This is a genomic window from Pseudomonas sp. LBUM1655 (assembly GCF_059716085.1).
The window spans coordinates 1,387,729-1,843,332 of record NZ_CP166801.1; the positions used below are offsets into that span (position 1 = coordinate 1,387,729).

Below are 455,604 nucleotides of genomic sequence, written 5' to 3' on the forward strand. Positions count from 1 at the left end.
CCCTTGACCGGGTAGCTTTCCAGCGGCGCGCCCCAAGTGGTGCCGGCGTTGTTCACCAAAATATCCAGATGGGTGATCTGCTCGCCCAGCCTCGCGGCCAGTTCCTGTACGCCTTCTTCAGTCGCCAGATTCGCCGCCACGCCGTGGCAAGTGCCCAGGGCACTGAGTTCTTGCGCCGTTTGATGACAGGCTTCGGCGTCACGAGAGCAGACGAAGACACGGGCGCCGGCCTCGACAAAGGCCTTGGCGATCATTTTGCCGATACCACGGGTGCCGCCGGTCACCAGGGCGGTGCGGCCTTGCAGGGAAAAGTAGGGGTGCATGGCGAATCCTGAGGGCTAGGGATCAATACACCCTAGTCGCCAGCCGCGAAAAGCGGAGCCACTATTTTCGAAGGGAATGAGCGGTCATGCGCAGCGGCGGCGACGGTCAGTCGCCACCGCTGGAAGCAATATCAGGCGGCGCGAACGCGCAGGGTCAGGCCCTTGAGGAAGTTACGCAGCAACTGGTCGCCGCACGGGCGGTAGTTGGTGTGGCCGACCTTGCGGAACAGTGCGCTCAGCTCAGGCTTGGACACCGGGAACTCGGCAGCCTTGAGGATCGCGTGCATGTCGTCTTCTTTCAGTTCGAAGGCCACGCGCAGCTTTTTCAGGATGATGTTATTGGTCACCGGCAGTTCGATCGGCTGCGGCGGACGGCTTTCGTCCTTGCCACGCTTGAAGATCACCAGGCCATCGAGGAAGTGCGCGATGACTTCGTCCGGGCAGCGCACGAAGCCTTCTTCGTCTTCTTCTTTCTTGTCGAGCCATGTGATCACGTCGGCGAGGGTCACGTCCATGCCGCCGAGTTTGATGATCTCGACAACCTTCTTGTCGCTGATGTCGAGCATGTAGCGCACGCTGCGCAATACGTCGTTATGAATCATGTGAGTAATCCTGATAGGCGTTGTGGGCATCGCGCGGGGGCAATGCCGAAATATGTGGCGGCAGTGGAAGTCTTAGAACTTCTCTTTGCCGGACAGGTAGCGCCATTGGCCGACCGGGACTTTGCCGATCGAGACGCCGCCGATACGGATGCGGCGGATGCCGATAACCTTCAGGCCTACCGCTTCGCAGAACTGGGCGATGATGCCCGGCTGCGGGTTTTTCATGGCGAAGCGCAGGCGGTTTTCGTTCTGCCAGCTGGCCTTGACCGGCGGCAGCTCCTTGCCCTTGTGAGTCAGGCCGTGCTGCAAGCGGTTGAGGCCGTGGGCGACCATGTCACCTTCGACTTCAACGATGTATTCCTGCTCGATCTTGGCCGAGTCGGCGGTGAGCTTGCGCAGAATCTTCCAGTCCTGGGTGAACACCAGCAGGCCGCTGGCCTTGGCCTGCAGATCAGTGCTGGCGGTCAGGCGCAGGAAGTGGCCCCGCAACGGGCGTTTGCTGAAACGGTGCTCTTCGCTGAGGGTTTCGGCACTCAGGGTTTGCATCGCGCTGTCCGCATCCATGCCCGCCGGCACGTTGAGCAGGATGGTCACCGGCTCCGGCGCGGTGGCCTTGGCGTCCTTGTCGAGCTCGACCTTCTGGTCGCCGACCTTGAATTGCGGCTCGTCGATGACTTCGCCGTCCACGGTAACCCAGCCGCCCTCAATGAACAGCTCGGCCTCGCGGCGGGAGCAACCCACCAGTTCGATGAGGCGTTTGGAGAGGCGAATCGGGTCAGTCATGACAGGGCCGTAACAAAAAAGGGGTGGGCATTGTACCTGTGTGGCGCCGGTTAAGCCCGGTTCCATTTGCAGGCAGTGAAATCATGCGGGAGCTGTGGTGTATCAGCCATTGCCCGAGCGCTGCTGGTTTTGGCGCAAGCGCATGTGCAGCAACGGATACGGCTGGCCCATGCCATCCACCTCCGAACGGCCGATCACCTCGAACCCCTGCTTGAAGTAGAACCCCAGCGCCTGCGGGTTCTGCTCGTTGACGTCCAGTTCATCGGCGTTCAGATGCTGCATGGCGTAATTCAATAGTTTCTTGCCCAGGCCTTGGCCACGATGCGCAGGATCGATGAACAGCATTTCGATCTTGCCCGCTGCGACACCAGCGAAACCGGTGATGCGTTGCTCGTGATCCTTAGTGCAGATCAGCATCACGGAGTCGAGGTAGCGGGTCAGCACCAGGTTGCGCAGCAATTCGATATAGCTGTCCGGCAGAAAATCATGGGTAGCGCGGACCGAGGCCTCCCAGACCCGGGTCAGTTCCTGATAATCGCTGAGTTTCGGCGTGTGGATGACCGAATGGTGACGCATGCCTGTGTGCCTCTTGTGCCCGGTTTGATGAGGATCCTTCCCTCAGCAAACGATAGACGTAAAAAAGCCCCGCATCTCGTAAAAAGAGCGGGGCTTTTCAATACAACACTATTCCCCTTGTGGGAGCGAGCCTGCTCGCGAAGGCTTTGGTTCAGTTAACAATTTCAGCAACTGATCCACCGCATTCGCGAGCAGGCTCACTCCCACAGGTACTGGGTGATGCTTAGATCTGCTCAGCCCACAGATCGTATTCGTCTGCGTCAGTCACCTTGCACCAGACCTTGTCGCCCGGCTTGAGATTGCTGCCGTTGTCGATGAACACGTTGCCGTCGATTTCCGGGGCGTCGAAGAAGCAGCGGCCGACCGCGCCTTGCTCGTCGACTTCGTCCACCAGCACTTCGATTTCACGGCCGATGCGCATTTGCAGGCGCGCCGAGCTGATCGCTTGCTGGTGCGCCATGAAGCGGTCCCAACGGTCTTGCTTGACGTCGTCCGGCACGATGTCCAGATCCAGATCATTGGCCGGTGCGCCATCAACCGGCGAGTACTGGAAGCAGCCGACGCGGTCGAGCTGGGCTTCGGTCAGCCAGTTCAGCAGGTACTGGAAGTCTTCTTCGGTTTCGCCTGGGAAGCCGACGATGAAGGTCGAACGGATGATCAGATCCGGGCAGATTTCGCGCCAGTTCTTGATGCGCGCCAGGGTCTTGTCTTCGAACGCCGGGCGTTTCATCGACTTCAGCACTTTCGGGCTGGCGTGCTGGAACGGGATGTCCAGGTACGGCAGGATCTTGCCGGCGGCCATCAGCGGGATCAGCTCGTCAACGTGCGGGTACGGGTAAACGTAGTGCAGACGGACCCAGACGCCCAAGGTGCTCAGCGCTTCGCAGAGCTCGGTCATGCGGGTTTTCACCGGCGCGCCGTTCCAGAAACCGGTGCGGTATTTCACATCGACGCCGTAGGCGCTGGTGTCCTGGGAGATCACCAGCAGCTCTTTGACGCCGGATTTGACCAGGCGCTGGGCCTCGTCGAGCACTTCACCGACCGGACGGCTGACCAGTTTGCCGCGCATCGACGGGATGATGCAGAAGCTGCAGCTGTGGTTGCAGCCTTCGGAAATCTTCAGGTACGCGTAGTGACGCGGGGTCAGCTTGATGCCTTGCGGTGGCACCAGGTCGATCAGCGGGTTGTGGTCTTTGCGTGGCGGCACGACGTCGTGCACAGCGTTGACCACTTGCTCGTACTGCTGCGGACCGGTCACGGCCAGCACGCTCGGGTGCACGTTGCGTATGTTGCCTTCTTCCACGCCCATGCAGCCGGTGACGATCACCTTGCCGTTTTCCTTGATCGCTTCGCCGATCACTTCCAAAGATTCAGCCTTGGCCGAGTCGATGAAGCCGCAGGTGTTGACCACCACGACGTCGGCGTCCTGATAGGTGGACACCACGTCATAGCCTTCCATGCGCAGCTGGGTCAGGATGCGCTCGGAGTCGACCAGTGCTTTCGGGCAACCCAGAGATACGAAGCCAACCTTTGGATTGGCCGGCGCAGGAGTGGTGGACATGTCTAACCTCGGTATTTTGTGACGCCGCTTGCCGTGTGGGAAAGCCGACGGATGGGCGCTTAGGGCGCGCCTCTGATCAAAAAGTGCGCAATTCTAGCGGTGAGGAGCGCACTTGACCAGCTTTATGCCGGGAAATGCGACGAGTGCTGCGCTATGCTTCGCGCCGTTGAGCTTTACCGATTATTTACAGTCAACAAAACGTCTGTAACAGCAGGTAAAACAGCGCATGCTGCACCACAAAGCATAGTGCTTCATTCCAAGAAGCCGGTTCTGAGAAGTAGGAGTGTTGGATGGGTCAGGCAAGTAGTCAGGCGGCGGGCGCCGAGCATTCGACGGCAAAGCCGATCGGCATGCTGGTCGCCGCGGTCGGGGTGGTTTACGGCGACATCGGCACCAGCCCGCTGTACACCCTCAAAGAAGTCTTCGCCGGTCATTATGGTGTGCCGGTCAACCACGATGGAGTCTTCGGGATTCTGTCGTTGATTTTCTGGTCGCTGATCTGGGTCGTCACCATCAAGTACGTGTTGTTCGTACTGCGCGCTGACAACCAGGGGGAAGGCGGGATCATGGCGCTGACCGCTCTGGCGCGACGTGCATCCAGCCGCTACCCGAAACTGCAAACGGTGCTGGTGATTCTGGGGCTGATCGGTGCAGCGCTGTTTTACGGCGACAGCATGATCACGCCCGCCATCTCCGTATTGTCGGCGGTTGAAGGCCTCGAGCTGGCCTTCGACGGACTTGAGCGTTGGGTGGTGCCACTGTCGTTGATCGTGCTCGTTGCCTTGTTCCTGATTCAGAAACACGGCACCGATCGCATCGGCAAGATGTTCGGCCCGGTGATGGTGGCGTGGTTTCTGGTGCTGGGCACTTTGGGTGTCAACGGTATCGTCAAACACCCTGAAGTGCTGAGCGCATTGAACCCGGTGTGGGGCGTGCGTTTCTTCATCGTACATCCTGGTATGGGCGTAGCGATCCTCGGTGCGGTAGTTCTGGCGCTGACCGGTGCTGAAGCGTTGTATGCCGACATGGGTCACTTCGGCCGTAAGCCTATCGCACGCGCCTGGCTGATTCTGGTGCTGCCGGCTTTGGTGCTGAACTACTTCGGTCAGGGCGCGTTGCTGCTGGAAAACCCGGAAGCGGCGCGTAACCCGTTCTACCTGCTGGCGCCGAACTGGGCACTGGTGCCGTTGGTGGTGTTGTCGACCCTGGCCACTGTCATTGCTTCGCAGGCGGTGATTTCCGGAGCGTTCTCGTTGACTCGTCAGGCCATCCAGCTCGGCTACATTCCGCGCATGCACATTCAGCACACGTCCAGTGCCGAACAGGGCCAGATTTACATCGGCGCGGTGAACTGGGCGCTGATGGTGGGCGTGATCCTGCTGGTCATCGGCTTCGAATCCTCGGGCGCGCTGGCGTCTGCTTACGGTGTGGCCGTGACCGGCACGATGCTGATCACCAGCATCCTGGTGTCGGCGGTGATCCTGCTGCTGTGGAAATGGCCACCGCTGTTGGCGGTGCCGATTCTGCTCGGGTTCCTGTTGGTCGATGGTTTGTTCTTTGCTGCCAACGTACCGAAGATCATCCAGGGCGGTGCCTTCCCGGTGCTGGCGGGTATTGTGCTGTTTGTCCTGATGACCACCTGGAAGCGCGGCAAGGAACTGCTGGTCGATCGTCTCGACGAAGGCGCGCTACCGCTGCCGATCTTCATCAGCAGCATCCGCGTGCAACCACCGCACCGCGTGCAGGGCACCGCCGTGTTCCTCACCGCGCGCTCCGACGCCGTGCCCCACGCCTTGTTGCACAACCTGCTGCACAACCAGGTACTGCACGAGCAAGTGGTGCTGCTGACCGTGGTCTACGAAGACATCCCGCGCGTGCCGCCATCACGTCGTTTCGAAGTGGAAGCGCACGGGGAGGGGTTCTTCCGGGTGATCCTGCACTTCGGCTTCACCGACGAGCCGGACGTGCCGCAGGCGCTGAAGCTGTGTCATCTGGATGATCTGGATTTCAGCCCGATGCGTACGACGTACTTCCTCAGCCGCGAAACGGTGATTGCCTCGAAACTTGAGGGGATGGCCCGTTGGCGGGAAGCGTTGTTTGCGTTCATGTTGAAGAATGCCAACGGCAACTTGCGGTTCTTCAATCTGCCGCTGAACCGGGTGATTGAGCTGGGGACGCAGGTGGAGATGTAACCCCGCCTCAACTGAAAAGCCCCCGTCAGCCTTGCGGCTGGCGGGGGCTTTTTTGTGGGCGCCCGGCGGATTTTCATTTGGTCAGTCAAAAGAAATACAAAGTTGCAGGGTGTTTAATTCAACGCAATACTCTGTGCATTATTCTGCGCTTCAGCAACTGAGCAAGAGGTGATTATGACGGCATTATTAGAACGTGCTGACCAGGCTATTTCCGTGACTGCCATGGTCAGGAGCTTCAGTGCGAGGCTCAAGGAGATTTCCAGTCGTGCCACTGAGCGTCTGGTTATCTTCAAGGACAATCAACCGGCAGCGGTCATTATCAATGTGCAGGCCTACCAAGAAATGCTGGATGAGCTTGAGGAGCTTCGCATCGAGGCGGCAGCTCGTGAGCGTCTGAGCAATTTTGATCAAACCAAAGCAGTCAGCCATGACGCTATGCGGGCAAGGTATGCCAAGAAGGATTAAAGGAGCGCTGGATGGTTTGGGGAGTAATTTATCATCCGGAGGTCCAAGGAGATCTGGATCAACTGGGATCGGCGGCTGCCAACCGGATACTTGATGTTATCGAGGAACGGATCATCAACGGCGAGCCGGATAAGAGTGGTAAACCCCTTCGAGCCAGCCTTGCGGGTTGTAGAAGGATTCGAACGGGGGACACACGAATCGTCTACCGCGTCGATGGTATAGCCATTCAGGTGTTGATCGTTGCAGTCGGTGCTCGACGTGACGAAGAAGTCTACGACGCCGCAGAGCGCCGCTTGTAATCAAGTGAGGATTGAGCAAGATCAAGCGCCCCCGTAGCCTTAAAGGCTGCGGGGGCTTTTTTGTCTCGGTTGCCTTTACAGGCTTTCAGGGAAATCTTCTTCAGACTCGGTCTTCGTCCGCGCAGGTCGTGGGATCAGTGCTTGTATCACGTCATCAATCAAGGCTTTGCCCATCACTGTCAGATAATGCGCGGCCCAGGCGTGTCGGTCGGTGTCTTTGGTGTAGGCGGCATCCTCGGCGAAGGATTTGGCGAGGTACAGCAGATCGGAGGATTGGGACAAGGCATCGATGACCGGGATGCCGGAGCGAACGTTGAAATACGCTTGATCCGAGTTGTAGAGGAAGGGGGTGAAGCCGATTGTTTTCAGATCAGATTGATTGCTCATGTTCAATTCCCTTGATTTCGAGAGCTGCCGCATCCGATACCAAGCGAATGGGTGGCAGCTGTGCGCAGGTTGGTAAACCGGGGAACCAAGGAAACCGGCACGCCCTAAAGCGTCCCACGCACAGCTGCCATAACACAGGGACTCGGACGAGATACGCCTGAGTCGTGTCGAGTGCGCTGTTGCGCCTTATTCCACCGGGTTACCAAGCCCGATCGCTGAATGGGTCAGCGACGTCCGGAGAGTATCCCGTCGAAAAACAGCGCAACAGGGCGGCAAGGCGCCGCAACATGCGATTCGGAGTTTGCCTACAAGGTCTGTCGGCGTCATCCGATATTGCGAGACTTGAAGTAAACGAGACTAAACGTCGGACAGATATGGCAGGAGAAACCGATCATGTCTGAATCCAGCGAATGCGGTGATCCTTGAGAATGTAAAAAGCCCCCGACATCGTGAGATGGCGGGGGCTTTTTGTGGGTGCGCTTCAGATCACTCTTCGGCGACCGAGTCCTTGCTCTGACGCTTCTCGATCAGATCCACCAAACGCTTGGCCAGCGCCGGGTAGTTCTCGTCGAAGTGATGACCGCCAGGCAGTTTCACCGCCTCACCCACCGCAGTCTTGTCGGTGCAGCCGCTCTCATCGGTTTCTTCTTCGCCGTAGATGCACACGACCTTGGCCGGTGGCAGCTTGGCCATTTCCGGGCCGGTGGCGGCTTCTTTGCCGGCGTTGCCGAGCCAGCCTTCGACTTCGATTTCGAAGCTGCCGGTGCGGGCGAAGGCCAGCAGGATGATCGCGTCGACACGTTGCTGCTCGGTCTCCGGGAGGCGATTGTAGATCGCCGGCAGGACGTCGGCACCGAACGAGTAACCGGTGAGGATGAAGCGCTTGGTGCCCCATTTCTGCCGGTAGTGCTGCATCAGTTCGGTCAGGTCCAGGGCGCTTTGCTCCGGGCTCTTGTGCTGCCAGTAGTAGCGCAGGGTATCGATGCCGACTACCGGGTAACCGATCTTGGCCATTTCGCCGGCTACGTCGCGGTCGAGGTCACGCCAGCCGCCGTCACCGCTGAGGAACAGGGTCACGGTGTCTTTCGCTTGACCGGCCGGGACTTCAACCACGGGGATCGCCAGACCGCCGTTGGCCTTGTCACCGCCGACGAGGATCTTGCGCAGCTCGTTGTTCAGCACTTGCGGCAGGTTGATGTCGTAGTCGCTGATGCTGGTTTCGGCGTTCGGTTGATCACGCACGAAACCTGCGCTGGCGTCGTCCGGGTTGTCGTTCCATGCCGCCAGCCAGTGACCGTGGGTGGCGGATTTGGGCAGCAGGTGCGTGCAGCCACCTTTTTCCAGTGCCAGGTCCACGGAAATCGCTTGGGCCTTGTCGTTTTTTTGCTCGGCCAACCAGCGCCAGGCCAGCACAGCGCCGGGGCCGATACCGCTGACCAGCGTGGCCGGGCCGTTCAGTTCGCGCAGACCGGTTTGCAGAGCGCGGCTTTGCAGCAGGCAGTCCTTGGGCAGAATCACCTGAACGATTTGCGCCGAGGCGCTGCGGCTCAGGGTGGTCAGTTGCTTTTCACTGAGCTTCTGATCGTCATTGACGGCTACCAGCACCTGAGACTTCGGCTTGGTGCCGGGAATCACACGGGTCATGGCCGGGCCATCGGCAGGAGTCAGCTGTTCGACGGTCGGTTCCGGTGCCGGGCGTTTGAGGTACCAGAAACCGCCGCCGGCAATCACGGCCAGCACTATCAGTGCGGCCAGGATGTACTTCAGGGAGCGTTGAATCATCAGCGTTTCACCAATCCAGTCAAGCCGCCCGCGATCAGGGCAGCAGTGTCGGCCAGCGCCACCAGCGGATCGAGTCCGGCGGGCACGGCCATATAACGGGGTTCCCAGTCAGGCTGGAACTTGTCTTTGAAGCGGCGCAAGCCTTGGAAGTTGTACAGCTGCTCACCACGGCGGAAAACCATCGAGCCCAGACGTTGGGTCAGCGGTGCACCACGCCGGGGTTGCAACCCCGACAACGGCACCATGCCCAGGCTGAAGCGCGCGTATCCGTGACTCTTATAGTGTTGAATCAGGCCGACCATCATGAATTCCATGGTCAGTTTCGGGGCGTCCGGGTGTGCGCGCATCAGGTCGAGACTGGCCAGATCATGGCTGTAGGTCTCGAGCAGGTTGGCGAACGCCACCGGGCGCCCCTCGAAGCGAATCACCGCAATGCGGAAATGCTTCAGGTAATCGTCGCTGAAGCGGCCGAGGGAGAAGCCTTTCTCGCGCACGTTCTTGCCGGTCAGCCAGGCATCGGAAATCACCTTGAGCTCATCCATCGGCGCCTGACCCGGCTCGTGAATTTCCAGCGACAGGCCGTCACGGGTGCCACGGTTCCAGGTGTAACGCAGATCTTTCATCTCCTTGCCCTTGGCTTCCAGGTCAAAGCGATGCAGATCGACCCGGGCTTCCTCGCCGAGTTTGATCGCGGTCAGGCCGATGTCCATGTAGTACGGCAGGTTCTCCGCGCGCACTTGATAGAACACAGGGCGAGCGTGATGGATGTCGCACAGGTCGCGGAACTGCCAGATCATCTCGGCGCGTTGCTGGCCAGGGCCGATCGGGTCGTACAGCGCCACCAGACTGCGGCCACGGCGGGCGTACATCAGGAACGCTTCGTCGTTCTGGTGAAACAGCAACGCCTTGTCACCCGTCAATGCGAGGCCGCCATCGGGTTGCGACGACGCCATCAGGATCTTCGCCGCGCGGTCGAGTTCGTCCGGGGTCGGCAGGTGAATGACCGGGCGCGCAGTGCGCAGCAGCCAGGTCAGGGCAATCACCAGTAGCAGTACGGCGGCGCCGAGCAGCGAGCGCAGGCCGCGCGGTGCATCGGCATCAAGGGTGAACTGCCACCACAATTGATGGCTGTACGGCACGTCTTGATAGGCGAACAGCAGCAGCCAGGCCGAAGCACCGAGCACGCACAGGCTGGCCACCAGATACAGCGGCGAGAACGGCAACTCAGTCAGACGGCTCGGACGATAGAACGAGCGACGGAATACCCCCAGCAGCGCGGCAGTGAGGGTCATCAAACAGGCTTCTTCCCAGTCGAAACCCTTGAGCAGGGAGAGCAGGGCGCCAACCAGCAGCAGAATGGTGGTCAGCATCCACGCGGCCGACAAGCGACGGCGCAGGCCCTGCGCCAGCATCAGGCAGAGCACGCCGATCAGGCTGGCGCCGAAGTGCGAGGCGTCGACCAAGCGATGTGGGATCAGAAAGCCGATGTGCTCCAGACGCGTATCGATTTCAGGCGTGGCACCGGAAAACAGCAGCACCACACCGGACAGGAACACCAGTACCGCCAGAATCGGCGCAGCCAGACCGGACGCCGCGCGCATGGTCTGGGTCTGAAACAGGCGCTGGCCTTCGTTGATCAGCAGCAGTACGCAAGCCACCAGCAGCGGCAGCACCACGTAGATCAGGCGATACAGCAGCAATGCAGCGGCCAGTGGCGCAGCACCGAGCTTGTCGGCGAATGCGGCGAGCAGGATCGCTTCGAACACGCCAACGCCACCCGGTACATGGCTGAGTACGCCAGCGGCCAGCGCCAGCAGGTACACCAGCAAAAACGCGCCGAAGGGCGGGGCTTCTGGCAGCAACAGATACAGCACGGTGGCGGCCGCCGCGACGTCGAGGGCGGTGATCACCAGTTGCAGGAAAGTCAGGCGTCGACCCGGCAGGCGCAGGGTGCGGCGTCCGGCCTTGACCAGCAGGTTATCGGGGTAGGGTTGTTCCGGCAGGCGACGGCGATAGATGCCTATCATCAGGATGGCGCCGAGCAGCAGCACGGTCACGGCAACAGTGCCGAGCAAGCCTTCCGAGAGGCCGAGTGCCTGAGATGCAGCGGGCAGGTCGCTCAACGTCGCTAGAGCAGCCAGTGGCGGCAGGGCACAGCCCAGCGACAGGCTGGCGAATAAGGTCATGTGCGCGACTTCCGACGCTCCCAGACCCAGTCGTGCATATAAACGGTAGCGCACCGAACCGCCGGACAGCAGCGACAGACCGATCGCGTTGCCAATCGCAAACGCCGTGAAGCCGCCGAGGGCCAGTGTGCGCGGTGGCAATGTCACGCCAGCATAGCGGCTGGCCGACCATTCATAGCCCAGCAGAATAATGAAGCCGACCACGGTCGCTGCGAATGCGCCGAGCAGGGCGGGTTTCGGTACGTCGAGAATCGAGTCGTGCAAAGCATCGAGATCGAGTTCGGCGAGCAAGTGGCGACAGGCAATCAGGGCAATGGCAAACAACAGCAGAGTGACCGCCAGACCGATCGGTTGACGGTATTTGCTTAACCGATCCAGCAAGCGCAGGCGCTCGGGTTTGATCGGTTGGTTCGCTGTGACGGTGTCTTGTGGATCAGACGAGTTGGCGCGCATCAATCACCTCTTGGATTGTGCGCGACAGGATGGAGGTATCCAGCCAAGTTACCAATCCCTGTAGAAAAAAATAATCACAAAATACTACGCCTCTCACCAGGTATCGGCGAGGGCAGTCATGGATTGCAGACCTCTTGCCCGCGACTCAAAGCATAGTCGCAACACGGCGGTTCTGAAGATCCTGGACGATTCACTGCACAGTGACAGATCATTGTTGCGAAAGGACTTTTTCCACAGATACAAAAAAGGCCACTCTTTCGAGTAGCCTTTTTTGATGTTTGGTTGCGGGAGCCGGATTTGAACCGACGACCTTCGGGTTATGAGCCCGACGAGCTACCAGACTGCTCCATCCCGCGTCTGTGTGGCGGCATTCTACAGGCGAACGGCGAGGTGTCAACCGCTAATCCCGTAAAGGGTCAAATAAGTGTGGAATCGCGTCAAACGGTCGCAGGTAACGCGTTAAGTTTCGGAAATGAAACGAGTTCCTGTTTGGCTATTCTCTGGGTGAAGAGGTCTGAACCTGAAAAACAAGCGCGCACAAAAAAGGCCACTCTTTCGAGTAGCCTTTTTTGATGTTTGGTTGCGGGAGCCGGATTTGAACCGACGACCTTCGGGTTATGAGCCCGACGAGCTACCAGACTGCTCCATCCCGCGTCTGTGTGTCGGCATTCTACAGAGGATCGCTGGGCTGTCAACCTTCAATCCGGATAAAACTGTTGAGGTTCAATCGGTTAGCGCTCTTTGTCGGTACTTGAAAGAAGCCGCAGGGCAGGTGGGGCAAGGCTTTCAGCTCTATTGAAGGTCGCTTTTCGATTGAGAAAATAAATTCACAGGACGATTCCTACAGTCATAAAAGAACATTCAGCACCACTGGTGCTATATACAGGTGTCAGTGAGATACTGCCGACCCGGCTCGCCACGTTTCCTTTTCTGACATGACTCAGCGAAAAATCATCCACATCGACTGTGACTGTTTCTACGCCGCCATCGAGATGCGCGATGACCCGCGTCTGGCCGGCAAGCCGTTGGCGGTGGGTGGTTCGGCGGATCGGCGTGGGGTGATCGCTACCTGTAATTACGAGGCGCGTGCCTATGGCGTGCGCTCGGCAATGGCATCCGGGCATGCTTTGAAGTTGTGCCCGGATCTGACCATTGTCAAACCGCGTATGGATGCCTATCGCGAAGCCTCAAAGGAAATTCACACGATCTTTGCCGATTACACCGACCTGATCGAGCCCCTGTCGCTGGATGAGGCCTATCTGGACGTGTCGGACAGCGCGCATTTTGGCGGCAGTGCCACGCGCATTGCCCAGGATATTCGTCGCCGGGTCTCCAATCAGTTGCACATCACGGTTTCTGCTGGCGTGGCGCCGAACAAGTTTCTGGCGAAGATCGCCAGCGACTGGAAAAAGCCCAACGGCTTGTTCGTGATCACACCGGATCAAGTCGAGGATTTCGTCAGCGGTTTGCCGGTGAACAAGCTGCACGGCGTCGGCAAGGTCACCGCAGACAAGTTGGGCAAGCTCGGTATCGTCGACTGCATGCAGTTGCGTGAATGGGACAAGCTGGCGCTGGTGCGTGAATTCGGTAGTTTTGGCGAGCGCCTCTGGAGTCTCGCGCGTGGGATCGATGATCGGCTGGTGCACAACGACAGTCGCCGTCAGTCGATCAGTGTGGAAAATACCTACGATGTCGATCTGCCGGACCTGCGCAGTTGCCTGGACAAATTGCCGGAGCTGCTGGAAACCCTGAAGACCCGCATGGCGCGGATCGACAGCAGCTATCGGCCGGGTAAGCCGTTCGTCAAAGTGAAATTCCACGATTTTACCCAGACCACATTGGAGCAGGCCGGGGCGGGTCGGGATCTGGGCAGTTATCAGTTGATGCTGACGCAGGCGTTCAATCGCGGGGGTAAACCGGTGCGGTTGCTTGGGGTTGGGGTGAGACTGGAGGATTTGCGTGGCGGGTTTGAGCAGATGGAGTTGTTTGAGCGTTGAACCCTTAAAAGCAAAAGATCGTCCGATAGGACGATCTTTTAACAGAGCTTAATTCGGTCCCGGATCCGCCACCAACCGCCCCGCATCCTTGGTCAGCGACTTGAGAAACTCAGCCTGCAACTCTGGATCGTTACGCGTCAGTTCGATCAGGCTTTGTTCCAGCTCGCTGGCTTCTTCTTCCAGACCCAATTCCGACAGACGTTTGACCCGGTGTACCCATTGGCTCACTTCGTCGTCTTCCAGATCGTCGTAAATCAGCCCGTGAGCTTCCAGCAACTTGCCCCGCAGGTGGCTGCTGATCATCAGGGTTGAGTCAGAGTGAACTTCATCCTTGGCGTCTTCGACGCTGATCTGCAATTTGCCGACATGATTGAGATCATTTTCGGCAAACGGGCTGTCGAGCAGGTTAAGACGCAGCACGCCGTTACGGTCGGTGGTCATGTCGAATGTCTGCTTGCCGGCCTTGACTTGCACCGGTCGCTCGCTCCACGGCAGGCTCGAGTACTCCGTGCGCTTGTCGCGCTGGATTTCATCGATGCCGGCCAGATTCTGTTGCGCACGACCGTTGGACTGCACGTTCATGAACGGATTGAGCCCGGCAAAACCGTAGCTCAGCCAGTCCTTGGTCACGCTGTCCGGCAAATTGCCAAGCGCAAAGACGTTGACCACGTTCGCGCCGACGCCACCGACCACCGCCACCGCGCCCAGCGGAATCTCGTAGACTTCCCGCCAGGGTTGGTAAGGCGTGTAGCGGTCGTAACGGCGGGTGACTTCGAATTCGGTGACTTCGAATGTCTTCTGCTCGTTGATCTTCACGCGTCGCTGCGGGAGCTCAAGTTCCTTGGGCTCACCGACATCGATCTGCAAAGTGTGATCGAGCAACTTTCGCTCGACACGCTCTTCGTGCTCGCTGCGCTGTGACATGTGATTGGCACAGCCGCTGACCAGCAGGGCACCGCACAGGGCGGTGCCTCCGAGGCCCAAGGTGTTTCGCTTGAACATGACGTCTCTATCTGGTTTCAGCGGCGGATACGAGCCTGAAGGAAGGACAATACGTCAGCCACCGGCAGCGCTTGCGCCTCGCCTTCGGTACGGCTCTTGTATTCAAGGTTGCCTTCGGCGAGGCCGCGGTCGCTGACCACGATCCGGTGTGGAATGCCGATCAGCTCCATGTCCGCGAACTTGATGCCCGGGCTGGTTTTCTTGTCACGATCATCCAGCAGCACTTCGAAACCGGCCGCAGTCAGTTCTGCGTACAGTTTGTCGGTGGCTTCGCGAACCTGCTCGGTTTCGTAACGCAGCGGTACCAGAGCAATCTGGAACGGCGCCAGGGTGTCGCTCCAGATGATGCCGTTCGCATCGTTGTTCTGCTCGATCGCGGCAGCCACCACGCGGGACACGCCAATGCCGTAGCAGCCCATTTCCAGGGTCACTGGCTTGCCGTTTTCGCCCAGCACTTCGCACTTCATCGCCTTGCTGTACTTGTTGCCCAGCTGGAAGATGTGCCCGACTTCGATGCCACGTTTGATTTCCAGCGTGCCTTTGCCGTCCGGGCTTGGGTCGCCGGCAACCACGTTGCGCAGGTCATCCACGGTCGGAACCGGCAGATCGCGCTCCCAGTTCACGCCGAAGTAGTGCTTGTCGTCGATGTTCGCGCCGATGCCGAAGTCGCTCATCAGTTCGACCGAGCGGTCGATGATGATTGGCAGCGGCAGGTTGAGCGGGCCGAGGGAACCAGCGCCGGCGCCAATGGCGTCACGCAGTTCGGCATCGGACGCCATGACCAGCGGGCTGGCCACGCCTGGTTGCTGGGCTGCCTTGATTTCGTTCAGTTCGTGGTCGCCACGGATGATCAGGGCAATCAGCTTGCCTTCTTCTTCCGCGTGCACGATCAGGGTCTTGATGGTCTTTTCAATCGGCAGACTGAATTTTTCCACCAGCGCGGCGATGGTCTTGGTGTCCGGAGTGTCGACCAGACGCAGCTCTTCGGCCGGTGCAGGGCGGGAAGTTTCCCGTGGCACAGCTTCGGCCTTTTCGATGTTCGCTGCGTAGTCGGAGCCGTTGCTGAAGGCGATATCGTCTTCGCCGGACTCGGCCAGTACGTGGAATTCGTGGGAACCGGCGCCGCCGATAGAGCCGTTGTCGGCTTCAACCGGGCGGAATTTCAGGCCCAGACGGGTGAACACGTTGCAGTACGCCTGATGCATGCGGTCGTAGGTGACCTGCAGCGAAGCCTGATCGGCGTGGAACGAGTACGCGTCCTTCATGATGAATTCGCGGCCGCGCATCAAACCGAAGCGTGGGCGGATTTCGTCACGGAATTTAGTCTGGATCTGGTACAGGTTGATTGGCAACTGTTTGTAGCTGCTCAATTCGTTGCGCATCAGATCGGTGATCACTTCTTCGTGGGTCGGGCCCGCGCAGAAGTCGCGACCGTGGCGGTCTTTGATGCGCAGCAGCTCAGGGCCGTATTCTTCCCAGCGCCCCGATTCCTGCCACAGCTCGGCCGGTTGGGTGCTCGGCATCAACACTTCCAGAGAGCCGGCAGCGTTCATTTCTTCACGAACGATGGCTTCAACCTTGCGCATCACTCGCAGGCCCATGGGCAGCCAGGTGTACAGACCTGAGGCGAGTTTGCGGATCATGCCGGCGCGCAGCATCAGCTGGTGGCTGATTACGACCGCGTCGGAAGGCGTTTCTTTCTGTGTGGCGAGCAAAAATTGACTGGTGCGCATGGTTGGCCGTTGTCGGTTGCTATGACTGGAAATGACGGAGCAGTGTACCGGCGAGTTTTGCTGACGTACAGAAGTGCGGCCGGCGGAGGGACACAAGGGCGGGATTCTTCCCGCCCTTGGCGAAACGTCTTACGATTCTTCCACAAGCGGCGTCGGCACAGGCTCAGGCGTTGGTGTAGGGCCTTCGCGGCGGCTTTCCTGGAACCAGTGCAGGGCGATCAGCAAGAGCGTCGGCACACCGAGCATGGCGGTGATCAGGAAGAAGTTGTGGTAACCGAACTTCTCCACCATCACCCCGGAATAGCCGCCGATCAGGCGCGGCAGCAGGAGCATGATCGAGCTGAGCAGGGCGTACTGCGTCGCGGAGAACTTAAGGTTGGTCAGGCTCGACAGGTAGGCAACGAACGCCGAAGTCGCCAGTCCCGAGCTGAAGTTGTCGAGGGAAATGGTCACCACCAGCATCTTCAGGTTCGGCCCCATGTCGGCCAGCATCAGAAACAGCAGGTTAGTGCCCGCCGATGCCACGCCGCCAATAAACAGGATCGGCAGGATACCGAAGCGCACGATCAGCAGTCCGCCCATGCCCGCACCGACGAGGGTCATGATCAGGCCGAAGATCTTGCTGACGCTGGCAATCTGGTCCTTGGTGAACCCCTGGTCGATGTAGAACACGTTGGCCATCACGCCCATGACCGTGTCCGACATCCGATAGGTGGCGATCAGCCCGAGCAGCAATAGCGCCTGCCAGCGGTAGCGCAGAATGAAGTCGTTGACCGGCGTCAGGACCGGCGCCAGCCCGCGGCGACCCATGGCCGACAGGCACATCCAGGTGAGCAAGGTATAAAGAATGGCGCGCAGGAAGGCGCGGTCTTCCAGCAGCAGGTCGAGCGGGCTGACGCCTTCGAACAAAACGCTGGCGAAATCGGTGTTGTAGAGCTGGGTGAACATCGCCGGCACGGACACCAGCAGCACGATCAGTACGAATACCGACATCAGTTGGTGCATGAAGGTATAGCGGCCAGCTTGCAATTGGGTGCGCAACGGCACAGGCGGCTCGCGCATCAGCAGGGTAGTGAGCAGCGCAGGAATCATCAGTGCGCCGAACAGTGCGTAAGTGCCGGCCCAGGCTGAGTGTTGATAGTTGAAACCGGTAGAGCCGAAACCTTCGGCGAAAAACAACGCGCCCGCGGTGGCGAGCAGCGCGGCGATGCGGTAGCCGGACATGTAACTGGCGGCGAGTGCGGCCTGGCGGCTGTCGTCGGCGATTTCCAGGCGATAGGCGTCTACCGCGATGTCTTGGGTGGCGGAGGCGAACGCAACGACGACGGCGATGGCGATCAGCCAGGACAGGTGCTTCTGCGGATCGCAGAAACCCATACCGATCAAGCCGAGAATCACCAGTGCTTGCGAGAGCACCAGCCACGAGCGGCGACGGCCGAGCTTGCCCAGCAACGGCAAGCGCCATTGATCGAGCAGCGGTGACCAGACCCATTTGAACGCGTAAGCCAGGCCGATGAGGCTGGCGTAGCCGATGGTTTCACGGGCCACACCCGCTTCACGCAGCCAGACCGAAAGCGTTGAAAACACCAGCATGTACGGCAGGCCGGCGGCGAAACCGAGCAACAACAGCACGAGCGTCGAAGGACTGGCATAGGCGGCGAGCGCGGCGCGCCAGGTTTTACGGGGCATGGGCTGAAGTCTGCCTCAAGATTGCGAAAACAAAGCGCGCACTCTAACCGCTGTGCTCTACCGGACGCCAGCCATGGCGCTGAATATCCACACGATTGTTCAGGGCGGTGATGCCTTCCATGCGCAAACGCGCCCGTTGTTCATCACCCGATGGACTGCCCACCGGCAGGCTGATTCGCCCGCCGGCGCCCAATACACGGTGCCAGGGCAGTTTGGTGTCGCCGGGCAATTGACTCAAGGTTCGCCCGACCCAGCGGGCAGCGCGTCCCAACCCGGCAAGGTCAGCCAATTGACCATAGCTGACGACCTTGCCTTCGGGCACTTGAGCGAGGGTCGAGTAGAGCGCCGTGCGTCGGATTTGCGCTTCGCTGTCGCCTTCGTGGATCGGGTCTGTCACGTACGCGGTTCCTGAACATGCTCGATTTGAAGCCTTAAGCGTAATCCCTGATCGCGCAGTTGAGAAATGAACTCAATAGAAATAGTCCGGTCAGTCCTTGTCAGGGTCTTATTCCTACGGATAATGCCGACCTTTTTCGCAAACTTGAGCCCCCGACTCGCTTATGTTTTCCAGAACCTTGCTGTGCCTTGCTGTTTTCAGTGCGTCCACGCCCCTGCTTGCCGACACCGTCTGGATGAAGAACGGTGACAAGTTGAGTGGCAAAATTACCGTGTTCGATGGCGGCAAACTGTTGGTTCAGACCAAATACGCTGGCGCGGTCTCGATCGACTGGAAAGAGGTCAAGACCCTGGAGAGTGACCAGCAATTGCTGGTCAAGCAGGATGCCTATAATGGCGAGAAAGCCAAATCGTTGACCGCTGCCGATGACGGCAAGGTCACGCTGGCCAACGGTGAAGCGCCGAAAACCGTGGAGCTGGCGAGCATCCAGCAAATCCTCAAGCCGAAACCGGTGGTCGAGGATCTGGTGTGGAAGGGCAATGTCGATCTGGCGCTGGATTATCAGCGCGCGGAAAAAGACACCGACGATTACGATATCGGCTTCAAGACTACGGCGCGCCACGGTCGCTGGCGGCACACCGCCGAGGGCGAATACAACCGCGAAGTGCAGGATGAAGTGACCACCACCGACAACTGGCGCGCCGAGTACGCACTCGACCGCTTCCTCACCGATCAGTGGTTCTGGCAAGGGCGTCTGAATTACAAGCGCGATCACGTTGAAGAGCTGTCCCGTCAGCGAGTGGTAGGTACCGGTCCGGGTTACCAGTTCTGGGATAACGAATTGGGCGCGTTCTCGCTCGGCTCGCTGTTGAACCGTACCGACTATGAATACAGCGATGGCAGCAAGGACAACTTCTATTCCGTTGCGATGAAGTGGGACTACAACCGCTACTTGATCGGCAAGAAGGTCGAGTTCTTCACCAATGGCGAGGTGGGCAAGCCATTGTCCGGTGTGGCTGACTATGCGCTGGATGCCGAGATGGGCTTGCGCTACAAGGTCACCGACTGGGCGTCGCTGAATCTGAAAGCCGAGCGGGACATCATCAGTGGCACCAACGATGCGGATTTGAACAAGACCCGTTATACCGCAGGGTTTGGCGTGGCCTGGTAAGGCCGGTCTCAGCGGCAATAAAAAACGCAGCCCTGATCAGGCTGCGTTTTTTTGCGCCTGAAAAAACAGACGCCCACAAAAAAGCCCCGCTTTTAAGGGCGGGGCTCTTTTCTAAAGAAGCTACAAGTTAGATAACTTGTACTTCTTCAGCTTGCATGCCTTTCTGACCGCGGGTAGCGATGAAAGAAACCTGTTGGCCTTCTTTCAGGCTTTTGAAGCCGTCGGATTGGATAGCTTTGAAGTGAACGAACAGGTCGTCACCGGATTGTGGGGTGATGAAGCCGAAGCCTTTTTCATCGTTGAACCACTTAACGGTACCGGTTTGGCGATTAGACATGGTGTAACTCCTTGAACAAAGATAACTGCGACTCAGGAAGAACCCTGGCCGAGACTGAGTGCAAAGAGCAGGAAAAATTCTTGTAGATGGTTGGATCGAAATTCAACATATCGTGTAGAGATTCTCAGTGACACAAGCAACACAGTGACGCCACCTTAACCCTTTTTCCGAGAAGTGCCAATGCTTCTTGCGAAGGTTTCTCTGTTTTCGGGATCGGCGGTGTGACGGTTCATCGCCAAAGCCCGTATTTCATGGGTGTTCGGCGAGAATTGCAGCGCGCACTTTGAACCCGGCGGCGCGACCGGTAAGATGCCGGACAGAATTTTTCCACCTCGCTATTCAGGACACCCGCCATGAGCATCAAATCGGACAAGTGGATTCGCCGCATGGCGCAGGAACACGGCATGATCGAACCGTTCGTCGAGCGCCAGGTGCGCGGCAGCGACGACAGCCGGGTGATCTCCTACGGTGTGTCGAGCTACGGCTACGACGTGCGTTGCACCAACCACTTCAAGGTGTTCACCAACATCAATTCGGCCATTGTCGACCCGAAAAACTTCGACGCCGGCAGCTTCGTCGACATCCATAGCGACGTGTGCATCATTCCGCCGAACTCCTTCGCCCTGGCCAGCACCGTCGAATATTTCCGTATTCCGCGCAATGTACTGACCATCTGCCTGGGCAAAAGCACCTACGCACGTTGCGGCATCATCGTTAACGTCACTCCGCTTGAGCCTGAGTGGGAAGGTCACGTGACTCTGGAGTTCTCCAACACCACCAACCTGCCGGCGAAAATCTACGCCAACGAAGGCGTGGCGCAGATGCTGTTCCTCGAATCCGACGAGGAATGTGAAGTTTCCTACAAGGATCGCGGCGGCAAGTACCAGGGCCAGCGTGGCGTAACTCTGCCGCGTACCTGATTCGTCCATCCGGCAATTGTCGGGAATTCTTTGGCGGGCAGACACTCTATGGGGTGTACTGCCCGTTTTTGCTTCTGCTAAAACGGGCCTTCGCCGAGGAGTGCCCTATGAAGATCGATCCGCATATCAGTGCCGAACTGGCAAGGCTTGAACCCAATCAGATTGGCGTTTTGGCCTGGTCCTTGTTGGCACACCCGCCCATCAGCATGGCCGGCGGAATTCCTGGCCAGCCTGATCCCGATACCCCCAATGAACAACCGACCGAGCCGGGCGAGCCGACCCTTCCCGACGAGCCACCACCGGCGCCAGTTGCCTGATCCCGATGGGAAATGAATGGCCAGTCAGTTGAAGTCCGGCAAGACTTCAACTGACTGGCCATATTTCGTTGTCACCAATGACAAAGATCCTACAGGACTCGTCGCGCTCGACCGGATAGCCGCCGGTGAAGGCGCCGAATGCCGGCATCACACTGATGCGTTCACCCAGCCTGAAGCATGCGAGGCGCAAACTCTGCCGCCCCTTGCCATGCAGCCGATAAACCGGGTGCACATGCCCGGCCAGCACGTGCCTTTCGGGATGGGGATCGGGTTCATGCTGCAGGGCGAACGGCCCGAGCAGCAGCGGTTCCGGCACCACGCGGATGTTCAGCGACGCCGGTGGGTCGCCTGCGCGTTTGTCGTGATTGCCGCGAATCAGCGTCATCGGCAGATCCGCGTGGCGTGACCGCCATTCAGCCAGCGCGCTTAAAGTGCCCGCTGCATGCGAGCCAGGTCCATGCAGGAAGTCGCCTAGAAATATCAGTTGTCGGCAGGGCAGTTTCGCCAGCAGCCGATCAATCACCGCGACATTGCTCGCCGTTGTCCCTTGCGGGACGGGTTGCCCGAGGCTGCGATAGGCAGCCGCCTTGCCGAAATGCACGTCGGCGATCAGCAGCGCCTGCTGTTCCGGCCAATACAGGGCTTTCTCCGGCAGTAGCCAGAGTTCCTCGCCAGCCAGACGCACCGGGTAGGGCGCGTTCATGTGCGCTTGCCCTTGTCTGCGGATTTCTCCAGATCACCGACCATCCGTCTTATCCGGTCAGCAAGTTTTTCCGAACTCATGCTCTCGCGCATGCGTTCCACCAGTAGCGGAAACCCCAAGGGTGTAGGACGTTTGATCTGATGTACCTCTAGTGTCATCTGATTGATGTGCGCCAGTGTCTGTTCCAGGCGCCGAATATCCAGTTCTTCGCGTAGGACTTCTTCCCCGGCCTGCGCCAGCAGCAGGTTGTCGGCGTCATATTGTTTGAACACTTCAAAGAACAAGCCGCTGGAGGCCTGCACTTGCCGGGTACTTTTCGGCGCGCCGGGGTAACCGGCGAACACCAGTCCGGCAATCCGGGCAATTTCCCTAAAGCGTCGCAGGGCCAGCTCGCCGGCGTTGAGACTGGCCAGGACGTCCCGCAACAGATGATCGGGGCTGAGCAGTTCGGTATCGAGTTGTTTCGACCAGTCCACCGGCGTTGCGCTGAGCAGCTCCAGACCGTAATCGTTGACCGCGATCGAGAATGTCACCGGTTGACGCTGACTGACCCGCCACGCGAGCAGGCTGGCCAGCCCCAAATGCACCTGACGCCCGGCAAACGGATAAAGGAAAAGGTGCCAGCCTTCGCGGGATTTCAGCACCTCGGCCAGTAGGCTGTCGGTGGTGGGCAGGCCAGACCAGCGGGCCTGCGTTTCCAGCAATGGCCGCAACGCCTGCATTTCCGGCCCAACGAACTCACCCCGCGCGGCGGCGGTATAGCGCGCCACCACCGCCTCGGCCAATTCGTTGGAGAGCGGCATGCGCCCGCCATTCCAGCGCGGTACGGCGGCTTTTTTCGCGGTGCTGCGTTTGACGTAGGCTGTCATGTTTTCCACGCGCACCAACTCCAGCAAACGTCCGGCGAAGAGAAAACCATCACCCGGTTTAAGCCGCGCGATAAAACCTTCCTCGACACTGCCCAATTGTTTGCCACCACCGCCCTTGCTCCAGAATTTCAACTGGATGCTTGCATCGCTGACGATGGTGCCGATGCTCATACGGTGGCGCCTGGCCAGGCGCGCATCGGGCACGCGCCAGACGCCGTGCTCGTCCGGTTCGACCCGGCGGTAATCCGGATAGGCTGTCAGAGACATTCCGCCATGGCGTACGAAAGCCAGCGCCCAGGCCCAATCCTCGGGTGTCAGGTCACGATAAGCCCGCGCACCGCGGACCTCTTCGTACAGCTCATCGGGTAAGAATCCGCCGCCCAGCGCCATGCTGACCAGATGTTGTACCAGCACATCCAGCGGTTTGTGTGGCGACAGGCGCGGTTCGATGCGCCGTTGCTCCACGGCGTCTTTAGCGGCAGCTGCTTCGATCAACTCGAGGCTGTGAGTCGGTACCAACGTCACCCGCGAGGTGCGCCCGGGCGCATGACCCGAACGTCCGGCGCGCTGCATCAGGCGCGCGACACCTTTGGTCGAACCGATTTGCAGCACGCGCTCCACCGGCAAAAAATCCACCCCTAGGTCGAGACTCGACGTACACACGACGGCTTTAAGCTGACCGTCCTTCAACGCCTTTTCGACCCAATCGCGGGTGTCACGGGACAGCGAGCTGTGATGCAAGGCGATCAGCCCGGCCCAGTCCGGGCGCGCCTCAAGCAACGCCTGATACCAGATTTCCGACTGCGCCCGGGTGTTGGTGAACACCAAGCTACTGGCGCAGGCATCGAGTTCGGTGACCACCTGCGGCAGCATCTTCAGACCGATGTGCCCGGCCCATGGAAAGCGTTCGATAGTCGGTGGGAGCAGGGTGTCGACCTCCAGGGACTTTTCGCTCTGGCCCTGAACGCTAATGCCTCCGCCCTGTGGGATCAGCACCTGTTCGGCGTGGGATTGATTACCGAGCGTGGCGGATACGCCCCAGACGATCAGGTCGGGTTGCCAATGGCGCAGGCGGGCGAGGGCCAGTTGCAACTGCACACCGCGTTTGTTGCCAAGCAATTCGTGCCATTCGTCCACCACGATCATGCGCAGGGTCGACAGCGCTGCGCGCGCATCGGCGCGAGCGAGCAGCAGGGTCAGGCTTTCCGGGGTGGTGATCAGCGCAGTTGGCAGGCGTCGACTCTGGCGCGCGCGTTCGCTGCTGTTGGTGTCACCGGTGCGCAGGCCGATGCTCCACGGGATCTGCAAATCATCGACAGGGGTTTGCAAGGCGCGCGCGGTGTCGGCGGCGAGGGCGCGCATAGGCGTGATCCACAACACCGTCAGTGGTTCGGCCGGCGGTTTGCGTTTACGCGATGTTTCTACGATTGGCGCGGATTTGGCGAAACGATTGAGTGCGGCAAACCACACCGCATAGGTTTTACCGGCGCCGGTGCTGGCGTGCAGCAATCCAGACTCGCCATTTTTGACGGCGGCCCATACCTGTTTCTGAAAAGCGAACGGCTTCCAGCCGCGAGCGCTGAACCAGGTTTTTGCGAGGTCGGGGGATTTCGCCATGCCTGCTGCGCGCGCTCTGGAGGTGTTCTTCCAATGACCGCAGTGCCCGCTAACAAGTTTAATTTCGTCAGTAGATGAATATCCTTGTGGGAGCGAGCCTGCTCGCGAAGACGTTGTCACATTCAACATCATCGTTGACTGACCGACCGCTTTCGCGAGCAGGCTCGGCCCCACAGGTTTTATGTGTGCAGGTTACTTGAGGTTGCCGCTGAGGAACTGCCGCAGGCGTTCGCTCTTCGGATTGCCGAGTACCTCTTCAGGCGCGCCTTCCTCTTCGACCAGCCCTTGGTGCAGAAACAACACCTGGCTGGAGACTTTGCGCGCGAAGCTCATTTCGTGAGTCACCATGATCATCGTCCGGCCTTCCTCGGCCAGGCCCTGAATCACGCGCAACACTTCACCCACCAGTTCCGGGTCCAGCGCCGACGTCGGTTCATCGAACAGCATCACCTCCGGCTCCATCGCCAACGCGCGGGCAATCGCCACGCGTTGCTGCTGACCGCCGGAGAGAAACGCCGGGTACTGATCTGCCACGCGGGCCGGCAGACCGACTTTGTCCAGATAGCGCCGGGCGCGATCCTTGGCTTCCTGTTTGCTGCAACCCAGCACCCGGCGCGGGGCCATGGTGATGTTTTCCAGCACGGTCATGTGGCTCCACAGGTTGAAATGCTGGAACACCATTGCCAGTCGCGTGCGCAGGCGTTGCAGTTCGTCCGGGTCGGCGACGTGCATGCCGTGGCGGTCGGTGACCATGCGGATCGTTTGGCCATCCAGGCTCATGGCGCCGTCGTTGGGTTGTTCGAGAAAATTGATACAGCGCAAAAAGGTGCTTTTACCCGAGCCGCTGGCGCCGATCAGGCTGATCACGTCGCCGGTCTTGGCCTTGAGCGAAACGCCTTTGAGCACCTGATGGTCGCCATAGCTTTTGTGCAGGCCTTCAACGGTCAGTTTGTACATGGGACAGACATCCTCAAGGCGAAAGTAGGTAGCCGCTGCGATAGGCTTCGGCGCCCGCGACGTGGGCGATCACCATGCCGGCGGTGGCCATGCGCCGCAGCGAGCGGGCATACATCAGGCCGGCCGTGGTGCAATGAACAGGCGTGACCCGGTTGTTGATCGGATCGATGATTTCGGCAATCTGTTGCCCGGCCTCCAGGTATTGCCCCGCCGTGGCGGTGTAGACCAGTAAGCCGCCGACCGGCGTAGTTACCGGTTCCACCCCGGCCAGCGGCGTGGCAGGGAAGGCCAAGGGCGGCTGTGGTCGGGTCTCGCCGACGATCGCATCGAACTGGATCAGATAATCGATCAATGCCTGACAGTCGCGGCTGGCCATCGGGTGATTGACATCGCCCTGGCCGCGCAACTCGACGGTCACCGAGAAACTGCCCAGCGGAATCTCGAAGTGTTCGCCGAAACGCTCCTTGAGTTGCCACCACAGCAGCGTGAAACATTCATCGAACGACTGCCCGCCGGAATCGGTGGCCAACAGACTGGCCTGCGACTCGATGTAACGCGCCAGCGGCTCGACCTGCGGCCACGCTTCGGGCGTGGTGTAGAGGTGAACCACCGATTCGAAATCGCAATGCAGGTCCAGCACCATGTCCGCGTCGCAGGCCAGCCGTTGCAGGGTCAGGCGCTGGGATTGCAGTTGCGTGCTGGCGGTCTGACGGGCGAGGGCGTTGCGCAGGCTGGCACGGATCAGTTCGAGATTACCCTGCGGGTCATCGCCGAGCTTGCCCTCGATGTCGTTGCCGATTTCTTCGCTCAGATCGACAAACCAGCGATTGAAGTTCTGCCCGCTCTCCAGTTCGTAGCGGCCCAGCGGCACGTCCATCAGCACTTGCTCGAGGCCGACCGGGTTGGCCACCGGCACCAGCACGATTTCGCTGCGCAGGCGCCCGGCGGCTTCCAACTCCGCCAGTCGCTGCTTGAGGTGCCAGGCCACGAGCATGCCGGGCAATTCGTCGGCGTGCAGCGACGACTGGATGTAGATCTTGCCTTTGGCCTGCTGCGGGCCGAAGTGGAAGCTGTGGATCTGTCGTGCGGTCCCCGGCAGTGGGGCCAACAGGTCATGGATCTGGTGTCGCATTACAAGGTTCCTAGTGAGTCGGCCCGAGGAAGGCCAGCCATCGGCGTTCGGCGAGGCGGAACAGGCCGACCAGCGCAAAGGTAATGGCCAGGTAGATCAGCGCGGCAATGCCGAACGATTGAAAGGTCAGGAAGGTCGCCGAGTTGGCGTCCCGGGCGACTTTCAGGATGTCGGGGATGGTCGCGGTGAAGGCCACGGTGGTCGAGTGCAGCATTAGGATCACTTCGTTGCTGTAGTAAGGCAACGAACGGCGTAAGGCCGAAGGCATGATCACGTAGGCATACAGCTTCCAGCCCGTCAGACCGTAAGCCTTGGCCGCTTCGACTTCGCCGTGGTTCATGCTGCGGATCGCCCCGGCGAAAATCTCCGTGGTGTAGGCACAGGTGTTCAGGGCAAAGGCGAGGATCGTGCAGTTCATCGCATCGCGAAAGAAACTGTCGAGAATCGGCTGCGCGCGCACGGCGGCGAGGCTGTAGATGCCGGTGTAGCAAATCAGCAGTTGGATATACAGCGGCGTACCGCGGAACAGGTAGGTGTAGAACTGCACCGGCCAGCGCACGTAAAAGTGCGACGACACACGGGCAATCGACAACGGTATCGACACCAGGAAGCCAATGAAGATCGAGGCGCTGAGCAGCCACATCGTCATCGCCAGCCCGGTGATGTTATTGCCGTCGGTATAAAGGAAGGCTTTCCAGTATTCCTGCAAGAGTTCGATCATCGTACGGCCTCCCGGGCACCGGCGGCGTAGCGGCGTTCGAGCCAGCGCAGGATGATGTTCGAGGCACTGGTGATCAGCAGATAGATCAACGCGGCGAGAACCAGGAAGTAAAACAGTTGATAGGTGCTTTTACCGGCGTCTTGCGCGGCTTTGACCAGATCGGCCAAGCCAATGATCGACACCAGCGCGGTGGCCTTGAGCATCACCATCCAGTTGTTGCCGATGCCCGGCAGGGCGAAGCGCATCATTTGCGGGAACACCACGAAGCGAAAGCGCTGACCGCGTTTGAGGCCATATGCCGTAGCGGCTTCAACCTGACCGCGGGGCACCGAGAGGATCGCACCACGGAAAGTTTCGGTGAAGTACGCGCCATAAATGAAGCCCAGGGTCAGCACCCCGGCGCTGAACGGGTCGATCTCGATGTATTCCCATTCCATGTAATCGGTGAGCGAGGTCAGCCAGGTTTGCAGGCTATAGAAGATCAACAGCATCAGCACCAGATCCGGCACCCCGCGAATCAACGTGGTGTAGACCTGGGCAGGCAGGCGCACCATTTTGACTTTTGACAGCTTGGCACTGGCGCCGAGCAGGCCGAGCAACACGGCCACCAGCAGCGACAACGCCGATAATTTGATGGTCATCCAGGTGCCTTCCAGCAACAACGGGCCGAAACCCTTGAGGCTGAAGGCGGATAGCCCCAGATTTTGCAGGAGGTTTTCGAACATAAATCAGCAACCTGAGCGGATGGAAAAGGCGCCCATCGAGGATGGGCGCCGGGGCATTATTTGCCGCTGTACAGATTCAGATCGCCAAAGTGTTTCTTCTGGATGGTGGCGTAGGTGCCATCATCGTGTAACGCTTTGATACCTTTATCCAAAAGCGCTTTCAGCTCAGTGTTACCTTTCTTAATACCGACAGCGGTTTTGGCGGGCAGCAATTCGCTGTCGACCGGCTTGCTGACTTCATAGTCGACGCCCTTTGGCGACTTCAAGAAGCCCAACTCGGCTTGCAGCATGTCCTGGATGCCAGCGTCGAGACGGCCGGAGGTCAGGTCGGAATACACCTGATCCTGGTTCTGATAGGCCTGGGTTTTCACGCCGGCCTTGTCCAGCACGGCTTTGGCGTAGGCCTCCTGAATGGTGCCTTGCTCGTAGCCGACGGTTTTTCCTTTCAAAGACGCAACGTCTGCGGTGATACCCGAGCCTTTCTTGAACACGTAAGCGGTCGGGCCGGAGAACAGCTCGCTGGAGAAGTCGATGACTTTTTCGCGGGCCGGAGTCACGGTCATCGACGAGATCACACCGTCGAATTTATTGGCTTTGAGGCCCGGAATCATGCCGTCGAAGTCACTTTCGACCCACTTGCACTTGACCTTCAGTTCGGCGCAGATCGCGTTGCCCAGGTCGATGTCGAAGCCCACCAGGTTGCCGTCGGCCGCTTTCGACTCAAACGGTGCATACGAAGGGTCAACGCCAAAGCGCAGCTCTTTGTATTCCTTGGCCAGCGCGGAGCCAGCGGCCATGCACAACGCCAGTGCAGAAAGGGTCAGCAATGCTTTTTTCATTATTCAATCCCTAAGAACCAATATGAGCGCTTGTGGCGCAGAATTATTGTTACTGGAACGCGTACGACCTATAGAAAGTAGCAATTTCCGAACCAGAGTCCCGAACAAGCGTTTTAAAAGGTGGGGATTGGTAGATGAGGAGGGGATTGATGCACGGAAACGGGCGTCGTAAAAACCTTGCACCATTTCAGTTCGATGTTGGGATTTCGCGGGCGCTGCATTCCCTGTGGTGAGGGGATTTATCCCCGATGGGTTGCGAAGCAGCCCCCAGCATTCATCAGGGAGAATTGCATGCTCAGGTTTTGCGACTGCTGCGCAGCCGATCGGGGATAAATCCCCTCGCCACAGGTAGTCATTCAATTCAAATGATCAGTGTCCCGGGAAAGGGGGTCAGGCAAGGAGGTTTTGTAGCGTGGCCAGGCTGTCCGCCTCATCGACAGTCTTGTCCTGCCGCCAGCGCAGCATCCTCGGAAAGCGCACGGCAATCCCGCTCTTGTGCCGCCGTGACAGGGCGATGCCTTCGAAACCCAGTTCGAACACCAGGCTCGGCTTGACACTGCTGACAGGGCCGAACTTTTCCACAGTGGTCTTGCGCACGATGCTGTCGACCTGGCGCATTTCCTCGTCAGTCAGACCCGAATAGGCTTTGGCGAACGGCACCAGCGCACGCTCGCTGGAATCGGGCGGGCCATCCCAAACGGCGAAGGTGTAATCGCTGTACAGACTGGCGCGACGGCCATGCCCGCGTTGTGCGTAAATCAATACGGCATCGACGCTGAACGGATCGACCTTCCACTTCCACCAAACGCCCATATCTTTGGTGCGACCGACTCCGTACAGCGAGTCGCGGGCCTTGAGCATCATGCCCTCGACGCCCAGGCGTCGGGAGGCTTCGCGCTGGCGGGCGAGGTCGAACCAATCCGTACCGGTCAGCACCGGGGAAGCCAGCAGCACCGGACTGTTGCAGCGGGCGATAACGTCTTCCAACTGCGCGCGTCGCTTGGCCTGCGGATCGTTGCGCCAGTCTTCGCCCTGCCATTCCAGCAAGTCGTAGGCGAGCACCACCACCGGTACTTCTTCGAGGATTTTCTTGTCGAGGGTTTTGCGGCCGATCCGTTGTTGCAGCAGGGCGAACGGTTGCACCGCTGGCGGTTCCGGCGACTGCGGATCAAAGGCGTCTTCAGTCAGTGGGTGGGTGCTTTTCCACACCACGATTTCACCGTCGATCACCGTGCCATCGGGCAAACCGTGCACCAGTACGTCAAGTTCGGGAAAACGTTCGGTAACCAGTTCTTCACCCCGCGACCACACCCACAACTTCCCGTCACGCTTGACCACCTGCGCGCGGATGCCATCCCACTTCCACTCCACCTGCCAATTGCTTGCAGGGCCGATCAATGCTTCGAACTCTTCGACCGGTTGTGCCAAGGCGTGCGCGAGGAAAAACGGGTACGGCTGGCCGCCGCGCTGGGCATGCTCGTCAGTAGACTCTGGCGCAATCAACTTCAGATAGCTGGCGGCGTTCGGCCGGTTGGACAGGTCGGTGTAGCCCACCAGACGCTGGGCTACGCGCTTGCTGTCGAGCCCGGCCATCGAGGCCAGTGCCCGGGTGACCAACAGTTTCGACACACCGACGCGAAAGCTGCCGGTGATTAGCTTGATACACAGCATCAGGCTTGGCCGATCCAGCTGAGCCCAAAGTGCTGGCAGTTGTCGTGACAGGAACTCCGGTGTTTCACCGCGCAATGGCAGCAGTCTGTCCTCGATCCATTCAGCCAGGCCGGCGTCGGAACTGTGCGGATTTTCCGGCAACACCAGCGAAATGGTTTCCGCCAGATCGCCGACCGCTTGATAGCTTTCCTCGAACAGCCATGGCGTCAGCCCGGACACCTCGACTGCCAGTTCACGCAGGATCCGCACCGGCACCAGTTGCCGTGGCCGACCACCGGATAAAAAGTACACCGCCCATGCCGCATCCTGCGGTTCGGCCTGAGCGAAATAAGCCTGCATCGCTGCCAGTTTGGCGTTGCTGGACGTGGTGGCGTCGAGTTCTGCGTACAACTCGGCGAAGGCCTTCATGCTTGCATCTCGGCGACGGTCGGTGCAGAGGCGATGTTTTCTTCTTCGTCATCGCCGTATTCAGTGTTGAAGCCTTTGGCATCGAGGCCTTGTTCGCGCAGATGCCGCACGAGCACGCCGATCGAGCCGTGGGTGACCATCACTCGTTCGGCGCCGGTCTGGTTGATCGCCCAAAGCAGACCCGGCCAGTCGGCGTGATCGGACAGCACGAAACCGCGATCGACCCCGCGCCGCCGGCGGGTGCCGCGCAAACGCATCCAGCCGCTGGCGAACCCGTCGCTGAAGTCGCCGAACCGACGCATCCAGGTGCTGCCCCCTGCCGATGGCGGGGCGATGACCAGGGCCTGGCGCATGATCGGATCGCTTTTTTTCACGTCACCGGCGTAAATCGTCGGCGGCAGATATACCCCTGCTTCGCGATAAACCCGGTTCAACGGCTCGACCGCGCCGTGGCTGAGGATCGGGCCGAGGGTTTCGTCGATGCCGTGGAGAATGCGCTGAGCCTTGCCGAACGAGTAACAGAACAACACGCTGGCCTTGCCCACGGCGATATTGGCTTTCCACCACTCGTTGATCTCGCTGAACACCTGCGCTTGCGGCTGCCAGCGGTAGATCGGCAGGCCGAAGGTCGATTCGGTGATAAAGGTGTGGCAGCGCACCGGTTCGAACGGTGCGCAGGTGCCGTCCGGCTCGATCTTGTAATCGCCTGAGGCAACCCAGACTTCGCCGCCGTATTCCAGACGCACCTGGGCCGAACCGAGCACGTGCCCGGCTGGATGGAAACTCAGGGTGACGCCATGGTGGGTGAGGCGTTGGCCGTAGGCGAGGGTTTGCAGGTTGATGTCCTGACCCAGACGCGCGCGCAGAATCCCTTCGCTGGCGCTGCTGGCCAGATAATGCTGATTGCCGGTGCGGGCGTGATCGCCATGGGCATGGGTAATCACCGAACGCTCCACCGGCCGCCACGGATCGATATAAAAATCCCCGGCGGGGCAGTACAAACCTTCGGGGCGGGCGATAACAAGGTCCATGTCGTTACCAGAAATGGGGGGCTTGTTAGCTATGAGGTTTGGGCGGGGTCAGAAGTTCTATGGATTTTTTCAGGACGACACAAAACAGTGCAGGAGTGAGCCTGCTCGCGATAGCGGTGTGCCTGACACATCAATTTTGACTGTCAGACCGCTATCGCGAGCAGGCTCACTCCTACAAGGGAATCTGCGTTTATTTGCCGGGGGTGAGGGTCAGGCGCGTCTTGCCATACACCCGATCAAAGTTCTGCGGCTGCAGCGGCAACCCGATGTACTGGCCCTTGAGCCACTGATCAATGCCATTGAGGTAGTTCGGGCTCACCGGATTACCCGATTGCCCCGCACCGTTCTGCCCCATCAGCGGTTCGGCCTGACCGAAGTCGACGATAAAACGCATCGACGGCGCACGCGTCGTGGTGAAGTCCTGGCCCCAGTTAAACGCCGAGGTGTTCAGTGTGGTGTGATCGCCGCCAGCCGCCAGCGGCCCACGAACAGTCTGGCCATTGGCGTTCTTCCACACGTAGCTGTGCAATTTGCCCCATTGCCAGGCTTTGTGATCGCCACCCAACTGGCTGTCGCCAGCGGCAATCGCTGCCGCGAAGCTGCGGGCGAGAATCACCGCTTTGTCCTCTTTCTGCGGCGTGCGCAGGTCATCCCAGAACGGACTGTCCTCTCGCCCCAGCAGATGATCGGCTTGCGCGGCGTAGGACAAATCACCGTTGGCGATAAACGCTTTCCACGCCGCACTGGACTCTGGGCCTAGTTCGTCGAGGAAGATCTGCTTCATGCTTTCTTGCAGGAACAGTTCATAAATCGCCGCATCCGCCGAGGTCGGGCTGAGTTTGCCGTCAAACGCCATCAATCGGGTGAACGCCTCGCGGGCTTTGCTGCGATCGGTTTCCGGCAGGGCGTCGATCGCCTGTTTCAGCGGTTGTTTCATCCCCGGCGCTTCGAACACCTTCTTCAGCTTGGCGGCGAACGTGGTGGTCTGGTCGTATTGCATGGCGATGACGCTGCGACTGTCATGCTTGCCGCTGCCGGCGAGTTCAGCAAGACGCTCACCACGTTCCGGCGCGGCCCAGGAGTTCGACAGTTGCATGCCGTAACCGTGAGGAATCACGCGCTGGTTGGCGGTGCCGAGCCAGCCTTGCGCCGGGTCCTGATCGTATGGGTGCAGCATCGGGTCGGCATAACCGTCCCAGTCGTAACGACCTTCCCAGCCCGGCGACGGCAGCAGGCCTTCGCCTTCGCGACGGTTGGGGAAGCGGCCGGTGACTTGCCAGCCAATATTGCTGGCGTCGGCGAATACCAGATTCAGCGCGATGGCGCGGATTTCCCGGCTCGCGTCCGAAGCGCGCTCAACGTTCTGCGCACGACTCAGATCAAAAAATGCGTCCAGGGTTTTGTCGTCGGTGAAGCTCGGCGTCTGCAAGGCCAGGCCATAACCGTTGCCTTGTGCGGCAGCCTGGGCGCTGTTGAGCAACGCGCCGTGGCGGGTTTCGTACACCGCTTCGCGAATCGGCCGCTGGCCTTTGACGAAATAGGTTTCGTTGCGCACGCCTACAGGCTGCCATTTGCCATTTACTTCGTAGGAAAGCGTGCTGCCCTGACGACGGATTTTTTCCAGGAACAGGTCCTGGTTGTCGCCGAGCACGCTGGTCATGCTCCACGCCACTTTGCCGTTGAAACCACCCAGCACCATCGGCAAACCGGCTACGGTCACGCCGGCAGCCTGATATTTAGGCGCGCGAATCTGCACGAAGCTCCAGAGCGACGGTGCGGCCAATGGACCATGGCTGTCGCTGGCCAGCAGGCTTTTGCCGCTGCGACTGCGTTGCGGGGCAATCGCCCAGTTGTTCGAAGAGGGGGTGCCGAGCAGGTTTAGCGTCGACAGTTGCTGGCTGGCGCTGCTCAGTTCGCTCAGACCGGGGATTTGCCCGTTGAGCTTGAGGCCTTGCAGCTTGTCGGCTTCGGCCAGCGGCAGATTTTCGTCCGGGGCGGACGGGGTCAGCCAGGCGAGTTTGTCGGTGGTCACGGTTTGCGCGAGCACCAGTGACGAGATTTCCTCCGGCAGGTTGGCCGATTGGCTGAAGTTCAGTAGGGCGAAAATCAGCGCGGAATCTTCCGGCTTCCAGTATTCCGGCTTGTAGCCGCTGGCAGCGAGGTCGCCCGGCAGTTTGTCGGCATAGCGGAACAGGTAGGCGTTGACGCCGCGCGCATAGACTTCGAAGAATCGCTTGAGCCGCGGCGACGAGGCCTTGTACAGCTCGGCGGCGCTTTTTTTCAGATTGACCGCGCGCATGTAGCGGTCGGCGTCGAGCATCGAGGCGCCGGAGATTTCCGCCATACGGCCCTGAGCGAGCAGGCGCAGGGTGACCATCTGGTTGATGCGGTCGCTGGCGTGTACATAGCCGAGGGCGAACAGCGCGTCGTGGAAGCTGTTGCTTTCGATCAACGGCATGCCCATGGCATTGCGGCGTACCGAAACGTTCTGCGCCAGCCCTTTGAGCGGTTGCACGCCGGAGTTGGGAGGGAGGGTGTCCTGAGCGTTCCAAGTCTGGCAACCGGACAGGCTCAAAACACTGGTCACTGCTGCGGCAACGCCGAACCGGGGAAGAAAATGTGTAAGGGCTGGCGAGGCCATGGCAAAGCTCCTGCGGGGGTGTCGAGGCTGGGGGCGCAATAAAGCCGCTACGTTAGTGAGCGGGAGGTGGCCGCGCAAGCGGGGCGAGTGGTTATTTCTTGCCACTGATCGATGATCGTTTCATGACTTGCTTAGGTGAAGGGAGGGATGTTGAAGTGCGGGCAATCAAATGACCCTCGCGAGAAGACCTCTATGGAGCTGCAGGCCAACACTGCACTGATCATCATCGACCAGCAAAAAGGCATCCTGCAGCCGCGATTGGGGCGCAGGAACAATCCGCAGGCTGAAGAACGAATCCTTGATCTGCTGGCGCTTTGGCGCCGCAGCGGGCGGCCGGTGATTCATGTGCAGCACTTGTCACGTTCGCCGGATTCGGTGTTCTGGCCGGAGCAATCCGGGGTGGAATTTCAGGAGAGGTTTTTGCCGCAGGACAGCGAGTGGCTGATTCAGAAACAGGTGCCGGATGCGTTTTGTGCCACTGAGCTGGAAGCACGGTTGCGGCAGGCCGGGATCGGGCAGTTGATCATCGTTGGTGTGGCCACGAACAACTCGGTGGAATCCACGGCGCGCACGGCGGGCAATCTGGGGTTTGATACGTGGGTCGCGGAGGATGCGTGCTTCACCTTCGACAAGACCGATTATTTCGGTACGCCGCGTTCAGCCGAAGAGGTGCACGGGATGTCGCTGGGGAATCTGCATGGGGAGTATGCGACGGTGGTCAGTGCCGGACAGATTCTGGCCGTCGCCTGAGAACTCTGTGGGAGCTGGCAAGCCAGCTCCCACAAGGATCGCGATGTACACAAAATGTGTGACAGACGCTGATTAACCTGTAGGAGCGAGCCTGCTCGCGAAGGCGATTGATCAGGCGATGATGATCTTCGCCCGAAGCATCAAGCCCCGTGGCACTTCTTGAATTTCTTGCCGTTGCCGCATGGGCAAGGGTCGTTGCGGCCGACGTCTTTCAAGGCATTGCGCACTGGTTCCTGGTGAGCGTGGCCGCAGTTCGGGCCGTGGACGTGGCCATGGTCATGATCGTGGTGATGGTCATGATCATGATCGTGGTTGCAGTCAGGGCCATGGACATGAGGTTGCTGAGTCATCGGTGTTGCTCCGGAATTAAATCGGCGGGGATTATCACGCCATTGCGCTCAAGGTGCACGTAGTGAGCGATGAATAAACCGGTTTCCATTTCGCCCTGCAAACGATAGGGGATCTGCTGGTCCGGTTTTTTCAGCATTTTCACCACGTCCTTCACCTTCGGCCATAAATTGGTGCGGATCGGCACTTTGAAGTACGCGCTGCGTTTGGGCCCGACGGTAAACCAGTGTTCATGCTCGCCCTCAGCCAGCAGCATGTCGGCCAGATGAATGCGGTATTCCAGGCCGCGCACGGTCAAGTCGCTGTCGTTTGGATTGTCGATGCGAAAGTGCAGGATGAACTTCTGCTCAAGCAACTTGGCGCGCACCACTTCGACTTTTACCAGGTGCACGGCGGGGTCGACGCGGTCATCGCTGAACCAAGACGCGCAGCCGCCGAGGTTCAGCATCAGCATCAGAACAAACAATCGCAGTGTGTGGCGTTGACCGAGCATCGAGTAACTCCCTTTGTGCTCCAGTCTAGTTGCCGCTGTCTTTACGCGCCGAAATACCCCGCACAGCACTTCTTGAACTTCTGCCCGCTTGCGCACGGGCAACTGTCATTGCGCCCCAGCTTCAATTGCACAGTCGGGTCGATGAAGTACCAGCGCCCGGCGTTCTGCACAAATGAAGAACGTTCGCGGTGGCTGTGTTCGCCCTGGCTGTCGTGCCAGCGCGCGGTGAAGGTGACGAAGGCGTGTTCCGGCTGGCCGCCGAAGACTTCCGAGCTTTCGACGTCGAGGCCGAGCCAGGTGCTTTGCGCGCTCCAGGCACTGATCGATTGGCGATCCAGCCCCGCTTGCTGAGCGGGCAGGGTGGTCGCCACCAGATAGTCGATCAGCCCCAGCACATAAGCGCTGTAGCGCGAACGCATCAAGGCTTCCGCGCACGGCGCCGGCAGGCCTTCGTGATAGTGACCGCAGCAGGCATCCAGCAGATTGCCGCTGCCGCAAGGGCAAATGGCTGTACTCATTGCATTACCACCAGTATTTCCCGAAGTTTTCCGGATTGGCCCAGAACCTTGAATTGAGCCAGTCGGGGACTTGTTTGTAGTCAAGCAGATCATAGGTGAACAGTGTCAGCACTTGATCGTCGCGTTGGAAGCGTTCGCTGGCTTGCAGTGCCAGCGAGTAAAAATCGGTTTCCTGCCAGCCGCTGGCCGACAGATCCGCCAGCACCGCAATGCGACTGGCGTTGAGGTTGCGGATCCCGCCCAACAGATTCAGGCCGTCACGCTTGGGCAAATGTTCCAGGCAATCGACCACCAGCGCCAGATCGAAACGTTGCGCCGCCAGCTCGGCAGGCAAGGCACCGGGCGCGGCGTGGGCGACGATGGTGTCCGGATGCGCTTCTTTAAAAGCAGTCAGCGCCGGGAATTCACTGGCGCCGATCAACAGCAGACGCGCCGGGGCGTAACGATCCAGCAAAGCGGCCAACGCCTGTTGCGGCGTACGGGAAGAAATGGCGACGTTCATCGAAGCTCCTCAATCAGACCGCCAAGACTAGCCTGCCTGACTGCGGCGGCAAAGAGCCCGACCACGCAGGTTTGCGGCAAATGCGCCAAAGTCCTGTGAACACGGTCGCAAACAGCAATGGCCTATTGCTGGCGGAGATTAAAACTCCGGTCTTTACTCCCTGAATCGGTTTTAAGCCGATCCCTCAGGAGAAAACTAGATGAGCATAGTTCGGACAGCATTACCCTTGGTTCTGCTAACCAGTGTGTTGACTGGTTGCGCAGGTTTGCAGAAAACCGACTGGCCGACCTGTGCGGCGGTCGGTGGTGTCGTCGGTGCCGGTCTTGGCGCTACCGAGAGTTCGGCATGGGCCGGATATGGTGCGTTACTTATCGGCGGTACGGCAGCAGCCTATTGCTGGGTGCACGGTGATGGCGATGAAGACGGCGATGGTGTGCCGGACAGTCGCGACAAGTGCCCGGGCACGCCTAAAGGCGTACAGGTCGATGCTGACGGTTGCCCTCCACCAGCGCCTGCACCCGTGGTTGAAGAAGCTGTCGTGGTCAAGGAAGAAACCATTGTCATTCGCGATGTTCACTTCCAGTTCGACAAAGCCACGCTGACCGGTGCCGACAAACAAGTGCTCGACAAGGTCGCTACGCGCCTGAAACAGGAATCCTCGACCGCGCAACTGACCGTCACCGGTCATACCGATAGCGTCGGCAGCGATGCCTACAACCAGAAACTGTCTGATCGTCGCGCGCACTCGGTGGTCAAGTACCTGGTTGAGAGCGGCGTGCCGCAAAGCAGCTTCGTTTCGGTGACCGGCGCCGGTGAAAGCCAGCCAGTCGCGGACAACAAAACCGCTGACGGCCGTGCGCAGAACCGTCGTACAGAAATCAAAATCAACCGCTAGCCCTCTCGCATCCGCGGCTTGTGCAGTCGCGGATGCGGGTCTTTACTCCTGTGTAACCGGTATGGGCCGGTGACACAGGAGCTTTCACAATGACTGTTTTCTCAAGGTCCGTCTTGCCGGTGCTGCTGCTTGGCAGCTTGCTCACCGGTTGCGCCACCCACAGCGATGGCACTGCACCCCTCAATCAACGTACGTGGCCGATCTGCAGCCTTCTCGGCGGGCTGGTCGGTGGCGGCCTCGGCGCCATTGAAAGTGGCGGTTGGGCCGCTGGCGGCGCAGCGCTGGGGATACTTACCGGCGGACTGATCTGTTATGCCCAGGACGGCGATAAAGACGATGACGGCGTATTCGACCGCCGCGACCGTTGCCCCGATACTCCGGCCAATACCCCGGTCGATCACCGTGGTTGCCCGCTGCCGCAATATCCGGTCGTTGAGAAAGCGGTCGAACCGGCCCCGCAAACCGAAGTCATCACGTTGAGCGATGCCGGCAACGTACTGTTCGATTTCGACAAGTCCGACCTGACGCCCGCCGCGAGAGCCCAACTTGATACGCTGATGGACAAATTGCGCAATGCCGACGTGGTCAGCATCAAGGTCATCGGTCATACCGACAGCAAAGGCTCGGATGCTTATAACCAGGCATTGTCGGAACGGCGCGCCAGCAGTGTCGCGGCTTATTTGCTGAGTCAGGGGCTGGCACCGAACAAACTGACCAGTGAAGGACGAGGCGAGAGTGAGCCGGTGGCCGATAACGCAACCGACGAGGGGCGCGCGCAAAACCGTCGCGTGGAGCTGCACATCAATCGTTAGGAGGTGTCTGTAGTCCGCGAGCTAGAGCTGCCGGGGCGATCATCGTCGATCCGGCAGCCATTTAGCGGCTCGGCGAAGATTTTTCATTTTTCCCTCTGGCTTATCCCCCGCAGAAGCCGTTACTGTGCGCCCAAAGAATAATTCGCAACACGGGGGAGCGTATGAAAGTGTTCTGGGGGCTGGGGCGGTTATTGACCCTGCTGTTCTGCTGCGTGGTACTGGCCAATCAGCTGGTGCCGTTCGTACATCCGCTGCATCTGCTGGTCAATCTGGCCGGCGCTCTGCTGTTGCTGATCCATGTGTTCGAAGTGCTGCTGTGCAATCGCAGCCTCAAGGGGCGCGCGCACCCTTGGCGTGATCGTGGCCGCATCCTGCTGTTTGGCGTATTCCATCTGCAAACCATCCCGGCCCCGGCCGCTCCGGAGGCTTCTTCCCATGCGTAAATTGTGTCTGCTCGCTGCTTTTATCAGCCCTTTGGCCTGCGCCCAGGTGGTCAGCGTCGAAACCAATTCCCTGATGCGTCTGCCCAACACCGCCGGCACTTTGCAGCTCGAACGACTGGAAGTGGCCGATTATGGCACCTTGCTGGTTCCGGCCAACGTGACCGAACTGAGTGTCGGCGAATTGCGCCTCGGTCATGAAGCACGCATCGCCATCGTTCCGGGTGAACAGGCTTTTGAGATGAAGGTCATTCGTGCAGATTTGAGCGATGGCAGTCAGATCACCGCGCGCGGTGCGCCGGGCACCTACGAAAAAGCCGCCCGTGCCGGGCGCAATCTGAATCTGCAATTCAAGGCACTGAACGCGCCGCAACTGTTGGTCGATGCCCGTGGCGGTACCGGTGCGCCGGGTTTTGTCGGTCTCGATGGCGGCAACGGTGAAGATCCAGGGTGCACCTATGGCTCGGCTGGACATGGTGCGGATGGCAGTGACGGTAGCGACGGTCAGCCAGGTGCTCCGGGTGCGCTGGTGCGGCTGGAAGTGCCGCGCGACTTCCCGGTTGAGCAAATCAAGGTCAACGTCGCCGGCGGTGCTGGCGGCCCGGCGGGTGTTGGCGGCAAGGCAGGCAAGGGCGGCAAATCCAAGGGCTGCCTGGTGTATCGCGCCGATGGCGGCAAGAGTGGCAAGGCGGGGGCTGATGGGCAGCCTGGGCCAGTGGGGGCGGCGGGGGCTGTGACGGTGCAGCGCTTGTAAAAGCAGACCCTCATCGGAACGCCGCCCGCCCAGCCCTCTCCCGGAGGGAGAGGGGGCCGACCGAGGTGACTCACGCTATCCATCGACCTGAAAAACCGAGTCGATTATGGATTCAAAGCCAATCTTTCAAGTCGGCGTAGCTCTTCAATATCCCCCACTCAGTCCCCTCTCCCTCCGGGAGAGGGCTAGGGTGAGGGGCTTTTGATCTAATCCCCGATCTTCAAATCATCGGCCTCGCCGCCGCAATCGCCACCAGCACCAACCCGACAATCAAATTAATCCCCACCACCCGCCGGATTCGCCCCAGCACCGCCGCACCCGCCGCCCAGTCCTTCGCTTCAACCGCCTTACGCAACTCCGGCAGCATCAACCCCTGAATCCGGATAAACAGCGCCGTCATCACCACATACAGCCCGATCATCACTTGCACATACTTTGGCGCGGTCTCAAACCCGACCTGCTGCAAATGCAACATACCCACACCACTGATCGGCAACAGAATCAACGCGACCCAGACCCAGCGGAAAAAACCTTGAAACACTTCCACCCACAAGGTCAGCCGGGCAGGGCCGTCCAAGGCCTTCACAGCCGCCGGACGCAAGACCATCCAGGCGAAAAACATGCCGCCGACCCAGACCAGAGCGGACAGGACATGCAGCGGATAAACGAGGCTAAAAGGTGTCATTGGGGCACTCCGTTCTGCGCGGGATTAATTAGCGGGGTATGATAGCCGCCATCCGAAACCACTGAAAATTTATCCAGCGTTTTTTGCGCCCGACAATCCATGATCAGCACTGAACTCAAAACCACGATCCAGGGCGCCTACTCGCGTTTTCTAGAGGCCAAGAGCCTCAAGCCGCGTTACGGCCAGCGCCTGATGATCGCTGAAATCGCCAAAGTCCTCGGTGATATCGATACCGACGACGAAGGCCGGCGCAGTGGCGACCCCGCAATTGTTGCGGTGGAAGCCGGCACCGGTACCGGCAAGACCGTGGCGTACAGCCTCGCGGCAATCCCGACGGCGAAACTGGCCGGCAAACGTCTGGTCATCGCCACCGCGACCGTGGCCCTGCAAGAGCAGATCGTCTACAAGGATTTGCCCGACCTGATGCGCAACAGCGGGCTGAACTTCAGCTTTGCCCTGGCCAAGGGCCGTGGCCGCTACATGTGCCTGTCCAAGCTCGACATGCTGTTGCAGGAAGGCCACGCGCAGACCGCCACAGCCCAGCTGTTCGAAGAAGAAGGCTTCAAGATCGAGGTCGATGAGGCCAGTCAGAAGCTCTTCACCAGCATGATCGAGAAACTCGCCGGCAATAAATGGGACGGCGACCGCGACAGTTGGCCCAATGCTCTGGAAGACGCCGACTGGGCGCGCTTGACCACCGATCACAGCCAATGCACCAACCGCCATTGCCCGAACTTTGGCCAGTGCGCCTTCTACAAGGCCCGTGAAGGCATGGGCAAGGTTGACGTGATCGTCACCAACCACGACATGGTTCTGGCTGATCTGGCGTTGGGCGGCGGCGCCGTTCTGCCTGATCCGCGTGACACCCTTTACGTGTTCGACGAAGGCCATCACCTGCCGGACAAGGCGATCGGCCACTTCGCTCACTACACGCGCCTGCGTTCCACCGCCGACTGGCTGGAAACCACCGCCAAGAACCTCACCAAACTGCTGGCCCAGCATCCGCTGCCGGGCGATCTCGGCAAATTGATCGAGCAGGTGCCGGAACTGGCGCGGGAGATCAAGACCCAGCAGCAGTTCATGTTCAGCGCCTGTGAGCAGATCGCCGATTTCAAACCCGGTGAAGACGTCGAAGGTCGCGAGCGGCCACGCCATCGCTTTGTCGGTGGGGTGATTCCCGAGCACATGCGCGAAATGGGCATCGAGCTGAAAAAAGGCTTCTCCCGTCTCAACGATTTGTTCACCCGTCTGACCGACCTGCTCAAGGAAGGCATGGACGGCGAGGTCAACATCGGCATCGCCAGCAACCAGGCCGAAGAGTGGTATCCGCTGTTCGGCAGCCTGTTGTCCCGTGCGTCGGGCAACTGGGAACTGTGGACGGCGTTCACCGCCGAAGACCCGGAAGACAGCCCGCCGATGGCCCGCTGGCTGACCCTGGCGGAGAGCGGTTCGCTGTTCGACATCGAGGTCAACGCCAGCCCGATCCTCGCGGCCGAAACCTTGCGCCGCAGCCTGTGGAACGTGGCGTACGGTTGTCTGGTGACTTCGGCAACCCTGACCGCGCTCGGCACTTTCGACCGTTTCCGCATGCGCGCCGGCCTGCCGAAAAAAGCCGTCACCGCTGTGGTGCCGAGCCCGTTCCACCATGCCAACGCTGGCGTGTTGCGGGTGCCGGATCTGAAGGCCGATCCACGCGACGCCGCCGCTCACACGGCCGCGATCATTCGCGAGTTGCCGGATCTGGTGGAAGGCTCGCGCGGCACGCTGGTGTTGTTCTCTTCGCGCAAGCAGATGCAGGACGTATTCGACGGCCTCGACCGCGACTGGCGCAAGCAAGTGTTCATTCAAGGCAACCTGTCGAAACAGGAAACCCTGAACAAACACAAGGCTCGTGTCGATGGCGGCGATTCCAGCGTGCTGTTCGGTCTGGCCAGTTTTGCCGAAGGCGTGGACTTGCCCGGCGCGTACTGCGAACACGTGGTGATTGCCAAGATTCCGTTCTCGGTGCCGGACGATCCGGTTGAGGCGGCGCTCTCGGAGTGGATCGAAGCCCGGGGCGGCAATCCGTTCATGGAAATCTCCGTGCCCGATGCCTCGCTGAAACTGGTTCAGGCCTGCGGTCGTCTGCTGCGCACTGAAGAAGATCGCGGCACCATCACCTTGCTCGACCGGCGTCTGGTCACCCAGCGCTATGGCAAGGCGATCCTCAATGCGTTGCCTCCTTTCCGTCGTGAAATTTCCTGAGACATAGGTGGGCAGTTTTGCCCACTTTGTTGTCTATCTCTCTGCCATCGCTTTTCCATTGGCCATTGTTGGTCGTTAGGGAGAACTCCGTTCTTATGATCCGCCGTTCGTTGCCTGCCGTGTTTGCCTTGATCTTCGCTGCCCCGTTGCTGGCGGCGCCTGCTGCGCCGCAAACACTGTTCAACTTTGTCCGTCCCGCCGACGTGGTGAAAATCGCCAATGAAAACGCCGACCTGCCGCAAGCCAACGCCGAGCAAACCCCGGAAGGTGAAGTGCTGCGACGCGTGACTTTCAACCCGGCGGCCCGCCCGACCTTGCGCCTGACCCCGCAAACCGGTGCCTGGGACTGGTCGCAGTCCGGCATGATGAGCCTGCGCATTCAGAGCGCAATGAACTGGGCCGTGACGGTCTACGTGCAGATCCAGAGCAACAATGGCCAGACATTGACCAGCCGCGTCGACCTGCCGGCCGGCCCTGCGCAAACCTTGCTGGTGCCGTTGGTGGCGACCACGCCGCTTAGCAAGGGCATGAAAGCCGGGCCACCGATGCCAATGACCGTTGATGGCCAGCGGATTCTGCTTGCCAGCAGCACCGGTGAAATCGATCGCAGCCAAGTGGTATCGGTGAGCCTGTCGATGGATCAGCCGAAAGTTGCCCAGAGTTTGCTGCTAGAGCGCTTTGGTGTGCAGGACGGTGAGGCGGTCACGCAAGCGGTGTACGGCAATCTGGTTGACGCTTACGGGCAATCGACCCGCAGCAAATGGCCGGAAAAAATTGCCAGTGACGAACAACTCAAATCCGCCGCCGCCAAGGACCAGCAACAGCTGAAAACCTGGCTGGCCGAGCGCGAAAAGTCCTCGCTGGACAAGTTCGGCGGCTGGAGCAAAGGCCCGGCGTTCAAGGCCAGCGGTTTCTTCCGCACCGAAAAACGTGATGGCCGTTGGTATCTGGTCACGCCTGAGGGGCATCCGTTCTATTCCCTGGGCGTCAACACCGTCACCCCCGACGTCAACCAGACCTACGTGGCCGGGCGCGAGTGGATGTTCGAGTCCCTGCCAAAACCCGACGAACCGCTCGCCAGTCACTTTGGCGAGGGCGACAACCGTGGCGGCAACGGCGCCGATCAGGGCCGAGGCTACGGCAATGGGCGCTGGTATGACTTCTACGGCGCTAACCTGCAGCGGGTTTACGGCGAGCCCTGCAAACCGGATAGCGACAGCAAGGCCGGGGTCGCTGAAGCGGCCAAGGCTGGCGCAGTTGAAGAAACCGCAGTGAAAGCCGCCGAGCCTGCGGCACAGTCAAGCGAACCGAAGGCCGGTGTTGCCGAAGCGGCGAAAACCGACGCCGTGGCGACGACGGCTGAAAAAGCCGCTGATCAACCCGTCACTACTCCGTGCACCGCCACGGTCGATGAGCAGAAGTGGGCCAGCCACGCCCTTGATCGGCTGCAAGCCTGGGGCTTCAACACGGTCGGCAACTGGAGTGCTGACTCGCTGAGCGACGCGGAACGCGTGCCCTACACCTTGCCGCTGGCGATCGTCGGCGATTACGCCAGCATCAGCACCGGCAACGACTGGTGGGGTGCCATGCCTGACCCGTTCGACCCGCGTTTCGCCATGGCCACCGAGCGCGCCGTGGCCATCGCGGCCCGCGATCACCGCGACGATCCTTGGCTGATCGGTTACTTCGCCGATAACGAATTGGCCTGGGCAGGCGCGGGCGACGATCCGCAATCGCGCTACGCACTGGCTTACGGCACCTTGAAAATGACCACTGACGTGCCGGCCAAGCGCGCGTTTCTCAAGCAACTGCGCGACAAATACCGCAATCAGGCGGGGCTGTCGAAAGCCTGGGGCATTGACCTGCCGGCCTGGGAGTTGATGGAAGATCCGGGCTTCGTGCCGCCGCTGCCGAATCCGGAGCACCCGGAGATCGAGGCTGACTTCAAATACTTCCAGAAGGTCTTCGCCGATACCTACTTCAAGACCATCTCCGACTCGCTGAAATGGCACGCGCCGAATCAACTGCTGCTCGGCGGCCGTTTTGCCATCAGCACCCCGGAAGCCGTGGCCTCCTGCGCGCAGTATTGCGATGTGCTGAGCTTCAACATGTACACCCTCAAGCCGCAAGACGGCTATGACTTCGCCGCGTTGAACGCTATGGACAAACCGGTGCTGATTACCGAGTTCAACTTCGGCTCTGCTGATCGCGGCCCGTTCTGGGGCGGCGTGACGCAACTGGCCAAGGAAGAGGATCGCGGTGCGGCGTACGCCAACTTCCTCAAACAGGCGCTGAGCGAGCCGTCTATTGTCGGCGTGCACTGGTTCCAGTATCTGGACCAACCGGTGACCGGGCGTCTACTGGATGGCGAGAACGGCCACTTCGGTTTGGTCGGGGTGACGGATCTGCCGTATCAGAGCTTTGTCGAGACGGTACGCAAGAGCAATTTGCAGGCGGTTGATCAACTTGGCAAACAGGCGGAGAAAGCCGCAGCGGTCCATGAAGCCGAAGGCGGCAGGAAAGGTGAGGCCGGCAAAGGCCCGGGGCAGGGCGCTGGCCATGCCGGTGGGCATTCGGGCAATGGTCATTAAGGCGTGATGCGCTAAAGATCGCAGCCTTCGGCAGCTCCTGCATGGGACACGCTTCTCTGTAGGAGCCGCCGCAGGTGATCTTGCTTTTGATCCGACCGCCTAGCCCACAGCTGTTCCCAAAACCCTCAAGGGCTGGAACAATGCGGGCCACTTTGTAGAGCGTTTTCGCGGGGGAGTTGCGGGTGCAGATTCAGGGACATTACGAGCTTCAATTCGAAGCGGTGCGCGAGGCATTCGCCGCACTGTTCGACGATCCCCAGGAACGCGGCGCAGCTTTGTGCATCAAGGTCGGCGGAGAAACCGTCCTCGACCTCTGGTCCGGCACCGCCGACAAGGACGGCGCCGAGGCCTGGCACAGCGACACCATCGCCAACCTGTTCTCCTGCACCAAAACCTTTACCGCCGTCACGGCTCTGCAATTGGTCGCCGAAGGCAAGTTGCACCTGGATGTTCCCGTTGCCCGCTACTGGCCGGAGTTCGCCGCCGCTGGCAAAGAGTCCGTTACCCTGCGCCAATTGCTCTGCCATCAGGCCGGCCTGCCGGCTTTGCGCGAGCTGCTGGCCCCCGAAGCGCTCTATGAATGGCAAACCATGGTCGACGCCCTCGCGGCCGAAGCACCCTGGTGGGCGCCGGGCACCGGTCACGGCTATGCCGCGATCACTTACGGTTGGTTGATCGGCGAACTGCTCCGTCGTGCCGATGGTCGCGGGCCGGGGGAATCGATCGTTGCCCGTGTCGCCAAACCATTGGGTCTGGATTTTCACGTCGGTCTGGCGGACGAAGAATTCCATCGTGTGGCGCACATCGCCCGCGGCAAGGGCAATGCCGGCGACGCCGCCGCTCAGCGTCTGCTGCAAGTGACGATGCGCGAGCCGACCGCCATGACCACCCGCGCCTTTACCAATCCACCGTCGGTGCTGACCAGCACAAACAAACCGGAATGGCGGCGCATGCAGCAGCCGGCGGCCAATGGCCACGGCAATGCAAGGAGTCTGGCCGGGTTCTACGCCGGTTTGCTCGACGGCAGCCTGCTCGAAAGCGACATGCTTGAAGAACTGACCCGCGAACACAGTATCGGCGAGGACAAGACCCTGCTGACTCGCACCCGTTTCGGTCTGGGCTGCATGCTTGATCAACCCGACGTACCGAATGCCACCTACGGCCTCGGCCCGCGTGCGTTCGGGCATCCGGGCGCGGGCGGCTCGATCGGTTTTGCTGACCCTGAGCATGATGTCGCGTTTGGTTTTGTGACAAATACCCTTGGGCCGTACGTCTTGATGGATCCGCGCGCGCAAAAGCTCGCGCGGGTGCTTGCCACTTGTCTGTAAAGCGTCATCAGAGGTTCCAGGGCCGGAACCTCGAAAGGTTTTTCGATTCAAAGCGACAGTTTATCCGGGCGAAAGTGCTCTGATTTTTCATTACTTCATTTTGTGGATTTTCAATGTCATCTAAAAAGACACTCGCCCTGGCCCTGTGTGTTGCGATCACCGGTTGTGCACAGACTCCTAAAAATGATGCGGACGGCGGCAGTTGGTGGCCGTTTGGTTCTTCCGACAAAGTGGCGGCCAAAGAGCCGGCACAGGCCCCAGCACCGTTGAAACCTGCTGCTACTGCGCCGGTTGCCAAAACTGAAAGCAGCAATCCATGGTATTGGCCGTTCGGCTCCGACGATTCGACCGCCAAGGCAGATGCCAAGCCTGAAGTGAAGCCTGAAGCCAAACCGGTCGCCGTGGCCAAGCCCGAGGCTGACAAGGGCGGCAAGTGGTGGTGGCCGTTTGGCGGCAAGGATCAGGACACCGCCAAAGTAGTGCCGATGCCGGATCCGAAAGTCACTCAGGCTTGGCTTGACGACTACGAACCGCGCCTGCGTACTGCCATTCAGGACAGCAATCTGCAACTCGAGCGCCGCGACAATGTGCTAGTCGTCACCGCGCCGGTCGAAGGCTCATTCAACCCGGATCGTCCGGCGATGCTGCTGCCAGTCACGCTTGGCCCGTTTACCCGCGTGGCGAAAATCCTCGAAGCCGACCCGAAAACCGCCGTTCTGGTACTCGGTCACAGCGACTCCAGCGGCGCTGCGCCGGCCAACATCAAATTGAGTCAGGAACGTGCTCAAGCCATTGCGGCGATCTTCCGTCTCAGCGGTTTGCAGCGTGATCGCCTGATGCTGCGCGGCATGGGTTCTGAAGCGCCACGTGCCGCCAACGACAGCGTTGAAGGTCGTGCCCTCAACCGTCGCGTTGAAATGCTGGTGACTCCGCAGAACACCATGGTTGCGCTGTTGAGTAAATACAACATGCCAGCGCCGAAGCCAGTGACCCTGGTTGCTGCGCAGGACGCCAAGCCAGTGGCCAAACCGGTAACCCCGGCGCCAGCCGCGAAAAAAGCTGCTGTACCGACCACCAAGAAAGCCCCTGCGAAGAAAGCCGCCGCCAAGGCTCCAGCCAAGAAGGCACCGGCGAAGGCTCCAGCGAAGAAAACCGCTCCAGCCAAAGCCGCCGCGACCGACAAGAAAGTCGCCGCGACCGATGCCACCAAGAAGTGATCCGCTAACGAAAAGGAATGCGCCATGACCCAGGCTCTGGCAGATATGCGTCGTGATTACACCCGGGACGGTTTGACCGAGGCACAAGCCCCGGCCGAGCCGTTTGCGCTGTTCCACCAATGGTTCGCCGACGCGGTGAAAACCGAGCAGGCGCCGGTGGAAGCCAACGCCTTGACCCTGGCCACGGTCGATGCGGACGGGCGTCCGCATTGCCGCATTCTGCTGCTCAAGGGCCTGGACGAGCAGGGTTTCACCTTCTTCACCAATTACGACAGCGCCAAGGGCCAGCATCTGGCGGCCAATCCGTTTGCCGCCATGACCTTCTTCTGGCCGACCCTGGAGCGCCAGGTGCGCATCGAAGGGCGGGTGGTGAAGGTCACACCGCAAGAGTCCGATGCGTATTACCAGGTGCGTCCACTGGGCAGCCGCCTCGGTGCCTGGGCATCACCGCAGAGCCGGGTGATCAACGGGCGCGGGGAACTGGAGGATTTGCTCAAGGCGACCGAGCAACGCTTCAGCGATACTCAGCCAGATTGTCCGGAACACTGGGGCGGTTACCGATTGCTGCCCGAGCGCATCGAATTCTGGCAGGGCCGTCCGAGCCGCCTGCACGATCGCCTCAACTACCGTTTGCAGGGCGCCGACTGGATTCTTGAACGTCTGGCACCTTAAGCAGTCTACCGAGCGGGATACCCTGCCGCAGCGGCCTCAAGCCACTTCGGCAGGTCCCGACGCTTGATCTTCTGCGCATGTGCATGGGCCAATTGTTCAAGCATAAAAGCGCGTTTGCCTTCATCCTTGCCGGCCAGCGACAGTGCCAGGTCGCGATCAACCCAGCGTTTGATCCGTACGTACAGCCACCCATGGAAGTACAGACCGGCGACGGTGGTGACGACAATGATGAAGTAATCCATGAAAATCCTTGGGTCGGCGGCGCAAGAAATGGAATTTGGCGCTAATGTTGGGTGAGTTCGAAGGGCGCCTGTACCGGGCCTGAATGAAAGCAATTTTATCCGAGCTGCGCCGTGACAGGCGTCAAGCTGCGGAGTTTAATGAATACCTGTCCTTTGGAGTTGATGCTATGCGTAAGTCTGTTCTGCTGGTTGCTTCCTTTTCCACGATGGCGATGTTGCTTACCGGCTGCCAATCGAGCCTGACCGGTGACTCCTACTCCCGTGACGAAGCGCGTCGCGTGCAGACGATTCGCATGGGTACCATCGAATCCCTGCGTCCGGTGAAAATCGAAGGCACCAAGACCCCGATCGGCGGCGCAGCAGGCGCAGTGGTCGGCGGTGTCGGCGGCAGCGCCATCGGTGGCGGTAAAGGCAGCATCGTCGCTGCTGTGATCGGTGCGGTGGCGGGTGGTCTGATCGGCTCGGCGACCGAAGAAGGCCTGACGCGTACCCAAGGTGTGGAAATCACCGTGCGCGAAGACGACGGCAGCATGCGCGCCTATGTGCAGCAGGTTCAGGAGAATGAAGTGTTCCGCGTTGGTGAGCGTGTGCGGATTTCGACCGTTGGCGGGACCAGCCGCGTTTCGCACTAAGCGGGAGCGAGCGGCAAAAGAAAACCCCGATCAGGTGACTGGTCGGGGTTTTTTTGTCGGTGGCTTTTCAGCTTTTCTGAATCAGGCTTGTCAGTCTTCGCGACAGAGCCCGATGCAGTAAGTCAAATCGTCCCTGAAGGGCGTATTGACGATTTGCATGATTTCTCTGGCTTGAGTTTCCGTTAGATCATGTTCACCCATCGGTACATCTTTCAGAGATTCCCACCCCATGACGTTAAGAACCGCCTGCTCTGAAGTTTGTGGGACATCTTTATCATATTGCAGTGAGTTGTCTGGATTTGGTTCGGGGAAAAACCCGGAAAGCGCTAAAAAAATCATTCTCGAATACTCAATTTTTCACTTGGTCGTGGTGCGTCTTTCGGGTTTTGCTTTACCAGTTTGCTCACCCGTTTTTATATCGAACTCGCCGAGATGGTCTCCTTCCCAGTTATAAACCTCGACAGCTCCATGTTGATAGTCCCACTCATAAATACGCTTTTTGCTCTCCCTGCGCTTGCGATGTCCTTTTTTACGAACCGGTACTGCATCGGGGAAGGCCGGAAGTAACTTGGGTGGCATATGGTAGTCGTGGTCACCAGACACCGGGCGCGCAACCACAATATAGAGTGGCCTGACCCCCGAATCCGCCGGAAACACCAGAATGAAGTCCCTGTACTCCGGCGGATAAACCGGATTCACCAGAATCCCCTCTGCCGCTTTCGTCGGTGGATACACCCAGATATGCGGCGCCTGCGGAGCTGCCTCCAACGCGGGGATGCCGAGAATGTCAGAGCCATCCACGGCGGGTGTCCAGATCAGTTCGACGCCTTCACCCAAGTCAGCAATGAACTGGCTGCCGCGCGCAGTGAATTGCACGACATCAACCATTTCCCAATCACGATTCTTACCGGTGTAGAAACCGTAACCCTTGAGGCTGCCGTCGGCCTGTTGCTCGACCCGCAGTCGAACGCGGGTACGGGCCTGTTTCAGGGCGAGCAGTTGATCGTCGGTGTAGCGGGCGCTGTCGCCAAGGCTCGAGGGCATGAACAGCGCGACCAACCCAACCAACGTGGCAGCAGCAGTGCTGGCGGCAACGGCAGGCAACGCTTCGAATGCAGATCCGGCCAGAGCAAAATTGCCGAGTCCTGTCGGGATGGCCGTCGCGCTGATTTTCTTCAGTGCGACGGCACCGTTGGCATCGGCTTCGCGTGCACCGAGCAGAATCAGGTCGCCGTAGTCTTTCAAACTATCGGTCGGCACCATCCCCGAAGGATTGGAGTAATCAATGATCGCGTCCGGCAACTTGCAGGACTTGGCAAACACGCATCCGGCGCGCACAGGATCAGGCTTTTTGGCTGCAACCTCACGATTGCGCTCGAAAGCCTCCTGTCGCGCCAGCATGGCGTCGTAAGCGTTTTGTCTGGCTTCGCGCTCGGCCAGTTCTGTGGCCGTCATGTAGCGGTAGGTGACGAGATGCCCGTCGCCCGCCGGTGGGTTGGGAACCCGGGGAATGTCCTTGTTGCCAGCCACTGATCGTCCTTTCGTTCATCCATCGACAGCCCCTCGGAAGGGGCTGCACGACGTTAACGAAGCAGGAATTTTGTGGCTGTAGGACGCGTCTCTAAAGACGAGGGGATTGTTCGCTTTGTTGCGGGAGAATGGTTTGAAGGTAAATTTGTAGTGAGGGGATAAATCCCCTCGCCACAAGTGTTCTATGCGGTAGGCAAAGTGTTGTTTCGACGACTCGCCGCCGCCGTCACCGCATAACCGATCAACGCCGCCAGAATCGACCCCGTCAGAATACCCATCCGGTCCATGCCCGCGTATTCACTTGCACCCGGAACAAAGGCCAGAGAGCCGACAAACAGGCTCATGGTGAATCCGATGCCGCACAGAATCGCCACGCCCAGCACCTGACCCCAGTTGGCGCCTTGGGGCAGGGCGGCGATACCGATCTTCACGGCCAGCCATGTCAGGCCGAATACGCCGACGGTCTTGCCGAGCAGCAGGCCGACCGCGATGCCCATCGGTACGTGGTGGGTGAAGCTTTCGACGGTGACGCCGCTCAGCGACAGGCCGGCGTTGGCGAAGGCGAACAGCGGCAGAATGCCGTAGGCGACCCATGGATGAAGCGCGTGTTCCAGCGTCAGCAACGGCGAAGGCTCGGCGTTTTTCGTCCGTAGCGGGATGCAGAAGGCCAGGGTCACACCGGCCAGCGTTGCATGGACGCCGCTCTTCAGTACGCAAACCCACAGGATCAAGCCGATGATCATGTATGGCCCGAGCTTGACCACGCCGAGCCGGTTCATCGCTACCAGCGCCGCAATGCAAGCGGCCGCGAGGCCCAGCGACAGGGTCGAGAGTTCGCCGGAGTAGAAAATCGCGATGATCACGATGGCACCGAGGTCATCGATGATCGCCAGGGTCATCAGGAACAGCTTCAGCGACACAGGCACACGCTTGCCGAGCAGGGCCAGTACGCCGAGGGCAAAGGCGATGTCGGTGGCGGTAGGGATTGCCCAGCCGCTCAGGGCGGCCGGATTGTCGCGATTGAGGAACCAGTAGATCAGCGCCGGCACCAGCATGCCGCCGACAGCGGCCGCACCCGGCAGGACGATCTGCGACGGCTTCGACAACTGGCCGTCGAGCACTTCGCGCTTGACCTCCAGGCCGATCAACAGGAAGAACAAAGCCATCAGGCCGTCATTGATCCACAGCAAAAGGGGTTTGGCGATTTTCAACGCGCCGATCTGCGCTACCACCGGGGTGTCGAGCAAACCGGTGTACAGCCACGACAATGGCGAGTTGTTGATAATCAAAGCGAGGATGGCCGCGGCGATCAATAACAGACCGCTGGCAGCTTCCAACTGAAAGAAACGCGTGAAAGTGCTACGCAGAGGCAAGGTCGCTCTCCATCGATGAGTCAAAAAGGTGGGACACCCTAACCCGTACGGTTAGTTGTTAAAACAAAAGTTATATTCTTTTTTGTTATATGTCGTTACAACGCCTTTACCCCGAACCACGCTGAGCCTAGCAGTTGCCGGACATATTGAGACTCAGCTGTATCTGTGCGCGATGTAGGTTTTTTCCTAAGCTGACGGATGAGCCTTTTCAGGAGGCCAATCTCCTGCCCGATTCAACGAGAACCATGACCATGAGCGACAACCGACAGTGGGCCCGCGAAGCCATCCGTATCATCGAAGCGGATTTTCAGCGCAGCGCCGACACCCATCTGATTCCCTTGCCGCTGCCAGGTTTTGCGGGCATCGAGTTGTACTTCAAGGACGAGTCGAGTCATCCGACCGGCAGCCTTAAACATCGGCTGGCCCGTTCGCTGTTTCTCTATGCGCTGTGTAACGGCTGGCTCAAGCCCGGCGCGCCGGTAATCGAGGCGTCCAGCGGTTCGACGGCGATTTCCGAAGCGTATTTCGCGCGGATGCTGGGGCTGCCGTTCATTGCGGTGATGCCGGCGACCACGTCGAAAGAGAAGATTGCCCAGATTGCCTTCTACGGTGGCCAGAGCCATCTGGTAAAAGATCCGACGCAGATTTATGCCGAATCCGAGCGTCTGGCTCGAGAGCATGGCGGTCATTTCATCGACCAGTTCACCTATGCCGAACGGGCGACCGACTGGCGGGCGAACAACAACATCGCCGAGTCGATCTTCCAGCAGATGCGCTACGAGAAACATCCCGAACCGAGCTGGCTGATTTCCAGCCCCGGCACCGGCGGCACCACCGCGACCCTCGGTCGTTACGTGCGCTATCGCCAGCACTGCACCCGCGTGTTGTGCGCTGATGCCGAGCGTTCGGTGTTCTTCGATTACTACCAGACCGGCGACGCCAGTTTGCGTCTGGATTGCGGTTCGCGGATCGAAGGCATTGGCCGGCCAAGAGTGGAAGCGTCGTTCTTGCCGAAGGTGATCGACGCGATGGTCAAGGTGCCGGACGCCTTGTCGCTGGCGGCCATGCATTACCTGGCGCAACGGCTGGGGCGGCATGTTGGCGGTTCGAGTGGCACCAACCTGATTGGCGCATTGATGGCGGCGCAGCAAATGAAAGCGGCGGGGGAGTCGGGGTCGATCGTGGCGATTCTGTGCGATGGCGGCGAGCGTTATGCCGACACCTATTACGATCAGGACTGGCTCAAGGCGCAGGGCTATGAGTTGAGCGGATTGATTGAGGCTGTGGCGGCGAGTGCCGAGCGGGGAGAGGCGCTGCCGACTTCGGTGTTGCGCGCCAATATCTGACACACCGAAATCAAATGTGGGAGTGAGCCTGCTCGCGATGGCGTAATAACATTCAACAGCAATGTTGACTGGATTACCGCAATCGCGAGCAGGCTCACTCCTACAGGGTTTTGTGTCAGTCGGTAATACCCAGGATGTCGCGCGCTACAGCCTCGGCAATCCGAATCCCGTCCACACCCGCCGACAGAATCCCGCCCGCATAACCCGCGCCTTCACCGGCCGGGAACAGACCCTTCACGTTCATGCTCTGCAGCGACTCATTACGAGTAATGCGTAGCGGCGAAGACGTGCGCGTTTCGATCCCGGTCAACACCGCATCGTGCAGCGAGTAGCCGCGAATCTGCTTCTCGAACGCCGGCAGCGCTTCACGAATCGCCTCAATCGCGAAGTCTGGCAATGCCAGGGCCAGATCGCCCAGCGCCACGCCCGGTTTGTAGGACGGCTCGACTTCACCCAGTTCGGTCGAAGGAATGTTGTTGATGAAGTCGCCAACCAGTTGCGCCGGGGCCTTGTAGTCGCTGCCGCCGAGGATAAAGGCGTGGGATTCCAGACGCTCCTGTAACTCGATCCCGGCCAGCGGGCCGCCCGGATAATCTACTTCCGGGGTGATGCCGACGACGATGCCGGAGTTGGCATTGCGCTCGTTACGCGAGTACTGGCTCATGCCATTGGTGACCACACGGTTCGGCTCGGACGTCGCGGCGACAACGGTGCCGCCCGGGCACATGCAGAAGCTGTAGACCGAACGGCCGTTCTTGGCGTGGTGCACCAGTTTGTAGTCGGCGGCTCCCAACTTGGGGTGGCCGGCGTATTTGCCCAGACGCGCACGGTCGATCAGCGACTGCGGGTGTTCGATGCGGAAACCCACCGAGAACGGCTTGGCTTCCATGAACACGCCACGGCTGTGGAGCATGCGGAAGGTGTCGCGGGCGCTATGGCCGAGGGCCAGAACCACGTGTTTCGAATGCAGAGTCTCGCCGCTGGCCAGTTGGACCCCGACCAGTTGGCCGTCTTCGATCAGCACATCACTGACGCGCTCCTGGAAGCGCACTTCGCCGCCCAAATCTCGGATCTGTTCGCGCATGTTTTCAACCATGCCGGTCAGACGGAACGTACCGATGTGCGGCTTGCTGACGTAGAGGATTTCTTCCGGTGCGCCGGCCTTGACGAACTCGTGCAGGACTTTGCGGCCAAGGAACTTCGGATCCTTGATCTGGCTGTACAGTTTGCCGTCGGAGAACGTGCCCGCACCGCCTTCGCCGAACTGCACGTTGGACTCGGGGTTGAGCACGCTTTTACGCCACAGGCCCCAGGTGTCCTTGGTGCGCTGACGCACTTCGGTGCCGCGTTCGAGGACGATCGGCTTGAAGCCCATCTGTGCCAGCAACAGGCCGGCAAAGATCCCGCACGGGCCGAATCCGACGACGATAGGTCGCTGGCTCAGGTCGCTTGGTGCTTCGCCTACGAATTTGTAGCTGACATCCGGCGCCACGTTGACGTTACGGTCGTCGGCGAACTTGCCCAGCACTTTGGCCTCGTCGCGTACGGTGAGGTCGATGGTGTAGATGAAGCACAGTTCGGAGGACTTTTTGCGCGCATCGTAGCTGCGCTTGAACAAGGTGAAATCGAGCAAGTCATCGCTGGCGATGCCCAGACGTTGCACGATGGCAACGCGCAGGTCTTCTTCGGGATGGTCGATTGGCAGCTTGAGTTCAGTGATTCGTAACATGGCGAGGATCCGGGTTCGCGGGGCGCACAACTGCGCCAGGGCGTTTGAAGGCCGCGATTATAAGCCGCAACCGCCGGATCCGGTGAGGGTAAAACGATCAGTCGTTACGCGAACCGCCGAAATACCCGCAGCCACGCCGCACCTGACCGTCGATGCGCAGTTCGGCGCTCATGTGCTGCACGCTGCCGGTGCTGCTGTCGACGCAACGTTGCGGCGCGACCCACAATTCGATGCGCTGGTTGTTGGCTTCGCTGCTGAGATTGAAGCGACCGTCGCCCAATTGCTCTTCAACGTATGGGACGGCGAGCGGGGGCTGGCCGTCGCGGTCGATGACCATGCCTTTGCCGCTGACCTTGACGTTCCACTCAGGGCCATGGCCGGCGGCGCGCAGAATCAGCAGCTTGAAATTCGGATCATCACACGCGGTGCCCGAACGTTCGACGCGATAGAGCTGGGCAAGATCGAGGCGGTCACCGGCGATCTTGCCGCGCACGTCGGCGAACAACTTGCCCTGGTCATCGGCCAGGGTCGCGGCCTCTTGCAAGACGCTGGTGCCGCCAATGTCGTTGACCACGTATTGGCGTTGATCCTGACACGGCTGGAACACCAGTTTGCCGTCGGCAGCGGTCAGTTGCCCCTGCATCCGCGTCTGCCCCACGTGCGAGGCACTTTCTCGCGGGCCATCGAACAACTGGCAGGCGGCAAACAACGGCAGCAGGGCAACAAGGACTAACGAACGGGCAACACGCATCTTCGGCTCTCCAGACAAGTGCCGCCACGTTACGCAGGCTGACCGTTCATCACAAGGGTTTAGCCGACGTGAAAAGTCTGACCGGTTTGCAGGCCTTCGACACTTTTGGCGTAGGCCAATGCCACATCCGCCGCAGGAACCGGCTTGTAGCCACGGAAATACGGGGCGTAGCTGCCCATGGCTTCCAGCAAAACGGTCGGGCTGATCGAGTTCACGCGCAAACCGCGAGGCAGTTCGATGGCGGCCGCGCGAACAAAACTGTCGAGGGCGCCGTTGACCATTGCAGCCGAGGCGCCGCTGCGGATCGGATCGTGGCTGAGCACGCCGGTAGTGAAGGTGAACGAAGCACCGTCGTTGGCAAACTCGCGACCGATCAGCAATAGGTTGACCTGGCCCATCAGCTTGTCTTTCAAACCCAGGGCGAAGCTGTCTTCGTTCATTTCACCCAACGGTGCGAAGGTCACGTTGCCGGCGGCGCAGACCAGTGCGTCGAACTTGCCGGTTTGTTCGAACAGTTTTCGGATCGACCCGCTGTCGCTGATATCCACCTGCAAATCGCCGCTTTTGCGGCCGATACGAATAACTTCGTGGCGTTGCGACAGTTCTTTGTCCACGGCCGAACCGATGGTGCCGCCAGCGCCTATCAACAGAATTTTCATCGTGTTGTGCCTCAAGTGATTGAACGAGGTTTCAGTCTAGAGTGGTTTTTTCTGTGGATAAGCGCGCTAATGGGCAACCTTTGGTTTTCAAATGGAAACAATCCATGAGCGAGATGGATGATCTGGCCGCGTTTGCAGTGCTGATCGAAGCGGGCAGTTTCACGTTGGCGGCGCAGCAACTCGGGTGCAGCAAGGGCCAGTTGTCCAAGCGGATCAGCCAACTCGAAACGCGCTTTTCCGTGGTGCTGCTGCAACGCACGACCCGGCGTTTGAGCCTGACCGCTGCCGGTGCGGCGTTGTTGCCACAAGCCCAGGCCCTTGTAGTCCAAGTCGAGAGAGCGCGTCAGGCATTGGCGCGATTGAAGGACGACATGGCCGGGCCGGTGCGTATGACGGTTCCGGTGTCCCTGGGAGAAACCTTCTTCGATGGTCTGCTGCTGGAGTTTTCGCAAAAGTATCCCGAGGTGCAGATCGAACTGGAGCTGAATAACAGCTATCGCGATCTGTCCCGGGACGGCTTTGATCTGGCGATCCGCAGCGAGGTGGCCAACGACGAGCGGCTGGTGGCCAAGCCGCTGCTGGCCTGGCAGGAAATGACCTGCGCCAGCCCGGCCTATCTCGAGCGCTTCGGCGAGCCGTTGACGCCGCAGGCGTTGAGCGAGCACCGTTGTCTGCTCAACAGCCACTACAGCGGTCGCGAGGAATGGCTGTATCACCAGCAGCACGAATTGTTGCGGGTACGCGTCTCGGGGCCGTTCGCCAGCAACCATTACAACCTGCTCAAGAAAGCGGCGCTGACCGGTGCCGGCATCGCTCGATTGCCTTCGTACCTGCTGCAAGCGGAATTGGCTGACGGGCGCTTGCGCTGGCTCCTGCGCGATTACCAGACCCGGCGCATGCCGATGTATCTGGTGCATCCGTATCAGGGTGGATTACCGAAACGCACTCAGGTATTGGCGGACTATCTGATGGGTTGGTTCAAACGCAGCGGCGAGGCGCTGGATCGGCTTTAGCGGTAGCGCTTGGCGATCAGATGATCGATCGACAATTTCCCCGGTCCGGTCGTCATCAGATACAGCAGCACCGCTGCCCAAGTGCCGTGTGTCGGGTAGGCATCCGGATACACAAACAACTGAATGGTCAGGGTCATCCCCAGCAACGCCAGCGCCGAAAATCGTGTGGCGAAGCCAATCAGAATCAGAATCGGGAAAAAGTGCTCGGCGAACGCGGCCATGTACGCGGCGATTTCCGGCGACAGCAGCGGCACGTGGTATTCGCTGGTGAACAACGGAATCGTCGAATCGGCCAGGCGTGGCCAGCCCAACTCAAAGTTGCCGTCGAACAGGTCGATGGCCAGGCCTTCAACCTTGGTCTGCCCGGACTTCCAGAACACCGCGGCAATCGAAAAACGCGCGATAAAGGCAATCAGGCTGTGGGGGATTTTCTCCAGCATCGAGATGGCGCGGGTGATCAGCGTATTCATGGCAATTCCTTGAAGTTCAGATGGGTGATGGCGTTATGAGCGATCAGCAAGGCCAAGGTCTGGCTGAGATCGAACGGCGGGCTGTTTTCTGCGGCTGCCAATAGCGGCTGGCCATCGAGCAAATGGCGGATGAAAACGCCGGCGCCGTGATCAAGGGCAAACACCTCGACATCGAGGCTATTGCGCAACACCAATGCCTGCTGTCCACGATTGAGTTCGATGCCTTCCAGCGTCGCCTCTCGCTGGTGTGCGGCCCAGATCGCAACCACGGCATAGCCTGAATCGAGCAGGTACAGGGACGGATGAAGTTCGAAGCCAAGTTCGCTCAGGGCTTGCGGGTCACTCAGCGCAGCGGCGATCTGTTCCGGCGGGATCGGGTTTGCGTCGGCGGCGTGATAGGCGAGGGTGCGTAACTGTTCAAGGCGTGCCACGTCGGCCAGGTACGGCACGCTTGAGGCCGGTTCAAACGCAGCGATGAAGTCCGCAAACCCTTCGCCGTAAAGGCTCATCAACGGACTTTGTGGTGGCTGACTTTGTACGAATAAAGCCGCCATGGCGCGGAAGAATTCCTCGCCAACCAACTGCGCAACCACCGGATAACTGTCGCCCAGTGCGTTGATCAGCGAACTCTGCACGTTGTTGCGATACACCGCGAAACGGCTGGCGGGATCCGCACCGTTGGCGCTGTAAAGGCCTTCGGGGCAGGGCAACTGCACATTGAGCAACGCTGCCGTGAACGCGGCTTGAGAGCTCATGATCGATCCCCCGCGTACTTCAACAGCACTTCGGCCTGCTGCGCCTCGGCCATTAAGACGTCGAATGCCGGCACCTGATTGTCACGCTCGATCAACGTCGCCACCGGGCCGATGCGCTCCAGCACTTGCCGGTACAAATGCCAGACTGCTTGATCAATCGGCGCGCCGTGATCGTCGATCAGCAAACGGTCGCCGAGGCTGTCGCAATCTTCTGCAAAACCGGCCAGATGAATCTCACCGACGGCGTGCAATGGCAAGGCATCGAGATAGGCCAATGGATCGCGCAGATGATTGATGCACGACACGTAGACGTTATTGACGTCCAGCAACAATCCGCAGCCGCTGCGGCGAATGACTTCGGCAATGAAGTCAGCCTCGTCGAGGGTCGAACGTTCAAAGGCCAGATAGGTCGCCGGATTTTCCAGGAGCATTGGCCGCTTGAGGGCGTTCTGCACCTGATCGATATGCTCGCAGACGCGGTTCAGCGTCGGCGCGTCATAGGCCAGTGGCAGCAGGTCATTGAGGAACACCGGGCCGTGGCTGGACCAGGCCAGGTGTTCGGAAAAGGAGTGGGGTTGATAACGCTCGATCAGATCCTTCAGGCGTTGCAGATGTTGAACGTCCAGCGGGCCTTCAGCCCCGATGGACAATCCGACGCCGTGCAGCGACAGCGGATACTGCTCGCGAATCAATCCCAGAAAATGATGAAACGGGCCGCCGGCCACCATGTAGTTTTCGGCGTGGACTTCGAAGAAGCCGATGTCCGGTAATGAGCCGAGCACTTCACGCAAATGCCCGGTCTTGAGCCCCAACCCGGCACGGGGCGGGAGCCCTGAGCGGGCTGCCTGAGTGCAGGAGTGGGCATGGTCGTTAGGTGTGAACATGATCGTCACTCAGGCAGCCGACTGATCAGGACTTGGCTTTGAACGCTTCCATTTGACCGAAACCGGTAGGCGAGGTTTTGCTTTCGGTGGTGGCGCAGGTGCCTTTCGGAACGAGTTTCCAGGCGTTGGCCTGATAGTCCATTTTTGCGGTGCCGGCACAGGTGGTGCCTGCGCCTGCAGCGCAATCGTTCTTGCCTTTCATGGCCACACCGAAGCATTTTTCCATGTTGGCGTCGGCAGCGTGAACGGTGGAAACGGCTGCGATGCTCAGGGCAGAACCAAGGGCCAGAACCAGGGCGGTAGCGGACAGGGTGCGGGTGGTAGCAGTCATGATGTTTCTCCGATTTTAGCTTGGGTTTTACAAGCGATTTGCGCTTGCTTGTCCCTCTAGAGAAACGGCATGGCGATGCGTTACAGCGCCAGTGAGAAAAAAATTACAGCGAATGGAATAACTGCGTCGTTCTGATCGTGAATGGTTCTAGAGACCTGTAATTTCTGACAGTAGGAAAAGCTTAAGTGGATCGGTAGATTCCGAACCTGGCAGGTGAATGACAGGAGCTACATCATGACCAGGGCTGAACAGGCAATCGACTATGCGACAGTGAATCTAAAAACCAGATAGGCGCCTGTGACACAAAAAACGGCCCGAAAGCCGTTTTTTGATTACCACAATCGCTCACCCCCAGATGCCGGTTTCTGCCAGTTTTTTCCAGGCCGTCACCCGTGCTCTATAGTCATTTCAACGGCCACCCTCACAGGCCGATTTACCAGGACGGTATCTTATGTCGAAGGATTGCTCAGCTTCTGCTGTGCTATTGCGCAGAACTTTATCTTTGGCTCTCGCCGGCACGCTGCCCTTGCTGTTCGGGACGGTATGCGCCCAGCCGCAACCGGAACCTCTGGACACGCTCAAGCGCATCAACCACAACTACAATACTCTCAAGGATTCCTGCCAGGAACCCGATACAGGTGCCGCGCGCGGGCTCTATTACTGCAGCGGCGTGACCTTGCGAATGGTCAATGACGGGCCGTTCAATCCTTGGGATTACAGCCCTTACGCGATCAAGATCGGCGCGACGTCTTACTCGTGGATTCGCAAGGATCTGAGCACCCGGATCCTGATCCATCCGGCCGGTTTTATTCTGCGAAATCCAACCGATGCTGCCGCCCTGAATTTGCCGGTCAAGGAGCAGGGCTTCACCTGCATCTACGCCTTCGATGGTGGTACTGGACCAGAACGCAAGTGGTATGGCTGCGGCTTTTTCGACAGTCGTGAACCGCCACGTACGGCCCAAGGGGGGATGGACAATCGCAATGCCGCGCTGGCTTACGGCACCTGTGCGGAAGCCGGGGTGAGCACTGCTGAGCAATGGACGCAGAAATATACCGGGCTGATGAAAGGGCCGATCCAGTACGGGCAGTGTTCCTGGAATGCGGAGAAACCCAGTGACTGGAACGCTATGATCCGGGTTCATGAATCCCGACCAAACACCACCAATAAGGACCCGTTTGCCTTCAGTGCTCAGGTCAACGAGTTCATGTTGAAGAATGCCACCGCGACCAACGATGGCAGCGAGAACATGAAGTACATCGATGCCTTCATCTACAACGTCAATAGTACGCAGAACTTCGCCACCCGCGGCGATCAGGCGCCGCCGAAACCGGAAAACGGCCTGAACAGTGCGCGCAACTTTCAGAAGAAACTCCAGGCTCAGGGCTACAGCGTGCCGATCCTGCGACTGGATTTCACCCAGCCGGCGGAGCAGCGCTTCAGCTACGTCGCCGCCGATCAGGCGATCGACCTGACAGCGGCGGGTGGTGTTCAGCCACCAGTGGTTGCGCCGACATCGAACTACATTGCCAGCGCGACCTGGGTCGAGCGTTACGATCCGGGCAGCAAGAAAAACGAATGGTCGCTCAACGTCACGCCGACCGCCCAGGGCAAGGCGATACAGGCCAGTGATCAGAATGCCTTGTATCAGGAGCTGTTCGCGCTGCATGGCGCTGACAGCCAGTGGCACGACCACGAAAAATCAGCGGGCAGCATGCGTCAGCAACTGGCGTGTCTGGTGCAGAACTATCCAGCCAAGACCGAGTGGAATCTGGAACCGTTTCGACCTACCGTCAGTCCGCAGGAAGCGGCCAGGGCCGGTTGCAATCCAGTGCCGGTTCAGGCCCCGCAATACATCGCCTCGGCCGACTGGGTCAAACGTTACGACCCCGGCACCCGCAAGGATGAGTGGAGCCTGAGCATTGTGCCCACGGCGGTGGGGCGGGCCTTGCCCAACGAACAGATCGGCGCTTTGTACGACCAGTTGTTCGCCCTCAAGGGCGCGGACAGCAACTGGCGAGACAACGAAAATTCCGCCGGCAGCATGCGCCAGCAATTGAACTGTGTCCTGAACAACTATCGCAACAAGACGCCATGGAATCTCGAGCCTTTCCGGCCGGCGTTATCGGACAACGAAATGCGGGCCACGGGTTGCAACCCGGTCCCGCGTTGACGGTGTGTATTGGCTAATCAAGGAGATGCGAGCCATGAAGAAAAGTCTGTGCAGGGTCGTTCCATTACTTATGCTGCCACTGCTGGTGCAAGCCACAGGTGCGTACGCCGAGTCATGCGACGAGACGCTGAAAAAGGTTGAATCGTTGTACAACAAAACCGTCGAAAGCTGCGGTCAGGATCCCGCTTCGGACTGTTCGGGACTGTTGGTTCGAGGAACGCACCGCGCCGATCCGGCCAAGGGGCAGAAATGGGATGTCTGGAATCCCAGTCCGAAAGCCGTCGAGCTGGGTACGTTTGCCGCTTCATACATGCGTGCAGACGGCATCAGTTATGAAGACCCTGGCATGAGCACGCAGAATGGCTATCTCATTACACCAAGGGATCTGGTGCGCGATCCGGAAACGCCGGTGCATGTCTATTGCGCGTTTCCCAACGATGCCTGGACCGACTTTCGAGATGATCGCGGCTGTGGGGACAGCAAAAACACCGCCCCGAAAGAGGCCGTTTGCCAGTCCATGGCGCCGCCTGTTTCGAACCCGAATGCCTGGGTCGCGCACTTCATCCAATTCAACAACAACCGCCAGCAGGATCAGTTGCAGTGTGGTTTCAATATGCGTAACCCCATGAGCAGCAAGGAGCGCGTCGACGCCTTCCGCAATTTTATGGGCGCACGCAAAGTCATCAACAGTCGCGAGTTCCAAACCCAGACAGAACTGCGTTTGGGTAACCCGAAAACCGATGAACTGCCAGTTCTGGCGTTTTTCTACAGCGATCAGCGGGGCTTGAACGATGCCTTGGCCAACCAGCGCGATTACAAAGCCAGGACCGGGAAGGATCGCAACATCATCAAGATCGATTTCCCGAGAACCCCGGTCGCCAAGGCCAGCTTCTCGTGCATCCAGACCGCCGCTCCACCGGCGCAACAGTTCTGTACCAGCTACTTCGAATCAACCACCTGGGAACAACGGTCAGATCCGAAACTGGGGCCGGATACCTGGTCGCTCTCCGTCGTGCCGACCGCATGTGGCCGGGCGATCAAGTATGATCAGACCGATCGTATGTTTGCCGAGTTGTACAACAAGCACAAAGACGATCCGCAATGGCGCCAGTACAGCATCAACGGTGGGTCTTTGCGCCGGCAAATGGTTTGTCATCTCGCGGCCGTCTACGACGGCAAGCCTGTGAGGAACAAACCCGAATGGAACCTTGAACCGGCCCGGCCTTACGTCGATCAGGCCACGGCGGTAGCGCAGCACTGCAATCCGTTCTAATCCCCCACTGTAGGAGTGAGCCTGCTCGCGATGGCGTCGTGTCAGACACCATGATGTTGAATGACATACCACCATCGCTAGCAGGCTCACTCCTATAAGGGATTTGAAGGATACGAAGATTGTGGCAGGCACAAAAAAACGGCCCGAAGGCCGTTTTTTATTTACCGCAATCGCTCAACCACCGAGGTACGCCTCGCGCACTTTCGGGTCGGTCAGCAGCGCTTCACCGGTGCCTTGCATCACCACGCGGCCGTTCTCCAGAACGTACGCACGGTCGGCGATTTTCAGCGCCTGGTTGGCGTTTTGCTCGACCAGGAACACGGTCACACCGTCCTTGCGCAGTTGTTCGATGATGTCGAAGATCTGCTGGATGATGATCGGTGCCAGGCCCAGCGACGGCTCGTCGAGCAGCAGCAGTTTCGGCTTGCTCATCAGCGCGCGGCCGATGGCGAGCATCTGCTGTTCGCCGCCGGACATGGTGCCGCCGCGCTGACTGAAGCGTTCTTTCAGGCGTGGGAAAAGTCCGAGAACCTTGTCCATTTGTTCCTGATAGTCGCCCTTGTCGGTGAAGAAGCCGCCCATGGACAGGTTTTCTTCGACGGTCAGACGGGCAAACACCCGACGGCCTTCCGGCACCACAGCGATGCTTTTGCGCATGATCTGCGACGAGTCCTGGCCGACCAGTTCCTCACCCATGTAACGGATGCTGCCGCTGTGCGCCTGCGGCGAACCGCACAGCGTCATCAGCAGCGTGGACTTGCCGGCACCGTTGGCGCCGATCAGGGTCACGATCTCGCCCTGACGGACTTCGACGTTGACGCTGTGCAGGGCCTGGATCTTGCCGTAGAAGGTGGAAACGTTTTCGAACTGCAGCATTTACGCTTCCCCCAGGTAGGCTTTGATCACTTCAGGATTGTCGCGGATCTGTTCCGGCGTGCCGTCGGCCAGAGGCGTGCCCTGGTTGATCACGACGATGTGGTCGGAAATGCTCATGACCAGTTTCATGTCGTGTTCGATCAGCAGCACGGTGACGTTGTGCTCTTCACGCAGCATGCCGATCAGCGCTTTGAGGTCTTCGGTTTCCTTCGGATTGAGGCCGGCGGCCGGTTCGTCGAGCATCAGGATCCGTGGACGGGTCATCATGCAGCGGGCGATTTCCAGACGACGTTGCTGACCGTATGCCAGGGTGCCGGCAGTACGGTTGGCGAACTCCTTGAGGTTGACCTTTTCCAGCCAGTACTCGGCAAATTCCATCGCCTCGCGCTCGCTTTTGCGGAACGCCGGGGTCTTGAACAGGCCGGACAGGAAGTTGGTGTTCAGGTGACGGTGCTGGGCGATCAACAGGTTTTCGACCGCCGTCATGTCCTTGAACAACCGCACGTTCTGAAAGGTGCGCACCACGCCTTTGAGCGCGATCTTGTGGCCCGGCAGGCCCTGAATCGGCTCGCCGTCCAAAAGGATGCTGCCGCCGGTTGGCTGATAGAAACCGGTCAGGCAGTTGAACACCGTGGTCTTGCCCGCGCCGTTCGGCCCGATCAGCGCAACCACCTGTTTTTCCTTCACGGTCAGGGCCACGCCATTGACCGCCAGCAAGCCGCCGAAGCGCATGCTCAGGTTTTCGACCTTAAGAATCTCGCGGCTCATTTTCGCAACTCCATGTGAGGGCGTTGCATCGGCAGCAGACCTTGTGGACGCCAGATCATCATCAACACCATCAGGGCACCGAACATCAACATGCGGTACTCACTGAATTCACGCATCATTTCCGGCAACAGGATCATCACCACGGCCGCGAGAATCACGCCGAGCTGCGAGCCCATGCCACCCAATACGACGATGGCGAGGATGATCGCCGACTCGATGAAGGTGAAGGATTCCGGCGTCACCAGACCCTGACGGGCAGCGAAGAAGCTGCCGGCAAAACCGGCGAATGCAGCACCGAGGGTGAACGCGGAAAGCTTGATCACGGTTGGATTAAGACCCAGCGCGCGGCAGGCAATTTCGTCTTCACGCAGCGCTTCCCACGCGCGGCCGATCGGCATGCGCAGCAGACGGTTGATGACGAACAGTGCCGCCAGCGCCAGCAACAGGGCAACGAGGTAGAGGAAGATCACCTTGTTGATCGAGTTGTACTGCAAGCCGAAATACTCGTGGAAAGTTTGCATCCCTTCTGCGGCTTTACGTTCGAAGGTCAGACCGAAGAACGTCGGTTTCTCGATGTTGCTGATACCGTTCGGGCCACCGGTGATGTCCGTAAGGTTACGCAGGAACAGACGGATGATCTCGCCGAAGCCAAGGGTCACGATCGCCAGATAGTCACCGCGCAGTCGCAAGACCGGGAAGCCCAGCAGGAAGCCGAACGTCGCCGCCATCAGGCCGGCAATCGGCAGGCAGATCCAGAAGCTCAGGCCGTAGTAGTGCGACAGCAGCGCGTAGCTGTAGGCGCCGACGGCGTAGAAGCCGACGTAACCCAGGTCGAGCAGACCGGCCAGACCGACGACGATGTTCAGGCCCAGGCCGAGCATCACGTAGATCAGGATCAGCGTGGCGATGTCCACCGCGCCACGGGAACCGAAGAACGGCCACACCAGCGCAAGCAGGATCAGCCCAATGATGAAATAGCGCTGGGTGGTCGGCAGGGTCAGGAAGTTGCTGGCCTTGGCCGGGATCAGCGGCATGCCCGGCGAGGAACGCCAGGCCTTGCTGATCTGCTGGTTGAACAGCACGCGCAGGAACATCAGCACAGAGCAGATGGCGATGGTCGCCAGAACCGCCGTGCTGGTGTTGTGCACTTCCAGATTGATGCCGACGATGGTCAGTTTCAGACCGAGTACCGGGTAGGCCACGGCCCACACCAGCAAGGCACTGAACAGTGCCTGTTTAAGATTCCTAGTCATACTTTCTCAACCTCCGGACGGCCCAGAATGCCGGTCGGACGGAACAACAGCACCAGAACCAACAAGCCGAAAGCCACGACGTCCTTGTACTGGTCGCCGAAGATATCGGCACCGAAGGCTTCCGCCACCCCAAGCACCAGCCCGCCGAGCATGGCGCCGGGGATGCTGCCGATGCCGCCCAGTACCGCAGCGGTAAAGGCTTTGAGGCCGACAAGGAAACCGGCGTTCGGGTTGATCACCCCGTATTGCATGCTCAGCAGTACGGCCGCGACGGCCGCCAGCGCAGCACCAATGACGAAGGTCAGGGCGATGATGTTGTTGGTGTTGATACCCAGCAGGTTGGCCATCTTGATGTCTTCGGCGCAGGCGCGGCAGGCGCGGCCCAGACGAGAGCGGGAGATGAACAATGTCAGGCCGAGCATGGCGATCAGGGTCACCACGAACACCACGATTTGCATGTAGGAAATCAGCACTTCTTGTGCGCCACCTGGGCCGAAGGCAATGTTGCCCGGAATCAGGTTGGGGATAGCTTTGTCCTTGGAGTCTTGCGCCAGCAGAACCGTGTTCTGCAGGAAGATCGACATACCGATGGCGGAAATCAGCGGGATCAGACGGTTGCTGCCGCGCAAAGGGCGGTAGGCAATGCGTTCGATGCTGTAACCGTAGGAGCTGGTCACGACGATGCTGGCGATGAACGCCGCCGTCATCAACAGCGGGACACTGTCGAGTCCCATCATGGTCAGCCCGGCGATGGCGATGAACGCCACGTAGGAGCCGATCATGTACACCTCGCCGTGGGCGAAGTTGATCATTCCAATGATGCCGTAAACCATCGTGTAGCCGATGGCGATCAGGGCATACATGCTGCCAACGTTCAGGCCGTTAACCAGCTGTTGGAAGAAGTGATAGATGTCAGGCATTACAGCGCTCCTAAAAACCTGATACGCATTTCACTGGTGGAGTCATTTTCCCGCCCGGCCCCGTGGATCTTTATCCACTTCGAATCCGGGTTTTGCCAGCGAACCGCTGATGACGGTTTTGAGATTTTCAGGTGGGGAGACTGGCGGATCACGCCAGCGCGGCCCTATACATTCGTAAAACAAAGCCCACGGCACGCCGTGGGCTTTATTGGCAGTCAGTTCGGCAATGCCTTACTGAGGCGAAACTTCAGTTTTAGGTTTGCCGTTGTGCCACTCGTAGACTACGAATTTGAAGTCTTTCAAGTCGCCCTTGGCGTCGTAGCTCAGGTCGCCAGTCGGGGTCTTGAAGGTGCCGGCGTGAATGGCGTCTGCCACTTTGGTCGGGTCTTCGGACTTGGCAGCCTTGATGCCTTCGGCGATCAGGGTCACGGCCGAGTAGGCCGGGAACACGAACGGGCCGCTCGGGTCTTCTTTCTTCGCTTTGAATGCATCAGCCAGGGCGATGTTGGAAGGGTCCTGGTCGAAGGATTTCGGCAGGGTTACCAGCAGGCCTTCGGCAGCGTCTTTGGCGATCTGGGTGATCGAGTCGTTACCCACGCCTTCCGGACCCATGAACTTGGCTTTCAGGCCTTTTTCCTGAGCCTGGCGCAGGATCAGACCCAGCTCAGGGTGGTAGCCGCCGTAGTAAACGAAGTCGACGTTGGCTTGCTTGAGCTTGGCAATGATGGCCGAGAAGTCTTTGTCGCCAGCGTTGACGCCTTCGAATACGGCAACTTTGGTGCCTTTCTTCTCAAGGGTCGATTTGACGGCGGTAGCGATACCTTCACCGTACTGCTGCTTGTCGTGCAGGACGCCGACGATTTTCGGTTTGACGTGATCGGCAATGTAGTTACCGGCGGCAGGGCCCTGGGCGCTGTCCAGACCGATAGTACGGAAGATCATTTTGTAACCACGGGCGGTGATGTCCGGGCTGGTGGCAGCCGGGGTGATCATGATCACGCCTTCGTCTTCGTAGATGTCCGAAGCAGGTTGGGTAGAGCTGGAGCACAGGTGACCGACCACGAACTTGACGCCGTCGTTGACGACCTTGTTCGCAACAGCTACCGCTTGTTTCGGATCGCAGGCATCGTCGTATTCAACGGCTTCGAGTTTCTTGCCGTCGACGCCGCCCTTGGCGTTGATCTGCTCGATGGCCATTTTCGCGCCACTGAACTGCATGTCGCCGTACTGGGCTACAGGACCGGTTTTTGGACCGGCGATGCCGATTTTGATGGTGTCAGCTGCGAACGAATGGCTGGCAACCCCGGCCAGAACCATAGCGGCAAACAGTTTGGAAATCTGCTTAGTAGCCTTAGTCATAGTGCTCCACTCTTACTGTTGTAATTTTTTTGAGTTCTGGCGCCGTAGCAGCAGAACCGGGTCAGATATCTTTGCGATACCCTCCGGAAATGCCCCCGGCAACTGTACCGGTACAGTGTAGAGCGCCGGTTGTCAGCCTGGGAAGCGGGCGCCGAGGGGCAAAACTTGGGGGTGTCGCATTTTTGAATGAAAAAGACAGAATTGCGGCGGGGCGTTCGTGGGCATATATCCCAATCAGCAGCATTCCCTGGCGTTCCTGCTCTTTTCGTTCGGTAAAGCCATTTGCAACCGGGTTTTTCTGGCGGATCACCGACGTTATCATTCGCGTCGATTTCTTTTCCGGACAGTTCCCATGAATCAAGAACCTAGCACCCTCTATGCCAAGCTGCTTGGTGAAACCGCATCTATTACCTGGAAAGAGCTGGAGCCGTTCTTCGCCAAGGGTGCCCTATTGTGGGTCGACCCTGACCTTGATTTGATCGCCGCTGCCGAGGCCGTGGCGTCGGATGAGGGCGAGAAAGTCGCTGCCTGGCTGGCCGAAGACAGGGTCGCCAAGCTGTCTGAAACGCGGGCGCTGGATCTTTTTGAACGTGATCCGCAGCTGTGGGCGGTGGTGGTTTCGCCGTGGATTCTGATCCAGGAAAGGGCGCAGGTCTGACGGCTTGCACCTTTGTAGTGCGCGGCGTCATCGTTGAAAAGTGGGTAGCCGAGTAGCGTGATGGCACGTTGCCGTAGAGAAACGCCACAAGCGAGGGTGGCTCACGGTGACGTAAACGTAACGGGAACAGTTTAGTAAGCAGCCTAACGGCTGCTTAATTGTTTCTGGATGTTGGCAATGAAGGTTTGCGGTGTCTGGAGTGGCCTCTTCGCGAGCAGGCTCGCTCCCACATTTGGAATGCATCCCCCTGTGGGAGCGAGCCTGCTCGCGAATGGGGCGACTCGTTCCTGGATTAGACCGAGTAAGACTTGCCGGTATGGTTATTGAGGGAAATAACCTTGGTCTTGCCAATCCGGTGACGATAGATCTCGCGCAGGTACTTGATCGACTTCTTCACGCAATCGCGCGACAGGCGAATGTCGTTGATCGAGACAAACTTCTCTTTGTCGTTGATCAGCTCGCGGTACTTCTTCTCGTACATCGGTTTGATCGCGTACCAGTTGGTGTCGAGAATCTTCGCCGGGTTTTCGAATTCGTTGAGCAGATCATCAATGCGTTCTTCGTCGAAGTCCTCGTTGATGATGAAGTCGAGGATCGAATTGTCCAGCGTCTCGTCGAAACGGTACGGGGTCTTCGCGAAGCAGCGCTTGATGAACGCGACGATCAAGGTCAGGAAGTCGTCCGACAGGCACGGGCTCTTCGCAATCAATGTGGTCAGCGACAGGTTGGCCGAGGCGCCGATCACCAGTGCATAGCGCTTGAGCGTGGTGTTGGGGAACAGGCTGTTGAGGTGTGTCTTCAACCGGTTCAGGTCCATGTACGACAACTTGTAGTCTTTGGGCAGCGAAACGATCGAGACCACCGACGAGCAGTTCTTGAAGAAGTGCAGATCGTGCAGGGCGGCGGCGTCGTAACCGGAATTCTTGTACTGCTCCAGCGAGGCGCGATAGCGCTTTGACTCGATTGGCAACAGGCTGATGCCTTCGATGGCCTGGGTTACTTTGTTGAAGTGCGGCAGGTCGATCGAGCGGAAGAACAAATCGTCGATGTTCAGGCGCTGTGGCTCTTTATCGAACACCTTGAACTTGTCGCTGCTCGGCGGAGGCGTTTCCGGCACTACCGATTCGGCGTAGGCAATCGCCACCGGTCCGGCCAGGCTCATGAACAGGTCGTTGGCGTCGAGGCGAATGGTTTCGCCGATGTCGATGCCGGCGCGACGGAAGTAGTTCTGGTCGTAGTCAGTCGTGACTGCCTGCGCCGTCAGAATGTTGAAGATCTGCTGCGAGATGTACTGGTTGGCGTGCTTCTCCATCGCATTGACATCAATGTTCTGGATGTTGCCGTCGTCGCTCTCTTCGGCGTAACGCATGATGTCGTTGGAGATCAGCATCATTGCGTTCCACGGGCGGATACGGCCCATGACGCTGGCTTCGCTGCTGTCTTCGTTGGCGAAGTTGTAGGAGAAATCCCATTCTTCCGAGAGGTATTTGCACAGCAGGCGACCGGCGTTGATGTGCAGCGCCTCGGACATTTCGCTGCGGTGGTCGGAAATGTTCGGCAGCACGCAGATGCCGCTGGTGAAGATCGGTTCGAACACGAACGAATGACCGCTCTTGCCGTCATGTTCGTCCATCGGCTTGGTGTCGAACGTCTTGTTCATGTACGAGTGTTGCTGGGCCAGGCCAAATTCCGAGGCCATGCCCGAACCGGTACCGCCGCCGGCACTGAAGATCGAGAAGTACAGGCGCGACTGGTTGGCCTTGATGCCGCAGCTGTCGATCAGGTACGAGTGGATCATTTTCCAGTCGGGGCTGGAAAAACGCTGGGTGTCCTTGTTGAGGATGATCTTCGCCAGGTACTGGCCGAGGATCGGCGCGTTACCGGCGCCACCGGCGTGGACTTCGGACAAGTCCATGATCTTCATTTTGCTGTAGTCGCGCAGGAAACCGCTTTTCTCGCCCTTGCGCGAGAAACGGATACGCCCGGCGATGTCTTTGTCGAGGTCGCCGAGCATCACCAGCGGCTCGACCAGAAACACCGGTTTGGTCGACTTGTTCGGGCCGATCCGCAGGTTGTTCTTGATCCACTGTGCCGGGCTGTAACCCTTGTCGGCCAGGCGCCGGTCGGCTGCCCGATCCTCGTTGTTAAATTCGTTGAGGTAGAACTTGCGCGCGTTGTACACCAACTCCGCCACGTCGAGGGCGATGTTGGAGCCGCAGCGACCGAGGCCGATCAGGCACACCGACGGGAATTCCTGATCGTTGTGCTGTTCGTTATCGCCTTCCAGGTGCGGCGGACGCGGGAATACCAGATCACGCAGACCATCGAGGTTGTCGAGGATGCGATCGGTGTTGGTTTCGGTGAAGTACAGGTATTGCTGGGTACCCAGCGGACGCGAGGGGTGCAATGGCTTCGACGGTGACGGGCTGTTCGCAGCGGGGCTCAGGGTCAGATCGGATACCGCAGTGGCGGGATTATTTTTAGAAGTCATTTTGCGCCATATACCTGGACTGGTTGGCTCGGTGACTGATGTCAGCGAACCTCACGGAATAAGATCTCGCGTCTTTTTTGCGCGAATTAGGCCCGAGCGTCAGGGACTTGGCCTGACTGTCGCTTGGGGGAATCCTTTCCTGATCGTTGATGAATCGGCCATTATTCGGCGATCTTTAATCGAAAAGAGGCAAAATGATGTCAACGCTACCATCGTTGGGATTCGCCGGAATCGGTCTGATGGGGTTGCCGATGTGCCGGCGCCTGTTGGCCGCGGGTTATCCGTTGACCGTGTGGAACCGTAACCCGGCCAAGTGCGCGCCACTGGTCGAGGCCGGTGCCCGGCAGGTGGCGAGCCCCTCCGAGCTGTGCAAGCACGCCGACGTGGTGATGGTGTGTCTGGCCGATACGGCGGTGGTGCGCGAAGTGGTGTTCGGCCCGGCCGGTGTTGCCGAAGGTGCGAAGGGCGGTCAGTTGCTGGTGGATTTTTCCAGTCTTGAACCAACGGCTACTCGTGAGATGGCAGCGCAGCTGAAAAGTGAAACCGGTATGAGTTGGATGGATTCACCGGTTTCCGGCGGCGTGGTCGGTGCCGAGGCCGGCAGTCTGGCGATCATGGTCGGTGGCGATGCAGCCGACCTTGAGCGCGTGCGCCCGGTGTTGCTCAATCTCGGTCAACGCGTTACGCACATGGGCGGCATCGGCGCCGGGCAAGTGACCAAGGCCTGCAACCAGATGATAGTTGCCTGCAATGCGTTGGTGATTGCCGAAGTGGTGGCGCTGGCCGAGCAGGCGGGTGTTGATGCGAGTCTGATCGCCGAAGCGCTGGCTGGCGGTTTTGCCGATTCGAAACCGTTGCAGATCCTCGCTCCGCAAATGGCCGAAAGCCGTTTCGAACCGATCAAATGGCACGTACGCACGTTGCTCAAGGATCTCGACACCGCGGTGAAATTCTCCCGCGAGCAAGGCTCGGCGACGCCGATCAGCGGATTGGCCGCACAACTGATGCGCCTGCATGGGGCTCAGGGCTTTTTGGCGAAGGATCCAGCGACACTGGTGCAAATGTACCGCGCGCCAGAATCAACGGATTGACCGCATGTGAATGTTTACGCTGATTGATTTCTTCCAGCACCGGGCGCAGTTCGTCCAGCGGCACCGGACGGCTGAGCAGGTAGCCTTGGATAAAATCGCAGCCGGAACGCTCAAGGAATTCGTATTGCTCCAGGCTTTCCACGCCTTCAGTGACCACCTGCAAATGCAGGGTGTGGGCCATGACGATGATTGCCTGGACGATCTCCATGTCCGCCGTGGCTTTGGGAATGTCCAGAATGAACGAGCGGTCGATCTTCAGGGTGTTGAGCGGCAGGCGCTTGAGGTAGGCCAGCGACGAATAGCCGGTACCGAAGTCGTCGATCGACAGTGACACACCGAGGGCGCGGATCTGCCGCAGCAGCACCAGAGTGTTGGCAATGTTACCCATCAGGGCGTTTTCGGTGACTTCCAGTTCCAGCCGTTCCGGCGCGACGCCGGCGGTGCGCAGCGCACTTTCGATTTCGTCAGCCAACTCTTCCCGAGCCAGATTCAGCGGCGAGCAGTTCCAGGCGATTTTCAGCTCTGCGCAGCCGTGGTTCGACAGTTCGCCAAGGTCCCGGCAGGCCCTGCGCAGCACCCAGTTGTCCAGTTCGGCGATGAGACCATTGTTTTCGGCAATGCTGATGAAACGATCCGGTGTCAGTAGTCCGTGAAGCGGGTGTTGCCAGCGGATCAGCGCCTCTAACTTGGTGACCCGACCGGTTTTCAGTTCGAAGATCGGTTGGTAATACAGCATCAGACCATTTTCTTCGCGCAGGGCGTGGCGCAGTTCTTCTTCGAGTTGCAGTTCCAGAGTCGCGCGGTTTTTCAGGTTGGAATTGAAAAAGTGCAAGCCATTGCGCCCGGCACCTTTAGATTGATACAGGGCCAGATCCGCGTGCTTGAGCAGTTCTTCGCAGGTGGTGCCGTCTTCGGGAAACAGGCTGATGCCGATGCTGGTGGTCATCACCATCCGGCGTCCGGCCAGTTCTATCGGCTCCTTCATCTTCAGCATGATGCGCTGGGCCATGGTGCGCGCCTCTTCGCGATCGCGCAGGCCGATCAGGATGCAGAACTCGTCGCCGCCAAAACGCGCGACGACGTCTTCATGGCTGCGCACAGAGCTTTTGATGTGATTGGCAATGACCTTGAGCAGGGCGTCGCCGGCATCGTGGCCCAGGCTGTCGTTGATGCGTTTGAAGTGGTCGATGTCGAGAAACATGACCGCGAGCATGCCGCCCTCGGTGGTTTTCTGGCTGAGTTTCTCGGCGAAGATCTGGTTGAAGCCGCGGCGGTTGATCAGATTGGTCAGGGCGTCGTAGTTGGCCACTTGCTGCAATGACATGCGCGCCTGATCGAGTTGGCTGAGCAGGGCGTTGACCCGGCGCAGATCGTGTTCCTTGCTTTGCAGTTTCTTGTCGGCCAGCGCCGCGCTGATCGCGCTGCCGAGAATCAGCAGGATGATCAGCGCCACTGTCAGGCCCAGTTGCAAATGGCTGGTTTCGGCCGACAGGTCCGGTGCGCTGCCTTCCGGTAACACCAATTGCAGTGCGGCCATCCCGGTGAAGTGCATGCTGAAAATGCCCGCGCCGAGAATCAGTGCGGCGCTGTACTTGAGCATCTGATGAGCCAGGCCACTGCCTTCGCGCAAGTAGCCTGCGACCCATAACGCGGCGAAACTGGCGCCGATGGCGATGGCGATCGACAGCGCAAACAAAGTCGGTTGGTAGTAGGCGGTGGCGCTCGACTCCATGGCGGCCATGCCGACGTAATGCATGCCGGCAATACCGAGGCCGATGACCACAGCGGTTTTCAGGTAAAGCACCAGACTCGGCTGTGCCTCGCTCAGCGTGTGCATCGCCAGCCACGAGGCGAGCAGGGCGATCAGCAGGGAGAACAGGGTGATCGGCAGGTCGTAATGGATTTCGATCGGCGCCTGGAAAGCGAGCATGCCAATGAAGTGCATGGCCCAGATCCCGCCGGCCAGGCAGGTCGCGCCAATCCAGCGCCATAGGCGTTGCGAACCAAGGTCTTCGGCGTGAACGACCCGCTCGGCCATATCGAGCGTAGCGAAACTCGCGGCGCAGGCCACCAGATAGGCCACCAGCACCAGAAAGGGATTATGTGTGCAATCAAGAATGACCTGCCCGCTCTCCGGCAGCTCGGTAACAAACTGCAAACCAAGCCACTCCATAGCATGCCCCGTCTCTGAAGTCGTCCTAACCGCGCGGTTAACGCAGGCGAATGACAGGAGTATAGAGGCCGTTTTCGGGGTGCAAGGGGTAGTGGCACATTGGCGCTAACGATTTCGTCATTAGCGTCATAGCGATTGGTGCTAAATGTCAGGCGCTTTTATCGAAAGGGATTTCAGCCCAGTCCGATTGCAGGGGCGGCAAACCAAAACGGGCGCGGGCCTTATCGCAATCGACATTCTGTTCGCCGTTCTCCCAGGAAGCTTCGAATTCCCGGCAGGGACTGGAACGTTTTTCATAAATCGAGCAGTGCACTGTACTCCCGACTTCGCCGACCAATGCCGTGCAACGCGGCGATTTGCAGTCGGTGCCGTTCATTGCCACCCGACTGGGACTGATTTGTGTCACCAGTTCATCGGGCACCGTCCCCCCGGAAGATGAGCACTCACCCCAAAAAAAAGACACACGAAAATGGGAACAGCAGGCACCGCAATTCAGACACGGACTGACTTCGGACATGGGCGAGGGCATCAAAGGGATTGATCGGGAGATCCGGACGGATACGGCGGCCATTCTAGGCTTCGCCACGGACTTGGGAAGGGGGGCGCGAAACTATTTTTTTGTGGCAAGGTTTTGCCGCAAAAGCCCCGGTTTTCGGGGGATTACAGACTTATCAAGGGCTTACGTTTCGTTACAGTGCCATGGCCCGATATCAGGCAGACGAATGATCACAGACAGCCCCTGTCTGGCTGACTAGATTGCAGGTTCCGGGCTCGGATGCGTTGGCAGTGAAGCCCTATAACAATAAAGAGACGGACCCATGCAGAACTCGACCCAAGCGGCGAATGCCTGGCGCATTCTGTTCCTGCTGTTCCTCGCCAACCTGTTCAATTTTTTCGACCGCACCATCCCGGCGATCATCATCGAGCCGATCCGCATGGAATGGCACCTCAGCGACTTTCAACTGGGTATCGTCGGCACCGCATTCACCATTGTCTACGCGATTGCCGGTTTGCCCTTGGGGCGCATGGCCGACACCGGCTCACGCAGCAAACTGATGGGCTGGGGTCTGGCGACCTGGAGCGCGCTGACCGCCGTCAACGGGCTGGTGGGCAGTTTCTGGAGTTTCCTCATCGTGCGCATGGGGATCGGCATCGGTGAGGCCAGTTATGCGCCGGCGGCCAACTCGCTGATTGGCGACTTGTTCCCGGCGCACCGTCGGGCGCGGGCCATGGGCATTTTCATGTTGGGGCTGCCGCTGGGGCTGTTGCTGGCGTTCTTCACCATCGGTTGGATGGTCAAGGCTTTCGACAGTTGGCGCGCACCGTTCTTCATCGCCGCCGTACCGGGCCTGTTCCTCGCGATCTTCATGTTTTTCATCAAAGAACCCAAGCGCGGTGCGGCGGAAACCGTGCAGGTCTCACAGGAGAAAGTCGACAAGCCGATCCGTCGGATTCTCGCCGTGCCGACGTTCCTGTGGCTGGTGATGGCGGGGTTGTGTTTCAACTTCGCGACTTATGCCTGCAATTCGTTTCTGGTGCCGATGCTGCAGCGCTATTTCCTGATGCCATTGCAGGAAGCGGCAGTGGCGACCGGTGTGATTGTCGGCGTCACCGGGCTGGTCGGTTTGACTCTGGGTGGCTGGATCGCCGACAAGATCCACCAGCGTGTGGCCAATGGGCGGCTGCTGTTTGCCGCATTCAGCCTGATTGTCTCGACGGTGTGCACGGCATGGGCGCTGCATGCCGGGCGTATCGAGATCGGTGTGTTTGTCGCGGTGTTCAGCCTCGGCTGGCTATTTGCCTATAACTTCTACACCTGCGTGTATACGGCGATTCAGGACGTGGTCGAACCGCGTCTGCGCGCCACGGCGATGGCCTTGTTCTTTGCCGGCTTGTATCTGCTGGGCGGTGGTCTTGGGCCGGTGGTGGTGGGTGGGCTGTCGGATCACTTTGCCAAGTCGGCAATGGTTGCAGCGGGGGCGGAGCAGATGACCGAGGCGTTCAAGGCGGTCGGGCTGCATGATGCGATGTACCTGATCCCGGTGGCGCTGTTTCTGACCATGGTGTTTCTGTTTCTGGCGTCGCGGTGTTTTGTGCAGGATGCGAAGCGGATGAAGGAGGGGCTGGTGGCGGTGGTTGAGCCAGAGGTGGCTGCGGCGACTGCATAACCGCCTTCGCGAGCAGGCTCGCTCCCACAGTAGTTCTCCAGCGTGAACACAATCCCTGTGGGAGCGAGCCTGCTCGCGAAAGGGCCAGTAGCATCACCGGATAAATAACAGGCAAACAAAAAGGCCCGCATCACTGCGGGCCTTCTTGTTTTCAGCGGTGGAGCAGGGCGGTTTAGCCCGCCACCAACACCCGAATCGCTTCCAGTCGCAGTGCCGCTTTATCCAGCAGCGCCAGACCCTGCTCACGCTGTTCACGCAAGGCAACTAGTTCGCTGTCACGAACGGTCGGGTTGACCGCTTGCAATGCGGTCAGGCGCGCCAGTTCTTCGTCGGTGTCGGCCGCCAGACGGCGACGGGCCTCGGCCACGCGCTCGGCGTGACGCGGGGCGATCTTGTCTTCACCGGCGTTGATCCGTGGCGTCAGTTGATCGCGCTGGGCCTGAATAAACTTGTTGGCGCTGGCGCGCGGCACGCTTTCCAGTTGATCGTTGAGGGTTTCGAACGAGACGCGGGCCGACAGGTCGTTGCCGTTGGCATCGAGCAGGCAGCGCAGGGCCGCCGGCGGCAGGTAACGGCCCAGTTGCAGCGAGCGCGGGGCAACCACTTCGCTGACGTAAAGCAGCTCCAGCAGCACGGTGCCCGGCTTCAGCGCCTTGTTCTTGATCAGCGCGACCGCGGTGTTGCCCATCGAACCGGACAGCACCAGATCCATGCCGCCCTGCACCATCGGGTGTTCCCAGGTGATGAACTGCATGTCTTCGCGCGACAGCGCCTGGTTGCGGTCGTAAGTGATGGTCACGCCTTCGTCATCGCCCAGCGGGAAGCTGGCGTCGAGCATTTTTTCGCTCGGCTTGAGGATCAGGGCGTTTTCCGAATGGTCTTCGCTGTCGATACCGAACGCGTCGAACAGGGTTTCCATGTAGATCGGCAGGGCGAACTGATCGTCTTGCTCCAGGATGTCCTCGACCAACTGATCGCCTTCACCCGAGCCGCCGGAGTTGAGTTCCAGCAGACGGTCGCGACCGGTGTGCAGCTCTTCTTCCAGACGCTCGCGCTCGGTGCGCGCTTCGTCGATCAGCGCTTGCCACTCGCTGTCGTCGGCTTCTTCAAGCAGCGGCAGCAGGCGCGGGCCGAACTGATGCTGCAAGGCGTTGCCGGTCGGGCAAGTGTTGAGGAAGGCGTTAAGCGCTTCGTGGTACCACTGGAACAGACGCTCTTGCGGGCTGGTTTCCAGGTATGGCACGTGCAGTTCGATGATGTGTTTCTGGCCGATCCGGTCGAGACGACCGATACGCTGCTCAAGCAGGTCCGGGTGCGACGGCAGATCGAACAGCACCAAGTGATGCGCGAACTGGAAGTTGCGACCTTCACTGCCGATTTCCGAGCAGATCAGTACTTGCGCGCCAAACTCTTCGTCGGCGAAGTAGGCGGCGGCGCGGTCACGCTCAAGGATGTTCATGCCTTCGTGGAACACCGTGGCCGGGATGCCGGAGCGCACGCGCAGGGCGTCTTCCAGGTCCATCGCGGTTTCGGCGTGGGCGCAGATCACCAGCACTTTGGTGCGTTTGAGCATTTTCAGCTGATCGATCAGCCACTCGACGCGCGGATCGAATTTCCACCAGCGCTCTTCTTCGCTGGCGTCCGGCTGGGCCTGGAAGCTGACTTCCGGGTACAGCTCGGCATGGTCGCCCAGCGGCAGTTCCAGATATTCGTCCGGGCATGGCAGCGGGTACGGATGCAGTTTGCGCTCCGGGAAACCCTGCACAGCGGCGCGGGTGTTACGGAACAGCACGCGGCCGGTACCGTGGCGGTCGAGCAGTTCACGCACGAGACGGGCGCTGGCTTCGGTGTCGCCATCGTTGACCGCGGTCAACAGGGCTTCGCCTTCGTTGCCGAGGAAACCGTGAATGGTCTTGTGTGCTTCAGGCGACAGGCGCCCTTTGTCCAGCAGCTCCTGAACGGCTTCGGCCACCGGGCGATAGTTTTCGCTCTCGGCGCGGAAGGCGGCCAGGTCATGGAAACGGTTTGGATCGAGCAGGCGCAGACGGGCGAAGTGGCTGTCCTGACCAAGTTGTTCCGGGGTGGCGGTGAGCAGCAGCACGCCCGGAATCACTTCGGCCAGTTGTTCGACCAGCGAATACTCGGGGCTGGCCTTTTCTTCGTGCCAGACCAAGTGGTGCGCTTCGTCGACTACCATCAAGTCCCAGCCAGCGGCGAACAATGCGTCCTGGGCCTTTTCGTCGTCGACCAGCCATTCCAGCGCAACCAGCGCGAGTTGAGTGTCTTCGAACGGGTTGGCGGCATCGCTCTCGATGAAGCGTTCTTCGTCGAACAGCGCGACCTGCAGATTGAAGCGGCGGCGCATTTCCACCAGCCACTGGTGCTGGAGGTTTTCCGGCACCAGGATCAGCACGCGATTGGCGCGGCCCGAGAGCAGTTGGCGATGGATGACCAGACCGGCTTCGATGGTTTTACCCAGACCCACTTCGTCCGCCAGCAAAACCCGCGGCGCGATACGGTCAGCGACTTCACGGGCAATGTGCAACTGGTGAGCGATCGGTTGCGCACGCACGCCACCCAGGCCCCAGAGCGAAGATTGCAACTGGCGGCTGGTGTGTTCGAGGGTGTTGTAGCGCAGGGAGAACCACGCCAGCGGGTCGATCTGACCGGCGAACAGACGGTCGCTGGCCAGACGGAACTGAATGAAGTTCGACAGCTGGGTTTCCGGCAGGGTGACGGCTTCGTTCTGCCCGTTGAGACCGTGATAGACCATCAGCCCGTCGACATCGTCGACTTGCTGCACGGTCATCTTCCAGCCTTCGAAGTGGGTAATGCTGTCACCCGGCGAGAACCGCACGCGGGTCAGGGGCGCATTCCGTAGCGCGTACTGGCGGGTTTCGCCAGTGGCCGGGTAAAGCACGGTCAACAAGCGGCCGTCCTGTGCCAGAACGGTGCCTAAACCAAGCTCTGCTTCGCTGTCACTGATCCAGCGTTGCCCCGGTTGATACTGCTGCGCCATGCTGCCTGACTCCCACCTTGAAAAAGCGGGCTATCTTAACGGAATGAGGCCCCGAGGCCAAAGGATTAGGAGCCGTGGCCTGCTTTTAACTGCAAAGGGAAGATTAGGTCATGCGTCGGATTTGCGCGGGAGCAGGGCACCAGTGAGTGCCAACCCGGTCACAAGTTTGCGACCGGCGGCTCAAGCCGTCCACGTCCAAGCCGATAGCCTGCTCACAGGAGACCCTTTATATGCTGCCACCGATGCTCCCCCTGAGCGCCGTGCCGATCACTTCCCAGCAGGATCCGATCCGCCAGCGGCCGGACATTCCTCCGGTGGTACCGGTGCAGGAAAGCTCCAACGAAAGCACGATCGATCTGCAAAAACGCGATCCTGAAGAGGACGGGCTGCTGCTGCGCGAAGAACAGCGTCGCCAGCAGGAGCGTGATCGTCGGCGCCGCGAAGCCGATGAAGACCCTGAGGAACACCTCGCCGTGCCGGGTACGGCACTCAATGCAGACAACACGGTGCCGGTGGTGCCGCTGATGGAAGATCAGCCGCGTCAGGGCTTGTGGGTCGATATCGAGATTTGAGGTGTGCCGACTGGTCAGCGCAGGCGCCAGGCTGCATTATTGGCGCAGTCCTGCCCATGTTGTGGCAGTTGTGATTTCCTCAAGTGATGCACCGAACGCCATGAGCCAAGACGACAAACTGATCGACCTCAGTACCGAACGCGCCAAGCGTGTGCATGACCTCAACGAGAAGCGTCTGAACGAAGTGCGCAATGCCTTCGAACAGGCCATGCCGTTGGGAAAAGCCAAGAAGAAGTCGAAAAACAAACCGAAAAAGCGTTGATCTCCCCTGCATCCGTTGATGCAGGTCAGTTATTTTCCCGCCTTTGTTTGCTGTGTTGACCGGACTTGATCCTGGTCAATTTCTGCGCCTGCGTGATTGGTTAACTTAGCTCCATCGCAGCAGAGCAGGGGCCAGGAGGCCACAGTCATGTTTTTCGATAACGTGGTGTTTGCCGGGGTTCTGACGGTTGGGCTCATGGTTCTGTTTTTTGCAGGGTTTGGATTTTTTATCTGGAAGGATGCGAATAAGCGCAAGAAGTAGTTCTTCTGGATTGATGGGCACGCAAGGCATTTTGGGCGACTTCGGTTGCCCTTTTTTTTGCCTGCGCGTTGGGGGTTTTGGGTGAATATCCGTTGCTGCGGTAACGGCCGCTTAGGGTTCCGCCCTTACGGCGGGTCACTTTGGCAAACGCCCCAAAGTAACCAAAGGTCTTTGCCCTGACGTTCGGCCCTCGCTGTGGCTCGGGTTCCTTCGCTCCGGGATTGATCCGGGCGCATCGCTTCCGGTTTGCTTCGCTGCACCTCCTTTCGATGTGTTTGGCTTCGCCAAACGGTCGCTGCGCTCCCACCCCCCGGATCAATCCCTCCACTCAGCCTTCCGACGGGCTCTGAGATCAAAAGCGGTACTCGAGCTAACGCTCATTGTGTTGAGTGGGGCGGCATGCGCCGCGTGTGGGGGGTATTCATATCCTTGTGGGATCGATGGCGGCCTGACAGCCGACCAAGCTCTGGTGGGTGTACTCATTCCTTGTGAGCTTCCGAAGCTGCGATTTTTTGATCTGTTTTGGCTTTGGCTTTGGCTTTGGCTCTTGATGTTGCTTTTGCTCTTTTGCCCCCATCGGCAGGCCGAGCGAAGGTGTTCATCAGGGGGGAGGCGCGCAGCGCCGTGCGGCGAAGCCGCATCCATCGAAAGGAGGTGCAGCGAAGCAAACCGGAAGCGATGCCCCCGGATGGACACCGTAGCGAGGGAACACTGAGCCTTAGCGAAGTGCCGTACGCCGGGGGCAAAGCCTTTTGCTTACTTTTCGGCGTTTGGAAAAGTGAGTCGCTGTAAGAGCGAAACCGCCAGCGGCAACACCCGCAGCAACGGATATGCCCCCAATCCCAATCCCAATCCCAAAATCCAAAAAAAAAAAGGCGCGATCCTCTCGAATCGCGCCTTTTTCATTTCCAGCTATCTATCAGCTACCCAGCGCCTTCGACGCCAGCCAGAACAACCCGGCCGACAGTGCCACGGTCGCCGGCAGGGTCAGTACCCAGGCCAGCAGGATGGTTTTCACCGTGCCGCCTTGCAGGCCGCTTTTGTTGGCGACCATGGTGCCGGCCACGCCCGAGGAGAGGACGTGGGTGGTGGACACCGGCAGGCTGAAGATGTTGGCCATGCCGATCAGGGTGGCGGTGGTGATCTGCGCCGACATGCCCTGGGAGTAGGTCATGCCTTGCTTGCCGATCTTCTCGCCGATGGTCAGTACCACGCGTTTCCAGCCAACCATGGTGCCCAGGCCCAAGGCCAGTGCAACCGCCAGAATCACCCAGAACGGCGCGTATTCGGTGGTGGTGGTCAGGTCTTTGCGCAGTTTGTCCAGGTCAGCCTTTTCACGGGGTTCCAGGCCAGGCAACTTGCCGACTTTCTTCGCGGTGTCGTCCAGGCACAGCAGATAGCGACGCACTTCAATGCGGCTTTCCGACGACAGCGAATGGTAGTCCGCTACACCTTTGAGGGTGTGGAGCAGGGCGGAGATGGTCGGTTCAGTCTGTTGCGGGTTGCAGCGGAATTTCTCCGGCAGATCGCCTTCTACGCTCTTGCCCAGGGCCAGGAACTCACCGAGGGAGTCGGCGTTGCGCTGGTAGAACTGGCTCAGATGCAGGGTCGCATCGCGGGTACGTTCGATCTGGTAGGTCGTGCTGTTCAGGTCGAGTACGAACTGCGCAGGGACGATACCGATCAGCACCAGCATGATCAGGCCGATACCTTTCTGACCATCGTTGGAGCCGTGCACGAAGCTGACGGCCATGGCCGAGATCACCAAGACGAGGCGGTTCCAGAACGGCGGGTGCTTCTTGTCGTCGATCTTGCGGCGCTGTTCCGGCGTCTTGTGCATCTTCGACAGCGGTCGCCACCATTTCAGGCCGATCAGTATCAGTGCGGCGATCAGGAAACCAGCCATCGGCGAGAACACCAGCGAGGCGCCGATGTCGATCGCTTTCTGCCAGTTCACGCCGTCGGCCAACGGTATGTCGTTGATCAGGGCGTTGGCCAGGCCAACCCCGAGGATCGAGCCGATCAGGGTATGGGAACTGGACGCCGGGATACCGAAGTACCAGGTGCCAAGGTTCCAGGCGATTGCCGCGGCGAGCAACGAGAACACCATCGCCAGGCCATGGCCGGTGTTCACATTGATCAGCAGCTCAACCGGCAGCAAGTGGACAATGGCATACGCCACGCCAACGCCACCCAGCAGCACGCCGAGGAAATTGAACACACCGGAGAAGAACACCGCCAGGTGAGGCGGCATGGCTTTGGTGTAGATAACAGTGGCTACCGCGTTAGCGGTGTCATGAAATCCATTGATGAACTCGAAGGCGAGGACAAACGTCAGGGCGAGCAAGAGGCTCACAAGCACCCAAGCATCCAGTCCGCTGAATAAATCGATCATGAAGGTTTTCTGACCCGGTCGTAAGGGGGCGCGATTATGCCAGAAAAGTCTCGAAATCGATGCCCTCCCTGCTCATCGGTAACATTCTTCTTCGATTTAATTTGTTGCAGCGCGTTAAAACCCAGTGTCACGCAGGGTTTTTCAACCTGTTGATTTTCAATGGAAAAGTATTCGGAAGCGCACCTTTTTCCGTGGAGATTGCGGGCTCAAACGCTTGTCTGAAATATCTTTGAAACCTTTATGTAGCTCCCCATTAGCGTTCATGACGGGGAGATAGCCGCTGCCCGCGGGTAGCGGGCGCGCATGGCATCGTCGATACACCGCGTTTGTAACGGTGCGCACGGCTGCCTTGGAAATGATCAAAACCCGTGGCTCATGGCTCTTCGGCTTTGAGTTCCTTTTCGATCTTTTCAATTTCTTGCTTGAAGACCTGATCCTGAACGGTGGGGCGTTTACGCCATGCCTTGCGTTCCGGTTCTGGCTGAGCGGCGTAGGTGGTGACTTCCCCGCCGTAAACTTCCTTGTAACGTTGTTCCTGGCGCTCAAGTTCCGCGCGCAGTTCGTCTTTCGTCACAGTGCTACCTGTTTGAGTTGAGTTAAATGTCTGGTGAAACGCACGGCAACAAATCGATTGAGCGGGTCCGTCGAGTGCCAATACCTGAACAGGCATTGATGTAGTCGGCAGGGCGATCAAGACTTCCATGTTGCAGGCGGGCTACGGCACCAGATTAAAACTGACGTAGCATCAGCTTCCTGTTTCAGCGAGCGCTGGCGTTGCATGAGTCATTTGCGTCAGGCGCTGGCCGGGCTGTCGGCGATGGACATCGCGTCAGCGGGTGGCGACCACGGCAAGTAAAGAACGGCGGTCCCACTGAGGTGCATTATAGCGGTCGATTCGGGAATGACTATCTTTGCCAAGTTAAAAAAGGTTCTGGATGTGTGATCGTTATGTTACTGACAACTTTTATCGGTAGTTGCCTCACGGGCAAACCGTTATTTGCCAAGCGATCTGTTTTTGGCGCCATTAAGTCGAACAACTAAAAACGCTGATTCAGTGTGCGTTCAAAGTTGCGCAAACCGCTCACGCGGCCGAACCTGCGCTGTGTGCTCGATTGCGATTATCGGTCGACGGTTCGATAATCGCCCAATGTTGTTGGCGTTGCTCTTGTGCATCTCCCTCTGAGCCGATTGTATAGCCCGTGATCCGAGCCGGATAAAGGACCTGAAATGAACGACCAAATGCGCAACTCCTTCACCTCCGTGGCGCCGCCGATCGTCGCTTCGCCGGCCAAACGGATCCAGGCGCTGACAGGCGATCCGGATTTCATGACCTCGCTGGCCCGTGGCCTGGCGGTGGTGCAGGCATTTCAGGAGCGCAAAAGGCATTTGACCATCGCCCAGATCAGCCACCGCACGGAAATTCCCCGCGCTGCGGTGCGCCGATGCCTGCACACCTTGATCAAACTCGGCTACGCCACCACCGATGGCCGCACGTATTCGCTGCTGCCGAAAGTACTGACCCTTGGCCATGCCTATTTATCCTCGACGCCGTTGGCCGTTTCCGCGCAGCCCTACCTCGACCGCATGAGTGAGCAACTGCACGAAGCTTGCAACATGGCCACGCTTGAGGGCGACGACATTCTCTATATCGCCCGATCGGCGACGACTCAGCGACTGATCTCCGTGGATCTCTCGGTGGGCGGACGTTTGCCGGCCTATTGCACGTCGATGGGGCGGATTCTGCTGGCCGCGCTGGACGACACGACGCTACGCGAATACCTCGATCACGCCGAACTGGTCGCCAAGACCAGCCGCACGATTCACACCCCCGACGCACTGCTCGAATGCCTGCAAGAAGTGCGGCAGCAGGGTTGGTGCATTGTCGATCAGGAACTGGAACAAGGCCTGCGCTCGATTGCCGTGCCGGTCTACGACGCCTCGGGGCAAGTGGTGGCCGCGCTCAACGTCAGCACCCACGCCGGCCGAGTCAGCCGCACCGAGCTGGAGCAGCGCTTTCTGCCGGGCCTGCTCAGTGCCAGCCGCGACCTCAGCGCGCAGTTGTTTGCCTGATGAAGCTGTTCGATAAACGCACAGTGTTGCGTTTATCGAATTGACGCTAAAACCCTCGGATCATTAATGTCGCGGCAGCGTCATCCGGCGCTGAGCGAAAGCGTCAGCCGGACTGCCGACTCCCATAATAATGACAAGAGGCAACTCCCCATGCGCACGTTCCCCGACTGTCGCCGCCCCAGTTCCTGTTGCCGGGTTCCCCGCAACGCCTGATTGCAACCTTCTATTCTTGTCACCGTGCCGCTCCTTGGCCGGTCGCCGTTCGACTGCGTTTTTTGCGTGGAATAAAAACAATGAACCAGCCTCAGTCCGCTGTAGGTAACTGCCTCGACGTGCAGTCCTTTATCAACGCCCAACCGATCTCGCGCTATCAGTGGCGGGTGGTGATCCTGTGTTTCCTGATTGTGTTTCTTGATGGCCTCGACACCGCAGCGATGGGCTTCATTGCCCCGGCGCTGTCGCAGGATTGGGGCATCGACCGCGCCAGCCTTGGCCCGGTGATGAGTGCCGCGCTGATCGGCATGGTCTTCGGCGCACTCGGTTCCGGGCCTCTGGCTGACCGCTTCGGGCGCAAAGTCGTACTGGTTGGCGCGGTTGTGCTGTTCGGCGCTTTCAGCCTGGCATCGGCGTACAGCACCAACGTCGAACAATTGCTGGTGCTGCGCTTTTTGACCGGCCTCGGTCTGGGCGCGGGGATGCCGAACGCGACGACGCTGCTGTCGGAATACACTCCGGAGCGCAAGAAGTCGCTTCTGGTGACCAGCATGTTCTGTGGTTTCAACCTTGGCATGGCCGGTGGCGGGTTCATTTCCGCCAAGTTGATCCCGGCGTTCGGCTGGCACAGCCTGTTGCTGATCGGCGGCATTTTGCCCTTGATCCTCGCCGTGGTGCTGCTGTTCTGGCTGCCGGAATCGGCGCGCTACCTTGTAGTCCGTAACCGTGGCACTGACAAAGTCCGCAAGACGCTGGCGCCGATTGATCCGGTGGTGGTCGCGCAGGCTTCGAGTTTCAGCGTCCCGGAACAGAAAACCGTCAAGGCGCGTAACGTGTTCGCAGTGATCTTTTCCGGCACCTACAGCGCCGGCACGCTGCTGTTGTGGCTGACGTACTTCATGGGCTTGGTGATTGTGTACCTGCTGACCAGTTGGCTGCCGACGCTGATGCGTGACAGCGGCGCGAGCATGGAGCAGGCCGCGTTTATCGGCGCATTGTTCCAGTTCGGCGGGGTATTGAGTGCGGTCGGTGTGGGATGGGCGATGGATCGCTTCAATCCGCACAAGGTCATCGGCATTTTCTATCTGCTGGCCGGGTTTTTTGCCTACGCGGTGGGGCAGAGTCTGGGCAACATCACATTGCTGGCGACCTTGGTGTTGGTGGCGGGGATGTGCGTGAACGGTGCGCAATCGGCGATGCCTTCGTTGGCGGCGCGGTTCTATCCGACGCAGGGCCGGGCAACCGGCGTCTCATGGATGCTGGGGATTGGCCGTTTCGGCGCGATTCTCGGCGCGTGGATGGGCGCGACGCTGCTGGGGTTGGGCTGGAATTTCGAGCAGGTGTTGACGGCGCTGGTGATTCCGGCAGCGTTGGCGACCACGGCGGTGGTGATCAAAGGCATGGTGAGTCATGCGGATGCGACTTGATATCGCGCTGTAGATTGAAAAGATCGCAGCCTGCGGCGGCTCCTGAATTGGAATACATACCCCTGTAGAGAGCTGCCGCAGGCTGCGATCTTTTGCAGACAACACACAAAGTTAGGCTGACAACAATCTGTTCGATAAACGAACACTGAGTCGATTATCGGATTGTTTGGCAAATTTCCCAGGCTTAATCTGCAGTGACTCCGGCGCTGAACCTCGCGCCTTTTTTATCACTGGCGATCCATTACAAAAACGGGAGCCCGCTCCATGGCTGAGATCCTTTCGCTGCACGACGCGGTGAAGCAATTCGTCAACGACGGCGACACCGTTGCGCTCGAAGGCTTCACTCACCTGATCCCTACGGCAGCGGGTCATGAAATCATTCGTCAGGGCAAGAAAGATCTGACTCTGGTGCGGATGACGCCTGACCTGATCTACGACCAACTGATCGGCGCCGGCTGTGCGCGCAAGCTGATCTTCTCTTGGGGTGGCAATCCGGGTGTGGGTTCGCTGCATCGTCTGCGCGATGCCGTCGAGAAACAATGGCCGCACCCGCTGGAAATCGAAGAACACAGCCACGCCGACCTGGCCAATGCCTACGTCGCCGGCGCTTCCGGCTTGCCGTTCGCTGTGCTGCGCGCCTACGCCGGCTCCGACCTGCCGAAGGTCAACCCGCTGATCAAATCCGTCACCTGCCCGTTCACCGGTGAAGTGCTGGCGGCGGTGCCGTCGGTGCGCCCGGACGTCACTGTGATCCACGCGCAGAAAGCCGACCGCCAAGGCAACGTGTTGCTGTGGGGCATTCTCGGCGTGCAGAAAGAAGCCGCACTGGCCGCCAAACGCTGCATCGTTACCGTCGAGGAAATCGTCGACAACCTCAACGCACCGATGAACGCCTGCGTGCTGCCAACCTGGGCCTTGAGCGCGGTCTGTCACGTCCCGGGTGGCGCGCATCCTTCCTACGCCCACGGTTACACCGAGCGTGACAATCGTTTCTATCAGGCGTGGGACCCGATTGCCCGCGACCGTGAGACGTTTACCGCGTGGATCAACGAATACATCCATGGCTGCGCTGATTTCAGCGAGTTCCAGGCCAAGTTGGCCGCTGCTTCGGAGGCCAAGTAATGACTTACACCACTAATGAAATGATGACCGTCGCCGCAGCCCGTCGCCTGAAGAACGGCTCGGTGTGCTTCGTTGGCATCGGCTTGCCGTCGAAAGCCGCCAACCTCGCGCGCCTGACTTCATCGCCGGACGTGGTGCTGATTTACGAATCCGGCCCGATTGGCGCCAAACCAAGCGTACTGCCGCTGTCCATCGGTGACGGCGAGTTGGCGGAAACCGCTGACACCGTCGTGCCGACCGGTGAGATTTTTCGCTATTGGTTGCAGGGCGGACGCATCGACGTCGGTTTTCTCGGCGCGGCGCAGGTCGACCGTTTCGGCAACATCAACACCACTGTGGTCGGCGACTACCATTCGCCGAAAGTGCGTCTGCCGGGAGCCGGCGGAGCGCCGGAGATTGCCGGCTCGGCGAAGAGTGTACTGATCATCCTTAAACAGTCGGCGCGCTCGTTTGTCGACAAGCTCGATTTCATCACCTCGGTCGGCCATGGCGAGGGCGGCGATTCGCGCAAGCGACTGGGCCTGCCGGGCGCCGGTCCGGTCGGCATCATCACCGACCTGTGCATCATGGAACCGGAGGAGGGCACTCACGAATTCGTGGTCACCGCACTGCACCCGGGCGTGACTCGCGAGCAAGTGGTTGCCGCCACCGGTTGGGCGATCCGCTTTGCCGACAACGTTGAACAAACCGCCGAGCCGACCGAGGTCGAGCTGACTGCGTTGCGTGATCTCGAAGCGCGCACCGCTGCGGCGCACGGTCAGGCACCGGGAGAAGCATGATGCGTGACGTTTATATCTGCGATGCGATTCGTACCCCCATCGGCCGTTTCGGCGGTGGTTTGTCCGCCGTTCGCGCCGACGATCTGGCCGCTGTGCCGATCAAGGCGCTGATGGAACGCAACCCGTCGGTGGACTGGAGTGCAATCGACGAGGTGTTCCTCGGCTGCGCCAACCAGGCTGGCGAAGACAACCGCAACGTCGCACGCATGGCGCTGCTGCTGGCAGGCCTGCCGGAAACCGTGCCCGGCGTGACCCTCAATCGCCTCTGCGCTTCGGGCATGGATGCGATCGGCACGGCGTTTCGCGCCATCGCCAGCGGCGAGATGGAGCTGGCGATTGCCGGCGGCGTCGAGTCGATGTCCCGCGCACCGTTCGTGATGGGCAAGGCTGATGCAGCGTTCTCACGCAATATGAAACTGGAAGACACCACCATCGGCTGGCGCTTCATCAACCCGTTGATGAAAGCCCAGTACGGCGTCGACGCGATGCCGCAGACCGCCGACAACGTCGCTGACGATTACGAAGTTTCCCGCGAGGATCAGGACGCTTTCGCCCTGCGCAGTCAGCAACGGACAGCCGCCGCGCAGGCCGCCGGCTACTTCGCTGAAGAAATCGTCGAAGTACGGATCGCCCACAAGAAGGGCGAAACGGTGGTCAGCCAGGATGAACACCCGCGCGCTGACACGACGATCGAAGCGCTGACCAAACTGAAACCGGTCAACGGCCCGGACAAGACTGTCACCGCCGGTAATGCCTCGGGCGTGAACGACGGCGCCGCCGCGCTGATTCTGGCCTCGGCCGAAGCCGTGAAAAAACACGGTTTGACCGCCCGCGCCAAAGTGCTGGGCATGGCCAGTGCCGGTGTCGCGCCACGGGTAATGGGCATCGGCCCGGTGCCAGCGGTGCGTAAACTGATCGAGCGTCTAGGTGTGGCGGTCAGCGATTTCGATGTGATCGAACTCAACGAAGCGTTTGCCAGCCAGGGTTTGGCGGTGCTGCGTGAACTGGGCTTGGCGGACGACGCCGCGCAGGTCAACCCGAATGGCGGCGCGATTGCCTTGGGTCACCCGTTGGGCATGAGCGGCGCGCGCCTGGTGCTGACGGCGCTGCATCAGCTGGAAAAGACCGGTGGCAAGAAAGGTCTGGCGACTATGTGCGTCGGTGTCGGCCAAGGACTTGCCTTGGCCATCGAACGCGTCTGACGCAAGCCGTGACGAATAAGAACAGAGGAAAGCGAAATGACTGACAAGCCTGGCTACCGTCGTCCGCAGGAAGGCACCCAGCCTGAGTACCTGCACCCGACGTATCAATCCACCAATTTGCGCTCGCCCTCCAAGCCGTTGGTGTTTCTGCCCCACTCGCTGTCGGAAATCACTGGCCCGACCATCGGCGCCGAGCGTGTGGGCGAAAAAGACAACGACCTGACCGCCCAGCATGACGGCGAACCACAGGGCGAGCGGATCATCATTCACGGCCGTGTGCTCGACGAAAACGGTCTGCCGGTGCCGGGGATTCTCGTAGAAATCTGGCAGGCCAACGCCGCCGGCCGCTACAACCACCCGCGCGACCTGCACGACGCGCCGCTGGACCCGAACTTCACCGGCACCGGTCGCACCGTGACCGACGCCGATGGCTGGTATCAGTTCCAGACCATCAAGCCCGGCGCCTATCCGTGGGGTAACCACCACAACGCCTGGCGCCCGGCGCACATCCATTTCTCGCTGTTCGGGCCGAGCATACTGACCCGCTTGGTGACGCAGATGTATTTCCCCGGCGACCCGTTGCTGGCCTACGACCCGATCTACAACTGCGTACCGGATACGTCCGCCAAGGAACGCCTGATCGCTGCTTTCGATCTGGAAAAAACCATTCCGTCCTACGCCCTCGGTTACCGTTGGGACATCGTGCTGCGCGGCCGTGATGCCACGCCGATGGAGAAATAAGATGACCCTGAATGCGACCACGTCCCACACCGTCGGGCCTTACTACCACATCGGTCTGACCTGGCTGAACCTTGAAAACCTCGCCAATGAACTGACCCTCGGCGAGCGTGTGGCGATCACCGGACAAGTCGTCGATGGCAACGGCGATGTGGTTAATGACGCCATGCTCGAAGTCTGGCAAGCCAACGCCGCCGGCAAATACGACCATCCGGAAGACGAGCAGGACAAACCGTTGGACCCGCACTTCGAAGGTTTTGGTCGGGTGCCGGTGGATGCCGAAGGGCGTTTTCGGTTCACCACGATCAAGCCAGGCACGGTCGAGGGTTTGAAGGGCTCGACCCAGGCGCCGCATCTGGTGGTGTTGGTGTTTGCTCGCGGGTTGGTGAAGCACTTGTTGACGCGGATCTATTTTGACGGCGAGCCGGCGAACGTGAATGACTCGCTGCTGGAATGTGTGCCGGCCGAGCGCCGCACGACGTTGCTGGCAAAGCCCGATGCGTCGGGTGTGTACCAGTGGAATGTGATTCTGCAGGGCACAGATGCCGAGACGGTGTTCTTCGATTATTGAAAGAACACCGCTATTCCAGTGGAGTGAGTTTTGTGGTGAGGGGATTTATCCCCGACCGAGTGCGCAGCACTCGCAAAACCCCAGAGCGCGGTAAATCTATTGCACCGTGATCGCCGGTCTTGGGGCTGCTTCGCAGCCCATCGGGGATAAATCGCCTCGCCACAAAGCCCGCTTTCATAGGCGTGGCCTGTGTTACCGAGCCAATGTGGAACGGGACTGTTGCAAAGTGTGTCTAGACTCTCACTGTCCCTATCGAGTGAAAAACAATGACAACCACCACAGCCCATTACACCGGCGAAGAGCGTAGCAAGCGCATCTTCGCCATTGTCGGCGCCTCGTCCGGCAACCTCGTCGAATGGTTCGACTTCTACGTCTACGCCTTCTGCGCGATCTATTTTGCCCCGGCGTTTTTCCCTTCCGACAACCCGACGGTACAACTGGTCAACACCGCCGGTGTATTCGCTGCCGGGTTTCTGATGCGACCTATTGGTGGCTGGATCTTCGGGCGCGTGGCGGATAAGCACGGGCGCAAGAACTCGATGCTGATCTCGATTCTGATGATGTGCTTCGGCTCATTGCTGATCGCCTGTCTGCCGACCTACAAGGACATCGGCGTCTGGGCGCCGGTGCTGTTGCTGTTCGCACGTCTGCTGCAAGGTTTGTCGGTGGGTGGCGAATACGGCACCACCGCGACTTACATGAGTGAAGTTGCGCTCAAGGGCCAGCGCGGGTTCTTTGCCTCGTTCCAGTACGTGACGTTGATTGGCGGGCAATTGCTGGCGGTGTCCTTGGTGGTGGTGCTTCAGCAGTTCCTCACCGAAGATGACCTGCGCGCCTACGGCTGGCGGATTCCGTTCGTGGTCGGTGCGGTGGCGGCGTTGATTTCGCTGTTCCTGCGTCGTTCGCTGAAAGAAACCACCAGCAAGGAAATGCGCGAGAACAAGGACGCCGGCAGCATCCGTGCGCTGTTTCGCGATCACAAAGCCGCGTTTATCACTGTGCTGGGTTACACCGCCGGTGGCTCGCTGATTTTCTACACCTTCACCACGTACATGCAGAAATATCTGGTGAACACTGCCGGCATGCACGCCAAGACCGCCAGCTACATCATGACCGGCGCGCTGTTCTTGTATATGTGCATGCAACCGCTGTTCGGCATGCTCGCCGACAAGATCGGCCGACGTAGCTCGATGCTCTGGTTCGGCGCGCTGGGTACGCTGTTCACCGTGCCGATCCTGCTCAGCCTGAAGGGCGTCAGCAGTCCGTTTCTGGCTTTTGTACTGATCACCATTGCGCTGGCCATTGTCAGTTTCTACACCTCGATCAGCGGCCTGGTGAAAGCCGAAATGTTTCCGCCGGAAGTCCGCGCCCTTGGCGTGGGTCTGGCGTATGCGGTGGCCAACGCGATCTTCGGTGGGTCGGCGGAATTCGTTGCTCTGAGTCTGAAGGCCGGCGGCATGGAAAACGCCTTTTACTGGTACGTCACGCTGATGATGGCGGTGGCACTCCTGTTCAGTCTGCGTCTGCCGAAACAGGCGAAATATTTGCACCACGATCTCTAAACCGATGCGCGCGGGCCGCCATGGCCCGCGCCGGCAAGGACTGTTTATGACTCAGCGACCGGGCAATCAATTGTTTGATGCCTACTTCACTGCCCGCGATATGCGCGAGGTGTTCTGCGATCAGGGCCGCGTCCAGGCAATGCTCGACTTCGAAGCAGCGCTGGCCCGGGCCGAGGCTCGGGTCGGACTTATTCCAGTGTCCGCTGTTGCGCCGATAACCAACGCGTGCAGCGCTGAGCTGTACGACTTCGCGGCGCTGGGCGAGGCAATTGCCACAGCCGGTAATTCGGCCATTCCGCTGGTCAAGGCGCTGGGCAAGCAGATTGCTGCCACCGATGCCGAGGCCGAGCGTTATGTGCATTTGGGCGCAACCAGTCAGGATGTGATGGATTCCGGGCTGGTTCTGCAATTGCGTCAGGCGCTGGGTTTGATCGAAGGGGAATTGGCGCAACTCGCCGATTCACTCGCCGCTCAAGCGCAGCGTCATGCGGCTACGCCGCTGGCCGGGCGCACCTGGTTGCAACACGCGACACCGGTGACCCTAGGCATGAAAATCGCCGGATGGCTGGGGGCTGTGACTCGCAGCCGTCAGCGTCTGCGCGAACTCAAGCCGCGTCTGCTGGTGCTGCAATTCGGCGGCGCATCGGGCACCCTCGCGGCGCTGGGCGAGCAGGCATTGCCGATCGCTCAGGCCTTGGCTGAGGAACTGCAACTGACCCTGCCGGAACAGCCATGGCACACCCAGCGTGATCGCATCGTCGAGTTTGGCGCGGCGCTTGGTTTGATCGCCGGGAGCCTCGGTAAGCTCGGTCGCGACATCAGTTTGTTGATGCAGACCGAAGCGGCGGAAGTCTTCGAACCGTCGGCACCGGGCAAGGGCGGTTCCTCGACCATGCCGCACAAACGTAATCCGGTGGGCGCGGCGGTCTTGATCGGCGCGGCGACGCGCATGCCGGGGCTGGTGTCGACATTGTTCAGTGCCATGCCACAAGAGCACGAACGCAGCCTCGGCTTGTGGCATGCCGAATGGGAAACCCTGCCGGAAATCTGCTGCCTCGTTTCGGGATCGCTGCAACAGGCGCGATTATTGGCCGACGGTTTGGAAGTCGACGCCGCACGCATGGCGCGCAATCTCGAATTGACCCAAGGGTTGGTGCTGGCCGAAGCAGTGAGCATCGTCCTCGCGCAACGGGTCGGCCGCGACACCGCGCATCACCTGCTCGAACAATGCTGCAAACGTGCGGTGGCCGAACAGCGTCACTTGCGTGTCGTGCTCGGTGACGAGCCGAAAGTCACCGCCGAACTGAGCGCCGCTGAACTGGATCATCTTTTGAACCCCGCCCATTACCTCGGCCAGGCGCAAGTCTGGGTCGAGCGAGCGGTGGCCGAACACAACGCGTTGACTGTCTGAAGGAGAGGGCTGTGGCTTTCGTTCAACTCGCCGATGGCGAACTGCACTATCAATTGGAAGGCCCGGTCGATGCGCCGGTGCTGGTGCTGTCCAACTCGCTGGGCACCGATCTGCACATGTGGGACGCGCAAGTGCCGGCGTTTACCGAACACTTTCGCGTGCTGCGTTTCGACACCCGTGGCCACGGCCAATCGCTGGTGACGCCGGGGCCTTACAGCATCGAGCAATTGGGCCATGACGTGCTTGGCTTGCTGGATGCGCTGCACATCGAGCGCGCGCATTTTTGCGGATTGTCGATGGGCGGCTTGATCGGCCAGTGGCTGGGGATCAATGCCGGCGAGCGTCTGAACAAGCTGATTGTGTGCAACACCGCAGCGAAAATCGGCGATCCATCGGTGTGGAACCCGCGCATCGAAACCGTGCTGCGCGACGGCGCGGCAGCCATGGTTGCCCTGCGTGACGCATCGATTGCGCGTTGGTTTACGCCGGATTTTTCGCAGGCCCATCCGGCCGCGGCCAAGCAGATTACCGACATGCTCGCGGCCACTCATCCTGATGGCTACGCGGCCAATTGCGCGGCGGTACGTGATGCCGATTTCCGCGAGCAGTTGTCTTCGATCAATGTGCCGTTGCTTGTGATCGCCGGTACTGAAGATGCAGTGACACCGCCGTCCGGCGGGCATTTCATTCAGGAGCATGTGCGCGGCGCCGAGTATGCCGAGTTCTATGCGGCGCATTTGTCCAACGTGCAAGCCGGTGCTGATTTCAGTGATCGCGTGTTGGCGTTTTTGCAGGCTAAGTGAGGAAGTTTTTGTGGACGAGAAACAACGTTACGACGATGGCATGCAGGTACGCCGAGCGGTGTTGGGCGATGCCCATGTCGATCGCAGCCTGACCACGCTGACCGAGTTCAACTCGGAATTCCAGGAGATGATCACCCGTCACGCCTGGGGCGATATCTGGACACGTCCGGGCTTGCCTCGGCATACCCGCAGCCTGATCACCATCGCCATGCTGATCGGCATGAACCGCGAGGGCGAGCTGAAACTGCACCTGCGCGCAGCGGCCAACAACGGCGTGAGCCGTGGCGAGATCAAGGAAGTGATCATGCAGAGCGCGATCTATTGCGGGATCCCGGCGGCGAATGCGACGTTCCATCTGGCCGAATCGGTGTGGGATGAGTTGGGGGTTGAATCCCGGGAGTGATAGTGCCTGAGCTGACGCCATCGCTGGCAAGCCAGACAATGGCTATTCTGCGTATATCAACTTTCCCTGTAGGAGCTGCCGCAGGCTGCGATCTTTTGATTTTTTTTTAAGATCAAGATCAAAAGATCGCAGCCTGCGGCAGCTCCTTGTATCTCGACTATCGCTCCGTCAGGAGCGATAGTTCTCGACTGATCATCGAGGGAGGGACTTGGAAGCCGTGCAGCTCCTTAGGCTTTTTGCCTGTGATGTAGATCGTGCTCCAGCCCTCCACACTCACTCGTATAGTTCGAACGGTATCTTGGGCCCGTCTCTGGCGAGAGCCCGCATTCGCAAGGTTGGACAGAGTGCAGTGATGATCGAAAACGGATTAATGGAGAAACGGTCATGTCCAATTTCGTCGGCGTCGATGTCGCTAAAAATACCTTTGATATTGCCACTCACCTGCCAAACGGCAAGCACAAAACCAAGGCCAAACTGGCTAACGACTCAAAAGGTTTCAAAGAGTTTGACGCCTGGCTGAACAAGCAGGTCGAGCCTACAGCTCTGATCGTGATGGAAGCCACCAGCGTTTATCACCTGGAACTTGCCGAGTTCGTCTACAACAAGGGTTACCGGGTCTGCGTCGTCAATCCGGCTACGACCCACGCTTACGCCGACAGCGAGCTGCGCCGGATCAAAACCGACAAAAGCGACGCCAAATTGATCGCTGACTTTGCTCGGGAAAAGGCTGAAAAGCTTCAGCTTTGGGCTCCAGAGCCGCTGAAATATCGTCAGCTAAAGGCGATGGTACGTCGCTTGGATGACCTTCAGGAAATGGAGCAAATGGAGCTCAATCGCCTGGATGTATCCGACGAAAAGGTCAAAGACTCGATCAACTCTGTGCTGCGTCACATCGAGAAAGAGATCGTTGAAACTCACAAATCAATCAAAAAACACATCGACGATGATCCAGACATGCGCCAAATGCGCGACTTGATCGTGACCATCGACGGTATCGGCCAGAAAACCCTTGAGCGGCTGCTGGCCGAGTTGGGCGACCTGCGTAAATATGACGACCCTCGCAAGCTGGTCGCTGCCGCCGGGTTGAACCCAAAGCTGCAGGACTCGGGAAAATTCAAAGGCAGAACAGTGATTTCGAGGATCGGATCGGCTCGCGTTCGGGCGGGTCTATACATGCCTGGGTTGGTTGCACTGAAGCACAACAAGGCAATCATCGCCATGAAGGACCGCTTGAAGGCCAACGGCAAGGCCCCCAAGCAAATCATCTGTGCAGCGATGCGCAAACTCCTACATTTTGTCTACGCCGTTCTTAAATCGGGCCAGCCATTTGACCCGAAAATTGCCCTTGCCCGATGAGGGGCAAGACGGTATCTACAGAGGACTTGGGTTTACAGCAAGCTGATCGGATAGCTGACGATCAAGCGGTTCTCATCGAACTCGTTGTTGCTGAAATCGCGGCGCATGGTCGAGTTGCGCCATTTGACGTTCAAGTCCTTGAGCGCGCCGCTTTGCACGGTGTAGCCCAGTTCCGATTCGCGTCCCCATTCCTTGCCGTCGGTGATGGTCCCGGTGTGCACTTTGTCGCCGCTGATGTAGCGGTTCATCAGGGTCAGTCCGGGAATGCCGAGGGCGACAAAGTTGTAGTCGTGACGCACCTGCCATGAGCGTTCCTGCGCATTGTCGTAACTGGCGTTGTAGCTGTCGTTGGCCAGGGTGCCACCGCTGGTGCCGTTGACCCGCATCCACGCGCTGTCGCCGGTGAGTTTCTGCAGGCCGACGTAGAAGGTGTTGCCGCCGTATCGGGCCGAGAACATTCCCGACCAGGTTTTGTTGTCCAGATCACCGGCGCGGGCGCTGCCGTCATCCTTGCCGTAGAAAAAGCCGAGGTTGGCGCCTAGCGTCCAGTCGCCGAGTGGCTGGCTGTGGATCAGGTTGACGTACTGCTGGCTGTAAATGTCCTTGAGTTCGGCGTTCCACAGACCGATCTGGGTGCGCTTTTCGTTGAACACATATTCGCCGCCCTGAAAGTTGAAGCGATCGGAGGTAAACGCGGCTTTGCCGGTCATCGACATGTCGCTCATGCTGCTGTCGTCGCGCGGGCTGTTGGCGCGGAACTGGCCACCGTAAAGGGTCAGGCCGTCGAGTTCCTTCGAGGTGATCTGGCCGCCACGAAAGGTTTGCGGCAGCGAGCGACCGTCGTCCGAACGCAGGATCGGCAGTACCGGCATCCACTCGCCGACCTTCAATTCGGTCTGCGACAGCTTGGCCTTGAACGCAACGTTGGTACGGCCGAAATTGTCTGCCGGGCGGCCATCGTGATCCAGCGGCAGCAACTGGGTGCCGCCGGTGCCTTTGCCGCCATCGAGCTTCACCGAATACAGGCCAAGCACGTCCATGCCGAAACCAACGGTGCCTTGGGTGAAGCCGGATTTTGCGTCGAGGATGAAGCTCTGCGTCCACTCTTCAGCCTTGCCCTGGGCCTTGGTCGGGTTGGTGAAGTTGCGGTTGATGTAGAAGTTGCGCAGGTTCAGATTGACCTTGGCGCCCTCGACAAACCCGGCTTCTTCGGCCGCGGCGGGCAGGGCGACGCCGGCCAGTGCAAGCGCGATCAGGCTGGGTAATGCGTACGGCGCAGTGGGATGTGTCATTGCAGAGTCTCTTTTTGTTTTTTTGAGTCGAACGGGATCCGTTGCCGCCGCTTTCGGGGGCAAACATGAAGTTGCAGATTCGGGGATAAAGCGGCGGCGATCAGCCGGACAGGGCAGGGCGCGGGGGCATGGTGTCGAACCTGTTGTTATTGGTTTTGTGAAGCGAATGGTGCGGGGCGCGGAGGCGGGGTTTCAATCGGGGAAAGCGGGTTTTGGGCGATTATCGAACGCAAGATTGAGCCGGGTTTTGTGGTGACGCGAAGGGGGCAGCCCAAGCAACATCACTTTCTGGTAGACAACAAAAAGCCCACCAAAAGGTGGGCTCCTTGTGTTCACCCGATAATCAGAACAACTTCATCTTCGGTGCTTCTTCTTTCAGCGGTTCGTTCTGCGCGGTTTGCGCATTCCAGCCACCCCCCAGGGCCTTGTACAGGTTGACCGCACTGGTCAGCTGCGCGAGGCGGTCGGTGATCAGCGCTTGTTGGGCGCTGAACAGCTGACGCTGGGCATCGAGGAAGGTCAGGTTGCTGTCGACGCCGATACGATAGCGACGTTCGGCCAGGCGGTAGTAATCCTGGTTGGCCTGCACAAAGTCGCGCTGTGCCTGCAACTGCTCGGTGTAGGTCTGGCGCGCGGCCAGGCCGTCGGCGACTTCCTGGAAGCCGGTTTGAATCGCCTTCTCGTAGTTCGCCACGCCGATGTCCTTCTGGATCTTGGCGTAGTCGAGGCTGGCGCGCAGGCTGCCGGCGTTGAAGATCGGCAGGTTGATCTGCGGCTGGAACAGCCACGTCCCCGAACCACCCTTGAACAGGCCGGACAGGTCCGGGCTCAGGCTACCCGCGTTGGCGGTCAGGCTGATGCTCGGGAAGAACGCTGCACGGGCTGCGCCGATGTTGGCGTTGGCGGCCTTCAGGTTGTACTCGGCTTGCAGGATGTCCGGACGACGTTGCAGCAGATCCGATGGCAGGCCGGCCGGAACGTCGCTGAGCAGGTCGTCAGACAGCGGTTTGGCCGCTTGCAGATTGGCCGGGATACCGGTGCCGAGCAGCAAGGTCAGGCTGTTTTCATCCTGAGCCACCTGACGGGTATAACGCGCCAGTTGAGCACGAGCGTTTTCAACCGAGGTACGCGACTGCGCCAGATCCAGTGCCGACGCGACACCGACTTCATTGCTGCGGCTGGTCAGCTTGTAGCTTTCTTCGAAGGCACCGAGGGTGTCCTGAGTCAGCTTGAACAGTTCTTTGTCCGCTTGCCAGGTCAAGTAGGCATTGGCGACGCTGGCAACCAGACTGATCTGGGTGCTGCGGCGTGCTTCTTCAGTGGCGAAGTATTGTTGCAGCGCTTGTTCGCTCAGGCTGCGAACCCGACCGAACAGATCGAGTTCGTAGGCACTGATGCCGACAGTGGCGGAGTAGGAGCTGGTGATGCCCGCTTCACCGGTCTGCGAGGCACGCGCCGGCACCCGCTGACGGCTGCCGCTGGCATTGGCTGAAACTGCCGGGAACAGGTCGGCGCGCTGGATGCGGTATTGAGCCGCGTAGGCGTCGATGTTCAGTGCCGCGACGCGCAGGTCGCGGTTGTTTTCCAGCGAAACCTGGATCAGCTGTTGCAGGGCAGGGTCATGGAAAAACTGCTTCCAGCCCTGCTCGGCAGCGGCCTGCGCCGGTGCCTGGGCCGGCGAGTACGCCGGCCCTTGCGGGTACTGGCCTGCGACCGGAGCCTCGGGCTGCTGATAATCAGGTATCAGCGAGCAACCGCTCAGCACGAAGGCGGCGACTGCGATGGAGAGTAGCGACTTGCTCATTGGCCAGCCTCTTTAGGAGTTTCTTTGGTGTCATCCTGGTCGGCGTTTTTGCGCTGGCCTATGGACGACACAGTGACGAAGAACAGTGGGACCCAGAAGATCGCCAGGATCGTGGCCGTGAGCATACCGCCAATTACGCCAGTACCGATCGCATGTTGACTGCCTGAGCCGGCGCCCGTGGAGATCGCCAACGGTACAACACCGAGTACGAAGGCCAGCGACGTCATGATGATCGGTCGCAGACGCATGCGGCACGCTTCAATCGCCGCATCGCGCAGACTGCGCCCTTGCTCGTGCAGCTCTTTGGCGAATTCGACGATCAGAATGGCGTTTTTAGCCGCAAGACCGATGGTCGTCAACAGGCCCACCTGGAAGTACACGTCGTTGGACAGACCGCGCAGGCTGGTGGCCATCAGCGCACCGATGATCCCCAACGGCACCACGAGCATGACCGCGATCGGAATCGACCAGCTTTCATACAGCGCCGCCAGACACAGGAACACCATCAGCAGCGACAGGGCGTACAGCGCAGGCGCTTGCGAGCCGGACAGACGTTCCTCATAGGACAGACCCGTCCAGGAGATACCGACACCGGCCGGCAACTTCTTGGCAATCGCTTCGACTTCGGCCATCGCATCACCGGTGGAATAACCCGGTGCCGGAGAACCGAGCACCTCCATCGCTTCCACGCCGTTATATCGGGCCAGTTTCGGCGAACCGTAGATCCACTCGCCCTTGGCGAAAGCGGAGAACGGCACCATGGTCCCGGCGCTGTTGCGCACGTACCATTTCTTCAGGTCTTCAGGGCTCATGCGAGCACCGGCCTGACCTTGCACGTAAACCTTCTTCACCCGACCACGGTCGATGAAGTCGTTGACGTAGCTACTACCGAAGGAGATCGACAGGGTGCTGTTGATGTCGGAGAGGCTCAAGCCAAGGGCCTGGGCTTTCTCGTCGTCGATTTCCAGATGGTATTGCGGTTCGTCGTTCAGGCCGTTCGGACGCACCTGGTAGAGCACCTTGCTCTGTGCCGCCAGGCCGAGGAACTGGTTACGCGCTTCCATCAGTTTTTCGTGACCGATACCGGCACGGTCTTGCAGGAACACGTCGAAACCGGTGGCGTTACCCAACTCCAGTACCGCAGGCGGGGCGAAAGCAAACACCATCGCGTCGCGGAAGCTGAAGAAGTGTTGCTGGGCACGCTGTGCGAGTGCGAACACGCTGTTGTTTGCGTCACGCTCTCCCCAAGGCTTGAGCATGATGAACGCCAGACCGGAACTCTGACCACGACCGGCAAAGTTGAAGCCGTTCACGGTGAACACCGAGGACACCGCATCCGCTTCTTTATCCAGCAGGTAGGTACGCATCTCGTCGATCACGACTTGAGTACGTTCGGCACTGGAGCCGGCCGGGGTTTGTACCTGAGCGAACAGTACGCCCTGGTCTTCTTCCGGCAAGAACGCGGTTGGGATGCGGGTGAACAGCCAGATCATGCCGACGACGATCAGCAAGTACGCCAGCAGGTACGGGGCCTTGCGCTGCAGCATATTGCCGACACCGCGCTCATAACTTCTGACGCCACGGTCGAAATTGCGGTTGAACCAGCCGAAGAAGCCTTTTTTCGGCGTACCGTGCTCACCTTTCGCAATGGGCTTGAGCATGGTGGCGCACAGCGCCGGGGTGAAAATCAGTGCAACCAGTACCGACAGGGCCATGGCCGAGACGATGGTGATCGAGAACTGCTTGTAGATCACACCGGTGGAACCGCTGAAGAACGCCATCGGCAACAGTACCGCCGACAGAACCAGGGCGATACCGACCAGTGCGCCCTGGATCTGGCCCATGGACTTCTTGGTCGCTTCCTTCGGTGACAGGCCTTCTTCGGCCATCACCCGCTCGACGTTTTCCACCACAACAATGGCGTCGTCCACCAGCAAGCCGATGGCCAGCACCATACCGAACATGGTCAGGGTGTTGATGCTGAAGCCTGCGGCGGCAAGGATGCCGAACGTACCCAGCAATACCACCGGCACGGTCATCGTGGTGATGACAGTGGCGCGGAAGTTCTGCAGGAACAGGAACATCACCAGGAACACCAGCACGATCGCTTCGACCAGGGTTTCAATCACACCCTTGATCGATTCGGTCACCACTGGAGTTGTGTCATACGGGAACACCACTTCCATGCCTTGCGGGAAGAACGGCTTGAGATCGTCAATCGTCTTGCGCAGCGCTTTGGCGGTGTCGAGGGCGTTGGCGCCGTTGGCCAGTTTTACCGCCAGACCGGAAGCCGGACTGCCGTTGAACTGAGCAGAAATGCTGGAGTTTTCACCACCCAGGCCCACGTCAGCGACATCGCCGACACGTACTTGCGAACCGTCCTGGTTGACCTTCAGCAGGATCGCCTTGAACTGCTCGGCCGTTTGCAGACGGGTCTTGCCGATGATGGTGGCGTTCAGTTGCTGGCCAGGCAGCGCTGGCAAACCGCCGAGTTGACCGGAGGAAACTTGAACGTTCTGCGCCGAGATCGCGGTGCTCACGTCAGACGGGGTCAGGTTGTACTTGTTCAACTTGGCCGGGTCGAGCCAGATGCGCATCGCGTACTGGGCACCGAAGACCTGGAAGTCACCGACACCGGCAGTCCGCGAGATCGGATCCTGCATGTTCGACACGATGTAGTTGGACAGGTCGTCCTTGTTCATGCTGCCGTCACGCGACACCACGCCGATCACCAGAAGGAAGTTTTTCACTGCCTTGGTCACGCGGATACCTTGTTGCTGCACTTCCTGCGGCAACAGCGGGGTGGCCAGGTTCAGCTTGTTCTGAACCTGCACCTGCGCGGTGTCGGAGTTGGTGCCTTGCTCGAAGGTCGCGGTGATGGTCATGCTGCCGTCGGAGTTACTTTCCGACGACACATAACGCAGGTTGTCGATACCGTTGAGCTGCTGCTCGATCACCTGAACCACGGTGTCCTGCACGGTTTGCGCCGAAGCGCCCGGGTAGGTCACGGAGATCGCAATGGCCGGTGGCGCAATGCTCGGGTATTGGTTGATCGGCAACTTGAGGATCGATAGAGCCCCGACCAGCATGATCACCAGGGCTATTACCCAGGCGAAAATCGGACGGTCGATAAAAAATTTCGACATGAGTTACTCCCCTTTGCCGCCAGCGGCTTTGTCAGCTGCTTGAGCGGGGGCCGGGTTCTTTTTGCCTACGTTAGTCGCTTCGCTCGGGTTTACCTGCACACCCGGACGGACGTATTGCAGCCCTTCGGTGATCAGACGATCGCCGGCTTTCAGGCCGTCTTCGATCAACCACTGGCTGCCGACGGTGCGGCTGGCCTTGAGCTGACGCAGCTCCACCTTGTTGTCGGCGCCGACGACCAGTGCGGTCGGGGTACCTTTGAGGTCACGGGTCACGCCTTGTTGCGGCGCCAGAATGGCGGCGGCGTTGACGCCGGCCTGCAACTGGGCGCGGACGAACATGCCCGGCAGCAGGGTGTGATCCGGGTTCGGGAATACCGCACGCAGGGTCACGGAGCCGGTAGTCGGGTCGACCGTGACTTCCGAGAATTCCAGCTTACCGTCGAGCTTGTACTGGCTGCCGTCTTCCAAAGTCAGTTTGACCGCCGCCGAGTTGTCGCCGGCTTTCTGCAGACGACCGCTTTCCAGCTCACGGCGCAGTTCCAGCAATTCCACCGAGGACTGGGTTACGTCGACGTAGATCGGGTCAAGTTGCTGGATCGTCGCCATCGCATCGGTCTGGCCGTTGCTGACCAGCGCACCTTCGGTGACCGAAGAGCGACCGATACGGCCGGAAATCGGCGCGTAGACCTTGGTGTAACGCACGTTGATCTGCGCGCTCTGCAACGACGCTTCCGATTCCATGCGGTTGGACACTGCGGTGTCGTATTCCTGACGGCTCACGGCCTGTTCATCGACCAGTTGCTTGTAGCGGTCGGAGATCGACTTGGTCGAACGCAGGCTGGCTTCGGCGCTTTTCAGGGTCGCTTCATAGACCGACGGATCGATCTGATACAGCTGCTGGCCGGCTTTGACGTCGCCGCCTTCCTTGAACAGACGCTTGAGAATGATGCCGTTGACCTGCGGTCGAACTTCAGCGATGCGGAACGCACTGGTGCGGCCCGGCAGTTCAGACGTGAGGGTGAACGCTTGGGGTTGAAGGGTGACGACGCCGACCTGAGGAGGCGGAGCGGCTGGGGCCGCTTCTTCCTTTTTACATCCGCTGAGCAGCGATGCCAGGGCGACGGCAGTGACCAGAGCGGTAACAGCTGGCTTGAATTGCATGAAGATCCTCGGGTCAGGCGCGCGAGAAGCGCACAAGAAGTGTGTAAGGGTAAAAAAATTTTGCTGGGTGGATAAGTAGCTTGCTAAGGAATATACTTACGTTCATGGTTGTTTGTAAATACCTTGGCTGCGTACCCACCCTGTTACAAAAGTCGTTGCAAGGTTTGAAATTGTAGGCCGGGGAGCCGATTCGCGAGAGATCGCCCCCTCTTTATTCAGCGGATATTCAGACATCCCTGAGACATCCTGTTTGAGGTTTTACTGCCATGGTCCGTCGTACCAAAGAGGAAGCTCAAGAAACCCGCAGCCAGATTCTGGAAGCGGCGGAGAAAGCCTTCTATGAAAGAGGCGTGGCCCGCACGACCCTGGCGGATATCGCGACAATGGCCGGTGTCACTCGCGGCGCCATCTATTGGCATTTCAGCAACAAGGCTGATCTGGTCCAGGCCATGCTCGACAGCTTGCATGAGCCGCTGGATGAACTGGCCAAAGCCAGTGAAAGCGAGGACGAACTCGACCCGCTGGGCTGCATGCGCAAGCTGCTGATTCATTTGTTTCATCAAGTTGCGCTGGATCCGAAGACCCGGCGCATCAACGAAATTCTGTTTCATAAGTGCGAGTTCACCGATGAAATGTGCGATTTGCGCCAACAGCGCCGGGCGGCCAGTCTCGATTGCAATCTGCGTATCGGGCTGACCCTGCGTAATGCGGTGAATCGCGGCCAGTTGCCGGACGATCTCGACACTGCCCGCGCAGCCATCAGCATTCATGCCTATATTGATGGCCTCCTCTATGGATGGCTGTTGGCGCCAGACAGCTTTGAACTGCACGCCGAAGCCGAGCGCTGGGTCGATACAGGGTTGGACATGCTGCGCCTGAGCCCCAGCCTGCGCAAATGAAACAAAATGCGTAATTGGCACAGCTTGTGTCAATTGGCCTGCTTTTCTATACGTTCGCGGCGCGCAGTTTATATGTAGCGAGCTACGTATTTTGTAGGGATTTTGTGTCGTGTGTGTGAACGGTTGTTAGCTGCCTGCCTATCGGGCGCCCAAGAAAAAGCCCCGGCTCTTGCGAGTCGGGGCTTTTGCGTTTCTGCTGCCTCGTACTGAATAACGCTTACAGCGTCGGATAGTCGATGTAGCCGACCGGGCCTTTCGCGTAGAACAGCTCTGGGCGAGCTTCATTGAGCGGTGCATCGGCCTTCAAACGCGCCGGCAGATCCGGGTTGGCAATGAACGGCACACCGAACGCCACGGCGTCAGCCTTGCCGCTGGCCAGCCACGCGTTGGCGCTGTCCTTGGTGAAGCGCTCGTTGGCGATGTACGGGCCGCCGAACGCTTCTTTCAGTTGCGGGCCGAGGCTGTCGGCGCCTTCTTTCTCACGGGAGCAGATGAAGGCGATGCCACGTTTGCCCAGCTCGCGAGCCACGTAAGTGAAGGTTTCAGCCACATTGTCGTCGCCCATGTCATGGGAGTCGGCACGCGGTGCCAGGTGTACACCGACACGGCCGGCGCCCCAGACTTCGATGGCGGCGTCAGTCACTTCCAGCAACAGGCGGGCACGGTTTTCCAGCGAGCCACCGTAGTTATCGGTGCGCTGGTTGGTGCTGCTTTGCAGGAACTGGTCGAGCAGGTAGCCGTTGGCACCGTGGATTTCTACACCGTCGAAACCGGCGGCTTTGGCGTTTTCGGCACCGGTGCGGTAGGCGTCGACAATGTCGGCGATCTCAGCGGTTTCCAGAGCACGCGGGGTAGGGTAGTCGGCCATTGGGCGCACCAGGCTGACGTGGCCCTTAGGCTGGATGGCGCTTGGGGCGACCGGCGCTTCGCCGTTCAGGTACGACGGGTGGGAGACCCGGCCGACGTGCCACAGTTGCAGGAAGATCTTGCCGCCAGCGCCGTGAATGGCTTTGGTGACGTTGGACCAGCCGCGCACCTGATCGTTGGACCAGATGCCCGGGGTGTCCGGGTAGCCGACGCCCATCGGCGTCACCGAAGTGGCTTCGCTGAGGATCAGGCCAGCCGAGGCGCGTTGCACGTAGTACTCGGCCATCAGCGCGTTCGGCACGCGGCCTTCGTCGGCGCGGCAGCGGGTCAGCGGCGCCATGATGATGCGGTTGGACAGCTCGACGTCGCCCAGTTTGATCGGATCGAAAATAGTTGCCATGTGTACAACCCTCGTCAGTGAAGTGGTTAATCAGTGGGTAGCCGGGGCCAGATCGGCATTGCCGTTCTGACGGAAAGTAATCAGGGTCACCAGCAGGGCGAGTACCGCCAACGCTGCTGCAGCCAGAGGCACGCTGGTCAGACCGAAGCCGTGGGCGATGACGCTGCCACCGACCCAGGCGCCGAGGGCGTTGCCGACGTTGAACGCGCCGATGTTCAGGGTCGACACCAGGTTCGGCGCCGCCTTGCCGAAGGTCACTACGTTGATTTGCAGTGCCGGTACGGCAGCAAAAGAAGCGGTGGCCCAGAGGAACAGGGTGATTTCAGTCGGGATCAGCGCGACGCTGGTCCAGCTCAGCACGGTGGAGACCACGGCCATCGACACGAACACGCCGATCAGCGTGGCGCCGAGGCGTTTGTCCGCCAGTTTGCCGCCGATGATGTTGCCAACAGTCAGACCGAGGCCGATCAACAGCAGGGTCCAGGTCACGCCTTTTGGCGAGACACCAGTGACATCGCCGAGCAGCGGGGCAACGTAGGTGAAGAGGGTAAACATGGACGCTGCAAACAGCGCGGTCATGCTCAGCGACAGCCAGATACCGGCGCCTTTGAGGGCGGCGAGTTCGGCGCGCATGTCGAGTTTTTCTTCGTCACGCTTGGCCGGCAGGAAACGGATCAGGCCGATCAGTGCGATCACACCAATCACCGTCACTGCCCAGAAGGTCGAACGCCAGCCGGCCTCCTGACCCAACGCGGTGCCCAGCGGCACGCCAAGGACGTTCGCCAGGGTCAAACCGGTGAACATCAAAGCGACTGCCGAAGCGCGTTTGTTCGGTGCCACCAGACCTGCGGCCACTACCGAACCGATACCGAAGAACGCACCGTGGCACAGCGCGGTGACGACACGGGCAAACATCAGCACGTTGTAGTCACTGGCGATGGCGCAAAGCAGGTTGCCGACGATGAAAATGCCCATCAACGCTACCAGAGCAGCCTTGCGCGGCAGTTTGGCGGTGGCCAGTGCCATGAACGGTGCACCAATGGCCACGCCCAGGGCGTAACCGGTCACCAGCCAGCCGGCGCCGGGGATCGACACACCGAGGTCGGCCGCCACATCGGGCAGCAAGCCCATGATGACGAACTCGGTGGTGCCGATGGCGAAGGCGCTCAAGGCGAGTATGAGTAGCGAGAGGGGCATCGTTGATTCCTTGTGGGCTGGCTGACGTTAAGGGTCAGAGCTCTTTACTGAGGGTGCTGAGGAACGTCTGGATCACGTCCTCGTTACGTTTGAAAAAGTGCCATTGACCGGCTTTCTGGCTGCTGATCAACCCGGCGCGTTGCAGGGTTGCCAGATGGGCGGAAACCGTCGACTGCGACAGGCCGCAGCGTTGATCGATTTGCCCGGCGCAGATGCCGTACTCGTGGTTGTGGATCTGTTCCGGGAACTCGGCTTTGGGATCTTTCAACCAGTTGAGGATGTCTCGCCGTACTGGGTGTGCCAGGGCTTTTATTATTTCGTCGAGGTCGATGTTCATGGCTTGGGCTCGTGATGTCTGTAGCGCTATATCGCGATGAGGCGAACTTTAAATCGGTACTTCGCGATATACCAATATGAATTTGATCTTACGACCGCGTAAATCGGTATATCGGGTTATAACGATGCGTTGAGTGTATTGAAACGAAGGCGCAGTGCTAAGCTGCGCCCATGAACTATCTCGCACATTTGCACCTCGGTGGCCAGCGCCCCGAGCAATTACTCGGCAGCCTGTATGGCGATTTCGTCAAAGGTCGGCTGCAAGGGCAGTTTGCTCCGGAGCTCGAGGCGGCCATTCAACTGCACCGACGGATTGACGTTTTTACCGATCGCCATCCTTTGGTGGATATCGCGCTGGGGCGATTTTCCGAGACCCGGCGACGTTACGCGGGGATCGTCCTTGATGTGTTTTTCGACCATTGCCTGGCGCGGGACTGGAGGTTGTACGCCGATCAGCCGTTGGAGCAGTTCACCGCTGATGTTTATCGCGTGTTGTCTCGCGAGCAGCAACTGCCCGAGCGACTGGCGAAGATTGCGCCGCACATGGTCGCCAATGACTGGTTGGGGTCGTATCAGGAGTTTGAAGTGCTGGAGCAGGTGTTGCGCGGGATCTCCCGGCGCCTGACCCGGCCGGAAGAGTTGGCGGGGGCGATGCAGGAGTTGCGGCGGTTGTATGAGCCGCTCAGTGGAGACTTTGCGTTGTTCTACCCGCAGCTTCAGGATTTTGCCCAGAACTGCGGATTACAGAAAATCTAATGTAGGAATGAGCCTGTGGTGAGGGGATTTATCCCCGACGGGTCGCGCAGCGGCCCCAAATTCTGCAATCGCGGTTCGCCAGGTAAATCGCGTGCATAAATTTGCGACTGCTGCGCAGCCGATCGGGGATAAATCCCCTCACCACAATGATCATGCGTATGCGCTCGGGTATTCAGGCCGCGATAGCCGGACGCATCGGGGCTTGTTGTTTTTCCGGGATCGCCCCAAACAACACCTTCTGCACCGCCTGCTGCGCTTCAAACGCCAGCGCCGCACGCTCCCGGCCTTCGCATGCAATCGGCTTGAGCAGATGAACCTCAACATCCCCGCAATCATTGCTGAACAAGCGCATCAGGTGCGACAGCAAATCATCGTCACCAATGAACGGCGCCAGCGCATCGATTTCGCCGTCACGCAGATAACGGATTGCCACCGGTTGCAGCATCACTTGCGAATCAATCGCCGCCGACAGCAAGCGACCGTGAAAGGTACGCAGCGAACGGCCGTCGGTGGTGGTGCCTTCCGGGAACATCAGCAGCGAGTGATCGGTTTGCAGGTGACGGGTCATCTGCTTGCGGATCAACTGGCTGTCGCCCGAACCGCGACGGATGAACAGGCTGCCAGCCTTGGCCGCCAGCCAACCGGCCACCGGCCAGGTGCGTACTTCGGCCTTGGACAGAAACGACAGCGGCGTGAGCATGCCGAGCAGCGGAATGTCCGTCCAGGAAACGTGGTTGCTGACCCACAGCATCGGCTGTTTTGGCAGCTCACCGTGAACGCTCACACGAAAGGGCAGGGCATTGCTCAGGCGCGCCATGAAGAAGCGCGACCAGCGTTGGCGGCGTTCCATCGAATGCGCCAGGCCAATGCGTTCGAACACGCCGAAGACAGTGGCCATGCTCAAGCCCAGCGAGACCACCAATAGCACTCGCGCGATCCGCGCGTACACCCGCAGGCGACTCATCACACGGCCGCCTTGAAGTGTTTGGCGTAGCGTGGGCAGAGCTCGTCGCGCTTGAGCAGGATGAACACGTCGGCGACCTGGAAATCTTCATCCCAGCACGGCTCGCCGCAGATCTTCGCGCCCAGACGCATATAGGCTTTGAGCAGCGGCGGCATTTCGGCGATCACGTTCGATGGAATATCCAGAGTCGGCAACGGCTTTTTCGGCTCGGCGCGCAAGTGTTCGGTGCACAGATAACGTTCACGCAGACGCTGCATGATCGCGTGGGCCTGCACGCCGCCGTCCTGCATCGGAATGCTCGCGCAACCCATCAGGTAGCTGTAACCGCCCTGATTCAACACTTCGGCGAGTTCGCCCCACAGCACGGCGATGGTGCCGCCGTTGCGGTAGGCCGGGTCGACGCAGGTGCGGCCGATTTCGAGGATCGGGCCTTTCAAATGGGCGAGGCCATGCAGGCTGAATTCTTCTTCGCTGTAGAACTTGCCCAGGGTGCTGGCGGCGGTGTGATCAAGTAACCGCGTGGTCGCCACCAGGCGCCCGGTGTTCAGGTCTCGCACGCCGATGTGGCTGCAGTGAACATCATAATCATCCATGTCCAGACCCAGTTCTGCGCCTTTCAGCTTGGCGTTGAATTCGCCGCTGAATACGCTGAATCGCAAGGCTTGGGCTTGCTGCAAGGCCTCGGCGCCGATCAGGCGTTCGGCTTGCAGACGGCGTTCATTGCCGGTGTCGCTGATGCGGGCGATCTGAGTCATGTGAATCTCCGTACGGGCCTTTAACCCGTCGTGGGTTGCAGCCGATCGACTTTCTTTATGCAGCCGTGTTGTGCAAAGTCAGGCTATGTAGCCCCGGTGTCATCGCCATGAAAGTTTGGTGATGCTTATATGACAGCCCACAAGGAGCCTCTTATGCCCTGGTCAGATCTGCTCGAAAGCCGCGAACGATTGCCCGCCGTGGCTGACCTGGCGGAGGGTTTTGCGACGTTGTTGCATCAACTGGGCAACGTCACGCCATTCGAATTGGCGGTGGCGGGCGGGCGGCGGATGGCGACGCCGGGGCTGGCGTTTCTGGTCGGTTATCAGGCGGCGTTGCGCATGCTGTGGCCGAGTGCACCGCTGAGCCTCGGCGCGCTGTGTGCAACGGAACAGCGCAGCTTGCGCCCGGCCGATATGCAGACCCGGCTGACTGATTTGCGCCTGAGCGGCCGCAAGGATTTCGTCACCGCCGGCGATGCGGCGGACTGGCTGCTGATTGCCGCGCGCAGCGAAGAACCCGGCGAAACGCCGCGCCTGAGTCTGGGGGTGGTGTATCCCGGTGAGCCCGGCGTAACGGTGGAAAAACTGCCGCCACTGCCGCTGATGCCGGACATCAGCCATGGCCGGCTGCACCTCGACGGCGCCTTGTGCGAGTTACTTGCGGGGGACGGTTGGGATGCTTACGTCAAACCGTTTCGCACGCTGGAAGATGTCTATGTGCTGAGTGCGATGACCGCTTGGCTGTATGGCGTCGGGCAGGAAAGCGACTGGCCACAGATACTGCAATTGCGTTTGCTGGCGTTGTTGGCCGGGTGCGCGGAAATGAGTCGGCAGCCGCCGAACAATCCGGCCGGGCATGTGTTGTTGGGTGGATTGTTTGCGCAGTTTGATTCGTTGAAACCGGAGATCGATCAGGCGTTGGCTGGCGGCAATTCGGACTGGGCGGCGATGTGGCAGCGCGATCAGTCGGTGATGCAATTGGCTTCGGGCGCCAGGGCCAAGCGGCTGGCCAAGGCTTTGGCGCAGGCCTGACCGGCCTCTTCGCGAGCAGGCTCGCTCCCACAGTTAACCGAGTTTCTTCAGTTGGAATGCGATCGAACTGTGGGAGCGAGCCTGCTCGCGAAGGCGGCCTCAACATCACTACACATCTGTCATAAACCCCGACTACCCTCAGCAGGTTCTCCCCAAGAGCCCTCACCATGTTCAAAGGCCTGTCCCTGCTTCTGCTGCTGATCAGCTCCACGGTTCAGGCCTCCAATGTGCAATGGCCCGGCGAGCAATGGCCGGTCGGCCCGCAGATTACAGCGATTAAAGACCTTGAGACCTACGCCTTCCCTCCCCGCGACGACACCACCCGCCAAGGCATCCGCACCGACGCCTTGCTGATCATCCGCGATGGCCAAGTCATCTATGAACGCTACGCCGGCCCGACCACCGCCGACACCCCGCACTTGACCTGGTCGATCAGCAAAAGCCTGATGGCCACCGTGCTCGGTGTGGCTTACGGCGAAGGTCTGTTCAAACTTGAAGACGCCGCCGTGAAGTTCTACCCGGCGCTGGAAAAACACCCGGCCATCACCCTCGCGGATCTGCTGCACTGGGCCTCGGGAATCGACTGGCAGGAAGACTACGAATACGCCCCGCTGAAATCCTCGGTGGTGGCGATGCTTTACACCCGTGGCCATCGCGACATGGCCGCGTTCACTGCCGATCACGATGCCTATGCGGAACCGGGGCAGGCCTTCCGTTATTCCAGCGGCGACAGCAATCTGCTGGCGGCCGCGTTGAAATCCATCGTCGGCCCGCAGCGTTATCCCGACTATCCGTGGACAGCCCTGTTCGAGCCTTTGGGCATTCGTAGCGCGGTGTGGGAGACGGATGCGAGCGGCACTTTTGTCGCTTCGTCTTACGCCTATCTCACCGCGCGGGATCTGGCGCGAGTCGGTCTGTTGATGGTCCGCGACGGACGCTGGAATGATCGGCAGTTGCTGCCCAAGGACTGGGTCGCCTTCAACCTCAAGCCGTTCGCCGGTTACAAGGCCCAGCAGGACGAAGCCGTACCCGGCGGCCAGTGGTGGCTCAATCGCCCGGTGGATGGCACCGCATCGCCATGGCCCGATGCATCGCCCGACACCTACGCCGCCCTTGGCCATTGGGGGCAGGCGCTGTACGTGATTCCCAGCGAAAAACTGGTGATCGTGCGCTACGCCGATGATCGTGACGGCAGCTACCGGCACAACGAATTGCTCAAGCGTGTACTGAAGGCGGTGCAGCCATGAAGCGGTTGTTGCTGGTGTTGCTTGTGCTGTTGCTCGGCTGGATCGGGTACGAGCGCGAAAATTTGTGGGCCTTCCCCGACATCATCAGCGCCTACACCGCCAAGGAATATTGTTCGTGCCGCTACGTGATGAATAACGACGCCGAGTATTGCCGTGGCTATGTGAAACAGTGGCTGCCGACCAGTGGTTTTTCCGATGAATCTGCCAGCAAAACCATCACCGTCAGCGGCATGGGCCGCACAAACAAAGCCCAATGGCTGAGCGAGCGCCAGGGCTGTCGTCTCAATCCTTGAAAAAACCCAATCCCCCTGTAGGAGTTCGATGAAGTCAGGTTCCACTCTGCGGAACCACATTCGATTGTCCTCGCGCGCATCTCGCGGTTATCTGGCGGTGAGCACGACCTGCCTTGTACGTGTCGTGAAATCTGACCGAACAAAAAGACCGGGAACACCCGCGCGAGGAGAACCGTCATGCCCCGACATCAGCACATTCTGGCCTGGCTCAACGACGTGGCCAGCGACCTGCACGCCACCCGCCAGGACATTCACGCTCACCCCGAACTCGGCTTCGAGGAAAATCGCACTTCGGCGCTGGTCGCCCAATCGCTCGAAAGCTGGGGTTACGAAGTCCATACCGGCATCGGCAAGACCGGCGTGGTCGGTGTGCTGCGCAACGGCAGCAGCTCGCGAAAACTCGGTCTGCGCGCCGACATGGACGCCTTGCCGATCATCGAAAACACCGGCGTCGCCTACAGCAGCCAGCATCAGGGCTGCATGCACGCCTGCGGTCACGACGGGCATACCGCGATGCTCCTCGGCGCCGCGCGTTATCTGGCCGCAACCCGCCAGTTCGACGGCACCCTCACGCTGATTTTTCAACCCGCCGAAGAGGGCCAGGGCGGCGCCGAAGCGATGCTTGCCGATGGCCTGCTCGAACGTTTCCCGTGCGATGCGCTGTTCGGCATGCACAACATGCCGGGCCTGCCTGCCGGGCACCTGGGCTTTCGCGAAGGGCCGATGATGGCGTCGCAGGATTTGCTCACCGTGACCATCGAAGGCGTCGGCGGCCACGGTTCGATGCCGCATTTGGCAGTTGATCCGCTGGTTGCGGCGGCGAGCGCTGTCATGGCCCTGCAAACCGTTGTTTCGCGCAACATCGATGCGCAACAGGCGGCAGTGGTAACGGTCGGTGCGCTGCAAGCAGGGGAGGCGGCCAACGTCATTCCGCAACAGGCGATCCTGCGCCTGAGCCTGCGTGCGCTCAACGCTGAAGTGCGGGTACAGACTCTCGACCGCGTGCGCTCGATCATTGAAACCCAGGCCGAAAGTTTCGGCTGCACCTCGCACATCGAACACCGCCCGGCCTACCCGGTGCTGGTCAACCACGCCGCCGAAACCGAGTTCGCCCGGCAGGTTGGCGTCGAGTTGGTCGGCGCCGACGCCGTCGACGGCAACACCCCAAAATTGATGGGCAGCGAAGACTTTGCCTGGATGCTCCAGCGTTGCCCCGGCGCGTATCTGTTTATCGGCAACGGCGTGTCGCGGCCGATGGTGCACAACCCCGCGTATGACTTTAATGACGACATCCTGCTGACCGGCGCGGCGTATTGGGGCGCGCTGACCGAGAGCTGGCTCAAGCCGGCCTGATTTCTTCACTTTCTGCTGCCGCTGAACCCCGGGCGCCCTGGCGCGCGGGTCATCACCCAACAGCTTTTGGAGAATTCCCCATGCAGGCTTCGAGCACAGGCGTTTCGCGTACCCGGCAAGTGGTCGCCGCCGTTATCGGCAATGCGCTGGAATGGTATGACTTCATCGTTTACGGCTTTCTGGCGAGCATCATCGCCCGGCAATTTTTTCCCTCCGAAGATGGCTACGCCTCGCTGTTGATGGCGCTGGCGACCTTCGGCGTCGGCTTCTTCATGCGCCCGGTGGGCGGCATCCTGCTCGGCATGTATGCCGACCGCAAGGGCCGCAAAGCGGCGATGCAGATGATCATCCGGCTGATGACCGTGTCCATTGCGCTGATCGCTTTTGCGCCGAACTACGCTGCCATCGGCATGGGCGCGCCGTTGCTGATCGTCGTCGCGCGGATGCTTCAAGGCTTTGCTACCGGCGGTGAATACGCCAGCGCCACGGCGTTTCTGGTGGAAAGCGCGCCGGCCCATCGCAAGGGGCTTTATGGTTCGTGGCAACTGGTCGGGCAATGTCTGGCAGTGTTTGCTGGCGCGGCGATGGTGGCGTTGGTCACCCACCTGTTTACGCCTGAGGCGCTGGACACCTGGGGCTGGCGGATCCCGTTCGTGCTCGGTCTGTTGATCGGCCCGGTCGGCTTGTGGATTCGCAAGCACATGGAAGAACCGGAAGAATTCCTCGAAGCGCGCAAGCAAGCCAAAGGTGCGGCACCGGGCTTGTGGCAGGTGATCCGCGAACATCGCCGCAGTCTGCTGGTGTCGATGGGACTGGCGTGCGGGGCCACGGTGTCGTTCTACGTGGTGCTGGTGAACATGCCGACCTTCGCCCACACCAATCTCGGTCTGCCACTGGATCAGGTGTTGCTGGTGCAGATGCTCGCCGTGGCGCTGATGACCGTGGTGATTCCGTTGTCCGGCGCGCTGTCGGATCGCGTGGGGCGGCGGCCCGTGTTGATGGCTTTCACCCTGGCGTTTTTCGTTATGGTCTATCCGCTGTATGTGTGGGTGGCGGCTGCGCCGTCGATCGAGCGTCTGCTGGTGATGCAACTGTTGCTGTGCAGTGCCATTGGCGGCTTCTTCGGCCCGGCCCCGACCGCGCTGGCCGAGCAGTTTCCCATCGAAGTGCGCTCAACCGGCGTCTCGGTGGCCTACAACGTAGCGGTGATGCTGTTCGGTGGTTTCGCACCGTTGATCGTCACCTGGCTGAGCAAAGTCTTGAACACGCCGGTAGCGCCAGCCTTCTACGTGTTGTTCGCTTGCCTGCTGACCCTGCTCGGTACTTACTGCTTGCAAGAAGCGCCGCGCGCGAAGAAACCCGTCGCGCTCAATGTGGGAGTGAAACCGTGAGCCCGTTAGCCATCCACCCGATTGTCGCCCTCGACGCCGATGCGCTGTCCCGGGCAATTCATACGCGACAGGTGTCGTGTCGCGAAGTGATGCAGGCGTATCTGGCGCACATCGAGCGCTTCAATCCGTCGGTCAATGCGCTGGTGTCGTTGCGTGCTGATGAAGACCTGCTTCGCGAGGCTGATGAGTGCGACCGCCAACTGGATCGCGGCCAGTCTCGCGGCTGGATGCACGGCATGCCACAGGCGATCAAGGATCTGGCCGCCACCGCCGGTTTGCGCACCACCATGGGCTCGCCGCTGTTCGCCGAGCAAGTGCCTCAGCATGACGCGATCAGCGTGGCCCGTGTACGCGCGTGCGGCGCGATCATCATCGGCAAGACCAACGTGCCGGAATTCGGCCTCGGTTCGCAGACCTACAACACGGTGTTCGGCACCACCACCAACGCCTATGACCCGAGCTTGATTGCCGGCGGCAGCAGCGGCGGGGCGGCGGTGGCGCTGGCCCTGCGTTTGCTGCCGGTGGCCGATGGCAGCGACATGATGGGCTCGCTGCGCAACCCGGCGGCGTTCAATAACGTCTTCGGCTTTCGCCCGTCACAGGGCCGCGTGCCCCACGGGCCGGGGCCTGAAGTGTTCGTCCAGCAACTGGCCACCGAAGGCCCGATGGGCCGCAGCGTTACTGACGTCGCACGGCTGCTGTCGACGCAGGCCGGTTACGACTCGCGCGTACCGCTGTCGCTGAAGGATCAACCGCAGGAGTTTGCCGAAGGGCTGCAAAGGGATTTCACCGGCGTGCGTATCGGCTGGCTCGGCGACTACAACGGCTATCTGCCGATGGACGACGGCGTGCTGAGTCTGTGCGAATCGGCGCTGGCGGATTTCACTGCGCTGGGTTGTCAGGTCGAAGCCTGCCAGCCGGATTTTTCCATGCAGCGCTTGTGGCAGACCTGGCTGACCCATCGGCACTTTCTGGTGCAAGGCAGCCTCGGCGCGGCGTATGCCGACCCGCGCAAACGCGAACTGCTCAAGCCTGAAGCGCAGTGGGAAGTGGAGGGTGGATTGCGTCTGAGCGCCGCCGACGTTTATCAGGCATCGGTCGCGCGCAGCGAGTGGTATTGCGCGCTAAGCAAACTGTTCGAACGTTACGATTTCCTGCTGCTGCCCACCGCCCAAGTGTTCCCTTTTGATGCACAACAGCCGTGGCCGCGCGTCGTTGGTGGGCGCGCCATGGACACCTATCACCGCTGGATGGAGGTGGTCATCGGCCCGACATTGGCGGGACTGCCGAGCATGAGTGTGCCGGTCGGTTTCAACCCGGCGGGGTTGCCGATGGGCCTGCAAATCATTGGTCCGGCCCAGGCGGATCGTGCGGTTTTGCAACTGGCCTACGCCCACGAAAAAATGACCCGCTGGGTCGAACGGCGCCCGCCGCCATGCCTGCAACCGGCCTGAGCGGCTCGTATCTTGCTGCAAAAAGTGATCATCCATTCGTAACCATGGAGGTCGATCCTATGGGCAGCAAGGCAGACACCGGCAGCGTGCGCTCGGTCGAACGGGCGCTGGCGATCGTCGAGTTGCTCGGCGAGCATCAGGCGTTGGGGCTGGAGGAGTTGCACTACCTGACGACGCTGCCCAAAGCCACGGTGTCGCGGATGCTCGCGACCTTGCAGGAGCAGGGCTGGATCTACCGCGGCCTCAGCGACCGGCGATATCGCCTGTGCGCCAAGCGCCTGTTCGGTGATCGTCAGCAGCGTTTCAAGCGGCATCTGGTGGAGAGTGCGGCGCCGATGTTGCTTGAGTTGAGCGAACGCACCGGGCTGGTCGCGGACTTGTCGTGCTTCGACGGTGAGCGGGTTGAAGTCATGGAAAGTGCGATCCCGCAGGTACTGCGCAAACGCTATCCGAACAACTGCCAGATCGTCGGGCATCACGCCAGCCTGTTTCATTCGGCGATGGGCCGAGCGTGTCTGGGTGAACTCGACAGCCATGAGGTCGAACGCTTAGCCGAACGCGAGCAGTTGAGCGATGAAGGTCTGTTACAGGCCACCGAGTCGGCGTTGCAGCAGGGCTTTGGCCAGCGCACCGAAGGTTACTGGGAATACCCGGTGCGCTTGCCGTTTCTGATTCGTGCGGTGGCGTTGCCGATCCGTGCGCAAGGGCGACTGGTCGGCAGCATGGCATTGCACTGGCCGATGGATCAGGCGCCGGTGGAGCGGGTGTTGAGCCTGCACCTCAATAGCCTGGCGGCGACCATTGGTGATGTGCAGCAAGCATTGGCCTGACAGTCTTTTACGCTCCACGGTTTGCAATACATCCACGGGCGGTTAATGTTCGGCTCAGGTTCATCGACCCCACGAGTCTTCAATGTTCAACCGCTCCCTCTGTAATGCCTTCGCCAGCCTGCTGCTGGCCGCCGCCGCGCTGCCGGCGCAGGCCAATTGGTATCTGGACGGCGAGTCATCGCGGCTGTCGTTCGTCAGCACGAAAAACGCCCATGTTTCCGAAGTGCAGCGCTTTCTGGTGCTGCACGGCAAAGTCGACCCTAACGGTCGCGCCGAGGTCGAAGTCGAACTGGACTCGATCAACAGCGGCATCCCGCTGCGCGATGAGCGGATGCGCAAGGAGCTGTTCCAGATCGAGCAGTTTCCCGACGCGACCATCACCACTCAGATCGACCTGCGCCCGATCAACGACCTGGCCCCCGGCGCGCAGCTTGAATTGCGCCTGCCGCTGACCGTCAACCTGCACGGCAAGCAGCACGAATACCCGGCCGAACTGCTGGCGACGCGTCTCGATGACCGGCGTTTTCAAGTGGTGACGCTGGAGCCGCTGGTAATCAACGCCGAGGATTTCGATCTCGTCCCGGGGCTGGAAAGCCTGCGCAAACTGGCCGATCTGTCGGCCATCAGTCTGTCGGTGCCGGTGGGTGCGGTGCTGATCTTCACGGCGCGCTGACATGCGCGGTGCGATCTTTCCCTGGCGTGACGGCAATCGCTTCGAGCTGTTGATCGACGGCCCGCAATTTTTCCCGCGCATGCTGGTGGAGATTGCCCGCGCCGAAGAGCAAGTCGAACTGGAGTTGTACCTGGTCGAGGCGGGCGCCTGTGCCGAAGCCGTGGTGCAAGCGCTGGTGCAAGCGGCCGAACGTGGCGTGCGGGTGCGTTGCCTGTTTGATGATTACGGCAGCCTCGCGTTCACCCTCAACCTGCGTCAGCGTCTGACTCACGCCGGGGTTGAATTGCGTTTCTACAATCGCCTGCACTGGCGGCGCTGGCTCGGCAACTTCTATCGTGATCACCGCAAATTGCTGCTGGTCGATCAGCGTCTTGCCGTGGTCGGCGGCACCGGGGTCACCGATGAGTTCTGGACGCCTGAAAAAGAGACCAGCGAATGGCACGAAGTGATGGTGGAAATCACCGGCCCGCTGGTGCTCGACTGGCAGGTGCTGTTCGACCGCCAATGGATCGCCAACCGCCATCGCCGAGCGTGGAAACCGTCGGAGCATGTCGGCCTGCCACGCTTGCCCAAAGTGCCGGACATGGGCGAGGGCATGGGGCGCGTGGCTTACGCCGATGCCCGCCAGCACCGCGACATTCTGCAATCACTGTTTCGTGCCTTGAACAGTGGGCAGAAACGCATCTGGATGGCCACGCCGTACTTCCTGCCCACCTGGAATATCCGCCGCTCCCTGCGCAAAGCCGCCGCTCGCGGTGTCGACGTGCGGCTGCTGTTGACCGGGCCGCGCACCGATCACCCGTCTGTGCGCTACGCCGGGCACCGCTACTACCCGCGCCTGCTCAAGGCCGGGGTGCAGATCTTCGAATACCAGCCGTGTTTCCTGCACCTGAAAATGGTGCTGGTGGATGACTGGGTGAGCATCGGTTCGTGCAACTTCGATCACTGGAATCTGCGTTTCAATCTGGAGGCGAACCTTGAAGCGCTGGACCCGTCGTTGACGGCAGCGGTGGTGGCGAGTTTCGAGAAAGACTTCGGTTTGAGCCAGCGGGTGAGTCTGGAGGAGTGGCGAAAGCGGCCGTTGTGGCGGCGGGTCAAGCAGCGGGTTTGGGGGTGGGTGGATCGGTTGGTGGTCAACATCCTCGATAGACGCGGCTAGCAGCCATGCCCAAAAACCACTGTGGGAGCGAGCCTGCTCGCGAAGTCGGTATGTCAGTCAGCATTGTTTTATCTGAATGACCGCTTTCGCGAGCAGGCTCGCTCCCACAAGTTATTGCGGTGTTCTGATGATTACAGCAGTTCGAAACTCTGCTGCTTCACATCCTGCGAGTCCAGACCGATCTGCACGTTGAACTTGCCAGGCTCTGCCGCGTATTTGAGCTGGGCGTTGTAGAACTTCAGGTCATCCTCGGTGATGGTGAAGTGCACGACTTTCTGTTCGCCGGCCTTGAGCATGATTTTCTGGAAGTTCTTCAGTTCCTTCACCGGGCGAATCATCGAGCCGGTGACGTCCTGAATGTACAACTGCACCACGGTTTCGCCGTCACGTTTGCCGGTGTTCTTCACCATGACACTGGCGTCGAGCTTGCCGGTGGTGTTCAGGGTGGTCGACGACAGCGCCATGTCGTTCAGGCTGAAATCGGTGTAGCTCAGGCCATAGCCGAACGGGAACAGGGGACCTGTGGTGTCATCGAAATACTGCGAGGTGTAGTTGCCCGGTTTGCCCGGCGTGAATGGCCGGCCAATGCTCAGGTGGTTGTAGTAGGTCGGAATCTGGCCCACGGAGCGCGGGAAGGTCACCGGCAGTTTGCCCGACGGGTTGTAGTCGCCGAACAGCACGTCAGCGATGGCGTTGCCGCCCTCGGTGCCGCTGAACCAGGTTTCCAGAATCGCGTCGGCCGACTGGTTCTCTTCGAGAATGGTCAGCGGACGGCCGTTCATCAACACCAGCACCAGCGGTTTGCCGGTCGCCTTCAGGGCGCGGATCAACTCGCGCTGTGTTTCCGGGATGTTCAGGTCGGTACGGCTGGAGGACTCGTGGGACATGCCACGGGACTCGCCCACCGCTGCAACGATCACGTCAGCGTCCTTGGCGGCTTTCACCGCTTCGTCGATCAGCACGTTGGCCGGACGCGGATCATCCACCACTTCCGGCGCATCGAAGTTGAGGAAGTTCAGGTAGTCGAGCACCTTCTTGTCGCCGGTGATGTTGGCGCCACGGGCGTAGATCAGATTCGACTTGTCGCCGATCACTGCGCTCATGCCATCGAACAGCGTCACCGATTGCGCCGGACGGCCGGCGGCGGCCCAACTGCCCATCATGTCGATTGGCGCTTTGGCCAACGGACCGACCAGTGCGACTTTCGCGGTTTTCTTCAGCGGCAGGGTTTCGTTCTGGTTCTTCAGCAGCACCATGCTGCGGCGTGCCACTTCACGGGCATCGGCGCGGTGCAGACGGTTTTCGGCGTAGGTGTCGGCCGGATCGTCTTCAGCCTTGCCGATGCGCAGGTACGGGTCCTTGAACAGGCCCATGTCGTACTTGGCCGCGAGGACTTCGCGCACGGCGTTGTCGATGTGTTTCTGTTCGATCTCGCCGGACTTGAGCAGCCCCGGCAGCTCTTTGCCGTACAGGGTGTCGTTCATGCTCATGTCGATGCCGGCCTTGATCGCCAGCTTCGCCGCTTCCCGACCGTCGCGGGCAACGCCGTGCTTGATCAGCTCGAAGATCGCGCCGTGGTCGCTGACCGCAAGGCCCTTGAAGCCCCAGTCCCTGCGCAGCAAATCGTTCATCAGCCAAGTGTCGGCGGTGGCCGGGATACCGTTGATCGAGTTCAACGCCACCATCACACCGCCCGCGCCGGCGTCGATCGCCGCGCGGTAGGGTGGCAGGTAGTCCTGGTACATCTTCACCGGGCTCATGTCCACGGTGTTGTAGTCGCGACCGCCCTCGACCGCGCCGTACAGGGCGAAGTGCTTGACGCTGGCCATGATGCTGTCGGCCGCGCTCGGGGTTTCGCCCTGATAGGCCTTGACCATGACTCTGGCGATGCGCGAAGTCAGGTAGGTGTCTTCACCGAAGCCTTCAGAGCTGCGGCCCCAGCGCGGGTCGCGGGAGATGTCGACCATCGGCGCGAAGGTGATGTCGAGGCTGTCGGCGGCGGCTTCTTTGGCCGCAACGCGGCCGGACTGGCCGATGGCGTCCATGTCCCAGCTCGAAGCGAGGGCCAGTGGAATCGGGAATATCGTACGGTGACCGTGGATCACGTCGTACGCGAAAAACATCGGAATCTTCAGGCGGCTGCGCATGGCGGCGTCCTGCATCGGACGGTTTTCCGGGCGGGTGATCGAGTTGAACGTGCCACCGATGTTGCCGGCGGCGATTTCCTTGCGGATCAACTCGCGCGGCATTTCCGGGCCGATGCTGATCAGGCGCAACTGGCCGATCTTCTCGTCGAGGGTCATTTGCTTCATCAGGTTGCTGATGAAGGCGTCCTTGTTTTCCAGGGGTACCGGGGTCTCAGCGGCCAATACTTGATGACTGGCCAGGCTGACGAACAGGCCCAGCAAACACAGCTTCTTCATGAATGTTTTTCTCAAGGGCGCAAACGGCAATGCAATGCCGGCCAGCCAAAATTTAGGGAGCGACTATTGTTGTTCGGGTGCAGGCGCAAAAACGCAGAGCCAAAAAACGACAGCGGACAGTTGGCCGCGTCTGCGCAGGGCCTCTTTTTAGCCCATCGGCCCGTAGCAATCCAGTAGCGCGGCCGATTATGCCCCAAGAGCCGGCCCCGAGTGTTTCGCGGGCGGTTTTTAAAATGAAATGTGCCAGGGAGCATCACTGCCATGAATGTAAGTCCTACCACTCGCTCACGCTTGCAGGTCGCCTCGTTACTGGTGCTGGCGATGTTGCTGACCGCGTGCGGCATCAACAACATCCCGACCCTCGACGAGCAGGCCAAGGCTGCGTGGGGCCAGGTGCAGAACCAGTACCAGCGCCGCGCCGACCTGATTCCCAATCTGGTGGAAACGGTGAAGGGCTATGCCGCCCACGAAAAGGAAACCCTGACCGCGGTGATTGAGGCCCGGGCCAAGGCCACGTCGATCCAGGTCGATGCCAGCACCCTCGACAATCCCGAGAAGCTCAAGCAGTACCAGCAGGCGCAGGATCAGTTGAGCGGCGCGTTGAGTCGCTTGATGGTGGTCTCCGAGCGTTATCCGGACCTGAAGGCCAACCAGAACTTCCTCGCCCTGCAATCGCAGCTTGAAGGCACGGAAAACCGTATTGCCGTGGCGCGACGCGATTTCATTCTGGCGGTGCAGAAATACAACACCGAGATCCGCACCTTCCCCGGTCGCCTCTGGCACAGCGTGATGTACAGCGACTTGTCGATCCGCGAGACCTTCGAAGCCACTACGCCCGGCGCGGAAAAGGCCCCGGAAGTGAAGTTCTGATCCGAGGTTATCCATGCGTGTGTTGAAGATGGGCCTGGTGCTGATGCTGTGGCTGTTCGCCGTCAGCGCCCGGGCCGAGTTGACATTCCCGGCGCTGAGTGGGCGGGTGGTGGACGAGGCGCAGATGCTCGAGCCCTCGGTGCGTGCGCAACTGAGCCAACAGTTGCAGGCTCACGAACAGGCGACGGGCGAGCAATTGGTCGTGGTCACGCTGCCGGATCTGCAGGGCACCACCATCGAGGATTTTGGCGTACAACTGGGCCGACACTGGGGCATCGGTCAAAAGGACAAAAACAATGGCGCGCTGCTGATCGTCGCCCGGGACGAGCGCAAACTGCGCATCGAAGTCGGTTATGGCCTGGAGGATCGGCTGACCGATGCGCAAACTTCGGTGATCATTCATCAAGTCATCACCCCCTCGTTCAAGGCGGGCAACTTCAGTAAGGGCATCAGCGACGGCGTGGCGGCGATGCTGGTGGTGTTGGGCGGCAATCCGCTGGACGAGCCGTCGACGGTGTATGAATCGAGCGGTGATCCGCAGAGCGATTTCGTTTCCCGGCACCCGGCCTTGTTCGTGTTTCTGGTGATGTTGTTCATCCTGACGGTGTTTGTCTGCCAGATGCTCGGTATCCTTCCCGCCGGCCGTGGCGGCTCCGGTGGATCGGGCGGCGGCTTCGGCGGTGGTGGTGGATTTGGCGGCGGCGGTGGAGGTGGGGGCAGTTTCGGCGGCGGTGGTTCGTCCGGCGGCTGGTGAGCACACAACAATAATGAGCAGGCACTCTTTGACATGGCATTACTGACTGAACACGAACAACGCAAAGTCGCCGAGGCAATCGCCCGGGTCGAGCGCGACACCGACGCCGAACTGGTGACAGTGCTGGCCGCCCGCGCCGACGATTACGCGTACATCCCGTTGCTGTGGGCCAGTTTGCTGGCGCTGGTGGTGCCGGGCGTCGTGCATTACCTGACCGGCTGGCTGACCTTGCGCAGTTTGCTGTTGGTGCAATGGGGCTTGTTCATTGTGCTGTGCCTGCTGTTTCGTCTGCCGAAAATCACCACCCACCTGGTGCCGCGCCGCGTGCGGCACTGGCGCGCCTCGAATCTGGCGCGGCGGCAGTTTCTTGAGCAAAACCTGCATCACACGGTGGGCAGCACCGGCATGCTGATTTTTGTCTGCGAGGCCGAACGCTACGTGGAGATTCTGGTGGACGAGGGGATCTCCAGTCGGCTGGACAATAAAAACTGGGATGCGATTGTCGCGGCGTTTACCGAACAAGTGCGGCAGGGGCGCACACTTGAGGGGTTTGTGCAGTGCGTCGAGGCGTGTGGGGAGCTGTTGAAGGTGCATGTGCCGGTGACGCAGGTGCGCAATGAGTTGCCGAATCGGTTGGTGGTGTTGGCATGAGGAAAACCCTCACCCCAGCCCTCTCCCAGAGGGAGAGGGGGCCGACCGAGGTGTCCGTCGCTATCCATCGACCTGAATGATCGCGTCGATTATGGATTCAGATCCGAGGAAAAACCGGGTCTATGATGGATTCACTGCCAAGCAAGAATCGGGTCGATCATGGATTCAGCGCCAGTCTTTCAAGTCGGTAAATTTCTCAAATATCCCCCAATCGGTCCCCTCTACCTCTGGGAGAGGGCTAGGGTGAGGGCCTCATTTAAAACCGTTCGGTAAATAAGAGCGTGTCCCCAACCCCTATGCCCCCTAAAATACCCGCCATTCCCGATTCGCCCCCGAGGCCGCTTGTTCATGTCCGTTACCGCCCCATCCGCCAAATCGGCGCCAGATCACCACGCCCAGTTCATCGAGCTGCTGCAAACCAGCCTCGAGGAGAACGGTTTCATCAAACTGGTGCTGGCCAAATACGTCGGTGAAGAAACGGATCTGCAGCGGGTCATCATCAAACCGGTGACGGTCAAGGCGCAGCCAAACCTGTCCTTCGTCTATCGCTACAAGACCCGCGACATCACCAAGAACCTGCCATTGGCCGAAGGCGTGGCGATGATTGCCGAGGTGTTGCCGGCCTCGTTCAAAAATGCGCATTTGCTGGCCGTGACTGATGAAGCACAGCTCGAATACAGCAAAAAAGGCAAGAGTTCGCTGTTCAAGAGCAAACCCCAGCAACTGCGCGAAGCGCCGTCCGCCGAACACAACCGCGAAAAAAACCGCTTTCTGGAGTTGAGCCGACCGTTCCTCAAGGATCTGGGCGTGACCAATGCGCAACAAGAGCTGATCCCGGCGATGTCGCGCAAGTGGAAGCAGATCAACAAGTTCATCGAAGTCTTCAGCCATGCCCTGACCTCGTCCCCGCTGGCGCTGGACAAGCCGGTGCGGGTCGCAGATTTCGGTTCGGGCAAGGGTTATCTGACCTTCGCGATTCACGATTACCTGCGCAACACCTTGAAGGCCGAGGGTGAAGTCACCGGCGTCGAATTGCGCGAAGAGATGGTCAACCTGTGCAACGCTGCGGCGGCGAAGCTGGATCATCCGGGGCTGGTGTTCAAGTGCGGTGACGTGCGCAGCGTGGCGCCGAGCGAGCTGGACGTGATGATCGCCCTGCATGCCTGCGACATTGCCACCGATTACGCGATCCACACCGGCATTCGTTCGGGCGCGTCGATCATCATGTGCTCGCCGTGCTGCCACAAACAGATCCGCCTGCAAATCCAGAGCCCGGCGCTGCTCAAGCCGATGCTGCAATACGGTCTGCACCTCGGCCAGCAGGCGGAAATGGTCACCGACAGCTTGCGTGCGCTGTTCCTCGAGGCCTGTGGTTACGAGACCAAGGTGTTCGAGTTCATTTCACTGGACCACACCAACAAGAACAAGATGATTCTGGCGGTGAAACGCGCCGAGCCGGTAGACCCGGCTCAGCTGTTGGTGAAGATTGAGGAATTGAAGGCGTTCTACAACATCAGCGAGCACTGTCTGGAAACCTTGCTGCGCGCGGATGGTTATCTGAGCTGAATATCACGCAGTGGCAGCCTTTGCTGGCTGCACAGCGGTCTTGCGACCGAGCATGACGGTCGCAATCACCCCGCAAGCAAACACCCAGGTGATCGGCTCCACATGTTCACCAAAGAACAGCGCCGAAAACGCGATGGTGAAGAAGATCTGCAGCAACTGGATCTGACTGACCCGGGCAATGCCACCCATGGCCAGCCCGGCGTACCAGGCGAAGAAGCCGAGAAACTGCGAAAACAGCGCCACATACCCAAACGCCCACCATGCCTTGGCTGACACCGCGCCCTGATGTTGCAGCGCCAAATACAGCACCGGGCCGATCAACAGCGGCGTCGACAGCACCAGCGCCCAACAGATCACCTGCCAGCCGCCCATCTCCTTGGCCAACCGGCCGCCCTCGGCGTAGCCCAGACCTCCCACGGCAATCGCGCCGAGCATCAATAAATCCCCGGCCTGAATGCTGCCGGCCCCGGTAAACAACGCATAACCAAGCACCAGCGCACTGCCCAGCGCGGCGCAGGCCCAGAAGGCTTTTGACGGCCGTTCGTGGGACAACCAAGCGGCATAAAGCGCCACGCACAACGGCTGCAATCCGTTGACCAGCGCACCGTGGGACGCCGGCAACGTCTGCATGGCCCAGGCCGACAACACCGGGAAACCGAGAATCACCCCGGCGATCACCATGCTAAGGCCTTTGACCTGTGCCCACGTCGGCCACTTCTCCCGTCGCCATAACAACAGTAACGCTGCCGGAATCGCCGCGAACAAGGCGCGGCCTAAGCCGTTGAGCAAGGGATGCAGTTCCTGCACGACGATGCGGGTGAAGGGCAGGGTAAGGCTGAAAATCACAACCCCGAGCAGGCCGAGGGCCATGCCGGTGTTTTCGCGCGAAGACATGATGAGAACCAGAATCGAAGGTGGCAGGGGATTGCCTTCATCAAGCCATAAACCGTGGTCTTCTGGCTGTTACAGCTAGGCACAGACTTATCCGTACAGTTTGACGACCTCTTCGCGGCTTATCAGGTAGTAGCCGGTTGTTACCCACCCCGATCGATAAGGTCTACCTTGAACACTCCCGCAAGCCCGTTCCCCAGAGGAGTCCGCCCCATGGCCGCGAAAAAAATCCTGATGCTGGTCGGCGATTACGTCGAAGACTATGAAGTGATGGTGCCGTTCCAGGCCCTGCAAATGGTCGGCCACACCGTCCACGCGGTATGCCCGGACAAGGCCGCCGGCAAAACCGTGCGCACCGCCATCCACGACTTTGAAGGCGACCAGACCTACAGCGAAAAACCGGGTCACCTGTTTGCCCTCAATTTTGATTTCGCCAAGGTCCGCGAGGCGGATTACGACGCACTGGTAATTCCGGGTGGTCGTGCGCCGGAATACCTGCGACTGAATGAAAAAGTCCTCGAACTGGTACGCGCCTTCGACAAGGCTGGCAAGCCGATCGCAGCGGTGTGTCACGGCGCGCAGTTGCTGGCGGCGGCGGGGGTTCTCGAAGGGCGCGAATGCAGCGCCTACCCGGCCTGCGCGCCGGAAGTCCGACTGGCGGGCGGCACGTACATCGACATTCCCGTGACCGACGGCCACGTTCAAGGCAATCTGGTCACCGCCCCGGCATGGCCGGCGCATCCGAACTGGCTGGCCGGTTTCCTCGGTTTGCTCGGCACCAAAATCACCCTGTAACGAGGATTCGCCCATGTGCGAGCTCTACGTCAAGGCTGACCCGATTCTCTACGAATCGCGCTCGCGTTCGCTGCGCATCTGCGGGGTGGTGACGACGTTGCGCCTGGAAAACCAGTTTTGGGACATCCTCAGCGAAATCGCCGAAGTCGATGGCATGACCACCAATCAACTGATCGCCAAGCTGTATGAAGAGGTGATGGATTATCGCGGGGAAGTGGTGAACTTTGCGTCGTTCCTGCGGGTAAGTTGTACGCGGTATCTTTCGCAGCGGCGTAGTGCTGCGCCTGAGTTGTCGGTGGTGCGGACGGTGGTGAAATAGCCGAGACCGGACAGACGCCATCGCCAGCAGGCTGGCTCCCACAGGGAAATGCATTCCAATGTGGGAGCGAGCTTGCTCGCGAAGGGGGCGGCTCAGGCGACAGATGTTCTGGACTGGTCTTTACTCTGAGGCGCGAAACCTCTTAATCGCCAAGGAGAAATGAGCATGTCCGGATGGTACGAAGTCAGTAAAAGCAGCAACGGCCAGTTCAGGTTTGTGCTGAAAGCGGCCAACGCCGAAACCATTCTCACCAGTGAGCTCTACACCACTCGCGCGGCAGCCGACGGCGGCATCGCCTCGGTGCAGACCAACAGCCCGCTGGATGAGCGTTACGAGAAGAAAACCACCAAGGACGGTCATCCCTATTTCAATCTCAAAGCCGCCAATCACCAGATCATCGGCAGCAGCGAAGCGTATTCCTCGGATGCAGCGTGCGACAAAGGCATTGCCAGCGTGAAGGCCAACGGTTCGACCAAAACCATCAAGGACAAGACCCTGCCGGTTCTCTAGAAAACACTGAAAACCAAACTGTGCGAGCCGGCTAGCTCCCACATCGGAATACATTCCCCTGTGTGGGCTAGCCGGCTGGCGATGACGTCAGAAGCCTCGCCGCTAAACCTCGACCGGCACCGACAACTTCGGATTCCCCAACGCATGCGTCTTCGCATCAAAAAACCGCAACGCCACCCCAGTCCCTTCAAACACCTTCGCGTAATGCCGCTTCTGATGCTGAATGAACGCCGCACTGCGCGGATAAATCGAGATCGCCACCACCTTCGGTTTCGCCAGGCGCAAGGCCCGCACGATGTGGCTGTCCTGCTCGGCCAAGGCATGGCCGAAGATGCATAAACTGTCGCCATGGCCCAATAACTGCTCGTAACAGAACGACAGATAATCCGAGCTGCGAATGGTTCTGAGTTTCTCGGCACTCGGCCCTTCGTTGATGAACAGCGGCACGTCGTCCAGCGTCTTCAGCGTGTTGTTGATCGCGAAGCTGCCGAGCAGCGTGCCTTCGGTCGAGGTCAGTTTGCGCGCGGTGCCATCCTGATTGCGCACCAGATGCAGACCGCCGTGCAGGTACAGTAAACGCGGTTTTTTCGTGGCGCTTTCGCTCAGGTCGAAACTCGCATTCGGGCCATTGAACAGATCGTCGATGGCTTCGCTGCGGTGCTGGAGCGCCCAGTAGTTGAGCAAGTCGTAATTGGTGGTGAACACCGTGCGATAGCGCGCCAGTTCTTCATTGAGCCTCGCCAGCGTCGAGGCCTGCACCAGTCGCCACGGAATATGGATGGCGTGCACGCTGTTGATCAGCGCTTCCTTGATTGCGTAGTAGCGATTGCGCGGCGCTGCCGAGCTGACGGCCAGTGCCTTGTTGACCCGGCTGGTGGTTTTCAGTGCGCCGAGCACTTGTTCGAAGCTGCGCGTCTGCATCGCGTCGAACACCGCCAGTTCCGATGGGCTCAGGGGTTTGTCTTCCACGGTACGGGCGTTTTCGAACAGCGAGTCATAACCGAAGTCGTCCCACACCGCGCGGCTGGCGCCGTTCCCCACCAGCAAACCCTTGAAATCGGTCGCGGCGCGCAGGCTGCTCCAGTCTTCGAGGGTGGCGTCGACATCCAGAAAATCGCTCATTGCTTGGCACATCTCAAAACATAGGGGCTGATGGGCGGCGACTTTATCACGAGCGGGCATTGAGCCAGATCAACATACGCCATGACCGATCGGTCGATGCTGTGTGTACCCGTCGGATCGCAGCTGTCGATTTGGCCCCAGTCAGGAGAGACACGATGAGCAGCACCTTTTTCATTCCGGCGGTCAACATCATGGGCAGCGGTTGCCTCGACGAAGCGATGGTCGCGATCCGCAACTACGGCTTTCGCAAGGCACTGATCGTCACCGATGCGGGGCTGGCCAAGGCCGGCGTGGCGACCATGGTCGCCGAGAAACTGGCCATGCAGGACATCGACTCGGTGATCTTCGATGGCGCCAAACCGAACCCGAGCATCGCCAACGTCGAGTCCGGCCTGGGGCTGCTCAAGGAAAGTCGCTGTGATTTCGTGGTGTCGCTGGGCGGCGGTTCGCCCCATGACTGCGCCAAGGGTATTGCGCTGTGCGCGACCAACGGCGGGCAGATTCGGGATTACGAAGGCGTCGATCAATCAACCAAGCCGCAACTGCCGCTGATCGCGATCAACACCACCGCCGGCACCGCCAGCGAGATGACCCGGTTCTGCATCATCACCGATGAATCGCGCCACGTAAAAATGGCCATCGTCGACCGTAACGTTACGCCGCTGTTGTCGGTCAACGACCCGGCACTGATGGTCGCCATGCCGAAAAGCCTGACCGCCGCCACCGGCATGGACGCACTGACCCACGCCATCGAAGCCTATGTGTCGACTGCCGCCAACCCGATCACCGACGCCTGTGCGCTGAAGGCCATGACCCTGATCAGCAGCAACCTTCGCCTGGCTGTGCGCGACGGCAGCGACCTCGCGGCGCGGGAGAACATGGCCTACGCGCAGTTCCTTGCCGGCATGGCGTTCAACAATGCGTCCCTCGGTTATGTGCATGCGATGGCGCATCAGTTGGGCGGGTTCTACGACTTGCCCCACGGCGTATGCAACGCCGTATTGCTGCCACATGTGCAGACGTTCAATGCGTTGGTGTGTGCCGATCGCCTGACCGATGTGGCCCACGCGATGGGCGCAGATGTTCATGGTTTCAGTCCGGAAGAGGGCGCCCAAGCGGCGATCAACGCGATCCGTAGCCTGGCCAAAGATGTCGAGATTCCCGGCGGTTTACGTGAGCTCGGCGCCAAACTCACCGATATCCCGATGCTCGCCGCCAATGCCCTCAAAGACGCCTGCGGTCTGACCAACCCGCGTGTGGCGGATCAGCGGCAGATCGAAGAGATTTTCCGCAACGCGTTTTGAGAGCAGCGTTTGCCGGAAAGATTTCGATGACCGGGCCGGCCCTTTCGCGGGCAAGCCCGCTCCCACAGTGTCCGCGGTGACATACAAATGCTGTGTCCAATGCCGCTCCCTGTGGGAGCGGGCTTGCCCGCGAAAACTGGCTTCCAGGCACTACAAATCCCCCGAGTTCTCACATCACCCGACAACCGCCACATTTCTCCCAAACACCCCACTCAATCAACACCACCTTCACCAGCGGCACGGACCTGATTCTGACGGTGTCGTCGGCAGGGCCTGCGGGACATTGATCAGCGGCGCATGAACGCGTTCTACCACTTGCTGGGTGGGAGTCGACGGGTATGGAAGACACGCAAAACCTGTAAACAGCCCTGACGCACCCTGTACGGAATCAAATAGGGGCGATCAGGAAGAGCCCATTCTCGTGTTCCGGCTAAGCGCCCCTTTCGTCCAGAGGCAGGAAACCGGGCGAGGTGATCAACGCTGGCAAGAATGGCCTGAACAAACTCTGAGGCAGCCTTCGGATTTTCAATCGCAATGTAGGAAGCTTCGTCATCGAGATTCTTTAATGCAGTTTTCAGCCACTCAACGCGCATTGGCATCCCATTTTTCGGCGATGGCCCTGACTTCATCAGCAGAAGCGAAATCACCGGCGTCGGCTTCCTTCAGCGCTTGTTGAATTTCTTCTATCTGCCAAGCTTCGCGCGTCAGGTATTCGCGCAATGCATCCACTGCCAGGTAAGACTTGCTACGGCCAGTGGCTTTGGCGAGGTTGGCGAGGGTGTCTGCAATTTCATCGGGGATACGTAGAGACATGACGGACATGGCGAACTCGATGTAGTGGTTTGTATTACACAACACTACAGTGTCGTGCGTAGCAACGGCTAGCTCCATTTGTCTATCTGAACCGCTGAGAGTGATGGCCATTTAGCATTTGCTCGGTTGAAACAGTTTGTTGAGAAGGGGATAGTGCGCGGCTGAAAAGTCATCAAGGAGCGGGACGTGACAGTGAAGTCTGGATTGATCGGGTGTGTGGCGCTGTGCGCAGGGTTGATGGCGGGGCAGGTGTTTGCCGAGTGCACGCCGGCGACGGTAACTGCGGAGGATGTGTCTGTCTGCAAGGACTGGCCGGCTTACCCAGGGCTGACCCTCAGCGCCAAGACGCGGTTTGTGCGTGGCACCGCTGACGCGCTCGGTGCTCATGATCTGGACTTGTCTGTTCTGAAGGATGGTCAACCGAATCCGGTTGCCGCTTATCAGCAGGCCGCTGCCTTCGTAATGGATGGCGTCCACTTGCAAGAAATGACACTCGACACTGCGCGCTACAAACTCACCCCCGACCTTCGAGCCTTTGGAGTACGCGCACGTCTCACTAACGGTTCGCGTCTCAATCCCAGAGATGAAAGCCAACTGACGCTCTACGTGAAGGAGGGCGAAAAGTTGCGTCCTGTCCTGCGTCAGTTGTTGGTTTATGAGTACGGCGGCGAGTGGGATGACAACTGCGCTGGCGAGCGTTTCGAGATTTCAAGAACCGTCGAAATTGCTAAAACAAGCTCCCACGGTTACGCAGACTTGATCGTTAAAACCCAGCAAACAGACACGACAAGTGTGGGGGATGCGGACGCTTGTGATGATAAATCCAACGTCTACCAACCGGTTTTGACAACCTTGCACTACGACGGAAAAACTTACGTTTTGCCACCCGGTTTCAAAGGTCTCTGACTGATCTGCCAAACACGACTTATATCAAGGAAGAACCATGCTCAGCCCAACCAGACTCCTTATCGCCCTCGGTTTTCTGGCCATCGCTGCCCAGGCCCAGGCCGCCTGCACCACCAAGACCTTCGACGGCCAATCACTGTCACGCTGCATCGTCTGGCCAGCCTTCCCGGCGCAGGCGATTGCGGTCAAATCCACGTACCTGGCCGACCCCGGCGACGACGAGGCCGGGGTGTTCGATCTGGATCTGGCGCTCGTCAATGCCAGCAACGCCAACCCCATCGCCAGTTACCGTAAACCGGGCGCCTACAACTCCGATGCCGTGCGGTTTGACGATCTTCGCGTCGACACGGGCCGCTACCGACTGGCGTCGGACGTGCGGGCTTTTGGCCTGCGTTCGAAGTTCACCCACAGTTCCCACGCCATTCCCTACGAGAAAACCGATCTGGCGCTGTATGTTCGCGAAGGCGATAAGCTGCGCCCGGTGCTGGAAGGGTTGGTGATCTACAAGAACAACGGTGAGTTCATGAATGACTGCGAAGGCTACATGAAGAAAATTCGCCGGACAGTCGACATCGGCACCACGAGTCACAACGGTTTCGCCGATTTGATCATCACCACCAGCGGCAGCAAGATGAAAAACACCCAGTCGGGAAAACAGTGCGTTTCGAAAGATACCGTGCTGAAAAAGACCCAAATCACCCTGACCTACGACGGCCAGCAATACACCGTCCCCGAAGACCTGCGAGGCTACTGATCCGATGCTCACCGGCCTCAACCACCTGACCCTCGCCGTCAGCGATCTCAACCGCAGCCTCGGGTTCTATCGCGATGTGTTGGGTCTGCGCGTCGAAGCCACGTGGGACGCTGGCGCCTATCTGTCGTTGCCGGGTCTGTGGTTGTGCCTGTCGTTCGATTCGCAGCGCACGGCCGAGCCGTGCGCCGACTACACCCATTACGCCTTCAGCCTCGGTGAGGCGGATTTCCCGCTGTTCGTCGAACAGCTAAAAGCGGCCAGCGTGCGGGAATGGCGGGACAACCGCAGCGAAGGTGCGTCGTTCTACTTCCTTGATCCCGACGGCCACAAGCTCGAAGCCCACGTCGGCGATCTCGCCTCGCGGCTGGCGGCGTGTCGGCTGAAACCGTATGCCGGCATGCGTTTTTACGACGAGCCGTGAACTCGCTCAATCGGCTGATATAGACTGGCTGCCACGTATTCTGGCGCTTGCAGGTTTTCCATGACTCCATCGTTGCTAATGGCCGTGCTGGCCTCGGGTTTCATTTACGGCATCACTCCCGGGCCGGGCGTGCTGGCGGTGTTCGGCATTGGCGCAGCGCATGGGCGACGGGCCGGTGCGGGGTTTCTTTGCGGGCATCTGCTCGGCGATGTGGTCTGGTGCAGCACCGCGTTGATCGCGATTGTTGGCGCACGGGAAATCGGCAGCACGGCGTTCGACGTGCTCGGCGTGCTCAGCGGCCTGTACCTGTTCTGGCTCGGCTGGCGTGCCGTGCGTGCGCAGCGTCGCAGCGATGATGAACCGCAGGGCGCAGCGCGCAATCCGTTCTGGCACGGCATCCTGTTCGGGCTGACCAATCCGAAGGCCTACCCGGTCGCGGTGGCGACCTTTACCGCGCTGTTGTCGAGCCGCGCCGAACTGCTCAACTGGTCGATGCTGCCGGCGCTGATCGCCCTGAGTTTCCTCGGCGGATTAATCGCCTACGCGATTCTCATCGGCGTGGTCGGCGCGCAGCGGGTACGCACGATCTATCAACGGCACGAACTGCTCATCACCCGGTTGTGTGGCGTGATGTTCATCGGGTTCGCCATCAATGCGCTGATGCATGCGCTGCCGGGATTGCTGCCGAACAAGGCTTGATTTTCGCGGTTCGGGTTTCACCGTTCGTCGCGCAGGCGGCAATTTTTCTAAACCTTTGCCGGGCAGAAAATTCTCAATCTAGGCGGGCACCTGCTCGCCGCGATCAATACCAAGAGGTAGAGAATCATGCCTAACTCAAGAAACTCGAACTCGGGAAACTTCGCCAACGATCGAACGAAGGCGTCTGAAGCCGGTCGCAAAGGTGGGAAAACCACCACAACGACGGTCGATAAAGAGCCTGCGAAAACAGAAACGGGCCGCAAGCCTGCTCAGAAATCGAAGTAGTCGGTGAAGGTAGTTTTGATTGAGAGGCGGGGGCGCAAGCTCCCGCTTGAATTCAGCAAGAAGGAGGGCGCGACCATGAGCCGGATGGCCACCCACGTACGTCGTTTAAGTTTTGTCACCGTTTTAGGGTTATTCGCCAGCAGCGCCTTTGCCCAGTCGCCTGCCGAATTCATCAATGATGCTTCAGCCAAAGGCATGGCCGACATCGAAGCCAGCCGTCTGGCGCACCAGAAGTCCGAATCCAAAGAGGTCAAGGACTACACCATCGTCGTCATCAACGACCGCACCACGGCCAATCAGCACTTGGCGAAAATCGCCAAGAAGCTCGACCTGCCCGTCGCGCCGCGTGACGAAATGGCCGACAAGGCCAAGGAAATGATTCCAGAAGTCAAAGACGGCGCGACCTTCGATCAGGCCTATGCCGCCAGTCAGGTCAAAGCCACGGAAGAAGCCATTCAGCAGATTCAGCAGCAAGCGCAGACCACCGACGTGCCGGAGATTAAAGCCTTCGCCGATGAGACCTTGCCCAAGCTGCAAAACCATCTGCAAATGGCCCGGGCGCTGCAAGCCAGCCGTTAATCTCAAACTTCAAATAAAAACGGCGCCAAGGCGCCGTTTTTGTTGTTCAACACTCATTCAAATCCTGCTTCGGCTTGCTCTTCTCACCCAACCCCTCAAGATTGAAAACCTCTCCCTCACCCATCGTCCGGTAGTGCTTGCGCAACGCTTCCAGCTGCTTCAGATCCAGCGCCTCCAGGCCCAGCATCGCGTTCTGCGCCTCTTTGGTCACCCGTAGCAACTCATCAATCTTCAGATGCAGGATGTCGGTGTCACGGTTCTGCGTGTTCTGGATCAGGAACACCATCAGGAACGTGATGATCGTCGTTGAGGTATTGATGACCAGTTGCCAGGTGTCGTTGAACTGAAAAACCGGCCCGCTCATCCCCCATATCGCAATCAGGATCAACGCCCCCATGAAGGTCGAGGGGCTACCGGCCCAGAGAGCGAGTTTCTGCGAGATTTTGGCGAATTTCATGGCTGTATTCCTTATTGGTAAGCGCTTGAAATACAGACCTCTGCTGAGGTGTGAAAATTCTAATGACTTCCGCTTCCTCAGCGATAGAAGTACGTAGCTTCTATCAGTGAGTGCCATTTACTCGGGCGAACTTTCATTGCGCTGGATTGTGGCTAGTATCAAGTGGCGATCAAATTGCCAGTAGCTCTAACACGGAAAGAAATCACGCAAGAGGCCACTCATGGAATTCTTCGAAAAGTTAGCCAGCCTAGCAGCCAAAGTCCGGTTGCAGAGCGCCGCAATTCAGACAGAAGAAGCAACGAAAAATGCATTCGTCATGCCATTCATCAGTACCGTATTAGGGTACGACGTCTTCGATCCGACCGAGGTGACGCCTGAGTTTGTCTGTGACATTGGCACGAAAAAGGGCGAGAAAATCGACTACGCCATTATGAAAGATGGCGAAGTACAGATTCTGATCGAATGCAAAAAAGTCGGTGAGTCACTGCACATCAATCATGCCTCTCAGCTATTTCGCTATTTTCACGTTACCAGCGCTCGTATCTCCATCCTTACCAACGGTCAGGTCTACAAGTTTTTTACGGATCTGGATGCGCCGAACAAAATGGATGAAAAGCCATTCCTGGAACTGGACCTCCTGGATATTGATGAATACTCGGTTCCCGAGTTGGTGAAGCTAACGAAGTCGGCGTTTGACGTTGACTCAATTATCAGCGCGGCTGGCGAACTGAAGTATGTCAGTCAAATAAAGAAGGTTATCGCAGCACAAGTCAGCAAGCCGGACGATGATTTCGTCAAAGTTTTCGCCTCCCGTGTGTACGACGGAGTGATCACGCAAAAAGTACGCGAACAGTTTCATGAGCTGACAAGAAAAGCTGTTGTGCAGTTTTTAAATGAGCAGATCAATGACCGGCTCAAATCCGCTATGAGTGGGACTATTCAGCCTCAGTTGGCATCTTTACCTTCAGCCTCTGTCGGGACTGATCCAGTAGATCCTCGTGACGAGTCAGATGACAAGGTTTTGACAACCCTTGAAGAGCTGGAGGGATATCACATCGTTCGTGCTATGGTTCGGTCAGTTGTGGATGCCAAGCGAATCGTTCAGCGTGATACGCAGAGCTATTTCGGCATCTTGCTGGATGACAACAACCGCAAGCCGATTTGTCGATTGCATTTCAATCGCTCTCAGAAGTACATCGGTATCTTCGATGAGGAGAAAAACGAAATACGCCATCCAATCAGCACGGTCGATGACATCTATGAGTATTCAGAGCATCTGAAAAAAACAGTTGGATATTACGAATGACAGAAGAACCGGCCGTCGAGGCCGGTTTTTTTTCTGATCATTGTTGGCGCTGAATACACCGACACTATTTGCTATGTCTTGCTCTAGAACTGCTCGCTTGGCTGCCTGTATCGTGACGAACCGCTGGAATGTCCATGACAGGAGAACGCAATGAGTTGGTCCGCCAAACAATACGTCGCTTTCGAAGATGAACGCACCCGCCCGGCCCGCGATCTGCTCGCGGCGATTCCCACGGCTGACGCCCGGTCGGTGGTCGATATCGGTTGCGGGCCCGGTAACTCGACGGAGTTGCTGGTGCAGCGTTTTTCAGGGGCAAAAGTCAGTGGGTTGGACAGTTCGCCCGACATGATCGACGCCGCGCGCAAGCGCCTGCCGCAGTTGCAGTTTGATGTCGCCGAGATTGATCAATGGGCCGATGAAGGGCCGTTCGATGTGATCTTTGCCAATGCGGTGTTGCAGTGGGTGCCGGATCACGCGTCTTTGCTGCCGGCGCTGGCGGGCAAGTTGTCGGCGGGGGGCAGTCTGGCGATCCAGATGCCCGACAACCTCAACGAGCCATCCCACCGGCTGATGCGCGAAGTCGCCGCGAACGGCCCGTGGGCCGGAAAACTCGCCGGTGCGGCGGGGCAGCGTACCGAGATGGCCAGTGCCAGCGAATACTTCTCGATGCTGCGACCGTGCTGCGCGCGGGTCGATGTGTGGCGCACCACGTATCACCACCAGTTGCCCGGCGGGGCGGCGGGGGTGGTGGAGTGGTTCAAGGGCAGTGGGTTGATTCCGTTTTTGAGTCCGCTGACTGAAAGCGAGCGGGCGCAGTATCTGGAGCAGTATCTGGCGGAAGTTGAGAAGGCTTATCCGGCGTTGGCCGATGGTTCGGTGCTGTTGCCGTTTCCGCGATTGTTTATCGTCGCGACGCGCTGAGAGTAATCCTCAGGCGTACTGAATCTGTGGCGAGGGGATTTATCCCCGATGGACTGCGCAGCAGGCCTTTTTTTTGGGGGGCGCTGCGCACCCCATCGGGGGATAAATCCCCTCGCCACAGTTGTGATTGATCGTTCCTAGCGCTGCACCGCCACCAACATCATCATCGGCCGCTCCCGCTCTTCAGCCAGCGCCGGTTGCGCCGCCACTTCCGCATCGCTCGGCCCCCATTCGTTGACGTGGCGAATGGTAAATCCAGCGCCAATCAGTGAATTCAGTAACGTGCCGACAGTACGGTGCTGCTTGATCACACCGTCGGCCAGCCAATTGGTCACCCGCTCGCCCTCCCTCTGATAACTGTCCAGCGGCCAGCGCTTGCGGCCTTCGCTGTCGACCAGCCAACCGGGATTGCGCGGCGCCATGAAGATCGGATGCTCGATGGAAAACACAAAGTGTGACCCCGGTTTCAGCGACGCATAAAGGTGCGCAAACAGCCCCGGCAGATCCTTGATGTAGTGCAGCGCCAGAGAGCTGTAAGCCAGGTCGAAACTGCAGGCGGGCAAGTCGAGTTGTTCCAGGTCTGCGCGTTCATAACGGATGTTCGCCGCCGTAGTGGTTTCGCGTGCCCGTTCCAGCATCTTTTCCGAAACGTCCAGGGCCAGGACGCTCGCGGCGCCGTGTTCACTGGCCCAGCGGCTGAACCAGCCATATCCGCAACCCAGGTCCACCACGTTCAAGCCGTGCATGGAGGGCAACAAGGCTTTGAGTGCGGGCCATTCCGGCGCGGCATCGAGGCCGCCGATGGAGCGGTTCATCTGGCTGTAGCCCTGGAAAAATTCGGGATCGTCGTAGATGTTTTGAGTCATGGGGAAGTGCTCTTTTGAGTTCGTTCGTCAGCGGCACAGCGGCCGCGATTGGGATTCCCTCGAAAGTGATGACGCGTATTCGTCGATGGCCGCGCAGGGGGAGGGTGGTGGTTGATGGGGAGATGCTAGCGGGTCGGTTGGAAAGTGAGAACCGGGGGAGTGTTGTTGATCTGTAATGTCGGACGATTCGCCGGGTTTTCTGGATGTGTAAACGCTTTCTGCTGGCTGCGTTTAAAGGCGTTCGATGTTACGTCCTGAAGCCTACAAATCCTTGCGCCGTTGCCTACCGCTACGCCAGAATCCGCCGGCTTGTGCGCCTTGGGGGCGGTCGGTAACTTGGTTCGCGTCACTGATTTCCAGTGAACGGGTTTAGTAGCCCGGAATACTGATTCATAACGGTTGCACAAGTGTCATTCAGTCGGGCTAAAGCCTGTGCTTGATGGTGGCTGTGCGCATGGTGCTCTAGGGCGCGCCGGATTTGGATTGGTGTCCGGTCTACTAACTTGCGCACAGCTGCCACCCTTCCGTTTAGTAGCGAGACGGGTTGTGGCCCTACGATAGGACCAATCCAATGTTCAAAATTACGCCAAACCCGCCAGACACCGATCCGGCATCCCCCTACGAATCGCCCGGTTCGAAGAAATTCCACGAAGCCGCTGAACGCGCCCTCGACCACTACCTCAGCCCCGCCGCCCAAATCATGGGCTCAACCAACGAACCCGAACCGATGTTCCTCGCCAACCCGAAGTACGACACCGAGTCCCTGCTGGCCAACGCCAGCGAAACCCTCGGCTCGGCCACCACCATGCTCAACAACTTCGCCGCGCTGCTCGACACCTCGCACCGCAAGACTGCACTCGGCATTGCGCAGGTTGTGATGTTGGGTGAATTGGCAGTGAATCAGGCGCTGGACAAGGTTGTGCCGGCGGGGTAATCACAAAATCGTCGATTTGTAGCAGACCCAAAAAACCGGCTCTAAAGGCCGGTTTTTTGTAGTTACGCCTACGAACATTCACGATTCAAGGCGCCAACATCCGCAACGCCGCCGAAGTCAAAAACGCCGAACGGTTCTTCTCCTCCGGATGATGGTGAACGTGAAGATCAATCCGCTCCAGCAAGTAGCCCGGCAGCGTAATACTCACTTTCTGCGGACTTCCGATACACCGACTGACATCCGCATCCACCAACGCCCAAACGCAGCCTGCATATTTCGGATTGGAAAAGTGAGTTCCGAGTTTCCCTGCGACCGGAATGGCTGCACCACTTTCGGCCAGAATCTCGATGTGGGTCTCTATGGCCGCTTTTGCCATCTCAATGGCATTCTCTTGATCCTCTCCTGCAGAAAAACATCCCGGCAGATCCGGCACCTCAACACCCCAGGCACATTCACCGTCACTGGCAGAGATTGCGATTGGATAGAGCATCTGGATCATCCCCTTGAGCACGCAGCGCTTCTTGTCGTTAGAGAGATCAAAGGGTAAAGGGGGAGGGCGTATCTGCAACCAACGCTGTGTTTCTGAATCGTTCTGCGCAGACTAAATGGCCAATCTCAAATCCCAGCCACAAAAAAACCGGCCATCAAGGCCGGTTTTTTCTGTTCCTGCATCCCCCGTCAAAAACAACGTGAGACAAAATTCGATTGGAGCGGGTGAAGGGAATCGAACCCTCGTTATCAGCTTGGGAAGCTGGAGTAATGCCATTATACGACACCCGCTCAGAGCGGCTGACTTTGTACCAGACTCGGCCACGGATTTGAAGTTTTCTTTTGCTCGCATGGCGTTGCAACGTTGAAAACGGTCAATCGCGGGCAAGCCCGACGCGTGCACAGATGCACACATCTCATACCGGCAGACTTGCTCGCGACGACGCTTTTTCAAATGGCCAGTGCATGGTGATCCTGAACAAACGAGTAACGCGTTCGGCTGGCCTGCGGCGCCGGTTTCAGAAAGCCGAGCAGGGCGTTCTGGCTATCGCGGCACGCAGCCTTGTGCTCCATGTCGAGAAAGTGCCCGGTGGCTTGCAGGGTGGTGAAGGTGCTTTGCGCCACATGGTTGCCGAACAGGCGCGCATCGTCGGCGGCGGTGTATTCGTCCCATTCGCCGTTGAGAAACAGCACCGGTACGTTGATTTTCTTCGCAGCGTTCAGATAGCACTGACGATCGCTGTGCAGTACGTCGCTGATGTGGAAGTGCATCTGCCCGTATTCGTGCTCGGCCAGGCTGCTGACGTGGCGGTAGTTGAAGCGTTTGAACAGCGACGGCAGGTGTTTGCCGATGGTGCTGTTGACCAGTTCGCCGACTCGGTCGCCGTCGCGTTGGCCGAGGTAATCGACGCCGCGCTCCAGGTAATCGAGCATGTGCGCGTTGATCACCGGTGAGAACGAGCTGATCACGGCTTTTTCGATGCGCCGTGGTTGGTGCGAAAGGGCAACCAGCGTCGCGGCGCCGCCCCAGGAGAACGACAGGACGTGCTCGGCGGCGAAGTGGTCGATCAGCTCCAGCAGAATCTGGCCTTCGACGTCCTTCGTCAGATGTTTCTCGTGGCGGTTGTGGGCTTTTGACCGGCCCGCGTAGGGCTGGTCGTAGCAGACCACGTTGAATTGCGGGTGCAGATTTTTCACGGTTTGTGCAAACGACGCAGTCGTGGCCATCGAGCCGTTGACCAGGATGATGGTCTTTTCTGCGGCGTCTGCGCGATAGAACTCCGTGTAAACCCGATACTGACCCTGTATATCCAGCACAGCGATTTCTGGCCTCATGTCATAAGACTCCTGGCAAGCAAGCGGGTATGCGCGCAAATAGAGATTGCACGAGCTTTGTGACAGGTAGGCATACGCCTGGAATTTGCTGGCCCATGTCGATCCATGACAACGGTCGACGGGTATTGTTATTGGCGGGCAGTTTGCCGGGGGAAGGCGGAACCTGAGGGTTCTCTACCGGCAAAAAGTTTCTTGGATGTATGTTGTGACTCATCGGTCACAATCTGGCCGACGTCCTGATTCAAGCAGGGGCGGGGGGATCGCGCAAGTGCCGTCGGTAGATTGTTCGACAACTTCTGCTGAGCGGTCGCCTGCTTAGAACAAATGAATCTCTTCGGTGCGCAAAGCACGGTACTCGCCCGGTTTTAGCGCGTTATCGAGCAGCAACGGGCCCATGGATTCGCGGTGCAGACGCAGGACTTTGTTGTTGAAGTGACCAAACATGCGCTTCACCTGATGGTAACGACCCTCGACGATGCTCAGGCGCGCCGACCTCGGGTCGAGCAGCTCAAGTTGCGCAGGTTGCGTGGTCAGATCCTCGAAAGCGAAGTAGATCCCTTCGGCAAACTTAAGCGCATATTCCGCGCTGATGTCCTGCTCGGTCTCGACGTAATAGACCTTCGGCAGTTTGGTTTGTGGCTGGGTCAGACGCCGCGACCAGGTGCCGTCGTTGGTGATCAGCATCAATCCGGTGGTGTTGAAATCCAGGCGTCCGGCGATGTGCAAGTCGTCCTTCTCCGGCTCATCCATCAGGTCAAGCACGGTCGGATGTTGTGGGTCGCGGGTGGCGCTGACGCAGCCCGGCGGTTTGTGCAGCATGAAGTAGCGCGCCGGTTTGCCGAGTTGCAGCACTTCGTCATCGACTTCGACGCGGCTGAATTCCAGCACTTCGCTGTGCGGGTCGCTGACGACTTTTCCGTCAACGCGCACGCGCTTTTCCACCAGCAACAGGCGAACCTGCTGACGGTTGTAGCGGGGCAGGTTGCTGAGGAAACGGTCGACGCGCATGTTCAGAATTCGAGGAATGAAGGGGCGCGCATCTTACGGGATCGCCGGTTTGGCCGCTTGCAGTTGCGCCTCAACCTGCGCGCAACGCGGGCACAGGCAGGATTTGTCGCGCAGTGCTGGCGGCAAGGCCTCGAGCACCGCCGGGTCGATGCTCACGCCGTAGCACCAGCAGGCGCGGTCGGCAGTGCGCGGGTCGGCCAGTGTGCAGTCGTTGCGGGCGCCGCAGGCCGGGCAGAGGTCGGGTTTAACGTCGGATTCAGGCATAAGTCGAGTGAGGCATTTCCACGCAGGTGCGGTTACGGCCGGTTTGTTTGGCCCGGTACATTGCATGATCGGCCCGCGACAGCAGGCTGTGCAAGGTGTCATCGCGTTGCAGGGTGGTCGCGCCGATGCTCACGGTCAGATTCAGGCTGTGGCCGTTGTAGGCATATTCGTGTTGCTCGACGTGCTGGCGGATCTTCTCGGCAATTTTCTTACCCGTTTCGCCGTCGGTGTCCTTTAGCAAAACGATGAACTCCTCACCGCCCCAGCGGCAGACGATGTCGGCATGGCGCAGGCAACTTTGCAAATCGCGGGCAAAACCGATCAACACCTGATCGCCGGCCATGTGGCCGTAGGTGTCGTTCAATGCCTTGAAGTGATCGAGATCCAGCAACAACGCGGTCAGCGGTTTGGTTTCCCTTTGCGCTTCGTGCAGGGCTTGTACGGCGAGCAGATCGAAGCCGCGGCGGTTCGGTAGCTCAGTGAGGCTGTCGAGCGTGGCCTGGGCCTGGATCTTCGCCTGAAAACGTTTAATCACTCGATTGAGCAGCGCCAACACGATCAGTGTGACCAGCAGGCAGATCAACAGATTGAGATACAGCGATTGACGAATTTCACTCAGCGCGCCGTCCTCGCGTTTATCGACGAACAGGTACCAGTTCAGCTCCGGAATGAACCGCACGTTGAGAAAATGCCCTTGGCCATGCGCAGAGTACTCGTAGCTGCCGCTGTGCGGTTTCGGCAACTGACTGACCAGGCTGTTCATGCTGTCGAGTTCGCCGAGACTCTGGCCAATGCGCGCGCCTTCAGGGCCACCCTCGGCGCCGGTCAGCACCAGTCGGCCAAAGGTGTCGACAAAGTACACGCTGCGTTGATAACGCTGTTGATACTTGTCGATCAGCTTGATCACCGCGTCCACCGTCAGACCGACGCCGGCCGCGCCGATGAAGCGGTTGTGGTAGTCGTAGACCTTGTAGTTGATGAAGAACGTCTGGTTGTCCTTGTTGGCCAGGTCCGGGTCGACGTTGATTTCGTACGGGGCTTTCATGTCGCGCACGCGGAAGTACCAGGCATCGCGTGGTTCATCGACTTTGACTTGCTTGAGCACACCCTTGGCGTGGTAGTAGGTGAGGGTGCTGTTGGAGACGAAGAACGCGGTGTAGGCACCGTAGTGGGTCATGACCTCGTCGAGGTAGCGGGTCATCTGCTCGGGATTCTGCTCGCCGTTCACCACCCAGTCGCGCATGAAAGTGTCGCGGGACATCATCGAGGAAATCAGGATCGGTCTTACAAGGTCTTTCTGGATTTCCGAGTAGACCGTGTCGGATGTCAGTGGCAGTTCGGTATTGACGATGTTGTCGCGGATCGACGCGCGCGAGGCGTAGTAGCTGAGCAGCGATGTGGCGAGGAAGCCAGCGCCGAGCAGGGCGATCAGCGTCAGTACCAGCGAACGTTGGGAGTACAGCGGAGAACGAAGCGGCATGGCAGTTCCGTTGGCAGTGGCCCGATGGCAGCATTCTAATGGGACTGCGGGGGAAATTGCTGCTCCATGTGCGGCGCGAATGGTCGTTCCTATCTTTACCTTTCGCTACGTCGATCCCTGTAGGAGTGAGCTTGCTGGCGATAGCGGTGTGGCATTCACAGGAAATATGTCTGACACACCGCTATCGCGAGCAGGCTCACTCCTACAAGGATTTGCTTTGCTAGCGACGCCGCTGATCTAAAGATAAGTCAGGTTTGGCACTTGGTTGATCCGAGCCAGTCAAATCTATGTCGGCTGCTCTGTCCTGTTGCGGCCGCAGGTCTTTCAGGAGGCCGCCATGCGTATTCAGAAAATGGTCCTTGGTGCAGTGTTCGTGTTCGGTTTGTCCGGCTGCTATTACTACGCCGGGCCCTACGATGCTTATCCCGCCACTTATTACTCTCCCGGCTATTACTCACCTTATTACTACGGCCCGCGCTATTACGGCGGCGCCCATTATTACTATGGCGGCCATGGTTATCGAGGTGGCTACGGACGGGGTTATCACGGCGGCGGATATCACGGTGGTCACCACTAATCAGCCGCTGAATGACCACGTTGGCGGATGAACAAGGTTTCATAAATCACTTGTTTCAACTTGTTGCAGGAACGCACCAGATTCCGAAAACGCTGTCAGATAATTCGTCAGTCACCGAATAAACGACTGACGCCTGCCAGCGTCGCTGGTGTGGCTACCCGCGGTCCAGGAGGCCGCCATGTATCGCCGAATCCTACTGCTTGCCGTGATGTTTTTTTCCATTGGCGGATGTGTCCCTTATTCATACGGAGACAGCTATTACAGGTCAGAGGTCTACTCATCACCCGCGCCGGCGTACTACAGCGGCGGCACGTACTACACGCAGCCGCGCTACTACCAACCCGCACCGCGTTACTATCAGCAGCCGCGCTATTACCAGGCAGCGCCGCGCTACTATCAGCCGGCCCCGCGTTATTACGAGAGCCGTCGCTGGCACGGCAATGACCGCGGACGCTGGGATGGCCACCGTCGCGGCGGTTGGGACAACGATCACCGCGGTCGCGGCAACTACGACCGCCACAGCGGCCGCGGCGACCACAACGGACGTGGCAACCGCTGGTAACTCACCGCAAACAAAAAGCGGCGCATTGAGCGCCGCTTTTTTTGTGCCTGTTTTTTTACACGAGAAGGTTAGTACTGCGTCAGATCCGCCAACGGATGCCGCCCCTCCCAAACCTTATGAAAATGCGCCTCCACCACGGCATCCGGCACGCTGTTGACGTCTGGCCAATGCCAGTGCGGCTTCTGGTCCTTGTCGATCAATCGCGCGCGCACCCCTTCGCTGAACTCCGGATGCCGGCAGCAATTGAGGCTCAGGGTGTATTCCATCTGAAAGACTTCAGCCAGTGACATATAGCGCGCGCGGATGATCTGTTCCCAGACCAGATGAGCGGTCACCGGTGAGCCTTCGCTCAGGGTCTTGGCGGCACGGGCGAGCAACGGGTCGCTGCTGTCGTGTTGCAGACTGATGGCTTTCCAGGCGCACGCCACATCGCTGACGTCGAGCAGTTCGTCGATCTGCTGACGACGCGGTAGCCACTGCGCCTCGGGCATTTTCGCGACGGCTTCTTGCTGCAAGGCCTTGAGCAGGCTGTTGAGTTGCATCGGGGTCTGTTCCTGCCAGTTCAGTTGCAGCAGGCCTTCGATCAAATCCGGTTGCTGTTCGTCGAGCAGGAAGCGGTCGGCCAGTCCCAGATCGATCGCATCACGCCCGTTCATGTGCGCGCCGGTCAGGCCCAGAAACAAACCGAGCTTGCCGGGCAGTCGTGACAGGAACCAACTGGCGCCCACATCCGGGTACAGGCCAATAGTGATTTCCGGCATGGCCAGACGGCTGCTCGGCGTGACGATGCGTGTGCTCGCGCCTTGCAACAGACCCATTCCGCCGCCCAGCACATAACCGTGGCCCCAGCAGATCAACGGTTTCGGGTAGGTGTGCAGGCTGTAGTCCAGGCGATATTCCGCGGCGAAAAACTGCGCGGCCAGTGGCGGTACTTCGCCGGGGTGGGCGCGACAGGCTTCCACCAGGCTGCGCACTTCGCCTCCAGCGCAAAATGCCTTGGCGCCGTTGCCGCGCAGTAAGACGCAGACGATTTGTGGGTCTTTTGCCCAGGCATTCAGTTTGTCGCTCAGCGCATTGATCATCGGCAAGGACAACGCGTTGAGCGATTTTTCAGCGTCCAGGCTGGCGATACCGAGGCGGGCGCCGTCGGTGCCGGTGAGTTCTTCGAAGTGCAGATTCATCGTGACCTCGATCGGGAATTTGAACGATCAGTATGATCGTTGTGTGGGAAAGTGCCGGATCTGCGTCAGATCAATTGACAAGCGTGGTCGGCTTTCCTAGGGTTCGCCCCATTGTTTTTGCCGGGTATGACCATGACTGCTGACGACCGTATCAAACTCGAACCGAGCTGGAAGGAGGCACTGCGTGCTGAATTCGACCAGCCTTACATGGCAGAGTTGCGCAATTTTCTGCAGCAGGAGCGGGCGGCCGGCAAGGAAATCTATCCACCGGGGCCGCTGATTTTCAATGCGCTGAATTCGACGCCGCTGGATAAAGTCAAAGTGGTGATCCTCGGCCAGGACCCGTATCACGGCCCGGGCCAGGCCCATGGCTTGTGCTTCTCGGTGCAACCGGGCGTGCCGGCGCCGCCGTCGCTGGTCAACATCTATAAAGAGTTGAAACGCGACCTGAACATCGATATTCCCAGCCACGGTTATTTGCAGAGCTGGGCCGATCAGGGCGTGTTGATGCTCAACACCACCATGACCGTCGAGCGCGCCAACGCTAATGCGCACAAGGACAAGGGCTGGCAGTTCTTCACTGACCGGATCATTGAACTGGTCAGCGAACAGCAGCCGCATCTGGTGTTTATGCTGTGGGGCGCTCATGCGCAGAGTAAACAGAAGCTGATCGATGCGACCAAACACCTGGTGCTGACCTCGGTGCATCCGTCGCCGTTGTCGGCTTATCGCGGGTTCTTGGGATGCGGGCATTTCAGCCGGACCAACAAGTTTCTTGAGCAGAATGGCGAGTCGCCGATCGAGTGGCGTCTACCGCCGGTTTGACGGGTTGACCGGGTTGGCCCCTTCGCGAGCTTGCTCGTGGAGAAGGCAACTCGGTCTGTCAGTTGTTACTCGGGATTGCGATTCCAATACTTGAACAACGGCTCCGCCAGAAACAGCACAAAAAGAAGCCGCATCACCTGCATCGCCGTCACCAGCGGCACCGACAGTTGCAGGGTTTCCGCCGTCAGGCTCATCTCGGCAATCCCGCCGGGCATCATGCCTAACGTCAGTGAACGCAGATCCAGATGGGTCAACGTACTCAACCCCAATGCCGCCAGTGTCGCGATCAACATGGTCAATGCCGTGCCGATCAGTGTGCGGCCCATGAACGACGGCGCACGCCGGAAAAACTGTCGATTGAAGTGACAGCCCAGACCGCTGCCGATCAGCCACTGGCCAATCTGACTGCCGCCATTGGGCAAACCGATGTGCAGATCCCAGCCGATGCTCACCGCCGCACTCACCAGCAACGGCCCGAACAGCCACGGATTGGGCTGGCGCAGTCGCTCCCAGATCCACGCGGCCAGGGCGCCCGCCGGAAACAAAATCGCCAGCCAACGCCAATCGACGCTGCCGGCATGAGAAATCGGTGCGCCGTCGCCGAGCAGATACTTGAACGCCGCCGGCACACACAGCACCACCACCAACACCCGCAAACTTTGCCCAGCCGCTACATGGCTGAGCAGCGCGCCATTGCGCGCGCCGAGGTTGACCATCTCCCCGGAGCCACCGGGCATGCTGGAAAAAAACGCCGTGGCGCGATCTTCACCGGTGCGGCGCATCAACCACACGCCGACCACCGCCGACAGGCTGGTGACCAGCGCGCCGAAGAAGATCAGACCGAAGTGACTCAGCACCTGCTCCATCACCACCGGGGTGAAGTGCAGACCGATGCCGATCCCGACAATCCACTGGCCGCATTTGCGGCCACCAGGGATTTCGGTTAATTGCCACGGGGTCAGGCAGCGCACGAGGATGATCGCCAGCAACGAGCCGACCATCCACGGCAACGGCCAGCCGATCTGGCTAGCGACAAAGCCGCCAAGCAGACCGACCAGCGGGGTTCCCCACCAGGTTTTGAGGGATGACCAATCAGACATCGGCAATGGCGCGCCGGGCAGCGGAGCGTTTACGCCAGATACGGATGATCGGCATCATCAGCATGATCACCGTCAATACCCAGCAACCGACTGTGATCGGACTTGACCAGAGAATTTCCAGCGCGCCGTTAGAGATCGACAGCGCACGACGCAAGTTTTGCTCCATCAGACCACCGAGGATGAAGCCCAGCAGCAGCGGTGACAACGGGAAGTCCAGCTTGCGCAGGATGTAGCCGAAGATACCGATACCGATCATCAGGAACAGGTCAAACGTGGTTGCGTGCACCGCGTAGACGCCGATCCCTGTAATGATCGCAATCACCGGCACCAGTGCCCAGTTCGGCACGGCGAGGATGCGGGTGAAGATGCGGATCATCGGGATGTTGAGGATCACCAGCATCACGTTGGCGATAAACAGCGACGCGATCAGGCCCCAGACGATGTCCGGTTGTTGCTGGAACAGCAGCGGGCCCGGGGTGATGTTGTACAGCGACAGTGCGCCGATCATCACTGCGGTGGTGCCTGAACCTGGAACACCGAGCGTCAGCATCGGTACCAGAGCACCGCACGCCGCACCGCCAATGGCGGTTTCTGGAGCCGCAAGACCACGCTTGTCGCCCTGACCGAATGTGCCGCTGTTACCTGCAATGCGCTTCTCGGTCATGTACGCCACGGCGCTGGCGAGGGTTGCGCCAGCACCCGGTAGCACGCCCATGATGAAGCCCAGCACACCGCACCGCAGGTTCACCGTGAATACCGAGGCCGCTTCCTTGAAGTTGAACATCATGCGGCCGGTGGCCTTCACGGCTTCCTGGCCGTGGTGGGTTTTCTCCAGCAGCAGAAGGATCTCGCTGATGGAAAACAGGCCGAGTACCAGCACGACGAATTGGATGCCGTCGGTCAGATGGATGTTGTCGCCGGTGAAGCGGTACACGCCACTGTTGGCGTCAATGCCGATGGTCGACAGAAACAGGCCGATCAGCGCGGCGATAAAGGTTTTCAGCGGGCGATCACCGGCCATGCCGCCGAGACAGACAATCGCGAACACCATCAACACGAAGTATTCCGCCGGACCAAAGGCAATCGCCCATTTCGCCAGTAGCGGGGCGAACAGCACCATGCCGCAAGTGGCGATAAACGCACCGATGAACGAACTCCACGCCGACAGCGACAACGCTACGCCGGCCAGGCCTTTGCGGGCCATCGGGTAGCCGTCGAGGGTGGTCATCACGGTGGACGCTTCGCCCGGAATGTTCAGCAGGATCGAACTGATCCGACCGCCGTATTCGCAGCCCAGATACACCGCTGCCAACAGGATCAACGCCGACTCCGGCGGCAGGCCGAGGGCGAATGCGATCGGAATCAGCAACGCCACGCCGTTGATCGGGCCGAGGCCCGGCAACAGGCCGACGACGGTGCCGATCAGGGTGCCGCACAGCGCGGTCACGAGGTTGTAGGGACTCAGCGCGACGCCGAAACCCTGACCCAAATAGCCAAGAGTATCCATATCAGTTCTCCAGAACGTCGAGCAGGCCGAGGGGCAGCGGAACGTCCATCAGACGGTCGAACAGCAGGTACAGACCGATCGCCATCAGCGTGGTGACCACGATGCTTGGCACCCAGCGACCGCCATACAGTCGCGCCATCGGAATGCCGATCAGGATGCTGCTGAGGATGAAGCCCAGCGGTTCGAACGTGCCAGCGAACACCAGCAGCAGGACGACGCAAATACCGATCTTGGTCAGGGTTTCGCGATCCAGTGGCGGCTCGTCTTCACTGTGTTTGATAGGGGCCGGGCGGAACACCATGTACAGCAGCGCCGCGCCCATAAGGCCGAGCATCAGCAGGGGAAAGGCGCGCGGGCCGACGGGTTCGTAGGAAAAAGCCGCTTGATACGGCCACGCCATCAGGGCCAGGCCGGCACAGGCCAGCAACAGCACCGAGGCGAAAATGCGTTGAATAAGCATGGGAGCTCCTGTGCTGCGTCCCCGTCATCGGGAACGCAGCCGCTAGACAGAGACGATCACTGGATCAGGCCGAACTCTTTGGCCAGCACTTTGTAGTCCGCGACCTGCTTCTTCACGTAGGTGTCCAGTTCCGGCCCGGTCATGGCGAACGGGAAGAGTTCACGCTGATCGCGCAGCTTGGCGAATTCCTCGGAGGCCAACAGTTTGTCGAACGCGTCTTTCCACCAGGCGTAGTCTTCATCGCTGACTTTTGGCCCGAGGTAGAAGCCGCGCACCACCGGCCAGACGATGTCGTAGCCTTGCTCCTTGGCGGTCGGAATGCCTTTCATTTCCGGCTCGTCGAGACGCTTCTCGGAGAACACCGCCAACAAGCGCATATCACCGCTCTGAATGTGCGGCATGGAGTCGGAGATGTCGGTGCTGCCGACCTGGATGTGACCGCCGAGCAGGGCGGTGGCGATCTCGCCGCCACCTTCGAGGGCGACGTAACGCAGGTCACGCGGGTTGATCCCGGCAGCCTTGGCGATCAGCGCGGTTTGCATCCAGTCCTGGCTGCCGACGGTGCCGCCGGAACCGATCACCACGGAGCCTGGATCTTTTTTCAGTGCCTGAACGAGATCGTCGAGGGTCTTGTAGGGCGAATCGCTTTTCACCGCGATGGCGCCGTAGCTGGTGCCGACCGCTGCGAGCCAGCGCACATTGGTTTCATCGAAACGCCCGAACTTGCCCTGGGCCAGGTTCAGCAACGAACCGCTGGACCATGCCACCAACGTGCCGGCATCCGCCGGGCGTTGTGCGACCACTGCGTTGTACGCCACCGCGCCGACGCCGCCGGGCATGTAGGTGACGCGCATCGGTTTGCTCAGCAGTTTTTCGTTGACCAGCGCGCTCTGCGCCAGTTTGCAGGTCAGGTCGAAACCGCCGCCCGGCGAGGCCGGGGCGATGCATTCAGGACGTTTCGGTTCGGCCATGAGTTGGCCGGCGAACAGGACACAACTGGCGGCGAGGGCCACTTTACGCAGTGATAGGTTCATTCAAGTCTCCACGGGCATTGTTGTTATTCGACGTGTTTTTCAGCAACGGACATTTACCAAAGGGCAACGCTGTAGCTCACCAGCAAACGCACTTCGTCTGCATCGCGAGCGGAGTAGCTGGAACGGTAAGTGGCATTACGCAGGCGCACGGCGACATCCTTCAACGCGCCGCTTTGTACGACATATTTGATCTCGGTGTCGCGCTCCCACGCTTTGCCTGGCAAAACGCTGCGGCGAAAAAACGGCGAGGGCGGCGGCACTGGCGCAGGTGGCGTGGCTGAAGCGGGAGGGGAGAAGAGGCGTTAGAGCCTTGGTCTGCAAGGACGGCATGCGCGGGGTGCTCCGTTTATTGTTCTTATTGGTCGAAAACGCTTCGTGGCGTTTTTCGTAACGCTGTGTGGCAGCAGCGACGGCAGTCGGAACTGTCCGTGGCTCGACTCTAACCAGCTAACCTTTCGCTAACCTTTCAACTGGCTTTCACGGTTTTCGGGCTTCACAGCGGCGGTTGCGGCTGTAAACTCCGCGACAAAGAGTGGCGTCGGCCATCCCTGAACGAGGTAAAAATCCATGCGTGTCCTGCTCGTCGAAGACCATCTGCAACTGGCCGAAAGTGTCGCCCAGGCGCTCAAGAGCACCGGTCTGACCGTGGATGTGTTGCACGATGGCGTGGCCGCCGACCTGGCGCTCGGCAGTGAGGAATACGCGGTGGCGATCCTTGATGTCGGCCTGCCGCGCATGGATGGTTTTGAAGTGCTGGCGCGGTTGCGTGCGCGCGGAAAAAATTTGCCGGTGCTGATGCTGACCGCGCGCAGTGACGTGAAAGATCGGGTGCACGGCCTCAATCTTGGCGCTGACGATTATCTGGCCAAGCCTTTCGAGCTGACTGAACTGGAAGCGCGGGTCAAAGCCCTGTTGCGCCGCAGTGTGCTCGGCGGCGAACGCCAACAGCGCTGCGGCGTGCTGGCCTATGACCTCGACACCCGGCGCTTCACCCTCGGTGAGGAATTGCTGACCTTGACCTCTCGTGAGCAAGCGGTGCTCGAAGCGCTGATCGCCCGGCCGGGGCGGGTGATGAGCAAGGAGCAATTGGCATCGCAAGTGTTCGGCCTCGACGAAGAAGCCAGCCCCGATGCCATCGAAATCTACGTGCACCGCTTGCGCAAGAAACTCGACGGTCACCCGGTGGCGATCGTGACCTTCCGTGGCCTCGGCTATCTCTTGGAAAGCCGCGATGCATAAGCCCAGCAGCCTGCGCTGGCGGTTGCTGTGGAACCTTGCGCTGCTGTTGGTGGTGCTGATGCTCGCCAGTGGCTTGAGTGCTTACTGGAATGGTCGCGAAGCGGCCGATACCGCGTATGACCGCACGTTGCTGGCCTCCGCGCGAACCATCGCTGCCGGCCTGTCGCAACGAGACGGCACCCTCAGTGCCGACGTGCCTTACGTGGCCCTCGATACGTTCGCCTACGACAGTGCCGGGCGGATTTATTATCAGGTCAACGACATCCATCAGAAGCTGATTTCCGGCTACGAAAACCTCCCCGGTCCGCCGTCAGGCACGCCAAGAACTGACGACTATCCGGCGCTGGCGCGTTTCTACAACGCCACCTACAAGGGCCAGAATGTTCGGGTGGTCAGTCTGCTTAAAGCGGTAACCGAGCCGAACATGAACGGCATGGCGGAAATCCGTGTCGCCGAAACTGACGAAGCCCGGGTCAGCATGGCCCGCAGTCTGGCCGCCGACACCTTATTGCGTTTGGGCATGCTGGCGATTGGCGCGTTGCTGTTGGTCTGGTTCGCCGTCAGTGCGGCGTTGCGACCGCTGGAGCGTTTGCGCACGGCGGTGGAGGAACGTCAGCCCGACGACTTGCGGCCCTTGCCGTTGGTGGAAGTGCAGCATGAACTTTGGCCGCTGGTGCGTGGGCTTAACCATTTCACCGAGCGCCTGCGTGGGCAGTTCGAGCGACAGGCGCAGTTCATCGCCGATGCGGCGCATGAGTTGCGTACGCCATTGGCAGCGTTGAAGGCGCGGCTGGAATTGGGCCTGCGCTCGAATGAACCCGAAACTTGGCGCACGACCCTGGAATCGTCAGCGCAAAGCACGGATCGCCTGACCCATTTGGCCAATCAGCTGCTGTCGCTGGCGCGGGTTGAAAACGGCGCCCGGGCTATTGCGGAGGGCGGCGCACAGCTGCTCGATCTGAGCCAATTGGCGCGGGAACTGGGCATGGCCATGGCGCCGCTGGCGCACAAACGCGGCGTAGCGCTGGCGCTTGAGGCGGACGAGCCGGTGTGGCTGCGGGGTGAGCCGACGCTGCTCAATGAGTTACTGAGCAATCTGGTGGATAACGCGCTGGCGCATACGCCGCCAGGCGGCAATGTGATTTTGCGTGTGACGGCGCCAGCGGTGCTTGAAGTTGAAGACGACGGGCCGGGGATTCCGCTGGAGGAGCGTGAGCGGGTGTTTGAGCGGTTCTACCGGCGTAATCAGCAGGTGGCGGGTTCGGGGTTGGGTTTGGCGATTGTTGGCGAGATTTGCCGGGCGCATCTGGCGCAGATCAGCTTGCATGATGGTGAGCAGGCGGGTTTGAAGGTGCGTGTGAGTTTTATCGCCGGGTGATTCTGCGGTGTTCTTGCCGGCCTCTTCGCGAGCAGGCTCGCTCCCACAGGGGGAATGCATTCCAATGTGGGAGCGAGCCTGCTCGCGAAGGGCGCGCCTCGGTCTCGGATCAGTAAAACATCGACCGCGATTCTTCCAGATCTTCGCAGAGCGCCTTGTTTTCCGGATCGATCCCAAGCTTTCTGAACGCGGGCACACTGAGTGGATCAATGCGCCCAAATGGATGATCGGTGCCCTTGTGGCAATACAGACTCGCTACCTGCACCAGATCGACGTAATCGATCTCTTTCGAGTCGCGTTTGAAGTCCTGATAGCGCCCCGGCAACTCCACCAACCGCTCCGGAAACTCCCAGACCCGCAACAGTTTGTCGCCCAGCAGCGGATGAATATGGTCGATCACATGGTTGAGGCTGACCGGGTCCGACAGCAATTCGTAGTGGTCTTCGGCGTAGGTCAGAATCGGCAGCACGCCGATCTGATGCACCAGCCCGCCCAATGCCGCCTGGTCAGGTTTGAGCTGTGTGTAGCGGCGGCACAACGCATAACTGACCCCGGCGATTTCCAGGCTCTTGCGCCAGACTTCGCGCATTTTCTGTTCCACCACTTCGGAACGCGCGTGGAAAATCTGTTCCATCACCAGGCCGATCGCCAGATTGCTGCTGTAATTGATGCCCAGGCGGGTGATGGCGGTGTGCAGGTCAGTGACTTCCTGGGCTGCACGCAGCAGAGGGCTGTTGACCACTTTGATAAGGCGCGCCGAAAGCGCCGTGTCGCGGCCGATCACTTTGCTCAGGTCGCTGACGCTGATTTCCGGATCTTCAGCGGCCTTGCGAATTTGCAGGGCCACTTCCGGCAACGTGGGCAGAACCAGGTCATCGTTATCGATGGCCTCAACCAAATCCTGTTGGACCTTATCCGCCAGTTCGCTCATTTAGACTCTCTAGGGTGTTGCAACAAAGGCTGCGATCAGCGCTGGATTTCGCGGTCGCGATCCAGTTCGTAGGGCAAATCGAGCAAATGCAATGCAGGCCCTTCAAGGGTACCCAGATGCAGATCGCCCGCTTCAGCAGCTTCGGCCTGCAACACCGCCAGCAGTTCAATATTTTGTCCGGCGTTGGCGGCCAGTACGACTTCGCCGATGGAACTGTTGTGGCTCGGCGCGAACAACGGGGTGCCCGGCTCTGGTAATTGCGTGGCATCCAGGCTCAAACGATACAGACGGCGCTTGAGTTTGCCCAAGTACTGCATGCGCGCGACGATTTCCTGGCCGGTGTAGCAGCCTTTCTTGAAGCTCACGCCGCCAACGGCCTGCAGATTGAGCATCTGCGGGATGAACAGCTCGCGGGTGCTTGGCATGACCTGGCCGATACCGGCGCGGATCTGGCCCAGCAGCCATTGATTCAGATCACCTTCAGGCAGGGCGGCGGACAGCTTGGCTTTGATGGTTTCGGCTTGTTCGGCCGGCACCCAGAGTTCGGCGCGATCCGGCGAGACGCGAATCGCGATCAGACCTTCGTTGCGTACAACACTGTCGGTTTCGGCCGGCAGATCCAGACCGAGGCTGCTCAGTGCTGCATCGCCCGACCTCAGACCAAAGCGCACCCAGGCGGCGCTTTCGTCGGTGAGTTTGGATTTGGAGAACACTGCGTACTTTTTCAGATCCGCCAGTTGTGGTTCGAGCAGTTCGCTGGCCATCGCCAGCAGCACGCCGTCACCTTCCAGCAGAATGCGGAAACTCGACTGCATCCGGCCTTTCTGCGTGCAGCGCGCGCCAAGGCTGGCAGCGGTGTCGCTCAGGTAATTGATATTGCAGGTCAACTGGCCTTGCAGGAATTTTCCGGCATCCGCACCGCGAACCGCGAGAACGCCTTCATGAGACAGGGTGCAGAAAAAAGCAGAATCGGCCATGGGTCATCGCAGGGTAAATAGACTGGGGCACATCATAAGGGTGCGCTGTTGAAATGGGTAGTTGATAAAGGATCGGTGGTGCCCGACCAAAGCCGACTGTGCGACCCGTCTCGGGGCTGTATACTTGCCGCCAAATTTGAGGAGGGCTCCATGGTCGAACAAGTTGAACTCAATCGCCTCTTTTGGCACAGCCGTCGCGGCATGCTTGAACTTGACGTGCTGCTGGTGCCGTTTTCGAGAGACGTTTACGCAACTCTCAACAACAAAGATCGCGATTTGTACGTGCGCCTGCTGACGTGTGAGGATCAGGACATGTTCGGCTGGTTCATGGAGCGCAGCGAGTCCGAAGATCCGGAGCTGCAGCGCATGGTTCGCATGATCCTGGATCGTGTCCAGCCCAAGTAATACGTTCGAATGCCGCTGGCATGCCTCACGGCAGTTGCTGGCGGCGTATCTGTTGGCCCAGGCGTTCGCGCTGGGTTCTTTGCTTCTGCTTTCAATTCCACTCTGGGCCAGTCTGGCAGCGGCTTTAGCTTGCCTGCTTCACGGTTTTTACGTGATCCCACTGCAAATTCTATTGAGTCATCCCAAAGCATTTTGTGGCTTGCGTCGAGATGCCGATGGTTGGCAGTTGTGGAGTCGGGCGGATGGCTGGCAGGCGGTGCAACTACGACCGGACAGCCTGGCGCTGCCATTGATCGTGGTGCTGCGCTTTCGTTTGCGCGGGGAATGGCGGGTCAGATCGATCTGCGTGCCACGCGACGCGCAGGCGGCGGATTTGCACCGACGCCTGCGTGTGCGGCTCAAGTTCAGCCGGCGTAGGTGGGCGGCACCAGAATAGTGTCGAGCGCCTCGGGTAGCAGGTCCGGATAGTCGAGGGTGTAATGCAGGCCGCGACTTTCCTTGCGCTCCATGGCTGAGCAAATCATTAGCTCGGCGACCTGGGCGAGATTGCGCAGCTCGATCAGGTCGCGACTGACTTTATAGTTGCTGTAGAACTCGACCCTATGAGGCTAAACCCAATGGATACAGGGGTTTCAGCCGATGACCGTCAACCACCGCTCCCAAAGTGGGACAAACCTGTTACAAACTGCGCTCGCCAAGCCGTACCACTATCGCCGGTCTGGTCGCTATTACCTTCGCCTTCGCCCTCAAGGCACCGCTACGGGCTTCTTCACGCTTTCGCTCAGAACTACCGACAAGGCCACCGCTATGAACATCTCGAAGGACATCCTCAAGACCCTCAAGGCGTATCACTTCGACAACCCTGAAGCGACTTGGGACGAACTCCGTGAGCGTCTGGTAGACATCGCTGAGTCATCCTTGACGATGGCGCATGGTGATAGCTCATTGGTCGCTTACGAGATGATCCACGATGAGCATCATCAAGCGCTTCGAGAGGCCAGCGCCAAGATGTCCTTGAGCCTCAATCAGCAACGAGCAGTGGGCAAAGCATTGGAGATCATTGAGGCATCACAGGAGCGCCTGAATGGGAGGCCGGGGAAGCTGGTTGAGATCGTTAGGGGACTTAAAGAAGAGCCTTGTAGCACGTCTGTGGCCCTTCGTCCGTCCCTATCTGTATTATCAACTGAAGCCTCCAAGCCGCTGACCTTCAAGGCCATCTCTGAGCTTTACATGGACGAGCGCAAGGAACACGTAGAGGTAAGCACCATGCGGGACATAAAGTCTTCCTGTGGGGCTATCGCTGCTGTGCTGGGTGAGCTTGACCTGAAGACCCACACGCGTGCTGACATGGTGGCTCTGAAGGAAAAGCTCCTTGAGGATCGCTCAGCTTCCACCGTGAAGAAGATACTGACCCGCCTTACCACTGTCATGGATTGGGCTGTGCATAACGGCTACATCGACAAGAGCTTCGATAAGGGGCTGAAGCCTACCAAAGGAGCCGATAGCTCCCGTGAGGCGTTCTCTCAGGATCAAGTAAAGACACTCATGGCCCATACCAAGACGCTTCCTGAAGACTCGTGGCAGCGCTGGGCGTTGTCGCTCGGGGTCATCACTGGGACTCGTATTGAGGAACTGAGGCAGCTCACCAAGGCTGACGTTAAGAAGATCCCAGGCACTGACGGTAATGGCATCTGGGTCATTGACATCAATAGGAACGATGGCAAGACAGCCAAGACCAAGAATGCGCTTCGTGTCGTACCGCTGACCGATGGGGCCTATGGGTTTGACCTTCAAGCGTTCCTTGAGTTTGTCGAGAAGGCCGACTCGCAGTTGTTCAAGCTGGGCGCAGGGCAGTTCTCAGGGTTGCTCAATGGTGCCCTTCGGGATGTCTTGGGCCTGAAGGCAGACCGCACCCAGACTTTCCATTCGCTACGACACTCTTTGGCTGGTGCCTTGAAGGCCGCTGAGGTTCCTGTGGGAACTGCTGAGTCGATCTTGGGGCATTCGTCGGGGTCAATTAGCTATGACCTCTATGGGGCGGGGAGTGCCGTGGAGGTAGGGACACTGCATGATGCTTTGGTAAAAGCGTTTACAATAGCTACAAGATGATTTCAGTAGACTTGACAAGGAAGCCATATGGAAACCCTCAACGAAGCAAACTATATCAAATGGCTACTTACAGACCAGATGATTGACATAGTGGCAGCAGTGAGTATGGGTCGAGACATAATAAGTCAGTTCAAAGAGAACAAACTTACGACCCAACAAGCTATGGGAAGGCTTCGAATATGCAATCACTCGGTTATTCTCACGCTCTTTAAACTACACGAATTAAGGAAGAAATACGGAAAGTTCCTGAACACGCTGCCAAGCGAAGAAACAGCGGGTATTTTCAAAGATGCTGCCGACATCGAAAATAAAAAGATCTGCAAATTTAGGAATAGTTACGCGGCTCACATATTTGACAGGGAGACGATGGCGCCTATATCCATGCAAAAGGGCGAAGAGCTTTTAAACTCGATCACCGGCAAGGATAACGATCAGTGCGAAGCTTTTTACGATTGGCTTTATCCACTTCAGTGGAGTATCGACAAGCCCTGTGTTGTTTCCAGCATCGAACGACTTAGGGCTTATTGCCGCCAATTGCCCGGTGGTGAGTTAAGACGCCCTTAGGCGGCAAGACACGTAGGTCGGAAAGCGGTGTCGTTCACTAATAGGTCTGTTGCTGGCGTGAAAGCGATTTGAACGATCCGCTCACTCTTGGCCTTTCAGCGGGAGCTTAGAGGCTACGGATGTATGGTCTCGAAGGGTAGGGAACTGGTCGTAGGATTTAAACCCCTCACTATGGCCACAGACACGCAACCCTACCCAGTTCAGGAGGCCAACCATGACAACCGCATCAAAAATCAAGCTTCAAGGCACCAATGTATCCGTATGCCTATTACCACCCATTGAGATCCTTGAGGCCCGCTACAAGCTCAGCGACGACCATGAGGGCATCGTGGCTCGATCCTTCAAGCTCATCCCCGGCAAGACTCGCAGGGGAACCGAAGAGGGTGCACCCGTGGGCACCTATTCCAATAGCTCGCTGCGCCAGCAGGTCGAAGTAACTTGGATTGACGGAGACACGAAACACAAAGTCCGCGTTCAGAAATCCCGCATTGTTTATCGAATGACTCATGGTGAATTTGATGAGTCTTTGGTTATTGACCATATCGACGGTAACCCGAACAACAATCATCCAAGTAATCTCCGACCGCTGACCTATCACGAAAACTTCGGTAACCGTGCATCTGCTCTTAAAGAGAAGTACCCAAAGAAGGATCCTCATCTTCCTACTGGTGTCACCCGTGATTACAAATTCACCTCAAGCGTTCGGTACATTGGGAAGACTACAATTAGAGGTATCACCCATATGAACTACTTTGAGAATCCCCGTGCTGCCCAGCATTGGCTCGCTCAGGTGAAGAAGGATAACTTGGGTGATACGGCTCGCAGGGATCCCCAAGGGTTCATCATTGGGGCACCTAATCGAGTGACGGTCAGACAATAGCCCTATGGTCAGTATCCTCACTATGGCTACACAGATTCCTAGAGGGCATCACCACGCCCGACCAGAGACCACCGAGTGCCAAGCGCGACCAGATCGCCAACGCTCAACTGTCCCCGGTAAGCAGACCTCGTGTCTGGCTCCAGTAGGAAGGAGCGAACATTGATATTGCTGATCGTTAGTCGGTGCCTCTTGAGGGCATCGCTGGGAGGCCTTGCACGGGATTGGGGTCACCGTGTATTGCTCAATGTTCATGGGGGCCTTTAACCTTAAAGATTCTAAAGATTACTCATTGAGTAACTCTAATTATTATTCTTTAAATAAATCTTTGCTCTTGTCTTAAAGAACCTCTCAAGTTATCTCTAAGTTAGGGATTGGTCTTCCGACCATAAGCATCCCGTTCTCTCAGTTCGTCTCAAAGGAGGCCCATGCGACTCCACTTCAAACTCGATGGTCTCGATCATCAACGCCGTGAAATCTTGTTGTCCATCGAGTCGGCAATGACCGGACGATCCTCTACCGCTTTGTTCGATCTAAAAGCTCTCGATGTTTTCACGAACCGGCACCCTGAGAAAGCCAATGAGTTCGTCTCGGGCAAACTGGGAGCATTCCTAATGGAGTCCCTTGAGGCTCTCATGGCTGCTACTGGTCTCGACCTGATCGCTCTTTACGGAGCAGTGAAGGGTGTTCCCGTTATCCTCAACGCTCGTCCCATAGCAGTCCAGCAATAACCAGTGTCGCCTCACTGGTGCCCTCAATGATGTCTCTCAGGTTCGCCATGTCCTGATGACCATCAGCCTCAAATAACCAATCAAGAACCTATTCGTCAGTCTTGGAAGATGCCCACGCGGCTCCCTCCTTGCCGTCTTGTCGTGCGTGTCTATGGCGCCAAGACTGAACGAATGGGTCACCTCACAGGAGATCCAAATCAATGAATATCACCATCACTAAAGTCCTGAAGAACGAAGTAACTGTGTCGGGCCAGACCCTCAATCGTGAGTACGTCGAAAGCGTCATGTTGCCCTTGCTGATGGCCCAGTGTGGCCGGAACAACGGCACCAAGTTTGGCGTTATCAAAGCCTTCGAGGAAGCCGGTTTGTCCCTCAAGGCCATCCAAGAGGACGCTCAGGTCTATTTCATGACCAAGCGGGAGCAGAAAGCGGCCCGTGAGCAACTTCAGCGGGAAGCTGACGAGCGTGCTGAGCGTTTGCGCGAGCGGACTCCACGCGAACTGGCCCAAGCGAAAGCTGAAAGAGAAGCCCGTGCTGCTGCCATCCGTGAACAAGCTCAAAAGGTTTTGGCAGCACGCTCCCGTAATAACGGCTGATAGCTCCAGACCTGCACCAATCACTTCCCTACTTATTCTTCAGGAGACCTATTCCAATGAAACAGCCTAACCAATACGTCAAGCCATCGACTTACAGCACTGCTCTCACCGATAGTCAAAATGGGTCGATCCGCTTCAATACCGCTGATGTTCGTGTCGAGACCGAAACGGCCACCGATGTGTCCGTCTATGTTGAAGCCCTTACAGAGGCCCTCGACGATTACCTCAATGGTGTTGAGTGGCGCCAAGCGGCAATCGAACACACCCCTTGTGAATTCCGTCCGGCTGGCTCGGAGGCAACTGGTCAGCAAATCATCACGATGGCTGATCGCTCCGTCACTTTCGACCCTCGTAATAACTGGGATAACCAGACCATCTCGAAGGGCGAAGTCCTGGCCGGGTCTGTGATCTTCACCGAGCCAACCGATACAGCGTTGGTCATCAGTAAGCGATTCAGCATTCTCGACCATAACCTGATGGCGGGCTTCACTGAAGGCTCGATGCACCAGACCGGTGAGAAGCTCTTACGGGACATCGAACATGATGCCGCTGGCAAGATCGCCGGTATCCTCTCTAGCGCTCCATCCACTGAAAGCGTGTCAGCGACTAAGCCAACCGGTAAGCCTGTGGAGGTCGCTGAGGATCTGATCGACATCTTGACGATGAACATCAACCAGACCGTAGGTAGCTCGCTGTCGGACTTTGTGGTTCTGCTGCCGGTGTCGTTGCTCGCGGTTCTTGAGCGTGCTGCTCAGCGTGCAGGTGTTGAAGACATCGAGTCTCTGATTGGTGCCTCTGTGCAGCCTTATAGCGGTACTGACCGTGGCCTGTTCCTGCTGCCTAAACTGTTCACCTCGCTGAGTTATCGCGAAGGTGGTAACGGGGACATCTGGAGGATCCAAGCGACCCGTAATGGCGCCCATCAGTGCTGGGACGTGGAGATCATGACAGTTGTGGACATCGTGGCTAACGGCAAGGTCAAAGTGAAGCTGACTGCGGATGGTCTTCAAACTCAAACCGTGGCTTTCCCGATGATTACCAACATCAAGCTGACCTGAGGAAGTCTCTTAGAAGCCCCGTAAGGTAGGCCCCAGAGGGGGCGGACAGGTGCGTTTTACATTTAGGCATTCTGATCGGGGAGGTTTGTCACTTTCATCGGCAGAACCCGATTACCTGCTAGCACCTCGATCAGGCCCTTTCTAATGGCTGCCAGTTGATCTTCCGTATCTGAATGATAGCGCGGTGCATAGGACGAATTTTTAATGTGCGTCTTATCAAAGTCGTAGTCGAGAACTATGGCCATTTTGTGTAGCAGCTCTACCAATAGATCTATCCTTTTGGAGTCCCATTGCTCCGGGGATAGTTTGTCGTTACACAAGAGGTCGTGATACTCCTTCCATGCTTCTACTACGGCTTTTTCCTTCTTGTGGCTTTTCATAAACTCAAGATCAATGCGGTTTAGAGCCTCCACATGCCCCCAAGAGATTACATAGGCACGGGTAGCCATCAGAGTTTTGAAAATACTTAGCTTGCGCCCCCGAATCTCGTTTCGCTCATCAAGGTATCGTGTCACTTGAACTGCAATGACTGGACTGAGCAGCGTCGCCATAATAATGAGCCAGTCTGCAATTGATATTTTATCCAAGGTGTATCCCTTCCATTGATAGCTAATGTCTGGGTCGAGGTATCGCATCTTTTTCGGCCCTTTGGATGAGATTAGCAGCACCACTGCAACCTACTAACTGTGCTGAGAATCAGTCCATCGACTGCATCTGGCTTTCCTCTCGATCTTTCTCTTGCAACGGTCAAGCTGCCTGCGAGACGCCGAGGTCGTGCAATTGAATCTCAAGGAGAAACCATATGGACAAGCTATACGCTGCCTACTGGGTCTGTGTGGCTGTTCATGTGGTCTACTGGCTGTACGGATACCTCAAGATATCAATGAAAATCTGGCAGAAAAATCTGAAAGACCACCTCATTCATACTGACTGCCAAGGTTCCCCCGTAGGCCCTCGCGCAGGCCCGCACAGGCGCCATGAGAGACCCTCATAGGCGGACGATAGAAACCCCAGAGCTGGGACAAATATGGCGCAAAGCTGTTACAAAACGGGGTCTTAGCGTGCTACGCTCAGGCCTCCTAACGTGCCTCATCTGGTCGGTGTAAGGATCGTATCCTTCGCCTCTGGCAGCATCTCTGGATAGTCCAGCGTGTAGTGCAGACCCCGAGATTCCTTGCGTTCCATCGCTGACTGGATCATCAGTTCAGCTACCTGAGCAAGGTTCCTCAGTTCAATCAAGTCTCTGCTTACTCGGTAGTTGCTGTAGAACTCGTCGATCTCGTCCAGCAACAGGCGCACGCGGTGCTGGGCCCGTTGCAGGCGCTTGTTGGTGCGCACGATGCCGACGTAGTCCCACATGAACCGGCGCAGTTCATCCCAGTTGTGCGCAATGATCACGTCTTCGTCGGAGTCGGTCACCTGGCTGGCGTCCCAGACGGGCAGGGCGTTCGGCGCTGTCACATCATCAAGTTGCGCCAGAATGTCCGCCGCCGCCGAGCGGGCGTAGACGAAACATTCCAGCAACGAGTTGCTGGCCATGCGGTTGGCGCCGTGCAGACCGGTGAAGCTGGTTTCGCCGATGGCGTACAAGCCTGGCACATCGGTGCGGCCGTTTTGGTCGACCATCACGCCACCACAGGTGTAGTGCGCCGCCGGTACAACCGGAATCGGTTGTTTGGTGATATCGATGCCGAAGCCGAGGCAGCGCTCATAAACAGTCGGGAAGTGACTTTTAATGAAGGCTTCGGGTTTGTGGCTGATGTCGAGATAGACGCAATCGACGCCCAAACGCTTCATTTCATGGTCGATGGCCCGGGCAACGATGTCGCGTGGTGCCAGTTCGGCGCGCTTGTCGAAGCGATACATGAAGCGTTCGCCATTCGGCAGCTTCAAATGCGCACCTTCGCCACGCAGGGCTTCGGTGATGAGGAAGCTTTTGGCCTGTGGGTGATAGAGGCAGGTGGGATGGAACTGGTTGAACTCCAGATTCGCCACCCGGCAGCCAGAGCGCCAGGCCATGGCGATGCCATCACCACAGGCGCCGTCGGGGTTACTGGTATAGAGGTAGACCTTGGCCGCGCCACCCGAGGCCAGAATCACGAAGCGTGCGCCGTAGGTGTCGACTTCACCGGTGGCGCGGTTCAGCACGTAGGCGCCGAGGCAGCGCTCGCCGTCCAGGCCCAGGCGGCGCTCGGTAATCAGATCGACGGCTACTCGCTGTTCCAGCAATTCGATGTTTGAACGCTCTTTCGCTTGGGTCAGCAGGGTTTTGAAGATCGCGGCGCCGGTAGCATCGGCGGCATGGATGATGCGGCGATGACTGTGGCCGCCTTCGCGGGTCAGGTGAAATTCGAAACCGCCGTCTTCAGTGCCGGATTGCTCATCACGGGTGAACGGAACGCCTTGGTCGATCAACCACTGGATGGCTTCACGGCTGTGCTCGACGGTGAAGCGAACGGCATCTTCATGGCACAGACCGCCGCCGGCGTTCAGGGTGTCATCGACGTGGGATTCGACAGTGTCGGTATCGTCCAGCACGGCAGCGACGCCGCCCTGAGCCCAGAACGTCGAACCATTGGCGAGATCGCCCTTACTCAAAACGGCAATGCGCAAGTGACCTGGCAGGGTCAGCGCGAGACTCAAACCGGCAGCACCGCTGCCAATGACCAGAACATCGTGTTGGAACTGTTGGCTCATTTCAGGATTCCGCTCAAAGCGACCCGGGTCGGGGTTGGCGCAAGACAGCTGGATCGGCGAGTCAAGACAGCCACACAGCCCACTAGTATATAGAGGGGTGGGGCGGCACAATAGCCGGGCCTATATGGCATTGTGAAACTACCGGGATGGGGAAACCGGGCGCTTCGTCGGAAGAATTTTCCGCAGGTTTTGGGAAAAGGCGACTGTATCGGCGCTGAAACAGGTTTTTTCCTCCCAGTGTTGCCCAATGTCGGGTGGGGCCGGCTATAAATAATTGGAACTTTTGCCAGAGGCCCAAGATCAATAGTCGGTGCCAGAAACAAGGGACAGTGTCGGCTTCAGTGCGGAACCTGCGATTGGGTTCCTGCCGGCGAAACCGATGACAAGATTATTCGCGCAGCCGGTTTATCCCGCGCTGCGTTTTTCGTGCGTGCCAAATCAGAGCCCGCAGGAAACTTGCTTGGAGGGGGAGAACTTTTGCGAAAAGCCCGAGTCTATGTTTGCAAGTCTGGTCGTTTAGTTGTGCAAGTCTCCTCCGGGCTTATCGAGGAGTGTTCATGCTAACCCAGGAAGAGGATCAGCAGCTGGTCGAGCGCGTTCAGCGTGGCGACAAGCGAGCTTTCGATCTGCTGGTGCTGAAATATCAGCACAAAATTCTCGGGTTGATCGTGCGTTTTGTGCACGACACCCATGAAGCCCAGGACGTAGCTCAGGAAGCCTTTATCAAGGCGTATCGAGCACTTGGAAATTTTCGCGGTGACAGTGCGTTTTATACGTGGCTGTACCGTATTGCCATTAACACGGCAAAGAATTATCTGGTTTCACGCGGTCGTCGGCCGCCGGATAGCGATGTAAGTTCCGAAGATGCAGAGTTCTACGATGGCGATCACGGCCTCAAGGACCTCGAGTCACCAGAACGGGCATTGCTGCGGGATGAGATCGAAGGCACCGTCCATCGAACCATTCAGCAACTGCCAGAGGATTTGCGTACGGCTTTAACTTTACGTGAATTCGATGGTCTGAGTTACGAGGACATTGCGAGCGTCATGCAATGTCCGGTGGGTACCGTGCGCTCCCGGATTTTCCGCGCTCGGGAGGCCATCGATAAAGCCCTGCAACCGTTGTTGCAGGAAAACTGAGACAGCGGCGACAGCCAAGAGAGGAACGCCATGAGTCGTGAAGCCCTGCAGGAATCGCTGTCCGCAGTGATGGATAACGAAGCGGACGAACTGGAATTGCGTCGAGTGATCAATGCACTGGACGACGTAGAAACCCGTGAGACCTGGGCTCGTTACCAGATCGCTCGGGCAGCCATGCACAAGGATTTGCTGCTGCCACGTCTGGATATCGCTGCGGCAGTGTCTGCTGCGCTGGAAGACGAAACGGCTCCGGCCAAAGTATCCCGTAGCCCATGGCGAAACCTTGGCCGTCTGGCTGTTGCAGCCTCGGTTACGGTTGCCGTTCTGGCCGGTGTGCGCCTGTACAACCAGGACGAGATCGCTGGCGTCGAACTGGCACAGCAATCCAATCAGCCAACCCTGGCCACTCCACAGGTCAAAGGTCCGGCTGTTCTGGCAGGCTATAGTGAAAGTTCGGAAGCCACTGGCCCTATGGCCAACGGCGTACTGCAAGGTCAACCAGGCTGGCATGATCAGCGCCTGCCAAGCTATCTGCGTCAGCACGCTCAACAGGCTGCGCTGAAAGGTACTGAAAGCGCGCTGCCGTATGCACGTGCGGCAAGCCTGGAAAACCGTTAAGGAGGATCATGCGCGCCATACCTCTACTTTCGCTTCTGCTGAGTGGCTGGTTCATTGTTCCAGCCCACGCTGACGAGGCCCAGGACTGGTTGACCCGTCTGGGCCAGGCCGAGCAGCAGCAAAGCTTCCACGGTACTTTCGTTTACGAGCGTAATGGTAGTTTTTCTACCCACAACATCTGGCATCGCGTCCAGAATGGCCAGGTCCGCGAGCGTTTACTCCAGCTCGACGGTTCGGCACAGGAAGTCGTGCGCATTGATGGACATACTCAATGCGTAAGCGGCATCCTGATTGCCGGGTTGGGAGACTCTCCCAACTCTGCCGCTCGTCCTCTCGATCCGCAAAAGCTGAAAAACTGGTATGACCTTGCTGTCATCGGCAAGTCGCGCGTAGCTGGAAGAGACGCAGTGATCGTATCGCTGACGCCTCGGGACCAGCATCGTTACGGTTTTGAGTTGCATCTGGACAAGAAGACCGGTCTGCCTATGAAGTCCCTGCTGTTGAACGACAAAGGGCAGTTGCTCGAGCGATTCCAGTTCACCAGTCTTGATACTGATGATGTTCCGACGGACAAAGACTTATTGGCTGACGCCGACTGCAAGCCGATTACTATCGATAGTGACAAGGCTTCTGCGGTGAAGACAGCTCAGGCTTGGCACTCTGACTGGCTACCGCCAGGTTTCGAGCTGACTAGCAGCACCTCGCACAAAGATCCGGAAACCAAAATTCAGGTCAGCAGCCTGCTTTATGACGACGGCCTGGCGCGGTTCTCGGTGTTTCTCGAGCCGCTTAACGGTGCCACTGTCACCGATACGCGCACTCAGCTCGGCCCAACCGTTGCCGTCTCCCGTCGCCTGACCACACCGCAAGGTGAAATGATGGTCACGGTGGTCGGTGAGATCCCGATTGGTACCGCCGAACGAATTGCTCTATCGATGCGCAATACCGATGGCGCTGCGACCAGCAAGCAGTGAGCTGATTTCAGTCATACCCACTTCGTCGTCGAGACGTAGAAATGTTTGCTGAGCATTTTCATTTGCAAATCACCTGAAAATTTTTTATAGGTCAGAGCCTAACGGCTCTGGCCTTGTTTGTTGTTCCTGGAATAAAAGTACCGGCCTGTAGTGTCCGGTGGTCCTTATTCCATATCGCTTAAACCTGCTCGTCGTAACGGGAGCTGTATGTCGATACCTAGCTTGAAATCTTATCTCTCCATCTTCGCTACTGTGCTGCTGCTCGGCCAGGCGGTTCCTGCTGCGCAAGCGGCCGACCTGCCTGACTTCACCCAACTGGTCGAACAAGCTTCGCCTGCCGTGGTGAACATCAGTACCACGCAGAAACTGCCTGATCGCAAAGTGAACCAGCAGATGCCTGATCTCGAAGGCCTGCCGCCAATGCTGCGCGAGTTTTTCGAGCGCGGCATGCCGCCTCAACAGCGTTCGCCGGGCGGTGGTCGCCAGCGTGAAGCGCAATCGCTGGGTTCGGGCTTCATCATCTCTCCCGATGGCTACATTCTGACCAACAACCACGTGATTGCCGATGCCGACGAAATCCTCGTTCGCCTGGCTGATCGCAGCGAAATGAAAGCCAAGCTGGTAGGCACCGACCCGCGTTCCGACGTGGCCCTGCTGAAAATCGAGGGCAAGGACTTGCCGGTGCTCAAGCTCGGCAAATCCCAGGATCTGAAGGCCGGCCAATGGGTCGTGGCAATCGGTTCGCCTTTCGGCTTTGACCACACCGTGACCCAAGGCATCGTCAGCGCCGTTGGCCGTAGCCTGCCGAACGAAAACTATGTACCGTTCATCCAGACCGACGTGCCGATCAACCCGGGCAACTCCGGTGGCCCGCTGTTCAACCTGAATGGGGAGGTGGTCGGGATCAACTCGCAGATCTACACCCGTTCCGGCGGCTTCATGGGCGTGTCGTTCGCTATTCCTATCGATGTGGCGATGGATGTTTCCAACCAACTGAAGAGTGGCGGCAAAGTCAGCCGTGGCTGGCTGGGCGTGGTTATTCAGGAAGTGAACAAGGATCTGGCCGAGTCGTTCGGTCTTGAGAAGCCGGCCGGTGCGCTGGTTGCGCAGATCCAGGACGACGGTCCGGCGGCCAAGGGCGGCCTGCAAGTCGGCGACGTGATCCTGAGCATGAACGGCCAGCCGATCATTATGTCTGCTGATCTGCCACATCTGGTCGGCGCACTGAAGGCCGGTGCGAAAGCCAATCTGGAAGTGATACGTGAAGGCAAACGTAAAAACGTCGAGTTAACTGTTGGCGCGATTCCGGACGAAGACAAAGAGCTGGGTGCGTTGCCGAAGTCCGGTGCTGAAACCAACAGCAACCGTCTCGGTGTTTCGGTGGGCGAGTTGACCGCCGAGCAGAAGAAAACCTACGACCTCAAAGGTGGCGTGGTCATCAAGGAAGTGCAGGACGGTCCTGCGGCCCTGATCGGTCTGCAGCCGGGTGATGTCATCACCCACCTGAACAACCAGGCCATCGGTTCCTCCAAGGAGTTCGCCGAGATCGCCAAGGCACTGCCGAAGAACCGTTCGGTGTCGATGCGGGTTCTGCGTCAAGGTCGTGCGAGCTTCATCACCTTCAAACTGGCTGAATAACCGCTAGTAAATAAAAAGAAACCGCCTCGAATGAGGCGGTTTTTTTATGCCTGAAGCTTTTTTCGTAAAGAAGGCTCAGCCCATCATGTCCTTGACCATGCGCTCCTGCTCCATCAACTCGCGCTGGCGGGCGTCGATCCGCGAGGACAGCGGGAAGTTGCTGCCGGCCTTGCGCTTGGCAAAGTCGAGCTGCTGGATCGCCTGACGATAATCGCCAACCAGGGCGAAGTATTCCGCGCGAGCCTGGTGCAAGCCAATGATGTTTCCAGACAAACCACGGGTTTCGGCAACCTGATACCAGACGTCCGGATCATCCGGGCGTGATTTGAGCAGGCTTTCCAGTGCCTTCTCGGCGTCGGCGGCGCGGTTCTGCTTGAGCAGAAGATCGACACGAACCTGATTCAGCGGATAGTTGCCGGGATACTGGGTGAGCATCCGGTCAACCCGCGACTGCGCATCGGGCAGGCGATTGTTGGTGATGTCCAGATCAACCTGGGCGAGGTTGTAGATGATCTCGTTCGGCGCGGTGACCAACAGTTGTTTGAGGTTCTCTCGCGCTTCATTCAACTGACCGCCCTTGATCTGCGCGATGGCCAGACCATAGCGCGCGACATCGTTTTTCGGATTCTCGTCCAACTGTGCACGAAAGCGCTTGGCGCCAAGTCCCGGGGTTTCTTCGTAGATCAGTTGTACGCGTGCGCGAATCAGTTGATAGCGCTTGGTGTCTTCGATGCCGCCCGACTTGGCCTGTTCGGCGCGGTTGCGGGTGTCGGCGATCCGCGATTCCGTGACCGGGTGAGTCAGGAGGAATTCCGGTGGCTTGGCGTCGAAGCGATACTGGCGCATCAAGCGTTCGAACATGGTTGGCATAGAGCGCGGGTCGTAACCGGCTTTTTCAAGATTGAGGATGCCGATGCGGTCGGCTTCCTGTTCATTCTGGCGGGAGAAGGTCCGCTGCGCCTGAATCGCTGCGGCCTGAGTGCCAGCGATGGTCGCGATGCCGGCGTCACCGCCACCGGCTGCAGCAATCACGATCCCGGCCAGCAGGGCAGCCATCATCGGAACTTGCATGCGCTGCGAAGCTTCGACGCCGCGGGCAAAGTGGCGTTGCGACAAGTGCGCCAGTTCGTGTGCCAGTACCGACGCGTATTCGCCCTCGGTCTGCGCATTGAGAAAAAGACCACCGTTGACCCCGACCACGCCGCCCGGTGCCGCGAAGGCGTTGAGCTGCGGGCTGTTGATCAGAATGAATTCGAGGCGTCGGTCTGTGACCTGGCTGGTTTCCACCAGCTTGTAAACGCTGGATTCGACGTAGTCCTTGAGTTGCGGATCGTTGAGCTGTGAAACCTGGCTGCGCAACATGGCCAGCCACGCCCGGCCGAGCTGGTATTCCTGTTGCGGCGAGACAATGGCAGAACTGGCGTCGCCGAGTGACGGCAGATCGTCGGCAAAGCCTGGTGAGGCGAGCAGGCAAGCGAGCGTCAGCAGGGTAGGGCGCAGAAAAGTCATGCACAAAGCCTTAGAAGACAAAGACCTTACTGTAGCCGGACACCAAGCCTGCGACCAGATATTCTAGGCAGCTCGACGACTTGAACCGGAGTGACGCAATGACTGACGCTGTAGCCCATGAGGTAGAACTGGACGCCAGTGGTCTTAACTGTCCGTTGCCGTTACTCAAGGCAAAAATGGAGCTCAACAAGCTTCAAAGCGGCGACGTGCTCAAGGTGATCGCCACGGATGCCGGCTCGCAGCGCGACTTTCGCACCTTTGCCAAGTTGGCCGGTCATACGCTGCTGCGCGAAGAAGACGAAGCGGGCGTCTACCGTTACTGGTTGAAAAAAGCCTGAAACCGACAGCGTACAAGACCTAAGGATTATTGATGTTCAAAGTGTTACGCGACTGGATTCAGCGCTACTTCTCCGACGAAGAAGCCGTGGTGCTGGCTGTTCTGCTGGTGCTGGCCTTTACTGCGGTGCTGACCCTCGGTGGCATGCTTGCGCCAGTGTTGGCCGGGATGGTGCTGGCGTATCTGATGCAGGGGCTGGTGGTCACGCTGGAGCGTCTGCGCATGCCGGGCGGTGCGGCGGTGGGGCTGGTGTTTGCGTTGTTCATGGGCGTATTACTGGTGTTCATCGTCGTGGTGGTGCCGCTGCTCTGGCATCAATTGATCACGCTGTTCAATGAACTGCCGGGCATGCTAGCAAAATGGCAGTCGCTGCTCTTGCTGCTGCCCGAACGCTATCCGCATCTGGTCTCCGACGAGCAAGTGTTGCAGGCGATTGAGGCCGCGCGCGGCGAGATCGGCAAGTTCGGTCAATGGGCGCTGACCTTTTCGCTGTCGAGTCTGCCACTGCTGGTGAACATCATGATCTATCTGGTGCTGGTGCCGATCCTGGTGTTCTTCTTCCTCAAGGATCGGGCGATGATCGGCGAGTGGGTGCGTGGCTATCTGCCGCGTGAACGTGCGCTGATCACGCGGGTGGCGCAGGAAATGAACCGGCAGATCGCCAACTACATTCGCGGCAAAGTCATCGAGATCGTGATTTGCGGCGGCGTGACCTACATCGCCTTCGTCGCACTTGGCCTCAACTATGCAGCGCTGCTGGCGTTGCTGGTCGGTGTTTCGGTGGTTGTGCCCTATGTCGGCGCGGTGGTGGTGACCGTGCCGGTGCTGCTGATTGCGCTATTTCAATGGGGCTGGAGCGATCAGTTCATCTATCTGATGGCGGTCTACGGGATTATCCAGACGCTGGACGGCAACGTGCTGGTGCCGCTGCTGTTTTCCGAGGCGGTCAACCTGCACCCGGTGGCAATCATCTGCGCTGTGCTGTTGTTTGGCGGGCTGTGGGGGTTCTGGGGAGTGTTCTTTGCGATTCCCCTGGCGACGCTGTTCAAGGCTGTGCTGGACGCATGGCCGCGCAAGGAACCCGCGGTAGCGCCACTTCTTTAACGCAAAAAGATCGCAGCCTTCGGCAGCTCCTACAGGAAACGTATTCCAAATGCAGGAGTTGCCGAAGGCTGCGATCTTTTGATCTTAGGCTTTGTTTAGCGCTTCGGCAGCGGCCAAAACTGCATCCACATGCCCCGGCACCTTCACACCACGCCATTCCTGACGCAGCACACCGTCCTTGTCGATCAGGAAAGTGCTGCGATCAACACCCAGGTATTCCTTGCCGTACAGCTTCTTCAGCTTGATCACGTCGAACAGTTGGCAGACCGCTTCGTCCTTGTCGCTGATCAGCTCGAACGGAAACTCCTGCTTGCACTTGAAGTTCTCGTGGGACTTCAGGCTGTCGCGCGAGATGCCGAAGATTTCAGTGTTGGCAGCCTTGAACGCCGCGTACTGATCACGAAAGCCCTGGCCTTCGGTGGTGCAGCCGGGGGTGCTGTCCTTCGGATAGAAGTAAATCACCACTTGCTTGCCCTTCAGGGCTGACAGGCTGACGGTTTGCCCGCTGGTGGCAGGTGCTTCGAAATCCGCAACCGGTTGGTCGATGATAACGGCCATGAAAGCCTCCTTACATTGGGTTTTGTGGGCGCCAAGGCTCGATCAGTGCGTCCAGATTCATCGCGTCCGCGAAATCCAGGAACTGGTCGCGCAGCCAACTGATCTGGGTGCCGGCCGGCAACGTCACGGTGAAAGTAGCGTTGAGCATGGTGCCACCGGTCTGCGGTGCCTGATAGGTATCGCAGGTCAGGTTTTCCAGCTCGACGTTGTGGTCCATGAAGAACTGGCACAGCTCGTTGATGATGTCCGGGCGATACGCCGAACTGACGTAAGCCACGTACGGCAGCGCCTGTGGACGATTCTCCAGCGCCGCGCTACGCACCACGTTGACGGTGAAGGCGTGCTTCTTGGCAAGGCCCGACAGGCTGCCTTCAAGACGCGCGAGGGCGTCCCAGCTGCCAGAGATCTCGAGGATCAGCGCACTGCACTCGCCGTGGCGGGTCAGGCGAGAAGTAACCACGGCGCAGCGATTTTCATGGCTGGCGCGGCACAGGACGTTAGTCAGCTCCATGGGGTTGGCGCCGAGGGCACTGATGACAAGGAATTGTTCGCGAACTGTGGGGGTGGACATGCAGCATTCCTAAAGCGATGAGCGGTCGGTAGGTTGATGGGCGTTTGACGCCGAGGGAGGGCCTCTGCCCATTCAGGCTGTCCGTTCAAAGAACCCCGACAAGCGCTCGTGGCTCGCTCCACAAAAGCGGGAGCGCGTCGATGCGACGCAGGAACAGGGTCTGGGAGGCCGAAAAGGGAGGCTGGAACCCGGCATACAAGCTGATCAGTACCGATCAAAGTCTGAAGGGTAGCGAAAAGCGACGCCAAGGGGAATGGCGGCTACGCAGTACTTTGCTTGTGCAAGCATCTTGGCGCCAGTACCATTACCGCTCTCTTTTTCCGGCAGGAGCGGTTTCATGATTGCGGGCAGTATGGTGGCACTGGTCACTCCCATGGATGCACAAGGGCGTCTTGACTGGGACAGCCTCAGCAAACTCGTGGACTTCCACCTCAAGAACGGCACCCATGCCATTGTCGCGGTCGGCACCACCGGCGAGTCGGCAACCCTTGATGTAGAAGAACACATCGCCGTCATCAAAGCCGTGGTCAAACAGGTTGCCGGGCGCATTCCGGTCATCGCCGGCACTGGCGCCAACTCGACCCGCGAAGCCGTCGAACTGACCCGCAATGCCAAAGAAGCCGGTGCCGATGCCTGCCTGCTGGTGGTTCCGTACTACAACAAGCCGACTCAGGAAGGCTTGTACCAGCACTTCAAACACATCGCCGAAGCGGTCGATATCCCACAGATTCTCTACAACGTTCCTGGCCGCACCTCTTGCGACATGCAGGCCGAGACTGTCATTCGGCTATCCACAGTGCCGAACATCATCGGCATCAAGGAAGCCACTGGCGACCTGAAGCGTGCCAAAGCGATTATCGACGGCGTGAGCAAGGACTTCATCGTGCTGTCCGGCGATGATCCGACCGCGGTCGAGCTGATCCTGCTGGGCGGCAAAGGTAACATCTCTGTGACTGCCAACGTCGCTCCGCGCGAAATGGCTGATCTGTGCGAGGCCGCGCTCAAGGGCGACGCTGACACCGCACGGGCCATTAACGAAAAACTGATGCCGCTGCACAAAGACCTGTTCATCGAAGCCAACCCGATTCCGGTGAAGTGGGCTTTGGTTGAAATGGGCCTGATGCACGAAGGCATCCGCCTGCCGCTGACCTGGCTGAGCGCACCTTGTCATGAAACGCTTCGCTCGGCCCTGCGCCAGTGCAGCGTCCTGGTTTAATTGAGGAAGTACAACGCATGAAGCGAATGGCCGGACTTTCCGCACTTGCCTTGATTATCTCCAGCACCAGTGGCTGCGGATGGGTCTGGGGCCCGGAAGGTTATTTCCGTGACCGTGGTAGCGATTACCTGGAAGCGCAACAGACTGCACCGATGCAACTGCCACCGGATGTCAGCACCTCCAAGCGTCTGGATCCGCTGCTGCCGATCCCGCGCAACGTTGCTGACGATACCGCCAAGGGCGAGTACGTGGTTCCACGTCCTCAACCGCTGTCGGCGATCGCCGATGCCACCGACTACTCGCTGCAGAAGAGTGGCGATTCTCGTTGGGTAATGGCTCAACACCCACCGGCCGAAGTCTGGCCAGTGGCTGTGCAGTTCTTCCAGGACAACGGTTTCCGTCTGGATGAACAGCGTCCGCAAACTGGCGAATTCACCACCACCTGGCAGCGTTCCGACGAACTGTCCGCCGCCATGGCCAAACGCCTGAGCGCGGCCGGTATCGCCAGTGATAGCGAAACCCGCGTTCGCGTGCGTATCGAGCCGGGCGTGCAGCGCAACACCAGTGAAATCTACGTGGTCAGCGCCGAGCGTCCTGCCGGCAGCACTGCCGACGTGGCCTTCACCAATCGTTCGGTCAACACTGGCCTGGACGCAGCGCTGGTCGACGACATGCTCGCGAGCATGAGCCGTATCGCCGAGAAGGGCGGTTCGGTGTCGATGCTGGCTTCGCGTGATTTCGATACCCCGAGCCGCGTCAGCCTCAGCGAAGACGGCAGCGGTAACCCGGTGTTGAACGTCGGTACCGATCTGGACCGTGCCTGGTCGAGTGTTGGCCGTGCGCTGGAGCAGGGCGAATGGCGCGTTGAAGACATCAACCGCAGTCTGGGCCTGTACTACATCAACCTGGCCGAAAAAGCCGAGAAGAAAGACGACAAGCCTGGTTTCTTCAGCAGCCTGTTCGGCAGTGCGCCGAGCAAGGAAGAAGTTGAAGCCCGTGCCGAGCGTTATCAGGTTCGCCTGAGCAAGGTTGGCGAGAACATTCAGGTGACCGTCGAGAAAAACATCAACACCGTCGCGCCGGCTGAAGTGGCGCGCAAAGTGTTGAGCGTCATTCAGGACAACCTGGGCTGATCCAATGCGTTTTGCCGTTCTCGGCAGCGGTAGCCAAGGGAACGGCACGCTGATCGCCAGTGCTGATACGTATGTGCTGGTGGATTGTGGTTTTTCCCTGCGGGAAACCGAAAAACGCCTGTTGCGTCTGGGTGTGAACCCGGCGCAACTGAGCGCGATACTCGTAACCCACGAACATGCCGACCACGTGCATGGCGTGGGTTTGCTGTCTCGGCGCTACAATCTGCCGGTCTACCTCAGTCGCGGCACACTGCGCGGGATGCGCAAACCGATTGAACCCGCAGGCTTTCTGGCTGGCGGCGAGCAACTGCAGATCGGTGCACTGAACATCGGGGTCATTGCCGTGGCCCATGATGCGCAGGAGCCGACCCAGTATGTATTCAGTGACAACGAACAGCGGCGCTTCGGCCTGCTGACCGACCTGGGTTCCTACTGCGAGCGGGTGCTGGACGGTTACCGGGATCTCGATGCATTGATGATCGAATCCAATCATTGTCGTGACATGCTGGCCCGTGGTCACTACCCGTACTTTCTCAAGCAGCGGGTGGGCGGCGAGCTGGGACATTTGAACAACCATCAGGCGGCATTCCTGGTGTCCGAGTTGGGCTGGCAGGGTCTCCAACACCTGGTCCTGGCCCATCTGAGCAGCAAGAACAACATGCCGCAGCTGGCCCGGCAATGTTTTGTCGACACCCTCGGGTGCGACCCGGACTGGCTGCAACTGGCCGATCAAGATTCAGGGCTCGACTGGCGCCACATCGCCTAGCCCACCTACTTAGCAAGCGGAGCCCATCATGGAAAAACGTGAAGAACTCTACCGCGGCAAAGCCAAATCGGTTTACAAGACCGACGACGCTGACCGCTTGATCCTGCTGTTTCGAAACGACACCTCGGCGTTCGACGGCAAGCGCATCGAACAGCTCGACCGCAAAGGCATGGTTAACAACAAGTTCAACGCCTTCATCATGCAGAAACTCGAAGCGGCCGGCATTCCGACCCAATTCGACAAGCTGCTGGGCGACAACGAGTGCCTGGTGAAGAAGCTCGACATGATCCCGGTCGAGTGCGTCGTGCGTAACTACGCCGCTGGCAGCCTGGTAAAACGCCTGGGCGTCGAAGAAGGCCTGAAGCTCAACCCGTACACCTTCGAGTTGTTCCTGAAGGACGACGCCAAGGGCGACCCGTTCATCAACGAATCCCACGTCGTGGCATTCGGCTGGGGCACCGCCGAGCAGCTGGTCCGCATGAAAGAACTGTCGCTCAAGGTCAACGAAGTGCTGACCAAGCTGTTCGACGACGCCGGCCTGCTGCTGGTCGACTTCAAGCTTGAGTTCGGCGTGTTCAGCGACGGCTCCATCGTCCTGGGCGACGAGTTCAGCCCGGACGGCTGCCGTCTGTGGGACAAGGACACCAAGAAGAAGATGGACAAAGACCGCTTCCGCCAGGGCCTCGGTGACGTTATCGAAGCCTACGAAGAAGTCGCCAATCGTCTGGGCGTACCGCTTTAATCGACGCAAGCATCTGATAGCACGGAAAAAATTTGCGAAAGGGGGTTCGCTTTCGGCAAAAGTGTTGTTATGATGCGCGCCGTTGGAGAGATGCCAGAGTGGCCGAATGGGACGGATTCGAAATCCGTTGTACCTTCACCGGTACCTAGGGTTCGAATCCCTATCTCTCCGCCATTACATAGAAAAAGCCCCGTAGCTGAGAAGCTACGGGGCTTTTTCGTTTCTGGGCGAAGAGCAGGTCGACCAACCGCTATTTTCCTTTCGTTCGCATCGACCACAAAAAAAGCCCCACAAATTCAAACTTGTGGGGCTTTCCACTTCTGCAGAACCTGGAAAATTCCGCAATCAACCACTCAAGGCTGTGAGTGTCCCAGCTTGCGCTTGATCAGCTCATAAACTTCCTTGTGCGTCGAGTTATGCAGCGAATTGTCCTTGCACGCCGAGGCGAGGAAGGTTTTGACTTCGTCCTTGGCGTGCGGATAGAGGCTGGCGACGTAATCGGCTTCATGTGCTTGCGTGCAGTTGAAGTGCTTGTCGTCTTTCGCTTTGTCTCTAGCCATTGTGCGGCTCCTTTTGATTTCGAGTGATGGAATGAAACAGGGCCGGATTGCCCCTTACGCCGGTGAGCGTAGAGGTGGAAAGCAGGCGTGCCAGTCATTCGACTAAAAAAGGAAAGTGCTGTAGGACACAGTCGCGCTTTCACTCTCGTGGTCAAATCTCCCTAACCGGCGTCTCCCCCGTAGCACCCTTGATCAACTCGATCACATGCAAACAATCCGCCTTGTTCACGTACGACTCGCCGCTGGCGATGGTCTCGTGATTGCCTGCGCGCAGCCTCCAGCGCCATTGGCCTTTGCCGGTGCTTGGGGTGCCTCTGGATTGCCTGTAAATCTCGAAATACATTCAGTTCGCTCCATGCGATTTAATCGTGCGACAACCTGTGTGGCGCATCGACGCAAGCCTAGCGCAGGCGGTTATTTTGGCTATCGGACATTTGTTTCCAATCGTTCGCGGATGTTTCTGTGTTCATCTAAACCTCTCCTGCTGCGCATGTTGATGGACGGCAGCCCAGTAGACTTTCTACACTGCGGGCAGTCTGGGGATGGGGGCAATGGATGAACCGCAATGAACTACGCAAGGCCGATATCAACCTGATGGTGGTGTTCGAGACCTTGATGCTCGAACGCAACGTGACCCGGGCGGCAGAGAAGCTGTTTCTCGGCCAGCCGACCATCAGCTCGGCGCTCAACCGTCTACGCACGATGCTCAACGATCCGTTGTTTATCCGAGTCGGCCACCGCATGGAGCCGACGGCCCGCGCCGAGGACATCTTCCGCCACCTCAAGCCTGCGCTGGATTCGTTGTCGGTGGCGCTGAGCCTGACCCGCGATTTCGATCCGGCGATCAGCACCATGACTTTTCGCATCGGTCTGTCCGATGATGTCGAGTTCGGCCTGCTGCCGCCGCTGCTGCGTGCGCTGCGCCAGGAAGCGCCGAATGTGGTGTTTGTGGTGCAACACGTCGACTACTGGCGGATTCCCGATCTACTGGCCGCCGGCGACATCACCGTCGGTATCAGCCAGACCCGCGGTCTGCCGGCCAATGCCAAGCGCAAACTGCTGCGGCACATCCAGCCAAGCATCCTGCGTGCCGACGCCTCCGCTACACCGCTGACCCTTGATGAATATTGCGCACGCCCGCACGTGCTGGTGTCCCACACGGCCAACGTCAGCGGTTTCGCCGACGAGTGGCTGGCAGAGCTGGGACGTACCCGTCAGGTCGTGCTGTCGGTGCCGCAATACAGCGCATTGCCGGCATTGCTGGCCGGCACGGACCTGATCGCCAGCCTGCCGGACTACACCGCCGCAGCCATGGCTACCTCCGGATTGCTGTTCAAGGAGCCGTTCCCATTCAAGACGCCGACGCTGGATCTGTCGATGGTCTGGCTCAGCCACGTCGATAGCGACCCGGCCGAGCGCTGGTTGCGTTCACGGCTTGAAGCGTTCATGAGCGAGCGGCCGATCACACCGCCCTGAGCCGGCGCTGTGTTATATGTACGCCCTTTCTGCCGACTGACTGGAGCATCCCAATGCCACACCTGCACATGGAATACACCGCCAACCTGCCGCAGTTGAACGCCGACGTCGCGTTGATCCGGCTCAACAACACGTTGGTGGGGTCCGGTCAGTTCGCGGCAGAGTTCGATATCAAGAGCCGTGCGGTAAAGGTGGAAACCTTCAAAGTGGGCACCGCCATGGGCGAGCGCGCTTTCGTGCATGTGAAGCTGGCACTGCTCAGTGGCCGTTCGCCGGGGATCAAGAAGCAGCTTTCGCAAAGCCTGCTGGCGGTGTTGCAGGATCTTTGCGAATGGCCCGCCGGCGTCGAGGTGCAGTTGTGTGTGGAACTGCTGGATATCGACCGTGAGTCCTACAGCAAAACCGCCATTGGCGTGTAAGACTCAGGCCGCTTCCAATTCGCTGCACACCTTGATCACCTGCTCGCGCAGCCAGACGTTGGCGCTGTGCTGATCGACGCTCTGGCTCCATTGCATGTCGAGGGTGAACCCCGGCAAGCCATTAGGCGCCTCACAGTGATTAAACACCGCTTCGCTGGTCAGTAAACGCTGAATGCGCCGGGGCAGGGTGAGGATGAAGTCGGTGCCGGTGATCATCTTTAACGCAGCGCTGTAGCTGTTCGATCGCGCCACGATCTGACGCTTCTGCGCCTGCCGTGCCAGCCAGCCATCGACCATGTTGGTGGTGGAGGTCCACGGGGTCGGAAACACATGCCGACGCTCGGTGAAGGCTTGCAGGCTCAGGCGTGGTTCCAGTGGCGTGGCGCGCTTGTCGAAGACGCAGACCAGATCATCTTCCAGCAGCATCTGCGACTTCAGGTCAGTGTGGTTGCGATGAAAATTGGGGCCGAAACTGATCACCAGGTCGAGGCTGCCGTCGCGTAACTCATCGGCCGGCACGTCGGTTTCGAACTTGTGCATGTTGACTACCACCGGCAAGTCATCGAAGTCGAAGCGCTTCAACAGACGCGGCAGGATCAGTTGCTCGAAGTATTCCGGGGCGCAGATGTTGAATGTGACGGCTTGTCGGGTCGGATCAAACACCGGGGCGCCGGCGTGGCACAGGTTGATGCTTTCGAGAATTTTCTGCACATGGCCGTACATGCTGCTGGCCTTGTAGGTCGGGCGCATGCCGGTGCGGGTGTTGATGAACAGTTCGTCTTCGAAACTGGTGCGCAGTTTTTTCAGGCAGTAACTGACGGTGGACTGGCTGACAAACAGCGTTTCCGAAACATCGGTGACGCTGCTCTGCTCATACACGGCGATAAACACCATGAGATCCTGCATGTCGAGCTTTCGAAGCAAGTTACTGTTCAGCATCCGTTCTGTCTCGCTGTGCTCCTTGCGCTGAATCCGCGCAAACGTGTGCGAATGATCCTAACGGAACGATGGTGCCAGGAGAACGCCCTGTAGGACATTTCACGGATACATGTGGGACAGAAAGTTTTAGGAACACGACGTCATTGATCAATGTGCGCAAAGATGGCCAGAGGCCTCTAGCTCGCGCGCCTCTGCAATCATTGAATATGCCGCGCGTACTGCCGGGGATCGAAGCGCAACACCATCAGGAGCATGGCCACCATCACTGCAGTCAGTGCCCACCAAGCCCATTCGAAGCTACCCAGTTGATCGCGAGCCATCCCGGCGAGTAGCGGCGAGAGACCGGCAATCAGATACCCAATGCCCTGCACGAATGCAGTCAGGTGCCCGGCTCGCTGAGGATTGTCTAGATGGTCGAGCGAGACGATCAGGCTCATCGGGAATAACCCGCCGATGCCCAGGCCCAGCAAGCAGGGCCACAGCAGACTGAGGTGTTGGGGGCTGAGGGTCAGGCCGCAGAAACCGGTGATGATCAGGCCGAGCAGCGCCATCAGCACCACGCGTCGGTCTCGGCTACGGTTGGCGATGGCCGGCACTATCAGTCCGGAAATTACCTCCATGGCTGTCAGAAAACCCAACAACAGACCGGCGTTTTGTTCGCTCCAACCTTTTTCAACGTAGTACGGCGCCAGCCAGGCGAGCACACAGGTGTAGGACGCTGTCCCCAGACCGAAGAAGATTGCGAGTAACCAGGCGCGGGAATTGGCGAAAAACGATTCTTTCTTCGCCACACCGGTCATGGCGTTTGGCAATTGCCAACGTTGCAACCACCAGAACACCAACGCCAGCAGCGCCAGTGCTGCCCAAATGGCTAAGCCGAGGCGCCAGCTACCGGTTTGCACCATCACCTGTGGGGCGAACGAGGCCGCAAGCGCCGCGCCGCCCATGATCGACGTCACGTACAAGCCCATGCACAGCGCCACATTATTGGGGAAGTGCGACTTGATCACCGCCGGCATCAACGCCTGAATCAAGGCAATGCCAATCCCCGCCACCACGGCGCTGACAATCAACTCTGCCGCCGAATCGACAAACAGCCGCGACAGTGTCGCCAATGCAATGATCAGCAGCGACAGCAACACCGTGCGCTGTTCACCCAGTCGTTGACTGATGCCGATGCCGAAGAACATCGCCAGACCCATGGCCATCACTGGCAGCATGGTCAGCAACGACGCGACGCTGAAGTTCAACGCAATGTCGCCGCGAATTGCCGACAGCAGCGGCCCGATGGCCGCCATCGACGGGCGCAGATTGAGCGCGACTAGAATGATTGAAAGCATTAGCCAAGTAGCGGGGCGGGAAGTGGTGCGGGCGTTTTCCATCTTCAGACCTTTGATGCTGGGGACTGAGGATTAGGCGCGTCACTGCCTGACTCGGGCAAACCAGAAAATCCGCAGCAGTATTTAAAAACTCGATAACACCCGATCACTTGTAGGCGTGAACCTGCTCGCGAAAGCGGGCTGCCTGTCTATGCAGTAGTGGCTGTCACACCGCAATCGCGAGCAGGCTCACTCCCACAGGTAAAGCCGTGCTGTTTTTCTGAACGAGAACTGAATCATTCTCAAATACTTCACAAGTTTGGATGTAATACCCAGGGCCAACTAATTGTTGGCGTCTTTTTCACAAAAAATTGATGGTTGCGCGCCTAAAGTTTGTCATGCCCTGGTTAATGAATTTTTCACAGTTAGCCACAGCTCTTCTTTTCAGGAATCGCCAACCTCTATGTTGAAGTTAAAAGCCGTGCGCCCGGAATGGGTGACGTTGATTGCCAGCGCCTTTCTTTTGCTCGGCTTCAACTTTGTGCTCTGGCAGCACCTCTTCGAGATCACCGCCGCAGACGGCAAGGGCATCGCCATGCGCGTGGCTTTCGGGGTGATGATCTTCGCGGCGTTCAACATCGTGCTGACGTTTCTGGCCTTCCGCCCGCTGCTTAAACCGGTGCTGACGTTGATGTTTTTGATCAGCGCCGGTGTGGCTTATTTCATGAGCCAATATGGCGTGATGATTGATGCTGGCATGTTGCGTAACTTTGCTGAAACCAATGTTACGGAAGTGCGTGATTTGCTGTCGTTTAAGTTGTTTGCTTATATATTCCTGCTCGGAGTTTTACCGTCCTGGTTGTTATGGAAAGTGCCGGTCAGCTATCGTCGCTGGCATCATGAGTTGTTCAGCAAAGTTATCGTCAGCGTGGCGTCGGTTGCGGTCATCGGTGGGGTGGCGCTGGCCAACTATCAAGGCCTGTCGTCGTTGTTTCGCAATCACCATGAATTGCGTTTGATGCTGGTGCCGAGCAACTACATTGGCGCCTCGGCCGGTTACCTGCGTGAGCAGGTTGTCTCGGCGCAGCAACCCTTCGTCAAGATTGGCGAAGACGCGCAGCGCAACCCGGATCTGCATCTTCAGCCGCGCAAATCCCTGACCGTGCTGGTGGTGGGTGAAAGTGCCCGTGCCGAGAACTTCGGCATTCTCGGCTACGACCGAGACACCACGCCGAAGCTGGACCAGGAAGCGGGGCTGATCGCCTTCACCGATGTGCATTCATGCGGCACTGAAACAGCCGTCTCGGTGCCGTGCATGTTCTCCAACATGGGCCGCAAGGATTACGACGCCAGTAAAGCCAAGAACGAAGAAGGCCTGCTTGATGTGCTCAAACGTGCTGGCATCGACGTGATCTGGCGCGATAACCAGTCCGGCTGCAAGGGCACTTGTGATCGTGTCACCTTGCAGGATGTCAGCAATTTGAAAGACCCGACGCTGTGCGCCAACAGTGAATGCCGCGACGAAATCCTGCTGCAAGGTCTGCAAAGCTTTATCGATCATCTGGACAAGGACACCGTGTTGGTCCTGCACCAGATGGGCAGCCACGGCCCGGAGTACTTCAAGCGTTATCCAAAGGAGTACGAGCACTTCACGCCTGTCTGTGAAAGCAATGCACTGAACAATTGCAGCCGCGAAAGTATCGTCAACGGTTACGACAATACGCTGGTCTACACCGACCATGTGCTGTCGAGCCTGATTGATGTGTTGCGTAACAATCAGGACAAAGTTGATACCGCGATGTTGTACCTGTCCGATCACGGCGAGTCGCTGGGCGAGTACAACCTGTTCCTGCACGGCACGCCTTACATGCTGGCGCCGGAGCAACAGAAACATGTCGCGATGCTGGCGTGGTTCTCCGACAACTATCAGAAAGCCTATTCGGTCGACACCCATTGTCTGCAAATGAGCCGCGACAAACCGCTGAGCCAGGACAACCTGTTCCATTCGATGCTTGGCCTGCTGGAAGTGCGCAGCAAGGTGTATCAGCCGGGTCTGGATATGTTCGCCGGTTGCCGTGGTGCAGTGATCGACGGCGTGTTGGCGAAGGACTGAACCGCTTCGGGCCTGTCGTCCTGACACGACGGGCCTGTCTGTTTCCTCTGTCAGACTATTCTTGCTCTCTGGCAGGACATTTCGTTACAGCTCTTGCCCTTCGCAGGCGCGTAAATCGCCAGTGGCGATATATACTGCGCGCCATTCTTCAAGGGAGAGCCGTGTGGCCATCGATATTCACTGGATTCGCGACAACGAAAGCCTCGCGCAATTTTGCGCCGAGTGGCAGCAGCTGCCTTTCGTGGCCCTCGACACCGAATTCATGCGGGTCGACACCTTCTACCCGATTGCCGGTCTGTTGCAGGTTGGCGACGGCAAACGCGCCTATTTGATTGATCCGCTGACCATCAATGCCTGGCAACCGCTGGCCGCATTGCTGGAAAACCCGGCGGTGCTCAAGGTCTTGCACGCGTGCAGCGAAGATCTCGAAGTCCTGTTGCGCCTGACCGGCAGCTTGCCGGCACCGATGTTCGACACCCAACTGGGCGCCGCTTATCTGAACCTCGGGTTCTCGATGGGTTATTCGCGACTGGTGCAGGCCGTACTCGGCATCGAACTGCCGAAGGGCGAAACCCGCTCTGACTGGTTGCAGCGTCCTTTGTCCGACACGCAAATCAGTTACGCCGCCGAAGATGCCGTGCATCTGGCAGAGGTTTTCGTACAACTGCGGCCGAAACTGTCTGACGACAAATTTGCCTGGGTGCTGGAGGACGGCGCCGAACTGGTCGCCAACCTGCGTCGGGAAACCGATCCGTATGAGGTTTATCGCGAGGCCAAACTGGCGTGGAAACTGTCCCGTGCGCAACTGGCCGTGCTTCGCGAGTTGTGCGCCTGGCGCGAGCGCGAAGCCCGCGACCGCAACCTGCCGCGCAACCGTATCGTCCGTGAGCACTCGCTGTGGCCGCTGGCCCGCACGCAACCGGACTCCCTCAGTGCGCTGGGCAAGATCGAAGACATGCACCCGCGTACCGTGCGTCAGGACGGTGAATTTCTGCTTGATCTGATCAAGCGCTCTGGCAGTGTGGGGCCTGATCAATGGCCGCCCGCTGTGCCAGAGCCGTTGCCGATCGAAGCGGCTGCACTGATCAAGCAACTGCGCGCCCTGGGGCAGGCCGAGGCCGAGCGCCTGGGCATCGCTCCAGAACTGATGCTGCGCAAGAAAACCCTCGAAGCGCTGGTCAAAAGCGGCTTCCCCGAGGGTCCTTACCAATTGCCTGAGTCGCTGCGTGGCTGGCGCCGCGAACTTATGGGTCAGAAGCTGCTCGACAGCCTGGCCACCGCCGGAGAACAGCCTTGAAACGTATTTGCTCTATTTACCAAAGCTCCAAGCGCAGTGGCATGTATCTCTACGTGCTCAAGAGCGATGAGTTGGAACGTGTGCCCGAGGCGTTGATGGCGGCCTTCGGCAAAGCCATTTTTGCCTTTAGCCTGGTGTTGACTCCCGAGCGCAAATTGGCCAGCGAGGACATCGTCGTTGTCCTGGAAAACCTCGACAAACAGGGTTATCACCTGCAAATGCCGCCTGCCGAGGACGAGTACATCGAACACTTGCCCGAAGAGTTGCTGCGACGCAACGACCCGATGTGATCTGCAAGGCCCTGTTCTGGGCCTTTGTTAACTCTGGAACTGTTTTTACCGCGATGGCCACCCTGAATCCGGTGGCCGTCTGCACGGTTTGCGAAAGGTTTGAAGATGCGCGTTCTGATTGCTGAACACGACCACGCGATATACGCCCGGCTGCTGCAACAGGCAGCGCCGGAACTCGAAGTGCTGACCAGCGGCGACTCCGCTGAACTGGCCCGCAAGGCCGCCGATTGCCCGGTGTGGCTGGGGCAACCGGATCTGCTCGCGACCCTGTTGCGGCAGGGCCATCAACCGCAATGGCTGCAGTCGACCTGGGCCGGCATCACGCCGCTGCTCGCCGACGGCCTGCGCCGGGATTACCGCTTGACCCGCGCGGTGGGGATTTTTGGCCAGGTGATGGCCGAATACGTGCTGACTTACATGCTCGGCCACGAACGCGAAGTACTGGCGCGACTGGTCAGCCAGGTCGAGCGCAAGTGGGACAACCGCACCGGCCAGAGCCTGGTCGGGCGCAAGGTGCTGATTGTCGGCACCGGTGATATTGGCCTGAGCGTGGCGCAGTTTCTGTTGCCGTTCGGCGTCGAACTGTACGGCATCGCCAGCAGCGCACGGGAGCAGGCACCGTTTGTTGAAGTCGGGTCGATGGCCGATCTGCCACGGCTGGTGGGCGAAGTGGACTACGTGGTCAATCTGCTGCCGAACACGGCGCATACCCATGATGTTTACGACGCAGCGCTGTTCAAACAATTCAAGCCGACCGGGTTGTTCATCAACGTCGGGCGTGGTGTAGCGGTGGTTGATGCCGATCTGGTAGAGGCCCTCAAGGAAGGGCATCTGGCGGGTGCGGTGATCGACGTTTGCCGTCAGGAACCGTTGCCGCAGCGTCATCCGTTCTGGACGGCGTGGGGCCTGCTGCTGACCGGTCACAGCTCTGCACCGACTTCACCGGCGTTGATGGTGCAGTTGTTTGTCGAGAACCTGAAGGCGTATCAGGCGGGCGAACCGTTGCGTGGGGAAGTGGATTTCACACGCGGTTACTGATTCAACGTAATAAAAACTGTGGGAGCGAGCCTGCTCGCGAAGAGGGCGTGTCAGTCGACATCAATGTTGATTGACACAGCGCTTTCGCGAGCAGGCTCGCTCCCACATTGTTTTTTGTGATGGCTTAAAGGGTGAAGTCGCCTTCAGCCGCCAATTCGCTCAGCGGGCGACGCGGGCTTGGTTCTTCGCGTGCTTGCAGGTACTCGGCCAAGGTCGATTTGTCACCCAACTTGCCCACCGCAACGGCGGCATGCAGGGCATAACCCTCAGGAATATTCAGTTCCTTGCGCGTCAGCTCCTGATCGAAGCCGGCCATGCCGTGGGTGTGCCAGCCGCTGATGCTCGCTTGCAGCGCCAGATGGCCCCACGCCGAACCGGTGTCGAACGTGCTCCACAGCGCCGGCGTCTCTTCAGTGGCGCCCGGCACGGCGAAAGTGGTTTTCGAGATCACGATCACCAGCGCTGAAGCGTGTTGCGCCCAGCCGCGGTTGAACTCGTTCAGCAGGCCCAGATAACGCTCCCAGTTCGGCGTATCGCGTCGCGCGTAGAGAAAACGCCACGGCTGTGAGTTGTAGGCCGATGGTGCCCAGCGCGCGGCTTCGAAGAAGCTCAGCAGGGTTTCTTCCGGGATCGCTTCACCGGTGAAGGCGCGGGGTGACCAGCGATCAGTGAACTGCGGGTGAATGGCGTAATCGGCGACGCGAGGGTTGGCACTCATCAAGAGATTCCTTGCTACGTTTGAGTAATAAAACCGTGGCAAAACCCTACTTGGCGGCGATTGGGCTGACAAGCACGATTTACCGACAGTCGCCAGCGCTTGGCCCGAAAGGCCTTGGGCACTAGACTGGCAGCCTTTTCACCACCTGATGTTGATGCTTGAGCCATGGCCGCCAAAGTCGAACCGTTCTGGATACGCAAAACCCTCGATCAGCTGGATCACGAGGAGTGGGAATCGCTGTGCGACGGCTGCGGTCTGTGCTGCCTGCAAAAGCTCGAAGATGAAGAAGACAACAGCGTCTATTACACGCGCATTGCCTGCAAACTGCTGGATCTGAAAACCTGCCAATGCAGCGATTACCCGAATCGCCTCAAGTTTGTCCCTGACTGCATCCAGCTCACCCCGGGCCAGGCCGAAGAATTCAAATGGTTGCCGCCGACCTGCGGTTATCGACTGGTCAGCGAAGGCAAGGATCTGCCGTTGTGGCACCACTTGGTCTGCGGCGACCGCGATGCAGTGCACCACGAGCGTATTTCCCAGTCCGGGCGCATGCTCGCCGAAGGCAGCGTGCCTGAGGATGACTGGGAAGATCACCTGATTTTCCGGGCTGGCTAGACGCCCACCGATTCCAGTTTCAACAAGGAGTGTGTATGGCTGTGGGATTGCGGCGGGGGTTGATCGCCGGGCTGCTGGCGCTGAGCGCCCCTGTGTGGGCGGCGAAGAAAGTCGATCTGGATTATCACGTGCGCCTGTTGCCGCAGAGCGATCAGGCCGAAGTGCGCCTGACCCTGGCCAAAGGCGAAGCCGTACGCAGCCTGGATTTCGACCTCGGCGACGGCAGTCACTTCAGCGACTTCAAGGCCGACGGCCAATGGCTGCTGACACCGGGCAAGCAGGCACGCGGCGTCTGGCGTCCGGCCAGCGACAAGTCCAGCCTGACCTACCGCGTGCGCATCAGCCACGGCCGCAAGAACGGCAGCTTCGACACGCGCATGACCCCGACTTGGGCTTTGATGCGCGGCGACGAACTGGTGCCGCCGGCCAAACTTGATCAGCAGGACGGCACCGAACTGGTCTCGCGCCTGCAGTTCGAATTGCCTGACGGCTGGACAAGCATCGAAACCGCTTGGCCGCGCGTCGGCAAAAACAAATTCCGCATCGACAACCCCTCGCGTCTGTTCGACCGCCCGACCGGGTGGATGCTCGCCGGGCACTTGGGCAGCCGCCGCACGCGTCTGGGCGAAACCGAAGTCACCGTGGCCTCGCCGCAAGGGCAGGGCATGCGCCGGATGGATGTGCTGACCTTGCTCACCTTCGTCTGGCCTCAGGTTCAAGCCCTATATCCACGGCATCCCACGAAACTGTTGATCGTCGGCGCCAACGACCCGATGTGGCGCGGCAGCCTCGGCGCGCACGAATCGATTTACCTCAACACGCGGTTGCCGCTGGTCAGCGAAAGCGGCAGCAGTGCGCTGGTACGCGAGTTGGCGCAGGTGTTCGGGCGGATCAATGACGAGCAGCGCAGTGACTGGATCAGTGAGGGTTTTGCCGAGTATTACGCGATCGAACTGGTGCGCCGGGCTGGCGGTATGAGTGACGAGCGTTATCAGAGTTTGCAGGCGAAATTGGCCAAGGATGGCGCAAAGGTCACAACGCTGCGCGGCGAGCAGGTCAGCCCGGGGCAAATTTCAAAAGCGGTAATTGTGTTGCAGGAGCTGGATGGCGAGATTCGCCTGAAGACGCGCAACAAGCGTTCGCTGGATGATGTGTTGCGCGGGGCGATGCATCTGGGGACGGTGAGCACTAAGGAGTTTGTGCAACTGGCCGAGAGCGTTCTGGGCGAGTCCTCGAAAGTGCTTGATACCGCGTTGCTTCAGTAATATCCCCATTCGCGAGCAGGCTCGCTCCCACACTGGTTTTGTGTTCGACACAGATTAAATGTGGGAGCGAGCCTGCTCGCGAAGAGGCCACAGGCCTTACAACAAATTCAGGATCAAACCCCGGCTTTCGGCGATTTCACCGAATCATTACCAGTCACCGTCGCCGTGCTGGTCGCCGCCTCGGCATTGGCTTTGAGCTTGCTCAGCTCTTCTCCGGCCCGCTCGATCTTGGCCCGCACGTTGTTCATGTCCTGACGGCTTTTCTCAAACAGACTTTTTACCGAACTGTGCCCGGTGATCCCGCGAGCCATGGCCACACCCCCAATCGCCACCTGAATCAGACCGAACACCCCGCCACGGCGCAGGCCCTTGCCGACCATGATCACGCCACCGGCCAGCGAGCCGATGCGCTCCCAGCCTTCGACGTTCTGCTCGGAACGACTCTGAAACGGGGTGGATTCGATACGCTCGACGCGTTTGAGCTCGGTCATGATCTTTCTCCAGGCAATGAGTAATGGATAAACAAGCTGACTGCCGGAGCGGTCAGCTTGTTCCATCGGATGTGCGACGCTTCAGCGGAATTTCGGCCCGGAGCGCGTGTTCAGGCCTTTGGCCATGCGGTCGTAGAGCACGACGTTGACCGTGGCGGCGAGGTTCATGCAACCGGTGGTCGGGATGTACACGACGTCTTCGCACCAGTCGCGGATCTCTTTATCGAGCGAGCCGTCTTCCGGGCCGAAGATGTACAACGCGCGATCCGGGTGGGTGTATTCCGGCAGCGGGCGGGCGCCTTCGACCAGTTCCACGGCGACCGGTACGCAATTGAGCGGGAGGATCTTTTTCAGATCGTCGATGCCGATCAGCGGGATGTCGTAGTGGACGCGCTTGGTGTCGGTGACGAAATCGGCGGCGCGTTCATAACGCTTGCCGGTGTAAAACACTGACGCCACGCCGTAACAGCCTGCGGCGCGCATCACCGAACCGACGTTCTCCGGTGATTTGGGGTTGTACAAACCAATGCAGCTGTAACGTTTGTCTGCCACGAGCGGGGTGCCTTCGGGAAAAAGAGCGCGATTATACGGGGATTGGGGGAGGGCGGGCACTGATCGTTCCCACGCAGAGCGTGGGAACGATCATGGCTGGTTCAGTCTTCTTTCTTCATCAACCCGGCCAGTGCGGCGAACGGGTTGTGCGTCGCCTTGGCGATTTTCGGCGTGCTCAGCGAGCCTTCGCTGAAGTATTGCTGATCGGTGTAGCGCGAGTGTTCGTTGTCGTGGCAGTACAGGCACAACAGCTCCCAGTTCGAGCCGTCCTGCGGGTTGTTGTCGTGGTTGTGATCACGGTGGTGCACGGTCAGTTCGCTCAGGCGCTTGCCGGAAAACTCACGGGTGCAGCGGCCACAGACGTGCGGGTACATCTTCAGGGCCTTGTCGCGATAGCCCATTTCCTTGTCGCGCTGGTTGTCGGCGAGGATGCGATCCAGCTTCGACGTATTGGTTGGGGTGGACGAACTCATGGGTTCACCTTTGTAGAAGACTAATGACGGTTATGTACAGAGTTTAGCTCAGCCCTTGAGCTTCTCGGCAATCCAGATCGTGTGGCGAGTGCCCTTGTTGCCGTGGGCGAAGACCTGCACTTCCTCAGCCTTGAAACCGGCCTTCTTCAATTTGTCGGAAAACTGCCGGTCAGCGCTGGCCGACCACACGGCCAGCACGCCTTTTGGGCGCAGTGCCTTGGCGCAGGCATTCAGGCCCGCGGCGGAATACAGCCAACTGTTGGCCTTTTGCGTCAGGCCTTCGGGGCCGTTGTCGACGTCGAGCATGATCGCGTCGAAGCCGTTCGGCTCGCTTTGCAGGACGTTGGCCACGTCTTCCTGACGAATCACCGTGCGCGGATCGAGCAGCGGCCGGCCGGACTTTTCACCGAGCGGGCCACGGTTCCACTCGACCACGCCCGGCACGAGTTCGGCGACCACCACTTCAGCGCTCTTGCCCAGATGCTTGAGCGCCGATGCGAGGGTGAAACCCATGCCCAGCCCGCCGATCAGCACCCGCGAGTCCGGCCGGCCGGCAACCTTGCGGCAAGGGATTTCGGCCAGCGCATCTTCAGAGCCGTGCATGCGCGTGTTCATCAGTTGCCCGCCGTCGCCGCCCTGGATCTTGATGACGAAATCCTCGCCATACTCGAACAGGCACAGGGCACCGCCGCTTTCAGGGATCGGGGTGGTGTCGAGCAGAACGAAACGTTTCATGGAAATCTCTACAAGGGGGAAGGCAAGCAGGCCCGTTGGGAGTAGCCTGAGCGCAGACTAAGGCCAACGGAGCCCTTGATGAAGCGCACCATTCTAACGGTCATTGCCCTGGCCGCGCTCTCGATAACTGCAGTGCAGGCGCAGCAGACCATTCCGGTCAGCCCGGCGCCGCAGCCCGGCTCGCCCGGCACCGCAACGCCAACCCCATATCCACAGATCACGCCGATCAACATCCCCAAGTCGGGCGCCGGCAGTGGCAGCCCGCCGCTTGTGCCGATCGAAATGCCCAGCCCACCAATCAAGGATCAACCGGTGCCGGGTATTGAACAGACCGGCACCAAGATCAAATCCCCCGGCGGTTAAACCTGTTGCGCCGCCAGTTGGCCGTCGGCCATGCGCAAGCGTTTGGACAGGGAGACGGCGAGGGCGCGGATGATCTTGGCGGCGATTTTCGGCGCGTCGTTGAGCATTTTTTCCAGCGAGTCCTTGCCCAGATTGAGCAACTGGCAATTGCTCGCCGCCACGCAAGTGGCCGAGCGCCGTTCGCCGTCGAGCACGGCCATTTCCCCGAACGCCCGACCGCTGCGCAGGGTGGCCATGGTGATGACCTGACCGTCGGCACCGGTTTTCTGCACGGCGACCTGACCGGTGTGGAGGATGCACATGAAACTGCCAGCATCGCCCTCACGGAAAATTGCTTCGCCTTCAGCCACGGTGCTGATGCTGAAGTAGCCGGAGGCGGCGGCGAAGTCGGCCAGTTGCAATTGGTCGAACAGGCCGCAGTCCATCAGCCAGTCGCGGATTTCGTTGTTCAGTAAGGTCGGTTCTGACATGTCGTTGCGATCTTATTTTGTGTTCACTGATTTCAGGCGCTGCACGGTTCCAGTGTAGGAGCTGCCGAAGGCTGCGATCTTTTGATCTTGCCTGTCTGAAAATCAAAATCAAAAGATCGCAGCCTTCGGCAGCTCCTACATGGAACTGTAGGTATCGGCCTCTTGGGTCTTGAGTTAAGACCCAAGTGACCGACGGAGTTCCTCAGGCCAGCCCCAGAACCTTGAAAACAAATGCATATTCGAGCGCTACGTCACGTAATCCCTGATAGCGCCCGCTCATTCCGCCGTGACCGGCGCCCAGTTCAGTCTTGAGCAGCAGCACGTTGTTGTCGGTTTTGGTCGCTCGCAACTTCGCCACCCACTTGGCCGCTTCCCAGTACTGCACGCGGCTGTCGTTGTAGCCGGCGATCACCAGTGTCGCGGGATAGGCCTGCGCAGTGACGTTTTCGTAAGGCGCATAGGCCTTGATCCGCTCGTAGACGTCCGGCTCCTCAGGGTTGCCCCACTCGTCGTATTCGGTGACGGTCAGCGGCAGTTCAGGGTCGAGCATGGTGTTGAGCACATCGACGAAAGGTACTTCGGCAATCGCCACGCCAAACAGATCCGGACGCTGGTTGAGCACCGCACCAATCAACAAACCGCCGGCGCTGCCGCCGCTGATCGCCAGTTTTTCAGCCGTGGTGATGCCGTTGAGGATCAGGAATTCGGCGCAGGCGATAAAGTCGCTGAAGGTGTTGTGCTTGTGTTCCTGCTTGCCGGCGCGATACCAGGCTTCGCCCAACTCGCCGCCGCCACGTACGTGGGCGATGGCAAAGGCCATGCCGCGATCGAGCAGGCTCAGGCGCGCATGGGAAAACCATGGGTCGAGGCTCGAACCGTAAGCACCGTAACCGTACAGGTACAGCGGCACCGGTTTGCCGACCATTTCGCGTTTCATCACCAGACTGATCGGCACTTGCGTGCCGTCCGGCGCGGTGGCCCAAAGGCGCTGGCTGACATAAGCGTCAGCATCGAACGGGCCGAGTACCGGTGTTTCTTTCAGAACAGTCTGTTCGCCGCTGGCGAGGATCAACTGGCGCACCTGCGCCGGGCGATTGAGTGCCTCGTAGCGCAGGCGGATGCGATCGCTTTCAAACTCCAGGCTGTTTTGCACATAGAGGCTGTAGGCCGCGTCCGGCAATTGCACGCGATAAGGCGCCAGACCGTGTGGGTGAACTTCGATGATCGGTAAGCCACCTTCGCGCAGGCTCAGGGTCATGGCCTCGGTGTTGAGGCTCACGCCATCGAGCATCACCTCGTCGCTGTGCGGGATCAGGTTCTGCCAGTCGGCTTCTGTCGGCGCGACGCCAGTGTCCGGCGCCTGATACAAGGCGTAGTTGATGCCGTCGCGGTTGGTGCGGATGAACCACGTCCATGTGCCATCGAGCAGGCCGTGGTCGACGTCGTATTCGTGATCTTCGACGCGTGGTGCCAGGCAGGTGAACGGCAGGTGCGGCTGGTTGGCGTCCAGTGCCCAGACTTCGCTGGTGGTCTTGCTGCCCAGCGACAGCAGCAATTGCTGTTCGGAGCTGGATCGGTAGCAATGCAGGAAGAAACGCCCGTCCTGCTCGTGGAAGACTTCTTCAGCGGCAGTGCCGTCGAGGCGATAACGGAACAACTTGTGCGGGCGGTGGGTGTCGTCGAGCACGCCGAAGAACAGCGTCAGACTGTCGTTGGCCCAGGTCATGCTGCCGTCGCAGTCCTCGAATTCCAGTTCGCTGACCTTGTCGTTGGACAGTTCCTTGACGAACAGCGTGTAGATCTCATCGCCCGAGGCATCAACGCTGTAGGCCAGGCGCTGGTGATCGGGGCTGATGCTGAACGCACCCAGGGAAAAGAATCCGCCATTGGCCAGCACGTTCGGGTCGAGCAGCAGTTGCTCGCGGCTTTCGTCGAGGGTCAGGCTGTCGTCCGCCGGGCGCGGGCAGCGGTAATGCCGGGCATATTCGTCGCCCGCTGTGGTGCGCGTGTAATACAGGTACGGCCCCCAAGGGGAGGGCAGGGACAGATCGGTTTCGAGAATCCGGCCCTTGATCTCTTCGAACAGGGTTTCGCGCAGTTCGGCCTGATCGGCGGTTTGCGCTTCTTGGTAGGCGTTTTCGGCCTTGAGGTAGTCGAGCACCGCATCGGTGTCGCGCTCTTGCAGCCAGGCATACGGGTCGGCGTCGGCCGCCTTGTGGGCAATCGGGGCGCTGATGACGTTGGCGGATTCGGGCATGGAAGGCTCTCGGACAATATTCGGAAAAGGGATTTCGCAGCGCTTGAGACTGATGCTCTCACAGGGATTGCTGCTCGCCGTCTGGCATTGGGACAAGCCTGGCGGGCGAAAAGTCGTTACTATAAGCGCCTCTTTGCCTGCCTTGCCATGGACACCATGACCGAGAACGACTATCTGATCGCCTGGGGCCTCTACGCCTTTGCCGCTGTAGGCTGCCTGTTGGTATGGATGCGCCTGACCACCTGGATGTGGCGCTGGCTGCGCGAGCCGCTGCGCGTGTTGATGGTGGTATTGCTCTTCAGCCCGACCATCGTTGACCCCGTGAAGGAAAAGGTCGCTCCGGCCATCGCCATTACCGCACTGGATCTGGCGTTCAAGGTCGGCAACAACGCCTGGCGCGCGGTCTCCGATCTGTTCATGTACGGCATGATCGCCTTCGGTATCTACCTGATTTTCGTGTTGATCCGCTTCCCGATCGAACGTGCCTCCAAGGCTCGCCGTGAACAGGCCGACGCCGCCAAGGCCGCAGCTCGCGCCGATGAACGCGACGATGATCAGCCGTTCGGTGGTGCCGGTGATGACCGTTATGGCCGTCCGCCGGTACCGAGCAATCCGCAGCGCATGCGGGTCGAGCCGCGTCTGTAATCCCGAGAGTCCGCACATGTGTGAATTACTGGGCATGAGTGCCAACGTGCCGACCGATATTGTGTTCAGCTTCACCGGGCTGATGCAGCGCGGCGGCCGCACCGGCCCGCACCGCGACGGCTGGGGCATCGCCTTCTATGAGGGCCGTGGCCTGCGGCTGTTTCAGGATCCGGCGGCGAGCAGCGAGTCGGAAGTCGCCAATCTGGTGCAGCGTTACCCGATCAAGAGCGAAGTGGTCATCGGCCACATCCGCCAGGCCAACGTCGGCAAGGTCTGCCTGTCCAATACCCACCCGTTCGTGCGCGAACTGTGGGGGCGCAACTGGTGCTTCGCGCACAACGGCCAGCTCGCCGATTTCACCCCGATCAAAAGTTTCTACCGCCCGGTTGGCGATACCGACAGTGAAGCGGCGTTCTGCGATTTGCTCAACCGCGTACGTGCAGCCTTTCCGGAACCGGTCGATATAGAAGTGCTGCTGCCGGATCTGGTCGCCGCGTGCGCCGAATACCGCAGCAAAGGCGTGTTCAACTGCCTTCTAAGCGATGGCGACTGGCTGTTCTGCTATTGCTCGACCAAACTGGCGCAGATCACCCGGCGCGCACCGTTCGGCCCGGCGCGGCTCAAGGATGTCGATGTGATCGTCGATTTCCAGGCCGAAACCACGCCCAACGATGTGGTGACGGTGATTGCCACCGAACCCTTGACCGAAAACGAAACCTGGACCCGCTACGAACCGGGCCAATGGAGCCTGTGGCGACGCGGCGAATGCGTAAGCCAGGGCAAGACCGAATAAGGATTGCACCCCATGTTGCTCAGTTATCTACGGCTGGTGTTGTTTGCGGCGGGCCTGTTGATCGGTGTCCAGGTGCCGGGGTTCATCAACGATTACGCTAAACGCGTCGAGGCGCATCTGATCGAGGCGCAGACTGGTCTGCGTGGGTTCCAGGGCACGGCCGAACAGTTTTTCAAGGGCGACATGCAGGCCTTGGTCGCGCATTATCGCGCCAGTGAAGACCCGGTGTTTCGCAGCGATGCCGATAGCCTGAGCACGATGCTCAATCGTCAGTTGGCCTTGGATAAACAGTTCCAGGCCATGCAGGGGCCGTGGTACATCCGCTTCCTGCAAGTGGTGCTGGCCGCCGACCCGGACATCCGCAAGGAAACCTGGAACGGCTACAGCTATCAGATCCTGCTGACTCCGGAAGCGATGATCTGGGGCATGAGCGGCGCGTTGCTGCTGTCGTTCGGCATCGAATGCCTGTTCCGTCTGATCGACTGGGTGGTACTGGGCGGCAAGCGCCTGCGCCAGAGCCGGCCGATTGAAGACCGGGATGTGCGCGGCTTGTAAATTCTGCACAACCCCCTGAAATGAGGGGGTTTTGTGGTGAGGGGATTTATCCCCGATGGGCTGCGAAGCAGCCCCAAACCCGGCAAAGCGGTGTGTCAGAAAGACTGAGTTGTTTGGTGTACGACTGCTGCGCAGCCGGTCGGGGATAAATCCCCTCACCACAAGTATGTGATCAGTTAGTAAGGGTGATGTAGTTTTCACCCACCTTCTGCGCATACCCCTCCAGCACCTGCTGACACAACGTCACAATCTCCTCGACCCACTCCACACCCACCCGCCACGACACCACCACTTGCAGATTCGGTGGCCGCTGATCAATGGCGAGCAGGGTCAGTTCACCCCGCGCCAACTCCTCGGCCACCAGCACCGGCGGCAATACGCCGATGCCAAAACCATCGCGCAGCAACCGGGTAATCGCCGACACCGAATTCACGCAATTCAAGCGCGGCGCCAACACCCCGTTGGCCTGCATCAGCGCCAATAGGTCCTGGTGCGGCCGGGAGTTTTTCGAGTAGGTGATGATGCGTTCTTGCGCCAGTTCGGCGAGATCGGCGTAGTCGCGGTTGTAGATCGAATGGCTGGCGACGATCCAGCCCAGCGGATGGCTGGCCAGCTCCAGACTGCGCACGCTTTCATGGCGCACCAGATCGGTTTGCAGGATCAGATCGAGAAAGCCTTTTTGCAGCTGATCGCAGAGGTTCAGCGAGGTATCGGCCACCAGCTCGATTTCTACGCGCGGATACAGGTCGGTCATCTGCGCCACCAACGGGCTCAGCCAAGTGTGAATCACCGTGTCCATCACGCCGATGCGTACACGGCCAACCTTGCTTGAGCGAGTTTCGATCGATTGCTTGAGCGCGCTCATGGTGTCGAGCATCTGCTCGGCATAGTCCAGCACTTTCAAGCCTTCGGGTGTGAGGCTGACGCCGCGCGAATCACGCAGAAACAGCTTCACCCCCAACTCGCCTTCAAGCACCGCAATGCGGCTGGAAATCGATGCCTGAGTGGTGAACAACTTGTCGGCGGTCAGGCGAAAACTCTTCAGCCGGGCGACCCAGACAAAGGTCTCGAGAAACTTCAGGTTCATGGGCAAGGCTCGGGTGACAAATTTTTCTTATGCCTAAGGCGCGTTTTTATTCGTTGGACGCAGCAGGGCGGGGCGCCCAAAAATCGGCGCATCCGGTTCCCACGATAGGCGTCGTCGGGACTACGAACAAGACCAATAAAAGCCTGCGGAGACTTGCCATGAGTGCGCCCGACACCCTCGACCTCGCCAAGACCACGGCCCGCCCCGGACCGTTCGACTGGTATCGCAACATCAACAAGCAGGAGCGTCGCACGTTCTGGAGCTGCAAGATCGGCTACGGTCTGGACGGCATGGACACCCAGATGCTCAGTTTCGTGGTGCCGACCCTGATTGCGATGTGGGGCATCACCACGGGCGAAGCCGGGCTGATTCACACCAGCACCCTGATCGCCTCGGCCATCGGCGGCTGGGTCGCGGGCATCCTGTCCGATCGCATCGGCCGTGTGCGCACTTTGCAACTGACGGTGCTGTGGTTCGCCTTCTTCACCTTTCTCTGCGGCTTCGCGCAAAACTACGAACAGTTGTTGATCGCCCGCACCCTGATGGGCTTCGGTTTCGGTGGCGAATGGACGGCTGGCGCAGTGCTGATCGGCGAAGTGATCCGGGCGAAGGATCGCGGCAAAGCGGTCGGCATGGTGCAATCCGGTTGGGCGCTGGGCTGGGGGCTGACGGCGATTCTGTATGCGCTGCTGTTCTCGATCATGCCGCCGGAAGATGCCTGGCGAGCGCTGTTCATCCTCGGCATCGTACCGGCGATTTTTGTGATCTTCGTGCGTCGACTGGTGAAAGACCCGGAGATCTACCGCGAAGCCAAGGCTGCGCAAACCCCGGAAAATGCGGCGAAGTTCTATGAGATTTTCGCCCCCGGCATGCTCTTCACCACTATTCGCGCCTCCTTGTTGACCACCGGCGCACTTGGTGGTTACTACGCGATCACCTCGTGGTTGCCGACCTTCCTGAAAAACGAACGGGGCTTGAGCGTGCTCGGCACCGGCGGTTACCTGGCGATGGTGATTGTCGGTTCCTATGTCGGTTACGTGATCAGTGCTTATCTGACCGACCTGTTGGGCCGCAAAAAGAACTTCATCCTGTTCGCGGTCGGCTCGTTCACCATCGTTCTGCTCTACACCCAATTGCCGGTCAGTAATGGCGTGATGCTCTGGCTGGGCTTCCCGCTGGGGTTCTTTGCCTCGGGGATTTTCAGCGGGATGGGCGCGTTTCTCACCGAGTTGTTCCCAACGCGGATTCGCGGCTCGGGCCAAGGCTTCTGCTACAACATCGGCCGGGCGCTGGCGGCGCTGTTTCCGCTGCTGATCGGCCTGCTCAGCCAGAAAGTGCCGTTGAGCGTGGGCATTGGTGCATTTGCTGCGGTGTCTTACGGCGTGGTGATTATCGCGGCGTTGAGCCTGCCGGAAACCCGTGGCAAGCAACTCGACGCGCAGTAACTGATAACCTGCGGGGGCATTGCCCAAGGGGCGATGTCCTACGGATAGAAAGATAAAAAGCTACAGGAGTGTTTACCGTGAGCCGCCTGTTATTGAATTGCGACATTGGTGAGAGTTTCGGCATCTGGACCATGGGTCTGGACGCCGAAGTCATGCCCTTCATCGACTGCGCCAACGTGGCCTGCGGCTTCCACGCCGGCGACCCGGGCATCATGCGCAAAACCGTCAGCCTGGCACTGAGCCATGGCGTGCAGATCGGCGCGCACCCGGCCTATCAGGATCTGGTCGGATTCGGTCGGCGCTCCATGGCGTATTCCGCACAGGAACTGCAAGACATCCTGCATTACCAGATCGGCGCGCTCGACGGCATCTGCCGCGCTCAAGGTGCAAGAGTCAGCTACGTCAAACCCCATGGCGCGATGTACAACGACATGATGGCCAACCCGGCGCAGTTGCGCGCGGTGATTCAGGCGGTGGCCGCTTACGATCGCACGTTGCCGTTGATGTTGATGGCCACCCGCGACAACTCGGCGGCGCAGCAACTCGGCGACGAGTACGGCGTAACCCTGTGGTTTGAAGCCTTCGCCGACCGTGCCTACGACAGCGCCGGTCGCCTGGTCTCGCGACAACTGCCGGGCGCGGTGCATCACGAACCGGAAAAAATCATCGAGCAAGCGCTGACCATTGCCCGTGGCGACAACCTCACCGCCAGCGACGGCAGCGCCTTGCACCTGCAAGCCAACACCCTTTGCGTACACGGTGACAACACCAGTTCGGTGGCCGCCGTGCAGCGTATCCGCGAGGCCTTGAATCAGCAGAGTGCGTCATGAACCCAAGGATTGAAGTCGTAGCTCTGGATTGCCTGATGCTGCGTCTGTTCGATGACATCGCCGAGGCCAACATGCCATGGATGCTCGCTGCCAGTGAGCGGTTGCGCGCGGTGTTCGGCGCGCAACTGATTGATCTGGTGCCGTCCTATACAACGTTGATGGTGCATTACGACTTGAACGTTTTGAGCCCGAGTCAGGCCCGGGAATTGATCGCTGAGGCGTTGATTGATCTTTCGCCGAATGCGCGGGCCACCGGCCAGTGCCACGTGCTGCCGGTCTGGTATGACCTGAGCGTCGGCCCCGAACTGAGCCTGTTGGCCCAACGCAGTGGATTGGCGGTAGAAGAGGTCATCCGCCGTCACAGTGCCCGGGAGTATCAGGTATTCGCTCTTGGTTTTGCCCCGGGTTTTGCCTTCATGGGGCTGGTCGAAGAAGTCTTGGCTGCGCCACGCCTGAACACCCCGCGCAAGAAAGTCGCCGCCGGCAGCGTCGGCATTGCCGAACGGCAAACCGCCGCGTATCCGGTGGTTTCCCCGGGTGGCTGGAACCTGATCGGCCGCACCCCGGCGAAACTGTTTGATCGCCATCGCGACGGCTACAGCCTGATGCAACCTGGCGACACCGTGCGCTTCGAAGCGGTGAGCCACGCCGAGTTTATCCATCTGGGTGGCGACGACACACCGCTGGAGGCACTGGCATGAGCCGACTGACGATTGAAGCAAGTACGCCGCTGTGCCTGTTGCAAGACGCCGGGCGGTTTGGCGTGCGGCATTTGGGCGTGACCCAGGGCGGTGCGGCGGATTGGCGGTCGATGCGTTGGGCCAATTGGTTGCTGGGCAACGGTCTGGATCTGCCTGTGATCGAAATCACCCTCGGCGGGTTTGCCGTGGTGGCTGAGGAGGATTGCCTGCTCGCGATGGCCGGGGCAGATCTCGACGCGCACCTGGATGACCAACCGCTATCGCCGTGGTGCAGTTTCAAACTGCGCAAAGGGCAGACTTTGAAATTCACCCAGCCACGACTCGGTGCCCGGGCTTATCTGGCGGCACCGGGTGGTTTTGACGCGCCGAGGGTTCTGGGCAGCAGCGCCACGGTGGTGCGCGAGGAACTCGGGGGGCTCGATGGCATGGGGCTGCCGCTGGCCAAAGGGGCGACGTTGAGCTATCAGGGTGAAACCTTTCTGGTTCGGGAAGTGCCATTGGCGCATCGCCCGGATCTTCGGCTGAATGCGCCGCTGGATCTGGTGCTCGGGGCGCAGATCGGCCAGTTCGGCGGGCAGAGTCTGTTTGATGTATTCAACAGCGCCTGGACGCTGGACAGTCGCGCTGATCGCATGGGCATTCGCTTGCTGGGCAAGCCTTTGCAATACCAGGGGCAGCCGATGATTTCCGAGGGCATTCCACTGGGCGCGGTGCAGGTTCCGCCGGACGGGCAGCCGATTGTTTTGCTCAATGATCGACAGACGATTGGTGGTTATCCGCGCTTGGGGGCGTTGACGCCGTTGGCGTTGGCTCGGCTGGCGCAATGTCTGCCGGGAGCAAAGGTGAGATTGCGGCCGGTGGTGCAGGACGTTGCGCACCGGGAGCATGTCGACTATCTGCAGCTGTTTGGTTGAAGATCAAAAGATCGCAGCCTGCGGCAGCTCCTGCAGGGGAGCGGAGATTTCTCTGTAGGAGCTGCCGCAGGCTGCGATCTTTTGATTTTATTTGGACAGGAATCTCATCCCTTCTTCCAGCCCGCGCAAGGTCAGCGGATACATCTGATCCTCGATCAAGTCCCGCACGATGTTGGTCGATGAGGTATAGCCCCACGTATCTTTCGGGTACGGATTGATCCAGATGAGCTTCTTGTATTTCTCCATGAAGCGTTGCATCCACAGATAACCGGGCTCTTCGTTCCAGTGTTCGACGCTGCCGCCGGCCTGGGTGATTTCATAAGGCGCCATGGCGGCGTCGCCGATAAAGATCACTTTGTAGTCGGCGCCGTATTTGTGCAGCAAATCCTGCGTCGAGAAACGCTCGGAGGTGCGGCGCATGTTGTTCTTCCACACCGATTCATAAATGAAGTTGTGGAAGTAGAAATACTCCAGGTGCTTGAACTCGGTCTTGCAGGCCGAGAACAGTTCCTCGCAGATCTTCACATGCGCATCCATCGAGCCGCCGATGTCGAACAGCAACAACAGCTTCACCGTGTTGCGCCGTTCCGGGCGCATCTGGATGTTCAGCAGTCCGGCATCTTTGGCGGTGTGGTCGATGGTGCCGTCGATGTCCAACTCTTCCGCCGCGCCCTGACGGGCGAACTTACGCAAACGACGCAGGGCAACCTTGATGTTGCGCGTGCCCAGTTCGACGGAATCGTCGAGGTTCTTGTACTCGCGCTGATCCCAGACTTTTACCGCTTTACCCTGACGCTTGCCGGCATCGCCGACCCGAATGCCCTCCGGGTTGAAGCCGCCGGAACCGAACGGACTGGTGCCGCCGGTACCGATCCATTTATTGCCGCCGGCGTGGCGTTCCTTCTGTTCTTCCAGACGCTTCTTGAACTCTTCGATCAGCTTGTCCAGACCGCCGAGGGACTGGATCTGCGCGCGTTCTTCGTCGCTCAACGAGCGTTCGAACTCCTTGCGCAGCCAGTCTTCGGGAATCAGCGCCTGAAGATGATCGTCGAGTTTTTCCAGGCCATTGAAGTAGGCGCCGAACGCACGGTCGAACTTGTCGAAATGCCGTTCGTCCTTCACCAGGATCGCCCGCGACAAGTAGTAGAACTCGTCCATGTCGGCGAAGGTCACGCGCTGTTTCAGCGCGTTGATAAGGTCGAGCAGCTCGCGCACCGACACCGGCACCTTGGCTGCACGCATTTCATTGAACAGGTTGAGCAACATGGCATCAGCCTCTTAGCGGGTGCCGCGACGGCTCATGAACGCCAGGCGCTCAAGCAATTGCACGTCCTGTTCGTTCTTTACCAAAGCCCCTGCCAGCGGCGGAATTGCCTTGGTCGGATCGCGTTCGCGCAGCACCGCTTCGCCGATATTGTCGGCCATCAGCAGCTTCAGCCAATCGACCAGTTCCGAGGTCGACGGCTTCTTCTTCAAACCAGGTACTTTGCGCACGTCGAAGAACACGTCCAGCGCTTCGCTGACCAGATCCTTCTTGATGTCCGGATAGTGAACATCGACGATTTTTTGCAGCGTGTTGCGATCGGGGAAGGCGATGTAGTGGAAGAAGCAGCGGCGCAGGAAGGCGTCCGGCAGCTCTTTCTCGTTGTTGGAGGTAATGATGATGATCGGGCGCTTCTTGGCCTTGATGGTCTCGTCGATCTCGTAAACGTAGAACTCCATCTTGTCGAGTTCTTGCAGCAGGTCGTTAGGGAACTCGATGTCGGCCTTGTCGATTTCGTCGATCAGCAGGATGACCCGCTCTTCGGACTCGAAAGCCTCCCAGAGCTTGCCTTTCTTCAGGTAGTTGCGCACGTCGTGGACTTTTTCTGTGCCCAACTGCGAGTCGCGCAGACGGCTGACGGCGTCGTACTCGTACAGGCCCTGATGCGCCTTGGTGGTGGACTTGATGTGCCAGGTGATCAACCGGGCGTTGAACGATTCGGCCAGTTGCTCGGCGAGCATGGTCTTGCCGGTGCCCGGCTCGCCCTTGACCAGCAGCGGCCGCTCCAGGGTGATGGCGGCGTTGACCGCCAGCTTCAGGTCATCGGTGGCGACGTAGGCCTGGGTGCCTTCGAACTTCATCTGCTAATCCTCGAACGGTAACGCCGACCTGAACGTGCAGGGCGGGGGCGAAATAATCGGATGCACCGACTATAACGCGCCCCCCGGTCGACTGTGAACGCAGACGGCTTATTCAGTCTCTGAATGGGGCGTCACATGTTGACTCGGTTTCGGCCGATACCCTTCATCGGGAGGTGCTGGCGCAAAGCCTTAACCCTCATCCGGCTTCGGCCGCTCATACCGCGCATTGAAAGCCTGAACAAATCCATTGCGCAAAATCTGCAAAAACGCTTCGAACCCGTTGATATTTTGCTGGTGCACGTTACCGCTGAGTTGCACGCGGGTAGCGAACTGATTTTTGACCTGGTTTTTCAACACGGTTTCGGTACCGCCGACCAGTGCTTCCCAGACCGAGCGGAACAGACCTTTGTTCTTGTTTTCAACGTCTTGCTGCCAGTCGAACACATCGACATCGCGCAGCAGCGGTTTGATGTAACCGGTCACTTTGGCTTTTTCGGCTTTTGCTTCAATCACCACGTCGCCATGCCCGGCGTTGAAGTCGAACTTGCCATAAGCCGAGGCGAAGTCATTCATGCGCTTGAGCTCGATGTCTTTTGCGCGAAGTCGAAACTCGAAGTCTTCGAAGTTGCTCAGCGGATCGAAGGTCGCGGTGGTTTCCAGAGGGGCGTGGCCCAACAACAAAGCTTTGCCTTCGAAACGTGCATCGCGTTTGCCCTCTTTGTCGACTACGTTGGTCAAGTTGTAGATGCTGGCGTCGACGTTGGTGGCGTTCATGTTGACGGGCGGTTTGGAGTTGAAATTGCGGAATGTGACGCGACCATCGTGGATCTGGACTTCATCGAGGGTAATCGGCAGCAACTTGCCCAGTTGCTCGCGCCAGTCAGTGCCCTGACCGGTCTGGGAATTCTGCTTGTTGGTCCCACCGTCGACGAAATTCACTTCCGGTTTGATGAACTGCACCTGCGCTACCACCGCTCGCTCGTACCACAACGAGTGCCAGCTCACCGACAAGTCAATCACCGGTGCGTTGACGAACGGTACCGGCACCTTGCCGTCGACCTTTACGATCTTCAGACCGTTGATTTTGTAGGCGCCGCGCCACAGCGCCAGATCGACATCGGTGATCTGCCCACGGTAGTCACCCATGTTCGCCATTCTGTCGTTCAGATAATCGCGCACCACGTACGGCAGGGCGATGTGAAGTGCAATCAACAGCACGACAATCCCAGCGAAAATCCATAACGGCCAGCTATAACGACGCTTCATGGTGCCAATTCCCGAACGATGTAAACGGTTGACTGCCTGCTGCCGCAGACGTTCGACCCGACTGGACTGTAACGGGCAACAGGCATACCTTGGAGCGCTAAATTCAACGCTGCACAAGGACCCAGCCATGAGCCGTATCTTTGCTGACAACGCCCATTCCATCGGCAACACGCCGCTGGTGCAGATCAACCGTATCGCCCCGCGTGGCGTGACCATTCTGGCCAAGATCGAGGGGCGCAACCCCGGTTATTCGGTCAAGTGCCGAATCGGCGCCAACATGATCTGGGACGCCGAAAGCAGCGGCAAACTCAAGCCAGGCATGACCATCGTCGAGCCGACGTCGGGCAATACCGGCATCGGCCTGGCCTTCGTCGCCGCCGCACGTGGTTACAAGTTGATGCTGACCATGCCCGCCTCGATGAGCATTGAGCGTCGCAAAGTACTCAAGGCGCTGGGCGCCGAACTGGTGCTGACCGAGCCGGCCAAAGGCATGAAAGGCGCGATCGAGAAGGCCGCCGAGATTGTTGCCAGTGATACAGGCAAATACTTCATGCCGGCACAGTTCGATAACCCGGCCAACCCGGCCATCCACGAAAAAACCACCGGCCCGGAAATCTGGAATGACACCGACGGTGCAGTGGATGTGCTGGTGGCTGGCGTCGGCACCGGCGGAACCATCACCGGCGTTTCGCGGTATATCAAGAATACCCAGGGTAAACCGATTATTTCGGTGGCCGTGGAGCCTGCCTCGTCGCCAGTGATTACTCAGGCACGGGCTGGCGAAGAGATCAAGCCGAGCCCGCACAAGATTCAAGGCATTGGTGCCGGTTTCGTGCCGAAAAACCTTGATATGTCGATGGTCGACCGGGTCGAGCAGGTCACCGACGAAGAGTCCAAGGCCATGGCCCTGCGCCTGATGCAGGAAGAAGGGATTTTGTGCGGTATTTCCTGCGGTGCGGCAATGGCGGTGGCGGTGCGTCTGGCCGAGACACCTGAGATGCAGGGCAAGACCATCGTGGTGATTCTGCCGGACTCCGGTGAGCGTTATCTGTCGAGCATGCTGTTCAGCGATCTGTTCACCGAGCAGGAGAACCAGCAGTAATCGAGTTGATTCAGGTCAGCCGGGGTTCAGGATGCTTATGTTAATAAATGCTTTGTTGCGCAATTCTTAACACTGAATCTTGGGTTGAACGGGTTTTGCCCCGGGCCAGGAGTGTTTATCATGGCCGGCTGCCATGCCGGGTAAAGGGCGTTGCGCAGTGTTGTTTTTATTCCAAGGAGTTGTTGATGACCTTTTCGTTTGCCGCCAAGGCTTCGGTATTGCTGCTGTTTCTGGGCAGCACGCTCTATGTGCATTTGCGCGGCAAGGCGCGTTTGCCGGTATTGCGTCAGTTCGTCAACCACTCGGCGCTGTTCGCCCCCTACAACGCCTTGATGTACCTGTTCTCCGCTGTACCGTCCAAGCCGTATCTGGATCGCAGCAAATTCCCGGAACTGGATGTGCTGCGCGATAACTGGGAAGTCATTCGCGACGAAGCGATGCACCTGTTCGACGAGGGTTACATCCGCGCCGCCGAGAAGAACAACGACGCCGGTTTCGGCTCGTTCTTCAAGAAGGGCTGGAAGCGTTTCTACCTCAAGTGGTACGACAAACCTCTGCCATCGGCCGAAACCCTGTGCCCGAAAACCGTGGCGCTGGTCAGTACCATTCCGAACGTTAAAGGCGCGATGTTTGCGCTGCTGCCGGGCGGCAGTCACCTCAATCCGCACCGCGATCCGTTTGCCGGTTCTCTGCGTTATCACCTCGGCCTGTCGACACCGAACTCCGATGACTGCCGGATCTTCGTCGATGGTCAGGTCTACGCCTGGCGCGACGGTGAAGACGTGATGTTCGACGAGACCTACGTGCACTGGGTCAAGAACGAAACCGACAAGACGCGCGTCATCCTGTTCTGCGACATCGAACGTCCGCTGAGCAACCGGCTGATGACCCGAATCAACCGCTTCATCAGCGGCTGGCTCGGCCGGGCAACCGCACCACAGAACCTTGATGACGAACGCGTCGGTGGCATCAACCAGGCTTACGCCTGGAGCAAGAACTTCAGCGACAAGTTCAGCGGCGTGGTCAAGCAATGGAAACGCCGCCATCCGAAAGCCTACCGTGTGATGCGTCCGGTGCTGGCGGTGGTGGTGCTGACTTTGCTGGGGTATTGGCTGTTTGGTTGAGGCCGAACCGGAAATGAAAAACCGCTTCTTGTGAGCGGTTTTTTATTGCCTGCGATTCAGCGCCGTCCAGCGAGAACGTTGGGTTCATCCACGTCAATGCCATCGACCAGAACTTGCAGAAATCCCAAGCCATTGCAATCTGTGTCCCACGCTGGTTATAGTCGCCGCTCGTGAATCAGGTGATTCACGTTCCAAACCCTTCAAAAAAGATCTGCCCAAATGCCTGCATCCCTCATCAACGCGGTAGTCGATTCAGCGGTCAACGCTGGCGTCGTGCCGTGCGGGAATCAGCAGCCCGGGCAGATCAGTCATTACCCCCCACCTGTCAGTAGCACGCCGGTGTGCGCAGTCGTATCACCGCCGGGCGTTGGCGTTTCGGGCTGATCGGCATTTTCTGCTGACCCCCTTGCCCGCCTGAAAAACCTACTGAATTTCAGCTTCGGCTGAGTTGGCTATTGGCCTGACTACAGGTGGTATTCATGTTTGTCCTTTCGAAAAAATCCGCGCTCGCGGCGACGTCCACGAGCCTGTTCGTTCTGCTGTGGAGCAGCGGGGCGATCTTCTCCAAATGGGGCCTGGCCCACGCGTCACCGTTTGCCTTTCTGTTGATTCGCTTTGCCATCGCCCTGTGCGGCCTGGTGCTGCTGATTCCTTTACTCAAATTGAAACTGCCCAAGGGCGGCAGGCCGATGCTGTTTGCGATTGCCACCGGTGTGGTGTTGTTGGGGGCTTATCAGATTTTCTATCTGCTGGCCCTCAACACCAAAGTCACGCCGGGGGTGATGGCGACCATCATGGGCGTGCAACCGATTCTCACGGTGGTGTTGATGGAGCGGCAGCGCTCGGCCAGCCGGATGTTTGGGCTGGCGCTGGGGTTGGCCGGTCTGATCATGGTGGTGTATCAGGGGATCGGTCTGGCCGGGATGTCGTGGGCGGGGATGCTGTTCGGTCTGCTGGCGCTGGCGAGCATGACCCTTGGTTCAATCATGCAGAAGCGCATCACCGACAATCCCCTCGGTACGCTGCCGGTGCAGTATCTGGCGGGGCTGTTGTTGTGTGGGATCTTCGTGCCGTTCCAGCCGTTTCATTTCGAGCACAGCGCGGGTTTCATCGTGCCGGTGTTGTGGATGGGCCTGGTGGTGTCAGTGCTGGCGACGCTGTTGCTGTATCGGCTGATCGCGCGGGGCAATCTGGTGAATGTCACCAGCCTGTTTTATCTGGTGCCGGCGGTGACTGCAGTGATGGACTATCTGTTTTTCGGCAACAGACTGGCGACGTTGAGCATGTTAGGCATGCTGTTGATCGTCATCGGTCTGGCGTTCGTCTTCCGTAAAACAGCGTAAACCGCAAAAGGCCCGGAGCCTGTCTCCGGGCCTTTTTTCATTTGCTCAATGCATGTTCAGCCCGCACCGAGTTCATGAACGCCTGCATCGCCGACGATTGAATCCGGTGGCGTCGGGTAATCAGACCGAACGGTGGCAGTCGCGCTTCGAACTTGATCGGCAGCACCGCCAGCAGGTCGCGGCCGGGGTAGTCCTCGACCACCGACACCGGTGTTACGCCGAGCATGTCGGTCTGCTGGATCAATGACAGCAAGGTCATGATCGAGGTGGTTTCGACGATGCTGCTGGGGATGTCGACCCGGGCGTTGTGGAACACCTGATTGATGATCGCGCGCATCGGACTCGGTTGCTGTTGCAGCACCCAGGTCATGTTTTGCAATTCTGCCCAGCTGAGGTTTTTCTCTTTCGCCAGCGGGTTCTGCGCGCCGGCAATCACGCACAAGGCTTCTTCGCCGAGACTGTCGAAGAGCAACTCTTCGGCCCGCGCTCCGGCGGGTATTCGCCCCAGCACGATGTCCAGTTGATCCTGCAACAGCGCCTGCACCAACACGTCGCTGGTGTCGACTTGAATGCTCATTGATAACCGTGGATGGCTTTGCTTCAAGGTCGCGATAGTCCGCGTCAGCAACCCCGAGGCCAGCGCCGGAATGGCCCCGACCGCGACCCTTCCGAGATTGCCCGATTCCAGCGCCACCAACTCTTCGCGCATGCCGCTGAGTTCGGCGAACACCATGCGCGCGTAATAGATCACCGTCTCGCCGAAGGGCGTCGAGCGCATGCCCCGGGGAAGGCGCTCGAACAGTTCGACGCCGAGCAAATCCTCGGCCTCGTGCAGCATCTTGGTCGCCGCCGGTTGAGTCATGCCGATGTGGTCGGCGGCGCGGCGCAGCGAGCCGAATTCCTGTAACGCCAGCATCAGCCGCAATTGGCGCAGACGCAGGCGGCTGTGGATCACGTTGGCATCAGGAATTCGGGTCATGGGCCGTGCTCGCGAAAAAGACATGAGGCCAGCCTGACAACAAATGTCAGGCAGTGCCAGTCCTGTGTCACAGCACCGATTTTGGCTTGGCCGCAGGGGGCTTGCGCAAACCGACCATGACTTGCAGCGCCTTGGAGATCAGTGGCCAGAACAACATCAGCAACGCCGCCGTGGTCAGGCTGCCCACCAACGGGTTGGACCAGAAGATGCCCAAGTGCCCGTCGGAGAACAGCATCGACTGGCGGAACGCGTCTTCAGCCTTGTCACCCAGCACGGCGGCGAGCACCAGCGGCGCGATCGGGTAGCCGAGTTTCTTGAACAGATAACCCAGCGCGCCGAAGCCGAGCATCAGCACCACGTCGACGAACGAGTTGTGTACCGAGTAGGCACCGATGGCGCAGACCATGATGATGATCGGCGCAATGATCGAGAAAGGAATGCGCAGGATCGAGGCGAACAACGGTACGGTGGCCAGCACGACGATCAGACTTACGACGTTGCCCAGATACATGCTGGCGATCAGGCCCCAGACAAAGTCGTGTTGCTCGACAAACAGGGTAGGGCCGGGGTGCAGGCCCCAGATCATCAAGCCGCCGAGCATTACCGCTGCGGTGGCCGAACCGGGAATACCCAGGGTCAACATCGGCAGCAGGGCGCTTGTGCCGGCGGAGTGGTCGGCGGTTTCCGGAGCGATCACGCCTTCGAGTTCACCCTTGCCGAAGTTGTCGCGGTTCTTCGAGAAGCGCCGGGCCAGGCTGTAGCTCATGAACGACGCCGCCGTCGGCCCGCCCGGGGTGATGCCCATCCAGCAACCGACCAACGTGCTACGCACAATGGTCAGCCAGTAACGCGGCAGTTTCGCCCAGGTGCGCAGGATCACCATCGGCGTGATGCGCGCATGTTCACCGCGAAACACCAGGCCTTCTTCCACTGTGCAGAGGATTTCACCGATGCCGAACAGACCGATCACTGCCACTTCGAAACTGATCCCGGTCATCAACGCGGGCTGATCGAAGGTCAGGCGCAGGTTGCCGGACACGGTATCCATGCCCACCGCCGCCATGGCGAAACCGATCATCATCGCCACCACGGTTTTCAGCGGTGGGTTCTTGCTCATGCCAATGAACGTGCAGAAGGCCAACAGGTACACCGCAAAGAATTCCGGTGAGCTGAAGGACATGGCGAACGCGGCGATCTTGGTCGACAGGAACGTCAGCAACAACACGCCGGCCAGTGCGCCAATCAGCGCCGAACTGAACGCGGCGGTGAGGGCTTCGGCGGCGCGGCCTTCACGGGCCATCGGGTAGCCGTCGAAGGTGGTCGCCACCGATGACGGCTCACCGGGGATGTTGAACAGAATCGAGGTGATCGACCCGCCGAACAACGCCCCCCAATACATGCACGACAACAGGATGATCGCCGACACCGGCGACATGGTGAAGGTCAGAGGCAGCAGCAACGCTACGCCGTTGGGGGCGCCGAGGCCGGGCAACACACCGACCAGAATGCCCAGCAGCACGCCGATCACCATCAGGCCGATGTGGCCCGGGGTCATGATCAGGTTCATGCCTTGCATCAGGGAATCGAATTCGCTCATTTGAAGTTTCTCCCGGCGAGGGCAATCCAGTCGCCCATCGGGCCGGCATCCAGCGGCACCTTGAACCACAGCGCGAAGATCAGATAGCTGGCGAGCACCGCACCGAGCGAGACGCTGCCGATCATCCATTTGCCGTAGGGTTTTACGCGTACTTTGTCGCGCCACATAAACCAGGCAATGAACGCCGCCGAGGCCACGTAGATACCGGTGAACGGCATGGCCGCGACGAACAGGGCAATCGGCAGGAACACCGAGAACACTTGCCGAAAAGCGCTGCGGCTGACGAACGCAATGCTCAGGGCCTGCCAGCGCACCACGGTCAGAATGCCGTTGGCCACGCTCGCGCCACTGAGCATCAGGCCGATGTAGAAGGGGAAGTAACCCGGCTCAGGCCCGGCGTCACCCCAGCCGATGCCTTGTTCAAGGCTGCCGTACATCACCACCGCGCCGATCAGCGTGGTGAACAGGGTCAGGCCGAGTTCGACCCAACGGGTGCTGACCAGCGCCGGTGAATCCGAAGAATGGGACATGAAACACCTCCAGCAGGTGACGGCCGCACCTTATCGGGCGGCCGTGGACGACCTCAGTTTTTCAGCCAGCCGGCTTCCTTGAACACCGGCGTGACACGGGCGGTGTCTTGCTCGATGTACGCGGTCAGCGGCTCGCCTTCGAGGAAGGTCGGCACCAGCGCGTTCTGTTTCACGTAGGCCTGAAACTCGGGGGTCTGGGTGACTTTGCGCATCAGCTCGACATAGAACGCGCGCTGTTCGGCGGTGACATCGCCCGGCATGAACACGGTGCGCGGAAAGCGATATTGATCGATGCCCAGGCCTTGTTCGTGGCAGGTCGGTACATCCGCCCAGGATTTGTCGCCAGCCACTTTTTCGGTGTAGGCCATGCGCTCTTTACTGAACACGCACAGCGGCTCGATCTGATCGCCACGCCATTGGCTGATGCTTTCGCTGGGATTGTTGAGGTTGGCGGCGATGTGCTTGCCGGCCAGTTGCGTGGCGGCTTCGCTGCCGCTCTTGAACGGGATGTACACCAGTTTGCTGTTGTTGGTCTGGTTGAGCAGCAGGGTCAGGGTCTGGTCGACGTCCTTGGACTGGCTGCCGCCCATGCGCAGTTTCGACGGGTCGGTTTTCACCGCCTCATAGAAGCCCTTGGCGTCTTTCCAGGGTGCGTCCTTGTAGCTCCAGAGAATGAAGTCATCCTCGGCAACGGCGGCCACCGGGGTCAGTTCCTGCCATTGGTAACCGAGCTTGGACACCAGCGGCAGCAGGTAGATGTTGTTGGTGCCGATCACCAGTTTTTCCGGATCGCCCTTGTTCATCTTCAGGTCAAGGAACGCTTCGGCGCCGTTGCCGCCGCCCTTGTTGAGGACGATGGTGTTGACCTCAAGGAACTTGTGGGTGGTGATGATCGACTGGATCAGACGACCGAGCTGGTCGGTGCCGCCACCGGGGCCGCCGGCGACGACGATCTCGACGTTCTTGTCCGGTTGCCAGGCGTGGGCGAGGGAGGGGAGGACACCGGCCGCGAGCAGGGTACAACCCAGCAGCAGACGGGAGGTGCGACGGACGAATGCAGTACGCATGGGAGGCCTCATTCTTGTAGTTGTTATGAGTGACTTGTCTGCGCTCGAAAGCCGCAAGCCTGGCCTGAGTGTGGGAAGGTATGACGGCGGCGTCTACTCAAAACAAAACATACACCGATAGCCTGGGGTTATCGCTCGGGCGCCAATCAATTACCCAAACGTGGGGCAGACTTTGCCGTAGAGCGTTTCAGGCGCACATTCATCGTCATGGCTGGCGTTGTAAGCGTGATGAAAGATCGGCATGGCATAACCCGAGGCTATCGCCTGATTTCAAGTTTTGATTAGACGGTTATTGCCGGGCCTTCGATAGTGCCCTCCGGATGCCGCGAAACAGCGGCGTGGCGACACCCACAAAAATAATAAAACGAGGTACGCACCATGGCTCGTCCCAGTGCTTCCCTGCACCTGCCTGTCGCAGGCGCCCTCCCGACGGCAGCGGCGGCTGAGCTGACCGCCAGCACCACGGCCAGCAACGTGCGCTGGCGGATCTTTGCGATTGTCTTCGCCCTGACCATGGTCAACCTGATCGACCGCGTGTCGCTGTCGATTGCGATGCCGACCATCGCTACCGAATTTTCCCTGTCACCGAGCCTGCAAGGCTTGATCCTCAGCAGTTTCTTTTGGGCCTATGCGCTGTTGCAGATCCCCGGCGGCTGGCTGATCGACCGTTACGGGCCGCGCCGGGTCATCACTTGGTCGACCGGTTTGTGGGGCACCTTTCAGGTGTTGGCAGCATTCGCCACCGGCGGCCTGTCGCTGCTGTTCGCCCGAGTCGCTTTGGGCGCGGCGGAAGCGCCACTGTTTCCGTCCGGCGGCAAACTGATTTCCCTGTGGCTCGCCCCCGGCGAGCGCAGTCGCGGCGCGGTGTTGATGGACAGCGGCAGCCCCTTGGGCGTGGCGTTGGGCGGTTTGATCATCGCTTACCTGATTGCCTCGCTGAACTCCTGGCGCCTGGCGTTTGTGATTGCCGGTATCGCCACTTTGGTGTTGGCGTGGCTAGCCTGGCGTTATCTGCGCGACGATCCAGCCTGCCACCCGCAAGTGAATGCGGCGGAGCTGGAAAAGATCAACGCCGGCCGCGCCACGCCTGCCGCCGAGGCAGCGCGGGCACCGGTCAAGGGTCTGGGCATTGCCGCACGTTCACTCAGTGGTTTGCTGATTGGCCGGGCCAGTTGGGCGATGGTTTATTTCGGCCTGCTGACCTGGGGGCCGACCTATCTGTCCCAGGCGCGCGGCTTCGATATCAAGGGCATTGGTTTCGCCACGTTCGTGATCTTTGTCTGCGGCGCGCTCGGCTCGCTCACGGGTGGTTTTCTCTGCGACGGGTTGATTCGCAAAGGCGTCAGCCGTGGTGTGGCGGTCAAGAGTCTGTTGGCTTTTTCCGGTCTGGTGGCGCTGGGCGCGTTCTTGCTGCTGCCGACCTTGAGCAACCCTTTTGCGGCCGTGGCGCTGTTGGCCATGACCGCGTTTTTCCTGATGTGGGGCAGCCTCTACTGGAGCTTCCCGGCGCTGCTCGCGGCACCGGCGCGGGTCGGCCTGATCGGCGGAGTGATGAACATGGCCGGCAGCGTCGGCGGGATTACCGTGCCGATTCTGGTGGGCGTGATCCTGCAAATGGCCGGCGGTTTCGCTCCGGTACTCGGTTTCTTCGCGGCGTGTTCGGCGGTGTTTGTGCTGGCCACGCTGTTCATTGCACTGGACGAGGTGCGCCATGACTGAGCAGAACCGCCCACTGTGGGATGGCCCGATCATCGACGCCCATCATCATTTCTGGGACCCGGCGATCAACGATCACCCGTGGCTCGCGCCCGAGGCCAACATCCCGTTTCGCTATGGTGATTACAGCGCGATCAAGCGCCGCTATTTTCCCGAGGATTACTTCGCCGACGTGGCGCAGCATCAAGTGGTGCAAACCGTCTACATCGAGACCGAATGGAACCCGCAGGACCCGATCGGCGAGACCCGCTTCATCGAACAACTGGCCGCCCGTTATGGCGTGCCGAATGCGGTGGTGGCCCAAGCCTGGCTTGATCATCCGGATGCCATCGGTGTGCTTACCGAACAGGCGCGCTTCAAGCATGTGCGCAGCGTGCGGCACAAACCCGGCGGACCGACATCACCCACGCAAGTCGGGCGTTCGCGCAGCCTGATGAGCGACGAGCATTGGCGCCGCAGTTACGCCGCGCTGCAAGGTTTGGGGCTGCACTTCGATTTGCAGACACCGTGGTGGAACCTGCCTGAAGCCGAGCGGCTGGCCCGGGACTTCCCCGACACCACGCTGATTCTCAACCACGCCGGCCTGCCCAGCGACCGCAGCGCCGAAGGTTTGGCCGGTTGGCGCACAGCCATGGCGCGACTGGCCGAGTACCCGAACGTGCAGGTGAAGATTTCCGGTCTCGGTCAGGCCGGTCGTTCATGGCGGGCCATCGATAACGCGTGGATCGTGCGCGAGATCATCGCCATGTTCGGCAGCACGCGGGCGATGTTTGCCAGTAACTTCCCGGTCGACAGCCTGTGCGGCTCGTTCGACAGCATTTACAGCGGTTTCAAACACATCGTCGCCGATCTGCCGCAGGCCGATCAGCAATGTCTGTTCTACAGCAACGCGCAGCGGGTTTACCGCTGCGAACCTGGTGTCCTTGAGCGCGCCGGGTCTGAGCCTTTGAGGAGTCAAGCATGAACAAAACCACGATCGCCATGGTACTCGGTGACCCGGCGGGCATTGGCCCGGAACTGATTGCGCGGCTGCTCGGCGAGCCGGCCGTGCGCAGTCAGGCTCAGGTGATTCTGATTGCCGATGAAGCCGAGATGCAGCGCGGCATGCGCATCGCTGGCGTCGAGTTTCCCTATCGCCGGATCGAGTCGCTGGAGCAACTGGATTTTGCCGATGACACGCCACTGTTCTACAACGTGCGCGGCGATACCGTGGGCGAGTTTCCCCGCAGCGAAGCCAGTGCAATCGGCGGCCGCTACAGCCTCGATACGCTGGAAATCGCCCTGCGCCTGACCCAGGCTGGCACCACCGATGCGGTGCTGTTCGGGCCGTTGAACAAAACTTCGCTGCACATGGCCGGCATGGCCCACAGCGACGAGCTGCACTGGTTCGCCGAGTTGCTGGATTTCCATGGCCCGTTCTGCGAATTCAACGTGCTCGACAACCTGTGGACGTCACGGGTGACGTCACACGTGGCGCTGGCCGATGTGCCGGGGCTGCTCAGTCAGGAGCGGGTAGGCGAGGCGATCCGCCTGATCGACACCGCGCTCAAACGCAACGGACTGGAGAAACCGCGCATCGGCGTGTGTGGCCTCAACCCGCACAACGGCGACAACGGCTCGTTCGGTCGCGAAGAACTGGACATCATCGGCCCGGCAGTACGTACGGCACAGGCCGAGGGCATTGCGGCGGAAGGGCCTTATCCGGGGGATACGATTTTCCTCAAGGTGCAGGGCGATGCCAGCGCATTTGATGCGGTCGTCACCATGTATCACGACCAGGGCCAGATCGCGATCAAGCTGATGGGCTTCTCCCGTGGGGTGACGGTGCAGGGCGGTCTTCCGATCCCGATCACCACCCCTGCCCATGGCACCGCGTTTGATATTGCGGGGCAGGGCAAGGCCAACGTCGGCGCGATTCGCCAGGCGTTCGAAATTGCCTGCCGGATGGGCGCCAACAGCTACTAGTAACATCAGAAGCAAAAGATCGCAGCCTGCGGCAGCTCCTACAGGGGATCTCATTCACCTGTAGGAGCTGCCGCAGGCTGCGATCTTTTTTGTTTTTTATCCGATAACCCTATCTGCCCATAAATCGCTTGATGCGATCACCACAGGTTATCGCCGGATACGCATAAGTGATTATCCGGCAGCCCTTTGCGCTGGCTACAGTCGCTCCATCGACTGAACGCATGTTCATGCGACCAACAACTACAAAAAGCCCGCCCTGTCACTTCCGCAGGGCACATACCGGCAGCAAAGGAACCTTCACATGACCCGTCCAGATTCCGCCCTGGTTTTGTCCAGTGCCATCGCCAAAAGCCGGCTGCGCCTGCTGCCGTTTCTGATCCTGATGTACATCCTCGCCTTCATCGATCGCTCCAACGTCGGCTTCGCCAAAGCGGCGCTGCAAGCCGATACCGGGCTCGGGGATGCGGCGTTCGCCTTCGGTGCGAGCATCTTTTTCATCGGTTATGCGTTCTTCGAAGTACCGAGCAACTACATGCTCCATCGCCTCGGCGCCAAGGTCTGGCTGTGCCGGATCATGGTCACCTGGGGTCTGGTGTCGGCGGCGATGATGTTTGCCCACAACGCCGAAACCTTCTACGTCCTGCGCTTCATGCTGGGTGTGGCCGAAGCGGGGTTCTTCCCGGGGATCATCCTTTACCTCACCTACTGGTTCCCGGCGCAGAGCCGTGGTCAGGCCCTCGGTCTGTTCTATTTCGGCCTGCCGCTGGCACTGGTGTTGGGCAGCCCTTTGTCCGGTTGGTTGCTGGAGTTCCACGGCGTGTTTGGCCTGACCAACTGGCAGTGGCTGTTCGTCGTCGAAGGCCTCATGGCTTCGGTGGTGGGCATCGCCGCTTACTTCTATCTGGTCAACCGTCCGGCTGAGGCGACATGGTTGAGTGTCGAAGAAAAGCAGGCACTGCAAACTGCACTCGATGAAGAAGATGCGAAGAAAAAAGACTCCAGCCCCCACGGTTTCCTGAGTGCCTTGCGCAACCCGCGAGTGCTGCAATTCTGCCTGGCGTATTTCACCATTCAGATGAGCGTGTACGGCGTGGTGTTCTACCTGCCAACCCGCATTGCCGGGTTGCTCGACGGTCATGTCGGTTTGAACGTCGGCCTGATCACCGCGATCCCGTGGATCTGCGCCTTGGTCGTGACCCGCATCGTCACTCGCTACGCCGACCGCACCGGCCAGCACCGTCGCCTCGCCGTGTGCATGTTGACCATGGCCGCCCTTGGCATCGCGGCGTCGGCATTGGGTACGAGCATGGTGCCGGTGGTGCTCGCTTTCTGTTTCGCTGCCGCCGGATTCGTCTCGGTGCAGCCACTGTTCTGGACCATACCCACCAGTTACCTCAGCGGTGCCGCCGCAGCCGGCGGGATCGCCCTGATCAACTCCATCGGCAACCTCGGCGGCTTTGTCGCACCGAACCTGAAAACCGTGATGGAAACCTCCTTCGCTGACCCCCGTGCCGGCATGTTCGCCCTGGCGCTGGTTGGCCTCGTTGGCGCGGTTCTGTTGTCCCGACTTCGCACCACCCAAACCCCTGTTTCTCCCTCGCAGCTCACACCGGCTCAGGTTGGCTGATCACTACTTAAGCGTTAGCAAGGAACCGTATTCATGAAAATCAAAGCGATCCGTACCCGCGTCTTCGAATGGAAAGGCAAAGTCGTGCCACCGCAGGCGCACTTCTGCACCAACGCCAGCGATATCCTTTTTGAGCGTGGCGATGCCATGGGCTCGTTCCGTTTCCACGGCTGGCTGGTGGTGGAAATCGAAACCGACACCGGTCTGGTCGGCATCGGCAACTGTGCGCTGGCGCCGCGCGTGGCCAAGGAAATCATCGACACCTATCTCGCACCGATTGCCATCGGCGAGGACCCGTTCGACAACGAATACATCTGGCAGAAGATGTACCGCCAGAGCCACGCCTGGGGCCGCAAAGGCATCGGCATGGCGGCGATCTCGGCCATCGATATCGCCATCTGGGACATCATGGGCAAAGCGGTGAACAAACCGGTGTTCAAACTGCTCGGCGGGCGCACCAAGGAAAAGATCTGGACCTACGCCTCCAAGCTCTACGCCAATGACAACCTCGACCTGTTCCTCGAAGAGGCGCAGGGCTATCTGAATCAGGGTTTCACCGCGCTGAAAATGCGCTTCGGTTATGGCCCGAAAGACGGCCCGGCGGGCATGCGCAAAAACATCGAGCAAGTGCGCGCCCTGCGTGAACTGGCCGGCCCGGACATCGACATCATGCTCGAGTGCTACATGGGCTGGACCCTCGAATACGCCCGCCGGATGCTGCCGAAACTGGCCGAGTTCGAGCCGCGCTGGCTGGAAGAACCGGTGATCGCCGACGACATCGAAGGCTACATCGAGCTGAAAAAAATGGGGATCATGCCAATCTCCGGAGGCGAGCATGAATTCACCTCCTACGGCTTCAAGGATTTGCTGGAACGCCGCGCCGTCGACGTGATCCAGTACGACACCAACCGCGTCGGCGGCATCACCGCTGCGCGCAAGATTAACGCCATGGCCGAAGCCTGGTCGGTGCCGGTGATCCCCCATGCCGGGCAGATGCACAACTACCACCTGACCATGTCCACCACCGCCTCGCCGATGGCCGAGTTCTTCCCGGTGTTCGACGTCGAAGTCGGCAACGAACTCTTCTACTACGTGTTCAAGGGCGAGCCGCAACCAGTCAACGGCTACATCCAGCTCGACGACAACAAGCCGGGCCTGGGCCTGGAAATTTCTGATGAGTACTTGAGCGACTTCAACATCATCGAGTGATCTGTCGGGCGTCGCCTGTGGGCGGCGCCCTCCATGCATTTCCGGAGGTCGCATATGCGCCTGATTCAATTTGAAAACACCGCCGGCCAGCGCCACGTCGGGCTCGTTGAGGGCACGCAGGTTCACGTCGTGCGCAACACCGTCAGCACCCGCGAACTGGCGCTGGCGACGATTCGTGCCAGCCATGGTCTGCAAGAGCAAGTCGCCCTGCGCGGCACCGAGCTCGGCCCCGATTACGCCGAGCTGCTGCAACAGGGCCGCGTCCTGCCGCCGCTGGATCACGAAGACCCGGCCCATTGCCTGATCAGCGGCACCGGCCTGACCCACTTGGGCAGCGCCTCGGCACGGGACAAAATGCACCAGCAGGACGGCGCCATTGAAGCGGGCATGACCGACACCATGCGCATCTTCAAGTGGGGCATCGAGGGCGGCAAACCGGCGGCCGGTGAAGTCGGTGCGCAGCCGGAATGGTTCTACAAGGGCGACGGCAACATCGTCGTGCGCCCCGGCGCGGATTTTCCGGTGCCGCCATTTGCCGAAGATGCCGGAGAGGAGCCGGAATTGGCCGGCCTCTACGTGATCGGCGACGATGGCCTGCCGTATCGTCTCGGTTATGCGCTGGGCAACGAATTCTCCGATCACGTCATGGAACGGCGCAACTACCTGTATCTGGCCCATTCCAAGTTGCGCTTCTGCGCCTACGGCCCGGAGCTGCGGGTCGGTGCTTTGCCCACCGATCTGTCAGGCACCAGCCGCATCCTGCGTGACGGCGAAGTGCTGTGGGAGAAACCGTTCCTCAGTGGCGAAGACAACATGTGCCACAGCCTCGCGAACCTCGAATTTCATCACTTCAAATACGCGCAGTTCCTGCGTCCAGGCGATGTCCACGTGCATTACTTCGGCACCGCCACGCTGTCGTTTGCCGACGCTATCAAGACCCGCCCCGGCGACCGCTTCCAGATCAGCCTCGACGCGTTCGGCGCGCCGCTGGAAAACGGCATCGGCGAAAGTGCCCAGCCGCTGGCCATCGGTCAGGTACGTGCGTTGTAACGCCCAAATTTTTTTGAGGAATTCCCATGACATCGCTACTGGGTCACAACTACATCGGCGGCCGCCGCAGCGCTCAAGGCAGCGTGCAGTTGCAAAGCCTCGACGCCACAACGGGTGAGGCGCTGCCGGGGCATTTCGTCCAGGCCACCGAAGCCGAGGTGGACGCTGCTGCCAAAGCCGCCGCCGCTGCCTATCCGGTTTATCGCAACCTCAGTGCAGAAAAACGCGCGGTGTTTCTCGATGCCATCGCCGATGAACTCGACGACCTTGGGGATGAATTCGTCGCTACCGTATGCCGTGAAACCGCGCTGCCCGCCGCCCGTATCCAAGGCGAGCGCGGGCGCACCAGCGGCCAGTTGCGGCTGTTCGCCAAAGTCCTGCGCCGGGGTGATTTTTATGGTGCGAGGATTGATCGGGCGTTACCTGAACGTCAGCCGTTGCCACGTCCGGATCTGCGCCAGTACCGCATCGCCCTCGGTCCGGTGGCGGTGTTCGGCGCGAGCAACTTTCCGCTGGCGTTTTCCACGGCCGGTGGTGACACCGCCTCGGCGCTGGCCGCCGGTTGCCCGGTGGTGTTCAAGGCCCACAGCGGCCACATGGCCACGGCCGAGTGGGTGGCGGACGCGATCATCCGCGCCGCCGAGCGCTGCGAAATGCCCGCCGGCGTATTCAACATGGTCTACGGCGGCGGAGTCGGCGAATGGCTGGTCAAACATCCGGCGATTCAGGCTGTGGGTTTCACCGGTTCGCTCAAGGGCGGCAATGCCCTGAGCCAGATGGCCGCGAGCCGCGCGCAACCGATCCCGGTATTCGCCGAGATGTCGAGCATTAACCCGGTGTTCCTGTTGCCTGAAGCGCTGGAAGTACGCGGCGAGCAGATTGCCGCGCAACTGGCGGGTTCGGTGACGCTCGGCTGCGGGCAATTCTGCACCAATCCCGGTCTGGTGATCGGTTTGCGCTCGCCGCAGTTCAGTACGTTTGTCCGGCGCTTTTGCGCCAACATGAACGGGCAACCGGCACAGACCATGCTCAATGCCGGCGCCTTGGCCAGTTACAGCAAAGGCTTGGGCGAGTTGCACGAACATCCGGGGCTGACGCACCTGGCCGGGCATCCGCAGCAAGGCAATCAGGCCCAACCGCAGGTGTTTCAGGCCCACGTCAGCCTGTTGCTCAACGGCGATGCGCTGTTGCAGGAAGAAGTCTTCGGCCCGACCACCATCATCATTGAGGTGGAGGATCAGGCGCAGTTGGCGCAAGCGCTGCAAGGATTGCGTGGGCAACTGACGGCGACGTTGATCGGTGAGGCGGGGGAGTTGCTGGAGTACCGCTGGCTGGCCGAGCAGCTACAGGAAAAGGTCGGGCGGATTCTGTTCAACGGATATCCGACCGGCGTCGAGGTGTGTGAGGCGATGGTGCATGGAGGGCCGTATCCGGCGACCTCTGATCCGCGCGGAACGTCGGTCGGGACGTTGGCGATTGATCGCTTTTTGCGGCCGGTCTGCTTTCAGAATTACCCGGATGCGTTGTTGCCCGAGGCACTGCAGGACGCTAATCCGCTGGGGATTCGGCGTTTGGTGGATGGTGAGGTGAGTGCGCTGGCGCTTTAAATCTTCAGTGACTGTGCTGGCGTCTTCGCGAGCAAGCCCGCTCCTACAGTTGGAACGCATTTCCCTGTAGGAGTGAGCCTGCTCGCGATGGCAATTTCAGCAGCAACGCTGTTCTAGCGGGCCGTCACCTCAGCCGATTTCACCACCGCCGGCTTCAACACCAGCCACAACGCCAGTGCGATCAACACCCCGCCATACAGATGCGCCATCGACAACGGCTCATCCAGCAGCAGCGCGCCCCACAACACACCGAACGCCGGGATCATGAAGGTCACGGTCATCGACTTCACCGGGCCGATGGAGCTGAGCAGACGGAAGTAAATGATGTAGGCAAACGCCGTGCAGCCCAAGCCCAATCCCAGCAGCGACAGCCAGACATTCCAGCCGCCCCAGCTTGCCGGTGGCGCGGTCATCACGCTGTAGCCGAAGAGCGGCAAGAGAAACAGCGTTGCCCCGAGCATGCTGCCCACCGCCGAGAGTCGACTATCGAGCCCGCCGCTATGATCCAGCCAGCGACGGGTGAGGAAACCGGCGAAACCGTAGCAAGTGGTGGCAAGCAGGCAGGCGAGGGCGCCCATCAACAATTCCAGATCGAAAGCCACGGGGCCTGCGCGCGTGAGCACGCCGACACCGAACAAGCCAAGGAACACACCACTGAGCTTGGCGACGGTAAGTCTTTCACTGAAGAACAAGCCGCCAATCAGCACGCCCATCAACGGCGTGGTGGCGTTGAAGATCGCCGAGTAACCCGCCGGCAACACCTGCGCCGCCACCGAATATAGCGTCGCCGGAATCCCCGAATTGATGACACCCAGCAGCATCACGGTTTTCAGCTTGCCTTTGAAATCCCAGCTGATGCGCATCAGCCCAAGGATCACCAGCAGACCGACGGCCGCAATCGACACGCGCAAGAACGCCGTCGGAATTGTGCCGATCACCGGCGCAATAATGCGCATGAACAGGAAGCTCGCGCCCCAGATGGCTGCCAGCGACAGCATGCGGAAAATATCGACGGGGCTCACGGTGGCGCTCCTTGCTTGGTCGGGACGAGAGTGTTGCCGAGCGCCCTGACGATGGCAACCGCTAATCAGGCATTTAATTTTGGTCTGACCGGTCCATTGTTTACGCCGGCAACGAATAATCCCTGCCGTGTGCAACCACGACGCGGTTTTGGCAGAAATTGCACTTCTCCTCGGGCCGGTTCCGTGGCTAAGCTCAAGCATTCCGAATGCACGCAGAGGTTTCATCTATGCCGCAGCCATGGCCAGCCACCGACATCGCCCGCATGATCCTCGATGGCTTCGACGATTACCGCGAGCATTTCCGCCGGATCACCGACGGCGCGCGGGAGCGCTTCGAGCAGGCGCGCTGGCAGGAGATCCAGACGGCATCGGCGGCGCGGATCAACCTCTACGAAGAAAAGGTCGGCGAAACCATCGCTCGCCTGCGTGAGTATTTCGACGACGAAACGCTGATGGATGTCAGTTGCTGGCCGCTGGTGAAAAGCGCTTACATCAGCGTCATCGACCTGCGCTTCGACGATGAGCTGTCCGAGACCTGGTACAACTCGATTTTCTGCGGGCTGTTCAGCCATGACCTGATCAGCGACGGCTGCATGTTCATCCACACCACCCGGCCCAGCCTGCGCCGTGCCCGCGCCGCGCAAACCCGCACGTACAAACCGCAGGGCCAATTATCGGGGATGCTGGCGAGCATTTTTGCCGACTACCGCTTCAGTGAGGATTACGCCGATTTGCCGGGCGATTTGCTCAGACTCGAAGCGCAATTGCGCGAGAACCTGCCGGACTGGGTATGCAAAGACCCGGAACTGAGCGTCGAGCTGTTTTCTTCGGTTTTGTATCGCAACAAGGGCGCGTATCTGGTCGGGCGCATCTACACCCGCGACGAACAGTGGCCGCTGGTGATTCCGCTGCTGCACCGTGAAGGTCGCGGAATTCAGATCGACGCGCTGATCACCGACGAAGCCGATGTGTCGATCATCTTTTCCTTCACCCGCTCGTATTTCATGGTCGACGTGCCGGTGCCGGCGGAGTTCATCGGTTTCCTGCGGCGGATCCTGCCGGGCAAGCACATTGCCGAGCTGTACACCTCGATCGGCTTCTATAAACACGGTAAGTCCGAGTTCTACCGGGCGCTGATCAACCACCTGGCCAACACCGACGACCAGTTCATCATGGCCCCCGGCGTGCGCGGCATGGTCATGAGCGTGTTCACCCTGCCGGGCTTCAACACCGTATTCAAAATCATCAAGGACCGCTTCTCGCCGTCGAAAAACGTCGACCGCGCCACGGTCATCGAGAAGTACCGTTTGGTGAAAAGTGTCGACCGGGTCGGGCGCATGGCCGATACCCAGGAATTCGCCGATTTCCGCTTTCCGCTGAGCAAGTTCGATCCGGCGTGCCTTGAAGAATTGCTTGAAGTCGCGCCGTCCACGGTGTCGGTGGAAGGCGACACCGTGCTGATCCGCCACTGCTGGACCGAACGACGGATGACCCCGCTCAACCTGTACCTGGAAAACGCCAACGATGCGCAGGTACGCGAGGCGCTGGAGGATTACGGCTTGGCGATCAAGCAACTGGCGGCAGCGAACATCTTTCCCGGCGACATGCTGCTGAAGAACTTCGGCGTCACCCGTCACGGGCGCGTGGTGTTTTATGACTACGACGAGATCTGCTTCCTGACCGAAGCCAACTTCCGCCACATCCCCCAACCTCGTACGCCGGAGGACGAAATGGCGTCGGAGCCGTGGTATTCGATCGGGCCGCTGGATGTGTTCCCCGAGGAGTTTCCGCCGTTTTTGTTTGCCGATTCCGGTCAGCGCAAGTTATTCGATCAGTTGCATGGCGAGTTGTATAACGCCGATTACTGGAAGAGCTTGCAGGAGGCGATTCGGGCGGGGAAGGTGATTGATGTGTTTCCGTATCGGCGCAAGGGCCTCGATAACGAATAATTTTCAAGTGAACACTGTGTGGCGAGGGGATTTATCCCCGATGGGGTGCGGAGCACCCCTAAAACCATTCAGCGCAGATGTGACAGATCGGCTTTGATATCCAGTTGGCGACTGCTGCGCAGCCGATCGGGGATAAATCCCCTCGCCACAAAAGCACCTCACAGTCGTGTTCAGTGCCGCAAATCTGCGACAATCCGCAACCTGCGCCACTAGACGACCGAATTGCGTACCCGATGACCGACGAATCGCCCTCCATCGACAAATTGTTGAAAAACCTCGATCACGCCATGCTCGCCGACCGTCACCGGTTGCGGCGGCAGTTGCTTGAGCTGCGCAAGAAACCCGACGAGGCCAAGCTGGGCCAGTGGGTGGCGCGCATGCAGGCGTCCTGCGATCAGGTGTTGGCGCGCAAGGCCAGCCTGCCAGTGATCCGTTACGACGACAGCCTGCCGATCGCGGCCAAGCGTGACGAAATCAAAAAGGCGCTGGAACAGCATCAGGTGCTGATCATCGCCGGCGAAACCGGTTCGGGTAAAACCACGCAGTTGCCGAAAATCTGTCTGGAAATCGGTCGCGGCCAGCACGGCTTGATCGGCCACACCCAGCCACGGCGGATCGCGGCGCGCAGCGTTGCCAGCCGGGTTGCCGAAGAACTCGGCACGCCGCTGGGGTCCTTGGTCGGCTATCAGGTGCGTTTCGAAGATCAGAGCGATTCCAACACCCTGATCAAACTGATGACTGACGGCATCCTGCTGGCGGAAACCCAGAACGACCGGTATCTGGAACGCTACGACACAATCATCGTCGACGAAGCCCACGAGCGCAGCCTCAACATCGATTTCCTGCTCGGTTACCTGAAAACCCTGCTGCCGCGCCGCCCGGATCTGAAAGTCATCATCACTTCGGCGACCATCGATCTGGAGCGCTTCTCCAAGCACTTCGACGATGCGCCAATTGTCGAAGTCTCCGGCCGCACCTTCCCGGTGGACACTTGGTATCGCCCGCTGACCCTGGAGCAGGACGAAGAGGGCAACCGCGTCGAAGACGACCTGACCGTGGATCAGGCGATTCTCGCCACCCTCGACGAAATCGCCGCTTACGAGCGCAGCGAACGCCGCAGTCCGGGCGACGTGCTGGTGTTCCTGCCCGGCGAGCGCGAGATTCGCGACGCCGCCGACATGCTGCGCAAGGCCCAGCTCAAACACACCGAGATTCTGCCGCTGTACGCGCGCCTGTCGCCGGCCGAGCAGCAGCGGATTTTCCAGTCGCACCCGGGCCGACGTGTGGTGCTGGCGACCAACGTTGCCGAAACCTCGCTGACCGTGCCGGGCATCCGCTACGTGATCGACAGCGGCACCGCGCGCATCAGCCGTTACAGCTACCGCGCGAAGGTACAGCGCCTGCCGATCGAAGCGATTTCCCAGGCCAGCGCCAATCAGCGTAAAGGTCGTTGCGGTCGCGTCGAGCCGGGTATCTGCATACGTTTGTACAGCGAAGAAGATTTCCTCGGTCGCCCGGAATTCACCGATCCGGAGATTCTGCGCACCAACCTTGCTGCGGTTATCTTGCAGATGCTGCACCTGCGCCTCGGCGAAATCACCGCGTTCCCGTTTATCGAGCCGCCGGACGGCAAGGCGATCAGCGACGGCTTCAACCTGCTGCAAGAACTCTCGGCGGTGGATCGCAACAGCCAGTTGACCCCGTTGGGTCGGCAGTTGGCGCGCCTGCCGGTCGACCCGCGCATGGGCCGCATGCTGCTTGAAGCGGCGAAGCTCGGCAGCTTGCAGGAAGTGTTGATTGTCGCCAGTGCCATGTCGATTCAGGACCCACGCGAGCGTCCGCCGGAGCGCCAGCAAGCGGCGGATCAGGCCCACGCGCAATGGAAGGATGTTGATTCCGACTTCGCCGGGCTGGTCAATCTGTGGCGCGGTTTTGAAGAGCAGCGTCAGGCGCTGACTGCCAGCCCGCTGCGCAACTGGTGCCGCAAGAATTTCCTCAACTACCTGCGTCTGCGCGAGTGGCGTGACTCGCATCGGCAGTTGAGCCTGATCTGCCGGGACATGCAGTTGAGCCTCAATAAAGAGCCAGCGGATTATCCGAAACTGCACAAGGCCGTGCTGGTGGGTTTGCTCAGCCAGATCGGCCAGAAAACAGAGGACGGCGATTACCTCGGCGCCCGTCAGCGGCGCTTCTGGATTCATCCATCGTCAGGCATCGGCAAAAAACGCCCACAATGGCTGATGACCGCCGAGCTGGTGGAAACCACCAAGCTGTACGCGCGCATGGTCGCCAAGATCGACGCCGACTGGATCGAGCCGCTGGCCGGGCATCTGATCAAGAAAAATCACTTCGAACCGCACTGGGAGAAGAAGCGCGGGCAGGTCGTGGCGTTTGAGCAGATCACTCTGTTCGGCCTGATCGTGGTCGGTCGCCGGCCAGTGCATTACGGCCCGGTTGATCCGGTGGTCTCGCGTGAGTTGTTTATCCGCGAAGGTCTGGTGCGTGGCGAGATTCAGTCGCGGGCCAAATGCCTGACCGCCAATAAACAACTGCTGGAACAGCTCGACGAACTGGAAGCCAAGGCCCGACGTCGCGACATCCTCGCCGACGAAGAAACCCTGTACGCCTTCTATGATGCGCGGCTACCGGCGGAGATTCATCAGACCGCGACCTTCGACAGTTGGTATCGCATCAACAGCCAAAAAGATCCGCAGCTGTTGATCATGCGCGAAGAAGACGTGCTGGCCCGCGAGGCCAGTGAAGTCACTGCGCGGGACTACCCGGACACGCTGCACATCGGCGATCTGGAGCTGGCCCTGACTTACCACTTCGAACCCAATCACCCGCGCGACGGCGTGACCCTGCGCGTGCCGGCGCCGCTGCTGCCGATGCTGCCGCCGGAGCGTCTGGAATGGCTGGTGCCGGGGCTGATAGAGGCCAAGTGCATCGCCCTCGTGCGTAACCTGCCGAAAGCCCTGCGCAAGAACTTCGTGCCGGTGCCGGACTTCATCAAGGCTGCGTTGCAGCGCATGACCTTCGCCGAGGGCTCGCTGCCCCAGGTGCTGGGACGTGAACTGTTGCGCATGACCGGCGCGCGGGTCAGCGACGAGGCGTGGGCGGAAGCCGCGCAGCAAGTCGAAGGGCATCTACGGATGAACCTGGAAATTGTCGACGGCCAGGGCAAGTTCCTCGGCGAAGGGCGGGATCTGGCCGAACTGACTGCACGCTTCGCTGAGGCCAGTCAGGCCGCGTTGGCGGTGCCGCAGAGCACGAAAAGTCAGCAACCGGTGGAAGCCAAGGTTTTCGCTCCCGTAGCGGAAAAGACTCAGCAGAAAATCGCCGGGCTGTCGATGACGGTCTATCCGGCGCTGGTTGAAGAGGGCGGCACGGTCAAGGAAGGTCGGTTCTCGACCCCGGCCGAAGCCGAGTTCCAGCACCGTCGAGCGTTGCAGCGTCTGTTGATGCAGCAACTGGCCGAGCCGGCCAAATTCCTGCGCGGCAAGTTGCCGGGGCAGACCGAACTTGGCTTGCTCTATCGTGAATTGGGCCGTGTCGATGCGCTGGTCGAAGACATTCTGCTAGCCAGCCTCGACAGCTGCATTCTCGATGGCGAAGACCCGCTGCCGCGTGACGGCGCAGGACTGGCAGCCCTGGCCGAACGCAAACGCAGCAGCTGGACCGAACACGCCGAGCGCGTGGCGCGGCTGACGCTGGAGATCCTCAAGCTCTGGCACGGTCTGCAAAAACGCTTCAAGGGCAAGATCGACTTGGCGCAAGCCGTGGCGCTGAACGACATCAAGCAGCAGATCAATAATCTGGTCTATCCGGGGTTTGTCCGGGAAACGCCGATGCAGTGGCTCAAGGAGCTGCCGCGTTATCTGAAAGCGGTCGAGCAGCGTTTCGAGAAACTCGGCGCGCAGGTGCAGAAGGATCGCGTCTGGAGCGGAGAACTCGCCGGCCTGTGGGCGCAATACCAGACCCGTGCGGCCAAACACGCGCAGGAAGGCAAACGCGATCCGCAGCTTGAGCTGTATCGCTGGTGGCTGGAGGAATACCGGGTGTCGCTGTTCGCCCAGCAGTTGGGGACTAAAGTGCCGATTTCCGACAAACGCCTGAACAAGCAGTGGAGCCAGGTCGAACCCTGACACAGAAGCTCAAACAACCTCTGTGGCGAGGGGATTCATCCCCGATGGGTGGCGAAGCCGCCCCAAAAACCATGAACTAAGCGTGCCAGTTGTACCGAGTGGGATGGTTTGACGACTGCTTCGCAGCCGATCGGGGATAAATCCCCTCGCCACACAAGCCAGCACAGGGGATAGGCGTTGTGCCTGAGAAAGGCGCCAAAACCTCGGGTTTATGGCAAACTTCGCGACCATAAACGCCGCTTTCGCGACCCAGAGCCTTCGGCGCGGTCACGGATCGGAATAAAGCGATGCCAGGTTTGCGTCCCCCGGATGGGAATAGACCCTTTGTGTGTTGGTACGACGGTTCCAGCACTTTCTGCCTGAACAGATTAGAGAAACGACCATGCATAACGTCGTCATCAGCGGCACCGGCCTGTACACCCCGGCCAACAGCATCTCCAACGAAGAGCTGGTGCAGTCTTTCAATACCTACGTCGCCCAGTTCAATGCCGACAACGCCGATGCCATCGCCAGCGGCGAAGTCCAGGCCCTGACCGAATCCAGCGCTGCGTTCATCGAAAAAGCTTCGGGCATCAAAAGCCGCTTTGTCATGGACAAGGACGGCATCCTTGATCCGCAACGCATGGCCCCGCGCCTGCCGGAGCGCTCCAACGACGAGTGGTCGGTACTTTGCCAAATGGCCATTGGCGCTGCCGAGCAAGCCTTGCAACGCGCCGGCAAGACGGCTGCCGACATCGACGGCGTCATCGTCGCCTGCTCTAACCTGCAACGCGCTTACCCGGCCATCGCCATTGAAGTCCAGGAAGCGCTGGGCATTCAGGGTTTCGGTTTCGACATGAACGTCGCGTGCTCCTCGGCGACCTTCGGCATCCAGGCCGCGGCCAACAGCGTGCAACTGGGCCAGGCCCGGGCGATCCTGATGGTCAACCCGGAAGTCTGCACCGGTCACCTGAATTTCCGTGACCGCGACAGCCACTTCATCTTCGGCGACGCCGCGACTGCGGTGATCATCGAGCGCGCTGACCTTGCAACGTCCAAGCATCAGTTCGACGTGGTCAGTACCAAATTGCTGACCAAGTTTTCCAACAACATCCGCAACAACTTCGGCTTCCTCAACCGCGCGGCGGAAGAGGGCATCGGCACCCGCGACAAGCTGTTCGTGCAGGAAGGCCGCAAGGTGTTTAAAGATGTTTGCCCGATGGTCGCTGAACTGATCGGCGAGCATCTGCAGGAAAACCAGCTCAACGTCGGCGATGTGAAGCGTTTCTGGCTGCACCAGGCCAACCTCAGCATGAACCACCTGATCGTGCGCAAACTGCTGGGCCGCGAGGCTACCGAAGAAGAAGCGCCGGTGATCCTCGACACCTACGCCAACACCAGCTCTGCCGGGTCCGTGATTGCTTTCCACAAATATCAGGATGATCTGGCCAGCGGTTCGCTGGCGGTACTGAGTTCGTTCGGTGCGGGTTACTCGATCGGTAGCGTGATTCTGCGCAAGCGTTGAAAAACGGTTTAATTTCCGCTTAATCGCGCTGACCTTTCCTACATCCGAATCGGCTGGAACGCTGTAGTTTTCGGAAATCGCGGCAGGAGACGCTTTAGGCGAATCCTGCCGCTATCTTTTTCGGAGTCGGAACAAGGAGATTGATGGATGGCGGCTGACGACACCCAACTGCTTGCGCGTTTGCTGGCAGGCGAGCAACGGGCTTTCAAGGAACTGGTCACGACTTATCAGAGTGCGATGCGCGCCGTCGCGTATGCGATTGTCGGCCAGCGTCATGTCGAGGAAGTGGTGCAGGATGCCTGGCTCTCGGTGGTGCGTCATATTGGCAGCTTCGAAGGCCGCTCCAGTCTCAAAACCTGGTTGCTGACCATCACCGCCAACTCAGCCAAAAGTCGTTACAAACTCAATCGCCGCGAAGTGCTGATGGATGACCTGCCATCGCCCCACGGCACCATCGACGACGGCCGGTTTTCTCCCGGGGACGGCCATTGGCTGGTCGCACCGTTTGCCTGGCACCAGGACACTCCCGAAGCGTTGTTGACCGAAAGCGAACTGCGCGAATGCCTGGAACACACGCTGTTGAGCCTGTCGGAACTGCAAAGCAGTGTGCTGTTGTTGCGCGAACGTCAGGGGCTGGAGCTGGAAGAGATCTGTAATCTTCTGGAGATATCGCTCTCCAATGTCCGCGTGCTGCTGCATCGGGCACGTTTAAAGGTCTTCGCGACCGTGGAACATTTTGAGGAGACAGGGGAATGTTGACCTGCAAGGAGCAAGTGGCACGATCCAGCGATTATCTCGATGGCCAGTTGAGTTTTCGGGAAAAACTGATGGTGCGTCATCACCTGATGTTCTGCGCCAATTGCCGGCGTTTCATTCGTCAGATGCGTCTGATGCAAGTGACGCTGAAGGCGCTGCCGGAGCACCCGGTGGAGGATGTCGATGCGCTGGCCGAGCGTCTGGCCAAGCAGCGGCGGGACGACAGTCCCTGAGGGAAATGCAGGCTGGCACGGTTAAGGCTCACGGATGATGGGGATCGCCATAATCGCACCAGACTGTTGAAACACCTCAAACATTGCGCCCGGATGAGAAGCGCAACGCCTGAGATCTGTTGCTCTGTGGCTTAAAACTTCGCTTCCGCGTCCAGCTGCAGAGTGTTGGTGTCTGCGTCACGCTGTGTACGGCTGGAGAAGTCGGCCTTGGTCAGGTAGTACGTCGCGCCAAGGGCGAAGTTCTTGTCGATGTCGTAACCGACCTTGAACTTGTGGCCACGCGAACCGGTAGTACCGTTGGCGAAGTCGGAGTCGGTGAAGGCGCCGACTACAGCGTTGCGTTGCACGTCACGATAGTTGTAGTCGAGGTTGAAACCGAAGACCTTCGACTTGGCGCCGAGCAGCCACGCAGTGTCCTGATCGGTCACGGCGTCGTTGTTCTTCACGTACTGGCCGTAGAACGACAGAGGCATTGGCAGACCGCCGATGTCGATCTGGCTGAAGCCTTCGTACAGGCGGAACTCGTTGTTCGCCGAGTTGCCGTTGACGGCCAGGGCGCACGGCGTGGAAGTACCGGTGCAACGGCTGTCTTCGTCGTTCTGGTAGGCGTAGACACTGCCACCCACCGTCAGCTTCAGGTTATCGGTGATGGTGAACCGGCTACCCAGTTGGCCGGCGGTCATGCGCAAATCGTGACGGAATTGCACGCCGTCGCCATCGACGTTGTCCTTGAGGTTGTAGTTACCCAGGCTGCCGAACAGTTCGGCGCTGCTGCCCAATGGGTATTTGTAAGTAACGGCCAGACCTTCAGGGTTGATGTCGCCATCCCAGATCACGTCGCCCATGCTGACCCACGGTTGCAGCATCTTGCCGCCGATCACGTGCAGGTTCTTGATTTGATCGGGGTGGTAATCGATGTAACCCAGGTCGAGCCAGATCTGCTTCTTGTCGAAGTAGTTGTCCTGATCCTGGTTGGTCGAACGGGCGTCATCGCCGCCGCCGGTGGCGATACGGATGCCAGTGTCGACTTGCGGGTTGATCTCGGTGTAGGCACCCAGACGGGCACGGATGCGCTGACGATCCTTGTCGCGGCCGCCGTTGTTCGGTTCGCCGTCGATCTTGATGGTTTCCTGACGGATACGCACGTCGCCCTTGAACTGGGTCTTGGCAGCCCAGGCCAGTTTCTGGTCGAAGGCACTTTGTTCGGTGGTTTTCTTCGCGACAGCCGCGACTTGTTCGTTGGTCTCTTGCTGCGCCTGCTGGGCGATTTGCTGAGCCTTCTGATCCTTGGCCAGTTCAGTTTGCAGCTCGATGTACTGCGACTGGGAAATCGAACCGTTAGCCTTGAGCATGTCGAGCAGTTTGGCGTCGACTGCGGCACTGGCCGGAACGCTCATGGCCAGCAACAGGCCACCGCACAGGGCCGCCGCAGTTTTCGTGGAAGCAAGACGCATAGCAATCTCCGAAGATGAGAGGGATGGCTGAACCATCCTGGGCACAACCGACGGTTGAAGGTCGGAAAACAGTGTCCGGGTAGAACCCGGCGCTCTAAAAACAGGCGCCAGTATCGCGATGGTTTATGACAGAGCGGTGGCACAGTGATGGCAGGTTGATGACGATGCACGGTGCGCGTGAACTATCGATCTAGAGCGCTGTCGCTCAATGGCGGGTGTGCAATGCAACGCAATCGGCGATACTCGCCGGGCGCTGAAACCCAGATGTGGAGACTTGTTGATGCCGTTGCAACGCCTGCAGAACCTGTCAGAAATCGCCCCATCGGAATGGGACGCTCTGGTGCCCGAGAGTCAGCCATTTCTGCGTCATGCGTTTCTCAGTGCGCTGGAAGACAGCGGCAGTGTCGGCCCGCACAGCGGTTGGCAACCCGAGCATTTGCTGCACATCGAAGATGATCGACTGATCGCGGCGCTACCCAGTTACCGCAAGTGGCATTCTTACGGCGAGTACGTGTTCGATCACGGCTGGGCCGATGCCTGCGCCCGCGCCGGGATCGATTACTACCCCAAGCTATTGACGGCGGTGCCATTCAGTCCGGTCAGCGGCCCAAGGCTGTTGGCGGCGAACGTCGAAGATGGTTACGAGCTGCTCAAAAGCCTGCCGGGTTATCTGGAAATCGAAGAACTCTCCAGCGCCCACATCAACTTCACCGACCCTTTCACTGATGCCGCCATGGCCGAGCAACCGGGCTGGTTGCAGCGCATCGGCTGTCAGTATCACTGGCAGAATCGTGGTTACCGCGACTTCCAGGATTTTCTTGACGTACTCAGTTCGCGTAAGCGAAAACAGATGCGCAAAGAGCGCGAGCAAGTGGCGGGGCAGGGCTTTGAGTTTGAATGGCTGGAAGGGCGCGAGCTGAACGAGGCGCAGTGGGATTTCGTCTATGCCTGCTATGCCAACACCTACGCGGTGCGCCGGCAGACGCCCTATCTGACGCGGGAGTTTTTCAGCCTGCTGGCCGAGCGTATGCCCGAAGCGATCCGTGTGGTGCTGGCCAAGCAAGGCTCACGACCGGTGGCCATGGCCTTCAGCCTGGTCGGGGGTGACAGCTTTTACGGACGCTACTGGGGATGTCTGGCCGAGTTTGATCGGCTGCACTTTGAGACCTGTTTTTATCAGGGCATGGATTACGCGATTGCCCAGGGTTATCAGCGTTTCGATGCCGGCGCTCAGGGTGAGCACAAACTGATTCGCGGCTTTGAACCGGTGATCACGCATTCGTGGCATTACCTGCGGCATCCGGGTTTGAAAGCGGCGGTCAAAGACTTCCTGCACCAGGAACGCGCCGGTGTGCTGGCCTATGCCGAAGAAGCGAGAGCAGCCTTGCCCTACCGCCAAACCTGAATATTTACAGGGATCAAAAGCAAAAAATCGCAGCCTTCGGCAGCTCCTCCAAGTGGATATAAAACCCTAGGTAGGAGCTGCCGGAGGCTGCGATCTTTTGATCTTTTTTGGCTATCAATCGATCCCGACAAACCCTCCAGTCTGGTGTGCCCACAACCGCGCATACAGCCCGCGATGGGCCAGCAGCTCGGCGTGGGTGCCGCTCTCGGCGATCTTGCCGTTTTCCAGCACCACTAGCCGATCCATGCGCGCGATGGTCGAGAGGCGATGGGCAATCGCGATCACGGTTTTGCCCTGCATCAGGGTTTCCAGGCTTTCCTGAATCGCTGCTTCGACTTCCGAGTCCAGGGCGGAGGTCGCTTCGTCCATGATCAGGATCGGCGCGTCCTTGAGCAGTACCCGCGCGATGGCGATACGCTGACGCTGGCCACCGGACAGCTTCACACCGCGCTCACCGACATGCGCGTCGAACCCGGTGCGGCCTTCAGCGTCCGACAACAACGGAATGAACTCATCGGCGCGGGCCTTGTGCACCGCGTCCCACAGCTCTGCGTCAGTGGCGTCAGGCTTGCCGTACAGCAAGTTGTCGCGGATCGAGCGGTGCAGCAGCGAGGTGTCCTGAGTGATCATGCCAATGCGCGCGCGCAGGCTTTCCTGGCCGACTTCGGCGATGTTCTGGCCGTCAATCATGATGCGCCCGCCTTCAACGTCGTACAGGCGCAAGAGCAAGTTGACCAAGGTCGATTTGCCGGCGCCGGACGGCCCGATCAGACCGATTTTCTCACCCGGCTTAATGTTCAGGTTGAGGTCGCCAATGATGCCTTTCTTCTTGCCGTAGTGAAAATCCACGTGCTCGAAACGCACTTCGCCATGGGCCACTGCCAGCGGTTTGGCCTGTTCGTGATCGGTGACGCTGACCGGTTGCGAGATGGTGCGCAAACCGTCCTGGACCATGCCGATGTTTTCGAAAATGCCGGTGACCACCCACATGATCCAGCCGGACATGTTGACGATGCGGATCACCAGACCCGTCGCCAGGGCAATCGCGCCGACGGTGATCAGCGATTGCGTCCACAGCCACAGGGCCAGCGCCGTGGTGCCGACGATCAGCAAGCCGTTCATCGCGGTGATCGCCACGTCCATGCTGGTGACCACGCGGCCGGCCATTTGCGCTTTGACGGTCTGCTCTTCGATGGCTTCCTTGGCGTAGTGCTGTTCGAAATTGGTGTGGGCAAACAGCTTCAGGGTGGCGATGTTGGTGTAGCCGTCGACGATTCGGCCCATCAGTTTGGAGCGCGCGTCGGAGGCTTCCACCGAGCGGTCTTTCACCCGTGGCACGAAGTAATACAGCGCGCCGATATACGCTGCGATCCATATCAGCAACGGGATCATCAGGCGCCAGTCGGCCTCGGCGAACAGTACCAGCGCGCTGACCGCATAGATCACCACGTGCCACAGCGCATCCACCGCCTGCACCGCCGAATCACGCAGCGAGTTGCCGGTTTGCATGATGCGCTGGGCGATACGACCGGCGAAGTCGTTCTGGAAGAAGTTCAGGCTCTGCTTGAGCACGTAGCTGTGGTTCTGCCAGCGAATCATGCTGGTCATGCCCGGGCTCAGGGTCTGATGCACCAGCAAATCATGCAGAGCAAAGAAGATCGGGCGCAGCACAAGCGCAACCACCAGCATCCATGACAGTTCGAGGGCGTGGTCGCTGAAGAAATTCGGGTTGGGCGTGCCTTGGGCCAGGTCGATGATGCGGCTCAGATAACTGAACAGCGCCACTTCGATCAGCGCGGCAAACAGACCGACCACCAGCAGAGCGGCAAAACTTGGCCAGACCTGCTTGAGGTAATAGGTATAGAAGGGGAGCACACGGTCCGGCGGGGATGCCGTCGGGGCGTCGCGGAATATGTCGATCAGTTGTTCAAAACGGCGATAGAGCATCAGATAACCGCCCGGAGTACGGGCTCTCCTTTTATCGGTGTGAGCGGCGCGGGATCAGGCCGTCGCCGCTCTATATGCCCTGTAAACCTTAGTCGATGCGCTTGGCCGACTTGATGATCACAGGGTCGACTGGCACGTTTTGCATGCCTTGTTTGGTAGTGGTTTGCGAGTTGACGATGACGTCGACCACGTCCATGCCCTTGACCACTTTGGCGAATACGGCGTAACCGGCGTCACGACCCGGGTCGAGGAAGGCGTTGTCGGCCACGTTGATGAAGAACTGGCTGGTGGCCGAATCCGGGTTGGAGGTGCGTGCCATCGACAAGGTGCCGCGAACGTTATGCAGACCATTGCTGGCTTCGTTCTTGATCGGTGCCTTGGTTTCTTTTTGCTGCATTTGCTGGGTGAAACCGCCGCCCTGAGCCATGAACCCCGGGATCACACGGTGGAAAATCGTGTTGGTGTAGAAGCCGCTGTCGACGTATTCAAGGAAGTTCTTGGTACTGATCGGTGCCTTGACCGGGTCCAGTTCGATTTCGATCTGGCCATTGGTGGTTTCCAGCAGCACGTGCGGTGCTTTAACCGGCGTGGCAGCCATCAGGTTGGCAGCAAACAGCACGGTGCCGGCGGCGAGGGCGAGTTTTTTCAGCATGGGTCAGTGATCCTGAGATTGAATATCGGCTGCGGCGAGAAACTCCAGCAGCGTTTGGTTGAAGCGTTCGGGTTGATCGAGCGGGGTGGCGTGGCGGGAATCGGCGATCACCACCAGCCGCGCATCGGGCAGCAGTTTTACATAGGTTTCTTTCAGCGCGACGGGTGTGTAGTCACGGTCGGCGCTGACGATGAGGGTTGGACAGGTCACTCGGGAAAGTCGTTCCTGAACCCCCCAGCCCACAATCGCATCGAAGCTGGCGAGATAAGCACGTTTGTCGTTTTTTGCCCAGCGTTCGGCCATTTTCTGTCGCAGATCGGCCTGTTCCGGTTTCGGGAAAAGTTTGCCACCCAACGCCTTGCCAATAGTCGCGAGACTCAGCACCCGCATCAGACTCCAGCGCTTGAACCACTGCCAATAGTCGTCGCGGCTGCGCAGTTTGACCTCGGGGGCGCTGTTGACGATGGTCAGGCTCTTGAGCATCTGCGGCTGATCGACGGCCAGTTGAAAACCGATCATGCCACCCATGGACAGCCCGGCGTAGTGCACCGGGCCGAGTTTCAAGTGCTCGATCAGCGCGACCAGATCGGCGCTGAAGCCCGCGATGCTGTAGCGCTCGCGGGGTTTGTCCGAGCGGCCGTGGCCGCGAATGTCCGGGACGATCACCCGGTAATGCGCGGCCAGTGCCGGGATCTGCATTTCCCAGTCCAGCGTGCTCGAGCCGAGCCCGTGGACCAGCAGCAACGGCGTGCCGTGGCCATATTCCTCGTAGTGCAGGTTGCAACCTTCGTGCTCGAAATACGCCATCGATGAACTCCGTGTCAGGCTTGCTCAGGTGCGGCGAACGGTGCGTCCAGCGGCAAAGTGTCGAAGGTGCGCAGCAGTTCGATAAGGATTTGCGTGGCCGGGCCCAGCGGTTTGTCCTTGTTTGAATACAGATAGAAGCTGGAGTTGCGGTTGCCGCCCCTGTCCAACGGTAGCAGCTTAAGCGAGCCATCTTTCAGTTCCCGCTCGATCATGTGCCGTGGCAACCACGCAAAGCCCAGGCCGCTGCTGACAAACGTGGCAGCAGTAGCAAGGCTACCGACAGTCCAGCGTTGTTCGGCGCCGAGCCAGCCGACATCCCGTGGCTGTTGGCGCCCAGAGTCGCGGATGACCACTTGCATCTGGGTCTCCAGATCCTGAAAGCTCAGTTCGCGATTGAGCCGATGCAGCGGGTGATCGGGATGTGCGACGGCAACAAACTCGACGTCGCTCAGTTCCGCACCAAGGTAACCGGGAATGCTCAGGCCGGTAATGGCCAGATCGGCCACACCCTCAAGCAACACTTCCTCGACACCCGACAACACTTCCTCACGCAGACGCACGCGGCAGCCACGGCTTTGCGGCATGAACGCAGTCAGCGCCCTCACGATGCGGGCGCTCGGATAGGCCGCATCGACCACCAGTCGCACCTCGGCTTCCCAGCCTTGCTCCATGTGGTGGGCAAGGTCTTCCAATTGGCTGGCCTGTTTCACCAGTTGCCGCGAGCGGCGCAGCAACACGCCGCCGGCTTCGGTCAGCACGGCTTTACGCCCGTCGATGCGCAGCAACGGCACGCCGAGCTGGTCCTGCATGCGGGCGACGGTGTAGCTCACCGACGATTGCGAACGGTGCAGGGCCTCGGCGGCCTGGGCGAATCCGCCGTGGTCGACCACGGCCTGCAATGTTCGCCATTGATCAAGGGTCACGCGGGGCGCTTTCATCAATAGCTCCTCTTGTCCTAAGCTGGCCGTCCCTCATGGAGATTGCCGAATGAAAAAATTCTGTTGTGTGTTGCTGGCGCTGCTGCCGATGTCGGCGTTTGCTTATCCGATCGACGTGGTCAAGGATCTCAACGGACTGAAGATCGACTACGAGACCTTCGACACCGACAATGACATCGGCTCGATCCAGGTGGTCAACTACGGGGATGTCGATGCAGTCTGCAAAGCCGTGTTCACCAACGGCCCGGAAGCACCTCGCACACGCACCATCGAAGTGGCGGCCGGCAAGCATAAAAACGCTACGGCCAAGTTCACCCGAGAAATCATCAAGCTGCGGATCAAGCTGACTTGCACCCCGAAGTAGCACCGTTCTCCTGTAGGAGTGAGCCTGCTCGCGATAGCGGTGTTCCAGATAAATAGATGTCGCCTGACACACCGCTATCGCGAGCAGGCTCACTCCTGCAAAGGCATGCTTCAGCTTATAAACGAATTTATCGATGCTTTATAGCAATTATTTGCGCTTTTTCATCGAATCGACTCTGTCTAATCTCCACTCCATCGACCTACAACATTCTCGGATGGAGGCTACACAACATGTCCCGCGTTCTGATCATCGAAAGCAGCGCCCGCCAGCAAGACTCGGTGTCCCGCCAGTTGACCCAGACCTTCATCAAACAGTGGAAAGCAGCACACCCTGCCGATCAGATCACCGTACGTGACCTCGCCGTGAACCCGGTGCCGCACTTGGACATCAATCTGTTGGGTGGCTGGATGAAGCCCGCCGAGCAGCGCAACGACAGCGAACAGGCGTCGCTGGATCGCTCCAATGAATTGACTGACGAACTGCTGGCCGCCGATGTATTGGTGATGGCCGCACCGATGTACAACTTCGCGATCCCGAGCACCCTCAAGGCCTGGCTCGACCATGTACTGCGTGCCGGCGTGACCTTCAAATACACCGAAACCGGCCCGCAAGGCCTGCTCAGCGGCAAGCGTGCCTACGTGCTGACGGCCCGCGGCGGCATCTACGCCGGCGGCCCGGCGGACCATCAGGAACCGTACTTGCGCCAGGTGATGGGTTTCATCGGCATCCACGACGTGACTTTTATTCACGCCGAAGGCATGAACCTGGGTGGCGACTTCCAGGAAAAAGGCTTGAACCAGGCCAACGCCAAACTGGCCTCGGTCGCTTGATATGTTAATCGCCAGATAATCGCTGGATGTTCTAGTGACCTGGCGCAACCCCTTCAAGGCTCTACGCGCATCGAACCTCCCTTTGCACTTTTTGCTCCTGAGTGCTGTAGCCCGATTGAACGCATTAGCGAGATCGGGCTTTTTTTTGCCTGGGATTTTGTATTGGTTCCAGAAAGTAAAAACCGCTATCGTCGCCGCCATTCGAAACAGAGGCGATCATGGGCTATCTACTTTTTGTCACGCTGATCCAGGCGTTTTCCTTCAGTCTGATCGGCGAATACCTTGCCGGTCATGTCGACAGCTACTTTGCGGTGCTGGTACGTGTGCTGCTAGCCGGGCTGGTGTTCATCCCGCTGACCCGCTGGCGTTCGGTGGAACCTTCGTTCATGCGCGGCATGTTGGTGATTGGGGCGTTGCAGTTCGGTGTGACTTACGTTTGCCTCTATCTGAGCTTCCGTGTGCTGACGGTGCCCGAGGTGTTGCTGTTCACCATCCTCACACCGCTGCACGTGACGTTGATCGAAGATGCGCTGAACCGACGCTTTAACCCGTGGGCGCTGATCGCCGCGCTGGTGGCGGTGGGCGGGGCGGCGGTGATTCGTTTCGACAGCATCAGTCCGGATTTCTTCATGGGCTTCCTGCTGCTGCAACTGGCCAACTTCACCTATGCCGCCGGGCAGGTGTTGTACAAACATCTGGTGGCGAAACACCCGAGCGATCTGCCGCATTATCGCCGCTTTGGCTACTTCTACCTCGGCGCACTGGCGGTGGTGCTGCCGGCATTCCTGCTGTTCGGCAAAGCCAACTTCCTGCCCGAAGCGCCGCTGCAATGGGGCGTGCTGCTGTTCCTCGGTCTGGTCTCGACGGCGCTGGGCCTGTATTGGTGGAACAAAGGCGCGTGCATGGTCAACGGTGGCACGCTGGCGGTGATGAACAACCTGCATGTACCGGTGGGGTTGCTGCTGAACTTGCTGATCTGGAATCAGGATGAGGAACTGGGCAGGTTGTTCCTCGGCGGGAGTGTGATTCTGGCGGCGGTGTGGATCAGCCGTTTAGGCATCCGCAGATCTCAAGCCACCGCCTAACCCCTGTAGGAGTGAGCCTGCTCGCGATAGCGGTGGGTCAGTCATCATTGATTTGTCTGACCCACCGCTATCGCGAGCAGGCTCACTCCTACAGTAGATCGGTGGTTTTACATGAGATGTTTTTGCGGCTCTGGAATGCTGGCCGCGCCGAGCACCGCCGGCAGCATTCCCACACGCAAATCCCCGCCACTCGGCTGCTGATACAGGCTCAAACCAAACTCCGGCAGCACGGCCAGCAAGTAATCGAAAATATCCCCCTGAATCCGCTCGTAATCGGCCCACACCGTGGTGCTGGTGAAGCAGTAGATTTCCAGCGGAATACCCTGCGCCGTGGTTTGCATCTGGCGCACCATGCAGGTCATGTTCGGCTGCACCTCCGGGTGACTCTTCAGATACGCCAGCGCGTAAGCGCGAAAGGTGCCGATGTTGGTCATCCGCCGACGGTTGGCCGACATCGCCGCCACATTGCCCTGCGCTTCGTTCCAAGCCTTGAGTTCGGCTTTCTTGCGGCTCATGTAGCCGGTCAGCAGATGCACCTGGCTCAGTTTCTCTTCTTCATCGTCACGGATAAAGCGCACGCCGCTGGCGTCGATGAACAGACTGCGCTTGATCCGCCGCCCGCCGGACTGCTGCATGCCGCGCCAGTTTCGGAACGACTCGGACATGAGCCGCCAGGTCGGGATCGACACAATCGTCTTGTCGAAGTTCTGCACCTTGACCGTGTGCAGCGTGATGTCGACCACGTCGCCATCGGCGCCGACTTGCGGCATCTCGATCCAGTCGCCGACCCGCAGCATGTCGTTGCTGGTGAGTTGCACACTGGCGACGAAGGACAGCAAGGTGTCCTTGTAAACCAACAGAATCACCGCCGACATCGCACCCAGACCCGACAGCAGCAACAACGGCGAACGGTCGATCAGCGTGGCGACGATGATGATCGCGCCAAACACGTACAAGACCATTTTCGCCAGTTGCACGTAACCCTTGATCGAGCGGGTGCGGGCGTGTTCGGTGCGGGCGTAGATGTCGAGCAAGGCATTGAGCAGGGCGCTGATCGACAGCAACAGGAACAGGATGGTGAACGACAGCGCGACGTTGCCAAGGAACGTCATCGCGGTTTTGCTCAGCTCCGGCACCAGATGCAGGCCGAACTGGATCACCAGTGACGGCGTCATCTGCGCCAGACGCTGGAACACCTTGTTGTGGCGAAAGTCGTTGAGCCAGTGCAGCGCCGGCTGACGACCGAGCATGCGGCTGGCATGCAGGATCAAATAGCGCGCCACTCGTCCGAGCACCAGCGCGATCACCAAAAGCAGGATCAGCGCCAGGCCGGATTGCAGAAACGGATGCTGTTCGAGGGTGCCCCATAGGTCTTGGGCTTTGAGCCAGAGCTGTTTGAAATCCATAAGAGAAACGATTCTTCTATAAAGACGCGATGGGCGATTAGAGCATTTAAGACGCTGCGTATTACCGTAAGAGACAAATCGAGCAACAAAAAAGCCACTGATTAGCACCGTTTGTATAAAGAAACTCGGCCTGAGCGCTCGAAACCGGTAATCTATGCAGCTGTTTTTTTGCATATCTTCGAGGTAGCACCCGTGTTTTCCCAATTCGCCCTGCACGAACGCCTGCTCAAAGCTGTGGCCGAGCTGAAATTTGTCGAGCCAACGCCTGTGCAAGCAGCGGCCATTCCGCTGGCGCTTCAGGGGCGTGACCTGCGGGTGACGGCGCAAACCGGTAGCGGCAAGACTGCTGCTTTCGTCCTGCCAATCCTCAACCGCCTGATTGGCCCGGCCAAGGTTCGCGTCAGCATCAAGACCCTGATCCTGCTGCCGACCCGTGAACTGGCCCAGCAAACGCTGAAAGAAGTTGAACGCTTCTCGCAGTTCACCTTCATCAAATCCGGCCTGATCACCGGCGGTGAAGATTTCAAGGTGCAAGCGGCGATGCTGCGCAAGGTGCCCGACATCCTCATCGGCACCCCGGGCCGGATGATCGAGCAACTCAACGCTGGCAACCTCGACTTGAAAGAAGTTGAAGTGCTGGTGCTCGACGAAGCCGACCGCATGCTCGATATGGGTTTCGCCGAAGACGTGCAACGTCTGGTCGACGAATGCCCGAACCGTCAGCAGACCATGCTGTTCTCCGCCACCACCGGCGGTTCCGGTCTGCGCGAGATGATCGGCAAAGTGCTGAACAACCCTGAGCACTTGCAGCTCAACGCGGTCAGCCAACTGAACTCGACCACCCGTCAGCAGATCATCACCGCCGACCACAACCAGCACAAAGAACAAATCGTGAACTGGCTGCTGGCCAACGAGACCTATCAGAAGGCCATCGTTTTCACCAACACCCGCGCCATGGCCGACCGCATCTACGGCCGCCTTGTGGCTCAGGAATACAAGGCGTTCGTGCTGCACGGCGAGAAAGACCAGAAGGATCGCAAATTGGCGATCGATCGTCTGAAGCAGGGCGGCGTGAAGATTCTGGTGGCCACCGATGTGGCGGCCCGTGGTCTGGACGTTGATGGCCTGGACCTGGTGATCAACTTCGACATGCCACGCAGCGGCGACGAGTACGTGCACCGCATCGGCCGCACCGGTCGTGCCGGTAACGACGGTCTGGCGATCTCGCTGATCTGCCACGGCGACTGGAACCTGATGTCGAGCATCGAGCGCTACCTGAAGCAGAGCTTCGAGCGCCGCACCATCAAGGAAGTCAAAGGCACCTACGGCGGACCGAAAAAGGTCAAGGCCTCGGGCAAAGCCGTCGGCGTGAAGAAGAAAAAGACCGACGCCAAGGGCGACAAGAAGAAAACCGCCGCCAAGACGCCGACCAAGCGCAAGAGCGTCAACCGTCCGAAGCCGGATTCTCTGGTGAGCAGCGACGGCATGGCGCCGCTCAAGCGCCGCAAGCCGGCAGAGCCTGCGGCTGAGTAAGTCGTTTCAGGCGCACATAAAAAACCCGGACAGTGTCCGGGTTTTTTTATCGCCGGGATTTGTCAGCTCCCGAGCAGCCCGCTGGTGTCGGCGTCAAAACGTTGCTTGGCCTTGTCAGCCGCCGGTTTCAGCAACGCGAGCAGCGCCGCCTCGCGGTACAACCTGTTGCCCGCCAACTCCTTCGGCGTTGGCTCGATTGGAATCAGCACATCTTCACCATCGGCGTGCAGCCAGATCGCTACAACGTGCAACGCCGAAACAAACAACAACCGCGGTTCCACGGTTTTGCCCTGCAATTGCGGCGATTGCTCGGCCAATTTCAGCGCACCGACCGTGGCAGCCGCCAGGCCACCATGGTTCAACGAAGCGAACTCGACATGGCCGCGAACGTCGACCAATTGCGCATCGGCAATGGTCACGCCATCGGCGAACACCAGGTAATGCCAATCGCCCACTCGGGCATCTGGCAGACCTTTGCCGTTGCTCAAGTCCTCCAGGCTCAGCGAGTAACCACGCCAGGCCTCACTGAGGCTGATCTTCGCAGGTACAGCGTTGGCAAACTGCCGGTTCGCGCCGAAGCCCTGAGTTTGCAGGGCGGCCTGTAGTGCCGGACGCAAAGTCTGTACGCCGTTGGAAGGCGCCTTTGGATAAGTCAGTTGCATGATGTCGCCCTCCTAGTTTTTTGCGGTGAAGTAAGTGTTGGTCCAGTTGCCGCCGCCGTTGTACGAACCGGGGAATGCGTTCAGCGCGCGGGTCGAATAGCCGTAGATCGAATCCGCGACCAGCACGTAGTTGCCGTTGGTGCCATAGATCGTCAGGAAGTGCGCACCGCCACCGTACCAGGCACAGCGCAGGCCGACGGGGCGGCCCATGTTGATCTGGTTCTGAATGGCCGACATCTGCAGCGAACCCTGATTCATACCGTTATAACTGCGCGTGGTGCGCAGGGCGGAATCAAGATAGCCATAGACGTTGCACGGCCCCGGCTGGTTGCAGCAGTTGCGGTTGAGTTCCGAACTGGCAACGCCACACTGGGTCCAGTTCCCGGTGCCGTAATAGTTGCCGACCGAGGCGGAAACGGCCGCCCAGCACCAGTTGGTCTGGGTCTGCTGTTGCATGCTGAAGTTGAGGCTGCTGGCAGCCAAGGCATTGGCGTGTTCAGCGGCCTCGACCTCGACCAGTTGCGGGTCGAGCAGATGGCCGATCAGGCACCTTGGCAGGGTCTCGCCGGTGAATCGGGTTGCTTCATTGGTTAACATTTTTCAATCCTCCATGAGTGAAAACAAGCGTCCAGCTTGTATGGGTGCAGCGGTGTTGCCGAGCGATCGGGGTTAAAGGTTGGCCATGTTCCATGGCGGGCGCCGATCTCCTTGCTCGAGGTAACCTTAGTCGCAGTATGCATTAATGCAATAAAATAAATGCACTAGTGCATTATCAGGATCAAAAGATCGTCCGATCGCGGGCCGATCCTTGTAGGACCTGCCGAAGGCTCGGGCCGCGATCGGACGATCTTTTGACTTTGGTTTGTTAACCCTCGGCTTTCTTCTCGGCCGAATTGAGCTCTTTTAACCGCTGATCAATCAACTGGCACTTGTCCGGCAAATCCGCACTGGCGGTGCCCAGATCCATCTTCTGCAACTCGGCGTTGATCTCTTTGGCCTTGTCCGGATTCTGCTCGGTGAGCTTGGAGACTTCCTTGGCCAGTTGTTCGCGTTTGGCGGTAGCTTCTTCCGGCGTGCAAGCCCAAGCGGGCAGGGCACAGGCGAGAGTGGCAGCGAGGGTGAGCTTGATCAGGGTTTTCATGGTGGCAGGCCTCAGTTCCGGTTAAGGCGGGTTAACCGGTTGAGGGGTGTGGCCTGAAGAAAGTTCAGTCCTGTTTGTTCTGGTTCAACCCAGGCGCTGCCGTCGTTGTTGTTGAATCGAAAATGTCGATAACTCCCGCAAAAAATCAACTTTGTGCGCTAAACCCCGTGCTAGAGCGGTTGCTGAAATAGTTGCATAACGGGTTGTTGACGTCAGAATGATGGCAATCTACCATCGAGCCATCACATTGATATCAATGTGCGGTTTCGAGGGATCGAACAGACTTGTCGCAGACCGATTCTGTGATGGTTTTGCAACGCTTTGGACGTTCTGACCCAAGCGCGCCTATATCCCCCTAATTCAGTTTCTCACTCTACCGGCATGCTTCATTTGGCCGGGTAGGGACTGCTTTGCCTGTCGATTTTGCCGATCAATCAGCTGCACGCGATGAGACTTTCAACATGGATGTTCGCCACTACGCCTTCGCCGCGCGTCAATCTTGCAGTATCGAAACCCGTGAACACTTTTGGGGGATGCCCAAGCGCGGACTGGCATTTCTGCTGGCGAACGTCATGTTCTGGCAACCGATGTGGGCGCAGGCCGACGGGATCGTGGTGGCCAACCCGAATACATCGCTGGATCGGGCCGGCAACGGCGTGCCAATCATCAACATCGCCACGCCTAATGGAAGTGGGCTGTCACATAACCAATTCCACGATTACAACGTTGGTGCACAGGGCGTCATCCTCAACAACGGCGCAGCACAGACCTCGGCCACACAACTGGGGGGCCACATCATCGGCAACCCGAACCTGAAGAACAGCGGTTCGGCGCAAGCGATTCTCAACGAAGTCATCAGCGGGAACCCGAGTCAACTGCGTGGTTACACCGAAGTGGCGGGGCAGTCGGCGCGGGTCATTGTCGCAAACCCTTACGGGATTACCTGCAATGGTTGCGGCTTCATCAACGCTCCACGTGTGACATTGACCACTGGCAAACCGGTGATCGAAAACGGTCAACTGGATCGATTTCAGGTCGATCAGGGCGGTGTCGCCATTGAAGGCGCCGGGCTCAATGCAAGCAACGTCGATCGTTTCGAAATCATCACCCGCAGCGCCAGAATAAACGCCCAGATCCAGGCGCAGAATCTGACCATTGTTGCCGGCCGCAACGACGTCAACGCGCAAACCCTCAATGCCACTGCCCGCGCCGATGACGGCAGCGCCAAACCACAACTGGCCATCGACTCTTCGGCGCTTGGCGGCATGTACGCCGGGGCGATCAAACTGGTGGGAACCGAGGCTGGAGTCGGCGTGAAACTGGCGGGCAACGTTGCCGCCAGTGGTGGCGATATCCAGATTGATGCCAACGGCCAGCTCACGCTGGCGCAGACGTCTGCCGCTACGTCAGTCAATGTCAAAGCTGCGAGTCTCGACGCGCAAGGCCCTGTCTATGCCGGTACCGACGTCAATGTACAAACCCAAGGCAACCTGACTAACCGGCAAACCCTCGCGGCCCGCGACAGCATCAACCTCAGCGCCGGTGGGCAACTGAACAACGCCGGAGCTATCGAGGCCGGCGTCAATGCCGACGGCAGTCGCAACACACATGGCGACCTGAACCTCAATGCGCAGAATCTTGAAAACCAAGGTAAGAGCCTGACTGCCAGCCGCAACCTGACGGTAATCGCGGCGCAGACCCTGAACAACCAGGGCGGCTCCCTCAGCGGGCAAACCACTGCAGTGACGGCGGGAACACTGGACAACCGTAACAACGGACGTGTGTTGAGTCGCGGCACCCTGAATGTGACGGCCAATCAAGTGCAGAACACGGGCGGCCTGATCAACAGTGCAGGCGATTTACAGGGCGCCGTCGGCCAGCTCGACAACAGCGCTGGTGAGATTTCCAGCACGCGCACGACGCGTCTCAATGGCCTGACCCTGAACAATCGCAGCGGCCGGATTCTAGGTGACCTGGGGCTCAATATTGATCTCGGCGGGGCGCTGGACAACCGTGACGGCATGCTCGGCTCAGGTCAGGTTCTGTCTCTCAAGGCGGGCAGTTTAGACAACCGTGACGGTGGCATTGTGGTCAGCGATAACGGCCTTGTCCTGCGCATCAATGGCCTGCTCGACAACCGTGACAAAGGTGAAATCACCACCAAGGGCTCTATCGACGCGCAAACCGGCAGTCTCGACAATCGCGCGGGCAAGGTCATTGGTAAAAACTCGCTGGCACTGCGCGGCGACAGTGCGGACAACCGAGGAGGGATCATCCAGGCTGACAAGCAACTGAATCTGCAAATCAATCGATTGGATAACCGTGACAAGGGTCAGATCACCGGTAAAGCGGCGATGACCTTGCAGGGCAATTATCTTGATAACAGCGGCGGTCTTTTTAGTGCGGTCGGCCCTGTGACTCTCACACTCGATGAGGTGCACAACGCTCAGGGACGGATCTCCAGCCAGGCTGACTTGCTCGCTACCATTGGCCTGTTGCAACAACAGGGCGGTGCACTGGTTGCGCAGGGCAATCTGAGCCTGACCGGCAACAGCCTCGACAATCGTAACGGCGGACTGGTCGGGACCACCAAGGCATTGAAGTTGAATGTCGACCAGGTCGACAACCGCGCGGGTGAACTCTCCGCCACGCTGTTGATGAATATCAGCGGCAAGCGTCTGGATAACGCTGACGGCGGCAAGCTGCTCGCCGGCGCGGATCTGACACTGGCAGTGGCTACATTGAATAATCAGAACAAAGGGCTGATCAGCGCCAAGGGCGCTACCGGGTTGATCGGCAGCTCGCTTAACAACTCAGGCGGCAGGCTGGAAAGCCTCAAGGGTCTGGTCATCACCCTCGACGACGCCATGCTCAATGTCCAGGGCCTGGTCAGTAGCGAAGGCACATTGACCGTCGCTGCCAATCGTATCGACAACAGTGCCGGTAGCTTGGGCAGTGCCGGCGCACTGGCGCTGACCACGCAGGGTGAAGTGATCAATCAGGACGGTTCGATTTCCACTGACGGCACGTTGAACCTTAGCAGTGGCAGTCTGGATAACAGCCGCAATGGATCGGTCTCGGCCAAGGATGTCACGCTGATCCATACCGGCGATATGGATAATAGTCAGGGCGGCCACTTGATCAGCGGTGCGTCGCTTGAACTCAAGGCCAACCAGGTCGACAACGCTGGCGGACGGATCGCCAGCCAGCAAGCCATGACGGTTTCGGTCACCGGACTCAAACAGCAGGCTGGCGAGTTGTTCAGCAAAGACAGCCTGTCCCTGGATCTGAACAACGGTGATTTGGATAACCGCAACGGCTTGATCAATGCCCCCGGAACGCTATTGCTGAAAAACCTTGCTGGCGTGAACAACCAGGGCGGTGAAATCTCCAGCCGACTGGCCTTTACGCTTGCTGTCAATGAGCTTGATAACAGTCAAGGCAAGCTCCTGAGCCAAGCAGGTCTGACGCTGCGTATTGCGCACGCACTGAATAATCTCAAAGGTGTGATTTCGGCCGCTTCGGTCGATGCTCAAAGTGACAGTCTGGATAATGCCGAAGGATTGATCAGCAGCAACGGACGGCTGGAACTGGCTGTCGGCAAAGACTTGAACAACCATGCCGGTACGTTGATCGCCGACGGGCAGTTGCTGCTTAAGGCCGGCACTCTGGATAACCGTGCCGGCAGTATCGCCAGCAAGACGGATGCTTTGCTTGCGGTCAGAAAACTGGATAACCGCCAAGGCAAGCTGATCGCGACCGGTACGCTCGGCCTGAACGCCGAGACACTTGATAATCGCCAAAGCGGTCTGCTGGGTGCAACGCAGGACGTGACCCTCAATGTCGGCGATGTTGACAACCGAGGGGGAGAAATCACCAGCAACGCCCAAGTATCGATAACCGGTGACAAACTCGATAACAGCGACGCCGGGAAGATGTTCGCAGGACAGGCGCTGGCCCTGACTGTCGATCAATTGCTCAATCGCAATGACGGATTGATCAGCAGCCGATCCGTGCTGAACCTGCAAGGCCGCACGCTGGATAACAGCGGTGGCAACCTGCTGAGTTTGCACGCGGCCCGATTGGACCTGAGCGGGGCATTCGATAACAGCCGGGGCAAGGTCAGCAGCGAAGGCGAATTGGCGGTCAATACAGCGCAACTGACAAACGCCCTTGGCAGTCTGTCGAGTGCAGGGGATCTGACGGTCAACAGTCAGGGCGCTGTCGATAACCAGGGCGGCAACATGGTCACCAACGGCGCGCTCAGCCTCGTTAGTACGCGCCTCGATAACCACCAAAAAGGCACTATCAGCGCCAAAGGCGCGGTCACCGTTACCACGGGTGCGTTTGACAACAGTCAGTCCGGACAACTCAACAGCGCCAGCACGGTAAATCTGAACGCCGGCCAGGTGAACAACAGCGATGGCGGGCGCATCGGCAGCGAAGGTGCGTTGACGGCCTCGGTCACCGGACTGGATCAGCAGGGCGGGCAGTTATTCAGTAAGCAAAGCCTGATTCTGGACATGAATAACGGTCAGTTGAACAATCAGAACGGCTTGATCAACGCTCCGGGTGCCTTGCTGCTCAAACAACTCAATGGGGTCAACAATCAGGGCGGTGAAATTTCCAGTGCGCAAGCGTTCACCCTGATTGCGCAAAACTTCGATAACAGCAACGGCGGCAAGCTTCTGAGCAGTCAGGGCCTGACCGTGCGCATCGCTAATGCCCTGGATAACGTCAAAGGCGTGATCGGCGCCGCTGCAATCGATCTCCGTAGCGCCAGTCTGAACAATAGCGGTGGCAGTCTGGTCAGTCGCGGCAATCTCGACCTGACCGTGGACGGTTTGTTGCGCAATGATGCCAAGGGCCTGATCAACGCCGAGCAAGCGCTGCACCTCAACAGTGCCGACTTGAACAACGAGGGCGGCGCGATATTGGCCAAGGACGCGATTACGCTCAATGCGATGGCCCTGAACAACCGGGGCAATGGTCTGATCAACAGCCTGGGTGCGTTGAGCGTGACTGCTACGACGCTGGACTCAAGCAACGGCGGTGAGGTTTCCGCCAAGGGTGATATCAATCTCAAGTTGACTGCGCTGACCCAAAATGGCGGTCGTCTGTTGGGTGACAACGCGATCAGCGTCGATCTGGCGGAGGGCGACTTCGACAATCGCAACGGATTGCTCACTGCCAAAGGTCCTTTGACCCTCGAGCGTCTGCGTGATCTGAACAACGAGGGTGGCGAGATCTCCAGCGCGTTGGCGTTTGACGTAATCGCTCGAGCGTTGAACAACAGCAGCGGCAAGTTGATCAGCAGCCAGAAACTGACGGTCAGCGGCACCGAGTTGATCAACCGCAAGGGCTTGATTTCTGGCTGGGAAAGTCTCGCGGTCAAAGGTGCCAGCCTGGATAACCGCGACAGTGGCACGCTCTCCAGCCGCAGTGGCGATGTGGTCGTCGAGCTGACAGGTGGATTGCTCAATAGTCATTCAGGTGCGTTGGTCAGTCACGGCAGCCTGAACGTCAGGGCGAGTGAGCTGGATAACAGTGATAAAGGCATTCTCAGCAGCGCGGCGGGGCAGACCCTGGCATTGAGCGGGACACTCAACAACAATCAGGGTGGTCTCATTGACAGTGGCGTGGCGCTCGATATCAGCAGTGCGGCATTGACCAATGCCGGCGGTACGATCAATGCGCAACAGGCGATCAACGTCAACGCCACTCGCGTCGACAACAGTGCTGGCCAGATCGCTGGCAACGCAGCGATAACCCTTAACCTGCTCGGACAACTGAACAACAACGCCGGCAAACTGGCGGGTGCCGGCCCTGTACTGATCACCGGCGTTACTGACTTGAGCAACCGCAGCGGGCAACTGGTCAGCCAAGGTAACCTCAGCCTGCTGACCGGATCGTTGGACAACAGCAACAAAGGCACCATTGCCGCCAACGATGATTTGCAGATCACCGCCAGCGGCGCGGTGCTCAATCATTCCGATGGTTTGATCTATAGCCAGAACGCCGGCCTGCAATTGAAGGCCGCCAGTCTGGCCAACGGCAAAGGCGCAATCCAGAGTCAGAGTGGCCTGGCACTTGATATCAGTGGCGACCTGGATAATCAAAGTGGCAGAGTCATCGCCGAAACGGGTGCGGTCAGTGTCAACGCCTCGAGTATCGACAACCGTGGCGGCGTACTGGCGAGCATCAAGGGCGCATTGCAAGCGCGCACTGTTGGCGTGTTGCGCAATGGTGTCGACCTGAACAATAACCGTCAGGGCGGCATTATCCAGGCACAGGGCCTGACCCTCACTGCGCTGGCAGGGCTGGACAACAATGGCGGACGGATCTCCGCGCAGACGGCGGACGCCAGCATTGTCACGGCCGCGCTGGATAACCGTAACGGCGGGCTCTACGCCAAAAATCTGCTCAGCGTGACTGGCACTCGACTGGACAACAGCGGCGGGCAAATCGCCGGCAATCGTATCGATCTGGATCTGCTCAATGATTTGAACAACCGCGGCGGTGTCGTGGAAAGCGACACGACTCTGTCGGTGAAGGCAGCCAGCCTGGATAATCAGGGTGGCAAGCTGCGTTCGCTAGCCAACACTGGCAAAACGGCGTTTCAGATTGGCGGCCTGCTGGACAACCGCAATGGTGTGCTTGAAACCGGCAACACCGACCTCACGCTGGCAGTCGGCAGCTTCCTGAACAGCGGTGGCCAACTGCTGCACCTGGGCGATGGTACGTTCGATATCTCCACTGCCAATGTCACCGGCGCCGGCGGCAGCATCGTCACCCGTGGCGGCCTGACGCTCAACGCCGACACCTGGAGCAACTCCAGCGTGATTCAAGCGGGTCGGCTGAACGTCAACGTCAACAACTTCAGTCAGACTGCCAGCGGTCAATTGCTGGCCTCGACGCATCTGCAAGGGCGTGGTGGTAACTGGGTCAATGACGGACTGATTGCCAGCGACGGCAGCATGGATCTGCAACTGGGCGGCAGTTACGGTGGTAACGGTCGGGTTTCAAGCGTAGGCGACCTCACATTCGGTGCCGCCCAGTTGACGGTCAATGAGGGCGCCAGTGTTGCCGGTGGCGGTCTGACCAAGCTCAACGTGAGCGGTCAAGTCACCAATATGGGGCGCCTGACATCCGCTGATGCGCTGGAAATCAGGGCCGGTGCGGTCAGCAATCTTGGTACGCTGGCCAGTGCCAAAAACCTCCTGATCAACGCACAGACACTGACCAATAACCGCATTCGAGCCAATCAGGGATCGCTGCTTTTCAGCGGCGCTCACATGAACCTGCAAGTCGGCACGCTGACCAACACCTACAGCGACGTTTATAGCTTGGGCGACATCAATGTGCTCGGTTACAACGGTGCAGACCGGGCGGCTCGCGTCGACAATCTGTCCGGGCGTATCGAATCCACCGGCGATATGTCATTGAAGTCGTCAGTGGTGAACAACAAGATGGAGAACTTCAGCGTCACCACCACCGAGGGCGATTCTTCGTCCATTGGTGTGCGCTGCTTCAACTGTGATTCGGCGCGTCCCAAACACATGGAAGACGTCGATTCGCACCTGGTCTGGCAGCAGACGTTCAACGTGACAGTTTCTGGTGATGCCGATGCTTCTAGCATCACCGCCGGACGTAATCTGAGTGTGACCGGGTCGGAATTCGTCAACTCCAATTCCACGGTATCCGCCGCGTCCGACATCACCATCAACGTCGATACCTTCAACAACTCCGGCAGTTCGCTGGGCAGTTATTCGTCGCTCAAGTACATCACCAACAAAGCGCCGAAACCCGAATTGTGGGATCAGATCGTTAACTACAACAGCCATAACGACGCGGGTTATGACAAAGACATTCGATTCTGGACTGCCGGTGGAGCGCAGTCGTCGGTGACTCCATGGATCAGAAACAACCCGCATGTCGGCGAGACAAGAACCCAGTACATCGGGACGTATTCGAATGATGTCTGGGGCGGCGGTGACATAGTGTTTGGCGCCTCCCAGTACGCTTCCGGTGTCCGCGTGGACGCCCCGGCTGAAATCAGAAACGCCACGCCGTTCCAGACGGTCATTACCGAGTCGACTGACAAAAGCTATGTACCGGCCATTGTGCAGGCGGGTGGCAGCGTGGTCGTCAATGCGACCAACAAGATCACCAACGGCGAACTGCGTTCGTACACGGCAACCGCGGGTGGTCCGGCGAAAACGGCCGATACCCGAACCGGCGCTGGGACCAAACCCACAGTGATCAGCCTGAATCGCCAATTGCCACCGGATCTGGCTCAACAGCAGGTCAACCCGTTGGCGTTACCCGGATTTGAATTACCCGGTGGTCAGAACGGACTGTTTCGTCTGAGTGGTCAGGGCGCCACTTCGGGAGGCACGGCACCGCTTCCTGGCGCACAGAACTGGACCATCGGTGGCGCATCCGTTACAACAACGCAACGTCAGGCGGACTTGCCTGCTGGCGGGCGTACATTGACCGTCGACCCGATCAATGCGGTCGGTGCAGCGGATCGCCAACTGACTACAGCGGACCGTACAGGTCTACAGCCGACCACCGGTGCAAGCGCGATCGATGCCAGCATCAACGATGGCTCCGGTGCTTTGATCGGTGCACCGAATACGTCGCTCAAGGGTAATGTCAGCCAGACGCTGGCTCGTGTTCAGGGCCTGCCGAATACACCTGCGCCGTCGAACGCGCACAAATATCTGATCGAAACCAACCCGGTACTCACCGAACTTAAACAATTCATGAGTTCGGATTACCTGTTGGCCAATCTGGGGTACGACCCGGATCAAAGTGCCAAACGGCTGGGTGACGGTTTGTACGAACAGCGTCTGATTCAGCAGGCGGTGGTCGAGCGCACCGGGCAGCGCTTCATCGATGGTCAGACCTCCGACGAAGGACTGTTCAAGTACCTGATGAACAATGCGATCGCCAGCAAGGATCAGCTCGACCTGTCGGTGGGCGTGACGCTCACCGCCGAGCAAGTGGCGGCGCTGACCCACGACATCGTCTGGCTTGAAGAGCACGAAGTGAACGGCGAGAAAGTTCTGGTGCCGGTGCTTTATCTGGCTCAGGCCAATAATCGGCTGGCACCCAATGGCGCGCTGATCCAAGGCGCAAACGTCAAGTTGATTGCCGGTCAGGATCTACAGAACGCCGGAACCCTGCGTGCCAGCAATAACCTGACGGCCGCCGCCGGCAATGATCTGGTCAACAGTGGCCTGATCGAGGCGGGTAACCGTCTCGACTTGCTGGCGGGCAATAACATCGTCAACAAATCGGGCGGCATCATCACCGGGCGCGATGTGAACCTGGTGTCGGTCAAGGGCGACATCATCAATGAGCGCACCGTCACCAGCAGCGGTTTCGCATCCCAAGGATACTCGCAGCACCGCGAGTACCTCGATAACGCGTCACGCATCGAAGCCACCAATGACCTGAAAGCCAGCGCCGGTCGCGACTTTATCAGCACGGGCAGTGCGCTGGTCAGCGGTCGTGATACGAGCATCGACGCGGGACGTGATGCCAGCATTCTTTCGGCGCAAAGCAACAACTCCGCGTTTACCGGTGCCACGACCAGCAGTGTTCATCAGGTGGGTTCGACCGCGACGGCAGGCCGCGATTTCTCGGTCAACGCCGGGCGCGATCTGACGGTTATCGGCAGCCAGATCAGCGCCGCTCGCGATATTGAAATGAGCGCCGACCGTGACCTGCTGATTGGCTCGGCCGAGGAGGAATCACATTCCTACTACAAGTCGAAAAAGGTTACGGCGCAGGAAGACCACATCGATCAGATCGCCAGTTCGATCAGTGCCGGCGGCAAGGCCGGGTTCGTCGCCGGGAAAGACCTGACCGTGGTATCGAGTCGCATCACCGCCGGCGATGAGGCGTATCTGGTCGCTGGCAATGACCTGGAGGTGCTGGCGGCTGAGGACTACGACTATTCGCTTTACGACAAAAAGAAAAAGGGCAGCCTGGGGCGCAAGGAAACCCGTCATGACGAGGTGACCAAGGTCAAGTACGTCGGCAGCGAAATCAGCAGTGGCGGTGATTTGACTCTGGTCAGTGGTGGTGATCAGCGATATCAGGCAGCCAATCTGAACGCCGGCAAAGATCTGACCATCAGCAGCGGCGGTGACCTGACGTTTGAAAGTGTCACCGACCTGGAAAAAGAGAGCCACGAGAAGAGCAAAAGCAGCCTCGCCTGGACATCGGCCAAGGGCGCCGGGCAAACCGACGAGACCGTTCGTCAGAGCCATTTGCTGGCGGCCGGGGACATCATCATCAAGGCCGCCGGCGATATCCGTATCGACGTCAAGGAGGTCACGCAGAAATCCGTGGCCGACAGCATCGATGCGATGGTCAAGGCTGACCCGCAACTGGCCTGGCTCAAGGACATGCAGGACCGCGGCGATATCGACTGGCACATGATCAAGGAAGTGCATGACCAGTGGGATTACCAAAGCTCGGGCATGGGCATGGGGGCTGCCATTGCTGTCGCAATCATCGTTACGGTGCTGACAGCCGGTGCCGCGAGCGCTGCGGTCGGCGGGATGGCTTCCGGAACGGGTTCGACCTTCGCTGCCGCGACGGCAACCACCGCTGCTGGCGCTGGTAACGTCGCCTTGACTGCCGTTATCACGTCGATGGCCAGTACCGCAGCGGTCAGCGCCATCAACAACAAGGGCAATCTGGCCGACACACTGAAAGATGTGCTCTCGGAAGAAAACATCAAGAGCTACGTCACGGCGGCGATCATTGCCGGTGCCGGTTCTTATACCGGTGAGTGGGGCACCAAGATCGGGCCGCAAGGTAACAAGATTACAATCAGTGTCACTGAGCGACTTAAGGCATTTGCGGTCAATACGGCCCTGAAGGGTCTGCTGACAGGTGACGGCAGTGACAAGTCGTGGCTGACCATTGCCGGTACCGGCGCGCTGGCAGAGATTTACGCATACTGGACCGGTCGCGGGCCGGATGTCCGTCCGGGCGAGGACCGACCGGGAGGCCCCAAGGTTGATCAACTGGACGGCGGACTGGTGGCTCGCGAGTGGGTGGCAGGCGAGTGGATCGAGGGCAAGAATATCGGCCTGAATGATTCCTGCACCTCATTGCTGGCGGTCTGCCACGGTACGTTGATCAGTAACATTGCCAACTCGGTGCCGGGCATGAATGCGTTTGCCACGCTGCACGACACCTGGATGAACAAGCTGATTATTGCCAAAGACGGCGTGAACATGACCTGGTGGGAAAATCTCGGCACGATGCCGCCGGCATTGGCCGTCAACTACGGCGCGCTCTATGACAAATACCGGCCGTTGATCGAACAGACCAAGCGTGAATCCAGGCAGTAACGCTCGGGGCTGGTTCTGGCAACTTGTCTCAACCCCGTCTGCATGGCGGGTTTGAGCAAGTCGATGAGCCTTATTTCCCGTGACAGCAGGAGGATTTACCTGAGGCCTCATACTTGTCGTGATGCCGCACCCACTCCATGATCTCGTCTTCATTCCTGCCCTTGGGCGTCAGATCGAGGTAGTTGTAGGCGCCCACCAACATGTCCAGCCCACGGGCATACGTTGAGTAAGTGTGGAAAATCCCACCTTTATCATCGCGATAAAACACGCTCAGCCCCGGCATTTCCTCCTCGGCGCTATCAGTCTTTTCATAGTTGTAAGTAGCCTTTCCCGCAGCGACATCCTCGGCCCGAGCGCACACGCCAAAGTCGTAATTGAAATCGCAACCTTCCGACGACACCCAGTCAAACTTCCATCCCATCCGCCGTTTAAAGTCTTGAAACTCGTTGAACGGTGCGTGGGAAACCGCGACCACGGAAATATCGTGATGCGCCAGATGCAGATTGGCGCCGTCAATGTGATCGCTCAGAAACGAGCACCCTGGGCAGCCTTCCTCCCAATCCTTGGCGAACATGAAGTGGTAGACGACCAATTGGCTGTTCTTGCCGAACAGGTCAGCCAGTTTCAATTCGCCGTCCGGGCCTTGAAAGTGGTAGTCCTTGTCGATTCTCACCCAAGGCAATGCGCGACGTTCGGCGCTGAGGCGGTCGCGCTCCCTGGTGAAGGCTTTTTCGTGATCGAGGTGTTGCCTACGGGCGGCGAGCCATTCTTCGCGCGACACCACCGGATGATTCTCGACGTTCATGATGATTTCTCCTGCGGGGTTGAAACCGTCTGTTTCAGACTAGTCGTTTAACCGGCAGGGAATTCGACAGACCGCCGGTCGGTCGGGGCGAGAAATGCGGCTGAACGGCTGCGGCACGCTCGGGTCACAACCTTTGACAGCGCCATTAATTACGCGCACCGGAGGTTGAATCAGGATGACGACTTACAACTGGGATTTGATTGAGCGCTTGCTGCATGAAGTGCAGAACAGTGCAGGCAAAAGTTTCGCTCCTCGGAAATACGCGGAGGACTACGCGGCGGAGAAAGCCAGCGCGGGCGAGCCGATCGAGAATCTGGATGGCCTGAAAACGCTGGCCAGCGATTATGAAAGGTTGCTGCTCTTGCGTGGCTACATCGCACCGCGTCCAGATGACGAGGGCGCCACAGGAAGCAATTTCGTGCTGACGCCGCGCGGTTCCAGCCTGCTGAGCCTGATCGACAGCAGCATTCCCGGCAACGATCATCCACGCCAAGTACTGGATGAGCAGGAGGATGCGCTGGCTGAGGCGACGTTTGATGAAGTGGCTTCAAAGGCGCAGATTGCCTGAAAGCAAAAGATCGCAGCCTTCGGCAGCTCCTACGCATAACCGTGTAGGAGCTGCCGAAGGCTGCGATCTTTTGATCTTCAACCCTGCTTAGCGGCTTTCAGACACTTCAAATCATTAAAGTCCTTGCGTACTCCCTCAATCTTCTTCAACAACCGCTGACGTTGCTGCGGCGTGCTCTGCGCCATCAAATCAACCGCCAGCGATCGTCCCTGCGCCTCGGTGTCAGCAAATGCCTGGCGGTAATCCGCCGTCCATAAACGCTCACGATTGACCAGAAGCGTCTCGATACGTTGTGGGAACTCCGGACTCTTGCGCTGAGCAACGGCTGCGCTGAACTGCTGCTGCCAATGGGCACGATTGGCGATCCATTGGGTATTCTGGTCCCCCAGCGCCGTCGACCAGGCCATGACCCGCTGTTCTTGCGTGGCGCTCAACGGTCCCAGCCAATCGTTGAGGCGTTTGACCATGCGTGCACCGCGTTCGGCAATCTGCTGGGCCAGCGGTGGTTTCAGGTATTCCTGCTGGCGCTTGCGCAGATCCTTGGCAAATGCGTCGTTCATCTCGGCGACTTGTTTGTCATCCAGCCCTTGCAGCAACTCGATGGCCGACGGGGTGATCTCCCGCGCAGTTTCAGCAATGGCTTTTTTAGCTTCCCCGGTGCGCGCCGCAAGCGCGGCGTCAGTCACCTGGTTGGTCTCGACCATCGTTTGCAAGCGGTCGAGCCAGTCGAGATAGCCCGGCAGTTGCGTGGTGCAGTGCCAACTCAGGTGTTCCTGAAGTCGTTCGTTGAACCAGCCTTTCTGCTCGCCGTTCATGTCCAGGTAGTCGCTGAGCGTCCACGGAATGATCACGTCGAGATTGCGATAGGCCAGGCCTACGCGGCTACAGGCGCCGAGGGCTAGGGTGAATATCAGCAGGGCAACAATGTGTTTGAACCAGCGAGACATGGGCGAATCCTTGCGATGGCCAGCCTTGGGGTCTGATTCTTATGTGAACGCAGAATGAACCCGGCAGTTCAGCCGATCAATAGAACGCGCGCTCGGCTTTGAGTGTGACGAGGCCGTCGCACTCGCTGTTGTGCCCGGAGTAGGCCGAGCAATCGCTGCCACTGAGGCTGGAATTGCTGTAGATCAGGTCGAGATTGACGCCCATGACCGGCCGGGAAAACTTCACCGACCAATCGGTGAAACTGCTGACATAACCACCGTCCACCGCCACCGGAGTGTTCAGTTGGTGGGTGGTGTATTTCATGCTCACGCCAATGCCGAAGGGTTGATTGCCGCGCAGATCGGCAAACAGCGTGTTGTTCTGTTTATCCGGATCGTTGCTCAAGGCAATGCCGAATCGGCTGCCGAGCAGGGTCAGACCACCGAACAACTCCTGGCTGTCGAGGGTGTCCACTTTGGGATAGCTGTAGTGGATCATCCCGACTTCGTAGCCGAGGGTTTGATCGAAGGGTTGTTTAAAACCGAAGTAGGAGTCGATTTCGAGGTTCTTGCCCGGCGTAATGCCCATGCTCGGCGCGTACTGGCCGAAATACAGGCCACTGTCATGGCTGAGGTCTAGTCCGCCATGAAACGAGCCGGTGGACGCCGGTTTGACCAGTCCTTGCGCCATGCTGCGGCTGGGCGTGGTGCCGAGTTTGAGGTCGAAGTCGCCCAGTTCACGCTGGAAAATCTGCGCGTGCGCAGTCGTGCAAGCCAGCAGGCCTACGAGCGATAAACAGGATATTTTGCGCATGCGTCACTCCATTAACAGCGAGCGCAGGGCGGCAAGCCTGCTGAAACGCTTGATCTAGACGCGTGCAAGGATACCGGCGAATGCTCGGCATTGATGGCCGTTCGTCGATTTGCAAAGAATGGATGATAGATTTGTTTAAAGCGGAGGGGGATTTTGCGGTGCCAGTCCAGGCGCTTCGAAGCTCAAAGCGCCTATGGACGGGTGTATTACCGGGTGTTACTTCTTGCCCAGGCTGATCTGCTTGGACGGGCCGAACGTCTGGCCGCTGACGCCTTTGGCAATTTGCTGAATCTCGCCGCCGGACTTGAGGAACGCTGCGATCTGATCGTTGATCGATTCGCTGGTTTCAACGGCTGGAGCTGGCTTTGCTTTGCTGGTGGATGCTTTTACACGCATGGCGGCCATTAACCTGTAGAAAAGTAACTCGGCCAGGCATCGTACAGTAATAACTTGACAATTGCTTGGTAAATATCCCCGGGAATAACCAACCTCCATGGTGGATTATTCTCGATTCAATTTTCGAAATAACCGGCTAACCTGCTGTTTTAAATAAGATCATTTATATTTTTCGGCGCTGTGAGGGGCTGCCGCAATGCGCCACAGCGGACTGACGAGCGGCAACCGTCACGTGCGCGTCCACCGAAAATCAAGGCTTTGCGCCTATTTCGCTGAAGCCAGGAATCTGCCAGTCAACGCTGGGGGCAAAAACGGGTAGAATGCCGCCCACGCAATGAGGGTTCTGGAAAATGGCTTTAGTCGGGCGTTACAACAGTTTGCAAGTGGTTAAACACACTAACTTCGGTTTATATCTGGACGGCGGTGCTGACGGCGAGATTCTTTTGCCCAACCGTTATATTCCCAAAGATATTCCCAGCGAAGATGAAGACTGGCTCAATGTTTTTATTTATCTGGACAGCGAAGACAAACTTCTCGCCACCACTGAAAAGCCGAAAGTTCAGGTCGGTGAATTTGCCAGCCTGAAAGTGGTTGAAGTCAACAGCATCGGCGTGTTCCTCGATTGGGGCCTGCCGAAAGATCTGTTGCTGCCGTATTCCGAAGAAAAACGTCAGATGACCGCCGGCGAGTACTGCGTGGTGCACGTCTACCTCGACAAGCACACCCGCCGCATCACCGCGACCGCACGTCTGGATCGTTACCTCGACAAAACCCCGGCCAACTACAGCCAGGGCCAGGAAGTTGACCTGCTGGTTGCCGAAGCCACCGACATGGGCTTCAAGGCGATCATCAACAACAAGCACTGGGGTTTGATTCACAAGAACGAAATCTTCAAGTTCATGCGCGCCGGCATGATCGAGAAAGGCTTCATCAAGGAAGTGCGCGCCGACGGCAAGATCAGCCTGAGCCTACAACCGGTTGGTCAGGAAGCGGCCAGCAGCCTGAACTCGAAGATTCTCGCCAAGCTGCGCGAAAACGATGGCTCGCTGCCGGTCAGCGACAAGAGCGATCCGGCGTTGATCAGCAGCCTTTTTGGTGTCAGCAAGGGCAACTTCAAGAAGGCCATCGGTTCGCTGTACAAGGAAGGCAAGATCGTCATTCACGCCGATCGCATTGAACTAACCTGAGCCTGGCGTGGCCCATGTTGCATGGGCTCACTTGAGGTCGGGTAAATGAAAAAATCGTTGATTGCCTATGTCGCCACCCTGGTGACGTTTCTTTTGCTCGACGGCGTCTGGCTCGGCCTGTTGATGGCGCCGACCTATCGCGAACTGCTCGGTCCGCTGATGCTTGAAAAACCGCTGCTGATTCCCGCAGCGGTTTTTTATTGCCTGTACGTTTTCGGGTGTGTGCTGTTGGTGGTGTTGCCGGCACTGAGTTGGCAGCGCGCGGCGAAGATGGGCGCGTTGTTGGGGCTGGTGGCGTATGGCACCTATGACCTGACCAATTGGGCGACGTTGCGTGGGTGGTCGGCGCAAGTGTCATTGATGGATTGGGCGTGGGGGACGTTTGCCACCGCTGTGGCTTGTACCATCGGGTTTTTGGTGGCTCGACGGTTTGGTGTTTCGAATCGTTGATTTGTGTTGCCTTGACCGGCCTCTTCGCTGGCTTGCCAGCGAATGACGGCGCAGCCGACAACCATTCACCGCTGACGTCTGCGATGAACTAAATGTCTTTTCCAGACGGCTTTTTCTGTCTGACTGATTGATAATCCCCGGCACTGTTTTTTGACCATTGGATGGCTGCCATGTTGTGTGTGTTCGAGGTGTTGCGGTGATTGTCGAGCGGCGCAATGCCGACCGTTTTGCCTTGCAGGTGATGATTGGCCTATGCCTGATCTGGGGTGTGCAGCAGGTCATGATCAAGTGGGCGGCGCCGGACATTGCGCCGGTGATGCAGGCAGCGGGGCGGTCAGGGATTTCCGCGTTGCTTGTAGGATTGCTCATCTGCTGGAAGGGCGGCTGGGATCAGGTCGGCAACACCTGGCGCGGCGGCTTGCTGGCCGGTGCGCTGTTCGGTCTGGAGTTCTTCTTCATCAGTGAAGGCTTGCAACTGACCACCGCTGCGCACATGTCGGTGTTCCTCTATACGGCACCGATATTCACCGCGCTGGGCGTGCATTTTCTGTTGGCCAGCGAGCGTCTGCGGCCGTTGCAGTGGCTGGGGATTCTGCTCGCGTTTATCGGTATCGCGATTGCCTTTGCCGGCGGTGTGTCGTGGGACAACCTTGACCGGCGCATGTTGCTGGGCGATGCCTTTGGTGTGTTGGCTGGCGCCTGCTGGGGCGCGACCACCGTGGTGGTGCGCGCCTCGCGACTGTCGGAAGCGCCGGTGACGTTGACGCTGTTCTATCAGTTGATCGTCGGCTTCATCGGCCTGCTGTTGATCGCGCTGTTCAGCGGCCAGATCAGCCATGTAAATCTGACTACCGTGGCGGTGGCCAGCGTGCTGTTCCAGGGTTTGGTCGTGTCCTTCTTCAGTTACCTGGTGTGGTTCTGGTTATTGCGCCGTTATCTGGCGGCGAATCTCGCGGTGTTCTCGTTCATGACGCCGCTGTTCGGCGTCACTTTCGGCGTGTTGCTGCTCGGCGAGCAACTGAGCCTGAACTTCGTCATCGGTGCCGTGCTGGTGTTGCTCGGCATCACTTTTGTCAGCGCTGAACAGTGGGTGCGTCGGCGTTTGCGCAAAGCGCTGGGCCAGTAACAGTCGATTGCATCGCCAGCCCGCCGGCAATCAGCAAACCGCTGCCGGCGATCACCAGCGCGGGCTGCAAGCCCCCGCTGAAATGGCTGCTCAGCGCGGCCAGTAGCGGGCCGCTGAGCTGGCCGGCGGCGAAGCAGGCGGTGAGCATGCCGGCGTTGCGCTGGGTGGCGTGGGGCGCCAGTTCCCGCGAGCGCTGCATGACCAGTTGCATGCAAGCCAGGAACGGTGTGCCGCAGAGGATTACGCCCAGCGCCAACCCCCAACCGCTGCCCAACAGGCAGGCAAAAACTCCGGCTGCTTGCAGCCACAGCGTCGCCATCAACCAGTGACGCGTGGTCTGCGGATCGTGACGGCGCAGACTCACCAGCAACACGCCGATTGCCGCGCACAGGCCGAAGCTCGGCCAGAATAGGTCTGCCTGCCATTGCCCGTGAAACTGCGCGTTAGCCATCTGCGACAGGAACGTCGCCGGGATGATGTAGCCGACACCGTACAGGGCGTAGATCACTGCCAGACGCCCGATGCCACGACTCGATGGATTGACGGCTGCCACAGCCGTCTTCGCCGCGACTGGTTGCGGCAGGAGTCGCCAGACCCCCAGCATCATCACCAATGCCGCCGCTGCATAAATCAGCCACAACGTCGCAGAAGTCTGGTTCAGCAGATGTGAGACCAGTGCCAACACGCCTGTCAGAAAAATCCCCAAGCCGGGTCCGGCAAACACCAGCGCCCCAAGCCGTGGACGACCCGTCGCGGCAGCCAATGGCTGACTGAGCGTCGTAATCATCACCATCACCCAGGCACTTGCCACCCCGGTGCCAAAGCGCAGCAGCAGATGCGACCAGAAGCCATTGGCCCAAAACGACGCCAGCGTCAGCAGCACACACAGCCACAGGCCACCGTGCAATCGGCGCTGAACCTGCTGCGGACGGTGGGCGAACATCGCATCCACCGCACCGAGCAGGTAACCAAGGTAGTTGGCCGCGGCAATCAGACCAGCGGCAGTCAGGTCGATCTGTCCTTCACTGAGCATATGCGGCATTTGTGGTGTGAGGGCGAAACGCCCGATGCCCACGGCCATCATCAGGGCGACGAAGCAGGCGGATAAGCGAATCAGTGGTGACATGGTCTGGATTCCGTTGGAAGAGCAATGACCGTCAGGCTAAGACTGATTGACTTTCTTTAAAAATGAATAATAGTGAGTAACTTGTTCTGTTATGGAGAAAGGTTGTGGAGTTCAGCCAACTGCGGATCTTTCAGGCAGTCGCCGAGGAAGGTTCGATCACCCGCGCCGCCGAGCGCCTGCATCGAGTGCCTTCCAATCTTTCGACCCGCCTGAAACAGCTGGAAGAGCAAATGGGCGTCGAATTGTTCGTCCGTGAGCGTCAGCGTTTGCAGTTGTCGCCCGCGGGAAAAGTCCTGCTGGACTACACCGGCAAACTGTTTGCCCTGCGTGATCAGGCCAGCGCGGCGGTGATGGGCGGGCAACCGGCGGGGGATTTTGTGTTGGGCACCATGTACAGCACGGCGGCGATCCATTTGCCGGCGCTGCTGGCGCGGTATCACAAGCAATACCCGGCGGTGAACCTGCAAGTGCAATCCGCGCCGAGCGGTGAGTTGCTTGAAGGTTTGCTCACCGGACGCCTCGACGCGGCACTGGTGGACGGGCCGCTGGAGCTGGCCGGGCTCGACGGCGTGCCGTTGTGTGAGGAAAGGCTGGTGCTGATCACTGAAGCCGATCATCCGCCGGTAAGCAGTGCCAGAGATGTCGAAGGGCGCTCTGTTTTCACCTTTCGCCAGGGTTGCTCGTACCGCATGCGGCTGGAGGCATGGTTCGCGCACGATCACGCAGCGATGGGCCGGGCGATGGAGATTGAGTCCTATCAGGGCATGCTCGCTTGTGTGATTGCCGGCAGTGGCGTGGCGCTGATGTCGGAGTCGATGCTGGCCAGTCTGCCGGGGCGCGAGAGCGTCGCGGTGCACCCTTTGGCAGAGCCGTTTGCGAGTGCGACAACGTGGCTCATGTGGCGCCGGGGCATGGTTGGCGCCAACCTCAATGCATGGATCGAAGTGCAGCACGCCGTCTATCCCGCGCCTTTGGCTGAAACTCGGGAAACGGCTTGAACCAATGTCAGCAGACTCTGTTCAATTCAGTAACAGATCATTGCGGAATTGCTCAAGCATTGCGTAGGAGTTCGGACTATTATCAGTGCGAAGCGGCCTCAGAATTCCGGTCGCTCGGCACCACCCTGAAGGGGGCATGACGATGAAAGAGAAAATTCAAAATTGGCTGCACGATTTGGGTGTTGCCCTCGGCTTGATCGAACCGCCTCTGCAACCGGTACCGATTCGCACGGACGACGAACAACGTCGGCGTCAGCAGCGTCGGCGGTAAGGCCCCCGACGTAAAGGTTCAAAAGACTTAAGATCAAAAGATCGCAGCCTTCGGCAGTTCCTACAGAGATCAGTGTAGGCGCTGTCGAAGTCTGCGATTTTTTGTTTTCAGTGACGCGCAATCATCAGCAAAAACCGGCTCAAGTCATTCGCGGTCTTCGCTTTCTTGAGCAGGTGATCCTCTTCGGCGGTAAACGCCGTCAGTCCGAATTCATCTTCCAGATGGAAGATCAGATCCTCGATATCCGCCTTCTCCAGGCCCAATTGCACCAGACTGGTCTTGTCATCGAATTCGCGGTTTTCCAGCAGACGCCGGATGAACCGATGTACGGCGGCACGCACGGCAGCTCTTCTCATGGCAAATTTTTTCTGGTTGTTGTTCTGCTTGAGTACAGCAGGCGTCATGCGTGCCCGCGCAACCATTCGTCAATCATCGAGCGCAAATGCTCCCCGGAAAAACTACCGAAATGCCCGCCATGCACCGTGCGGATGGGCAGTGCCTGCAAACGGCGCAGACTGGCGGCGTAGTCATTCAGATTGGAATGGTAGGCGTCTTCGATCAACGGCCCGTCGTAGATGATGTCGCCGCTGAACAGCGTTTCGCTCGCCGCTTCATACAGGCTGATGCCGCCGGGCGAATGCCCCGGTGTGTGCAGCACCTGCAACGTACGATTGCCCAGATCCAGCACGTCGCCATCCTCGATAAACCCGGTGGCCGGCGCGGCTTTGACCCGGTATTCGGCATAGCACAGAGGGCAGTCCGGGTGCGCCTCGAACATGTCGTCGCCGACGAAGGCGCGACTTAAATCATTCTCGCCATCCGGCGCCGCCAGAATGTCCGCCTCGGCCGGGTGCACCAGTCGCTCGGCAAATTCGTGATGCCCGGCGATGTGGTCGAAATGGCAGTGGCTGGCCACCGCCACCAGTGGCCGCTCGGTCAGCCACGGCAGTTGCTCGCGCAGGCTGACCAGCCCGGAGCCACTGTCGAGCAACAGATCCTTGTCGCGACCCTGAACGTGCCACAAGTTGCAGCGGTAGAACGGGCGGATGTACGGCTCGTGAATCAGGCGGATGCCGTCGCTCAGGGTTTGCACTTCGAACCACTGATCGCGGGAAACAATCTTCATCAGCACATTCCTTTAGACGAAAAAAAACGAGCGTGGCAACCGACGCCACACCCGTCGAAGAAAGCATCAAGTCATCATGTTTCAGCTTAGATCGCGTTGGCCAATGCCGCTGGGCGACGGGACGCGAGGCTGACTACCACGAAACTCACCAGACCCACTGCGAGGCTGTAATAGATCGGCGTGTTGGCGTCCAGACCGTCCTTGAACATGAACACCAGCGCCGTGGCAAAACCCATACCCATGCTGGCGATCGCGCCGGCGGTGGTTGCGCGTTTCCAGAAGATCGCACCCATCAGCGGGATCAGCATGCCGCCCACCAACAGGTTGTACGCCAGCGTCAGGGCGCTGATCACGTCGTTCACCACCAGAGCAATACCCAGCACGACGATGCCGGTCAGCAGGGTGAACAGGCGGTTGATGCCCAGGCTCGACTGTTTGCCGCCGCGCAGTTTCGGCAGCAAGTCTTCAGTCAGCGTAGTGGCAGCGGCGAGCAGGCCGGCGCTGGCGGTGGACATCATCGCGGCCAGAGCAGCGGCGATCACCAGACCACGGATGCCATCCGGCAGCGACAGTTTGACGATCGCGGCGAAGGCGTTGTTGACGTTGTCCAGATCCGGGATCAGTACGTGCGCAGCCATGCCGATCAGGGCGCATGCCAGACCATAAAGGATGCAGTAGATGCCCGCGATGCTGCCAGCGTACTGGGCGACTTTGGCGGTCTTGACGGTGAACACCCGTTGCCAGATGTCCTGACCGATCAGGATGCCGAAGAAGTAGATCATGAAGTAGGTGATGATCGTGTCCCAGCCGATCGTGGTGAAGCTGAATGCAGTAGCAGGCAGTTTCAGCACCAGCTCATCCCAACCGCCAACGCGGTACAGGCAGATCGGCAACAGGATGAACATCAGGCCCACAGTCTTGATGATGAACTGGACGATGTCGGTCAGGGTCAGCGACCACATGCCGCCGATGGCCGAGTAGATCACCACCACGCCACCACCGACGAGTACCGAGATCCAGAATGGCAGGTCAAACAGCACTTGCAGCACGGTGCCGATCGCCAGGATCGAGGTCACGCCGATCATCAGCGCATAGGCCAGCATGATTACCGCGCTCGCCGAGCGGGCCATCGGGTTGTAGCGTTTTTCCAGCACCTGGGTAACGGTGTAGATTTTCAATTTCAGCAGCGGTTTGGCGAGGAACAGGTTCAGCGCGACGATGCCGCAACCGAGCGCCGCACACAGCCAGAAGCCGGAGATGCCGTGCACGTAGCCCAGACGCACGGTGCCGACGGTGGACGCCCCACCCAAAACGGTCGCAGCCATGGTGCCCATGTACAGGCTCGGGCCGAGGTTGCGACCGGCGACCAGAAAGTCTTCGTTGGTCTTGGCTTTGCGCATGCCGAAGTAGCCGAGCAAGAGCATGCCGGCGGCGTAGATGAGGACGACGAATAAATCCAAAGCCATGATGGCGTGTCTCCGATTGTCTTTTTTATGTTGAGGCTGAATTCGATTTGCCCTTGTGGGCGCGAGCTTGCTCCGGGCGGCGATGTTGGATGTGCCGCAGCCATCGCGAGCAGGCTCGCTCCTACAGGGGACCTACGTCAGGCGGCCTGACGCAGTTCAGGTTTTGCTGCGACTTGGCTGCGAGCATCCTTCGGGCCGAACACTTCGCGCGGTTCCGGGAACAGGCTCAGCAGCGTCAGATACACCACCGAAGCCAGGCCCAACGTCACCGGCAAGCTGACGTCGATCCCGCCCGCGAGCTCACCCAGCGGGCCAACAAACTGCCCCGGCAGGTTGACGAAGCACAGGCCGACCGCCGCGCTCGGGATCCACGCGCCCAGCCCACGCCAGTTCCAGCCGTGGGTGAACCAGTAGCGGCCACCCTGTTCGCCGCGAGTGAACACTTGCAGGTCATCCGGGCAGTAGAAGCCGCGACGCACCACCAGGCCGATGATCATGATCACCATCCATGGGGTGGTGCAGGTGATGATCAGCACGGCGAAGGTCGACACGCTTTGCACCAGGTTCGCAGCGAAGCGCCCGATGAAGATGAAGGCAATCGACAGCACGCCGATCAGCAAGGTCGCCTTGACCCGCGACAGCACACGCGGGAACACGCTGGACATGTCCAGCCCGGTGCCATAAAGCGACGTGGTGCCGGTGGACATGCCGCCAATCACTGCAATCAGGCACACCGGCAGGAAGAACCAGCTCGGCGACACCGCCAGCAAGCCGCCCACATAGTTGTTGGCCGCGATGTAGTCCGGCGCCTTGATCGCGACGATGGTCGCGGTAGCCAGGCCGAACAGGAACGGGATGAACGTCGCGATCTGCGATAGCACCACGGCGGCCATGATGCGCTGCTTGGAAGTGTCACGCGGGATGTAGCGCGACCAGTCGCCGAGGAACGCACCGAAGGAGATCGGGTTGCTCATGGCCACCAGCGCCGCGCCAATGAACGCTGCCCAGAAGCCCGGTTGGCCGAGGCTGACAGTACCGGCGTAGTGCGCGTCGAAAGGCCCGGCGAAAGCAAAGATGCCCAGCAGGAACAACAGGCTGGCGCTCCACACCGCGATCTTGTTCACCCACAGCAGAAAGCGGAAGCCGTAGATGCACACGGTCAGCACCAGAATCGCGAACAGACCGTAGGCCAGGCCCAGGGTCAGGTCGATTTCCGGCAGGCCGATCAGGCGTTTTGCACCGCCGATCAACGCATCCCCCGAGCTCCACACCGAGAGCGAGAAGAAGGCGATGGCGGTCAAAAGCGACAGGAACGAACCGACGATCCGCCCGTGCACGCCGAAGTGCGCACCGGACGACACGGCATTGTTGGTGCCGTTGAGCGGGCCGAACAGGCCCATCGGTGCGAGGATCAGCGAGCCGAGCAGCACGCCCGAGACAATTGCCCAGACGCCGGCCTGAAACGACAGGCCGAACAGCACCGGGAAACTGCCGAGCACGGCGGTGGCAAAGGTATTGGAACCACCGAAGATCATCCGGAACAAATCCGTCGGGCCTGCGGTGCGTTCATTGTCCGGGATCTGTTCGACCCCGTGGGTTTCAATCTGCGTGAGGCTTTGGTCGTTGTTGTTGTTATTCATGATCTGCTCCGATCATAAAGGCGCGCTCATCGTGCGTGAGCGTCACCTGTCTTGGCTAAGGGGATGGCAGCCCTTCCGGCATTGCGGACAAATGTTCGTGGCAGGCCAGCCAATGGCCTTGTTGTTCTAGGCTCGACGCTTGTTTCTTGAAAACAATCGTCTCGCGCTCCTGGCTGAAGTGTTGCTCCCCTTGCATGCGCAGCTCGGTGGCCACGTCATGGATGAAAATCGCCACGTCACCTTGCAGGCTGACGAAGGCGTTGCTTGATGTGCAGGAAAGCACCTCGAAGCCATCCTCGGTGCGCCAGTTGTCCCACAACGCCTGATAGGCATCGCGCGACAGCAGCGGCTGTTCGAGGGTGTAAAACACGAAGCTGGCATCGGCGCTGAATGCGCCGAAGTAGGCTTCGCGATCGTTGCGGGCGAAGGCGGACACCAGATCGGCGGCCGCTTTCAGAACCTGATCACGTTCGTTCATGACCCAGCCCTCAGCGGTGAACCACGCCTGGCAGTACGCAGAGCATTTCGTACAGCAGGTTGGCGGCCAGCAGCGAGGTGTTGCCGGTGGTGTCATAAGCGGGCGAGACTTCTACCAGATCGCAACCGATCAGGTCGAGGCCCTGGCAGCCACGAACGATCTCAATCGCCTGAATGGTCGTCAGACCACCGATTTCCGGGGTGCCGGTGCCTGGCGCCCAAGCCGGGTCGATGCCGTCGATGTCGAAGCTCAGGTACACCGGACCACCGCCGACTTTCTCGCGCACTTCGGCCATCAGCGGGGCCAGCGACTTGTGCCAGCACTCTTCGGCCTGCACCACGCGGAAACCCTGATCGCGGCTCCAGTTGAAGTCATCAGCGGTGTAGCCCTGCGCACGCAGACCGATCTGCACCACGCGGTCGCAGTCCAGCAGGCCTTCTTCGACGGCGCGACGGAAGGTCGTGCCGTGGGCGATTTTCTCGCCAAACATGTGATCGTTGACGTCAGCGTGGGCGTCGATGTGTACCAGACCGACCTTGCCATGCTTTTTATGGATGGCACGCAGGATCGGCAGGGTGATGGTGTGGTCGCCACCCAGGGTCATCGGGATGACGTTGTGCTCGAGGATGTTGTCGTAGGCTTCTTCGATGATGCGCACGGCGTCGAGCAGGTTGAAGGTGTTGATCGCCACGTCACCGATGTCGGCGACCGACAGCGAATCGAACGGCGCAGCGCCGGTGGCCATGTTGTACGGGCGGATCATCACCGATTCGGCGCGGATGTCGCGTGGCCCGAAGCGGGTGCCGGGGCGCAACGAAGTACCGATATCCAGAGGCACGCCAACGAAGGCAGCGTCCAGACCGGCAGCGGTCGGTACATGGGGGAGTCGGAGCATGGTGGCGATGCCGCCGAAGCGCGGCATTTCGTTGCCGCCCAGTGGTTGGTGAAGAATCTTGTCCACGGGTAGGGCCTCATCGTCTTTGTTTTATTTATGTCGGCGCACCGGCAGGCGGGCACCGCTGTGGGCCGATTCTGCGAAATGTAGTGAGGGGGAAGAATCGCTACGGGCAAATACTTAGTTCAGATTTTTCTAAACTAATGCCAAGGCGCGGGATAGACTCTCAGGCCCTGTGTTGATGACCCTGTGGCGAGGGGATTTATCCCCGATGGGTGGCGAAGCCGCCCCAATTCCTGCGGCTCGGTCCATCAGGCACCCCGCGTGTATTGAATTTACGACTGCTTCGCAGCCGGTCGGGGATAAATCCCCTCACCACAAAGTCATCAGCGTTCGACAGATGTTTGGAGAGCCGCATGGCCAACGCTTTACCCGACCTGAAACTATTGCGCATCTTCGTCAGCGTGGTCCGTCATCAGGGTTTCGCCAACGCGCAACAGGAACTCAACCTGTCGACTTCGGCGATCAGCACCTACATGAGCCAGCTCGAAGCCGCGCTCGGTCTGGTGCTGTGCCATCGCGGCCGTGGCGGGTTCAGCCTGACCAGCAAGGGTGAGCTGTTCCATCAGGAAACCCTGCGCCTATTGGCCGAACTCGAAGGCTTCGAGCAATACGCCGCCGCGCTCAAAGGCGAACTGCGCGGCACGCTCAACCTCGGGGTGATCGACTCGACCGTCAGCGACAAGGCCCTGCCGTTCGCCGAAGCCATCGGCGCCTACAGTCAGGAACACCCGGCGGTGCATTTGCATTTGTCGGTGATGAGCCCTTATGAGTTGCAACTCGGAGTGCAAGACAACCGCCTCGATCTGGCCATTGGTGCGTTCTCCGCGCGCATGAGCGGTCTGGTCTATATGCCGCTGTACCGCGAGCAACACTGGCTGTATTGCAGCAGCCGACACCCGTTGTTCAACGAGCGGCGCATTCCCGAACAAGTCATCACCCAGCAACGCATGGTCGGGCGCGGTTACTGGAGTCAGGCGGAACTCGCCCGCCACGGTTTCAAGCACAGCGCCGCGACCGTGGAGAGTATGGAAGCGCAGCTGATTCTGGTGCTGTCCGGCGCCTACATCGGTTATCTGCCGGAGCATTACGCTCAGGCTTGGGCCGACAAGGGCGATTTGCGCGTGCTGCTGCCGGCGACCTTCGGTTATCAGGCGCCGTTCTCGATGATCATGCGCCGTGGCCGCAGTCGTGAGCCGCTGATCCAGACGTTCCGCGATTTGCTCAAAGCCCAGCTCAATCAGGCCTAAGAATATGTCCAGACCCCAATGCCCGCGCTGCCTGCGCCCACAAACCCATTGCCTGTGCGCGCTGATCCCCAGTCTCGACAGCCGGACCCGGGTGTTGCTGTTGCAGCATCCGAGTGAGATCAATCATGCGTTGAACACCGCGCGGCTGGCGGCGCTGGGTTTGACCAATGCCGAACTGATCGTCGGTGAGGTGTTCGAGGATTTGCCGACGCTGTTGAACCGGCCGGGGTATCAGGCGCGTTTGCTGTTTCCGGCGGACGATGCGCAGCCGATGCAGGCTTACGGCGAGTCCGAGCAACCGCTGTTGCTGGTCGTGCCGGACGGCACCTGGCGCAAGGCGCGCAAGATGCTGCACCTCAATCCGCTGTTGGCGGCGTTGCCGCGGGTGACGCTGGCCGAAGGTGGTGTGTCGCGGTATCGGTTGCGCAAGGCACCGGGGCCGGGGGCGTTATCGACGCTTGAAGCGATTGTGCAGGCGTTGCAGACGCTGGAAGCCCCGGCCTCATTCGAGCCGTTGCTCAGGCCGTTCGAGGCATTGATCGACGGGCAGATTGCGGCGATGGGGGAGGAGGTTTTTCAGCGTAATCATGCTGACAGATGATCGTTCCCACGCTCGGCGTGGGAACGATCATTGGCTACCGCTCGCGCATTGCCTCGGTACGGGCCTTGAGCACCGGTTTCAGCAGGTAATCCAGCACACTTTTCTCCCCGGTAATAATGTCCACCGTTGCTACCATCCCCGGAATGATCAGCAACGGTTTCGCATCCCCGCCCAAGTGGTTTTTATCGGTGCGCACCTGAATCAGGTAAAAGCTGTTGCCCTTGTCATCGGTGATCGTGTCGGCACCGATCAACTCAAGTTTGGCGCTCAACCCACCGTAGATCGTGTAGTCGTAGGCACTGAACTTGACCATGGCTTTCTGGCCCGGATGCAGGAATGCCACGTCCTGCGGTCGCACCTTGGCTTCGATCAGCAGGTTGTCTTCCAGCGGCACGATTTCGACCATGTCGCTGCCCGGCTGGACCACGCCGCCGATGGTGTTGACCTTCATTTGCTTGATCACCCCACGCACTGGCGAGGTCACGGTGGTACGGCTGACGCGGTCGTCGATGGCGATGCTCGACGCGGTGATTTTCGACAGGTCGGTGCGTTTCTCATTCAGCTCTTTCGCCGCCTCGGAGCGGAAGGTCTGCTCCGACTCGTCGATCTTGCTGCGGATCTCGGCAATCGCCGATTCAGCCCGGGGAATCGCCAGTGTCGTCGCGTTCAGCGAGCCACGGATCTCCACGGCGCTGCGCTTGAGCCGCAGGATTTCCACCGGCGACACCGCGCCGGTTTTCACCAGCGGCTCGGACATGTTCATCTCTTGTTGCAACAGCGCCAGGCTTGAACTGAACTGGCCCTGCTTGGAGCGAAACTCCGCCAGTTCCTGAGTCTTCTGCCGCAGTTGTTCGCTGAGGGTGCGTTGTTCGCTGGCCAGCCGCCGTTGGCGTTGTTCGTACAGCGAGCGTTCGTCTTCGGCGACTTGCGGTGCCTTGGCGATCACTTCATCGGAGAGCTTGAACGGCCGGCCTTCAGACTCCGCCGACAAGCGTTCGACCTGCGCGGTCAGCGCATAACGGTCGGCCTCGCTCTCACCCTTGTTCGAGCGAAACCGCGTGTCATCCAGGCGCAACAGGGTGTCGCCCTTGTTCACCATCTGCCCTTCGCGGACAAAAAGCTCGGTGACGATCCCGCCCTCAAGGTTCTGGATCACTTGAACCTTGCTCGACGGAATCGCCTTGCCTTCGCCCATGGTCACTTCTTCAAGCACCGCGAACTTGGCCCAGACCAGTGCGCTGATCAGCAGGCCCGCCGCCAGCCACACGGTAATCCGCGACCAGCGTGGCGAATCCTGCAATGAGGCGCCGGCGGTTTCCGGCATGAACTCGGCCTCGGCGCTTTTGCCGAAGCTGTCGAAGTAGCCGCGTGATTTGCCATCGGATGCAGCAGACATGGCTTACTCCTAGACTGCCGCCGAGCCGACACGGCCCTTGCGCAGTGCATCGATGACTGCTTCTTTCGGGCCGTCAGCGACGACCCGGCCGTTGTCCAGCACCAGCAAGCGATCCACCAGACTCAGCATCGAGGTGCGGTGGGTGACCAGCAGCAGGGTTTTGCCTTGTACCCAGCCATGCAGTTTCTGGCGCAGCAGGTCTTCGCTGCTGTTGTCCATGGCGCTGGTGGGTTCGTCGAGCAGCATGATCGGTGGATCGAGCAGCAACGCACGGGCCAGCAACACCGCTTGACGTTGACCGCCGGAGAGCAACTGTCCGCGCTCGCCCACCGGCCGGTCGAAACCTTGCGGATGCTGGCGGGCGAGTTCGGTGACGCCGGTCAGTTCGGCGACTTCCAGCATGCGTGAATCGCTGATGTAGCGCGCGCCGAGGGTCAGGTTGTCGCGCAGGCTGCCGGCCAGCAGCGGCAAGTCGTGGGCGACGTAACCGATCTGCTGGCGAAGGTCGGCGACATCCAGTTGCTGCAGCGCGAGGCCGTCGAGCAGTAACTGGCCTTCCTCGGGCTCGTAGAAACCCATCACCAGCCGCGCCAAAGTGCTTTTTCCCGAACCGCTGCGGCCGATGATGCCGACCCGTTCACCGGGTTTCAGGCTGAAACTGACATTGCTCAGGGCCGGCGCGTTCTGGCCGTTGTAGTGGAACGTCACACCGTTTACGTCGAGGGCGCCTTGCAGTTGTGTGCGTTCCAGTGGCCGCTGTTTGCCGTCACGCTCCTGGGGCAGGGCCATCAGCGCATCGGTGCTTTTCATGGTCAGTTGCGCTTGCTGGTAGCGGGTGATCAGCCCGGCGATCTGCCCCAATGGCGCCAGCACGCGGCTACCGAGCATGTAGGTCGCCACCAATGCGCCGACGCTGAGGTTGCCGGCGATGATGCTGTAGACCCCGGCGACAATCGTCGCCATCCCCGAGAACTGCTGAATGAACAGCGTGCCGTTGGTGGCCAGCGCCGAGAGGTTGCGCGCGTGGCTGTCGAGACGGGTTAGGGCGCCGTGGGTGCTTTCCCATTGGTGCTGGCGCTCGCTTTCGGCGCTGCACGCCTTGAGGGTTTCCAGGCCACCGAGGGTTTCGATCAGCAGCGCCTGGCGTTCAGCGCCGAGGCTCAGACTCTTCTGCACCGTGTCGCGCAGGCGCACCTGAATGATCATCGCGAAGATGATGGTCAGCGGAAACGCCAGCAGCGGAATCACCACCAACCAGCCGCCGAGCAGGCCGATCACCACCAGCATCAACACCACGAAGGGCAGGTCGATCAGGCTGGTCAGGGTCACGGCCGTGAGGAATTCACGCAGGCCCTGGAAGTCATGAATGCTCTGGGCGAAACCGCCGATGGTCGCCGGCCGCGCCTTCATCGACATGCCGGTGATGCGCTCGAATAAAGTCGCGGAAAGGATCACGTCGGTTTTCTTGCCTGCGGTGTCGAGCAAGTGTGCGCGCACTACCCGCAGCACCAGTTCGAAACCGGTGCCGATCAACAGCCCGATCGACAGCACCCATAGGGTCGACGTGGCCTGATTGGGCACCACGCGGTCGTAGGTCTGCATGACGAAAAGCGGCACCATCAGGCCTAACAGGTTGATCAGAAAACTGGCGAGGATCGCGTCGCTGTAGAGCCATTTCGACAGCTTCAGGGTGTCGCGAAACCACGCATGCACCCGCGGCACCAGCGGAGAACGCAGGTCTTCGAGTTCGTGGCGTGGCCGGGCGAACAAGGCCTGGCCACTGTAGTGTTCGCTGAGTTCTTCGCGGCTGACCCATTGCTCGCCGCCATCGGCTTCACTGGGCAGAATCAGCGCTTTACCGTCATCGCCAAACCGCCGCAGCACGGCGGTGCGACCGTCGTTGAGCAGCAGCAGAATCGGCAGATTCAGTGGCGAGATGTCTTTCAGTTCACGGCGCAACAGTCGCGCCTGCAACCCGGCCCGGGCGGCGGCACGGGGCAGCAGATCCAGGCTCAGGCGTTGTTTGTTCAGGGGCAGCCCGGCACTCAGGCTGGCGCGACTGACCGTCGCGCCATGGAGTTTGCAGAGGATCAACAGACCGTCGAGTAACGGATCATCGAAGCTCAGCCGCGGATCGACCCCGGAATGGCCGGGTTCCATGCTGGTCATATTGATCGCCTCTGTTGAACGGGCACGGGAATCCACACATTGATCGTTCCCACGCGGAGCGTGGGAACGATCAAGATCGCAGCCTTCGGCAGCGCCTACATAAAGGGTTACTTCAGTTCCGGCAGGCGCGCCTCGTTTTTCACTTCGGTCGCGGCGATCGCGTCGGCAGGCAGCACCACCCGTTGTTTGCTCAGCAACTGGCCCATGTTCGCCAGCACGCGGTACATCGAATATTCCTCGGTGTAGCGGATTTCGGTGTAGCGACGGTTGGCGTTGTAGAGCTCGTTTTCGCTGTCGAGCAAGTCGAGCAGGGTACGTTGGCCGAGGCCGAACTGATCCTGATACGCGGCGCGCACACGCTTGGTGGTGTCGGCGTATTCGCGGGCGGTCGGGGTTTGTTTCTTGGCGTTCTCCATGGCGTTCCAGGCCAGGCGAATGTTTTCATTGAGCTGGCGCAGGGCGTTGTTGCGGATGTCCATCGCCTGATTGATGTCGTGGGCGTTCGCAGCCAGGCGAGCCTTGTCGCTGCCGCCGCGGAACAGGTTGTAGTTCATCACCACACCCACACGCCATTCGTTGTCGTGGCCCTCATCGCCCTGCACGTTGTTGTTCGCGCCGACCGCCGCCTCTGCGTCGAAACGTGGATAGAACGGCGACTTGGCAACTTCGTATTGGCTTTCGGCCGATTGCACGTCGGCCTGGGCGGATTTCAGGTAAGGGTTGTTGTCGACCATGCTCTGCTGGGCTTCGCGCAGATCGGTAGGCAATTCGCCGCGGGTCGAGGCGGGGGTTTCCAGCTCATCGGGCATGCGCCCGACCACGCTGTAGAAGTTGGCTTCGGCATCGGACAGATCGACTTCGGCGGTGTCGAGGTTGTTTTGCGCCAGCGCCTTACGGGCTCCCGACTGGTCGGAGTCGGCGGTGCTGCCAACGCCGCGCTCGGTGCGCAGGCCGATCTGATCGTTGACCCGCAAGTGTGCTTGCAGGTTGTTGGTAGCCAGGGTCACCAGTTCGCGGCGCTTGAGCACTTCGAGATACACCTCGATGGTGCGCAGGGCCAGATCCTGCGCGGTGCCTTGCGCATAGTAGGCGCGCGAGTTCGAAACGCCCTTGGTGCGCTCGACCTCGTTGGCGGTGTTGAAACCGTCGAACAGCATCTGCCGCAAGCGCAGCTCGGACTGGGTGTAATTGAGAATGCGCGTGTCGTGATTGCCAAACGCGCGGGTGTTGGTGTTGTCGCTGTAGCCGCGACCATAAGCAGCGTTCAAATCGACCGACGGATAGAAGCCGCCCTTGGCGACTTTGACTTGTTCATCTGCCGACAGGCGTGCGTCCACGCGCGATGCAAGTTCCGGGTGTGTAGCGATAGTGCTCTGGATGGCTTCGGTGAGGTTCATGGCCTGGGCTTGAGAAGTGCAAGCCATGGCCAGCAAAACCGCGCTGCAGAGGGGGGTTAGAACGCGCATGGGTGCATCTCCCTGAGTCCTGATGGTGTCTTACTGTCGCCAAATATTTGACGATATTTTTAGGTGTAAGCGTTTCACTCTTGTAACAACAGAGCTAAGAACATCCTGAAGCGTAGCTAAGAAAAAATTTTCATAAGGCTTATGCCGAAAAAAACTTATGCGCTTTGTAAAAACCGGCACATTGTTCAGCTCGAAAGCCTTTGTTTTATGCGCTTCAGGGAGCTCAAAAAGGCTTGAGGAAAGTTCCATTCACTTTGCGACATACGGCGAAGTACTGCTGAAGGGGAGGGACGCGTAACGGTCAATGAGTGACAGATTTTTGTCACTTGGGTGATTCACCACCGTTACGTAGCGTTAGTAGGCGTGCTGCCTTGATCAGGATTCGGAAGTGCTTGATAGCACTCAAGTTTCCCGCTCAGACAGAACCTGCGAAACGAACTGTCGAGGGTGCGAGCGTCGCCCCGACAACCCGATTGAGCCATGGGCTGCTTCGCGAACCAGTGCCGACGGTGGTCGGCAGCGGAGGATTTCACATGGCAACGCTCATCGGCACCGTTACTAAAGTCATTGGTCAGGTTTTTGCGCAGGGCATCGACGGCACTCGTCGCGCCTTGGTCGAGGGCGACAAGTTGTTTGCCGGCGATCAACTGATCACCGGAGCCGAAGGCGCCGTCGCCGTTCATCTGCAAAATGGCCAGGATTTGACCTTGGGCCGCGGCAGTAACCTGACCATGACCAGTGAGCTGCTGGCCGGGCAGGCTGCTCATGTGAACACCGCAGAGGCCGTGACCCCGAGCGACGCGCAACTGACCGATGTCGAGCAGATCCAGAAAGCCATCGCTGCCGGTGACGACCCGACCAAAACCGCCGAAGCCACCGCCGCCGGCCCCAACGCCCCCGGCAACCCCAGTGGCGAATTGGGCGGCGGGCACAGTTTTGTCCTGCTGACGGAAGTCGGCGGGCGGGTCGATCCGATCATCGGGTTCCCCACCGCCGGGTTCAACGGCATTCCCGAGTTTCCCGAAGAGCGGCGTAACGCGGTCATCGACAATGGCGACAATGGCGACGACGGCGTCACACCCGTTGTGCCACCGCCGCCGGTGAATAATCTGGTGACCCTCAACGGCCTGGCGGCGCCCGGCGGAGAGCTGAACCTCAATGAAGCTAACCTGCCTGACGGCTCGGCGGCCAATCTCGGCGCCCTGACCCAGAGCGGCAGCTTCACGGTATCGGCGCCGGACGGTTTGACCAGCCTCAGCATCGGCGGTATCAACCTGATCAACGGCGGCGTGGCGGTCGGCTTCCCGCAGTCGATCACCACGCAACTGGGCAACACCCTGACGATCACCGGTTACAACCCGGCGACAGGCGTGGTCACTTACAGCTACACGCTCAATGGCAATGAAACCCACGCGGCGGGTGACGGCAGCAATAGTCTCAGTGAACAATTCACCGTGATTGCTGGCGACAGCAATGGCGACACCGCGACCGGTACGCTGGACGTCAACATCACTGACGACGTGCCCAGAGCGATCGATGACAGCAACGGCACCGCCTCGGAAACCCAACTCACGCTGACCGGCAACGTCCTGACCAACGATGTGCAAGGCGCCGACCGAGTTCCGACCGGTCCCATTACGCCCGGCACGTTCACCGGGACTTACGGCACGCTGGTGCTCAACGCCAACGGCACTTACACCTACACCCTGAACACCAGCGACGCAGATTTCAAAGCCCTGAACGGTGGCGGCGACGGCACGGAAACGTTCACCTATACCCTCACTGATGCCGACGGCGATACCAGCACCGCCAGCCTCGTTTTGCAGATCAATAACAATGACGATCCGGTGGTGATCAACGGTTTGAACGTCGAGGGCGGGGAACTGACGGTTTACGAGCAAAACCTCAGCGACGGCAGTGCGCCGGACTCCACTGCGCTGACTCAAAGCGGCACCTTCAGCATCACCGCGCTGGACGGCGTAACAACCCTGACGGTTGGCGGCATCGCAGTCGTCACTAACGGCGTGGCCGCAGGCTTCCCGCAATCGATCACTACACCTTTGGGCAGCACGCTCACCATCACCGGGTTCAACGCCGCAACCGGCGTTGTCAGCTACAGCTACACCCTCGCCGATAACGAAGCGCACCCGACCGCCAACGGCGCCAACAACTTGCCTGAGCAATTCGCTGTCACCGTGGTCGACGACAACGGCACCACGGCCAACGCGACCCTAGACGTGAACATCGTCGACGACTTGCCAAAAGCCGTGGACGACAGCAACACAACCACGGCTTCGGAAAGCCAGCTCACGCTGACCGGCAACGTCCTGACCAACGATGTGCAAGGCGCCGACCGAGTTCCGACCGGTCCCATTACGCCCGGCACATTTACCGGGACTTACGGCACGCTGGTGCTCAACGCCAACGGCACTTACACCTACACCCTGAACACCAGCGACGCCGATTTCAAAGCCCTGAACGGCGGCGGCAACGGCACGGAAACGTTCACCTATACCCTCACTGATGCCGACGGCGATACCAGCACCGCCAACCTCGTTTTGCAAATCCACAACAACGACGATCCGGTGATCATCAACGGCCTCGACGTCAATGGCGGCGAGCTGACGGTTTACGAGCAAAACCTCAGCGACGGCAGTGCGCCGGATTCCACTGCTCTGACTCAAAGCGGCACCTTCAGCATCACCGCGCTGGACGGCGTAACAACCCTGACGGTTGGCGGCATCGCAGTGGTCACCAACGGCGTGGCCGCAGGCTTCCCGCAATCGATCACTACACCTTTGGGCAGCACGCTCACGATCACCGGGTTCAACGCCACAACCGGCGTGGTCAGTTATAGCTACACCCTCGCCGATAACGAAGCGCATCCGACCGCCAACGGCGCCAACAACTTGCCTGAGCAATTCGCTGTCACCGTGGTCGACGACAACGGCACCACTGCCAATGCGACCCTAGACGTGAACATCGTCGACGACTTGCCAAAAGCGGTGGACGACAGCAACCCAACCACCGCCTCGGAAACCCAACTCACGCTGACCGGCAATGTGCTGACCAACGATGTGCAAGGCGCCGACCGTGTGCCGACCGGTCCCATTACGCCCGGCACGTTCACCGGGACTTACGGCACGCTGGTGCTCAACGCCAACGGCACTTACACCTACACCCTGAACACCAGCGACGCAGATTTCAAAGCCCTGAACGGCGGCGGCAACGGCACGGAAACGTTCACCTATACCCTCACTGATGCCGACGGCGATACCAGCACCGCCAACCTCGTTTTGCAAATCCACAACAACGACGATCCGGTGATCATCAACGGCCTCGACGTCAATGGCGGCGAGCTGACGGTTTACGAGCAAAACCTCAGCGACGGCAGTGCGCCGGATTCCACTGCGCTGACTCAAAGCGGCACCTTCAGCATCACCGCGCTGGACGGCGTAACAACCCTGACGGTTGGCGGCATCGCAGTGGTCACCAACGGCGTGGCCGCAGGCTTCCCGCAATCGATCACTACACCTTTGGGCAGCACGCTCACCATCACCGGATTCAACGCCGCAACCGGCGTTGTCAGCTACAGCTACACCCTCGCCGATAACGAAGCGCATCCGACCGCCAACGGCGCGAACAATCTGCCTGAGCAATTTGCGGTCACTGTGGTCGACGACAACGGCACTACTGCCAACGCGACCCTCGATGTAAACATCGTCGACGACCTGCCAAAAGCCGTGGACGACAGCAATCCAACCACCGCCTCGGAAAGCCAACTGACGCTGACCGGCAACGTGCTGACCAACGATGTGCAAGGCGCCGACCGCGTCCCTACCGGCCCGGTTACGGCCGGCACGTTCACCGGGACTTACGGCACGCTGGTGCTCAACGCCAACGGCACTTACACCTACACGCTGAACATCAGCGACGCCGACTTCAAAAACCTGCACGGCGGCGGCAACGGCACAGAGAACTTCACCTACACCCTCACTGATTCGGACGGCGATACCAGCACCGCGAATCTGGTTTTGCAGATCCACAACAACGATGACCCGGTGATCATCAACGGCCTGGATGTGAATGGCGGCGAACTCACCGTTTACGAGAAAAACCTCAGCGACGGCACCAGCCCCAACACCCCGGCGCTGACCCAGAGCGGTACCTTCACCGTAACCGCCCTCGATGGTCTGCAAACCCTGACCGTGGGCGGCATCAACGTGGTGACCGGCGGCGTGGCCGCAGGCTTCCCGCAATCGATCGTCACGCCGCTGGGCAGCACGCTGACCATCACCGGTTACAACCCGACAACCGGCGTGGTCAGCTACAGCTACACCCTGGTCGACAACGAAACCCACCCGAACGCCAACGGCGCCAACAGCATCACCGAGAACTTCAACGTCGTCGCCACAGACACCGACGGCAGCACTGCCAGCGGGCAGATCAACGTCAACATCGTCGATGACCTGCCGAGCGCCTATCCTGATGCGGCGTCGGTGGCCGAGGGCGGTACCGTCAGCGGCAATGTGCTGAATAACGACATCGGCGGCGCCGACGGCCCGGCGGTTACCGGCGCGGTGGTCGGCGTGCGTGCAGGTTCCGACACGTCGACCTCGGCCATCGGTGGCTTGAACGCGCAAATCAACGGCACCTACGGCTACCTGACGCTCGATGCCAACGGCAACGCGGTCTACCACAGCAATCCGAATGGGGTGAACGGCCCCGGTGCGGTGGATGTGTTCACCTACACCGTGCGCGATGCCGACGGTGACGAAAGCACCACGACCATCACCATTGATGTCGCCAACAGCAAACTGTATGCGGTCAGTGACACCGACGTCACCGTCTTTGAGAAAGCCCTCGACCTGACCAAGGACGGCGCCGATCTGGCCCCTGGTACGGTCACCGGCAGCGACCCGACCAACACTGGCGAAACCGCGTCCGGCACGCTGGTCGGCTCGGTCACCGGTGCGGTCGGTGCGATCAGCTATGCGCTGGTCGGCAGTGCCACCGGCAACTACGGGCAGATCGTGCTCAATTCCAACGGCACTTACACCTACACCCTGACAGCGCCGGCGACCACCTCGCCGAATGCCGACGACGGCGCCAACACCCTGACCGAATCCTTCACCTATCAGGCCACCGATTCGCTGGGCAATATTGTCAACAGCACCATCGTTGTCAGCATCGTCGATGACGTGCCAAAAGCTGTGAACGACAGCAACGCGAACACCGCTTCGGAATCGTTGCTGACCCTCAACGGCAATGTGCTGACCAATGATGTTCAAGGTGCGGACGTGGTCGCGACCGGGCCGATCACTGCCGGCACGTTTGTCGGGACTTACGGCACCCTGGTGCTCAACGCCAACGGCACTTACACCTACACGCTGAACACCAGCGACGCCGATTTCAAAGCCCTGAACGGTGGCGGCAACGGCACGGAAACCTTCACCTACACCCACACCGATGCCGACGGAGACACCAGCACCGCCAACCTGGTGCTGAACATCCACAACAACAACGATCCGGTGGTACTCAACGGCCTCGACGTCTACGGCGGCGAACTCACCGTCTACGAGAAAAACCTCAGCGACGGCACCAGCCCCAACACCCCGGCGTTGACCCAGAGCGGCACCTTTACCGTCACCGCGCTTGATGGTCTGCAGACCCTCACCGTGGGCGGGATCGCGGTGGTCACCAACGGCGTGGCCGCAGGTTTCCCGCAATCGACTGTTTCGCCACTGGGCAGCACGTTCACCATCACCGGCTACAACCCGGCGACCGGTGTGATCAGCTACAGCTACACCCTGGTGGATAACGAAACCCATCCAAATGCCAACGGTGCCAACAGCCTCACCGAGAACTTCACAGTGGTGGCGACCGACACCGATGGCAGCACCGCCAGCGGCCAGATCAACGTCAACATCATCGATGACCTGCCGACCGCCAAACCCGACACCGGCTCAGTGGCGGAGGGCGGCACCGTCAATGTCAGCGTTTTGGGTAATGACGTCAGCGGTGCCGATGGCGCGGCCACGGTGGTCGGCGTGCGCGCCGGCAGCAACACCGGCACCTCGGCCGTCGGCGGCCTCAACAGCAATATCAACGGCGCCTACGGTTACCTGACCCTGGACGCAGCAGGCAACGCCGTTTACCACAGCAACCCGAACTCGGTGAGCCCGCCGGGCGCCACTGACACCTTCACCTACACCATCCGTGACAGTGACGGCGATGAAAGCACCACCACCATCACCATCAACGTTGCCGACAGCAAACTCGTGGCCTCGGTCGATCAGGACGTAACGGTTTACGAAAAAGCCCTCGACCTGACCAAGGATGGCGCGGATCTGGCACCGGGCACGGTCACCGGCAGCGATCCGACCAACACTGGCGAAACCGCCACCGGAACACTGGTTGGCGCCGTCACCGGCGGCAGTGGCGCGATCACTTACACACTGGTCGGCAGCGCCACCGGCACCTACGGGCAGATCCAGCTCAACGCCGACGGCACCTACACCTACACACTGACTTCGGCGCCGAAAACCTCGCCGAACGCCAACGACGGGCCGAACACTCTGAGCGAAAGCTTCACCTACAAAGCCACCGACGCGCTGGGCAACAGCACCACCAGCACCCTCGTCGTCAACATCGTCGATGACGTGCCGAAAGCCGTGGCCTCGGATCGTTCGGTGACAGCGGTGGAGATCGATTCCAATCTGCTGATCGTCCTCGACATCTCCGGCAGTATGGCCGACGCGTCCGGCGTGCCGGGCCTGTCGCGGCTGGCCTTGGCCAAGCAGGCCATCAGCGCCTTGCTCGACAAGTACGATGATCTGGGCGATGTGAAAGTGCAGCTCGTCACCTTCAGCAGCAACGCCACTGACAGAACTGCGGTGTGGGTGGACGTGGCCACGGCCAAAACCATTCTCGCCGGGCTCACGGCGGGTGGCGGCACCAACTACGACGCCGCCGTGGCGGTGATGCAAACCGCGTTCAATACCTCGGGCAAACTCACCGGGGCGCAGAACGTTGGCTACTTCTTCTCCGACGGCAAACCCAACGAAGGCGACATCAACGCCGCTGACGAAGCCGCGCTGAAAAACTTCCTCGATGCCAACAACATCAAGAACTACGCGATCGGCCTGGGCAGCGGCGTGAGCAATGCCAACCTCGATCCACTGGCCTACGACGGCATCAACCACACCAACACCAACGCGGTGGTGGTCACCGACCTCAACCAGCTCAACTCGGTGCTGTCGGGCACCGTGGAAGGCGCACCGGTTACCGGTTCGTTGCTGGGCCAGGGCGGCACCTTCGGCGCCGATGGCGGGTTCATCAAATCCATCGTGGTTGACGGCACCACCTACACCTACGATCCGAAAGCCAACGGCGGACAGGGTTCGCTGGTGCCAAGCGGCGGCGTCAATCACGGTACGTTCAACACCGCAAACAACACGTTGAGCATCGCCACCAACAACAGCGGCACGCTGCTGATCAACCTCGACACCGGCGAGTACACCTACACCTCGCAAAAAACCACCACCACGGTGATCACCGAGAACATCGGCTTCACCGTGAGTGACAACGACGGCGACCTCGCCAGCTCGACGCTGACCGTGAAGGTGATCCCCAACGCGCCGCCCGTGGCGATGGACGACCACATCATCACCAACGTGCTGTCGGGCAACATCGTCGTGCCGGGCGAACTGCTGCTGGCCAACGACACCGATCCGAATGGCGATACGCTCAACGCTACGCCAACCAGCTTCAACACCGGCTGGATCTCGAAAGCGGCGGACTTCACCGGCACCGGCGCCATCAGCTTCACCGGCAACAACCCCAACACTGCTGCCAACCAGAACCTGGCCAATGTGCGCAATTCGTTCTCGGCCAACGCGGCGACCATGACCGCCGTGCTGGTGGTCAGCGGCTACCTCGGTGCGGTGACCAACACCAACGCCAACGATGAAGATCGCATCACCGTCAACCTGCGCCAGGGCGAAACCCTCAATCTGGATCACAACCTGGCAGCCGGTAACGTCAGCATGGAGTACTCGATCAACGGTGGCGCCTACATGGCGCTGGCGGACGGCCAAACCCTCACCGCGACGTCGGACGGCGTCTACCAGATCCACATCACCAACATCACCAACCCCGCGGGTGGTAACGCCAACGGGTCGGAAAACTACCAACTGACCATGACCCTCAACTACGCCGGGGCACATGACATCACTCCGGATTACAACGGCACCTACACCGCCAACGACAACCACGGTGGCAGCGACACGGCCGCCGTAACCATCAGCTATCAGGATGGTCACACCCTCACCGGCACTGCGGGCGATGACGTACTGGTGGCCGGCACCGGCAACAACATCCTCAACGCTGGCGACGGCAACGACGTGCTCACCGCAGGCTCCGGCAATAACGAAATGCACGGCGGCGCCGGTAACGACTTGATCTACAGTGGCCCGGGCAATGACCTGCTCGACGGCGGCAGCGGCATCGACACCGCGAGCTACGCCCATGCCACTGCCGGGGTCACGGTCAACCTCGGCCTGCTTGGTGCGCAAAACACCCTTGGCGCCGGGACGGACACCCTGACCGGTATCGAAAACCTCGTCGGCTCGAACTTCAACGACAGCCTGACCGGCGACAACAATAACAACGTGATCAACGGCGGTTTGGGCAACGACACCCTCAACGGTGGCGGCGGCGATGACCTGCTGATCGGCGGCCTGGGCAACAACACGATGACCGGCGGCGCAGGGGCTGACACCTTCCAGTGGCTCAAAGGCAACAGCGGCCACGACCTCATCACCGACTTCACCCCCGGCACCGACAAGCTCGACCTGTCGCAACTGCTGCAAGGTGAAAACGGCAGCACGTCGTCACTCGATGACTACCTGCACTTCACCGTCACCGGCAGTGGCGCGTCGGTGCTCACCAGCATCGACGTCAGCGCCATGGCCGGCGCCACGCCGAACCAGACCATCGACCTGGCCGGCGTCAACCTGGCTAGCCACTACGGCGTTACGCCGGGGGCGGGTGGGGTGATTGCCAGCGGGCATGACACGGCGACGATCATCAGCGGCATGTTGAATGATCATTCGTTGAAGGTGGATACGGTGTGATCGGCCTTTGATTCAGGCCTGAAACGACAAAACCCGCCGTCCCGGTTGAACGGGGCGGCGGGTTTTTCATGCCCGAAGACAGGTGTTATCTGAGGGGCTGCCTTCGCGAGCAGGCTCGCTCCCACCATTGACCGCGTTCCACTGTGGGAGCGAGCCTGCTCGCGAGGGGGCCAGAGTTGCCATCGAATGCTCAGCGGGTGTTCACCACGCCGGCATCAGCCCGGCAACTCCAGATTATCCAGCACCCGATTCACCGCCAGTTCTCCCAGCATGATCAGTTGCGCAATGCCCTGTAGGGTTCTGCGCTGCGACGCGGGTATGAGATGGGCGAAGTCATTGGCGATGGTTCGTGCTGAAGCGAGGGTTTCGCAGGCATCGGCCAGTAGCTCCTCGTTTTTGAAGTCCGCGGTAGCGGCGTACATTCTGCGGTTTTTACGTGGCGGAGGCGTCGAGCCAGGCGAGCAGAGGTAATGATCGAGGGCGCGGTCGGCGGCTTCGTTGAGCTTTTTCGAGTCGAGGGATTCGTAGGGGGAGGTGGGGTCGGTTTCAGGCGGGTTGGGCGTTGGTTTGATCATGGTTAAAGTCTCTAGAGTAGTGAAGCTACCACCGTTCGCTGCTAACGAAGGAGGTGGCGGCTGTACGCGGGTTAGCAGACCAGGACTCTAGAACCCGGCGCACCGAAGTGCCCCACGCAAAGCCGCCATAACGGCAACGGACTTTGTGCGTCTAGAGAAAACCCGGGCTGCTAAACCCGATCACTGAAAAGTCAGCGACCGAGCCACAACAGAACCCGCCCCCAAGGCGCACAAGCCGGCGGATTCTGGCGTAGCTGTAGGCAATTACGCAAGGCTGTGTAGCCTCAGAGAGTGTTTGCAGGCCTGGTTTAAACGTAGGTGTTTAAAGTCAAAAGATCGCAGCCTGCGGCGGCTCCTACAGAGGATCTTCATGAGCTGCCGCAGGCTGCGATCTTTTAGCGTTTCAGGATTTACGCAGGGTCTTCTGCCGAAGAATATAAACCGTCACCAACACCGCACTGGTCAGCATGAACCCTCGCGCCCACGGCAGCGGCACCAGATAGCAGGAAAACAGTATGCTCGCCCACATCAGCCCGATCGCGTAGACCTTGCCCTTGAGCGGAATGCCGTTGCCATCGAGGTAATCGCGAATCCACGGCCCAAGGCGCGGATGCTCGACCAGCCAGCGATAAAAACGCGGAGAGCTGCGGGCGAAACACGCGGCCGCGAGCAATAGAAAGGGGGTAGTGGGCAGGACAGGCAGGAAAATCCCGATCACCCCCAATGCGACGCTAAGCCAGCCGATGGCCAGCAGGATGTAGCGCAACATCAGGGGGCGGTTGCCTATGGGGTTGTCCATAGGCCGTATCTTAGTGGTGACGAGGCTTGAGAATCGCCGGTTTTTCGTCTGGAGCCTGGCACAGCAGGTACAGCGCGGTCAGGGCTTCCGGGATCTTTACGATCATGTCGTCCATCAGGTTGGCGTCTTTGGCGATGTCTTCGAACTCTGGCTGTTCGTCGAACAGGCCCGAACCGACCATGATCGGCAGAAGCATTTCGCTGACTTCTTCTTCGGCGGTTTCGAACCATGCCGCTTCGCGCAGGAACACGCCTTCCATGAAGCCGATGCACCAGCCACGCAGTTCCGAATCGTCCGGCTCTTCGCCCAGATCCAGTTCGCATGGCAGTTCGAATTCTTCGTCGGACGCCAGTTGGCGGGCGATGTGCGCCTTGAGGCCGATCAGGGTGGCTTCGATCTCTTCGCGCTGTGCCTCGCTGCTGTAATGCGGCTCTTCGGCGAACAGGGCGTCGATCCACTCACGTTCCGATACGTCTTCCGCGCAGATCGACAACGCGGTGAGGTAACCGTGGGCGGCCACGTAATCCAGCGCCTCGTCATGCAGTTCGTCGGCGTCGAGGAAGACTTGCAGGCGGGTCAGTTGCTCAGCGAAGGACATTACGGGGCTACCTTGGGGGAATAAACAATGCGGGAATTCTAGGCCTTCTTGAGCGCTCAAGCCAGCCGCATGGCAGATTTGCCTGATTGCGGCAGGTTTCTCGAGTCTCTTATCAGCGGCACCCTCTGCGGGGGAGGGCTCGGGTATACTGCCGCGTTTTGCGATCCCTGCCCGTATTGCGGCCGCCATGCAACGCGCCCTTACGTTTTGTTTAAGCAGCTCAGGCTGTCTTGAACCAGCCTGAGCAGGGATGTTTCGGTAGATTTTTGGAGTTTTTATGCTCGAACAGGCTCAACGCGTCCTCAAGGACATCTTCGGCTACGACAGTTTCCGTGGCCGGCAGGGTGCAATCATTGAGCGCGTGGCCAGCGGCGGTGATGCGCTGGTGCTGATGCCTACCGGTGGCGGCAAGTCCCTGTGCTTCCAGGTGCCCGCGTTGTTGCGCGATGGCCTGGCGGTGGTTGTCTCGCCGTTGATCGCCTTGATGGACGATCAGGTCGCCACCCTTGAAGAGCTGGGTGTGGCCGCCGCCGCGCTGAACTCCACTTTGAGCGCCGAACAGCAGCGTGATCTGGCGGCGCGGATCAAGCGCGGTGAAGTGAAGATGTTGTATCTGGCGCCCGAGCGTCTGGTGCAGCCGCGCATGTTGTCGTTCCTGCAAGGGCTGAACATTGCCCTGTTCGCCATCGACGAAGCCCACTGCGTATCGCAATGGGGCCACGACTTCCGTCCGGAATACCTGCAACTTGGCCAATTGGCCGAGATGTTCCCCGATGTGCCGCGCATCGCCCTGACTGCCACCGCCGACAAGCGAACTCGCGAAGAAATCGTCACCCGCCTGCATCTGCAGAACGCCGAGCGCTTCCTGTCGAGCTTCGACCGGCCGAACATCTTCTATCGCATCGTGCCCAAGGAGCAGCCACGCAAGCAGTTGCTGGCGTTTCTGGCCGAGCGGCGCAGCGATGCCGGCATCGTCTATTGCCTGTCGCGTAAAAAGGTCGAGGAAGTTGCGGCGTTCCTCAGCGAGCAGGGTTTCCCCGCGCTGCCTTATCACGCCGGCCTGCCCAATGAGCTGCGTGCGTTCAATCAGAAGCGCTTCTTAAATGAGGAAGGGTTGATCATGGTCGCCACCGTGGCGTTCGGTATGGGCATCGACAAGCCCAACGTGCGCTTCGTCGCTCACCTCGATCTGCCGAAATCCCTTGAGGCGTATTACCAGGAAACCGGACGCGGCGGCCGTGACGGTCTGCCGGCGGATGCGTGGATGGCCTACGGCCTGCAAGACGTGGTGATGCTCAAGCAGATGCTGCAGAACTCCGAAGGTGACGAACGTCACAAGCGTCTGGAGCAGCACAAGCTTGACGCCATGCTGTCGCTGTGTGAGGAGACCCGCTGCCGTCGTCAGACCCTGCTGGCCTATTTCGATGAAGAGATGGCCGAACCTTGCGGCCATTGCGACAACTGCGTCGATGGCGTGCAGACCTGGGACGCCACCGAGCCTGCACGTCAGGCGCTGTCGGCGATCTATCGCACCGGTCAGCGTTATGGCGTCGGCCATCTGGTCGATGTGCTGCTGGGCAAGGACAACGAAAAGATTCGCAGCTTCGGCCATCAGCATCTCTCTGTGTACGGCGTCGGCAAGGCGCTGAGCGAGAGTGAATGGCGCTCGCTGTTCCGCCAGTTGGTGGCGCGCGGCCTGGCCGATGTCGATCACGAAGGCTACGGCGGCCTGCGTCTGAGCGACACCTGCCGGCCGCTGCTCAAGGGCGAGGTTACGCTGGAACTGCGCCGCGATCTCAAGCCGCAGGTCACCGCCAAAAGCGGCAGCAAGAGCCCGGCCAGCCAATTGGTGCGCGGCGAAGAGCGCGAACAGTGGGAAGCCCTGCGTGCGCTGCGGCGCAAACTCGCCGAAGAGCATGGTGTGCCGCCGTACGTCATCTTCCCCGACTCGACCTTGCTGGAAATGCTCCGCAGCCAACCGACATCGCTGGCGGATATGGCTCGTGTCAGCGGCGTCGGCGCGCGCAAGCTGGAACGTTATGGCGAGGCCTTCCTCGAAGTGCTCGGCGGCGAAGCGGAGGCGCCGAAAGTGGTGGCCGACGTGCGTCACGAATTGATCACCCTGGCTCGCGCCGGCATGACGCCGATGCAGATCGCCGGTCAGTTGCAATGCTCGGAAAAGAACGTCTACACCATGCTCGCCGAGGCTATTGGCAAGCAGCAGTTATCGCTGGAGCAGGCGCTCGACCTGCCGGAAGAACTGATGGGTGAAGTGCAGGACGCATTCCTTGACGGCGAGGGCGAACTGCCGCCGGTCGCCGAAGTGGCTGAGCTGTTTGCTGGTCGTGTTCCAGAAGGTGTTCTTTATTGCGTGCGGGCTGCGCTGCAATCGGAATTCGAAATGTAAGGCGGCGTTTGCGCCAAGCCCCATACAGTTGTAACGATTCAGTACAGAGCGCCACTTGCCTATAGCTGCAGCTCATGCTTAGCTGACTAATAATTAGTTTTTCTCTATTACTTCAGTTTAATCACGAGAGTTTTATGCCGTTAACCGATCAACACCGCTTTGGCATGCAACTGGCCCAGATGTCGCGCGGCTGGCGTGCCGAACTGGACCGCCGGCTGGCGGGCCTGGGGCTGTCCCAGGCACGCTGGCTGGTGCTGCTGCACCTGGCGCGTTTCGAAGACGCCCCGACCCAGCGAGAGCTGGCGCAAAGCGTCGGCGTTGAAGGCCCGACGCTGGCACGCTTGCTCGATAGTCTGGAAGGCCAGGGTCTGGTGCAACGCCAGTCCGTGATGGAAGACCGCCGGGCGAAAAAAATCGTCCTCTGTGCCCCGGCCCTGCCACTGATTGAGCAGATTGAAACCATTGCCACCCAACTGCGTCACGAATTGTTCGAAGGCGTCGACGAGGCGGATTTGAAGGTGTGCATGCGAGTTCACGGGCACATTCTGGGCAACCTGGAAAAATCTTGAGGCATAACCACGTGCCGGTTTTTTGAGGGATCGCGCTGAGCAAGCTATAAGAACTACTAGGCAATATCGTGTTCGTACCGGATGTGCGAACGCATAGAAGTCGGTTTTGCTTATTAAAGGGATGCTCATGCTCGCAAGTTGGCACGTGGTACTGCGCATTTGCGCCAAAGGGCTGTTGGTCGCTGGCGCCGTCGGCTATTCAACCTTGTCGTTGGCTCTGGGGCTGGGTGACATCACGGTTCATTCGGGCCTTAATCAGCCGCTCAAGGCCGATATTGCGCTGATCGATGTCGGTGCTTTGGCGCAAAGTGACCTGTCGGTGAGCCTGGCCACGGCAGACGAATTCGGCAGTGCCGGGGTCGAACGGGTGTTCTTTCTCAACGACCTCAAGTTCACGCCGATCCTGCATGGCAATCGCCAGATGATCCGGGTCACCTCCAGCAAACCGGTCAATGAACCCTTTCTGAATTTCCTCGTGCAGCTCAATCAGCCCAATGGCCGCGTGTTGCGCGAATACACCATACTGATCGATCCGCCGGGCTCGCCGGGTATCGTGCCAGCCACCGATGAACCGGATCCGCGCGCGCAGTCTTCGGCGTTTCCCACGGTCGAACCGGTCACCGCGCTGCCCCAGGCAGCGCAGGGCAAGCGCGGAACACCTGCGGTGCCACCACCGACGACGGCGCCGGCCAACGAGGCGCTGGCCGAGCAATTGGCCGCCAGCGTGCTGCAGAGCCAACAATTGCAAAAGTCCCTGGACGAGCTGAATGCGAAATTGCAGGCACAGGATGTGCAGATTGCCGACGGCAAGAAGCAGGTCAGTGATCTGCAGACACGCTTGGCCGAATCTCAGAAGCCACCGCCAGCGCCGGTGGTAACTCCGGCACCTGCTGCGGTTGTTGTACCGGTCGAGTCCACGGACGACGGGTTGAACTGGCCACTGCTCGGAGGTTTGTTGTTACTGCTGGGGGCATTGGCTGCGTTGTTCGTTCACCGTCGACGCCAACAAAAGGTGCCGAGTGACACACCAGTGCCGTTGTTGCCGCTGCGCAATGAGGTCGATGTGGATGAATCCGAGAGCGCCGAACCGGTCAGGACTCACGCCTCAGCCGAGCATCGTGAAGAGCCGGCGGCGGGTGATGTCCTGGAAGCCGTGGGCATTTACCTGGCATACGGGCGACTTGGCGAAGCAGCCGGGTTGTTGCGCGATGCGCAGCACAAGGAGCCGGACCGCATCGATATCGGCCTGCAATTGCTCGAGGTGCTGGGGCGTCAGGGCGATAGTGCTGCTTACGAGCAGCAGGAAAGTCATTTGCGTGCGCGTGGAGTGGAGGCTCACCAGTTGCAGGATATTCGCGCCCGGCATCCGAAACTGACGAGTACTGAGCCGCTGGCGGCAACGGCGCCATTGGTCGCCAGCATTACGCCTGTCATTGTTGCCGCTCCCGAATCCGCTGCGGCTGAACATGATTTCGAGTTGAATCTGGATGAGTTGTCGATGGATTCCAGCTGGGATCTGGAGGACAGCCGTGCGGCACCGGTTCAGCCACCAGCCGAAGCGTCCGCTTTGGGTTCCAGCCTGCAAGTGTTGCCGCAGGACTTTGAATTGCCGGAAACCGCGACCAGCGAGGAAGCCGAGCTTGAGTGGATCCCCGAGCCGGACGCGCAGCCGCTGGACGATGACTTTCTCAATGAGTTTTCTGATCCGGAGCCATCGCTCGCGCTGGAGCCGTTGGCGTTGCAAATGTCGGAGCCCGAAGAGGCGGCAGGTTCCGGGAAGCTCGAACAGGCTCAGACCTGCATCGATGACGGCGATATCGACAGCGCGATTGCGTTGCTCAATGAATTGCTCAAGGAAGGGGATGAGCCTTTAAAGCAAACCGCGCGGACCCTTCTGGCAGGCATCCGCTGATCCCCTGTAGAAGCTGCCGAAGGCTCGGGCCGCGATCGGACGATCTTTTCAAAGCAAGATCAAAAGATCGCAGCCTCGTTTCACTCGACAGCTCCTACAGGGGTATTCAAAAGGTTTGGCCCAGATTCAAATACACAGCCTGCTCATTCGCATCATTCAACCCATAACTGAAATTCAACGGCCCCAGTGGTGTATCGAAGCCAATAAACACACTGGCCGCATTAATGTAGCCACTGTCGAATTCATTATCGTTGTTCCACGCTCGCCCACGTTCCAGCGAGGCGCCGGCGTACAGCGGGAAATCCAGCGGCAGATACGAACGCGGTGTCAGCCGACGGTAATACACCGCCCGCATCAAACTGACGTTCTGCCCGGAAATCGCGTCCTCACGGAAACCTGACAACTGCCGAGCGCCGCCGAGCAGGAAGCTCGACGTCACCACATTGGTGTCGTCGAGTGTGCGGCCATAGCGTCCCCCCAGAATCAGCGTGTCGGGTCCGTGACTCATGGCTTTATCGAGTTTGAATTCCCATTGTCGGTAGCGTGTGTCTGAACCCAGGCTCGGTTCAAATTGCAGGAAGGTCAAGCTGACGTCCTTGCCCTCGTGCGGGTAGTAAACGTTGTCCAGCGAGTCGTAGGAATATTTCAACGAATAGAAGCCTTCGTTGAAGTTTTCGCTGGGCAGATCCTGATCGCCAATACGCACGTCGGCCTTGCCCCAGGCTTCACCGACACCCAAACGCACTTCGCCATTGTTGCCGATCTGCCGACCGACATTCAGGGCCATTCCGTAGCGCTCGACCCGGTATTGAGCGATCGGATCATTGTCGAGCACCGCATCGACGTTCTGTGCCTCAAACACCACCGAGGGCGCGATGAAGTAGCGAGAGCCGACGTCCAGTGGCTGATAAAACTCGCTGTACAGCTCCTGTTTTTCGCCGATCTGTGCGCGGGTCAGCCATTCCGCACCGAGGCGGTTGATGCCGTTGATACGGTAGCTGGCGCCAAGGTTGAAGGCGCTGGCGCCGCGCATGTCGTCCGACAGGTTGAGGCCGACTCGCAGGTAGTCGGTGCCGCTGCGCTTGCCCCGGGCGCTGATCACCAACGTGTGATCCTGACCCTTGTGCACTACGCGGTATTGCACCTGCTCGAAGTAATCGAGGCCGTACAAGGTGCCCATGTCCGAATGCAGTCGGCCCAGATCCAGCGGCTCGCCGATGTGCTGACGGATGTAGTAACGGATCACATCGTCGTCGACTTTCGAGTCATTCTCGACCTTGATCGCGGTGATGATCGGCGTGCGTTGGCCGGGCGCGCGCGCGGCGTTGAGTTGGGCATCCTGAGCAACCACCGGTTTGAGCCGTGCCAGGCGGGCATCGAGGATTTTGGTAGCGCGGTAACCGGCATCTATCATTTCCTGGGCGCGGCCGAAATCAGTGACGCCGAAACTCGCCAGCGCCGGTTGGATCAGCACGTCTGTCGGCTTCAGCGCGGCCAGTTGCTCCTCGGAGTTGCGCCGGGTCATCAAGGTGATCGACTGGTTAAGTACATCAACCACGGTGGTCAGTTGCTTGCGGTTGCGCAGCGGTGTGCCGATGTCGACGACAATGGCGATGTCGACGCCCATTTCCCGTGCGACATCGAGCGGGATGTTGTCGGTCATGCCGCCATCCACCAGCAGCCGGCCATCAAGTTCGACCGGGGCGAACACCGCAGGGATCGACATGCTGGCGCGGATCACCTGGGGCAGGTGACCTTTGCGGAACACCACTTTCTCGCCGTTGGCGATGTCGGTGGCCACGGCGCGGAAGGGGATCGGCAGTTTGTCGAAGTCCCGGGTGTCGCTGGTGTGCGCCAGCAGGCTTTCCAGCAGCAGCGCCAGGTTCTGGCCCTGAATCACCCCCAGCGGCAGGCCGACGCTGCCGTCGTCGCGAAAGCTCAGTTTCTGCTTCACCAGAAAATCGCGGTCATCCTGCTTGCGCCGGAACGGCACGTCTTCCCGGGGCGGCGCATCGGACAACGCCTGTTGCCAGTCGATGCTCAGGGCGAGTTTTTCCAGTTCGTCGATCTTGTAGCCCGAGGCATACAGGCCGCCAACCACCGCGCCCATGCTGGTGCCGGCAATCGCATCAATCTTGATGCCTTGCTCCTCCAGCGCCTTGAGCACGCCGATGTGCGCCAACCCGCGAGCGGCACCACCGGACAGCACGAGGCCGACTTTCGGTCGCGGCGTTTCGCTGGCGAAAACGAACAGAGGAAGGAAACCAAGCAGCAGGCAGAACAGCAGACGGCGCATTGTGAGTCTCGGGGCAAGCGGTAAAGCCGGCTATTATAGCGGCGCCCTCTGTCTCAGGAGTTTCCACGAACATGACCGTCGCAAAAGCAGAAGTTGTCATCACTTATTGCACCCAATGCCAGTGGCTGCTGCGCGCCGCGTGGCTGGCGCAGGAACTGCTCAGCACCTTCGGCGATGATCTGGGCAAAGTGTCACTGGTGCCGGGCACCGGCGGGGTGTTTCACATCACTTGCGATGACGTGCAGATCTGGGAGCGCAAGGCCGATGGTGGTTTTCCGGAAGCCAAGGTGCTCAAGCAGCGAGTGCGCGATCAGATCGATCCTGACCGCGACCTCGGCCACAACGACCGTACTCAATGAGAGGTTGCTTCGGCGGCGACGGTTTTTTTGTCGGCATGGCCAGACATGCGTGCCGACACCACGATGGCGACGATGATCAATGCGCCGCCGAGAAGCATGCGTAACGTCGGGTTCTCATTGAACAGCAGCCAGGCGATGGTGATGCCGTAGACCGGCTCCATGGCGAACACCACTGCGGCGGTGCGCGCCTTGATCACCGCCAGGCTGGCGACGAACAGGCTGTGGGCGACGCCGGTGCAGAACACCCCGAGCAGGGCGATCCACAACCAGTCCAGTGCGCGCACTTCGCTCAGTTGCGGCGCCGCGACCGGCAGCAGACACAACGCCACCACCACGTTTTGACACAACGCCGCCTGCACCGCCGGGATGCGTCCGGAGCTGGCGCGGTTGGTCAGCGACAGCAGGGAAAACAACAGCCCGGACAGCACCGCCCAGAGCAAACCGACGGTAGAGCCGCTGGCCAGATCGAACGCCGGGGTCACCAGCACCAGACCGACGCTCACCAGCACCACCAGCACAATTTCATTGGCGCGGATGCGCTCACGAAAGATCAGCCCTTCGAGAATCACCGTGAAGGCCGGGAAACTGGCAAAGCCCAACGTCGCGATCGCCACGCCGGCAACCTTCACCGCAATGAAAAAGCTCACCCAATGTCCGGCCAACAGTACGCCGCTCAGCGCCAGGCGCCGCCAGTCCACGGCTTGCAGTTTTTGCCAGCCGCTCTGGCTGGCGAAACGGGCGAAAAACGCCAGGGCAAGTACGGCGAAAGCGGCACGTCCGAAGACGATCACGGCCGGCGATGCTGCGGCGAGTTTGCCGAACACGCCGGTCAGGCCGAACATCAGAGCGCCGATATGCAGGGCGCCGAGGGCGGTACGCGGGGTCATTGCAATCCTTAATCCAGACAAGGTTTTTTTGATTGATCGTTCCCACGCAGGAGCGTGGGAACGATCAATCGTCTGCGGCAGCTCCTACACATTGAACCGTGTAACGACGCATATGTCTGTCGGCGGACTATCGGGTTTTGTTGCAGGAATCGCGTCGTAGCTGGCCGGGCGATGAACCAAACTCACGCAGGACAGCGGCCGAGAAAGCGCTTTGCGAGCTGTAGCCAACGCGACTGGCGATTTCACCGATGGGCAGCGCAGTCTCGCGCAGCAGGCCCATGGCCTTGTGCAGCCGCCGACTGCGAATGTAGTCCATCGGTGTCTGCCCGCATTCAGCGACAAACCGTGCGTGCAGGCGCGCCGTAGACAACCCGGCCACTTGCGCCAGATCGGCGACTTGCAGCGGGTATGCAGCGTTTTGCTCAATGTGCGCATCCAGCGCCGCGTAGGGCAGGCGCCGAGTGCAGAGTTCGGCAGGTTTGGCGTGATTCAGACTGGCCAACAACAGCACTGCACCTTGCTGTGCAATCACTGGATCGGTGACCGGACTGTTCGCCAGCCAGTTGACCAACTGGCTTTGCCCGGAATCCAGCGACAGGCGCGCAGGGTTGTCGAGCAAGCGGCGACTGGCGTCGGCATGGTCACCGAGTGAATCCGCGACCCATTGCCCATCGGGAATATCCAGCACCAGACAACGACTGCCCTGTGGACTGCCGCAGGCGTGATGGGCGCCGGAGGGGACCACCACGAAGCTCTGCTGACGCACCTGACTGCCACAGCCTTCCACCTCGAAATCCAGCGCGCCGGACAGGCCGAACACCAGTTGGGCGTGCTCGTGGCTGTGGACGATCAGATCGCGGGTGTACTGACGCAAGGTAAGGATCGGTCGCATGGCAGATCGTCTCCGAAGTGATCGCCAGTCTACACCAGCGCCCCCGGAATGCGCTGTCACAGGACTGACTCGTGACTGTCATGGTCGATTAACCGGACGGGCGCACTGTGGCGAAAACATCGCAGAGGGTTGCCCATGACCAGCGCCGAGCTCGCCAAACCCAGCCGCAAACAACGGGTGCGCACCTTGTGGATCTCCGACGTGCATCTGGGCACTCGGGATTGCCAGGCCGAACACTTGTCGCAATTTCTCAAGGGCTATCACGCCGACAAGATCTATCTGGTCGGCGACATCATCGACGGCTGGAAACTGCGTGGCGGCATGTACTGGCCGCAAGCGCACACCAACGTGATTCGCCGCCTGCTGACCATGAGCAAGCGCGGCACCGAGGTTATCTACGTCACCGGCAACCACGATGAATTCCTGCGTCGTTATTCGAAACTGATTCTGGGCAACATTCAGTTGGTCGATGAGGCTGTGCATGTCACGGCGGATGGCCGGCATCTGCTGGTGATTCACGGTGACCAGTTTGATGTGATCACTCGATACCACCGCTGGCTGGCGTTTCTCGGCGACTCGGCCTACGAATTTACGCTGACGCTCAATCGCTGGCTCAACCATTGGCGCGCGCGGTATGGCTACGGTTACTGGTCCCTTTCGGCCTATCTCAAACACAAAGTGAAGACCGCCGTGAGCTTCATCAGCGATTTTGAAGAAGCGATCGCCCATGAGTGCGTGAAGCGTGAATTGCATGGCGTGGTGTGCGGGCACATTCACCATGCCGAGATCCGTAAGGTCGGCGAGGTGGATTACCTCAATTGTGGCGATTGGGTGGAGTCGTGTACGGCGTTGATCGAACACTGGGACGGCAAGATCGAGCTTTATCGGTTGGCGGATGCGCAGGCGCGTGAGGCTGAACTCAAGACTGCCAAAGTGGCCGAGATCGCTTAAAAGCAAAAGCTCGCAGCCTTCGGCAGCTCCTGCACATGGCCTCATGCAGGAGCTGCCGAAGGCTGCGAGCTTTTGATCTTCAGGCGTGTTCTTCCATCGCCGCCTTGTAAATCGAGTGCTTCGGCTGGGCAAACAACCGCTGCATCATCGGCTCGAAAAAGCTTAGCGGCAGGGTGTCATACGCCGGGTCGAACGCCGCCGCGTCGTATTTTGCGCAGAATTCGGCGGTCGCCTGAAACTGCGGGTGCTCCTTGAACTGCTCGCGCAGGTGCCGATCCATGCCCAGGTGATGGAAGAAGTAATAGCCCTGGAAGATCCCGTGCTTTTCCACCATCCAAAGGTTTTCGGCACTGACGAACGGCTTGAGAATCGCCGCGGCAATGTCCGGATGGTTGTAAGAACCGAGGGTGTCGCCGATGTCATGCAACAACGCGCACACCACATATTCCTCGTCACGCCCGTCACGATACGCGCGGGTCGCGGTTTGCAGCGAGTGGGTCAGGCGATCCACGGGGAAACCGCCGAAATCACCTTCAAGCAATTTCAGGTGGGTCATGATCCGTGATGGCAGCTGTTTGGCGTAGGCACTGAAGTCTGCGGCGATGATCGCCCAGTCCTCCTGCGTACCGTCCTTCATGTGGGTGAAGCGGGCATTGGCGTTCATTGGCCATCCTCAATGTCGGTTTTCAGAAGGCCACGCGACCCAGAATCATGTCGCGGTACATGGCGAAATCGCCGAGCAAGCTGTACAGCGGATGCTGAAAAGTCGCCGGTCGATTCTTTTCAAAGAAGAAATGCCCGACCCAGGCGAAGCTGTAACCGGCCAGCGGCAAGGCCAGCAACAGCAGCCAGGCACCCTTGGCGATGGTCAGCGCGAGAATAAAAATCACCAGTGTCGTGCCGATGAAATGCAGGCGACGACAGGTGCTATTGCTGTGTTCGCTGAGGTAATACGGGTAAAACTCAGCGAAGCTGTTGAAATGCTTGATGTTTTCCACGACCGCGTTCTCTGTGGTTGTTGTTCTGGCGACGAGTTGTTCTGCGGGTAGCTTATTTGAGTCTAGAGTGATCATTGGCGTGGGCCAGTGACTATCGGCGCCACTTTAGTATCCTTCGCAAATCAGGCCGTAGCACGCGGCCCCTCATGTAAAAGAAAAACACCATGAGCGAACGAACGACTTCTGCAAGTTGGGCGATGGGGATTGTCAAAGCATTGGAGATGGACGGCCTGGATTGCCGGGTTCTGTTCAAGCAGTTGGGGCTCGATTACGCCGCCCTGGATGATCCGGATGCGCGCTTCCCGCAAGATTCCATGACCCGACTCTGGCAACGGGCGGTCGAGCTGTCCGGCAACCCGGCGATCGGCCTGAACATGGGCAAAGTGGTGCGACCGGCGTCGTTTCATGTCGCCGGTTATGCGCTGATGTCCAGCAACACGTTGGCCGAAGGCTTTCAGCGACTGGTGCGCTATCAGCGGATCATTGCCGAGAGTGCCGACCTGAGCTTTCGCCTGCTGGAAGAAGGTTATGCGCTGATTCTGACGGTGCATGGCGACCACCTGCCGCCGACCCGGCAAAGCGCCGAAGCCTCGCTGGCGTGTGCGTTGGCCCTGTGTGGCTGGCTGAGCGGGCGCACGCTGCACCCGGTCAAAGTGCTGGTGCAGGGCGATGAACCGCAAAATCTGCAACCTTACAAACAGGCTTTCCATGCACCGCTGACGTTTAACGCACCTTACGACGCGTTGATTTTCGAGCGCGCCGACATGGAAGCGCCGCTGCCCACCGCCAACGAGGCGATGGCGCTGTTGCATGACCGGTTTGCGGGGGAATACCTGGCGCGGTTTTCCGAAAGTCGCGTGACCCACAAGGCCCGCCAGGTGCTCTGCCGTTTGCTGCCGCAGGGTGAGCCCAAGCGCGATACCGTCGCGCAGACCTTGCACTTGTCGCAGCGCACGCTGCAGCGCCGGTTGCAGGAGGAGGGCACGAGTTTTCAGCAATTGCTCGATGACACCCGCCGCGAACTGGCCGAGCAGTACCTGGCGCAACCGAGCATGACCCTGCTGGAAATCGCCTATCTGTTGGGTTTTGCCGATCCGAGCAATTTCTTTCGCGCGTTCCGGCGTTGGTTCGACACCACGCCCGGCGATTACCGGGCGCGGTTGTTACAGGCGCCGAATGCGATCAGTGACGCCAAAAGGCCGGAATACACAGCACAAACACCGTGATGATCTCCAGTCGGCCGAGCAGCATGCCGAACGACAGGATCCACTTGGCAGCATCCGGCAGCGTCGCGAAGTTGCCCGCCGGGCCAATGGTTTCGCCCAACCCCGGGCCTACGCCGGATACGGTACTGGCGGCGCCGGTCAGCGCGGTCATCCAGTCCACGCCCAACAGTGACAGCAGCAGGGCGATCACGCAGATGGTGATGGCGAAGAAGAACGAGAAGGTCAGAATCGAGCGCACGATCTCTTCGTCGAGGCGGTGACCGTTGTACTTCTGCTTGATCACCGCGCGCGGGTGGATCAACTGGTTAAGGTTGGCCTTGAGCAGGATGTAGGCGACCTGGAAACGGAAGATCTTGATCCCGCCGGCAGTCGAGCCCGAGCAGCCACCCACAAAACCCAGATAGAAAAACAGCATCAGCGAGAAGTTGCCCCACAGGCTGTAATCACCGAGGGCAAAACCGGTGGTGGTCAGCACCGACGTCACGTTCAGCGCCACATGGCGCAAAGCTTCGAGCCAATGCAGATTGGTCGTCCACCAATACCAGGTGCCGAGCACCAGCCAGGTCACCAGCAACATGCCGAGCAAACCCTGCACCTGTTGATCCTTGATCAGCGCCTTGCGGTTGCCCCGCAACGTGGCTACGTAGAGGGTAAACGGCAAGCTGCCGAGAATCATGACCACCACCGCCACCCAGTGCACCGCCGGTTGCGTCCACTTGGCCAGCGACTGGTCGGAGGTCGAGAACCCGCCGGTGGAAATCGCCGACATCGCATGATTGATCGCGTCGAACAGGCTCATCCCGGCCCACCAGAACGCCAGGCTGCCGAGGATGGTGATGCCGACGTAAGCCGCCACGATCAGTCGCGCCACCATGTGCGAGCGCGGCATGACCTTTTCCGAGCGGTCTGACGATTCGGTCTGGAACAGGCGCATGCCACCGATGCGCAGCAGCGGCAGAATCGCTACCGCCATGCCGATAAAGCCAATGCCGCCAAGCCAGTGCAGCAGCGAGCGCCACATCAGGATGCCGGGCGACATGGTGTCCAGGCCGCTGAGTACGGTCGAACCGGTGGCGGTGATGCCGGACATGCTTTCGAAAAACGAGTCGGTGTAGCTGATGTGCTGGGTCAGCAGAAACGGCAGCGCCGCGAAGATACATACCACCAGCCAACTGCTGACGGTCAGCAGGTACATGTCGCGCGGGCGCAGATGAATGTGTTCCGGGCGACCGGGAATCACCAGCGCGAGGCCGGCGACGAAGGTGATCATGCTTGCCCAGAGGAACGACGGCAGATCGCCGGTGCGATCGAAAATCACCAGGGTGGCCATGGGCACGACCATGGCAATCGCCAGGGTGATCAGGAAGATGCCGATGATGAAACCAATGATCCGTAAGGTCGGCAACGCCATGAAGTCCGCTCGGGCTGATGTGGGAAGGGCGCCATTCTACCTGTGGGGCAGGGCATGTAAACCGGCATCCCTTTGACAGATACAGCTAGAATAGCCGCACATTTTTCTCAGGAGGTGGCCGATGCAGGCTCTCGACGCTTTGCTCAACCGTGTTTCCGTTCCCCGACTGGTCGAACCGGCCCCGACTGCCGAGCAGCGCGAAGCCTTGTTTGGCGCGGCGCTGCGTGCACCGGATCACGGGCATTTGCAGCCGTATCGCTTCCTGACTGTCGAAGGCGCGGCGCGTGAGCAGATGGGCGAGTTGCTGGCCGAGGCTGCGCAGAAGCAGGAAGGCGAAGTCACTGAAGCAATGATCGACAAAGCCCGCAACGGCCCACTGCGGGCGCCGTTGGTAGTTGTGGTGATCGCGAAGTTGCAGGAACACGTCAAGTACCCGAAGGCTGAGCAATTGCTGGCGGCGGGCTGTGCGGCGCACGGGATTTTGCTGGCAGCGTATGCGCAGGGGATTGGTGCTGTTTGGCGTACCGGTGATCTGGCTTATTCGGCGCATGTGGCCAAAGGCCTGGGGCTGGCGGAAGGTGAAGAAGTGATTGCCTTCCTGTACCTCGGTACGCCGCAGAAAGAACCGCGTGTGGCTGAGAAGGTTGATCTGGCGGAGTTTGTCAGCGCTTGGCCGGGTAAAGCCTGAAGATCAAAAGCCCCTCACCCTAACCCTCTCCCGGGGGGAGAGGGGACTGATTGGGGGATACTCCAGAGATACGCCGACCTGAGCGATTTTTGGTGAATCCGGAATCGACTCGGTTTAGCGCTTGGTGTAACCATAATCGACACGGTTTTTCAGGTCGATGTATGACGCAAGACCCTTCGGTCGGCCCCGTCTCCCTCCGGGAGAGGGCTGGGGTGAGGGTGGCTCTTAGGGCTGCACTACAGCACCCGGCACCAACGGCAACTCCAGACTGGCAATAAACCCGCCCTCAGAATGATTCGCCAACACCAGACTCCCGCCATGGCGCTCCGCCGCACGCTTGGCAATCGCCAATCCAAGACCATGCCCCGCTGCGGTCTGCCCCGGCGCCCGATAGAACGGCTCGCCTAACTGATTCAAATGCTCGGCCTGCACCCCCGGCCCATGGTCACGCACGCTCACCACGATGCGTTCGCCCTGACGTGAGGCCTTCATTTCAATCGGCTGGCCCTCCGGATTGAAACGCTGGGCATTGCGCAGCAGGTTATCGACAGCGCGCTCGATCATGGTCGGCCAACCCTTGAAATTCAGTTGCGGCTCGACGTCCAGGTGCACGGTCTGCTCTGGCGAGCCGAGTTGCGCGTCCTTTTGCAGAAGGCTGAGCAGTGCGTTCAAGTCCACTTCTTCAGCGCTGGCGTTGTCGGCATCGACCCGCGCCAACACCAGAATTTCACTGATCAACGCTTCGAGCCGGTCGCATTCGCGGGTCAGGCGGGGCCAGAGCTTTTCCCGTTCTTCAGGGTTTGCCCGTTCGGCCAGCGCCAAGGCAATGCGCAGGCGTGCCAGCGGTGAACGCAGCTCGTGGGACACGTCGCGCAGCAGTTGCCGCTGACTGCCGATCAGACTTTGCAGGCGCGCGCCCATGCGGTTGAAGTCGGTTGCCAGCACGCCGAACTCGTCGCGGCGGTTGGCCAGTTTCGCCAGGCTATTTTGCTGATAAGTCGTCTGCCCCAGATCATGCACCGCGCCGCGCAAGCGGCTGAGCGGGCGGGTGATGGAGAACGTCACCAGCAGGCTGAACAGGGTTAGCACCACCAGCGCGATACCCAGCGCACTTAACGGCCAGAGCAGGCTTTCGCGGTGCCAGGCGTCGAGTTCCGGGTGCGGGATGCGGTAGATGAACAGGTAGGTGTCGCCGGTTTTGTCACTGGTGAATTCATCGGTCAGACGCCGCCATGGCAGGCGGCGGTCATCGTTGTTCTGGCGGGCTTCGAAGGCTGCCGCGCGGCGGGGAAAGGTGCCGCGCACCACTGGGTCGCCGGTCTCGTTGAGGACCTGAACGTCGATGTGGTACTGGCGTTTGCGTTGCTCGAGGATATTCTGGGCGGCTTCTTCGCCTTGGGCTTCGTAGGTCTGCGTCCACTCGGCGGCCAGAGTGTTGAGGCCGGGGTGACGACTGAGGATCCACGCGTCCTGATTGAGCATGTGCCCCAGCAGAATGGAGAGCCCTGCCACCAGAGCGATAGCCAGCCAGAAGCTCGCGAGAATACGCCAGAACAATGAACGCACAGAAAATCCTCAATCAGACACAAAACCCCTGTAGGAGTTGCCGCAGGCTGCGATCTGATCGTTCCCACGCTCTGCGTGGGAACGCAGCCGGGGACGCTCTGCGTCCCACAGCTAAAAGATCGCAGCCTGCGGCAGCTCCTGCAGGGTCGAATGTAAGCAGGCCCAACGGTTTAAGCCGTTGGGCCTGAAGTCAGAACATTATTGCGCCTTTTGCGGCTGTTGCGCTTTCCAGGCCTTGAACTCGGCCCATTCTGCGCGACGTTCGGCCTGTTTCTTCTGCATCTCGTCGAATTTCTTCTGTTGATCCGGTTTCAACACGGCGCGGACATCGGACTCGGCTTTTTTGTGGTTGGCCGCGATCTCGTCCTTCATGGCTTTCTGGTCGGCTGGCGAGAGTTTTTCCAGGTACTTGTCGACCACTTGCTTACGCTCGTGCATCTGCTCGCCCATGATCTTGCGGATCTGCTCGCGTTGTTCGCGGGACAGGTCGAGTTGGCTGTACGGGCCTTTGCCGTGCATGCCGTGCATCTGACCGCCGTGGCGTGGGCCGTCGAGCGGGCCACCCATCGGGCCGCCATCTTGCGGCATGGCCATGGCGACGGTTGGCAGAGCGGCAGCGAACATCAGAGCGATAAGAGTCTTGCGCATGGTGTATCTCCTTGTCTCGTTCCCGGTACGTTCCGGATGAGTTCAGATTACGGAGATCAAGGTCAGCGGCGGTCAGCGCTACGTAAAGCTTGGGTAAAGACGATACGGCGCTGACCTGACAAAAATGACACAGCGTCAGAGGCTGTAGTAGTAACCGCGGCTGCGCAGAGCCACGATCCGCGGGCGGCCGTCGGGGTGTGGGCCGATCTTTTTGCGCAGGTTGCTGACGTGCATGTCGAGGCTGCGGTCGTACAAGGTCAACTTGCGGCCGAGGGCAAGTTGCGCCAGTTCCTGTTTGTCCAGCGGCTCGCCGGGCTGTTTGAGCAACGCTTCGAGCAAGCGGCTTTCGGAAACGGTAAGGGTCAGTTCTTTCTCGTCGATGCTGACCACGCCGCGCACCGGGCTGAAACTCAGGTCACCCAGTTCCAACTGCGTCGACACGGCGGCCGGATGGCTGCGGCGCAACACGGCGCGCAAGCGGGCAGTCAGTTCACGCGGGTCGCAGGGTTTGGCCAGGTAATCGTCGGCGCCCAGTTCCAGGCCGAGAATGCGGTCCAGCGGCTCGCCACGGGCGGAGAGCATCAGCACCGGCAGATCGGCGTGATCGTTACGCAATTGCTTGAGCAGTTCCAGACCACTGCCATCGGGCAGCATCACGTCCAGCACCACTGCCGCCGGAGCGGTTTCGGCCAAGGCCTTGCGGGCGCTCTGACCGTCGTGGCAGGCGCGCACCTGGAAGCCTTCCTGGCTCAACCAACTGCTCAGGAGCTCACACAGCTCCACGTCATCATCAATAAGTAACAGCTCGCTCATGACTCACTCAATTTAGCCATTGCCGACGTTTTCGGCTTGCACCACTGGCAAAGATACCGCAGAGCAGCGCCAATAGCGCTACCCCGGCGCCTGTGACGAACCACTGCTGCTGATCGGTCAGCAGGCGCGGCAGCGTGCTGGCCTGGGCTTCCTTGAGTTGCAGCTTGAGGCGCTGGTTCTCTTGGCGCAACCGGGCGAGCTGGGCGCTCTCGCGGGTGTTGTCGGCATTTTGCAGTTGTTTGTTCAATTCTTCGCGCTGCTGCTCGCTGGCCTTGAGACGCTGTTGCAACTCGGTGATCTGGCTGCCGGCACTCAATGACAATGGCGTAGAGCTGCCGCCTTCGGTGGCTTCCTCACCATGGGCGGGCGCCATGATCGACAACGTGACCAACATCAGACACAACGGACCCTTGCGCATCGCGACACCTGTTTCCAAATGGATATTGGGCAGGTTGTCGGCAGGCAAACAAGAATAATGAGCGATTGAGAACGCGATGAACCGACAAGGTTCATCGCGTGGAGGATTTGCGGGGGAAAGTTACGGCAGGACTTGCTTGAACGGCTTCACGATCACAGTGGCGTAGACCCCGGCAGCGATGTACGGATCGGCATCGGCCCAGGCTTGCGCGGCGCTAAGGGAATCGAATTCGGCGACGATCAGGCTGCCGGTGAAACCCGCTGCACCCGGATCATTGCTGTCGACGGCCGGGTGCGGGCCGGCCAATACGATGCGGCCTTCGCCCTTGAGCACTTGCAGGCGTTCCAGGTGCGCAGGGCGCGCGGCCAGGCGAGCTTCGAGCGAGTTGGCAACGTCGGTGGCAATGATTGCGTAGAGCATGTCAGTCCTCGGTTTTTGGTGTTGTGGTATCGGTGTCGTGCAGGTGACGGGACAGATAAATGCCCTGAGCCACCAGGAACAGCACGGTCATGCCCAGGCTGCCGAACACCTTGAAGTCCACCCAGATGCTCTGGAAGGTGAAGGCGACGAACAGGTTGGCGGCCCCGCAGAACAGGAAAAAGGCGATCCAGGCGATGTTCAGGCGCGTCCAGACTGGATCCGGCAGGGTCAGTGCATGGCCCATGATGCGCTTGATCAGCAGGCGGTCACCGATGAAGTGGCTGCCGATGAAGGCGACAGCGAACAACCAGTTGACCACCGGGGCTTTCCATTTCAGGAACGTCTCGCTGTGGAAGGCCAGGGTCAGGCTGCCGAACACGAGGCAGGCGATCAGGGTCAGCCATTGGCTCTTTTCCAGCTTGCGCTGTTTGATGAAAAGCGCGCCGTACACCGCCAGAGAGCTGATGATCAGCATCGCAGTGGCGCTGTAAATACCGCCTACAGTGACTTCATGGCCCGCAATGTCGACGACCCGTGGATCAAGTTTGTAAACGATGAAAAACAGCAGAAGCGGGATGAAATCGATGAATTGTTTCACAGTGAGAGCCAGAAGCTGGATGTGGCGGCATAATAACAAACATATGGGCGCGCGATAGCGCCGGCTGATTTGAGGTTACAACTCCCCGTGAATGTTGATTTGCACTGTCACAGCACGGCCTCCGATGGCGCCCTGGCGCCTGCGGTTCTGGTTGCGCGTGCGTTCGAGAACGGCGTGCGAGTCTTGGCATTGACCGACCATGACACCCTCGAAGGCCTCGCCGAAGCGCGCATGGCCGCGACTGAGTTGGGGATGCAACTGGTCAATGGCGTCGAACTCTCCTGCACCTGGGGCGGCGCGACCATCCATGTGTTGGGCTACGGTTTCGACGTCAACGCCGCGCCGCTGGTCGAGGCCATCGCCAAGTTGCACGATGGCCGCTGGCTGCGGTCGGAAGAAATAAGCCGCAAGCTCGCCCTCAAGGGCATGCCCGGCGCCCTCGACGGCGCAAGACAGATCCAGCAAGCACTGGGTGACAGCGGCAACGCGCCGGCCCGTCCGCATTTCGCCGACTGGATGGTGCGTGAAGGTTATGTAAAGGATCGCGCCGAGGCATTCCGCAAATGGCTTGGCGCCGGCAAGCTGGGCGACGTCAAACTGCACTGGCCGACTCTGGAAGACACTGTCGCTACCCTGCGCGCCGCCGGGGCCTGGGTCAGTCTGGCGCATCCATGGCACTACGATTTCACCCGCAGCAAGCGCCGAAAGCTGATTGCCGACTATATTCAAGCGGGCGGGCATGCGATCGAAGTGGTCAATGGCCATCAGCCTGCGGAACAGGTGGGCAGCCTGGCAATCCTTGCCCGTGAGTTCGGTCTGCTGGTCAGCGCCGGCAGTGATTTTCATGGCCCTGGAGGCTGGTCCGAGATCGGCCAATACCGGCCGGTTCCCGAGGACCTTCCACCCCTGTGGTGTCGGTTCAAACATGACACAGTTATTGCCGCCGTCTGAACAGGTAGAGAATGTGAGTCAATTTTTCCAGATTCATCCGGAAAACCCGCAAGCGCGCCTGATCAAACAGGCAGTCGAGATCATCCGCAAGGGCGGGGTGGTGATTTATCCCACTGACTCTTCCTACGCCATTGGTTGCCAGATTGGCGACAAGACGGCCATTGAGCGCGTGCGGCGGCTGCGTCAGCTCGATGAGAAACACAACTTCGCGCTGATCTGCAGCGATCTGTCGCAACTGGGTAACTACGCCAAGATCGACACCGGCACCTTCCGCATTCTCAAGGCGCACCTGCCAGGGCCGTACACCTTCATTCTCAATGCCACCCGTGAAGTGCCGCGGCTGCTCCTGCATCCGAAGAAGCGCACCATCGGCCTGCGCGTGCCGAGCCACCCGATTGCGTTGGCGCTGTTGGCCGAACTCGGCGAGCCGCTGATGAGCGTGACCCTGATCATGCCCGGCGACGAAGATCCACTGAGCGATCCGTACGAAATGCGCCAGTTGCTCGAACACCAAGTGGACTTGATCATCGACGGCGGTTTTGGCGGCATCAAGGCCTCCACCGTGATCGACCTGACCGGCGACGATCCGGAAGTGATCCGCGTCGGTTGCGGCGATCCTGCCCCGTTCATGGTCGAGGCCTGAATGTCCGCAGTAGAAACCGTTGTCGATCCGCAGGCCGGCGCCCAGCAGGAACTGCCGTTTGCCATGGTCTATGGCCAGGCGGTCATGGAAATGCCGCTGGACCTTTACATTCCACCGGATGCACTCGAGGTCTTCCTTGAAGCCTTCGAAGGCCCGCTCGACCTGCTGCTGTACCTGATCCGCAAACAGAACATCAACATCCTCGACATCCCGGTGGCGGAAATCACCCGCCAGTACATGGGTTATGTCGAGTTGATGCAGTCGGTGCGTCTTGAACTGGCCGCCGAGTATCTGGTGATGGCCGCGATGCTGGCCGAGATCAAGTCGCGCATGCTGCTGCCACGGGCCGAAACCGTCGAAGACGAAGAAGACGACCCGCGCGCCGAACTGATCCGCCGCTTGCAGGAGTACGAACGCTTCAAGGCGGCCGCTGAAGGCATTGATGGCTTGAGCCGGGTTGGCCGCGACGTCGTGGTGCCCAAGCTCGACGCCCCGGAAGCCCGGGCGCGCAAGTTGTTGCCCGATGTGGCGCTGGAAGAAATCCTGATGTGCATGGCCGAAGTGCTGCGCCGTGGCGACATGTTTGAAAGCCATCAGGTCAGCCGCGAGGCCCTGTCCACCCGCGAGCGCATGAGCGATGTGCTGGAACGGCTCAAGGGCGGCGGTTTTGTGCCGTTCGTCGAGCTGTTCACTGCCGAAGAAGGTCGCCTCGGTGTGGTAGTGACCTTTATGGCGATCCTTGAACTGGTCAAGGAATCCTTGGTCGAGCTGGTGCAGAATGAGCCGTTCGCCGCGATCCACGTGCGAGCCCGAGCCGAATAACGAGTCGAAACATGAACCTGACTGAACCCCGCGAGCTGGCGTCCCTGCTTGAAGCCTTTCTGTTGGCCTCGGGAAAACCGCAATCCCTTGAGCGCCTCTACGAACTGTTCGAAGAGGGCGAGCGGCCAGAACCGCCGGTCTTCAAGAAAGCCCTGGCATTGTTGGCCAAGTCCTGTGATGGGCGCGCGTTCGAGCTGAAGGAAGTCTCGTCCGGCTATCGCCTGCAGATTCGCGAGAAGTTTTCGCCGTGGGTTGGCCGCCTCTGGGAAGAACGCCCGCAGCGTTATTCCCGTGCCTTGCTGGAAACCATCGCGCTGATTGCCTATCGCCAGCCGATCACCCGAGGCGAGATCGAAGACGTTCGTGGTGTGGCGGTCAACAGCAACATCGTCAAAACCCTGATCGAGCGCGAGTGGATCCGCATCGTCGGTTACCGCGACGTGCCGGGCAAACCGGCGATGTTCGCCACCACCAAGGCGTTTCTCGATCACTTCAACCTGAAGAACCTTGAAGACCTGCCGCCGCTGGCCGAGTTGCGCGAGATGGAAGCCGACCCGGTGCTGGATTTCGACGATGCCCCGGTGCCGCAGAGTTTGCAGGAACTGGCCGACGCCAGTGCCGAGCCGGAAGAGGAGAAGGAGGAAACCAGTTTCCACACCTTGCTGCTGGAGCTGGACAGCATGGAGGAGGGGATCAAGACCGACTTCGACGATTTGCTGCGTGATGGTGCCGATGGCGACGTGCTACCGACCGAGCCTGAGGTTGAAATTGTCGAGCCAGTCATTGATGTTGAACCTGAGACCGAGCCTGAAGCCGAACCTGAAGAGGACATTCTTGGTGTTGCCGAGGCCCGGGAAAAACTCTTGGCTGCCGTTGCTGCCCTGGAGCAGTCCGCACCAGAACCCGAACTGAGCGAAGAAGAAGCCGAAGCCCGCGCGCTGGCCGAAGCGATCGAAGCCGAACGCCGCGAGTTCGAGGACTGAGGCTCGCCGAAGGCTGCGATCTTTTGATCTTCAAGTGAGACCCCATGAGCTCGACTAAAGACCCCTGCATCAGCCTCTGCAAATTCACCGATGACATATGCCTCGGCTGTGGGCGCAGCAAGCGCGAAATCAAAGCCTGGAAGAAACTCGACAAGGATGACAAGCGCATCGTGCTGGCCGAAGCTGCGCTGCGCCTGATCAAGCTTGGCGGCGCCGGTCGGCGGAAAAAGAAATAACTGTCGATCGATCAGCTAGTCTCTGATGCGCGATGGCCCACATCCGCGTATGATTCGCGACCCTTCGCCGATCCCTTCGGCAAAGCAAACAGTTTTCAATGCTTCAGGCGCCGCCTGAACAGACCACACCGGGAGGTGCCCAGATGAGCGACATCATTCAGAAAGACGACCAGGAAATCGGCCCAGCAGGCGAAAAACTGCAGAAAGTCCTCGCCCGTATCGGCGTCGGCTCACGCCGCGACGTAGAAGCCTGGATCAGCCAGGGCCGGATCAAGGTCAATGGCAAAGACGCCACCCTCGGCCTGCGCGTCGACATGCACGACGCCATCACCATTGATGGCAAGGTGATCAAGCGTGAAGAAGCTGCCGAATCGGTACGCCGCGTGATCATGTACAACAAACCCGATGGCGAGATCTGCACCCGTGACGACCCGGAAGGCCGTCCGACCGTGTTCGACAAGCTGCCACGTCCTAAAGAAGGACGCTGGATCAACATCGGTCGCCTCGACATCAACACCACCGGTCTGTTGATGTTCACCACCGACGGTGAACTGGCCAACCGCCTGATGCACCCGTCCTACGAGATGGACCGTGAATACGCCGTGCGTGTACGCGGTGAAGTCGATGATGAAATGATCGAGCGTCTGAAGGCTGGCGTCGTGCTGGAAGACGGCCCGGCCAAGTTCACCGACATCAAGCAGGCTCCAGGCGGCGAAGGTTTCAACCACTGGTATCACTGCGTGGTCATGGAAGGTCGTAACCGTGAGGTTCGTCGTCTGTGGGAGTCGCAAGGTCTCGTTGTCAGCCGTCTGAAGCGCGTGCGTTTCGGCCCGGTGTTCCTCAACTCCGACCTGCCGATGGGGCGCTGGCGCGAAATGAGTCAGTACGAAGTCGACATCCTCAGTGCTGAAGTCGGTCTGACGCCGGTAGCGATGCCACAACTGAACGCCAAGAGCAAAGACAAGCTTGAGCGCATGCAGCGCAAATCGTCGCGGCCGATGGCCAAGACCGAGCGCGTGCGCACCCTGCGTCCAGCCGCTGGCGCGCCGACCGGCCCACGTCCAGGCCGCGAGCCGCAGATCGAAGGTGAGCGTCCGGGTCGCAAGCCTGCCGCGCGTCCGGATGGCGAGCGCGCTCCACGCGGCCGTACCGAGCGTGGCGAAGGCCGTGCACCTGCCGGTCGCGGTACACCGGTAGCGGATCGTCCTGCTGACACCACCAACAAGCGTCCGGCCAAACCGGCGCCGAAGCGTCCGGGCATCAAGCTTGTTGACGGTGACAAGCCGTCGGGCAATCGCCGTGGCGCACCGGCCGGTTCTGGCCAGCGTCCGGGGTTCGGTCGCAAGAAGCCTGAGTGATCGGATTCAGTGACTGAATGAAAAACGCCAACCGCAGGGTTGGCGTTTTTTTTCGTCTGGCAAAAATATTTCCGCTCACTTGGAAACAAAACGCCCATCAGCCAGCGGATTGTCATCCAGCGCAAACCACCGTCAATGTGCAGACGTCTGACAGAAAATTCTGAAATGGAAATTTCACGTTACGCCTCGTAAAGAAATATTTACGAAAACCACGCGAAAACCCAATGAACGACAACGTGCGCCGAAGCTGTAAGGAAAAACTGCCGGAGCTCGCCCAGCTGGGTGTTGTGCAAGGCTCTGGCACGCTTGTTTCAGCTGCGCTGGAAGGGTGAGATGCGCCCCATGCCTGTCGTGCAGGTGCATAACAAGAAGGAGGCGCAATGAACGCCGTGACTGATCTCCACCTCTCACCGTGGGACGGTTTTCCCCTCGTCCCCGTCGATGACCTGCAAAGGTCTGACTCAATTTTTGCAGCCGCTCGAGCGTCTCGAGGCGGACACACGCAATCCCGGCAACCGACACGCTGATCCAGCGGAGTCTGGCAGCAGGGGGTTAGCGGTGTACAATGCGCCGCGTTTTAACTGTGACCCTCTGCGTAATCGCGCAAATCTCAAGGCTATCCGCCTTGTTCACTCCGCCGCGCCACAAGCGTGTCGGGTTCGATTTCGTCACAGATAAAAACAAACAGGTGACGCATGACCGTTGTAAAAAAGCTGAACTCCTGGTGCCTGCGCTGGGGTTTGATCGGGGCTGCTTGAAATCGCAACCTTGCAGCAACGTCTACTGAACATCATCAAACCTTGCGTGAGACCTTTTTCATGAGTGGACAACCCTCGCAATCAGGCGAGCTGAAACGCGGCCTGAAAAATCGCCATATTCAACTGATCGCCCTCGGTGGCGCGATCGGTACCGGATTGTTCCTCGGCTCGGCCGGGGTGCTGAAATCCGCTGGTCCGTCGATGATCCTCGGCTACGCCATCTGCGGCTTCATCGCCTTCATGATCATGCGCCAGCTCGGCGAAATGATTGTCGAAGAGCCGGTGGCCGGTTCCTTCAGTCATTTTGCGCACAAGTACTGGGGCGGCTTCGCCGGCTTTCTGTCGGGCTGGAACTGCTGGATTCTGTACATTCTGGTGGGCATGTCCGAGCTGACCGCCGTCGGCAAATACATTCATTACTGGGCGCCGGATATCCCGACCTGGGTTTCCGCTGCAGCATTCTTCGTGCTGATCAATGCGATCAACCTGGCCAACGTCAAAGTCTTCGGTGAAGCCGAATTCTGGTTCGCGATCATCAAGGTCGTGGCGATCGTCGGCATGATCGCGCTGGGCAGCTACCTGCTGGTCAGCGGCCATGGTGGCCCGCAGGCCTCGGTCAGCAACCTCTGGGCTCACGGCGGCTTCTTCCCCAACGGTGTCAGCGGTCTGGTGATGGCCATGGCGATCATCATGTTTTCCTTCGGTGGCCTGGAAATGCTCGGTTTCACCGCAGCCGAAGCCGACAAACCGAAAACCGTGATCCCGAAAGCGATCAACCAGGTGATCTACCGGATCCTGATTTTCTACATCGGCGCCTTGGTTATCCTGCTGTCGCTGACCCCGTGGGACAGCCTGCTGGAAACCCTCAACGCGTCCGGCGACTCCTATAGCGGTAGCCCGTTCGTGCAAGTGTTCTCGATGCTCGGCAGCAGCACCGCAGCGCATATCCTCAACTTCGTCGTGCTGACTGCGGCGCTGTCGGTGTACAACAGCGGCACCTACTGCAACAGCCGCATGTTGCTGGGCATGGCCGAGCAGGGCGACGCGCCGAAAGGTCTGGCGAAGATCGACAAGCGTGGCGTGCCAGTGCGTTCGATCCTCGCTTCGGCGGCGGTGACGCTGGTGGCGGTGCTGCTCAACTATCTGATTCCGCAACACGCGCTGGAGTTGCTGATGTCGCTGGTAGTGGCGACCCTGGTGATCAACTGGGCGATGATCAGCTTCTCGCACTTCAAGTTCCGCCAGCACATGAACAAGACCAAACAGACGCCGCTGTTCAAGGCCCTGTGGTATCCGTATGGCAACTACATTTGCCTTGCGTTCGTAGCGTTCATCCTTGGTGTGATGCTGCTGATCCCGGGCATCCAGATCTCGGTCTACGCGATTCCGGTGTGGGTTGTGTTCATGTGGGGCTGCTACGTGATCAAAAACAAGCGTGGTGCGCAGCAGGCGTTGCACGCGGCGGGTTCTGTGGCGAAGTAAGCCAACCGCAAAAACAACAAACCCGGCCAAGTGCCGGGTTTTTTGTGTTCGCCGTTATACGTAATCGGCGATGGGATAGGCCTTGCACAACGCTTCGACCTGAGAACGGAATTGCTCCTGTAACGAGGGCTCCAGTGTGTACTCCTGCTCGCCGAGCGGCGTCACCTTGTCGAGGATCTGGCAGATCAAATCGACGACTTCACGGCATCCCTTGCCGTCGATGTGACGTTGCGCCATCGAGCCGGTGCCGATGCGCAACCCGCTGGTAATGAGGGCAGGTCGGGTCTCGCCGGGAACACGATGTTTGTTGACGATGATCCCGCAGCGCTCCAGCGCCGACTCGGCAATGGCACCAGTAATGCCGCCACGCAAGCGAATCAGTACGGTGTGGTTTTCACTGCGCCCGCCCACTACCTCGTAATCATGGGCCTGAAACGCACTGGCGAGTTCATCGGCTGCGGTGCGAATCCGCGACATGTACGCGTCGAACTCTGCAGACATTGCGTAGCCCAGCGCGGCAGCCTTGGCCGCGATCATGTTGACGGCTGGCGCTCCCTGCATTTGCGGAAACACCGCTTGATCGAGGGCGCGACGGAAGGTTATCCGCAAGCCGGGAACCTTGGTGTTCGCGTCACGACCCGAGAGGATCAACCCGCCGCGAGGTCCCGCCAGTTGCTTGTGTGTGCAGGTCGTCGTGATGTGTGCGACGTCGATCGGGCTGGGATGCCGTCCCGTGGCAACCAGTCCGGCGATATGCGAAATGTCAGCGAGCAGAATGGCCCCGGCTTCATCGGCAATTTCGCGAAAGCGCTCGAAATCCACGGCCCGCGAATAGGCTGTTGCGCCGCACATGATGATGCGCGGGCGGTGAGCAAGGGCCAGTCTGCGCACATTGTCGTAGTCGATGACACCCTCTGAAGTCGTCCCGTACTGGATCGCTTTGTAGTAGGCGCCCGAGAAGGCTTTTGAGCTGCCGTGGGTGAGATCCCCGCCGTGTTCAACGGCCATTCCCAGCAGGGTATCGCCCGGCTCGAGCAAAGCAGTAAGCACCTGGTAAGTGGCGTTCGATGCCGAGTGTGATTGGACGTTTGCGTATTGGGCGCCGAACAGCTCCCGAGCTCTGCGGATGGCCAGCGACTCGACCAGATCGACGTTCTCGCACCCTGCGTTATAGCGCCTGCCGGGCATGCCCTCGGCCGTCACGTTGACCAGCGCTGACGCGGATGCCACCAAAGTACGAGGCTTGACTGCGCAGGAGGAAGAGACCAGTGACAATGTTTGGTGTTGGCGTGCGACTTCAGCGTCGAGGATCGCCGCCAGTTCGGCATCTTCAGTTCGAAGTTCCGCCAGGCCTCGTTGCAGTAGGTCAGCCTGGTTTACAAGCGGTTCGGTAGTGACTGCCATGATTGCTATTCCTTCCCTGGTTTCGCGTGTTCGCGTACGTCCGTGTTGGCTGAGCGCTATACAGTTGGATTCCGTGTTTTGGCGTCAGTACGCGCAAACTTATCCCTGTATGAATAACCCGTTTCCATGGCCGCCGTTTGTTGGTGGAGGAGCGGGTTGCTCGACGCATCATAGATTTTTCACTGGGGAACGCCAGAAAAATTAATCAAAAAAATGAACATTGTTCAAAGAAAATGATTCTTTTTGTCCGGTAGGTGGGTGTAGAACTGCAGGTCGGGAGCTTGGGCGCTCCAAGCCTCGGGGGGAGGCCAAGTGAATTAACGAGTCATTACAGATTGCGAAGTGATCCTGCGAAGCTGCACCATGCGCTGTTTTTCAGATGACTTTTTGTACCGGAACCAAGGATGGAGAATGCTATGATCTCTCGCGGCTCTAACACCAGTACAACTATCTGCATAGTTTGCCTGTGACCACTGAATGATCACTCGTGGCGTGTTTCCAATTGCCTTTATAAAAAGATGGTAAGCATTTTATGCACAGAAGAGAAAGATCGGAGAATCTGAAAAACAATATCAAATACTTGATAAAGAGCAGGGGCGAGACGCAGTTGTCTCTGTGCAATTCCAGTGGATTGACCAGAACGACCATCTACAACATTCTTGAGGGCAAGGTGGTCAATGTACAGCACGCCACTGTCCGCAAGATTTCTGATTTCTTCGGGGTTTCTTATGAGGAAATAGAGACGATCGACTTTGAAGAGAAAGAAATAATAGACAGCAGCATTTCGCCGCAGGGAAACATGAATCCAGCGGCCGTGCCAGTGATAAAGGAAAGCCTGGTTGTCCAGAGTCTTGACAAAAGAATTGGTGAACTGGCCACGATTTACCCACTGACTTACTACTTCGGTACATCCTTCAACTTGATAGGCGTGCTGCTGGAGAATGAGATCAGGGGTATGAATGAGCCGGGCGACTTATTGATCGTGCAGAAGGGGGCGGCGAGCAGCGATAAGGAAAAGCTGGTGTATGACAAACTCACAGGCAAAATGTTTATTACCCATGAAGTTGACGCTGGCTCTGATCGTGTTTGTGTTGTCGGGGATATAATCGAGGAACGATTTAATGGACTGCAGCGTTGAAACGGAAAACAGCAAGTACAAGCTGCTAGGGTTTGAGAATGGAAAAAGCCTGGCCGTCATTATGGTCATTGCGACCGGAAAAATAATCAAAATAAAGCTAAGTGAAGTGTTGAATAGTGAGATTATGGATAATCTAAATAAAATAGAAGTGAAAAACCTGTACAAGAAGTTTTATTCCCAGGGCGGAGCGCTCACCGCCTACGAAATAAATGACCGTCACGAGAGTTCTTGGATGATCTACATCATCCTGAACCTGATGCTGTTCACGCTTTACATCTTTACCAGTATTGCCGCCACGAAGCCGATCTATCTGGAATATTTTGATATTGTCGTCACGCCGGGGACCTTTCTTTATCCGCTGACGTTTCTGATCGTTGACCTGCTGAATGAGACGTTCGGCCTCAGGCTCGCGCGAAAGGCGATTCTCTTTGCTTTCATCAGTAATGCGGCCATTATCATCTTGCTGGCCATTACTACCCATCTTCCAGGGCTGCCGGGTTGGAAGCTTGATGGGGCTTACAATGATGTTATCAGTCAACTCTCTGCAGTCCTGGTAGCCTCTTCGGTTTCGTTTCTGGTTTCCGAGAATATAAATTCATATTTGTTGTGCAAGATAAAAGAACTCACCAATTCCAGATTTCTGTTTTTGCGAGTGTTCTTAAGTACGTTGTTTGCGGTGATCATCGATAGTTTTCTATTCTGCTATATCGCCTTTTACGGAACGATGGAGAACAGCGCGATACTCGGCATGATCTATGTTCAGATTGCGATAAAGGTAGGCTTCGCGTTTTTTAATATTTTGCCAGCCTACGGCGCGAGGTCTTTGTTTAAGAAATATCTGACAGGTGCGCAGACGCAATAAATGAAGGATGGCGCTCACTGGGCATGATATTTTCATGCTTTAGTGAGCGCTTCTTGCTGTGGGTTTACTTCAAACTCAGTTTCGCTTTCAGGCTGCGCGTAACCTGTTCTTTGTTGGTCAGAAACTCATTCAGCCCTTTCGCGCGAAGATTACATGCATCGCAATCGGAACATCCGCTGCCTTTGATGCCGTTGTAACAGGTCAGTGTTTCTTCGCGAACCAGTTCCAGCTGGTTATAGTAATCCGCCAAGGCCCAGGTCTCTGCCTTGTTCAGCCACATCAGTGGCGTTTCAAGTTGCAACTTATAATCCATGCCTAGCTCAAGGGCTTTATTCAGTGCCTTGACGAATTCATCCCGGCAATCGGGGTAACCAGAGAAGTCTGTTTCACAAACACCGGTAATGACCGTCTTAGCCTGAACTTGATAGGCATAGATTGAAGCCAGGGTCAGAAAAAGAATGTTTCTTCCCGGCACGAAAGTGCTTGGCAGGCTTTCTCCGGAGCTATTCACGGTCGGGACCGGAATGTTGTCGCGCGTGAGGCTGCTGATCGCCAGCTCATTGAGCAAGGACACATCAAGGGTTTTATGCACGGTCACGCCGAGCTTTTTGGAAAGATGCTGCGCGACTTCAATTTCGGCGATATGACGCTGACCGTAGTCAAACGTGATGCAGTGTATTTCATCGTAGTGAGTCAGTGCGTGGATCAAACAGGTGGTTGAGTCCTGTCCGCCGCTGAAAACGATAACTGCTTTGTTGGTCATGCTTATGCTTCCTGCATTGATGTAGTAAGGGCAAGATTTGGAATGGTAACTCAAACACGGTGGCGGCCTGATTCAAATGGCGAGCAAGCCCGGCATCTGTTTCGCGGTATCCTGCGCGTTCTGAATACGGACGCTTTTCCATGCTGGTGATTTCCAACAACGTGCATCTGCCGGATGCTGAGATCGAATTGACGGCCATTCGCGCCCAGGGCGCCGGGGGGCAGAACGTCAACAAGGTCTCCAGTGCCGTGCACCTTCGCTTCGATATTTCGGCCTCGTCCTTGCCCGAGTTCTACAAGGAACGGCTGCTGGCGTTGCGCGACAGTCGTATTACCAGCGATGGCGTGTTGATCATCAAGGCCCAGCAGCACCGCACGCAGGAAGCCAACCGTGCCGATGCACTTGAGCGTCTGGTCGAGCTGATCCTCAGCGCCACCAAAGTCGAAAAGAAACGCCGTCCGACCAAGCCGACGCTCGGCTCGAAGAAGCGTCGGCTCGAGTCGAAAACCAAGCGCGGCAGTATCAAGGCCGGGCGTGGCAAGGTGGATTTCTAGTCTTCCCGGTATCTTGCGGTGTGCTTGTACAGATACACGCTCAACGCCAATCCACTCAGGGAGGCGAGGGCGGCGAACAGGAAGATCGAGGCGAAGCCGAATCCGGCAGCAATTGCCCCGGCCAGCGGTCCAGTGATCCCCAGCGATAAGTCGATGAACAACGAATAGGCGCCGACTGCTGCGCCGCGACTCGACGCTGGAACCAGATTCACTGCTTCCACACCCAGCGCCGGGAACACCAGCGAGAAGCCGAAACCGCTCAATGCCGCACCGGCCAATGCCCAGTGCGCATCCGGCGCGAGCCACAACAGCAACAGGCCGAGGGTTTCAACCGACAGGCAGGCAATCGCCACGCGGAAGCCGCCGAGGCGGTTGATCAGGTTGCCGAACAGCAGGCGCGCGCCGATGAAGCTGGCGCCGAACAGACTCAAGCACAGCACCGCGTTGTCCCAATGCTGAGTGGCGTAATACAGGGTAATGAAGGTGGCGATGGTGCCGAAGCCGATCGAACCCAGCGCCAGTCCGCAACCGTGAGGAAAGACCCGTCCCAACACATGCATGAACGGCAGACGCTCACCGATGACAATCGGCGCGGCAGTCTTAGGCCATGCCAGCAGCAGGCCTAACGCCGCCAGCAAAATGATGCTGACGCCCATGCTCCACAAGCCAAGTTGGCCGACCAGCCACACCCCGAACGGTGCGCCGACGGCCAGTGCGCCGTAACTGGCGATGCCGTTCCACGAGATCACCTTGGCGGTGTTCGTCGCGCCGACGCGGCCGATCCCCCAGCCAATCGAGCCGGAACCGACCAGGCTTTCCGCGCTGCCCAGCACCAGTCGACCGATCAACAGGCTGATCAGGCTGAGCATCGGCATGTTCGGAGTCCACGCCGAAATCAGCATGAACACGCCGCTCAAACCGCACCCGGCCAAGCCATACATCACCGCGAGTTTGCTGCCCTTGTTGTCGATGATCTTGCCGGCGTAAGGGCGGCTGAGCAGGGTGGCGAGGTATTGCACGCTGATCACCAGACCGGCGATTACTGCGCCGAAACCCAGGTCGCTGTGGACATAGCCCGGCAATACAGCCAGCGGAATGCCGATGTTCAGGTAGCCGATGAAAGTGAAGAGGACGATGGAAACGACTTGCAGCGTGACCGCCAGGGGGCGCTGGGGCTCTGACTTGAAGAACGACATGGGTAAAGGTCCACGGGAGCAGCAGATTAGATAGGCTGCTTATGATACCGACGCGAACGGCTCTGGGGCGGGGAAAAGTAAAACTATTTGCCGGACGGCGGTTTCAGGGTTTGGCCGGGGCGACCAGTTGCGTGGTGACCAGTGCGGCGAGGGCGTTTTCTTCGCTGCCAAAACGGGCGAGCAGAGCGGCCTGCTTTTCGGGGGAGAGTCGGCTCCAGATCTCGATCATTTTCTCGGTGGCACCGATCAGAACGGCGGCTTGGTTTTCGGAGAATTCGTCGGTCATGGCAGGGCTCGGGCATTCAGGCAGTGTGGAAAGCGCATGTTAGCGCTTTCCACACGGTCTGTACGGCGGGTTTTACTCTTCGCTGTCGGCCGGGCGGCTCTCAACGGCTTCTTTCGACTCGGGCTGTTGGGCACCGGCTTGTTGCGTGGTCGTCTGCTCAGGTACGTGCAGGCTTGGGAAGGGGAGATTAGGAATCTCGTGCATGGTTGCGCTCCTCGCTAAGTCTGTTGATAGATCTGGTAGATCCGCGCTTTTGGAAAGCCTGCGCAGGATACAGCAGGAAAAATGACAATCAGACTTTTAATTCGAATTATTGCGACAAATGGCCGCAGGGAGGCAGGTCGCCGAAACCAATGTAGGAGCTGCCGAAGGCTGCGATCTTTTGATCCTGCTTTTAAACAAGATCAAAAGATCGCAGCCTCCGGCAGCTCCTACAGGGGTATTGCGGTATTACTTGCAGACGTTGGCTATGGCCTCGGCCAGCAGCGCCAGACGTGTCGCATCGATACCGGCCACGTTCGCCCGGCCCGAACTCACCATGTACACGCTGTGATGCTCGCGCAGTTGTTTCACTTGCTCCGGCGACAGGCCGGTGTAAGAGAACATCCCGCGCTGCACGCCAATGTGTGCAAAACGCTCGCGCAGACCGTGCGGCTCCAGCGCTTCCACCAAACCACTGCGCAACTGCGCGATGCGCAAACGCATGGCTTCCACCTCGTCGGCCCAGCGGCTTTTCAGCTCCGGGTCGGCAAGGATGGTCGCGACCACGGCCGCGCCGTGATCCGGTGGCGTTGACCACAGGTTGCGGGCGATGTTGGCCAGTTGGCTGCGGATGTCGATGAGCTTGTCGGCGGTTTTCGCGCAGACGATCAGCGCACCGGTACGGTCGCGATACAGGCCGAAGTTCTTCGAGCAGGAACTGGTGATCAGCAACTCCGGCACTTGCGCGGCGAACAAGCGGGTCGACCACGCATCCTGCTCCAGACCGTCGCCAAAGCCTTGGTAGGCAAAGTCGATCAGTGGCAGCAGGTCGCGACGGCGCACCACGTCCAGCACGCGCTGCCAGTCGTCGTGGCTCAGGTCGAAACCGGTCGGGTTGTGGCAGCACGCGTGCAGCAGCACCACATCACCTTTTGGCACTTCGTTGAGCACGGCGAGCATGGCGTCGACGTCGAGACGGTTGTCACTGCCCACGTAAGGGTAGTGACTGACCTTGACGCCAGCCGTGGCGAAAATGGTTTCGTGGATCGGCCAGGTCGGGTTGCTCAACCACACGCCTTTGCCCGGCAGGCATTGGGCGATGAAGTCGGCAGCCAGACGCAGGGCACCGGTGCCGCCCGGGGTCTGGGTGGCGCCTGCACGCTGTTCGGCGATCAGTTTCGAGTCGCCACCCAGCACAAGCTCATTGATGACTTTGCCGAACAGCGGGTTGCCGTGGCCACCGATGTAGGTTTTGGTGTCCTGGCTCTCGACCAGCCGCGCTTCGGCGATTTTCACCGCTTCAGGGATGGGGGTCAGGCCTTGGGCATCCTTGTAGACGCCAACGCCGAGGTCGAATTTGCGCGGATTGGCATCCTGCGCATACGCCTCCATCAAACCGAGGATCGGGTCGCCGGGCACCCGGCCGATGGCGTCGAAGTGCATTACTTGCGTCCTTCTGCGGTCTTGGCCACTTCGTCAGTGCGCGCGGCCATGATGAAGTCGTTGCGGTGCAAGCCTTTGATCGAGTGGCTCCACCAGGTCACGGTCACTTTGCCCCACTCGGTCAGCAGACCCGGGTGGTGACCTTCGGCCTCGGAGATTTCGCCGACGGCGTTGGTGAACGCCAGCGCGTGCTTGAAATTCTTGAACAGGAAGACTTTTTCCAGCTGCATGATGCTGTCGCGAACTTCGATGTTCCAATCAGGGATCTGCTTGATCAGGATCGGCAGTTCTTCGTCGCTGACTTGTGGCGCATCGGCGCGGCAGGCTTCACAGTGGGCTTGGTTCAAAGTTGACATGGTGTATTCCTGAATTCGATTCTTGTTGGAAATTACTATCTTTGCGCGCAAGTCGCGAGCGGGTTCTGCTCAGGCCGCTTTCGGCTTCGGCGGAAATTTCGGTGCGTGCAAACCCAACTGCATGCCTTGCTTGACCATGGCCATGATGTCTTCATGGGCCACGTCGAACAGACGCTTGAGGTTCGGCAGGACAAAGTACAGCGGTTGCAGGATGTCGATGCGATAAGGCGTGCGCATGGCTTCCAGCGGATCGAAGGTCTGATGCTCGGGCTCGTCCGACAGCGAGTAAACAGTTTCTTTCGGTGAGGAGAGGATGCCCCCGCCGTAGATGCGCTTGCCTTGCGGGGTGTCGACCAGGCCGAATTCGATGGTCATCCAGTACAGGCGCGCGAGATACACGCGCTCTTCCTTGGTGGCTTGCAGGCCGAGCTTGCCGTAGGTGTGGGTGAATTCGGCAAACCACGGGTTGGTCAGCAGCGGGCAGTGACCAAAGATCTCGTGGAAAATGTCCGGCTCTTGCAGGTAGTCCAGCTCTTCGCGGGTGCGAATAAAGGTGGCCACGGGAAATTGCTTGCTGGCGAGCAATTCAAAGAAGGTCTGGAACGGAATCAGTGCCGGAACGCGCGCGACCTGCCAACCGGTGGTCTCGCCGAGCACCTTGTTGATCTCGCCCAGTTGCGGGATGCGGTCGTGGGGCAGGCCGAGTTTTTCGATACCGTCCAGGTATTCCTGGCACGCACGACCTTCGATCACTTTCAGTTGGCGAGTGATCAGCGTGTTCCACACCGCATGTTCTTCGGCGGGGTAGTCGATAAAACCTTGCGCATCGGGCTCGCGGGCCACGTATTGCGTCTGCTTCATACTGCTCTCCTGCTAGGGGAATTCGTTCTTGTTATGTCCAGCGATGGACTCAGAATTACCCGAGAGCGCGTTGATGTGCAGCAGGTTGAATCGCCTTCGCGTAGGAATTTTCCATTTAATTCGTAAAGTAATCGTTACGCTTTGACGGATATCTCGCGTTTGCAGTGATTTGCAGGTTTGAAAAGGGTCATTGCTGTCACATAATCTTGACAACTATCTGCGCGCTGCGACAGAAAAGTCTGGCGCAACCCCCCTGTAGGAGTGAGCCTGCTCGCGATTGCTGTGTATCAGTCAATGAGGAAGTTGGCTGGGCTAGCCTCATCGCGAGCAGGCTCGCTAGTACAGGTTAATCATCGTTTTCGGGCCTTTTATATGCGTATCAAAGTCCACTGCCAAAACCGCATCGGCATCCTGCGCGACATTCTCAACCTGTTGGTGGCGTACGGGATCAACGTCGCGCGCGGCGAGGTTGGTGGTGAGCATGGCAACGCGATCTATCTGCATTGCCCGAACCTGATCAACATCCAGTTCCAGGCGTTGCGCCCGAAGTTCGAAGCGATTGCCGGGGTGTTCGGCGTCAAGCGGGTAGGGCTGATGCCCAGCGAGCGCCGGCACATGGAGTTGAACGCACTGCTCGGTGCGCTGGAATTTCCGGTGTTGTCGATCGATATGGGTGGCTCGATTGTCGCCGCCAACCGCGCGGCGGCGCAGTTGCTCGGCGTGCGCGTCGACGAGGTGCCGGGGATTCCGCTGTCACGCTACGCCGAAGATTTCGACCTGCCGGAACTGGTGCGCGCCAATAAATCGCGAATCAACGGCATGCGGGTCAAGGTCAAGGGTGACGTTTTTCTCGCCGACATCGCTCCGCTGCAATCGGAGCACGACGACAGCGAAGCCATGGCCGGTGCGGTGCTGACCTTGCATCGCGCCGACCGTGTCGGCGAGCGCATCTATAACGTGCGCAAGCAGGAGTTGCGCGGTTTCGACAGCATCTTCCAAAGCTCGAAAGTCATGGCGGCGGTGGTGCGCGAAGCGCGTCGCATGGCGCCCCTTGATGCACCTCTATTGATAGAAGGCGAAACCGGCACCGGCAAGGAGTTGCTGGCACGCGCCTGTCACCTCGCCAGTCCGCGCGGACAATCGCCGCTGATGGCGCTCAACTGCGCCGGCCTGCCGGAGTCGATGGCCGAGACCGAGCTGTTCGGCTATGGCCCCGGTGCTTTCGAAGGTGCGCGTGCTGAGGGCAAGCTCGGTCTGCTGGAGTTGACGGCGGGTGGCACGCTGTTTCTCGATGGTGTCGGCGAAATGAGCCCGCGCTTGCAGGTGAAATTGCTGCGCTTCTTACAGGACGGCTGCTTCCGTCGCGTCGGCAGCGATGAAGAGGTTTATCTGGATGTGCGGGTGATCTGCGCGACCCAGGTGGACTTGTCCGAGTTGTGCGCTCGTGGCGAATTTCGCCAGGATTTGTACCATCGCTTGAACGTGCTTTCGCTGCATATTCCACCCCTGCGCGAATGCCTCGACGGTTTGACGCCGCTGGTCGAGCACTTTCTTGATCAGGCCAGTCGACAGATCGGCTGTTCGCTACCAAAACTGGCGCCGACGGCCATGGATCGGCTCAGTCATTATCACTGGCCGGGTAATGTGCGGCAGTTGGAGAACGTGCTGTTTCAGGCGGTGTCGCTGTGTGATGGCGGCACGGTCAAGGCCGAGCATATTCGCCTGCCGGATTATGGCGTGCGTCAGCCGCTTGGCGATTTTTCCCTTGAAGGTGGGCTGGACGAGATCGTCGGGCGGTTTGAGAAGGCCGTGCTGGAACGTCTGTATTCCGAGCACCCGAGCAGTCGGCAATTGGGCAAGCGCCTCGGGGTTTCGCATACGACCATTGCCAATAAGTTGCGTGAGTATGAGGTGGGCAAAGAGCCTGAAGCCTAAGATCGAAAGATCGTCCGGACGCGGCCCGAATCTTCGGCAGCTTCTACAGTTGGAATGCGGATTCCTGTAGGAGCTGCGGCACGCTGCGATCTTTTGGTCGATTGCCGCGAAGCGGCATAACACCGCCGGTTTTTCGACTTCGATACATTTCCCAATTCCCCGCAATACCCCTCAAGTCCTTTGTTTGCCGGGCCTCAAGCCGCCAGAAAAAAGTTGGTCTGCAAATTGCTTATGGCTCAGCAGTACAGCGGTGGGCGGCAAACGTCCGGCATGCAGAGGAAAGAGTGTGGACAAGTACCTTTATGTGGCAATGACCGGCGCCAGCCAGAACGCACTGGCGCAGAAGGCTCATGCCAACAACCTGGCGAACATCTCCACCAACGGTTTTCAGCGCGACCTGGAGCAGGCGCGTTCGATGCCGGTGTTCGGTGACAGCTTTCCGGCGCGCGCGTTTGCCCTGAGCGAACGGCCCGCCACTGATTTCACGCCAGGCTCGCTGGTGCAGACCGGCCGTGACCTCGACGTCGCCGTGACCGGCAATGGCTGGATCGCCGTGCAGAATCCCAACGGCGGCGAAAGCTACGTGCGTACCGGCAGCCTGAATGTCGACGCCCTCGGCGTCCTGCGTGCCGGCAACGGTATGCCGGTGATGGGCAATGGCGGTCCGATCGCCGTGCCACCCGAGCAGCAGATCGAAGTCGGCGAAGACGGCACCATCAGTATTCGTGCGATGGGCGAAGGCCCGCGCGTCATGGCGGAAGTCGACCGGATCAAACTGGTCAACCCGGACATCAAGAACATGAACAAGGGCCTCGACGGCTCGATCTACACCAAGGACGGCCAGCCTGCGCCGATCGATGCCAACGTCAAACTGGTGTCGGGTTTCCTGGAGTCGAGCAACGTCAATGCCGTGGAAGAAATGACTTCGGTACTGGCCCTGGCCAAGCAGTTCGAGTTGCACGTCAAGATGATGAACACCGCCAAAGACGACGACCAAGCCATGGCTCGGGTCTTGCAGATCAGCTAATTATCAGAACGTCGCGCCGTAAAACAGGCGCACGAGGAGAATCGAATGCTTCCGGCTCTATGGGTTGCCAAAACCGGTCTGTCCGCCCAGGACACTAACCTGACCACCATTTCCAACAACCTGGCAAACGTCTCGACCACGGGTTTCAAACGCGACCGCGCCGAGTTCCAGGACTTGCTGTATCAGATCAAGCGTCAGCCAGGCGCCCAGTCGACCCAGGACAGCGAACTGCCGTCGGGTCTGCAAGTGGGTACCGGTGTGCGCATTGTCGGCACGCAGAAAAACTTCACCGCCGGCAGCCTGCAAACCACCGAACAGCCGCTGGATCTGGCCGTTGACGGTCGCGGTTTCTTCCAGATTCTGCAACCGGATGGCACCACGTCCTACACCCGTGACGGTACTTTCCACCTCGATTCCAATGGCCAGGTCGTCAACGCCAGCGGTTTCGCTCTGGAACCAGCCATCGTCATTCCGAACGATGCCCAGACCTTCACCGTCGGCCGTGACGGCACCGTATCGATCACCGTTGCCGGCAACCCGGCTTCCCAAGTGATTGGCAACCTGCAAACCGCCGACTTCATCAACCCGGCCGGCCTGCAAGCGGTGGGCAACAACCTGTTCCTGGAAACCGCTGCTTCCGGCGCGCCGCAAGTCGGTACTCCGGGCCTGAACGGTTTCGGTACCACGCTGCAGAACACCCTGGAAACGTCCAACGTCAGCACCGTTGAAGAGATGGTCAACATGATCACCACTCAGCGCGCTTACGAGATGAACTCCAAGGTGATCTCCACCGCCGACCAGATGCTCTCGTTCGTAACGCAGAATCTGTAATCAAGTCTATGAGGCGGCCATGAGGTCGCCTGCAACACCGTGAGGTAGGGTCATGAATCGCTTCGTATCTGTTCTGGCATTGAGTGGAGTCGTCTCGCTCGCGGGCTGCGTCGCTCCGACGCCCAAGCCCAATGACCCTTACTACGCCCCGGTGTTGCCGCGCACGCCGTTGCCGGCGGCCGCCAACAACGGCTCGATCTATCAGGCCGGCTTCGAGCAGAACCTTTACAGCGATCGCAAGGCGTTCCGGGTCGGTGACATCATCACCATCACCCTGAACGAGAGAACCCAGGCGAGCAAAAACGCTAACTCGCAGATCGGCAAGAACAGCGATACCACGGTCGGCCTGACTTCGTTGTTCGGTTCCAGTCTGACCACCAATAACCCGCTGGGCAGCAATGACCTGAGCCTGAACGCCGGCTACAGCGCAGACCGCGCGACCAAGGGCGACAGCAAGGCTGCGCAGGGTAATACCCTGACCGGTTCGATCACCGTGACCGTGGCCGACGTATTGCCCAACGGTATCATCGCCGTGCGCGGCGAGAAGTGGATGACCCTCAACACGGGCGATGAGCTGGTGCGGATCGCCGGTCTGGTGCGTGCCGATGACATCGCCACTGACAACACTGTTTCGTCGACCCGTGTCGCCGACGCGCGCATCACCTACTCGGGCACCGGTTCGTTTGCCGATGCGAGTCAGCCAGGCTGGTTCGACCGTTTCTTCCTCAGCCCGCTGTTCCCTTTCTAGGTGGCTACGTTGAATTTCAAGAGCCTGATGCTGGCCGCCGTTATGTTGTCGGCGGCCTTCAATGCACAAGCCGAGCGGCTGAAAGATATCGCCAGCATTTCCGGCGTGCGGTCCAACCAATTGATCGGTTACGGTCTGGTGGTCGGGCTTAACGGCACCGGTGACCAGACAACGCAAACTCCGTTCACCCTGCAGACTTTCAACAACATGCTCTCGCAGTTCGGTATCAAAGTGCCGCCGGGATCGGGCAACGTGCAGTTGAAGAACGTCGCGGCGGTGTCCATCAGTGCTGATCTGCCGGCGTTTGCCAAGCCAGGCCAGCAGGTCGATATCACCGTTGCCTCGATCGGTAACTCTAAGAGCCTGCGTGGCGGCACCCTGTTGCTGACCCCGCTCAAGGGTATCGACGGCAACGTCTATGCAATCGCCCAGGGCAACCTCGTGGTGGGTGGTTTCGACGCTGAAGGGCGAGATGGTTCCAAGATCACTGTCAACGTTCCGTCGGCTGGTCGCATCCCTGGCGGTGCATCGGTGGAGCGCTCGGTGCCGAGCGGTTTCAATCAGGGTAATAGCCTGACGTTGAACCTCAACCGTTCCGACTTCACCACCGCCAAACGCATCGTCGACAAGATCAACGACATGCTCGGCCCTGGTGTCGCTCAGGCCATCGACGGCGGCTCGATCCGCGTTACCGCACCGCTCGATCCGAGCCAGCGTGTCGACTACCTGTCGATCCTGGAAAACCTCGAAGTCGATCCGGGTCAGGCGGTGGCGAAAGTCATCATCAACTCGCGCACCGGCACCATCGTCATCGGTCAGAACGTGAAAGTCTCGCCGGCCGCCGTAACCCACGGCAGCCTGACCGTGACCATTACTGAAGACCCGATCGTCAGCCAGCCAGGCCCACTGTCCAACGGCCAGACCGCTGTCGTGCCACGTTCCCGTGTGAACGCCGAGCAGGAAGCCAAACCGATGTTCAAGTTCGGCCCGGGCACCACCCTCGACGAGATCGTCCGTGCGGTGAACCAGGTCGGCGCGGCACCGGGTGACTTGATGGCCATTCTCGAAGCACTGAAGCAGGCCGGCGCGTTGCAAGCCGACCTGATCGTGATCTGAGGCCGACGACTATGGATATGCGCAAGAGCGGTCTGGTCAGCAGCAGCGATTCGGGTTCTTACTCTGACCTCAATCGTCTGAACCAGCTAAAGGTCGGTGACAAGGATAGTGATGCGAACATGCGCAAAGTTGCGCAGGAATTCGAATCGCTGTTCCTCGGCGAGATGCTCAAATCGATGCGTTCGGCGACCAATGCCCTGGGTGAGGACAATCCTCTCAACACGCCGGCCGCCAAGCAGTATCAGGAAATGTACGACCAGCAACTGGCCGTTTCCATGTCCCGCGAGGGCGGTGGTATCGGTCTGGCCGACGTGCTGATGCGCCAGATGTCGAAGAACAAACCAATGGCGCCGGGTGAGGCTGCGGCCGCGTCCGCCGCCAAGCAGGAAGAAGCCAAAGCCAAGGCCGCTGCCGTGGCAACGCCGATTGCCGCTGGCACCGTCGCCACCAATGGCCCGTTGTCGCGCCTCAATGGTGAGCGTCCGCTGTGGGCCTCGCGTTCGGTCAATGCGCCTAACACGCAATTGGCCCACCGCAACGACATGGAATTGATCAACCAGCGCCGTTTGGCTCTGCCGCCGAAACTGGCCGATCGTTTGCTCGCAGGCCTGGTGCCTTCGGCCACCACGACAAGCGCCGCAACGCAATTGCCACAGCGTGCCACGACTGCCGCCACCACTGGCGCAGGTCCGCTGTACAACGGCGACTGGCTGGCACGCGCCGAGGCTGACAAAGCCTCCGGTGGGCAGATGCAGGTTTACGGCCGGGCGATGGCGCAGATTCCATTGGCGCCGGCGAAAAAAGCCTTCAGTTCTGCCGACGAATTCGTCAACACCATGCTGCCGATGGCCGAGGAAGCCGCCGCTCGTATCGGCGTCGATCCGCGTTACCTAGTGGCGCAAGCCGCACTGGAAACCGGTTGGGGCAAGTCGGTCATGCGTGCTCAGGATGGCAGTAGCAGCCACAACCTGTTCGGTATCAAGGCGAGCAGCAACTGGAAGGGTGATTCGGCCCGGGCAATCACCAGCGAGTTCCGTAATGGCGCGATGGTCAAGGAGACGGCCGAGTTCCGTTCCTATGCCTCGTACAAGGACAGCTTCCACGATCTGGTGACTTTGCTGCAGAGCAATAATCGCTATCAAGAAGTGCTGAAGTCGGCCGATAACCCAGAACAGTTTGTACGCGAGTTGCAAAAGGCCGGTTACGCCACCGACCCGAACTACGCAAGCAAGATTTCGCAGATTGCCAAGCAGATGAACGTTAACCAGAACTACGCTGCGGCGGGCGTTTCGACAACGCCTCTATAAAACATAAAGTAAGGTTTGAACCATGAGTTTGCTCAACATCGGGATGTCGGGTTTATCCGCTAGCCAATCTTCTTTGATGGTGACGGGCAACAACATTGCCAACGTCGATACGGCCGGCTACTCGCGCCAGCAAACCGTGCAGAATTCAAAAAGCTCGATTCAGAACGGCAACCTCTGGATCGGCACCGGTACGACCCTGGCCGACGTGCGCCGTGTCTACAACAGCTACATCGACGCCCAGTTGCAGACCACCACTTCGCTCAACAGCGATGCGGCGGCTTACCTGGGTCAGGTCACTCCGCTCGACAAATTGCTGTCCGATAGCGGCACCGGCCTCAATGGCGCGCTGACCAAGTTTTTCGCCTCGGTGCAGAACGTCAACGCCAAGCCGGGTGATGATGCTTCGCGCCAACTGCTGCTCAGTGATGCCCAAGCCTTGAGCGCGCGCTTCAACTCGGTTTCCAGCCAGTTGAACGCGCAGAACTCGGACATCAACGGCAACCTGACGAGCATGGCTGATCAGGTCAACAAACTGGCGAACACTGTCGCTCAGTTGAACCAGAAAATCTCCGAAATTTCCAACTCCGGTGGCCAGCCCAACGAGCTGCTCGACGCGCGTAACGAGACCATTCGCCAACTGTCGACCTTCACCGGTGCGCAGGTCGTCGAGCGTGGCGGCAACATGGATATATATCTGGGCAACGGTCAGCCGCTGGTGATGGGCAGCACGGTCAGCAAGCTGGAAGTCACGCCAAGCAAGACCGACCCATCGCGTATGGCCCTGCAGCTCAATAACGGCTCCAGCACTGTCGACATCACCTCGGGCATCACCGGTGGCGAGATCGGTGGCCTGCTACGTTATCGCAGCACCGTGCTCGACCCTGCGATGAACGAGCTGGGCCGCGTGGCACTGGTCGTTGCCGATCAGATGAACACGATTCAGGCGCAAGGCATCGACAAGAACGGTGACTTTGGCGGCAGCCTGTTCACCAGTATCAATACTGCGGCGAACATGTCTGCGCGCAGCACCGCCACTATCGGCAACAGCGCAGGTTCCGGCAAATTCGATGTGAGCATCGAAGACACCGGCAAGCTGACCATCAACGATTACAAAGTGACCTTCACCAGCGCCACGGACTACACCGTGCAGCGTCTGCCGGAAGGCACCGCCATGGGCGCGTTCAGTACCACCACCAACCCGCCTCCGGTCATCGACGGCTTCTCGTTGAAACTCACTGGCGGCACGGCGGCGGCGGGCGACACGTTCAAGATCACCCCGACGCGCAGCGCGGCGGCCAACATCAAGACCGAGATGACCGACTCCAAGCGTCTGGCCATCGCAGCTCCGTTGGGCGCTGCCATTGCCCCCGGCGGCAGCGGCACGCTGACTATTCCGGCCAGCGGTCAACCGACCCTTACCACGAAGTTCGATATCTACGACGCCACCACCACCACGGCGATGCAGAACGGCATGAAGTACTCGACGCCGGTCAAAGTGGTGTTTGGCGATCCTTCGGCGGACGGCACCAGTCAGGGTTACCAGCTACTCGATGCCAAGGGCGGTGTGTTGAGCAGCGGCACCATCAAGCCGGGCCAGAACAACACCCTGAACCTGAGTATTCCGCTCAAGGACTCGACCGGCGCTGCGATCCCGCCAGCTCCGGCCACCCAGTACACCGTCAGTTTCGATATGACCGTCGCCGGCTCGCCAGGCAAAGGCTCGGCGATCAATGTCAGCCTCAGCCAGCCGGGCACACTGGACAACCGCAACGGCGGTGTACTGGCTGACTTGCAGACCAAGCAGACAGTGGACACCGGTTCGGCCAGCAAAGGTATTTCCCTGACCGACTCCTACGGCAAACTGGTCGAAGGTGTCGGCGCCAAAGCTGCCCAGGGCAAGCTCGACAGCGCGGCCACCGACGCCATTCTGGCCAACGCCAAAGGCGCGCGTGATTCGTTGTCCGGCGTCGACCTCGACGAAGAGACCGGCAACCTGGTCAAGTTTCAGCAGTACTACACCGCGTCCTCGCAGATCATCAAGGCTGCGCAGGAAATTTTCAGCACACTGATCAACAGTCTTTAAGGGAGTCGTAATCCATGCGCATTTCTACCGGCCAGTTTTACGAATCTTCGGCAGCCAACTATCAGAAAAACTTCGCCAACGTGGTCAAGAGCAGCGAAGAGGCCAGCAGCCTGATTCGCGTCAACACGGCGGCAGATGATCCGGTTGGCGCTTCGCGTCTGCTGCAATTGGGCCAACAGGCTTCGATGCTTGATCAGTACGAAGCCAACGCCACTACCATCAAAGGCACACTGGGTACCGCTGAAGCGGTGATGACCAGCATCAACAACGTGCTGCAGCGTGCCAAGGAATTGGCTGTGAGTGCCGGCAACGCCGGGTACACGGACGCCGACCGTCAGGCCACGGCGTCCGAGCTGGGTCAGATCGAAGAGCAACTGCTCAGCCTGATGAACAGCAAGGACGAGAACGGTAAATACATCTTCGCCGGCTCCAAGGGCGACACCGTACCGTTCACTCGCAATGACGATGGCACTTACGCCTACAACGGCGACCAGGTGACCCTCGATCTGGCGATCGGTGACAACATGAAGATGGCCACCAACACCACCGGTTGGGAAGCTTTCCAGCAAGCGGTCAACACCAGCCGCAGCCAGGTCACCATGACGGCGCCTGCGGTCAATGACAATCGCGTGGTTCTGTCCAACGGTCAGGTGTCGTCGAACGTCAGCTACAACAGCAAGTTCCGTAGCGGCGAGCCGTACACTGTTGATTTTGTCAGCGGCACCCAGCTCAAAATCACTGACTCGGCCGGTAATGATGTGACGGCCGAAGCCAGTCAGGGTGGCGCGTTCGATCCGAAAAGCACGGCCGGTCAGACGGTCAGCTTCCGGGGCGTGGACCTGACGCTGAACATCAACCTGCAATCGGGCGATGTACCGGGCACCGTGCTGCCGGGTCACACGTTCACACTGGCGGCCAAGCCTGACACCTTCACCGGCACCCGCAGCCCGGGCAACCCGTCGTCGGCCCAGATCACCGGCAGCAGCGTCACCAACTCGACAGACTACAAAGCCAGTTTCCCGACCGGTTCAGCGGTGATGAAATTCACCAGCGCGACCGCGTTCGATCTGTACGCTGCACCGTTGACCGCTGACAGCAAACCGGTGTCCAGCGGCACTGTGGTCGCAGGCGTGGCCACTGCTTCGGGTGTGAGTTTCAACATCAGCGGTACACCGGCTGCCAACGATCAGTTCAGCGTGGCCGTCAATACTCACGAAACGCAGAACATTCTGGACAGCGTGAGTCAGTTGAAAAACGTGCTGAACACGCCAACCAATGGCAATGCGCTGGCTATCCAGCAATTGCAGGCCGGTCTGGCCTCCGGTCTGGGCAACCTCGCCAGTGGCACCGATCAGTTATCCAGTGCGATCAGTTCGGTCGGTGGTCGTGGCTCGTCGCTGGTGACCCAGAGCGATACCAATCAGTCGCTGGTACTGGCCAACGCGCAGACACAATCGTCGATCCGCGACTCCGATCCGGCCGAGGTCATGACCCGTCTGACCCTGCAGCAAACCATGTTGCAAGCCTCGCAACTGGCCTTCAGCAAGATTGCGCAACTGGGCTTGTTCAACAAGATCTGAGTCTGTGCCTGTCGAGCTGCCAACCGTCTTTTCCTAAGCGGTTACGGGGTTCCTGCCTGAATAGGGCAGGGACCCGCCGCTCGAGAGTTTCCCGCCGTGAATCAACACCCCCTCGTCAGTATCGTCATCCCCGCCTTCAACCCGCGTTTCTTCGATCAGGCGCTGATGAGTGCGCTCGCGCAGACGTATGAGCACCTCGAAATCGTCATTTGTGACGACTCGGACGATGAGCAGATTCGCCAGATTGTCGAGTCGTTCGCCGAGCCGGCTCATCCGATCCGCTATCTGCGTAACCCGCAGCGTCTGGGGTTACAGAACAACGTGCTGCGTTGCGTCGAAGAGGCTCGTGGCGAGTTCGTCAAAGTGTTGTGCGATGACGATCGACTGTTCGCGCCGAGCATTGCCCTGCAGGCGCAGGTGCTGATTGATCACGCTGATGCCAATCTGGTGTTTGCCTTGCGCATGCTCAGCGACGCCGGCAATTTCCTCTTGCCGCCGCGCGTTGACAATTGCCGGTTCAGCCCGAACGACGCCTTGTTCAAGGGCGACGACATGCTGGCGATATTCGAATCCACGCCGTTGAATTTTGTCGGCAACTTCAGTGCCGCGTTGATGCGTCGCGCCGACGTGCTGGAGTTACTGCCTGCGCTTATTCAAGAGGGTGCAGGTTTTGTCGCCACGCTCGATTTCGCCTTGTTCGTGTGTCTGATGCGCCGCGGCAATATGGTCTCGCTCAACACCGTGCTGAGCACCGAGCGGTTGTACCCGGAGCGGCTGAGCCGTACGCCGGAAATGCTCAAGCGAGCGCGAGTGGAGTGGGAGTGGCTGGCGCAAATGCTTGTTGCCCGTAGTGGCGAAGCCGCGCCGGCGGCTGGCTGGGTGCGCTATATCGATTTGGCCAACATCAATGATCAGCCCCACGCCTGGCAAGAGCTGTGCGTGACGCGCATTCTCGGTAACCGCAATACCGTGGTCAGCGGCCGGGTCGGCGCCGAAAGCGAAAGCTATGACGATTTCTATCGGGAGTGGCTGTCGATCCGCTGCTTCTCGCCGGTCGAGCAACAGCAGATGCCGCAACGCATCGCCAGTTGGTCGACGCGGGCGCAGATTGTGCCGATTGTCATCGACCCTGACGGCGATATAGAAGCCTTGCAGGCCACGTTGCGCGCCATCGAGGCTCAGCTTTATGCACCGGCGGCGGTTGTGCTGCTTTCGGATGCGCAGTGCGATGTCGGCGAGCGAGTGCTGCGGTTGCCGTTTCAGGCCGACTGGGCGCAGCAACTCAACGCGGTGATCCCGCAACTGGAAGGTGCCGACTGGTTTTACCTGCTGCGTGCCGGCGACACCTTGCGCGAATCAGCGCTGTTGATTCTGGCCGAGCGCATCGCCGCAACGCCGGGCCTGTTGTGTGCCTACAGCGATGAGGGGGCGCTGATCGAAGGTGAATCAATCGAACCGGTATTCAAGCCGGACTTCAATCTCGATCTGATGCGCGCCTACCCTTATGTTGGACGCGCTCTGGCTTTCGAGCGTCAGCGCTATCTGGCTGTGGGTGGCTTCGATCCGGCCCATGGCGAACTCGCTCCGCATGACTTGTTGTGGCGCCTGGTGGAAGAAGCCGGCCCGCAGACCATCGAGCACATCGCCGAGATTCAGGTGGAGTCCAGCCTGACGTATGCCCAGTGGCTGTCGCTGCCGGAAGTGATCGATCACAACGCCGCGATGGTCGGCGCGCATTTGCAGCGCATCGGTGTGGATTACAGCATTCGTCATGAAGAGATGCCGCTGATCAACCGCGTTGACTATCACCACGCAGAAAATCCGCTGGTGTCGATCATCATTCAGGCCGGCGATTCGTTGCACGCCTTGCAGCGTTGCACCGAGAGCCTGATTGAGCATACCGCCTACAGTCGCTACGAAATTCTGCTGGTCGACACCGGCAGCACTGAGTCGGCGATGATCGAATGGCTGGCTGCCATGGCTCAATTGGGCGCCTCGATGCTGCGGGTCGTGCAGTACGCCGGAGCCGACAATGTCGCCGCCCTCCGTAACTTCGCCGCCGATCAGGCGCGGGGCGAGTATTTACTGCTGCTCGACGCCGAGGCGGTGATCTATGAAAGCGACTGGCTCGACGAACTGCTTAACCAGGCCCGGCGTCCGGAGGTTGCCGTGGTCGGTGCCCGCCTGCTCAGCCCTGAAGGGGCGATTGTCAGTGCCGGTTTGATTCTGGGGCTGGCGGGGCCGGTCGGTTCGCCATTTGCCGGTGAGTCGGCAAGCTCTCGCGGCTACATGCAGCGTCTGCACGTGGTGCAGAACTGGAGCGCGGTCAGCAGTCAATGCCTGATGGTCCGCAAGCAAGTTTTCGATGCGCTCGGGCAGTTCGATGGCGAGACGTTCGCGCGGGGTTTGAGCGACGTCGATCTGTGTCTGCGGGCAGGCAGCGATGGCTACCTGGTGGTCTGGACGCCTTATGCCAGTGTCGTGATTGCGCCGTTGACCGAGAATGCGCCGCTTGCCCTCTCTGAAAAAGAGGAAGAAGCGTTCCATCGCCAGTGGATGCCGAAAATCATCAAGGATCCGGCGTACAGTCCGTCGCTCAGCCTCGGCGTGTCGAGCTTCAGTCTGGAGCCGTCGTTGCGCAATAACTGGAATCCGTTCTGTTCCCGTCACTTGCCGTTGATTCTCGGGTTGCCGGTCAACAGTTCGGCTGTCGGTCATTACCGCGTGACCGGGCCGCTGGCCGAGCTTGAAGCCTCTGGCCGGGCGCTTGGCCGCTGGGCTTACGAGTCGCCTTCGACCGTCGAAATCGAGCGTCTGGCCCCGGATTCGATCATTCTGCAATGCCGCTATAGCGACGGTGCGGTCAGCGATATTCAGCGAATCAAGAAGTACTCCAGCGCGCTGCGAATCTTCGAACTCGACGACTACGTGATCAGTGCGCCAAAGAAAAACACCCACGCGCGCAATAAACCGGTCAACACCGAACAGATGCTGCGCGAAGGTATTGCGCTGTGTGATCGTGTGGTGGTTACCACCCAGGCACTTTCCGATGCGTTGTCGAGCATGCACAGCGATATTCGCATTGTGCCGAATATGCTTTCGCCGGAGCCGTGGGCGACCCTGACCAGTCACCGTCGTACCTCGAGCAAGCCGCGCGTGGGTTGGGGTGGCGGCACCAGCCACTCGGGGGATCTTGAGATCATTGCCGAGGTCGTTCGGGAACTGGCGAACGAAGTCGAGTGGGTATTCTTCGGCATGTGCCCGGACGAGTTGCGTCCCTACATTCATGAATTTCATTCGGCCATCAGCCTGCAGAGCTACCCGTTCAAACTGGCCAGTCTGAACCTCGACCTGGCACTGGCGCCGTTGGAATTCCATATTTTCAATGACTGTAAGAGCAACCTGCGTCTGCTGGAGTACGGTGCCTGCGGCTACCCGGTGATCTGCACCGACACCGAGGCCTATCGCGGGCACCTGCCATGCACCAAGGTCTACAGCAACAGCACCGCAGAATGGCTGCAAGCGATTCGCATGCACCTCGCCGACCCGGACGCCAGCTACCGCATGGGCGACGAACTGAAGGAAGCGGTGCACCGTGATTTCATGTTACGCGGTGACAACCTCAATCATTGGTTGTGGGGCTGGTTGCCGGATTGATCTGAACTCGGCGGGCAAAAAAACGCAGGTGACCTCACGGTTGCCTGCGTTTTTTTTGTCTTGCTCTCAGCCTTTAATGGCACTGGTCGATAAATTCCAAATGTGTGCCCACTCAAGCGAGGAGTGCCTCGCCCCAGGGACAGGATTCAACAACAACGCAAGGAAGGAACACATGGCAGTGATAAATGGAACGGGTGAAGCAGACTACCTCATCGGTACTCCTGACAATGACGAACTCTACGGGCTGGAGTCCGGGGATTTGCTCTATGGGGGGGAAGGGGCTGATCTGCTGAATGGCGGTGAGGGCTTTGACTGGGTCGATTACCGTGGTTCTGCCGCAGCGATCAGTATCGAGTTTCAGGATGGTTCGGTGATCGCCCATGGCGGTGAAGCTGAAGGCGATACGTTGATCGAAATTGAAGGCGTCATGGGCACTCAATTCGACGATACCTTCATTGGCAATATCGCTGGACTGACTCTGGATGGTCAGGACGGCGATGACATCTACATCATTGGCAGCGATGACGTGAAAATTGTTGAGGGAGTAGGTGGTGGATACGACGAGCTCCGCACGACGCTCAACAACATGCAGATGGACGCTTCCGTTGAAAAAATGACCTTCACCGGCACCGGCGATTTCACCGGTTATGGAAATGCCGGTGACAACCTGATCATTGGTGGTGCCGGCAATGATCTGCTGTTCGGGGGAAACGGCGCGGATCACTTTGTTGGTGGTGAGGGTTTTGACACGGTCAGCTACGCCGACAGTAGTGAAGGCGTGTTCATTGATATGGCGCAAGGCTGGATGTCTACCGGTTTCGCCAACGGTGATACGTTCACCGGAATCGAAGCCATTCAGGGTTCAGGCTTTGACGATGTACTGTTTGGCAAGGAAGCCGGGCAAGCGTTCGATGGTGGCGATGGCTACGACGTTCTGAACTATTCCGATTCATCGGAGGCTGTCAGTGTTGAGCTGCGTATCGGTGGTCTGGTCAGCAATGTGGAAAAAATCGTCGGCTCCCTGCTGGACGACCATTTCACGATCGACACCGGTGGCGTAACGGTTGACGGTAGTCAGGGCAATGATGTCTACATCATCAACAGTACCGGTGTGACCATTTCCGAAATAGAGAGTGGTGGTGTGGACGAGCTGTATACCAGTCTGTCAGTGATGACCATGGATCCGTTCATCGAGCGCATGACTTATACCGGCACGGGTGACTTCACCGGCCATGGCAATGCCGGTGACAACATGCTGACGGGCGGCGCCGGCAATGACGTGTTGTCGGGTGGCGCGGGCAGTGATGCCTTTTACGGTGGTGCGGGGATCGACATTGTCAGTTATGACGACAGTGATGCCGGGGTAAACATCAATCTGGCGTGGGGTTCACAAACCGGTATTGCCTCGGGTGACACGTTCTACGATATCGAAGGCCTGCGCGGCAGTCAGTTTGATGATTGGCTGGATGGGGATTCGAATGGCAATTATCTGGAGGGTGGTGCCGGTAACGATTTCATTCGCGGTGGCGAAGGGGCCGATCACATTTATGGCGGGTTGGCATCCGGTCTCGACGGCACGGCACCGCAGGGCGATACGCTTTGGGGGGGCGAGGGTGATGACGTTATCGTCAGCGCTGCCAACGACCTGGCTACTTTTGCCAGTGGCGATGAGGGAAATGACACTATCACGGTCAATCGGGGCAGTGCTGACGGCGGCGACGGCAATGATGTTCTGACCGGCACCGGCAGCTATTACACGTTGTCCGCAGGCAACGGCGATGACCTGCTGATCCTGAACCTCGTGGGCAGCCAGGGCACGGGTGGTCAGGCGCGTGGCGGTGAGGGTGATGACACCTATGTCGTGAACACCACGGGGTTGGTGACCATTCAGGAATATGGCAGCAGTCTTAACGACACGCTGGTGTTGAACACCATCGCCAATGCCAGCCAGTTGAGTGTCACTCGGGTGGGCAAGGACGCCTATTTGCACAGTGCCAATGATGGCAGTAGCGGCGTTCCAGCCAGTGGCGTGAAGCTGGAAAACTGGTACGCGCAGGGCAACACCATCGAGCATATCCAGACGGCCGACGGCATGATCTACGATCTGCCGGCCACCGGTGACGCTTTCGCCCTATTTGGTTGATCCTTTGACGCCTTCAACTTGAGGCGTGCGCGATGAAGGGATGAGTCCACTGTTGGATTCGTCCCTTTTTTATGCCCGTCGCACTGCCGACGCAGCGTCCATCGAGCTGGCGCGTTTCCTGCAAGTCCCCCTCAAATCGCCATAAAACGAGCGCTCGCGGTCATTGACCCGCGCCCGGATTGGCAAAGGTTTAGCCAAAAGGCCTGCAACCGCTTGGCCGAGTCAGGTGAAGAACAAGAGGGGAGACGATGAAGGCAGTTATTTTGGCGGGTGGCCTCGGCACGCGCATCAGTGAAGAGTCGCACCTCAAGCCCAAACCGATGATCGAGATCGGCGGCAAGCCAATTCTCTGGCACATCATGAAGCAGTATTCCGCCCACGGAATTCACGACTTCGTGATCTGCCTTGGCTACAAGGGCTATGCGATCAAGGACTTCTTCGCCAATTACTTCCTGCACACCTCCGACGTCACCTTCAACATGCGCGAAAACCGCATGGACGTGCACCAGAACTACAGCGAGCCATGGAGCGTCACGCTGATCGACACCGGCGAGGAAACCATGACCGGTGGCCGTCTGCTGCGTGCCGCGCGTTATCTGAAGGATGAGGAGGCGTTCTGCTTCACCTACGGCGACGGCGTCTCCGACATCAACATCGCTCAGCTTGTGGATTACCACAAAGCTCACGGCCGTCTCGCGACCGTCACGGCGGTGCAGCCGCCGGGTCGCTACGGTGCCCTTGAACGTCAAGGCGATCAGGTGCTTGGCTTCACCGAAAAACCTCGTGGCGACGGCGGCTGGATCAACGGCGGCTTCTTCGTGCTCTCCCCCAAAGTGATGCCGTACATCAGCGGTGACGAGACGACCTGGGAAGCCGAACCTTTGGCCCGTCTGGCCGAGGACGAACAATTGAAAGCCTTCGAGCACGAAGGTTTCTGGCATCCAATGGACACCCTGCGCGACAAGAACCATCTTGAAGCGCTGTGGATGAGCGGGGAGGCCCCATGGAAGCAATGGGCCTGAGTGCTGATTTCTGGCGTGGCAAGCGTGTGCTGGTCACCGGCCACACCGGTTTCAAAGGCAGCTGGCTGACCCTGTGGCTGCAAAGCCTTGGCGCGCAAGTCAGCGGATTTTCCCTCGATCCATCGACCGAACCAAGCCTGTTCGAACTGGCGCGGGTCCACGAAGGCATCAACGACCAACGCGGCGATCTGCGTGATCTCGGCGCCTTGCTGGAGATCATCGCTGACACCGAGCCTGAAATTGTCCTGCATCTGGCGGCCCAGCCGCTGGTGCGTGAAGGTTATCGTGATCCGCTCGGCACTTACTCCAGCAACGTTATGGGCACGTTGAACCTGCTTGAGGCGATCCGTCAGGTCGGTTGCGTGCGCGCCTGCGTGCTGGTGACCACCGACAAGGTCTACGCCAACAAGGAATGGCTGTGGCCATACCGCGAGGACGAAGCCCTCGGTGGTCACGATCCTTACAGCAGCAGCAAGGCTTGCTGTGAATTGCTGGCGCAGTCTTATGCGGCGTCGTTCTTCCCGGCTGAAAAGTACGCCGAACACGGTCTGGCCCTGGCCACGGCGCGTGCCGGCAACGTTTTGGGCGGCGGTGATTTCGCCCCGGAACGACTTATTCCCGACGTACTCAAGGCCTGGACGGCAGACGAGCCGGTGACCCTGCGCTACCCGCAAGCCGTGCGCCCATGGCAGCACGCGCTGGAGCCATTGGCTGGGTATCTGCAACTGGCCGCCGGCCTCTACGAACAAGGCCCGGAATACGCCGGTGCGTGGAACTTTGGCCCGAGCGAAGCGGATATGTGCAGCGTCGGCGAAGTGGTCGAATTGCTCGCCAGTGGCTGGCCACAGGCGCGTGGGCTGCGCATCGAGCCGAGCGAACTGCATGAGGCCGGTCTGCTGCGTCTGGACAGCAGCCGCGCACGTCAACTGCTTGCCTGGCAACCACGCTGGACCTTGCAGCAATGCCTGGCCCAGACCCTCGACTGGCATTTGGCGTGGCAGAACGGTGACGACATGCGCGCCGTCACTCTCGGCCAACTGAATCTATACCGAGGCGCGCTGTGAGCGAGTTCTCCTTGCACGCATTGCCGCTGTCCGGACTGTTCAGTGTCCAGCACAAACGCTTCGAAGATCAGCGCGGGCACTTCGCTCGACTGTTCTGCGAAGGCAGTTTGAGTGCGTTTGGCAGCGAATTTCACATCCGTCAGATCAACCATTCCTGCACCCGCGAGAAGGGCAGTGTGCGTGGTCTGCATTATCAAAACGCGAATGCGCCGGAAGCCAAACTCATCACCTGCCTGCGCGGTGAAGTCTGGGATGTGGCGGTGGATTTGCGTCCCGATTCCGAAACTTTTTTGCACTGGCACGCCGAGCACCTGAAGGCCGGTGACGGTCGCAGCCTGTTGATACCGGCCGGGTTCGCCCACGGTTTCCAGACGCTGACCGAAGATGCTGAGTTGCTCTACCTGCACAGCGCCGATTACGCGCCGGAGCACGAGGGCGGTCTGTCGGTGAACGATCCACGGCTGGCGATTGCCTGGCCGTTGCCTGTCAATAATTTGTCAGTGCGTGATTCCAGCCATCCCGCGCTCGATCAACACTTTGCTGGAGTGCGTCTATGAACTGCCGTGGGTGCGCCGCACCGTTGAGTCTGCCGCTGATCGACCTCGGTACCTCGCCACCGTCCAATGCTTACGTGCATGCCGATCGCCTGGAACAGGCCGAGCAATGGGTGCCATTGAAGGTCGCCGTGTGCGAGCAATGCTGGCTTGTGCAGACCGAGGACTACACCCGCGCCGACAGCCTGTTCGACGCCGAATACGCCTACTTCAGTTCGTTTTCAAGCACCTGGCTGGCGCATGCCGAGCGCTATGTGGCCGAGATGGTCGAACGCTTTGGCCTGAGCACTGAAAGCCGTGTGGTTGAAGTCGCCGCCAACGACGGTTACCTGTTGCAGTACGTCGCCGGTCGCGGCATCCCGTGCCTGGGCGTCGAACCGACTCGCAGCACCGCGCAGGCAGCGCGGGAAAAAGGTCTGGAGATTCGTGAGCTGTTCTTCGGTCGCGACACGGCCGCGCAGCTGAAAAAAGAGGGCTGGGGCGCCGACCTGATGGCGGCCAACAATGTGCTCGCGCATGTGCCGGACATCAACGATTTTCTGGGCGGTTTCGCGGCACTCCTCAAGCCTGCCGGCGTAGCCACTTTTGAATTCCCGCAACTGCTGACGCTGATGGCCGGCGCGCAGTTCGACACGCTCTATCACGAGCACTATTCCTACCTGTCGCTGACCGCCGTGCAGACCCTGTGCGAGCGCAATGGTCTGGAAGTGTTCGACGTCAGCCAGTTGAACACTCACGGTGGCTCGCTGCGGGTGTTCGTGCAGCGCAAGGACGGCGAGCGCCGCGCGGTACAACCGGCCGTGCAGCAACAGTTGCAGGCTGAACTCGATGCGGGTGTGAAAACTGCCGCGTACTACACGACCCTCGCGCCTGCTGCCGAACGCATCAAGCATGAACTGCTGCGCTTCCTGTTGCAGGCCAAGGCCGATGGCAAGCGTGTGGTTGGCTACGGTGCAGCGGCCAAGGGCAATACCTTGCTCAATTACGCCGGGGTCAAACCCGACCTGCTGGCGTGGGTGGCCGATGCCAACCCGCACAAGCAGGGCAAGTTCATGCCGGGCAGTCGCATCCCGATTGTCGCGCCGGCGCAGATCGACATCGAGAAACCGGACTATGTGCTGGTGCTGCCATGGAACCTGCTGCACGAAGTCAGTCAGCAACTGGCGCAAGTGCGTCAATGGGACGGCCGCTTCGTGATCGCCGTGCCTGAGTTGAGCGTGCTGTGAAAGTGCTGGTGACGGGAGCCACGGGCTTCGTCGGCCGGCATCTGGTCGCGGCATTGCTGGCGCGCGGCTGCGCAGTGCGAGCCGTGGCGCGCAATGCAGAAACCGCGCAGGGCATGCCGTGGATCAACGACGTCGAATTCGTCGCGGCGGATATTCACGCCGCCGATCTCGACGTCGTTGCATTGACCGAGGATGTCGATGCGCTGGCGCATCTGGCCTGGCCGGGGTTGCCGAACTATCGCGCGTTGTTTCATTTCGAGCACAACCTGATGGCCGATTATCGCTTTATCAAGAGCGCGGTCGAGGCGGGCGTGAAGCAGGTTCTGGTGACCGGTACCTGCTTTGAATATGGGATGCAGAGCGGGCCGCTAAGCGAAAGTGCCGAGCCGCGCCCGAGCAATCCCTACGGGTTGGCCAAGCATACGTTGCACCTGTTTTTGCAGAATCTGCAGCAGGAACATCCGTTCACCTTGCAATGGGCGCGACTGTTCTATCTGCATGGCGAAGGGCAGAACCCCAACAGTCTGTTGGCCGCACTGGATCGAGCGATCGATGCGGGCGAACCATCGTTCAACATGTCTGCCGGCGAACAACTGCGCGACTTTCTGCCGATCAAGACCGCTGCCGATAACCTTGCCGCGATCCTGCATCAACGCGATTTCAATGGCGTGATCAATTGCGCCAGCGGTCAGCCAGTGTCGGTACGCGCGCTGGTCGAACAACGCCTGCGTGAGCGCGGCAAGTCCATCGAGCTGAACCTCGGCCACTACCCATACCCAACCCACGAACCGCTGGCGTTCTGGGCGGTGACCGAGCGTTTGCAACAGTTATTGGGAGAGCCGCAATGAGGCACGAGTTGTACCGCGTCACCAATTTGCCGGTGCTGCAGAACCGCACCTTCGCCGATCCCGAGTCGGCGCAGGCCTCGGCCAGTGCCGACATGCTGCTGGTGCAGGATGAGCGCAGCGGCTTGATCTTCAACGCCGCGTTCGACGCCGACAAACTCAGCTACGACGCCGACTATCAAAACGAGCAGGCGCATTCCGGCCAGTTCCAGAAGCACCTGAGCGACGTTGAAGGGATCATCGCCAAACACTTCAAGGGTCAGGAACTGATCGAAGTTGGCTGTGGCAAAGGCTACTTCCTTGAGTTGCTCAAGGGCCTCGGCTACTCGATCACCGGCATCGATCCGGCTTACGAAGGCGAAAATGCCGACGTGATCAAGGCACCGTTCACTCGCGGTCTTGGCCTGGCGGCGGACGCTATCGTGCTGCGTCATGTGCTTGAACACATCGAGGACCCGCTGAGCTTCCTGTCGGTGATCGCCGAAGCCAATCAGGGCGGGCAGATCTACATCGAAGTGCCGTGCTTCGACTGGATCCTCGAGCACAAAGCCTGGTTCGACCTGTTCTACGAACACGTCAATTATTTCCGCCTCGATGACCTGCGCCGGATGTTCGGCACCGTGCACGAGGCCGGTCACCTGTTCGGTGGCCAATACCTGTACATCGTCGCCGACCTTTCAACGCTGCGCCTGACCCCGGAACAACCGGTGCCACGCCTGACGCTGCCTGACGGTTTCACCGCCAGCCTCGAGCGCGCGGTGCAGATCATTCAGTCCGCCCCCGAGCAGGGTTCGGCGATCTGGGGCGCCTCGTCCAAAGGCGTGATCTATTCGCTGGCCCTGCAACGTGCGGGAGTGGCGGTGGATCGTGTGGTGGATATCAACCCGGCCAAGCAGGGTCGTTATCTGCCGTTGAGCGGCGCTCGCGTGTCCTCGCCGCAAGAGGCCATGGACGCCTTGCCCGAAGGCGCCAACCTGTTTGTGATGAACTCCAATTACCTCGAAGAAATCAAGCGGATGACCGGTGGACGCTACGTCTATCACGCCGTCGATAGCGCTTCGTTCCAGTGACCATTGAGATTTTGACCATGACCGACAACAGCATTAACCAAGCCTTTGAAGCCGAATGCCGCGAGCAGATCGCCCAGCAAGGTGACGACCAGAAACTCACTGGCCTGGCCCGTGATTTCTTCAACGAATCGGCCAAACACAAGTACAGCTACCACTTCTCGTGGATGGGTCGCCCGATCATTCAGTTGCCGCAAGACATGATGGCGATGCAGGAGATCATCTGGCAGGTCAAACCGGATCTGGTTATCGAGTGCGGCATCGCCCACGGCGGTTCGATCATCTACTACGCCTCCCTGCTGGAGCTGCAAGGCCACGGCGAAGTGCTGGGCATCGACCTCGATATTCGCCCGCACAACCGTGAAGCGATCGAAAGCCATCCGATGGCCAAGCGCATCAAGATGATCGAAGGTTCGAGCATCGACGCGGCCATCGCCGCTCAGGTGCAAGCCGCAGCCGCCGGCAAGAAAGTCATTCTGGTGCTCGACTCCAACCACACCCACGATCACGTGCTCGAAGAGCTGCGTCTGTACGCTCCGCTGGTGTCGGTCGACAGCTACTGCGTGGTCATGGACACCGTGGTTGAAGACATGCCGGCCGATTTCTTCCCGGACCGTCCATGGGGCCCGGGCGATAACCCGAAAACCGCGGTATGGAAATACCTGGAAGAGAACAAGGATTTCGAGATTGACCAGCAGCTGCAAAACAAACTGCTGATCACCGTGGCGCCGGACGGTTATCTGCGTCGCGTTCGTTAATCAAAAACAGTTTCAGGCATCAGGCGTCTGGCCGGTTGTGGGGATAGGAAAAATGCAGGTTCAAAGCAGCACTCAAACCAACACGACACCGCTGAACGAGCTGTTCACGGTGGTGGTGATCACCCACAACCGCAATGCGTTTCTGCGTCGTACATTGCAGTACTACAGCAGCTACGCGGCCAAGGTGCTGGTGCTGGATTCGACGGTGCAGGGCGATGATCGCATCGCTGTCGATTTTCCGTCGGTGGACTATCGTCATTTGCCGCAGTACTCCTACAAAGGCCTGCAGGAAAAGCTCAGTTGGGGCGTGCAGCAGGTGACTACGCCGTACATGGTGTTTGCGGCCGACGATGATTTCCTGATCCATGACGCACTGACGGCCTCCGTGGATTTCCTCCAGGCCAATCCTGACTACGGCCTGTGCCACGGCTACGGGTTCATGTACCTGACCCGTGCCAGCGAAGTGACCTATTACCGTCGCGACAAGCTTATTCAGGAAGACTATGACTCGGCACAGCCGGAAACCCGTGTCATGGAATTCATGGGGCAGTTCCTGCCGCCGTTCTATGCGGTGACCCGAACCGATCTGCTAAAGCAGTGGTATAGCTTGCTGCCGGCGGGCACCAGTTTCGAATGGCAGGAAATCGGTCACACGTTTTATCTGTTGGCGTGCGCCAAGGCGCGGGTTCTGCCGATTGCTTTTGCGGTGCGCGAAGCCAACTACGGCAGCTCTGATCACAACACCAACGTGTTGACGGTCCTGACTTGGCAAGACGCGAAAACCGTAGCCGAGCGCGAGCGCTTTGCCGAGTTTTTGGCGTCGATCCCTACTGCTTTCAGTGGTCAGGATCCGGCCGCGATCAAGCAGATTGCCCTGAACAGTTTTGCCGAAATGGCTGACTGCCTGCTCAAGGGGCGTTCGCTGTCCGGTGCAGCGATTTTCCGCTCGGCGTGGATTGAGCCGGGTCAGGAGCCGGTGCGCTCATTCGCGCCCGAGCAATTTGTCGAGATGCCGTTCTACAACAAGCCGGTTTTCGACTTGTTGACCGAGTACGAATTCCTGCTGCACGCCATGCCTGCCGGGCGCCTGCAACTGCAGGAGCTGGAAGGTGTGTTGCTGCGTCAGCACGAATTGATGCGTGTTCATCCCAATGACGATGAACGGACGATTCGCGCGCGTCTATGGGAAGCGCTGACCCTGAACATGTTCAATCGCGAGGTAGTCGAACGCCTGGCCGAGTCCATGCTTGCCAGTGAAGAGCCTGAAGAAGGGGTGAAGCTACAGGCCTGGCTGGAGCGTTTGAATTCGGTACCGGGGCAACAGGAGCGCAAGCTTTTCGAAAACATGCCGACCGGGCGGCTGCTGCAATGGCTCGAAGCGCGTGATCCCGAGCCTGCGCAACTGCCAGCAATCACCCGGCACCTGACCAGCCATGCCGGCGGTCCGCAAATGGGCATTCTCCTGCTGGATCTGGATGCCGACATGGTCAAGCTGCAGACGACCTTCGACAGCCTGGTTGGCGGCCATTGCAAGGCGTTCAAACTGGTTGTACTCACCACCGGGGAGTTGCCGGCGACCACGACCGTGCGCGATACCGTGCATTTCGTCAAAGTGACCACGACCAACTACGTCGAGCGGATCAATCAACTGCTGCCTCAGATCGGTAGCGACTGGATCATGCTCGCCGAGGCGGGGGTCCAGTTCACTGCCAGCGGTCTGCTGCGTGCAAGCCTTGAACTACTGGGGGCCGAAGGAGTGCGCGCCGTGGCGATGGATGAAATCCAGCGTCAGCCGGGCGGTGCGCTGGCGGATGTGTTCCGTCCGGGGGTCAACTTCGACCTGCTGCAAACCGTGCCGTCGATGATGGCGCGACACTGGTTGTTCCAGCGCGATGTGTTGGTTCAGGCCAAAGGCTTCGCCGCCGAGTACAGCGATGCGCTGGAATTCGACCTTTTGCTGCGCTTGATCGAAGACGGCGGGCTGGCTGGCCTTGCTCATCTGGCGGAGCCGTTGCTGATCTGCGACGCACCGCCTGCTGAAGAAAACGCTCATGAGCGTCAGACCCTGACACGTCATCTCGCCAAGCGCGGATACCGCGGCCAAGTGGGTTCGACGTTGCCGCAAACCTGGCAAATCGACTATCAGCACAGCGAACGGCCGCTGGTGTCGATCATTCTGCGTAGTGAGGACAACCTCGAAGCGTTGCAGTCGGCGCTGGTCAGCCTGCTGCAACGAACCCGCTATCAGCGCCACGAAATCCTCATTGTCGACAACCATAGCCAGTCTGCGGAACTGGCTGAATGGCTGGGCAATCTGGAGGGCAAGGGTGAGCGAGTTCGGGTGCTGCGCAGCAGCGAGCGGTTGAGCGAATCGGCGTTGTACAACCTCGCTGGCGCTGAAGCGAAAGGTGAATACCTGGTGCTGTTTTCCGCGCGCGCCGAAGTGGTCAATGCCAACTGGCTTGATGCACTGCTCAATCAGGCGCAACGGCCCGAAGTCGGGATCGTCGGAGCGAAACTGCAGGATGCACGTGGCGTCACCACTCAGGGTGGCTTGATTCTGGGACTCAACGATCTGCTTGGCGCGGCGTACGTCGGTGAGAAAAAAGACGCTCCGGGCTACCTGTTCGGCCATCTGGTCGAACAGAACTATTCGGCGGTGTCCGGCGCCTGTCTGATGATTCGCAAAGCACTGTTCGAAGCACCCGGTGGTCTGGATGAAGAACATTTCGACACGGCGTTCGCCGACATTGATCTGTGTCTGAAAGCAGCCGATGCCGGTTACCTGACGGTCTGGTGCCCACAAGCGCAAATCCAGCATCCGGGCGTGCTCCCTGAAGCGCCGCAACTGGCTGCCGCGCTACGTGACAAGTGGCAGGCTCGCTTCGCTCAAGACACGGCTTACAACCAGAACCTTTCCCTGACCGGCAAGGGCTTTACTCTCGGCGCTGCGTCCAGTGTGAACTGGGCGCAGTTGCTCGCCTGACGCCTCGTGCACAGGAAACAGGACTCTAGACATGTTCAACGGTAAATCGATTTTCATCTCCGGCGGCACTGGCTCGTTCGGGCGTAATTTCATTCGTCGCCTGTTGGAGCAATACCAACCCAAGCGCGTGGTGGTGTTCTCCCGCGATGAGCTCAAACAGTACGAAATGCAGCAGACGTTCAACGCGCCGTGCATGCGCTATTTCCTTGGCGATGTGCGCGACGCCGATCGTTTGCGTCAGGCCATGCGCGGTATCGATTACGTGGTTCACGCCGCCGCGCTCAAACAAGTGCCGGCAGCGGAATACAACCCGACCGAGTGCATTCGTACCAACGTCAACGGCGCTGAAAACATCATCGCCGCCGCCATCGATAACGGCGTGAAGAAAGTTGTCGCGCTGTCCACCGACAAGGCTGCCAGCCCGATCAACCTGTACGGCGCGACCAAGTTGCTGTCGGACAAACTGTTTGTCGCCGCCAATAACATTGCCGGCGAGCAGCAGACCCGGTTTGCCGTGGTGCGTTATGGCAACGTGGCCGGTTCGCGCGGTTCGGTAGTGCCGTTCTTCAGCAAGCTGATCGCTGACGGGGCCACCGAACTGCCGATCACCGACGAGCGCATGACGCGTTTCTGGATCACCCTCGATCACGGTGTGCAGTTCGTGCTCGACAGCTTTGCACGCATGCACGGCGGTGAAGTGTTTGTGCCGAAGATCCCGTCGATCCGCGTTGTCGATCTGGCCCGGGGCATGGCCGAGCATCTGCCGCATAAAAACGTCGGCATCCGTCCGGGGGAAAAACTCCATGAGCTGATGGTGCCGCTGGACGATGCGCGGATGACCCTTGAATTCGAGGATCACTACACCATCCAGCCATCGATTCGCTTCACCAGCGTCGATGTCGATTTTGCCGTGGACAAGCTCGGCGAGCGCGGCCAGCCGGTGAGTGAGGACTTCGAATACCGCTCCGACACCAACCCGCAGTTCCTCTCGGTGGGACAGATCGCTGACCTGCACGCGAAGCTCTCGGCATGATTCCCTACGGCCGCCAGAGCCTCGATCAGGCTGACATCGATGCGGTGGTCGAGGTATTGCAGTCGGATTGGCTGACCCAGGGTCCGACCATCGAGCGTTTCGAGCAGGCGATGGCCGAACGTTGTCAGGCGAATTATGCGGTGGCGGTGTGCAACGCCACCGCAGCGCTGCACATTGCCTGTCTGGCGGCCGGACTTGGCCCGGGCGACCGCCTGTGGACGACGCCGAACACCTTTCTGGCGTCGGCCAACTGCGGGCGTTATTGCGGCGCCGACGTTGATTTTGTCGATATCGATCCGCTGACCTGGAACCTCGATGCTTTCGCGCTGGCAGCGAAGCTGGATCAGGCCGAGCAGGACGGCACACTGCCAAAAGTACTGGTGGCGGTGGCGTTTTCCGGTCAGAGCTGCGACATGCGCAAGATCGGCGAGTTGGCCGAGCGCTACAACTTCACCGTCATCGAAGATGCCTCCCATGCAGTGGGCGCCAGCTATGCCGGGCGGCCGGTCGGGTGCGGCGAATTCGCCGCGATGACCGTGTTCAGCTTCCACCCGGTGAAGATCATCACCAGCGCCGAGGGCGGCATGGTCTTGACCAATCGCCCGGAACTGGCCGAGCGCTTGCAACGCCTGCGCAGCCACGGCATGACCCGCGATCCGCAGCAGATGACTGAAGCCAGCCACGGCCCGTGGTATTACCAGCAAGTGGAACTGGGCTTCAATTATCGGATCACCGACTTGCAAGCCGCGCTCGGTTTGTCGCAACTGAACAAACTGGACGGTTTCATCGCCCGTCGACGCGAGCTGGCGGCACGTTACGCGAATTTGCTGACATATTTGCCCGTGACCTTGCCGAGCGCCCAACCGCTCGCTGAATCCGCCTGGCATCTGTACGTGATCCGCTTGCAGACCGATCGGATCAATCTCAGCCACCGCCAGGTCTTCGAAGGCTTGCGCGCGGCCGGAGTCGGGGTGAATCTGCACTATATTCCACTGCATTTGCAGCCGTACTATCGCGACCTGGGTTTCGCCGAGGGAAACTTCCCCGAAGCCGAGCGCTATTACGCCGAAGCGATCAGCCTGCCGCTGTTTCCTTTGCTGAGCGATCAGCAGCAGGACTATGTGGTCGAGCAATTGCGACAGTTGACTGAGTGAACACCGCTGTGGCGGTGGATGGGAAATGGCAATGCGCAATCTGAGTGAACAGGAACAATTCTGGCTGGGTGACTTCGGCAACGAGTACGTTGCGCGCAACGTCGGGCAATCGCTGGTGGCGGCCAATCTGGCGTTGTTTGCCAAGGCGTTGGCGAGAACGGGTCGGATCGACAGCCTGTTGGAACTCGGTACCAATGTCGGGAACAACTTGCAGGCACTACATCAACTGTTGCCGCAATGCGAGTTGTCCGGCGTCGAGATCAACGCCAATGCCTGTGCACAGGCCAAAGCACTGGACATCGCAAAGATCTGGCACGGTTCGCTGTTCGACTTTCCCTACGAACGCTCCTACGATCTGACGCTGAGCAAAGGCGTGTTGATTCATCTTGCCCCGGAACTGTTGCCGAAGGCCTACGCGCAGCTGTACGAGCTCAGCCAGCGCTATATCCTGATCGCGGAGTACTACAATCCGGCGCCGGTGGAAGTGTCCTATCGCGGCAACAGCGGCAAACTGTTCAAACGTGATTTCGCCGGTGAAATGCTTGATCGCTACGCTGATCTGCACCTGCTGGATTACGGCTTCGTGTATCACCGTGACCGGCAATTTCCTGCTGACGACGTCACCTGGTTCCTTATGGAAAAACGCCCTTGAGCAACGTTGCAATCATCCCGGCCCGCGGGGGCAGCAAACGCATCCCGCGCAAGAATCTTGCGCCGTTCGATGGCGTGCCGATGATTGTCCGTTCGATTCGCACGGTGCTGGACTCGGGATTGTTCGACGAGGTTGTGGTCAGTACTGACGACGAAGAAATCGCCGAACTCGCGCGGGCTCATGGCGCCACGGTGCCATTTTTGCGTCCTGCGCATCTGGCCGATGATTTCACCGGCACGGCAGCGGTGATCGTGCATGCCTTGCAGCAACTGCCAGCGTTTGATTACGCCTGTTGCGTCTATGCCACGGCGCCGTTGTTGCAGGCGCGGTTTCTGCGTGAAGGCTTCGAATTGCTGGAGCAGCAGTGCGACAAGTCCTTCGCGTTTTCTGTTTGCAGCTTTGGTTTTCCCGTGCAGCGCGCGTTGACGCTAGACGGGCAGGGTGCGCTGACGGCGTTGTATCCGGAGTTTCGTAATACCCGCTCGCAGGATCTGCCTGAAGCATTCCAGGATGCCGGTCAGTTCTACTGGGGCCGATGCCAGGCATGGCTGCGCGGTGAGGTCTTGTATTCGCCAGCCAGTCTGCCGGTAATCCTGCCTCGGCATCTGGTGCAGGACATCGACACCGTCGAAGACTGGAAACGCGCGGAATACCTGTATGCCGCGCTCAAGGCTGGCGGGGAAATGCAATGAGAGTGCTGATCCGTGCGGACGCGTCGCCGACCATCGGCAGTGGTCACATTGCCCGTTGCCTGACGCTGGCCCGGGTGTTGCGCAAGCAGGGCAGTCACGTCGCATTTGCCTGTCGGCGCTTGCCGGGGCATCGGCTTGATGCGTTGCAGGCAGAGGGTTTCGAGACGTTCGCGTTACCCGAACGCTATGCCGAAGAAGATCCACAGCAGGCCATCGAATCGATGCTGCCGTGGCAAGCGGACATTGATGCACTGGATGTATTGCTCGACGGCCATGAAGGGTTCGACTGGATCATTGCCGACCACTATGGCCTCGATCATCACTGGCAAACGGCGGCCCGGCGTTGGGCGTCACGGATTGCAGCAGTGGATGATCTGGCCACTCGGCGCTATAGCGTTGACCTGCTGCTCAATCAGAACCTCTCCGGCCTGAGCGAGAATTACGCGCCGCTGTTGCCTGACGGTTGTCGCACATTGCTTGGTCCGCGCTTTGCCATGCTGCGCGAGGAGTTCATTTGCCCAGCCGTCGAGATCAAGTCCAAGGCCCGCCGGGTATTGGTGAATTTCGGCGGTTTCGACGCGGCGATGCAGACTCATCACGCGATGCTGGCGCTGGCGGAATTTCCCGAGCTCGAAGTGGATTTCGTCGCCGGCGCCGACAACCCGGCATGGGCACAGATGCAGGCCCTGGCCAAGACACGGCCAAATTGGCGATTGCACAGTTTTGTCAGCGATTTCCATCAACGTATGACCGAGGCCGATCTGTTTATCGGCGCCGGCGGTGGCACCAGTTGGGAGCGCGCGGCACTGGGGCTGCCAACGATCTGCATAGCCGTGTCGAATAATCAGCAGGCCAACGGCGAAGTCATGGCGGCGGCTGGCGCGCATGTGTTCATGGGCGCCCGCGAGCAGGTCAGTGTCGAGCAATTGCGCCAAGCCATCGGCTTGGTCGTCGACAATGTTTATCTGCGCCAAAGCCTGGCCGAACGTTCGCGGCAATTGGTCGACGGGCGCGGCGCGCTGCGGGTTGCGGCGGCATTGGCGGGCGCGGTGCTCAAGGTGCGCCCGGCCACGCTGGACGACGCGCAGTTGTTGTTTGACGGACGCAATGCCGAGGCGGTACGCCGCTGGTCACTGGACGCTGGCGTTATCGACTGGAAGCAACATCTGGACTGGCTGACTGCGAGCTTGCGTAACCCTCAGCGGCTGCTGTTGGTCGCTGAAGGCGATGACGGCCCGGTCGGCGTTCTGCGCTATGACTTGCGTGGTTTTGACGCGGAGGTCTCGCTGTATTTGCTGCAAGGGCGTTTTGGTCTCGGCTGGGGCGGTGCACTGTTGGCGCGGGGCGAAGCGTTCGCCGCTGCACATTGGCCGCAGATGAGCGCGATCACCGCTCAAGTGTTGCCGGCCAACCAAGCCTCACTGAATGTTTTTCGCGACGCCGGGTTCACTCAAAGTGCCTGCGCGTTCACCCGTGTTTTGAAGGATCACCGCAAATGAGCAGTTTCAAGATTGGCAATCGCCTGATCGGTGCCGACGCGCCGCCGTTCATCATTGCCGAGATGAGCGGCAACCATAACCAGTCGCTGGACGTTGCTCTGCAAATCGTCGAGGCGGCGGCCAAGGCCGGGGCGCATGCGCTGAAACTGCAAACCTATACGGCCCAGACCATGACACTGGACCTGGCAGAGGGTGAGTTCTTTATCAAGGATCCGGGCAGCCTGTGGGCGGGCACTTCGCTCTACGAGTTGTATGAAAAGGCCCATACGCCGTGGGAGTGGCATGCGCCGATCTTTGCCCGCGCGAAAGAACTGGGGATGCTCGCGTTCTCGACGCCGTTCGATGACAGCGCGGTGGATTTTCTCGAAAGCCTCGATGTGCCGGCCTACAAGATTGCCAGTTTCGAAAATACTGATCTGCCGTTGATTCGTCGTGTCGCCGCCACTGGCAAGCCGCTGATTATTTCTACCGGCATGGCCAGCATCGCAGAGCTCGATGAAACCGTGCGCGCTGCCCGTGAGGCCGGCTGCAAGGATCTGGTGTTGCTCAAGTGCACCAGCACTTATCCGGCGACACCGCTTAACAGCAACGTGCGCACGATCCCGCATCTGCGTGAGCTGTTTGGATGCGAGGTCGGGCTGTCTGACCACTCGATGGGCGTCGGCGTGTCGGTCGCTGCTGTGGCGCTCGGTGCAACGGTGGTGGAAAAACACTTCACCCTCGACCGTTCGGCAGGTGGGGTGGATGCCAGTTTTTCGCTGGAACCTGCGGAAATGGCCAGTCTGGTGCTTGAGACCGAGCGTGCCTGGCAGGCCATGGGCCAAGTGCAATACGGCCCCACCGAGGCCGAGCGCAAGTCGCTGGTCTACCGCCGTTCGCTGTACGTCACCGCCGACATGGCGGCGGGCGAGGCCTTCACCGCTGCCAATCTGCGTGCCATCCGCCCCGGTCTCGGTCTGCCGCCCAAGCACACCGATGCGGTTCTCGGGCGCCACGCTCGCGCCGCGATCAAGCGCGGTACGCCGCTGGATTGGTCATTGGTCGAATAACCCGATCTACAACCGATTCGGCAAAATAGCGTGACCTGCGAGTCATAACGCGCATCTTCACTGTATTGTATTGATCGGGGAGATGGCGCCTGGCCCTTTATCGGTTCCAGTGATAGCCCTTTGCGCTCCCCTCTGGTTGCCCGTTGTGGCAGCCATTTTCTGTTTGTCGGCGCCCCTCGAATCCTTGCGAGCGGTGGTTTTGGGCTGTTTTTTATTGGGAAGCCGTAATGATTGGCATAAAAAGCATTGCGAGCTACGTTCCTGTAGCCGGCGTGGACAATTACGCACAAGGTGCAAAATTCGAGAAGGATGAAGACTTCATCCTTGGCAAGATCGGCTCGGCATTCCTGCCGCGCAAAGACGCTGAACAAGAAACCTCCGATCTGTGCGTTGAAGCGGCCAATGCGCTGTTTGCCAGCAACCCTGAGCTGAAACGTGAGTCGATCGACGCGCTGATCGTCGTCACTCAGAACGGTGACGAAGAAGGCCTGCCGCATACTGCCGCGATCGTGCAGGACAAGCTCGGTCTGCCGACCAATGTCGCGGCGTTCGATATTTCCTTGGGCTGCTCCGGTTACGTCTACGGCATCTATGCGATCAAGGGCTTCATGGAAGCCGCAGGCCTGAAGAACGGTTTGCTGATCACCGCTGACCCTTATTCGAAGATCGTCGACCCGGAAGATCGCAACACCACCATGCTCTTCGGCGATGCCGCCACCGCCACCTGGATGGGCGAAGATCCGACCTGGGCGTTGGGTAAAGCCAAGTTCGGCACTGACGGCTCCGGCGCTCCGCACCTTAAGGTCAGCAATGGTGTGTTCTTCATGAACGGTCGTCAGGTGTTCAACTTCGCGCTGCTCAAAGTCCCGGCGCATCTGCATGAATTGCTCGACGATTCCGGCCTCAAGGCTGACGACATCGATGCGTTCTGCATTCACCAGGGCAGTGCGGCAATTGTCGATGCGGTGGCGCGGCGCTTCGAAGGCGAGCCGGAGAAGTTCATCAAGGATATGGTCGAGACCGGCAATACCGTGTCGTCGAGTGTTCCGTTGCTGCTGGAAAAACACGTGCTCGATTCTGACTGGAGTCGCGTTGCGATCAGCGGTTTCGGCGTTGGTTTGTCCTGGGGGTCGGCGATTATCTATCGTCCCTGAGTCACCTGTTTTTCTATAAAACGCGGCACAAAAAAGCGCTCAAGGTGTAACCTTGAGCGCTATTTTTTTGCCCGGATGTCAGGCGAGGCGCCATGAGCGAGTTTTTTCAATCCAATATCCAGATCATCGAAAAGCGCTGGCCTGCGGTGGCTGCGCGTCTGCTGAGCGAAGACCCGAGCTCGTTGCAGGCCGATCTGGTGGAAGGACTGGGCTCGACCTTGAGCGTCAATGGCATTCAGTTGACCAGTCGGCATGACCGTATGCGTGAAGCGCAGGTGCAGGCCGCAAGCCTGGCAGCCGACAGCCCGGTGTTACACATCTACGGTGCCGGGTTGGGCGATCTGCAACACGAGCTGCTGCTACGTCCGGCACTCGCGCAATTGCACGTGCACATTCTCAATGGCGCCGTGTTTTCGCTGGTGCTGCAACTGCTTGATCAAGCACCGTGGCTCGGCGATTCACGCGTCCAGTTGCACTACGCCGGTGATCGCGAGGAAATCTGCCTGCCTTTCTTTGCCTTGCCGTCCGAGCTGGTGCTGGCAGACGACTACAACGCGAAAATCCGCGACCGACTGATCAGCGAGACGCACCTTACGTTCAATAATCGCGAGTTCGATCCGCACGCTGCGCACATTGTCGAACGCTTGCATGCCAGTCAGACGCTGATGCACGTCGATGCGGATGTCGCCGAGCTGTTCGGCACATGCGCGGGCATGCCGGTGTTTGTGATTGCGACAGGGCCGAGCCTGGAAATGCACTTCCAGCGATTGCGGACGATCCGCGAGCAACAGCCACGGCCGCTGTTTATCTGTGTCGACACCGCGTATAGACCGTTGCTTGAAAAGGGGATTCGCCCCGACATCGTGGTTACGATCGATCAGCGCATTGCCGAGCGTCACTTGCCGCCGGCCGGTACGAGCGCCATTCGTCTGGTGTATATGCCCATGGTCGATCCGTCAGTGTTGAGTGCCTGGCAAGGCCCGCGCTATGTAGCCTATTCACCTAGTTCGATCTATCAGGCCTTGCGCCAGCAATTTCCCAGAGGTGAATTGCATGGGGGCGGTAGCGTGATCCACCCTGCAGTGGATCTGGCGGTGAAAATGGGTGCCGGGGAAATCACCCTGTTCGGTGCCGACTTTGCCTTCCCGGGCGACAAGACCCATGCCGGCTGGAATGACGGTGAACTGGGACCTCAACTCGGTGCGGCGAAACACTGGGTGCTCGATGGCCACGGCCAACGCATCAAAACCCAACTCAACTTCCGTAGCTATCTGTGCGAACTGGAGCGCTTTATCGCCGGGCATCCTCAGGTGCGCTTTTACAACAGCAGTCGGGCCGGGGCGATCATTGCCGGGACCGCCTTTCATCCGGAGTTGGCGCTATGAGTGCAATGTTTGTCGAGCAGGCACAGCAGTGTGCGACGTTGTTCCGGCTGGGGCGTGACGTTGAGGCAGGGTTGGCGATGATTGATCTGGCCGCTGCGCTGCAACCATCCTTCGATCAAGCGGGTGCGGATAATCAACACCAATGGCTGCAGGTTCTCAGTCTGATGCTGGAATGTCAGGAGGCGCAAAACTGGCTGGCACTGGCGGATTACCTCGAATACGAATTGACTCAACTGATCACGGACAGTCTGTCCGTTTAGACAATTTCTCCCCACTCGTCGGTTCTGGCTCCCGATCTTGAGCTTCCGGCGTATTCCTGACGCCATTTTTTCGTTTGTCGACGGCCGCCAAGTCCTTGATTTACGAGGGGTGGCCGTCTGATGGCAATTTTTTTCGAAAATCCCCTAAAGCAAGTCCCAATCCCGACGATAACTATTACGAAGGTTCTCTAGGCCATACCCGGCGGTTGCCAGGGCCGGAAGCCGCAGTACCCAACCAACGAGGAATTCGTCATGGCTTTAACAGTAAACACTAACGTCACATCGTTGAACGTTCAGAAAAACCTGAACCGTGCTTCCGACGCTCTGTCGACTTCGATGACTCGCCTGTCTTCCGGCCTGAAAATCAACAGCGCTAAAGACGACGCCGCCGGCCTGCAAATCGCTACCCGTATGACTTCGCAGATCCGTGGTCAGACCATGGCGATCAAAAACGCCAACGACGGTATCTCGATCGCTCAGACCGCTGAAGGCGCGATGCAAGAATCGACCAACATTCTGCAGCGTATGCGTGAACTGGCTGTTCAAGCACGAAACGACTCGAACGGCACCGACGACCGTGCTGCTCTGAACAAAGAATTCGCGACCATGTCGGACGAGCTGACTCGTATCGCCAAGTCGACCAACCTGAACGGCAAAAACCTGATCGACGGTACTGCTGGCACCATGACCTTCCAGGTTGGTTCCAACACTGGCGCTACCAACCAGATCACCATCACTCTGAACAGCGGCTTCGACGCTGCAACTCTGAGCGTTGGTTCGGCTACTATCGCTGTTACCGGTACCGACAGCACCACTGCTGAAGCAAGCACCAAAGCTGCAATCGACGCGATCGACAAAGCTCTGAAAACCATCAACACCAGCCGTGCGGACCTCGGTGCTGCTCAGAACCGTCTGACCAGCACTATCTCCAACCTGCAAAACATCAACGAAAACGCCAGTGCTGCACTGGGTCGCGTACAAGATACCGACTTCGCTGCTGAAACTGCACAGCTGACCAAGCAACAAACTCTGCAACAAGCTTCGACCGCAGTTCTGGCTCAGGCCAACCAACTGCCATCCGCTGTACTGAAACTGCTTCAGTAATAGCTGGTGAGTTTTGGCGGGGGAGTGCGCTTGTCGCGCTCTCTCGCTTTTTACTTTTTTAAGAGGTGATGGACATGGATATGAGCGCCAAGCTGAACTTGTCTTATCCTGCGGCCAAGCAGGCGACGACTGTTGCCGACAAGCCTGCGGAGAAGCCTCGCCCGGTGGTTGCCCCGGTAGCTATCGTCAAGGATGAACGCAAAAGCGATCAGACCGAGCAGGAAAAACTGAAGATGGCCGTTCAGGAAATCGAAAAGTTTGTGCAGTCGGTAAAGCGCAATCTGGAGTTCTCGATCGATGAGCCTTCAGGCAAAGTAGTGGTCAAAGTGATTGCCAGCGAATCCGGTGAGGTGATCCGTCAGATCCCCAACGAAGAAGTGCTGAAACTGGCAAATAGTTTGAATGATGCAAGCAGCCTGTTGTTCAGCGCTAAAGTCTGACAGCTGGCACGAATTTTGTTGCTATGTTCTTTTGGGCGTTGTAGTGGTCAAAAGACCGGCGACACACTGAAGGGAGTTCCACATGGCAAGTCCAATTCTACCGGGCACGGGTTTAGGCTCCGGCCTTGATACCGGTGCTATCGTCAAAGCCTTGGTAAACGCTGACAAAGCGGCCAAGCAAGGTCAGATCGACCGTGGGACTGCGACCAACACCGCAAGCATTTCCGGTATCGGTACTCTGAAGTCGTTGATGACGGCTTTCACTCAGACCTTGACGGACCTGGGCAGTCTCTCCAACCCACAGTTCCCGGGTTTTGCTGCCACTTCCTCTGATCCAAAGATCCTCGGCGCCACTGCCGGCAACACGGCGGTCAATGGTAACTACGTTGTGACCGTCGGCAAGCTGGCCACCTCCTCGAAGGTTGCCAGTGCCGCTTTTGCAGGTGGTAACACCAGTCCGATTACGGCTGGCACGCTGACCATCAAGCAGGGTACTGGCACATACAACCTCGACATCAAGGCTGGGGCGACACTGCAATCGGTGCGCGACTCGATCAACGGTGACGACAAGCTCAAGAGCGCAGGCATCAGTGCCAACATCGTCACTGACTCCTTTGGTTCGCGTCTGGTATTGGGTTCTACTACCACGGGTGCGGGTTCCGATATTTCCGTCAGCGGAATTTCCGAGCTGGCCATCAATGGCAGTACCGTGATTGGCACCAGCGGCTCGCCGATGACGGCGACTTCCGCGGGTTCCATTGGTGCTCTGGCGATCGATGCCGAATTCACCATCGACGGCATGGCCCTGACCAGCAAGAGCAATACCGTCGACAAGGCTGTTTCCGGCCTGACCTTGAATCTGGTAGCGACCGGTACCTCCACTGTCACCGTCGCCAGCAACAACGATGGCTTGAAAGCTTCCATTCAGAAGTTCGTCGATGCCTACAATGCTCTGGCCAACGGCATCACTGCGCTGACCAAGCCTTCCCTGGACGATGATGGCAAGCCGACCGTTGCGGCGGCTCTGACTGGCGACGCCTTGCCGCGTTCGATCCTGTCGGCCATCCGTGAGCCGCTGTCGCAAACCGGTTCGGGCGACAAGCTGACCGTTCTGGCGCAACTGGGCATTACCACCGATCAGAAAACCGGTGCGCTCTCTTTTGACAGCACCAAGTTCACCGCTGCCATGAATGACAAGAAGCTGGGTGGCGAAGTCCAGAAGATGTTCGTTGGCGAGTTGGGTTCTGACAACGGTCTGCTCAAGCGCATGCAAAAAGCGATTACGCCGTTCTCCACTACTGGCGGGATTCTGGATCAGCGCACCACCAGTCTGAACAAGACCAAGACCAAACTGACCAATGATCAGGCTGCGCTCGATCGTCGTATCGAAACCCTGACCGCTGTACTGACCAAAAAGTACAACGACATGGACACCCTTGTCGGCAAGCTGAAGGCCACCGCCAGCAACATCACTTCGATGTTCGAGGCGTTGACCGCTCAACAGAAAGGCTAAGGCCTGAAACGCCAAAAGCCCGGCAGCGTTTTTATACGCTCCGGGCTTTTTGTATTTCAATCTAAAGTTTTTTGACGCATCGTCGATACCCTTGATATGCGTCCCATAGAAATTTGATGAGGTAGAACATGAATCCGATGTTAGCCCTTCGCCAATACCAGAAGATTGGCGCTCAGGCGCAGACTTCCGAAGCCAGTCCGCACCGTCTGGTACAGATGCTGATGGAAGGTGGTCTGGATCGTATTGCCCAGGCCAAAGGTGCCATGGAGCGCAAGGACATCCCGAACAAGGGCATCCTGATCGGCAAAGCCATCGGCATTATCGGTGGTCTGCTTGAAGGGCTTGATCTGGATAATCGGTCGGAGCAGGTTGGCGAGTTGGCCAATCTCTATGAATACATGATGAAGCGTCTGACCGAAGCCAACGCCAAGACCGATCCAAAGATCCTCGACGAAGTCGCTGACCTGCTGCGCACGGTCAAGGACGGCTGGGATGCCATCGGCACGCCGGCTCCACAGTTTTAAGGAGATCACCATGAGTCTTGTATTGCAGCGAATCGAAGAAACCCGCGAGGCTCTGGTCGGTGCTCTGGCCGAGCGCAACTGGGAAGCTATTGGCGAGCTGGATCTGGCTTGCCGTTCCTGCATGGAAGACGTCTTGAGTGAAGCTTCGGTGGACGAGGCCGCGTTGCGCGATAACCTTGAGGAATTGCTCGGGGTTTACAAAAAGCTGCTCGAGGCGGCGACGGGGGAGCGGCAGGCGATAGTCAACGAGATGTCGCAGATCACCCAAGCGCAGAACGCGGCAAAGGTTTACCATCTGTTTGGTTAATTAACCCCCAGTTAATCCAGATATGTGCGCCATAAATTTGACTGTGCACGGTTTTTTGACTTAACTAGTGGCTGATTTCAGATTTCAGGCGTCTACAGGCACATGGTGTCCTGCAAGCGTCTCGCTTGCCCCATTTTTCGGGCATTGAGTTGACTAGGGAAGTTGCTATTGCATGTGGCGTGAAACCAAAATTCTGCTGATCGATGACGATAGCGTCCGCCGCCGCGACCTGGCGGTGATCTTAAATTTTCTCGGCGAAGAAAATTTACCCTGCGGAAGCCATGACTGGCAGCAGGCAGTCGGCTCTTTGTCATCTAGTCGTGAGGTCATTTGCGTACTGATCGGGACGGTCAATGCTCCTGGTGCGCTTTTGGGCTTGTTAAAGACACTCTCAACCTGGGATGAGTTCCTTCCGGTTTTGCTGATGGGCGATAATTCTTCCGTTGACTTGCCTGAAGACCAGCGTCGCCGAGTGCTTTCGACCCTCGAAATGCCACCCAGCTACAGCAAATTGCTCGACTCCCTGCACCGTGCCCAGGTCTATCGCGAGATGTATGACCAGGCCCGCGAGCGCGGCCGTCATCGTGAACCCAACCTGTTCCGCAGCCTCGTCGGCACCAGCCGGGCGATCCAGCACGTGCGCCAGATGATGCAGCAAGTGGCCGACACAGACGCCAGCGTGCTGATCCTCGGCGAGTCCGGCACCGGCAAGGAAGTGGTTGCGCGCAACCTGCATTACCACTCCAAGCGCCGCGACGCGCCGTTCGTGCCGGTGAACTGCGGGGCGATCCCGGCAGAGCTGCTCGAGAGCGAGCTGTTCGGTCACGAGAAGGGCGCCTTCACCGGCGCAATCACCAGCCGTGCCGGCCGCTTCGAACTGGCCAACGGCGGTACGTTGTTCCTCGACGAAATCGGCGACATGCCGCTGCCGATGCAGGTCAAGCTGCTGCGCGTGCTGCAAGAACGCACCTTCGAGCGTGTGGGCAGCAACAAGACCCAAAGCGTCGACGTGCGCATCATCGCCGCGACCCACAAGAACCTCGAAAGCATGATCGAGATCGGCACCTTCCGCGAAGACCTCTACTATCGCCTGAACGTGTTCCCGATCGAGATGGCGCCGCTGCGTGAGCGCGTCGAAGACATCCCGCTGCTGATGAACGAACTGATCTCGCGCATGGAGCACGAAAAGCGCGGTTCGATCCGTTTCAACTCGGCGGCAATCATGTCGCTGTGCCGTCACGGCTGGCCGGGCAACGTCCGCGAGCTGGCCAACCTGGTGGAGCGCATGGCGATCATGCATCCGTACGGGGTGATCGGCGTGGTCGAGCTACCGAAGAAATTCCGCTACGTCGACGATGAAGACGAGCAGTTGGTCGATAGCCTGCGCAGTGATCTGGAAGAGCGCGTGGCAATCAACGGCCATACGCCGGACTTCACCGCCAACGCCATGTTGCCGCCGGAAGGCCTGGATCTGAAGGACTACCTCGGTGGTCTGGAACAGGGCCTGATTCAGCAGGCGCTGGACGATGCCAATGGCATCGTGGCGCGTGCGGCCGAGCGCTTGCGCATTCGCCGTACCACGCTGGTGGAGAAGATGCGCAAGTACGGCATGAGCCGGCGCGATGGTGATGAACAGGCGGATGATTGACGCCTGTTTTTCAACCTCTTCATTTATAAGCAGTTTTTTTTAGGCACGGGTATTGCTACATCCCTCGCAACGTTCCGTTTAACTGACGGTCAGCCAGCGAGAGAGCACAATGCCCCAAGTCGCCCAAATGTCTTCTGCCTCCAGTCCCGAGGGGCAGCCGTCCTCCGTAGAGCAGGTCAGCCGACAGGGTCTTGAGCAGGCATTTGCGCTGTTCAGCCAGATGTCCAGTCAGTTGACTGACTCCTATAGCATGCTTGAAGCGCGGGTGACTGAGCTCAAGGGTGAGCTGGCGGTGGTCAGTGCTCAGCGCATGCAGGAACTGGCGGAAAAAGAGCGTCTGGCCAACCGTTTGCAAAACCTCCTTGATCTATTGCCCGGTGGCGTCATCGTGATCGATGGTCACGGCATTGTGGTCGAAGCCAACCCGGCGGCCATCGAGTTGCTCGGTTTGCCACTGGAAGGCGAGCTGTGGCGCCATGTCATCGCGCGCTGCTTCGCCCCGCGTGAAGACGACGGTCACGAAATCTCTCTGAAAAACGGTCGGCGCCTGTCGATTGCCACCCGGTCGCTGGATGCCGAGCCAGGGCAATTGGTGCTGCTCAACGACCTGACCGAAACCCGTCATCTACAGGATCAACTGGCGCGCCACGAACGCTTGTCTTCGTTGGGGCGAATGGTCGCCTCGCTGGCTCATCAGATCCGCACCCCGTTATCCGCCGCGTTGCTCTACGCCAGCCATTTGACTGAGCAGGAACTGCCGGTCGCCACTCAGCAGCGGTTCGCTGGCCGCCTCAAGGAGCGCCTGCATGAGTTGGAGCATCAGGTGCGCGACATGCTGGTTTTTGCCCGCGGTGAATTGCCACTGACCGACCGCCTCACGCCTAACGCCTTGATGCAGTCGCTGCAAGCGGCCGCATTGACCCATGTGCAGGATTTGCCCATCCGCTGGCAGTGCGACAGCCATGTCGGCGAGTTGCTGTGCAATCGTGACACGCTGGTCGGCGCTCTTTTGAACCTGATCGAAAACGCCATTCAGGCCAGCGCCGGCGATGTGCGCCTGAAAGTGCATTGCTACACCCGCGACAACACCCTGCGGCTGTGTGTCAGCGATACCGGTAGCGGGATTGAGCCGGCGGTGCTGGCGCGGCTCGGCGAGCCATTTTTCACCACTAAAGTCACTGGCACGGGCCTGGGCCTGACCGTGGTCAAGGCTGTCGCCCGTGCGCATCAGGGAGAATTGCAGCTGCGTTCGCGAGTCGGGCGCGGTACGTGCGCGCAGGTGATCCTGCCGCTGTTTTCCGCTGTACAGGGAGCAGAGTGAAAGACATGGGCATCAAGGTTTTGCTGGTCGAGGATGACCGTTCGTTGCGCGAAGCGCTGGCCGATACGCTGCTGTTAGCGGGCCACGATTATCACGCGGTCGGCAGCGCTGAAGAGGCGTTGACGGCGGTGGCGCGCGAAGCGTTCAGTCTGGTGGTCAGCGACGTCAACATGCCTGGCATGGATGGGCATCAATTGCTTGCGCTGCTGCGTGCCCGGCAGCCGCAGTTGCCAGTGTTGCTGATGACTGCGCATGGCGCCGTCGAGCGAGCCGTCGATGCGATGCGCCAGGGAGCGGCGGACTATCTGGTCAAACCGTTCGAGCCCAAGGCGCTGCTCGATCTGGTGTCTCGACATGCTCTCGGCAGTCTAGGTGCCAGTGATGCCGAAGGCCCGATTGCGGTCGAGCCGGCCAGTGCTCAATTGCTTGAGCTGGCGGCGCGGGTCGCACGCAGTGATTCCACCGTGCTGATCTCGGGCGAGTCCGGTACCGGCAAAGAAGTGCTGGCGCGCTATATCCACCAGCAATCCCATCGTGCCAATCAGCCGTTTATCGCGATCAACTGTGCCGCGATCCCTGACAACATGCTCGAGGCGACGCTGTTCGGTCACGAAAAGGGCTCGTTCACTGGCGCCATCGCGGCGCAGGCAGGCAAATTCGAACAGGCCGATGGTGGCACTATCCTGCTCGACGAAATTTCTGAAATGCCCCTCGGTCTGCAAGCCAAACTGCTGCGTGTGCTGCAGGAGCGCGAAGTCGAGCGGGTCGGCGCGCGCAAGCCGATCACCCTGGATATCCGTGTGGTCGCGACCACCAACCGCGATCTCGCCGGCGAAGTGGCAGCGGGTCGCTTTCGTGAAGATCTTTTCTACCGTCTGTCAGTTTTCCCGCTGGCGTGGCGTCCACTTCGCCAGCGTACTGCCGATATCTTGCCGCTGGCTGAGCGGTTGCTGGCCAAACACGTCAATAAAATGAAGCATGCCGCGGCGAAACTCTCGCCTGAGGCGCAAGCGTGCCTGATCGGTTATCCATGGCCGGGCAATGTGCGTGAACTGGATAACGCGATTCAGCGTGCGCTGATTTTGCAGCAGGGCGGCTTGATCCAGCCGCAGGATTTCTGTCTGGCGGGCTACGTGACGTTCGCTGCATTGCCAGTCAAGTCGCCGACGCCTGCGGTGAATCGTGAGGTCGAAATCGACGCTGATTCGGCCGGCGCATTGGGCGACGACCTGCGCCGCCGGGAGTTTCAGATGATCATCGACACCCTGCGCAGCGAGCGAGGCCGACGCAAGGAAGCGGCTGAAAAACTCGGAATCAGCCCGCGCACCCTGCGTTACAAACTGGCGCAAATGCGCGATGCGGGCATGGACGTCGAAGGCTATTTGTTCGCCACCTGATTGCCGGCGTAATGCTTGAAAACGCTTTTCTGAAAAGGCTGCCCATGAGCTGGCACCCTTGTTGCTAATACCTGTGTACCCGCCGAGTGAGTGTCAAAAAATTGCGGGCCGCCCAAGAGAGTAGACCATGAGCCAAGGTATTGAATTCAATCGGTTGATGATGGACATGAAGGCCATGCAAATGGATGCCATGTCTGCGCCGAAATCGACTGCCGCTGTCCCTGAACTGGCGGGCAGCAGCTTTTCCGACATGCTCGGTCAGGCGATCAATAAAGTCAGCGATACCCAGCAGGCGTCGGCTCAATTGGCCAATGCATTCGAAGTGGGCAAGAGCGGCGTCGATCTGACGGACGTGATGATTTCCTCACAGAAAGCCAGCGTGTCGTTTCAGGCTCTGACCCAGGTGCGCAACAAACTGGTTCAGGCTTATCAAGACATCATGCAGATGCCGGTATAAGGACGAGATTGAGTCATGGCAGAAGCAGTCGCCGATAACGTTCCGGCCAAGGCCACCCCGATAGACGGCAAACCGCCGCTGTTCGGCCTGTCCTTCCTGGAAAACCTCTCCGAGATGACCGTGCTGCGTCAGGTGGGCCTGTTGGTCGGCCTGGCTGCGAGCGTGGCGATTGGCTTTGCCGTGGTGCTGTGGTCGCAGCAGCCGGATTACCGTCCGTTGTACGGCAGCCTGGCCGGCATGGACGCCAAGCAGGTCATGGATACCCTGGCCTCCGCCGACATTCCTTACACCGTTGAACCGAACTCCGGCGCCTTGCTGGTCAAGGCCGATGACCTGTCCCGTGCGCGCCTCAAGCTCGCGGCCGCTGGTGTCACTCCCAGCGACGGTAACATCGGTTTTGAAATCCTCGACAAGGAACAAGGTCTGGGCACCAGCCAGTTCATGGAAGCGACACGTTATCGTCGCGGCCTTGAAGGTGAACTGGCGCGCACCATTTCCAGCCTGAACAACGTCAAGGGTGCCCGCGTGCACCTGGCGATTCCGAAGAGTTCGGTGTTCGTGCGCGATGAACGCAAGCCAAGCGCTTCGGTACTGGTCGAGTTGTACTCCGGTCGTTCGCTGGAGCCGGGTCAAGTGGTTGCCATCATCAACCTGGTGGCGACTTCCGTTCCTGAGCTGAGCAAATCGCAGATCACCGTCGTCGACCAGAAGGGCAACCTGCTCTCTGATCAGGCGGAAAACTCTGAAATGACCATGGCCGGCAAGCAGTTCGATTACAGCCGCCGCATGGAAAGCATGCTCACTCAGCGTGTGCACAATATTCTGCAACCGGTACTGGGTAATGATCGCTACAAGGCTGAAGTCTCGGCCGATGTCGATTTCAGTGCCGTCGAATCGACTGCCGAGCAGTTCAACCCGGATCAACCGGCGTTGCGCAGCGAGCAGTCGGTCAACGAACAACGTACCGCCAGCAACGGCCCGCAAGGTGTGCCGGGTGCCCTGAGCAACCAGCCGCCATCGCCAGCCTCGGCACCGCAAACCACCGGTGGTGCTCAAGCCGCCGCCGGCATGATCCAGCCAGGTCAGCCATTGGTTGACGCCAACGGTCAGCAGATCATGGACCCGGCCACCGGTCAGCCTATGCTCGCGCCGTACCCGGCCGACAAGCGTCAACAATCCACCAAGAACTTCGAACTTGATCGTTCCATCAGCCACACCAAGCAGCAGCAGGGTCGCCTGAATCGTCTGTCGGTGTCGGTGGTGGTCGATGATCAGGTCAAGGTCAACGCGGCTAATGGTGAAACCACCCGTGCGCCGTGGACCGCCGACGAATTGGCGCGCTTCACTCGTCTGGTGCAGGACGCCGTCGGTTTCGACGCCAGCCGTGGCGACAGCGTCAGCGTGATCAACATGCCGTTCTCCGCCGAGCGCGGTGAAGTGATTGCCGATATTCCGTTCTACTCCCAGCCATGGTTCTGGGACATCGTCAAACAGGTGCTGGGTGTGTTGTTCATCCTCGTGCTGGTGTTTGGTGTGCTGCGTCCGGTGCTCAACAACATCACCGGCGGTGGCAAAGGCAAGGAGCTGGCCGGTCTGGGCAGCGACGTGGAACTCGGTGGCATGGGCGGCCTGGACGGCGAACTTTCCAACGACCGCGTGAGCCTCGGTGGTCCGCAGAGCATTCTGTTGCCGAGCCCGAGCGAGGGTTATGACGCGCAGCTGAATGCAATCAAGAGTCTGGTGGCAGAAGACCCGGGTCGTGTGGCTCAGGTCGTGAAAGAGTGGATTAACGCAGATGAGTGATAACCGAGCCGCCGTCGCCAAACTGACCCGGGTTGATAAAGCCGCAATTCTGCTGCTGTCCCTGGGGTCTACCGATGCTGCGCAAGTGCTGCGCCACATGGGCCCGAAAGAGGTTCAGCGTGTAGGTGTGGCGATGGCGCAGATGGGCAACGTCCATCGCGAGCAGGTCGAACAGGTCATGAGCGAGTTCGTCGACATCGTCGGCGACCAGACCAGCCTGGGCGTCGGTTCCGACGACTACGTGCGCAAAATGCTCACGCAGGCGCTGGGTGAAGACAAGGCCAACGGCCTGATCGACCGCATCCTGCTCGGTGGCAACACCAGCGGCCTCGACAGCCTGAAATGGATGGAGCCGCGGGCGGTTGCCGACGTGATCCGTTATGAACACCCGCAGATCCAGGCCATCGTGGTTGCCTACCTCGACCCGGATCAGGCCGGTGAAGTGCTCGGCAACTTTGACCACAAGGTGCGTCTGGACATTATCCTGCGCGTCTCGTCGTTGAACACCGTGCAGCCGGCGGCATTGAAAGAGCTCAACCAGATTCTCGAGAAGCAGTTCTCCGGCAACTCGAATGCCTCGCGCACCACCCTGGGTGGCATCAAGCGTGCGGCAGACATCATGAACTTCCTCGACAGCTCGATCGAAGGCCAGCTCATGGACTCGATCCGCGAAGTCGACGAAGACCTGTCCGGTCAGATCGAAGACCTCATGTTCGTGTTCAACAACCTGGCCGATGTCGACGACCGCGGTATTCAGGCGCTGTTGCGCGAAGTGTCTTCCGACGTGTTGGTACTGGCCCTCAAGGGTTCGGACGAAGGCGTCAAAGAGAAGATCTTCAAGAACATGTCCAAACGTGCCGCCGAACTGTTGCGCGACGACCTCGAGGCCAAGGGCCCGGTACGGGTCAGCGACGTGGAAACCGCACAGAAAGAAATCCTCACCATTGCCCGTCGCATGGCCGAAGCCGGCGAGATCGTGCTCGGTGGCAAGGGCGGCGAGGAAATGATCTAAGCCCATGGATAAGCACGATGACGATGTGACGGATCTGATCCGTGCCCGCGATGTCCGTGGTTTTGAATCCTGGGCGCTGCCCAGCTTCGATCCGCCGAAACCGGAACCCGAGCCGGAACCGGAGCCTGAACCGCCGGAAATGGAAGAAGTGCCGCTGGAAGAAGTCCAGCCACTGACCCTGGAAGAACTCGAAAGCATCCGTCAGGAGGCTTACAACGAGGGCTTCGCCGTCGGCGAAAAAGAAGGTTTTCACAGTGCCACGCTCAAGGTGCGTCAAGAAGCCGAAGTGGCCCTGGCGGCGAAACTCGCCAGCCTTGAGCAGTTGATGGGTCATCTGTTCGAACCCATCGCCGAGCAAGATACCCAGATCGAAAAGTCGCTGGTTGACCTCGTGCAACACATCACCAAACAGGTGATCAAGCGCGAGTTGGCCATCGACTCCAGTCAGATCGAACACGTCATGCGCGACGCCCTCAAGCTGTTGCCGCTGGGCGTCGACAATGTGCGTTTGTACGTCAATCCACAGGACTTCGAACAGGCCAAAGCCCTGCGCGAACGTCATGAGGAAACCTGGCGCATCGTCGAAGACGAGTCGCTGATGCCGGGCGGTTGCCGGGTTGAAACTGCGCACAGCCGCATCGATGCGAGCATTGAAACCCGCGTCACTCAGGTTATGGACAAACTGTTCGATCAGTTGCACGAACAGGCCCTGCACCCGGCTGCAGCGGATCTGAGCCTGGATATCCCCGAAGAATCCAAATCGGCGGCCATCCCTGACGAGCCGCTCGCGGACGAACCCGATGCGCCTTGAACGCACCAGTTTCGCCAAGCGCCTCAGCACGTATGCCGAAGCCACTGAAATGGCTGGCGCGCCGATTCTCGAAGGTCGCCTGCTGCGCATGGTCGGCCTCACTCTCGAAGCCGAAGGCCTGCGCGCAGCCATGGGCACGCGCTGCCTGGTGATCAACGACGACAGCTATCACCCCTCGCAGGTGGAAGCGGAAGTCATGGGCTTCTCGGGCAGTAAAGTCTTTCTGATGCCGGTCGGCAGCGTCGCCGGTATTGCCCCGGGCGCCCGCGTAGTGCCGTTGGCCGACACCGGTCGCTTGCCGATGGGCATGAGCATGCTCGGTCGTGTACTCGATGGCGCCGGTCGCGCGCTGGACGGCAAGGGCGGCATGAAAGCCGAAGACTGGGTGCCGATGGACGGCCCGACAATCAACCCGCTCAACCGTGATCCGATCAGCGTGCCGCTGGACGTCGGCATCCGTTGCATCAACGGTTTGTTGACCGTCGGGCGTGGCCAGCGTCTCGGTCTGTTCGCCGGTACCGGTGTCGGTAAATCCGTGCTGCTGGGCATGATGACTCGCTTTACCGAGGCCGACATTATCGTCGTGGGTCTGATCGGTGAGCGGGGTCGAGAAGTCAAGGAATTCATCGAGCACATCCTCGGTGAAGAAGGCCTCAAGCGTTCCGTCGTCGTTGCCTCGCCGGCGGACGATGCGCCGCTGATGCGTCTGCGCGCGGCGATGTACTGCACGCGCATCGCCGAGTATTTTCGCGACAAGGGCAAGAACGTCCTGTTGCTCATGGATTCGTTGACCCGTTTCGCCCAGGCCCAGCGGGAAATCGCTTTGGCCATCGGCGAACCACCGGCGACCAAGGGTTATCCGCCGTCGGTGTTCGCCAAACTGCCGAAACTGGTGGAGCGCGCCGGTAATGCCGAGAAGGGCGGCGGTTCGATCACCGCGTTCTACACCGTGCTGTCCGAGGGTGACGATCAGCAGGACCCGATCGCCGACTCGGCGCGGGGCGTGCTTGACGGTCACATCGTGCTGTCGCGGCGTCTGGCCGAGGAAGGGCACTATCCGGCCATCGATATCGAAGCGTCGATCAGCCGGGTGATGCCGGCCGTGGTGGGCATCAAGCACATGAACCATGCGCAGATGTTCAAGCAGTACTGGTCGCGCTATCAGCAGAGTCGCGACCTGATCAGCGTCGGTGCTTATGTGGCCGGTGGTGACCGGGAAACCGACACCGCGATCCAGCTGCAACCGACGATGTCGATGTACCTGCGTCAGGGCTTGAACGACAACATCAACATGGGCGCCAGTGCAAATCAGCTGGCCTCGATCTTTGCTCCGGCTCCTGGCGGCTAACTCGCCATGGCCCAGAGTCGAGCCGCGCGTCTGGTGCCGGTGGTGGACATGGCCGAGAAGGCCGAAAAAGCCGCCGTGCAACGCCTCGGGTATTTCCAGGGGCAGGTCAAAGTGGCCGAAAGCAAACTCGCTGACTTGCACGCCTTTCGTCTGGATTATTCGCAGCAGTGGATCGTGCGCGGCAGCACCGGCGTCAGCGGGCAATGGCTGCTCGGCTTTCAGGGCTTTCTGGCGCAACTCGACACCGCCGTCGATCAGCAACGCCAAAGCCTGGTCTGGCACCAGAACAACCTGGACAAGGCGCGGGAGGCTTGGCAGCAAGCGTTCGCTCGTGTCGAGGGGTTGCGCAAACTGGTCCAGCGTTATCGCGACGAGGCTCAGCGCCTCGAAGACAAGCGCGAGCAGAAATTATTGGATGAGTTGTCTCAGCGTTTACCTCGACACGATCCGTTTTGATCTGGCTTCCAGCCTTGCCCCAACCCTGTCCAAGTGCTAAACCTTGTACACGTTCGCCAATGACAAGGAAGCCAGTCAATGTCAGTCGTTACAGAAGTCTCTTCGGGTGGGAAAAAACTGACTATCTCGGTCAAGGGCCGATTCGATTTCGCCAAGCATCAGGAGTTTCGGCAGTCCTACGAGGGTGTAAAGCCGAAACCCGAGTCTTTTGAAGTGAATTTGAAAGACGCCACTTACCTCGACAGTTCCGCGCTCGGCATGCTGTTGTTGTTGCGTGACCATGCGGGCGGCGAAAATGCCGAAATCACCTTGACCCACGCGAATGCCGACGTACGCAAGATACTTGCGATCTCGAACTTCGAACAAATCTTCGACGTGGCATAAACGCAATGCAGGCTGATGCCGAGCCGCTGACGATCCTGATCGCCGAAGACAGCGCCGCCGACCGGCTGCTGCTCTCAACCATTGTCCGTCGTCAGGGCCATGAAGTCCTGACGGCGGCCAATGGTGCCGAGGCCGTCGACGTCTTCCGCCGCCAGCAACCCCATCTTGTCCTGATGGACGCGATGATGCCGGTGATGGACGGCTTCGAAGCGGCCCAGCAGATCAAGTCGCTGGCAGGGGAAACGCTGGTGCCGATCATCTTCCTTACCTCGCTCACTGAAAGCGAGGCGCTGGCCCGTTGTCTTGAGGCCGGTGGCGACGACTTTCTGGCGAAGCCCTACAACCAAGTGATCCTTGCCGCCAAAATCAAGGCGATGGATCGCTTGCGCCGCTTGCAGGCGACTGTGCTGCAGCAGCGCGATCTGATCGCCAAACATCACGATTACCTGCTGAACGAACAACGCGTCGCCAAAGCCGTGTTCGACAAGGTCGCGCATTCCGGCTGTCTGAGCGCGCCGAATATCCGCTATCTGCAATCGCCCTATGCGCTGTTCAACGGTGATCTGCTGCTGGCGGCGTACACGCCGGCGGGGGACATGCATGTACTGCTCGGCGATTTCACCGGTCATGGCTTGCCGGCTGCGGTCGGGGCGATGCCGCTGGCCGAAGTGTTCTACGGCATGACGGCCAAGGGGTACGGTCTGGCCGAAACGCTGCGCGAGATGAACGCCAAGCTCAAGCGCATCTTGCCGGTGGACATGTTTTGCTGCGCAACCCTGTTGTGCCTGAGTTCCCAAAGACGTTCGGTCGAGGTGTGGAACGGCGGCATGCCTGACGGCTATCTGCATCGGATCGCCAGCGGTGAGCGCGTACCGTTGGCGGCGCGGCATCTGCCGTTGGGTGTGTTGAGTCCGCAGGCATTCGATGACTGTACCCAGGTCTACTCGATGGCCGTCGGTGATCGGGTCTTTCTGTTGTCCGACGGAGTGATCGACACCAGCAATGCCAGTGATCAATTGTTCGGCGTTGAACGCTTGCAGCGGGTGTTTGCCGCCAATCGCGAGCCGGATTGCCTGTTCGAGGACATCGAGCAGGCGCTGCGCAATTTTCGTGGCGAGGCGCGCGACGATGTGAGCATGGTCGAGGTGAGCCTGCTGGAGCCGACGCAGGTCAATCCGACAGTCCCGGTCTATTCCGACAGCGGCCAGTCGTGCCCGCTGGACTGGTCGGTGAGCTTTGAGTTTCGTGGTGCTACGCTCAAGCGTTTCAATCCGTTGCCGTACTTGTTGCAGTTGCTCCAGGAGGTGCATGGGTTGCGTGCGCAAAGCGGCGCGTTGTACAGCGTGCTCGCCGAGTTGTATTCCAATGCGCTGGAGCACGGCGTGTTGGGGCTCGACTCCAGCCTCAAGCGCGATGCTGTGGGATTCGCCCGCTACTATGAGCAGCGCAACACCCGTCTGGAGGCCTTGCAGGACGGCTATGTGCGCGTACATTTGCAGGTAAAGCCACAAGGCGAGGGCGGCTGTCTGGTCATTCGAGTCGACGACAGCGGCAAAGGCTTCGACGTGGCGCGGGTGATGGAGCGGCCACTGGACGGTGTCCGTTTGTCGGGGCGTGGGGTCAGTCTGGTTCGGCAATTGGGGCGTAACGCCAGTTGGTCGGACGAAGGTCGCAGTGCCCACGTAGAGTTTTTCTGGGAGGTTGAGGCATAATTCGCGCAATTCTTGATCAAGGAGTGAGCAAGTGACTGACGAACATGTAGATCGCGAAACGCTGAGCGCATTGCGCGACGTCATGGAGGATAGTTATCCGGAATTGCTGGATACCTTTCTGACGGATTCCAAAACGCGCTTGGGCGAACTTAAAAATACCGTCGATGCAAAGGCGTTGTCCGACGTTGCCCACAGTTTCAAAGGCAGCGCCAGCAACATGGGAGCCATTCGACTGGCTGAGTTGTGCCATGAACTCGAAGCCCAGGCCAGGCATAAAAGTCCGTCGGAAATTGCCCAGATGGTCGCCGACATCTGCGGCGAGTTTGAGCAGGTTCGTCCTGTCTACGAAGACGAGCAACAGCACTCTCACACCCACTGATTCGCGCCGTCCGGCGCTTTTCTCAGTCGCCGGGCAAAACTGGCCCGGCACTTGCAATTAACTTCGCCAACTGTACCTACGATCCCAGTGCAGCGGAGACCGTTTCATGCCTGCGACCCCTAACATTCTTCTTCAGACCGCCGCTCAGGCCAAGGCGCAAGCCGCCTCGACCAAAACGTCGGCAATGGCCGCAGACGCCGGGGACAAGGCCTCAAGCTTCGCTCAGGTGTTTGCCGATCAAGGGCCGGGCAAGTCTGCGGTGACGGCAGACAGTCCTTTGAAATCGGCGCGCGACAAGGTCGCCGACAACAGCGCCAAGAAAGATGTCGGCAAGGATCAACCGGCCAATACGCAGCCAGCAGTTGCCGATAGCGGCAATGCCTTGCCTGCCGACAAGCCGGCATCGACCGACGACAAGACCGCCACCAGCGACGATACCGCTGATACGGCAGAGACCCAGGTGGCCGATGCCGCTCCGGTCGACTCGACGCTGGAACCGGCGTTGGCAGAAGTCGTTCAGCCGGTGGTGACCACGCCGGTCGTGGCGGCCCCGGTTGTCGAAACGGCTGCCGAGCCAAAAACCGAAACTCCCGCGCTGGCCGTGTTGCCGAGTGTGACCAAGGAGCCTGCGGCCACGACCGACAGCGATTTCGATCCTTCGGCCGATCCCCTCGATGCTTTGCCTGCCGTGCGCATGGCCATGGAGCAGGGCGGCCACATTTCTGCCGCCAGTCAGGCTCAGCCCAAAGCTTCACCCGCCCAGACCCAGGCCGATGGCGAATTGACCTCGGCACAGAACTTCGCTGCTGGCATGGCGAGCATGCTCGACGTGCAGGCCGACAAGGACAGCACCAGTCAGGGTGGCGAGAAAGCTTTCAGCGGATTGATCGATGACGGTCTGAAAGACTTGAAATCCGCCACCAGTGACACCCGCGTTGATGACTTCGCCAACCGTCTGGCGGCGCTGACTCAAGCCGCGACGCCGAAGACCGCGAACGCTGTGCCGGTGAATCAGCCGATCGCCATGAATCAAAGCGGCTGGACAGAGGAAGTGGTCAACCGCGTCATGTATCTGTCGAGTACCAGTCTGAAAGCGGCTGACATTCAGTTGCAGCCGGCCGAGTTGGGGCGTCTGGATATTCGCGTGAACATGGTTCCGGACCAGCAGACTCAGGTGACGTTCATGAGCGCGCATCCAAGCGTGCGTGAAGCGCTCGACAGCCAGATGCATCGCCTGCGTGACATGTTCACCCAGCAAGGCATGGGTCAGGTTGACGTCAATGTCTCTGACCAGAACCGTGGCTGGCAGGGTCAGCAAGGGCAGGAGCAGGCGCAGCAGGGGCAGGGTGGACGCACCAGCGCTGCGGGTGGTCGACTGGATTCGGCGGATGAAGAGTTGGCGCCTGTCAGCGTGGCTGAAGCTGTCGCGCAGACCACCAGCGTGATCGGCACCAGCGCCGTCGACTATTACGCCTGATCAAACGCATAACCCTTGTGGGAGCGAGCCTGCTCGCGATAGCGGTGTAACGGTCGACATAAATGTTGAATGTTAAATCGTATTCGCGAGCAGGCTCGCTCCCACACTGTTTTGTGATGCTCTCCCAATGTGCTCCGACACTTCTGGCATAACACTTGCTCTTGCCTTGCCGTGCGACTGTGAAAACCCGAATAGTGACGGATTATTGGCATGGCGAAGAGCGAAACAGCAGCAGTAAAAGACCCCGCGACCAAAGGCAAACTCAAGCTGATCATCGTGATCGTGCTGGCGTTGCTGTTGGCCATTGGCGCATCCGTGGGGGCGACCTGGTTCTTCATGCACAGTGCCCAGAGCAAGCCTGCCGAGGCCGCCGATGCTGCGCCGGTCGGCAAGCAGCCGGCGATTTTCGAACCGATGGCACCGGCATTCGTCGCCAACTACAACCAGAACGGCCGTCAGCGCTACATGCAGGTGAGCATCACCATGCTGGCGCGTAACCAGGCTGATCTGGAAGCGCTCAAAGTGCACATGCCGGTGATCCGCAACAACCTGGTGATGCTCTTCTCCGGTCAGGATTTCGCCACTTTGGCGACACCGGTCGGGCAAGAGATGTTGCGCCAGAAGGCTACAGCGAGCGTGCAGGAAGTGGCGCAGAAAGAGCTGGGCAAAGTGGTGATCGAACAGTTGCTTTTCACTAATTTCGTACTGCAGTAGGAACACGACATGGCCGTGCAGGATCTGCTGTCCCAGGATGAAATCGACGCGCTGTTGCATGGCGTCGACGATGGTCTGGTACAGACCGATAACGCTGCCGAACCCGGCAGTGTCAAAAGCTACGACCTGACCAGCCAGGATCGCATCGTCCGTGGACGCATGCCGACTCTGGAAATGATCAACGAGCGTTTTGCCCGTTACACCCGCATCAGCATGTTCAACATGCTGCGCCGCTCGGCGGACGTTGCCGTCGGTGGCGTACAGGTAATGAAGTTCGGCGAATACGTACACTCGCTGTACGTGCCGACCAGTCTCAACCTGGTCAAGATCAAACCGTTGCGCGGCACCGCGCTGTTCATCCTCGACGCCAAACTGGTGTTCAAGCTGGTGGACAACTTTTTCGGCGGCGACGGCCGTCACGCCAAGATCGAAGGGCGTGAGTTCACCCCGACCGAACTTCGCGTAGTGCGCATGGTGCTGGAGCAGGCCTTCGTCGATTTGAAGGAAGCCTGGCAGGCGATCATGGAAGTCAATTTCGAGTACATCAACTCGGAAGTGAACCCGGCCATGGCCAACATCGTCGGCCCGAGCGAAGCCATTGTCGTGTCGACATTCCACATCGAACTCGACGGCGGTGGCGGCGATCTGCACGTGACCATGCCGTACTCGATGATCGAGCCGGTGCGCGAAATGCTCGACGCCGGTTTCCAGTCGGACCTCGACGATCAGGACGAGCGCTGGGTCAACGCCCTGCGTCAGGACGTGCTCGATGTCGACGTACCGATCGGCGCCACCGTGGCCCGCCGCCAGTTGAAACTGCGCGACATCCTGCACATGCAGCCGGGGGATGTGATCCCGGTCGAGATGCCGGAAGACATGATCATGCGCGCCAACGGCGTGCCGGCCTTCAAGGTCAAGATGGGCTCGCACAAAGGCAACCTCGCGTTGCAGGTGATCGAGCCGATCGAGCGTCGCTGAAGCGGCGCTCTTACCCCCACACATTTAGCTGAATTGTTGCCCGCCGAGGACAAATGATGAACGACGATATGAACGCCCAGGACGATCAGGCACTGGCCGATGAATGGGCTGCGGCCCTGGAAGAGACCGGTGACGGCCAGGCCGACATCGATGCGCTGCTGGCGGCCGACGCCGGTGCGTCGGGCTCCAACCGTCTGCCGATGGAAGAGTTCGGCAGCGTGCCGAAGAACAACGATCCGGTGACGCTGGACGGCCCGAACCTGGACGTGATCCTCGACATCCCGGTGTCCATCTCGATGGAAGTGGGCAGTACCGACATCAACATCCGCAACCTGCTGCAACTGAACCAGGGTTCGGTGATCGAGCTTGATCGCCTGGCCGGTGAGCCGCTGGACGTGCTGGTCAACGGCACGCTGATCGCTCACGGCGAAGTCGTAGTGGTCAACGAGAAGTTCGGCATCCGCCTGACCGACGTGATCAGCCCAAGCGAACGCATCAAGAAGCTGCGCTGAGTGAAAAGGTTTCTCTGGGTGCTGCTGGCGTTGCCTTTGGGCGCGCTGGCCGCCGAGCCGGTTGCCAGCGCCGCCGCGCCTGCCGCTACCGCGCCAATGGTCAGCAGCGGCGTGGCCGGGCAATTGACGCAGTTGGTGCTGGGCCTGCTGGTGGTGTTGGGCTTGATCTTCTTCCTCGCCTGGTTACTGCGCCGTGTGCAACAGGCAGGGCCGGCGGGCAAGGGGCAGGTAATCGAGCTGATCGGTTCCCGCGCGCTCGGTCCGCGTGACCGGTTGATGCTGGTTCAGGTCGGCAACGAGCAGATTCTGCTTGGCTTGAGCCCCGGCACCATCACCGCGCTGCATGTGCTGAAGGAACCGGTGCAAGTGCCGAGCACTACCGAGAAAGCGACCCCGGAATTTGCCCAGCATCTGCTGAAAATTCTCGGCAAGGATCAGAAGGATAAGAAGTAATGGGTGCGCTTCGCATCGTCTTGACGCTGGCCCTGTTGCTGGCTGCGCCGCTGGCATTCGCCGCCGATCCGTTGTCGATCCCGGCGATCACGCTGGGCACCAACGCCGATGGCGCGCAGGAGTATTCGGTCAGTCTGCAGATTCTGCTGATCATGACTGCGCTGAGTTTCATCCCGGCGTTCGTCATGCTGATGACCAGTTTTACCCGGATCATCATTGTCTTCTCGATCCTGCGTCAGGCCCTTGGCTTGCAGCAGACACCGTCGAACCAGATCCTCACCGGTATGGCGCTGTTTCTGACCCTGTTCATCATGGCGCCGGTGTTCGATCGGGTGAACAACGATGCCTTGCAGCCGTATCTGGCGGAAAAACTCACCGCTCAGCAAGCGGTGGAAAAGGCGCAGGTGCCGATCAAGGACTTCATGCTCGCCCAGACTCGCTCCAGCGATCTTGAGCTGTTCATGCGCCTGTCCAAGCGTACCGACATCGCCACGCCCGATCAGGCGCCGCTGACAATTCTGGTGCCGGCGTTTGTGACCTCTGAGCTCAAAACCGCGTTCCAGATCGGTTTCATGATCTTCATTCCGTTCCTGATCATCGACCTGGTCGTGGCCAGTGTGCTGATGGCCATGGGTATGATGATGCTCTCGCCGCTGATCATTTCCCTGCCGTTCAAGATCATGCTGTTCGTGCTGGTGGATGGCTGGGCCCTGATCATCGGTACGCTGGCCAGCAGTTTTGGAGGTGTCTCGCCATGACGCCGGAAGTCGCGGTCGACATCTTTCGCGAAGCGCTGTGGCTGACGACCATGATGGTTGCGGTGCTGGTGATTCCGAGTCTGCTGGTCGGTCTGCTGGTGGCGATGTTCCAAGCCGCGACGCAGATCAACGAACAGACCCTGAGCTTTCTCCCGCGTCTGCTGGTGATGCTGGTTACCCTGATCGTCGCCGGCCCGTGGCTGGTGCAGACCTTCATGGAATACATCATTCAGCTGTATCACAACATTCCGATGGTCATCGGCTAAGCCATGCAATCGCTGCTTCAGCTGACCGACACCCAGATCAGTACCTGGGTGGCGACGTTCATGTTGCCGATGTTTCGTGTGGGCTCGGTGCTGATGGTCATGCCGGTGTTCGGCACGACGCTGGTGCCCAAGCGTATCCGTCTGTATTTCGCGTTGGCGATCACTGTGGTGATTGCGCCCAATCTGCCTCCGATGCCACCGGTCAATGCGCTGGATCTGAGCGGGCTGCTGCTGATTGGCGAGCAGATCCTGATTGGCGCGGTGCTGGGGTTCTCCTTGCAGCTGTTCTTTCAGGCGTTCGTGGTGGCGGGGCAGATTGTCGCGATCCAGATGGGTATGGGCTTTGCCTCGATGGTCGACCCTACCAACGGTGTGTCGGTGGCGGTGATCGGACAGTTCTTCACCATGCTGGTGACCTTGCTGTTCTTGTCGATGAACGGCCATCTGGTGGTGTTCGAAGTCCTCACGGAAAGCTTCACGACGTTGCCCGTTGGCAGCGGCTTCATGACGACACACTATTGGGAGCTCGCCGGCAAACTCGGCTGGGTGCTCGGCGCAGCATTATTGCTGGTGCTGCCGGCGATCACGGCGTTGCTGGTGGTCAACATCGCCTTTGGTGTGATGACCCGCGCGGCGCCGCAGTTGAATATCTTCTCCATCGGTTTTCCGCTGACCCTGGTGCTCGGCCTCTTCATCGTCTGGGTCGGCCTGGCGGACATTCTCAATCAGTATCAACCGCTGGCCACCGAGGCCTTGCAGTTTTTACGCGAACTGGCACAGGCGCGCTGAGTCATGGCTGAGAGCGAAAGCGGTCAGGACAAAACAGAAGACCCCACGGAGAAGCGCAAAAAGGACTCCCGCGAAAAGGGTGAGGTCGCGCGCTCCAAAGAGCTCAACACCCTGGCCGTGATGCTGGCCGGTGCCGGTGCTTTGCTGGTGTTTGGCGGCATGCTGGCGCAGGACTTGATGGATCTGATGCGCATGAACTTCTCGCTGCCGCGCGAAGTGATCATGGATCAGCGCTCCATGGGCACTTTTCTGATGCATTCCGGCAAGCTCGCGCTGGTGGCGATTCAGCCGATCATGATTACCCTGTTGCTGGCCGCGCTGTTGGGTCCGATTGCCTTGGGCGGTTGGTTGTTTTCCGCCGGCACCATGGCGCCCAAATTCAGCCGGATGAACCCCGGCGCGGGCCTCAAGCGCATGTTTTCGATGAAAGCCATCGTCGAGTTGCTGAAGGCGTTGGCCAAGTTTTTCATCGTGCTGGCCGTGGCGCTGGTGGTGTTGTCTGCGGACGTCGACGACTTGTTGCGTATCGCCCATGAGCCGCTGGATCAGGCCATCATTCACAGCGTGTTGCTAGTGGGTTGGAGCACTTTGTGGATGGCCTGCGGGTTGATCCTGATCGCGGCGGTCGACGTCCCGGTGCAGATCTGGGAGAGCATGAAAAAGCTCAAAATGACCAAGCAGGAAGTGCGTGACGAGCACAAGGATCAAGAGGGGCGGCCGGAGGTCAAACAGCGCATCCGCCAGACTCAGCGCGAAATGTCCCAGCGACGGATGATGGCGGCGATTCCCGATGCCGACGTGATCATCACCAACCCGACCCACTACGCGGTGGCACTCAAATACGACGCCGAGAAGGGTGGTGCGCCATTGCTGCTGGCCAAAGGTAGCGATTTCCTGGCGTTGAAGATTCGCGAAATCGCCGTGGCCAACAACGTCATGCTCCTCGAGTCGCCAGCGCTGGCGCGTTCGATCTACTACTCCACCGAACTCGATGAGGAAATCCCCGGTGGGCTGTACTTGGCGGTTGCCCAGGTCTTGGCCTACGTCTATCAGATCCGCCAACATCGCGCCGGCAAGGGCAAACGCCCGGATCCGCTCAAGGACGACCTGCCGATTCCGCCGGATCTGCGCCGCGACTCCTGATGCCGTTTGTCTGAAAACGGTGCATACCTGTCAACTCTGACAGGTGCGTTCGTTTTGTCTTTGCAGTTTTATGCAGGTTATACCGCGCACTTGGCGCGAGTACTCGGCACGCGCAAGGGAGCAAGACAATGAAAGGTACATTCAGTAGCTATGACCCAAAAACCGGCAAGGGCATCATTACGCCTAAGCGCTCCGGGACTTCTTTTGCGGCCGCTACAGGCTTCTTTTTGTCGGACGCAGGTTACGAGTTCCACATTCCAAAGACCGATTCAAATCGGGACAAGATCAAAGTGGGCGATCCTGTGGAATTCGACGAGCCGAAAACGGCGCGAGGAAAAGCCACAAATCTGCGTCTGGGCCCGGATCGCCCTCTGAAGTAGTCTGCGGCTGATTTCTAACGCCTTCCGTCTGTCTGAAAGGCCAGCATACCTGTTAGTTCTGACAGTAGACGTCGAACTCCTGTAGCGCTCCCATGTGTTTGGGAATAATCCCACAGCGCAGAGGTTGCACTCATGACACAGCGAATCTACAAAAAGCTTGAAGGAATGACACTGGAATATGTGTCAGGGCGGCTCGAACAGCGTCCCGAGGAGCGGGCCATTCGTTACACGGTGTCCTTCGATATGGATCTGGACTTCACCCACTTCGTGCAAATGGCCAATGTTTATATTCCGCGTTACCTGGATAGTCCGGTCAACGCGATTAGGCCTGAGCTGGACGGCCTGGCTTATCACTATTCCTACAACTACCTGTTTTCCTCGGCGGGCAATATTCGCGATAACGAGGCGTTGTTCAAACTGTTCACCTCGCCAGACAACTACATGGATGATTGGGCCGCCAGTAATGATCTGGAGGTGCGCTATGGCAAGCCAGTGTTTGGCCTTGTCGAGCGCAAACTGCGAATCACCGCGCACCAGGATTTCCGGGTACTGGACGACTCACGTCAGATTGAAATCGAGGACTTGCCGGTCATTCGTTTTCAATGGGCTCTCAATCTTCTGGAAGGCCATGCTGAGGAGCCGGGGGTGACGGCGCCAATAACCAAGGTCGTGCTCATGTACGCACATGAGGATTTGGTTGAGGTTGAAGGTCTGCAGATGTTCAGGGGGACGCGATACATCAATAGCCGGCAACTCAGCTTCGGTAATATTGCTCCCAGTCAGATTCTGACGGCGCAGTAACAAGCGCTTGAAGCAAAAGATCGCAGTCTTCGCCAGCGCCTACAGTTGAAATGAACACCTGCAGGTGCTGGCGAAGGCTGCGATCTTTTGATCTTGCTTTTTAAAAACTCAAAGTCAAAAAAGATCATCGCCTTCGGCAGCTACAGTGTCGTTACCCGCGCTTGCTCCCGTTGTACTTCCCCGAGCGGGTTTATTGGCAGTTCGCGGACTTGACTCAAGTATCTACTCGGCAGGCAACCGCTGATTGGCCCTGGATAGTATGTGCAAAGGAATCTGCTCCGTCCTCCATGCGTATTACCCAAAAATGGTTCGTCTGTGGGTGGCCTTCATTGGTCCATGTGTTATTGGGGAGCCAGTTTGCAGCAGCAACAATGCCTCCTGGTTGCCCTTTGTAGGTGTTGTATACAGCACGCAATTCAGCTCGATTGTTGGGCAGACCTCCCCCGGCGTTTATACAGGCTCGCTCTGCGTCGGGCTCAGTCATGAAATTACCAAGCCTGATGAACATCTTTAACCCTGTCGTGGTGAGTGTATAAGTGGCTTCATTGTTTTGATGATCTGTGACTTTCAGTGTTGTGGTCCCTCGCCCAGAGACGCGTACCTTGCCTGTGTTTGCGTCTATCAATGCGACGTTGGTGTTGCTGGAGCTGAAACGGTAGGGCTCGATTCCGCCGGTCGGCGTTCGCGTATAGGCAGCTTCGCCTACAGGGTTCAGCGGTGGAATACCCCGTACAACGCTATAGTTCGGGAGACTCAGCGTGAGTGCGGTTCCAAAGTTCAACTTGGCCAATACCTCGAACATTCGGGGGGCGGAGACCGCGCCAGATCCATAGATAGCTTCGGCGGTAATGCGGTGTGTTTCGACCTTCGGGTCACTGAGCTTCAAGGTCCAGATCCCGGTGTCTGGATTAGCCTCTGCCCGGTCTTTAAGCGTGATTCCGTCGTAAACATTGACCGCCTGACCTTTACTGGCCGTGCCTGTCACGATGACCGCCGTTTCCAGTGTCTTACCGTCAGGGGGAATCTCGTCTCCACTCGGCGAGCCGGTGATCATTGTGATCTCAGGCTTCACATCCTCAACGGCCTTGACGGTATAAATGCGTTTCTTGAAGATTAGCGCCAGACCAACGTCCTGACTTCCGCCAAGTCCGGCTTTGAACTCCAGTGTCAGTTCGCTACCGTCTTTCAGATTCTGCAAGGTGGCGAGGGGGATTGAGCGCTCCCAATAGCCTTGGCTGATCCAGGTAGTGTTGGTTTGCGAGCCCGGTGGTTGCCAAAACGTTTCGTCGTAGTTGTTGCCATCCTTTTTGGTGCCTGTCAGGCGCAGCCAGACGTACTGAGCCAGCGCAATCAGTGGCCAACGGTTCACTCGCACGGTTGCGGCAGTGGTCAGCTTGCTGACGTCGAACTCGGGGCCGGCACCATTGTTGGCCGCCTGGGTGATTAACGGTATGCCCATGGCGGGGTTTTCATCGGCAATCGGCAGCACACTCAGATCCAGCGGATCCGACGGTGTGCTATTGCCGGTCACGGTGTAGGCCACCGTCACCGTTTTACCAAGGTTGAACGCCACGACTGCGTTGTCCAGAGGGATGTTCAGATCCCCTTGCGTGCTCACATTGATGGGGCCGACGGTCTGGCTGCCCGAACCGGCGGTGCCGCTCCAGGTCACGGTGACCTGCGTGCCGATCATGTTGGGGTAGGCTGGAATCACGGCCGTCAGGGCGTCCTTGGCAGCGAGCGGCTCGAGGCTTGTATCGTTGGGGGCTTGCTTGATTTTTGGCTTCAACAATTTAATCGGGGCCGCATCCGTCACCGTGGCCTTCGCGGGTTTTGAGTTACCCACCAGATCACCGTTGGGGCGGCGCAGTTCGTAGGTCACTGTCACGCTACTGCCAGCGAAGACCTTGTCGTTGGTCATTTCAAGGAACAAGGTTTTCTTGGAACCGAAAGGATCCGCTTCAACTTTGCCGGGGACAGTCACTACCACGTCGGCGGGTTGGCCTGTATTTTTCGCGGTGTAGGTGGCAAGGACATCGTCTCCGGCCACAAAACGGTTGTCCGCCGTTATCACAACCATCAGTAACGGATTACCGGCGAGTTTTTCCAGATCGATGATGCTCGCATCATCACCCGGAAAATCTTCCAGCCGTTCCAGCAGAATCGGCATCGGCAGCAGGACACCATCCAGATCCTCATCCACGGTCTGCGCCGGCGACCACGGTGCATCGGTGTCCGGGCCGTTACCGAGCTGGTCGATGACGGTGTAGGAAAAATTCAGTTTGTGATCCAGCCGTTTCGCCTTGTCCAGGTAAGCGCGATCCACGGTGAAGCAGATGGTGATCGGCACTTCGGAGCCATGATCCGGTGGTTGCGGCGCCTGATTCGGATTGACATCGGCCGTCATCAGTTCGCCGTTGCATTTGAGGCTGATGCGGTCGTAAGCCCGGCAGTAGGGGTACGCCACACACACCTCTGCGCTGACGAAGTCCGGGGCGACGCCGTTCTTGATGGCGTCGGGCAGCAGCAATTTGAGTTCGGAGTGACCACCGGGATCGGTCAAGCGATCTTTGAGGCCAGGACGGATGCGGTTGTACAGCAATGTCAGCGCCGGCGTCGAAGTCCCCTTGTTCAGACTGCCGCGGGTGATGGTGTAAACGAGTTCATTGACAAGGTCTGTCAGCAGCAGGCCTATGGGCAGATACAACGTTTGAATGTTGTTCTCTCCGCCATCCGGGATGGTTTTTGTGGCCTCGGTGCTGGCGCCGTTCAGCACGAGTCGGATGACATCGCCGGCATCAACCGTACCCGACGCCGGCGGATCGACTGCGATTGTCAGGCCCATGGGTTTGAGGTCATAGACATGTTTGGGCACACCATAAATGGCGCCGACTACCGGGGTAGTGGCTTCAATTACTCGGGGTGGGCGGAGCACAAGAATGGTGTTGTCTGGTGGGGTTGAGGTGGTCATGGGCGAAGCTCCTGCGCAGAGGGAACGGGCAGGAGCTATCAGAGCGCTAAACGATGAATTAGACACCTGTCAGATCTGACAGGTGGCGACGAGTGGTCGTCAGTGCGAAGTAAATGTGGGTTGTCTCTGATAGATCTCAAACAGCTGAAACCAAATAAACCGCCGTCCCGATTGAACGGGGCGGCGGTTTTTTTGATCGTTCCCACGCAGAGCGTGGGAACGATCTTCAGGCCTGGGGGCAGCGGGCTAGTTCGGCAACTCCAGATTATCCAGCACCCGATTCACCGCCAGTTCCCCGAGCATGATCAGTTGCGCAATGCCCAACAGCGTCCTGCGCTGCGAGGCGGGTATGAGATGGGCAAAGTCATTGGCGATGGTTCTTGCTGAGGCGAGTGTGTCGCAAGCGTTGGCCAAGAGTTCCTCGTTTTTGAAGTCTGCGGTAACGGCGTACATCGCACGGGTTTTACGTGGCGGCGGCGTGGAGCCGGGCGGGCAGAGGTAGTGATCGAGCGCGCGGTCGGCGGCTTCGTGGAGCTTTTTCGAATCGAGGGATTCGTAGGGCGAGGTGGGATCGGTTTCGGGCGGGTTGGGTGTTGGTTTGATCATGGTGAAGCTCCTGAGGTTATGGAGCCACTCTTCCCCTGTCGCTAAACAAGTGAAGGTGGCAGCTGTACGCAGGTTAGCGAACCGGTCACAGGCACCCCGGTAGACCCAAAGGTCTCCCGCGTACAGCCGCCATAACGTAATTGCGGGCGAAGAGTCCCACAACGAAGCCACGAACGCTGATGCACTGAGTTGGTCCGAGTCGCTAAACCCGATCGCTGATTCGTCAGCGACCGGACCACGATAGAGACCCGGCACAAAGCGCACAAGCCGGCGGATTCTGGCGTAGCTGTAGGCAATGGCGCAAGGATGTGTAGCCTTGGAGGCGTGTCAGAAGGTGTCTTTTAAACACCTGAGTTTAAAAGGCAAAAGAGTGGGCGACTGTCTGGATGACAACGTGATCGATCCCTGAAAGATTCTATGAGTGATATTTGAACTCTCCTTGAAAAATCCCAGCGATTTGTCGATTTCGTCGGATTTGTGGCGCGATTTCTGAGGTTTACCTTTGGTCTGAAAGCGCGTCTTACCTGTCAGGTTTTACAGGTGTGGGAAGCGTGCCTTTGCGATTTGATTGCTGCGTGGTGTCGCACATTTAGTGCGCATCCTTTTTTGCGATGGCAAAGGAGAAGGGAAATGGCAGATGAAATGGAAGGTGAAGAGCTGAAGGGTGCATTCGTAAGCTATGACGAAAACACTGGCAGGGGCACTATTTATCCGGGAACGTACGATGAATACCTCGACATAAAAAGCAAACGTACAAAGTATTTCCCCGGACCGGATCTTCCGCGTGACCCTGACGACAGATGTTTTTACTTCCAGGTCCCTGAAGAGCTCAAACACAAACAGAGCTTCAAAATCGGTAAGCCGGTCGAATATGATCGTGTGAGTACAGAGACGAAGGAAGTCACACGCCTCCGTTTTTAGTTTGATCGTTCCCACGCTCCGCGTGGGAATGCAGCCCGGGACGCTCAGCGTCCCCTCCAAAGCCGAACGCGGAGCGTCCGTTCAGGCATTCCCACGCAGAGCGTGGGAATGATCTTCAGGCCTGGGGGCAGCGGGCTAGTTCGGCAACTCCAGATTATCCAGCACCCGATTCACCGCCAGTTCCCCGAGCATGATCAGTTGCGCAATGCCCAGCAGCGTCCTGCGTTGCGAGGCGGGTATGAGATGGGCGAAGTCATTGGCGATGGTTCTTGCTGAGGCGAGTGTTTCGCAAGCGTTGGCCAGTAGTTCCTCGTTTTTGAAGTCTGCGGTAACGGCGTACATCGCACGGGTTTTACGTGGCGGCGGCGTGGAGCCGGGCGGGCAGAGATAGTGATCGAGCGCGCGGTCGGCGGCTTCGTGGAGCTTTTTCGAATCGAGGGATTCGTAGGGCGAGGTGGGATCGGTTTCGGGCGGGTTGGGTGTTGGTTTGATCATGGTGAAGCTCCTACAGGTGAGGCCACCAAAACCCGTCGCTAAACAGGAAAAGGTGGCGGCTGGACGCAGGTTAGCGAACCGGGTGTAGGCGCCCGGCAGACCCGAAGGTCTCCCGCGCACAGCCGCCATGACATCAATTGCAGGCAGAGTGTCTGCAATGGAGTTTGGAGCGCTGGTGCGCCTACACAGATTCGGGTCGCTAAACCCGATCGCTGATTCGTCAGCGACCGGTCCACGATAGAGCCCGCCTCCAAAGCGCACAAGCCGGCGGATTCTGGCGTAGCTGTAGGCAATGGCGCAAGGATGTGTAGCCTTGGAGGCGTGTCTGAAGGTGTCCTTTAAACGCCTGAGTTTAAGACGCAATTTTCGCTGACTTCACTGGCCCCTTCGCGAGCAGGCTCGCTCCCACATTTGGAATGCATTCCAATCCCGCATTTTGGTTTGTATTTCATTCCATATTTGGAATGCGGTTCCCTGTGGGAGCGAGCCTGCTCGCGAAAGGGCCAGCCCAATCAGCAAAAAATTCCCCGCCAACCCGCTCTATTTCATTCCCCGGCAAAAGTTGGAAGGCTTCTTGCAATAGCCGCCGTGAGCCCGCTCTGGGCGTCAAAAGTTTGCTTTAAAGGAACGGGGAAAACCGGTGGATCGCTCTCAGTTATTCAACACTGCTCGCACTAATGTTGCCGACCTCAGTCGAGGCAATCTGGGCGTGCCGTTGTTGCTGCTGGTCATGTTGGCAATGATGATGTTGCCGATCCCGCCGTTCCTGCTGGACGTGTTTTTTACCTTCAACATTGCTCTGTCGATCGTCGTCCTGCTGGTCTGCGTTTACGCGCTGCGGCCGCTGGATTTTGCGGTGTTCCCGACCATTCTGCTGGTCGCGACATTGCTGAGGCTGGCGTTGAACGTGGCGTCGACGCGGGTGGTGATGCTCCACGGGCAGGACGGCCACGCCGCCGCCGGTAAGGTGATCCAGGCCTTTGGTGAAGTGGTGATCGGCGGTAACTACGTGGTCGGTATCGTGGTCTTCGCGATCCTGATGATCATCAACTTCGTTGTGGTGACCAAGGGTGCCGGGCGGATTTCCGAGGTGAGCGCACGTTTCACCCTCGATGCAATGCCTGGCAAACAAATGGCCATCGACGCCGACCTCAACGCCGGCCTGATCGACCAGAACCAAGCCAAGTCGCGCCGTCAGGAAGTCGCCCAAGAGGCTGAGTTCTACGGTTCGATGGACGGTGCCAGCAAATTCGTTCGCGGTGACGCCATCGCCGGTTTGCTGATTCTGTTCATCAACCTCATCGGCGGCATGGCTGTCGGTATCTTCCAGCACAACATGACCTTCGCCGACGCCGGCAAGGTTTACGCCTTGCTGACCATTGGTGACGGTTTGGTGGCGCAATTGCCATCACTGTTGTTATCAACAGCGGCAGCGATCATGGTGACCCGTGCTTCCGGTTCGGAAGACATGGGCAAACAGATCAACCGTCAGATGTTCGCCTCGCCGAAAGCGCTGGCGGTGGCTGCTGGTTTGATGGCGGTCATGGGCCTGGTGCCGGGCATGCCGCACTTCTCGTTCCTGAGCATGGCTGCACTGGCCGCCGGTGGCGCGTATCTGTTCTGGAAGAAACAAAACGTCGTCAAGGTGCAGGCGCTGCAAGAGGTCAAGCGTCAGCAGGAACTGCTGCCGTCGCCGGCCCGCGCCATGGAAACCAAGGAGCTTGGCTGGGACGATGTGACCCCGATCGACATGATCGGCCTGGAAGTCGGTTATCGCCTGATTCCGCTGGTGGACCGCAATCAGGGCGGACAATTGCTGGCGCGGATCAAAGGCGTGCGCAAGAAGCTCTCGCAGGATCTGGGCTTCCTGATGCCCACTGTGCACATTCGTGACAACCTCGATCTGGCGCCGAGCGCCTATCGCCTGACCCTGATGGGCGTGATCCTTGCTGAAGCCGAGATCTACCCGGATCGCGAACTGGCGATCAACCCGGGCCAGGTCTACGGCACGCTCAACGGCATCAACGCCAAAGATCCGGCTTTCGGTCTGGAAGCGGTGTGGATCGAAATCAGCCAACGGGCGCAGGCGCAATCCCTTGGTTACACCGTGGTTGATGCGAGCACTGTGGTCGCGACCCACTTGAACCAGATTTTGTACAAGCATTCCAGTGAGCTGATCGGCCACGAGGAAGTGCAGCAACTCATGCAATTGCTGGCCAAAAGCTCGCCGAAACTGGCCGAAGAGCTGGTGCCGGGTGTGGTCTCGCTGTCGCAGTTGCTCAAAGTGTTGCAGGCGCTGCTGGCCGAACACGTGCCGGTACGCGATATCCGCAGCATTGCCGAAGCTATCGCTAACAACGCCGCGAAGAGTCAAGATACCGCCGCGCTGGTGGCCGCCGTGCGCGTCGGCGTATCCCGCGCCATCGTCCAAAGCATTGTAGGCACTGAGTCCGAGCTGCCTGTGATCACGTTGGAGCCAAGGTTGGAACAAATATTGCTCAATAGTCTGCAGAAGGCAGGACAAGGCTCGGAAGAGGGCGTTCTGCTGGAGCCAAGCATGGCCGAGAAGCTGCAACGGTCGCTCATCGAAGCGGCGCAGCGTCAGGAAATGCAAGGTCAGCCGGTGATCCTGTTGGTAGCAGGCCCGATTCGCGCGATGCTTTCGCGCTTCGGTCGCCTCGCAGTTCCGGGGCTGCACGTGCTGGCCTACCAGGAAATCCCGGACAACAAGCAAGTGACGATCGTTGCGACAGTAGGGCCCAACGGCTGAGGTAGTGGTTTATGCAAGTTAAGCGTTTTTTCGCCGCCGATATGCGTCAGGCCATGAAGCTGGTTCGTGATGAGCTGGGCGCTGATGCCGCCATCATTGGCAACCGCCGCATTGCCGGCGGCGTCGAGCTGACGGCGGCGCTGGATTACAAACTGTCGGCGCTGGCGCCACGGGTTCCGAACATGGAGCTCGAGGATGAATTGCGCAAGACCCAGTCGCGTATCGTCACTGCACAAGCCGAACTGAGCCTGCGTGGCGAAGCCGACGGCAATAGCAATCGCCAGATCTTTGCCGGGCTGCCGTTGACCGCTGGCCTGCCGCTGACTGCCGCCGAACCGTTGAGCGAGCCGACTTACGCTGCGCCAGCGCGTTCAGCTCCGGCACCTGCGCAATCGTCTGGCGGTGTTGATCCGCGTGCACTGGATTCGATGCGTTTTGAATTGAACAGCCTGCGCGAGCTGATGGAAGTCCAGCTCGGCACCCTGGCCTGGAATCAGCTGCAAGGCAGCCGTCCGGCGCAAGCCAACCTGTATCGCCGTCTGCAACGGATCGGTCTGTCCGGCCCGCTTTCGCGCGACTTGCTGGCGATGATCACTGATATCGAAGAACCTCGTCAGGCCTGGCGCATGTTGCTGGCGCACCTGGCGCGGATGATTGCCGTACCGGAAGTCGAGCCGCTGGAAGAGGGCGGTGTGATTGCGATGGTCGGCCCTGCCGGCATGGGCAAGACCACCACGCTGGCCAAGCTTGCTGCGCGCTATGTGCTCAAATACGGCGCGCAGAACGTCGCGCTGGTGAGCATGGACAGTTTCCGCATCGGTGCTCAGGAACAACTGAAGACCCTGGGCCGGATTCTCAACGTGCCGGTAACCCACGTCGATCCGGGCCAGTCGCTGGTCCAGGCGCTGGATCCGCTGCTGCGCAAACGCGTGGTGCTGATCGATACTGCCGGCCTGCAAGCCAGCGATCCGGCACTGCGCATGCAGCTCGAAAGCCTGGCCGGTCGTGGCATTCGTTCAAAAAATTATCTGGTCTTGGCAACCACCAGCCAGAAACAGGTTCTAACCGCCGCTTATCACAGTTACAAGCGTTGCGGGCTCGCCGGGTGCATCCTGACTAAACTGGATGAAACGGCCAGCCTTGGCGAAGTGTTGAGCCTGGCGATCAGTCATGAATTGCCGGTCGCGTACCTGACCGATGGCCCACGGATTCCGGATGATTTGCATCTGCCGCGCCGTCATCAACTGGTCAGCCGCGCCGTCAGCGTGCAAATGCAGGAAGAACCCAGCGAAGAAGCCATGGCTGACATGTTCGCTGATATCTATCACAGCCCGACCAAGCAGGTAGGCTGAGGTATTCATGAACAGTTTTTGTACCTACATCGATGGTCTGCCACGCATTGTTCCGGTTGTGAACGCGCAGCCAGTAATGTGGCCTCCGTCTATGCAAGACAAGGTAAAGAAATAACATGGGCAGCATGCATCCCGTACAGGTGATCGCGGTGACCGGCGGCAAAGGTGGCGTCGGCAAGACTAACGTGTCAGTGAACTTGTCTCTGGCGCTGGCAGAGCTTGGCCGTCGGGTCATGCTGCTGGACGCCGATCTGGGGCTGGCGAACGTCGACGTTCTGCTGGGCCTGACGCCCAAACGCACGCTGGCCGACGTGATCGAAGGCCGCTGCGAGCTGCGCGACGTTTTGTTGCAAGGCCCGGGCGGGATCCGCATCGTGCCCGCTGCGTCCGGCACTCAGAGCATGGTTCACCTCAGCCCGGCGCAACATGCCGGTCTGATTCAGGCCTTCAGTGACATCGGCGACAATCTCGACGTTTTGGTGATCGACACCGCTGCGGGTATTGGTGACTCGGTAGTCAGTTTTGTTCGCGCCGCGCAAGAAGTGTTGCTGGTGGTCTGCGACGAGCCGACCTCGATCACTGACGCTTACGCCCTGATCAAGTTGCTCAATCGCGATTACGGCATGAACCGCTTCCGCGTCCTGGCCAACATGGCCCAGAGCCCGCAAGAAGGTCGCAACCTGTTCGCCAAATTGACCAAGGTCACGGATCGTTTTCTTGACGTGGCCCTACAATACGTCGGCGCCGTGCCTTACGACGAAAGCGTGCGCAAGGCGGTGCAGAAGCAGCGTGCGGTCTATGAAGCCTTTCCGCGCTCCAAGTGCGCGCTGGCGTTCAAGGCGATCGCCCAGAAGGTCGACACCTGGCCGCTGCCTGCCAACCCGCGCGGCCACCTTGAGTTTTTCGTCGAACGCCTCGTGCAGCAAACGGCAGGGCCTGTGCTATGACCGCCAGCGGTATGAATTACTACAAGAAGTCGGCACGTGACGCGCAGTACGAATTGATCGAGCGTTACGCGCCACTGGTAAAACGCATTGCCTATCACCTGCTGGCGCGATTGCCGGCGAGTGTGCAGGTCGAGGATCTGATCCAGGCCGGGATGATCGGTCTGCTCGAAGTCTCGACCAAATATGACGCCAGCAAAGGCGCCAGTTTCGAAACGTACGCGGGCATTCGAATCCGCGGCGCGATGCTCGACGAAGTGCGCAAAGGGGACTGGGCGCCACGCTCGGTTCACCGCAACACCCGTATGGTCAGTGACGCGATTCGTGCAATTGAAGCTAAAACCGGCCGTGATGCTAAAGATCACGAGGTTGCGGCCGAACTCCAATTGAGTCTCGACGATTACTACGGGATTTTGAATGACACCCTGGGCAGCCGCTTGTTCAGTTTCGACGACCTGTTGCAGGACGGCGAACACGAAGGGCTGCACGAGGATGGCGCCAGTGCTCATCTTGAGCCGTCACGCGATCTGGAAGATGAACGCTTCCAGGCAGCGCTGGCGGACGCGATTGCCAATTTGCCGGAGCGTGAGCGACTGGTGTTGGCGCTGTACTACGACGAAGAGCTGAACCTCAAGGAGATCGGTGAAGTCCTTGGCGTCAGTGAATCGCGGGTCAGCCAGTTACACAGCCAGTGCGCGGCCCGTTTGCGGGGGCGTTTGGGGGAGTGGCGAGCGCGCTGAAGGCAGTGTGGGGACACTGCGAACGAGGCTGGTGCGGTGATAAACGGCACCGGTCTTGCTCTGTTGTGCTCCAGACAGTCTTCGAGTGCTGCGCCGATTGATTGAAGTGGCGCGTCCAGGTGCTGGGCGCGTTTAAGACTGCTTGGAGGTCGAATTGAACAAAGACATGAAAATCCTCATCGTTGATGACTTCTCAACGATGCGGCGGATCATCAAGAACCTGCTGCGGGATCTTGGGTTCACCAACACCGTAGAGGCCGACGATGGCGTCACCGCCATTCCGGTACTCAACAGCGGCAGCATCGACTTTCTGGTAACGGACTGGAACATGCCGGGCATGACCGGTATCGATCTGCTGCGTCACGTGCGTGCCGATGAAAAACTCAAGCACCTGCCAGTGCTGATGGTGACCGCTGAAGCCAAGCGCGAGCAAATCATCGAGGCCGCTCAGGCCGGTGTGAACGGCTACGTGGTCAAACCTTTCACGGCTCAGGCGTTGAAAGACAAAATCGAGAAGATTTTCGAACGCATCGGCTGATGACGCGCGGGGGAGCTATGGAGCATAACGAATCTTCACAGGGCGATTTTGAATCGACCCTGAAAAAACACGCGGTCGAACTGGTCGAGAGCCTTGAAAAAGGCAGGTTCGGCGACGCTGTGCAACTGATCCATGAGCTCAATCAGACCCGTGACCGCGGCCTGTATCAGGAAGTGGGCAAGCTCACACGCGAACTGCACAGTGCGATCGTCAACTTCCAGATCGATCCGCACATGCCGCAGGCCGAGGAAGTGTCGCAAATCACCGACGCCACCGAACGCCTGGGCTATGTGGTCAAGCTGACAGAAGCCGCGGCCAACCGCACCATGGATCTGGTGGAAAGCGCCACGCCGGTGGTCAATGGTCTGGCTGAAGAAGCCCAGGCCTTGAGCACCGATTGGGGTCGTTTCATGCGTCGTGAAGTCGGGGCTGAAGAGTTCCGCGAACTGGCGCGCCGGGTCGACGGTTTTCTGTCGCGCAGCAGCACGGACAACCGTGCGGTGTCGAGCAATCTGAACGACATCCTGCTGGCTCAGGATTATCAGGACCTTACCGGTCAAGTGATCAAGCGTGTGACCCAACTGGTCACCGAAGTCGAAAGCAATTTGCTCAAACTCGTCCTCATGGCCAGTCAGGTGGACCGCTTTGCGGGCATCGAACATGACCGTGCGGCGATGCTTGCAGAAAAAGATCCACAAAAACATCTCTCGCAGGGTGAAGGTCCGCAGATTCATGCCGATAAACGAGAAGACGTTGTGTCCGGTCAGGACGATGTGGACGATTTGTTATCCAGCCTTGGATTCTAGAGTTTTTGAATTTTAGGTTTTTTGGGTTTTTAGACCTGTAGGAGCACCCCATTAATGAGCTTCGGCGCCGATGAAGAGATCCTTCAGGATTTCCTGGTTGAGGCCGGCGAGATTCTTGAGCAACTGTCCGAACAACTGGTCGAGCTGGAAAGCCGTCCGGATGACGCAGATCTGCTCAACGCAATTTTTCGCGGTTTTCACACTGTAAAAGGGGGCGCCGGCTTCCTTCAGCTCAACGAGCTGGTGGAGTGCTGTCACATCGCCGAAAACGTGTTCGACATCCTGCGCAAGGGTGAGCGTCGCGTTGATGCAGAACTGATGGACGTTGTCCTCGAAGCACTGGACGCGGTGAACAGCATGTTCAGCGAAGTCCGTGAACGTGCCCCGATCACCGCTGCGACTCCGCAACTGCTGGCTGCACTGGCACGTCTGGCCGAGCCGCAAACGGCGGATGAAGCCCCGGCTTCGCCAGTGGCCGAGATGATCGAGGAACTGGTCGTCGAGGGCGATTCTGGCGACATCACCGATAACGAATTTGAACAGTTGCTGGACTCGCTGAACGCCGTCAAGGCCGAAGCCGAGGCCCCGGCCGCTGCTGCACCTGCGCAAACTGCCGATGCGGCAGCCAGCGATGAAATCACCGATGCCGAGTTCGAGTCGTTGCTCGATCAACTGCACGGCAAAGGTCAGTTTGCAGCCGACGCGGTCACGCCAGCAGCGGCCAAACCTGCGGCACCTGCGGCGGGCGACAGTTCGGACATCACCGACGACGAATTCGAAGCACTGCTCGATCAGTTGCACGGCAAAGGCAACTTCGCCGTTGAAGCGCTGGAGTCGGCAATTGCTTCGGCACCTGCTGCGCCTGCCGCTCCGGTGGCTGCCGCTGCCGGCAGTGATCTGATCAGCGATCACGAGTTCGAATCGCTGCTCGACGAATTGCACGGCAAAGGCAAGTTCACTGAAGTTGGCGCCGCTGCTGCAGGCTCCGCTTCGACAGTCGCCACGCCTGCCGCGAAGGCACCGGTCGCTGCTGCGCCGAAACCTGCCGCCAAGCCTGAGCCAAAAGCTGAAGCGCCAAAACCCGCTGCCGCTGCTGCACCGGCTCCGGCCCGTGCTCCGGCTGCACCGCCACCGGAAAAACCGGCGAGCGAAGCCGAGACCACCGTGCGGGTCGACACTGCACGTCTCGACGAAATCATGAACATGGTCGGCGAGTTGGTGCTGGTGCGTAACCGTCTGGTGCGCCTGGGTCTGAACAGCGGCGACGAAGCCATGCAAAAGGCCGTGTCGAACCTCGACGTGGTCACGGCTGACTTGCAGACCGCGGTGATGAAGACGCGGATGCAGCCGATCAAGAAAGTCTTCGGGCGCTTCCCGCGTCTGGTTCGCGACCTGGCGCGTCAGCTCAAGAAAGAGATCAACCTGGAACTGGTCGGCGAAGAAACCGACCTCGACAAAAACCTTGTCGAGGCTCTGGCCGACCCGCTGGTCCACTTGGTGCGCAACGCCGTCGACCACGGTATCGAGTCGCCGGAAGAACGTGAAGCATCGGGCAAGGCCCGTGGTGGTCGCGTGGTACTGGCAGCCGAGCAGGAAGGCGACCACATCCTGCTGTCGATCTCCGATGACGGCAAAGGCATGGACCCGAACGTCCTGCGTGCGATCGCGGTAAAACGCGGCGTGATGGACAAGGACGCGGCCGATCGCCTGAGCGACACCGAGTGCTACAACCTGATTTTCGCTCCGGGCTTCTCGACCAAGACCGAGATCTCCGACGTGTCCGGCCGCGGTGTCGGCATGGACGTGGTGAAGACCAAGATTTCCCAGCTCAACGGTTCGATCAACATCTACTCGACCAAGGGCCAGGGCTCGAAGATCGTCATCAAGGTGCCGCTGACCTTGGCGATCATGCCAACCCTGATGGTGATGCTCGGCAATCAGGCGTTCGCGTTCCCGCTGGTCAACGTCAACGAAATCTTCCACCTCGATCTGTCGACCACCAACGTCGTGGACGGTCAGGAAGTGGTGATCGTGCGGGACAAGGCATTGCCATTGTTCTACCTCAAGCGCTGGCTGGTCAGCTCCGCCGCTCACGAAGAGCAGCGCGAGGGCCATGTGGTGATCCTTTCGGTGGGCACGCAGCGGATCGGCTTCGTCGTCGATCAACTGGTTGGCCAGGAAGAAGTGGTCATCAAGCCATTGGGCAAAATGCTGCAAGGGACTCCGGGCATGTCCGGCGCCACCATCACCGGTGACGGCCGCATTGCACTGATTCTCGATGTTCCGAGCATGCTCAAGCGTTACGCCGCACGGCGTATTTGAATCCGGGGCGGCGGGGCGACGACGCCCCGCTGCACCTAATGGAGTGTTTATGGCAGTCAAAGTCCTGGTGGTGGACGATTCGGGTTTTTTCCGCCGCCGCGTCTCGGAAATTCTTTCAGCGGATCCGAGCATCCAGGTTGTCGGCACGGCAACCAACGGTAAAGAGGCGATCGATCAGGCCATGGCCCTCAAGCCGGACGTGATCACCATGGACTACGAGATGCCAATGATGGACGGCATCACGGCAGTGCGGCACATCATGCAGCGCTGCCCGACCCCGGTGTTGATGTTCTCCTCGCTGACCCACGAAGGCGCCCGGGTAACCCTGGATGCGCTGGACGCCGGCGCGGTGGATTTCCTGCCGAAGAATTTCGAAGACATCTCCCGTAACCCGGAGAAGGTCAAGCAACTACTGTGCGAGAAGGTTCACAGCATCTCGCGCAGTAACCGTCGTTTCAGCGCCTACAGCGCGCCGGCCCCGGCCGCAGCGCCTGCACCTGCACCTGCGCCAGCTGCGTCGAGTTACAGCAGTCACAGCAGCCACAGCACTGCTGCTCCGGCACGTCCGGCACCCGCGCCTGTACCTGCTCGCGCATCGGCTGCCAGTGCTTCGTCGCCGGCACCGAAACGCAAGGCCTACAAACTGGTTGCCATCGGCACGTCGACTGGCGGCCCGGTTGCGCTGCAACGAGTATTGACTCAGTTGCCGGCGAACTTCCCGGCACCGATCGTGCTGATCCAGCACATGCCGGCGGCGTTCACCAAGGCTTTCGCCGAGCGTCTGGACAAGCTCTGCCGCATCAGCGTCAAGGAAGCCGAGGATGGCGACATCCTGCGTCCGGGCCTGGCGCTGCTGGCTCCGGGTGGCAAGCAGATGATGATCGACGGCCGTGGTGCGGTGAAAATCCTCCCGGGCGATGAGCGTCTGAACTACAAGCCGTGCGTGGACATTACTTTCGGTTCCGCCGCGAAATCCTACGGTGACAAAGTTCTGGCGGTCGTACTGACCGGCATGGGCGCCGACGGTCGCGAAGGCGCGCGTCTGCTCAAGCAGGGCGGTAGCTCGGTGTGGGCGCAAGATGAGGCAAGCTGCGTGATCTATGGCATGCCGATGGCCATCGTCAAAGCCGACCTCGCTGATGCGGTGTACGGTCTGGACGATATCGGCAAGCACATCGTCGAGGCCTGTATCTGATGGATGTTCTAAGCCTTATCGGCATCATCATGGCGTTCGTCGCCATCATCGGCGGCAACTACCTTGAAGGTGGTCACCTCGGTGCGCTGGCCAACGGCCCGGCGGCGCTGATCGTAGTGGGCGGCACCATCGGTGCTGCGCTGTTGCAATCACCGATGAGCGCGTTCAAACGCGCCATGCAGATCCTCGCCTGGATCTTCTTTCCGCCGCGTGTGGATCTGGCTGGCGGCATCGACCGCGTGGTCAACTGGAGTCTCACCGCACGCAAGGAAGGCCTGCTGGGTCTGGAAGGGGTGGCCGATGCCGAACCCGACAGCTACTCGCGCAAAGGTCTGCAACTGCTGGTCGACGGCGCCGAGCCGGAAGCGATCCGCAGCATCCTTGAAGTGGATTTCTACACCCAGGAAGCCCGCGACATCGAAGCGGCCAAGGTCTTTGAAAGCATGGGCGGCTACGCGCCGACCATCGGCATCATCGGCGCGGTGATGGGCCTGATCCACGTGATGGGCAACCTTGCCGACCCGACGCAACTGGGTAGCGGCATCGCCGTGGCATTCGTCGCGACCATTTACGGAGTGGCCAGTGCCAACCTTATCCTGCTACCGGTGGCGGCCAAGTTGAAGTCAATCGCGTTGCGGCAGTCGCGTTATCGCGAAATGTTGTTGGAAGGCATTCTGTCGATCGCAGAAGGTGAAAACCCACGCTCCATCGAGTTGAAGCTGCAAGGCTTCATGGACTAAGGGAATAACCTCATGGCTCGTCGCAGACATCAGGAAGAACACGTCAACCACGAGCGCTGGCTCGTTTCCTACGCGGACTTCATTACCTTGCTGTTCGCGTTCTTCGTGGTGATGTACTCGATTTCGTCGATCAACGAAGGCAAGTACAAGGAAATTTCCGAAGCGCTGGTCGGGGTCTTCAAGGATTCCGACCGCGCGCTCAAACCGATCCCGATTGGCGACGAACGACCGAAGACCGTGACCCCGGCCAAGCCGCTGGTCAAGGACGCCGAGCAGATCGACGCCGGTATCGCCGGTGCCAGCGATCCGCTGAAAAGCATTGCCGACGATATCAGCGCGGCGTTCGGCGACCTGATCAGCTCCAACCAGATGACCGTGCGCGGCAACGAGTTGTGGGTCGAGATTGAACTCAACTCCAGCCTGTTGTTCGGCAGCGGTGACGCCATGCCGAGCGACATTGCGTTCAACATCATCGACAAGGTTGCGGCGATCCTCAAGCCGTTCGACAACCCGATCCACGTCGAAGGTTTTACCGACGATCAACCGATCCGCACCGCGCAGTACCCGACCAACTGGGAGCTGTCCTCGGCGCGCTCGGCAAGCATCGTGCGCATGCTGGCGATGCAGGGTGTGAATCCCGGCCGTCTGGCTTCGGTGGGTTACGGTGAGTTCCAGCCAGTGGCCAACAATGCCACCGCCGAAGGTCGCGGGAAAAACCGTCGTGTGGTGTTGGTGGTGTCGCGCAATCTCGATGTACGCCGCAGCCTCACAGGCACCGGAACCGCCAACGCGCAACCGGATGCCGCACTGAAGCGCGCTGGCACACAAACTGCACCGACCCCGGTCAAGACGCCGGGACGCGAGAGTGCCGTCAATTCTCCGTCGCCCGCATTAATACGCTGAGCCATGTCTCGGTCGAGCATCTCGGCCGGGAGGAAAGAAACGAATGAGAGTCTGGGCAGTCGCCAATCAAAAGGGTGGTGTTGGTAAAACCACATCTTCCATCGCTTTAGCCGGTTTGCTGGCAGAGGCGGGCAAGCGCGTGGTTGTGGTCGATCTCGACCCGCACGGCTCGATGACCAGCTATTTCGGTTACGACCCCGACAGCCTGGAACACAGCAACTACGACCTGTTTCTGCACAAGGGCACCGTGCCGCAAGGCCTGCCGGGGCAACTGTTGCTGTCGACCAGTGACGAACGCATTTCCCTGTTGCCGTCCAGCACCGCGCTGGCCACCCTCGAGCGTCAGTCGCCGGGGCAGAGTGGTCTGGGCCTGGTGATCGCCAAGAGTCTGGCGCAGCTGTGGCAGGACTTCGATTACGCCGTTATCGACAGCCCGCCGTTGCTTGGCGTGCTGATGGTCAACGCCCTCGCGGCGAGTCAGCAACTGGTGATCCCGGTGCAGACCGAACACCTGGCCGTCAAAGGCCTGGAGCGCATGGTCAACACCCTGGCGATGATCAACCGCTCGCGCAAACAGGCGCTGCCTTTCAGCATTGTGCCGACGTTGTTCGACCGCCGTACTCAGGCATCGCTGGGCACCTTGCGTGTGTTGCGCGACAAATTCCCGGACGAGATCTGGCAGGGTTACATCCCGGTCGATACTCGTCTGCGCGACGCCAGCCGCGCCGGTGTCACGCCTTCACAATTCGACGGCAAGAGCCGTGGTGTGCTGGCTTACCGTGCGCTGCTCAAACATCTGTTGGCGCAACAACTTGTTCCGCAGGTGGCTTGAGCATGAATCGGCCGCTGAAATCGACGTCGAAGCCGCAGTTGGCGTTGCAGTCTTATCTGGACAGTTTGTTGGAGGAGATTCCCGACGAATTGCCGGCGCAGATTGCGGCACAGCCTGAGGTGATTGAAAGCGCTGAAGCGCTGGATGAATTCCAGGCTGCCGTGCTGGAAGAGCAGGCGCGTGATGCGCAGAAAGCCGCCAAACCTGTCACGCCGGTTGCCGCGCCTGCGATGGCGCCAGTTGCCAAAGCACCGGTGGCGTTGATCGAAGAAGCCGAACCGGTTCGCGCATCGGTCTCGACGTTGGCACCGCTGCTGCAAACTCAGTTGCTGAAGACCACACCGGAACCGGCAGTGGTCGAGCCTGCGCCAGTCGTGCCCGCACCCGTCGAACAGACGCTGGTGCCGCCACTGGTGGAAGTGCATCTGCCGCCGAGCAACACACCGCCGCCGGTGGAAACCGACGGCCGTCCGGCCTGGGCCTCCGAAGCGTTCGAATGTTTGCTGTTCGACGTTGCCGGGCTGACCCTTGCCGTGCCGCTGGTGTGCCTCGGCTCGATCTATTCGCTGGCCGGTCACGAGCTGACACCGCTGTTCGGTCAGCCGGAATGGTTCCTCGGGATTCTGCCGAGCCAGGCCGGCAACCTGAAAGTGTTGGACACCGCGCGTTGGGTCATGCCGGATCGTTATCGTGATGACTTCCGTCAGGGCTTGCAGTACGTGATTTCGGTACAAGGTTACGAGTGGGGCCTGGCGGTGCATCAGGTCAGCCGTTCGTTGCGTCTTGATCCGAATGAAATCAAATGGAGAAGTCACCGGGGTCAGCGGCCATGGCTCGCCGGCACCGTGATTGAGCACATGTGTGCATTGCTGGACGTTTCCGCACTGGCCGAGTTGATCGCCAGCGGTGGGGCAAAGCACTTGGGCGGCAGCAAGCCGCTACATAAACCGACATAGCAGCCGACATAACAATCAGGCGACGGCATTGTTGAATGCCGCCACACAGAACACACACCGCTCAGTGCGGTTTTTTCGAGGGGTCAGGGTATGAGTAGTCAGGCGACGAATGCAAAAGGTTCTGAAGATCCGATCCTGCAATGGGTGACCTTCAAGCTGGACAACGAAACCTACGGCATCAACGTGATGCGCGTTCAGGAAGTGCTGCGCTACACCGAAATCGCTCCGGTGCCGGGCGCGCCAAGCTACGTGCTGGGCATCATCAACCTGCGCGGTAACGTGGTCACCGTAATCGACACCCGTCAGCGCTTCGGCCTGATGAATGCCGAGATCAGCGACAACACCCGTATCGTCATCATCGAAGCCGACAAGCAAGTGGTCGGGATCATGGTCGACAGCGTGGCGGAAGTGGTTTACCTGCGTCAGTCGGAAATCGAAACCGCACCGAACGTCGGTAACGAAGAGTCGGCCAAGTTCATTCAAGGCGTGTGCAACAAGAACAACGAACTGCTGATCCTGGTCGAACTGGACAAGATGATGAGCGAAGAAGAATGGTCGGATCTGGAGAACATCTGATTGATTCTCGAGGTTGCGGTCATTGTCCTGTTCCTCTTCTGGGCGGGCACGCTGGCGATGTTTCTGGCGTACATCAAGGCGCAGCGGGTCATCGCTGCGCAACAGGCTCAGGGCGATGCGCTGCGTGATCAGCGCATCAAGGACCTGGCCAAGCGCGTTGACGACTACCAGAACGGCAATGTGCACATGGGCGAGGCCCTGCACGAGCTGCGCGCGGTAGTCGGTCCGTTGCCGGACAAAATTGTTCAGCTGGAACAGCGCGACCCGTCGAGCCTTTCGTTCGCCCAGGCGGCGAAACTGGTGGGCATGGGCGCGAGCGTTGATGAACTGACTCAGTCCTGCGGTTTGACCCAGGCTGAGGCGGAGTTGATGCGCAAGTTGCACAAGAGCTGATTTTTGCGCTCAAGCTCAAAGCGCTATTCGCGAGCAGGCTCGCTCCCACATTCGATCGCATTCCTCCAGTAGGAGCGCGGCCAAATGTGGGAGCGAGCCTGCTCGCGAAAGCGCCTTTGAAACCTCAGTAATCATCCCCGCGATCGGTGACGTCCTTCTCGACCATCGGCGCATCCGGATCCCGTCCCTCGGGGAATTTCCCTTTCAGATTCCACGCAAACGCGATGATCTCGGCGATGGTGCGGTACAGCTCCTCGGGAATGCTGTCGCCCAACTCCATCCGCGCCAACAGCCGCACCAGTTCAGCATTTTCATAGATCGGCACTTCGCAGTCGCGAGCGATCCGCAGGATTTCTTCGGCCAGTTCTTCGTCGCCCTTGGCGGTGAGGGTCGGGGCGTGGTTGCCGTCGTACTTGAGGGCGATGGCCTGGCGTGGAGCGGTAGTGTCATTCATGCGGTTTCGTCGACCCAGCGGTGTTCGAGGCGGGTTTGGTTGCCTTGCGGCGGGGTGCCGAGGTGGCAGTCGAGATCGCCGACATTCAAGCCGCGATCCAGCAGACGCTGACGCAGCGCGGCCAGATTGTTTTCGATCAGGTCGGCGGTGTACGGTCGTTCGGCCCACAGCTGACTCGACAGGCTGCCGGCGATCAACTGCGCCTGAATCTGCATCGGCCCGAGCGGCTCCATGTCGAACGCCAGATCGACGCGCCACAGTTGTTGCTTCGGTTCGCGTTCGTCGCGGCGCTCGTCGGGTTGGGGGTCTTTCTGCGGCGCTTCTTCGCGCTGGAACTTGACCTGCAATGGCACGATGTCCTGCAAGTTGCGCATGGGGATTTCCAGTTGCCAAGTGCTGAGCAGGCGGCCGTCATCGGTGACGCCGGTCTGTTCCAGGCTCGACAGTTGATGGCTTTGCAAGCGCGATACCGCAGCGGCGGCGAGGCGCAGCAATTGCTCCAGATCGCCTTCGCCTTCCAGGCTTTGCAGCAAGCGGTCGGGCAGGGGGAAGCTGCTCGGCACGGGTTTCGCGCTGACCTGGCCGAGGGTGCCGAGCGCGTTGCGCACGAAGCTCGGCAGCGCCTGCGCCAGGGTGTTGGCGGCGATGATGGCGTTGAAACTGGTGCTGCTCGGCAGGCCCGGGGTCAGTTGTGCGATCAGCTTGAGCAGATCGGCTTTCATGTCCGGGACCAGCGTAGGGTTTTGTCCGGTGAGCAGTTTGGCTTCGAGGAAGGCGCCGCTGTTGGCCAGCGCCAGGGCGACACCTTTGGCAGTGCTCATCTGCTGCACGTCTGGCAGGCTGGCGAGCAGTTTGTCGACCACGGCGCGCAAATCCGCCGATGTCTGATCGGTGGCTGGCGGCAGGCTTTGCAGCGCATTCAACAAACCGTTCAGCGACGCCTGGCGACTCTGCTGGCCGACCAGTTGCTGACTCACCGCCAATTGTTCCTGACGGTTGCTCAAGGGCACGAACTTGAGGGTTTGCGAATCCTGCACCAGCGCCGAGAGCAAAGTCCCGATGCGCAACGGCTGCGGGCTGTCGATCGTCAATGTGCTCCCGCTCAACGCCGTGTTGAGCAAACTGACCATCGAACGAAAAACCGTCGCTTGCCCCGGCGTCTGTGGCAAAGCTTGCGAAGTCACGACTTTGCCTTGCAGCAACGTGCCCACCGGCAATTGCGCAGTATCGATGCGGGTGAGGGTGGCCACGCTGCTGGCAATCGCCTGTTGCACGGTAATCGCCAGATTGCCCGCTGACGGTTGAGTGATTGCCAGACTGGTGCCTTGCGCCAGGGGTAGATTGCTGGTCGCTTGCACGGTGGTCTGGCGGCCGCTGTCCAGTGTCACCTTCAGCAACAATTGAAAGGTCTGATCTGCCTGTTTAAGCGACAACACCTCAGCCTTGGCGCTTTGCCCGGCACCGATCAAGCCTTCGACTGGCGTCAGCAGCTTGAGCAGTTCGCCGACCTGCGGGCGAGCGGTCGCCGGGGTGGTTGGCGGGAGCGGGAGGATGTTCATTTCGCCTGTCATACGCGGACACAACCTGAGGAAATTGCACTCTTGAGAGTAAGGCACGGCATGTATAATGCCGCCCGTCTTGCGCTTCGTTCAAAAAAACATAGCAATTGTTTGACGCAGCTCTCTAGATCGAGCCGTCAATGCATCTATGCTGCATCTCTTTAACGGCCGCGCCAGAGCCGACTTGAACCGTATAAGGCCCGTGATCCCTTGACCAGTCCTGTCCTGCAAACCGTTGCCCTCGCGTGTGAGCGAGACCTGCGACTGCTCTTCGAAAATCTCGAATTGAGACTGGCCAGTGGCGATATGGTGCAGATCAGCGGTCCCAACGGCAGCGGTAAAACCAGCCTTTTGCGATTGTTGTCCGGTTTGATGCAACCGACCAGCGGCCAGGTGTTGCTCAACGGCCAGCCCTTGACCGAACAGCCCGGCGAACTGGCGCGCAACCTCTTGTGGATTGGCCATGCCGCCGGGATCAAGGATCTGCTGACCCCGGAAGAAAACCTGTCCTGGCTCTGCGCCCTGCATCAACCCGCCGAACGCGAGGCGATCTGGCAGGCACTGGCAGCCGTAGGATTGCGCGGATTCGAAGATGTTCCCTGCCACGCGCTTTCCGCCGGCCAGCAACGCCGCGTGGCGCTGGCGCGGTTGTATCTGGACAGCCCGCCGCTGTGGATTCTCGATGAGCCGTTTACCGCCCTCGACAAGCAGGGCGTGGCGCAACTGGAAGAACACCTGGCCGGGCACTGTGAGCGCGGCGGCCTCGTCGTCCTGACCACCCACCACACCCTGAGCCGGATGCCGGCCGGTTATCGCGACATCGATCTGGGGAACTGGGCAGTATGAGTGTGTTCGGCCTGCTGGTTGCCCGTGAGTCCCGACTGCTGTTTCGCCGCCCGGCGGAACTGGCCAATCCGCTGATTTTCTTTGCCATCGTCATCGCTTTGTTCCCGCTGGCCGTCGGCCCGGAAACTCAAGTCTTGCAAAACCTGTCCCCGGGGTTAGTCTGGGTGGCCGCACTTTTGTCGGTCCTGCTTTCGCTGGACGGGCTGTTTCGCAGTGATTTCGAAGACGGGTCCCTGGAACAGTGGGTCCTTTCGCCGCACCCGCTGCCTCTTCTGGTCTTGGCCAAGGTGCTGGCACACTGGCTTTTTTCCGGACTGGCACTGGTGTTGCTCTCGCCCTTGCTGGCGTTGATGCTTGGTTTGCCTGCCGCTTGTCTGCCGGTGTTGCTGCTTTCGTTGCTGCTGGGGACACCGGTGCTGAGCTTGCTCGGCGCGGTGGGCGCGGCACTGACGGTCGGTTTGAAACGTGGCGGCCTGTTGCTGGCGCTGCTGATTCTGCCGTTGTACATCCCGGTGTTGATCCTTGGCAGTGGCGCCCTGCAAGCGGCGTTGCAAGGCATGCCGGCGACCGGGTATCTGCTGTGGCTTGGTAGCCTGACCGCCCTGGCGATCACCCTGACACCCTTTGCAATAGCGGCTGGCCTGAAGATCAGCGTCGGCGAATAATGAGGTCTGGTTAAAATTTAACCAGCAAAGACCCTGAGACCGCTCACACTGATGAGCGGCAACCGTGATGGAAACAGTATGAACTGGACCTGGTTTCACAAGCTCGGCTCGCCCAAGTGGTTCTACGGCATCAGCAGCAAGTTTTTGCCGTGGCTGAGCATCGCTGCGTTGCTGTTGATTGGCGTTGGCGTCGTCTGGGGCCTGGCCTTCGCGCCGCCGGACTATCAGCAAGGCAACAGCTTCCGCATCATCTATATTCACGTACCTGCCGCGATGCTCGCTCAGTCGATTTACGTGATGCTCGCGGTGTGCGGCGTGGTGGGTCTGGTTTGGAAGATGAAGCTGGCCGACGTCGCCCTGCAATGCGCCGCACCGATCGGCGCGTGGATGACCGCCGTGGCGCTGGTCACCGGGGCGATCTGGGGCAAGCCGACCTGGGGCTCGTGGTGGGTATGGGATGCGCGGCTGACCTCGATGCTGATTCTGCTGTTCCTGTATTTCGGCTTGATCGCGCTGGGCAACGCCATCAGCAACCGCGACAGCGCCGCCAAGGCTTGCGCGGTGCTGGCCATCGTCGGCGTGATCAACATCCCGATCATCAAATACTCGGTGGAGTGGTGGAACACCCTGCACCAGGGCGCGACGTTCACCCTCACTGAAAAACCGGCGATGCCCGCCGAAATGTGGCTGCCGCTGCTGCTGACGGTGTTGGGCTTCTACTGTTTCTTTGGTGCCGTGTTGTTGCTGCGCATGCGCCTTGAAGTGCTCAAGCGCGAAGCCCGCGCCAGTTGGGTCAAAGAAGAAGTGCAGAGCAGTCTGGAGGCCGCGCGATGAGTTTTGCTTCATTCGGCGACTTCCTCGCCATGGGCCATCATGGCCTGTATGTCTGGTCGGCCTACGGCATCTGTCTGGCGGTGCTGATCCTTAACGTGGCGGCGCCGATCGCGGCCCGCAAGCGCTATCTGCAACAAGAGGCGCGTCGTCTGCGCCGGGAGAACGGCAAGTGAATCCGCTGCGCAAGAAACGTCTGATCATCATTCTGGCCATTCTGGTCGGGGTCGGCGCTGCCGTTGGCCTGGCCTTGAGTGCCCTGCAGCAGAACATCAACCTGTTTTACACCCCGACCCAGATCGCCAACGGCGAAGCGCCGCAGGACACGCGGATTCGTGCCGGCGGCATGGTCGAGAAGGGCTCGCTGCAACGTTCCCCGGATTCGCTGGACGTCAAATTCGTCGTCACCGACTTCAACAAAGCCGTGACCATCACCTATCGCGGCATCCTCCCGGATCTGTTCCGCGAAGGGCAGGGCATTGTCGCTCTGGGCAAAATCAACGCCGACGGCGTGGTCGTTGCCGATGAAGTACTGGCCAAGCACGACGAGAAGTACATGCCGCCGGAAGTGACCAAGGCGTTGAAAGACAGCGGCCAATCCGCTCCGACCCAAGCGAAGGAGGGTTGATTGATGACTTCCGCACTTTTTATTCCCGAGCTCGGCCATTTGGCGATGATTCTGGCGCTGTGCTTTGCGCTGGTACAGGCCGTGGTGCCGTTGGTCGGTGCCTGGCGCGGTGACCGCTTCTGGATGAGTCTGGCCCAGCCAGCCGCGTGGGGGCAGTTTGCGTTTTTGCTGTTCGCGTTCGGCTGCCTGACCTACGCGTTCATGGCTGATGACTTCTCCGTCGCCTATGTGGCGAACAACTCCAATACCGCTTTGCCATGGTTTTACAAATTCAGCGCGGTGTGGGGCGCTCACGAAGGATCGTTGCTGCTATGGGCACTGATCCTCGGCGGCTGGACGTTCGCGGTGTCGGTATTTTCCCGGCAGTTGCCGCAAGTCATGCTCGCCCGCGTCCTGGCGGTGATGGGCATGATCAGCACCGGTTTCCTGCTGTTCCTGATCCTTACGTCCAACCCGTTCAAGCGCATCCTCCCGCAAATGCCCAGCAATGGCGCGGACTTGAATCCGTTGTTGCAAGACATCGGCCTGATCGTTCACCCGCCAATGCTGTACATGGGGTACGTCGGCTTTTCGGTGGCGTTCGCGTTCGCCATCGCCGCGTTGATGGGCGGTCGTCTCGACGCGGCGTGGGCCCGTTGGTCGCGGCCTTGGACGATTGTGGCGTGGGCCTTCCTCGGTATCGGCATTACCCTCGGTTCGTGGTGGGCTTATTACGAACTTGGCTGGGGTGGCTGGTGGTTCTGGGACCCGGTGGAAAACGCCTCGTTCATGCCTTGGCTGGTCGGCACCGCATTGATTCACTCGCTGGCGGTCACGGAAAAACGTGGCGTGTTCAAGAGTTGGACGGTGTTGCTGGCGATTGCCGCGTTCTCGCTGAGCCTGCTGGGTACGTTCCTGGTGCGTTCCGGCGTGCTGACCTCGGTACACGCGTTCGCCTCCGACCCGGAGCGCGGCGTGTTCATCCTGATCTTCCTGCTGTTCGTGGTCGGTGGCTCGCTGACGTTGTTCGCGTTGCGCGCGCCTGTGGTCAAGAGTCAGGTCGGCTTCAACCTGTGGTCGCGGGAAACCCTGCTGCTGGGCAACAATCTGGTATTGGTCGTGGCCGCGTCGATGATTCTGCTCGGCACCCTGTACCCGCTGATTCTCGATGCCCTGAGCGGCGCCAAACTGTCGGTCGGCCCGCCATACTTCAACGCGTTGTTCATTCCGTTGATGGCGTTGCTGATGCTGGTGATGGCGGTGGGTGTGGTCGTACGCTGGAAAGACACGCCGGTTAAATGGCTGGCCAGCATGCTCACTCCTGTGTTGCTGGGCAGCGTCGCATTGGCAGTGGTGGCCGGTGTCGCTTACGGCGATTTCAACTGGGCCGTTATCGCCACTTTCCTGCTCGCTGCGTGGGTGTTGCTGGCCGGTGTGCGCGACATCTTCGACAAGACTCGTCACAAAGGCCTGATCAAAGGCCTGCCGACCCTGACCCGCAGTTATTGGGGCATGCAGATCGCCCACCTCGGCATCGCCGTTTGCGCGTTGGGTGTGGTGTTGTCGAGCCAGAACAGCGCCGAACGCGACCTGCGTCTGGCGCCGGGCGAGTCGATGAACCTGGCCGGTTATCAGTTTGTATTCGAAGGCGCTAAGCACTTCGAAGGGCCTAACTTCACGTCCGACAAGGGCACCATTCGGGTGATCCGCGACGGCAAGGAAATCAGTGTGCTGCACCCGGAAAAGCGTCTGTACACCGTGCAGAACTCGGTGATGACCGAAGCCGGCATCGACGCCGGTTTCACCCGTGACCTCTACGTCGCCCTCGGCGAGCCGCTGGACAACGGCGCGTGGGCCGTGCGCGTACACGTCAAACCGTTCGTGCGCTGGATCTGGTTCGGCGGCTTGCTCACAGGTGCAGGCGGGCTGCTGGCCGCACTGGATCGGCGTTATCGGGTCAAGGTGAAATCCAAGGTGCGTGAAGCGCTGGGCATGACAGGAGCGGCTGCATGAGACGTTGGTTGATGCTGGTGCCACTGGCGATTTTCCTGCTGGTGGCGGTATTCCTTTATCGCGGTCTGTACCTTGATCCGGCGGAGCTGCCGTCGGCGATGATCAACAAGCCATTTCCGGAGTTTTCGCTGCCAAACGTGCAGGGTGATAAAACCCTGACCAAAGCCGATATTCTCGGCAAGCCTGCGCTGGTCAACGTCTGGGGCACGTGGTGCATTTCCTGCCGGGTCGAGCATCCGGTGCTGAACAAGCTGGCCGAGCGCGGCGTGGTGATCTACGGGATCAACTACAAGGACGTCAACGCCGATGCCTTGAAGTGGCTGGCCGAATTCCACAATCCGTATCAGTTGGACATCCGGGACGACGAAGGCTCGCTGGGCCTGAACCTCGGCGTGTACGGCGCTCCGGAAACCTTCTTCATCGACGCCAAGGGCATCATCCGCGACAAGTACGTCGGCGTGATTGACGAGCAGGTCTGGCGTGAAAAACTCGCGGCCAAGTATCAGGCGCTGGTCGATGAGGCCAAGCCATGAAGCGCTTTCTAGCCGCCGTGGTATTGGGTTTGAGTCTGGTCGGCGTGGCTCACGCCGCCATCGACACCTACGAGTTCGCCAAGGAAGGTGATCGCGAGCGTTTTCGCGAGTTGACCAAGGAACTGCGCTGCCCCAAATGCCAGAACCAGGACATCGCCGACTCCAACGCACCGATCGCCGCGGACCTGCGCAAAGAGATTTTCCGCATGCTCGGCGAGGGCAAGGACAATCAGCAGATCATCGATTTCATGGTTGATCGCTACGGTGATTTCGTCCGCTACAAACCCGCACTCAACGCCAAGACTGCACTGCTGTGGTTCGGCCCGGCCGGGCTGCTGCTCGGTGGTTTCGTGGTGATCGCGGTGATCGTTCGCCGACGTCGCGGCCAGCGCGCCGAGACCCCGCAAGCGCTGTCCATCGAAGAGCGTCAGCGCCTCGACCAACTGTTGGATAAAAACCAAGAATGATTGATTTCTGGCTTGCCGCAGGGCTGTTGCTTCTGGTCGCCCTGAGTTTTCTGCTGATCCCTGTTCTGCGTGAACGCCGCGCCCAGCGTGAAGAGGATCGTACTGCTCTCAACGTTGCGCTGTATCAGGAACGCGTTGCCGAGTTGCAGTCGCAACAGGCCGAAGGTGTGCTGGATGCCGCGCAAATGGACAGCGGCCGCGCTGAAGCCGCGCGTGAACTGCTCGCCGATACCGAAGGTGTGGCTGCGCCGCGCGTCTCGAAGCTGGGCAAACCGTTGCCGCTGCTGGCGGCAGTGCTGGTGCCCGTCTTGGGCCTGGGTCTGTATCTGCACTTCGGTGCTGCCGACAAGGTGGAGCTGACTCGCGAATTCGCCCAGGCACCGCAGTCGATGGAAGAGATGACCCAGCGTCTGGAGCGTGCCGTTGCTGCGCAACCGGATTCGGCTGAAGGCCTGTATTTCCTCGGTCGCACCTACATGGCTCAAGAGCGTCCGGCGGACGCGGCGAAGATGTTCGAACGCGCTGCCAACCTCGCCGGTCGTCAGCCGGAGCTGCTCGGCCAGTGGGCGCAGGCGCAGTATTTCGCCGACGGAAAAAAATGGTCGGACAAGATCCAGTCCCTCACCGATGAAGCGCTGAAGGCCGATCCGAAGGAAGTCACCAGCCTCGGCCTGCTCGGCATCGCCGCTTTCGAAGGCGAGCGTTATCAAGAAGCCATCGATTACTGGAACCGTCTGCTGGCGCAATTGCCGCCGCAGGACAATTCCCGTGCCGCGTTGCAAGGCGGGATCGAGCGAGCCGCAGAACGCCTGCAAGCCAGCGGCGGCAAGGTCGCTCAGGCAACAGTGCCAAAAGCAGCTTTGTTGAAAGTCAGCGTCGATCTGGCCAGCGAGCTAAAAGGCAAAGTGCAACCGGGTGACAGCGTGTTCATCTTCGCCCGCGCCACGTCCGGGCCACCGGCACCGCTGGCAGCCAAGCGCCTGACCGTGGCGGATCTGCCGGTGACCGTCGAGCTGGGCGATGCCGACGCCATGATGCCGCAGTTGAAACTGTCGAACTTTCCTGAAGTCCAACTGGTTGCGCGCATCTCCCGTGCCGGTCAGCCGACCGCAGGGGAGTGGGTCGGTCGCAGCGGCCCTCTGGCCAGCAGCACCACCGCGCTGCAAAAATTGACCATCGACAGCCCGGACAAGTAACCGGGCAACACAGGAAAGCACCGCCATGCACACCCTCGCCCGAATCACGGTTCTCACATTGGCCCTGGGCCTGAGCGCATGTGCGGTGCAACCACCGGGACGGAGCACTAACCTGCCGCCGATCCCGCCATCGCAGCCGAGCCCGACCCCGTCGACCTCGCCAACACCGGGCAAAAGCATTCCCGCCAAACCCGCGAAACCCGTCCCACGCACCTCGGCCAGCTTCGCCCCACCTCCCGGCGGCAACAGTCACTGGGATCAGAAACTCGGCGTCTATGTGCTCGACGACCAGTCCAACACTTTCTACCGACAGCGCACCTACTTCCGCTGGAACAATGGCTGGAGCCGCTCCGTCAGCCCCAACGGCCCATGGGAAGACACCGATATTCACGGCGTGCCGCCGGGGTTGGGCAAGCGGTTCGGGCAGTAATGAAAAAACGGCGATCTTCGGATCGCCGTTTTGCTGTCTGTGGCTGCAATAAATCACACTCTGTAAAACAACCGGGCGTCGCTCTTTGGATTTCTGTACTTGAGTAAAGATAACTCTAGAGTTATTTTTGTTGGACCGAAGCAAGGAGGCGGTTGGTGCAGAGCAGACTATTGATGAAGGAGCTGGAGGAGGCAGGCTGGACGCTGGATCGGGTCACCGGCAGTCATCACATCTTCAAGCACCGTTACAACCCATACACGATTCCCGTCCCTCACCCGAAAAAGGATTTGCCGTTGGGGACGGTCAAAAGCATCAGGAGGCGTGCGGGGTTGTACAACCCGCCAGCCAGTTATGAAGGAGATCCATAATGCAATATCCAATCTGCATCGAGTGGGGCGATGAGAACACCGCTATCGGTATTCAGATCCCCGATATTCCCGGCGCCGTGACGGCGGGGGATAGCTTTGAAGATGCCTACAAGGCTGCGGTTGAGATCGCACACATCATGCTCCAGGAGATTGCGGCGGACGGAGAGTCGATTCCGATGCCGACCTCTGCGGCGGCGCATCGCAATAATCCGGAGTTCGCCGGGATGGGCTGGGGCATGCTGGAGCTGGATATCTCGCCGTACCTGGGCAAGACCGAAAAGGTCAACGTGACACTGCCTGGCTATGTGATTCAGCGAATCGACCGCTATGTGCGCGAGCACAATGTCAAAAGCCGCTCTTCCTTTCTGGCGGATGCGGCGATGGAGAAGTTGGTTCGGTATTGAAAACATCGCGGGCCAGTTGACCCGCGATTTTTTTTACGTTTTACGCAGTCGCCAGCGACCGCCCTTGCGATGCACTCAAAAACCGCAACAACGCCAACAACGGAAAAACACTGCCAACAATCACGATCCACAACCAGCCGCCATGCTCGAACACCGCGCTGGCCACCGAGGAGCCGAAGGCGCCGCCGATGAAGATGCTGGTCATGTACAACGCATTGAGGCGACCACGACTTTTCGCATCCAGCGAGTAGACCGCACGTTGGCCGAGCACCATGTTCATCTGCACGCAGAAGTCGAGTACCACGCCGGTCACGGCCAGGCCGATCACGCTGTAGGCCGGGTGGATGAACGCGGGCAGGAAGCTCAGGCTGGCGAACAGCATGGCCAGCAGCGAGGCGATGCGGGTGTGACCGGCGTCGGCCAGGCGTCCGCTGATCGGGGCGGCGATGGCACCGATGGCGCCGACCAGGGCGAAGATCGCGATCTCGCTTTGCGACAGGCCATGGTTGCGTGCCAACTCCAGCGGCACGGCGGTCCAGAACAGGCTGAACGTGGCAAACATGCAACCCTGATAAAACGCGCGTTGACGCAGCACCGGTTGCTGGCGCAGCAGCGTCCACAGCGAACCGATCAATTGCCCGTAGGTGGCGCTGTGATCCGGTTGGCGCTTGGGTACGGTCAACGCCAACACCACGCTGATCGCCGCCATCAACGCCGCAGCAATCATGAACATCGCCCGCCAGCCCAAGTGGTCGGCGACCACGCTCGACACCGGCCGCGCCAGCAGAATACCCAGCAGCAGGCCGCCCATGATCCCGCCAACGACGCGTCCGCGAGATTCTTCCGGCGCCAGATGCGCGGCCAGCGGAATCAGGATCTGCACCGACACCGAACTGAAACCCACCAGCAGCGAGATCAGCAGAAACAGGTTGGGCTGATCGGTAAATGCTGCACCGAGCAGGCTGGCAATCGCCACCACGGTGGTGATGATCATCAACCGACGGTTTTCCAGCAGATCACCCAGCGGCACCAGGAAGAACAGACCCAGCGCGTAGCCGATCTGTGTCAGCGAGACGATAAAACTGGCCATGGTGTCGGTCAGGCCGATGTCCGGCGCAATCAGGCCGATGATCGGTTGCGCATAGTAGATGTTGGCAACGATGGCGCCGCAGCAGAAGGCGAACAGCAGCACCATGCCTCGGGTCATTGCGTGAGTTGTGGCGGTCATAAGATTTCTCGATCCAGCGAAAGTGAATGCGGTGAGGCTAAAGGATGGGGCGAACCGGCGGTAGAAACGTCAGATCGATATCAGTTATTCCATTGCGGAATGAGTGACGCTCGGGTGGTGTCGCCCATCGGCGAACCTTGCGTCCGACCGTTGAGCGTCGATGATACATTCACTTACATCTAGTTCGATAGCGTGCTTATGTTTGCGCCAAATACTCTCCCTCCCGGAGAGGGCTGGGGTGAGCGGATTCTGGCCACGAAAAAGGCGACCTGTTGAGGTCGCCTTTTTGTTTGCCACTTAAGCCTTACTGGCCCGAGTAGATCTGATCAAACACCCCGCCATCATTGAAGTGCGTCTTCTGCACGGTGCGCCAGTCACCAAAGGTTTTCTCCACCGACAAAAAGTCGACTTTCGGGAAACGGTCGGTGTACTTCGCCAACACCGCCGGGTCACGCGGACGCAGGTAGTTGGCGGCAGCAATTTCCTGACCTTCCGGCGACCACAGGTATTTCAGGTACTCATCAGCCGCTGCGCGCGAACCTTTCTTGTCGACGACTTTGTCGACCACCGACACCGGTGGCTCGGCTTCGGCGGAGACGCTTGGGTAGATCACTTCGAACTGATCACGACCAAATTCGCGGGCGATCATTTCTGCTTCGTTCTCGAAGGTCACCAGCACGTCGCCGATCTGGTTGGTCATGAACGTGGTGGTCGCGGCGCGGCCACCGGTATCCAGCACTGGCGCTTGCTTGAACAGCTTGCCGACGAAGTCTTTGGCCTTGTTCTCGTCACCGCCGTTTTTCAAAACGTAGCCCCAGGCCGAAAGGTAGGTGTAACGGCCGTTGCCCGAGGTTTTCGGGTTCGGCACGATCACTTGCACGCCATCCTTGAGCAGGTCCGGCCAGTCTTTCAGAGCTTTCGGGTTGCCCTTGCGCACGATAAATACGGTGGCCGAGGTGAACGGCGCGCTGTTGTTCGGCAGGCGCGTGACCCAGTTGTCAGGAACCAGTTTGCCGTTGTCGGCGAGGGCATTGATGTCGGTCGCCATGTTCATGGTGATGACGTCAGCGGGCAGGCCATCGATCACCGAACGCGCTTGCTTGCTCGAACCGCCGAAGGACATCTGCACGGTGATGTTTTCGTTGTGCTCGGCTTGCCAGTGCTTCTGGAACGCAGTGTTGTAGTCCTTGTAGAAATCGCGCATCACGTCGTAGGAAACGTTCAGCAGAGTCGGTGCGGCTTGAGCCACGCTGCCGAAGGCAAGACCGGCGGCGAGAAGTGAGGCGCCAAAGAGTTTTTTCACTGCGCATTCCTTGTTCTGTGGGGTGTTGTGCCAAAAATGAGGCCATTTGCCAGCGACTATAACGGGGCACGCATAGTCGCTTAAAGATTAAAAAGCTCTGTGCTTATTCCATTTTCTTGAACAGCTGATTGCCACAGCGTGAGCAAAACGCAGCGCCGTGTTCATGGCTGTTTTTCTTGCACACCGGGCAGTCGTGTTGCAGTTGTTCGCCGCGCATGGCATTGGCCAGTTCGGCGGTGAAAATCCCGGTCGGCACGGCGATGATCGAGTAACCGGTGATCATCACCAGCGACGAAATCACCTGACCCAGCGGTGTCTTCGGCACGATGTCGCCGAAGCCCACCGTGGTCAGGGTCACGATAGCCCAATAGATGCCTTTGGGAATGCTGGTGAACCCGTGTTCCGGGCCTTCGATCACGTACATCAACGTGCCGAACACCGTCACCAGGGTGCAGACGCTGACCAGAAACACCACGATCTTCTGCTTGCTGCCGCGCAGCGCCGACATCAAATAGTTGGCTTGCTTGAGGTACGGGCTGAGCTTGAGCACGCGGAAAATCCGCAGCATCCGAATAATTCGAATAATCAGCAGGTACTGCGCATCGCTGTAATACAGCGCAAGTATCCCGGGTACGATCGCCAGCAAATCCACCAGCCCATAAAAACTGAAGGCGTAACGCAGCGGCTTGGGCGAGCAATACAGACGCAGGATGTACTCACCGAGAAAGATGATCGTGAAGCCCCACTCGATGTACGCCAGCACATCGGCGTAGTTCTGGTGAATGCTGTCGATGCTGTCGAGCATCACGATCACCAGGCTGGCGAGGATGATCAACAGCAAAATGCCGTCGAAGCGCCGCCCGGCGAGGGTGTCGCTCTGGAAAATCATGACGTAAAGCCGTTCACGCCAACTGTTGCTGCTGTCCATGGATAACGCCCGAATCGAAGATCAGCGCAGCCTAGGTTGATTCTCCCCATGAGTGCAAGACGCGTCGTCGACCGTGGCTTTGCCGAGCATCTGAATGCCGGCATGGATCAGCCAGCAGGCGAGGATGAATGGCGCGGTCAATGTGGCCAGGCCGATGGCGGCGAACAGCGGCGTGACCAGTAGCGCCACAACAATGCCGAGCAACGGCAACCAGGGTTGTCGGCGCTGGGCACTGAAGGCGAGGGCGGCAAGTATGGCGTTGTAACTGCCGAGGCCGAGCAGTGCCGCGCTGGTTTCGTGGTGCAACAGGCTAGAACCGAGGCCGACGGCAGACGCCAGCAAAGCCCAGCCGAAAGCACGACGATCAGCGAACAGCAAACCAATGGCGATCAACGCGCCCGCCAGCGGATGACCGAGGAACATCACTTGGCCCAACCCTCTGAGTTCGGCGGCGAGCAGATTCAGCGTCGTCATCTCGATGTGAGCTGTCGGCGCGGACGGCTCGGCAAAGCACAGCAGCACCCAGCTCATGCCCACGAAGGGCGTGGTGTAGGCGGGCATCGATTGGCTGAGCCGCACGCGTTTGAGCCATTGCTGAGTGATCATCGCGCTCAAACCGCCAGCAGCGAGAATCAGCGGCGGCAGCATGGGTGACCACGGGAAATACAGGCTCAACAGCAGACCGAGCAAGACACCGTTGTAGCTGAACAGCCCGGCCTGGCGATCAGCCTTGGCGTAGTTGCGCCGTTGCGCAGTGAGCAATCCGGCGACGGCACCGAGCAGCGCACCGGCGAATAGCACTGGCGCTGTCAGCAGGATCGCCAGCAGACACAGCATGCCGCACAGCGGATGGCGCTGGAGGAATATCTGACTGAAACCGTTGAGCAAAGCCTCGGCCCAGTCGGGGCAGTGGGTGTTGAAGTGATTGGCAGGCATGGCGAAAAAAATCTGGGCAGTTGGAAAAGCAAAAGGTCTTGTAAATAACTGTGGCGAGGGGATTCATCCCCGTTGGGCTGCGAAGCGGCCCCCAATCAGTGAGTGCGGTTTTTCTGTGAAAACCGTCACACCCTTAAAAGCGGTGACTGCTGCGCAGTCATCGGGGATAAATCCCCTCGCCACAGGTTTTGTATTCACATCAAAAATGTGGGTTAGATCAGCGTTTCGATCCGCAGCGAGTTGGTCGACCCCGGCTGCCCAAACGGCACACCGGCGGTGATCAACAGCGTGTCACCGCGCTCGGCCATACCTTGCGCCTGGGCGATTTCCAGCGCCGTCGAGCAAACCTCATCGACCTGCCGCAAACGATCATTGACCACTGAATGAATCCCCCACGCCACGCTCAAGCGGCGAGCGGTCTGCAGGTTCGGCGTCAGGTTGAGGATCGGCGCTTTCGGCCGCTCCCGCGCCGCACGTAAAGTGGAAGCGCCCGACTCGCTGTAGTTGACCAGCACCGCCACCGGCAGCACGTTGCTGATACGCCGGATCGCGCAGCTGATTGCATCGGAAACCGTCGCCTCGGCTTTTGGTCGGCTGACGTCGAGCTGCGTCTGATAATCCGGGCCGTTTTCCACCTGACGGATGATCTTGCTCATCATCTGCACGGCTTCCAGCGGGTATTCGCCGGACGCGGTTTCCGCCGAGAGCATCACAGCGTCAGCACCTTCGGCCACCGCGTTGGCGACGTCGGTGACTTCGGCCCGGGTCGGCGCCGGGGAGAAACGCATCGACTCCAGCATCTGCGTCGCCACCACCACCGGTTTGCCGAGTTCACGGCAAGTGGTGATGATGTTTTTCTGAATCTGCGGCACGCTCTCGGCCGGTACTTCGACGCCGAGGTCACCACGGGCCACCATGATCGCGTCGCTCAGTTCGGCGATTTCGCGCAGTTGCTCGACCGCCGACGGCTTCTCGATTTTCGCCATCAGAAAGGCTTTGTCGCCGATCAATTCGCGGGCTTCGAGCATGTCCTGCGGACGCTGCACAAACGACAACGCCACCCAATCCACACCCAACTCCAGACCGAAGCTCAGGTCGCGGCGATCCTTGGCGGTCAGCGGGCTCAGCTCGAGCACCGCTTGCGGCACGTTCACGCCTTTACGGTCGGACAATTCACCGCCATTGAGCACGGTGGTGTCGATCGCGTCGGTGTATTTGGTGACCACACGCAGGCGCAGTTTGCCGTCGTCGAGCAGCAGGTCCATACCCGCTTCCAGCGCCGCGATGATCTCCGGATGCGGCAGGTTCACCCGACGTTCATCGCCCGGCGTGGCATCCAGATCGAGACGAAACGCCTGACCACGATGCAACTGCACCTTGCCGTCAGCGAACTTGCCGACGCGCAGTTTTGGCCCTTGCAGGTCCATTAGAATGCCCAGCGGATAATTGAGCTGGCGCTCGACTTCGCGGATCCACTGATAGCGCTTGGCGTGGTCGGCGTGGTCGCCGTGGCTGAAGTTGAGGCGGAAGATGTTGACCCCTGCCTCGACCAGTTCGCGGATGTCGTCGATGCCGTCGACCGCAGGCCCGAGGGTGGCGAGGATTTTGACCTTTTTATCAGGCGTCATGATTTGGAGTTCTCAAGGATCAGAATGGCGCGGAAGTCGTTGACGTTGGTGCGGGTCGGCTCGGTGACGATCAGCGCATCGAGCGCTGCGAAATAGCCGTAGCCGTTGTTGTTATCCAGCTCGTCGCTGGCGCTCAAACCGATGGCGGCGGCGCGCGCGTAGCTGTCCGGGGTCATGATTGCGCCGGCGTTGTCTTCCGAGCCGTCGATGCCGTCGGTGTCACCGGCCAACGCATAGACGCCGGGCTGGCCCTTGAGGCTGTCGGTCAGGCTGAGGAGGAATTCGGCGTTGCGTCCGCCACGGCCATTGCCGCGCACAGTCACCGTGGTTTCGCCGCCGGAGAGGATCACGCACGGCGCGGCCAGGGGCTGGCCATGGTTGATGATCTGGCGGGCGATGCCGGCGTGGACTTTCGCCACCTCGCGGGATTCACCTTCCAGGTCGCCGAGGATCAGCGTGCTGAAACCGGCCTGACGGCATTTTACCGCTGCGGCATCCAGCGATTGCTGAGGGCGGGCGATTAACTGGAAATGACTGCGGGCCAGGCTCGGGTCGCCGGGTTTGACCGTTTCCGACTCAGGGCTTTGCAGCCAGTTGCGCACTGACGCGGGGATCTCGATGCCGTAACGCTTGATGATCGCCAGCGCTTCGGCGGATGTGCTTGGGTCGGCCACGGTAGGGCCGGAGGCGATGACCGTGGCGAGGTCGCCCGGTACATCGGAAATCGCGTAGGTGTAAACAGTGGCCGGCCAGCAGGCCTTGCCCAGGCGGCCGCCCTTGATCGCCGAGAGGTGCTTGCGCACGCAGTTCATCTCGCCGATGGTCGCGCCGGATTTGAGCAGGGCTTTGTTGATCGATTGCTTGTCGGCGAGGGTGATGCCTTCGGCCGGCAGGGCCAGCAGGGCGGAACCGCCGCCGGACAGCAGGAAAATCACGCGGTCGTCTTCCGTCAGGTTGCTGACCAGTTCGAGCACGCGTTTGGCCACGGCCAGGCCAGCAGCGTCAGGCACTGGATGCGCAGCTTCGACCACTTCGATTTTTTCGCACGGGGCGCCGTGACCGTAACGGGTCACCACCAGACCGGATACTTCACCCTGCCAGCAGCGCTCGACTACTTGCGCCATGGCGGCAGCGGCTTTGCCGGCGCCGATGACGATCACCCGACCGGTGCGATCGGCAGGCAGATGGGCTTCGAGGACTTGCTGCGGATGGGCCGCGTCAATGGCTGTGGCAAACAGCTCGCGCAGCAGTTGTTGCGGATCGACCGACATGGCGGGCTCCCGGAATTCTTGTTATTTGAAAGGGCAACTCGGAACCCTTGTGGGAGCGAGCCTGCTCGCGAAGGCGGTGTGTCAGCCAACATGGATGTTGAATGTGCAACCGTTTTCGCGAGCAGGCTCGCTCCCACAGGGTTTTGTGCAGGCTTTATTTTTTGTCGCGAATCGAGAAGTTGGCCATGTGCTCCAGACCTTTGATCAGCGCCGAGTGGTCCCAGTTGCTGCCACCGATGGCCGCGCAGGTGCTGAACACTTGCTGGGCGTTGGCGGTGTTCGGCAAGTTGATGTTCAGCTCCTTGGCGCCTTGCAGGGCCAGGTTCAGGTCCTTCTGGTGCAGGCTGATGCGGAAGCCTGGATCGAAAGTGCCTTTGATCATGCGCTCGCCGTGTACTTCGAGGATCTTCGAGGAGGCGAAACCACCCATCAGTGCTTCACGCACCTTGGCCGGATCAGCACCGTTTTTGGAGGCGAACAGCAGGGCTTCAGCGACTGCCTGAATGTTGAGCGCAACGATGATCTGGTTCGCCACTTTCGCGGTCTGACCGTCGCCATTGCCGCCGACCAGCGTGATGTTTTTGCCCATGGCCTGGAACAGTGGCAGCGCGCGTTCGAACGCATCGGTATCGCCACCGACCATGATGCTCAGGGTCGCGGCTTTGGCGCCGACTTCACCGCCGGACACCGGCGCGTCGAGGTACTGCGCGCCTTTCTCGTTGATCTTGGCGGCGAACGCCTTGGTGGCGGTTGGCGAGATCGAGCTCATGTCGATGACGATTTTGCCTTTGCCGATACCGGCAGCAACGCCGTCGGCGCGGAACAGCACGTCATCGACCTGCGGGGTGTCCGGAACCATGACGATGATGAATTCGGCTTCCTGCGCGACTTCGCGCGGGTTGGCCAACGCGACGGCGCCAGCGGCAACCAGGTCGGCGGGGGCCGCGTCGTGGTGCGCCGACAGGAACAGGCTGTGACCGGCTTTCTGCAGGTTTGCCGCCATTGGGTGGCCCATGATGCCGGTGCCGATAAATCCGATTTTAGCCATGAGAAAATCCTCTTGTTTTTGTCTTGCCCCCGGTTTGGAACCGATGAGCTTTTGTGGCGAGGGGATTCATCCCCGATGGGCAGCAAAGCTGCCCCAGTTTTTAGCGTGAGTCAGTACGATCCGGGGTGTCGGTTTTACGACTGCTGCGCAGTCGGTCGGGGATAAATCCCCTCACCACAGGGGATCTGGTTTCAAGTCCAGATCAAGGTTCAACACTCGAACTCAGATTGCGTTATGGGTTTTCAGCCAGCCGAGGCCCGCTTCAGTGGTGGTCAACGGCTTGTACTCGCAACCGACCCAACCCTGATAACCGATGCGGTCGAGGTGTTCGAACAGGAAGCGGTAGTTGATTTCGCCGGTACCCGGTTCGTTGCGCCCCGGGTTGTCCGCGAGCTGCACATGGTTGATCTCGCCCAGGTGCGATTGCAGGGTGCGGGCCAGATCGCCTTCCATGATTTGCATGTGATAGATGTCGTATTGCAGGAACAGATTGGCGCTGCCGACCTGCTCGCGAATCGACAGGGCTTGCGCCGTGTTGTTCAGGTAGAAACCCGGGATGTCGCGGGTGTTGATCGCTTCCATCACCAGTTTGATGCCGACGGCTTGGAGCTTGTCGGCGGCGTATTTGAGGTTGGCGACGAAGGTCTTTTCCACGGTGGCATCGTCGATACCTTGCGGACGAATACCGGCCAGGCAGTTGACCTGGGTGTTGCCCAGCACTTGTGCGTAGGCAATCGCCAGATCGACACCGGCGCGAAACTCTTCAACCCGATCCGGCAGGCAGGCAATCCCGCGCTCGCCCTTGGCCCAGTCACCGGCCGGCAGGTTGAACAGCACTTGGGTCAGACCGTTGGCGTCGAGCCTGGCTTTGATTTCGGCGGAGCTGAAGTCGTACGGGAACAGATATTCCACGCCACTGAAACCGGCCTTGGCGGCGGCGTCGAAACGGGCAAGGAAATCCTGTTCGGTGAACAGCATGGACAGGTTGGCTGCGAAACGCGGCATGGTGGTCTCCCGTTGTAGGTTCTCGTGTAACAGGTATGACGCAATTGGTCGGATGAAACGCGATCAGTCCCCTCTCCTGGGGGAGAGGGTTAGGGTGAGGGGGAATCCTGAGTCTGATCCCGATTTTGCGAGCACCGCAAAACCTTTCCCTCACCCCAGCCCTCTCCCGGGGGGAGAGGGAGCTAATTACGTTCAATCGAGCAGCGAAATCGCCGTTGGCGCATCGTTGCCGACCAGCGCCAGGTCTTCGAACTCGTTGACGGCGTTGATCTCGGTCCCCATGGAGATGTTGGTCACACGCTCCAGAATGATCTCGACGATCACCGGCACCTTGAACTCTTCGATCATCTGTTCGGCCTTGCGCAGGGCAGGGGCGATTTCCGACGGTTCGAACACACGCAGTGCCTTGCAGCCGAGGCCTTCGGCAACTGCGACGTGGTCAACCCCGTAACCGTTGAGTTCCGGCGCGTTCAGGTTATCGAAGGACAACTGCACGCAGTAGTCCATTTCGAACCCGCGCTGGGCCTGACGAATCAGCCCCAGGTACGAGTTGTTCACCACGACGTGGATGTAAGGCAGTTTGAACTGAGCGCCGACCGCCAGTTCTTCGATCATGAACTGGAAATCATAGTCCCCCGACAGGGCCACGACTTTGCGGCTCGGATCGGCCTTGACCACGCCCAGCGCTGCCGGAATGGTCCAGCCCAGAGGGCCTGCCTGACCGCAGTTGATCCAGTGACGCGGTTTGTAAACGTGCAGGAACTGCGCGCCGGCAATCTGCGACAGACCAATGGTGCTGACGTAGCAGGTGTCTTTGCCGAATACTTGGTTCATCTCTTCATACACGCGCTGCGGTTTGACCGGCACGTTGTCGAAGTGGGTCTTGCGATGCAGGCTGGCTTTGCGCTGCTGGCAATCCTGCAACCAGGCACTGCGGTTTTTCAGCTTGCCGGCGGCTTGCCACTCACGCGCCACTTCGATGAACACGGTCAGCGCGGCAGCGGCGTCGGACACGATGCCCAGGTCCGGCGTGAATACACGGCCGATCTGTGTGCCTTCGATATCGACGTGAATGAACTTGCGACCTTCGGTGTATACGTCCACCGAACCGGTGTGACGGTTGGCCCAGCGGTTGCCGATACCCAGCACCACGTCGGATTTGAGCATCGTCGCGTTGCCGTAGCGGTGCGAAGTCTGCAGACCGACCATGCCGACCATCAACGGGTGATCGTCCGGGATGGTGCCCCAGCCCATCAGGGTCGGGATGACCGGGATGCCGGTGAGTTCGGCGAACTCGACCAGCAGGTCGCTGGCGTCGGCGTTGATGATGCCGCCACCGGCCACCAGCAATGGACGCTCGGCCTGATCAAGCAAGGCCAAAGCCTTCTCGACTTGAACGCGGGTAGCGGTCGGTTTGGCCAGCGGCAATGGCTGGTAGGCGTCGATATCGAATTCGATTTCGGCCATCTGTACGTCGAACGGCAGGTCGATCAGCACAGGGCCTGGACGGCCGGAGCGCATCTCGAAGAATGCTTTCTGGAACGCGTAAGGCACCTGGCCCGGCTCCAGAACAGTGGTCGCCCACTTGGTGACTGGCTTGACGATGCTGGTGATGTCGACCGCCTGGAAGTCTTCCTTGTGCATACGGGCGCGGGGTGCCTGGCCGGTAATGCAAAGGATTGGAATCGAGTCGGCCGAGGCGCTGTAGAGCCCGGTGACCATATCGGTACCGGCAGGGCCGGAAGTCCCGATGCACACGCCGATGTTGCCGGCCTTGGTGCGGGTGTAGCCCTCGGCCATGTGCGAGGCGCCTTCAACGTGGCGAGCGAGGACGTGATCGATGCCACCGACTTTCTGCAAGGCGGAGTACAGCGGGTTGATGGCAGCGCCCGGAATGCCAAAAGCGGTATCAACCCCTTCACGGCGCATCACCAGAACGGCGGCTTCGATTGCTCTCATTTTGCTCATGGTTTTGTGCCTCTTTACGTTTTGTAATTGTATACAAGTGGCTTTGCGCAGAGTGTATTCACGGCGGACGGCGCAGGTCAATCCATTTTCTCAAGCGGCTGTTTCATTTGTCGAAAGCCTTTTCTGCTGTGGCTTTTCGTCGCATGTGGCGCTTTTCGATAATTATTGTATACAAAAAAATAACTCATTGTGTTCTATTTGTTGCATCGGACTGCGGCACAAACGCGCAGTCTCACGACTTTCCCAATAACAAAATGAGGACAGCACCATGAGCGCTTTAACCTTGAAAGTCGCAGTCAACCTGGTCAACGAAGCCATCAGCGCAGGGCGGGCCATCTCCGCAGCGCCGCTGACCATCGCGGTACTCGATACCGGCGGCCACCTGATCACCCTGCAACGTGAAGACGGCGCCAGCCTGCTACGTCCGCAAATCGCCATAGGCAAAGCGTGGGGCGCCATCGCCTTGGGCAAGGGTTCTCGCCTGCTGGCACTGGACGCCCAACAACGCCCGGCCTTCATCGCCGCTCTCAACAGCATGGGGCAGGGCAGCGTCGTGCCGGCACCGGGCGGTGTGTTGATCCGCGATCAGGCGGGGAATGTGCTGGGGGCGATCGGGATTAGCGGCGATCTGTCGGATATTGATGAGCAGGTGGCGATCAAAGCGGTGGAAGCGCTGGATCTGAAGGCGGATGCGGGGGTGGCGGCTTAAATCTGCGGTGATTGAATAACCGCTATCGCGAGCAGGCTCACTCCTACAGGGGAACGCGTTCCAAATGTAGGAGTGAGCCTGATCGTGATCGCGTCACTGCGGTGTCTCAATCCGGCTCGCAACCTTTGAGAACCAACCGAATAATCGTCTGCGCAGCAGCCTCGTAATCCGCCTCGTCCAGCTTGTCCTTGCCGGTGACCGCAGAGATCTGCCAGTCGAAGTCGGCGTAGGTCTGGGTGGCGGCCCAGATGCTGAACATCAGGTGGTTGGGGTCGATCGGGGCGATCTGGCCGCGGTCGATCCAAGTCTGGATGCAGTCGATGTTGTGCTTGGCCTGAGCGTTGAGTTGCTCGACCAGATCAGCGCTCAGGTGCGGGGCGCCGTGCATGATTTCGCTGGCGAACACCTTGGAGGCGAAGGGCAGGTCGCGGGAGATGCGGATCTTCGAGCGGATGTAACCGCTGAGCACTTCGCTCGGCACGCCGTCCGGGTTGAACGGCGTCGAGGCCTGCAGGATCGGCACGATGATGCTTTCCAGCACCTCGCGGTAGAGGTTTTCCTTGGACTTGAAGTAGTAGTAGACGTTGGGCTTGGGCAGTCCTGCCTTGGCGGCGATGTCGCTGGTTTTGGTCGCAGCGAAGCCCTTGTCGGCAAACTCCTCACTGGCGGCACGCAGGATCAGTTCTTTGTTGCGCTCGCGGATTGTGCTCATAAACCCGGTGGTTCCTTGCCTGTTCTGGCGGTTGCGCATGGTAGCACCGGCCTCGCGCAGCGCTCAACAATGCCCCGTGTGGCCTGCAGTCGCGGTATGCTGCACGGCATTATTAACATAAGGAAACAAGATTCATGGCAGGAAGCAGTTTGCTGGTGCTGATCGACGACATCGCCACCGTTCTGGACGACGTTGCGTTGATGACCAAAATGGCCGCCAAGAAGACCGCTGGCGTGCTCGGCGACGACTTGGCGCTGAATGCTCAGCAAGTCTCTGGTGTGCGGGCCGAGCGGGAGATTCCCGTGGTCTGGGCAGTGGCCAAGGGCTCGTTCGTCAACAAACTGATCCTGGTGCCGTCGGCGCTGGCGATCAGTGCGTTCGTGCCGTGGCTGGTGACGCCGCTGTTGATGGTCGGTGGTGCGTACTTGTGCTTCGAGGGTTTCGAGAAACTCGCGCACAAGTTTCTGCACAGCAAGGCTGAAGATGATGCCGAGCACGCGCAACTGACCGAGGCCGTGGCCGATCCGGCAACCGATCTGGTGGCGTACGAGAAGGACAAGATCAAAGGTGCGATCCGCACTGACTTCATCCTCTCGGCAGAAATCATCGCGATCACCCTCGGCACCGTGGCTGGGGCTTCGTTGACGCAGCAGGTGATCGTGCTGTCCGGCATCGCCATCGTGATGACTGTGGGTGTTTACGGTCTGGTGGCCGGCATCGTCAAGCTCGACGACCTCGGTCTGTGGCTGACGCAGAAGCCTGGGCAGGTCGCCAAAAAAATCGGTAGCGGCATCCTGGTCGCGGCACCCTACATGATGAAAACGCTGTCGGTGGTTGGCACCGCTGCGATGTTTCTGGTCGGCGGCGGCATTCTGACCCACGGTGTACCGGTGGTGGGCCACTGGATTGAGGGTGTTGGCGCGGCGGCCGGTGCTGCCGGGTTTGCGGTGCCGATGTTGCTCAATGGCGTGGCGGGGATCATCGCTGGCGCGGTGGTGTTGGCGGTTGTTTCTGTTGTCGGCAAAATCTGGAAAGCGATCAAAGGTTGAACGCATAACCTCTGTGGTAGCGTTGTTTTGTCATTAAAAAAGGCCATTCGATTTGCATCGAATGGCCTTTTTTGTGCCTGCCGGTTTTACTCGGCAATCTGCAACTTGCGCGACTCGGTGTACACGTAACGCACTTTCTCGTACTCGAACGGCGAGTTCAGCTGACCATAGCGGAAGCTGGTCTGGTAGCGCTTGTCGACGGCGCGTAGAGCCCAGATTTCCGGGTGGTTGGAACTGACTTCCGAGACATTGAGAAAGTTGATCGCCGATTCGGCGCTGTAGTCCACAGCCAGGCCTGCGGTGTCACGCAGGTTCGACGGGCCTAGGATCGGCAGGACAAAATAGGCGCCGCCCGGAACACCGTAGAAGCCCAGAGTCTGACCGAAGTCTTCGCTCTGGCGCGGCAGCCCCATGGCGGTCGCCGGGTCCCAGAGGCCGGCGATGCCAATGGTGGTGTTGAGCAACAGGCGTGCGGTGGTTTCCATCGAACGCTGGCCCTTGAACTGCAAGAGGCTGTTCATCAGGTTCGGTACGTCACCAAGGTTGTTGAAGAAGTTGCTCACGCCGGTGCGCAAGAAGCTTGGCGTGATGTAGCGGTAGCCATCGACCACCGGCAGGAACACCCATTGGTCGAAGCGGTAGTTGAAGTGGTAAACGCGACGGTTCCACTCTTCCAGTGGGTCATACACGTTCAGTGCGTTGAGCGTCGAGCGCTCGAATTCGCGCTGATCCAGCCCCGGGTTGAACTTGAGTTTGGACAGCGGTTCCTTGAAGCCGTCACTGTCGACCACCACCGGTGCATTGGCTTTGCTGTTGTCGGCCTGGGCCACGCCTGCACAGAGTAACGCTGCAATCAGCAGGAGATATTTAGCCACGGAAGAACTCCAGCATGGCGTCGCTGTTGACGCGGTAGTTAAGGTTGCCGCAATGGCCGCCCAGTGGGTACACGGTCAGACGATCACCGAAGGTTTTGCGCAGGAAGCCGAGGTCGCCCGGGCCGAGGATCACGTCGTCGGCGTTGTGCATTACGGCGATTTTCGGGCTGTCGTGCAGGTAATCCTTCAGTGCATACAGGCTGACCTGATCGATCAGTTGCAGCAGGCTGCCGCCGTCGGTGCGCGCGCGCCACATCGGAATCACTTGCTCGGTCAGGTAGCAATCGAAGTCGCATTGCAGTGCACGTTTGAGGAACGGCGTGAGGCTGGTGCCCTGGGTGATCGGGAATTTCGGCGGGGTGATCAGGCCGCGACGGTTGATCAGGTCAGAAGTAAACGCAATATCGGCGGCCGAGAAGCGGAACGAGGTGCCGATCAGCATCGCCATCTGCTCGTTGCTCAGATGCTGCTTGGACTGCTGGAAGTCGTAGAGCAGGGCGTCGTTGAGGTCGATATAACCCTTTTGCTGGAAGTAGCGGGTCAACTTGGTCAGCACCAATTCATAGAACGTGGTGCTGTTGTTGATACCTTTAACTTCGGTCTGCACCAGCTTGTCGAGGTTGGTGATCGAGGTATAGAGGTTGACCGGCGGGTTGAGCAGCAGGACTTTCTTGAAGTTGAAGCTGCGTCGGGTTTCGTCCAGATGCGCGACGAACGCGGCATCGAGAGCACCAAGGCTATAACCGGTGAGGTAATACTCGGTGACCGGCAGTTTCGGGTTTTGCGCCCGCACGGCCTGCATCACCCGATACATGTCTTCAGCGTCTTCCTTGGTCACGCCCGGAGTGGCGAAGCGCGAGGCTGCACTGATGAAGTCGAAGCTGGTCGGCGACGACAACTGTACGACGTGGTAGCCAGCCTTGTAGTAGAGCTTTTTCAGGTATTCGTTGAGCGTGCTGTCATAACGCGCGCCGGTGCCGGCGATCAGGAAGATCAGCGGTGCTGGCTTGTCCTGCTCGGCGATGCGGTAGGTGAGCTTTTTCACCGGCCAGAAGTTGTCCGGAAGAATGAACTCGCGTTCCGGACGCAAGGTGACGCTGCGGTCCGACTGATTGATGTCGTCGTCCAGCGGCAATTCCGGGCGCAAGTCCGGCGGAGTCGTGGCGATGGTCGCCTCGAACGGGTTGGTCAGGGGATAGCCATAACTGGCGGCGTCGATATCCACCGCCAGTGCGGACGCACTCAAAATAAGGCCGCTGAACAGCGCGGCGAAGCGCAAGGAACGGAGCATGACTAGATCCCTAAGAGGAAGGTGCCGAATGAAGTTCGCAGGCTATGACCACCGGGGTTGCGCCAAAGTGCCATGCCGCGGCACCAAACAGGCAGAATTCGGAGTAATAGTAGCTGGACGATACACTTTGCATCGCCCGGATGAAAAGTTAACTGTTGTTAGTGCTTGCGTCTGACAGGCCGAAGATTAAGCTGACCGCCGATTTTCGTTGATTGGAGAGTTTCATGTCCCGCCGTTTGCCCGTGATTCTGCTGCTCGTTTTGTTGCCGTTATGGCTGGCTGCCAGTTATGGCGCGCGTTATGGCTTTATGGAAGACGGGCAGTGGGTCGGCATCTGTGTGGATGAGGCCAGCCGTTGGGAGTGTCAGGTGCGCTCGAACCTCGGCCTGATGATTCACTTCAAAGTGTTGGGCTGGACGGCGCTGGGTGCGGCGCTGATCGGTTTTGTCTTGCCCGGGCGGGCAGGGTGGTGGCTGGCGGTGCTGGCGCTGGTCTTCGGGTTGCCGGCACTGGCGTTGTACAACACGACGCTGGCGGTGTTTGCGGTGGTGATTGCCGGGTTGCGCCTTGTCCGGGAGTCTCGCAGCGCCTGAAAGTCAGTCATCGCGGGCAAGCCCGCTACCACTGGGATCTGGAGAAACACAACATTTGTGTATGACCCCAAAACCTGTGGGAGCTGGCTTGCCAGCGATGAGGCAGGTACAGGCGCTGAAGGTCAGCGGATGCGAACCCGCAAGCAGCGCCAAAGTGCAGCAGCCATCAACAAACTCACCAGTGCCCAACCCCAGGCCTGCTGATTCAGCAATCCTTCTTCATACAACTGCGGCGCAATGCCGGCCCCGATGATAAAGGTCAGTAGCGCAATCTCCCGACGCGGCACGCTAACCGGGCGGCACAGGTAAACCAGCGCCGGCAGGATGAACGCCATGCTCGCAAAGCTGCGATAACGCGCATCGAATACCATCTCCAGCATCATCACCGCCGCCGCGAACCCTGCCGCCGCAACCAGCCAACCGGCGCGACGTTCCAGCAGATTGAACGCCCGTTCACGCCAACCCGTGCGGGTGCTCAAGGTCAGCGCGGCATGCGCCAACACCAACAGATTCAACGCCGTCAGCAGCCCGACCCACAGCCATTCACTGGCAAATCGTGTGGTCACGCGGGCCAGATCGCCCCACGCACCGATTGAACAAGCGGCGAGGGCGCCCAACAGCGGAAGCACCAGTGCTGATCGCGTCGTGCGAACCCGACCGCCGAGGACCCATGTGCCGAGGAAAATCAAACCGCCGACGACCAGCCACTGCTTCCAGTACGGTACGTTGGTCACGGGGCCTGCGAGTACACCCTTGTCCTGGCGATCGGCATTGAACAGCCCCCAATAACCGCCGACCGCGCCTTCGCTCGCACGTTTCCATGGTTGATCAAATGCTTCGATGAGGTTGTAACGCCAGCCTTCCTTCTCGGCCATCGCGACAAAGCCACGGATAAACTTGGCTTCGTTTTCTCTGCTCGGCACGGCAGTCTTGCGCTGGCGGCCTTCGCTCGGCCAACCCGTTTCGCCGATCATTATTTCTTTTGGCGCAAACATGCTGCCAAAACTGCGACGAATCGCGGCCACTTGCGACAAGGCCACGTCAACGTTCCATGGATGGTCTTCCCAGTACGGCAGCAAGTGGATCGTTATGAAGTCCACGGCGGGAGCGATTTCTGGATGCCTTTGCCAGAACTCCCACACATCGGCGTAAGTCACCGGCTGTTTAACGTGACTTTTGACCTTGTTTATCAGCTTCACTAATTGCCCGCCGGTAACCTCTTTACGCAGCAGCGCTTCGTTGCCAACGATTACTGCGGTGACCACGTCCGGGTTGGCGTTGGCCGAGGCGATCAGCAGGTCGACTTCCTTCTCGGTGTCCACCGGGTTGCTGTTGACCCAGGCGCCGATCATCAATTTCAGGCCATGTTTACGTGCCAGATCCGGCAGCGCTTCGAGGCCGGTCATGGAGTAAGTGCGGATGCATTCAAAGCGCGTCGCCAACAGGGCGAGGTCGGCGTCCATGCGCTCCGGGCGCAGCTTGAACGGCACGTCGAACGGCGACTGGTCCTTGTCGAATGGGGTATAGGAGGCGCATTGCAACTTGTGCGTCGGGGTGGCAGCGTCCGGCAAAATCAATGGCTTACCGAGGCCATACCAGAAGCCGCCAAGGGCAAACAGCCCGAGCAGGCAGGCGAAGACATAAGGAAGAAAAGCAAAGCGGGAAGTCGCGGACATGGTCAGGCCGAGTGGCTGCAAAGCGACGCATGTTACCTGCAATTAACAGAAGGTTGGTGGCCCGCATGGTTTTGACATGCAAAGTTCGGGCGGATTATTTGGCGTCGTTTATATAGACGCGGTTAATGGCCTTCTGATGTCGTTTCTCGTTGCCTTGAGGTCGCTGACAGAGCAGGTCGCCTTGGGCGTCAGGTTGATGATCGAAGCCGTCAGTACTCCACTGATGTCCGGACGAGTTTGCGGTGAGGCGTGATGGGGGCGCTGTGCACCATAACAATACGTTGACGCCGCCCGTCATCCGTCGGGCGCAGCATTTCGGGGAAGTAACGATGAAGATGCGACGACTTTTAGGCGCAGGTGCCGCTCTGGCGCTTGCGATGAGCTCCACTTTCGCCAGCGCTGAAAAACAGACCCTGAACATCGGTTACGTTGACGGCTGGTCCGACAGCGTCGCGACCACCCACGTGGCGGCCGAAGTGATCAAGCAGAAACTCGGCTACGACGTGAAACTGCAAGCCGTCGCCACCGGGATCATGTGGCAGGGTGTCGCCACCGGCAAACTCGACGCCATGCTGTCCGCCTGGCTGCCAGTGACCCACGGCGAATACTGGACGAAGAACAAGGATCAGGTCGTCGATTACGGCTCGAACTTCAAGGATGCGAAAATCGGCCTGATCGTCCCGGAATATGTAAAAGCCAAGTCGATCGAAGACCTGAAAACCGACGACACCTTCAAAAATCGCATAGTCGGCATCGACGCCGGTTCAGGCGTGATGCTCAAGACCGATCAGGCGATCAAGGATTACGGCCTCGATAAGTACACCCTCAAAGCCAGCTCCGGCGCCGGCATGATTGCCGAGCTGACCCGTGCCGAGAAGAAAAACGAATCCATCGCCGTCACCGGTTGGGTGCCGCACTGGATGTTCGCCAAGTGGAAGCTGCGCTTCCTCGACGACCCTAAAGGCGTTTACGGCGCTGCTGAAACCGTGAACAGCATCGGCAGCAAGGGCCTGGATGCGAAGGCACCAGAAGTGGCCAAGTTCCTGAAGAACTTCCAGTGGGCTTCGAAAGACGAAATCGGTGAAGTGATGCTGGCGATTCAGGACGGTGCCAAGCCTGATGCAGCCGCCAAGGATTGGGTGGCCAAACACCCGGATCGAGTGGCTGACTGGACTAAATAACCACAACACCGAAATACCCCAGTGGGAGCGAGCCTGCTCGCGAAAGCGGTCTGTCAGTTAACTAAATGTTGACTGGCACGACGCCTTCGCGAGCAGGCTCGCTCCCACATTTGTTTTTGGGCTGCTTGAAATTGGCAAAAGTGTCATGGCGTTCTACTACTAAGGTCGTCTGGAACCTGTCCCGCAGCCGCATACATTAGCTACGTTCCAACAATAATCTGTGCTGCGAGGATAAAAACAATGAACGACAGCATTTACCTCTCGATTCAAAACAGTCCCCGATTCAAGGAGCTGGTGCGAAAAAGGGAAAAGTTCGCCTGGATACTCTCGGCGATCATGCTCGGGCTCTACTCCGGATTCATTCTTCTGATCGCCTACGGGCCACACGTGCTGGGTGCGAAGCTCAGTCCTGAATCCTCGATTACCTGGGGCATTCCTATCGGTGTCGGCCTGATTATCTCGGCCTTCATCCTCACAGCTATCTACGTGCGCCGCGCCAATGGCGAGTTTGACGACCTGAACAATGCGATTCTCAAGGAGGCTCAGCAATGATCCGGCGTCTACTTTCTCTATTGAGCGTTGCAGCGTTCGCGCCTTGTGCCTTTGCGGCTGACGCCTTGACGGGCGCAGTGGCCAAGCAGCCACTGAACATTCCAGCCATCCTGATGTTCGTGGCGTTCGTTGGCGCGACCTTGTACATCACCTACTGGGCCTCGAAGAAAAACAACTCGGCGGCCGACTACTATGCGGCGGGCGGCAAGATCACCGGTTTTCAGAATGGTCTGGCGATCGCCGGTGACTACATGTCGGCGGCGTCCTTCCTGGGGATTTCCGCGCTGGTGTTCACCTCCGGCTACGATGGCCTGATCTACTCGATCGGCTTCCTGGTGGGCTGGCCGATCATTCTGTTCCTGATCGCCGAACGTCTGCGTAACCTGGGTAAATACACCTTTGCCGACGTGGCGTCCTACCGCCTCGGGCAAACCCAGATTCGCACCCTGTCTGCCTGCGGTTCGCTGGTGGTGGTGGCGTTCTACCTGATCGCGCAAATGGTTGGTGCCGGCAAGTTGATCCAACTGTTGTTCGGTCTGGACTACCACGTGGCGGTGATTCTGGTCGGTGTGCTGATGTGCATGTACGTGTTGTTCGGCGGCATGCTGGCGACCACTTGGGTGCAGATCATCAAGGCTGTGCTGTTGCTGTCCGGTGCCTCGTTCATGGCGCTGATGGTGATGAAGCACGTCAACTTCGACTTCAACATGCTGTTCTCCGAGGCGATCAAGGTTCACCCTAAAGGTGAAGCGATCATGAGCCCTGGCGGCTTGGTGAAAGATCCGATTTCGGCGTTCTCCCTCGGTCTGGCGCTGATGTTCGGTACCGCTGGCCTGCCACACATTTTGATGCGCTTCTTCACCGTGAGCGACGCTAAAGAAGCCCGTAAGAGCGTGCTGTACGCAACCGGTTTCATTGGCTACTTCTACATTCTGACCTTCATCATCGGCTTTGGCGCGATCCTGCTGGTCAGCACCAACCCGGCCTTCAAAGATGCTGCTGGCGCGCTGTTGGGCGGCAACAACATGGCGGCGGTGCACTTGGCCAACGCAGTCGGCGGGAGCATCTTCCTCGGCTTCATCTCGGCTGTGGCGTTCGCGACCATTCTGGCGGTTGTCGCGGGTCTGACCCTGGCCGGTGCATCGGCGGTGTCTCACGACCTGTATGCCAGCGTGATCAAGAAGGGCAAGGCGAACGAGAAGGATGAGATCCGCGTTTCGAAGATCACCACCATTGCCTTGGCAGTGCTGGCGATTGGTCTGGGTATCCTGTTCGAAAGCCAGAACATCGCGTTCATGGTTGGCCTGGCGTTCTCCATCGCGGCGAGCTGTAATTTCCCGGTCCTGCTGCTTTCGATGTACTGGAAGAAGCTGACCACTCGCGGTGCGATGATCGGCGGCTGGCTGGGTCTGGTGAGTGCGGTGGGCCTGATGGTGCTGGGTCCGACCATCTGGGTGCAGATTCTGCATCATGAGAAGGCGATCTTCCCTTACGAGTATCCTGCGTTGTTCTCGATGATCATCGCGTTTGTGGGGATCTGGTTCTTCTCGATCACTGACAAGTCGGCGGCAGCGGACAAGGAGCGGGCGCTGTTCTTCCCGCAGTTTGTGCGTTCGCAGACGGGATTGGGGGCGAGCGGGGCGGTTTCGCATTGATCGCTTGATGCTTGTTTAAACGTTTTGCTGAATGCCCCGGTTGAGAGATCGGGGCATTTTTTGTGGGCGGTTATCGGACTGAGGTCTTTGTGGTTGGTGTTTATTGAGTACATATCCGTTGCTGCGGTAACGGCTTCTTAGGGTTTCGCCCTTACGGCGACTCACTTTTTTTCAAACGCCCAAAAAAGTAAGCAAAAAACGCTTGCTCCTACGTACGGCCCGCTCGCTGGGGCTCGGGGTTCCTTCGCTCCGGGATCGATCCGGGCGCAGCGCCTACGGTTTGCTTCGCTGCACCTCCTCTCGCTGTGTTTGGCTGCGCCAAACGGTCGCTGCGCTCCCACCCCGGATCAATCCCTACACTCAGCCTTCCGACGTCGCCGTGGATCAAGATCAAAAGCTTCACCCGAGCTTGCGCTCATCCTGTTTAGGAGCTGCCGATGGCTGCGATCTTTTGATCTGCTTTGGCTTTGGCTTTGGCTTTGGCTTTTGATCTTTTGCCCCTTCGGCAGGCCGAGTGAAGGTGTTCATCAGGGGGGTAGGCGCGAAGCGCCGTGCGGCGAAGCCGCATTCATCGAGAGGAGGTGCAGCGAAGCAAACCGTAGGCGATGCCCCCTGATGGACACCGTAGCGAGGGAACACTGAGCCTCAGCGAAGTGCCGAACGCCGGGGCAAAGCCTTTTGGGTTACCTTTTCGCTGGGCCGGCATTCCGGCGTTTGGAAAAGGTGACCCGCTGTAAGAGCGAAACCGCCAGCAGCAGCTACTCAAAAAACGGATATACACCTGATTCCAAAAAACCAGCCGGCCCACAGGCCGATGCGGCCCAATAAACAAAAACGGCCCCTATATAAATAGAGGCCGTTCCCGATACAACTCAAGACGTTATCGCAAGACAAGTCTTATTTGCGGTCTTCCAGCTTGGTAATGTCACGCGACTCGTAGCCGGTGTACAGCTGGCGCGGACGGCCGATCTTGTACGGGCTGGAGAGCATTTCTTTCCAGTGGGAGATCCAGCCGACAGTACGAGCCAGCGCGAAGATCACGGTGAACATGCTGGTCGGAATGCCGATCGCCTTGAGGATGATCCCCGAGTAGAAGTCGACGTTCGGGTACAGCGAGCGTTCGATGAAGTACGGGTCGGTCAGGGCGATCTCTTCCAGGCGCATGGCCAGTTCGAGTTGCGGATCGTTGTTGATGCCCAGTTCCTTAAGTACCTCGTCGCAGGTCTGCTTCATTACAGTCGCGCGAGGATCGCGGTTCTTGTAAACGCGGTGACCGAAGCCCATCAGTTTGAACGGATCGTTCTTGTCCTTGGCCTTGGCTATGAACTTGTCGATGTTCGAAACATCGCCGATTTCATCAAGCATGGTCAGAACGGCTTCGTTCGCACCGCCGTGGGCAGGGCCCCACAGTGCGGCGATACCGGCGGCGATACAGGCGAACGGGTTGGCACCCGAAGAGCCTGCCAGGCGCACGGTGGAAGTCGATGCGTTCTGCTCGTGGTCGGCGTGGAGGATGAAGATCCGGTCCATCGCCTTGGCGAGCACCGGGCTGATCGGTTTGATCTCGCACGGGGTGTTGAACATCATGTGCAGGAAGTTTTCCGCGTACGTCAGGTCGTTGCGCGGGTACATCATGGGTTGGCCCATGGAGTACTTGTAAACCATCGCTGCCAGGGTCGGCATCTTGGCAACCAGGCGGATCGCGGAAATTTCGCGATGCTGCGGGTTATTGATGTCCAGGGAGTCGTGGTAGAAGGCCGAGAGGGCGCCGACTACGCCGCACATGACGGCCATCGGGTGGGCGTCGCGACGGAAACCGTTGAAGAAGGTTTTCAGCTGCTCGTGAACCATGGTGTGGTTCTTGACGGTGCTGACGAACTGGGCCTTCTGTTCTGCTGTCGGCAGTTCGCCGTTGAGCAGCAGGTAGCAGGTTTCCAGGTAGTCTGACTTTTCAGCCAGTTGTTCGATCGGGTAGCCGCGGTGCAACAGAATGCCGTTGTCGCCGTCGATATAGGTAATCTTCGATTCGCACGAGGCGGTCGACATGAAACCAGGGTCGAAAGTGAAGCGGCCCGTGGCCGTCAGGCCCCGAACATCGATTACATCGGGACCAACGGTGCCGGTTAAAATGGGCAGCTCGACGGGGGCTGCGCCCTCGATGATCAACTGCGCTTTTTTGTCAGCCATGTGGCCTCCTATTTATGCTTAACCATCAGACAGACCCCCCACGCAGGGCCCGCACCACTATAGTGAGATAAATTCGAATGTCAATTTGCCTAAAGTCTTGCTCCAGAAGGCTTTAAGCGCACTTTTTCCTCGAAATTGCCTGCCATTTACGCCTTTTATTGAACTTGTGCAATCAGCTATTGGGGGTAGGTGATTGCGTTGTCATTAGTAGCCTAACTGTCTATACTCGGCCACCGACCGCCAAGGGCTTTTGGGCCTGCTTTATTGGGGGTCGCATCCCTGGGTGGTGGTTACCTGACCAGTGCACTCCCCAACAACTTTGCCCTGATTGTTAGGGGCTCTTCAGTGTGAAAAAAAAGCCGTGAAAAGCCAACGACCTGTAAACCTAGACCTAAGGACCATCAAACTCCCCATCACCGGCGTTACGTCGTTTCTTCACCGTGTTTCCGGCATCATCCTCTTCCTGGGTATCGGCTTCATGCTTTATGCATTGGGCAAGTCTCTGGGTTCCGAGGAAGGTTTTGCCGAAGTGAAGGCATGCTTGACCAGCCCGCTGGCCAAGTTCGTAGCATGGGGCCTCCTGTCCGCTCTGCTGTATCACCTGGTAGCCGGTGTGCGCCACTTGATCATGGATATGGGCATCGGTGAGACGCTGGAAGGCGGCCGCCTGGGCTCGAAAATTATCATCGCCGTTTCGGTGGTGTTGATCGTTCTGGCAGGAGTTTGGATATGGTAACCAGCGTTACGAACCTTTCGCGTTCGGGCCTCTATGACTGGATGGCGCAACGTGTGTCTGCGGTTGTTCTCGCGGCTTATTTCATTTTCCTGATCGGATACCTTGCAGCGAATCCGGGCATTGGCTACGACCAGTGGCACGGCCTGTTCGCCTACAACGGGATGCGTATCTTCAGTCTGCTGGCCCTTGTTGCTCTCGGCGCTCACGCCTGGGTCGGCATGTGGACCATCGCGACCGACTACCTGACGCCAATGGCGCTGGGCAAGTCCGCGACCGCAGTACGTTTCCTTTTCCAGGCAGTATGCGGCGTTGCGATGTTCGCTTACTTCGTCTGGGGTGTGCAGATTCTCTGGGGTATCTGAGTCATGGCTAACATTCCAACGATTTCTTTCGACGCCATCATCATTGGTGGTGGCGGTGCCGGCATGCGCGCTGCGCTGCAACTGGCGCAGGGCGGTCACAAGACTGCCGTGATCACCAAGGTTTTCCCGACCCGTTCGCACACTGTATCCGCCCAGGGCGGCATCACCTGTGCAATCGCGTCCGCTGACCCGAACGATGACTGGCGCTGGCACATGTACGATACCGTCAAGGGTTCCGACTACATCGGTGACCAAGACGCTATCGAATACATGTGTCAGGAAGGCCCGGCTGCCGTTTTCGAGCTGGACCACATGGGTCTGCCGTTCTCGCGTACCGAGCAAGGCCGTATCTACCAGCGTCCGTTCGGCGGTCAGTCCAAGGACTACGGCAAGGGCGGCCAGGCTGCACGTACTTGCGCCGCTTCCGACCGTACCGGTCACGCACTGCTGCACACTCTGTATCAGGGCAACCTGAAAGCCGGTACTACGTTCCTGAACGAGTACTACGCTGTCGACCTGGTGAAAAACCAGGAGGGCGATTTCGTCGGTGTGATCGCGATCTGCATCGAAACTGGCGAAACCTCCTACATCCGCGCAAAAGCCACCGTATTGGCTACCGGCGGTGCAGGCCGTATCTACGCGTCCACCACCAACGCCCTGATCAACACCGGTGACGGCGTCGGCATGGCTCTGCGTGCTGGCGTGCCGGTACAAGACATCGAAATGTGGCAGTTCCACCCGACTGGCATCGCCGGCGCTGGTGTACTGGTTACAGAAGGTTGCCGTGGTGAAGGTGGTTACCTGATCAACAAGCACGGCGAGCGTTTCATGGAGCGTTATGCTCCGAACGCCAAAGACCTTGCCGGTCGTGACGTGGTTGCTCGCTCGATGGTTAAAGAAATCATCGCCGGCAACGGTTGCGGTCCGAATGGCGACCACGTAATGCTCAAACTCGACCACTTGGGCGAGGAAGTGCTGCACAGCCGTCTGCCAGGCATCTGCGAACTGTCGAAGACTTTCGCGCACGTTGACCCGGTGGTTGCACCGGTTCCGGTTGTTCCGACTTGCCACTATATGATGGGCGGCGTTGCCACCAACATTCATGGTCAGGCGATCACCCAGAACGCCGACGGCGTGGATCAGATCATTCCTGGTCTGTTCGCTGTAGGTGAAGTGGCTTGCGTATCGGTTCACGGCGCCAACCGTCTGGGCGGCAACTCGTTGCTCGACCTGGTGGTATTCGGCCGCGCTGCCGGCCTGCACCTGGAAAAGGCACTGACCGACGGCATCGAATACGACGACGCTACCGAAGCCGATATCGAAGCCGCCCTGTCGCGCCTGAACTCGCTGAACAGCCGCACTGATGGCGAAGACGTGGCAACCCTGCGTCGTGAGCTGCAAAGCTGCATGCAGAACTACTTCGGTGTGTTCCGTACCGGCGAATACATGCAGAAAGGTATCGCTCAACTGGCCGATCTGCGTCAGCGTATCGCTAACGTGAAGATCAACGATAAGTCGCAGGCTTTCAACACTGCACGTATCGAAGCGCTGGAACTGCAAAACCTGCTGGAAGTGGCTGAAGCGACTGCCATCGCTGCCGAAGTGCGTAAAGAGTCCCGCGGCGCGCACGCCCGTGAAGACTTCGAAGACCGTGACGACGAAAACTGGCTGTGCCACACCCTGTACTTCCCGGGTGACAAGCGCGTCACCAAGCGTGCCGTTAACTTCTCGCCGAAGACTGTTCCGACTTTCGAACCGAAAGTCCGGACTTATTAAGGGTGACCGCCATGTTGCAAGTCAGTGTTTATCGCTACAACCCTGATCAGGACGCAGCGCCGTTCATGCAGGAATTCCAGGTCGATACCGGTGGTAAAGACCTGATGGTGCTGGACGTGCTGGCCCTCATCAAAGAGCAGGACGAAGGTTTCTCCTATCGTCGCTCTTGCCGTGAAGGTGTCTGTGGCTCCGACGGCATGAACATCAACGGCAAGAACGGTCTGGCCTGCATCACGCCACTGTCCGCCGTTGTAAAAGGTAACAAGTTGATCGTTCGTCCGCTGCCAGGTTTGCCGGTTATCCGTGACCTGGTCGTCGATATGAGCATCTTCTACAAGCAATACGAGAAGGTGAAGCCTTACCTGCAGAACGACACGCCGGCTCCGGCCATCGAGCGTCTGCAGTCGCCAGAAGAGCGTGAAAAGCTCGACGGTCTGTACGAGTGCATCCTGTGCGCTTGCTGCTCGACCTCTTGCCCGTCCTTCTGGTGGAACCCGGACAAGTTCCTGGGTCCAGCCGCTCTGCTGCAAGCCTATCGCTTCCTGGCAGACAGCCGTGACACCAAGACCAACGAGCGTCTGGCTTCGCTCGATGACCCGTTCAGCGTATTCCGCTGCCGGGGCATCATGAACTGCGTCAACGTATGTCCGAAAGGCCTGAACCCGACTAAGGCCATCGGTCACATCCGTAACATGCTGCTTTCGAGCGGCGTGTGATTCAGCTGCTGTAACCGCTGTACCGTAGAGGCTGTGGCGCGGGCTTCAACCCGCGTCATGGCTATAACCAGAGCAGTAGTCACAAGCTGCAGCTCTTATTTTGAAGAAATGAGACAAGCAGGGGCATCCGGGCTGGTACCCGGACTATCAGTGTGATCCTAAGTGGCTTGTTTTAGTCGCTGCATTCGGACTTCTGCAAGTTTGCTCGGTGTCGACACCGATGGTGTTCCCCTAACCGAGGGTGACCAAGCATGCAAGAAAGCGTGATGCAGCGCATGTGGAACAGCGCCTACCTTTCAGGTGGAAACGCTGCCTATGTGGAAGAGCTTTATGAGCTCTACCTGCACGACCCTAACGCTGTGCCAGAAGAGTGGCGCACCTACTTTCAGAAGTTGCCTGCCGACGGCAACTCTGCCACTGATGTTTCGCACTCGACGATTCGCGATCATTTCGTGCTGCTGGCAAAGAACCAGCGCCGCGCTCAACCGGTTTCCGCCGGGAGCGTGAGCAGTGAGCACGAGAAGAAGCAAGTTGAAGTGCTGCGATTGATCCAGGCCTACCGTATGCGTGGCCACCAGGCAGCCCAGCTTGACCCGCTGGGACTGTGGCAGCGTCCTGCACCTGCAGACCTGTCGATCAATCATTACGGCTTGACCAATGCCGATCTTGATACGACCTTCCGTGCCGGCGACCTGTTCATCGGCAAAGAGGAAGCGAGCCTACGCGAAATTCACGAAGCGTTGCAGCAGACATATTGCCGCACCATCGGCGCTGAATTTACGCATATCACCGATTCCGAGCAGCGCCAGTGGTTCCAGCAGCGTCTGGAAAGCGTGCGTGGTCGTCCGACGTACTCCGCCGACATCAAGAGCCACCTGCTTGAGCGCGTGACTGCCGGTGAAGGTCTGGAAAAATACCTGGGCACCAAATACCCGGGCACCAAGCGTTTCGGTCTGGAAGGCGGCGAAAGCCTGATTCCGATGCTCGACGAACTGATCCAGCGTTCCGGTTCCTACGGTACCAAGGAAGTCGTCATCGGCATGGCCCACCGTGGTCGTCTGAACGTGCTGGTCAATACCTTCGGCAAGAACCCGCGTGAGCTGTTCGACGAGTTCGAAGGCAAGAAGAAGGTCGAGCTGGGTTCCGGTGACGTTAAATACCACCAGGGCTTCTCCTCCAACGTGATGACCGCCGGCGGTGAAGTTCACCTGGCCATGGCGTTCAACCCGTCCCACCTGGAAATCGTTTCCCCGGTGGTCGAAGGTTCGGTTCGCGCCCGTCAGGATCGTCGTAACGATTCGACCGGTGAGAAGGTTCTGCCGATCTCCATCCACGGTGACGCGGCATTCGCCGGTCAAGGCGTGGTCATGGAAACCTTCCAGATGTCCCAGACCCGCGGTTTCAAGACCGGCGGTACTGTGCACATCGTGATCAACAACCAGGTCGGTTTCACCATCAGCAACCCGCTGGACTCGCGTTCCACCGAGTACGCCACCGACGTTGCCAAGATGATCCAGGCGCCGATCCTCCATGTGAATGGTGATGATCCGGAAGCCGTGTTGTTCGTGACCCAGTTGGCCATCGACTATCGCATGCAATTCAAGCGTGACGTGGTAATCGATCTGGTCTGCTACCGTCGTCGCGGCCACAACGAGGCCGACGAGCCAAGCGGCACCCAGCCTCTGATGTATCAGCAGATCACCAAGCAGCGCACCACCCGTGAGCTGTACGCTGATCGTCTGACTCAGGACGGTACGCTTGATGCAGAGCGTGTTCAGGCGAAAGTCGACGAATACCGCAACGCGCTGGACAACGGTCTGCACGTAGTGAAAAGCCTGGTCAAAGAGCCGAACAAAGAGTTGTTCGTGGACTGGCGTCCGTATCTGGGCCACGCCTGGACTGCGCGTCACGACACCCGTTTCGATCTGAAAACCCTGCAGGAACTGTCCGCCAAGCTGCTGGAAATTCCGGATGGCTTCGTGGTTCAGCGCCAGGTTGCGAAGATCTACGAAGACCGTCAGAAGATGCAAGCCGGCGGCCTGCCGATCAACTGGGGTTACGCTGAAACCATGGCGTACGCGACCCTGGCGTTCGAAGGTCACCCGATTCGCATGACCGGTCAGGACATCGGCCGCGGTACGTTCTCGCACCGTCACGCTGTTCTGCACAACCAGAAAGACGCTGGCACTTACGTTCCGCTGCAGCACCTGTACGACGGTCAGCCACGCTTTGACCTGTACGACTCGTTCCTGTCGGAAGAGGCCGTTTTGGCGTTCGAATACGGCTACTCGACCACCACGCCGGATGCGCTGGTGATCTGGGAAGCCCAGTTCGGCGACTTCGCCAACGGTGCCCAAGTGGTTATCGACCAGTTCATCACCAGTGGCGAGCACAAGTGGGGCCGTCTGTGCGGTCTGACCATGCTGCTGCCGCACGGTTACGAAGGTCAGGGTCCTGAGCACTCCTCGGCACGTCTGGAGCGTTACCTGCAGCTGTGCGCCGAGCACAACATTCAGGTAGCCGTACCGACCACGCCGGCGCAGATCTACCACTTGCTGCGTCGTCAGGTGATTCGCCCGCTGCGCAAACCATTGGTCGTGCTGACGCCGAAGTCGCTGCTGCGCCACAAGCTGGCCATCTCGACTCTGGAAGATCTGGCCGAAGGTTCGTTCCAGACCGTTATCCCGGAAATCGATGCTCAAGACCCACAAAAGGTCGAGCGCGTTGTTCTGTGTAGCGGCAAGGTCTACTACGACCTGCTGGAAAAGCGTCGTGCCGAAGGTCGTGACGATATCGCCGTCGTGCGTATCGAGCAGCTGTATCCATTCCCTGAGGACGACTTGATTGAAGTCCTGGCTCCGTACACCAACCTCAAACATATCGTTTGGTGTCAGGAAGAGCCGATGAACCAGGGAGCCTGGTACTGCAGCCAGCACCACATGCGCCGCATCGTTGGCAAACACGACAAATCTCTCGTACTTGAGTACGCGGGCCGTGATGCCTCCGCTGCACCTGCTTGTGGTTACGCATCGATGCACGCCGAGCAGCAGGAAAAACTGCTGCAAGACGCGTTTACCGTTTAATGCCTTCGCGCACTTGAAACCGAATTTAAGGAACTACAGATAATGGCTATCGAGATCAAAGCCCCCACTTTCCCGGAATCGGTTGCCGATGGCACCGTTGCCACCTGGCACAAAAAACCGGGCGACGCTGTCAAGCGCGACGATCTGATCGTTGACATCGAAACCGACAAAGTCGTACTGGAAGTGCTGGCTACTGCTGATGGCGTGCTGGGCGCAATCGTCAAGAACGAAGGCGACACCGTTCTGTCCGACGAAGTCCTGGGCTCCATCGAAGCGGGCGGCGCTGCTGCCGCTGCTCCAGCCGCTGCTGCTGCTCCGGCCGCTGCTGCCGCTGCACCTGCTGCTGCCGAAGGCGAAGACGATCCTGTCGCTGCTCCGGCTGCCCGCAAGCTGGCTGAAGAGAACGGCATCAACATCGCTTCCGTTGCCGGCACCGGCAAGGGTGGTCGTGTGACCAAGGAAGACGTGGTTGCAGCTGTCGCTGCGAAGAAAGCCGCTCCGGCTGCCGCGCCTGCCAAGGCTGCTGCTCCTTCGGCTGCCGCTCCTGTGTTCGCCGCTGGCGACCGCATCGAGAAGCGCGTACCGATGACCCGCGTTCGCGCCACTGTGGCCAAGCGTCTGGTTGAAGCGCAATCGAACATGGCGATGCTGACGACTTTCAACGAAGTAGACATGACCGAAGTCATGGCCCTGCGTTCGAAGTACAAGGATCTGTTCGAGAAGTCGCACAACGGCGTACGCCTGGGCTTCATGTCGTTCTTCGTCAAAGCAGCTACCGAAGCGCTGAAACGCTTCCCGGCTGTCAACGCGTCGATCGACGGCGGCGACATCGTTTACCACGGCTATGCCGACATCGGTGTTGCTGTTTCCAGCGACCGTGGCCTGGTGGTACCGGTTCTGCGTAACGCCGAGCTGATGAGCCTGGCTGAAATCGAAGGCGGCATCGCCACTTTCGGCAAGAAAGCCCGTGACGGCAAACTGTCGATGGACGAGATGACCGGTGGTACCTTCACCATCACCAACGGTGGTACCTTCGGTTCGATGATGTCGACCCCGATCGTCAACCCGCCGCAGGCAGCGATTCTGGGCATGCACAACATCATCCAGCGTCCTATGGCCATCAACGGTCAGGTCGTTATCCGTCCGATGATGTACCTGGCACTGTCCTACGATCACCGTCTGATCGATGGCAAAGAAGCTGTGACCTTCCTGGTGACCATCAAGAACCTGCTGGAAGATCCGGCTCGTCTGTTGCTGGATATCTGATAGAAGCAGTCGCGGGTTTCAAGTTTCAAGCTGCACGAAAGGGCAGCTTGGCTTGGAGCGCGCGGCTTGAAGCTTTTCGCTAAAGAGGAATTTTTGAATGTCGCAGAAATTTGACGTAGTAGTGATCGGTGCTGGCCCTGGCGGCTACGTAGCAGCCATCAAGGCCGCGCAGCTGGGTCTGACCACTGCCTGCATCGAGAAGTACACCGACGCCGAAGGCAAGCAAGCCCTGGGCGGCACCTGCCTGAACGTCGGCTGCATTCCTTCCAAGGCGCTGCTGGACAGCTCCTGGAAATACAAGGAAGCGAAAGAAAGCTTCAACGTTCACGGTATCTCGACCGGCGAAGTCAAAATGGACGTCGCGGCGATGATTGGCCGCAAGGCTGGCATCGTCAAGAACCTGACCGGCGGCGTTGCCACCCTGTTCAAGGCCAACGGCGTTACTTCGATCCAGGGCCACGGCAAACTGCTGGCTGGCAAGAAAGTCGAAGTCACCAAGCCAGACGGTTCGGTTGAAGTCATCGAAGCTGAAAACGTCATCCTGGCTCCAGGTTCGCGTCCTATCGACATTCCACCGGCTCCGGTTGATCAGAAAGTCATCGTCGATTCGACTGGCGCACTGGAATTCCAAGCCGTACCTAAGCGTCTGGGCGTGATCGGCGCTGGCGTGATCGGTCTGGAACTGGGTTCGGTGTGGTCGCGTCTGGGTTCTGAAGTAGTTGTCCTGGAAGCTCTGGACACTTTCCTGATGGCAGCGGACACCGCTGTTTCCAAGGAAGCGCTGAAAACCCTGACCAAACAGGGTCTGGACATCAAGCTGGGCGCTCGCGTCACCGGTTCGAAAGTGAACGGCGACGAAGTCGTTGTCAGCTACACCGATGCCAACGGCGAACAGACCATCACTTTCGACAAGCTGATCGTAGCCGTTGGTCGCCGTCCGGTGACCACTGATCTGCTGGCTGCCGATAGCGGCGTGACCCTGGACGAGCGCGGTTTCGTGCACGTTGACGATCACTGCGCCACCACCGTACCGGGCGTTTTCGCCATCGGTGACGTGGTTCGCGGCATGATGCTGGCTCACAAGGCTTCGGAAGAGGGCATCATGGTTGTCGAGCGCATCAAGGGCCACAAAGCCCAGATGAACTATGACCTGATCCCTTCGGTTATTTATACTCACCCGGAAATCGCGTGGGTTGGCAAAACCGAGCAGGCCTTGAAAGCTGAAGGCGTTGAAGTTAACGTCGGCACCTTCCCGTTCGCCGCTTCCGGCCGTGCCATGGCCGCCAACGATACCGGCGGTTTCGTCAAGGTCATCGCTGATGCCAAGACTGACCGCGTATTGGGCGTGCACGTGATTGGCCCGAGCGCTGCAGAGCTGGTTCAGCAGGGCGCGATCGGTATGGAATTCGGCACCAGCGCTGAAGACCTGGGCATGATGGTTTTCTCCCATCCGACCCTGTCTGAAGCCTTGCACGAAGCTGCTCTGGCTGTGAATGGCGGCGCCATCCACATTGCCAACCGCAAGAAGCGTTAAGACACAATAAGAAACCACGGCGGTAACGGCCCGTCGTGAGCCTTGCGAGCAAGTCTCACCGCGGAATGTCCGCTGGACGCAGTCTTGCGTAGCTCAGCTACGCAAGCAGCAGTCACAGGTGGCGCGGCACTCATAAAGAGCGCAGCGCCGAATGCGCAGTACCTAACGAAGACGGTAAAAAGCATGAATCTTCACGAGTATCAGGGTAAGCAGCTGTTCGCTGAATACGGCCTGCCAGTTTCCACTGGTTACGCAGTAGACACCCCGGAAGCAGCAGCAGAAGCTTGCGACAAGATCGGCGGCAACGAGTGGGTTGTCAAAGCCCAGGTTCACGCCGGTGGTCGCGGTAAAGCGGGCGGCGTTAAGCTGGTTCGCAGCAAAGAAGACGCCAAAGCCTTCGCACAGCAGTGGCTGGGCAAGCGTCTGGTGACTTACCAGACTGACGCCAATGGCCAGCCAGTCACCAAGATCCTGGTTGAATCGTGCACTGATATCGCTAAAGAGCTGTACCTGGGCGCTGTCGTTGACCGTTCGAGCCGTCGCATCGTGTTCATGGCTTCCACCGAAGGTGGCGTGGACATCGAGAAAATCGCTCACGACACTCCAGAAAAAATTCTGAAAGCCACTATCGATCCACTGGTTGGCGCTCAGCCATTCCAGGGTCGCGAGCTGGCATTCCAGCTGGGTCTGGAAGGCAAGCAGGTTGCTCAGTTCGCCAAGATCTTCGTAGGTCTGGCCAAGCTGTTCAAGGATCACGACCTGGCTCTGCTGGAAGTGAACCCGCTGGTGATCAAGGCTGACGGCGATCTGCACTGCCTCGACGCCAAGATCAACATCGACGCCAACGCCATGTACCGTCAGCCTAAGCTGAAGACTTTCCATGATCCGTCGCAAGACGATCCGCGCGAAGCGCACGCTGCCAAGTTCGAACTGAACTACGTAGCGCTGGAAGGCAACATCGGTTGCATGGTCAACGGTGCTGGCCTGGCCATGGGTACCATGGACATCGTCAACCTGCATGGCGGCAAGCCAGCCAACTTCCTCGACGTAGGTGGTGGTGCAACCAAAGAACGCGTTACCGAAGCGTTCAAGATCATCCTGTCCGACACTAACGTCGCTGCAGTACTGGTCAACATCTTCGGCGGCATCGTTCGCTGCGACATGATTGCCGAAGGCATCATCGGCGCTGTGAAAGAAGTCGGCGTGAAAATCCCGGTTGTTGTTCGCCTTGAAGGCAACAACGCTGAGCTGGGCGCTAAAGTACTGGCAGAAAGCGGTTTGAACATCATCGCTGCTACCAGCCTGACCGACGCTGCTCAACAAGTTGTCAAAGCTGCGGAGGGCAAATAATGAGCGTCCTGATCAATAAAGACACCAAAGTTATCTGCCAGGGTATTACCGGTTCGCAAGGTAGTTTCCACACCCAGCAAGCCATCGAATACGGCACCAAGATGGTTGGCGGCGTAACTCCAGGCAAAGGCGGCACCGAGCACCTGGGTCTGCCAGTGTTCAACACCGTTAAAGATGCTGTAGCTGCCACCGGCGCTACCGCCAGCGTGATCTACGTTCCGGCTCCTTTCTGCAAGGATTCGATCCTGGAAGCGGCTTTCGGCGGCATCAAGCTGATCGTCTGCATCACCGAAGGCATTCCTACCCTGGACATGCTGGACGCTAAAGTTAAGTGCGACGAGCTGGGCGTAGTCCTGATCGGCCCTAACTGCCCAGGCGTGATCACCCCAGGCGAATGCAAGATCGGCATCATGCCTGGTCACATTCACTTGCCAGGCAAGGTCGGTATCGTTTCCCGTTCCGGCACCCTGACCTACGAAGCTGTAAAGCAGACTACTGACGCCGGTTTCGGTCAGTCGACTTGCGTCGGCATCGGTGGTGACCCGATCCCGGGTTCGAACTTCATCGACATCCTGAAGCTGTTCCAGGAAGACCCGAAGACCGAAGCGATCGTGATGATCGGTGAGATCGGCGGTTCTGCTGAAGAAGAAGCCGCTGCCTACATCAAGGCACACGTGACCAAGCCGGTTGTTTCCTACATCGCTGGTGTGACTGCTCCTCCGGGCAAGCGCATGGGCCATGCTGGCGCAATCATCTCTGGCGGCAAAGGCACTGCAGACGAGAAATTCGCTGCGCTGCAAGACGCAGGCGTTAAAACCGTGCGTTCGCTGGCAGACATCGGCAAGGCCCTGGCCGAGCTGACTGGTTGGCCTGTCAAGTAAGCCTCGCGCTTAACTGACGCTTTACCAAACAAAGGCCACCTTAGGGTGGCCTTTGTCGTTTCTGGCATTCGAGGATTTATAGGCTTGCCCCCAATTACATGCAAAAACGCGACACGGAAACGTCGCGTATCGGATAGTTCGCCCTCTAACAGTGCGTTTGTGAGCCAAATTCGTTAGGCTAGCAGCCATTTTTGCGTCTGCCGCCCACAAGGCATGCAACGCGCTATACGGGTCAGTCCCATACGGATCGACAGCATTTCCCTAATCCCACAGGGCAATTCCCCTCTAAATTCCGATTCAGTAGTGTGGTATTTCCTTAATGAAAGTTTTGAAAGGTCAGGACATCCTGGCACTTGGTTTTATGACGTTTGCCCTGTTCGTTGGGGCCGGTAACATCATCTTCCCGCCTATCGTCGGTTTGCAGGCCGGACCTCACGTCTGGATGGCCGCGCTGGGCTTTCTGATCACGGCGGTCGGTCTGCCGGTGGTCACCGTCGTCGCGCTGGCCAAGGTTGGCGGGGCGATGGATGCGCTGAGCAGCCCGATCGGCAAGATCGCCGGCGGCATTTTGGCTGCTGCGTGCTACCTGGCGGTCGGCCCGTTGTTCGCCACCCCGCGTACCGCGACCGTGTCGTTCGAAGTGGGGCTGGCGCCGCTGACCGGCGAAAGTCCGCTGGCGCTGTTCCTCTACAGCTCGGTGTACTTCCTGCTGGTGTTCTTCATCTCGCTCTACCCGGGCCGTTTGCTCGACACCGTTGGGCGTTTTCTCGCGCCGCTGAAAATCATCGCGCTGGCGGTACTCGGCATCGCCGCGTTCGCTTTGCCGGCCGGTGATATCGGTAGCGGTACGCCGGAATACGTGGCAGCACCGTTCTCCCAAGGCTTCATCAATGGTTACCTGACCATGGATACCCTGGGCGCGCTGGTGTTTGGCATCGTCATCGTTAATGCGATCCGCTCCCGTGGCGTCGAGTCGCCAGCGCTGATCACCCGTTACGCGATCATCGCTGGCCTGATTGCCGGTGTCGGTCTGGCGCTGGTGTATGTCAGCCTGTTCCGTCTAGGTTCCGGCAGCCACGAAGTCGCGGTCGGTGCCACCAACGGCGCTGCGGTACTGCACGCTTACGTGCAACACACCTTCGGTTCGTTGGGCAGCGGTTTCCTTGCGGTGCTGATCTCGCTGGCGTGTCTGGTGACGGCGGTCGGTCTGACCTGCGCCTGTGCTGAGTACTTCAGCCGTGTGCTGCCACTGTCCTACAAGACGCTGGTGATCATTCTGGCCGCGTTCTCGCTGCTGGTGTCCAACCTTGGCCTGACCAAGTTGATTGCGTTCTCCATCCCGGTGCTGACCGCGATCTATCCGCCATGCATCGTGTTGGTGGCCCTGAGCTTCTGCAAAGACTTCTGGCATGAACACGGCCGTATTCTTGGCCCGGTGATGCTGGTGTCGTTCCTGTTCGGCACCATCGACGCGCTGAAAGGCGCCGGTCTCGCTGACTGGATGCCTTCGCAGCTGTCTCATCTGCCGCTTAGCGAGCAAGGCCTGGCGTGGCTGGTGCCGTGCGTAATGACTCTGGTGGTCGCGGTAGTCTGCGATCGCGTGCTGGGCAAGCGCAGCGAAGCCATTGCCTGACGTTTCCTGACTCGCCACAAGCGGGTCTTGAACGCTTAAACAGAAATGCCCCGTATCAATCGATACGGGGCATTTTTTATGGGCGTCAGGCAGTGTCTTTTTTCCTGAGCTAACGTCGAAGGGTTGCTTAGATTCCGCATCTACATCACAAGGAACCGCATGTCGTTCATCCAAGCCAACCTGATTCACCTGCTCGCCGCCGTCTGGTTTGTCATCTGCTGGGGCGGCTACACCCGTTATGCCACCTGGAAGGCCCGTGATACAGCGTGCCTGGCCAGCGTACTGCACCTGTATCGCGAGGACTGGATGCGCCGTATGTTGCTGCGTGACAACCGTATCGCCGACGCCAGCGTGATCGGCAACCTGGAGCGCAACGCCTCGTTCTTCGCCTCCAGCACCCTGATCATCCTCGCCGGTATTCTCACCGTGCTGGGTGCGTCTGAACGGGCGGTGTCGTTGCTGGCGGACATTCCGATGGTGCAGCAGGCGTCGCAGGGCATGTCGGAGATCAAGTTGCTGTGTCTGGCGCTGGTGTTTGTCTACGCGTTCTTCACCTTCAGCTGGTGCATGCGCCAGTACAACTTTGCGGCGATCCTGATCGGCTCGGCGCCCATGATCGGTGAGCGTCAAGTCTCGGAGCAGGAGCGCAAGGCCTTTGCTTCGCGGGCGGCGCGGGTGATTTCGATGGCAGCCAACCAGTTCAACTTCGGCCTGCGCTCCTACTACTTCGGGATGAGCATGCTGGCCTGGTTTGTCAGTCCATGGTTGTTCATGATCATGAGTGCCGGTGTAGTCGTGGTCTTGTACCGTCGCGAATTTCATTCCGACGTTCTCGATGTGATGGTCTATACCCCTACAGAGGCGCCCATCCCCGAGACGAACAAAGAGGCCGTTTGATGAGTATTCCGTTCTGGTGTGTGTTTATCAGTGCGCTGTTGATCTATATCGCGCGCATGCCGGTGGGCAAAGCCATGAAAGAGCAGGGCGGTTACAACAACCACCTGCCGCGCCAGCAGCAGGCGCAACTGACCGGTTATGGCGCAAGGGCGCTGGCGGCCCACCAGAACAGCATCGAAGCGTTCATCCTGTTTGCCGTGGGTGTACTGATGGCGCACACCACGCAAACCCAAGGGTGGTTGATTGATGCCTTGGCGATTATTTTCGTGATCGCACGGATCATCTACTTGTGGTTTTACCTGGCGGATCTACCCAAGCTGCGCAGTCTGGTGTGGCTGGTCGGTTTAGTGTGTTCGTTGTTGTTGATGATTAGTCCGACTTTTAGAGTCGTGTTGCTCTAAGCAGGCAGTACCAATAAATCCCAGACAAAAGAAAACCCGCACTTGGCGGGTTTTCTTTTGTTGCACCGAAAAGCAAATTATTGCTTCTTGGCAGCTTCTTCTTGTGCAGCTTTGTTCGATTCAGCCTGAGCTTCGGCAGCTTTTCGGTTTTCTTGCGCTGCGTCGTTCACTTTATCCTGTGCTTTGTTCATGTCTTGCTGAGCCTGCTCAGCATGTTGGTTGGCATCTTGAGCTTTGTCCTCGGATTTTTTATCGCAGGCAGCGAGACCGAGGGACGCGGTCAACATCAAGGCAATAGCTAAAGTCTTACGCATGGGGTGTTTCTCCTTATGGAAATAACTACTAGCCTTAAGAACTCAGCGCTGAGGGTTAAGTTCCTCATTTCTTTCAGATATATAAGTTTGTTTTGCGACGGAACTTTTGCTGTTCCGGTTACTACTCAATACAGACTCTAACGAGAGTAATTATCAAATGGCCGAAAACCCCGTTTTTGAGCGCGCGACGCGTTTTCTTTCGGCATTGCGTCACTGTCAGGTACTGGGTTTACAGGTGCACAGCGCCTCCAGTGAAGGACTTACAGTGATCCTGCCGTACAGTCCGAAAATCGTTGGCAACCCGCAAACCGGGGTGATTCATGGCGGGGCAATCACCTCGTTAATGGACACGGCCTGCGGGATGTCGACATTGTGTGTGCTGCCGGTATTCGAAGTCTGCCCGACCCTTGATCTGCGCATCGACTACATGCACGCCGCTGAACCCCACAAAAATGTCTACGGCTTCGCTCAGTGCTATCGCGTTACGACAGATG

The 455,604-nt window shown here is 59.3% G+C and carries 424 protein-coding genes, 4 tRNA genes and 2 pseudogenes (2 of these 430 cut by a window edge); 256 read left to right on the forward strand and 174 right to left on the reverse strand.

Going from position 1 to position 455,604, the window contains the following annotated elements; translation table 11 throughout:
- The 5 genes from ACA074_RS06135 to rimO form a co-directional block, all read right to left on the reverse strand.
- Positions 1-323 carry the beginning of an SDR family oxidoreductase gene (locus ACA074_RS06135; protein ID WP_497658836.1) on the reverse strand. 448 nt of this gene lie to the left of the window's left edge, so 323 of the gene's 771 nt are visible here — the first part of the coding sequence; it begins with the start codon at positions 321-323; its stop codon lies beyond the left edge, outside the window.
- 131 nt (positions 324-454) lie between these two features.
- The gene (locus ACA074_RS06140) at positions 455-925 is read right to left on the reverse strand and encodes a YehS family protein (protein ID WP_401270023.1); all 471 of its coding nucleotides are present in this window, start codon (positions 923-925) and stop codon (positions 455-457) included.
- Between the two features lie 72 nt (positions 926-997).
- Positions 998-1,708, reverse strand: a complete 711-nt coding sequence (locus ACA074_RS06145) for an rRNA pseudouridine synthase (RefSeq protein WP_187679499.1) — start codon at positions 1,706-1,708, stop codon at positions 998-1,000.
- A gap of 102 nt (positions 1,709-1,810) precedes the next feature.
- A complete protein-coding gene (locus tag ACA074_RS06150) occupies positions 1,811-2,284 on the reverse strand; it encodes a GNAT family N-acetyltransferase (RefSeq protein ID WP_401270027.1) in 474 nt (157 codons plus the stop codon).
- Between the two features lie 223 nt (positions 2,285-2,507).
- Positions 2,508-3,845 carry a 30S ribosomal protein S12 methylthiotransferase RimO gene (gene rimO / locus ACA074_RS06155; protein ID WP_489878326.1) on the reverse strand — a complete coding sequence of 446 codons (1,338 nt, stop codon included), beginning with the start codon at positions 3,843-3,845 and terminating at the stop codon, positions 2,508-2,510.
- A 290-nt stretch (positions 3,846-4,135) separates the two neighbouring features.
- Here rimO and ACA074_RS06160 point away from each other — a divergent pair, with 290 nt between their 5' ends.
- The 3 genes from ACA074_RS06160 to ACA074_RS06170 all read left to right on the forward strand — a co-directional run bounded on the left by ACA074_RS06160 (position 4,136) and on the right by ACA074_RS06170 (position 6,801).
- Positions 4,136-6,037, forward strand: a complete 1,902-nt coding sequence (locus tag ACA074_RS06160) for a potassium transporter Kup (protein ID WP_095126536.1) — start codon at positions 4,136-4,138, stop codon at positions 6,035-6,037.
- 174 nt (positions 6,038-6,211) lie between these two features.
- Positions 6,212-6,502, forward strand: a complete 291-nt coding sequence (locus tag ACA074_RS06165; RefSeq protein ID WP_401270033.1) for a type II toxin-antitoxin system Phd/YefM family antitoxin — start codon at positions 6,212-6,214, stop codon at positions 6,500-6,502.
- Between the two features lie 11 nt (positions 6,503-6,513).
- Complete coding sequence (locus ACA074_RS06170) at positions 6,514-6,801, forward strand: type II toxin-antitoxin system RelE family toxin (RefSeq protein WP_497658837.1); 288 nt, start codon at positions 6,514-6,516, stop codon at positions 6,799-6,801.
- Positions 6,802-6,876: 75 nt separating this feature from the next.
- On the opposite strand, the gene ACA074_RS06175 is transcribed toward ACA074_RS06170, so the two are convergent.
- From ACA074_RS06175 to ACA074_RS06195, 5 genes are all read right to left on the reverse strand, one after another.
- The gene (locus tag ACA074_RS06175) at positions 6,877-7,188 is read right to left on the reverse strand and encodes a DUF3077 domain-containing protein (RefSeq protein WP_497678618.1); all 312 of its coding nucleotides are present in this window, start codon (positions 7,186-7,188) and stop codon (positions 6,877-6,879) included.
- Positions 7,189-7,674: 486 nt separating this feature from the next.
- The gene (locus tag ACA074_RS06180; RefSeq protein ID WP_497678619.1) at positions 7,675-8,970 is read right to left on the reverse strand and encodes a virulence factor family protein; all 1,296 of its coding nucleotides are present in this window, start codon (positions 8,968-8,970) and stop codon (positions 7,675-7,677) included.
- A complete protein-coding gene (mprF, locus tag ACA074_RS06185; protein WP_497658840.1) occupies positions 8,970-11,609 on the reverse strand; it encodes a bifunctional lysylphosphatidylglycerol flippase/synthetase MprF in 2,640 nt (879 codons plus the stop codon). Before mprF ends, ACA074_RS06180 begins: the two co-directional genes overlap by 1 nt.
- Positions 11,610-11,888: 279 nt before the next feature.
- Positions 11,889-11,965: transfer RNA gene (locus ACA074_RS06190), tRNA-Met, on the reverse strand.
- Between the two features lie 221 nt (positions 11,966-12,186).
- Positions 12,187-12,263, reverse strand: a tRNA-Met gene (locus ACA074_RS06195).
- Between the two features lie 281 nt (positions 12,264-12,544).
- Between ACA074_RS06195 and dinB the strand changes: the two genes are divergently transcribed.
- Positions 12,545-13,606, forward strand: a complete 1,062-nt coding sequence (gene dinB, locus ACA074_RS06200) for a DNA polymerase IV (protein ID WP_401272062.1) — start codon at positions 12,545-12,547, stop codon at positions 13,604-13,606.
- A 48-nt stretch (positions 13,607-13,654) separates the two neighbouring features.
- Here the strand turns inward: dinB and ACA074_RS06205 are convergent, their stop codons facing one another.
- The 4 genes from ACA074_RS06205 to ACA074_RS06220 form a co-directional block, all read right to left on the reverse strand.
- Positions 13,655-14,608, reverse strand: coding sequence for a hypothetical protein (locus ACA074_RS06205; protein ID WP_305441728.1), 954 nt, complete (start codon positions 14,606-14,608; stop codon positions 13,655-13,657).
- A gap of 17 nt (positions 14,609-14,625) precedes the next feature.
- Positions 14,626-16,341 (reverse strand): proline--tRNA ligase, encoded by a 1,716-nt coding sequence (locus ACA074_RS06210; RefSeq protein WP_497678620.1) that lies wholly within the window; start codon positions 16,339-16,341, stop codon positions 14,626-14,628.
- 129 nt (positions 16,342-16,470) lie between these two features.
- Positions 16,471-18,030, reverse strand: a complete 1,560-nt coding sequence (locus ACA074_RS06215) for an AmpG family muropeptide MFS transporter (RefSeq protein WP_497678621.1) — start codon at positions 18,028-18,030, stop codon at positions 16,471-16,473.
- A gap of 43 nt (positions 18,031-18,073) precedes the next feature.
- Positions 18,074-18,427 (reverse strand): MGMT family protein, encoded by a 354-nt coding sequence (locus tag ACA074_RS06220; protein WP_497678622.1) that lies wholly within the window; start codon positions 18,425-18,427, stop codon positions 18,074-18,076.
- 163 nt (positions 18,428-18,590) lie between these two features.
- Between ACA074_RS06220 and ACA074_RS06225 the strand changes: the two genes are divergently transcribed.
- A complete protein-coding gene (locus ACA074_RS06225; protein WP_497678623.1) occupies positions 18,591-19,598 on the forward strand; it encodes a DUF481 domain-containing protein in 1,008 nt (335 codons plus the stop codon).
- Positions 19,599-19,725: 127 nt separating this feature from the next.
- Here the strand turns inward: ACA074_RS06225 and ACA074_RS06230 are convergent, their stop codons facing one another.
- A complete protein-coding gene (locus ACA074_RS06230; RefSeq protein WP_002554837.1) occupies positions 19,726-19,935 on the reverse strand; it encodes a cold-shock protein in 210 nt (69 codons plus the stop codon).
- A gap of 353 nt (positions 19,936-20,288) precedes the next feature.
- On the opposite strand from ACA074_RS06230, the gene dcd reads away from it, so the two are divergent.
- Both dcd and ACA074_RS06240 read left to right on the forward strand, forming a co-directional pair.
- On the forward strand, positions 20,289-20,855 hold the full coding sequence (dcd, locus tag ACA074_RS06235; RefSeq protein WP_007904652.1) for a dCTP deaminase: 567 nt from the start codon (positions 20,289-20,291) through the stop codon (positions 20,853-20,855).
- Positions 20,856-20,962: 107 nt separating this feature from the next.
- Complete coding sequence (locus ACA074_RS06240; RefSeq protein ID WP_042557949.1) at positions 20,963-21,172, forward strand: hypothetical protein; 210 nt, start codon at positions 20,963-20,965, stop codon at positions 21,170-21,172.
- 46 nt (positions 21,173-21,218) lie between these two features.
- Here the strand turns inward: ACA074_RS06240 and pdeM are convergent, their stop codons facing one another.
- The 10 genes from pdeM to ACA074_RS06290 form a co-directional block, all read right to left on the reverse strand.
- Complete coding sequence (gene pdeM, locus ACA074_RS06245; RefSeq protein WP_187679485.1) at positions 21,219-21,875, reverse strand: ligase-associated DNA damage response endonuclease PdeM; 657 nt, start codon at positions 21,873-21,875, stop codon at positions 21,219-21,221.
- Complete coding sequence (locus ACA074_RS06250; RefSeq protein WP_497678624.1) at positions 21,872-24,361, reverse strand: ligase-associated DNA damage response DEXH box helicase; 2,490 nt, start codon at positions 24,359-24,361, stop codon at positions 21,872-21,874. Before ACA074_RS06250 ends, pdeM begins: the two co-directional genes overlap by 4 nt.
- A 192-nt stretch (positions 24,362-24,553) precedes the next feature.
- Positions 24,554-25,318: an ABC transporter ATP-binding protein gene (locus ACA074_RS06255; protein ID WP_497678625.1), complete on the reverse strand. Its 765-nt coding sequence runs from the start codon at positions 25,316-25,318 to the stop codon at positions 24,554-24,556.
- 13 nt (positions 25,319-25,331) lie between these two features.
- Positions 25,332-26,450 (reverse strand): succinylglutamate desuccinylase/aspartoacylase family protein, encoded by a 1,119-nt coding sequence (locus ACA074_RS06260; RefSeq protein ID WP_497616735.1) that lies wholly within the window; start codon positions 26,448-26,450, stop codon positions 25,332-25,334.
- 10 nt (positions 26,451-26,460) lie between these two features.
- Entirely contained in the window at positions 26,461-27,171 is a 711-nt protein-coding gene (locus tag ACA074_RS06265; RefSeq protein ID WP_187679481.1) for an ABC transporter permease, read from the reverse strand.
- On the reverse strand, positions 27,168-27,896 hold the full coding sequence (locus tag ACA074_RS06270; RefSeq protein WP_187679480.1) for an ABC transporter permease: 729 nt from the start codon (positions 27,894-27,896) through the stop codon (positions 27,168-27,170). Before ACA074_RS06270 ends, ACA074_RS06265 begins: the two co-directional genes overlap by 4 nt.
- 56 nt (positions 27,897-27,952) lie before the next feature.
- Positions 27,953-28,735 carry a transporter substrate-binding domain-containing protein gene (locus ACA074_RS06275; RefSeq protein ID WP_187679479.1) on the reverse strand — a complete coding sequence of 261 codons (783 nt, stop codon included), beginning with the start codon at positions 28,733-28,735 and terminating at the stop codon, positions 27,953-27,955.
- Positions 28,736-29,125: 390 nt separating this feature from the next.
- Entirely contained in the window at positions 29,126-30,814 is a 1,689-nt protein-coding gene (locus ACA074_RS06280; protein ID WP_497678626.1) for an ATP-dependent DNA ligase, read from the reverse strand.
- Entirely contained in the window at positions 30,811-31,845 is a 1,035-nt protein-coding gene (locus ACA074_RS06285) for a ligase-associated DNA damage response exonuclease (RefSeq protein WP_401270579.1), read from the reverse strand. Before ACA074_RS06285 ends, ACA074_RS06280 begins: the two co-directional genes overlap by 4 nt.
- Before the next feature lie 190 nt (positions 31,846-32,035).
- On the reverse strand, positions 32,036-34,486 hold the full coding sequence (locus ACA074_RS06290) for a penicillin acylase family protein (RefSeq protein ID WP_497678627.1): 2,451 nt from the start codon (positions 34,484-34,486) through the stop codon (positions 32,036-32,038).
- A gap of 192 nt (positions 34,487-34,678) precedes the next feature.
- Here ACA074_RS06290 and ACA074_RS06295 point away from each other — a divergent pair, with 192 nt between their 5' ends.
- Positions 34,679-35,236, forward strand: coding sequence for a cysteine hydrolase family protein (locus ACA074_RS06295; protein ID WP_497678628.1), 558 nt, complete (start codon positions 34,679-34,681; stop codon positions 35,234-35,236).
- A gap of 140 nt (positions 35,237-35,376) precedes the next feature.
- Here ACA074_RS06295 and ACA074_RS06300 read toward each other — a convergent pair whose 3' ends face one another.
- The 4 genes from ACA074_RS06300 to ACA074_RS06315 are packed head-to-tail and all read right to left on the reverse strand — an operon-like array spanning position 35,377 to position 37,097.
- Positions 35,377-35,586, reverse strand: a complete 210-nt coding sequence (locus ACA074_RS06300) for an SEC-C metal-binding domain-containing protein (RefSeq protein WP_008083915.1) — start codon at positions 35,584-35,586, stop codon at positions 35,377-35,379.
- Entirely contained in the window at positions 35,583-36,077 is a 495-nt protein-coding gene (locus ACA074_RS06305; RefSeq protein ID WP_489878342.1) for an LEA/WHy family protein, read from the reverse strand. Before ACA074_RS06305 ends, ACA074_RS06300 begins: the two co-directional genes overlap by 4 nt.
- Before the next feature lie 41 nt (positions 36,078-36,118).
- Positions 36,119-36,595: a YchJ family protein gene (locus ACA074_RS06310; protein WP_210700995.1), complete on the reverse strand. Its 477-nt coding sequence runs from the start codon at positions 36,593-36,595 to the stop codon at positions 36,119-36,121.
- Between the two features lie 4 nt (positions 36,596-36,599).
- Entirely contained in the window at positions 36,600-37,097 is a 498-nt protein-coding gene (locus tag ACA074_RS06315; protein ID WP_187679472.1) for a DUF6231 family protein, read from the reverse strand.
- A 199-nt stretch (positions 37,098-37,296) separates the two neighbouring features.
- On the opposite strand from ACA074_RS06315, the gene ACA074_RS06320 reads away from it, so the two are divergent.
- From ACA074_RS06320 to ACA074_RS06335, 4 genes are all read left to right on the forward strand, one after another.
- A complete protein-coding gene (locus ACA074_RS06320) occupies positions 37,297-37,992 on the forward strand; it encodes a PA1041 family peptidoglycan-binding anchor lipoprotein (RefSeq protein ID WP_497678629.1) in 696 nt (231 codons plus the stop codon).
- A gap of 89 nt (positions 37,993-38,081) precedes the next feature.
- Positions 38,082-38,804, forward strand: coding sequence for a PA1041 family peptidoglycan-binding anchor lipoprotein (locus tag ACA074_RS06325; protein WP_497678630.1), 723 nt, complete (start codon positions 38,082-38,084; stop codon positions 38,802-38,804).
- A 161-nt stretch (positions 38,805-38,965) separates the two neighbouring features.
- Complete coding sequence (locus tag ACA074_RS06330) at positions 38,966-39,247, forward strand: DUF1145 domain-containing protein (RefSeq protein WP_489878345.1); 282 nt, start codon at positions 38,966-38,968, stop codon at positions 39,245-39,247.
- Positions 39,240-39,998 (forward strand): collagen-like protein, encoded by a 759-nt coding sequence (locus tag ACA074_RS06335; protein ID WP_497678631.1) that lies wholly within the window; start codon positions 39,240-39,242, stop codon positions 39,996-39,998. Before ACA074_RS06330 ends, ACA074_RS06335 begins: the two co-directional genes overlap by 8 nt.
- A gap of 220 nt (positions 39,999-40,218) precedes the next feature.
- On the opposite strand, the gene ACA074_RS06340 is transcribed toward ACA074_RS06335, so the two are convergent.
- The gene (locus tag ACA074_RS06340; RefSeq protein ID WP_497678632.1) at positions 40,219-40,683 is read right to left on the reverse strand and encodes a CopD family protein; all 465 of its coding nucleotides are present in this window, start codon (positions 40,681-40,683) and stop codon (positions 40,219-40,221) included.
- Between the two features lie 99 nt (positions 40,684-40,782).
- Between ACA074_RS06340 and dinG the strand changes: the two genes are divergently transcribed.
- The 5 genes from dinG (at position 40,783) to pdxH (ending at position 48,735) form a co-directional block, all read left to right on the forward strand.
- The gene (gene dinG, locus ACA074_RS06345) at positions 40,783-42,927 is read left to right on the forward strand and encodes an ATP-dependent DNA helicase DinG (protein ID WP_497678633.1); all 2,145 of its coding nucleotides are present in this window, start codon (positions 40,783-40,785) and stop codon (positions 42,925-42,927) included.
- A gap of 95 nt (positions 42,928-43,022) precedes the next feature.
- Positions 43,023-45,518 (forward strand): beta-galactosidase, encoded by a 2,496-nt coding sequence (locus tag ACA074_RS06350; protein WP_497678634.1) that lies wholly within the window; start codon positions 43,023-43,025, stop codon positions 45,516-45,518.
- Positions 45,519-45,700: 182 nt separating this feature from the next.
- Positions 45,701-46,846, forward strand: coding sequence for a serine hydrolase domain-containing protein (locus ACA074_RS06355; RefSeq protein ID WP_401270549.1), 1,146 nt, complete (start codon positions 45,701-45,703; stop codon positions 46,844-46,846).
- A gap of 113 nt (positions 46,847-46,959) precedes the next feature.
- Positions 46,960-48,063, forward strand: coding sequence for an OmpA family protein (locus tag ACA074_RS06360; protein ID WP_497678635.1), 1,104 nt, complete (start codon positions 46,960-46,962; stop codon positions 48,061-48,063).
- 24 nt (positions 48,064-48,087) lie between these two features.
- Entirely contained in the window at positions 48,088-48,735 is a 648-nt protein-coding gene (pdxH, locus tag ACA074_RS06365; RefSeq protein ID WP_305441765.1) for a pyridoxamine 5'-phosphate oxidase, read from the forward strand.
- Between the two features lie 5 nt (positions 48,736-48,740).
- Here pdxH and ACA074_RS06370 read toward each other — a convergent pair whose 3' ends face one another.
- Positions 48,741-48,977 (reverse strand): hypothetical protein, encoded by a 237-nt coding sequence (locus ACA074_RS06370; RefSeq protein WP_401270545.1) that lies wholly within the window; start codon positions 48,975-48,977, stop codon positions 48,741-48,743.
- 167 nt (positions 48,978-49,144) lie between these two features.
- Between ACA074_RS06370 and ACA074_RS06375 the strand changes: the two genes are divergently transcribed.
- Positions 49,145-49,609: an outer membrane lipoprotein gene (locus ACA074_RS06375; RefSeq protein WP_007969461.1), complete on the forward strand. Its 465-nt coding sequence runs from the start codon at positions 49,145-49,147 to the stop codon at positions 49,607-49,609.
- A 90-nt stretch (positions 49,610-49,699) separates the two neighbouring features.
- Here ACA074_RS06375 and ACA074_RS06380 read toward each other — a convergent pair whose 3' ends face one another.
- The 3 genes from ACA074_RS06380 to nhaA all read right to left on the reverse strand — a co-directional run bounded on the left by ACA074_RS06380 (position 49,700) and on the right by nhaA (position 52,512).
- Positions 49,700-49,948, reverse strand: a complete 249-nt coding sequence (locus ACA074_RS06380) for a pyocin S6 family toxin immunity protein (protein ID WP_489878350.1) — start codon at positions 49,946-49,948, stop codon at positions 49,700-49,702.
- 18 nt (positions 49,949-49,966) lie between these two features.
- A complete protein-coding gene (locus ACA074_RS06385; protein WP_497678636.1) occupies positions 49,967-51,139 on the reverse strand; it encodes an S-type pyocin domain-containing protein in 1,173 nt (390 codons plus the stop codon).
- A 182-nt stretch (positions 51,140-51,321) separates the two neighbouring features.
- Complete coding sequence (gene nhaA / locus ACA074_RS06390; RefSeq protein WP_401270536.1) at positions 51,322-52,512, reverse strand: Na+/H+ antiporter NhaA; 1,191 nt, start codon at positions 52,510-52,512, stop codon at positions 51,322-51,324.
- Between the two features lie 251 nt (positions 52,513-52,763).
- On the opposite strand from nhaA, the gene ACA074_RS06395 reads away from it, so the two are divergent.
- Positions 52,764-53,858, forward strand: a complete 1,095-nt coding sequence (locus ACA074_RS06395) for a PLP-dependent cysteine synthase family protein (protein ID WP_257357222.1) — start codon at positions 52,764-52,766, stop codon at positions 53,856-53,858.
- 115 nt (positions 53,859-53,973) lie between these two features.
- Here ACA074_RS06395 and ACA074_RS06400 read toward each other — a convergent pair whose 3' ends face one another.
- The 3 genes from ACA074_RS06400 to ACA074_RS06410 all read right to left on the reverse strand — a co-directional run bounded on the left by ACA074_RS06400 (position 53,974) and on the right by ACA074_RS06410 (position 56,997).
- Complete coding sequence (locus tag ACA074_RS06400; protein WP_401270532.1) at positions 53,974-55,587, reverse strand: NAD(P)/FAD-dependent oxidoreductase; 1,614 nt, start codon at positions 55,585-55,587, stop codon at positions 53,974-53,976.
- 97 nt (positions 55,588-55,684) lie between these two features.
- Complete coding sequence (locus ACA074_RS06405; RefSeq protein WP_497678637.1) at positions 55,685-56,338, reverse strand: COG3650 family protein; 654 nt, start codon at positions 56,336-56,338, stop codon at positions 55,685-55,687.
- A gap of 59 nt (positions 56,339-56,397) precedes the next feature.
- Positions 56,398-56,997 (reverse strand): short chain dehydrogenase, encoded by a 600-nt coding sequence (locus tag ACA074_RS06410; RefSeq protein WP_489878356.1) that lies wholly within the window; start codon positions 56,995-56,997, stop codon positions 56,398-56,400.
- Positions 56,998-57,101: 104 nt separating this feature from the next.
- Between ACA074_RS06410 and ACA074_RS06415 the strand changes: the two genes are divergently transcribed.
- The gene (locus ACA074_RS06415) at positions 57,102-58,010 is read left to right on the forward strand and encodes a LysR family transcriptional regulator (RefSeq protein ID WP_497678638.1); all 909 of its coding nucleotides are present in this window, start codon (positions 57,102-57,104) and stop codon (positions 58,008-58,010) included.
- On the opposite strand, the gene ACA074_RS06420 is transcribed toward ACA074_RS06415, so the two are convergent.
- The 4 genes from ACA074_RS06420 to ACA074_RS06435 are packed head-to-tail and all read right to left on the reverse strand — an operon-like array spanning position 58,007 to position 60,450.
- The gene (locus ACA074_RS06420) at positions 58,007-58,480 is read right to left on the reverse strand and encodes a DoxX family protein (protein ID WP_497678639.1); all 474 of its coding nucleotides are present in this window, start codon (positions 58,478-58,480) and stop codon (positions 58,007-58,009) included. The genes ACA074_RS06415 and ACA074_RS06420 overlap by 4 nt on opposite strands.
- Positions 58,477-59,235, reverse strand: coding sequence for an HvfC/BufC N-terminal domain-containing protein (locus ACA074_RS06425; RefSeq protein WP_497678640.1), 759 nt, complete (start codon positions 59,233-59,235; stop codon positions 58,477-58,479). Before ACA074_RS06425 ends, ACA074_RS06420 begins: the two co-directional genes overlap by 4 nt.
- A complete protein-coding gene (gene bufB, locus ACA074_RS06430; RefSeq protein ID WP_497616759.1) occupies positions 59,232-60,119 on the reverse strand; it encodes an MNIO family bufferin maturase in 888 nt (295 codons plus the stop codon). Before bufB ends, ACA074_RS06425 begins: the two co-directional genes overlap by 4 nt.
- A gap of 25 nt (positions 60,120-60,144) precedes the next feature.
- Positions 60,145-60,450 carry a BufA1 family periplasmic bufferin-type metallophore gene (locus ACA074_RS06435; protein WP_187679448.1) on the reverse strand — a complete coding sequence of 102 codons (306 nt, stop codon included), beginning with the start codon at positions 60,448-60,450 and terminating at the stop codon, positions 60,145-60,147.
- 451 nt (positions 60,451-60,901) lie between these two features.
- Here ACA074_RS06435 and ACA074_RS06440 point away from each other — a divergent pair, with 451 nt between their 5' ends.
- Together ACA074_RS06440 and ACA074_RS06445 are read left to right on the forward strand one after the other, a co-directional pair.
- On the forward strand, positions 60,902-62,623 hold the full coding sequence (locus tag ACA074_RS06440) for a DUF2599 domain-containing protein (RefSeq protein WP_497678641.1): 1,722 nt from the start codon (positions 60,902-60,904) through the stop codon (positions 62,621-62,623).
- Positions 62,624-62,657: 34 nt separating this feature from the next.
- Complete coding sequence (locus ACA074_RS06445; protein ID WP_497678642.1) at positions 62,658-63,896, forward strand: DUF2599 domain-containing protein; 1,239 nt, start codon at positions 62,658-62,660, stop codon at positions 63,894-63,896.
- Positions 63,897-64,070: 174 nt separating this feature from the next.
- Here the strand turns inward: ACA074_RS06445 and ACA074_RS06450 are convergent, their stop codons facing one another.
- From ACA074_RS06450 to ACA074_RS06470, 5 genes are all read right to left on the reverse strand, one after another.
- A complete protein-coding gene (locus ACA074_RS06450; protein WP_187679447.1) occupies positions 64,071-64,772 on the reverse strand; it encodes an ABC transporter ATP-binding protein in 702 nt (233 codons plus the stop codon).
- On the reverse strand, positions 64,773-65,540 hold the full coding sequence (gene livG, locus ACA074_RS06455; protein WP_187679446.1) for a high-affinity branched-chain amino acid ABC transporter ATP-binding protein LivG: 768 nt from the start codon (positions 65,538-65,540) through the stop codon (positions 64,773-64,775).
- Positions 65,537-66,793, reverse strand: a complete 1,257-nt coding sequence (locus ACA074_RS06460; protein WP_401272259.1) for a high-affinity branched-chain amino acid ABC transporter permease LivM — start codon at positions 66,791-66,793, stop codon at positions 65,537-65,539. The genes livG and ACA074_RS06460 overlap by 4 nt, the downstream gene beginning before the upstream one ends.
- Positions 66,790-67,713, reverse strand: a complete 924-nt coding sequence (livH, locus tag ACA074_RS06465; protein WP_007918526.1) for a high-affinity branched-chain amino acid ABC transporter permease LivH — start codon at positions 67,711-67,713, stop codon at positions 66,790-66,792. The genes ACA074_RS06460 and livH overlap by 4 nt, the downstream gene beginning before the upstream one ends.
- Positions 67,714-67,944: 231 nt before the next feature.
- The gene (locus ACA074_RS06470) at positions 67,945-69,072 is read right to left on the reverse strand and encodes a branched-chain amino acid ABC transporter substrate-binding protein (protein ID WP_489878362.1); all 1,128 of its coding nucleotides are present in this window, start codon (positions 69,070-69,072) and stop codon (positions 67,945-67,947) included.
- Positions 69,073-69,424: 352 nt separating this feature from the next.
- On the opposite strand from ACA074_RS06470, the gene ACA074_RS06475 reads away from it, so the two are divergent.
- Entirely contained in the window at positions 69,425-69,730 is a 306-nt protein-coding gene (locus ACA074_RS06475; RefSeq protein WP_497678643.1) for a DUF2288 domain-containing protein, read from the forward strand.
- 292 nt (positions 69,731-70,022) lie between these two features.
- Here the strand turns inward: ACA074_RS06475 and ACA074_RS06480 are convergent, their stop codons facing one another.
- The gene (locus tag ACA074_RS06480; protein ID WP_489878363.1) at positions 70,023-72,221 is read right to left on the reverse strand and encodes a hypothetical protein; all 2,199 of its coding nucleotides are present in this window, start codon (positions 72,219-72,221) and stop codon (positions 70,023-70,025) included.
- A gap of 194 nt (positions 72,222-72,415) precedes the next feature.
- Between ACA074_RS06480 and ACA074_RS06485 the strand changes: the two genes are divergently transcribed.
- Entirely contained in the window at positions 72,416-73,312 is an 897-nt protein-coding gene (locus tag ACA074_RS06485) for an NAD(P)-dependent oxidoreductase (RefSeq protein ID WP_497616766.1), read from the forward strand.
- Here the strand turns inward: ACA074_RS06485 and ACA074_RS06490 are convergent.
- The gene (locus ACA074_RS06490; protein ID WP_497678644.1) at positions 73,203-75,485 is read right to left on the reverse strand and encodes a putative bifunctional diguanylate cyclase/phosphodiesterase; all 2,283 of its coding nucleotides are present in this window, start codon (positions 75,483-75,485) and stop codon (positions 73,203-73,205) included. The genes ACA074_RS06485 and ACA074_RS06490 overlap by 110 nt on opposite strands.
- Positions 75,486-75,633: 148 nt before the next feature.
- Entirely contained in the window at positions 75,634-76,002 is a 369-nt protein-coding gene (locus ACA074_RS06495; RefSeq protein WP_095188967.1) for a YkgJ family cysteine cluster protein, read from the reverse strand.
- A 301-nt stretch (positions 76,003-76,303) separates the two neighbouring features.
- On the opposite strand from ACA074_RS06495, the gene ACA074_RS06500 reads away from it, so the two are divergent.
- Positions 76,304-77,653 (forward strand): spinster family MFS transporter, encoded by a 1,350-nt coding sequence (locus tag ACA074_RS06500; protein ID WP_489878365.1) that lies wholly within the window; start codon positions 76,304-76,306, stop codon positions 77,651-77,653.
- A gap of 172 nt (positions 77,654-77,825) precedes the next feature.
- On the opposite strand, the gene rapA is transcribed toward ACA074_RS06500, so the two are convergent.
- Entirely contained in the window at positions 77,826-80,672 is a 2,847-nt protein-coding gene (rapA, locus tag ACA074_RS06505; RefSeq protein ID WP_187679438.1) for an RNA polymerase-associated protein RapA, read from the reverse strand.
- A gap of 230 nt (positions 80,673-80,902) precedes the next feature.
- On the opposite strand from rapA, the gene ACA074_RS06510 reads away from it, so the two are divergent.
- The 3 genes from ACA074_RS06510 (at position 80,903) to ccoM (ending at position 81,767) form a co-directional block, all read left to right on the forward strand.
- Positions 80,903-81,244 (forward strand): aspartate-semialdehyde dehydrogenase, encoded by a 342-nt coding sequence (locus ACA074_RS06510; RefSeq protein ID WP_187679437.1) that lies wholly within the window; start codon positions 80,903-80,905, stop codon positions 81,242-81,244.
- Positions 81,245-81,344: 100 nt separating this feature from the next.
- Complete coding sequence (locus ACA074_RS06515; protein ID WP_187679436.1) at positions 81,345-81,506, forward strand: hypothetical protein; 162 nt, start codon at positions 81,345-81,347, stop codon at positions 81,504-81,506.
- A 147-nt stretch (positions 81,507-81,653) separates the two neighbouring features.
- Positions 81,654-81,767, forward strand: coding sequence for a cytochrome c oxidase subunit CcoM (gene ccoM, locus ACA074_RS06520; protein ID WP_003222396.1), 114 nt, complete (start codon positions 81,654-81,656; stop codon positions 81,765-81,767).
- A gap of 919 nt (positions 81,768-82,686) precedes the next feature.
- Here the strand turns inward: ccoM and ACA074_RS06525 are convergent.
- Entirely contained in the window at positions 82,687-84,162 is a 1,476-nt protein-coding gene (locus ACA074_RS06525; protein ID WP_187679435.1) for an inorganic phosphate transporter, read from the reverse strand.
- 373 nt (positions 84,163-84,535) lie between these two features.
- Positions 84,536-84,736 (reverse strand): hypothetical protein, encoded by a 201-nt coding sequence (locus ACA074_RS06530; protein WP_008080067.1) that lies wholly within the window; start codon positions 84,734-84,736, stop codon positions 84,536-84,538.
- A 653-nt stretch (positions 84,737-85,389) separates the two neighbouring features.
- Between ACA074_RS06530 and pcaR the strand changes: the two genes are divergently transcribed.
- The 12 genes from pcaR to ACA074_RS06590 all read left to right on the forward strand — a co-directional run bounded on the left by pcaR (position 85,390) and on the right by ACA074_RS06590 (position 97,819).
- Positions 85,390-86,232, forward strand: a complete 843-nt coding sequence (pcaR, locus tag ACA074_RS06535) for a pca regulon transcriptional regulator PcaR (protein ID WP_187679434.1) — start codon at positions 85,390-85,392, stop codon at positions 86,230-86,232.
- A gap of 293 nt (positions 86,233-86,525) precedes the next feature.
- On the forward strand, positions 86,526-87,872 hold the full coding sequence (gene pcaK, locus ACA074_RS06540) for a 4-hydroxybenzoate transporter PcaK (RefSeq protein ID WP_401266176.1): 1,347 nt from the start codon (positions 86,526-86,528) through the stop codon (positions 87,870-87,872).
- A gap of 264 nt (positions 87,873-88,136) precedes the next feature.
- Positions 88,137-88,994 carry a CoA transferase subunit A gene (locus tag ACA074_RS06545; RefSeq protein WP_103307044.1) on the forward strand — a complete coding sequence of 286 codons (858 nt, stop codon included), beginning with the start codon at positions 88,137-88,139 and terminating at the stop codon, positions 88,992-88,994.
- Positions 88,994-89,773, forward strand: a complete 780-nt coding sequence (locus ACA074_RS06550; protein WP_187679432.1) for a CoA-transferase subunit beta — start codon at positions 88,994-88,996, stop codon at positions 89,771-89,773. The genes ACA074_RS06545 and ACA074_RS06550 overlap by 1 nt, the downstream gene beginning before the upstream one ends.
- Complete coding sequence (pcaF, locus tag ACA074_RS06555) at positions 89,770-90,975, forward strand: 3-oxoadipyl-CoA thiolase (protein ID WP_187679431.1); 1,206 nt, start codon at positions 89,770-89,772, stop codon at positions 90,973-90,975. The genes ACA074_RS06550 and pcaF overlap by 4 nt, the downstream gene beginning before the upstream one ends.
- A gap of 36 nt (positions 90,976-91,011) precedes the next feature.
- Positions 91,012-91,716 carry a protocatechuate 3,4-dioxygenase subunit beta gene (gene pcaH / locus ACA074_RS06560; protein WP_497678645.1) on the forward strand — a complete coding sequence of 235 codons (705 nt, stop codon included), beginning with the start codon at positions 91,012-91,014 and terminating at the stop codon, positions 91,714-91,716.
- A gap of 1 nt (position 91,717) precedes the next feature.
- Entirely contained in the window at positions 91,718-92,284 is a 567-nt protein-coding gene (gene pcaG / locus ACA074_RS06565) for a protocatechuate 3,4-dioxygenase subunit alpha (protein ID WP_497678646.1), read from the forward strand.
- Between the two features lie 266 nt (positions 92,285-92,550).
- Positions 92,551-93,846, forward strand: coding sequence for an MFS family transporter (locus ACA074_RS06570; RefSeq protein WP_489878371.1), 1,296 nt, complete (start codon positions 92,551-92,553; stop codon positions 93,844-93,846).
- Positions 93,847-93,892: 46 nt separating this feature from the next.
- A complete protein-coding gene (locus tag ACA074_RS06575) occupies positions 93,893-95,257 on the forward strand; it encodes a 3-carboxy-cis,cis-muconate cycloisomerase (protein WP_497678647.1) in 1,365 nt (454 codons plus the stop codon).
- An 11-nt stretch (positions 95,258-95,268) separates the two neighbouring features.
- Positions 95,269-96,060 carry a 3-oxoadipate enol-lactonase gene (pcaD, locus tag ACA074_RS06580; protein WP_497678648.1) on the forward strand — a complete coding sequence of 264 codons (792 nt, stop codon included), beginning with the start codon at positions 95,269-95,271 and terminating at the stop codon, positions 96,058-96,060.
- A 10-nt stretch (positions 96,061-96,070) separates the two neighbouring features.
- Entirely contained in the window at positions 96,071-96,463 is a 393-nt protein-coding gene (gene pcaC, locus ACA074_RS06585; RefSeq protein ID WP_025110738.1) for a 4-carboxymuconolactone decarboxylase, read from the forward strand.
- A gap of 384 nt (positions 96,464-96,847) precedes the next feature.
- Positions 96,848-97,819, forward strand: a complete 972-nt coding sequence (locus ACA074_RS06590) for an IS110 family RNA-guided transposase (protein ID WP_497657778.1) — start codon at positions 96,848-96,850, stop codon at positions 97,817-97,819.
- Positions 97,820-97,851: 32 nt separating this feature from the next.
- Here the strand turns inward: ACA074_RS06590 and ACA074_RS06595 are convergent, their stop codons facing one another.
- From ACA074_RS06595 to emhA, 4 genes are all read right to left on the reverse strand, one after another.
- Positions 97,852-99,111, reverse strand: a complete 1,260-nt coding sequence (locus tag ACA074_RS06595) for an OprD family porin (protein ID WP_497678649.1) — start codon at positions 99,109-99,111, stop codon at positions 97,852-97,854.
- A gap of 343 nt (positions 99,112-99,454) precedes the next feature.
- A complete protein-coding gene (emhC, locus tag ACA074_RS06600; protein WP_497678650.1) occupies positions 99,455-100,915 on the reverse strand; it encodes an efflux RND transporter outer membrane subunit EmhC in 1,461 nt (486 codons plus the stop codon).
- Positions 100,912-104,061: an efflux RND transporter permease subunit EmhB gene (emhB, locus tag ACA074_RS06605; RefSeq protein ID WP_497678651.1), complete on the reverse strand. Its 3,150-nt coding sequence runs from the start codon at positions 104,059-104,061 to the stop codon at positions 100,912-100,914. Before emhB ends, emhC begins: the two co-directional genes overlap by 4 nt.
- 3 nt (positions 104,062-104,064) lie before the next feature.
- Positions 104,065-105,222, reverse strand: coding sequence for an efflux RND transporter periplasmic adaptor subunit EmhA (gene emhA / locus ACA074_RS06610; RefSeq protein ID WP_497658860.1), 1,158 nt, complete (start codon positions 105,220-105,222; stop codon positions 104,065-104,067).
- 266 nt (positions 105,223-105,488) lie between these two features.
- Here emhA and emhR point away from each other — a divergent pair, with 266 nt between their 5' ends.
- The gene (emhR, locus tag ACA074_RS06615) at positions 105,489-106,121 is read left to right on the forward strand and encodes an efflux system transcriptional repressor EmhR (protein WP_187681160.1); all 633 of its coding nucleotides are present in this window, start codon (positions 105,489-105,491) and stop codon (positions 106,119-106,121) included.
- A 217-nt stretch (positions 106,122-106,338) separates the two neighbouring features.
- On the opposite strand, the gene ACA074_RS06620 is transcribed toward emhR, so the two are convergent.
- The 3 genes from ACA074_RS06620 to ACA074_RS06630 are packed head-to-tail and all read right to left on the reverse strand — an operon-like array spanning position 106,339 to position 108,922.
- Positions 106,339-107,388 carry an alkene reductase gene (locus ACA074_RS06620; protein WP_497678652.1) on the reverse strand — a complete coding sequence of 350 codons (1,050 nt, stop codon included), beginning with the start codon at positions 107,386-107,388 and terminating at the stop codon, positions 106,339-106,341.
- Between the two features lie 30 nt (positions 107,389-107,418).
- A complete protein-coding gene (locus ACA074_RS06625) occupies positions 107,419-108,585 on the reverse strand; it encodes an MFS transporter (protein WP_497678653.1) in 1,167 nt (388 codons plus the stop codon).
- A 34-nt stretch (positions 108,586-108,619) separates the two neighbouring features.
- Complete coding sequence (locus ACA074_RS06630) at positions 108,620-108,922, reverse strand: ArsR/SmtB family transcription factor (protein ID WP_489878377.1); 303 nt, start codon at positions 108,920-108,922, stop codon at positions 108,620-108,622.
- A 170-nt stretch (positions 108,923-109,092) separates the two neighbouring features.
- Here ACA074_RS06630 and ACA074_RS06635 point away from each other — a divergent pair, with 170 nt between their 5' ends.
- A complete protein-coding gene (locus ACA074_RS06635) occupies positions 109,093-109,677 on the forward strand; it encodes an acyl carrier protein phosphodiesterase (protein ID WP_489878378.1) in 585 nt (194 codons plus the stop codon).
- Between the two features lie 172 nt (positions 109,678-109,849).
- Here ACA074_RS06635 and ACA074_RS06640 read toward each other — a convergent pair whose 3' ends face one another.
- Together ACA074_RS06640 and olsB are read right to left on the reverse strand one after the other, a co-directional pair.
- Positions 109,850-110,641 (reverse strand): lysophospholipid acyltransferase family protein, encoded by a 792-nt coding sequence (locus ACA074_RS06640; protein WP_489878379.1) that lies wholly within the window; start codon positions 110,639-110,641, stop codon positions 109,850-109,852.
- Positions 110,641-111,396: an L-ornithine N(alpha)-acyltransferase gene (gene olsB / locus ACA074_RS06645; RefSeq protein WP_187681165.1), complete on the reverse strand. Its 756-nt coding sequence runs from the start codon at positions 111,394-111,396 to the stop codon at positions 110,641-110,643. The genes ACA074_RS06640 and olsB overlap by 1 nt, the downstream gene beginning before the upstream one ends.
- Before the next feature lie 153 nt (positions 111,397-111,549).
- Here olsB and ACA074_RS06650 point away from each other — a divergent pair, with 153 nt between their 5' ends.
- The 9 genes from ACA074_RS06650 (at position 111,550) to ACA074_RS06690 (ending at position 120,828) form a co-directional block, all read left to right on the forward strand.
- The gene (locus ACA074_RS06650) at positions 111,550-112,428 is read left to right on the forward strand and encodes an acyl-CoA dehydrogenase middle domain-containing protein (RefSeq protein WP_497678654.1); all 879 of its coding nucleotides are present in this window, start codon (positions 111,550-111,552) and stop codon (positions 112,426-112,428) included.
- 167 nt (positions 112,429-112,595) lie between these two features.
- Positions 112,596-113,675, forward strand: coding sequence for a serine hydrolase domain-containing protein (locus ACA074_RS06655; RefSeq protein WP_497678655.1), 1,080 nt, complete (start codon positions 112,596-112,598; stop codon positions 113,673-113,675).
- Positions 113,672-113,968, forward strand: a complete 297-nt coding sequence (locus ACA074_RS06660; protein ID WP_497678656.1) for an amidase — start codon at positions 113,672-113,674, stop codon at positions 113,966-113,968. Before ACA074_RS06655 ends, ACA074_RS06660 begins: the two co-directional genes overlap by 4 nt.
- A 177-nt stretch (positions 113,969-114,145) precedes the next feature.
- The gene (locus ACA074_RS06665) at positions 114,146-115,321 is read left to right on the forward strand and encodes a M20 aminoacylase family protein (protein ID WP_497658865.1); all 1,176 of its coding nucleotides are present in this window, start codon (positions 114,146-114,148) and stop codon (positions 115,319-115,321) included.
- A gap of 80 nt (positions 115,322-115,401) precedes the next feature.
- On the forward strand, positions 115,402-116,712 hold the full coding sequence (locus ACA074_RS06670; protein ID WP_401266132.1) for a citrate-proton symporter: 1,311 nt from the start codon (positions 115,402-115,404) through the stop codon (positions 116,710-116,712).
- Positions 116,709-118,166: an amidase gene (locus tag ACA074_RS06675; RefSeq protein ID WP_497678657.1), complete on the forward strand. Its 1,458-nt coding sequence runs from the start codon at positions 116,709-116,711 to the stop codon at positions 118,164-118,166. The genes ACA074_RS06670 and ACA074_RS06675 overlap by 4 nt, the downstream gene beginning before the upstream one ends.
- 59 nt (positions 118,167-118,225) lie before the next feature.
- The gene (locus ACA074_RS06680; protein ID WP_401266191.1) at positions 118,226-118,996 is read left to right on the forward strand and encodes an IclR family transcriptional regulator; all 771 of its coding nucleotides are present in this window, start codon (positions 118,226-118,228) and stop codon (positions 118,994-118,996) included.
- A gap of 82 nt (positions 118,997-119,078) precedes the next feature.
- Positions 119,079-119,669, forward strand: a complete 591-nt coding sequence (locus tag ACA074_RS06685) for a YceI family protein (protein WP_489878383.1) — start codon at positions 119,079-119,081, stop codon at positions 119,667-119,669.
- 1 nt (position 119,670) lies between these two features.
- Positions 119,671-120,828, forward strand: a complete 1,158-nt coding sequence (locus ACA074_RS06690) for a phospholipase D-like domain-containing protein (protein WP_497678658.1) — start codon at positions 119,671-119,673, stop codon at positions 120,826-120,828.
- A 131-nt stretch (positions 120,829-120,959) separates the two neighbouring features.
- Here ACA074_RS06690 and bglX read toward each other — a convergent pair whose 3' ends face one another.
- Positions 120,960-123,251: a beta-glucosidase BglX gene (gene bglX, locus ACA074_RS06695; protein WP_497678659.1), complete on the reverse strand. Its 2,292-nt coding sequence runs from the start codon at positions 123,249-123,251 to the stop codon at positions 120,960-120,962.
- A gap of 261 nt (positions 123,252-123,512) precedes the next feature.
- Here bglX and ACA074_RS06700 point away from each other — a divergent pair, with 261 nt between their 5' ends.
- From ACA074_RS06700 to ACA074_RS06715, 4 genes are all read left to right on the forward strand, one after another.
- Entirely contained in the window at positions 123,513-124,121 is a 609-nt protein-coding gene (locus ACA074_RS06700; protein WP_187681176.1) for a LemA family protein, read from the forward strand.
- Positions 124,122-124,134: 13 nt separating this feature from the next.
- Entirely contained in the window at positions 124,135-124,875 is a 741-nt protein-coding gene (locus tag ACA074_RS06705; protein ID WP_497678660.1) for a TPM domain-containing protein, read from the forward strand.
- 33 nt (positions 124,876-124,908) lie between these two features.
- Complete coding sequence (locus ACA074_RS06710; protein ID WP_489878388.1) at positions 124,909-125,526, forward strand: TPM domain-containing protein; 618 nt, start codon at positions 124,909-124,911, stop codon at positions 125,524-125,526.
- Between the two features lie 348 nt (positions 125,527-125,874).
- Complete coding sequence (locus ACA074_RS06715) at positions 125,875-127,092, forward strand: class I SAM-dependent methyltransferase (protein WP_497678661.1); 1,218 nt, start codon at positions 125,875-125,877, stop codon at positions 127,090-127,092.
- Between the two features lie 3 nt (positions 127,093-127,095).
- Here ACA074_RS06715 and ACA074_RS06720 read toward each other — a convergent pair whose 3' ends face one another.
- Positions 127,096-127,986 (reverse strand): DMT family transporter, encoded by an 891-nt coding sequence (locus tag ACA074_RS06720; protein ID WP_401266119.1) that lies wholly within the window; start codon positions 127,984-127,986, stop codon positions 127,096-127,098.
- Between the two features lie 210 nt (positions 127,987-128,196).
- Here ACA074_RS06720 and ACA074_RS06725 point away from each other — a divergent pair, with 210 nt between their 5' ends.
- The 3 genes from ACA074_RS06725 (at position 128,197) to ACA074_RS06735 (ending at position 129,607) form a co-directional block, all read left to right on the forward strand.
- On the forward strand, positions 128,197-128,778 hold the full coding sequence (locus ACA074_RS06725; RefSeq protein WP_187680117.1) for a DJ-1/PfpI family protein: 582 nt from the start codon (positions 128,197-128,199) through the stop codon (positions 128,776-128,778).
- A gap of 13 nt (positions 128,779-128,791) precedes the next feature.
- The gene (locus ACA074_RS06730) at positions 128,792-129,097 is read left to right on the forward strand and encodes a ribbon-helix-helix domain-containing protein (protein ID WP_497678662.1); all 306 of its coding nucleotides are present in this window, start codon (positions 128,792-128,794) and stop codon (positions 129,095-129,097) included.
- Between the two features lie 165 nt (positions 129,098-129,262).
- The gene (locus tag ACA074_RS06735; RefSeq protein WP_401266114.1) at positions 129,263-129,607 is read left to right on the forward strand and encodes a YegP family protein; all 345 of its coding nucleotides are present in this window, start codon (positions 129,263-129,265) and stop codon (positions 129,605-129,607) included.
- 102 nt (positions 129,608-129,709) lie between these two features.
- Here the strand turns inward: ACA074_RS06735 and ACA074_RS06740 are convergent, their stop codons facing one another.
- Positions 129,710-130,729, reverse strand: a complete 1,020-nt coding sequence (locus ACA074_RS06740; protein WP_497678663.1) for a DUF4917 family protein — start codon at positions 130,727-130,729, stop codon at positions 129,710-129,712.
- Positions 130,730-130,884: 155 nt separating this feature from the next.
- Here ACA074_RS06740 and yiaY point away from each other — a divergent pair, with 155 nt between their 5' ends.
- Positions 130,885-132,033, forward strand: a complete 1,149-nt coding sequence (gene yiaY, locus ACA074_RS06745; RefSeq protein WP_497678664.1) for an L-threonine dehydrogenase — start codon at positions 130,885-130,887, stop codon at positions 132,031-132,033.
- Between the two features lie 308 nt (positions 132,034-132,341).
- Here yiaY and ACA074_RS06750 read toward each other — a convergent pair whose 3' ends face one another.
- Both ACA074_RS06750 and relB read right to left on the reverse strand, forming a co-directional pair.
- Positions 132,342-132,626: a type II toxin-antitoxin system RelE/ParE family toxin gene (locus tag ACA074_RS06750; RefSeq protein ID WP_401266107.1), complete on the reverse strand. Its 285-nt coding sequence runs from the start codon at positions 132,624-132,626 to the stop codon at positions 132,342-132,344.
- Positions 132,616-132,855 carry a type II toxin-antitoxin system RelB family antitoxin gene (relB, locus tag ACA074_RS06755; protein WP_401266189.1) on the reverse strand — a complete coding sequence of 80 codons (240 nt, stop codon included), beginning with the start codon at positions 132,853-132,855 and terminating at the stop codon, positions 132,616-132,618. The genes ACA074_RS06750 and relB overlap by 11 nt, the downstream gene beginning before the upstream one ends.
- Positions 132,856-133,032: 177 nt before the next feature.
- On the opposite strand from relB, the gene ACA074_RS06760 reads away from it, so the two are divergent.
- The 6 genes from ACA074_RS06760 (at position 133,033) to ACA074_RS06785 (ending at position 136,490) form a co-directional block, all read left to right on the forward strand.
- The gene (locus ACA074_RS06760; RefSeq protein ID WP_497678665.1) at positions 133,033-133,752 is read left to right on the forward strand and encodes a PA3715 family protein; all 720 of its coding nucleotides are present in this window, start codon (positions 133,033-133,035) and stop codon (positions 133,750-133,752) included.
- 37 nt (positions 133,753-133,789) lie between these two features.
- On the forward strand, positions 133,790-134,506 hold the full coding sequence (locus tag ACA074_RS06765; protein ID WP_497616793.1) for a PA3715 family protein: 717 nt from the start codon (positions 133,790-133,792) through the stop codon (positions 134,504-134,506).
- A gap of 4 nt (positions 134,507-134,510) precedes the next feature.
- Positions 134,511-134,927: a fosfomycin resistance glutathione transferase gene (gene fos, locus ACA074_RS06770; protein ID WP_497678666.1), complete on the forward strand. Its 417-nt coding sequence runs from the start codon at positions 134,511-134,513 to the stop codon at positions 134,925-134,927.
- A 60-nt stretch (positions 134,928-134,987) separates the two neighbouring features.
- Positions 134,988-135,626, forward strand: a complete 639-nt coding sequence (locus ACA074_RS06775) for a LysE family translocator (RefSeq protein WP_497616795.1) — start codon at positions 134,988-134,990, stop codon at positions 135,624-135,626.
- 126 nt (positions 135,627-135,752) lie between these two features.
- Positions 135,753-135,911 (forward strand): KGG domain-containing protein, encoded by a 159-nt coding sequence (locus tag ACA074_RS06780; RefSeq protein ID WP_080762009.1) that lies wholly within the window; start codon positions 135,753-135,755, stop codon positions 135,909-135,911.
- Positions 135,912-135,986: 75 nt separating this feature from the next.
- Positions 135,987-136,490 (forward strand): DUF4142 domain-containing protein, encoded by a 504-nt coding sequence (locus ACA074_RS06785; RefSeq protein ID WP_497678667.1) that lies wholly within the window; start codon positions 135,987-135,989, stop codon positions 136,488-136,490.
- Positions 136,491-136,536: 46 nt separating this feature from the next.
- Here the strand turns inward: ACA074_RS06785 and ACA074_RS06790 are convergent, their stop codons facing one another.
- Positions 136,537-136,947: a low affinity iron permease family protein gene (locus ACA074_RS06790; RefSeq protein WP_187680130.1), complete on the reverse strand. Its 411-nt coding sequence runs from the start codon at positions 136,945-136,947 to the stop codon at positions 136,537-136,539.
- A 220-nt stretch (positions 136,948-137,167) separates the two neighbouring features.
- Between ACA074_RS06790 and ACA074_RS06795 the strand changes: the two genes are divergently transcribed.
- Together ACA074_RS06795 and tam are read left to right on the forward strand one after the other, a co-directional pair.
- Positions 137,168-138,253, forward strand: a complete 1,086-nt coding sequence (locus ACA074_RS06795) for a type I restriction endonuclease (RefSeq protein WP_497678668.1) — start codon at positions 137,168-137,170, stop codon at positions 138,251-138,253.
- Positions 138,254-138,403: 150 nt separating this feature from the next.
- Positions 138,404-139,174 (forward strand): trans-aconitate 2-methyltransferase, encoded by a 771-nt coding sequence (tam, locus tag ACA074_RS06800; RefSeq protein WP_497678669.1) that lies wholly within the window; start codon positions 138,404-138,406, stop codon positions 139,172-139,174.
- 137 nt (positions 139,175-139,311) lie between these two features.
- Here tam and ACA074_RS06805 read toward each other — a convergent pair whose 3' ends face one another.
- Positions 139,312-140,040 carry a class I SAM-dependent methyltransferase gene (locus ACA074_RS06805; RefSeq protein WP_497678670.1) on the reverse strand — a complete coding sequence of 243 codons (729 nt, stop codon included), beginning with the start codon at positions 140,038-140,040 and terminating at the stop codon, positions 139,312-139,314.
- A gap of 571 nt (positions 140,041-140,611) precedes the next feature.
- On the opposite strand from ACA074_RS06805, the gene ACA074_RS06810 reads away from it, so the two are divergent.
- Entirely contained in the window at positions 140,612-140,974 is a 363-nt protein-coding gene (locus ACA074_RS06810) for a DUF6124 family protein (RefSeq protein ID WP_497678671.1), read from the forward strand.
- Between the two features lie 85 nt (positions 140,975-141,059).
- On the opposite strand, the gene ACA074_RS06815 is transcribed toward ACA074_RS06810, so the two are convergent.
- From ACA074_RS06815 to ACA074_RS06840, 6 genes are all read right to left on the reverse strand, one after another.
- A complete protein-coding gene (locus tag ACA074_RS06815) occupies positions 141,060-141,464 on the reverse strand; it encodes a type II toxin-antitoxin system HicB family antitoxin (RefSeq protein ID WP_497679309.1) in 405 nt (134 codons plus the stop codon).
- Positions 141,465-141,680: 216 nt separating this feature from the next.
- Positions 141,681-141,754 (reverse strand) — tRNA-Gly (locus ACA074_RS06820).
- A gap of 159 nt (positions 141,755-141,913) precedes the next feature.
- Complete coding sequence (locus tag ACA074_RS06825; protein ID WP_497678672.1) at positions 141,914-142,798, reverse strand: alpha/beta fold hydrolase; 885 nt, start codon at positions 142,796-142,798, stop codon at positions 141,914-141,916.
- A gap of 315 nt (positions 142,799-143,113) precedes the next feature.
- The gene (locus tag ACA074_RS06830; RefSeq protein WP_497678673.1) at positions 143,114-143,806 is read right to left on the reverse strand and encodes a pseudouridine synthase; all 693 of its coding nucleotides are present in this window, start codon (positions 143,804-143,806) and stop codon (positions 143,114-143,116) included.
- Positions 143,807-143,839: 33 nt separating this feature from the next.
- Positions 143,840-144,070, reverse strand: a complete 231-nt coding sequence (locus tag ACA074_RS06835) for a cysteine-rich CWC family protein (protein WP_187680140.1) — start codon at positions 144,068-144,070, stop codon at positions 143,840-143,842.
- A complete protein-coding gene (locus tag ACA074_RS06840; RefSeq protein WP_497678674.1) occupies positions 144,063-145,550 on the reverse strand; it encodes a sensor domain-containing diguanylate cyclase in 1,488 nt (495 codons plus the stop codon). The genes ACA074_RS06835 and ACA074_RS06840 overlap by 8 nt, the downstream gene beginning before the upstream one ends.
- 337 nt (positions 145,551-145,887) lie before the next feature.
- Here ACA074_RS06840 and ACA074_RS06845 point away from each other — a divergent pair, with 337 nt between their 5' ends.
- Both ACA074_RS06845 and ACA074_RS06850 read left to right on the forward strand, forming a co-directional pair.
- Positions 145,888-146,127: a hypothetical protein gene (locus tag ACA074_RS06845; protein WP_497678675.1), complete on the forward strand. Its 240-nt coding sequence runs from the start codon at positions 145,888-145,890 to the stop codon at positions 146,125-146,127.
- A 178-nt stretch (positions 146,128-146,305) separates the two neighbouring features.
- Positions 146,306-146,689 carry a hypothetical protein gene (locus ACA074_RS06850; RefSeq protein ID WP_095187689.1) on the forward strand — a complete coding sequence of 128 codons (384 nt, stop codon included), beginning with the start codon at positions 146,306-146,308 and terminating at the stop codon, positions 146,687-146,689.
- 68 nt (positions 146,690-146,757) lie between these two features.
- Here ACA074_RS06850 and dspII read toward each other — a convergent pair whose 3' ends face one another.
- Positions 146,758-147,870, reverse strand: coding sequence for an enoyl-CoA hydratase/isomerase DspII (gene dspII, locus ACA074_RS06855; RefSeq protein ID WP_489878408.1), 1,113 nt, complete (start codon positions 147,868-147,870; stop codon positions 146,758-146,760).
- 132 nt (positions 147,871-148,002) lie between these two features.
- Here dspII and ung point away from each other — a divergent pair, with 132 nt between their 5' ends.
- A complete protein-coding gene (gene ung / locus ACA074_RS06860) occupies positions 148,003-148,695 on the forward strand; it encodes a uracil-DNA glycosylase (RefSeq protein WP_401266056.1) in 693 nt (230 codons plus the stop codon).
- A gap of 65 nt (positions 148,696-148,760) precedes the next feature.
- On the opposite strand, the gene ACA074_RS06865 is transcribed toward ung, so the two are convergent.
- From ACA074_RS06865 to ACA074_RS06885, 5 genes and pseudogenes are all read right to left on the reverse strand, one after another.
- Complete coding sequence (locus ACA074_RS06865) at positions 148,761-149,795, reverse strand: AbrB family transcriptional regulator (RefSeq protein WP_497678676.1); 1,035 nt, start codon at positions 149,793-149,795, stop codon at positions 148,761-148,763.
- Entirely contained in the window at positions 149,788-151,302 is a 1,515-nt protein-coding gene (locus ACA074_RS06870) for a tripartite tricarboxylate transporter permease (RefSeq protein ID WP_497678677.1), read from the reverse strand. Before ACA074_RS06870 ends, ACA074_RS06865 begins: the two co-directional genes overlap by 8 nt.
- A 1-nt stretch (position 151,303) precedes the next feature.
- Positions 151,304-151,762 carry a tripartite tricarboxylate transporter TctB family protein gene (locus ACA074_RS06875; RefSeq protein ID WP_489878411.1) on the reverse strand — a complete coding sequence of 153 codons (459 nt, stop codon included), beginning with the start codon at positions 151,760-151,762 and terminating at the stop codon, positions 151,304-151,306.
- 56 nt (positions 151,763-151,818) lie between these two features.
- Entirely contained in the window at positions 151,819-152,796 is a 978-nt protein-coding gene (locus ACA074_RS06880; protein WP_187680154.1) for a Bug family tripartite tricarboxylate transporter substrate binding protein, read from the reverse strand.
- A gap of 53 nt (positions 152,797-152,849) precedes the next feature.
- Positions 152,850-153,014, reverse strand: a pseudogene (locus ACA074_RS06885) (OprD family outer membrane porin); the annotation flags it as partial.
- 349 nt (positions 153,015-153,363) lie between these two features.
- Here ACA074_RS06885 and ACA074_RS06890 point away from each other — a divergent pair.
- A complete protein-coding gene (locus ACA074_RS06890; protein WP_187680155.1) occupies positions 153,364-154,035 on the forward strand; it encodes a response regulator in 672 nt (223 codons plus the stop codon).
- Positions 154,028-155,413 (forward strand): sensor histidine kinase, encoded by a 1,386-nt coding sequence (locus tag ACA074_RS06895; RefSeq protein WP_187680156.1) that lies wholly within the window; start codon positions 154,028-154,030, stop codon positions 155,411-155,413. The genes ACA074_RS06890 and ACA074_RS06895 overlap by 8 nt, the downstream gene beginning before the upstream one ends.
- 109 nt (positions 155,414-155,522) lie before the next feature.
- On the opposite strand, the gene ACA074_RS06900 is transcribed toward ACA074_RS06895, so the two are convergent.
- Together ACA074_RS06900 and ygfZ are read right to left on the reverse strand one after the other, a co-directional pair.
- Positions 155,523-156,344 carry an HDOD domain-containing protein gene (locus ACA074_RS06900; protein WP_187680157.1) on the reverse strand — a complete coding sequence of 274 codons (822 nt, stop codon included), beginning with the start codon at positions 156,342-156,344 and terminating at the stop codon, positions 155,523-155,525.
- 35 nt (positions 156,345-156,379) lie between these two features.
- On the reverse strand, positions 156,380-157,321 hold the full coding sequence (gene ygfZ / locus ACA074_RS06905) for a CAF17-like 4Fe-4S cluster assembly/insertion protein YgfZ (RefSeq protein WP_497678678.1): 942 nt from the start codon (positions 157,319-157,321) through the stop codon (positions 156,380-156,382).
- A 150-nt stretch (positions 157,322-157,471) separates the two neighbouring features.
- On the opposite strand from ygfZ, the gene ACA074_RS06910 reads away from it, so the two are divergent.
- Together ACA074_RS06910 and ACA074_RS06915 are read left to right on the forward strand one after the other, a co-directional pair.
- Positions 157,472-157,726, forward strand: a complete 255-nt coding sequence (locus ACA074_RS06910) for an FAD assembly factor SdhE (RefSeq protein ID WP_401266041.1) — start codon at positions 157,472-157,474, stop codon at positions 157,724-157,726.
- Complete coding sequence (locus ACA074_RS06915; protein ID WP_497678679.1) at positions 157,710-158,162, forward strand: protein YgfX; 453 nt, start codon at positions 157,710-157,712, stop codon at positions 158,160-158,162. The genes ACA074_RS06910 and ACA074_RS06915 overlap by 17 nt, the downstream gene beginning before the upstream one ends.
- Here ACA074_RS06915 and ACA074_RS06920 read toward each other — a convergent pair.
- Positions 158,131-158,322: pseudogene (locus tag ACA074_RS06920) on the reverse strand (L-aspartate oxidase); the annotation flags it as partial. The gene ACA074_RS06915 and the pseudogene ACA074_RS06920 sit on opposite strands and share 32 nt — an antisense overlap.
- A 43-nt stretch (positions 158,323-158,365) precedes the next feature.
- Here ACA074_RS06920 and ACA074_RS06925 point away from each other — a divergent pair.
- The 6 genes from ACA074_RS06925 to ACA074_RS06950 all read left to right on the forward strand — a co-directional run bounded on the left by ACA074_RS06925 (position 158,366) and on the right by ACA074_RS06950 (position 163,661).
- Positions 158,366-159,835 (forward strand): tyrosine-type recombinase/integrase, encoded by a 1,470-nt coding sequence (locus ACA074_RS06925; protein WP_497678680.1) that lies wholly within the window; start codon positions 158,366-158,368, stop codon positions 159,833-159,835.
- Positions 159,836-159,862: 27 nt separating this feature from the next.
- Complete coding sequence (locus ACA074_RS06930; RefSeq protein WP_497678681.1) at positions 159,863-160,399, forward strand: hypothetical protein; 537 nt, start codon at positions 159,863-159,865, stop codon at positions 160,397-160,399.
- Positions 160,400-160,613: 214 nt separating this feature from the next.
- The gene (locus ACA074_RS06935; protein WP_497678682.1) at positions 160,614-161,279 is read left to right on the forward strand and encodes an HNH endonuclease signature motif containing protein; all 666 of its coding nucleotides are present in this window, start codon (positions 160,614-160,616) and stop codon (positions 161,277-161,279) included.
- 425 nt (positions 161,280-161,704) lie between these two features.
- Complete coding sequence (locus ACA074_RS06940; protein WP_395604206.1) at positions 161,705-162,007, forward strand: hypothetical protein; 303 nt, start codon at positions 161,705-161,707, stop codon at positions 162,005-162,007.
- Positions 162,008-162,207: 200 nt separating this feature from the next.
- A complete protein-coding gene (locus tag ACA074_RS06945; RefSeq protein WP_497678683.1) occupies positions 162,208-162,603 on the forward strand; it encodes a hypothetical protein in 396 nt (131 codons plus the stop codon).
- Between the two features lie 56 nt (positions 162,604-162,659).
- Complete coding sequence (locus tag ACA074_RS06950) at positions 162,660-163,661, forward strand: hypothetical protein (RefSeq protein ID WP_497678684.1); 1,002 nt, start codon at positions 162,660-162,662, stop codon at positions 163,659-163,661.
- 62 nt (positions 163,662-163,723) lie between these two features.
- On the opposite strand, the gene ACA074_RS06955 is transcribed toward ACA074_RS06950, so the two are convergent.
- Together ACA074_RS06955 and nadB are read right to left on the reverse strand one after the other, a co-directional pair.
- Positions 163,724-164,296 carry a DUF6680 family protein gene (locus tag ACA074_RS06955; RefSeq protein WP_497678685.1) on the reverse strand — a complete coding sequence of 191 codons (573 nt, stop codon included), beginning with the start codon at positions 164,294-164,296 and terminating at the stop codon, positions 163,724-163,726.
- Between the two features lie 454 nt (positions 164,297-164,750).
- Positions 164,751-166,358 carry an L-aspartate oxidase gene (nadB, locus tag ACA074_RS06960; protein ID WP_497678686.1) on the reverse strand — a complete coding sequence of 536 codons (1,608 nt, stop codon included), beginning with the start codon at positions 166,356-166,358 and terminating at the stop codon, positions 164,751-164,753.
- Positions 166,359-166,915: 557 nt separating this feature from the next.
- On the opposite strand from nadB, the gene rpoE reads away from it, so the two are divergent.
- From rpoE to ACA074_RS06980, 4 genes are all read left to right on the forward strand, one after another.
- Entirely contained in the window at positions 166,916-167,497 is a 582-nt protein-coding gene (rpoE, locus tag ACA074_RS06965) for an RNA polymerase sigma factor RpoE/AlgU (RefSeq protein ID WP_003172477.1), read from the forward strand.
- Positions 167,498-167,527: 30 nt separating this feature from the next.
- Positions 167,528-168,115 (forward strand): sigma-E factor negative regulatory protein, encoded by a 588-nt coding sequence (locus ACA074_RS06970; protein WP_401266035.1) that lies wholly within the window; start codon positions 167,528-167,530, stop codon positions 168,113-168,115.
- Positions 168,116-168,123: 8 nt separating this feature from the next.
- A complete protein-coding gene (locus ACA074_RS06975) occupies positions 168,124-169,089 on the forward strand; it encodes a MucB/RseB C-terminal domain-containing protein (protein WP_497678687.1) in 966 nt (321 codons plus the stop codon).
- 207 nt (positions 169,090-169,296) lie between these two features.
- Positions 169,297-170,727 carry a DegQ family serine endoprotease gene (locus tag ACA074_RS06980; protein ID WP_401266030.1) on the forward strand — a complete coding sequence of 477 codons (1,431 nt, stop codon included), beginning with the start codon at positions 169,297-169,299 and terminating at the stop codon, positions 170,725-170,727.
- Between the two features lie 75 nt (positions 170,728-170,802).
- On the opposite strand, the gene ACA074_RS06985 is transcribed toward ACA074_RS06980, so the two are convergent.
- Positions 170,803-172,236 (reverse strand): M48 family metalloprotease, encoded by a 1,434-nt coding sequence (locus tag ACA074_RS06985; RefSeq protein WP_187680164.1) that lies wholly within the window; start codon positions 172,234-172,236, stop codon positions 170,803-170,805.
- A 98-nt stretch (positions 172,237-172,334) separates the two neighbouring features.
- Here ACA074_RS06985 and ACA074_RS06990 point away from each other — a divergent pair, with 98 nt between their 5' ends.
- A complete protein-coding gene (locus ACA074_RS06990) occupies positions 172,335-172,574 on the forward strand; it encodes a sulfurtransferase TusA family protein (protein WP_401266025.1) in 240 nt (79 codons plus the stop codon).
- A gap of 32 nt (positions 172,575-172,606) precedes the next feature.
- A complete protein-coding gene (locus tag ACA074_RS06995; protein WP_187680166.1) occupies positions 172,607-173,677 on the forward strand; it encodes an AI-2E family transporter in 1,071 nt (356 codons plus the stop codon).
- A gap of 84 nt (positions 173,678-173,761) precedes the next feature.
- On the opposite strand, the gene ACA074_RS07000 is transcribed toward ACA074_RS06995, so the two are convergent.
- Positions 173,762-174,235, reverse strand: coding sequence for a peroxiredoxin (locus ACA074_RS07000; protein ID WP_401266022.1), 474 nt, complete (start codon positions 174,233-174,235; stop codon positions 173,762-173,764).
- Between the two features lie 10 nt (positions 174,236-174,245).
- Positions 174,246-174,806, reverse strand: a complete 561-nt coding sequence (locus tag ACA074_RS07005; protein WP_016984694.1) for a glycine cleavage system transcriptional repressor — start codon at positions 174,804-174,806, stop codon at positions 174,246-174,248.
- A 337-nt stretch (positions 174,807-175,143) separates the two neighbouring features.
- Here ACA074_RS07005 and dapA point away from each other — a divergent pair, with 337 nt between their 5' ends.
- The 5 genes from dapA (at position 175,144) to ACA074_RS07030 (ending at position 178,837) form a co-directional block, all read left to right on the forward strand.
- Positions 175,144-176,022, forward strand: coding sequence for a 4-hydroxy-tetrahydrodipicolinate synthase (dapA, locus tag ACA074_RS07010; protein ID WP_187680168.1), 879 nt, complete (start codon positions 175,144-175,146; stop codon positions 176,020-176,022).
- Positions 176,023-176,039: 17 nt separating this feature from the next.
- Positions 176,040-177,155 (forward strand): NlpB/DapX family lipoprotein, encoded by a 1,116-nt coding sequence (bamC, locus tag ACA074_RS07015; RefSeq protein ID WP_187680169.1) that lies wholly within the window; start codon positions 176,040-176,042, stop codon positions 177,153-177,155.
- Positions 177,156-177,159: 4 nt separating this feature from the next.
- A complete protein-coding gene (locus ACA074_RS07020) occupies positions 177,160-177,921 on the forward strand; it encodes an MBL fold metallo-hydrolase (RefSeq protein WP_187680170.1) in 762 nt (253 codons plus the stop codon).
- 28 nt (positions 177,922-177,949) lie between these two features.
- A complete protein-coding gene (gene purC / locus ACA074_RS07025; RefSeq protein ID WP_187680171.1) occupies positions 177,950-178,663 on the forward strand; it encodes a phosphoribosylaminoimidazolesuccinocarboxamide synthase in 714 nt (237 codons plus the stop codon).
- An 84-nt stretch (positions 178,664-178,747) separates the two neighbouring features.
- Positions 178,748-178,837 (forward strand) — tRNA-Ser (locus tag ACA074_RS07030).
- A 179-nt stretch (positions 178,838-179,016) separates the two neighbouring features.
- Here the strand turns inward: ACA074_RS07030 and ACA074_RS07035 are convergent.
- On the reverse strand, positions 179,017-179,223 hold the full coding sequence (locus ACA074_RS07035; RefSeq protein ID WP_401266501.1) for a hypothetical protein: 207 nt from the start codon (positions 179,221-179,223) through the stop codon (positions 179,017-179,019).
- Between the two features lie 151 nt (positions 179,224-179,374).
- A complete protein-coding gene (locus ACA074_RS07040; protein WP_187680173.1) occupies positions 179,375-179,566 on the reverse strand; it encodes a YegP family protein in 192 nt (63 codons plus the stop codon).
- Between the two features lie 212 nt (positions 179,567-179,778).
- Here ACA074_RS07040 and ACA074_RS07045 point away from each other — a divergent pair, with 212 nt between their 5' ends.
- Both ACA074_RS07045 and ACA074_RS07050 read left to right on the forward strand, forming a co-directional pair.
- Positions 179,779-180,699: a LysR substrate-binding domain-containing protein gene (locus ACA074_RS07045; RefSeq protein WP_187680174.1), complete on the forward strand. Its 921-nt coding sequence runs from the start codon at positions 179,779-179,781 to the stop codon at positions 180,697-180,699.
- A 53-nt stretch (positions 180,700-180,752) separates the two neighbouring features.
- A complete protein-coding gene (locus ACA074_RS07050; RefSeq protein ID WP_187680175.1) occupies positions 180,753-181,118 on the forward strand; it encodes a 5-carboxymethyl-2-hydroxymuconate Delta-isomerase in 366 nt (121 codons plus the stop codon).
- A gap of 3 nt (positions 181,119-181,121) precedes the next feature.
- Here ACA074_RS07050 and ACA074_RS07055 read toward each other — a convergent pair whose 3' ends face one another.
- Together ACA074_RS07055 and ACA074_RS07060 are read right to left on the reverse strand one after the other, a co-directional pair.
- A complete protein-coding gene (locus tag ACA074_RS07055) occupies positions 181,122-182,057 on the reverse strand; it encodes a LysR family transcriptional regulator (RefSeq protein ID WP_401266504.1) in 936 nt (311 codons plus the stop codon).
- Positions 182,058-182,254: 197 nt separating this feature from the next.
- Positions 182,255-183,439, reverse strand: coding sequence for a cyanate transporter (locus tag ACA074_RS07060; RefSeq protein WP_497678688.1), 1,185 nt, complete (start codon positions 183,437-183,439; stop codon positions 182,255-182,257).
- Between the two features lie 400 nt (positions 183,440-183,839).
- On the opposite strand from ACA074_RS07060, the gene ACA074_RS07065 reads away from it, so the two are divergent.
- The 4 genes from ACA074_RS07065 to ACA074_RS07080 all read left to right on the forward strand — a co-directional run bounded on the left by ACA074_RS07065 (position 183,840) and on the right by ACA074_RS07080 (position 188,114).
- On the forward strand, positions 183,840-185,489 hold the full coding sequence (locus ACA074_RS07065; RefSeq protein WP_497678689.1) for a phosphoethanolamine transferase: 1,650 nt from the start codon (positions 183,840-183,842) through the stop codon (positions 185,487-185,489).
- Between the two features lie 163 nt (positions 185,490-185,652).
- The gene (gene rnd / locus ACA074_RS07070; RefSeq protein WP_497678690.1) at positions 185,653-186,786 is read left to right on the forward strand and encodes a ribonuclease D; all 1,134 of its coding nucleotides are present in this window, start codon (positions 185,653-185,655) and stop codon (positions 186,784-186,786) included.
- On the forward strand, positions 186,783-187,076 hold the full coding sequence (locus tag ACA074_RS07075; RefSeq protein ID WP_187680180.1) for a YcgL domain-containing protein: 294 nt from the start codon (positions 186,783-186,785) through the stop codon (positions 187,074-187,076). Before rnd ends, ACA074_RS07075 begins: the two co-directional genes overlap by 4 nt.
- Positions 187,077-187,181: 105 nt before the next feature.
- On the forward strand, positions 187,182-188,114 hold the full coding sequence (locus tag ACA074_RS07080) for a D-2-hydroxyacid dehydrogenase (RefSeq protein ID WP_401266512.1): 933 nt from the start codon (positions 187,182-187,184) through the stop codon (positions 188,112-188,114).
- Between the two features lie 124 nt (positions 188,115-188,238).
- Here the strand turns inward: ACA074_RS07080 and ACA074_RS07085 are convergent, their stop codons facing one another.
- Positions 188,239-188,832, reverse strand: a complete 594-nt coding sequence (locus ACA074_RS07085) for a nitroreductase family protein (protein WP_305441902.1) — start codon at positions 188,830-188,832, stop codon at positions 188,239-188,241.
- A 165-nt stretch (positions 188,833-188,997) separates the two neighbouring features.
- Between ACA074_RS07085 and ACA074_RS07090 the strand changes: the two genes are divergently transcribed.
- Both ACA074_RS07090 and ACA074_RS07095 read left to right on the forward strand, forming a co-directional pair.
- Complete coding sequence (locus ACA074_RS07090; protein WP_122608869.1) at positions 188,998-189,447, forward strand: YcgN family cysteine cluster protein; 450 nt, start codon at positions 188,998-189,000, stop codon at positions 189,445-189,447.
- Positions 189,448-189,482: 35 nt separating this feature from the next.
- A complete protein-coding gene (locus ACA074_RS07095) occupies positions 189,483-190,712 on the forward strand; it encodes a hypothetical protein (RefSeq protein WP_497678691.1) in 1,230 nt (409 codons plus the stop codon).
- 113 nt (positions 190,713-190,825) lie between these two features.
- Here the strand turns inward: ACA074_RS07095 and ACA074_RS07100 are convergent, their stop codons facing one another.
- The 4 genes from ACA074_RS07100 to ACA074_RS07115 form a co-directional block, all read right to left on the reverse strand.
- A complete protein-coding gene (locus ACA074_RS07100; protein WP_095049253.1) occupies positions 190,826-191,203 on the reverse strand; it encodes a YgaP family membrane protein in 378 nt (125 codons plus the stop codon).
- Positions 191,204-191,284: 81 nt separating this feature from the next.
- Positions 191,285-191,755, reverse strand: a complete 471-nt coding sequence (locus tag ACA074_RS07105; RefSeq protein WP_007911337.1) for an RNA methyltransferase — start codon at positions 191,753-191,755, stop codon at positions 191,285-191,287.
- A gap of 101 nt (positions 191,756-191,856) precedes the next feature.
- Positions 191,857-192,228: a YajD family HNH nuclease gene (locus ACA074_RS07110; RefSeq protein ID WP_007911336.1), complete on the reverse strand. Its 372-nt coding sequence runs from the start codon at positions 192,226-192,228 to the stop codon at positions 191,857-191,859.
- 48 nt (positions 192,229-192,276) lie between these two features.
- On the reverse strand, positions 192,277-192,963 hold the full coding sequence (locus ACA074_RS07115; RefSeq protein WP_093103748.1) for a spermidine synthase: 687 nt from the start codon (positions 192,961-192,963) through the stop codon (positions 192,277-192,279).
- A 78-nt stretch (positions 192,964-193,041) separates the two neighbouring features.
- Between ACA074_RS07115 and ACA074_RS07120 the strand changes: the two genes are divergently transcribed.
- Entirely contained in the window at positions 193,042-193,326 is a 285-nt protein-coding gene (locus tag ACA074_RS07120) for a hypothetical protein (RefSeq protein ID WP_187681368.1), read from the forward strand.
- Here ACA074_RS07120 and ACA074_RS07125 read toward each other — a convergent pair.
- Together ACA074_RS07125 and ACA074_RS07130 are read right to left on the reverse strand one after the other, a co-directional pair.
- A complete protein-coding gene (locus tag ACA074_RS07125; protein ID WP_186548822.1) occupies positions 193,323-193,796 on the reverse strand; it encodes a cyclic nucleotide-binding domain-containing protein in 474 nt (157 codons plus the stop codon). The two genes, ACA074_RS07120 and ACA074_RS07125, sit on opposite strands and share 4 nt — an antisense overlap.
- 202 nt (positions 193,797-193,998) lie before the next feature.
- Positions 193,999-196,053 carry a S9 family peptidase gene (locus tag ACA074_RS07130; RefSeq protein WP_497678692.1) on the reverse strand — a complete coding sequence of 685 codons (2,055 nt, stop codon included), beginning with the start codon at positions 196,051-196,053 and terminating at the stop codon, positions 193,999-194,001.
- 147 nt (positions 196,054-196,200) lie between these two features.
- Between ACA074_RS07130 and ACA074_RS07135 the strand changes: the two genes are divergently transcribed.
- The 3 genes from ACA074_RS07135 to ACA074_RS07145 are packed head-to-tail and all read left to right on the forward strand — an operon-like array spanning position 196,201 to position 198,046.
- Positions 196,201-196,698, forward strand: coding sequence for an MFS transporter (locus ACA074_RS07135; protein WP_401266523.1), 498 nt, complete (start codon positions 196,201-196,203; stop codon positions 196,696-196,698).
- 16 nt (positions 196,699-196,714) lie between these two features.
- A complete protein-coding gene (locus ACA074_RS07140) occupies positions 196,715-197,491 on the forward strand; it encodes a class II glutamine amidotransferase (protein ID WP_024012022.1) in 777 nt (258 codons plus the stop codon).
- A gap of 12 nt (positions 197,492-197,503) precedes the next feature.
- Positions 197,504-198,046: a DUF2937 family protein gene (locus tag ACA074_RS07145; protein WP_305441908.1), complete on the forward strand. Its 543-nt coding sequence runs from the start codon at positions 197,504-197,506 to the stop codon at positions 198,044-198,046.
- A 172-nt stretch (positions 198,047-198,218) separates the two neighbouring features.
- Here ACA074_RS07145 and ACA074_RS07150 read toward each other — a convergent pair whose 3' ends face one another.
- On the reverse strand, positions 198,219-199,133 hold the full coding sequence (locus tag ACA074_RS07150; protein ID WP_489878437.1) for a LysR family transcriptional regulator: 915 nt from the start codon (positions 199,131-199,133) through the stop codon (positions 198,219-198,221).
- A gap of 158 nt (positions 199,134-199,291) precedes the next feature.
- Between ACA074_RS07150 and ACA074_RS07155 the strand changes: the two genes are divergently transcribed.
- From ACA074_RS07155 to ACA074_RS07170, 4 genes are all read left to right on the forward strand, one after another.
- Complete coding sequence (locus ACA074_RS07155; RefSeq protein WP_497678693.1) at positions 199,292-200,578, forward strand: MFS transporter; 1,287 nt, start codon at positions 199,292-199,294, stop codon at positions 200,576-200,578.
- A 77-nt stretch (positions 200,579-200,655) separates the two neighbouring features.
- Entirely contained in the window at positions 200,656-201,408 is a 753-nt protein-coding gene (locus ACA074_RS07160; RefSeq protein ID WP_497678694.1) for a 5-oxoprolinase subunit PxpA, read from the forward strand.
- Positions 201,405-202,109, forward strand: a complete 705-nt coding sequence (pxpB, locus tag ACA074_RS07165) for a 5-oxoprolinase subunit PxpB (protein ID WP_497678695.1) — start codon at positions 201,405-201,407, stop codon at positions 202,107-202,109. The genes ACA074_RS07160 and pxpB overlap by 4 nt, the downstream gene beginning before the upstream one ends.
- A complete protein-coding gene (locus tag ACA074_RS07170; RefSeq protein WP_497678696.1) occupies positions 202,106-203,023 on the forward strand; it encodes a 5-oxoprolinase subunit C family protein in 918 nt (305 codons plus the stop codon). Before pxpB ends, ACA074_RS07170 begins: the two co-directional genes overlap by 4 nt.
- Positions 203,024-203,110: 87 nt before the next feature.
- Here the strand turns inward: ACA074_RS07170 and ACA074_RS07175 are convergent, their stop codons facing one another.
- The 3 genes from ACA074_RS07175 to ACA074_RS07185 all read right to left on the reverse strand — a co-directional run bounded on the left by ACA074_RS07175 (position 203,111) and on the right by ACA074_RS07185 (position 206,413).
- Positions 203,111-204,289, reverse strand: a complete 1,179-nt coding sequence (locus tag ACA074_RS07175; RefSeq protein WP_305441915.1) for a vWA domain-containing protein — start codon at positions 204,287-204,289, stop codon at positions 203,111-203,113.
- A 12-nt stretch (positions 204,290-204,301) separates the two neighbouring features.
- Entirely contained in the window at positions 204,302-205,147 is an 846-nt protein-coding gene (locus tag ACA074_RS07180; RefSeq protein WP_489878441.1) for an AAA family ATPase, read from the reverse strand.
- A gap of 189 nt (positions 205,148-205,336) precedes the next feature.
- Complete coding sequence (locus ACA074_RS07185; RefSeq protein ID WP_497678697.1) at positions 205,337-206,413, reverse strand: DUF748 domain-containing protein; 1,077 nt, start codon at positions 206,411-206,413, stop codon at positions 205,337-205,339.
- A gap of 127 nt (positions 206,414-206,540) precedes the next feature.
- On the opposite strand from ACA074_RS07185, the gene cysK reads away from it, so the two are divergent.
- The 3 genes from cysK to ACA074_RS07200 all read left to right on the forward strand — a co-directional run bounded on the left by cysK (position 206,541) and on the right by ACA074_RS07200 (position 209,982).
- Positions 206,541-207,515, forward strand: a complete 975-nt coding sequence (cysK, locus tag ACA074_RS07190; RefSeq protein ID WP_401266540.1) for a cysteine synthase A — start codon at positions 206,541-206,543, stop codon at positions 207,513-207,515.
- Positions 207,516-207,700: 185 nt separating this feature from the next.
- Entirely contained in the window at positions 207,701-208,639 is a 939-nt protein-coding gene (locus tag ACA074_RS07195) for an aspartyl/asparaginyl beta-hydroxylase domain-containing protein (protein WP_497658899.1), read from the forward strand.
- Between the two features lie 479 nt (positions 208,640-209,118).
- On the forward strand, positions 209,119-209,982 hold the full coding sequence (locus ACA074_RS07200) for a DMT family transporter (RefSeq protein ID WP_497678698.1): 864 nt from the start codon (positions 209,119-209,121) through the stop codon (positions 209,980-209,982).
- Positions 209,983-210,019: 37 nt separating this feature from the next.
- Here the strand turns inward: ACA074_RS07200 and ACA074_RS07205 are convergent, their stop codons facing one another.
- The 4 genes from ACA074_RS07205 to ACA074_RS07220 all read right to left on the reverse strand — a co-directional run bounded on the left by ACA074_RS07205 (position 210,020) and on the right by ACA074_RS07220 (position 214,155).
- Positions 210,020-210,961 (reverse strand): LysR family transcriptional regulator, encoded by a 942-nt coding sequence (locus ACA074_RS07205; RefSeq protein ID WP_095187746.1) that lies wholly within the window; start codon positions 210,959-210,961, stop codon positions 210,020-210,022.
- Positions 210,962-211,028: 67 nt separating this feature from the next.
- Positions 211,029-212,558 (reverse strand): tripartite tricarboxylate transporter permease, encoded by a 1,530-nt coding sequence (locus ACA074_RS07210; protein WP_401266546.1) that lies wholly within the window; start codon positions 212,556-212,558, stop codon positions 211,029-211,031.
- The gene (locus ACA074_RS07215) at positions 212,555-213,088 is read right to left on the reverse strand and encodes a tripartite tricarboxylate transporter TctB family protein (protein ID WP_497678699.1); all 534 of its coding nucleotides are present in this window, start codon (positions 213,086-213,088) and stop codon (positions 212,555-212,557) included. The genes ACA074_RS07210 and ACA074_RS07215 overlap by 4 nt, the downstream gene beginning before the upstream one ends.
- Positions 213,089-213,141: 53 nt before the next feature.
- On the reverse strand, positions 213,142-214,155 hold the full coding sequence (locus tag ACA074_RS07220; protein ID WP_489878447.1) for a Bug family tripartite tricarboxylate transporter substrate binding protein: 1,014 nt from the start codon (positions 214,153-214,155) through the stop codon (positions 213,142-213,144).
- Between the two features lie 378 nt (positions 214,156-214,533).
- Here ACA074_RS07220 and ACA074_RS07225 point away from each other — a divergent pair, with 378 nt between their 5' ends.
- The 7 genes from ACA074_RS07225 (at position 214,534) to ACA074_RS07255 (ending at position 223,329) form a co-directional block, all read left to right on the forward strand.
- Complete coding sequence (locus ACA074_RS07225; protein WP_497678700.1) at positions 214,534-215,874, forward strand: MFS transporter; 1,341 nt, start codon at positions 214,534-214,536, stop codon at positions 215,872-215,874.
- Positions 215,867-216,835, forward strand: coding sequence for an amidohydrolase family protein (locus ACA074_RS07230; protein WP_497678701.1), 969 nt, complete (start codon positions 215,867-215,869; stop codon positions 216,833-216,835). Before ACA074_RS07225 ends, ACA074_RS07230 begins: the two co-directional genes overlap by 8 nt.
- On the forward strand, positions 216,832-217,836 hold the full coding sequence (locus tag ACA074_RS07235) for a 4-hydroxythreonine-4-phosphate dehydrogenase PdxA (protein WP_401266558.1): 1,005 nt from the start codon (positions 216,832-216,834) through the stop codon (positions 217,834-217,836). Before ACA074_RS07230 ends, ACA074_RS07235 begins: the two co-directional genes overlap by 4 nt.
- Positions 217,837-218,137: 301 nt before the next feature.
- Positions 218,138-219,463, forward strand: a complete 1,326-nt coding sequence (locus tag ACA074_RS07240; protein WP_401266560.1) for an MFS transporter — start codon at positions 218,138-218,140, stop codon at positions 219,461-219,463.
- Positions 219,464-219,496: 33 nt separating this feature from the next.
- Entirely contained in the window at positions 219,497-220,672 is a 1,176-nt protein-coding gene (locus ACA074_RS07245) for an L-rhamnonate dehydratase (protein ID WP_401266562.1), read from the forward strand.
- 54 nt (positions 220,673-220,726) lie between these two features.
- The gene (gene araD1, locus ACA074_RS07250) at positions 220,727-221,722 is read left to right on the forward strand and encodes an AraD1 family protein (RefSeq protein ID WP_497678702.1); all 996 of its coding nucleotides are present in this window, start codon (positions 220,727-220,729) and stop codon (positions 221,720-221,722) included.
- 26 nt (positions 221,723-221,748) lie between these two features.
- Positions 221,749-223,329, forward strand: a complete 1,581-nt coding sequence (locus ACA074_RS07255) for an aldehyde dehydrogenase (NADP(+)) (RefSeq protein WP_497678703.1) — start codon at positions 221,749-221,751, stop codon at positions 223,327-223,329.
- Between the two features lie 113 nt (positions 223,330-223,442).
- Here the strand turns inward: ACA074_RS07255 and ACA074_RS07260 are convergent, their stop codons facing one another.
- Positions 223,443-224,351 carry a DMT family transporter gene (locus ACA074_RS07260; RefSeq protein WP_401266568.1) on the reverse strand — a complete coding sequence of 303 codons (909 nt, stop codon included), beginning with the start codon at positions 224,349-224,351 and terminating at the stop codon, positions 223,443-223,445.
- A 227-nt stretch (positions 224,352-224,578) separates the two neighbouring features.
- Here ACA074_RS07260 and aceK point away from each other — a divergent pair, with 227 nt between their 5' ends.
- From aceK to ACA074_RS07285, 5 genes are all read left to right on the forward strand, one after another.
- Complete coding sequence (gene aceK / locus ACA074_RS07265) at positions 224,579-226,300, forward strand: bifunctional isocitrate dehydrogenase kinase/phosphatase (RefSeq protein WP_401266570.1); 1,722 nt, start codon at positions 224,579-224,581, stop codon at positions 226,298-226,300.
- 233 nt (positions 226,301-226,533) lie between these two features.
- Complete coding sequence (gene hrpA, locus ACA074_RS07270; RefSeq protein ID WP_497678704.1) at positions 226,534-230,445, forward strand: ATP-dependent RNA helicase HrpA; 3,912 nt, start codon at positions 226,534-226,536, stop codon at positions 230,443-230,445.
- A 382-nt stretch (positions 230,446-230,827) separates the two neighbouring features.
- A complete protein-coding gene (locus ACA074_RS07275; RefSeq protein WP_497658910.1) occupies positions 230,828-231,949 on the forward strand; it encodes a beta-ketoacyl-ACP synthase III in 1,122 nt (373 codons plus the stop codon).
- 147 nt (positions 231,950-232,096) lie between these two features.
- The gene (locus tag ACA074_RS07280) at positions 232,097-232,708 is read left to right on the forward strand and encodes an RNA polymerase sigma factor (RefSeq protein WP_489878454.1); all 612 of its coding nucleotides are present in this window, start codon (positions 232,097-232,099) and stop codon (positions 232,706-232,708) included.
- Positions 232,702-232,938: an anti-sigma factor family protein gene (locus ACA074_RS07285; RefSeq protein WP_401266581.1), complete on the forward strand. Its 237-nt coding sequence runs from the start codon at positions 232,702-232,704 to the stop codon at positions 232,936-232,938. The genes ACA074_RS07280 and ACA074_RS07285 overlap by 7 nt, the downstream gene beginning before the upstream one ends.
- Positions 232,939-233,069: 131 nt before the next feature.
- On the opposite strand, the gene ACA074_RS07290 is transcribed toward ACA074_RS07285, so the two are convergent.
- On the reverse strand, positions 233,070-234,392 hold the full coding sequence (locus ACA074_RS07290; protein WP_401266584.1) for a putative porin: 1,323 nt from the start codon (positions 234,390-234,392) through the stop codon (positions 233,070-233,072).
- 280 nt (positions 234,393-234,672) lie between these two features.
- On the opposite strand from ACA074_RS07290, the gene ACA074_RS07295 reads away from it, so the two are divergent.
- Entirely contained in the window at positions 234,673-235,797 is a 1,125-nt protein-coding gene (locus ACA074_RS07295) for a GNAT family N-acetyltransferase (RefSeq protein ID WP_489878456.1), read from the forward strand.
- Between the two features lie 114 nt (positions 235,798-235,911).
- Here ACA074_RS07295 and ACA074_RS07300 read toward each other — a convergent pair whose 3' ends face one another.
- From ACA074_RS07300 to ACA074_RS07315, 4 genes are all read right to left on the reverse strand, one after another.
- Positions 235,912-237,744 (reverse strand): ABC transporter ATP-binding protein, encoded by a 1,833-nt coding sequence (locus ACA074_RS07300; RefSeq protein ID WP_401266590.1) that lies wholly within the window; start codon positions 237,742-237,744, stop codon positions 235,912-235,914.
- Between the two features lie 88 nt (positions 237,745-237,832).
- Entirely contained in the window at positions 237,833-238,396 is a 564-nt protein-coding gene (locus ACA074_RS07305; RefSeq protein WP_401266592.1) for a peptidylprolyl isomerase, read from the reverse strand.
- A gap of 3 nt (positions 238,397-238,399) precedes the next feature.
- Positions 238,400-239,203: an alpha/beta fold hydrolase gene (locus ACA074_RS07310; protein ID WP_401266594.1), complete on the reverse strand. Its 804-nt coding sequence runs from the start codon at positions 239,201-239,203 to the stop codon at positions 238,400-238,402.
- A gap of 14 nt (positions 239,204-239,217) precedes the next feature.
- The gene (locus ACA074_RS07315; RefSeq protein ID WP_007914443.1) at positions 239,218-240,141 is read right to left on the reverse strand and encodes a PA3225 family LysR-type transcriptional regulator; all 924 of its coding nucleotides are present in this window, start codon (positions 240,139-240,141) and stop codon (positions 239,218-239,220) included.
- 49 nt (positions 240,142-240,190) lie between these two features.
- On the opposite strand from ACA074_RS07315, the gene ACA074_RS07320 reads away from it, so the two are divergent.
- From ACA074_RS07320 to ACA074_RS07330, 3 genes are all read left to right on the forward strand, one after another.
- Positions 240,191-240,505: a 3-phosphoglycerate kinase gene (locus ACA074_RS07320; protein ID WP_489878458.1), complete on the forward strand. Its 315-nt coding sequence runs from the start codon at positions 240,191-240,193 to the stop codon at positions 240,503-240,505.
- Between the two features lie 230 nt (positions 240,506-240,735).
- The gene (locus ACA074_RS07325; RefSeq protein ID WP_187681376.1) at positions 240,736-241,335 is read left to right on the forward strand and encodes an FMN-dependent NADH-azoreductase; all 600 of its coding nucleotides are present in this window, start codon (positions 240,736-240,738) and stop codon (positions 241,333-241,335) included.
- A gap of 218 nt (positions 241,336-241,553) precedes the next feature.
- On the forward strand, positions 241,554-242,420 hold the full coding sequence (locus ACA074_RS07330; protein ID WP_497678705.1) for a carboxylate/amino acid/amine transporter: 867 nt from the start codon (positions 241,554-241,556) through the stop codon (positions 242,418-242,420).
- 107 nt (positions 242,421-242,527) lie between these two features.
- On the opposite strand, the gene ACA074_RS07335 is transcribed toward ACA074_RS07330, so the two are convergent.
- Positions 242,528-243,826, reverse strand: a complete 1,299-nt coding sequence (locus ACA074_RS07335) for a mechanosensitive ion channel family protein (protein ID WP_497658917.1) — start codon at positions 243,824-243,826, stop codon at positions 242,528-242,530.
- Between the two features lie 192 nt (positions 243,827-244,018).
- Here ACA074_RS07335 and ACA074_RS07340 point away from each other — a divergent pair, with 192 nt between their 5' ends.
- Complete coding sequence (locus ACA074_RS07340) at positions 244,019-245,359, forward strand: DEAD/DEAH box helicase (RefSeq protein ID WP_038358505.1); 1,341 nt, start codon at positions 244,019-244,021, stop codon at positions 245,357-245,359.
- Between the two features lie 62 nt (positions 245,360-245,421).
- On the opposite strand, the gene ACA074_RS07345 is transcribed toward ACA074_RS07340, so the two are convergent.
- From ACA074_RS07345 to ACA074_RS07355, 3 genes are all read right to left on the reverse strand, one after another.
- Complete coding sequence (locus ACA074_RS07345) at positions 245,422-246,021, reverse strand: hypothetical protein (RefSeq protein WP_497678706.1); 600 nt, start codon at positions 246,019-246,021, stop codon at positions 245,422-245,424.
- Between the two features lie 12 nt (positions 246,022-246,033).
- Positions 246,034-246,618, reverse strand: coding sequence for a C39 family peptidase (locus ACA074_RS07350; RefSeq protein WP_489878462.1), 585 nt, complete (start codon positions 246,616-246,618; stop codon positions 246,034-246,036).
- A 268-nt stretch (positions 246,619-246,886) separates the two neighbouring features.
- On the reverse strand, positions 246,887-247,162 hold the full coding sequence (locus tag ACA074_RS07355) for a hypothetical protein (protein ID WP_497678707.1): 276 nt from the start codon (positions 247,160-247,162) through the stop codon (positions 246,887-246,889).
- 461 nt (positions 247,163-247,623) lie between these two features.
- On the opposite strand from ACA074_RS07355, the gene ACA074_RS07360 reads away from it, so the two are divergent.
- The gene (locus tag ACA074_RS07360; protein ID WP_497678708.1) at positions 247,624-258,540 is read left to right on the forward strand and encodes a two-partner secretion domain-containing protein; all 10,917 of its coding nucleotides are present in this window, start codon (positions 247,624-247,626) and stop codon (positions 258,538-258,540) included.
- A gap of 70 nt (positions 258,541-258,610) precedes the next feature.
- On the opposite strand, the gene ACA074_RS07365 is transcribed toward ACA074_RS07360, so the two are convergent.
- Entirely contained in the window at positions 258,611-259,345 is a 735-nt protein-coding gene (locus tag ACA074_RS07365; RefSeq protein ID WP_497678709.1) for a DUF899 domain-containing protein, read from the reverse strand.
- A 175-nt stretch (positions 259,346-259,520) separates the two neighbouring features.
- On the opposite strand from ACA074_RS07365, the gene ACA074_RS07370 reads away from it, so the two are divergent.
- Positions 259,521-259,913 (forward strand): transcriptional regulator, encoded by a 393-nt coding sequence (locus ACA074_RS07370; protein ID WP_489878466.1) that lies wholly within the window; start codon positions 259,521-259,523, stop codon positions 259,911-259,913.
- 77 nt (positions 259,914-259,990) lie between these two features.
- Here ACA074_RS07370 and ACA074_RS07375 read toward each other — a convergent pair whose 3' ends face one another.
- The 3 genes from ACA074_RS07375 to ACA074_RS07385 all read right to left on the reverse strand — a co-directional run bounded on the left by ACA074_RS07375 (position 259,991) and on the right by ACA074_RS07385 (position 262,058).
- Positions 259,991-260,860 carry a DUF6279 family lipoprotein gene (locus ACA074_RS07375; RefSeq protein WP_489878467.1) on the reverse strand — a complete coding sequence of 290 codons (870 nt, stop codon included), beginning with the start codon at positions 260,858-260,860 and terminating at the stop codon, positions 259,991-259,993.
- 76 nt (positions 260,861-260,936) lie between these two features.
- Positions 260,937-261,653 carry a TorF family putative porin gene (locus tag ACA074_RS07380; RefSeq protein ID WP_497678710.1) on the reverse strand — a complete coding sequence of 239 codons (717 nt, stop codon included), beginning with the start codon at positions 261,651-261,653 and terminating at the stop codon, positions 260,937-260,939.
- A gap of 216 nt (positions 261,654-261,869) precedes the next feature.
- Positions 261,870-262,058, reverse strand: a complete 189-nt coding sequence (locus ACA074_RS07385; RefSeq protein ID WP_016985943.1) for a PFL_1563 family small protein — start codon at positions 262,056-262,058, stop codon at positions 261,870-261,872.
- Positions 262,059-262,399: 341 nt separating this feature from the next.
- Here ACA074_RS07385 and ACA074_RS07390 point away from each other — a divergent pair, with 341 nt between their 5' ends.
- The 3 genes from ACA074_RS07390 to ACA074_RS07400 all read left to right on the forward strand — a co-directional run bounded on the left by ACA074_RS07390 (position 262,400) and on the right by ACA074_RS07400 (position 264,812).
- Positions 262,400-263,236: a CvfB family protein gene (locus ACA074_RS07390; protein ID WP_187681255.1), complete on the forward strand. Its 837-nt coding sequence runs from the start codon at positions 262,400-262,402 to the stop codon at positions 263,234-263,236.
- Positions 263,237-263,281: 45 nt separating this feature from the next.
- A complete protein-coding gene (locus ACA074_RS07395; RefSeq protein ID WP_187681254.1) occupies positions 263,282-263,686 on the forward strand; it encodes a DUF2177 family protein in 405 nt (134 codons plus the stop codon).
- 241 nt (positions 263,687-263,927) lie between these two features.
- Entirely contained in the window at positions 263,928-264,812 is an 885-nt protein-coding gene (locus ACA074_RS07400) for a DMT family transporter (RefSeq protein WP_222944310.1), read from the forward strand.
- Here ACA074_RS07400 and ACA074_RS07405 read toward each other — a convergent pair.
- Positions 264,760-265,938 carry an MFS transporter gene (locus ACA074_RS07405; RefSeq protein WP_489878469.1) on the reverse strand — a complete coding sequence of 393 codons (1,179 nt, stop codon included), beginning with the start codon at positions 265,936-265,938 and terminating at the stop codon, positions 264,760-264,762. The genes ACA074_RS07400 and ACA074_RS07405 overlap by 53 nt on opposite strands.
- A gap of 104 nt (positions 265,939-266,042) precedes the next feature.
- Here ACA074_RS07405 and ptrR point away from each other — a divergent pair, with 104 nt between their 5' ends.
- On the forward strand, positions 266,043-266,936 hold the full coding sequence (gene ptrR, locus ACA074_RS07410) for a putrescine utilization regulator PtrR (protein ID WP_497678711.1): 894 nt from the start codon (positions 266,043-266,045) through the stop codon (positions 266,934-266,936).
- A gap of 142 nt (positions 266,937-267,078) precedes the next feature.
- Positions 267,079-267,207, forward strand: coding sequence for a PA1414 family protein (locus ACA074_RS07415; RefSeq protein WP_007914492.1), 129 nt, complete (start codon positions 267,079-267,081; stop codon positions 267,205-267,207).
- 107 nt (positions 267,208-267,314) lie between these two features.
- Here ACA074_RS07415 and ACA074_RS07420 read toward each other — a convergent pair whose 3' ends face one another.
- From ACA074_RS07420 to speB, 6 genes are all read right to left on the reverse strand, one after another.
- Entirely contained in the window at positions 267,315-267,563 is a 249-nt protein-coding gene (locus ACA074_RS07420) for an acyl carrier protein (protein WP_187681250.1), read from the reverse strand.
- Between the two features lie 44 nt (positions 267,564-267,607).
- Positions 267,608-268,333, reverse strand: coding sequence for an MBL fold metallo-hydrolase (locus ACA074_RS07425; protein ID WP_497658923.1), 726 nt, complete (start codon positions 268,331-268,333; stop codon positions 267,608-267,610).
- 86 nt (positions 268,334-268,419) lie between these two features.
- Positions 268,420-269,799, reverse strand: a complete 1,380-nt coding sequence (locus ACA074_RS07430; protein WP_497678712.1) for a sodium:solute symporter family protein — start codon at positions 269,797-269,799, stop codon at positions 268,420-268,422.
- A 137-nt stretch (positions 269,800-269,936) separates the two neighbouring features.
- Entirely contained in the window at positions 269,937-271,439 is a 1,503-nt protein-coding gene (locus ACA074_RS07435; RefSeq protein WP_497678713.1) for a purine-cytosine permease family protein, read from the reverse strand.
- A gap of 55 nt (positions 271,440-271,494) precedes the next feature.
- Positions 271,495-271,917 carry a YybH family protein gene (locus ACA074_RS07440; RefSeq protein WP_489878472.1) on the reverse strand — a complete coding sequence of 141 codons (423 nt, stop codon included), beginning with the start codon at positions 271,915-271,917 and terminating at the stop codon, positions 271,495-271,497.
- 10 nt (positions 271,918-271,927) lie between these two features.
- Positions 271,928-272,878 (reverse strand): agmatinase, encoded by a 951-nt coding sequence (gene speB / locus ACA074_RS07445; RefSeq protein ID WP_123536038.1) that lies wholly within the window; start codon positions 272,876-272,878, stop codon positions 271,928-271,930.
- Between the two features lie 350 nt (positions 272,879-273,228).
- Here speB and ACA074_RS07450 point away from each other — a divergent pair, with 350 nt between their 5' ends.
- A complete protein-coding gene (locus tag ACA074_RS07450) occupies positions 273,229-274,122 on the forward strand; it encodes a LysR family transcriptional regulator (RefSeq protein ID WP_497678714.1) in 894 nt (297 codons plus the stop codon).
- Between the two features lie 4 nt (positions 274,123-274,126).
- Positions 274,127-274,723 carry a tRNA-uridine aminocarboxypropyltransferase gene (locus ACA074_RS07455; protein ID WP_497678715.1) on the forward strand — a complete coding sequence of 199 codons (597 nt, stop codon included), beginning with the start codon at positions 274,127-274,129 and terminating at the stop codon, positions 274,721-274,723.
- Between the two features lie 34 nt (positions 274,724-274,757).
- Here the strand turns inward: ACA074_RS07455 and ACA074_RS07460 are convergent, their stop codons facing one another.
- From ACA074_RS07460 to ACA074_RS07470, 3 genes are all read right to left on the reverse strand, one after another.
- Positions 274,758-276,119: an HlyD family type I secretion periplasmic adaptor subunit gene (locus ACA074_RS07460; RefSeq protein ID WP_187677310.1), complete on the reverse strand. Its 1,362-nt coding sequence runs from the start codon at positions 276,117-276,119 to the stop codon at positions 274,758-274,760.
- Positions 276,120-276,128: 9 nt separating this feature from the next.
- Entirely contained in the window at positions 276,129-278,288 is a 2,160-nt protein-coding gene (locus ACA074_RS07465) for a type I secretion system permease/ATPase (protein ID WP_497678716.1), read from the reverse strand.
- A 107-nt stretch (positions 278,289-278,395) separates the two neighbouring features.
- Positions 278,396-279,754 (reverse strand): TolC family outer membrane protein, encoded by a 1,359-nt coding sequence (locus ACA074_RS07470; RefSeq protein WP_497678717.1) that lies wholly within the window; start codon positions 279,752-279,754, stop codon positions 278,396-278,398.
- Between the two features lie 533 nt (positions 279,755-280,287).
- On the opposite strand from ACA074_RS07470, the gene ACA074_RS07475 reads away from it, so the two are divergent.
- On the forward strand, positions 280,288-288,891 hold the full coding sequence (locus ACA074_RS07475; protein ID WP_497678718.1) for a retention module-containing protein: 8,604 nt from the start codon (positions 280,288-280,290) through the stop codon (positions 288,889-288,891).
- A gap of 215 nt (positions 288,892-289,106) precedes the next feature.
- Here ACA074_RS07475 and ACA074_RS07480 read toward each other — a convergent pair whose 3' ends face one another.
- The 3 genes from ACA074_RS07480 to ACA074_RS07490 form a co-directional block, all read right to left on the reverse strand.
- On the reverse strand, positions 289,107-289,466 hold the full coding sequence (locus ACA074_RS07480) for a DUF6124 family protein (protein ID WP_489878478.1): 360 nt from the start codon (positions 289,464-289,466) through the stop codon (positions 289,107-289,109).
- A 403-nt stretch (positions 289,467-289,869) separates the two neighbouring features.
- A complete protein-coding gene (locus ACA074_RS07485; RefSeq protein WP_025110581.1) occupies positions 289,870-290,265 on the reverse strand; it encodes a YbaN family protein in 396 nt (131 codons plus the stop codon).
- Between the two features lie 10 nt (positions 290,266-290,275).
- Positions 290,276-290,863, reverse strand: a complete 588-nt coding sequence (locus ACA074_RS07490; protein ID WP_497678719.1) for a UPF0149 family protein — start codon at positions 290,861-290,863, stop codon at positions 290,276-290,278.
- 277 nt (positions 290,864-291,140) lie between these two features.
- Between ACA074_RS07490 and recQ the strand changes: the two genes are divergently transcribed.
- The 3 genes from recQ (at position 291,141) to ACA074_RS07505 (ending at position 295,751) form a co-directional block, all read left to right on the forward strand.
- Positions 291,141-293,270: a DNA helicase RecQ gene (recQ, locus tag ACA074_RS07495; RefSeq protein WP_187677315.1), complete on the forward strand. Its 2,130-nt coding sequence runs from the start codon at positions 291,141-291,143 to the stop codon at positions 293,268-293,270.
- Positions 293,271-293,404: 134 nt separating this feature from the next.
- Positions 293,405-293,839 (forward strand): MarR family transcriptional regulator, encoded by a 435-nt coding sequence (locus ACA074_RS07500; protein ID WP_187677316.1) that lies wholly within the window; start codon positions 293,405-293,407, stop codon positions 293,837-293,839.
- Between the two features lie 127 nt (positions 293,840-293,966).
- On the forward strand, positions 293,967-295,751 hold the full coding sequence (locus ACA074_RS07505) for a motility hub landmark protein FimV (RefSeq protein ID WP_497678720.1): 1,785 nt from the start codon (positions 293,967-293,969) through the stop codon (positions 295,749-295,751).
- Positions 295,752-295,857: 106 nt separating this feature from the next.
- Here ACA074_RS07505 and ACA074_RS07510 read toward each other — a convergent pair whose 3' ends face one another.
- Positions 295,858-298,047 carry a patatin-like phospholipase family protein gene (locus ACA074_RS07510; protein WP_489878480.1) on the reverse strand — a complete coding sequence of 730 codons (2,190 nt, stop codon included), beginning with the start codon at positions 298,045-298,047 and terminating at the stop codon, positions 295,858-295,860.
- 71 nt (positions 298,048-298,118) lie between these two features.
- Here ACA074_RS07510 and ACA074_RS07515 point away from each other — a divergent pair, with 71 nt between their 5' ends.
- Positions 298,119-298,406: an Rdx family protein gene (locus ACA074_RS07515; RefSeq protein WP_095187805.1), complete on the forward strand. Its 288-nt coding sequence runs from the start codon at positions 298,119-298,121 to the stop codon at positions 298,404-298,406.
- On the opposite strand, the gene ACA074_RS07520 is transcribed toward ACA074_RS07515, so the two are convergent.
- Both ACA074_RS07520 and ACA074_RS07525 read right to left on the reverse strand, forming a co-directional pair.
- Positions 298,400-299,293: a DMT family transporter gene (locus tag ACA074_RS07520; RefSeq protein WP_187677319.1), complete on the reverse strand. Its 894-nt coding sequence runs from the start codon at positions 299,291-299,293 to the stop codon at positions 298,400-298,402. The genes ACA074_RS07515 and ACA074_RS07520 overlap by 7 nt on opposite strands.
- Before the next feature lie 127 nt (positions 299,294-299,420).
- Complete coding sequence (locus tag ACA074_RS07525) at positions 299,421-300,185, reverse strand: helix-turn-helix transcriptional regulator (protein ID WP_489878482.1); 765 nt, start codon at positions 300,183-300,185, stop codon at positions 299,421-299,423.
- A gap of 135 nt (positions 300,186-300,320) precedes the next feature.
- Between ACA074_RS07525 and ACA074_RS07530 the strand changes: the two genes are divergently transcribed.
- Entirely contained in the window at positions 300,321-301,136 is an 816-nt protein-coding gene (locus tag ACA074_RS07530; RefSeq protein WP_497678721.1) for a UDP-2,3-diacylglucosamine diphosphatase, read from the forward strand.
- 79 nt (positions 301,137-301,215) lie between these two features.
- Here the strand turns inward: ACA074_RS07530 and ACA074_RS07535 are convergent, their stop codons facing one another.
- A complete protein-coding gene (locus ACA074_RS07535) occupies positions 301,216-301,800 on the reverse strand; it encodes an HD domain-containing protein (RefSeq protein WP_187677322.1) in 585 nt (194 codons plus the stop codon).
- Positions 301,801-301,822: 22 nt separating this feature from the next.
- Positions 301,823-302,134, reverse strand: coding sequence for an Mpo1-like protein (locus ACA074_RS07540; protein ID WP_187677323.1), 312 nt, complete (start codon positions 302,132-302,134; stop codon positions 301,823-301,825).
- 164 nt (positions 302,135-302,298) lie between these two features.
- Between ACA074_RS07540 and ACA074_RS07545 the strand changes: the two genes are divergently transcribed.
- Positions 302,299-303,360, forward strand: coding sequence for an AraC family transcriptional regulator (locus ACA074_RS07545; protein WP_401268954.1), 1,062 nt, complete (start codon positions 302,299-302,301; stop codon positions 303,358-303,360).
- Here ACA074_RS07545 and ACA074_RS07550 read toward each other — a convergent pair.
- Positions 303,317-304,771, reverse strand: a complete 1,455-nt coding sequence (locus tag ACA074_RS07550) for a TrkH family potassium uptake protein (protein WP_497678722.1) — start codon at positions 304,769-304,771, stop codon at positions 303,317-303,319. The two genes, ACA074_RS07545 and ACA074_RS07550, sit on opposite strands and share 44 nt — an antisense overlap.
- 121 nt (positions 304,772-304,892) lie before the next feature.
- On the opposite strand from ACA074_RS07550, the gene ACA074_RS07555 reads away from it, so the two are divergent.
- Positions 304,893-305,459, forward strand: coding sequence for a nitroreductase family protein (locus ACA074_RS07555; protein ID WP_187677325.1), 567 nt, complete (start codon positions 304,893-304,895; stop codon positions 305,457-305,459).
- Positions 305,460-305,684: 225 nt separating this feature from the next.
- Here the strand turns inward: ACA074_RS07555 and ACA074_RS07560 are convergent, their stop codons facing one another.
- The 6 genes from ACA074_RS07560 to ACA074_RS07585 all read right to left on the reverse strand — a co-directional run bounded on the left by ACA074_RS07560 (position 305,685) and on the right by ACA074_RS07585 (position 309,922).
- Positions 305,685-307,025, reverse strand: coding sequence for a sensor histidine kinase (locus tag ACA074_RS07560; protein WP_401268956.1), 1,341 nt, complete (start codon positions 307,023-307,025; stop codon positions 305,685-305,687).
- Between the two features lie 198 nt (positions 307,026-307,223).
- Entirely contained in the window at positions 307,224-307,673 is a 450-nt protein-coding gene (locus ACA074_RS07565) for a Spy/CpxP family protein refolding chaperone (RefSeq protein ID WP_497678723.1), read from the reverse strand.
- Positions 307,674-307,808: 135 nt separating this feature from the next.
- Complete coding sequence (locus ACA074_RS07570) at positions 307,809-308,486, reverse strand: response regulator transcription factor (RefSeq protein ID WP_187677328.1); 678 nt, start codon at positions 308,484-308,486, stop codon at positions 307,809-307,811.
- Between the two features lie 7 nt (positions 308,487-308,493).
- Positions 308,494-308,904, reverse strand: coding sequence for an SH3 domain-containing protein (locus ACA074_RS07575; RefSeq protein WP_187677329.1), 411 nt, complete (start codon positions 308,902-308,904; stop codon positions 308,494-308,496).
- Between the two features lie 120 nt (positions 308,905-309,024).
- On the reverse strand, positions 309,025-309,324 hold the full coding sequence (locus tag ACA074_RS07580) for a YciI family protein (protein WP_187677330.1): 300 nt from the start codon (positions 309,322-309,324) through the stop codon (positions 309,025-309,027).
- A gap of 1 nt (position 309,325) precedes the next feature.
- Entirely contained in the window at positions 309,326-309,922 is a 597-nt protein-coding gene (locus ACA074_RS07585; protein ID WP_187677331.1) for a septation protein A, read from the reverse strand.
- A gap of 87 nt (positions 309,923-310,009) precedes the next feature.
- Between ACA074_RS07585 and ACA074_RS07590 the strand changes: the two genes are divergently transcribed.
- The 7 genes from ACA074_RS07590 to ACA074_RS07620 all read left to right on the forward strand — a co-directional run bounded on the left by ACA074_RS07590 (position 310,010) and on the right by ACA074_RS07620 (position 317,155).
- On the forward strand, positions 310,010-310,873 hold the full coding sequence (locus ACA074_RS07590; RefSeq protein ID WP_497678724.1) for a PHP domain-containing protein: 864 nt from the start codon (positions 310,010-310,012) through the stop codon (positions 310,871-310,873).
- Positions 310,874-310,886: 13 nt separating this feature from the next.
- Positions 310,887-311,516: an L-threonylcarbamoyladenylate synthase gene (locus ACA074_RS07595; RefSeq protein WP_007966016.1), complete on the forward strand. Its 630-nt coding sequence runs from the start codon at positions 310,887-310,889 to the stop codon at positions 311,514-311,516.
- On the forward strand, positions 311,517-312,338 hold the full coding sequence (locus ACA074_RS07600; RefSeq protein ID WP_103305317.1) for a segregation and condensation protein A: 822 nt from the start codon (positions 311,517-311,519) through the stop codon (positions 312,336-312,338).
- A gap of 11 nt (positions 312,339-312,349) precedes the next feature.
- On the forward strand, positions 312,350-313,321 hold the full coding sequence (scpB, locus tag ACA074_RS07605) for an SMC-Scp complex subunit ScpB (RefSeq protein ID WP_497658933.1): 972 nt from the start codon (positions 312,350-312,352) through the stop codon (positions 313,319-313,321).
- Between the two features lie 44 nt (positions 313,322-313,365).
- On the forward strand, positions 313,366-313,557 hold the full coding sequence (locus ACA074_RS07610) for a DUF1289 domain-containing protein (RefSeq protein ID WP_187677335.1): 192 nt from the start codon (positions 313,366-313,368) through the stop codon (positions 313,555-313,557).
- 143 nt (positions 313,558-313,700) lie between these two features.
- Positions 313,701-314,915, forward strand: a complete 1,215-nt coding sequence (rluB, locus tag ACA074_RS07615) for a 23S rRNA pseudouridine(2605) synthase RluB (protein ID WP_489878487.1) — start codon at positions 313,701-313,703, stop codon at positions 314,913-314,915.
- A gap of 818 nt (positions 314,916-315,733) precedes the next feature.
- On the forward strand, positions 315,734-317,155 hold the full coding sequence (locus ACA074_RS07620; RefSeq protein ID WP_497617039.1) for an amino acid permease: 1,422 nt from the start codon (positions 315,734-315,736) through the stop codon (positions 317,153-317,155).
- Positions 317,156-317,209: 54 nt separating this feature from the next.
- Here ACA074_RS07620 and glyA read toward each other — a convergent pair whose 3' ends face one another.
- A complete protein-coding gene (glyA, locus tag ACA074_RS07625) occupies positions 317,210-318,559 on the reverse strand; it encodes a serine hydroxymethyltransferase (protein ID WP_497678725.1) in 1,350 nt (449 codons plus the stop codon).
- Between the two features lie 532 nt (positions 318,560-319,091).
- On the opposite strand from glyA, the gene ACA074_RS07630 reads away from it, so the two are divergent.
- A complete protein-coding gene (locus ACA074_RS07630; protein ID WP_489878490.1) occupies positions 319,092-319,697 on the forward strand; it encodes a helix-turn-helix transcriptional regulator in 606 nt (201 codons plus the stop codon).
- On the forward strand, positions 319,681-320,559 hold the full coding sequence (locus ACA074_RS07635; RefSeq protein ID WP_489878491.1) for a queuosine precursor transporter: 879 nt from the start codon (positions 319,681-319,683) through the stop codon (positions 320,557-320,559). The genes ACA074_RS07630 and ACA074_RS07635 overlap by 17 nt, the downstream gene beginning before the upstream one ends.
- A 64-nt stretch (positions 320,560-320,623) precedes the next feature.
- On the opposite strand, the gene queC is transcribed toward ACA074_RS07635, so the two are convergent.
- Positions 320,624-321,322: a 7-cyano-7-deazaguanine synthase QueC gene (queC, locus tag ACA074_RS07640; RefSeq protein WP_489878492.1), complete on the reverse strand. Its 699-nt coding sequence runs from the start codon at positions 321,320-321,322 to the stop codon at positions 320,624-320,626.
- 140 nt (positions 321,323-321,462) lie between these two features.
- On the opposite strand from queC, the gene arfB reads away from it, so the two are divergent.
- Positions 321,463-321,876, forward strand: coding sequence for an alternative ribosome rescue aminoacyl-tRNA hydrolase ArfB (gene arfB / locus ACA074_RS07645; RefSeq protein ID WP_497678726.1), 414 nt, complete (start codon positions 321,463-321,465; stop codon positions 321,874-321,876).
- Here the strand turns inward: arfB and ACA074_RS07650 are convergent.
- The 6 genes from ACA074_RS07650 to phhA all read right to left on the reverse strand — a co-directional run bounded on the left by ACA074_RS07650 (position 321,873) and on the right by phhA (position 326,219).
- Positions 321,873-323,072 carry an MFS transporter gene (locus ACA074_RS07650; RefSeq protein WP_497678727.1) on the reverse strand — a complete coding sequence of 400 codons (1,200 nt, stop codon included), beginning with the start codon at positions 323,070-323,072 and terminating at the stop codon, positions 321,873-321,875. The two genes, arfB and ACA074_RS07650, sit on opposite strands and share 4 nt — an antisense overlap.
- A gap of 103 nt (positions 323,073-323,175) precedes the next feature.
- A complete protein-coding gene (locus ACA074_RS07655) occupies positions 323,176-323,358 on the reverse strand; it encodes a hypothetical protein (protein ID WP_187677343.1) in 183 nt (60 codons plus the stop codon).
- 72 nt (positions 323,359-323,430) lie between these two features.
- Positions 323,431-323,562, reverse strand: a complete 132-nt coding sequence (locus ACA074_RS07660) for a hypothetical protein (RefSeq protein ID WP_262410290.1) — start codon at positions 323,560-323,562, stop codon at positions 323,431-323,433.
- A gap of 246 nt (positions 323,563-323,808) precedes the next feature.
- Complete coding sequence (locus ACA074_RS07665) at positions 323,809-325,002, reverse strand: amino acid aminotransferase (protein WP_489878495.1); 1,194 nt, start codon at positions 325,000-325,002, stop codon at positions 323,809-323,811.
- Positions 325,002-325,358, reverse strand: a complete 357-nt coding sequence (locus ACA074_RS07670; RefSeq protein WP_003222798.1) for a 4a-hydroxytetrahydrobiopterin dehydratase — start codon at positions 325,356-325,358, stop codon at positions 325,002-325,004. Before ACA074_RS07670 ends, ACA074_RS07665 begins: the two co-directional genes overlap by 1 nt.
- Before the next feature lie 69 nt (positions 325,359-325,427).
- Complete coding sequence (gene phhA / locus ACA074_RS07675) at positions 325,428-326,219, reverse strand: phenylalanine 4-monooxygenase (RefSeq protein ID WP_158830660.1); 792 nt, start codon at positions 326,217-326,219, stop codon at positions 325,428-325,430.
- Positions 326,220-326,591: 372 nt separating this feature from the next.
- Between phhA and ACA074_RS07680 the strand changes: the two genes are divergently transcribed.
- The 55 genes from ACA074_RS07680 to ACA074_RS07950 all read left to right on the forward strand — a co-directional run bounded on the left by ACA074_RS07680 (position 326,592) and on the right by ACA074_RS07950 (position 385,933).
- Complete coding sequence (locus ACA074_RS07680) at positions 326,592-328,154, forward strand: sigma-54-dependent transcriptional regulator (RefSeq protein ID WP_401268994.1); 1,563 nt, start codon at positions 326,592-326,594, stop codon at positions 328,152-328,154.
- Positions 328,155-328,440: 286 nt separating this feature from the next.
- Entirely contained in the window at positions 328,441-329,181 is a 741-nt protein-coding gene (locus tag ACA074_RS07685) for a flagellar basal body rod protein FlgF (RefSeq protein ID WP_187677347.1), read from the forward strand.
- A gap of 45 nt (positions 329,182-329,226) precedes the next feature.
- Positions 329,227-330,012, forward strand: a complete 786-nt coding sequence (gene flgG / locus ACA074_RS07690) for a flagellar basal-body rod protein FlgG (RefSeq protein ID WP_187677348.1) — start codon at positions 329,227-329,229, stop codon at positions 330,010-330,012.
- Positions 330,013-330,064: 52 nt separating this feature from the next.
- A complete protein-coding gene (gene flgH, locus ACA074_RS07695) occupies positions 330,065-330,760 on the forward strand; it encodes a flagellar basal body L-ring protein FlgH (RefSeq protein WP_187677349.1) in 696 nt (231 codons plus the stop codon).
- A gap of 27 nt (positions 330,761-330,787) precedes the next feature.
- Entirely contained in the window at positions 330,788-331,876 is a 1,089-nt protein-coding gene (locus ACA074_RS07700) for a flagellar basal body P-ring protein FlgI (protein ID WP_489878734.1), read from the forward strand.
- An 11-nt stretch (positions 331,877-331,887) separates the two neighbouring features.
- Positions 331,888-333,183, forward strand: a complete 1,296-nt coding sequence (flgJ, locus tag ACA074_RS07705; protein WP_401271023.1) for a flagellar assembly peptidoglycan hydrolase FlgJ — start codon at positions 331,888-331,890, stop codon at positions 333,181-333,183.
- A 22-nt stretch (positions 333,184-333,205) separates the two neighbouring features.
- Positions 333,206-335,266, forward strand: coding sequence for a flagellar hook-associated protein FlgK (gene flgK / locus ACA074_RS07710; RefSeq protein ID WP_497678728.1), 2,061 nt, complete (start codon positions 333,206-333,208; stop codon positions 335,264-335,266).
- 14 nt (positions 335,267-335,280) lie between these two features.
- Positions 335,281-336,846, forward strand: a complete 1,566-nt coding sequence (locus ACA074_RS07715) for a flagellar hook-associated protein 3 (protein WP_187677352.1) — start codon at positions 335,281-335,283, stop codon at positions 336,844-336,846.
- A 96-nt stretch (positions 336,847-336,942) separates the two neighbouring features.
- On the forward strand, positions 336,943-340,503 hold the full coding sequence (locus ACA074_RS07720) for a glycosyltransferase (protein ID WP_497678729.1): 3,561 nt from the start codon (positions 336,943-336,945) through the stop codon (positions 340,501-340,503).
- 172 nt (positions 340,504-340,675) lie between these two features.
- The gene (locus ACA074_RS07725; RefSeq protein WP_497678730.1) at positions 340,676-342,646 is read left to right on the forward strand and encodes a calcium-binding protein; all 1,971 of its coding nucleotides are present in this window, start codon (positions 340,676-340,678) and stop codon (positions 342,644-342,646) included.
- 248 nt (positions 342,647-342,894) lie between these two features.
- The gene (rfbF, locus tag ACA074_RS07730; RefSeq protein WP_401271033.1) at positions 342,895-343,668 is read left to right on the forward strand and encodes a glucose-1-phosphate cytidylyltransferase; all 774 of its coding nucleotides are present in this window, start codon (positions 342,895-342,897) and stop codon (positions 343,666-343,668) included.
- Positions 343,650-344,732 (forward strand): CDP-glucose 4,6-dehydratase, encoded by a 1,083-nt coding sequence (gene rfbG / locus ACA074_RS07735; RefSeq protein ID WP_187677356.1) that lies wholly within the window; start codon positions 343,650-343,652, stop codon positions 344,730-344,732. Before rfbF ends, rfbG begins: the two co-directional genes overlap by 19 nt.
- Positions 344,729-345,289 carry a dTDP-4-dehydrorhamnose 3,5-epimerase family protein gene (locus ACA074_RS07740; RefSeq protein WP_187677357.1) on the forward strand — a complete coding sequence of 187 codons (561 nt, stop codon included), beginning with the start codon at positions 344,729-344,731 and terminating at the stop codon, positions 345,287-345,289. Before rfbG ends, ACA074_RS07740 begins: the two co-directional genes overlap by 4 nt.
- The gene (locus tag ACA074_RS07745; protein WP_497658943.1) at positions 345,286-346,512 is read left to right on the forward strand and encodes a methyltransferase domain-containing protein; all 1,227 of its coding nucleotides are present in this window, start codon (positions 345,286-345,288) and stop codon (positions 346,510-346,512) included. The genes ACA074_RS07740 and ACA074_RS07745 overlap by 4 nt, the downstream gene beginning before the upstream one ends.
- Positions 346,509-347,360 carry an NAD-dependent epimerase/dehydratase family protein gene (locus tag ACA074_RS07750; protein WP_497658944.1) on the forward strand — a complete coding sequence of 284 codons (852 nt, stop codon included), beginning with the start codon at positions 346,509-346,511 and terminating at the stop codon, positions 347,358-347,360. The genes ACA074_RS07745 and ACA074_RS07750 overlap by 4 nt, the downstream gene beginning before the upstream one ends.
- Entirely contained in the window at positions 347,357-348,427 is a 1,071-nt protein-coding gene (locus ACA074_RS07755; protein ID WP_497678731.1) for a class I SAM-dependent methyltransferase, read from the forward strand. The genes ACA074_RS07750 and ACA074_RS07755 overlap by 4 nt, the downstream gene beginning before the upstream one ends.
- A gap of 17 nt (positions 348,428-348,444) precedes the next feature.
- Positions 348,445-349,182 carry a cephalosporin hydroxylase family protein gene (locus ACA074_RS07760; protein ID WP_187677361.1) on the forward strand — a complete coding sequence of 246 codons (738 nt, stop codon included), beginning with the start codon at positions 348,445-348,447 and terminating at the stop codon, positions 349,180-349,182.
- 52 nt (positions 349,183-349,234) lie between these two features.
- Entirely contained in the window at positions 349,235-352,168 is a 2,934-nt protein-coding gene (locus tag ACA074_RS07765) for a TIGR00180 family glycosyltransferase (RefSeq protein WP_497678732.1), read from the forward strand.
- Between the two features lie 31 nt (positions 352,169-352,199).
- Entirely contained in the window at positions 352,200-353,201 is a 1,002-nt protein-coding gene (gene pseB / locus ACA074_RS07770) for a UDP-N-acetylglucosamine 4,6-dehydratase (inverting) (protein ID WP_305442024.1), read from the forward strand.
- Positions 353,198-354,355, forward strand: coding sequence for a UDP-4-amino-4,6-dideoxy-N-acetyl-beta-L-altrosamine transaminase (pseC, locus tag ACA074_RS07775; protein WP_401271047.1), 1,158 nt, complete (start codon positions 353,198-353,200; stop codon positions 354,353-354,355). The genes pseB and pseC overlap by 4 nt, the downstream gene beginning before the upstream one ends.
- A 31-nt stretch (positions 354,356-354,386) precedes the next feature.
- On the forward strand, positions 354,387-355,007 hold the full coding sequence (locus ACA074_RS07780; protein ID WP_489878505.1) for a pseudaminic acid biosynthesis-associated methylase: 621 nt from the start codon (positions 354,387-354,389) through the stop codon (positions 355,005-355,007).
- A complete protein-coding gene (pseF, locus tag ACA074_RS07785) occupies positions 355,004-355,699 on the forward strand; it encodes a pseudaminic acid cytidylyltransferase (RefSeq protein ID WP_497678733.1) in 696 nt (231 codons plus the stop codon). Before ACA074_RS07780 ends, pseF begins: the two co-directional genes overlap by 4 nt.
- Positions 355,696-357,198 carry a UDP-2,4-diacetamido-2,4,6-trideoxy-beta-L-altropyranose hydrolase gene (gene pseG / locus ACA074_RS07790; protein ID WP_497678734.1) on the forward strand — a complete coding sequence of 501 codons (1,503 nt, stop codon included), beginning with the start codon at positions 355,696-355,698 and terminating at the stop codon, positions 357,196-357,198. The genes pseF and pseG overlap by 4 nt, the downstream gene beginning before the upstream one ends.
- Positions 357,195-358,247 (forward strand): pseudaminic acid synthase, encoded by a 1,053-nt coding sequence (pseI, locus tag ACA074_RS07795; protein WP_497658947.1) that lies wholly within the window; start codon positions 357,195-357,197, stop codon positions 358,245-358,247. Before pseG ends, pseI begins: the two co-directional genes overlap by 4 nt.
- Before the next feature lie 227 nt (positions 358,248-358,474).
- Entirely contained in the window at positions 358,475-359,401 is a 927-nt protein-coding gene (locus ACA074_RS07800) for a ketoacyl-ACP synthase III (RefSeq protein ID WP_401271060.1), read from the forward strand.
- 92 nt (positions 359,402-359,493) lie between these two features.
- Positions 359,494-360,786, forward strand: coding sequence for a motility associated factor glycosyltransferase family protein (locus ACA074_RS07805; RefSeq protein WP_497678735.1), 1,293 nt, complete (start codon positions 359,494-359,496; stop codon positions 360,784-360,786).
- Complete coding sequence (locus ACA074_RS07810; RefSeq protein ID WP_187677370.1) at positions 360,783-361,046, forward strand: hypothetical protein; 264 nt, start codon at positions 360,783-360,785, stop codon at positions 361,044-361,046. The genes ACA074_RS07805 and ACA074_RS07810 overlap by 4 nt, the downstream gene beginning before the upstream one ends.
- Positions 361,047-361,298: 252 nt before the next feature.
- Positions 361,299-362,150, forward strand: coding sequence for a flagellin domain-containing protein (locus ACA074_RS07815; RefSeq protein ID WP_123465735.1), 852 nt, complete (start codon positions 361,299-361,301; stop codon positions 362,148-362,150).
- Positions 362,151-362,224: 74 nt separating this feature from the next.
- Positions 362,225-362,590, forward strand: a complete 366-nt coding sequence (locus tag ACA074_RS07820) for a flagellar protein FlaG (RefSeq protein ID WP_187677371.1) — start codon at positions 362,225-362,227, stop codon at positions 362,588-362,590.
- A gap of 82 nt (positions 362,591-362,672) precedes the next feature.
- On the forward strand, positions 362,673-364,103 hold the full coding sequence (gene fliD, locus ACA074_RS07825; RefSeq protein ID WP_497617064.1) for a flagellar filament capping protein FliD: 1,431 nt from the start codon (positions 362,673-362,675) through the stop codon (positions 364,101-364,103).
- Positions 364,104-364,231: 128 nt separating this feature from the next.
- Positions 364,232-364,627 carry a flagellar export chaperone FliS gene (fliS, locus tag ACA074_RS07830; RefSeq protein ID WP_187677373.1) on the forward strand — a complete coding sequence of 132 codons (396 nt, stop codon included), beginning with the start codon at positions 364,232-364,234 and terminating at the stop codon, positions 364,625-364,627.
- A gap of 10 nt (positions 364,628-364,637) precedes the next feature.
- Positions 364,638-364,934, forward strand: coding sequence for a flagellar protein FliT (gene fliT, locus ACA074_RS07835; protein ID WP_497678736.1), 297 nt, complete (start codon positions 364,638-364,640; stop codon positions 364,932-364,934).
- A 172-nt stretch (positions 364,935-365,106) separates the two neighbouring features.
- Positions 365,107-366,582 carry a sigma-54 dependent transcriptional regulator gene (locus tag ACA074_RS07840; RefSeq protein ID WP_187677375.1) on the forward strand — a complete coding sequence of 492 codons (1,476 nt, stop codon included), beginning with the start codon at positions 365,107-365,109 and terminating at the stop codon, positions 366,580-366,582.
- A gap of 127 nt (positions 366,583-366,709) precedes the next feature.
- Positions 366,710-367,903 (forward strand): sensor histidine kinase, encoded by a 1,194-nt coding sequence (locus ACA074_RS07845; protein WP_489878735.1) that lies wholly within the window; start codon positions 366,710-366,712, stop codon positions 367,901-367,903.
- A gap of 5 nt (positions 367,904-367,908) precedes the next feature.
- Positions 367,909-369,300: a sigma-54-dependent transcriptional regulator gene (locus tag ACA074_RS07850; protein WP_497678737.1), complete on the forward strand. Its 1,392-nt coding sequence runs from the start codon at positions 367,909-367,911 to the stop codon at positions 369,298-369,300.
- Between the two features lie 127 nt (positions 369,301-369,427).
- Positions 369,428-369,757, forward strand: coding sequence for a flagellar hook-basal body complex protein FliE (fliE, locus tag ACA074_RS07855; RefSeq protein ID WP_401272007.1), 330 nt, complete (start codon positions 369,428-369,430; stop codon positions 369,755-369,757).
- Positions 369,758-369,772: 15 nt separating this feature from the next.
- Positions 369,773-371,560: a flagellar basal-body MS-ring/collar protein FliF gene (fliF, locus tag ACA074_RS07860; RefSeq protein WP_187677378.1), complete on the forward strand. Its 1,788-nt coding sequence runs from the start codon at positions 369,773-369,775 to the stop codon at positions 371,558-371,560.
- A complete protein-coding gene (fliG, locus tag ACA074_RS07865) occupies positions 371,553-372,572 on the forward strand; it encodes a flagellar motor switch protein FliG (protein WP_095191139.1) in 1,020 nt (339 codons plus the stop codon). The genes fliF and fliG overlap by 8 nt, the downstream gene beginning before the upstream one ends.
- Positions 372,573-372,576: 4 nt before the next feature.
- Positions 372,577-373,383, forward strand: a complete 807-nt coding sequence (gene fliH / locus ACA074_RS07870) for a flagellar assembly protein FliH (RefSeq protein ID WP_187677379.1) — start codon at positions 372,577-372,579, stop codon at positions 373,381-373,383.
- Positions 373,373-374,731: a flagellar protein export ATPase FliI gene (gene fliI / locus ACA074_RS07875; protein ID WP_187677380.1), complete on the forward strand. Its 1,359-nt coding sequence runs from the start codon at positions 373,373-373,375 to the stop codon at positions 374,729-374,731. The genes fliH and fliI overlap by 11 nt, the downstream gene beginning before the upstream one ends.
- Before the next feature lie 6 nt (positions 374,732-374,737).
- Positions 374,738-375,187 carry a flagellar export protein FliJ gene (gene fliJ, locus ACA074_RS07880; protein ID WP_305442054.1) on the forward strand — a complete coding sequence of 150 codons (450 nt, stop codon included), beginning with the start codon at positions 374,738-374,740 and terminating at the stop codon, positions 375,185-375,187.
- 78 nt (positions 375,188-375,265) lie between these two features.
- Positions 375,266-375,571 (forward strand): STAS domain-containing protein, encoded by a 306-nt coding sequence (locus ACA074_RS07885; protein WP_489878513.1) that lies wholly within the window; start codon positions 375,266-375,268, stop codon positions 375,569-375,571.
- A gap of 5 nt (positions 375,572-375,576) precedes the next feature.
- Positions 375,577-377,283 carry an ATP-binding SpoIIE family protein phosphatase gene (locus ACA074_RS07890; protein ID WP_489878514.1) on the forward strand — a complete coding sequence of 569 codons (1,707 nt, stop codon included), beginning with the start codon at positions 375,577-375,579 and terminating at the stop codon, positions 377,281-377,283.
- A gap of 31 nt (positions 377,284-377,314) precedes the next feature.
- Positions 377,315-377,662 (forward strand): Hpt domain-containing protein, encoded by a 348-nt coding sequence (locus ACA074_RS07895; protein ID WP_489878515.1) that lies wholly within the window; start codon positions 377,315-377,317, stop codon positions 377,660-377,662.
- 106 nt (positions 377,663-377,768) lie between these two features.
- A complete protein-coding gene (locus ACA074_RS07900; RefSeq protein WP_497678738.1) occupies positions 377,769-379,139 on the forward strand; it encodes a flagellar hook-length control protein FliK in 1,371 nt (456 codons plus the stop codon).
- Between the two features lie 210 nt (positions 379,140-379,349).
- The gene (fliL, locus tag ACA074_RS07905; RefSeq protein WP_007920033.1) at positions 379,350-379,853 is read left to right on the forward strand and encodes a flagellar basal body-associated protein FliL; all 504 of its coding nucleotides are present in this window, start codon (positions 379,350-379,352) and stop codon (positions 379,851-379,853) included.
- Between the two features lie 9 nt (positions 379,854-379,862).
- Complete coding sequence (gene fliM, locus ACA074_RS07910) at positions 379,863-380,831, forward strand: flagellar motor switch protein FliM (RefSeq protein ID WP_003222890.1); 969 nt, start codon at positions 379,863-379,865, stop codon at positions 380,829-380,831.
- A 56-nt stretch (positions 380,832-380,887) separates the two neighbouring features.
- Complete coding sequence (gene fliN, locus ACA074_RS07915; RefSeq protein WP_123533702.1) at positions 380,888-381,343, forward strand: flagellar motor switch protein FliN; 456 nt, start codon at positions 380,888-380,890, stop codon at positions 381,341-381,343.
- Complete coding sequence (gene fliO / locus ACA074_RS07920; protein WP_497678739.1) at positions 381,344-381,796, forward strand: flagellar biosynthetic protein FliO; 453 nt, start codon at positions 381,344-381,346, stop codon at positions 381,794-381,796.
- Positions 381,796-382,554, forward strand: a complete 759-nt coding sequence (fliP, locus tag ACA074_RS07925; RefSeq protein ID WP_123465773.1) for a flagellar type III secretion system pore protein FliP — start codon at positions 381,796-381,798, stop codon at positions 382,552-382,554. Before fliO ends, fliP begins: the two co-directional genes overlap by 1 nt.
- The gene (gene fliQ / locus ACA074_RS07930; RefSeq protein ID WP_008077662.1) at positions 382,551-382,820 is read left to right on the forward strand and encodes a flagellar biosynthesis protein FliQ; all 270 of its coding nucleotides are present in this window, start codon (positions 382,551-382,553) and stop codon (positions 382,818-382,820) included. Before fliP ends, fliQ begins: the two co-directional genes overlap by 4 nt.
- Before the next feature lie 3 nt (positions 382,821-382,823).
- Positions 382,824-383,609 carry a flagellar biosynthetic protein FliR gene (fliR, locus tag ACA074_RS07935; protein WP_497678740.1) on the forward strand — a complete coding sequence of 262 codons (786 nt, stop codon included), beginning with the start codon at positions 382,824-382,826 and terminating at the stop codon, positions 383,607-383,609.
- A 3-nt stretch (positions 383,610-383,612) separates the two neighbouring features.
- Positions 383,613-384,752, forward strand: a complete 1,140-nt coding sequence (flhB, locus tag ACA074_RS07940) for a flagellar biosynthesis protein FlhB (RefSeq protein WP_305442064.1) — start codon at positions 383,613-383,615, stop codon at positions 384,750-384,752.
- 128 nt (positions 384,753-384,880) lie between these two features.
- Positions 384,881-385,132: a hypothetical protein gene (locus tag ACA074_RS07945; protein ID WP_489878521.1), complete on the forward strand. Its 252-nt coding sequence runs from the start codon at positions 384,881-384,883 to the stop codon at positions 385,130-385,132.
- 132 nt (positions 385,133-385,264) lie between these two features.
- Positions 385,265-385,933, forward strand: a complete 669-nt coding sequence (locus ACA074_RS07950) for a hypothetical protein (RefSeq protein ID WP_489878522.1) — start codon at positions 385,265-385,267, stop codon at positions 385,931-385,933.
- Positions 385,934-386,147: 214 nt separating this feature from the next.
- Here ACA074_RS07950 and ACA074_RS07955 read toward each other — a convergent pair whose 3' ends face one another.
- The gene (locus ACA074_RS07955; RefSeq protein WP_497678741.1) at positions 386,148-388,904 is read right to left on the reverse strand and encodes an immunoglobulin-like domain-containing protein; all 2,757 of its coding nucleotides are present in this window, start codon (positions 388,902-388,904) and stop codon (positions 386,148-386,150) included.
- Between the two features lie 246 nt (positions 388,905-389,150).
- Entirely contained in the window at positions 389,151-389,510 is a 360-nt protein-coding gene (locus ACA074_RS07960; RefSeq protein ID WP_497678742.1) for a DUF6124 family protein, read from the reverse strand.
- Between the two features lie 630 nt (positions 389,511-390,140).
- On the opposite strand from ACA074_RS07960, the gene ACA074_RS07965 reads away from it, so the two are divergent.
- Positions 390,141-390,431: a hypothetical protein gene (locus tag ACA074_RS07965; RefSeq protein ID WP_497678743.1), complete on the forward strand. Its 291-nt coding sequence runs from the start codon at positions 390,141-390,143 to the stop codon at positions 390,429-390,431.
- A 135-nt stretch (positions 390,432-390,566) separates the two neighbouring features.
- Here the strand turns inward: ACA074_RS07965 and ACA074_RS07970 are convergent, their stop codons facing one another.
- Entirely contained in the window at positions 390,567-390,926 is a 360-nt protein-coding gene (locus tag ACA074_RS07970) for a DUF6124 family protein (protein WP_401271978.1), read from the reverse strand.
- A 640-nt stretch (positions 390,927-391,566) separates the two neighbouring features.
- Between ACA074_RS07970 and flhA the strand changes: the two genes are divergently transcribed.
- From flhA to ACA074_RS08040, 14 genes are all read left to right on the forward strand, one after another.
- Positions 391,567-393,696 carry a flagellar biosynthesis protein FlhA gene (gene flhA, locus ACA074_RS07975; RefSeq protein WP_187677392.1) on the forward strand — a complete coding sequence of 710 codons (2,130 nt, stop codon included), beginning with the start codon at positions 391,567-391,569 and terminating at the stop codon, positions 393,694-393,696.
- 11 nt (positions 393,697-393,707) lie between these two features.
- Positions 393,708-395,048: a flagellar biosynthesis GTPase FlhF gene (gene flhF / locus ACA074_RS07980; RefSeq protein ID WP_497617078.1), complete on the forward strand. Its 1,341-nt coding sequence runs from the start codon at positions 393,708-393,710 to the stop codon at positions 395,046-395,048.
- A 116-nt stretch (positions 395,049-395,164) separates the two neighbouring features.
- Positions 395,165-395,995 carry a flagellar synthesis regulator FleN gene (fleN, locus tag ACA074_RS07985; RefSeq protein ID WP_003222917.1) on the forward strand — a complete coding sequence of 277 codons (831 nt, stop codon included), beginning with the start codon at positions 395,165-395,167 and terminating at the stop codon, positions 395,993-395,995.
- Entirely contained in the window at positions 395,992-396,732 is a 741-nt protein-coding gene (fliA, locus tag ACA074_RS07990; protein WP_003222919.1) for an RNA polymerase sigma factor FliA, read from the forward strand. Before fleN ends, fliA begins: the two co-directional genes overlap by 4 nt.
- Before the next feature lie 166 nt (positions 396,733-396,898).
- Entirely contained in the window at positions 396,899-397,270 is a 372-nt protein-coding gene (locus tag ACA074_RS07995) for a chemotaxis response regulator CheY (protein ID WP_161986607.1), read from the forward strand.
- Between the two features lie 17 nt (positions 397,271-397,287).
- Positions 397,288-398,076 carry a protein phosphatase CheZ gene (locus ACA074_RS08000; RefSeq protein ID WP_027613919.1) on the forward strand — a complete coding sequence of 263 codons (789 nt, stop codon included), beginning with the start codon at positions 397,288-397,290 and terminating at the stop codon, positions 398,074-398,076.
- 54 nt (positions 398,077-398,130) lie between these two features.
- On the forward strand, positions 398,131-400,398 hold the full coding sequence (locus ACA074_RS08005) for a chemotaxis protein CheA (RefSeq protein ID WP_187677393.1): 2,268 nt from the start codon (positions 398,131-398,133) through the stop codon (positions 400,396-400,398).
- 49 nt (positions 400,399-400,447) lie between these two features.
- Entirely contained in the window at positions 400,448-401,593 is a 1,146-nt protein-coding gene (locus tag ACA074_RS08010; protein WP_497678744.1) for a protein-glutamate methylesterase/protein-glutamine glutaminase, read from the forward strand.
- Positions 401,593-402,333: a flagellar motor protein gene (locus ACA074_RS08015; RefSeq protein WP_187677395.1), complete on the forward strand. Its 741-nt coding sequence runs from the start codon at positions 401,593-401,595 to the stop codon at positions 402,331-402,333. Before ACA074_RS08010 ends, ACA074_RS08015 begins: the two co-directional genes overlap by 1 nt.
- Positions 402,334-402,345: 12 nt before the next feature.
- The gene (gene motD, locus ACA074_RS08020) at positions 402,346-403,236 is read left to right on the forward strand and encodes a flagellar motor protein MotD (RefSeq protein WP_187677396.1); all 891 of its coding nucleotides are present in this window, start codon (positions 402,346-402,348) and stop codon (positions 403,234-403,236) included.
- Between the two features lie 43 nt (positions 403,237-403,279).
- Positions 403,280-404,068 (forward strand): ParA family protein, encoded by a 789-nt coding sequence (locus tag ACA074_RS08025; RefSeq protein ID WP_187677397.1) that lies wholly within the window; start codon positions 403,280-403,282, stop codon positions 404,066-404,068.
- A 2-nt stretch (positions 404,069-404,070) separates the two neighbouring features.
- On the forward strand, positions 404,071-405,024 hold the full coding sequence (locus ACA074_RS08030; RefSeq protein WP_401271675.1) for a CheW domain-containing protein: 954 nt from the start codon (positions 404,071-404,073) through the stop codon (positions 405,022-405,024).
- A gap of 90 nt (positions 405,025-405,114) precedes the next feature.
- A complete protein-coding gene (locus ACA074_RS08035) occupies positions 405,115-405,600 on the forward strand; it encodes a chemotaxis protein CheW (protein ID WP_010456928.1) in 486 nt (161 codons plus the stop codon).
- Positions 405,601-405,993, forward strand: coding sequence for a DUF2802 domain-containing protein (locus ACA074_RS08040; protein ID WP_401271677.1), 393 nt, complete (start codon positions 405,601-405,603; stop codon positions 405,991-405,993). It abuts the gene before it with no gap.
- A gap of 124 nt (positions 405,994-406,117) precedes the next feature.
- Here the strand turns inward: ACA074_RS08040 and ACA074_RS08045 are convergent, their stop codons facing one another.
- Positions 406,118-406,447 (reverse strand): EscU/YscU/HrcU family type III secretion system export apparatus switch protein, encoded by a 330-nt coding sequence (locus ACA074_RS08045; protein WP_401271680.1) that lies wholly within the window; start codon positions 406,445-406,447, stop codon positions 406,118-406,120.
- Positions 406,444-408,018 (reverse strand): flagellar hook-length control protein FliK, encoded by a 1,575-nt coding sequence (gene fliK, locus ACA074_RS08050; RefSeq protein ID WP_489878528.1) that lies wholly within the window; start codon positions 408,016-408,018, stop codon positions 406,444-406,446. Before fliK ends, ACA074_RS08045 begins: the two co-directional genes overlap by 4 nt.
- A 198-nt stretch (positions 408,019-408,216) precedes the next feature.
- Here fliK and ccmA point away from each other — a divergent pair, with 198 nt between their 5' ends.
- From ccmA to ACA074_RS08110, 12 genes are all read left to right on the forward strand, one after another.
- Complete coding sequence (ccmA, locus tag ACA074_RS08055; protein ID WP_489878529.1) at positions 408,217-408,852, forward strand: cytochrome c biogenesis heme-transporting ATPase CcmA; 636 nt, start codon at positions 408,217-408,219, stop codon at positions 408,850-408,852.
- Positions 408,849-409,517: a heme exporter protein CcmB gene (ccmB, locus tag ACA074_RS08060; RefSeq protein ID WP_085710502.1), complete on the forward strand. Its 669-nt coding sequence runs from the start codon at positions 408,849-408,851 to the stop codon at positions 409,515-409,517. The genes ccmA and ccmB overlap by 4 nt, the downstream gene beginning before the upstream one ends.
- Before the next feature lie 78 nt (positions 409,518-409,595).
- Positions 409,596-410,351 carry a heme ABC transporter permease gene (locus tag ACA074_RS08065; RefSeq protein WP_497678745.1) on the forward strand — a complete coding sequence of 252 codons (756 nt, stop codon included), beginning with the start codon at positions 409,596-409,598 and terminating at the stop codon, positions 410,349-410,351.
- Positions 410,348-410,524: a heme exporter protein CcmD gene (gene ccmD, locus ACA074_RS08070; protein ID WP_011333085.1), complete on the forward strand. Its 177-nt coding sequence runs from the start codon at positions 410,348-410,350 to the stop codon at positions 410,522-410,524. Before ACA074_RS08065 ends, ccmD begins: the two co-directional genes overlap by 4 nt.
- Positions 410,521-410,976: a cytochrome c maturation protein CcmE gene (gene ccmE / locus ACA074_RS08075; RefSeq protein WP_187677404.1), complete on the forward strand. Its 456-nt coding sequence runs from the start codon at positions 410,521-410,523 to the stop codon at positions 410,974-410,976. Before ccmD ends, ccmE begins: the two co-directional genes overlap by 4 nt.
- A gap of 3 nt (positions 410,977-410,979) precedes the next feature.
- On the forward strand, positions 410,980-412,968 hold the full coding sequence (locus ACA074_RS08080; protein WP_187677405.1) for a heme lyase CcmF/NrfE family subunit: 1,989 nt from the start codon (positions 410,980-410,982) through the stop codon (positions 412,966-412,968).
- Positions 412,965-413,501 carry a DsbE family thiol:disulfide interchange protein gene (locus ACA074_RS08085; RefSeq protein WP_187677406.1) on the forward strand — a complete coding sequence of 179 codons (537 nt, stop codon included), beginning with the start codon at positions 412,965-412,967 and terminating at the stop codon, positions 413,499-413,501. The genes ACA074_RS08080 and ACA074_RS08085 overlap by 4 nt, the downstream gene beginning before the upstream one ends.
- Positions 413,498-413,968 carry a cytochrome c-type biogenesis protein gene (locus tag ACA074_RS08090; protein ID WP_095190679.1) on the forward strand — a complete coding sequence of 157 codons (471 nt, stop codon included), beginning with the start codon at positions 413,498-413,500 and terminating at the stop codon, positions 413,966-413,968. Before ACA074_RS08085 ends, ACA074_RS08090 begins: the two co-directional genes overlap by 4 nt.
- Positions 413,965-415,164: a c-type cytochrome biogenesis protein CcmI gene (ccmI, locus tag ACA074_RS08095; protein WP_497658958.1), complete on the forward strand. Its 1,200-nt coding sequence runs from the start codon at positions 413,965-413,967 to the stop codon at positions 415,162-415,164. The genes ACA074_RS08090 and ccmI overlap by 4 nt, the downstream gene beginning before the upstream one ends.
- 25 nt (positions 415,165-415,189) lie before the next feature.
- The gene (locus tag ACA074_RS08100; RefSeq protein ID WP_401271692.1) at positions 415,190-415,594 is read left to right on the forward strand and encodes a hypothetical protein; all 405 of its coding nucleotides are present in this window, start codon (positions 415,190-415,192) and stop codon (positions 415,592-415,594) included.
- A 155-nt stretch (positions 415,595-415,749) separates the two neighbouring features.
- Complete coding sequence (locus ACA074_RS08105; RefSeq protein ID WP_401271699.1) at positions 415,750-415,962, forward strand: type II toxin-antitoxin system HicA family toxin; 213 nt, start codon at positions 415,750-415,752, stop codon at positions 415,960-415,962.
- On the forward strand, positions 415,962-416,366 hold the full coding sequence (locus tag ACA074_RS08110) for a type II toxin-antitoxin system HicB family antitoxin (protein ID WP_187677410.1): 405 nt from the start codon (positions 415,962-415,964) through the stop codon (positions 416,364-416,366). The genes ACA074_RS08105 and ACA074_RS08110 overlap by 1 nt, the downstream gene beginning before the upstream one ends.
- Positions 416,367-416,406: 40 nt before the next feature.
- On the opposite strand, the gene ACA074_RS08115 is transcribed toward ACA074_RS08110, so the two are convergent.
- The 9 genes from ACA074_RS08115 to gcl form a co-directional block, all read right to left on the reverse strand.
- Positions 416,407-417,594, reverse strand: a complete 1,188-nt coding sequence (locus ACA074_RS08115; protein WP_187677411.1) for an MFS transporter — start codon at positions 417,592-417,594, stop codon at positions 416,407-416,409.
- A 304-nt stretch (positions 417,595-417,898) separates the two neighbouring features.
- Entirely contained in the window at positions 417,899-418,897 is a 999-nt protein-coding gene (locus ACA074_RS08120; protein WP_401271703.1) for a sulfate ABC transporter substrate-binding protein, read from the reverse strand.
- Positions 418,898-419,000: 103 nt separating this feature from the next.
- The gene (locus ACA074_RS08125; RefSeq protein WP_401271705.1) at positions 419,001-419,825 is read right to left on the reverse strand and encodes an ion transporter; all 825 of its coding nucleotides are present in this window, start codon (positions 419,823-419,825) and stop codon (positions 419,001-419,003) included.
- 21 nt (positions 419,826-419,846) lie between these two features.
- Positions 419,847-420,761, reverse strand: coding sequence for an urea transporter (locus ACA074_RS08130; RefSeq protein WP_497678746.1), 915 nt, complete (start codon positions 420,759-420,761; stop codon positions 419,847-419,849).
- 212 nt (positions 420,762-420,973) lie between these two features.
- Positions 420,974-422,389 (reverse strand): pyruvate kinase, encoded by a 1,416-nt coding sequence (pyk, locus tag ACA074_RS08135; protein WP_489878537.1) that lies wholly within the window; start codon positions 422,387-422,389, stop codon positions 420,974-420,976.
- A complete protein-coding gene (locus ACA074_RS08140) occupies positions 422,386-423,660 on the reverse strand; it encodes a glycerate kinase type-2 family protein (protein WP_497678747.1) in 1,275 nt (424 codons plus the stop codon). The genes pyk and ACA074_RS08140 overlap by 4 nt, the downstream gene beginning before the upstream one ends.
- 154 nt (positions 423,661-423,814) lie before the next feature.
- Positions 423,815-424,708 (reverse strand): 2-hydroxy-3-oxopropionate reductase, encoded by an 894-nt coding sequence (locus tag ACA074_RS08145; RefSeq protein ID WP_497678748.1) that lies wholly within the window; start codon positions 424,706-424,708, stop codon positions 423,815-423,817.
- Between the two features lie 222 nt (positions 424,709-424,930).
- Complete coding sequence (hyi, locus tag ACA074_RS08150; protein WP_489878540.1) at positions 424,931-425,713, reverse strand: hydroxypyruvate isomerase; 783 nt, start codon at positions 425,711-425,713, stop codon at positions 424,931-424,933.
- 192 nt (positions 425,714-425,905) lie between these two features.
- Positions 425,906-427,681, reverse strand: coding sequence for a glyoxylate carboligase (gcl, locus tag ACA074_RS08155; protein ID WP_007919935.1), 1,776 nt, complete (start codon positions 427,679-427,681; stop codon positions 425,906-425,908).
- Between the two features lie 268 nt (positions 427,682-427,949).
- On the opposite strand from gcl, the gene ACA074_RS08160 reads away from it, so the two are divergent.
- Positions 427,950-428,390 (forward strand): GlcG/HbpS family heme-binding protein, encoded by a 441-nt coding sequence (locus ACA074_RS08160; protein ID WP_187677421.1) that lies wholly within the window; start codon positions 427,950-427,952, stop codon positions 428,388-428,390.
- Between the two features lie 106 nt (positions 428,391-428,496).
- Here ACA074_RS08160 and ACA074_RS08165 read toward each other — a convergent pair whose 3' ends face one another.
- Complete coding sequence (locus ACA074_RS08165; RefSeq protein ID WP_187677423.1) at positions 428,497-429,102, reverse strand: TetR/AcrR family transcriptional regulator; 606 nt, start codon at positions 429,100-429,102, stop codon at positions 428,497-428,499.
- A gap of 134 nt (positions 429,103-429,236) precedes the next feature.
- Here ACA074_RS08165 and ACA074_RS08170 point away from each other — a divergent pair, with 134 nt between their 5' ends.
- A complete protein-coding gene (locus tag ACA074_RS08170; protein ID WP_187677424.1) occupies positions 429,237-430,151 on the forward strand; it encodes a DUF808 domain-containing protein in 915 nt (304 codons plus the stop codon).
- A gap of 86 nt (positions 430,152-430,237) precedes the next feature.
- Here the strand turns inward: ACA074_RS08170 and ACA074_RS08175 are convergent, their stop codons facing one another.
- Together ACA074_RS08175 and ACA074_RS08180 are read right to left on the reverse strand one after the other, a co-directional pair.
- Entirely contained in the window at positions 430,238-431,026 is a 789-nt protein-coding gene (locus ACA074_RS08175; protein WP_401272091.1) for an MlaA family lipoprotein, read from the reverse strand.
- Entirely contained in the window at positions 431,019-432,317 is a 1,299-nt protein-coding gene (locus ACA074_RS08180) for a serine/threonine protein kinase (protein WP_187677426.1), read from the reverse strand. Before ACA074_RS08180 ends, ACA074_RS08175 begins: the two co-directional genes overlap by 8 nt.
- A gap of 224 nt (positions 432,318-432,541) precedes the next feature.
- Here ACA074_RS08180 and ACA074_RS08185 point away from each other — a divergent pair, with 224 nt between their 5' ends.
- Positions 432,542-432,910, forward strand: a complete 369-nt coding sequence (locus ACA074_RS08185; RefSeq protein ID WP_187677427.1) for a hypothetical protein — start codon at positions 432,542-432,544, stop codon at positions 432,908-432,910.
- Between the two features lie 122 nt (positions 432,911-433,032).
- Here ACA074_RS08185 and ACA074_RS08190 read toward each other — a convergent pair whose 3' ends face one another.
- On the reverse strand, positions 433,033-434,628 hold the full coding sequence (locus tag ACA074_RS08190; protein WP_497678749.1) for a glycoside hydrolase family 17 protein: 1,596 nt from the start codon (positions 434,626-434,628) through the stop codon (positions 433,033-433,035).
- A gap of 287 nt (positions 434,629-434,915) precedes the next feature.
- Here ACA074_RS08190 and ACA074_RS08195 point away from each other — a divergent pair, with 287 nt between their 5' ends.
- The 3 genes from ACA074_RS08195 to ACA074_RS08205 all read left to right on the forward strand — a co-directional run bounded on the left by ACA074_RS08195 (position 434,916) and on the right by ACA074_RS08205 (position 437,974).
- Complete coding sequence (locus tag ACA074_RS08195) at positions 434,916-435,767, forward strand: glycine betaine ABC transporter substrate-binding protein (protein WP_497678750.1); 852 nt, start codon at positions 434,916-434,918, stop codon at positions 435,765-435,767.
- A gap of 240 nt (positions 435,768-436,007) precedes the next feature.
- Positions 436,008-436,319 (forward strand): DUF485 domain-containing protein, encoded by a 312-nt coding sequence (locus tag ACA074_RS08200; protein WP_187677430.1) that lies wholly within the window; start codon positions 436,008-436,010, stop codon positions 436,317-436,319.
- Positions 436,316-437,974 carry a cation acetate symporter gene (locus tag ACA074_RS08205; protein ID WP_497678751.1) on the forward strand — a complete coding sequence of 553 codons (1,659 nt, stop codon included), beginning with the start codon at positions 436,316-436,318 and terminating at the stop codon, positions 437,972-437,974. The genes ACA074_RS08200 and ACA074_RS08205 overlap by 4 nt, the downstream gene beginning before the upstream one ends.
- A gap of 897 nt (positions 437,975-438,871) precedes the next feature.
- On the opposite strand, the gene gltA is transcribed toward ACA074_RS08205, so the two are convergent.
- A complete protein-coding gene (gene gltA, locus ACA074_RS08210) occupies positions 438,872-440,161 on the reverse strand; it encodes a citrate synthase (RefSeq protein ID WP_003222994.1) in 1,290 nt (429 codons plus the stop codon).
- Between the two features lie 361 nt (positions 440,162-440,522).
- On the opposite strand from gltA, the gene sdhC reads away from it, so the two are divergent.
- The 12 genes from sdhC (at position 440,523) to ACA074_RS08270 (ending at position 454,796) form a co-directional block, all read left to right on the forward strand.
- The gene (gene sdhC / locus ACA074_RS08215) at positions 440,523-440,897 is read left to right on the forward strand and encodes a succinate dehydrogenase, cytochrome b556 subunit (protein ID WP_034156251.1); all 375 of its coding nucleotides are present in this window, start codon (positions 440,523-440,525) and stop codon (positions 440,895-440,897) included.
- Positions 440,891-441,259 (forward strand): succinate dehydrogenase, hydrophobic membrane anchor protein, encoded by a 369-nt coding sequence (gene sdhD, locus ACA074_RS08220; RefSeq protein WP_497678752.1) that lies wholly within the window; start codon positions 440,891-440,893, stop codon positions 441,257-441,259. Before sdhC ends, sdhD begins: the two co-directional genes overlap by 7 nt.
- 3 nt (positions 441,260-441,262) lie before the next feature.
- The gene (gene sdhA / locus ACA074_RS08225; RefSeq protein ID WP_187677432.1) at positions 441,263-443,035 is read left to right on the forward strand and encodes a succinate dehydrogenase flavoprotein subunit; all 1,773 of its coding nucleotides are present in this window, start codon (positions 441,263-441,265) and stop codon (positions 443,033-443,035) included.
- 11 nt (positions 443,036-443,046) lie between these two features.
- Positions 443,047-443,751, forward strand: coding sequence for a succinate dehydrogenase iron-sulfur subunit (locus ACA074_RS08230; RefSeq protein ID WP_038364054.1), 705 nt, complete (start codon positions 443,047-443,049; stop codon positions 443,749-443,751).
- A 251-nt stretch (positions 443,752-444,002) separates the two neighbouring features.
- The gene (locus ACA074_RS08235) at positions 444,003-446,834 is read left to right on the forward strand and encodes a 2-oxoglutarate dehydrogenase E1 component (protein ID WP_187677433.1); all 2,832 of its coding nucleotides are present in this window, start codon (positions 444,003-444,005) and stop codon (positions 446,832-446,834) included.
- Positions 446,835-446,876: 42 nt separating this feature from the next.
- Entirely contained in the window at positions 446,877-448,100 is a 1,224-nt protein-coding gene (odhB, locus tag ACA074_RS08240; protein ID WP_103307282.1) for a 2-oxoglutarate dehydrogenase complex dihydrolipoyllysine-residue succinyltransferase, read from the forward strand.
- A gap of 97 nt (positions 448,101-448,197) precedes the next feature.
- Positions 448,198-449,634: a dihydrolipoyl dehydrogenase gene (gene lpdA, locus ACA074_RS08245; RefSeq protein WP_187677435.1), complete on the forward strand. Its 1,437-nt coding sequence runs from the start codon at positions 448,198-448,200 to the stop codon at positions 449,632-449,634.
- Between the two features lie 183 nt (positions 449,635-449,817).
- Positions 449,818-450,984: an ADP-forming succinate--CoA ligase subunit beta gene (gene sucC / locus ACA074_RS08250; protein ID WP_085732277.1), complete on the forward strand. Its 1,167-nt coding sequence runs from the start codon at positions 449,818-449,820 to the stop codon at positions 450,982-450,984.
- Entirely contained in the window at positions 450,984-451,865 is an 882-nt protein-coding gene (gene sucD / locus ACA074_RS08255) for a succinate--CoA ligase subunit alpha (protein ID WP_187677436.1), read from the forward strand. Before sucC ends, sucD begins: the two co-directional genes overlap by 1 nt.
- A 319-nt stretch (positions 451,866-452,184) precedes the next feature.
- Positions 452,185-453,498 (forward strand): branched-chain amino acid transport system II carrier protein, encoded by a 1,314-nt coding sequence (gene brnQ / locus ACA074_RS08260; RefSeq protein WP_401269941.1) that lies wholly within the window; start codon positions 452,185-452,187, stop codon positions 453,496-453,498.
- A gap of 159 nt (positions 453,499-453,657) precedes the next feature.
- Positions 453,658-454,395 (forward strand): DUF599 domain-containing protein, encoded by a 738-nt coding sequence (locus tag ACA074_RS08265; protein WP_497678753.1) that lies wholly within the window; start codon positions 453,658-453,660, stop codon positions 454,393-454,395.
- Positions 454,395-454,796, forward strand: coding sequence for an MAPEG family protein (locus ACA074_RS08270; RefSeq protein WP_497678754.1), 402 nt, complete (start codon positions 454,395-454,397; stop codon positions 454,794-454,796). The genes ACA074_RS08265 and ACA074_RS08270 overlap by 1 nt, the downstream gene beginning before the upstream one ends.
- Positions 454,797-454,873: 77 nt before the next feature.
- Here ACA074_RS08270 and ACA074_RS08275 read toward each other — a convergent pair whose 3' ends face one another.
- Positions 454,874-455,110 carry a hypothetical protein gene (locus ACA074_RS08275; protein WP_497678755.1) on the reverse strand — a complete coding sequence of 79 codons (237 nt, stop codon included), beginning with the start codon at positions 455,108-455,110 and terminating at the stop codon, positions 454,874-454,876.
- Between the two features lie 157 nt (positions 455,111-455,267).
- Between ACA074_RS08275 and ACA074_RS08280 the strand changes: the two genes are divergently transcribed.
- Positions 455,268-455,604 carry the 5' portion of a PaaI family thioesterase gene (locus ACA074_RS08280; protein ID WP_401269936.1) on the forward strand. It continues 140 nt past the right edge of the window, so only the first 337 of its 477 coding nucleotides appear in the window; its start codon is at positions 455,268-455,270; its stop codon lies beyond the right edge, outside the window.

Excerpts from the sequence above, each read along its gene's own strand:
- ACA074_RS07950 (WP_489878522.1), top strand. The coding sequence starts at position 385,265 with ATGACACAGCGAATCTACAAAAAGCTTGAAGGAATGACACTGGAATAT.
- ACA074_RS07315 (WP_007914443.1), bottom strand. The coding sequence starts at position 240,141 with ATGAAAGCGCCCCGCGTGACCCTTGATCAATGGCGAACATTGCAGGCC.
- ACA074_RS08140 (WP_497678747.1), bottom strand. The coding sequence starts at position 423,660 with ATGTCGGTCGATCCGCAACAACTGCTGCGCGAGCTGTTTGCCACAGCC.
- ACA074_RS07320 (WP_489878458.1), top strand. The coding sequence starts at position 240,191 with ATGAAAAAATTCTGTTGTGTGTTGCTGGCGCTGCTGCCGATGTCGGCG.
- ACA074_RS06315 (WP_187679472.1), bottom strand. The coding sequence starts at position 37,097 with ATGAACGTCGCCATTTCTTCCCGTACGCCGCAACAGGCGTTGGCCGCT.
- ACA074_RS06945 (WP_497678683.1), top strand. The coding sequence starts at position 162,208 with ATGAATATCACCATCACTAAAGTCCTGAAGAACGAAGTAACTGTGTCG.
- ccmI (WP_497658958.1), top strand. The coding sequence starts at position 413,965 with ATGATTGATTTCTGGCTTGCCGCAGGGCTGTTGCTTCTGGTCGCCCTG.
- fleN (WP_003222917.1), top strand. The coding sequence starts at position 395,165 with ATGGGCAGCATGCATCCCGTACAGGTGATCGCGGTGACCGGCGGCAAA.
- ACA074_RS08265 (WP_497678753.1), top strand. The coding sequence starts at position 453,658 with ATGTCGTTCATCCAAGCCAACCTGATTCACCTGCTCGCCGCCGTCTGG.
- ACA074_RS06320 (WP_497678629.1), top strand. The coding sequence starts at position 37,297 with ATGAGCATAGTTCGGACAGCATTACCCTTGGTTCTGCTAACCAGTGTG.
- fliT (WP_497678736.1), top strand. The coding sequence starts at position 364,638 with ATGAGTCTTGTATTGCAGCGAATCGAAGAAACCCGCGAGGCTCTGGTC.
- ACA074_RS07225 (WP_497678700.1), top strand. The coding sequence starts at position 214,534 with ATGGCTCGTCCCAGTGCTTCCCTGCACCTGCCTGTCGCAGGCGCCCTC.
- ACA074_RS07505 (WP_497678720.1), top strand. The coding sequence starts at position 293,967 with ATGCTCGCAAGTTGGCACGTGGTACTGCGCATTTGCGCCAAAGGGCTG.
- ACA074_RS06620 (WP_497678652.1), bottom strand. The coding sequence starts at position 107,388 with ATGGCAACTATTTTCGATCCGATCAAACTGGGCGACGTCGAGCTGTCC.
- ACA074_RS06470 (WP_489878362.1), bottom strand. The coding sequence starts at position 69,072 with ATGACTAAGGCTACTAAGCAGATTTCCAAACTGTTTGCCGCTATGGTT.
- emhC (WP_497678650.1), bottom strand. The coding sequence starts at position 100,915 with ATGAGCAAGTCGCTACTCTCCATCGCAGTCGCCGCCTTCGTGCTGAGC.
- ACA074_RS07810 (WP_187677370.1), top strand. The coding sequence starts at position 360,783 with ATGAGTGCAATGTTTGTCGAGCAGGCACAGCAGTGTGCGACGTTGTTC.
- ACA074_RS07385 (WP_016985943.1), bottom strand. The coding sequence starts at position 262,058 with ATGGCCGCCATGCGTGTAAAAGCATCCACCAGCAAAGCAAAGCCAGCT.
- ACA074_RS07500 (WP_187677316.1), top strand. The coding sequence starts at position 293,405 with ATGCCGTTAACCGATCAACACCGCTTTGGCATGCAACTGGCCCAGATG.
- ACA074_RS06500 (WP_489878365.1), top strand. The coding sequence starts at position 76,304 with ATGCAGAACTCGACCCAAGCGGCGAATGCCTGGCGCATTCTGTTCCTG.
- ACA074_RS07890 (WP_489878514.1), top strand. The coding sequence starts at position 375,577 with ATGCAGGCTGATGCCGAGCCGCTGACGATCCTGATCGCCGAAGACAGC.
- ACA074_RS07800 (WP_401271060.1), top strand. The coding sequence starts at position 358,475 with ATGATTGGCATAAAAAGCATTGCGAGCTACGTTCCTGTAGCCGGCGTG.
- flhF (WP_497617078.1), top strand. The coding sequence starts at position 393,708 with ATGCAAGTTAAGCGTTTTTTCGCCGCCGATATGCGTCAGGCCATGAAG.
- ACA074_RS07955 (WP_497678741.1), bottom strand. The coding sequence starts at position 388,904 with ATGACCACCTCAACCCCACCAGACAACACCATTCTTGTGCTCCGCCCA.
- ACA074_RS06735 (WP_401266114.1), top strand. The coding sequence starts at position 129,263 with ATGTCCGGATGGTACGAAGTCAGTAAAAGCAGCAACGGCCAGTTCAGG.
- ACA074_RS07465 (WP_497678716.1), bottom strand. The coding sequence starts at position 278,288 with ATGACCAGCATGGAACCCGGCCATTCCGGGGTCGATCCGCGGCTGAGC.
- ACA074_RS07175 (WP_305441915.1), bottom strand. The coding sequence starts at position 204,289 with ATGTTGCTCAACCTGTTCAATGAAATGCGTGCAGCCAAGGTGCCGGTG.
- ACA074_RS08195 (WP_497678750.1), top strand. The coding sequence starts at position 434,916 with ATGAAGATGCGACGACTTTTAGGCGCAGGTGCCGCTCTGGCGCTTGCG.
- olsB (WP_187681165.1), bottom strand. The coding sequence starts at position 111,396 with ATGACTCAGATCGCCCGCATCAGCGACACCGGCAATGAACGCCGTCTG.
- ACA074_RS07510 (WP_489878480.1), bottom strand. The coding sequence starts at position 298,047 with ATGCGCCGTCTGCTGTTCTGCCTGCTGCTTGGTTTCCTTCCTCTGTTC.
- ACA074_RS06415 (WP_497678638.1), top strand. The coding sequence starts at position 57,102 with ATGAGCGAGATGGATGATCTGGCCGCGTTTGCAGTGCTGATCGAAGCG.
- ACA074_RS08115 (WP_187677411.1), bottom strand. The coding sequence starts at position 417,594 with ATGACCGCCACAACTCACGCAATGACCCGAGGCATGGTGCTGCTGTTC.
- ACA074_RS08025 (WP_187677397.1), top strand. The coding sequence starts at position 403,280 with ATGAGAGTCTGGGCAGTCGCCAATCAAAAGGGTGGTGTTGGTAAAACC.
- flgG (WP_187677348.1), top strand. The coding sequence starts at position 329,227 with ATGCTTCCGGCTCTATGGGTTGCCAAAACCGGTCTGTCCGCCCAGGAC.
- scpB (WP_497658933.1), top strand. The coding sequence starts at position 312,350 with ATGAACCTGACTGAACCCCGCGAGCTGGCGTCCCTGCTTGAAGCCTTT.
- ACA074_RS06625 (WP_497678653.1), bottom strand. The coding sequence starts at position 108,585 with ATGCCCCTCTCGCTACTCATACTCGCCTTGAGCGCCTTCGCCATCGGC.
- ACA074_RS07580 (WP_187677330.1), bottom strand. The coding sequence starts at position 309,324 with ATGCTCTACGCAATCATTGCCACCGACGTTGCCAACTCGCTCGAAGCT.
- ACA074_RS07470 (WP_497678717.1), bottom strand. The coding sequence starts at position 279,754 with ATGCGCGTTCTAACCCCCCTCTGCAGCGCGGTTTTGCTGGCCATGGCT.
- ACA074_RS06865 (WP_497678676.1), bottom strand. The coding sequence starts at position 149,795 with ATGTCTGATTGGTCATCCCTCAAAACCTGGTGGGGAACCCCGCTGGTC.
- ACA074_RS06420 (WP_497678639.1), bottom strand. The coding sequence starts at position 58,480 with ATGAATACGCTGATCACCCGCGCCATCTCGATGCTGGAGAAAATCCCC.
- sdhA (WP_187677432.1), top strand. The coding sequence starts at position 441,263 with ATGGCTAACATTCCAACGATTTCTTTCGACGCCATCATCATTGGTGGT.
- ACA074_RS08205 (WP_497678751.1), top strand. The coding sequence starts at position 436,316 with ATGATCCGGCGTCTACTTTCTCTATTGAGCGTTGCAGCGTTCGCGCCT.
- ACA074_RS08230 (WP_038364054.1), top strand. The coding sequence starts at position 443,047 with ATGTTGCAAGTCAGTGTTTATCGCTACAACCCTGATCAGGACGCAGCG.
- rpoE (WP_003172477.1), top strand. The coding sequence starts at position 166,916 with ATGCTAACCCAGGAAGAGGATCAGCAGCTGGTCGAGCGCGTTCAGCGT.
- ccmD (WP_011333085.1), top strand. The coding sequence starts at position 410,348 with ATGAGTTTTGCTTCATTCGGCGACTTCCTCGCCATGGGCCATCATGGC.
- fliM (WP_003222890.1), top strand. The coding sequence starts at position 379,863 with ATGGCCGTGCAGGATCTGCTGTCCCAGGATGAAATCGACGCGCTGTTG.
- ACA074_RS07135 (WP_401266523.1), top strand. The coding sequence starts at position 196,201 with ATGGACACCATGACCGAGAACGACTATCTGATCGCCTGGGGCCTCTAC.
- ACA074_RS07420 (WP_187681250.1), bottom strand. The coding sequence starts at position 267,563 with ATGAGAAGAGCTGCCGTGCGTGCCGCCGTACATCGGTTCATCCGGCGT.
- pseB (WP_305442024.1), top strand. The coding sequence starts at position 352,200 with ATGTTCAACGGTAAATCGATTTTCATCTCCGGCGGCACTGGCTCGTTC.
- ACA074_RS08235 (WP_187677433.1), top strand. The coding sequence starts at position 444,003 with ATGCAAGAAAGCGTGATGCAGCGCATGTGGAACAGCGCCTACCTTTCA.
- ACA074_RS06900 (WP_187680157.1), bottom strand. The coding sequence starts at position 156,344 with ATGAGCGAACTGGCGGATAAGGTCCAACAGGATTTGGTTGAGGCCATC.
- ACA074_RS07960 (WP_497678742.1), bottom strand. The coding sequence starts at position 389,510 with ATGATCAAACCAACACCCAACCCGCCCGAAACCGATCCCACCTCGCCC.
- ACA074_RS07665 (WP_489878495.1), bottom strand. The coding sequence starts at position 325,002 with ATGCACTTCGACGCCATCGGCCGGGTGCCCGGCGACCCGATCCTCGGT.
- ACA074_RS07450 (WP_497678714.1), top strand. The coding sequence starts at position 273,229 with ATGGCCAACGCTTTACCCGACCTGAAACTATTGCGCATCTTCGTCAGC.
- ACA074_RS07055 (WP_401266504.1), bottom strand. The coding sequence starts at position 182,057 with ATGCTGAACAGTAACTTGCTTCGAAAGCTCGACATGCAGGATCTCATG.
- ACA074_RS06170 (WP_497658837.1), top strand. The coding sequence starts at position 6,514 with ATGGTTTGGGGAGTAATTTATCATCCGGAGGTCCAAGGAGATCTGGAT.
- araD1 (WP_497678702.1), top strand. The coding sequence starts at position 220,727 with ATGCGCCTGATTCAATTTGAAAACACCGCCGGCCAGCGCCACGTCGGG.
- tam (WP_497678669.1), top strand. The coding sequence starts at position 138,404 with ATGAGTTGGTCCGCCAAACAATACGTCGCTTTCGAAGATGAACGCACC.
- ACA074_RS07210 (WP_401266546.1), bottom strand. The coding sequence starts at position 212,558 with ATGAGCGAATTCGATTCCCTGATGCAAGGCATGAACCTGATCATGACC.
- ACA074_RS07035 (WP_401266501.1), bottom strand. The coding sequence starts at position 179,223 with ATGGCTAGAGACAAAGCGAAAGACGACAAGCACTTCAACTGCACGCAA.
- livG (WP_187679446.1), bottom strand. The coding sequence starts at position 65,540 with ATGAGCCGCGAGATTCTTAAGGTCGAAAACCTGAGCATGCGCTTCGGC.
- ACA074_RS06225 (WP_497678623.1), top strand. The coding sequence starts at position 18,591 with ATGTTTTCCAGAACCTTGCTGTGCCTTGCTGTTTTCAGTGCGTCCACG.
- queC (WP_489878492.1), bottom strand. The coding sequence starts at position 321,322 with ATGACCAACAAAGCAGTTATCGTTTTCAGCGGCGGACAGGACTCAACC.
- ACA074_RS06990 (WP_401266025.1), top strand. The coding sequence starts at position 172,335 with ATGACTGACGCTGTAGCCCATGAGGTAGAACTGGACGCCAGTGGTCTT.
- ACA074_RS08125 (WP_401271705.1), bottom strand. The coding sequence starts at position 419,825 with ATGGACAGCAGCAACAGTTGGCGTGAACGGCTTTACGTCATGATTTTC.
- ACA074_RS07305 (WP_401266592.1), bottom strand. The coding sequence starts at position 238,396 with ATGCTGAAAAAACTCGCCCTCGCCGCCGGCACCGTGCTGTTTGCTGCC.
- relB (WP_401266189.1), bottom strand. The coding sequence starts at position 132,855 with ATGTCCGTCATGTCTCTACGTATCCCCGATGAAATTGCAGACACCCTC.
- ACA074_RS06265 (WP_187679481.1), bottom strand. The coding sequence starts at position 27,171 with ATGATCGAACTCTTGCAGGAATACTGGAAAGCCTTCCTTTATACCGAC.
- ACA074_RS06665 (WP_497658865.1), top strand. The coding sequence starts at position 114,146 with ATGCCCCGACATCAGCACATTCTGGCCTGGCTCAACGACGTGGCCAGC.
- ACA074_RS07610 (WP_187677335.1), top strand. The coding sequence starts at position 313,366 with ATGAGCTCGACTAAAGACCCCTGCATCAGCCTCTGCAAATTCACCGAT.
- ACA074_RS08100 (WP_401271692.1), top strand. The coding sequence starts at position 415,190 with ATGCACACCCTCGCCCGAATCACGGTTCTCACATTGGCCCTGGGCCTG.
- ACA074_RS06830 (WP_497678673.1), bottom strand. The coding sequence starts at position 143,806 with ATGCGCGTCGACCGTTTCCTCAGCAACCTGCCCCGCTACAACCGTCAG.
- phhA (WP_158830660.1), bottom strand. The coding sequence starts at position 326,219 with ATGAAGCAGACGCAATACGTGGCCCGCGAGCCCGATGCGCAAGGTTTT.
- ygfZ (WP_497678678.1), bottom strand. The coding sequence starts at position 157,321 with ATGGCCGATTCTGCTTTTTTCTGCACCCTGTCTCATGAAGGCGTTCTC.
- fliN (WP_123533702.1), top strand. The coding sequence starts at position 380,888 with ATGAACGACGATATGAACGCCCAGGACGATCAGGCACTGGCCGATGAA.
- ACA074_RS06270 (WP_187679480.1), bottom strand. The coding sequence starts at position 27,896 with ATGTTCGAAAACCTCCTGCAAAATCTGGGGCTATCCGCCTTCAGCCTC.
- ACA074_RS07515 (WP_095187805.1), top strand. The coding sequence starts at position 298,119 with ATGACCGTCGCAAAAGCAGAAGTTGTCATCACTTATTGCACCCAATGC.
- ccoM (WP_003222396.1), top strand. The coding sequence starts at position 81,654 with ATGTTTTTCGATAACGTGGTGTTTGCCGGGGTTCTGACGGTTGGGCTC.
- ACA074_RS07405 (WP_489878469.1), bottom strand. The coding sequence starts at position 265,938 with ATGTCACCACTGATTCGCTTATCCGCCTGCTTCGTCGCCCTGATGATG.
- ACA074_RS07945 (WP_489878521.1), top strand. The coding sequence starts at position 384,881 with ATGAAAGGTACATTCAGTAGCTATGACCCAAAAACCGGCAAGGGCATC.
- ACA074_RS07050 (WP_187680175.1), top strand. The coding sequence starts at position 180,753 with ATGCCACACCTGCACATGGAATACACCGCCAACCTGCCGCAGTTGAAC.
- ACA074_RS06910 (WP_401266041.1), top strand. The coding sequence starts at position 157,472 with ATGGTCGAACAAGTTGAACTCAATCGCCTCTTTTGGCACAGCCGTCGC.
- ACA074_RS06780 (WP_080762009.1), top strand. The coding sequence starts at position 135,753 with ATGCCTAACTCAAGAAACTCGAACTCGGGAAACTTCGCCAACGATCGA.
- ACA074_RS07970 (WP_401271978.1), bottom strand. The coding sequence starts at position 390,926 with ATGATCAAACCAACACCCAACCCGCCCGAAACCGATCCCACCTCGCCC.
- fliL (WP_007920033.1), top strand. The coding sequence starts at position 379,350 with ATGGCGAAGAGCGAAACAGCAGCAGTAAAAGACCCCGCGACCAAAGGC.
- ACA074_RS07680 (WP_401268994.1), top strand. The coding sequence starts at position 326,592 with ATGCGTATCAAAGTCCACTGCCAAAACCGCATCGGCATCCTGCGCGAC.
- fliR (WP_497678740.1), top strand. The coding sequence starts at position 382,824 with ATGCAATCGCTGCTTCAGCTGACCGACACCCAGATCAGTACCTGGGTG.
- ACA074_RS07310 (WP_401266594.1), bottom strand. The coding sequence starts at position 239,203 with ATGGCGTATTTCGAGCACGAAGGTTGCAACCTGCACTACGAGGAATAT.
- ACA074_RS07620 (WP_497617039.1), top strand. The coding sequence starts at position 315,734 with ATGAGTGGACAACCCTCGCAATCAGGCGAGCTGAAACGCGGCCTGAAA.
- ACA074_RS06255 (WP_497678625.1), bottom strand. The coding sequence starts at position 25,318 with ATGTACAAACTGACCGTTGAAGGCCTGCACAAAAGCTATGGCGACCAT.
- ACA074_RS06845 (WP_497678675.1), top strand. The coding sequence starts at position 145,888 with ATGCGTATTCAGAAAATGGTCCTTGGTGCAGTGTTCGTGTTCGGTTTG.
- ACA074_RS07745 (WP_497658943.1), top strand. The coding sequence starts at position 345,286 with ATGAACTGCCGTGGGTGCGCCGCACCGTTGAGTCTGCCGCTGATCGAC.
- ACA074_RS06240 (WP_042557949.1), top strand. The coding sequence starts at position 20,963 with ATGAAGATCGATCCGCATATCAGTGCCGAACTGGCAAGGCTTGAACCC.
- ACA074_RS06475 (WP_497678643.1), top strand. The coding sequence starts at position 69,425 with ATGAATCAAGAACCTAGCACCCTCTATGCCAAGCTGCTTGGTGAAACC.
- sdhD (WP_497678752.1), top strand. The coding sequence starts at position 440,891 with ATGGTAACCAGCGTTACGAACCTTTCGCGTTCGGGCCTCTATGACTGG.
- ACA074_RS07220 (WP_489878447.1), bottom strand. The coding sequence starts at position 214,155 with ATGCGTACTGCATTCGTCCGTCGCACCTCCCGTCTGCTGCTGGGTTGT.
- ACA074_RS07485 (WP_025110581.1), bottom strand. The coding sequence starts at position 290,265 with ATGGACAACCCCATAGGCAACCGCCCCCTGATGTTGCGCTACATCCTG.
- sucD (WP_187677436.1), top strand. The coding sequence starts at position 450,984 with ATGAGCGTCCTGATCAATAAAGACACCAAAGTTATCTGCCAGGGTATT.
- ACA074_RS07650 (WP_497678727.1), bottom strand. The coding sequence starts at position 323,072 with ATGTCGTTCTTCAAGTCAGAGCCCCAGCGCCCCCTGGCGGTCACGCTG.
- mprF (WP_497658840.1), bottom strand. The coding sequence starts at position 11,609 with ATGCGCGCCAACTCGTCTGATCCACAAGACACCGTCACAGCGAACCAA.
- ACA074_RS07215 (WP_497678699.1), bottom strand. The coding sequence starts at position 213,088 with ATGTCCCATTCTTCGGATTCACCGGCGCTGGTCAGCACCCGTTGGGTC.
- ACA074_RS08110 (WP_187677410.1), top strand. The coding sequence starts at position 415,962 with ATGCAATATCCAATCTGCATCGAGTGGGGCGATGAGAACACCGCTATC.
- ACA074_RS06260 (WP_497616735.1), bottom strand. The coding sequence starts at position 26,450 with ATGCGACACCAGATCCATGACCTGTTGGCCCCACTGCCGGGGACCGCA.
- ACA074_RS07815 (WP_123465735.1), top strand. The coding sequence starts at position 361,299 with ATGGCTTTAACAGTAAACACTAACGTCACATCGTTGAACGTTCAGAAA.
- ACA074_RS07130 (WP_497678692.1), bottom strand. The coding sequence starts at position 196,053 with ATGCCCGAATCCGCCAACGTCATCAGCGCCCCGATTGCCCACAAGGCG.
- ACA074_RS07350 (WP_489878462.1), bottom strand. The coding sequence starts at position 246,618 with ATGTTAACCAATGAAGCAACCCGATTCACCGGCGAGACCCTGCCAAGG.
- sucC (WP_085732277.1), top strand. The coding sequence starts at position 449,818 with ATGAATCTTCACGAGTATCAGGGTAAGCAGCTGTTCGCTGAATACGGC.
- ACA074_RS08270 (WP_497678754.1), top strand. The coding sequence starts at position 454,395 with ATGAGTATTCCGTTCTGGTGTGTGTTTATCAGTGCGCTGTTGATCTAT.
- fliG (WP_095191139.1), top strand. The coding sequence starts at position 371,553 with ATGAGTGATAACCGAGCCGCCGTCGCCAAACTGACCCGGGTTGATAAA.
- ACA074_RS07480 (WP_489878478.1), bottom strand. The coding sequence starts at position 289,466 with ATGATCAAACCAACGCCCAACCCGCCTGAAACCGACCCCACCTCCCCC.
- pcaH (WP_497678645.1), top strand. The coding sequence starts at position 91,012 with ATGACTGACAAGCCTGGCTACCGTCGTCCGCAGGAAGGCACCCAGCCT.
- ACA074_RS06370 (WP_401270545.1), bottom strand. The coding sequence starts at position 48,977 with ATGGATTACTTCATCATTGTCGTCACCACCGTCGCCGGTCTGTACTTC.
- ACA074_RS06150 (WP_401270027.1), bottom strand. The coding sequence starts at position 2,284 with ATGCGTCACCATTCGGTCATCCACACGCCGAAACTCAGCGATTATCAG.
- ACA074_RS06450 (WP_187679447.1), bottom strand. The coding sequence starts at position 64,772 with ATGCTGCAGTTCGAAAACGTTTCCACCTTCTACGGCAAGATCCAGGCC.
- ACA074_RS06980 (WP_401266030.1), top strand. The coding sequence starts at position 169,297 with ATGTCGATACCTAGCTTGAAATCTTATCTCTCCATCTTCGCTACTGTG.
- ACA074_RS06340 (WP_497678632.1), bottom strand. The coding sequence starts at position 40,683 with ATGACACCTTTTAGCCTCGTTTATCCGCTGCATGTCCTGTCCGCTCTG.
- ACA074_RS06440 (WP_497678641.1), top strand. The coding sequence starts at position 60,902 with ATGTCGAAGGATTGCTCAGCTTCTGCTGTGCTATTGCGCAGAACTTTA.
- ACA074_RS06690 (WP_497678658.1), top strand. The coding sequence starts at position 119,671 with ATGCGCGGTGCGATCTTTCCCTGGCGTGACGGCAATCGCTTCGAGCTG.
- ACA074_RS07520 (WP_187677319.1), bottom strand. The coding sequence starts at position 299,293 with ATGACCCCGCGTACCGCCCTCGGCGCCCTGCATATCGGCGCTCTGATG.
- ACA074_RS06660 (WP_497678656.1), top strand. The coding sequence starts at position 113,672 with ATGAAGCGGTTGTTGCTGGTGTTGCTTGTGCTGTTGCTCGGCTGGATC.
- pyk (WP_489878537.1), bottom strand. The coding sequence starts at position 422,389 with ATGACGCCTGATAAAAAGGTCAAAATCCTCGCCACCCTCGGGCCTGCG.
- fliE (WP_401272007.1), top strand. The coding sequence starts at position 369,428 with ATGAGCCAAGGTATTGAATTCAATCGGTTGATGATGGACATGAAGGCC.
- ACA074_RS07670 (WP_003222798.1), bottom strand. The coding sequence starts at position 325,358 with ATGTCAACTTTGAACCAAGCCCACTGTGAAGCCTGCCGCGCCGATGCG.
- ACA074_RS07530 (WP_497678721.1), top strand. The coding sequence starts at position 300,321 with ATGACCAGCGCCGAGCTCGCCAAACCCAGCCGCAAACAACGGGTGCGC.
- ACA074_RS07555 (WP_187677325.1), top strand. The coding sequence starts at position 304,893 with ATGCAGGCTCTCGACGCTTTGCTCAACCGTGTTTCCGTTCCCCGACTG.
- ACA074_RS06360 (WP_497678635.1), top strand. The coding sequence starts at position 46,960 with ATGTCATCTAAAAAGACACTCGCCCTGGCCCTGTGTGTTGCGATCACC.
- rfbG (WP_187677356.1), top strand. The coding sequence starts at position 343,650 with ATGGAAGCAATGGGCCTGAGTGCTGATTTCTGGCGTGGCAAGCGTGTG.
- ACA074_RS07110 (WP_007911336.1), bottom strand. The coding sequence starts at position 192,228 with ATGAGTTCGTCCACCCCAACCAATACGTCGAAGCTGGATCGCATCCTC.
- ACA074_RS06230 (WP_002554837.1), bottom strand. The coding sequence starts at position 19,935 with ATGTCTAATCGCCAAACCGGTACCGTTAAGTGGTTCAACGATGAAAAA.
- ACA074_RS07005 (WP_016984694.1), bottom strand. The coding sequence starts at position 174,806 with ATGTCCACCCCCACAGTTCGCGAACAATTCCTTGTCATCAGTGCCCTC.
- ACA074_RS07900 (WP_497678738.1), top strand. The coding sequence starts at position 377,769 with ATGCCTGCGACCCCTAACATTCTTCTTCAGACCGCCGCTCAGGCCAAG.
- ACA074_RS06730 (WP_497678662.1), top strand. The coding sequence starts at position 128,792 with ATGTGCGAGCTCTACGTCAAGGCTGACCCGATTCTCTACGAATCGCGC.
- ACA074_RS07845 (WP_489878735.1), top strand. The coding sequence starts at position 366,710 with ATGTCTTCTGCCTCCAGTCCCGAGGGGCAGCCGTCCTCCGTAGAGCAG.
- ACA074_RS06870 (WP_497678677.1), bottom strand. The coding sequence starts at position 151,302 with ATGGATACTCTTGGCTATTTGGGTCAGGGTTTCGGCGTCGCGCTGAGT.
- ACA074_RS07325 (WP_187681376.1), top strand. The coding sequence starts at position 240,736 with ATGTCCCGCGTTCTGATCATCGAAAGCAGCGCCCGCCAGCAAGACTCG.
- ACA074_RS07380 (WP_497678710.1), bottom strand. The coding sequence starts at position 261,653 with ATGCGCAAAATATCCTGTTTATCGCTCGTAGGCCTGCTGGCTTGCACG.
- ACA074_RS06710 (WP_489878388.1), top strand. The coding sequence starts at position 124,909 with ATGGCATTACTGACTGAACACGAACAACGCAAAGTCGCCGAGGCAATC.
- ACA074_RS06435 (WP_187679448.1), bottom strand. The coding sequence starts at position 60,450 with ATGACTGCTACCACCCGCACCCTGTCCGCTACCGCCCTGGTTCTGGCC.
- ACA074_RS08085 (WP_187677406.1), top strand. The coding sequence starts at position 412,965 with ATGAGACGTTGGTTGATGCTGGTGCCACTGGCGATTTTCCTGCTGGTG.
- ACA074_RS07045 (WP_187680174.1), top strand. The coding sequence starts at position 179,779 with ATGAACCGCAATGAACTACGCAAGGCCGATATCAACCTGATGGTGGTG.
- aceK (WP_401266570.1), top strand. The coding sequence starts at position 224,579 with ATGCCGCAGCCATGGCCAGCCACCGACATCGCCCGCATGATCCTCGAT.
- ACA074_RS08010 (WP_497678744.1), top strand. The coding sequence starts at position 400,448 with ATGGCAGTCAAAGTCCTGGTGGTGGACGATTCGGGTTTTTTCCGCCGC.
- ACA074_RS06380 (WP_489878350.1), bottom strand. The coding sequence starts at position 49,948 with ATGATTTTTTTAGCGCTTTCCGGGTTTTTCCCCGAACCAAATCCAGAC.
- ACA074_RS07185 (WP_497678697.1), bottom strand. The coding sequence starts at position 206,413 with ATGAAGCGTCGTTATAGCTGGCCGTTATGGATTTTCGCTGGGATTGTC.
- pcaK (WP_401266176.1), top strand. The coding sequence starts at position 86,526 with ATGAACCAGCCTCAGTCCGCTGTAGGTAACTGCCTCGACGTGCAGTCC.
- ACA074_RS06740 (WP_497678663.1), bottom strand. The coding sequence starts at position 130,729 with ATGAGCGATTTTCTGGATGTCGACGCCACCCTCGAAGACTGGAGCAGC.
- fliK (WP_489878528.1), bottom strand. The coding sequence starts at position 408,018 with ATGACAGGCGAAATGAACATCCTCCCGCTCCCGCCAACCACCCCGGCG.
- ACA074_RS06460 (WP_401272259.1), bottom strand. The coding sequence starts at position 66,793 with ATGACTAGGAATCTTAAACAGGCACTGTTCAGTGCCTTGCTGGTGTGG.
- ACA074_RS07430 (WP_497678712.1), bottom strand. The coding sequence starts at position 269,799 with ATGGCTTTGGATTTATTCGTCGTCCTCATCTACGCCGCCGGCATGCTC.
- ACA074_RS06785 (WP_497678667.1), top strand. The coding sequence starts at position 135,987 with ATGAGCCGGATGGCCACCCACGTACGTCGTTTAAGTTTTGTCACCGTT.
- arfB (WP_497678726.1), top strand. The coding sequence starts at position 321,463 with ATGCTGGTGATTTCCAACAACGTGCATCTGCCGGATGCTGAGATCGAA.
- lpdA (WP_187677435.1), top strand. The coding sequence starts at position 448,198 with ATGTCGCAGAAATTTGACGTAGTAGTGATCGGTGCTGGCCCTGGCGGC.
- ACA074_RS07150 (WP_489878437.1), bottom strand. The coding sequence starts at position 199,133 with ATGAACCTGAAGTTTCTCGAGACCTTTGTCTGGGTCGCCCGGCTGAAG.
- ACA074_RS07295 (WP_489878456.1), top strand. The coding sequence starts at position 234,673 with ATGCCGTTGCAACGCCTGCAGAACCTGTCAGAAATCGCCCCATCGGAA.
- ACA074_RS06985 (WP_187680164.1), bottom strand. The coding sequence starts at position 172,236 with ATGACTTTTCTGCGCCCTACCCTGCTGACGCTCGCTTGCCTGCTCGCC.
- ACA074_RS07040 (WP_187680173.1), bottom strand. The coding sequence starts at position 179,566 with ATGTATTTCGAGATTTACAGGCAATCCAGAGGCACCCCAAGCACCGGC.
- ACA074_RS07965 (WP_497678743.1), top strand. The coding sequence starts at position 390,141 with ATGGCAGATGAAATGGAAGGTGAAGAGCTGAAGGGTGCATTCGTAAGC.
- ACA074_RS06305 (WP_489878342.1), bottom strand. The coding sequence starts at position 36,077 with ATGCTCGGTCAACGCCACACACTGCGATTGTTTGTTCTGATGCTGATG.
- emhR (WP_187681160.1), top strand. The coding sequence starts at position 105,489 with ATGGTCCGTCGTACCAAAGAGGAAGCTCAAGAAACCCGCAGCCAGATT.
- ACA074_RS06725 (WP_187680117.1), top strand. The coding sequence starts at position 128,197 with ATGGCCGCGAAAAAAATCCTGATGCTGGTCGGCGATTACGTCGAAGAC.
- ACA074_RS07475 (WP_497678718.1), top strand. The coding sequence starts at position 280,288 with ATGGCAACGCTCATCGGCACCGTTACTAAAGTCATTGGTCAGGTTTTT.
- brnQ (WP_401269941.1), top strand. The coding sequence starts at position 452,185 with ATGAAAGTTTTGAAAGGTCAGGACATCCTGGCACTTGGTTTTATGACG.
- flhB (WP_305442064.1), top strand. The coding sequence starts at position 383,613 with ATGGCTGAGAGCGAAAGCGGTCAGGACAAAACAGAAGACCCCACGGAG.
- ACA074_RS07285 (WP_401266581.1), top strand. The coding sequence starts at position 232,702 with ATGTTGACCTGCAAGGAGCAAGTGGCACGATCCAGCGATTATCTCGAT.
- ACA074_RS07760 (WP_187677361.1), top strand. The coding sequence starts at position 348,445 with ATGACCGACAACAGCATTAACCAAGCCTTTGAAGCCGAATGCCGCGAG.
- ACA074_RS06680 (WP_401266191.1), top strand. The coding sequence starts at position 118,226 with ATGGGCAGCAAGGCAGACACCGGCAGCGTGCGCTCGGTCGAACGGGCG.
- ACA074_RS06575 (WP_497678647.1), top strand. The coding sequence starts at position 93,893 with ATGACTCAGCGACCGGGCAATCAATTGTTTGATGCCTACTTCACTGCC.
- ACA074_RS07575 (WP_187677329.1), bottom strand. The coding sequence starts at position 308,904 with ATGCGCAAGGGTCCGTTGTGTCTGATGTTGGTCACGTTGTCGATCATG.
- ACA074_RS06975 (WP_497678687.1), top strand. The coding sequence starts at position 168,124 with ATGCGCGCCATACCTCTACTTTCGCTTCTGCTGAGTGGCTGGTTCATT.
- ACA074_RS07240 (WP_401266560.1), top strand. The coding sequence starts at position 218,138 with ATGACCCGTCCAGATTCCGCCCTGGTTTTGTCCAGTGCCATCGCCAAA.
- ACA074_RS06685 (WP_489878383.1), top strand. The coding sequence starts at position 119,079 with ATGTTCAACCGCTCCCTCTGTAATGCCTTCGCCAGCCTGCTGCTGGCC.
- ACA074_RS06930 (WP_497678681.1), top strand. The coding sequence starts at position 159,863 with ATGGAAACCCTCAACGAAGCAAACTATATCAAATGGCTACTTACAGAC.
- ACA074_RS07570 (WP_187677328.1), bottom strand. The coding sequence starts at position 308,486 with ATGAGCGAGCTGTTACTTATTGATGATGACGTGGAGCTGTGTGAGCTC.
- cysK (WP_401266540.1), top strand. The coding sequence starts at position 206,541 with ATGAGCCGTATCTTTGCTGACAACGCCCATTCCATCGGCAACACGCCG.
- ACA074_RS07095 (WP_497678691.1), top strand. The coding sequence starts at position 189,483 with ATGGCTGTGGGATTGCGGCGGGGGTTGATCGCCGGGCTGCTGGCGCTG.
- ACA074_RS07085 (WP_305441902.1), bottom strand. The coding sequence starts at position 188,832 with ATGAGTGCCAACCCTCGCGTCGCCGATTACGCCATTCACCCGCAGTTC.
- pdeM (WP_187679485.1), bottom strand. The coding sequence starts at position 21,875 with ATGAACGCGCCCTACCCGGTGCGTCTGGCTGGCGAGGAACTCTGGCTA.
- fos (WP_497678666.1), top strand. The coding sequence starts at position 134,511 with ATGCTCACCGGCCTCAACCACCTGACCCTCGCCGTCAGCGATCTCAAC.
- ACA074_RS06375 (WP_007969461.1), top strand. The coding sequence starts at position 49,145 with ATGCGTAAGTCTGTTCTGCTGGTTGCTTCCTTTTCCACGATGGCGATG.
- pseI (WP_497658947.1), top strand. The coding sequence starts at position 357,195 with ATGAGCAGTTTCAAGATTGGCAATCGCCTGATCGGTGCCGACGCGCCG.
- ACA074_RS06515 (WP_187679436.1), top strand. The coding sequence starts at position 81,345 with ATGAGCCAAGACGACAAACTGATCGACCTCAGTACCGAACGCGCCAAG.
- ACA074_RS07230 (WP_497678701.1), top strand. The coding sequence starts at position 215,867 with ATGACTGAGCAGAACCGCCCACTGTGGGATGGCCCGATCATCGACGCC.
- ACA074_RS07355 (WP_497678707.1), bottom strand. The coding sequence starts at position 247,162 with ATGAAAACCCTGATCAAGCTCACCCTCGCTGCCACTCTCGCCTGTGCC.
- rapA (WP_187679438.1), bottom strand. The coding sequence starts at position 80,672 with ATGGCGCAGCAGTATCAACCGGGGCAACGCTGGATCAGTGACAGCGAA.
- ACA074_RS07395 (WP_187681254.1), top strand. The coding sequence starts at position 263,282 with ATGAAAAAATCGTTGATTGCCTATGTCGCCACCCTGGTGACGTTTCTT.
- ACA074_RS08130 (WP_497678746.1), bottom strand. The coding sequence starts at position 420,761 with ATGCCTGCCAATCACTTCAACACCCACTGCCCCGACTGGGCCGAGGCT.
- ACA074_RS07180 (WP_489878441.1), bottom strand. The coding sequence starts at position 205,147 with ATGAAGTTCGAAGGCACCCAGGCCTACGTCGCCACCGATGACCTGAAG.
- ACA074_RS07840 (WP_187677375.1), top strand. The coding sequence starts at position 365,107 with ATGTGGCGTGAAACCAAAATTCTGCTGATCGATGACGATAGCGTCCGC.
- ACA074_RS06525 (WP_187679435.1), bottom strand. The coding sequence starts at position 84,162 with ATGATCGATTTATTCAGCGGACTGGATGCTTGGGTGCTTGTGAGCCTC.
- ACA074_RS07660 (WP_262410290.1), bottom strand. The coding sequence starts at position 323,562 with ATGCACGAGATTCCTAATCTCCCCTTCCCAAGCCTGCACGTACCTGAG.
- ACA074_RS06205 (WP_305441728.1), bottom strand. The coding sequence starts at position 14,608 with ATGTTCAAGCGAAACACCTTGGGCCTCGGAGGCACCGCCCTGTGCGGT.
- ACA074_RS06145 (WP_187679499.1), bottom strand. The coding sequence starts at position 1,708 with ATGACTGACCCGATTCGCCTCTCCAAACGCCTCATCGAACTGGTGGGT.
- ACA074_RS07275 (WP_497658910.1), top strand. The coding sequence starts at position 230,828 with ATGCATAACGTCGTCATCAGCGGCACCGGCCTGTACACCCCGGCCAAC.
- glyA (WP_497678725.1), bottom strand. The coding sequence starts at position 318,559 with ATGGCAGTCACTACCGAACCGCTTGTAAACCAGGCTGACCTACTGCAA.
- ACA074_RS07335 (WP_497658917.1), bottom strand. The coding sequence starts at position 243,826 with ATGGATTTCAAACAGCTCTGGCTCAAAGCCCAAGACCTATGGGGCACC.
- ACA074_RS07655 (WP_187677343.1), bottom strand. The coding sequence starts at position 323,358 with ATGACCGACGAATTCTCCGAAAACCAAGCCGCCGTTCTGATCGGTGCC.
- ACA074_RS07375 (WP_489878467.1), bottom strand. The coding sequence starts at position 260,860 with ATGTCTCGCTGGTTCAAACACATTGTTGCCCTGCTGATATTCACCCTA.
- ACA074_RS06890 (WP_187680155.1), top strand. The coding sequence starts at position 153,364 with ATGCGTGTCCTGCTCGTCGAAGACCATCTGCAACTGGCCGAAAGTGTC.
- ACA074_RS06775 (WP_497616795.1), top strand. The coding sequence starts at position 134,988 with ATGACTCCATCGTTGCTAATGGCCGTGCTGGCCTCGGGTTTCATTTAC.
- ACA074_RS06480 (WP_489878363.1), bottom strand. The coding sequence starts at position 72,221 with ATGACTTCTAAAAATAATCCCGCCACTGCGGTATCCGATCTGACCCTG.
- ACA074_RS07300 (WP_401266590.1), bottom strand. The coding sequence starts at position 237,744 with ATGCTCTATCGCCGTTTTGAACAACTGATCGACATATTCCGCGACGCC.
- pcaG (WP_497678646.1), top strand. The coding sequence starts at position 91,718 with ATGACCCTGAATGCGACCACGTCCCACACCGTCGGGCCTTACTACCAC.
- pseC (WP_401271047.1), top strand. The coding sequence starts at position 353,198 with ATGATTCCCTACGGCCGCCAGAGCCTCGATCAGGCTGACATCGATGCG.
- ACA074_RS07360 (WP_497678708.1), top strand. The coding sequence starts at position 247,624 with ATGGATGTTCGCCACTACGCCTTCGCCGCGCGTCAATCTTGCAGTATC.
- ACA074_RS06400 (WP_401270532.1), bottom strand. The coding sequence starts at position 55,587 with ATGTTACGAATCACTGAACTCAAGCTGCCAATCGACCATCCCGAAGAA.
- hyi (WP_489878540.1), bottom strand. The coding sequence starts at position 425,713 with ATGCCGCGTTTCGCAGCCAACCTGTCCATGCTGTTCACCGAACAGGAT.
- rimO (WP_489878326.1), bottom strand. The coding sequence starts at position 3,845 with ATGTCCACCACTCCTGCGCCGGCCAATCCAAAGGTTGGCTTCGTATCT.
- ACA074_RS06895 (WP_187680156.1), top strand. The coding sequence starts at position 154,028 with ATGCATAAGCCCAGCAGCCTGCGCTGGCGGTTGCTGTGGAACCTTGCG.
- ACA074_RS07235 (WP_401266558.1), top strand. The coding sequence starts at position 216,832 with ATGAACAAAACCACGATCGCCATGGTACTCGGTGACCCGGCGGGCATT.
- ACA074_RS08045 (WP_401271680.1), bottom strand. The coding sequence starts at position 406,447 with ATGAATGACACTACCGCTCCACGCCAGGCCATCGCCCTCAAGTACGAC.
- ACA074_RS08090 (WP_095190679.1), top strand. The coding sequence starts at position 413,498 with ATGAAGCGCTTTCTAGCCGCCGTGGTATTGGGTTTGAGTCTGGTCGGC.
- ACA074_RS07090 (WP_122608869.1), top strand. The coding sequence starts at position 188,998 with ATGGCCGCCAAAGTCGAACCGTTCTGGATACGCAAAACCCTCGATCAG.
- ACA074_RS06940 (WP_395604206.1), top strand. The coding sequence starts at position 161,705 with ATGCGACTCCACTTCAAACTCGATGGTCTCGATCATCAACGCCGTGAA.
- ACA074_RS06250 (WP_497678624.1), bottom strand. The coding sequence starts at position 24,361 with ATGGCGAAATCCCCCGACCTCGCAAAAACCTGGTTCAGCGCTCGCGGC.
- ACA074_RS06655 (WP_497678655.1), top strand. The coding sequence starts at position 112,596 with ATGTTCAAAGGCCTGTCCCTGCTTCTGCTGCTGATCAGCTCCACGGTT.
- ACA074_RS07490 (WP_497678719.1), bottom strand. The coding sequence starts at position 290,863 with ATGTCCTTCGCTGAGCAACTGACCCGCCTGCAAGTCTTCCTCGACGCC.
- pxpB (WP_497678695.1), top strand. The coding sequence starts at position 201,405 with ATGAACCCAAGGATTGAAGTCGTAGCTCTGGATTGCCTGATGCTGCGT.
- ACA074_RS07820 (WP_187677371.1), top strand. The coding sequence starts at position 362,225 with ATGGATATGAGCGCCAAGCTGAACTTGTCTTATCCTGCGGCCAAGCAG.
- flgH (WP_187677349.1), top strand. The coding sequence starts at position 330,065 with ATGAATCGCTTCGTATCTGTTCTGGCATTGAGTGGAGTCGTCTCGCTC.
- rluB (WP_489878487.1), top strand. The coding sequence starts at position 313,701 with ATGAGCGACATCATTCAGAAAGACGACCAGGAAATCGGCCCAGCAGGC.
- ACA074_RS07390 (WP_187681255.1), top strand. The coding sequence starts at position 262,400 with ATGGCTTTAGTCGGGCGTTACAACAGTTTGCAAGTGGTTAAACACACT.
- pseG (WP_497678734.1), top strand. The coding sequence starts at position 355,696 with ATGAGAGTGCTGATCCGTGCGGACGCGTCGCCGACCATCGGCAGTGGT.
- ACA074_RS07120 (WP_187681368.1), top strand. The coding sequence starts at position 193,042 with ATGAAGCGCACCATTCTAACGGTCATTGCCCTGGCCGCGCTCTCGATA.
- fliJ (WP_305442054.1), top strand. The coding sequence starts at position 374,738 with ATGGCCCAGAGTCGAGCCGCGCGTCTGGTGCCGGTGGTGGACATGGCC.
- ACA074_RS06955 (WP_497678685.1), bottom strand. The coding sequence starts at position 164,296 with ATGCGATACCTCGACCCAGACATTAGCTATCAATGGAAGGGATACACC.
- ACA074_RS07205 (WP_095187746.1), bottom strand. The coding sequence starts at position 210,961 with ATGACCCGAATTCCTGATGCCAACGTGATCCACAGCCGCCTGCGTCTG.
- ACA074_RS07170 (WP_497678696.1), top strand. The coding sequence starts at position 202,106 with ATGAGCCGACTGACGATTGAAGCAAGTACGCCGCTGTGCCTGTTGCAA.
- fliH (WP_187677379.1), top strand. The coding sequence starts at position 372,577 with ATGGATAAGCACGATGACGATGTGACGGATCTGATCCGTGCCCGCGAT.
- nadB (WP_497678686.1), bottom strand. The coding sequence starts at position 166,358 with ATGAGCCAACAGTTCCAACACGATGTTCTGGTCATTGGCAGCGGTGCT.
- ACA074_RS06215 (WP_497678621.1), bottom strand. The coding sequence starts at position 18,030 with ATGCCCCGTAAAACCTGGCGCGCCGCGCTCGCCGCCTATGCCAGTCCT.
- ACA074_RS07525 (WP_489878482.1), bottom strand. The coding sequence starts at position 300,185 with ATGCGACCGATCCTTACCTTGCGTCAGTACACCCGCGATCTGATCGTC.
- rfbF (WP_401271033.1), top strand. The coding sequence starts at position 342,895 with ATGAAGGCAGTTATTTTGGCGGGTGGCCTCGGCACGCGCATCAGTGAA.
- ACA074_RS07290 (WP_401266584.1), bottom strand. The coding sequence starts at position 234,392 with ATGCGTCTTGCTTCCACGAAAACTGCGGCGGCCCTGTGCGGTGGCCTG.
- ACA074_RS06290 (WP_497678627.1), bottom strand. The coding sequence starts at position 34,486 with ATGGCCTCGCCAGCCCTTACACATTTTCTTCCCCGGTTCGGCGTTGCC.
- ACA074_RS06300 (WP_008083915.1), bottom strand. The coding sequence starts at position 35,586 with ATGACTCAGCAACCTCATGTCCATGGCCCTGACTGCAACCACGATCAT.
- ACA074_RS06825 (WP_497678672.1), bottom strand. The coding sequence starts at position 142,798 with ATGAGGCCAGAAATCGCTGTGCTGGATATACAGGGTCAGTATCGGGTT.
- ACA074_RS07115 (WP_093103748.1), bottom strand. The coding sequence starts at position 192,963 with ATGAAACGTTTCGTTCTGCTCGACACCACCCCGATCCCTGAAAGCGGC.
- ACA074_RS07805 (WP_497678735.1), top strand. The coding sequence starts at position 359,494 with ATGAGCGAGTTTTTTCAATCCAATATCCAGATCATCGAAAAGCGCTGG.
- ACA074_RS06160 (WP_095126536.1), top strand. The coding sequence starts at position 4,136 with ATGGGTCAGGCAAGTAGTCAGGCGGCGGGCGCCGAGCATTCGACGGCA.
- ACA074_RS08185 (WP_187677427.1), top strand. The coding sequence starts at position 432,542 with ATGTCCCGCCGTTTGCCCGTGATTCTGCTGCTCGTTTTGTTGCCGTTA.
- ACA074_RS07460 (WP_187677310.1), bottom strand. The coding sequence starts at position 276,119 with ATGTCTGCTGCATCCGATGGCAAATCACGCGGCTACTTCGACAGCTTC.
- ACA074_RS06935 (WP_497678682.1), top strand. The coding sequence starts at position 160,614 with ATGACAACCGCATCAAAAATCAAGCTTCAAGGCACCAATGTATCCGTA.
- ACA074_RS07280 (WP_489878454.1), top strand. The coding sequence starts at position 232,097 with ATGGCGGCTGACGACACCCAACTGCTTGCGCGTTTGCTGGCAGGCGAG.
- dinG (WP_497678633.1), top strand. The coding sequence starts at position 40,783 with ATGATCAGCACTGAACTCAAAACCACGATCCAGGGCGCCTACTCGCGT.
- fliF (WP_187677378.1), top strand. The coding sequence starts at position 369,773 with ATGGCAGAAGCAGTCGCCGATAACGTTCCGGCCAAGGCCACCCCGATA.
- pcaR (WP_187679434.1), top strand. The coding sequence starts at position 85,390 with ATGAACGACCAAATGCGCAACTCCTTCACCTCCGTGGCGCCGCCGATC.
- ACA074_RS06880 (WP_187680154.1), bottom strand. The coding sequence starts at position 152,796 with ATGAACCTATCACTGCGTAAAGTGGCCCTCGCCGCCAGTTGTGTCCTG.
- recQ (WP_187677315.1), top strand. The coding sequence starts at position 291,141 with ATGCTCGAACAGGCTCAACGCGTCCTCAAGGACATCTTCGGCTACGAC.
- ACA074_RS06280 (WP_497678626.1), bottom strand. The coding sequence starts at position 30,814 with ATGAAGGCCTTCGCCGAGTTGTACGCAGAACTCGACGCCACCACGTCC.
- ACA074_RS08180 (WP_187677426.1), bottom strand. The coding sequence starts at position 432,317 with ATGCTCCGTTCCTTGCGCTTCGCCGCGCTGTTCAGCGGCCTTATTTTG.
- ACA074_RS06350 (WP_497678634.1), top strand. The coding sequence starts at position 43,023 with ATGATCCGCCGTTCGTTGCCTGCCGTGTTTGCCTTGATCTTCGCTGCC.
- ACA074_RS06840 (WP_497678674.1), bottom strand. The coding sequence starts at position 145,550 with ATGCCGCTTCGTTCTCCGCTGTACTCCCAACGTTCGCTGGTACTGACG.
- ACA074_RS07765 (WP_497678732.1), top strand. The coding sequence starts at position 349,235 with ATGCAGGTTCAAAGCAGCACTCAAACCAACACGACACCGCTGAACGAG.
- hrpA (WP_497678704.1), top strand. The coding sequence starts at position 226,534 with ATGACCGACGAATCGCCCTCCATCGACAAATTGTTGAAAAACCTCGAT.
- ACA074_RS07140 (WP_024012022.1), top strand. The coding sequence starts at position 196,715 with ATGTGTGAATTACTGGGCATGAGTGCCAACGTGCCGACCGATATTGTG.
- ACA074_RS07545 (WP_401268954.1), top strand. The coding sequence starts at position 302,299 with ATGAGCGAACGAACGACTTCTGCAAGTTGGGCGATGGGGATTGTCAAA.
- ACA074_RS08015 (WP_187677395.1), top strand. The coding sequence starts at position 401,593 with ATGGATGTTCTAAGCCTTATCGGCATCATCATGGCGTTCGTCGCCATC.
- ACA074_RS06330 (WP_489878345.1), top strand. The coding sequence starts at position 38,966 with ATGAAAGTGTTCTGGGGGCTGGGGCGGTTATTGACCCTGCTGTTCTGC.
- ACA074_RS06445 (WP_497678642.1), top strand. The coding sequence starts at position 62,658 with ATGAAGAAAAGTCTGTGCAGGGTCGTTCCATTACTTATGCTGCCACTG.
- flgK (WP_497678728.1), top strand. The coding sequence starts at position 333,206 with ATGAGTTTGCTCAACATCGGGATGTCGGGTTTATCCGCTAGCCAATCT.
- ACA074_RS06405 (WP_497678637.1), bottom strand. The coding sequence starts at position 56,338 with ATGCGTGTTGCCCGTTCGTTAGTCCTTGTTGCCCTGCTGCCGTTGTTT.
- fliI (WP_187677380.1), top strand. The coding sequence starts at position 373,373 with ATGCGCCTTGAACGCACCAGTTTCGCCAAGCGCCTCAGCACGTATGCC.
- ACA074_RS07245 (WP_401266562.1), top strand. The coding sequence starts at position 219,497 with ATGAAAATCAAAGCGATCCGTACCCGCGTCTTCGAATGGAAAGGCAAA.
- purC (WP_187680171.1), top strand. The coding sequence starts at position 177,950 with ATGGAAAAACGTGAAGAACTCTACCGCGGCAAAGCCAAATCGGTTTAC.
- ACA074_RS06705 (WP_497678660.1), top strand. The coding sequence starts at position 124,135 with ATGCGTGTGTTGAAGATGGGCCTGGTGCTGATGCTGTGGCTGTTCGCC.
- ACA074_RS06995 (WP_187680166.1), top strand. The coding sequence starts at position 172,607 with ATGTTCAAAGTGTTACGCGACTGGATTCAGCGCTACTTCTCCGACGAA.
- fliP (WP_123465773.1), top strand. The coding sequence starts at position 381,796 with ATGGGTGCGCTTCGCATCGTCTTGACGCTGGCCCTGTTGCTGGCTGCG.
- ACA074_RS06165 (WP_401270033.1), top strand. The coding sequence starts at position 6,212 with ATGACGGCATTATTAGAACGTGCTGACCAGGCTATTTCCGTGACTGCC.
- ACA074_RS08170 (WP_187677424.1), top strand. The coding sequence starts at position 429,237 with ATGGCAGGAAGCAGTTTGCTGGTGCTGATCGACGACATCGCCACCGTT.
- ACA074_RS06490 (WP_497678644.1), bottom strand. The coding sequence starts at position 75,485 with ATGGAGTGGCTTGGTTTGCAGTTTGTTACCGAGCTGCCGGAGAGCGGG.
- ACA074_RS08160 (WP_187677421.1), top strand. The coding sequence starts at position 427,950 with ATGAGCGCTTTAACCTTGAAAGTCGCAGTCAACCTGGTCAACGAAGCC.
- bufB (WP_497616759.1), bottom strand. The coding sequence starts at position 60,119 with ATGTTCACACCTAACGACCATGCCCACTCCTGCACTCAGGCAGCCCGC.
- ACA074_RS06550 (WP_187679432.1), top strand. The coding sequence starts at position 88,994 with ATGACTTACACCACTAATGAAATGATGACCGTCGCCGCAGCCCGTCGC.
- ACA074_RS06175 (WP_497678618.1), bottom strand. The coding sequence starts at position 7,188 with ATGAGCAATCAATCTGATCTGAAAACAATCGGCTTCACCCCCTTCCTC.
- ACA074_RS06285 (WP_401270579.1), bottom strand. The coding sequence starts at position 31,845 with ATGGACCTTGTTATCGCCCGCCCCGAAGGTTTGTACTGCCCCGCCGGG.
- ACA074_RS06835 (WP_187680140.1), bottom strand. The coding sequence starts at position 144,070 with ATGCCTGAATCCGACGTTAAACCCGACCTCTGCCCGGCCTGCGGCGCC.
- ACA074_RS06635 (WP_489878378.1), top strand. The coding sequence starts at position 109,093 with ATGAACTATCTCGCACATTTGCACCTCGGTGGCCAGCGCCCCGAGCAA.
- ACA074_RS07780 (WP_489878505.1), top strand. The coding sequence starts at position 354,387 with ATGCGCAATCTGAGTGAACAGGAACAATTCTGGCTGGGTGACTTCGGC.
- livH (WP_007918526.1), bottom strand. The coding sequence starts at position 67,713 with ATGCCTGACATCTATCACTTCTTCCAACAGCTGGTTAACGGCCTGAAC.
- ACA074_RS06510 (WP_187679437.1), top strand. The coding sequence starts at position 80,903 with ATGCTGCCACCGATGCTCCCCCTGAGCGCCGTGCCGATCACTTCCCAG.
- ACA074_RS06810 (WP_497678671.1), top strand. The coding sequence starts at position 140,612 with ATGTTCAAAATTACGCCAAACCCGCCAGACACCGATCCGGCATCCCCC.
- ACA074_RS06395 (WP_257357222.1), top strand. The coding sequence starts at position 52,764 with ATGAGCGACAACCGACAGTGGGCCCGCGAAGCCATCCGTATCATCGAA.
- ACA074_RS07995 (WP_161986607.1), top strand. The coding sequence starts at position 396,899 with ATGAAAATCCTCATCGTTGATGACTTCTCAACGATGCGGCGGATCATC.
- ACA074_RS06590 (WP_497657778.1), top strand. The coding sequence starts at position 96,848 with ATGTCCAATTTCGTCGGCGTCGATGTCGCTAAAAATACCTTTGATATT.
- ACA074_RS06970 (WP_401266035.1), top strand. The coding sequence starts at position 167,528 with ATGAGTCGTGAAGCCCTGCAGGAATCGCTGTCCGCAGTGATGGATAAC.
- ACA074_RS07195 (WP_497658899.1), top strand. The coding sequence starts at position 207,701 with ATGACCTTTTCGTTTGCCGCCAAGGCTTCGGTATTGCTGCTGTTTCTG.
- ACA074_RS06670 (WP_401266132.1), top strand. The coding sequence starts at position 115,402 with ATGCAGGCTTCGAGCACAGGCGTTTCGCGTACCCGGCAAGTGGTCGCC.
- ACA074_RS06950 (WP_497678684.1), top strand. The coding sequence starts at position 162,660 with ATGAAACAGCCTAACCAATACGTCAAGCCATCGACTTACAGCACTGCT.
- dapA (WP_187680168.1), top strand. The coding sequence starts at position 175,144 with ATGATTGCGGGCAGTATGGTGGCACTGGTCACTCCCATGGATGCACAA.
- ACA074_RS07565 (WP_497678723.1), bottom strand. The coding sequence starts at position 307,673 with ATGCGCAAGACTCTTATCGCTCTGATGTTCGCTGCCGCTCTGCCAACC.
- ACA074_RS07885 (WP_489878513.1), top strand. The coding sequence starts at position 375,266 with ATGTCAGTCGTTACAGAAGTCTCTTCGGGTGGGAAAAAACTGACTATC.
- ACA074_RS07600 (WP_103305317.1), top strand. The coding sequence starts at position 311,517 with ATGTCCGCAGTAGAAACCGTTGTCGATCCGCAGGCCGGCGCCCAGCAG.
- bamC (WP_187680169.1), top strand. The coding sequence starts at position 176,040 with ATGAAGCGAATGGCCGGACTTTCCGCACTTGCCTTGATTATCTCCAGC.
- ACA074_RS07200 (WP_497678698.1), top strand. The coding sequence starts at position 209,119 with ATGTTTGTCCTTTCGAAAAAATCCGCGCTCGCGGCGACGTCCACGAGC.
- ACA074_RS07370 (WP_489878466.1), top strand. The coding sequence starts at position 259,521 with ATGACGACTTACAACTGGGATTTGATTGAGCGCTTGCTGCATGAAGTG.
- ACA074_RS07630 (WP_489878490.1), top strand. The coding sequence starts at position 319,092 with ATGCACAGAAGAGAAAGATCGGAGAATCTGAAAAACAATATCAAATAC.
- ACA074_RS06325 (WP_497678630.1), top strand. The coding sequence starts at position 38,082 with ATGACTGTTTTCTCAAGGTCCGTCTTGCCGGTGCTGCTGCTTGGCAGC.
- ACA074_RS06720 (WP_401266119.1), bottom strand. The coding sequence starts at position 127,986 with ATGTCTTCGCGCGAAAACACCGGCATGGCCCTCGGCCTGCTCGGGGTT.
- ACA074_RS07415 (WP_007914492.1), top strand. The coding sequence starts at position 267,079 with ATGAAAGAGAAAATTCAAAATTGGCTGCACGATTTGGGTGTTGCCCTC.
- ACA074_RS07060 (WP_497678688.1), bottom strand. The coding sequence starts at position 183,439 with ATGGAAAACGCCCGCACCACTTCCCGCCCCGCTACTTGGCTAATGCTT.
- ACA074_RS07065 (WP_497678689.1), top strand. The coding sequence starts at position 183,840 with ATGTTGAAGTTAAAAGCCGTGCGCCCGGAATGGGTGACGTTGATTGCC.
- ACA074_RS07535 (WP_187677322.1), bottom strand. The coding sequence starts at position 301,800 with ATGAACGCCAATGCCCGCTTCACCCACATGAAGGACGGTACGCAGGAG.
- ACA074_RS08005 (WP_187677393.1), top strand. The coding sequence starts at position 398,131 with ATGAGCTTCGGCGCCGATGAAGAGATCCTTCAGGATTTCCTGGTTGAG.
- ACA074_RS07145 (WP_305441908.1), top strand. The coding sequence starts at position 197,504 with ATGTTGCTCAGTTATCTACGGCTGGTGTTGTTTGCGGCGGGCCTGTTG.
- ACA074_RS07100 (WP_095049253.1), bottom strand. The coding sequence starts at position 191,203 with ATGACCGAGCTCAAACGCGTCGAGCGTATCGAATCCACCCCGTTTCAG.
- ACA074_RS06650 (WP_497678654.1), top strand. The coding sequence starts at position 111,550 with ATGCCCTGGTCAGATCTGCTCGAAAGCCGCGAACGATTGCCCGCCGTG.
- bglX (WP_497678659.1), bottom strand. The coding sequence starts at position 123,251 with ATGAAGAAGCTGTGTTTGCTGGGCCTGTTCGTCAGCCTGGCCAGTCAT.
- ACA074_RS06715 (WP_497678661.1), top strand. The coding sequence starts at position 125,875 with ATGTCCGTTACCGCCCCATCCGCCAAATCGGCGCCAGATCACCACGCC.
- dinB (WP_401272062.1), top strand. The coding sequence starts at position 12,545 with ATGACTCAGCGAAAAATCATCCACATCGACTGTGACTGTTTCTACGCC.
- ACA074_RS07725 (WP_497678730.1), top strand. The coding sequence starts at position 340,676 with ATGGCAGTGATAAATGGAACGGGTGAAGCAGACTACCTCATCGGTACT.
- gltA (WP_003222994.1), bottom strand. The coding sequence starts at position 440,161 with ATGGCTGACAAAAAAGCGCAGTTGATCATCGAGGGCGCAGCCCCCGTC.
- ACA074_RS07400 (WP_222944310.1), top strand. The coding sequence starts at position 263,928 with ATGATTGGCCTATGCCTGATCTGGGGTGTGCAGCAGGTCATGATCAAG.
- ACA074_RS06310 (WP_210700995.1), bottom strand. The coding sequence starts at position 36,595 with ATGAGTACAGCCATTTGCCCTTGCGGCAGCGGCAATCTGCTGGATGCC.
- ACA074_RS07715 (WP_187677352.1), top strand. The coding sequence starts at position 335,281 with ATGCGCATTTCTACCGGCCAGTTTTACGAATCTTCGGCAGCCAACTAT.
- emhA (WP_497658860.1), bottom strand. The coding sequence starts at position 105,222 with ATGCAATTCAAGCCAGCTGTTACCGCTCTGGTCACTGCCGTCGCCCTG.
- ACA074_RS07635 (WP_489878491.1), top strand. The coding sequence starts at position 319,681 with ATGGACTGCAGCGTTGAAACGGAAAACAGCAAGTACAAGCTGCTAGGG.
- ACA074_RS06140 (WP_401270023.1), bottom strand. The coding sequence starts at position 925 with ATGATTCATAACGACGTATTGCGCAGCGTGCGCTACATGCTCGACATC.
- fliQ (WP_008077662.1), top strand. The coding sequence starts at position 382,551 with ATGACGCCGGAAGTCGCGGTCGACATCTTTCGCGAAGCGCTGTGGCTG.
- flgJ (WP_401271023.1), top strand. The coding sequence starts at position 331,888 with ATGGATATGCGCAAGAGCGGTCTGGTCAGCAGCAGCGATTCGGGTTCT.
- ACA074_RS07365 (WP_497678709.1), bottom strand. The coding sequence starts at position 259,345 with ATGAACGTCGAGAATCATCCGGTGGTGTCGCGCGAAGAATGGCTCGCC.
- ACA074_RS08000 (WP_027613919.1), top strand. The coding sequence starts at position 397,288 with ATGGAGCATAACGAATCTTCACAGGGCGATTTTGAATCGACCCTGAAA.
- dspII (WP_489878408.1), bottom strand. The coding sequence starts at position 147,870 with ATGAATCTGCACTTCGAAGAACTCACCGGCACCGACGGCGCCCGCCTC.
- ACA074_RS06875 (WP_489878411.1), bottom strand. The coding sequence starts at position 151,762 with ATGCTTATTCAACGCATTTTCGCCTCGGTGCTGTTGCTGGCCTGTGCC.
- ACA074_RS08145 (WP_497678748.1), bottom strand. The coding sequence starts at position 424,708 with ATGGCTAAAATCGGATTTATCGGCACCGGCATCATGGGCCACCCAATG.
- ACA074_RS06640 (WP_489878379.1), bottom strand. The coding sequence starts at position 110,641 with ATGAGTCGCCTGCGGGTGTACGCGCGGATCGCGCGAGTGCTATTGGTG.
- ACA074_RS06630 (WP_489878377.1), bottom strand. The coding sequence starts at position 108,922 with ATGAACATCGACCTCGACGAAATAATAAAAGCCCTGGCACACCCAGTA.
- ACA074_RS07850 (WP_497678737.1), top strand. The coding sequence starts at position 367,909 with ATGGGCATCAAGGTTTTGCTGGTCGAGGATGACCGTTCGTTGCGCGAA.
- ACA074_RS07155 (WP_497678693.1), top strand. The coding sequence starts at position 199,292 with ATGAGTGCGCCCGACACCCTCGACCTCGCCAAGACCACGGCCCGCCCC.
- ACA074_RS08065 (WP_497678745.1), top strand. The coding sequence starts at position 409,596 with ATGAACTGGACCTGGTTTCACAAGCTCGGCTCGCCCAAGTGGTTCTAC.
- ACA074_RS06545 (WP_103307044.1), top strand. The coding sequence starts at position 88,137 with ATGGCTGAGATCCTTTCGCTGCACGACGCGGTGAAGCAATTCGTCAAC.
- pdxH (WP_305441765.1), top strand. The coding sequence starts at position 48,088 with ATGACCCAGGCTCTGGCAGATATGCGTCGTGATTACACCCGGGACGGT.
- ACA074_RS06795 (WP_497678668.1), top strand. The coding sequence starts at position 137,168 with ATGGAATTCTTCGAAAAGTTAGCCAGCCTAGCAGCCAAAGTCCGGTTG.
- yiaY (WP_497678664.1), top strand. The coding sequence starts at position 130,885 with ATGAGCAGCACCTTTTTCATTCCGGCGGTCAACATCATGGGCAGCGGT.
- odhB (WP_103307282.1), top strand. The coding sequence starts at position 446,877 with ATGGCTATCGAGATCAAAGCCCCCACTTTCCCGGAATCGGTTGCCGAT.
- ACA074_RS06790 (WP_187680130.1), bottom strand. The coding sequence starts at position 136,947 with ATGAAATTCGCCAAAATCTCGCAGAAACTCGCTCTCTGGGCCGGTAGC.
- ACA074_RS07255 (WP_497678703.1), top strand. The coding sequence starts at position 221,749 with ATGACATCGCTACTGGGTCACAACTACATCGGCGGCCGCCGCAGCGCT.
- ACA074_RS07125 (WP_186548822.1), bottom strand. The coding sequence starts at position 193,796 with ATGTCAGAACCGACCTTACTGAACAACGAAATCCGCGACTGGCTGATG.
- ACA074_RS06495 (WP_095188967.1), bottom strand. The coding sequence starts at position 76,002 with ATGTCCGAAGTCAGTCCGTGTCTGAATTGCGGTGCCTGCTGTTCCCAT.
- ACA074_RS07425 (WP_497658923.1), bottom strand. The coding sequence starts at position 268,333 with ATGAAGATTGTTTCCCGCGATCAGTGGTTCGAAGTGCAAACCCTGAGC.
- fliS (WP_187677373.1), top strand. The coding sequence starts at position 364,232 with ATGAATCCGATGTTAGCCCTTCGCCAATACCAGAAGATTGGCGCTCAG.
- ACA074_RS07755 (WP_497678731.1), top strand. The coding sequence starts at position 347,357 with ATGAGGCACGAGTTGTACCGCGTCACCAATTTGCCGGTGCTGCAGAAC.
- ACA074_RS07020 (WP_187680170.1), top strand. The coding sequence starts at position 177,160 with ATGCGTTTTGCCGTTCTCGGCAGCGGTAGCCAAGGGAACGGCACGCTG.
- fliD (WP_497617064.1), top strand. The coding sequence starts at position 362,673 with ATGGCAAGTCCAATTCTACCGGGCACGGGTTTAGGCTCCGGCCTTGAT.
- ACA074_RS06295 (WP_497678628.1), top strand. The coding sequence starts at position 34,679 with ATGGAGCTGCAGGCCAACACTGCACTGATCATCATCGACCAGCAAAAA.
- ACA074_RS06765 (WP_497616793.1), top strand. The coding sequence starts at position 133,790 with ATGCTCAGCCCAACCAGACTCCTTATCGCCCTCGGTTTTCTGGCCATC.
- dcd (WP_007904652.1), top strand. The coding sequence starts at position 20,289 with ATGAGCATCAAATCGGACAAGTGGATTCGCCGCATGGCGCAGGAACAC.
- ACA074_RS07700 (WP_489878734.1), top strand. The coding sequence starts at position 330,788 with ATGCTGGCCGCCGTTATGTTGTCGGCGGCCTTCAATGCACAAGCCGAG.
- ACA074_RS08035 (WP_010456928.1), top strand. The coding sequence starts at position 405,115 with ATGAGTAGTCAGGCGACGAATGCAAAAGGTTCTGAAGATCCGATCCTG.
- ACA074_RS06210 (WP_497678620.1), bottom strand. The coding sequence starts at position 16,341 with ATGCGCACCAGTCAATTTTTGCTCGCCACACAGAAAGAAACGCCTTCC.
- ACA074_RS06485 (WP_497616766.1), top strand. The coding sequence starts at position 72,416 with ATGATGTCAACGCTACCATCGTTGGGATTCGCCGGAATCGGTCTGATG.
- ACA074_RS07455 (WP_497678715.1), top strand. The coding sequence starts at position 274,127 with ATGTCCAGACCCCAATGCCCGCGCTGCCTGCGCCCACAAACCCATTGC.
- ACA074_RS06180 (WP_497678619.1), bottom strand. The coding sequence starts at position 8,970 with ATGATTCAACGCTCCCTGAAGTACATCCTGGCCGCACTGATAGTGCTG.
- ccmB (WP_085710502.1), top strand. The coding sequence starts at position 408,849 with ATGAGTGTGTTCGGCCTGCTGGTTGCCCGTGAGTCCCGACTGCTGTTT.
- ACA074_RS07345 (WP_497678706.1), bottom strand. The coding sequence starts at position 246,021 with ATGCAACTGACTTATCCAAAGGCGCCTTCCAACGGCGTACAGACTTTG.
- ACA074_RS06570 (WP_489878371.1), top strand. The coding sequence starts at position 92,551 with ATGACAACCACCACAGCCCATTACACCGGCGAAGAGCGTAGCAAGCGC.
- gcl (WP_007919935.1), bottom strand. The coding sequence starts at position 427,681 with ATGAGCAAAATGAGAGCAATCGAAGCCGCCGTTCTGGTGATGCGCCGT.
- ACA074_RS08030 (WP_401271675.1), top strand. The coding sequence starts at position 404,071 with ATGAATCGGCCGCTGAAATCGACGTCGAAGCCGCAGTTGGCGTTGCAG.
- ACA074_RS06410 (WP_489878356.1), bottom strand. The coding sequence starts at position 56,997 with ATGAAAATTCTGTTGATAGGCGCTGGCGGCACCATCGGTTCGGCCGTG.
- ACA074_RS06700 (WP_187681176.1), top strand. The coding sequence starts at position 123,513 with ATGAATGTAAGTCCTACCACTCGCTCACGCTTGCAGGTCGCCTCGTTA.
- ACA074_RS07080 (WP_401266512.1), top strand. The coding sequence starts at position 187,182 with ATGCGCGTTCTGATTGCTGAACACGACCACGCGATATACGCCCGGCTG.
- ACA074_RS07550 (WP_497678722.1), bottom strand. The coding sequence starts at position 304,771 with ATGGCGTTGCCGACCTTACGGATCATTGGTTTCATCATCGGCATCTTC.
- motD (WP_187677396.1), top strand. The coding sequence starts at position 402,346 with ATGGCTCGTCGCAGACATCAGGAAGAACACGTCAACCACGAGCGCTGG.
- ACA074_RS07435 (WP_497678713.1), bottom strand. The coding sequence starts at position 271,439 with ATGAATAACAACAACAACGACCAAAGCCTCACGCAGATTGAAACCCAC.
- ACA074_RS06595 (WP_497678649.1), bottom strand. The coding sequence starts at position 99,111 with ATGACACATCCCACTGCGCCGTACGCATTACCCAGCCTGATCGCGCTT.
- ung (WP_401266056.1), top strand. The coding sequence starts at position 148,003 with ATGACTGCTGACGACCGTATCAAACTCGAACCGAGCTGGAAGGAGGCA.
- ACA074_RS07440 (WP_489878472.1), bottom strand. The coding sequence starts at position 271,917 with ATGAACGAACGTGATCAGGTTCTGAAAGCGGCCGCCGATCTGGTGTCC.
- fliA (WP_003222919.1), top strand. The coding sequence starts at position 395,992 with ATGACCGCCAGCGGTATGAATTACTACAAGAAGTCGGCACGTGACGCG.
- ACA074_RS07330 (WP_497678705.1), top strand. The coding sequence starts at position 241,554 with ATGGGCTATCTACTTTTTGTCACGCTGATCCAGGCGTTTTCCTTCAGT.
- ACA074_RS06925 (WP_497678680.1), top strand. The coding sequence starts at position 158,366 with ATGACCGTCAACCACCGCTCCCAAAGTGGGACAAACCTGTTACAAACT.
- ACA074_RS08200 (WP_187677430.1), top strand. The coding sequence starts at position 436,008 with ATGAACGACAGCATTTACCTCTCGATTCAAAACAGTCCCCGATTCAAG.
- ACA074_RS06335 (WP_497678631.1), top strand. The coding sequence starts at position 39,240 with ATGCGTAAATTGTGTCTGCTCGCTGCTTTTATCAGCCCTTTGGCCTGC.
- ACA074_RS06850 (WP_095187689.1), top strand. The coding sequence starts at position 146,306 with ATGTATCGCCGAATCCTACTGCTTGCCGTGATGTTTTTTTCCATTGGC.
- ACA074_RS06750 (WP_401266107.1), bottom strand. The coding sequence starts at position 132,626 with ATGCGCGTTGAGTGGCTGAAAACTGCATTAAAGAATCTCGATGACGAA.
- ACA074_RS08275 (WP_497678755.1), bottom strand. The coding sequence starts at position 455,110 with ATGCGTAAGACTTTAGCTATTGCCTTGATGTTGACCGCGTCCCTCGGT.
- pcaF (WP_187679431.1), top strand. The coding sequence starts at position 89,770 with ATGATGCGTGACGTTTATATCTGCGATGCGATTCGTACCCCCATCGGC.
- ACA074_RS07000 (WP_401266022.1), bottom strand. The coding sequence starts at position 174,235 with ATGGCCGTTATCATCGACCAACCGGTTGCGGATTTCGAAGCACCTGCC.
- ACA074_RS06805 (WP_497678670.1), bottom strand. The coding sequence starts at position 140,040 with ATGACTCAAAACATCTACGACGATCCCGAATTTTTCCAGGGCTACAGC.
- ACA074_RS08165 (WP_187677423.1), bottom strand. The coding sequence starts at position 429,102 with ATGAGCACAATCCGCGAGCGCAACAAAGAACTGATCCTGCGTGCCGCC.
- ACA074_RS06275 (WP_187679479.1), bottom strand. The coding sequence starts at position 28,735 with ATGAAAAAAGCATTGCTGACCCTTTCTGCACTGGCGTTGTGCATGGCC.
- emhB (WP_497678651.1), bottom strand. The coding sequence starts at position 104,061 with ATGTCGAAATTTTTTATCGACCGTCCGATTTTCGCCTGGGTAATAGCC.
- ACA074_RS06425 (WP_497678640.1), bottom strand. The coding sequence starts at position 59,235 with ATGAGCTCTCAAGCCGCGTTCACGGCAGCGTTGCTCAATGTGCAGTTG.
- ACA074_RS08080 (WP_187677405.1), top strand. The coding sequence starts at position 410,980 with ATGACTTCCGCACTTTTTATTCCCGAGCTCGGCCATTTGGCGATGATT.
- ACA074_RS06815 (WP_497679309.1), bottom strand. The coding sequence starts at position 141,464 with ATGCTCTATCCAATCGCAATCTCTGCCAGTGACGGTGAATGTGCCTGG.